This window comes from Bacillus sp. FSL R5-0603 (genome assembly GCF_038050295.1).
In the GTDB taxonomy this organism is placed as follows: Bacteria; Bacillota; Bacilli; order Bacillales; family Bacillaceae; genus Bacillus; species Bacillus subtilis.
Genome location: NZ_JBBOYP010000001.1, coordinates 1,710,224 through 2,171,596 on the forward strand (window position 1 = coordinate 1,710,224; position 461,373 = coordinate 2,171,596).

At 41.8% G+C, this 461,373-nt stretch carries 416 protein-coding genes, 1 tRNA gene, 2 other RNA genes, 17 pseudogenes and 2 riboswitches (2 of these 438 only partly in view); of the genes and pseudogenes, 170 read left to right on the forward strand and 266 right to left on the reverse strand.

Annotated features, from left to right (window positions below; all coding sequences use genetic code 11):
- From pksL to NYE56_RS08760, 4 genes are all read left to right on the forward strand, one after another.
- Nucleotides 1-11,753 carry the 3' portion of a polyketide synthase PksL gene (gene pksL, locus NYE56_RS08745; RefSeq protein ID WP_341283724.1) on the forward strand. Its footprint begins 1,876 nt before the window's first position, so only the last 11,753 of its 13,629 coding nucleotides appear in the window; its start codon lies beyond the left edge, outside the window; the stop codon is at nucleotides 11,751-11,753.
- Between the two features lie 15 nt (nucleotides 11,754-11,768).
- Entirely contained in the window at nucleotides 11,769-24,569 is a 12,801-nt protein-coding gene (pksM, locus tag NYE56_RS08750) for a polyketide synthase PksM (protein WP_341283725.1), read from the forward strand.
- 67 nt (nucleotides 24,570-24,636) lie between these two features.
- Nucleotides 24,637-41,103, forward strand: coding sequence for a non-ribosomal peptide synthetase (locus NYE56_RS08755; protein ID WP_341284389.1), 16,467 nt, complete (start codon nucleotides 24,637-24,639; stop codon nucleotides 41,101-41,103).
- 14 nt (nucleotides 41,104-41,117) lie between these two features.
- Nucleotides 41,118-48,749, forward strand: coding sequence for a beta-ketoacyl synthase N-terminal-like domain-containing protein (locus tag NYE56_RS08760; RefSeq protein ID WP_341283726.1), 7,632 nt, complete (start codon nucleotides 41,118-41,120; stop codon nucleotides 48,747-48,749).
- A gap of 44 nt (nucleotides 48,750-48,793) precedes the next feature.
- Here NYE56_RS08760 and NYE56_RS08765 read toward each other — a convergent pair whose 3' ends face one another.
- The 4 genes from NYE56_RS08765 to aprX all read right to left on the reverse strand — a co-directional run bounded on the left by NYE56_RS08765 (nucleotide 48,794) and on the right by aprX (nucleotide 52,941).
- Nucleotides 48,794-50,011 (reverse strand): cytochrome P450 family protein, encoded by a 1,218-nt coding sequence (locus NYE56_RS08765; RefSeq protein WP_268555183.1) that lies wholly within the window; start codon nucleotides 50,009-50,011, stop codon nucleotides 48,794-48,796.
- 230 nt (nucleotides 50,012-50,241) lie between these two features.
- A complete protein-coding gene (locus tag NYE56_RS08770; RefSeq protein ID WP_003231786.1) occupies nucleotides 50,242-50,598 on the reverse strand; it encodes a hypothetical protein in 357 nt (118 codons plus the stop codon).
- A gap of 78 nt (nucleotides 50,599-50,676) precedes the next feature.
- Complete coding sequence (locus NYE56_RS08775) at nucleotides 50,677-51,501, reverse strand: MBL fold metallo-hydrolase (protein WP_072175690.1); 825 nt, start codon at nucleotides 51,499-51,501, stop codon at nucleotides 50,677-50,679.
- A 111-nt stretch (nucleotides 51,502-51,612) separates the two neighbouring features.
- The gene (aprX, locus tag NYE56_RS08780) at nucleotides 51,613-52,941 is read right to left on the reverse strand and encodes a serine protease AprX (RefSeq protein ID WP_341283727.1); all 1,329 of its coding nucleotides are present in this window, start codon (nucleotides 52,939-52,941) and stop codon (nucleotides 51,613-51,615) included.
- A 224-nt stretch (nucleotides 52,942-53,165) separates the two neighbouring features.
- On the opposite strand from aprX, the gene NYE56_RS08785 reads away from it, so the two are divergent.
- The 3 genes from NYE56_RS08785 to NYE56_RS08795 all read left to right on the forward strand — a co-directional run bounded on the left by NYE56_RS08785 (nucleotide 53,166) and on the right by NYE56_RS08795 (nucleotide 54,908).
- Complete coding sequence (locus NYE56_RS08785) at nucleotides 53,166-53,399, forward strand: hypothetical protein (protein WP_014476869.1); 234 nt, start codon at nucleotides 53,166-53,168, stop codon at nucleotides 53,397-53,399.
- A 279-nt stretch (nucleotides 53,400-53,678) separates the two neighbouring features.
- Nucleotides 53,679-54,386, forward strand: coding sequence for a poly-gamma-glutamate hydrolase family protein (locus NYE56_RS08790; RefSeq protein ID WP_003245758.1), 708 nt, complete (start codon nucleotides 53,679-53,681; stop codon nucleotides 54,384-54,386).
- A gap of 69 nt (nucleotides 54,387-54,455) precedes the next feature.
- Nucleotides 54,456-54,908 (forward strand): OsmC family protein, encoded by a 453-nt coding sequence (locus NYE56_RS08795; protein ID WP_341283728.1) that lies wholly within the window; start codon nucleotides 54,456-54,458, stop codon nucleotides 54,906-54,908.
- Between the two features lie 13 nt (nucleotides 54,909-54,921).
- On the opposite strand, the gene ebrB is transcribed toward NYE56_RS08795, so the two are convergent.
- From ebrB to NYE56_RS08810, 3 genes are all read right to left on the reverse strand, one after another.
- Nucleotides 54,922-55,275 carry a multidrug efflux SMR transporter subunit EbrB gene (ebrB, locus tag NYE56_RS08800; protein ID WP_014476870.1) on the reverse strand — a complete coding sequence of 118 codons (354 nt, stop codon included), beginning with the start codon at nucleotides 55,273-55,275 and terminating at the stop codon, nucleotides 54,922-54,924.
- Between the two features lie 13 nt (nucleotides 55,276-55,288).
- Nucleotides 55,289-55,606: a multidrug efflux SMR transporter subunit EbrA gene (ebrA, locus tag NYE56_RS08805; RefSeq protein WP_015483253.1), complete on the reverse strand. Its 318-nt coding sequence runs from the start codon at nucleotides 55,604-55,606 to the stop codon at nucleotides 55,289-55,291.
- A 136-nt stretch (nucleotides 55,607-55,742) separates the two neighbouring features.
- On the reverse strand, nucleotides 55,743-56,024 hold the full coding sequence (locus NYE56_RS08810) for a hypothetical protein (RefSeq protein WP_014664059.1): 282 nt from the start codon (nucleotides 56,022-56,024) through the stop codon (nucleotides 55,743-55,745).
- Nucleotides 56,025-56,112: 88 nt separating this feature from the next.
- Between NYE56_RS08810 and NYE56_RS08815 the strand changes: the two genes are divergently transcribed.
- The 9 genes from NYE56_RS08815 (at nucleotide 56,113) to NYE56_RS08855 (ending at nucleotide 62,986) form a co-directional block, all read left to right on the forward strand.
- Complete coding sequence (locus NYE56_RS08815; RefSeq protein ID WP_003231769.1) at nucleotides 56,113-56,526, forward strand: YmaF family protein; 414 nt, start codon at nucleotides 56,113-56,115, stop codon at nucleotides 56,524-56,526.
- A 99-nt stretch (nucleotides 56,527-56,625) separates the two neighbouring features.
- Nucleotides 56,626-57,570, forward strand: a complete 945-nt coding sequence (gene miaA / locus NYE56_RS08820; protein WP_021479248.1) for a tRNA (adenosine(37)-N6)-dimethylallyltransferase MiaA — start codon at nucleotides 56,626-56,628, stop codon at nucleotides 57,568-57,570.
- A gap of 39 nt (nucleotides 57,571-57,609) precedes the next feature.
- Nucleotides 57,610-57,831: an RNA chaperone Hfq gene (gene hfq / locus NYE56_RS08825; protein WP_003221097.1), complete on the forward strand. Its 222-nt coding sequence runs from the start codon at nucleotides 57,610-57,612 to the stop codon at nucleotides 57,829-57,831.
- A 192-nt stretch (nucleotides 57,832-58,023) separates the two neighbouring features.
- A complete protein-coding gene (locus NYE56_RS08830; protein WP_015383723.1) occupies nucleotides 58,024-58,299 on the forward strand; it encodes a YmzC family protein in 276 nt (91 codons plus the stop codon).
- A gap of 81 nt (nucleotides 58,300-58,380) precedes the next feature.
- Nucleotides 58,381-58,611, forward strand: coding sequence for a hypothetical protein (locus NYE56_RS08835; protein WP_003238362.1), 231 nt, complete (start codon nucleotides 58,381-58,383; stop codon nucleotides 58,609-58,611).
- Between the two features lie 243 nt (nucleotides 58,612-58,854).
- Nucleotides 58,855-59,247, forward strand: a complete 393-nt coding sequence (gene nrdI, locus NYE56_RS08840; protein ID WP_003231758.1) for a class Ib ribonucleoside-diphosphate reductase assembly flavoprotein NrdI — start codon at nucleotides 58,855-58,857, stop codon at nucleotides 59,245-59,247.
- Complete coding sequence (gene nrdE, locus NYE56_RS08845) at nucleotides 59,207-61,309, forward strand: class 1b ribonucleoside-diphosphate reductase subunit alpha (protein WP_014476877.1); 2,103 nt, start codon at nucleotides 59,207-59,209, stop codon at nucleotides 61,307-61,309. The genes nrdI and nrdE overlap by 41 nt, the downstream gene beginning before the upstream one ends.
- Before the next feature lie 17 nt (nucleotides 61,310-61,326).
- On the forward strand, nucleotides 61,327-62,316 hold the full coding sequence (gene nrdF, locus NYE56_RS08850) for a class 1b ribonucleoside-diphosphate reductase subunit beta (RefSeq protein WP_003231754.1): 990 nt from the start codon (nucleotides 61,327-61,329) through the stop codon (nucleotides 62,314-62,316).
- A gap of 49 nt (nucleotides 62,317-62,365) precedes the next feature.
- The gene (locus tag NYE56_RS08855; RefSeq protein ID WP_072174041.1) at nucleotides 62,366-62,986 is read left to right on the forward strand and encodes a hypothetical protein; all 621 of its coding nucleotides are present in this window, start codon (nucleotides 62,366-62,368) and stop codon (nucleotides 62,984-62,986) included.
- Nucleotides 62,987-63,055: 69 nt separating this feature from the next.
- Here NYE56_RS08855 and cwlC read toward each other — a convergent pair whose 3' ends face one another.
- Nucleotides 63,056-63,817 (reverse strand): sporulation-specific N-acetylmuramoyl-L-alanine amidase, encoded by a 762-nt coding sequence (gene cwlC / locus NYE56_RS08860; RefSeq protein WP_341283729.1) that lies wholly within the window; start codon nucleotides 63,815-63,817, stop codon nucleotides 63,056-63,058.
- A 626-nt stretch (nucleotides 63,818-64,443) separates the two neighbouring features.
- Between cwlC and spoVK the strand changes: the two genes are divergently transcribed.
- From spoVK to xynB, 20 genes and pseudogenes are all read left to right on the forward strand, one after another.
- On the forward strand, nucleotides 64,444-65,412 hold the full coding sequence (gene spoVK / locus NYE56_RS08865) for a stage V sporulation protein K (RefSeq protein ID WP_003231746.1): 969 nt from the start codon (nucleotides 64,444-64,446) through the stop codon (nucleotides 65,410-65,412).
- Between the two features lie 132 nt (nucleotides 65,413-65,544).
- A complete protein-coding gene (hflX, locus tag NYE56_RS08870) occupies nucleotides 65,545-66,807 on the forward strand; it encodes a GTPase HflX (protein WP_268555180.1) in 1,263 nt (420 codons plus the stop codon).
- A gap of 17 nt (nucleotides 66,808-66,824) precedes the next feature.
- The gene (locus NYE56_RS08875) at nucleotides 66,825-68,090 is read left to right on the forward strand and encodes a methionine gamma-lyase family protein (protein WP_341283730.1); all 1,266 of its coding nucleotides are present in this window, start codon (nucleotides 66,825-66,827) and stop codon (nucleotides 68,088-68,090) included.
- A 109-nt stretch (nucleotides 68,091-68,199) separates the two neighbouring features.
- A complete protein-coding gene (gene glnR / locus NYE56_RS08880) occupies nucleotides 68,200-68,607 on the forward strand; it encodes a transcriptional repressor GlnR (RefSeq protein ID WP_014476884.1) in 408 nt (135 codons plus the stop codon).
- A 58-nt stretch (nucleotides 68,608-68,665) separates the two neighbouring features.
- The gene (gene glnA / locus NYE56_RS08885; RefSeq protein ID WP_003231737.1) at nucleotides 68,666-70,000 is read left to right on the forward strand and encodes a type I glutamate--ammonia ligase; all 1,335 of its coding nucleotides are present in this window, start codon (nucleotides 68,666-68,668) and stop codon (nucleotides 69,998-70,000) included.
- Between the two features lie 147 nt (nucleotides 70,001-70,147).
- Nucleotides 70,148-70,411 (forward strand): annotated as a pseudogene (locus NYE56_RS08890) (toxin); the annotation flags it as partial.
- A gap of 130 nt (nucleotides 70,412-70,541) precedes the next feature.
- Nucleotides 70,542-70,793: a SunI/YnzG family protein gene (locus NYE56_RS08895; RefSeq protein WP_014479887.1), complete on the forward strand. Its 252-nt coding sequence runs from the start codon at nucleotides 70,542-70,544 to the stop codon at nucleotides 70,791-70,793.
- A 183-nt stretch (nucleotides 70,794-70,976) separates the two neighbouring features.
- Complete coding sequence (locus NYE56_RS08900) at nucleotides 70,977-71,411, forward strand: SMI1/KNR4 family protein (RefSeq protein ID WP_341284390.1); 435 nt, start codon at nucleotides 70,977-70,979, stop codon at nucleotides 71,409-71,411.
- A 69-nt stretch (nucleotides 71,412-71,480) separates the two neighbouring features.
- Nucleotides 71,481-71,693 (forward strand): DUF7225 domain-containing protein, encoded by a 213-nt coding sequence (locus NYE56_RS08905; protein WP_445684725.1) that lies wholly within the window; start codon nucleotides 71,481-71,483, stop codon nucleotides 71,691-71,693.
- A 40-nt stretch (nucleotides 71,694-71,733) separates the two neighbouring features.
- Nucleotides 71,734-72,270, forward strand: coding sequence for a GNAT family N-acetyltransferase (locus NYE56_RS08910; protein ID WP_134157196.1), 537 nt, complete (start codon nucleotides 71,734-71,736; stop codon nucleotides 72,268-72,270).
- Nucleotides 72,271-72,348: 78 nt separating this feature from the next.
- A pseudogene (locus NYE56_RS08915) lies at nucleotides 72,349-73,245 on the forward strand (CPBP family intramembrane glutamic endopeptidase).
- Nucleotides 73,246-73,333: 88 nt separating this feature from the next.
- Entirely contained in the window at nucleotides 73,334-73,714 is a 381-nt protein-coding gene (locus NYE56_RS08920) for a UPF0715 family protein (protein WP_015713980.1), read from the forward strand.
- Between the two features lie 540 nt (nucleotides 73,715-74,254).
- Nucleotides 74,255-74,485 (forward strand): helix-turn-helix domain-containing protein, encoded by a 231-nt coding sequence (locus NYE56_RS08925; protein ID WP_003231687.1) that lies wholly within the window; start codon nucleotides 74,255-74,257, stop codon nucleotides 74,483-74,485.
- Nucleotides 74,482-75,120, forward strand: a complete 639-nt coding sequence (locus NYE56_RS08930) for a DUF3885 domain-containing protein (protein WP_341283731.1) — start codon at nucleotides 74,482-74,484, stop codon at nucleotides 75,118-75,120. The genes NYE56_RS08925 and NYE56_RS08930 overlap by 4 nt, the downstream gene beginning before the upstream one ends.
- 166 nt (nucleotides 75,121-75,286) lie before the next feature.
- Nucleotides 75,287-75,583 (forward strand): hypothetical protein, encoded by a 297-nt coding sequence (locus NYE56_RS08935; RefSeq protein ID WP_341283732.1) that lies wholly within the window; start codon nucleotides 75,287-75,289, stop codon nucleotides 75,581-75,583.
- A 42-nt stretch (nucleotides 75,584-75,625) separates the two neighbouring features.
- Nucleotides 75,626-75,901: a hypothetical protein gene (locus NYE56_RS08940; RefSeq protein WP_341283733.1), complete on the forward strand. Its 276-nt coding sequence runs from the start codon at nucleotides 75,626-75,628 to the stop codon at nucleotides 75,899-75,901.
- Nucleotides 75,902-76,013: 112 nt separating this feature from the next.
- Nucleotides 76,014-76,178, forward strand: coding sequence for a hypothetical protein (locus tag NYE56_RS08945; protein WP_042975851.1), 165 nt, complete (start codon nucleotides 76,014-76,016; stop codon nucleotides 76,176-76,178).
- A gap of 135 nt (nucleotides 76,179-76,313) precedes the next feature.
- Nucleotides 76,314-76,783, forward strand: a pseudogene (locus tag NYE56_RS08950) (hypothetical protein).
- Between the two features lie 863 nt (nucleotides 76,784-77,646).
- Complete coding sequence (locus tag NYE56_RS08955; protein WP_341283734.1) at nucleotides 77,647-79,038, forward strand: MFS transporter; 1,392 nt, start codon at nucleotides 77,647-77,649, stop codon at nucleotides 79,036-79,038.
- A 30-nt stretch (nucleotides 79,039-79,068) separates the two neighbouring features.
- Nucleotides 79,069-80,670, forward strand: a complete 1,602-nt coding sequence (gene xynB / locus NYE56_RS08960) for a xylan 1,4-beta-xylosidase (RefSeq protein ID WP_341283735.1) — start codon at nucleotides 79,069-79,071, stop codon at nucleotides 80,668-80,670.
- Between the two features lie 136 nt (nucleotides 80,671-80,806).
- Here the strand turns inward: xynB and xylR are convergent, their stop codons facing one another.
- Nucleotides 80,807-81,961, reverse strand: coding sequence for a transcriptional repressor XylR (xylR, locus tag NYE56_RS08965; protein WP_341283736.1), 1,155 nt, complete (start codon nucleotides 81,959-81,961; stop codon nucleotides 80,807-80,809).
- Between the two features lie 243 nt (nucleotides 81,962-82,204).
- Between xylR and xylA the strand changes: the two genes are divergently transcribed.
- The 3 genes and pseudogenes from xylA to NYE56_RS08980 all read left to right on the forward strand — a co-directional run.
- Nucleotides 82,205-83,542 (forward strand): xylose isomerase, encoded by a 1,338-nt coding sequence (gene xylA, locus NYE56_RS08970; protein WP_341283737.1) that lies wholly within the window; start codon nucleotides 82,205-82,207, stop codon nucleotides 83,540-83,542.
- Nucleotides 83,543-83,692: 150 nt separating this feature from the next.
- A complete protein-coding gene (gene xylB, locus NYE56_RS08975; protein WP_341283738.1) occupies nucleotides 83,693-85,192 on the forward strand; it encodes a xylulokinase in 1,500 nt (499 codons plus the stop codon).
- A gap of 104 nt (nucleotides 85,193-85,296) precedes the next feature.
- Nucleotides 85,297-85,462, forward strand: a pseudogene (locus NYE56_RS08980) (glycoside hydrolase family 11 protein); the annotation flags it as partial.
- A 213-nt stretch (nucleotides 85,463-85,675) separates the two neighbouring features.
- Here NYE56_RS08980 and yncB read toward each other — a convergent pair.
- The gene (gene yncB, locus NYE56_RS08985) at nucleotides 85,676-86,311 is read right to left on the reverse strand and encodes an endonuclease YncB (RefSeq protein ID WP_341283739.1); all 636 of its coding nucleotides are present in this window, start codon (nucleotides 86,309-86,311) and stop codon (nucleotides 85,676-85,678) included.
- Nucleotides 86,312-86,724: 413 nt separating this feature from the next.
- Between yncB and NYE56_RS08990 the strand changes: the two genes are divergently transcribed.
- A complete protein-coding gene (locus tag NYE56_RS08990; protein WP_129134282.1) occupies nucleotides 86,725-88,140 on the forward strand; it encodes a sugar porter family MFS transporter in 1,416 nt (471 codons plus the stop codon).
- A 101-nt stretch (nucleotides 88,141-88,241) separates the two neighbouring features.
- Here NYE56_RS08990 and alr read toward each other — a convergent pair whose 3' ends face one another.
- Nucleotides 88,242-89,426 (reverse strand): alanine racemase, encoded by a 1,185-nt coding sequence (gene alr / locus NYE56_RS08995; RefSeq protein WP_341283740.1) that lies wholly within the window; start codon nucleotides 89,424-89,426, stop codon nucleotides 88,242-88,244.
- Between the two features lie 463 nt (nucleotides 89,427-89,889).
- Between alr and NYE56_RS09000 the strand changes: the two genes are divergently transcribed.
- Both NYE56_RS09000 and dutA read left to right on the forward strand, forming a co-directional pair.
- Nucleotides 89,890-90,351: a DUF2691 family protein gene (locus NYE56_RS09000; RefSeq protein ID WP_021479222.1), complete on the forward strand. Its 462-nt coding sequence runs from the start codon at nucleotides 89,890-89,892 to the stop codon at nucleotides 90,349-90,351.
- Between the two features lie 29 nt (nucleotides 90,352-90,380).
- On the forward strand, nucleotides 90,381-90,815 hold the full coding sequence (gene dutA, locus NYE56_RS09005) for a dUTP diphosphatase DutA (protein WP_003245820.1): 435 nt from the start codon (nucleotides 90,381-90,383) through the stop codon (nucleotides 90,813-90,815).
- A 631-nt stretch (nucleotides 90,816-91,446) separates the two neighbouring features.
- On the opposite strand, the gene cotU is transcribed toward dutA, so the two are convergent.
- Nucleotides 91,447-91,707, reverse strand: coding sequence for a spore coat protein CotU (gene cotU, locus NYE56_RS09010; protein WP_341283741.1), 261 nt, complete (start codon nucleotides 91,705-91,707; stop codon nucleotides 91,447-91,449).
- A 402-nt stretch (nucleotides 91,708-92,109) separates the two neighbouring features.
- Between cotU and NYE56_RS09015 the strand changes: the two genes are divergently transcribed.
- On the forward strand, nucleotides 92,110-92,274 hold the full coding sequence (locus NYE56_RS09015; protein ID WP_341283742.1) for a hypothetical protein: 165 nt from the start codon (nucleotides 92,110-92,112) through the stop codon (nucleotides 92,272-92,274).
- Between the two features lie 277 nt (nucleotides 92,275-92,551).
- Entirely contained in the window at nucleotides 92,552-93,391 is an 840-nt protein-coding gene (locus tag NYE56_RS09020; RefSeq protein WP_341283743.1) for a thymidylate synthase, read from the forward strand.
- A gap of 122 nt (nucleotides 93,392-93,513) precedes the next feature.
- Here NYE56_RS09020 and NYE56_RS09025 read toward each other — a convergent pair whose 3' ends face one another.
- The 5 genes from NYE56_RS09025 to tatAC form a co-directional block, all read right to left on the reverse strand.
- Nucleotides 93,514-93,801, reverse strand: a complete 288-nt coding sequence (locus tag NYE56_RS09025; protein WP_341283744.1) for a hypothetical protein — start codon at nucleotides 93,799-93,801, stop codon at nucleotides 93,514-93,516.
- A 42-nt stretch (nucleotides 93,802-93,843) separates the two neighbouring features.
- The gene (locus NYE56_RS09030; protein WP_268555163.1) at nucleotides 93,844-94,566 is read right to left on the reverse strand and encodes a YrpD family protein; all 723 of its coding nucleotides are present in this window, start codon (nucleotides 94,564-94,566) and stop codon (nucleotides 93,844-93,846) included.
- A 160-nt stretch (nucleotides 94,567-94,726) separates the two neighbouring features.
- Nucleotides 94,727-95,026 (reverse strand): YoqO family protein, encoded by a 300-nt coding sequence (locus tag NYE56_RS09035; protein ID WP_341283745.1) that lies wholly within the window; start codon nucleotides 95,024-95,026, stop codon nucleotides 94,727-94,729.
- Between the two features lie 293 nt (nucleotides 95,027-95,319).
- Nucleotides 95,320-95,544, reverse strand: a complete 225-nt coding sequence (locus NYE56_RS09040) for a spore coat protein C (RefSeq protein ID WP_341283746.1) — start codon at nucleotides 95,542-95,544, stop codon at nucleotides 95,320-95,322.
- A 175-nt stretch (nucleotides 95,545-95,719) separates the two neighbouring features.
- A complete protein-coding gene (tatAC, locus tag NYE56_RS09045; RefSeq protein ID WP_003231634.1) occupies nucleotides 95,720-95,908 on the reverse strand; it encodes a twin-arginine translocase TatAC in 189 nt (62 codons plus the stop codon).
- A gap of 78 nt (nucleotides 95,909-95,986) precedes the next feature.
- Between tatAC and NYE56_RS09050 the strand changes: the two are divergent.
- A pseudogene (locus tag NYE56_RS09050) lies at nucleotides 95,987-96,146 on the forward strand (hypothetical protein).
- 16 nt (nucleotides 96,147-96,162) lie between these two features.
- A complete protein-coding gene (locus NYE56_RS09055) occupies nucleotides 96,163-96,561 on the forward strand; it encodes a hypothetical protein (RefSeq protein WP_009967329.1) in 399 nt (132 codons plus the stop codon).
- Between the two features lie 64 nt (nucleotides 96,562-96,625).
- Here NYE56_RS09055 and NYE56_RS09060 read toward each other — a convergent pair whose 3' ends face one another.
- The gene (locus NYE56_RS09060; protein WP_341283747.1) at nucleotides 96,626-97,060 is read right to left on the reverse strand and encodes an SRPBCC family protein; all 435 of its coding nucleotides are present in this window, start codon (nucleotides 97,058-97,060) and stop codon (nucleotides 96,626-96,628) included.
- 149 nt (nucleotides 97,061-97,209) lie between these two features.
- Between NYE56_RS09060 and NYE56_RS09065 the strand changes: the two genes are divergently transcribed.
- The 10 genes and pseudogenes from NYE56_RS09065 to pghL all read left to right on the forward strand — a co-directional run bounded on the left by NYE56_RS09065 (nucleotide 97,210) and on the right by pghL (nucleotide 104,124).
- The gene (locus NYE56_RS09065; protein ID WP_284675463.1) at nucleotides 97,210-97,332 is read left to right on the forward strand and encodes a hypothetical protein; all 123 of its coding nucleotides are present in this window, start codon (nucleotides 97,210-97,212) and stop codon (nucleotides 97,330-97,332) included.
- Between the two features lie 37 nt (nucleotides 97,333-97,369).
- Complete coding sequence (locus tag NYE56_RS09070) at nucleotides 97,370-97,558, forward strand: hypothetical protein (RefSeq protein WP_268749319.1); 189 nt, start codon at nucleotides 97,370-97,372, stop codon at nucleotides 97,556-97,558.
- A gap of 293 nt (nucleotides 97,559-97,851) precedes the next feature.
- Nucleotides 97,852-98,196, forward strand: a pseudogene (locus NYE56_RS09075) (spore germination protein); the annotation flags it as partial.
- A pseudogene (locus tag NYE56_RS09080) lies at nucleotides 98,189-98,326 on the forward strand (spore germination protein); the annotation flags it as partial. The pseudogenes NYE56_RS09075 and NYE56_RS09080, both read left to right, overlap by 8 nt.
- Nucleotides 98,316-99,530, forward strand: a complete 1,215-nt coding sequence (locus tag NYE56_RS09085) for a Ger(x)C family spore germination protein (RefSeq protein WP_341283749.1) — start codon at nucleotides 98,316-98,318, stop codon at nucleotides 99,528-99,530. The pseudogene NYE56_RS09080 and the gene NYE56_RS09085, both read left to right, overlap by 11 nt.
- Before the next feature lie 143 nt (nucleotides 99,531-99,673).
- Entirely contained in the window at nucleotides 99,674-100,480 is an 807-nt protein-coding gene (locus tag NYE56_RS09090; protein ID WP_341283750.1) for a hypothetical protein, read from the forward strand.
- A gap of 4 nt (nucleotides 100,481-100,484) precedes the next feature.
- Nucleotides 100,485-101,102, forward strand: a complete 618-nt coding sequence (locus tag NYE56_RS09095) for a DUF4166 domain-containing protein (RefSeq protein WP_341283751.1) — start codon at nucleotides 100,485-100,487, stop codon at nucleotides 101,100-101,102.
- Nucleotides 101,099-102,739 (forward strand): YndJ family protein, encoded by a 1,641-nt coding sequence (locus tag NYE56_RS09100; protein WP_341283752.1) that lies wholly within the window; start codon nucleotides 101,099-101,101, stop codon nucleotides 102,737-102,739. The genes NYE56_RS09095 and NYE56_RS09100 overlap by 4 nt, the downstream gene beginning before the upstream one ends.
- 87 nt (nucleotides 102,740-102,826) lie before the next feature.
- Nucleotides 102,827-103,141, forward strand: coding sequence for a hypothetical protein (locus NYE56_RS09105; protein ID WP_166668700.1), 315 nt, complete (start codon nucleotides 102,827-102,829; stop codon nucleotides 103,139-103,141).
- 224 nt (nucleotides 103,142-103,365) lie between these two features.
- Nucleotides 103,366-104,124 carry a gamma-polyglutamate hydrolase PghL gene (pghL, locus tag NYE56_RS09110; protein ID WP_341283753.1) on the forward strand — a complete coding sequence of 253 codons (759 nt, stop codon included), beginning with the start codon at nucleotides 103,366-103,368 and terminating at the stop codon, nucleotides 104,122-104,124.
- 26 nt (nucleotides 104,125-104,150) lie between these two features.
- On the opposite strand, the gene NYE56_RS09115 is transcribed toward pghL, so the two are convergent.
- Nucleotides 104,151-104,600 (reverse strand): YndM family protein, encoded by a 450-nt coding sequence (locus NYE56_RS09115; protein ID WP_015483284.1) that lies wholly within the window; start codon nucleotides 104,598-104,600, stop codon nucleotides 104,151-104,153.
- 207 nt (nucleotides 104,601-104,807) lie between these two features.
- Here NYE56_RS09115 and fosM point away from each other — a divergent pair, with 207 nt between their 5' ends.
- Nucleotides 104,808-105,242, forward strand: a complete 435-nt coding sequence (gene fosM, locus NYE56_RS09120; protein ID WP_160243739.1) for a FosM family fosfomycin resistance protein — start codon at nucleotides 104,808-104,810, stop codon at nucleotides 105,240-105,242.
- A complete protein-coding gene (locus NYE56_RS09125) occupies nucleotides 105,151-105,408 on the forward strand; it encodes a hypothetical protein (protein ID WP_418910888.1) in 258 nt (85 codons plus the stop codon). Before fosM ends, NYE56_RS09125 begins: the two co-directional genes overlap by 92 nt.
- Before the next feature lie 371 nt (nucleotides 105,409-105,779).
- Here NYE56_RS09125 and lexA read toward each other — a convergent pair whose 3' ends face one another.
- Nucleotides 105,780-106,397 (reverse strand): transcriptional repressor LexA, encoded by a 618-nt coding sequence (gene lexA, locus NYE56_RS09130; RefSeq protein WP_003238209.1) that lies wholly within the window; start codon nucleotides 106,395-106,397, stop codon nucleotides 105,780-105,782.
- Between the two features lie 149 nt (nucleotides 106,398-106,546).
- On the opposite strand from lexA, the gene yneA reads away from it, so the two are divergent.
- The 6 genes from yneA (at nucleotide 106,547) to NYE56_RS09160 (ending at nucleotide 110,908) form a co-directional block, all read left to right on the forward strand.
- Nucleotides 106,547-106,864, forward strand: coding sequence for a cell division suppressor protein YneA (gene yneA / locus NYE56_RS09135; RefSeq protein WP_003231598.1), 318 nt, complete (start codon nucleotides 106,547-106,549; stop codon nucleotides 106,862-106,864).
- Between the two features lie 18 nt (nucleotides 106,865-106,882).
- Nucleotides 106,883-107,536 (forward strand): YneB family resolvase-like protein, encoded by a 654-nt coding sequence (locus NYE56_RS09140; protein WP_015383764.1) that lies wholly within the window; start codon nucleotides 106,883-106,885, stop codon nucleotides 107,534-107,536.
- Nucleotides 107,537-107,599: 63 nt separating this feature from the next.
- Nucleotides 107,600-107,833 (forward strand): DUF896 domain-containing protein, encoded by a 234-nt coding sequence (locus tag NYE56_RS09145; protein ID WP_341283754.1) that lies wholly within the window; start codon nucleotides 107,600-107,602, stop codon nucleotides 107,831-107,833.
- Between the two features lie 168 nt (nucleotides 107,834-108,001).
- A complete protein-coding gene (gene tkt / locus NYE56_RS09150) occupies nucleotides 108,002-110,005 on the forward strand; it encodes a transketolase (protein ID WP_014476936.1) in 2,004 nt (667 codons plus the stop codon).
- A gap of 152 nt (nucleotides 110,006-110,157) precedes the next feature.
- On the forward strand, nucleotides 110,158-110,604 hold the full coding sequence (sirA, locus tag NYE56_RS09155; protein ID WP_003231591.1) for a sporulation inhibitor of replication protein SirA: 447 nt from the start codon (nucleotides 110,158-110,160) through the stop codon (nucleotides 110,602-110,604).
- Between the two features lie 85 nt (nucleotides 110,605-110,689).
- A complete protein-coding gene (locus NYE56_RS09160; protein ID WP_003221221.1) occupies nucleotides 110,690-110,908 on the forward strand; it encodes a YneF family protein in 219 nt (72 codons plus the stop codon).
- A 73-nt stretch (nucleotides 110,909-110,981) separates the two neighbouring features.
- Here NYE56_RS09160 and ynzD read toward each other — a convergent pair whose 3' ends face one another.
- Nucleotides 110,982-111,155: an aspartyl-phosphate phosphatase YnzD gene (ynzD, locus tag NYE56_RS09165; RefSeq protein ID WP_010886518.1), complete on the reverse strand. Its 174-nt coding sequence runs from the start codon at nucleotides 111,153-111,155 to the stop codon at nucleotides 110,982-110,984.
- 219 nt (nucleotides 111,156-111,374) lie between these two features.
- On the opposite strand from ynzD, the gene ccdA reads away from it, so the two are divergent.
- The 3 genes from ccdA (at nucleotide 111,375) to NYE56_RS09180 (ending at nucleotide 113,103) form a co-directional block, all read left to right on the forward strand.
- Nucleotides 111,375-112,082, forward strand: coding sequence for a cytochrome c-type biogenesis protein CcdA (gene ccdA, locus NYE56_RS09170; protein WP_063335412.1), 708 nt, complete (start codon nucleotides 111,375-111,377; stop codon nucleotides 112,080-112,082).
- 88 nt (nucleotides 112,083-112,170) lie between these two features.
- Entirely contained in the window at nucleotides 112,171-112,533 is a 363-nt protein-coding gene (locus NYE56_RS09175; protein ID WP_003245707.1) for a response regulator, read from the forward strand.
- 78 nt (nucleotides 112,534-112,611) lie between these two features.
- Entirely contained in the window at nucleotides 112,612-113,103 is a 492-nt protein-coding gene (locus tag NYE56_RS09180) for a CcdC family protein (protein ID WP_123374454.1), read from the forward strand.
- Between the two features lie 30 nt (nucleotides 113,104-113,133).
- Here the strand turns inward: NYE56_RS09180 and yneK are convergent, their stop codons facing one another.
- The 4 genes from yneK to sspO all read right to left on the reverse strand — a co-directional run bounded on the left by yneK (nucleotide 113,134) and on the right by sspO (nucleotide 114,594).
- Complete coding sequence (gene yneK / locus NYE56_RS09185) at nucleotides 113,134-113,562, reverse strand: DynA interaction protein YneK (protein WP_003231580.1); 429 nt, start codon at nucleotides 113,560-113,562, stop codon at nucleotides 113,134-113,136.
- Between the two features lie 234 nt (nucleotides 113,563-113,796).
- Nucleotides 113,797-114,189 carry an outer spore coat protein CotM gene (gene cotM, locus NYE56_RS09190; protein WP_072174018.1) on the reverse strand — a complete coding sequence of 131 codons (393 nt, stop codon included), beginning with the start codon at nucleotides 114,187-114,189 and terminating at the stop codon, nucleotides 113,797-113,799.
- 80 nt (nucleotides 114,190-114,269) lie between these two features.
- Nucleotides 114,270-114,416 (reverse strand): small acid-soluble spore protein P, encoded by a 147-nt coding sequence (locus NYE56_RS09195; RefSeq protein ID WP_003221237.1) that lies wholly within the window; start codon nucleotides 114,414-114,416, stop codon nucleotides 114,270-114,272.
- 31 nt (nucleotides 114,417-114,447) lie between these two features.
- Nucleotides 114,448-114,594, reverse strand: a complete 147-nt coding sequence (gene sspO / locus NYE56_RS09200) for an acid-soluble spore protein SspO (protein ID WP_003244839.1) — start codon at nucleotides 114,592-114,594, stop codon at nucleotides 114,448-114,450.
- A 209-nt stretch (nucleotides 114,595-114,803) separates the two neighbouring features.
- On the opposite strand from sspO, the gene acnA reads away from it, so the two are divergent.
- The 7 genes from acnA to NYE56_RS09235 all read left to right on the forward strand — a co-directional run bounded on the left by acnA (nucleotide 114,804) and on the right by NYE56_RS09235 (nucleotide 119,637).
- Nucleotides 114,804-117,533, forward strand: coding sequence for an aconitate hydratase AcnA (acnA, locus tag NYE56_RS09205; RefSeq protein ID WP_003231573.1), 2,730 nt, complete (start codon nucleotides 114,804-114,806; stop codon nucleotides 117,531-117,533).
- Between the two features lie 71 nt (nucleotides 117,534-117,604).
- Nucleotides 117,605-118,117: a redoxin domain-containing protein gene (locus NYE56_RS09210; RefSeq protein ID WP_003231571.1), complete on the forward strand. Its 513-nt coding sequence runs from the start codon at nucleotides 117,605-117,607 to the stop codon at nucleotides 118,115-118,117.
- 79 nt (nucleotides 118,118-118,196) lie between these two features.
- A complete protein-coding gene (locus tag NYE56_RS09215; RefSeq protein ID WP_003244964.1) occupies nucleotides 118,197-118,322 on the forward strand; it encodes an FbpB family small basic protein in 126 nt (41 codons plus the stop codon).
- 64 nt (nucleotides 118,323-118,386) lie between these two features.
- Nucleotides 118,387-118,533: an acid-soluble spore protein SspN gene (gene sspN, locus NYE56_RS09220; protein ID WP_003231569.1), complete on the forward strand. Its 147-nt coding sequence runs from the start codon at nucleotides 118,387-118,389 to the stop codon at nucleotides 118,531-118,533.
- Between the two features lie 36 nt (nucleotides 118,534-118,569).
- The gene (gene tlp / locus NYE56_RS09225) at nucleotides 118,570-118,821 is read left to right on the forward strand and encodes a small acid-soluble spore protein Tlp (RefSeq protein ID WP_341283755.1); all 252 of its coding nucleotides are present in this window, start codon (nucleotides 118,570-118,572) and stop codon (nucleotides 118,819-118,821) included.
- A gap of 84 nt (nucleotides 118,822-118,905) precedes the next feature.
- Entirely contained in the window at nucleotides 118,906-119,322 is a 417-nt protein-coding gene (locus tag NYE56_RS09230) for a YbgC/FadM family acyl-CoA thioesterase (protein ID WP_341283756.1), read from the forward strand.
- 15 nt (nucleotides 119,323-119,337) lie between these two features.
- The gene (locus NYE56_RS09235) at nucleotides 119,338-119,637 is read left to right on the forward strand and encodes a hypothetical protein (RefSeq protein WP_021479774.1); all 300 of its coding nucleotides are present in this window, start codon (nucleotides 119,338-119,340) and stop codon (nucleotides 119,635-119,637) included.
- 30 nt (nucleotides 119,638-119,667) lie between these two features.
- Here NYE56_RS09235 and NYE56_RS09240 read toward each other — a convergent pair whose 3' ends face one another.
- Both NYE56_RS09240 and plsY read right to left on the reverse strand, forming a co-directional pair.
- Nucleotides 119,668-119,955 carry a HesB/YadR/YfhF family protein gene (locus tag NYE56_RS09240; RefSeq protein ID WP_341283757.1) on the reverse strand — a complete coding sequence of 96 codons (288 nt, stop codon included), beginning with the start codon at nucleotides 119,953-119,955 and terminating at the stop codon, nucleotides 119,668-119,670.
- 87 nt (nucleotides 119,956-120,042) lie between these two features.
- On the reverse strand, nucleotides 120,043-120,624 hold the full coding sequence (gene plsY, locus NYE56_RS09245) for a glycerol-3-phosphate 1-O-acyltransferase PlsY (protein WP_003231560.1): 582 nt from the start codon (nucleotides 120,622-120,624) through the stop codon (nucleotides 120,043-120,045).
- Nucleotides 120,625-120,793: 169 nt separating this feature from the next.
- Here plsY and NYE56_RS09250 point away from each other — a divergent pair, with 169 nt between their 5' ends.
- From NYE56_RS09250 to parC, 3 genes are all read left to right on the forward strand, one after another.
- A complete protein-coding gene (locus NYE56_RS09250) occupies nucleotides 120,794-121,201 on the forward strand; it encodes a CoA-binding protein (RefSeq protein ID WP_341283758.1) in 408 nt (135 codons plus the stop codon).
- Between the two features lie 399 nt (nucleotides 121,202-121,600).
- On the forward strand, nucleotides 121,601-123,568 hold the full coding sequence (parE, locus tag NYE56_RS09255; RefSeq protein ID WP_268555145.1) for a DNA topoisomerase IV subunit B: 1,968 nt from the start codon (nucleotides 121,601-121,603) through the stop codon (nucleotides 123,566-123,568).
- Nucleotides 123,569-123,571: 3 nt separating this feature from the next.
- Nucleotides 123,572-125,992, forward strand: coding sequence for a DNA topoisomerase IV subunit A (gene parC, locus NYE56_RS09260; RefSeq protein ID WP_341283759.1), 2,421 nt, complete (start codon nucleotides 123,572-123,574; stop codon nucleotides 125,990-125,992).
- 46 nt (nucleotides 125,993-126,038) lie between these two features.
- Here parC and NYE56_RS09265 read toward each other — a convergent pair whose 3' ends face one another.
- Nucleotides 126,039-126,164, reverse strand: coding sequence for a hypothetical protein (locus NYE56_RS09265; protein ID WP_003231548.1), 126 nt, complete (start codon nucleotides 126,162-126,164; stop codon nucleotides 126,039-126,041).
- Nucleotides 126,165-126,189: 25 nt separating this feature from the next.
- Nucleotides 126,190-126,543, reverse strand: coding sequence for a hypothetical protein (locus NYE56_RS09270; protein WP_003245190.1), 354 nt, complete (start codon nucleotides 126,541-126,543; stop codon nucleotides 126,190-126,192).
- Nucleotides 126,544-127,042: 499 nt separating this feature from the next.
- Between NYE56_RS09270 and NYE56_RS09275 the strand changes: the two genes are divergently transcribed.
- From NYE56_RS09275 to NYE56_RS09285, 3 genes are all read left to right on the forward strand, one after another.
- Nucleotides 127,043-128,437, forward strand: coding sequence for an alanine/glycine:cation symporter family protein (locus NYE56_RS09275; RefSeq protein ID WP_335451611.1), 1,395 nt, complete (start codon nucleotides 127,043-127,045; stop codon nucleotides 128,435-128,437).
- Nucleotides 128,438-128,739: 302 nt separating this feature from the next.
- Nucleotides 128,740-130,239, forward strand: coding sequence for an endo-1,4-beta-glucanase EglS (eglS, locus tag NYE56_RS09280; protein WP_341283760.1), 1,500 nt, complete (start codon nucleotides 128,740-128,742; stop codon nucleotides 130,237-130,239).
- A 66-nt stretch (nucleotides 130,240-130,305) separates the two neighbouring features.
- Nucleotides 130,306-130,569, forward strand: a complete 264-nt coding sequence (locus NYE56_RS09285; protein ID WP_003231535.1) for a YnfE family protein — start codon at nucleotides 130,306-130,308, stop codon at nucleotides 130,567-130,569.
- Nucleotides 130,570-130,839: 270 nt separating this feature from the next.
- Here the strand turns inward: NYE56_RS09285 and xynC are convergent.
- Nucleotides 130,840-132,109 (reverse strand): annotated as a pseudogene (gene xynC / locus NYE56_RS09290) (glucuronoarabinoxylan endo-1,4-beta-xylanase XynC).
- Nucleotides 132,110-132,238: 129 nt separating this feature from the next.
- A complete protein-coding gene (gene xynD, locus NYE56_RS09295) occupies nucleotides 132,239-133,780 on the reverse strand; it encodes an alpha-L-arabinofuranosidase (protein WP_341283761.1) in 1,542 nt (513 codons plus the stop codon).
- Nucleotides 133,781-134,366: 586 nt separating this feature from the next.
- Between xynD and NYE56_RS09300 the strand changes: the two genes are divergently transcribed.
- The 3 genes from NYE56_RS09300 (at nucleotide 134,367) to NYE56_RS09310 (ending at nucleotide 136,382) form a co-directional block, all read left to right on the forward strand.
- Nucleotides 134,367-134,813, forward strand: a complete 447-nt coding sequence (locus tag NYE56_RS09300) for a GtrA family protein (protein WP_003231531.1) — start codon at nucleotides 134,367-134,369, stop codon at nucleotides 134,811-134,813.
- Between the two features lie 6 nt (nucleotides 134,814-134,819).
- Nucleotides 134,820-135,713, forward strand: coding sequence for a UTP--glucose-1-phosphate uridylyltransferase GalU (gene galU / locus NYE56_RS09305; protein WP_014479952.1), 894 nt, complete (start codon nucleotides 134,820-134,822; stop codon nucleotides 135,711-135,713).
- A gap of 72 nt (nucleotides 135,714-135,785) precedes the next feature.
- Nucleotides 135,786-136,382, forward strand: a complete 597-nt coding sequence (locus NYE56_RS09310; protein WP_003231529.1) for a DedA family protein — start codon at nucleotides 135,786-135,788, stop codon at nucleotides 136,380-136,382.
- A gap of 48 nt (nucleotides 136,383-136,430) precedes the next feature.
- On the opposite strand, the gene nrnB is transcribed toward NYE56_RS09310, so the two are convergent.
- The 20 genes and pseudogenes from nrnB to NYE56_RS09410 all read right to left on the reverse strand — a co-directional run bounded on the left by nrnB (nucleotide 136,431) and on the right by NYE56_RS09410 (nucleotide 190,304).
- Complete coding sequence (nrnB, locus tag NYE56_RS09315; RefSeq protein WP_341283762.1) at nucleotides 136,431-137,630, reverse strand: oligoribonuclease NrnB; 1,200 nt, start codon at nucleotides 137,628-137,630, stop codon at nucleotides 136,431-136,433.
- Nucleotides 137,631-137,797: 167 nt separating this feature from the next.
- A complete protein-coding gene (locus NYE56_RS09320) occupies nucleotides 137,798-139,333 on the reverse strand; it encodes an acyl-CoA carboxylase subunit beta (RefSeq protein ID WP_341283763.1) in 1,536 nt (511 codons plus the stop codon).
- Nucleotides 139,334-139,343: 10 nt separating this feature from the next.
- The gene (locus tag NYE56_RS09325) at nucleotides 139,344-140,126 is read right to left on the reverse strand and encodes an enoyl-CoA hydratase (RefSeq protein WP_123374442.1); all 783 of its coding nucleotides are present in this window, start codon (nucleotides 140,124-140,126) and stop codon (nucleotides 139,344-139,346) included.
- 20 nt (nucleotides 140,127-140,146) lie between these two features.
- Nucleotides 140,147-141,046 (reverse strand): hydroxymethylglutaryl-CoA lyase, encoded by a 900-nt coding sequence (gene ldeG / locus NYE56_RS09330; protein ID WP_038827842.1) that lies wholly within the window; start codon nucleotides 141,044-141,046, stop codon nucleotides 140,147-140,149.
- Between the two features lie 14 nt (nucleotides 141,047-141,060).
- Nucleotides 141,061-141,282, reverse strand: a complete 222-nt coding sequence (locus NYE56_RS09335) for an acetyl-CoA carboxylase biotin carboxyl carrier protein subunit (protein ID WP_014476962.1) — start codon at nucleotides 141,280-141,282, stop codon at nucleotides 141,061-141,063.
- A 14-nt stretch (nucleotides 141,283-141,296) separates the two neighbouring features.
- A complete protein-coding gene (locus tag NYE56_RS09340) occupies nucleotides 141,297-142,631 on the reverse strand; it encodes an acetyl-CoA carboxylase biotin carboxylase subunit (protein ID WP_341283764.1) in 1,335 nt (444 codons plus the stop codon).
- Between the two features lie 9 nt (nucleotides 142,632-142,640).
- Nucleotides 142,641-144,290 carry an AMP-binding protein gene (locus NYE56_RS09345; RefSeq protein ID WP_341283765.1) on the reverse strand — a complete coding sequence of 550 codons (1,650 nt, stop codon included), beginning with the start codon at nucleotides 144,288-144,290 and terminating at the stop codon, nucleotides 142,641-142,643.
- A gap of 43 nt (nucleotides 144,291-144,333) precedes the next feature.
- Nucleotides 144,334-145,476 (reverse strand): acyl-CoA dehydrogenase, encoded by a 1,143-nt coding sequence (locus tag NYE56_RS09350; protein ID WP_021479787.1) that lies wholly within the window; start codon nucleotides 145,474-145,476, stop codon nucleotides 144,334-144,336.
- A 90-nt stretch (nucleotides 145,477-145,566) separates the two neighbouring features.
- A pseudogene (locus NYE56_RS09355) lies at nucleotides 145,567-145,768 on the reverse strand (hypothetical protein).
- Nucleotides 145,758-145,910: a hypothetical protein gene (locus NYE56_RS09360; RefSeq protein ID WP_124073266.1), complete on the reverse strand. Its 153-nt coding sequence runs from the start codon at nucleotides 145,908-145,910 to the stop codon at nucleotides 145,758-145,760. The pseudogene NYE56_RS09355 and the gene NYE56_RS09360 overlap by 11 nt, the downstream one beginning before the upstream one ends.
- A gap of 83 nt (nucleotides 145,911-145,993) precedes the next feature.
- Complete coding sequence (locus NYE56_RS09365) at nucleotides 145,994-147,526, reverse strand: glycoside hydrolase family 10 protein (protein ID WP_341283766.1); 1,533 nt, start codon at nucleotides 147,524-147,526, stop codon at nucleotides 145,994-145,996.
- A 135-nt stretch (nucleotides 147,527-147,661) separates the two neighbouring features.
- A complete protein-coding gene (locus tag NYE56_RS09370) occupies nucleotides 147,662-148,054 on the reverse strand; it encodes a DUF1360 domain-containing protein (RefSeq protein ID WP_014479963.1) in 393 nt (130 codons plus the stop codon).
- A gap of 107 nt (nucleotides 148,055-148,161) precedes the next feature.
- Nucleotides 148,162-152,001: a plipastatin non-ribosomal peptide synthetase PpsE gene (ppsE, locus tag NYE56_RS09375; protein WP_341284391.1), complete on the reverse strand. Its 3,840-nt coding sequence runs from the start codon at nucleotides 151,999-152,001 to the stop codon at nucleotides 148,162-148,164.
- Between the two features lie 7 nt (nucleotides 152,002-152,008).
- Entirely contained in the window at nucleotides 152,009-162,808 is a 10,800-nt protein-coding gene (ppsD, locus tag NYE56_RS09380; protein WP_341283767.1) for a plipastatin non-ribosomal peptide synthetase PpsD, read from the reverse strand.
- A gap of 25 nt (nucleotides 162,809-162,833) precedes the next feature.
- Nucleotides 162,834-170,501: a plipastatin non-ribosomal peptide synthetase PpsC gene (gene ppsC / locus NYE56_RS09385; RefSeq protein WP_341283768.1), complete on the reverse strand. Its 7,668-nt coding sequence runs from the start codon at nucleotides 170,499-170,501 to the stop codon at nucleotides 162,834-162,836.
- Nucleotides 170,502-170,518: 17 nt separating this feature from the next.
- Entirely contained in the window at nucleotides 170,519-178,201 is a 7,683-nt protein-coding gene (gene ppsB, locus NYE56_RS09390) for a plipastatin non-ribosomal peptide synthetase PpsB (RefSeq protein ID WP_341283769.1), read from the reverse strand.
- A gap of 24 nt (nucleotides 178,202-178,225) precedes the next feature.
- Nucleotides 178,226-185,911, reverse strand: a complete 7,686-nt coding sequence (gene ppsA, locus NYE56_RS09395) for a plipastatin non-ribosomal peptide synthetase PpsA (RefSeq protein ID WP_341283770.1) — start codon at nucleotides 185,909-185,911, stop codon at nucleotides 178,226-178,228.
- A gap of 381 nt (nucleotides 185,912-186,292) precedes the next feature.
- Nucleotides 186,293-187,768, reverse strand: a complete 1,476-nt coding sequence (dacB, locus tag NYE56_RS09400) for a D-alanyl-D-alanine carboxypeptidase/D-alanyl-D-alanine endopeptidase (protein WP_341283771.1) — start codon at nucleotides 187,766-187,768, stop codon at nucleotides 186,293-186,295.
- Between the two features lie 33 nt (nucleotides 187,769-187,801).
- The gene (galM, locus tag NYE56_RS09405; protein WP_341283772.1) at nucleotides 187,802-188,779 is read right to left on the reverse strand and encodes an aldose 1-epimerase; all 978 of its coding nucleotides are present in this window, start codon (nucleotides 188,777-188,779) and stop codon (nucleotides 187,802-187,804) included.
- Between the two features lie 133 nt (nucleotides 188,780-188,912).
- The gene (locus tag NYE56_RS09410) at nucleotides 188,913-190,304 is read right to left on the reverse strand and encodes an MATE family efflux transporter (RefSeq protein ID WP_004399508.1); all 1,392 of its coding nucleotides are present in this window, start codon (nucleotides 190,302-190,304) and stop codon (nucleotides 188,913-188,915) included.
- 285 nt (nucleotides 190,305-190,589) lie between these two features.
- On the opposite strand from NYE56_RS09410, the gene iseA reads away from it, so the two are divergent.
- Nucleotides 190,590-191,135 (forward strand): DL-endopeptidase inhibitor IseA, encoded by a 546-nt coding sequence (gene iseA / locus NYE56_RS09415; protein WP_004399558.1) that lies wholly within the window; start codon nucleotides 190,590-190,592, stop codon nucleotides 191,133-191,135.
- Between the two features lie 93 nt (nucleotides 191,136-191,228).
- On the opposite strand, the gene NYE56_RS09420 is transcribed toward iseA, so the two are convergent.
- The 3 genes from NYE56_RS09420 to NYE56_RS09430 all read right to left on the reverse strand — a co-directional run bounded on the left by NYE56_RS09420 (nucleotide 191,229) and on the right by NYE56_RS09430 (nucleotide 192,446).
- Nucleotides 191,229-191,301: transfer RNA gene (locus NYE56_RS09420), tRNA-Arg, on the reverse strand.
- 52 nt (nucleotides 191,302-191,353) lie between these two features.
- On the reverse strand, nucleotides 191,354-191,899 hold the full coding sequence (locus tag NYE56_RS09425) for a site-specific integrase (protein WP_341283773.1): 546 nt from the start codon (nucleotides 191,897-191,899) through the stop codon (nucleotides 191,354-191,356).
- Nucleotides 191,900-192,215: 316 nt separating this feature from the next.
- Entirely contained in the window at nucleotides 192,216-192,446 is a 231-nt protein-coding gene (locus tag NYE56_RS09430) for an excisionase family DNA-binding protein (protein ID WP_003231472.1), read from the reverse strand.
- Nucleotides 192,447-192,630: 184 nt separating this feature from the next.
- On the opposite strand from NYE56_RS09430, the gene ggt reads away from it, so the two are divergent.
- Nucleotides 192,631-194,394, forward strand: coding sequence for a gamma-glutamyltransferase (gene ggt, locus NYE56_RS09435; RefSeq protein WP_327829516.1), 1,764 nt, complete (start codon nucleotides 192,631-192,633; stop codon nucleotides 194,392-194,394).
- A 102-nt stretch (nucleotides 194,395-194,496) separates the two neighbouring features.
- Here ggt and yofA read toward each other — a convergent pair whose 3' ends face one another.
- Complete coding sequence (gene yofA / locus NYE56_RS09440; RefSeq protein WP_335451734.1) at nucleotides 194,497-195,354, reverse strand: LysR family transcriptional regulator YofA; 858 nt, start codon at nucleotides 195,352-195,354, stop codon at nucleotides 194,497-194,499.
- A gap of 128 nt (nucleotides 195,355-195,482) precedes the next feature.
- Here yofA and NYE56_RS09445 point away from each other — a divergent pair, with 128 nt between their 5' ends.
- Nucleotides 195,483-196,472: a zinc-binding dehydrogenase gene (locus tag NYE56_RS09445; RefSeq protein WP_341283774.1), complete on the forward strand. Its 990-nt coding sequence runs from the start codon at nucleotides 195,483-195,485 to the stop codon at nucleotides 196,470-196,472.
- A gap of 56 nt (nucleotides 196,473-196,528) precedes the next feature.
- On the opposite strand, the gene gltD is transcribed toward NYE56_RS09445, so the two are convergent.
- Both gltD and gltB read right to left on the reverse strand, forming a co-directional pair.
- Nucleotides 196,529-198,010, reverse strand: coding sequence for a glutamate synthase small subunit (gltD, locus tag NYE56_RS09450; protein ID WP_014476983.1), 1,482 nt, complete (start codon nucleotides 198,008-198,010; stop codon nucleotides 196,529-196,531).
- A 16-nt stretch (nucleotides 198,011-198,026) separates the two neighbouring features.
- The gene (gene gltB, locus NYE56_RS09455; protein ID WP_341283775.1) at nucleotides 198,027-202,589 is read right to left on the reverse strand and encodes a glutamate synthase large subunit; all 4,563 of its coding nucleotides are present in this window, start codon (nucleotides 202,587-202,589) and stop codon (nucleotides 198,027-198,029) included.
- A gap of 146 nt (nucleotides 202,590-202,735) precedes the next feature.
- On the opposite strand from gltB, the gene gltC reads away from it, so the two are divergent.
- Nucleotides 202,736-203,638 carry a glutamate biosynthesis transcriptional regulator GltC gene (gltC, locus tag NYE56_RS09460; RefSeq protein ID WP_004399246.1) on the forward strand — a complete coding sequence of 301 codons (903 nt, stop codon included), beginning with the start codon at nucleotides 202,736-202,738 and terminating at the stop codon, nucleotides 203,636-203,638.
- Nucleotides 203,639-203,687: 49 nt separating this feature from the next.
- Here the strand turns inward: gltC and proB are convergent, their stop codons facing one another.
- From proB to NYE56_RS09480, 4 genes are all read right to left on the reverse strand, one after another.
- The gene (proB, locus tag NYE56_RS09465; protein WP_341283776.1) at nucleotides 203,688-204,803 is read right to left on the reverse strand and encodes a glutamate 5-kinase; all 1,116 of its coding nucleotides are present in this window, start codon (nucleotides 204,801-204,803) and stop codon (nucleotides 203,688-203,690) included.
- Complete coding sequence (gene proC / locus NYE56_RS09470; RefSeq protein ID WP_010886524.1) at nucleotides 204,800-205,693, reverse strand: pyrroline-5-carboxylate reductase; 894 nt, start codon at nucleotides 205,691-205,693, stop codon at nucleotides 204,800-204,802. The genes proB and proC overlap by 4 nt, the downstream gene beginning before the upstream one ends.
- A gap of 147 nt (nucleotides 205,694-205,840) precedes the next feature.
- Entirely contained in the window at nucleotides 205,841-206,209 is a 369-nt protein-coding gene (gene rtp / locus NYE56_RS09475) for a replication termination protein (RefSeq protein ID WP_003220337.1), read from the reverse strand.
- Between the two features lie 299 nt (nucleotides 206,210-206,508).
- On the reverse strand, nucleotides 206,509-207,225 hold the full coding sequence (locus NYE56_RS09480) for a 3-ketoacyl-ACP reductase (RefSeq protein ID WP_004399223.1): 717 nt from the start codon (nucleotides 207,223-207,225) through the stop codon (nucleotides 206,509-206,511).
- 150 nt (nucleotides 207,226-207,375) lie between these two features.
- Between NYE56_RS09480 and NYE56_RS09485 the strand changes: the two genes are divergently transcribed.
- The 3 genes and pseudogenes from NYE56_RS09485 (at nucleotide 207,376) to NYE56_RS09495 (ending at nucleotide 209,099) form a co-directional block, all read left to right on the forward strand.
- Nucleotides 207,376-207,684: a DUF948 domain-containing protein gene (locus NYE56_RS09485; RefSeq protein WP_029318089.1), complete on the forward strand. Its 309-nt coding sequence runs from the start codon at nucleotides 207,376-207,378 to the stop codon at nucleotides 207,682-207,684.
- Nucleotides 207,685-207,750: 66 nt separating this feature from the next.
- Complete coding sequence (locus NYE56_RS09490) at nucleotides 207,751-208,521, forward strand: hypothetical protein (RefSeq protein ID WP_268555301.1); 771 nt, start codon at nucleotides 207,751-207,753, stop codon at nucleotides 208,519-208,521.
- 43 nt (nucleotides 208,522-208,564) lie between these two features.
- Nucleotides 208,565-209,099 (forward strand): annotated as a pseudogene (locus tag NYE56_RS09495) (GNAT family N-acetyltransferase).
- A 141-nt stretch (nucleotides 209,100-209,240) separates the two neighbouring features.
- Here NYE56_RS09495 and NYE56_RS09500 read toward each other — a convergent pair.
- The 7 genes from NYE56_RS09500 to NYE56_RS09530 form a co-directional block, all read right to left on the reverse strand.
- A complete protein-coding gene (locus NYE56_RS09500) occupies nucleotides 209,241-210,233 on the reverse strand; it encodes an ABC transporter permease (protein ID WP_341283777.1) in 993 nt (330 codons plus the stop codon).
- The gene (locus NYE56_RS09505; protein ID WP_268555302.1) at nucleotides 210,227-210,973 is read right to left on the reverse strand and encodes an ABC transporter permease; all 747 of its coding nucleotides are present in this window, start codon (nucleotides 210,971-210,973) and stop codon (nucleotides 210,227-210,229) included. The genes NYE56_RS09500 and NYE56_RS09505 overlap by 7 nt, the downstream gene beginning before the upstream one ends.
- A 9-nt stretch (nucleotides 210,974-210,982) precedes the next feature.
- Nucleotides 210,983-211,921, reverse strand: coding sequence for an ABC transporter ATP-binding protein (locus tag NYE56_RS09510; RefSeq protein ID WP_014479987.1), 939 nt, complete (start codon nucleotides 211,919-211,921; stop codon nucleotides 210,983-210,985).
- 15 nt (nucleotides 211,922-211,936) lie between these two features.
- Nucleotides 211,937-212,488: a MarR family winged helix-turn-helix transcriptional regulator gene (locus NYE56_RS09515; protein ID WP_015251964.1), complete on the reverse strand. Its 552-nt coding sequence runs from the start codon at nucleotides 212,486-212,488 to the stop codon at nucleotides 211,937-211,939.
- A 396-nt stretch (nucleotides 212,489-212,884) separates the two neighbouring features.
- Complete coding sequence (locus tag NYE56_RS09520) at nucleotides 212,885-214,129, reverse strand: MFS transporter (RefSeq protein ID WP_268555304.1); 1,245 nt, start codon at nucleotides 214,127-214,129, stop codon at nucleotides 212,885-212,887.
- 94 nt (nucleotides 214,130-214,223) lie between these two features.
- Complete coding sequence (locus NYE56_RS09525; protein WP_341283778.1) at nucleotides 214,224-215,687, reverse strand: FGGY-family carbohydrate kinase; 1,464 nt, start codon at nucleotides 215,685-215,687, stop codon at nucleotides 214,224-214,226.
- Between the two features lie 17 nt (nucleotides 215,688-215,704).
- Complete coding sequence (locus NYE56_RS09530) at nucleotides 215,705-216,727, reverse strand: 2-hydroxyacid dehydrogenase (protein ID WP_341283779.1); 1,023 nt, start codon at nucleotides 216,725-216,727, stop codon at nucleotides 215,705-215,707.
- Nucleotides 216,728-216,823: 96 nt separating this feature from the next.
- A riboswitch (SAM riboswitch) is annotated at nucleotides 216,824-216,915 on the reverse strand.
- Nucleotides 216,916-217,062: 147 nt separating this feature from the next.
- On the opposite strand from NYE56_RS09530, the gene NYE56_RS09535 reads away from it, so the two are divergent.
- Together NYE56_RS09535 and NYE56_RS09540 are read left to right on the forward strand one after the other, a co-directional pair.
- Entirely contained in the window at nucleotides 217,063-219,105 is a 2,043-nt protein-coding gene (locus tag NYE56_RS09535; RefSeq protein WP_268555307.1) for a molybdopterin oxidoreductase family protein, read from the forward strand.
- Between the two features lie 67 nt (nucleotides 219,106-219,172).
- On the forward strand, nucleotides 219,173-219,493 hold the full coding sequence (locus tag NYE56_RS09540) for a hypothetical protein (protein ID WP_341283780.1): 321 nt from the start codon (nucleotides 219,173-219,175) through the stop codon (nucleotides 219,491-219,493).
- A 77-nt stretch (nucleotides 219,494-219,570) separates the two neighbouring features.
- Here the strand turns inward: NYE56_RS09540 and NYE56_RS09545 are convergent, their stop codons facing one another.
- From NYE56_RS09545 to NYE56_RS09565, 5 genes are all read right to left on the reverse strand, one after another.
- Nucleotides 219,571-221,025: a sugar porter family MFS transporter gene (locus NYE56_RS09545; RefSeq protein WP_419145276.1), complete on the reverse strand. Its 1,455-nt coding sequence runs from the start codon at nucleotides 221,023-221,025 to the stop codon at nucleotides 219,571-219,573.
- Between the two features lie 39 nt (nucleotides 221,026-221,064).
- Nucleotides 221,065-222,231, reverse strand: a complete 1,167-nt coding sequence (locus NYE56_RS09550; RefSeq protein ID WP_341283781.1) for a Gfo/Idh/MocA family protein — start codon at nucleotides 222,229-222,231, stop codon at nucleotides 221,065-221,067.
- Nucleotides 222,232-222,248: 17 nt separating this feature from the next.
- Nucleotides 222,249-223,178: a sugar phosphate isomerase/epimerase family protein gene (locus tag NYE56_RS09555; RefSeq protein WP_341283782.1), complete on the reverse strand. Its 930-nt coding sequence runs from the start codon at nucleotides 223,176-223,178 to the stop codon at nucleotides 222,249-222,251.
- 481 nt (nucleotides 223,179-223,659) lie between these two features.
- Nucleotides 223,660-224,655 (reverse strand): LacI family DNA-binding transcriptional regulator, encoded by a 996-nt coding sequence (locus NYE56_RS09560; protein ID WP_038829997.1) that lies wholly within the window; start codon nucleotides 224,653-224,655, stop codon nucleotides 223,660-223,662.
- 317 nt (nucleotides 224,656-224,972) lie between these two features.
- Nucleotides 224,973-225,098, reverse strand: coding sequence for a hypothetical protein (locus NYE56_RS09565; RefSeq protein WP_257475318.1), 126 nt, complete (start codon nucleotides 225,096-225,098; stop codon nucleotides 224,973-224,975).
- Nucleotides 225,099-225,345: 247 nt separating this feature from the next.
- Here NYE56_RS09565 and NYE56_RS09570 point away from each other — a divergent pair, with 247 nt between their 5' ends.
- Nucleotides 225,346-225,468, forward strand: coding sequence for a hypothetical protein (locus tag NYE56_RS09570; RefSeq protein WP_014477000.1), 123 nt, complete (start codon nucleotides 225,346-225,348; stop codon nucleotides 225,466-225,468).
- Between the two features lie 43 nt (nucleotides 225,469-225,511).
- Nucleotides 225,512-225,805, forward strand: a complete 294-nt coding sequence (locus tag NYE56_RS09575) for a YozQ family protein (protein WP_014477001.1) — start codon at nucleotides 225,512-225,514, stop codon at nucleotides 225,803-225,805.
- Between the two features lie 114 nt (nucleotides 225,806-225,919).
- On the opposite strand, the gene NYE56_RS09580 is transcribed toward NYE56_RS09575, so the two are convergent.
- Nucleotides 225,920-227,605, reverse strand: coding sequence for a methyl-accepting chemotaxis protein (locus NYE56_RS09580; protein WP_268555312.1), 1,686 nt, complete (start codon nucleotides 227,603-227,605; stop codon nucleotides 225,920-225,922).
- A 323-nt stretch (nucleotides 227,606-227,928) separates the two neighbouring features.
- On the opposite strand from NYE56_RS09580, the gene hpaB reads away from it, so the two are divergent.
- Complete coding sequence (gene hpaB, locus NYE56_RS09585; protein ID WP_124048222.1) at nucleotides 227,929-229,380, forward strand: 4-hydroxyphenylacetate 3-monooxygenase, oxygenase component; 1,452 nt, start codon at nucleotides 227,929-227,931, stop codon at nucleotides 229,378-229,380.
- 36 nt (nucleotides 229,381-229,416) lie between these two features.
- Here hpaB and exlX read toward each other — a convergent pair whose 3' ends face one another.
- Nucleotides 229,417-230,115 carry an expansin ExlX gene (gene exlX, locus NYE56_RS09590; protein ID WP_341283783.1) on the reverse strand — a complete coding sequence of 233 codons (699 nt, stop codon included), beginning with the start codon at nucleotides 230,113-230,115 and terminating at the stop codon, nucleotides 229,417-229,419.
- A gap of 269 nt (nucleotides 230,116-230,384) precedes the next feature.
- On the reverse strand, nucleotides 230,385-231,062 hold the full coding sequence (locus NYE56_RS09595) for a YoaK family protein (protein WP_341283784.1): 678 nt from the start codon (nucleotides 231,060-231,062) through the stop codon (nucleotides 230,385-230,387).
- Nucleotides 231,063-231,234: 172 nt separating this feature from the next.
- On the opposite strand from NYE56_RS09595, the gene NYE56_RS09600 reads away from it, so the two are divergent.
- On the forward strand, nucleotides 231,235-232,272 hold the full coding sequence (locus tag NYE56_RS09600; RefSeq protein ID WP_286316286.1) for a polysaccharide lyase family 1 protein: 1,038 nt from the start codon (nucleotides 231,235-231,237) through the stop codon (nucleotides 232,270-232,272).
- Between the two features lie 256 nt (nucleotides 232,273-232,528).
- Nucleotides 232,529-233,212: an SOS response-associated peptidase gene (locus tag NYE56_RS09605; RefSeq protein ID WP_341283785.1), complete on the forward strand. Its 684-nt coding sequence runs from the start codon at nucleotides 232,529-232,531 to the stop codon at nucleotides 233,210-233,212.
- A 336-nt stretch (nucleotides 233,213-233,548) separates the two neighbouring features.
- Here NYE56_RS09605 and NYE56_RS09610 read toward each other — a convergent pair whose 3' ends face one another.
- The 8 genes and pseudogenes from NYE56_RS09610 to NYE56_RS09645 all read right to left on the reverse strand — a co-directional run bounded on the left by NYE56_RS09610 (nucleotide 233,549) and on the right by NYE56_RS09645 (nucleotide 238,085).
- Nucleotides 233,549-233,854, reverse strand: coding sequence for a membrane protein (locus NYE56_RS09610; RefSeq protein ID WP_004399414.1), 306 nt, complete (start codon nucleotides 233,852-233,854; stop codon nucleotides 233,549-233,551).
- A 223-nt stretch (nucleotides 233,855-234,077) separates the two neighbouring features.
- The gene (gene oxdD / locus NYE56_RS09615) at nucleotides 234,078-235,256 is read right to left on the reverse strand and encodes an oxalate decarboxylase (protein WP_268555316.1); all 1,179 of its coding nucleotides are present in this window, start codon (nucleotides 235,254-235,256) and stop codon (nucleotides 234,078-234,080) included.
- Nucleotides 235,257-235,378: 122 nt separating this feature from the next.
- Nucleotides 235,379-235,867, reverse strand: coding sequence for a DUF4944 domain-containing protein (locus NYE56_RS09620; protein ID WP_341283786.1), 489 nt, complete (start codon nucleotides 235,865-235,867; stop codon nucleotides 235,379-235,381).
- A 24-nt stretch (nucleotides 235,868-235,891) separates the two neighbouring features.
- The gene (locus tag NYE56_RS09625) at nucleotides 235,892-236,047 is read right to left on the reverse strand and encodes a hypothetical protein (protein WP_341283787.1); all 156 of its coding nucleotides are present in this window, start codon (nucleotides 236,045-236,047) and stop codon (nucleotides 235,892-235,894) included.
- A gap of 39 nt (nucleotides 236,048-236,086) precedes the next feature.
- Nucleotides 236,087-236,236, reverse strand: a pseudogene (locus NYE56_RS09630) (YoaP domain-containing protein); the annotation flags it as partial.
- Nucleotides 236,237-236,292: 56 nt separating this feature from the next.
- Nucleotides 236,293-236,470, reverse strand: a pseudogene (locus tag NYE56_RS09635) (hypothetical protein); the annotation flags it as partial.
- A 104-nt stretch (nucleotides 236,471-236,574) separates the two neighbouring features.
- Nucleotides 236,575-237,072 (reverse strand): hypothetical protein, encoded by a 498-nt coding sequence (locus NYE56_RS09640; protein ID WP_341283788.1) that lies wholly within the window; start codon nucleotides 237,070-237,072, stop codon nucleotides 236,575-236,577.
- 101 nt (nucleotides 237,073-237,173) lie between these two features.
- The gene (locus NYE56_RS09645; protein ID WP_015714063.1) at nucleotides 237,174-238,085 is read right to left on the reverse strand and encodes a VanW family protein; all 912 of its coding nucleotides are present in this window, start codon (nucleotides 238,083-238,085) and stop codon (nucleotides 237,174-237,176) included.
- A gap of 346 nt (nucleotides 238,086-238,431) precedes the next feature.
- Between NYE56_RS09645 and NYE56_RS09650 the strand changes: the two genes are divergently transcribed.
- The 3 genes and pseudogenes from NYE56_RS09650 (at nucleotide 238,432) to NYE56_RS09660 (ending at nucleotide 240,077) form a co-directional block, all read left to right on the forward strand.
- Complete coding sequence (locus tag NYE56_RS09650; RefSeq protein ID WP_015251949.1) at nucleotides 238,432-238,914, forward strand: DUF2975 domain-containing protein; 483 nt, start codon at nucleotides 238,432-238,434, stop codon at nucleotides 238,912-238,914.
- Between the two features lie 9 nt (nucleotides 238,915-238,923).
- Nucleotides 238,924-239,156, forward strand: a pseudogene (locus NYE56_RS09655) (helix-turn-helix domain-containing protein).
- Between the two features lie 126 nt (nucleotides 239,157-239,282).
- Nucleotides 239,283-240,077 (forward strand): DUF817 domain-containing protein, encoded by a 795-nt coding sequence (locus tag NYE56_RS09660; RefSeq protein WP_041849916.1) that lies wholly within the window; start codon nucleotides 239,283-239,285, stop codon nucleotides 240,075-240,077.
- A gap of 121 nt (nucleotides 240,078-240,198) precedes the next feature.
- On the opposite strand, the gene NYE56_RS09665 is transcribed toward NYE56_RS09660, so the two are convergent.
- Nucleotides 240,199-241,071: a LysR family transcriptional regulator gene (locus NYE56_RS09665; protein ID WP_341283789.1), complete on the reverse strand. Its 873-nt coding sequence runs from the start codon at nucleotides 241,069-241,071 to the stop codon at nucleotides 240,199-240,201.
- Between the two features lie 100 nt (nucleotides 241,072-241,171).
- Between NYE56_RS09665 and NYE56_RS09670 the strand changes: the two genes are divergently transcribed.
- Entirely contained in the window at nucleotides 241,172-242,050 is an 879-nt protein-coding gene (locus NYE56_RS09670) for a DMT family transporter (RefSeq protein WP_341283790.1), read from the forward strand.
- A 180-nt stretch (nucleotides 242,051-242,230) separates the two neighbouring features.
- Here the strand turns inward: NYE56_RS09670 and NYE56_RS09675 are convergent, their stop codons facing one another.
- Together NYE56_RS09675 and NYE56_RS09680 are read right to left on the reverse strand one after the other, a co-directional pair.
- Nucleotides 242,231-242,662, reverse strand: coding sequence for a hypothetical protein (locus tag NYE56_RS09675; protein ID WP_341283791.1), 432 nt, complete (start codon nucleotides 242,660-242,662; stop codon nucleotides 242,231-242,233).
- Nucleotides 242,663-242,925: 263 nt separating this feature from the next.
- Nucleotides 242,926-243,558, reverse strand: coding sequence for a type 1 glutamine amidotransferase family protein (locus NYE56_RS09680; protein WP_341283792.1), 633 nt, complete (start codon nucleotides 243,556-243,558; stop codon nucleotides 242,926-242,928).
- Between the two features lie 225 nt (nucleotides 243,559-243,783).
- On the opposite strand from NYE56_RS09680, the gene bla reads away from it, so the two are divergent.
- Nucleotides 243,784-244,704, forward strand: a complete 921-nt coding sequence (gene bla / locus NYE56_RS09685) for a class A beta-lactamase (RefSeq protein ID WP_268555324.1) — start codon at nucleotides 243,784-243,786, stop codon at nucleotides 244,702-244,704.
- A 491-nt stretch (nucleotides 244,705-245,195) separates the two neighbouring features.
- On the opposite strand, the gene NYE56_RS09690 is transcribed toward bla, so the two are convergent.
- A complete protein-coding gene (locus NYE56_RS09690) occupies nucleotides 245,196-245,549 on the reverse strand; it encodes a DUF3221 domain-containing protein (RefSeq protein WP_341283793.1) in 354 nt (117 codons plus the stop codon).
- 163 nt (nucleotides 245,550-245,712) lie between these two features.
- Between NYE56_RS09690 and NYE56_RS09695 the strand changes: the two genes are divergently transcribed.
- Nucleotides 245,713-245,946: a hypothetical protein gene (locus NYE56_RS09695; RefSeq protein WP_074794570.1), complete on the forward strand. Its 234-nt coding sequence runs from the start codon at nucleotides 245,713-245,715 to the stop codon at nucleotides 245,944-245,946.
- A 203-nt stretch (nucleotides 245,947-246,149) separates the two neighbouring features.
- Here the strand turns inward: NYE56_RS09695 and NYE56_RS09700 are convergent.
- A pseudogene (locus tag NYE56_RS09700) lies at nucleotides 246,150-246,335 on the reverse strand (hypothetical protein); the annotation flags it as partial.
- A 95-nt stretch (nucleotides 246,336-246,430) separates the two neighbouring features.
- Between NYE56_RS09700 and NYE56_RS09705 the strand changes: the two are divergent.
- The gene (locus tag NYE56_RS09705) at nucleotides 246,431-246,694 is read left to right on the forward strand and encodes a hypothetical protein (protein ID WP_134982804.1); all 264 of its coding nucleotides are present in this window, start codon (nucleotides 246,431-246,433) and stop codon (nucleotides 246,692-246,694) included.
- Nucleotides 246,695-246,993: 299 nt separating this feature from the next.
- On the opposite strand, the gene ppsA (NYE56_RS09710) is transcribed toward NYE56_RS09705, so the two are convergent.
- Nucleotides 246,994-249,594, reverse strand: a complete 2,601-nt coding sequence (gene ppsA, locus NYE56_RS09710; RefSeq protein ID WP_341283794.1) for a phosphoenolpyruvate synthase — start codon at nucleotides 249,592-249,594, stop codon at nucleotides 246,994-246,996.
- A gap of 666 nt (nucleotides 249,595-250,260) precedes the next feature.
- A complete protein-coding gene (gene xynA, locus NYE56_RS09715; protein WP_015251938.1) occupies nucleotides 250,261-250,902 on the reverse strand; it encodes an endo-1,4-beta-xylanase XynA in 642 nt (213 codons plus the stop codon).
- Between the two features lie 300 nt (nucleotides 250,903-251,202).
- Here xynA and NYE56_RS09720 point away from each other — a divergent pair.
- The 3 genes and pseudogenes from NYE56_RS09720 to NYE56_RS09730 all read left to right on the forward strand — a co-directional run.
- Nucleotides 251,203-251,784, forward strand: a pseudogene (locus NYE56_RS09720) (ATP-dependent DNA ligase); the annotation flags it as partial.
- A gap of 41 nt (nucleotides 251,785-251,825) precedes the next feature.
- Nucleotides 251,826-253,262, forward strand: coding sequence for a flavin monoamine oxidase family protein (locus NYE56_RS09725; protein WP_268555331.1), 1,437 nt, complete (start codon nucleotides 251,826-251,828; stop codon nucleotides 253,260-253,262).
- Between the two features lie 426 nt (nucleotides 253,263-253,688).
- The gene (locus NYE56_RS09730) at nucleotides 253,689-256,109 is read left to right on the forward strand and encodes a peptidase G2 autoproteolytic cleavage domain-containing protein (RefSeq protein WP_341283795.1); all 2,421 of its coding nucleotides are present in this window, start codon (nucleotides 253,689-253,691) and stop codon (nucleotides 256,107-256,109) included.
- Nucleotides 256,110-256,710: 601 nt separating this feature from the next.
- Here the strand turns inward: NYE56_RS09730 and NYE56_RS09735 are convergent.
- From NYE56_RS09735 to NYE56_RS09745, 3 genes are all read right to left on the reverse strand, one after another.
- Nucleotides 256,711-257,850 carry a site-specific integrase gene (locus NYE56_RS09735; protein ID WP_041906994.1) on the reverse strand — a complete coding sequence of 380 codons (1,140 nt, stop codon included), beginning with the start codon at nucleotides 257,848-257,850 and terminating at the stop codon, nucleotides 256,711-256,713.
- Nucleotides 257,851-257,960: 110 nt separating this feature from the next.
- Complete coding sequence (locus NYE56_RS09740; RefSeq protein WP_041906992.1) at nucleotides 257,961-258,506, reverse strand: super-infection exclusion protein B; 546 nt, start codon at nucleotides 258,504-258,506, stop codon at nucleotides 257,961-257,963.
- 833 nt (nucleotides 258,507-259,339) lie between these two features.
- Nucleotides 259,340-259,732: a hypothetical protein gene (locus tag NYE56_RS09745; RefSeq protein ID WP_041906991.1), complete on the reverse strand. Its 393-nt coding sequence runs from the start codon at nucleotides 259,730-259,732 to the stop codon at nucleotides 259,340-259,342.
- A gap of 475 nt (nucleotides 259,733-260,207) precedes the next feature.
- Between NYE56_RS09745 and NYE56_RS09750 the strand changes: the two genes are divergently transcribed.
- Nucleotides 260,208-260,405, forward strand: coding sequence for a helix-turn-helix domain-containing protein (locus tag NYE56_RS09750; protein ID WP_041907199.1), 198 nt, complete (start codon nucleotides 260,208-260,210; stop codon nucleotides 260,403-260,405).
- A 202-nt stretch (nucleotides 260,406-260,607) separates the two neighbouring features.
- Nucleotides 260,608-260,802, forward strand: a complete 195-nt coding sequence (locus NYE56_RS09755) for a hypothetical protein (protein ID WP_032725920.1) — start codon at nucleotides 260,608-260,610, stop codon at nucleotides 260,800-260,802.
- An 85-nt stretch (nucleotides 260,803-260,887) separates the two neighbouring features.
- On the opposite strand, the gene NYE56_RS09760 is transcribed toward NYE56_RS09755, so the two are convergent.
- The 7 genes and pseudogenes from NYE56_RS09760 to NYE56_RS09790 all read right to left on the reverse strand — a co-directional run bounded on the left by NYE56_RS09760 (nucleotide 260,888) and on the right by NYE56_RS09790 (nucleotide 264,790).
- Nucleotides 260,888-261,493, reverse strand: a complete 606-nt coding sequence (locus NYE56_RS09760) for a hypothetical protein (RefSeq protein ID WP_268383810.1) — start codon at nucleotides 261,491-261,493, stop codon at nucleotides 260,888-260,890.
- 57 nt (nucleotides 261,494-261,550) lie between these two features.
- On the reverse strand, nucleotides 261,551-262,036 hold the full coding sequence (locus NYE56_RS09765) for a hypothetical protein (protein WP_268383813.1): 486 nt from the start codon (nucleotides 262,034-262,036) through the stop codon (nucleotides 261,551-261,553).
- A 54-nt stretch (nucleotides 262,037-262,090) separates the two neighbouring features.
- Nucleotides 262,091-262,636: a hypothetical protein gene (locus NYE56_RS09770; RefSeq protein WP_268464883.1), complete on the reverse strand. Its 546-nt coding sequence runs from the start codon at nucleotides 262,634-262,636 to the stop codon at nucleotides 262,091-262,093.
- A 38-nt stretch (nucleotides 262,637-262,674) separates the two neighbouring features.
- Nucleotides 262,675-264,153 (reverse strand): ApeA N-terminal domain 1-containing protein, encoded by a 1,479-nt coding sequence (locus NYE56_RS09775; protein ID WP_341283796.1) that lies wholly within the window; start codon nucleotides 264,151-264,153, stop codon nucleotides 262,675-262,677.
- A gap of 22 nt (nucleotides 264,154-264,175) precedes the next feature.
- Nucleotides 264,176-264,307, reverse strand: coding sequence for a hypothetical protein (locus tag NYE56_RS09780; protein ID WP_341283797.1), 132 nt, complete (start codon nucleotides 264,305-264,307; stop codon nucleotides 264,176-264,178).
- An 11-nt stretch (nucleotides 264,308-264,318) separates the two neighbouring features.
- On the reverse strand, nucleotides 264,319-264,534 hold the full coding sequence (locus NYE56_RS09785; protein WP_341283798.1) for a hypothetical protein: 216 nt from the start codon (nucleotides 264,532-264,534) through the stop codon (nucleotides 264,319-264,321).
- 3 nt (nucleotides 264,535-264,537) lie between these two features.
- A pseudogene (locus NYE56_RS09790) lies at nucleotides 264,538-264,790 on the reverse strand (hypothetical protein).
- A 70-nt stretch (nucleotides 264,791-264,860) separates the two neighbouring features.
- On the opposite strand from NYE56_RS09790, the gene NYE56_RS09795 reads away from it, so the two are divergent.
- Both NYE56_RS09795 and NYE56_RS09800 read left to right on the forward strand, forming a co-directional pair.
- Entirely contained in the window at nucleotides 264,861-265,040 is a 180-nt protein-coding gene (locus NYE56_RS09795; protein WP_003231000.1) for a hypothetical protein, read from the forward strand.
- Nucleotides 265,041-265,151: 111 nt separating this feature from the next.
- Nucleotides 265,152-265,382: a membrane protein gene (locus NYE56_RS09800; RefSeq protein WP_043857649.1), complete on the forward strand. Its 231-nt coding sequence runs from the start codon at nucleotides 265,152-265,154 to the stop codon at nucleotides 265,380-265,382.
- Between the two features lie 9 nt (nucleotides 265,383-265,391).
- Here NYE56_RS09800 and NYE56_RS09805 read toward each other — a convergent pair whose 3' ends face one another.
- From NYE56_RS09805 to NYE56_RS09840, 8 genes are all read right to left on the reverse strand, one after another.
- The gene (locus tag NYE56_RS09805; RefSeq protein ID WP_341283799.1) at nucleotides 265,392-265,784 is read right to left on the reverse strand and encodes a UPF0715 family protein; all 393 of its coding nucleotides are present in this window, start codon (nucleotides 265,782-265,784) and stop codon (nucleotides 265,392-265,394) included.
- 44 nt (nucleotides 265,785-265,828) lie between these two features.
- Nucleotides 265,829-266,050, reverse strand: a complete 222-nt coding sequence (locus tag NYE56_RS09810; protein ID WP_116315615.1) for a hypothetical protein — start codon at nucleotides 266,048-266,050, stop codon at nucleotides 265,829-265,831.
- 54 nt (nucleotides 266,051-266,104) lie between these two features.
- On the reverse strand, nucleotides 266,105-267,100 hold the full coding sequence (locus tag NYE56_RS09815) for a PIN domain-containing protein (protein WP_341283800.1): 996 nt from the start codon (nucleotides 267,098-267,100) through the stop codon (nucleotides 266,105-266,107).
- A gap of 93 nt (nucleotides 267,101-267,193) precedes the next feature.
- Nucleotides 267,194-267,421 (reverse strand): helix-turn-helix domain-containing protein, encoded by a 228-nt coding sequence (locus tag NYE56_RS09820; RefSeq protein WP_268278789.1) that lies wholly within the window; start codon nucleotides 267,419-267,421, stop codon nucleotides 267,194-267,196.
- A gap of 180 nt (nucleotides 267,422-267,601) precedes the next feature.
- Complete coding sequence (locus tag NYE56_RS09825; RefSeq protein ID WP_268278788.1) at nucleotides 267,602-267,985, reverse strand: UPF0715 family protein; 384 nt, start codon at nucleotides 267,983-267,985, stop codon at nucleotides 267,602-267,604.
- Between the two features lie 104 nt (nucleotides 267,986-268,089).
- Complete coding sequence (locus NYE56_RS09830; RefSeq protein WP_133489115.1) at nucleotides 268,090-268,284, reverse strand: hypothetical protein; 195 nt, start codon at nucleotides 268,282-268,284, stop codon at nucleotides 268,090-268,092.
- A gap of 1,008 nt (nucleotides 268,285-269,292) precedes the next feature.
- Nucleotides 269,293-270,807 carry a hypothetical protein gene (locus NYE56_RS09835; protein ID WP_003241759.1) on the reverse strand — a complete coding sequence of 505 codons (1,515 nt, stop codon included), beginning with the start codon at nucleotides 270,805-270,807 and terminating at the stop codon, nucleotides 269,293-269,295.
- 82 nt (nucleotides 270,808-270,889) lie between these two features.
- A complete protein-coding gene (locus tag NYE56_RS09840) occupies nucleotides 270,890-271,768 on the reverse strand; it encodes a tyrosine-type recombinase/integrase (protein ID WP_003241757.1) in 879 nt (292 codons plus the stop codon).
- Between the two features lie 174 nt (nucleotides 271,769-271,942).
- Between NYE56_RS09840 and NYE56_RS09845 the strand changes: the two genes are divergently transcribed.
- The 4 genes from NYE56_RS09845 to NYE56_RS09860 all read left to right on the forward strand — a co-directional run bounded on the left by NYE56_RS09845 (nucleotide 271,943) and on the right by NYE56_RS09860 (nucleotide 275,289).
- Entirely contained in the window at nucleotides 271,943-272,671 is a 729-nt protein-coding gene (locus tag NYE56_RS09845) for a GIY-YIG nuclease family protein (protein ID WP_341283801.1), read from the forward strand.
- Nucleotides 272,672-273,753: 1,082 nt separating this feature from the next.
- Nucleotides 273,754-273,894, forward strand: coding sequence for a phage holin (locus NYE56_RS09850; protein WP_003241752.1), 141 nt, complete (start codon nucleotides 273,754-273,756; stop codon nucleotides 273,892-273,894).
- A 131-nt stretch (nucleotides 273,895-274,025) separates the two neighbouring features.
- Nucleotides 274,026-275,156 (forward strand): response regulator aspartate phosphatase, encoded by a 1,131-nt coding sequence (locus NYE56_RS09855; protein ID WP_133954565.1) that lies wholly within the window; start codon nucleotides 274,026-274,028, stop codon nucleotides 275,154-275,156.
- Nucleotides 275,146-275,289 (forward strand): hypothetical protein, encoded by a 144-nt coding sequence (locus NYE56_RS09860; protein WP_166668708.1) that lies wholly within the window; start codon nucleotides 275,146-275,148, stop codon nucleotides 275,287-275,289. The genes NYE56_RS09855 and NYE56_RS09860 overlap by 11 nt, the downstream gene beginning before the upstream one ends.
- Nucleotides 275,290-275,609: 320 nt before the next feature.
- On the opposite strand, the gene NYE56_RS09865 is transcribed toward NYE56_RS09860, so the two are convergent.
- From NYE56_RS09865 to NYE56_RS09875, 3 genes and pseudogenes are all read right to left on the reverse strand, one after another.
- Nucleotides 275,610-276,077, reverse strand: coding sequence for a hypothetical protein (locus NYE56_RS09865; protein WP_003241747.1), 468 nt, complete (start codon nucleotides 276,075-276,077; stop codon nucleotides 275,610-275,612).
- Between the two features lies 1 nt (nucleotide 276,078).
- Nucleotides 276,079-276,654 (reverse strand): hypothetical protein, encoded by a 576-nt coding sequence (locus tag NYE56_RS09870; RefSeq protein WP_003241745.1) that lies wholly within the window; start codon nucleotides 276,652-276,654, stop codon nucleotides 276,079-276,081.
- A gap of 220 nt (nucleotides 276,655-276,874) precedes the next feature.
- Nucleotides 276,875-277,716, reverse strand: a pseudogene (locus NYE56_RS09875) (DinB/UmuC family translesion DNA polymerase); the annotation flags it as partial.
- Between the two features lie 541 nt (nucleotides 277,717-278,257).
- On the opposite strand from NYE56_RS09875, the gene NYE56_RS09880 reads away from it, so the two are divergent.
- Nucleotides 278,258-280,321: a glycosyl hydrolase gene (locus NYE56_RS09880; RefSeq protein ID WP_268402627.1), complete on the forward strand. Its 2,064-nt coding sequence runs from the start codon at nucleotides 278,258-278,260 to the stop codon at nucleotides 280,319-280,321.
- 291 nt (nucleotides 280,322-280,612) lie between these two features.
- Here NYE56_RS09880 and NYE56_RS09885 read toward each other — a convergent pair whose 3' ends face one another.
- The 6 genes from NYE56_RS09885 to NYE56_RS09910 all read right to left on the reverse strand — a co-directional run bounded on the left by NYE56_RS09885 (nucleotide 280,613) and on the right by NYE56_RS09910 (nucleotide 287,402).
- Nucleotides 280,613-281,638: a substrate-binding domain-containing protein gene (locus NYE56_RS09885; RefSeq protein ID WP_268402625.1), complete on the reverse strand. Its 1,026-nt coding sequence runs from the start codon at nucleotides 281,636-281,638 to the stop codon at nucleotides 280,613-280,615.
- A gap of 261 nt (nucleotides 281,639-281,899) precedes the next feature.
- Nucleotides 281,900-283,264: a glycoside hydrolase family 1 protein gene (locus NYE56_RS09890; RefSeq protein ID WP_268402622.1), complete on the reverse strand. Its 1,365-nt coding sequence runs from the start codon at nucleotides 283,262-283,264 to the stop codon at nucleotides 281,900-281,902.
- Between the two features lie 307 nt (nucleotides 283,265-283,571).
- Complete coding sequence (locus NYE56_RS09895; protein WP_268402621.1) at nucleotides 283,572-284,189, reverse strand: hypothetical protein; 618 nt, start codon at nucleotides 284,187-284,189, stop codon at nucleotides 283,572-283,574.
- A 53-nt stretch (nucleotides 284,190-284,242) separates the two neighbouring features.
- Nucleotides 284,243-285,511, reverse strand: coding sequence for an ABC transporter substrate-binding protein (locus NYE56_RS09900; protein ID WP_268301163.1), 1,269 nt, complete (start codon nucleotides 285,509-285,511; stop codon nucleotides 284,243-284,245).
- 105 nt (nucleotides 285,512-285,616) lie between these two features.
- Nucleotides 285,617-286,498, reverse strand: a complete 882-nt coding sequence (locus NYE56_RS09905) for a carbohydrate ABC transporter permease (RefSeq protein WP_326849869.1) — start codon at nucleotides 286,496-286,498, stop codon at nucleotides 285,617-285,619.
- Nucleotides 286,499-286,517: 19 nt separating this feature from the next.
- The gene (locus NYE56_RS09910; protein WP_268301100.1) at nucleotides 286,518-287,402 is read right to left on the reverse strand and encodes a carbohydrate ABC transporter permease; all 885 of its coding nucleotides are present in this window, start codon (nucleotides 287,400-287,402) and stop codon (nucleotides 286,518-286,520) included.
- A gap of 522 nt (nucleotides 287,403-287,924) precedes the next feature.
- On the opposite strand from NYE56_RS09910, the gene NYE56_RS09915 reads away from it, so the two are divergent.
- The 3 genes from NYE56_RS09915 (at nucleotide 287,925) to NYE56_RS09925 (ending at nucleotide 291,801) form a co-directional block, all read left to right on the forward strand.
- The gene (locus tag NYE56_RS09915; RefSeq protein WP_268402619.1) at nucleotides 287,925-290,165 is read left to right on the forward strand and encodes an alpha-galactosidase; all 2,241 of its coding nucleotides are present in this window, start codon (nucleotides 287,925-287,927) and stop codon (nucleotides 290,163-290,165) included.
- 14 nt (nucleotides 290,166-290,179) lie between these two features.
- The gene (locus NYE56_RS09920; RefSeq protein ID WP_268402618.1) at nucleotides 290,180-291,148 is read left to right on the forward strand and encodes an ROK family protein; all 969 of its coding nucleotides are present in this window, start codon (nucleotides 290,180-290,182) and stop codon (nucleotides 291,146-291,148) included.
- Between the two features lie 569 nt (nucleotides 291,149-291,717).
- Nucleotides 291,718-291,801 carry a putative holin-like toxin gene (locus NYE56_RS09925; RefSeq protein WP_268424883.1) on the forward strand — a complete coding sequence of 28 codons (84 nt, stop codon included), beginning with the start codon at nucleotides 291,718-291,720 and terminating at the stop codon, nucleotides 291,799-291,801.
- 298 nt (nucleotides 291,802-292,099) lie between these two features.
- Here NYE56_RS09925 and NYE56_RS09930 read toward each other — a convergent pair whose 3' ends face one another.
- Together NYE56_RS09930 and NYE56_RS09935 are read right to left on the reverse strand one after the other, a co-directional pair.
- The gene (locus tag NYE56_RS09930) at nucleotides 292,100-292,558 is read right to left on the reverse strand and encodes a YrhA family protein (protein WP_332276148.1); all 459 of its coding nucleotides are present in this window, start codon (nucleotides 292,556-292,558) and stop codon (nucleotides 292,100-292,102) included.
- Nucleotides 292,559-292,570: 12 nt separating this feature from the next.
- Nucleotides 292,571-294,457 carry a T7SS effector LXG polymorphic toxin gene (locus NYE56_RS09935; protein ID WP_341283802.1) on the reverse strand — a complete coding sequence of 629 codons (1,887 nt, stop codon included), beginning with the start codon at nucleotides 294,455-294,457 and terminating at the stop codon, nucleotides 292,571-292,573.
- Nucleotides 294,458-294,717: 260 nt separating this feature from the next.
- On the opposite strand from NYE56_RS09935, the gene NYE56_RS09940 reads away from it, so the two are divergent.
- On the forward strand, nucleotides 294,718-295,110 hold the full coding sequence (locus NYE56_RS09940) for a hypothetical protein (protein ID WP_071579406.1): 393 nt from the start codon (nucleotides 294,718-294,720) through the stop codon (nucleotides 295,108-295,110).
- Nucleotides 295,111-295,178: 68 nt separating this feature from the next.
- On the opposite strand, the gene NYE56_RS09945 is transcribed toward NYE56_RS09940, so the two are convergent.
- Complete coding sequence (locus NYE56_RS09945) at nucleotides 295,179-295,733, reverse strand: SMI1/KNR4 family protein (RefSeq protein ID WP_341283803.1); 555 nt, start codon at nucleotides 295,731-295,733, stop codon at nucleotides 295,179-295,181.
- A 65-nt stretch (nucleotides 295,734-295,798) separates the two neighbouring features.
- Nucleotides 295,799-296,053: a SunI/YnzG family protein gene (locus NYE56_RS09950; protein ID WP_332276145.1), complete on the reverse strand. Its 255-nt coding sequence runs from the start codon at nucleotides 296,051-296,053 to the stop codon at nucleotides 295,799-295,801.
- Nucleotides 296,054-296,233: 180 nt separating this feature from the next.
- On the opposite strand from NYE56_RS09950, the gene yokF reads away from it, so the two are divergent.
- Complete coding sequence (gene yokF, locus NYE56_RS09955) at nucleotides 296,234-297,124, forward strand: endonuclease YokF (RefSeq protein WP_341283804.1); 891 nt, start codon at nucleotides 296,234-296,236, stop codon at nucleotides 297,122-297,124.
- Between the two features lie 124 nt (nucleotides 297,125-297,248).
- Here yokF and NYE56_RS09960 read toward each other — a convergent pair whose 3' ends face one another.
- From NYE56_RS09960 to NYE56_RS09995, 8 genes are all read right to left on the reverse strand, one after another.
- The gene (locus tag NYE56_RS09960; protein ID WP_003230849.1) at nucleotides 297,249-297,782 is read right to left on the reverse strand and encodes a GNAT family N-acetyltransferase; all 534 of its coding nucleotides are present in this window, start codon (nucleotides 297,780-297,782) and stop codon (nucleotides 297,249-297,251) included.
- A gap of 401 nt (nucleotides 297,783-298,183) precedes the next feature.
- Entirely contained in the window at nucleotides 298,184-298,393 is a 210-nt protein-coding gene (locus NYE56_RS09965; protein WP_040082925.1) for a bacteriocin-like WGxF protein, read from the reverse strand.
- A 13-nt stretch (nucleotides 298,394-298,406) separates the two neighbouring features.
- On the reverse strand, nucleotides 298,407-299,027 hold the full coding sequence (locus NYE56_RS09970; RefSeq protein ID WP_268555353.1) for an ATP-binding cassette domain-containing protein: 621 nt from the start codon (nucleotides 299,025-299,027) through the stop codon (nucleotides 298,407-298,409).
- Entirely contained in the window at nucleotides 299,024-301,195 is a 2,172-nt protein-coding gene (locus NYE56_RS09975; protein ID WP_341283805.1) for a DUF1430 domain-containing protein, read from the reverse strand. The genes NYE56_RS09970 and NYE56_RS09975 overlap by 4 nt, the downstream gene beginning before the upstream one ends.
- Nucleotides 301,196-301,287: 92 nt before the next feature.
- Entirely contained in the window at nucleotides 301,288-301,653 is a 366-nt protein-coding gene (locus NYE56_RS09980; RefSeq protein ID WP_051922666.1) for a lactococcin 972 family bacteriocin, read from the reverse strand.
- A gap of 1,022 nt (nucleotides 301,654-302,675) precedes the next feature.
- Nucleotides 302,676-303,731, reverse strand: a complete 1,056-nt coding sequence (locus tag NYE56_RS09985; protein ID WP_084995277.1) for a hypothetical protein — start codon at nucleotides 303,729-303,731, stop codon at nucleotides 302,676-302,678.
- 631 nt (nucleotides 303,732-304,362) lie between these two features.
- Nucleotides 304,363-304,497, reverse strand: coding sequence for a lysogeny pheromone AimP family peptide (locus NYE56_RS09990; RefSeq protein ID WP_268378179.1), 135 nt, complete (start codon nucleotides 304,495-304,497; stop codon nucleotides 304,363-304,365).
- 46 nt (nucleotides 304,498-304,543) lie between these two features.
- Nucleotides 304,544-305,506, reverse strand: coding sequence for an AimR family lysis-lysogeny pheromone receptor (locus NYE56_RS09995; RefSeq protein WP_341283806.1), 963 nt, complete (start codon nucleotides 305,504-305,506; stop codon nucleotides 304,544-304,546).
- Nucleotides 305,507-305,741: 235 nt separating this feature from the next.
- Between NYE56_RS09995 and NYE56_RS10000 the strand changes: the two genes are divergently transcribed.
- On the forward strand, nucleotides 305,742-306,293 hold the full coding sequence (locus tag NYE56_RS10000) for a helix-turn-helix domain-containing protein (protein WP_268395024.1): 552 nt from the start codon (nucleotides 305,742-305,744) through the stop codon (nucleotides 306,291-306,293).
- A 470-nt stretch (nucleotides 306,294-306,763) separates the two neighbouring features.
- Here NYE56_RS10000 and csaA read toward each other — a convergent pair whose 3' ends face one another.
- The 7 genes from csaA to NYE56_RS10035 form a co-directional block, all read right to left on the reverse strand.
- Nucleotides 306,764-307,096, reverse strand: a complete 333-nt coding sequence (gene csaA, locus NYE56_RS10005; RefSeq protein ID WP_047182724.1) for a chaperone CsaA — start codon at nucleotides 307,094-307,096, stop codon at nucleotides 306,764-306,766.
- Nucleotides 307,097-307,160: 64 nt separating this feature from the next.
- Nucleotides 307,161-307,886 (reverse strand): AraC family transcriptional regulator, encoded by a 726-nt coding sequence (locus NYE56_RS10010; protein ID WP_268555360.1) that lies wholly within the window; start codon nucleotides 307,884-307,886, stop codon nucleotides 307,161-307,163.
- A gap of 14 nt (nucleotides 307,887-307,900) precedes the next feature.
- A complete protein-coding gene (locus tag NYE56_RS10015; protein WP_341283807.1) occupies nucleotides 307,901-308,644 on the reverse strand; it encodes a GNAT family N-acetyltransferase in 744 nt (247 codons plus the stop codon).
- A gap of 77 nt (nucleotides 308,645-308,721) precedes the next feature.
- Nucleotides 308,722-309,297, reverse strand: a complete 576-nt coding sequence (locus NYE56_RS10020; protein ID WP_341283808.1) for a TetR/AcrR family transcriptional regulator — start codon at nucleotides 309,295-309,297, stop codon at nucleotides 308,722-308,724.
- 5 nt (nucleotides 309,298-309,302) lie between these two features.
- Complete coding sequence (locus tag NYE56_RS10025; protein ID WP_123373211.1) at nucleotides 309,303-310,004, reverse strand: MBL fold metallo-hydrolase; 702 nt, start codon at nucleotides 310,002-310,004, stop codon at nucleotides 309,303-309,305.
- A 76-nt stretch (nucleotides 310,005-310,080) separates the two neighbouring features.
- Nucleotides 310,081-310,563, reverse strand: a complete 483-nt coding sequence (locus NYE56_RS10030; protein ID WP_341283809.1) for a GyrI-like domain-containing protein — start codon at nucleotides 310,561-310,563, stop codon at nucleotides 310,081-310,083.
- A gap of 53 nt (nucleotides 310,564-310,616) precedes the next feature.
- On the reverse strand, nucleotides 310,617-311,555 hold the full coding sequence (locus NYE56_RS10035; protein ID WP_341283810.1) for a helix-turn-helix transcriptional regulator: 939 nt from the start codon (nucleotides 311,553-311,555) through the stop codon (nucleotides 310,617-310,619).
- Between the two features lie 205 nt (nucleotides 311,556-311,760).
- On the opposite strand from NYE56_RS10035, the gene csk22 reads away from it, so the two are divergent.
- Nucleotides 311,761-312,306, forward strand: a complete 546-nt coding sequence (csk22, locus tag NYE56_RS10040) for a mother cell-specific sporulation protein Csk22 (protein ID WP_268555367.1) — start codon at nucleotides 311,761-311,763, stop codon at nucleotides 312,304-312,306.
- A 26-nt stretch (nucleotides 312,307-312,332) separates the two neighbouring features.
- On the opposite strand, the gene czrA is transcribed toward csk22, so the two are convergent.
- Nucleotides 312,333-312,656 carry a Zn(II)-responsive metalloregulatory transcriptional repressor CzrA gene (czrA, locus tag NYE56_RS10045; protein ID WP_003231284.1) on the reverse strand — a complete coding sequence of 108 codons (324 nt, stop codon included), beginning with the start codon at nucleotides 312,654-312,656 and terminating at the stop codon, nucleotides 312,333-312,335.
- 192 nt (nucleotides 312,657-312,848) lie between these two features.
- Here czrA and NYE56_RS10050 point away from each other — a divergent pair, with 192 nt between their 5' ends.
- Nucleotides 312,849-313,526, forward strand: coding sequence for a lysozyme family protein (locus NYE56_RS10050; RefSeq protein ID WP_268555368.1), 678 nt, complete (start codon nucleotides 312,849-312,851; stop codon nucleotides 313,524-313,526).
- Between the two features lie 89 nt (nucleotides 313,527-313,615).
- Here the strand turns inward: NYE56_RS10050 and NYE56_RS10055 are convergent, their stop codons facing one another.
- Together NYE56_RS10055 and NYE56_RS10060 are read right to left on the reverse strand one after the other, a co-directional pair.
- Entirely contained in the window at nucleotides 313,616-314,152 is a 537-nt protein-coding gene (locus NYE56_RS10055; RefSeq protein ID WP_003231280.1) for a DUF420 domain-containing protein, read from the reverse strand.
- A 136-nt stretch (nucleotides 314,153-314,288) separates the two neighbouring features.
- The gene (locus tag NYE56_RS10060; protein WP_015251912.1) at nucleotides 314,289-315,071 is read right to left on the reverse strand and encodes a VLRF1 family aeRF1-type release factor; all 783 of its coding nucleotides are present in this window, start codon (nucleotides 315,069-315,071) and stop codon (nucleotides 314,289-314,291) included.
- A 170-nt stretch (nucleotides 315,072-315,241) separates the two neighbouring features.
- On the opposite strand from NYE56_RS10060, the gene NYE56_RS10065 reads away from it, so the two are divergent.
- The 5 genes from NYE56_RS10065 to desR all read left to right on the forward strand — a co-directional run bounded on the left by NYE56_RS10065 (nucleotide 315,242) and on the right by desR (nucleotide 319,850).
- Nucleotides 315,242-315,739, forward strand: coding sequence for an N-acetyltransferase (locus NYE56_RS10065; RefSeq protein WP_014477061.1), 498 nt, complete (start codon nucleotides 315,242-315,244; stop codon nucleotides 315,737-315,739).
- A gap of 63 nt (nucleotides 315,740-315,802) precedes the next feature.
- Nucleotides 315,803-316,780 (forward strand): S66 family peptidase, encoded by a 978-nt coding sequence (locus NYE56_RS10070; protein ID WP_268555369.1) that lies wholly within the window; start codon nucleotides 315,803-315,805, stop codon nucleotides 316,778-316,780.
- Between the two features lie 161 nt (nucleotides 316,781-316,941).
- Nucleotides 316,942-318,000 carry a fatty acid desaturase DesE gene (gene desE, locus NYE56_RS10075; protein ID WP_003231272.1) on the forward strand — a complete coding sequence of 353 codons (1,059 nt, stop codon included), beginning with the start codon at nucleotides 316,942-316,944 and terminating at the stop codon, nucleotides 317,998-318,000.
- Nucleotides 318,001-318,119: 119 nt separating this feature from the next.
- Nucleotides 318,120-319,232, forward strand: coding sequence for a two-component sensor histidine kinase DesK (gene desK, locus NYE56_RS10080; RefSeq protein WP_015251908.1), 1,113 nt, complete (start codon nucleotides 318,120-318,122; stop codon nucleotides 319,230-319,232).
- 18 nt (nucleotides 319,233-319,250) lie between these two features.
- Nucleotides 319,251-319,850, forward strand: a complete 600-nt coding sequence (desR, locus tag NYE56_RS10085) for a two-component system response regulator DesR (protein ID WP_268555370.1) — start codon at nucleotides 319,251-319,253, stop codon at nucleotides 319,848-319,850.
- A gap of 604 nt (nucleotides 319,851-320,454) precedes the next feature.
- Here the strand turns inward: desR and NYE56_RS10090 are convergent.
- From NYE56_RS10090 to NYE56_RS10115, 6 genes are all read right to left on the reverse strand, one after another.
- Nucleotides 320,455-321,318 carry a LysM peptidoglycan-binding and 3D domain-containing protein gene (locus NYE56_RS10090; protein ID WP_003231267.1) on the reverse strand — a complete coding sequence of 288 codons (864 nt, stop codon included), beginning with the start codon at nucleotides 321,316-321,318 and terminating at the stop codon, nucleotides 320,455-320,457.
- 247 nt (nucleotides 321,319-321,565) lie between these two features.
- Entirely contained in the window at nucleotides 321,566-323,341 is a 1,776-nt protein-coding gene (gene recQ, locus NYE56_RS10095; RefSeq protein WP_341283811.1) for a DNA helicase RecQ, read from the reverse strand.
- 141 nt (nucleotides 323,342-323,482) lie between these two features.
- Nucleotides 323,483-323,669: non-coding RNA, 6S RNA (ssrS, locus tag NYE56_RS10100), on the reverse strand.
- A 236-nt stretch (nucleotides 323,670-323,905) separates the two neighbouring features.
- Nucleotides 323,906-324,532 carry an FMN-dependent NADH-azoreductase AzoJ gene (azoJ, locus tag NYE56_RS10105; RefSeq protein WP_341283812.1) on the reverse strand — a complete coding sequence of 209 codons (627 nt, stop codon included), beginning with the start codon at nucleotides 324,530-324,532 and terminating at the stop codon, nucleotides 323,906-323,908.
- Nucleotides 324,533-324,682: 150 nt separating this feature from the next.
- Complete coding sequence (locus NYE56_RS10110) at nucleotides 324,683-325,174, reverse strand: TraR/DksA family transcriptional regulator (RefSeq protein ID WP_014477068.1); 492 nt, start codon at nucleotides 325,172-325,174, stop codon at nucleotides 324,683-324,685.
- Nucleotides 325,175-325,248: 74 nt separating this feature from the next.
- Nucleotides 325,249-325,581, reverse strand: a complete 333-nt coding sequence (locus NYE56_RS10115) for a hypothetical protein (protein ID WP_123373202.1) — start codon at nucleotides 325,579-325,581, stop codon at nucleotides 325,249-325,251.
- 77 nt (nucleotides 325,582-325,658) lie between these two features.
- On the opposite strand from NYE56_RS10115, the gene NYE56_RS10120 reads away from it, so the two are divergent.
- Complete coding sequence (locus tag NYE56_RS10120) at nucleotides 325,659-325,886, forward strand: hypothetical protein (protein ID WP_014480021.1); 228 nt, start codon at nucleotides 325,659-325,661, stop codon at nucleotides 325,884-325,886.
- On the opposite strand, the gene yocM is transcribed toward NYE56_RS10120, so the two are convergent.
- Nucleotides 325,873-326,349, reverse strand: a complete 477-nt coding sequence (gene yocM / locus NYE56_RS10125) for a salt stress-responsive protein YocM (RefSeq protein ID WP_003231255.1) — start codon at nucleotides 326,347-326,349, stop codon at nucleotides 325,873-325,875. The genes NYE56_RS10120 and yocM overlap by 14 nt on opposite strands.
- 66 nt (nucleotides 326,350-326,415) lie before the next feature.
- Here yocM and NYE56_RS10130 point away from each other — a divergent pair, with 66 nt between their 5' ends.
- Nucleotides 326,416-326,679 carry a hypothetical protein gene (locus NYE56_RS10130; protein WP_004399338.1) on the forward strand — a complete coding sequence of 88 codons (264 nt, stop codon included), beginning with the start codon at nucleotides 326,416-326,418 and terminating at the stop codon, nucleotides 326,677-326,679.
- Nucleotides 326,680-326,683: 4 nt separating this feature from the next.
- On the forward strand, nucleotides 326,684-326,917 hold the full coding sequence (locus NYE56_RS10135) for a hypothetical protein (protein WP_003231251.1): 234 nt from the start codon (nucleotides 326,684-326,686) through the stop codon (nucleotides 326,915-326,917).
- Nucleotides 326,918-327,003: 86 nt separating this feature from the next.
- Here the strand turns inward: NYE56_RS10135 and NYE56_RS10140 are convergent, their stop codons facing one another.
- Together NYE56_RS10140 and NYE56_RS10145 are read right to left on the reverse strand one after the other, a co-directional pair.
- Nucleotides 327,004-327,348 (reverse strand): PH domain-containing protein, encoded by a 345-nt coding sequence (locus NYE56_RS10140; RefSeq protein WP_003220141.1) that lies wholly within the window; start codon nucleotides 327,346-327,348, stop codon nucleotides 327,004-327,006.
- Nucleotides 327,349-327,704: 356 nt separating this feature from the next.
- Nucleotides 327,705-327,908, reverse strand: coding sequence for a DUF6501 family protein (locus NYE56_RS10145; protein ID WP_003231245.1), 204 nt, complete (start codon nucleotides 327,906-327,908; stop codon nucleotides 327,705-327,707).
- Between the two features lie 229 nt (nucleotides 327,909-328,137).
- Between NYE56_RS10145 and dhaS the strand changes: the two genes are divergently transcribed.
- The 3 genes from dhaS (at nucleotide 328,138) to NYE56_RS10160 (ending at nucleotide 332,459) form a co-directional block, all read left to right on the forward strand.
- Nucleotides 328,138-329,625, forward strand: a complete 1,488-nt coding sequence (gene dhaS / locus NYE56_RS10150; protein WP_015714095.1) for an aldehyde dehydrogenase DhaS — start codon at nucleotides 328,138-328,140, stop codon at nucleotides 329,623-329,625.
- Nucleotides 329,626-329,725: 100 nt separating this feature from the next.
- Nucleotides 329,726-331,624 carry a sporulenol synthase gene (sqhC, locus tag NYE56_RS10155; RefSeq protein ID WP_341283813.1) on the forward strand — a complete coding sequence of 633 codons (1,899 nt, stop codon included), beginning with the start codon at nucleotides 329,726-329,728 and terminating at the stop codon, nucleotides 331,622-331,624.
- Nucleotides 331,614-332,459 carry a superoxide dismutase gene (locus NYE56_RS10160; RefSeq protein WP_015251901.1) on the forward strand — a complete coding sequence of 282 codons (846 nt, stop codon included), beginning with the start codon at nucleotides 331,614-331,616 and terminating at the stop codon, nucleotides 332,457-332,459. Before sqhC ends, NYE56_RS10160 begins: the two co-directional genes overlap by 11 nt.
- A 32-nt stretch (nucleotides 332,460-332,491) precedes the next feature.
- Here the strand turns inward: NYE56_RS10160 and NYE56_RS10165 are convergent, their stop codons facing one another.
- Nucleotides 332,492-333,829 carry a sodium-dependent transporter gene (locus NYE56_RS10165; RefSeq protein ID WP_335451800.1) on the reverse strand — a complete coding sequence of 446 codons (1,338 nt, stop codon included), beginning with the start codon at nucleotides 333,827-333,829 and terminating at the stop codon, nucleotides 332,492-332,494.
- 198 nt (nucleotides 333,830-334,027) lie between these two features.
- On the opposite strand from NYE56_RS10165, the gene NYE56_RS10170 reads away from it, so the two are divergent.
- Nucleotides 334,028-334,993, forward strand: a complete 966-nt coding sequence (locus tag NYE56_RS10170) for a bile acid:sodium symporter family protein (RefSeq protein ID WP_335451802.1) — start codon at nucleotides 334,028-334,030, stop codon at nucleotides 334,991-334,993.
- A 49-nt stretch (nucleotides 334,994-335,042) separates the two neighbouring features.
- On the opposite strand, the gene odhB is transcribed toward NYE56_RS10170, so the two are convergent.
- From odhB to cdaS, 8 genes are all read right to left on the reverse strand, one after another.
- A complete protein-coding gene (gene odhB / locus NYE56_RS10175) occupies nucleotides 335,043-336,296 on the reverse strand; it encodes a 2-oxoglutarate dehydrogenase complex dihydrolipoyllysine-residue succinyltransferase (protein WP_335451804.1) in 1,254 nt (417 codons plus the stop codon).
- 15 nt (nucleotides 336,297-336,311) lie between these two features.
- Complete coding sequence (gene sucA / locus NYE56_RS10180) at nucleotides 336,312-339,146, reverse strand: 2-oxoglutarate dehydrogenase E1 component (RefSeq protein WP_015483337.1); 2,835 nt, start codon at nucleotides 339,144-339,146, stop codon at nucleotides 336,312-336,314.
- 228 nt (nucleotides 339,147-339,374) lie between these two features.
- On the reverse strand, nucleotides 339,375-341,291 hold the full coding sequence (locus NYE56_RS10185; protein ID WP_041338817.1) for a nitric oxide reductase activation protein NorD: 1,917 nt from the start codon (nucleotides 341,289-341,291) through the stop codon (nucleotides 339,375-339,377).
- 10 nt (nucleotides 341,292-341,301) lie between these two features.
- Nucleotides 341,302-342,216, reverse strand: coding sequence for an AAA family ATPase (locus NYE56_RS10190; protein WP_010886530.1), 915 nt, complete (start codon nucleotides 342,214-342,216; stop codon nucleotides 341,302-341,304).
- A 63-nt stretch (nucleotides 342,217-342,279) separates the two neighbouring features.
- Nucleotides 342,280-342,870, reverse strand: coding sequence for a superoxide dismutase family protein (locus NYE56_RS10195; RefSeq protein WP_004399243.1), 591 nt, complete (start codon nucleotides 342,868-342,870; stop codon nucleotides 342,280-342,282).
- A gap of 92 nt (nucleotides 342,871-342,962) precedes the next feature.
- On the reverse strand, nucleotides 342,963-344,207 hold the full coding sequence (gene cwlS / locus NYE56_RS10200) for a D-gamma-glutamyl-meso-diaminopimelic acid endopeptidase CwlS (RefSeq protein WP_341283814.1): 1,245 nt from the start codon (nucleotides 344,205-344,207) through the stop codon (nucleotides 342,963-342,965).
- 370 nt (nucleotides 344,208-344,577) lie between these two features.
- Nucleotides 344,578-345,795: a macrolide family glycosyltransferase gene (locus NYE56_RS10205; protein WP_014480031.1), complete on the reverse strand. Its 1,218-nt coding sequence runs from the start codon at nucleotides 345,793-345,795 to the stop codon at nucleotides 344,578-344,580.
- A gap of 235 nt (nucleotides 345,796-346,030) precedes the next feature.
- Nucleotides 346,031-346,654: a cyclic di-AMP synthase CdaS gene (cdaS, locus tag NYE56_RS10210; RefSeq protein ID WP_341284392.1), complete on the reverse strand. Its 624-nt coding sequence runs from the start codon at nucleotides 346,652-346,654 to the stop codon at nucleotides 346,031-346,033.
- A 265-nt stretch (nucleotides 346,655-346,919) separates the two neighbouring features.
- Here cdaS and NYE56_RS10215 point away from each other — a divergent pair, with 265 nt between their 5' ends.
- On the forward strand, nucleotides 346,920-348,278 hold the full coding sequence (locus tag NYE56_RS10215) for an MATE family efflux transporter (RefSeq protein WP_341283815.1): 1,359 nt from the start codon (nucleotides 346,920-346,922) through the stop codon (nucleotides 348,276-348,278).
- Nucleotides 348,279-348,293: 15 nt separating this feature from the next.
- The gene (gene rsbRC / locus NYE56_RS10220; protein ID WP_070547459.1) at nucleotides 348,294-349,142 is read left to right on the forward strand and encodes an RsbT co-antagonist RsbRC; all 849 of its coding nucleotides are present in this window, start codon (nucleotides 348,294-348,296) and stop codon (nucleotides 349,140-349,142) included.
- 25 nt (nucleotides 349,143-349,167) lie between these two features.
- On the opposite strand, the gene bshB2 is transcribed toward rsbRC, so the two are convergent.
- From bshB2 to rarD, 4 genes are all read right to left on the reverse strand, one after another.
- A complete protein-coding gene (bshB2, locus tag NYE56_RS10225; RefSeq protein WP_021481477.1) occupies nucleotides 349,168-349,833 on the reverse strand; it encodes a bacillithiol biosynthesis deacetylase BshB2 in 666 nt (221 codons plus the stop codon).
- Between the two features lie 18 nt (nucleotides 349,834-349,851).
- Nucleotides 349,852-350,202: a YojF family protein gene (locus tag NYE56_RS10230; protein WP_003231213.1), complete on the reverse strand. Its 351-nt coding sequence runs from the start codon at nucleotides 350,200-350,202 to the stop codon at nucleotides 349,852-349,854.
- Nucleotides 350,199-350,477 (reverse strand): hypothetical protein, encoded by a 279-nt coding sequence (locus NYE56_RS10235; protein WP_003231211.1) that lies wholly within the window; start codon nucleotides 350,475-350,477, stop codon nucleotides 350,199-350,201. Before NYE56_RS10235 ends, NYE56_RS10230 begins: the two co-directional genes overlap by 4 nt.
- A gap of 75 nt (nucleotides 350,478-350,552) precedes the next feature.
- Nucleotides 350,553-351,452 carry an EamA family transporter RarD gene (rarD, locus tag NYE56_RS10240; RefSeq protein WP_123373192.1) on the reverse strand — a complete coding sequence of 300 codons (900 nt, stop codon included), beginning with the start codon at nucleotides 351,450-351,452 and terminating at the stop codon, nucleotides 350,553-350,555.
- Between the two features lie 98 nt (nucleotides 351,453-351,550).
- Between rarD and gerT the strand changes: the two genes are divergently transcribed.
- The gene (gene gerT, locus NYE56_RS10245; protein WP_021481480.1) at nucleotides 351,551-352,012 is read left to right on the forward strand and encodes a spore germination protein GerT; all 462 of its coding nucleotides are present in this window, start codon (nucleotides 351,551-351,553) and stop codon (nucleotides 352,010-352,012) included.
- Nucleotides 352,013-352,046: 34 nt separating this feature from the next.
- Here the strand turns inward: gerT and NYE56_RS10250 are convergent, their stop codons facing one another.
- Together NYE56_RS10250 and NYE56_RS10255 are read right to left on the reverse strand one after the other, a co-directional pair.
- On the reverse strand, nucleotides 352,047-352,283 hold the full coding sequence (locus NYE56_RS10250) for a hypothetical protein (RefSeq protein WP_014480034.1): 237 nt from the start codon (nucleotides 352,281-352,283) through the stop codon (nucleotides 352,047-352,049).
- An 84-nt stretch (nucleotides 352,284-352,367) separates the two neighbouring features.
- Complete coding sequence (locus NYE56_RS10255) at nucleotides 352,368-353,702, reverse strand: gluconate:H+ symporter (RefSeq protein ID WP_341283816.1); 1,335 nt, start codon at nucleotides 353,700-353,702, stop codon at nucleotides 352,368-352,370.
- Nucleotides 353,703-354,055: 353 nt separating this feature from the next.
- Here NYE56_RS10255 and NYE56_RS10260 point away from each other — a divergent pair, with 353 nt between their 5' ends.
- Nucleotides 354,056-354,445, forward strand: coding sequence for a tautomerase family protein (locus NYE56_RS10260; RefSeq protein ID WP_014477090.1), 390 nt, complete (start codon nucleotides 354,056-354,058; stop codon nucleotides 354,443-354,445).
- Nucleotides 354,446-354,849: 404 nt separating this feature from the next.
- On the opposite strand, the gene yodB is transcribed toward NYE56_RS10260, so the two are convergent.
- Nucleotides 354,850-355,188, reverse strand: a complete 339-nt coding sequence (gene yodB / locus NYE56_RS10265; protein ID WP_004399427.1) for a transcriptional regulator YodB — start codon at nucleotides 355,186-355,188, stop codon at nucleotides 354,850-354,852.
- A 129-nt stretch (nucleotides 355,189-355,317) separates the two neighbouring features.
- Between yodB and NYE56_RS10270 the strand changes: the two genes are divergently transcribed.
- Nucleotides 355,318-355,926, forward strand: coding sequence for a nitroreductase family protein (locus NYE56_RS10270; protein WP_014477092.1), 609 nt, complete (start codon nucleotides 355,318-355,320; stop codon nucleotides 355,924-355,926).
- A 42-nt stretch (nucleotides 355,927-355,968) separates the two neighbouring features.
- Here the strand turns inward: NYE56_RS10270 and NYE56_RS10275 are convergent, their stop codons facing one another.
- A complete protein-coding gene (locus NYE56_RS10275) occupies nucleotides 355,969-356,571 on the reverse strand; it encodes an alpha/beta hydrolase (protein ID WP_268555387.1) in 603 nt (200 codons plus the stop codon).
- 15 nt (nucleotides 356,572-356,586) lie between these two features.
- Nucleotides 356,587-357,498, reverse strand: a complete 912-nt coding sequence (locus NYE56_RS10280; protein ID WP_003231191.1) for a ring-cleaving dioxygenase — start codon at nucleotides 357,496-357,498, stop codon at nucleotides 356,587-356,589.
- 183 nt (nucleotides 357,499-357,681) lie between these two features.
- Here NYE56_RS10280 and NYE56_RS10285 point away from each other — a divergent pair, with 183 nt between their 5' ends.
- Together NYE56_RS10285 and NYE56_RS10290 are read left to right on the forward strand one after the other, a co-directional pair.
- The gene (locus NYE56_RS10285) at nucleotides 357,682-357,882 is read left to right on the forward strand and encodes a DUF3311 domain-containing protein (protein ID WP_003231189.1); all 201 of its coding nucleotides are present in this window, start codon (nucleotides 357,682-357,684) and stop codon (nucleotides 357,880-357,882) included.
- On the forward strand, nucleotides 357,882-359,372 hold the full coding sequence (locus NYE56_RS10290) for a sodium:solute symporter family protein (protein ID WP_341283817.1): 1,491 nt from the start codon (nucleotides 357,882-357,884) through the stop codon (nucleotides 359,370-359,372). The genes NYE56_RS10285 and NYE56_RS10290 overlap by 1 nt, the downstream gene beginning before the upstream one ends.
- A gap of 33 nt (nucleotides 359,373-359,405) precedes the next feature.
- Here NYE56_RS10290 and ctpA read toward each other — a convergent pair whose 3' ends face one another.
- A complete protein-coding gene (gene ctpA / locus NYE56_RS10295; RefSeq protein WP_341283818.1) occupies nucleotides 359,406-360,806 on the reverse strand; it encodes a carboxy-terminal processing protease CtpA in 1,401 nt (466 codons plus the stop codon).
- A gap of 152 nt (nucleotides 360,807-360,958) precedes the next feature.
- On the opposite strand from ctpA, the gene NYE56_RS10300 reads away from it, so the two are divergent.
- On the forward strand, nucleotides 360,959-361,660 hold the full coding sequence (locus NYE56_RS10300; protein ID WP_268555390.1) for a class I SAM-dependent methyltransferase: 702 nt from the start codon (nucleotides 360,959-360,961) through the stop codon (nucleotides 361,658-361,660).
- Nucleotides 361,661-361,746: 86 nt separating this feature from the next.
- Nucleotides 361,747-361,998 (forward strand): hypothetical protein, encoded by a 252-nt coding sequence (locus NYE56_RS10305; RefSeq protein ID WP_268555391.1) that lies wholly within the window; start codon nucleotides 361,747-361,749, stop codon nucleotides 361,996-361,998.
- 70 nt (nucleotides 361,999-362,068) lie between these two features.
- On the opposite strand, the gene ldcB is transcribed toward NYE56_RS10305, so the two are convergent.
- On the reverse strand, nucleotides 362,069-362,890 hold the full coding sequence (ldcB, locus tag NYE56_RS10310; protein ID WP_014480046.1) for an LD-carboxypeptidase LdcB: 822 nt from the start codon (nucleotides 362,888-362,890) through the stop codon (nucleotides 362,069-362,071).
- 82 nt (nucleotides 362,891-362,972) lie between these two features.
- A complete protein-coding gene (gene deoD, locus NYE56_RS10315) occupies nucleotides 362,973-363,674 on the reverse strand; it encodes a purine-nucleoside phosphorylase (RefSeq protein WP_003241589.1) in 702 nt (233 codons plus the stop codon).
- 201 nt (nucleotides 363,675-363,875) lie between these two features.
- Here deoD and NYE56_RS10320 point away from each other — a divergent pair, with 201 nt between their 5' ends.
- On the forward strand, nucleotides 363,876-364,001 hold the full coding sequence (locus NYE56_RS10320; protein ID WP_003231174.1) for a hypothetical protein: 126 nt from the start codon (nucleotides 363,876-363,878) through the stop codon (nucleotides 363,999-364,001).
- Between the two features lie 39 nt (nucleotides 364,002-364,040).
- Here the strand turns inward: NYE56_RS10320 and yodL are convergent, their stop codons facing one another.
- From yodL to NYE56_RS10335, 3 genes are all read right to left on the reverse strand, one after another.
- Nucleotides 364,041-364,355 carry a shape determination protein YodL gene (yodL, locus tag NYE56_RS10325; RefSeq protein ID WP_004399431.1) on the reverse strand — a complete coding sequence of 105 codons (315 nt, stop codon included), beginning with the start codon at nucleotides 364,353-364,355 and terminating at the stop codon, nucleotides 364,041-364,043.
- A 60-nt stretch (nucleotides 364,356-364,415) separates the two neighbouring features.
- Nucleotides 364,416-365,027 carry a phosphatidylglycerophosphatase PgpB gene (gene pgpB / locus NYE56_RS10330; protein WP_341283819.1) on the reverse strand — a complete coding sequence of 204 codons (612 nt, stop codon included), beginning with the start codon at nucleotides 365,025-365,027 and terminating at the stop codon, nucleotides 364,416-364,418.
- A 76-nt stretch (nucleotides 365,028-365,103) separates the two neighbouring features.
- Nucleotides 365,104-365,280: a YozD family protein gene (locus NYE56_RS10335; protein WP_003231166.1), complete on the reverse strand. Its 177-nt coding sequence runs from the start codon at nucleotides 365,278-365,280 to the stop codon at nucleotides 365,104-365,106.
- A 118-nt stretch (nucleotides 365,281-365,398) separates the two neighbouring features.
- Here NYE56_RS10335 and NYE56_RS10340 point away from each other — a divergent pair, with 118 nt between their 5' ends.
- A complete protein-coding gene (locus NYE56_RS10340; protein ID WP_003231164.1) occupies nucleotides 365,399-365,542 on the forward strand; it encodes a hypothetical protein in 144 nt (47 codons plus the stop codon).
- Here NYE56_RS10340 and NYE56_RS10345 read toward each other — a convergent pair.
- From NYE56_RS10345 to cgeC, 14 genes are all read right to left on the reverse strand, one after another.
- Entirely contained in the window at nucleotides 365,539-366,219 is a 681-nt protein-coding gene (locus tag NYE56_RS10345) for a hypothetical protein (RefSeq protein WP_341283820.1), read from the reverse strand. The genes NYE56_RS10340 and NYE56_RS10345 overlap by 4 nt on opposite strands.
- Nucleotides 366,220-366,366: 147 nt before the next feature.
- Nucleotides 366,367-366,591, reverse strand: a complete 225-nt coding sequence (locus NYE56_RS10350; RefSeq protein ID WP_003231160.1) for a YozE family protein — start codon at nucleotides 366,589-366,591, stop codon at nucleotides 366,367-366,369.
- 86 nt (nucleotides 366,592-366,677) lie between these two features.
- Nucleotides 366,678-366,956, reverse strand: a complete 279-nt coding sequence (locus NYE56_RS10355; RefSeq protein ID WP_004399539.1) for a YokU family protein — start codon at nucleotides 366,954-366,956, stop codon at nucleotides 366,678-366,680.
- The gene (gene ablA / locus NYE56_RS10360; RefSeq protein ID WP_004399420.1) at nucleotides 366,953-368,368 is read right to left on the reverse strand and encodes a lysine 2,3-aminomutase; all 1,416 of its coding nucleotides are present in this window, start codon (nucleotides 368,366-368,368) and stop codon (nucleotides 366,953-366,955) included. The genes NYE56_RS10355 and ablA overlap by 4 nt, the downstream gene beginning before the upstream one ends.
- Nucleotides 368,369-368,396: 28 nt before the next feature.
- A complete protein-coding gene (gene ablB, locus NYE56_RS10365; protein WP_341283821.1) occupies nucleotides 368,397-369,224 on the reverse strand; it encodes a putative beta-lysine N-acetyltransferase in 828 nt (275 codons plus the stop codon).
- A complete protein-coding gene (locus NYE56_RS10370; protein ID WP_080015533.1) occupies nucleotides 369,202-370,512 on the reverse strand; it encodes a peptidase in 1,311 nt (436 codons plus the stop codon). Before NYE56_RS10370 ends, ablB begins: the two co-directional genes overlap by 23 nt.
- Before the next feature lie 8 nt (nucleotides 370,513-370,520).
- A complete protein-coding gene (locus tag NYE56_RS10375; protein ID WP_004399417.1) occupies nucleotides 370,521-371,174 on the reverse strand; it encodes a 3-oxoacid CoA-transferase subunit B in 654 nt (217 codons plus the stop codon).
- Entirely contained in the window at nucleotides 371,159-371,848 is a 690-nt protein-coding gene (locus NYE56_RS10380) for a CoA transferase subunit A (RefSeq protein WP_341283822.1), read from the reverse strand. Before NYE56_RS10380 ends, NYE56_RS10375 begins: the two co-directional genes overlap by 16 nt.
- A 6-nt stretch (nucleotides 371,849-371,854) precedes the next feature.
- Nucleotides 371,855-373,189: an aspartate aminotransferase family protein gene (locus NYE56_RS10385; RefSeq protein ID WP_341283823.1), complete on the reverse strand. Its 1,335-nt coding sequence runs from the start codon at nucleotides 373,187-373,189 to the stop codon at nucleotides 371,855-371,857.
- Complete coding sequence (locus NYE56_RS10390; RefSeq protein ID WP_015714119.1) at nucleotides 373,170-373,325, reverse strand: hypothetical protein; 156 nt, start codon at nucleotides 373,323-373,325, stop codon at nucleotides 373,170-373,172. Before NYE56_RS10390 ends, NYE56_RS10385 begins: the two co-directional genes overlap by 20 nt.
- On the reverse strand, nucleotides 373,319-373,468 hold the full coding sequence (locus NYE56_RS10395; RefSeq protein ID WP_015251877.1) for a YjcZ family sporulation protein: 150 nt from the start codon (nucleotides 373,466-373,468) through the stop codon (nucleotides 373,319-373,321). The genes NYE56_RS10390 and NYE56_RS10395 overlap by 7 nt, the downstream gene beginning before the upstream one ends.
- Nucleotides 373,469-373,511: 43 nt before the next feature.
- Entirely contained in the window at nucleotides 373,512-374,291 is a 780-nt protein-coding gene (gene cgeE, locus NYE56_RS10400; protein WP_341283824.1) for a spore maturation N-acetyltransferase CgeE, read from the reverse strand.
- A 28-nt stretch (nucleotides 374,292-374,319) separates the two neighbouring features.
- On the reverse strand, nucleotides 374,320-375,600 hold the full coding sequence (cgeD, locus tag NYE56_RS10405; RefSeq protein WP_003230828.1) for a spore maturation glycosyltransferase CgeD: 1,281 nt from the start codon (nucleotides 375,598-375,600) through the stop codon (nucleotides 374,320-374,322).
- Between the two features lie 64 nt (nucleotides 375,601-375,664).
- Entirely contained in the window at nucleotides 375,665-375,970 is a 306-nt protein-coding gene (gene cgeC / locus NYE56_RS10410) for a spore maturation protein CgeC (protein WP_014477111.1), read from the reverse strand.
- A gap of 204 nt (nucleotides 375,971-376,174) precedes the next feature.
- Between cgeC and cgeA the strand changes: the two genes are divergently transcribed.
- Nucleotides 376,175-376,576 (forward strand): spore crust protein CgeA, encoded by a 402-nt coding sequence (gene cgeA, locus NYE56_RS10415; RefSeq protein ID WP_341283825.1) that lies wholly within the window; start codon nucleotides 376,175-376,177, stop codon nucleotides 376,574-376,576.
- A gap of 6 nt (nucleotides 376,577-376,582) precedes the next feature.
- Nucleotides 376,583-377,536 (forward strand): spore maturation protein CgeB, encoded by a 954-nt coding sequence (cgeB, locus tag NYE56_RS10420; RefSeq protein WP_341283826.1) that lies wholly within the window; start codon nucleotides 376,583-376,585, stop codon nucleotides 377,534-377,536.
- A 70-nt stretch (nucleotides 377,537-377,606) separates the two neighbouring features.
- Here cgeB and NYE56_RS10425 read toward each other — a convergent pair whose 3' ends face one another.
- Nucleotides 377,607-378,755, reverse strand: a complete 1,149-nt coding sequence (locus NYE56_RS10425; RefSeq protein WP_341283827.1) for a phytase — start codon at nucleotides 378,753-378,755, stop codon at nucleotides 377,607-377,609.
- Nucleotides 378,756-379,125: 370 nt separating this feature from the next.
- Here NYE56_RS10425 and NYE56_RS10430 point away from each other — a divergent pair, with 370 nt between their 5' ends.
- Nucleotides 379,126-380,151: a nucleoside-diphosphate sugar epimerase/dehydratase gene (locus NYE56_RS10430; RefSeq protein WP_341283828.1), complete on the forward strand. Its 1,026-nt coding sequence runs from the start codon at nucleotides 379,126-379,128 to the stop codon at nucleotides 380,149-380,151.
- A gap of 43 nt (nucleotides 380,152-380,194) precedes the next feature.
- Here the strand turns inward: NYE56_RS10430 and msrB are convergent, their stop codons facing one another.
- Together msrB and msrA are read right to left on the reverse strand one after the other, a co-directional pair.
- A complete protein-coding gene (msrB, locus tag NYE56_RS10435) occupies nucleotides 380,195-380,629 on the reverse strand; it encodes a peptide-methionine (R)-S-oxide reductase MsrB (RefSeq protein ID WP_024572009.1) in 435 nt (144 codons plus the stop codon).
- Nucleotides 380,602-381,162: a peptide-methionine (S)-S-oxide reductase MsrA gene (msrA, locus tag NYE56_RS10440; RefSeq protein WP_341283829.1), complete on the reverse strand. Its 561-nt coding sequence runs from the start codon at nucleotides 381,160-381,162 to the stop codon at nucleotides 380,602-380,604. The genes msrB and msrA overlap by 28 nt, the downstream gene beginning before the upstream one ends.
- Before the next feature lie 131 nt (nucleotides 381,163-381,293).
- Between msrA and NYE56_RS10445 the strand changes: the two genes are divergently transcribed.
- Nucleotides 381,294-381,719 carry a MarR family transcriptional regulator gene (locus NYE56_RS10445; protein WP_004398634.1) on the forward strand — a complete coding sequence of 142 codons (426 nt, stop codon included), beginning with the start codon at nucleotides 381,294-381,296 and terminating at the stop codon, nucleotides 381,717-381,719.
- A gap of 49 nt (nucleotides 381,720-381,768) precedes the next feature.
- Here the strand turns inward: NYE56_RS10445 and NYE56_RS10450 are convergent, their stop codons facing one another.
- From NYE56_RS10450 to ilvA, 7 genes are all read right to left on the reverse strand, one after another.
- Nucleotides 381,769-383,106 (reverse strand): MATE family efflux transporter, encoded by a 1,338-nt coding sequence (locus tag NYE56_RS10450; protein WP_268555400.1) that lies wholly within the window; start codon nucleotides 383,104-383,106, stop codon nucleotides 381,769-381,771.
- 71 nt (nucleotides 383,107-383,177) lie between these two features.
- Nucleotides 383,178-383,372, reverse strand: coding sequence for a protein YpmT (gene ypmT / locus NYE56_RS10455; protein ID WP_003230808.1), 195 nt, complete (start codon nucleotides 383,370-383,372; stop codon nucleotides 383,178-383,180).
- A 12-nt stretch (nucleotides 383,373-383,384) separates the two neighbouring features.
- Complete coding sequence (locus tag NYE56_RS10460) at nucleotides 383,385-383,948, reverse strand: YpmS family protein (protein WP_268555401.1); 564 nt, start codon at nucleotides 383,946-383,948, stop codon at nucleotides 383,385-383,387.
- Nucleotides 383,949-383,957: 9 nt separating this feature from the next.
- Nucleotides 383,958-384,725, reverse strand: coding sequence for an SGNH/GDSL hydrolase family protein (locus NYE56_RS10465; RefSeq protein ID WP_268555402.1), 768 nt, complete (start codon nucleotides 384,723-384,725; stop codon nucleotides 383,958-383,960).
- Nucleotides 384,726-384,802: 77 nt separating this feature from the next.
- A complete protein-coding gene (gene scuA / locus NYE56_RS10470) occupies nucleotides 384,803-385,384 on the reverse strand; it encodes a cytochrome c oxidase assembly accessory protein ScuA (protein ID WP_014477121.1) in 582 nt (193 codons plus the stop codon).
- A 147-nt stretch (nucleotides 385,385-385,531) separates the two neighbouring features.
- The gene (locus NYE56_RS10475; protein WP_004399020.1) at nucleotides 385,532-385,783 is read right to left on the reverse strand and encodes a YpmP family protein; all 252 of its coding nucleotides are present in this window, start codon (nucleotides 385,781-385,783) and stop codon (nucleotides 385,532-385,534) included.
- Between the two features lie 85 nt (nucleotides 385,784-385,868).
- On the reverse strand, nucleotides 385,869-387,137 hold the full coding sequence (gene ilvA, locus NYE56_RS10480) for a threonine ammonia-lyase IlvA (RefSeq protein ID WP_014480067.1): 1,269 nt from the start codon (nucleotides 387,135-387,137) through the stop codon (nucleotides 385,869-385,871).
- Nucleotides 387,138-387,385: 248 nt separating this feature from the next.
- On the opposite strand from ilvA, the gene NYE56_RS10485 reads away from it, so the two are divergent.
- Both NYE56_RS10485 and trhA read left to right on the forward strand, forming a co-directional pair.
- Nucleotides 387,386-388,381 (forward strand): sigma-54-dependent transcriptional regulator, encoded by a 996-nt coding sequence (locus tag NYE56_RS10485; protein ID WP_341283830.1) that lies wholly within the window; start codon nucleotides 387,386-387,388, stop codon nucleotides 388,379-388,381.
- Nucleotides 388,382-388,401: 20 nt separating this feature from the next.
- Nucleotides 388,402-389,043: a PAQR family membrane homeostasis protein TrhA gene (gene trhA / locus NYE56_RS10490; protein ID WP_004398522.1), complete on the forward strand. Its 642-nt coding sequence runs from the start codon at nucleotides 388,402-388,404 to the stop codon at nucleotides 389,041-389,043.
- Between the two features lie 38 nt (nucleotides 389,044-389,081).
- Here trhA and NYE56_RS10495 read toward each other — a convergent pair whose 3' ends face one another.
- From NYE56_RS10495 to NYE56_RS10540, 10 genes are all read right to left on the reverse strand, one after another.
- A complete protein-coding gene (locus NYE56_RS10495; protein ID WP_024572094.1) occupies nucleotides 389,082-389,702 on the reverse strand; it encodes a lysophospholipid acyltransferase family protein in 621 nt (206 codons plus the stop codon).
- Complete coding sequence (dfrA, locus tag NYE56_RS10500; protein ID WP_224912916.1) at nucleotides 389,703-390,209, reverse strand: dihydrofolate reductase DfrA; 507 nt, start codon at nucleotides 390,207-390,209, stop codon at nucleotides 389,703-389,705.
- A gap of 142 nt (nucleotides 390,210-390,351) precedes the next feature.
- Entirely contained in the window at nucleotides 390,352-390,885 is a 534-nt protein-coding gene (locus tag NYE56_RS10505; protein ID WP_003230797.1) for a phosphatidylglycerophosphatase A family protein, read from the reverse strand.
- Between the two features lie 17 nt (nucleotides 390,886-390,902).
- Complete coding sequence (locus NYE56_RS10510; protein WP_341283831.1) at nucleotides 390,903-391,514, reverse strand: YpjP family protein; 612 nt, start codon at nucleotides 391,512-391,514, stop codon at nucleotides 390,903-390,905.
- Between the two features lie 259 nt (nucleotides 391,515-391,773).
- Nucleotides 391,774-392,547: a class I SAM-dependent methyltransferase gene (locus NYE56_RS10515; protein ID WP_041849946.1), complete on the reverse strand. Its 774-nt coding sequence runs from the start codon at nucleotides 392,545-392,547 to the stop codon at nucleotides 391,774-391,776.
- A 41-nt stretch (nucleotides 392,548-392,588) separates the two neighbouring features.
- A complete protein-coding gene (gene brxA, locus NYE56_RS10520) occupies nucleotides 392,589-393,023 on the reverse strand; it encodes a bacilliredoxin BrxA (RefSeq protein WP_003230794.1) in 435 nt (144 codons plus the stop codon).
- A 106-nt stretch (nucleotides 393,024-393,129) separates the two neighbouring features.
- Nucleotides 393,130-394,806: a dihydroxy-acid dehydratase gene (gene ilvD, locus NYE56_RS10525; RefSeq protein ID WP_009967560.1), complete on the reverse strand. Its 1,677-nt coding sequence runs from the start codon at nucleotides 394,804-394,806 to the stop codon at nucleotides 393,130-393,132.
- Between the two features lie 288 nt (nucleotides 394,807-395,094).
- Nucleotides 395,095-396,228: a conserved virulence factor C family protein gene (locus tag NYE56_RS10530; protein ID WP_341283832.1), complete on the reverse strand. Its 1,134-nt coding sequence runs from the start codon at nucleotides 396,226-396,228 to the stop codon at nucleotides 395,095-395,097.
- Between the two features lie 59 nt (nucleotides 396,229-396,287).
- Nucleotides 396,288-396,905: an Mn(2+)-dependent (deoxy)ribonucleoside pyrophosphohydrolase gene (hdhQ, locus tag NYE56_RS10535; RefSeq protein WP_257432974.1), complete on the reverse strand. Its 618-nt coding sequence runs from the start codon at nucleotides 396,903-396,905 to the stop codon at nucleotides 396,288-396,290.
- A 15-nt stretch (nucleotides 396,906-396,920) separates the two neighbouring features.
- Nucleotides 396,921-397,403, reverse strand: a complete 483-nt coding sequence (locus NYE56_RS10540) for a glutathione peroxidase (RefSeq protein ID WP_015251858.1) — start codon at nucleotides 397,401-397,403, stop codon at nucleotides 396,921-396,923.
- A gap of 342 nt (nucleotides 397,404-397,745) precedes the next feature.
- Here NYE56_RS10540 and metA point away from each other — a divergent pair, with 342 nt between their 5' ends.
- The 4 genes from metA to cspD all read left to right on the forward strand — a co-directional run bounded on the left by metA (nucleotide 397,746) and on the right by cspD (nucleotide 400,473).
- Nucleotides 397,746-398,651: a homoserine O-acetyltransferase MetA gene (metA, locus tag NYE56_RS10545; protein WP_004398721.1), complete on the forward strand. Its 906-nt coding sequence runs from the start codon at nucleotides 397,746-397,748 to the stop codon at nucleotides 398,649-398,651.
- A gap of 230 nt (nucleotides 398,652-398,881) precedes the next feature.
- Nucleotides 398,882-400,030, forward strand: coding sequence for a diglucosyl diacylglycerol synthase (locus NYE56_RS10550; RefSeq protein ID WP_003246153.1), 1,149 nt, complete (start codon nucleotides 398,882-398,884; stop codon nucleotides 400,028-400,030).
- Nucleotides 400,031-400,110: 80 nt separating this feature from the next.
- Nucleotides 400,111-400,257: a hypothetical protein gene (locus tag NYE56_RS10555; protein WP_120028300.1), complete on the forward strand. Its 147-nt coding sequence runs from the start codon at nucleotides 400,111-400,113 to the stop codon at nucleotides 400,255-400,257.
- Nucleotides 400,258-400,272: 15 nt separating this feature from the next.
- Nucleotides 400,273-400,473, forward strand: coding sequence for a cold-shock protein CspD (gene cspD / locus NYE56_RS10560; RefSeq protein ID WP_003153604.1), 201 nt, complete (start codon nucleotides 400,273-400,275; stop codon nucleotides 400,471-400,473).
- A 51-nt stretch (nucleotides 400,474-400,524) separates the two neighbouring features.
- Here cspD and degR read toward each other — a convergent pair whose 3' ends face one another.
- The gene (gene degR, locus NYE56_RS10565) at nucleotides 400,525-400,707 is read right to left on the reverse strand and encodes a transcriptional regulator DegR (protein ID WP_003230774.1); all 183 of its coding nucleotides are present in this window, start codon (nucleotides 400,705-400,707) and stop codon (nucleotides 400,525-400,527) included.
- A gap of 155 nt (nucleotides 400,708-400,862) precedes the next feature.
- Between degR and NYE56_RS10570 the strand changes: the two genes are divergently transcribed.
- Nucleotides 400,863-401,132, forward strand: a complete 270-nt coding sequence (locus tag NYE56_RS10570; RefSeq protein ID WP_341283833.1) for a DUF2564 family protein — start codon at nucleotides 400,863-400,865, stop codon at nucleotides 401,130-401,132.
- A 27-nt stretch (nucleotides 401,133-401,159) separates the two neighbouring features.
- Here NYE56_RS10570 and NYE56_RS10575 read toward each other — a convergent pair whose 3' ends face one another.
- Together NYE56_RS10575 and NYE56_RS10580 are read right to left on the reverse strand one after the other, a co-directional pair.
- Nucleotides 401,160-401,342, reverse strand: coding sequence for a zinc-finger domain-containing protein (locus tag NYE56_RS10575; protein ID WP_004399003.1), 183 nt, complete (start codon nucleotides 401,340-401,342; stop codon nucleotides 401,160-401,162).
- Nucleotides 401,335-402,015 carry a ribonuclease H family protein gene (locus NYE56_RS10580; protein WP_128747140.1) on the reverse strand — a complete coding sequence of 227 codons (681 nt, stop codon included), beginning with the start codon at nucleotides 402,013-402,015 and terminating at the stop codon, nucleotides 401,335-401,337. Before NYE56_RS10580 ends, NYE56_RS10575 begins: the two co-directional genes overlap by 8 nt.
- Before the next feature lie 82 nt (nucleotides 402,016-402,097).
- On the opposite strand from NYE56_RS10580, the gene NYE56_RS10585 reads away from it, so the two are divergent.
- Genes NYE56_RS10585 through sspL form a run of 3 tightly spaced genes read left to right on the forward strand, consistent with a single transcriptional unit; the run spans nucleotide 402,098 to nucleotide 403,355 of the window.
- A complete protein-coding gene (locus tag NYE56_RS10585; protein ID WP_047182776.1) occupies nucleotides 402,098-402,787 on the forward strand; it encodes a queuosine precursor transporter in 690 nt (229 codons plus the stop codon).
- Nucleotides 402,787-403,185: a reverse transcriptase-like protein gene (locus NYE56_RS10590; protein ID WP_015383923.1), complete on the forward strand. Its 399-nt coding sequence runs from the start codon at nucleotides 402,787-402,789 to the stop codon at nucleotides 403,183-403,185. Before NYE56_RS10585 ends, NYE56_RS10590 begins: the two co-directional genes overlap by 1 nt.
- 41 nt (nucleotides 403,186-403,226) lie before the next feature.
- Nucleotides 403,227-403,355 carry a small, acid-soluble spore protein L gene (gene sspL, locus NYE56_RS10595; RefSeq protein ID WP_003218255.1) on the forward strand — a complete coding sequence of 43 codons (129 nt, stop codon included), beginning with the start codon at nucleotides 403,227-403,229 and terminating at the stop codon, nucleotides 403,353-403,355.
- A 7-nt stretch (nucleotides 403,356-403,362) separates the two neighbouring features.
- Here the strand turns inward: sspL and exnP are convergent, their stop codons facing one another.
- From exnP to kdgR, 14 genes are all read right to left on the reverse strand, one after another.
- Entirely contained in the window at nucleotides 403,363-404,253 is an 891-nt protein-coding gene (gene exnP / locus NYE56_RS10600; protein WP_341283834.1) for a 5'-3' exonuclease ExnP, read from the reverse strand.
- A gap of 100 nt (nucleotides 404,254-404,353) precedes the next feature.
- Complete coding sequence (locus tag NYE56_RS10605; RefSeq protein WP_003230761.1) at nucleotides 404,354-404,500, reverse strand: hypothetical protein; 147 nt, start codon at nucleotides 404,498-404,500, stop codon at nucleotides 404,354-404,356.
- A 74-nt stretch (nucleotides 404,501-404,574) separates the two neighbouring features.
- A complete protein-coding gene (locus tag NYE56_RS10610) occupies nucleotides 404,575-404,832 on the reverse strand; it encodes a YpbS family protein (RefSeq protein ID WP_014477141.1) in 258 nt (85 codons plus the stop codon).
- Nucleotides 404,833-404,896: 64 nt separating this feature from the next.
- Nucleotides 404,897-408,478, reverse strand: coding sequence for a dynamin GTPase (gene dynA / locus NYE56_RS10615; protein ID WP_341283835.1), 3,582 nt, complete (start codon nucleotides 408,476-408,478; stop codon nucleotides 404,897-404,899).
- A gap of 175 nt (nucleotides 408,479-408,653) precedes the next feature.
- Entirely contained in the window at nucleotides 408,654-408,743 is a 90-nt protein-coding gene (gene fbpC / locus NYE56_RS10620; protein ID WP_100069434.1) for a Fur-regulated basic protein FbpC, read from the reverse strand.
- 70 nt (nucleotides 408,744-408,813) lie between these two features.
- Nucleotides 408,814-409,320, reverse strand: a complete 507-nt coding sequence (gene bpsB / locus NYE56_RS10625; RefSeq protein ID WP_004398552.1) for an alkylpyrone methyltransferase — start codon at nucleotides 409,318-409,320, stop codon at nucleotides 408,814-408,816.
- Between the two features lie 3 nt (nucleotides 409,321-409,323).
- The gene (bpsA, locus tag NYE56_RS10630) at nucleotides 409,324-410,421 is read right to left on the reverse strand and encodes a type III polyketide synthase BpsA (protein WP_250607806.1); all 1,098 of its coding nucleotides are present in this window, start codon (nucleotides 410,419-410,421) and stop codon (nucleotides 409,324-409,326) included.
- A 72-nt stretch (nucleotides 410,422-410,493) separates the two neighbouring features.
- Nucleotides 410,494-411,810: a xanthine permease PbuX gene (gene pbuX, locus NYE56_RS10635; protein ID WP_341283836.1), complete on the reverse strand. Its 1,317-nt coding sequence runs from the start codon at nucleotides 411,808-411,810 to the stop codon at nucleotides 410,494-410,496.
- Nucleotides 411,807-412,391 carry a xanthine phosphoribosyltransferase gene (gene xpt, locus NYE56_RS10640; RefSeq protein WP_341283837.1) on the reverse strand — a complete coding sequence of 195 codons (585 nt, stop codon included), beginning with the start codon at nucleotides 412,389-412,391 and terminating at the stop codon, nucleotides 411,807-411,809. The genes pbuX and xpt overlap by 4 nt, the downstream gene beginning before the upstream one ends.
- Nucleotides 412,392-412,481: 90 nt before the next feature.
- Nucleotides 412,482-412,581: riboswitch (purine riboswitch) on the reverse strand.
- Between the two features lie 141 nt (nucleotides 412,582-412,722).
- Nucleotides 412,723-414,228, reverse strand: coding sequence for a carboxypeptidase (gene ypwA, locus NYE56_RS10645; RefSeq protein ID WP_047182781.1), 1,506 nt, complete (start codon nucleotides 414,226-414,228; stop codon nucleotides 412,723-412,725).
- A 112-nt stretch (nucleotides 414,229-414,340) separates the two neighbouring features.
- Nucleotides 414,341-415,333 carry a 2-keto-3-deoxygluconate transporter gene (kdgT, locus tag NYE56_RS10650; RefSeq protein WP_014477146.1) on the reverse strand — a complete coding sequence of 331 codons (993 nt, stop codon included), beginning with the start codon at nucleotides 415,331-415,333 and terminating at the stop codon, nucleotides 414,341-414,343.
- A 44-nt stretch (nucleotides 415,334-415,377) separates the two neighbouring features.
- On the reverse strand, nucleotides 415,378-415,968 hold the full coding sequence (eda, locus tag NYE56_RS10655) for a bifunctional 4-hydroxy-2-oxoglutarate aldolase/2-dehydro-3-deoxy-phosphogluconate aldolase (protein ID WP_335450621.1): 591 nt from the start codon (nucleotides 415,966-415,968) through the stop codon (nucleotides 415,378-415,380).
- Between the two features lies 1 nt (nucleotide 415,969).
- Nucleotides 415,970-416,944 (reverse strand): 2-dehydro-3-deoxygluconokinase, encoded by a 975-nt coding sequence (kdgK, locus tag NYE56_RS10660; RefSeq protein ID WP_015251846.1) that lies wholly within the window; start codon nucleotides 416,942-416,944, stop codon nucleotides 415,970-415,972.
- Nucleotides 416,945-416,981: 37 nt separating this feature from the next.
- Entirely contained in the window at nucleotides 416,982-418,001 is a 1,020-nt protein-coding gene (gene kdgR / locus NYE56_RS10665; RefSeq protein ID WP_089172577.1) for a pectin utilization transcriptional regulator KdgR, read from the reverse strand.
- A gap of 221 nt (nucleotides 418,002-418,222) precedes the next feature.
- Between kdgR and kduI the strand changes: the two genes are divergently transcribed.
- Nucleotides 418,223-419,050 (forward strand): 5-dehydro-4-deoxy-D-glucuronate isomerase, encoded by an 828-nt coding sequence (gene kduI, locus NYE56_RS10670; protein ID WP_268555420.1) that lies wholly within the window; start codon nucleotides 418,223-418,225, stop codon nucleotides 419,048-419,050.
- A 1-nt stretch (nucleotide 419,051) separates the two neighbouring features.
- Entirely contained in the window at nucleotides 419,052-419,816 is a 765-nt protein-coding gene (gene kduD, locus NYE56_RS10675; protein ID WP_326209477.1) for a 2-dehydro-3-deoxy-D-gluconate 5-dehydrogenase KduD, read from the forward strand.
- A 41-nt stretch (nucleotides 419,817-419,857) separates the two neighbouring features.
- On the opposite strand, the gene NYE56_RS10680 is transcribed toward kduD, so the two are convergent.
- A complete protein-coding gene (locus NYE56_RS10680; RefSeq protein ID WP_341283838.1) occupies nucleotides 419,858-421,783 on the reverse strand; it encodes an ATP-dependent DNA helicase in 1,926 nt (641 codons plus the stop codon).
- A 102-nt stretch (nucleotides 421,784-421,885) separates the two neighbouring features.
- Nucleotides 421,886-422,077, reverse strand: coding sequence for a hypothetical protein (locus tag NYE56_RS10685; RefSeq protein ID WP_003246090.1), 192 nt, complete (start codon nucleotides 422,075-422,077; stop codon nucleotides 421,886-421,888).
- A 163-nt stretch (nucleotides 422,078-422,240) separates the two neighbouring features.
- Here NYE56_RS10685 and NYE56_RS10690 point away from each other — a divergent pair, with 163 nt between their 5' ends.
- On the forward strand, nucleotides 422,241-422,393 hold the full coding sequence (locus NYE56_RS10690; protein ID WP_010327933.1) for a YpzG family protein: 153 nt from the start codon (nucleotides 422,241-422,243) through the stop codon (nucleotides 422,391-422,393).
- Nucleotides 422,394-422,445: 52 nt separating this feature from the next.
- Here the strand turns inward: NYE56_RS10690 and NYE56_RS10695 are convergent, their stop codons facing one another.
- The 9 genes from NYE56_RS10695 to NYE56_RS10735 all read right to left on the reverse strand — a co-directional run bounded on the left by NYE56_RS10695 (nucleotide 422,446) and on the right by NYE56_RS10735 (nucleotide 429,813).
- Nucleotides 422,446-423,603, reverse strand: a complete 1,158-nt coding sequence (locus NYE56_RS10695) for a THUMP domain-containing class I SAM-dependent RNA methyltransferase (protein ID WP_341283839.1) — start codon at nucleotides 423,601-423,603, stop codon at nucleotides 422,446-422,448.
- Nucleotides 423,604-423,703: 100 nt separating this feature from the next.
- An RNA gene (gene rnpB / locus NYE56_RS10700) (RNase P RNA component class B) lies at nucleotides 423,704-424,085 on the reverse strand.
- A 65-nt stretch (nucleotides 424,086-424,150) separates the two neighbouring features.
- The gene (gene gpsB / locus NYE56_RS10705; RefSeq protein WP_003225629.1) at nucleotides 424,151-424,447 is read right to left on the reverse strand and encodes a cell division regulator GpsB; all 297 of its coding nucleotides are present in this window, start codon (nucleotides 424,445-424,447) and stop codon (nucleotides 424,151-424,153) included.
- A 75-nt stretch (nucleotides 424,448-424,522) separates the two neighbouring features.
- On the reverse strand, nucleotides 424,523-425,068 hold the full coding sequence (locus NYE56_RS10710; RefSeq protein WP_169072847.1) for a DUF1273 domain-containing protein: 546 nt from the start codon (nucleotides 425,066-425,068) through the stop codon (nucleotides 424,523-424,525).
- An 88-nt stretch (nucleotides 425,069-425,156) separates the two neighbouring features.
- Nucleotides 425,157-425,384, reverse strand: coding sequence for a spore coat protein CotD (gene cotD / locus NYE56_RS10715; protein WP_341283840.1), 228 nt, complete (start codon nucleotides 425,382-425,384; stop codon nucleotides 425,157-425,159).
- A gap of 83 nt (nucleotides 425,385-425,467) precedes the next feature.
- A complete protein-coding gene (locus tag NYE56_RS10720) occupies nucleotides 425,468-425,596 on the reverse strand; it encodes a hypothetical protein (RefSeq protein WP_003230707.1) in 129 nt (42 codons plus the stop codon).
- 100 nt (nucleotides 425,597-425,696) lie between these two features.
- Nucleotides 425,697-426,938, reverse strand: coding sequence for a metal-dependent exonucleaseMrfB (gene mrfB, locus NYE56_RS10725; RefSeq protein WP_341283841.1), 1,242 nt, complete (start codon nucleotides 426,936-426,938; stop codon nucleotides 425,697-425,699).
- 16 nt (nucleotides 426,939-426,954) lie between these two features.
- Nucleotides 426,955-429,204 (reverse strand): ATP-dependent helicase MrfA, encoded by a 2,250-nt coding sequence (mrfA, locus tag NYE56_RS10730; RefSeq protein WP_003230697.1) that lies wholly within the window; start codon nucleotides 429,202-429,204, stop codon nucleotides 426,955-426,957.
- A 102-nt stretch (nucleotides 429,205-429,306) separates the two neighbouring features.
- Nucleotides 429,307-429,813 (reverse strand): PTS sugar transporter subunit IIA, encoded by a 507-nt coding sequence (locus NYE56_RS10735; RefSeq protein ID WP_015483368.1) that lies wholly within the window; start codon nucleotides 429,811-429,813, stop codon nucleotides 429,307-429,309.
- Between the two features lie 137 nt (nucleotides 429,814-429,950).
- Between NYE56_RS10735 and NYE56_RS10740 the strand changes: the two genes are divergently transcribed.
- Complete coding sequence (locus NYE56_RS10740; protein WP_341283842.1) at nucleotides 429,951-430,370, forward strand: Hsp20/alpha crystallin family protein; 420 nt, start codon at nucleotides 429,951-429,953, stop codon at nucleotides 430,368-430,370.
- Nucleotides 430,371-430,390: 20 nt separating this feature from the next.
- Here the strand turns inward: NYE56_RS10740 and NYE56_RS10745 are convergent, their stop codons facing one another.
- Nucleotides 430,391-430,768 (reverse strand): YppG family protein, encoded by a 378-nt coding sequence (locus NYE56_RS10745; protein WP_014477159.1) that lies wholly within the window; start codon nucleotides 430,766-430,768, stop codon nucleotides 430,391-430,393.
- A gap of 187 nt (nucleotides 430,769-430,955) precedes the next feature.
- Here NYE56_RS10745 and NYE56_RS10750 point away from each other — a divergent pair, with 187 nt between their 5' ends.
- Nucleotides 430,956-431,144, forward strand: a complete 189-nt coding sequence (locus tag NYE56_RS10750; protein ID WP_003230690.1) for a YppF family protein — start codon at nucleotides 430,956-430,958, stop codon at nucleotides 431,142-431,144.
- A gap of 38 nt (nucleotides 431,145-431,182) precedes the next feature.
- Here NYE56_RS10750 and NYE56_RS10755 read toward each other — a convergent pair whose 3' ends face one another.
- Both NYE56_RS10755 and NYE56_RS10760 read right to left on the reverse strand, forming a co-directional pair.
- On the reverse strand, nucleotides 431,183-431,554 hold the full coding sequence (locus NYE56_RS10755; RefSeq protein ID WP_341283843.1) for a YppE family protein: 372 nt from the start codon (nucleotides 431,552-431,554) through the stop codon (nucleotides 431,183-431,185).
- Nucleotides 431,555-431,599: 45 nt separating this feature from the next.
- A complete protein-coding gene (locus NYE56_RS10760; RefSeq protein ID WP_004398488.1) occupies nucleotides 431,600-431,845 on the reverse strand; it encodes a YppD family protein in 246 nt (81 codons plus the stop codon).
- 198 nt (nucleotides 431,846-432,043) lie between these two features.
- On the opposite strand from NYE56_RS10760, the gene sspM reads away from it, so the two are divergent.
- Complete coding sequence (sspM, locus tag NYE56_RS10765; protein WP_003225606.1) at nucleotides 432,044-432,148, forward strand: acid-soluble spore protein SspM; 105 nt, start codon at nucleotides 432,044-432,046, stop codon at nucleotides 432,146-432,148.
- A gap of 24 nt (nucleotides 432,149-432,172) precedes the next feature.
- Here sspM and NYE56_RS10770 read toward each other — a convergent pair whose 3' ends face one another.
- Nucleotides 432,173-433,135 carry a DUF2515 domain-containing protein gene (locus tag NYE56_RS10770; RefSeq protein WP_341283844.1) on the reverse strand — a complete coding sequence of 321 codons (963 nt, stop codon included), beginning with the start codon at nucleotides 433,133-433,135 and terminating at the stop codon, nucleotides 432,173-432,175.
- A gap of 40 nt (nucleotides 433,136-433,175) precedes the next feature.
- Between NYE56_RS10770 and recU the strand changes: the two genes are divergently transcribed.
- On the forward strand, nucleotides 433,176-433,796 hold the full coding sequence (recU, locus tag NYE56_RS10775; protein ID WP_004399067.1) for a Holliday junction resolvase RecU: 621 nt from the start codon (nucleotides 433,176-433,178) through the stop codon (nucleotides 433,794-433,796).
- Between the two features lie 21 nt (nucleotides 433,797-433,817).
- Nucleotides 433,818-436,565 (forward strand): transglycosylase domain-containing protein, encoded by a 2,748-nt coding sequence (locus NYE56_RS10780; protein WP_124072999.1) that lies wholly within the window; start codon nucleotides 433,818-433,820, stop codon nucleotides 436,563-436,565.
- Nucleotides 436,566-436,640: 75 nt separating this feature from the next.
- Here the strand turns inward: NYE56_RS10780 and NYE56_RS10785 are convergent, their stop codons facing one another.
- The 18 genes from NYE56_RS10785 to NYE56_RS10870 form a co-directional block, all read right to left on the reverse strand.
- A complete protein-coding gene (locus NYE56_RS10785) occupies nucleotides 436,641-437,135 on the reverse strand; it encodes a YpoC family protein (protein ID WP_009967579.1) in 495 nt (164 codons plus the stop codon).
- Nucleotides 437,132-437,791, reverse strand: a complete 660-nt coding sequence (gene nth / locus NYE56_RS10790) for an endonuclease III (protein WP_009967580.1) — start codon at nucleotides 437,789-437,791, stop codon at nucleotides 437,132-437,134. The genes NYE56_RS10785 and nth overlap by 4 nt, the downstream gene beginning before the upstream one ends.
- Nucleotides 437,792-437,809: 18 nt before the next feature.
- Complete coding sequence (gene dnaD, locus NYE56_RS10795; protein ID WP_004398499.1) at nucleotides 437,810-438,508, reverse strand: DNA replication protein DnaD; 699 nt, start codon at nucleotides 438,506-438,508, stop codon at nucleotides 437,810-437,812.
- Between the two features lie 92 nt (nucleotides 438,509-438,600).
- Nucleotides 438,601-439,893 (reverse strand): asparagine--tRNA ligase, encoded by a 1,293-nt coding sequence (gene asnS / locus NYE56_RS10800; RefSeq protein ID WP_004398777.1) that lies wholly within the window; start codon nucleotides 439,891-439,893, stop codon nucleotides 438,601-438,603.
- 143 nt (nucleotides 439,894-440,036) lie between these two features.
- Nucleotides 440,037-441,218 (reverse strand): aspartate transaminase AspB, encoded by a 1,182-nt coding sequence (gene aspB, locus NYE56_RS10805; protein WP_015383950.1) that lies wholly within the window; start codon nucleotides 441,216-441,218, stop codon nucleotides 440,037-440,039.
- Nucleotides 441,219-441,240: 22 nt separating this feature from the next.
- A complete protein-coding gene (gene tseB / locus NYE56_RS10810; protein ID WP_014477164.1) occupies nucleotides 441,241-441,726 on the reverse strand; it encodes a cell wall elongation/penicillin-binding protein regulator TseB in 486 nt (161 codons plus the stop codon).
- Nucleotides 441,727-441,734: 8 nt separating this feature from the next.
- Entirely contained in the window at nucleotides 441,735-441,905 is a 171-nt protein-coding gene (locus NYE56_RS10815) for a YpmA family protein (protein WP_015251828.1), read from the reverse strand.
- A gap of 142 nt (nucleotides 441,906-442,047) precedes the next feature.
- Complete coding sequence (gene dinG, locus NYE56_RS10820) at nucleotides 442,048-444,843, reverse strand: ATP-dependent DNA helicase DinG (RefSeq protein WP_322839679.1); 2,796 nt, start codon at nucleotides 444,841-444,843, stop codon at nucleotides 442,048-442,050.
- 125 nt (nucleotides 444,844-444,968) lie between these two features.
- Nucleotides 444,969-445,352 carry an aspartate 1-decarboxylase gene (gene panD / locus NYE56_RS10825; protein WP_003225586.1) on the reverse strand — a complete coding sequence of 128 codons (384 nt, stop codon included), beginning with the start codon at nucleotides 445,350-445,352 and terminating at the stop codon, nucleotides 444,969-444,971.
- Nucleotide 445,353: 1 nt separating this feature from the next.
- Nucleotides 445,354-446,214, reverse strand: coding sequence for a pantoate--beta-alanine ligase (panC, locus tag NYE56_RS10830; RefSeq protein ID WP_015383954.1), 861 nt, complete (start codon nucleotides 446,212-446,214; stop codon nucleotides 445,354-445,356).
- Nucleotide 446,215: 1 nt separating this feature from the next.
- Nucleotides 446,216-447,049, reverse strand: a complete 834-nt coding sequence (panB, locus tag NYE56_RS10835; protein ID WP_268555428.1) for a 3-methyl-2-oxobutanoate hydroxymethyltransferase — start codon at nucleotides 447,047-447,049, stop codon at nucleotides 446,216-446,218.
- 245 nt (nucleotides 447,050-447,294) lie between these two features.
- Nucleotides 447,295-448,272, reverse strand: coding sequence for a bifunctional biotin--[acetyl-CoA-carboxylase] synthetase/biotin operon repressor (locus tag NYE56_RS10840; protein ID WP_003230650.1), 978 nt, complete (start codon nucleotides 448,270-448,272; stop codon nucleotides 447,295-447,297).
- Nucleotides 448,257-449,450 (reverse strand): CCA tRNA nucleotidyltransferase, encoded by a 1,194-nt coding sequence (locus tag NYE56_RS10845; RefSeq protein ID WP_268547984.1) that lies wholly within the window; start codon nucleotides 449,448-449,450, stop codon nucleotides 448,257-448,259. The genes NYE56_RS10840 and NYE56_RS10845 overlap by 16 nt, the downstream gene beginning before the upstream one ends.
- A 4-nt stretch (nucleotides 449,451-449,454) precedes the next feature.
- Nucleotides 449,455-450,588, reverse strand: a complete 1,134-nt coding sequence (gene bshA / locus NYE56_RS10850) for an N-acetyl-alpha-D-glucosaminyl L-malate synthase BshA (RefSeq protein WP_341283845.1) — start codon at nucleotides 450,586-450,588, stop codon at nucleotides 449,455-449,457.
- Nucleotides 450,585-451,295 carry a bacillithiol biosynthesis deacetylase BshB1 gene (bshB1, locus tag NYE56_RS10855; RefSeq protein ID WP_014480112.1) on the reverse strand — a complete coding sequence of 237 codons (711 nt, stop codon included), beginning with the start codon at nucleotides 451,293-451,295 and terminating at the stop codon, nucleotides 450,585-450,587. The genes bshA and bshB1 overlap by 4 nt, the downstream gene beginning before the upstream one ends.
- The gene (gene mgsA, locus NYE56_RS10860; RefSeq protein ID WP_014477171.1) at nucleotides 451,288-451,701 is read right to left on the reverse strand and encodes a methylglyoxal synthase; all 414 of its coding nucleotides are present in this window, start codon (nucleotides 451,699-451,701) and stop codon (nucleotides 451,288-451,290) included. The genes bshB1 and mgsA overlap by 8 nt, the downstream gene beginning before the upstream one ends.
- A 15-nt stretch (nucleotides 451,702-451,716) precedes the next feature.
- Nucleotides 451,717-452,520 (reverse strand): 4-hydroxy-tetrahydrodipicolinate reductase, encoded by an 804-nt coding sequence (gene dapB / locus NYE56_RS10865; protein ID WP_003230638.1) that lies wholly within the window; start codon nucleotides 452,518-452,520, stop codon nucleotides 451,717-451,719.
- 11 nt (nucleotides 452,521-452,531) lie between these two features.
- On the reverse strand, nucleotides 452,532-452,867 hold the full coding sequence (locus tag NYE56_RS10870) for a nucleotide pyrophosphohydrolase (protein ID WP_004398044.1): 336 nt from the start codon (nucleotides 452,865-452,867) through the stop codon (nucleotides 452,532-452,534).
- A gap of 139 nt (nucleotides 452,868-453,006) precedes the next feature.
- Here NYE56_RS10870 and NYE56_RS10875 point away from each other — a divergent pair, with 139 nt between their 5' ends.
- Nucleotides 453,007-453,879, forward strand: a complete 873-nt coding sequence (locus NYE56_RS10875) for a YitT family protein (protein WP_003230635.1) — start codon at nucleotides 453,007-453,009, stop codon at nucleotides 453,877-453,879.
- A gap of 41 nt (nucleotides 453,880-453,920) precedes the next feature.
- Here NYE56_RS10875 and ypjB read toward each other — a convergent pair whose 3' ends face one another.
- From ypjB to aroA, 9 genes are all read right to left on the reverse strand, one after another.
- On the reverse strand, nucleotides 453,921-454,715 hold the full coding sequence (gene ypjB / locus NYE56_RS10880; RefSeq protein ID WP_341283846.1) for a sporulation protein YpjB: 795 nt from the start codon (nucleotides 454,713-454,715) through the stop codon (nucleotides 453,921-453,923).
- Nucleotides 454,716-454,783: 68 nt separating this feature from the next.
- A complete protein-coding gene (locus tag NYE56_RS10885; protein WP_341283847.1) occupies nucleotides 454,784-455,377 on the reverse strand; it encodes a DUF1405 domain-containing protein in 594 nt (197 codons plus the stop codon).
- 110 nt (nucleotides 455,378-455,487) lie between these two features.
- Nucleotides 455,488-456,255, reverse strand: coding sequence for a menaquinol-cytochrome c reductase cytochrome b/c subunit (locus NYE56_RS10890; RefSeq protein ID WP_004398051.1), 768 nt, complete (start codon nucleotides 456,253-456,255; stop codon nucleotides 455,488-455,490).
- Between the two features lie 34 nt (nucleotides 456,256-456,289).
- Complete coding sequence (qcrB, locus tag NYE56_RS10895) at nucleotides 456,290-456,964, reverse strand: menaquinol-cytochrome c reductase cytochrome b subunit (protein WP_003225560.1); 675 nt, start codon at nucleotides 456,962-456,964, stop codon at nucleotides 456,290-456,292.
- A 1-nt stretch (nucleotide 456,965) separates the two neighbouring features.
- Nucleotides 456,966-457,469, reverse strand: coding sequence for a ubiquinol-cytochrome c reductase iron-sulfur subunit (locus NYE56_RS10900; RefSeq protein ID WP_003230627.1), 504 nt, complete (start codon nucleotides 457,467-457,469; stop codon nucleotides 456,966-456,968).
- Between the two features lie 142 nt (nucleotides 457,470-457,611).
- Complete coding sequence (locus tag NYE56_RS10905) at nucleotides 457,612-458,058, reverse strand: YpiF family protein (RefSeq protein WP_124058507.1); 447 nt, start codon at nucleotides 458,056-458,058, stop codon at nucleotides 457,612-457,614.
- Nucleotides 458,059-458,112: 54 nt separating this feature from the next.
- Nucleotides 458,113-458,652 (reverse strand): ReoY family proteolytic degradation factor, encoded by a 540-nt coding sequence (locus NYE56_RS10910; protein WP_014477176.1) that lies wholly within the window; start codon nucleotides 458,650-458,652, stop codon nucleotides 458,113-458,115.
- Nucleotides 458,653-458,723: 71 nt separating this feature from the next.
- Nucleotides 458,724-459,995 (reverse strand): tetratricopeptide repeat protein, encoded by a 1,272-nt coding sequence (locus tag NYE56_RS10915; protein ID WP_341283848.1) that lies wholly within the window; start codon nucleotides 459,993-459,995, stop codon nucleotides 458,724-458,726.
- A gap of 334 nt (nucleotides 459,996-460,329) precedes the next feature.
- Nucleotides 460,330-461,373, reverse strand: partial view of a 3-phosphoshikimate 1-carboxyvinyltransferase gene (aroA, locus tag NYE56_RS10920; protein ID WP_341283849.1) — the 3' portion only. Its footprint extends 243 nt past the window's final position; 1,044 of the gene's 1,287 nt are visible here — the last part of the coding sequence; the start codon falls outside the window, past its right edge; the stop codon is at nucleotides 460,330-460,332.

The following is a 461,373-nucleotide window of genomic DNA, read 5'->3' on the forward strand; positions in this document are numbered from 1 at the left end:
GTGAGTGCGATGTTGCGTTAGCAGGCGGAGTGAACCTGTCTTTGCACCCGAATAAATATATGACATACGGGGTCTGGGATATGTTTTCCACTGACGGACACTGCCGTACGTTTGGAAAGGATGGAGACGGTTATGTGCCTGCCGAGGGTATAGGCGCGGTTTTATTAAAGCCTTTGCGCCAGGCAGAGGAAGACGGAGATCGCATTTATGCAGTTATTAAAGGAAGTGCTGTGAATCATGTGGGCACTGTAAGCGGCATTTCAGTGCCGAGCCCTGTTTCTCAAGCTGATCTGATTGAGACATGCTTGGAGAAAACGGGAATCGATCCGCGGACGATCAGTTATGTGGAAGCCCATGGAACCGGCACGTCCTTAGGAGATCCGATCGAAATACAGGGATTAGTGAAAGCGTTCCGCCAATATACGCAGGATCGGCAGTTCTGTTCAATCGGTTCTGTAAAGTCAAACATTGGGCACGCCGAATCCGCCGCGGGGATCAGCGGTTTAAGCAAGGTTGCCCTTCAGCTTCACCATCAAAAACTTGTGCCTTCTTTGCATTCGGAAGAACTGAATCCGTACGTTGATTTTGAAAAGTCTCCATTTTATGTACAGCATAAAACAGAAACGTGGAAGCTGCCTGTTATCAAGGAGAATGGGGAAGAGGTCCCTTATCCGCGGCGGGCGGGTATCAGTTCCTTCGGAGCAACTGGTTCAAACGCACATATTATCCTTGAGGAATATATTCCTCAAACAGCGGAGCAGGACGTTTCTTTGTCCTCAGATTCTGACATATCCGCAGTTATTCCGCTTTCTGCCCGTAATCAAGAACGTCTCCGTGTATATGCAAAACGTCTCTTGGATTTTCTTCATGATGGGATTCAGATTAGAGATTTGGCGTATACATTGCAGGTAGGCCGTGAACCGATGGAAGAACGGGTTTCTTTCTTAGCATCCGGAATTCAAGAATTGAGCGACCAATTGAAGGCTTTTATAGAAGGACAAAAAAACATTCAGCATTGCTGGAAGGGCCGCGTGTCAAGAGGAAGCGAACCATCGCGACCAGCCGAATCTGTACATAAATTGCTGGAGCAAAGAAAACTCGATCAAATTGCAGAGCAGTGGGCGAACGGATCTGGTGTTGACTGGAAGCTGCTTTACGAGGGAAACAAACCAAAGCGGATCAGCCTGCCGACTTACCCATTTGAGAGGGTGCGTTATTGGGTGCCGAAAGCGGAGAAAAAGACTGATCGTTCAAAACAGGAGCGGCACATCCTGCATCCTCTTCTGCATCAAAATGTGTCCGACATATCGGGGGTCCGCTTCCGTTCAGCGTTTACAGGACGTGAATTTTTCTTGAAGGATCATGTCATAAAGGGCGAACACGTTTTACCTGGCGCAGCTTTATTGGAGATGATTCGGGCAGCTGTGGAAAGGGCAGCTGCGGATCAGTTCCCGACAGGATTCCGGCTCCGGAATATCGTCTGGGTCCGGCCGTTCGCCGTCACGGAACAGCAGAAAGATATAGATGTACGTCTATATCCTGAGGAGAATGGTGAGATTACATTTGAAATCTGCCGGGACCCTGAAAGCGCAGAGGAGTCGCCGATTGTATATGGGCAAGGGAGTGCAGTGCTTTGTGAGGCTGGTGAAAATCCGGTTATCAACATTGAAGAACTGAAGGCAAGCTATAATGGCCGGACGGTGTCACCTTTTGATTGCTACGAGGCTTATACAGAAATGGGTATTCATTATGGTGAAAGCCACAGAGCGATCGACAGCCTATATGCCGGCGAAAACGGAGTTCTAGTGAAATTGACGATGCCTCCTGTAATCTCTGATACAGAAGACCATTATATTCTGCATCCGAGCATGATAGATTCGGCATTTCAAGCATCTATCGGTTTGAGGCTGGGAGGAGCTACGAGTTTAGAAGACAGAAAGGCAATGCTGCCTTTTGCCATACAGGATGTCCAAATCTTCAAAGGCTGCGAGGCATCTATGTGGGCGCGGATCACATATAGCGAGGGCAGTACAGCTGGGGATCGTATGCAGAAGCTTGATATCGATTTATGCAATGAAGAGGGGCAGGTTTGCGTGCGATTGACGGGCTATTCTGCAAGAGTGTTAGAAACAGGTCAAGAAGATCCTTCTGAAGCGACTGACACGCTATTGTTCGAACATATTTGGGAAGAACGTGCTGCAGTGAGGAAAGAGCTCATAGAGTACGACACACATAAAGTCGTTGTCTGTGATGTTGGAGAACAAATGGAAAGCCTCCAAAATCATCTTGACTGTACAGTTCTGCAGCATGATACAGAGACAATTGATGAACGGTTTGAAGGTTATGCCATACAGTTATTTGAAGAAATCAAACAGCTAATGCACTCAAAAACAGGAGGACATACATTCATTCAAGTGGCGGTGCCTGCGTTGGACGAGCCTCAGCTATTAAGCGGCTTAACTGGATTGCTCAAAACGGCTGAACTGGAAAATCCAAAACTGACAGGACAGTTGATCGAAATAGAAACCGGGACGTCAGCTGGTGACCTATTCGAAATATTGGAGGAAAACAGACGCTATCCGCGTGACACGCATATCCGCCACTGGCAAGGGAAGCGATTTGTAAGCAAGTGGAAAGAAGTGTCTGGTGAGCACCTAAGTGCTGACATGCCATGGAAAGATAAAGGCGTGTATCTGATCACAGGCGGTGCAGGCGGTCTTGGATTCATCTTTGCAACTGAAATTGCAAACCAAACGAATGATGCGGTTGTGATCTTGACAGGACGCTCTCCGCTTGATGAAAGGAAGAAGAAGAAGCTTAAAGCCTTACAGAAACTTGGCATCCAAGCGATTTACAGACAAGCTGATCTGGCTGACAAACAAACGGTTGATGCCTTATTAAAAGAAACCCAAAACGTTTATGGAGACTTAGATGGCATCATTCACAGCGCCGGTTTAATAAAAGATAATTTCATTATGAAGAAAAAGAAAGAAGAGGTTCAAACCGTTCTTGCTCCAAAGGTAGCAGGACTGATTCACCTTGACGAAGCAACGAAAGATATTCCGCTCGATTTCTTTATCCTTTTTTCCTCAGGTGCCGGAGCAGTAGGAAGCGCGGGACAGGCTGATTACGCAATGGCCAATGCATTTATGAATGCATTCAGCGAATATCGCAATGGCCAAGCTGAGCTGCACAAGCGTTACGGAAAAACTCTTTCAGTGTGCTGGCCGCTGTGGAAAGACGGGGGCATGCAAATTGATGCGGAAACTGCAAGGATGCTGAAAAGAGAAACAGGCATGGTGGCCATGGAAACAGATCGTGGGATTCAGGCGCTATATCATGGCTGGACGTCAGGAAAGCCGCAAGTGTTAGTTGCTTCCGGTGTTACTGATCGGATTCGTGCATTTTTACATGAAACGGGACATGGCAAAGGCCAATCTCACGATATCAAAAAAAGCAGTCTCAATCAGGAGGCAGAAAAAGCAGACATGATAGGGGAAATTGATGAAGAGATACTAAGAGAAAAAGCGGAGAACTATTTTAAACAGGTGCTTTCTTCGGTGATTAAGCTGCCAGCCGGCCAGATTGATGCTGAAGCTCCTCTCGAGGATTACGGGATCGATTCTATCATGATCATGCATGTAACGGGTCAATTAGAAAAAGGATTCGGTTCTTTGTCCAAGACGCTGTTCTTTGAATATCAGGATATTCGCTCATTAACACGGTATTTTATTGATTCCCACAGAGAAAAACTGCTGGACATCTTGGGATTTGAAACAGGAAAACCTTCTGTTGGGAGAAAATCAGAAGCTGAAAAACAAGAAATCCCAGTTACCCCAAGAAAGTCTGGGTTTCTTCCTTTGCAAGATAAAGAGCAGAAGCAGTTAAGAGAGAAGGAAACGGAAGAAATTGCGATCATCGGTATCTCAGGTCGCTATCCGCAGGCAGACAACATTAATGAATTGTGGGAGAATCTGAGAGACGGTCGAGACTGTATTACTGAAATTCCTGCAGACCGCTGGGATCACAGTCTTTATTATGACGAAGATAAAGACAAGCCTGGAAAAACCTACAGCAAGTGGGGAGGCTTCTTGAAGGATGTAGACAAGTTTGATCCGCAGTTTTTCCATATATCGCCGCGTGAGGCAACATTAATGGACCCGCAAGAGCGTTTATTTTTGCAGTGCGTGTATGAAACGATGGAAGACGCAGGCTATACAAGAGAGCACCTCGGCCGTAAGCGTGATGCTGAGCTTGGCGGAAGCGTCGGTGTTTACGTCGGTGTCATGTATGAAGAATATCAGCTGTACGGGGCACAAGAGCAGGTGTGGGGAAGGTCTCTGGCTTTAACGGGAAATCCATCATCCATCGCGAACCGGGTATCTTATTATTTTGATTTTCACGGACCGAGTATTGCATTAGACACCATGTGTTCTTCTTCTTTAACGGCTATCCACTTGGCCTGCCAAAGCCTGCAGCGCGGAGAGTGTGAGGCGGCATTCGCAGGCGGCGTGAATGTGTCAATCCATCCAAATAAATATTTGATGCTTGGGCAGAACAAATTTATGTCCAGCAAAGGCCGGTGTGAAAGCTTCGGACAGGGCGGAGACGGCTATGTGCCGGGGGAAGGCGTTGGAGCAGTGCTTCTGAAGCCATTGTCTAAAGCAGTTGAAGATGGTGATCACATTTATGGAATCATTAAGGGGACAGCCATCAACCACGGGGGAAAAACAAACGGGTACTCAGTTCCCAATCCGAATGCCCAAGCAGATGTCATCAAAAAGGCGTTTATGGAAGCGAAGGTTGACCCGCGGGCAGTCAGTTACATCGAAGCCCACGGCACGGGAACCTCTCTCGGTGATCCTATTGAAATCACAGGGCTGTCCAAAGTGTTTACGCAAGAAACCGATGACAAACAATTTTGTGCAATAGGGTCAGCCAAATCAAATATCGGGCACTGTGAGAGTGCGGCAGGTATCGCAGGAGTAACGAAGGTATTGCTCCAAATGAAATACAGGCAGCTTGCGCCTTCCCTGCATTCAAACGTGCTGAACCCGAATATTGATTTCCTTAACTCGCCGTTTAAAGTACAGCAAGAGCTAGAAGAGTGGAAGAGGCCGATCATCAGTGTCAATGGCAAAGACATCGAATTACCGAGAATCGCAGGAGTCTCTTCATTTGGTGCCGGGGGTGTGAACGCCCATATTTTAATAGAAGAGTATGCTTCGGAACCTGTGGAGGAACGTTTACCAGCGAGGAAACAGCCGGCTGTCATTGTGCTCTCAGCAAAAAATGAGGAAAGACTTCAGAAACGCGCGGAGCGATTGCTGCATGCCATTCGTGAACAAACATATGTTGAAGCAGATTTACACCGAATTGCCTATACGCTTCAAGTCGGACGGGAAGCGATGAACGAACGGCTGGCGTTCGTTGCGGAATCGATGCGGGAGCTTGAAGAAAAGCTGAATGAATGTATCTCCGGAACAGAAAATCGTGAATATGTCTATCGCGGACAAGTAAAGCGCAACAAAGAAGCCATTGCTGCTTTTGCTGCTGATGAGGATATGTCAAAAACAATTGAGGCATGGCTGCAAAAAGGCAAATATGCGAAGGTTTTAGACCTATGGGTAAGAGGTTTGCGCATCGACTGGAGCACGCTATATCAGGATCAAAAACCGCGGCGCATCAGTTTACCTGTCTATCCTTTCGCAAGAGATCGCTATTGGATAGACGTACATGCAAAGGCTGAGGAAAAAAGAACGGAGGAGCCATTCGCTCCAGTACAGCCCGTCCTTCCAAAGCCGTCTGTAGCCAGAGAAGCCAGCGGCAAGCCTGCCAATATTACGTTACAGCCTTTAATGACCAATCAGGATCGTTTGGAGCGGACAGCATCTCTGGTTCCATCAGATACAGAAACAGAGACGATCACGGCGGAAGCCTTGTGCGATGAACTGACAGCGAGCTTAGCGGAAGTGCTGTACATGGACCAAAACGAGATTGATCCAGACGAAGCATTCATAGATATCGGTATGGACTCGATTACCGGGCTCGAATGGATAAAAGCAATAAATAAACAGTATGGCACATCACTAAATGTCACAAAGGTATACGATTATCCGACAACACGTGATTTCGCTGTTTACTTAGCACACGAGTTAAGCACACAAGCTGGGGAGAAAAAACAAACGGAGACGTACACGCCGATAAGACAAAAAACAGCGGTACCTGCTGCTAAACCGGCTAATATATCTCTGCAGCAGTTAGAACATCATCAGCCAGTGCAAGAGGAAGCTGAAGAAACGATTCAATATGCAGCGGCAGAAATATCTGCATCAAGACAATATACTGTAGCAATTGAAACGCTGCATGAAAACTTGAGGGAAAGCATAGCAGACGTGTTATACATGGAGCCATACGAGGTGGATATTGACGAAGCGTTCATAGATATCGGAATGGACTCGATTACCGGACTCGAATGGATAAAAGCGGTGAACAAGCAATACGGAACGTCTTTTACGGTAACCAGAGTATATGATTATCCAACGATACGTGATTTTGCCGAAATGCTAAAGTCCGAGCTTGGAACTCATCTTGATAGAAAGATAGAGCATACTGACTCTTTCGAAGCAGCCCAGCAAAAGCCAGCAGCATCATCTAATCCAAAGCCGGCAGAACGGCCCCTTCAGCCTGTTCAACATCCAATAAAGAAAGAACATGTGAAGAAAACGGTTCCTGTTCATCAAGACCGCCCGGAGGATGCGATAGCGATTGTCGGGATGTCGGGAAGATACCCGGGCGCTCGTAATGTAAGAGAGTACTGGGATAACCTGGTTCATGCGAGAAATGCCATTCGGGACATTCCAACATCACGGTGGGATGTTGACAAATACTATGATCCTGTCCTCAACAAAAAAGGGAAAGTCTACTGCAAATCAATGGGGATGCTTGATGATATTGAACATTTTGATCCGTTGTTTTTTAATATTCCGCCGTCAGAAGCTGAATTGATGGACCCGCAGCATCGAATCTTTTTGCAGGAAGGCTATAAAGCGTTTGAGGACGCTGGGTACAACGCCCGAACTTTAAATGAGAAAAAATGCGGTGTATATCTCGGCATTATGAGCAATGAATACGGGGTCATGCTGAACCGGCAGGCAAGAGCAAATGCCACGGGGAACAGCTTTGCGATCGCTGCGGCGCGTATTCCGTATTTTCTTAATTTAAAAGGGCCTGCGATTCCTATTGACACCGCTTGTTCATCTTCATTGGTCGGCACACATTTAGCGCGGCAGGCACTTATAAACAAAGAAATTGATATGGCGCTGGTCGGCGGGGTCAGCTTATACCTGACGCCGGAATCTTACATCAGTATGTGTGAGGCCGGCATGCTTTCACCTGATGGACAATGTAAAGCATTTGACAATAGCGCGAATGGTTTTGTGCCCGGCGAGGGTGCGGGTGCGCTGGTTCTGAAAAGGCTGAAAGATGCGGAAGCGGACCGTGACCATATTTATGGCATTATCATTGGCTCGGGTATTAATCAGGACGGGAAAACAAACGGAATCACGGCACCGAGTGCGAAAAGCCAAATGGATCTGGAAAGAGACATATATGAAACATACGGCATACATCCTGAGAGTATCAGTTATGTCGAGATGCACGGCACAGGAACAAAACAAGGCGATCCAATTGAATTAGAAGCTCTGTCCACCGTATTTCAAGAAAAAACAGACAAAAAGCAGTTTTGCGCAATCGGTTCCGTCAAAAGCAATATTGGCCATACATCCGCGGCGGCAGGAGTAGCCGGGGTTCAAAAAGTGTTATTGTGCATGAATCATAAAACACTTGTGCCGACATTGAACTTCACGACACCGAATGAGCATTTTGAATTTGAGCATTCTCCTTTATACGTAAATACGGAGCTTAAGCCTTGGGAAACGGCTGATGGAAAACCGCGGAGAGCATGTGTGAGCTCCTTCGGATATAGCGGAACGAATGCTCATATTGTGATAGAGGAATATCAGCCTGACAAGAGGAACGATCCATTAACAAAGCAGCACCGCTCAGCATTATTTGTACTTTCAGCGAAAAAAGAGAAGCAATTGAAGGCCTATGCGGAAGCAATGAAAGATTTCGTAACTTCCAATGAAGATATCGATCTGGAGGATATGGCATACACACTTCAGGCGGGCCGGGAAGCAATGGATTATCGCATGGCGTTTTTGGCGGATTCGAGAGAAATGCTGATCAAAACTTTAGATGATTATTTGGCTGAAATGCCGAACAGCAGCATATTTGCTGCTCACGTGAAAACGAAGAAGAGCGAAATCAAGCTGTTTGAAACGGATCATGATGCCAAAGCATTGCTGCAAACATGGATAGAGAAAAAAAGGCTGGAGAAAGTAGCGGAACTATGGGTGAAAGGGCTGCAGATAGATTGGAACAAGCTTTATCGGGAATACACGCCTCGCCGAATCAGCCTGCCTGCTTATCCGTTCGCGGAAGAGTATTACTGGCTGCCAACTCAAGAAGGTGAACACGAAACCATTGCTACAGCTCTGCCTCAATCCGAACTGATGCCAAAGCGCTGCTTTCTGCGTAAACAGTGGCAGCCTTGTCCGATTGAACCGGCAGAAATGACGAATCAAACCGTCGCCATTTTGGCAAATGAGGAGACGATGGCATTAGCGGAAGAGCTTTCGACGTATTTCTCGACATACCGTATATTTGACAGCCAAGAGCTGGATCGGGTATCTGCTGCTGACTATGAACACGTTGCTGGAGCAATCGATCTGATCGGGTGCGGAACGAGCCATGAGCATTCTATGGGCTGGATAAACTGGCTCCAAAAGCTGATCGAGCAAGGACGTACAAGCAAGCATCATTTGACGATCTTGGGTGTAACAAAGGGGCTGGAGGCCTACGCAAATGAGGGTGTTCTTTTGTCTGGTGCTTCACGGGCAGGTTTATACCGCATGCTTCAAAGCGAGTACAGCCATCTTACTTCAAGACATGCAGATATGGAATGCGAAACCTCTTTTGAGGAGCTGGCCAGACTGATTGCAGTTGAATATTATGCCAAGAGCACAGAATCAGAAGTCTGTTATCGAAACGGACAGCGATATCGAGCATATTTGGCAGAGCAGCCAGCAGAAGCCGCTCTTAGTCATAAGCAAGTATCGTTTTCAACAGACAAAGTCCTGCTTATTACAGGCGGGACAAGAGGTCTCGGCTTGCTGTGTGCGCGGCATTTTGTAAAAACATACGGCGTTAAGCGGCTGGTCCTTATCGGCCGTGAAGAGCTTCCGCCGCGTGACCAGTGGAATTCGGTAAAAATGGCCTCGCTTGCCGAGAAAATAAAAGCCGTTCAAGAGCTAGAAGACATGGGTGCGCAAGTTCAGGTGCTGTCTCTGGATCTGACAGACAGGGTTGCTGTCGAACAGAGCCTGAAGACAATACACGAAACAATGGGGGCGATTGGCGGAGTCATCCATTGTGCCGGGATGGTGAACAAACAAAACCCGGCTTTTATCAGAAAATCACTAGAAGAGATCGAACAGGTGCTTGAACCGAAAGTTGAAGGTCTGCAAACGTTGTTTGACCTGCTTCAGGATGAACCATTGGCGTTTTTCACCTTGTTTTCATCAGTATCAGCGGCCATCCCTGCACTAGCAGCAGGACAAGCTGATTACGCGATGGCAAATGCTTTTATGGATTATTTTGCGGAGGCTCATCAAGATAAATGTCCCATTGTAAGCATTCAGTGGCCTAACTGGAAGGAGACCGGTTTAGGCGAGGTGCGAAGCAAAGCTTTAGAACAAACTGGATTGATCAGTTTGACAAACGACGAGGGATTACAGCTGCTTGACCAGATTCTATCAGACAGACAGTATGCTGTCGTGCTGCCGGCAGTACCAGATACAAACGTTTGGAAGCCGGATAAGCTAATGCAGCCGTCATTGCCTGTCGAAGCTCTCTCGCATCCTGAGACGAAAGAGCAAACCGGCACTCGCAACCTGTTCCCTGAAACAGTCGACTGGCTCGTAACTCTTTTTTCAGATGAACTGAAAATAGCTGCAGAAGACTTTGAAACGGATGAACCTTTCCAAGAATACGGAATCGACTCGATTATATTGGCCCAGCTGGTACAGCAGATGAACCAACAATTAAATGGAGATATTGATCCGTCAATTTTGTTTGAATACCCGACAATAGAATCCTTTGCACACTGGCTCATTTCGAAATATGACATATCAGCTGTTTTACAGCCATCTGTTCCTGAGAAACAGACACCTCTCAAGCCGCAATCAGCAATGAAACAGAAGCTGGTGCCAGAACAGCGGCCGCAACAGATAAGCCATGAAAAAACGGCACTTCTTGCTGAGGACATCGCTATCATCGGTCTTAGTTGCAGGTTCCCAGGAGCAGAAACCCTAGAGGAATACTGGGAACTAATACGTGATGGACGGTCTGCGATTGCGCCTGTTCCGCCTGAACGATTCGAGAACTCCAGCCCAAATTACGCGGGCCTCATTGATGAAATGAACCGATTTGATCATGATTTCTTCATGATGTCCGAAAACGATGTCAGAGCGATGGACCCTCAAGCTTTGGCTGTATTGGAGGAAAGCTTGAAGCTGTGGTATCACGCCGGTTATACAGAGAAAGAAGTGAAAGGCATGAGGGCTGGTGTTTATATAGGAGGCCGCAGCCAGCACAAGCCTGATCCGGTCAGTCTTTCAAAAGCAAGAAATCCGATAGTCGCTGGCGGACAAAACTATTTAGCAGCTAACATCTCACAATTTTTTGACTTGAAGGGACCGAGTATTGTCCTGGATACCGCTTGTTCCTCTGCGCTGGTGGGGCTGAATATGGCGATTCAGGCTCTGCGAAGCGGAGATATTGAGGCAGCGGTTGTAGGCGGCGTCAGTTTGCTTGATGCTGATGCGCATCGAATGTTTTATGAGCGCGGACTTTTATGTGACAAACCGTCATTCCATATTTTTGATAAGCGGGCAGACGGTGTCATTTTAGGAGAAGGCGTGGGCATGGTTCTCGTCAAAACCGTCAGCCAAGCGCTTGAAGACGGAGATTCCATATATGCAGTCATTAAAGCTGCTGCGATTAATAATGATGGAAGAACGGCTGGCCCATCATCTCCGAATCTCGAGGCACAAAAGGACGTCATGCTGTCAGCGCTTGAAAAAAGCGGCAAAAAGACTGAAGAGATCAGCTATCTCGAAGCGAACGGATCGGGGTCGGCAGTAACAGATTTACTTGAATTAAAGGCAATCCAGTCCATTTACCGTTCTGAATCAAAGGCTCCGTTAGGGCTGGGATCGGTGAAACCTAACATCGGCCATCCATTATGTGCAGAGGGGATTGCGAGCCTGATTAAAGTAGCTTTAATGCTGAAGCATAGACAATTGGTTCCATTCCTGTCAGGTAATGAAAATATGCCGTATTTTGATATAGAAAAAACAGATTTGTATTTCAGCAGATCGCAAGCCGAGTGGAAGGAGACAACGCCGGCAGCGGCAATTAATTGTTTTGCAGATGGCGGAACGAACGCCCATCTCATTATAGAAGGTTGGAAAGACTCGGCTGAGCGTCCAATTAGAAGAAAACCTCTGCCTTTACCGGAATTAAATAGGCAGCCCGTTTTAATCAAACCATCGGCTCAAAACGTGCAGAAAAAAGTGTATTCAGACACAGGGGCTTCTAAAGATATGTTTTGGAAAACTTTCAAATAAGAGAGGAGTGGGAAAATGATAACTGAACAACTGCACATTTCATTAAATAATCCAATCATGTCCAACCACAAGGTATATGGACAAGCGTTATTACCCGGCCTTGCTTATATAGATTTAATCTACCAAGTATTCCAGGAACATGGTTATGCATACCAAGAGCTTGAATTAAAAAACCTGACCATTTTTTACCCTTTGATCGCAGATGAGTCATATGACATTGCCCTGACCATTCACGTGTCTGAAAGAAAGGAAGGGACATGGTCCATCATCATCGACGGACAAAAACAGCATGGAGAATCACTATCTGACAAGAGACAATATGTGACTGCTGACATGCATCGTAAAGAGCAAACCGCTTTTGCCGAATCAATAGACCTTAATCAGTGGAAAAGTACAGCTGACAGAATTCTGAATTTAGATGAAATCTATGAACAATGCCGTTCTCAGGAGTTAGTCCATACCGGCATGATGAAGGCAAAAGGGCGGATTTATGAAACCAAAGAGGGTGCTTTAATTGATTTAGCAGTTGGACAGGAAGCCCTGCGCCATTCTGAAGCTTTTCTGTTTCATCCGACGCTTATTGACGGCAGCGGCATAGGTTCAAGCTGCCTGATCTCAGATCAAACGATGTACCTGCCATTGTATTATGAATCGTTTTCTGCTTCAGAACGATTGCAAAAAGGATGTACAGCACGGATCCTCTCCTCATCTGTGCGCCAAAAGAAAGAGCTCACTTATATGACGATTGAATATTTTAATTCATCAGGACAAAAAGTGGCCGAGCTGAAACAATTTGCAGGCAAGTCTGTACGGAATATGTCAGCCTTTCATTCTCCAAAAGAAATTCAAGAAAAAAGAGCTGCTGTCTCTCAGAACATCAGTCGGGACTATCCCGCATTTGAAATGTATTTGCGTCAGTTGCTTGCTAAGCAGCTTGAAAGGCCGGCAGAACAAATGGATATCCACGCTGGGTACTATGAGCTAGGCTTGGATTCCCCGTCATTGCTTACCGTGGTTCAGGAAATTGGAGATAAGGTTGGAGCGGATCTTGCTCCGACACTGCTGTTTGAATTTACAACAATTGCAGAACTAGCTGCTCATCTTGCTGATCACTATTCAATTGGAGAGGCGGACAGCATTGTCCGCCAATCTCCTTCACCAATGAAGGATTCTCCTGATGGTGTTACCTCTTCACCAGAGATCGGGGAGGACATAGCCATTATCGGAATGGCGGGACGTTATCCTAAGGCGAAAAATATACAGGAATTTTGGGAACAGCTTAAAGCGGGTACCGACTGCATCACAGAGATTCCAAACTCACGCTGGGAATGGAAAGAAAACAATGGACTGGATTCACCTTCGGGCAAGCCATTGTCAAAATGGGGCGGGTTTATCGAGGATGCTGATTGTTTTGATCCTCAATTTTTCAGAATCTCTCCGCGTGAAGCGGAAATGATGGACCCTCAGGAACGGTTATTTTTAGAGACGTGCTGGGAAGCTATTGAAGATGCGGGTTATACACCAGAGACAATTGCTTCACCACAGGGAGAAAATAAAAGACAGCATGTCGGTGTGTTTGCCGGCGTTATGCATAAGGACTATTCCCTTATAGGGGCTGAAGCTCTATCAGAACACAATCCATTTCCTTTATCGCTGAATTATGCGCAAATCGCCAACAGGGTCTCTTACTATTGTAATTTCCACGGCCCAAGCATGGCGGTGGACACGGTCTGCTCTTCCTCATTAACTGCGGTTCATCTGGCAATAGAGAGCATCCGGAATGGAGAATGCGAGGCCGCACTTGCCGGAGGCGTCAATTTGTCACTGCATCCGGCTAAATATATCAGCTATGGCAGTGTAGGGATGCACTCAAGTGACGGCTATTGCCATACTTTCGGCAAAGGCGGGGATGGCTACGTATCTGGAGAAGGTGTCGGCACAGTAGTGCTAAAACCGCTGCGAAAAGCTGAACAGGACGGTGACCGAATCTATGCTGTCATCAAAGGCAGTGCGATAAATCATGTAGGGAAAGTAAGCGGAATTACAGTACCGAGCCCGGTAGCTCAAGCTGATGTTATCGAAGCGTGTCTAGAAAAAACAGGAATTGATCCGCGCACCATCAGTTATGTTGAAGCCCATGGCACTGGCACCTCATTGGGAGATCCGATTGAAATACAGGGGTTAGTAAAAGCTTTCAGCCGCAATACGCAGGACAAGCAATTCTGTTCAATCGGTTCTGTTAAATCGAATATTGGCCATGCTGAAGCTGCAGCCGGCATTAGCGGCTTAACGAAGACTGTCCTGCAGTTGCATCATAAAACCTTGGTGCCCTCATTACATTCAGAAGAGCTGAATCCTTATTTGAAGCTCGATCAAACCCCATTTTTTGTCCAGCATGAAACAAAGGAATGGGAGCAGCCATCTTTTACAGAAAACGGGGTGGACGTCACATATCCCCGCCGTGCCGGTTTAAGTTCGTTTGGCGCTTCAGGATCAAATGCGCATCTTATTTTGGAAGAATATATTCCGGCAGAGAGCCATTCAGAGACGATTTTAACGAAAAATGAAGAAATAGTGATACCTTTGTCTGCGAGAAACAAAGATCGTCTGCAGGCTTACGCTCTTAAACTTCTTGATTTTCTTAGCGAGGACGTCAATCTTTTAGCGTTAGCTTATACCATGCAGGCAGGGCGGGTTGAAATGGAGGAGCGTGCGGCCTTCATCGTAAAAGACATAAAAGATTTAACGGCTAAACTTCGGGCGTTTGCCAATGGAGAAGAAGAGATCAAGGGCTGCTGGACCGGACAAGCCAAGGAGAATCAGGAGGCGGCTGGGCCGACATCGGTAAATGCGCTGAATAACCATTTGACAACAGACAGCGAAATGATGGAAATGGCGAAAGCATGGGTTCAAGGAAAGCGGGTCACCTGGGACGACCTATACGGCGATCGCAAGCCGCTTAAGATCAGTGTTCCGACCTATCCGTTTGCAAGGGAGCGCTACTGGATCCCGGTTCCTGAAATGAAAACCAGCACTGTGAATCATATCTTACATCCGCTGGTGCACCGCAATACATCAGACTTTACTGAGCAGCGCTTTAGCTCTGTATTTACAGGCACGGAATTTTTCCTTTCAGATCATGTTGTACAGGGACAGAAGATTTTGCCGGGCGTTGCCTATTTAGAAATGGCAAGGGAAGCAGCGGAAAAAGCTGCAGGCGATCTGGACGGCGAACAAAGAGTGGTGTCGCTTAAAGACATTGTGTGGGTGCGTCCTATCACGATAGAAAGTGAACCAAAAGAAATACATATTGGCCTTTTTCCTGAGGATAACGGGGACATTTCCTTTGACATTTATAGCAGCTCTGAACATAAAGAAGAAGCCTTGACGATACACTGCCAAGGCCGCGCTGTCATTTCAGATGAAGCGGACACTTCCATTTTAAACCTTTCATCAATACAGACAGAATGCAGTTTGGACACAGTGACGTCAGAACAATGCTATGCAGCGTTTCGAAAGATTGGGCTTGACTATGGAGAGGGCTATCAAGGGATTGAAAAAGTCTATGTCGGCAAAGATCAATTGCTTGCAAAAATCTCGTTACCCGCTTTTCTAAAAAACGACAAGCAACATTTTGCGCTCCACCCGAGTTTGATGGATTCCGCGTTCCATGCCACAGTCGGTTTTATCGTTAGCTCAGTCAATGCCGCTGGACAAGCTCAGACGCTGTCTCTTCCATTTGCGTTGCAGGAGGTTGATATTTTCAGCCCATGTCCAGAGAAGATATGGTCTTATATTCGATACAGTTCAGACAGTAAAGCGGAGGACAAAGTCAGAAAGTATGATATTGATTTATGTGATGAGAACGGACATGTTTGTGTGCGAATGAAGGGTGCCTCGATGCGGGCACTTGATGGAGAGCAGCATTCAATGCCGAAACTATTAACTGATTCTCAGCTGACCGGGCATACGATGATGATCCCTGTCTGGGAACCAGTCTCTTCAGATACGGAGGATAATGCTTCGTTTGCTGGTACACGAGTTGTTTTATGCGGTGCTGCTGAAGCTGATCGGGCATTAATAAAGCATCATTATCCGCAAGTATCCTTTATCGATATCCGGCCTGCAGATGACATTGAGGGAATAGCGGACAAACTGCAAGCGTACGGAAGGATTGACCATGTATTGTGTGTTGCCCCGTCACACCGGGGAAGTATAGGTAGTGATGGACAAGAAGAAGCTGTTCTTCACTTATTTAAGCTTGTGAAAGCATGCCTGCAATTAGGCTATGGCGAGAAACAACTTGAATGGTCTCTTGTGACAGTCCAAGCGCAGCCGGTTACGCAACATGAGGCAGTACAACCCGCTCATGCAAGCATTCATGGACTTGCCGGCACAATGGCAAAGGAATATCCACATTGGAAAATCCGTCTTCTCGATCTTGAAAAAGGCTGTACATGGCCGGTAAATCACATGTTTGCGCTCCCAGCTGACCGCCTTGGCCATGCTTGGGCCTATCGTAATCAGCAATGGCATCAGCAGCAATTGATCCCATATCGGCACTCACTGTCAGGCGACACGCTATATCGGAAAGGCGGAGTCTATGTGGTCATCGGAGGAGCCGGGTATATCGGAGAGGCATGGAGTGAGTACATGATCCGCCGCTACCAGGCGCAAATCGTTTGGATTGGGCGAAGTCAACTTAATGCTGCCATCCAGTCAAAAATAGACCGACTTTCGGCGCTTGGCCCTGAGCCTTTCTACATTGCAGCCGATGCAGCCGATAAGCATTCATTGCAGCAGGCTTATGATCAAGTGAAAAAACGCCATCCTCATATTCACGGGATTGTTCACTCTGCGATGGTTTTATTTGAGCAAAGCCTGGAAAAAATGAAGCCAGAAGAATTCACCGCTGGACTGGCGGCGAAGATCGATGTCAGTATTCGGATGGCCCAAGTGTTCCGCCAGGAGAATGTAGATTTTGTTTTATTCTTCTCTTCGCTTGTAGCCCATATCAAAAATGTGAAGCAAAGCCATTATGCCTCTGGCTGTTCATTTGCAGATGCTTTTGCTCACCAGCTTTCTCAGAGCTGGGCATGTCCTGTAAAAGTCATGAACTGGGGATATTGGGGGAATAGTGAAGCGGCTGAGGATGAACATTATGTACAGCTCATGAATCAAATCGGCTTAGGTTTAATTGAGCCTGCGGAGGCTATGAAGGCGCTGGAAGCCCTGCTTTCTGGGCCAGTCAGCCAAACAGCTTTCATTCATACGACAAAGCCTGTAGCAGTCGAAGGCGTGAATCAGAATGAATTCATCACTCTTTATCCAGAGCAACCTTCAGCAGATGCAGAGAGCCTGATGGAGCGTCTGCCGACTACGGGACGATTTCAAAGAGTGACACATGAAGAGCTTGATGATCTTCTTTACAGGCTGTTGTTAGGACAGCTGCAAACGGCCGGGCTGTTTGATGGTTATACATTATCGGTTGAACGTCTTCAACAATATAAGACTCGTGAATTTTATGGAAAATGGATTCGGCAAACCAGCGAATTTCTCTTGCAGCATGGCTATCTTAAGAAAGTTGGAGATTCATTGGTGAAGAAGGACCAAGCAGAGGATATCGAGCTGCTTTGGCAAGAATGGAATGCGAAAAAAGAAAAGTGGCTTAAAGACAGCGAGACAAAGGCGATGGTTGTATTAGCAGAGGCCATGCTGCAAGCATTACCGGATATTTTGACAGGGAAAGTCCCTGCAACAGATATCATGTTCCCGCATTCCTCGATGGAACTGGTGGAGGGCATTTATAAGCATAACCAAGTGGCAGATTATTTTAATAAAGTGCTTGCCGATACATTATTAGCTTATCTGGATGAACGTCTGAAGCACGACCCTGAGGCATCGATTCGCATTATGGAAATAGGCGCAGGCACAGGCGGCACGAGTGCCGGAATCTTTGAAAAACTGAAACCATATCAAAAGCACATCAATGAATATTGCTATACAGATCTGTCTAAAGCATTTTTGCTGCATGCAGAAAAGGAATATGGGGCGGAAAATCCGTACCTGACATATCAGCTTTTTGATGTGGAAAAACCGATTGACCAGCAGGAATTTGAAGCGGGAGGCTATGATGTCGTCATTGCCGCTAATGTCCTTCACGCAACAAAAAATATCCGTCAAACACTGCGGCATACAAAAGCAGTAATGAAAAACAACGGAATGCTGCTGCTGAATGAAATGGCGGGAAACAGCCTGTTCCCTCACATCACCTTTGGTCTTTTGGAAGGCTGGTGGCTGTATGAAGATCCTGCAGTGCGGATTCCCGGCTGTCCAGGCTTACATCCTGACAGCTGGAAAGCGGCACTTGAAAGCGAAGGCTTTGAATCTGTCTTTTTCCCGGCCGAGGCGGCACATGATCTGAGTCACCAAATCGTCGCAGCCTCAAGCAACGGGCTGGTTCGCCGCATGATGAAAAATGTGACCTTGCCGGAGAAGGATGTTTCACAAGCGTCTAATCAGAAGCCAGCCTACATTCATACCATAGATTCAGAGGAAGCTGGACAATCAAAACATGCTCTCCTAAGAGAAAAAAGCACAGAATATATGAAAAAACTAATCGGGGAAACGTTGAAAATTCCTGCAGGAAAGATTGAGTCATCTGAACCGCTTGAGAAGTACGGTATTGATTCTATCGTTGTTGTCCAGCTGACGAATACATTGCGCAAAGAATTTGACCATGTAAGCAGCACTTTATTTTTCGAGTACCAGACCATTGACGCATTAGTGGAGCATTTCATCAAAACAAAAACAGAAGCGCTGATGAAATTAACAGGTCTTGACCGTCAAGTTCAACAACAGACACCGGCCGAAAGCAGAACCCAATCTTCACAGAAACCTGATCAGGCCGCTAAAAGAACACGGCGCTATCGCAAGCTTGGCTTCAGCGGGGAGAAAGAAACACCGACAAACACTCTTGCAAGCCGTGACGTTGCCATTATCGGCATTTCTGGACGCTATCCTCAGGCGGAAACAGCAGAAGACTTTTGGAACAACCTAAAAGAAGGAAGAAATTGTATTGAGGAAATTCCGAAAGATCGCTGGGATTGGAAAGCTTATTACGATAAAGAAAAAGGAAAAGAAGGGTCAATTTATACGAAATGGGGCGGATTTATCAAGGATATGGACAAGTTTGACCCATTATTCTTTCAGATTTCTCCGCTTGAGGCAGAAAGAATGGACCCTCAGGAGCGATTATTTCTGCAAACCGTTTATGCAAGTATTGAAGACGCGGGATACACGCCTGACTCGCTCTGTTCAAGCAGAAAAATCGGCGTCTTTGCCGGAGTCATGAACAAAAATTATCCGACCGGCTATGGCTATTGGTCTATCGCCAACAGAATATCCTATTTACTGAATTTCCAAGGCCCGAGTCTTGCAGTCGATACAGCCTGCTCATCCTCCCTGACAGCGATTCATTTAGCGCTGGAAAGCATCTATAGCGGATCGAGTGATTGTGCCATTGCCGGCGGTGTCAATTTAGTTGTCGACCCGGTTCACTATCAGAATTTATCTGTCATGAATATGCTCTCTGCTAGTGATACATGTAAATCATTCGGCGATGATGCAGATGGATTTGTCGACGGTGAAGGCGTAGGCGCCATTGTGTTAAAGCCGCTGCAGCAAGCAATAGCGGACGGTGACCATATTTACGGTGTGATAAAGGCAAGTGCCATTAATAGCGGAGGAAAAACAAATGGATACACGGTTCCAAATCCTCATGCACAGGCACAGGTAATTAAAGAAGCAATGGAGCGCGCCGACATTCCTGCCCGAACCATCAGTTATTTAGAGGCGCATGGAACAGGCACTGCATTAGGAGATCCGATTGAGATAGCGGGGTTAACAAAAGCATTCGAGAAAGATACGCAGGAGAAACAGTTTTGTGCGATCGGCTCCAGCAAATCAAATATCGGTCATTGTGAAAGTGCAGCCGGAATTGCAGGGCTGACAAAAATACTTTTTCAGTTTAAATATGGCCAAATTGCACCATCATTGCATGCTCAGCGGTTGAATCCGAACATCGAGTTCAGCCATACTCCATTTGTCGTTCAGCAGCAACTTGGTGAATGGAAACGCCCGGTGATTGGCGGGCAAGAGGTGCCTAGGCGCGCTGGCTTGAGCAGTTTTGGCGCCGGAGGGTCCAATGCCCATATCATCCTGGAAGAATATATTCCAAGAACGGGGGCGCAAACGCCGAAAGACCATCCTCCAGCGCTGATTGTGCTGTCGGCCAAAAACATGGAACGCTTGCAAGAAAAAGCGAAACAGCTGCTTACAGCCATCAAACAAAAAAGGTACCGCGAAACAGACCTGATCAGGATTGCCTATACCTTGCAAACAGGCCGTGAAGCAATGGAGGAACGGCTGGCATTTATAGCGGAATCACTAGAGGATCTTGAGAGAAAGTTGAACGATTTTATCGAAAACATAGCAGACAGCCTGTATCTGGATCGTATCGATGATAACAAAAAAGCGTTAGCAGTCTTATCAGCGGATGAGGATACGGAAAAAATCATAGAAGCATGGATGAGCAAAGGGAAATACACGAAACTGCTGGATCTTTGGGTGAAAGGCTTGTCTTTCGACTGGGGCATGCTGTACGGCACCCAAACGCCTGTCCGGATCAGTCTTCCGGCATATCCATTTGCAAAAGAACGTTACTGGGCACCAGGCGCGGCAAAGGCTCCGGCGTCTATAGAACAGGATCATGATCAGCAAACAGAAGAACCTTTCAAGGTTATGACTTTTCAAGAAGTGTGGAAAGAAGAGCCGGCGACTTTCACATCGAAACGTATCAAAACGCTCATCTGTTTTCTGACTGAAAGAGAAAAGCAAAACGCATTTGCTTCAGCCCTGAAAAACGTTGATCAAGACACTAAGGTCATTTTTATATCACAGGGCGAAGTGTACAGCAAACAGTCTGAATATAGCTACCAGATTGTGCGGCAAGAACCCGTTACTTTTGAAAAGGCCTTCCAGAGCATTAAAGAAGAACTTGGAGAGCCAGATGCAATCCTCTATATGTGGCCTATGGAAGACAAGCGCTGTATAAAGGACCATTCCTGTATTGTTTACCTATTACAAGGTATGTCCGCAGCAAAGCTTCATCCTTCACGGCTGCTGCTGGCAGGATGTTTTGAAGACGGTCTTGACCGAAGCTATCTGGAATCATGGATTGGCTTCGAGCGTTCACTCGGGCTTGTCCTCCCGCACACAAAAGTGACTGGAATCTTTCAGCCGGCGGAACAAGGATCGATGGATGATTGGACACGTAAAATATGGGCAGAATTACAGGCTTCATCCGCACAAACGGTTTTGTATCAGAATCTGAAACGATATGTAAATCACATTGAACAGACAACGATACAGCCGGACAACAGCAAATTGAAGTTTGGCGGTACTTACCTGATTACAGGCGGTGTAGGAGGGCTTGGTTATTTATTTGCCAAGCATTTGGCCAAAAACTATGCCGCAAACCTGATTTTGACAGGGCGGTCGCCTTTTAATGATGAAAAGCAAAAGCAAATAAAAGAATTAAAGAATCTAGGCGGCGAAGCGATGTATGCAGAAGCAGATGTGTCTGATCCTATCGCAATGGGAGACTGCGTAAAAAGAGGGAAAGACCGATTCGGTGCCATCAACGGTGTCATTCATGCAGCCGGGATCGAGAGCGACTCTGCTATTTTTGACAAAAAGATCGAAAGCTTCCAGCGCATCATTGAACCGAAAATCAACGGCACGATAGCGCTTGATGAATGGCTTAAAAATGAAGACCTTGATTTTATGTGTTATTTTTCTTCTTCTTCTGCGGTTTTAGGGGATTTTGGATGTTGTGATTATGCGATTGGCAATAGGTTTCAGATGGCTTACGCACAATACAGAAATGAGCTGCATAACGGTAAAACGTTTGTCATCAACTGGCCTGTATGGAAGGATGGCGGAATGAAGATCGGTGATGAGGAAACAACGGATATGTACCTGAAATCAAGCGGCCAACGCTTCCTAGAAGCCGAGGAAGGCATCCGTATGTTTGAGCACATCCTAGCTCAGCAGGATGCTCAGCATCTCGTGATAGCCGGTCAGCCCAGCCGTGTCAGCAGATTTTTAGGAATGACTGAACCAGCTATTCCAGAACCGGCCACTCAAGCCCCTCTAGCACAAGAAAACAAGGATGAGGTAAAAACGTTAAGCATTGAAAAGCGTTTAGAACACGACTTGAAAGAGCATATTCACACATTGCTTAAGATTTCAAAGGACAAGCTGAATTTGAACAAAAATTGGGCCGACTTCGGATTTGATTCAATCTATTTGGCTAAATTTTCGAATGTGTTATCAAAGCATTTCAACATCGAAGTGACACCGGCTTTATTTTTCGGCTATTCGACTTTACAAGAATTGATCGGCTTTTTCTTAACCGATCATAAAGAGCTGATTGAAGCATTTTACCGGGATGATGCATCAGAGGCGCAAAAGCCCCCTGAAGCTTATGCAGCAATTCCTGTAGCTCCAGAACCGGAAACCAGTAAACAAAGCATTCGGCAGGTTCACGATGAGCCTATTGCCATTATCGGCATGAGCGGCAGGTTCCCTCAAGCTGATTCGGTCCATGAGCTGTGGGATAATCTGAAAAACGGTAAATCGTGTATCTCTGACATTCCGGGCGAACGCCGGGACTGGGGGAGAGCTAACAGAGATCCAGAAAAAGCAGTGCCAAGGTGGGGTGCATTTTTGAAGGACATAGACCGGTTTGATCCGCTGTTTTTTCAAATATCGCCTAAAGAAGCCGAAAGCATGGATCCGCGCCAGCGCATTTTTCTAGAGGAAGCTTGGCACACGTTTGAAGACGCCGGCTATATGGGAGATCGGATAAAAGGAAAATCCTGCGGTGTTTATGTAGGTGTGGAAGAAGGGGAATATGCGCATCTAACCGGAGATACGGATTACATTAACGGAACACAAAACGCCACATTGTCTGCGAGAATCGCATACGCATTGGATTTAAAAGGGCCTAATATGGCTTTGACAGCAGCATGTTCATCTGGACTGGTGGCGATTCACCAGGCATGTTCAGCTCTGCGTCAGGGGGATTGTGAAATGGCTTTAGCGGGCGGCGTCAGCTTGAATATTTCTCACATGTCTTTTGAGGCGCTGACAAGGGCCGAAATGCTGTCTCCGAACGGACAATGCAAAGTGTTTGACCAGGATGCCAATGGTCTTGTGCCAGGTGAAGCGGTGGCTGCTGTTCTCTTGAAACCATTATCAAAGGCAATTGAAGATAAAGATCATATTTATGGCTGCATCAAGGCCAGCGGCGTGAATTACGATGGCAAAACCAACGGCATTACTGCGCCAAATCCTTTTAGCCAGGCAGAATTGATCGAAAACATTTATGAAAAAAATGAAATCAATCCGCTCGATATTCAATATGTGATGGCGCACAGTACCGGCTCGAATCTTGGTGATCCGCTTGAGGTCCAAGCGTTAACGAGCGTGTTCAGCAAATATACGAAGCAGAAGCAATTCTGTATGATCAGCTCAATTAAACCTTTAATCGGACACACATTTGCAGCGTCAGGAACGGTTGCTTTAATCAGTATGCTGATGGCTATGAAAAACCAGATCATTCCGGCCACTCATCACTGTGAATCGGAAAACCCGTATATTCCGTTTAAAGAAAGCCCATTTGTGCTTTGCAAAGAAAACGTTTCGTGGATCAGGAAAAATCAGAAGCCGAGGATGGGAACGATCAGCACGACTGGAATCAGTGGCACCAATGCACATGCAGTCATTGAAGAATACATTCCGGAAGATCAGCCGCTCACACAGCGGCATCAAGGGTCACCGCAGATCATTGTGCTTTCAGCCCAAAACGACGATCGGCTTCAGGATGCTGCCTGCCGCATGATTGCGTATCTGGAGCAGAATCATAACCTTTCTTTACCTGATGTGGCATATACGCTTCAGGTTGGGAGAAAAGCCATGGAAGCAAGGCTCGCGATCGTTGCAAACAATCAGGAGCAATTGGTGCGAAAATTGAAGGAATATGTGGAAGCAATGAAGAATGGTGGGGTATCAGGCCAACAGAGATCCCTTTATACAGGATATACAGAAGGGATTTTAGAAGAACAAGATGAAGCAGTTCTGCAAGCTCTCGCAAAAGAAAGAAATTTGGAAAACATCGCGGATTGCTGGGTGAAAGGATATCAGATTCCTTGGGAACTCCTTCATGATGGCGATGATGTTCGGATGGTTTCTTTACCTGGTTATCCATTTGCAAGGGAGCGGTATTGGGTTTCGTCAGGCACTCAGCAATCAGAGGCCGTTAAACAGCATTCACAAGATATGAAAACAGAGATTGGCGAGCCGAATGGCAAAACCCATATTCAAAAGATCATTGTTCAATTTTTAGCACGAGAATTGGGCATATCTGAGGATCGAATCAATTTCAAAAGAAACTTCCTGGATTATGGGATGGATTCAATTCTTGGCCGAAAATTGATGCGGCATATCGAAAAAACCACGCAGCTGAAGATGGCCGGCCGGGAAATCCTTGAATGTCAGACAGTCCAAGCTCTATCTGACCATTTGGCCTTAAAAGCGGAAAAACAAAATCATAGCGCAGCAGCACATCACATAAAGGGCACGTATACAGACGAGCAAATCATCGGATTGATGCAAGAGGTGGCGCTAGGGAAATTGGATTTTAAGAGTGTGCAAAACATCATAGAAGGGAGTAAATCGTATGAATCATAAAGAAATTCTCGATGCCTTCAGATCAGGAGAATTAACCATTTCTGAGGTGGAAGAACATCTTAAAGGCATGAAGCGGCAGTTGAAAAGCCCGCTTTCAGAAGGGCAAAAAGGGCTGTGGATGCTTCAAAAAATGTCTCCTGGGATGAGTGCATATAACATTCCTTTATGCTTTCGCTTCAGCAAACCAATACATGCAGAGACGTTCAAGAAAGCCCTTCTGTTTGTACAGAGACAATATCCGGTCTTAGCCAGTGTGATTCAAGAAGAGAATGGCGTTCCATTTCAATCGGTTCAGTTATCAAAGGATCTTTGTTTTGTGGAAGAGGATATATCAGCAATGAAATCAGCAGATATCTTTCCTTTTCTAAAAGAAAAAGCAAAAGAACCTTTCCAGTTGGATGCTGGTCCGTTATGGCGCACACACCTTTTTCATCGGTTAGAAGAATGCATTGTTCTTATAACAATTCACCATATCATATTTGATGGTGTGTCGATGCTGACATTGATATCGGCGCTATTCGAAGCGTATCAACAATTGCTGAATGGGATTGAGCCCTTGCAGCAGCCATTAACAGCTGATTATTACGATTTTGTCGATTGGGAAAAACGGATGCTGACTGGCAGAGAAGGGGAAGAGCATCTCGCTTACTGGAAAGAACAGTTGTCTGGGAGTCTGCCAGTTCTTGATTTGCCTGCTGACCGTCCGCGGTCTTCAGCACGAAAATTCAAGGGGCAAGCTTATAAAAGCTTGCTCCCCCATCACCTGAGAAATCAAATTAAATCGTTTGCCCGCACCAATCATGTGAATGAATCGGTTGTGTTTCTCTCCATTTACAAAGTGCTGCTGCATCATTATACAAAACAAAAGGATATCATTGTTGGCGTTCCGACAATGGGTCGGCAAGAAGACAGATTTGAAACCCTGATCGGTTATTTTATCAATATGATGGCTGTTCGGAGCAAGAATATGGGAGCTCAGCCATTAACAGCATTTATTCGGGAGCTGCAGCTGACAATGGCTGACGGTCTGGATCATGCGGCTTTTCCGTTCCCTGCATTGGTAAGAGAGCTGAATGTAGACCGCTCGGCCGCGGATTCTCCGGTTTTTCAAACAGCCTTTCTGTACCAAAACTTTTTTCAGGCAACAGGCTTGCAAAAAGTGCTCGAACCGTATCAAACGCTTGGCATCGAATATATTGAAGACATTCGGCAAGAGGGTGAATTTGAGCTGGCGCTCGAAATATATGAGCAAGAAAATGAAACAGTGCTTCATCTTCTGTACAACCCTGATTTGTACGAACTGTCCTCCATTGAAAGCATGATGGATAACTATATGAAGCTCGCGCAGCACATGATGGAGGACCCGTCTTTGCCGCTTGAAGCCTACTCTTTGCAATTAAATCAAGAACAAACTAGTTTGCTGGAACAATGGAATGCGACAGGGACAAACATCGCAAATGAAAAGTGTATACATGAGGTGTTTGAGGAAAAAGCGAAACAAACCCCCGATGCGGTTGCTGTGATGTTTGAAGACAGATCACTTACATATAAAGAAGTAGATGAAAAAAGCACATCTGTGGCAGTCTACCTTCAACATCAGGGTGTTGGACCTGAACAGCCCGTTGGCATTTGTGCAGAGCGTTCGTTTGATATGATCATCGGAATTTTAGGAATACTGAAAGCTGGCGGAGCGTATGTGCCGTTAGATCCAAGTTTTCCGCAAGAACGATTAGAGTACATGCTCAAAGACAGTCAGGCATCCATTGTCCTCACCCAACCTAACGTTCATGATAGGATCAGCGGATTAACTGGCAGCCATGTAAAAGCGATCAATATCGAGTTAGCTTGCCGAAACGGTTATACAGACCAGCAAAGCAGCGGTTTAAAGCGGGAAGTAAAACCGGAACACCTCGCTTATATTATTTATACATCGGGAAGCACTGGAGAGCCTAAAGGGGTTATGGTAGAGCATCGGAGCATTATGAATACGCTGAATTTTCTTGAATCTCACTATCCTGTAACGGCTGAGGATGCATATTTATTGAAGACGAACTATGTGTTTGATGTATCGATCTCAGAATTATTCGGATGGTTTATTGGAGGCGGCCGTCTTGTGATTCTTCCGCCTAATGGGGAGAAATCACCGCAGCTTTGCATGGATTATATTGAAACATATAAAGTGACTCACATTAATTTTGTGCCGGCCATGCTGCATGTTTTTTTAGAAATGGCGAAAGACAACAAGCGATTCACAGAGGATGGTCCGCTGAAGTATATGATGGTTGCAGGTGAAGCCTTCCCTAAAGAATTAGTGAAAAAGGCGGTATCGCTCTTTAAAAACTGCCGTGTTGAAAATATATACGGACCGACGGAAGCCTCCATTTACGCTGCGTATTTCGGATGCGGAAAAGGAGATATCGCAAGTCACCATACACCGATTGGAAAGCCTGTCTCCAACACGAAAATTTACATTGTGGACCAGCATTTAAAGCCTGTCCCGATCGGAAAGCCTGGTGAGCTTTGCATCGCTGGAGCCGGCTTAGCAAGAGGCTACTTTAAAAAGCCGGGGCTTACGGCTGAAAAATTTATTGATAATCCCTTTGAACCAGGGACGAAGCTATATAAATCGGGTGATTCAGCAAGGTGGCTTCCTGACGGCAACATAGAATACTTGGGACGGATTGACAGCCAAGTCAAAATACGCGGTTTTCGCGTCGAGCTGGGCGCAATAGAAACAAAGCTGGGTGAATTTCCGGGCATTTTAGATCAGGCGGTAGTGGTGAAGCAGCTGGAGGGCCATCAACAGCTCGCTGCTTATTATACAGAGGAAAGCGGACATGCCTCTGCCAATCCAAAAGATTTGCGCCTTCATCTAAAATCGAGTCTGCCGGAATATATGATACCTTCACACTTTATCCGCTTAGATGAGCTTCCATTATCGCCCAGCGGAAAAGTGAACCGTAAAGAATTAGAAAAACGCGAGATCGTGTTCAACAGAAGGAAACCAAATCACATGCAATTAACGGAAATAGAGGATCAGGTGCTGCGCATTTGGGAGGAAACGCTCAAGGTCAGCGGATTTGGGCCGGAAGACGGATTTTTCGATGCGGGCGGCGATTCGCTTCTGGCTGTAGCTGTGGCTGAACGAATCAAAAAAGAATTCGATTGTGAGTTTCATGTTACTGAGCTGTTTGAGTATTCCACGATCCGTGCAATCAGTGAATACATTTTGGAGATGAAAAACTCAGATCTAGCCGGGACACAAAATGAAGATGATCATGATGACAAAAAAGATGGAAAATACCCGAAACAGAAGATTCCTCCTTATTTTGACGACAGTGTTGCGATTGTGGGGATATCTTGCCAGTTCCCGGGTACGAAAAATCATCATGACTTCTGGAACCACATCAAAGAAGGCAAAGAAAGCATACGATTCTTTTCTGAAGAAGAGCTTCGCGCAAATGGAGTTCCCGAAGAATTGATACAGCATCCTGACTATGTGCCGGTGCAATCTGTGATCGAAGGGAAAGACTTATTCGATCCCGGTTTCTTTCAAATCTCGCCAAAAGATGCTGAGTATATGGACCCTCAGCTCCGCCTCTTATTGCTGCACTCGTGGAAAGCGATTGAAGATGCAGGATATGTAGCTAAGGAGATTCCGGCAACAAGTGTATATATGTCTGCAAGCAGCAATTCATATAGAACGTTATTGCCGAAGGAGACAACAGAAGGACATGAATCACCGGATGGCTATGTCTCATGGGTTTTAGCCCAAAGCGGAACCATTCCCACAATGATCTCACATAAGCTCGGATTAAAAGGGCCAAGCTATTTTGTTCATTCTAACTGTTCTTCATCACTAGTCGGTTTATATCAAGCATACAAAAGCCTGACATCGGGCGAATCACAATATGCGCTTGTCGGAGGCGCAACATTGCACGCACAATCAGCGATCGGCTACGTGCACCAAAACGGGTTGAATTTTTCAAGCGACGGGCATGTGAAGGCGTTCGATGCTTCGGCGGACGGAATGGCCGGAGGTGAAGGCGTAGCAGTCATCCTGCTGAAAAAAGCTGTGGATGCCGTAAAAGACGGAGACCATATTTATGCCATTATGCGCGGAATAGGCATCAATAATGATGGGGCAGAGAAGGCAGGATTCTATGCGCCAAGTGTAAAAGGCCAAACAGAAGTGATACAGCATGTATTGGATACAACCAAGATCCATCCTGAAACGGTCAGTTATATTGAAGCACACGGGACGGGAACGAAATTAGGCGATCCTATTGAAATGTCTGCTCTAAATAAAGTGTACAAGCAATACACCGACAAAACACAATTTTGCGGAATCGGTTCAGTGAAAACGAATATCGGCCATTTGGATACAGCTGCGGGGTTAGCCGGATGCATTAAAGTTGCGATGAGTTTATACCATAATGAACTTGCACCGACCATCAATTGTACGGAGCCGAATCCGGATATAAAGTTTGAAAGCTCTCCTTTTTATGTTGTCCGTGAACGAAAATCGTTAGAGAAACACGCAGGTGTCCATCGGGCGGCTCTGAGCTCATTCGGCCTTGGCGGAACTAACGCCCATGCAATATTTGAGCAATATGAAAACATTTCTGATGCAGGTACCGAAAACGAAGGCAATCAGCCTTACATCATTCCTATATCAGCAAAAAATAGTGAACGGCTCCAAGTATACGCGAAGGAAATGCTTGCCTATATCAGTCAAGACGAGCAAAGGCATTTCTCTTTAAGAGATATTGCATATACCTTCCAAGTCGGCCGTGAAGCAATGGATAACAGGATCGTTTTTATAGTGAACGATCTGGAAGAGTGGAAACATCAGCTGGAAGCTTTTGTGACTGGAAAGCCGCTCGCAGAAGGCTGTATTCAAGGAGAAAAAACGAGAATGACATCCGCTGAACAGCTGCTTGGAAATGCTGAAGCAGATGATATGGCTTCATCACGGATATCAAAAGAAGAATTGAGAAAAATTGCCGAGATGTGGGCAAATGGCTTTCACGTTGAATGGCGCAGGCTCTATCCAAATACAAAGCCACGCCGCATCAGCTTGCCGACATACCCTTTTGCCGAAGAACGATACTGGCCTGAAAGCAGCACCGGCGCTATCACAACAATTCAACCATCTCGTTTGCATCCTTTGGTGCACCATAATACATCGGTTCTGTCAGAGCAGCGTTTCAGCTCCATTTTCACAGGACAAGAGTATTTTATTGCCGAGCATATCATTAAAGGCATGCCGATTTTGCCGGCGGCGGTCACGCTTGAAATGGCAAGAGCCGCTATAGAACAAGGAATTGGCGGATTGGAGGATCATGAAACTGGAATCAGGCTGAAAAATGTCGTGTGGGTTCGCCCGGTTGTAGCAGGAAGTGAGCCGGTTCAGGTAAATATCGGACTTTACGATGAAGATGGCGGACACATTGCTTATCGGATGTATGGTGATCCGGAATCCGCTGATGCAGAACCAGTTGTATATAACCAAGGTAAAGCGGAATTGATTCAGTTAAAGCAAGAAAAAGCACTGGATCTTTCTAAGATCAAGAAACAATGTGATCAAAGTAAAATGGATGCTGCCTCGTTTTATGAAGGGATGATCGGCGCCGATTACGGTCCAGGTTACAAGAGTGTAGAGGCCGTATATAAAGGCGACGGCCAGCTGCTTGCCAAATTATCACTGCCGGAATCTGTTGCACATACGTTGGGCGATTATGTTCTTCATCCAAGTGTAATGGACGGGGCGTTACAAGCGGCTGAATATTTGCAAAATGTTGTCAGAGCGGAACTTTCAGACACTGAAGACTTTAAGGCAGCACTGCCATTTGCCCTGGAGGAACTTGAGGTCTTTCGTCAGTGCGTTTCTGACATGTGGGTTTATGTTCAATTCAACTCGAAAAACAAACCAGGGGATTTGATACAGAAAGTCGATATTCACCTATGCGATGAGCATGGCATGATCTGCGTGCGGCTGAAAGGATTTTCGACGAGAGTGATGGAGGCAGATATACAAACCGAACCATCAAAAATCAACACTGAAACTTTATTTCTTCAGCCCGTTTGGCAAGAACAAAAGGCTGCTGACAGCTTAGCTGCAAAAAAATATGCAGAGCATCTCGTATTCCTATGTGAATATGATCATGAGACGAGAAAACAAATTGAAGCAGCCATCGAGGATGTCCATGTATACAGCCTAGAAGCAAGGCCTTCTTCAGTAGATGGGCGTTTCCATTCTTATACAGAACAAGTGTTTAAAAAGGTACAAGAGATCATTCGTACGAAACCGAAGGACGGCATTCTCGTTCAGATCGTAACCTCTGCAGAGGGAGAACAGCAATTGTTTTCAGGGTTGACAGGACTGCTGAAAACAGCTTGTCAGGAAAATGCCAAACTAACCGGCCAAATGATTGAAGTCAGCGGTGAAGAAAGTGGAGAAAGCATCGCTGGCAAACTGTTAGAAAATCAAATGAGCGGCGATTCATATGTCAAATATCAAAACGGGACACGGTATATTGCTGATTGGCGTGAAATCAAACAGGCAAAAGGAGACGGCAGCAAACCGTGGAAAGACAATGGCGTTTATCTCATTACAGGAGGTGCCGGCGGACTAGGTCATATTTTTGCAAAGGAAATTGCGGAACAAACGAAAAATGCGACAGTCATTCTGGCGGGCCGCTCACCTCTTAGCGAAAGCAAAAGCAAAAAGCTGAAAGAGCTTCATAGCAAGGGGGCTGACATCACCTACCGGCAAACAGATGTTACCAATAAAATTGAAGTCTATCAGCTCATTGACGACATTCAAAAAAGATATGGCCGTCTGAACGGTATTCTTCATAGTGCCGGAATCATCAAGGACAGCTACCTGGTTAATAAACAGGCAAAAGATCTGCACGATGTACTGGCGCCTAAAGTAAAAGGGCTTGTTTGTCTAGACGAAGCGAGCAAGGATTTGCCTTTAGACTTCTTTGTTCTCTTTTCATCTCTTTCAGGAAGTTTAGGGAGCATTGGCCAGTCTGACTATGCGGCAGCCAATGTATTTATGGATATGTATGCAGGCTATCGAAATAGGCTTGCCGGCCTCAGCCAGCGGCATGGGAAGACGCTTTCTGTAAACTGGCCTTTATGGAGAGATGGAGGCATGCAGGTCGATCAAGAAACTGAGAAAAGGCTTGTGCAACTGGCCGGTATTGTTCCTATGAGGGCGGAAAAAGGAATTCAGGCATTATATCAAGCACTTCATTCAGAGGCAAACCAAGTAATGGTGATCGAAGGCGATGTGCAGAAAATAAAACAAAACATGCTGGCCCAAAACGCCTCCGCACCTATGGAAAAGAAGGAAGCAGAACACATGACTGAACAAATAAATAGCATTGATACAGACAGTTTGCTGGATAAAGTAAAGGCGATGTTAAAGCGAGAGATCGCCAAGCTGTTAAAGGTCAAGCTTGAAACGATTGACGATCATGCCGAGATGACGGTGTATGGTTTTGATTCTATCTCCATGACTGAATTCACCAACCATATCAATCGCGCCTATCAGTTAGAGCTGACGCCAACCGTATTTTTTGACCATCCGACGATTCATGCGTTTGGCAAGCATTTGTCAGAAGAATATCAATCGGTATTTGTGAAGACATTTGCTGTGCGCGCTGCATCGGCTCAGAATCAGCCTGCTGCGAAACAGGAACAAGCCGTGCGTGCCAAAGCTAAAAGACGCAGAAAGCAGCAAGTCATGCTGCCAAACGCCATACAGAGTGATGCTGGACCTGAGCCAATTGCCATTGTGGGCATAAGCGGGATTTTCCCTATGGCGAAAGACGTTGAGGCGTACTGGAACATCTTAAAAGAGGGCAAAGACTGCATGACGGAAATCCCGAAAGATCGCTGGGATTGGCGTGAATATGAAGGTGATCCGGCGAAGGAAGTCAATAAAACGAACGTGAAATGGGGCGGTTTTATTGACGGTATTGCAAATTTTGATCCATTATTCTTTGGCATTTCCCCGCGTGAAGCTGAACAAATGGAACCTCAGCAGCGCTTACTGCTGACTTACGCCTGGAAAGCGATCGAAGATGCAGGATATTCGGCGAAAAGGTTGTCAGACACAAAGACCGGCGTCTTCATCGGAACGGGAAATACAGGATACAGCTCTCTTCTATCTAAAGCGAACTCGGCAATAGAAGGATCGGCAGCAGCCAATACGAGCCCATCGGTCGGTCCGAACCGGGTCAGTTATTTCCTTAATCTGCACGGGCCGAGCGAACCGATTGATACAGCGTGCTCAAGTTCACTAGTGGCGATCCACCATGCCATCTCTTCAATTGAGGAAGGCACTTGTGACATGGCATTAGCCGGCGGTGTAAATACGATTATCCTTCCTGAGGTGTATATCAGCTTTGATAAGGCGGGTGCACTGAGCAAAGAAGGAAAATGCAAGACGTTTTCAAATCAAGCCGATGGTTTTGCGCATGGGGAAGGTGCCGGCATACTGTTCCTGAAAAAATTAAAAGCGGCTGAAGAAGCGGGAGACCACATTTACGGAGTCATAAAAGGCAGTGCAATCAATCACGGCGGCCGTGCAGCCTCTTTAACGACTCCCAATCCGAAGGCGCAGGCAGATGTTATTCAGTCGGCATATCAAAAAGCGGGAATCGATCCGAAAACCGTGACCTACATTGAAGCCCACGGAACCGGGACGGAGCTTGGAGACCCGGTTGAAATTAACGGTTTGAAATCAGCTTTTAAAGCATTGGGTGTAAATGAAGGAGACACATCAGCCAATCCTTACTGCGGATTAGGGTCTGTAAAGACAAACATCGGCCACTTATCGCTGGCAGCCGGTGCAGCAGGAGTTATTAAAATATTATTGCAGCTTAAGCATAAAACCTTAGTGAAAAGTCTGCATTGCGAAAACGTGAATCCATACATTCAGCTGAAAAACAGTCCGTTCTATATCGTACGGGAAACGGAAGAATGGAAAGCGCTGAAAAATGAACGGGGAGAAGAGCTTCCTCGCCGGGCAGGTGTCAGTTCATTTGGAATCGGCGGGGTAAACGCCCACGTGATTATCGAGGAATATATTCCGGAAGCATCCGATGAGAATATACCATCCATCACGCCGGAACATCCGGGTATCTTCGTTCTATCGGCTAAAAATGAAGCGCGGCTAAAAGAACATGCACAGCAGCTGGCAGATGCGCTTGATAAGCAAACATATAGTGACGTAAATCTCGCCCGAATCGCTTATACACTGCAAGCCGGACGGGATGCGATGGAAGAACGTCTCGGGATTATTTCCGGTTCCATTGAGGATGTACAGCAAAAGTTAAAAGACTTTGCAGCAGGCAAAAGCGGTGTGGAGGATGTATTTAAAGGCAGGATTGATAAAGGCACACTCCAAATGCTGACAGAGGACGAAGAGATTCAAGAAGCCGTCGAGAAATGGATGGAACGGGGAAAGTATGCAAAATTGCTTGAATTATGGGTAAAGGGGCTTGATGTAGACTGGACGAAATTGTATGGCGAGAATCTGCCAAAGCGCATCAGCTTGCCGACGTATCCTTTCGCAAAAGACCGTTATTGGATCTCTGATCATATTGAAAAAAGCGGCAGCATTGATGCAAATCAAGCAGCCTCCCGCCTTGGCGGAAACGTGCTGCATCCATTAATGCATCAAAACACATCGAATCTCTCGGAACAAAGGTTTAGCTCTATTTATACGGGAGAAGAGTTTTTCCTTGCTGATCATGTTGTGAAAGGCCAACGGATTTTGCCGGGAGTGGCTCATCTTGAATTGGCGAGGGCAGCTGTTGAGCAGGCCGCAGAGGTACAAGGTGTACCGCGCATCATGAAGCTAAAGAATGCGGTGTGGGTGCGGCCTATTGTTGTAGAGGATCAGCCGCAGCAAGTACACATTAGGCTTTTACCGGGAGAGAATGGTGAGATCTCTTATGAAATCTATGGTCATTCAGACGTTACTGGCGAACAGTCAATCGTCTACAGTCAAGGCAGCGCGGTATTGAATCCTGCTGAAAATCTGCCGGCGGTTGATTTGCAATCTCTGCGGGAGCAGTGTCAGGAAAGCCATTTCAGCGTAAACGAAGTATACGACACCTATCGAATGATTGGATTTGAATATGGTCCTGCTTATCGCGGAGTGAAAAAAATCTATACAGCTGAACAATTTGTTTTGGCAAAATTGTCATTGCATCCGTCAGCTGCAGATACGCTCAGCCAATACAAAATGCACCCTGGGCTGATGGATTCTGCTTTGCAGGCGTCAAGCATTTTGACAGGCGCCGGGGATAACCAGCTGACACTGCCTTTTGCGGTCCAGGAGCTTGAAGTCTTCGGAGCATGTTCGTCAGAAATGTGGGTCTACGCAAGATACAGCCAAGGCAGCAAGGCAACTGATAAGGTGCAAAAGCGCGATATTGATATTTTAGATGAGAGCGGCAATGTTTGCGTACGGATGAAAGGATTATCTTTCAGAGCAGCAGAAGGCGGCTCTGGATCGGCGGAATCTGATCAAACGCTGGAAACCCTGATGTTTGAAGAAAAATGGGTGCCTAAGGATTTTAAAAAAGAAAGTCCTGAGCCTCATTACGAACGGCACATTGTCATGCTTTGTGACATGAATAGCCTCTCAAAAGATCGCATTGAATCAAGATTGACAGGAGCGGAATGCATCGTTTTGGAGTCATTCCGCGAAGGACTTGCAGAGAGGTTCCAAGATTATGCCGAACAAGCGCTTGAGACGGTCCAGGGTCTTCTCAAAAGCAGACCTCAGGGCAATGTTCTGATCCAGCTGCTTACCTCTGCACAAAGAAAGCAGTACTCATTCTCAGGGCTATCGGCGCTCCTTAAAACCGCCGGCCTGGAGAATAAAAAACTAATCGGCCAGACGATTGAAATCGATTCACATGAAAATGTTGAAAGTGTAATAGAAAAACTGAAAGAGAATAAAAGGCACACAGAAGATCAGCACATCAAATATGAAAAAGGCAAACGGTACATCAATGATCTGGATAAAATGCAAATAGATGATCGGGAAATAAGCATGCCGTGGAGAGATAAAGGTGTATACCTCATCACGGGCGGCGCAGGAGGACTTGGGTTTATTTTTGCAAAAGAGATTGCTCGTCAAGCCGAACAGCCTGTGCTCATTTTGACAGGCAGATCCGCGTTGAATGCGGATCAGCAGGCGGAGCTTAACGAACTTCAGCAATTAGGGGCTCGCGCAGAATACAGGCAGATTGACGTGACACAAACGGAAGCAGCCTCCGAGCTTATCACAAGCATTACGTCTGATTACGGAGACTTGAATGGTGTCATTCACAGCGCTGGGCTGATTAAAGATAACTATCTTATGAGCAAAACCAATGAAGAGCTGACACAAGTTCTCGCTCCTAAGGTGAAAGGGCTTGTGAATGTGGATGAGGCAACCGAGCATCTTGCGTTAGATTTCTTTATCCTCTTTTCTTCAATATCAAGTGTTGCCGGCAGCACGGGACAGGCCGATTATGCAATGGCTAATGCATTTATGGACAGTTATGCTGCTTATCGAAATGCGCTTGTAACCGCCATGTACAGGCACGGACAAACGTTGTCAATCAATTGGCCGCTCTGGAAAGAAGGCGGCATGCGCGCGAATAAAGAAATTGAAAACATGACGTTGAAAAACACAGGTGTGACTCCAATGCGGACCGAGACCGGAATTCAAGCGCTGTATAAAGGTTTGGCATTTGGCAAAGATCAAGTCATCGTCATGGAAGGAATCAAAGACATGATGAGGGAAAAGCTGACTCAAAAGCCGTCTTCTGATGATGTACCAATGAAAACAGTTCAAGTACCGGTGACATCTGAAGCGAGAATGGATCAAGGGAATATGTTTGACCACATTCAAGAAGTTTTAAAGCAAACAATCTCTCAATTGCTCAAAATCAAACCTGAAGAGATTGACCCGGACATGGAGTTTAATCAATATGGATTTGATTCGATTACGTTAACTGAATTCGCAAATACACTGAATGAGAAGTACAAGCTGGATCTTACGCCTACGATCTTCTTTGAGCACGCAACTGTTTATGCATTTGCAGGGTATCTGTCAGAAGAATATCCAAATGCTTTTACAGCTCAAACGCCTGCCAAAGCTGGGGTGCTGATGCAGCCTGTCGAACAGAATATAAAAAATATGACGTTTTCGACTGAAAACCGCTTTGTAAAACCTTCGGTAACACCAATGCAAAAGGAAGCTGATCACAAACCTGAGCCTATTGCGATTGTGGGGATGAGCGGCGTTTTCCCAAAGGCAAAAGACGTTGAGGAATATTGGAAGAACCTGTCTTCGGGCACAGATTGTATTACAGAGGTTCCAAAAGACCGCTGGGATTGGCAGGAGTATTACGGAGACCCTCTGAAAGAAGCGAATAAAACAAACGTCAAATGGGGCGGTTTTATTGATGAAGTAGCTGAGTTTGATCCATTGTTCTTCGGCATATCTCCGCTGGAGGCTGAGCAGATGGAGCCTCAGCAGCGCCTGTTAATGACCTATGCGTGGAAGGCGGTAGAAGAAGCGGGACACTCAGCGAGAAGCCTGGCAGGAACCAAAACGGGCATCTTCATCGGGACAGGAAACACAGGGTACAGTTCACTTCTGTCAAATGTAGACATCGAAGGCTCAGCGGCTGCGAATATGAGTCCTTCTGCAGGACCGAATAGAGTCAGTTATTTCCTGAACATTCATGGACCGAGTGAACCGATCGACACTGCGTGCTCAAGCTCTTTGGTCGCCATTCATCATGCGGTTTGCGCCATTGAAAATGGAAACTGTGAAATGGCGATTGCGGGAGGGGTCAACACGGTCGTAACTCCGCAAGGCCATATCGCCTATGATAAGGCCGGGGCGCTGAGCAAAGAAGGAAGATGCAAAACATTTTCTGACAAAGCCGATGGATTCGCAGTCAGTGAAGGTGCCGGCATTCTCTTTCTGAAAAAGCTGACAGCGGCTGAACGAGACGGTGATCATATTTACGGTGTCATTAAAGGAAGTGCGGTAAACCACGGTGGCCGCGCAAATTCTCTAACGACTCCTAATCCGAAAGCTCAGGCGGATGTCGTAAAAACAGCATATGAAAAAGCGGGAATTGATCCAAGAACCGTAACTTATATTGAAGCGCATGGGACTGGAACCGAGCTGGGCGATCCAGTAGAAATCAACGGCTTAAAAGCGGCATTTAAAGAGCTGTATGAAAAAACGGGGGACCCGGCTGTTCATGGCAGCCATTGCGGACTTGGATCAGCGAAAACAAACATCGGTCACTTATCGCTGGCGGCCGGTGTGGCGGGTGTCATTAAAGTGTTATTGCAGCTCAAGCATAAAACGCTTGTCAAAAGTCTGTACAGTGAAACTGTTAATCCGTATATCAGACTGGATGACAGCCCGTTTTATATTGTGCAGGAATCGAGAGAGTGGCAGGCGCTTCGGGATGAAGCCGGCCGAGAGCTGCCGCGCCGCGCAGGCATCAGTTCGTTCGGGATAGGCGGCGTCAATGCCCACGTGGTTATTGAGGAATATATTCCGAAAGAAACAACCCATCCTGCAACAGCACCAGCTGTGACAGCACAGAACCCGGGCATCTTTATTTTGTCGGCAAAGGATGAAGATCGTCTGAAAGACCAAGCCCGGCAATTAGCAGACTTTATCAGCAAGCGATCTATCACTGCTCGTGACCTCACTGATATTGCTTATACACTCCAAGAGGGGCGTGATGCAATGGAGGAGAGATTAGGGATCATCGCTGTCTCGACTGGGGACTTGCTGGAAAAACTGAACCTCTTTATAGAAGGGGGCACCAATGCGAAGTACATGTACAGAGGCAGAGCAGAAAAAAGTATCGCACAAACATTGAGATCAGATGACGAAGTACAGAAAACGCTCAACAATAGCTGGGAGCCTCACATATATGAAAGACTGCTTGATTTATGGGTAAAAGGCATGGAAATAGGCTGGAGTAAACTGTATGACGGCAAACAGCCGAAACGCATCAGCCTCCCTACCTATCCATTTGCGAAAGAACGCTACTGGATAACGGATACAAAAGAGGAGGCAGCCGCCCATCAAACAGCTTTAAAAACAGTCGAATCAGCAGCTTTGCATCCATTGATACAGGTCAACACATCTGATTTGTCAGAGCAGCGTTTCAGCTCGACCTTTACAGGTGCTGAGTTCTTTTTCGCCGATCATAAGGTGAAGGGAAAACCGGTTATGCCGGGCGTGGCATATCTTGAGATGGTTCATGCTGCCGTTACAAGAGCAGTGAGAAGAACCGAAGATCAACAATCTGTTATTCACATCAAAAATGTTGTGTGGGTGCAGCCGATTGTGGCGGACCGCCAGCCTGTTCAAGTGGATATCAGTCTAAATCCCCAGCAGGACGGCGAGATTGCTTTTAACGTCTATACAGAGGCTGCACACAATGATCGAAAGATACATTGTCAAGGCAGTGCTTCAATCCGCGGGGCAGGAGACATTCCAGTCCAGGATATCAGCGTGCTTCAAGACCAATGCAGTTTAAGCACACTCTCACACGACCAATGTTATGAATTGTTTAAGGCGATCGGCATTGACTACGGACCTGGTTTTCAAGGGATAGATCGGCTTTACATCGGCCGCAATCAAGCCTTGGCAGAGCTTTCTCTGCCTGCTGGTGTAACTCACACACTGAATGAATTCGTTCTTCATCCAAGTATGGCCGACTCTGCTTTACAAGCGTCGATCGGGCTAAAGCTGAATTCCGGTGACGAGCAGCTTTCTCTGCCTTTTGCGCTGCAAGAGCTAGAAATATTCAGCCCGTGTACAAACAAAATGTGGGTGTCTGTGACATCTCGTCCTAATGAGGACAAAATACAGAGACTGGATATTGATTTGTGTGATGAACAAGGCCGAGTGTGTGTAAGAATCAAGGGGATTACCTCAAGGCTGCTGGAAGAAGGCATACAACCGCCAGACGGGCCGACATCACTAGGAAACTCCCAAGCAACTCTTAACGGAGCGCTTCTTATGGCGCCGATATGGGATCGAGTGCAGCTGGAGAAGAGGAGCATTTCGCCTGCTGATGAGCGTGTTGTCATCCTCGGAGGGGATGACAACAGCAGAAAAGCTGTTCAAAGGGAGTTCCCGTTTGCCAAGGAGCTGTACATTGAGCCGAACGCATCAATTCATAGAATTGCAGGCCAGCTTGAAGCACTCGGATCGTTTGACCACATCGTGTGGATGTCTCCTTCTCGTGTGACAGAGTGCGAAGTCGGCGATGAAATGATTGAAGCCCAAGATCAAGGCGTCATTCAAATGTATAGGCTCATTAAGGCAATGCTTTCTTTAGGCTATGGACAGAAGGAGATAAGCTGGACGGTCGTGACGGTGAACACACAATATGTTGATCAGCATGATATTGTCGACCCGGTAGATGCCGGGGTACACGGCCTGATCGGTTCAATGTCAAAAGAATATCCAAATTGGCAGACAAAGCTGATCGATGTTAAAAAATACGAAGACCTGCCGTTATCTCAACTCCTTTCCTTGCCTGCCGATCAAGAAGGGAATACGTGGGCCTATCGAGACAAGGTCTGGCATAAGCTTCGTTTGATTCCAGTACACAACAATCAACCGGTGCACACGAAGTATAAGCACGGAGGTGTTTATGTTGTCATAGGCGGAGCTGGCGGTATTGGTGAGGCGTGGAGTGAATATATGATCAGAACATATCAGGCGCAGATCGTTTGGATTGGCAGAAGGAAAAAGGATGCAGCCATTCAAAGCAAGCTGGACAGACTTGCACGTCTAGGGCCAGCCCCGTATTACATTCAAGCAGATGCGGCTAACCGAGAGGAATTAGAACGCGCGTATGAAACAATGAAACAAACGCATCGTGAAATCAACGGCATCATCCATTCTGCGATTGTCTTACAAGACCGAAGCCTGATGAATATGAGTGAGGAATGTTTCAGAAACGTTCTTGCTGCAAAGGTTGATGTAAGCGTGCGAATGGCCCAAGTTTTCCGGCATGAACCACTGGATTTTGTTTTGTTTTTCTCTTCCGTACAATCGTTTGCAAGAGCTTCCGGACAAAGCAATTACGCTGCGGGCTGCAGTTTTAAGGATGCTTTTGCACAGCGGCTGTCTCAAGTATGGCCTTGTACAGTAGCCGTGATGAATTGGAGTTATTGGGGAAGCATTGGTGTTGTTTCATCACCGGATTACCAGAAGAGAATGGCTCAGGCAGGCATAGGCTCAATTGAAGCCCCTGAAGCAATGGAAGCTTTGGAATTGCTGCTCGGGGGACCGCTGAAGCAGCTAGTAATGATGAAAATGGCAAACGAAACGAATGATGAAGCGGAACAGGCAGAAGAAACGATTGAAGTGTACCCGGAAACTCACGGCTCCGCCATTCAAAAGCTGCGAAGCTATCACCCGGGTGACAGCACAAAGATTCAACAACTGTTATAGGAGGGGAAGCGCCAATGCTGAACACAGAAGACATTCTCTGTAAAATGCTTTTCGCACAATTACAGTCCATAGGGTTTTTCACAGAAAGTAAATCCCAGCCGGTATTGGAGAATTTCTATGGCAGATGGTTCGAAGAAAGCCAATCAATTTTAGAACGGCAGCAATTTCTCAAGCGAACGGAGAACGGATATGTTCCAACACGCTCAATAGGCACCATGAGCGAGCTGTGGAAAGAATGGAATGAACAAAAATCTGACCTGCTTCAAGACAATAATATGAAAGCCATGGTGACATTGGTGGAGACAGCACTTAAAGCCTTGCCGGAGATTCTGACCGGCAAGGCGTCAGCCACCGATATCCTGTTTCCGAATTCATCTATGGATTTAGTAGAAGGGGTCTATAAAAACAATCAAGTCGCAGACTATTTTAATGATGTTCTTGCAGATACGTTAACAGCCTATCTGCAAGAACGTCTGAAGCAAGAGCCTGAGGCGAAGATTCGAATATTAGAAATCGGAGCCGGAACCGGCGGGACAAGCGCGGCTGTTTTTCAAAAATTGAAAGCCTGGCAGACGCATATAAAAGAATATTGCTATACAGATCTGTCTAAAGCATTTTTAATCCATGCAGAAAATAAGTACGGCCCTGACAATCCATATTTGACATATAAACGATTTAATGTCGAGGAGCCGGCGTCTGAACAGCATATTGATGCGGGAGGCTACGACGCGGTCATCGCGGCAAATGTGCTTCATGCCACAAAAAATATCCGGCAGACATTGCGAAATGCAAAAGCAGTTTTGAAAAAGAACGGGCTGCTCCTTTTAAATGAAATAAGTGATCATAATATATATTCGCATTTGACGTTCGGCCTTTTAGAGGGCTGGTGGCTGTATGAGGACCCTGATCTCCGCATATCGGGCTGTCCGGGCCTGTATCCAGACACTTGGAAAATGGTGCTTGAGAGTGAGGGATTTCGCTATGTTTCCTTTATGGCTGAACAATCGCATCAGCTCGGCCAGCAGATCATTGCCGCTGAAAGTAACGGAGTCGTCCGTCAAAAGAAGAGAACGGAGGCAGAAGAAGATCCAAGCCATATACAAATGAATGCTGAAATCGATCATTCACAGGGAAGCGATTCTCTCATCGAACAAACGGCACAATTTGTGAAGCATACGCTGGCAAAATCAATCAAACTATCACCAGAACGTATTCACGAAGATACGACATTTGAGAAGTATGGAATTGATTCGATTTTGCAGGTGAATTTCATTCGTGAATTAGAAAAAGTGACGGGAGAGCTTCCAAAAACCATTTTATTTGAACATAACAACACAAAAGAACTCGTCGAATATTTAGTAAAGGGGCATGAAAATAAGCTCCGGACAGCATTGTTAAAGGAAAAAACGAAGCCTGCAAAAAATGAAGCTCCACTTCAAACAGAGCGTACAGATCCTAATAAGCCATTTACTTTTCATACACGCCGCTTTGTTACAGAGCAGGAAGTCACTGAAACTCAGCTAGCAAATACCGAACCACCAAAAAAAGAAAAGACAAGCAATTTGCAAAGAACACATTTTAATGATTCTAGTACAGAAGATATCGCAATAATCGGGGTAAGCGGGCGCTATCCGATGTCTAACAGTTTAGAAGAGCTTTGGGGGCATTTAATCGCCGGAGACAATTGTATTACAGAGGCACCGGAATCCAGATGGCGCACATCTTTATTGAAAACATTATCAAAAGATCCAAAAAAGCCGGCAAATAAGAAACGCTATGGCGGATTTTTACAAGATATAGAGGCATTTGACCATCAGCTTTTTGAGGTGGAGCAAAACCGGGTGATGGAAATGACACCGGAACTCCGTTTATGTTTAGAAACCGTCTGGGAAACGTTTGAGGACGGCGGCTATACGCGAACCCGGCTGGATAAATTGCGGGATGATGACGGAGTAGGTGTTTTTATAGGGAATATGTATAACCAGTATTTTTGGAATATCCCATCTTTAGAGCAGGCAGTCCTCAGCTCAAATGGGGGAGACTGGCACATTGCAAATCGCGTTTCCCACTTTTTTAACCTGACCGGACCGAGTATCGCTGTCAGCTCAGCATGCTCTAGTTCATTAAACGCCATACATCTTGCGTGTGAAAGCCTGAAATTGAAAAACTGCTCAATGGCGATTGCTGGGGGTGTCAATTTAACACTCGATCTCTCTAAATATGATTCTTTGGAGCGTGCCAATCTGCTGGGAAGCGGCAATCAAAGCAAAAGTTTTGGCACAGGAAACGGGCTTATTCCCGGGGAAGGCATTGGAGCTGTCCTGTTAAAACCGCTTTCGAAGGCAATGGAAGATCAGGATCATATTTACGCTGTGATCAAAAGCAGTTTTGCCAACCATAGCGGCGGAAGACAGATGTATACAGCTCCGGACCCGAAGCAGCAAGCAAAGTTAATTGTCAAGTCGATTCAGCAGTCGGGCATTGATCCAGAGACTATCGGCTATATTGAATCGGCGGCAAATGGTTCGGCGCTGGGCGATCCTATTGAAGTAATTGCCTTAACAAACGCGTTTCAACAATATACAAACAAGAAACAGTTTTGTGCGATAGGCTCTGTCAAATCCAATCTGGGGCATTTAGAGGCGGCTTCCGGTATTTCTCAGCTGACAAAAGTGCTGCTGCAGATGAAGAAAGGGACGCTGGTGCCGACAATTAACGCGATGCCTGTCAACCCAAATATTAAGCTGGAGCACACGGCTTTCTATCTTCAGGAACAAACAGAGCCATGGCATCGCTTGAATGATCCCGAAACTGGAAAACAATTGCCTCGCAGAAGCATGATCAATTCCTTCGGAGCGGGGGGAGCCTATGCCAATCTTATTATAGAAGAATATATGGAGACGGCCCCTGAGAAAGAACATATCGCTCTCCGCCAGCAGGAATTCACTGCCGTTTTTTCAGCCAAAACAAAATGGAGCCTGCTTAGCTATCTAGAAAATATGCAATTGTTTTTAGAGAAGGAAGCTTCTCTGGATATTGAACCCGTTGTACAGGCTTTACACAGAATAAACCACAATTTAGAGCATAGGGCTGCATTTACAGTGACATCGACTCAAGAGCTGATCGAAAAACTAAAGGTGTTCCGAACATCAAGAGAAAGCTCGCTCCAGCAAGGCATCTATACATCATTCGATTTACAGCCATGTGCGGAATCAGCATCTAGGGATAGAGAAATAAACGCAGCAGAGCAATGGGCACAAGGAGCATCGATTGCTTTTAAAGAAGCTGATATAGGGAACCGATCAGGCTGGGTTCATCTGCCTCACTATGCATTTGACCATAATACACCATTTCATTTCGATGTATCGTCTATCAATGAGAAATCGTCAGATGTTGAAGACAATATCAATCAGCCGGTCATTCAAGATCAATTCACTTATGATGAGCCTTACGTTCAAGGACACGTCTTCAACAATGAACGGGTGCTTGTCGGTGCCACATATGGCAGTCTGGCCATTGAAGCATTTTTTAACCTGTTCCCTGAGGAAAACAGCGGCCGTATCAGCAAATTAAGTTATATCAGTCCAATTGTCATCAAACAAGGCGAGACCATTGAACTTCAGGCAAAGCCGCTGCAAAAAGATCAAGTCATAGAACTGCAAATCATGTATCGCGAGCCGTCCTCTGGTTTGTGGAAGCCTGCCGCAATCGGACAATGCGGAATCGGTTCTTTTGAGCCCAAAAAAGTCAATATTGAGAACGTTAAGCATTCATTAACTAAGCTTCATCACATCGAGCAGATGTATAAAACCGGAAACGGTCCTGAATGGGGAGAGTTATTTAAGACAATTACTCATCTCTACAGAGATCACAAGTCTATACTGGCAAAAATTCGCCTGCCCCAAAGCGGGCCGGCAAACGGGCACCATTACATTGTAAGCCCATTGATGACAAACAGCGCGTACTTGGCTATCCTCAGTTTCTTAGAGCAGTTTGACATGACAGGCGGCTTCCTGCCGTTTGGAATCAATGATATCCAGTTTACAAAGCAAACGATAAAAGGGGATTGCTGGCTTTTGATTACATTGGTTAAGAATACAGGTGACATGCTGCTGTTTGATGTAGATGTGATCAATGAGTCGTCAGAAACAGTGCTGCACTACTCGGGCTACTCGCTTAAACAGCTTCGTATTTCGAATCAAAGAGGAAATCAAAATAAGGCCATCAAAGCCAGCAATCTGAAAGATCGTATCAGAAGCTATGTAACAGATAAACTGGCAGTAAACATGGCCGATCCGTCAAAATTGTCTCTTGCAAAAGCGCATATCATGGATTTTGGAATCGATTCTTCTCAATTGGTTGCACTGACAAGGGAGATGGAAGCAGAGACAAAGATCGAATTAAATCCGACTCTGTTTTTTGAATATCCGACTATTCAAGAGCTAATCGACTTTTTTGCGGACAAACATGAAGCATCTTTTGCTCAGCTGTTTGGTGAAGCTCATCAGCAGGAAGAACGCCCAGCTCAAATCGAAAACCAAATGAAACAGATTCCGGCATACGAGACGAACACGGATAAAACAATCGAACACGCGGCAGACGGCATAGCCATTATCGGCATGTCGGGACAGTTTCCGAAAGCAAACAGCGTAACGGAATTTTGGGATAACCTTATCCAAGGAAAGATCTGTGTCTCTGAAGTGCCGAAAGAACGCTGGGACTGGCGCAAATATGCCGCAGCCGATAAGGAAGGGCAATCAAGCCTTCAATGGGGCGGTTTTATAGAAGGAATAGGTGAGTTTGATCCCCTGTTTTTTGGCATATCGCCTAAAGAAGCGGCGAATATGGACCCACAGGAGTTTCTGCTCTTGATACATGCATGGAAGGCGATGGAAGATGCAGGCTTAACAGGGCAGGTTGTATCCAGCCGCCCGACAGGAGTATTTGTCTCAGCCGGCAATACGGATACAGCTGTGGTTCCTTCCCTAATTCCAAACCGTATATCCTATGCACTTGATGTAAAAGGGCCAAGTGAATATTATGAAGCTGCCTGTTCCTCAGCTCTAGTGGCTTTGCACAGAGCTATACAATCCATTCGAAACGGCGAATGTGAGCAAGCCATTGTCGGGGCTGTGAATTTGCTGCTTTCACCAAAAGGCTTTATTGGCTTCGACTCAATGGGCTATTTGAGTGAGAAAGGACAGGCCAAATCCTTTCAAGCAGATGCAAATGGCTTTGTCAGAAGTGAAGGAGCAGGAGTTCTCATCATTAAACCATTGCAAAAAGCCATTGAAGATTCTGATCATATTTATTCGGTTATTAAAGGTTCAGGTGTATCGCATGGCGGCAGGGGAATGTCACTTCACGCGCCAAATCCGGCCGGCATGAAGGATGCAATCCTGAAGGCTTATCAAGGAGCGCAAATTGATCCTAAAACGGTGACCTATATAGAAGCGCATGGAATCGCCTCTCCATTGGCAGACGCGATAGAAATAGAGGCGTTAAAGTCAGGCTGCAGTCAGCTCGAATTGGAACTTCCACAGGAAGTACGGGAGGAAGCGCCATGTTATATCAGCAGCTTAAAGCCGAGCATCGGACACGGTGAACTCGTCTCAGGCATGGCTGCTCTTATGAAGGTCAGCATGGCGATGAAGCATCAAACAATACCAGGCATAACCGGATTTTCGTCTTTGAATGACCAGGTGTCAATAAAGGGCACCCGTTTCCGAGTGACTGCCGAGAATCAGCAATGGGGGGATTTAAGTGACGATGCAGGCAAAAAAATTCCGCGCAGAGCGAGTATCAACAGCTATAGCTTTGGAGGCGTAAATGCGCACGTCATTTTAGAAGAATATATTCCTTTACCAAAACCACCGGTTAGTATGAGTGAGAATGGTGCCCACATTGTGGTTCTTTCTGCAAAGAATCAAGACAGGCTAAAAGCAATTGTTCAACAGCAGCTTGACTATGTGAATAAACAACAAGCACTGTCATTACAAGATTATGCTTATACACTCCAAACCGGCCGAGAGGAAATGGAAGACCGCCTGGCGCTCGTCGTCCGCAGTAAAGAAGAACTGGTAATCGGCTTGCAAGCCTGCTTAGCAGAAAAAGGCGATAAGCCGAAGAGTTCTGTACCTGTCTTTAGCGGAAATGCAGAAAATGGCTCGTCAGATCTCGGAGCCTTGCTGGATGGTCCTTTAAGAGAAATGGTGATCGAGACTTTGTTGTCTGAAAACAACCTTGAAAAGATCGCGTTTTGCTGGACAAAAGGGGTGCAAATCCCATGGGAGAAGCTTTATCAAGGAAAAGGTGCCCGCAGAATATCGTTGCCAACCTATCCATTTGAAAAGAGAAGCTGCTGGAACGGCTTTCAAGCAGTAGAGAATACGCCTTCTGTTTCACAGGATGAGCGTATCAACAACAGCAGCGATCATCACATATTAGCAAATGTACTAGGGATGGCTCCGGATGAACTGCAGCCTCATAAGCCATTGCAGCAGTATGGATTTGATTCAATTTCTTGCATACAGTTATTACAGCAATTGCAATCAAAGGTGGACCCTCTCATTGCCTTGACGGAGCTTCAAGCATGCCATACTGTTCAGGACATGTTGGACTTGATCGCAAAGAAACAGGAGGATACATCCTTACAAAATGATCAAGCTCGCACGTTTCCGGAATTGATACCGTTAAATGACGGCAAGCGGGGGCGCCCTGTCTTTTGGTTCCATGGCGGAGTAGGAGGAGTTGAAATCTATCAGCAATTTGCACAAAAGAGCCAGCGCCCTTTTTACGGCATTCAAGCCAGAGGATTCATGACTGATTATGCTCCTTTGCACGGAATTGAACAAATGGCTTCCTATTATATAGAGATCATTCGATCCATACAGCCTGAAGGTCCTTATGATGTAGGCGGATATTCCTTAGGCGGGATGATTGCATATGAAGTCACTCGCCAACTGCAAAGCCAAGGCCTTGCTGTCAAAAGCATGGTGATGATTGACTCCCCATATCGTTCTGAGACAAAAGAGAATGAGGCATCTATGAAAACGCCAATGCTGCAAACAATTAATACGATGCTGGCATCGATTGCGAAACGGGAAAAGCTTACGGATGTTCTCATCAGCCGTGAAGAGGTGGACATAAGCTTAGAGGATGAGGAATTCCTGTCTGAGTTGATTGACTTGGCAAAAGAACGAGGGCTAAACAAACCAAATAAGCAAATACGTGCGCAGGCTCAGCAAATGATGAAAACACAGCGCGCCTATGATTTGGAGTCGTACACTGTTAAGCCTCTCCCTGATCCTGAGACGGTAAAATGTTATTATTTCCTCAACAAAAGCAGGTCTTTCTTTGGTGATTTAGACACTTATTTCACTTTATCAAATGAAAAAGAACCGTTTGATCAAACTGCCTATTGGGTGGAATGGAAGCGGCAAATTCCCCATTTCCACCTGTTGGATGTCGATTCAAGCAACCACTTCATGATATTAACCGAACCGAAAGCGTCAACAGCCATGTTAGAATTTTGTGAAAAGCTTTATTCGAACAGGGGAGTAGTGAATGCGAATTTCCTTAAGGCTTTCCGGAAGAAACATGAAGCGAGGAAAGAAAAAGAAACAGATGAATTGGTGAAGCGCTGAGAAAACACAAACGCCCCCTCTTTTAAAAGGGGGCGTTTTGAATGTTATTTTGAAAGTGAAACAGGGAGACTTTCTAATCCTCTTAAAAAGACATTTTTTCTCCATTGAATATCATCAGGTGCAACCGCAAGTTCAATATCAGGAAATCTCTTCAGAAGTGCATTAAATGCAATGTGGCCTTCCAGCCTGGCAAGAGGCGCTCCTAAGCAGAAATGAATGCCAAAACCGAAAGAAATATGTCTGTTAGGCGACCGATTTATATTTAATATTTCGGGGTTCTCAAAAAAATTCGGGTCGCGATTGGCAGATCCGATCCCTATAAAAATCATGTCTCCTCTTTTGATCGAATGCCCCTTATATGTAAAGTCTTCGATGGCCCACCGATTTGCCATCATAACGACAGGTGAGGTGTATCGCAGCAATTCTTCAACCGCTGTAGCGATCATTTCAGGATGCTGCTTGAGCTTCTCACATTCCTTCTTGTGCTGCAGCAATGCGAGGGTGCCTGAGCCGAGTAAGTTAACAGTTGTTTCAAGGCCGGCTACAACGAGCAAGAACAGCATCGAATAGAGCTCTTTTTCGCTTAACTTGCTGCCGTTTTCCTCAGCATGCACAAGTTTGCTGATTAAATCGTCTTTTGGCTTTATTCTTCTGTCATGGATCAGCTTGGCGATATAATCTTTAAATTCACGAAGGGCCTGATTTGTCAGCTCTCTATTACCTTCAGAGGTATCAACCATCGCATTGGTCCAGATTTGAAACTGTGACCGATCTTCTTTTGGGATTCCCATCAATTCAGATATAACAATAAAAGGCAAAGGGGAAGCGAAGGATTTCATGATATCCGCTTTATTTTCTTTTTTCATTTCATCTAAAAGCTGGTCAGCAATTTGTTCAATGCTGCCGCGCAGATTTTCAATGGTTCGGGGAGTAAATGCTTGATGAACAAGTGATCGCAGGCGGGTATGGTCAGGTGTGTCTTTTGCCAGCATATGATCGGATACAAAATCGATATCTTCACTAACGTTGAGCATTTTGATTTGTTCTTGGTTCATCACATTTTTTACGTCTCTTGTAATTCGATTGTCTTTTAAAAAGGCCATACAATCATCGTATCGGGTAATTAACCAGGCCGGATATGTGGCTCCGAACCGTTTTAATTCAAATCGGTGAATGGGCTCTTCCTCTCTAAATCGTCCTAAAACTGAAAAAGGATTGTGATGAAACTCTTTACCATGCGGATGAAACATCAATTTTTCCATTTGCATTCTCCTCGCCTAATAGGGTAAATAGATGAATCAAATTGCTGAATTAGTTTACAAAAAACAGAATTGTTTGAAATGTAATCCTGTCTCTAAAACTATATATCTATTTTAGGAGTCATTCAATAGGGTGAAGAACGAAAAAAGTGAAAAAACGGCTCGATATAAAGCAGCGCCTTTGAACGAAAGCTCAAAGGCGCTACGCTGTATTATTTTGATGAAAGTGACTCTCAGCTGTGCTGGATATCAATTGTATATACTGCACGATCTGTTACGACCTTCAATCCTTCGTTTTCTTGGTGAATATGAATGTCACCTAATAAAGGAATCTCATAGGCATTTTGCGGAAGCGGTACGTTTCCGTCCTCAGTGAATGTTGTTCCTTCGCCTTCTAAAACAAGCTCTTCTTTCGCAACATAATCATCAGGATGATTCGTACTGCGTATAGCCACTTTTTGAAGGTGGAGAACAATCTGATCCAAGTCTGATATCTCTTCATCATGGGTCAATTCACCTTTTCTAATATCAAGCGTCTGGCCGACTTTTGATTCCAGCCATTGAGAAAGCTGTGTATTCGTGTGTGCCATCAATATTCCTCCTTTTGATCTACACGATACTATTCCCAATTGCTGCATCTTTTACACGGAAAAGAGCCGCCTCACTCTTTATGTATGAAACAATTCGCTGTTGAGAGCCTTGATATAGCGTACGGCAGAACGCTGGACCGCTTCGCCGGCATTTTCTTTGACAACTTTAGAAAAAGCATTGTAAAGCCGGTTGAATTGAAGCGGTTTTACTTTGGCTGCTATTTCTTCAACTTTGGAGGCGGGAAGGGGAATGAGATTTGGATAGCTGTACATAAAGCTGACCCAGTTTCGGTCCGCCGCAACCGTAATGATATCTCCGGTCAATAGACAGCCTTTCCCTTCATTGCCCTTGCTCCAATGCAAAACAGCACCGCCTTTAAAATGTCCGCCCAGTCGGTAAAGGTCCAGTCCCGGCTTCACGTTGAGCGTTTCCCCTGACCAGAAGTGAATGTGATTGCTTGGCCTTGTCACCCATTCTTTATCATCCTCATGGATATAGATCGGGGCCTGAAATGCTTCAGCCCACTCAACCTGAGTAGAGTAATAATGCGGATGAGACAAGGCGATGGCTTGAATACCACCTAATTCGTTGATTTGGTCAATTGTCTTTTGGTCAAGATATGTCATGCAATCCCACAGCACATTGAAGCCCTTATGCTGGATAAGATGGGCTGTTTGTCCGATCGCAAACTCTGGTTCAGTTTTGATGCTGTAAAGATGCTCTTCTTCCTTTTGGAGGATGTTCTGAAGGTTTCCTTTCTCACGCATGTCTTCAAGGGTTGTCCAAGTTTGTCCATCGGGATGAATATACTGTCTTTCATCCTCGCAAATCAGACACGAGTTGGGCGGATCTACTGTCTGTGCATGTTGCACACCGCATGTATTGCAGATATAATATGGCACTTTCTTCACTTCCTTCATCTATTTTCCATTATTTTACCTTATTATTATGAATATTCAAACGAAAAAACCGGCAGTTCTGCTGAGAGAGAATTGCCGGCTTTTTGGTGCTTTTTATTGGCCGGGGACGGAATTTTCTGCGTTGACAGCGCCCGCTCCGTAGATATTCGGATCTTCATCTTTCCATTTGTCCGTGCCGTTTTTCAAAAGCTCTTTTACTTCATCAGGGGTAAGATCCGGGTTTTGCTGAAGAATTAAAGCTGCGATTCCTGCGCAAATCGGTGTTGCCATCGAGGTTCCTGACATTGTAAAGTACTGAGACCCTACACGGCTTGACTTTTGGAGCTTATCAATATAAGAATTCGGAGAGCGAAGGGAAATAATATTAACACCCGGCGCTAAAATATCGGGCTTTTCTTTCCCATATACTGTCGGGCCGCGGCTTGAGAAGGAAGCGACAGTATCATCATCGCTGCTTGCAGTATTGTTATCGTCAAGCGCACCTACTGTAATCACCTTTTCGCTCACGCCCGGGCTTGCAATGGTCTGCGAATCAGGGCCTGAGTTTCCGGCAGCGACACAGACGACAATCCCTGCGCTCCACGCTTCTTCAACCGCTCTGACTAACGGATCTTCCTGTTCATGATCATATCTAAGGGCATCGCCCCCGAGCGACATGCTAATAATATCAATCGGTTCATCGGGGTTGTCCTCATTGTATTGAATACACCACTCAACACCCTCTATAATATCTGCTAACGTTCCTAAACCCTGCTTGTTTAATACCTTTACGCCGATGAGATTGGCTTCCGGTGCAGGTCCGCGGTATTGACCGGAAGAGGATGCGCCGCTGCTTGCGACATCACCTGCACAGTGTGTGCCATGACCATTATCATCGTACGGCTCTGTTTTTTGATTGACCATGTCCGCGAATCCGATAATTCTGCCTTCTAGATCAGGATGCGGGTAGATTCCTGTATCGACAACAGCGACAGTAACACCTTTTCCTGTCAGGGTTTGCCCGTTTCTGACGACTTCCTTCGCATGGCTTGCTTCGGTTGCCGTGTCTAAAAGCGCTTTGACTTCGCGGTTTAAATACACTTTACGGATATTGCTGCATTCAGAGAGAAGGGAATGTAATGCTGAAGGAGTAACCTCCGCGCTGCAGCAGTTGATTTTGTTGAAGCGGCTTTTTAGCTTGCTGCGTTTTTCTTTTTGCAGCACCTCTCCAGCCATTTGAAAGCCGGTCTCGTGACAGCCTTCCTCAAATTCGATAATGACTGACATTTTTTTTCTGTTTTGCAATTTGGTTTCGAAAAATTTATGCAAGAAGCAAGGAGTCCATTTGAAGGGCTTGTAAAGCTGCAATACGGTTTCCCGTAACGGCCAATCTAGCTTGTGAGCATTTGCTCTCACCATTTGTACCATAGAGTACCCAAACATGTATTTTCCTCCTATTATAAGGTTCTCTGTATACTCTATGAACAGATGATAGGTTTTGTAAGTTTGTTTGTCCTCTATAAGAGACAGACAAGAGTTTGTTTTTCTGAATCTTTCGCATTAGATACGATAGATTCAGAAGTTGAGGAAATCATTGGGGATTGAAAAAGAACGTTTGTTCGTATTATAATATGGTCATATCAAACTGGGAAGGGGAGAGCAACCGTATGAATTTCTACTTGCACCGATCTTTGGAAAGCCAAATGCCAATCAGCATTATATATATGAAGAAAGACGGAACGATTAGTAAAAGAACGATTATTGTGAGACAGAAAAGCAAAACGAAAATCAAAGCATTTTGTTTTTCGAAACAACAGATCAGAACATTTTTATTGGACTCTATCCTCTCCTGTGACTTTGTGAGAACAAATAAGCAAAATCTCTATTCTGCAGGCCGGTAACAGCTGTCCGTCTCAGCAACCGGGCAGCCTGTTACTAAAACCCTCCTTAAACCTATATACATTTATTTGCCAAGTGAGGTTGTTCCTACCTTTTTTGTCTTTCCTCTCAACCTTTTTTCACTCTTATTTGAAATGAACCGCTAATAACCGTGACAATCAATTGATTTTTTGAAACCGGGAACTTTTTCACTGATGATATTGTGTATACAATGGTAAGATAAAACCTATTGGCTAAACCTCATATAATGAACCGCGCCATTCTTATGAAAGGAGTTAAACATGAGAAGATTTTTACTAAATGTCATATTAGTCTTAGCCATTGTCTTGTTCTTGAGATATGTTCATTACTCATTGGAACCTGAACCATCAAATCAGCCAGATACATATTCAAATTTCAGCAGCTTGGCAGAGAATGAGAGCCCAGCCGATTACGATATTTCATATAATGAGAAAAAAGGAAGCAAAGTCTTAATTATGTCTCCGCATGGCGGAAGAATTGAAGGCGGAGTAAGTGAGCTTGTGCGTTATTTCAATAATGAATACTCTACATACCTGTTTGAAGGGTTGAAGTCCCACGATAACCAAACGCTGCACATTACAAGCACCAATTTTGATGAGCCATTGGCAAAAAAGAAAATCAAGGAGCATCAATATGTGGTGGCTTTTCACGGATATAAAGGGGAGAACAAGAATACCCTTGTAGGGGGAACAGACCGAAAGCGGGCGAAAATGATTGTGAGAGCCCTTGAGCGGAGAGGGTTTTCCGCTGAGTTAGCGTCGTCTAAAAGCGGTCTTGCTGGATTGAATGCCGAAAACATTAATAACCAAGGGGAAACGGGGCTAAGTATCCAGCTGGAAATCAGCCGTGAGCAGAGAGAAGCATTTTTTGATGATTTTTATTATAAAAATAGAAAATACACAAAGAATAGTGAATTTTATGCTTATGTCAGTGCGATCAAAGGTGTCCTGGAAAAAGAGTATTCGTAACAAGCAGATCAGCAGACAAAATAAGAGAAAATCAGTAGACTGAAATAGGATAAAAAAGGAGGCAAAACAATGGCAGATCATCATTTTTATTTAAAAGCGAATTGGCCGGGTAACCGCAATGATGTCGGTACGATTGAAAGCGGAAACCTGATCACATCGATTTCCATTCCTAAAGAAATGGATGGCCCGGGAGAAGGGACCAACCCAGATGAAATGCTTCTCGGGGCGGCAGCGACCTGTTACATTATTACACTTGCAGCGATGATGGAGAGAAGCGGGCTGGAAAAAGAAGACTTACAGATGGAGTCAGAAGGCATTGTCGACGTCACAAAAGGAGTCTTTACATACAAAAAGATCGTTCACCGTCCCTCTGTCGTGCTTAAACATGATGCTTCACAAGATGACGTCGCATTGGCTCACAAGCTTTGTAAAAAAGCGGAGGCGTCATGCATGATTTCGCGTGCAATTCAAGGAAATGTCGAGCTGCAGCTTGAAGCCTCTGTGAAACTGGGTGGAGAATAAAGAAAACAGACGGTCACTCACAGACCGTCTGTTTTTTATCTTCAGCGTGGGCTTTCGATTGATTTAGCACGACCACGCCTGCAATGACAAGCGTGAGACCGAATACACCTTTTAAACTGATGGTTTCGCCAAAAAGCAAAAACCCGACAATTGCTGTAAGCGCGGTACCAACGCCCGACCATGTTGCATACGCGCTTGATAAGTCAATTGTTTTTAAAGAAAAGCTTAGAAACGTAAAAGCAGAAAGAAATCCGACTATGACTCCGGCAATGGGCCAGGCTTGTGTAAATCCTTCTGAAAGCTTCAGCATCGTGCTCCCAAACACTTCAGATACAATGGCGAGAGCCAAATAAAGCAAACCTCTCATCTTCATCACTCCTTTACTGCCAATTAAGTAACACGACCCCTGATAGTAATAAAAGAATCCCGATAAGCCCTTTGGCATTCAGATCTTCCTTGAACCATTTTACTCCGATCACTGTCGTCAGCACCGTGCCCGCCCCGCTCCAAGTCGCATAGGAGAGGCTCAGGGGAATATGGTTTAAAGTCAGGGACAGCATATAAAAGGCGAGGGAATAGCCAATAACGACCAAAGCACTTGGCTTCCACTTTTTGAAGCCATCAGATACTTTCAGCATGGCTGCTCCTATCGATTCCGAACATATGGCAATCGTGAGGAATATATATCCTATCAACATCATGAATTCTCCTCACTATATTTTTAGATTAGAAAAAAACTTCAGCTAGAAAAATATTAGTGTATGCCTATGTATGAGTCAAGAGATTCATTTTCACACACTTAAAAAGACCCCTTTTTTAAGGGGTCTTTTGCGTTTAATAATAATAAGGGAACGGGGCATACGGATAATAGGGGTATCCGCCATACAAATAGGGATTAAATAAAGCGCTTCCTATAAGCCCGCCTGCAAGGCCGCCGATAAACGGTCCTCCAAAAAATCCGAATGGCCGGCCAAAACCAAATCCATAACCAAATCCGGGTCTTCCAAACCCGTAACCGAACCCGAACGGTCTTCCAAACCCAAATGGTCTCCCGAATCCGAACGGTCTTCCAAATATTCTTGTATCTTCAGGGCTGAAATTTTCTAACTCGTTCATGTTTTCTTTCCTCCTGTAATAAAGTGTAGATGATGCAGTGTATTCAGCCTGCCCGGATTTGATTGGGCGAATCGAGGAAAAGGAGGATGTGAACACATTGGGCCTGTATCAGTCTGACTGGTCAAAAGCACCGCCCCACGCACATGCTTATCATGTCAAAACAACGAGAGAACAGGGCCATTATCATCTCATTGAAGGGTTTACTCAGCCGGCAAACGGATCAAATACCGATCAGCATACACATTACTATACAGGGATCACTTCATTTGAAAACGGCCATTTTCATCGGTATTACGGAATCTCAGGGCCGGCGATTCCCTTAGCAGATGGCACACATTATCATGAAATCGAAGAAACGACGTATCTGGCCTATAACGAGCCGATTGAGATCCAGTACGGAGGGGTTGTGTACGATCCAGGAGATGACAGAAGAAAAACGCATCGTCATACCCTGAAAGGAAAGACAAGGGAAATTGTCGGCAATGAGCCGCTCGGCTGGTAGAAGGATGTTTACCGATGCAAAAAAAGGGCAAAATGGATAGGTGGTTATCCATGTTGAATGCTATAATGGGGGGAGATTTATAAAAGAGAGTGATACATATTGAATAATACGAAGCAGCCCGTTGTCATTTTAGTCGGACCGACGGCAGTGGGGAAAACCAATTTAAGTATTCAGCTAGCCAAATCCTTAAACGCGGAAATTATCAGCGGAGATTCAATGCAGATTTATAAAGGGATGGATATTGGAACAGCTAAAATTACCGAACAGGAGATGGAGGGAGTGCCCCACCATCTGATTGACATTTTAGATCCCCAAGACTCTTTCTCTACTGCCGATTATCAAAGCTTAGTAAGAAATAAAATCAGCGAGATTGCAAATAGAGGAAAGCTTCCGATGATTGTCGGCGGTACAGGGCTTTATATACAATCTGTGCTTTACGATTATACATTTACGGAAGAGGCAAATGATCCCGTGTTTCGAGAGAGCATGCAAATGGCTGCTGAGCGGGAAGGCGCTGACTTTCTTCATGCCAAACTTGCTGCAGCAGATCCCGAGGCAGCAGCTGCGATTCATCCGAATAATACAAGAAGAGTCATTCGCGCACTGGAAATTTTACATACGTCCGGAAAAACGATGTCCCAGCATTTGAAGGAACAAAAACGAGAACTTCTGTACAATGCAGTGTTAATTGGCCTGACAATGGATAGAGACACGCTTTACGAAAGAATTAATCAGCGGGTCGATATGATGATGCAGTCAGGCCTTCTTCCGGAAGTGAAACGCTTATACGACAAGAACGTGAGAGACTGTCAATCAATACAGGCGATAGGCTATAAAGAGCTGTATGCATATTTTGACGGTTTTGTGACACTTTCCGATGCTGTCGAACAGCTAAAGCAGAACTCGAGGCGGTATGCGAAACGCCAGCTGACGTGGTTTCGCAACAAAATGCAGGTCACATGGTTCGATATGACACCGCCTGTTGATATGGAGCTGAAAAAAAAGGAAATTTTCACACATATAGCAGGAAAACTCGAACTTTAATCGAAACTGTATGATATAGAGAATCAAGGAGGACGAAACATGAAACCGATTAATATTCAGGATCAGTTTTTGAATCAAATCCGGAAAGAAAATACGTATGTCACTGTTTTTTTGCTGAACGGCTTTCAGTTGCGGGGCCAGGTGAAAGGCTTTGATAACTTTACCGTATTGTTGGAATCGGAAGGTAAGCAGCAGCTTATATATAAACATGCGATCTCAACGTTTGCGCCGCAAAAAAACGTCCAGCTTGAACTCGAATAGATCAAAAAATGCCATGTCAAGACATGAAGAAAGGCTGCCGGGGTTCCCGGCGGCCATTTTTAACATGAATCCACTTTTGCTCCAAGCTTTGTGTAAGCTGACCATGCTAAGGCACGGTCTTTTTTTATGAGAACAACATACGGAAGTGAAAATGGTATATTATGTATAAAATGAATTTGGGAGTGATCGACCTTGTTTGAAAGTGAAGCAGAACTGAGACGAATCAGGATTGCACTTGTATGGATAGCTGTTTTTTTACTGTTCGGGGCGTGCGGGAATCAAGAAACCATTATTGAAACAGACAGCGGCAATTCAGACTATGAAACGCCTCAACCCACCTCGTTTCCGCTTGAACATAATCATTTTGGCGTTATGGAGGACGGCTATATTAAAATTTATGAGTATAATGAGTCCAGCAATGAGGTAAAGCTGAAGAAAGAATACGACACGGATGATGAGCTTGAATAAAATTCACAAGCATCCGAATTTACAAAGCGGATGCTACCCGCTAAACTAAATACAGACACAGATCAAACAGAGGGTGAAAACATGAAGCATAAAGTGATCGTGAATCATTGGGAAGAAATTTGCGAAGATGATTCTTGCTATGAATACGGAACAAGCATCATTGTGAACGGAAAAGAATTAATCAGGGAAGCGTCAATTATCAGCGCTTTAAAGGCGGTTTTAGAAGAGATCGGCGCTGATGTTGAAATAGAAGAAACAGTAGAGAGCGAAAAATGCTGTGATAGCTTAAGAAAAAAAAATCTAGACTACTAAGCAGTTTTTTTTCATGTTATGATATACATCGGCTAAAAAACGACACCCCGAGTAGGACGAGAGATGATTCTCGTTCTGCTCTCTTTTTTGGGCCCTAATCAGTCTGCCCATTTGCCTGATTTGATCAAAATATGAATTTTTCATAAAAACGAATCTATATATTGTGTTTTTGCTAGAGGGTAGTATACTATATATAGTGTTAGTGATGAGAGATTCATATTTTTTGATAGGTCGTGATAAAACGTGGTACAAATCATATTTGATTCGAAAACAGGGAATGTTCAGCGGTTTGTGAATAAAACAGGCTTTCAGCAGATACGCAAGGTGGACGAAATGGACCACGTGGACACTCCGTTTGTTTTGGTCACCTACACGACAAACTTCGGCCAGGTACCGGCATCAACACAATCATTTCTCGAAAAATACGCCCATCTTTTATTAGGAGTCGCTGCGAGCGGCAACAAAGTATGGGGCGATAACTTTGCAAAAAGCGCCGATACCATTTCAAGACAATATCAGGTGCCGATCTTGCACAAATTTGAACTCAGCGGCACATCTAAAGACGTTGAATTGTTTACTCAGGAGGTAGAAAGAGTTGTCACAAAATCAAGTGCCAAAATGGATCCAGTTAAATAACGAAATCATGATCCAAAAAGATGGAAAATTCCAGTTTGATAAGGATAAAGAGGCTGTACATAGCTATTTTGTAGACTATATCAATCAAAACACAGTGTACTTTCACGATTTAAAAGAGAAGCTGGATTATTTGATTGAAAATCAATACTACGAAGAGGAATTCTTAAGCCTTTATTCTTTTGAAGACATTAAAGAAGTGTTTAAGACAGCTTACGCAAAGAAGTTTCGTTTTCCTTCCTTCATGAGTGCGTTTAAATTTTATAATGACTATGCTTTGAAAACGAATGACAAGAAAAGAATCCTCGAGCGTTATGAGGACCGGATCTCAATTGTTGCGCTGTTCTTCGCAAACGGCGACACTGAGAAAGCAAAGGAATATGTGCACCTGATGATCAATCAGGAATATCAGCCGAGCACACCGACATTTTTGAATGCCGGCAGAAAACGCCGCGGAGAACTTGTGAGCTGCTTCTTGCTGGAAGTCAATGATTCCTTAAACGACATTTCAAGAGCGATCGATATCTCCATGCAGCTTTCTAAGCTTGGCGGCGGGGTTTCTCTTAACCTGTCCAAGCTTCGCGCGAAAGGTGAAGCCATCAAAGATGTTGAGAATGCGACAAAAGGCGTTGTAGGCGTCATGAAGCTTCTTGATAACGCGTTCCGTTACGCTGACCAAATGGGACAAAGACAAGGATCCGGCGCGGCGTATTTAAACATTTTCCACCGCGATATCAATGATTTTCTTGATACGAAAAAGATTTCTGCGGATGAAGATGTGCGTGTCAAAACGCTTTCGATCGGTGTTGTCATTCCGGATAAGTTCGTTGAGCTTGCACGTGAGGACAAAGCGGCTTATGTATTCTATCCGCACACGATTTATAAAGAGTACGGCCAGCATATGGATGAGATGGACATGAACGAAATGTACGACAAGTTTGTCGACAACCCTCGGGTGAAAAAGGAAAAAATCAACCCGCGGAAATTGCTTGAAAAACTGGCGATGCTTCGTTCTGAATCAGGCTATCCATACATCATGTTCCAAGATAACGTGAATAAAGTGCATGCGAATAACCATATTTCTAAGGTCAAATTTTCTAACCTTTGCTCTGAAGTGCTGCAGGCATCTCAAGTTTCTTCATACACAGACTATGATGAAGAAGATGAAATCGGTCTGGATATTTCCTGCAACCTGGGCTCGCTTAACATTCTCAATGTCATGGAGCATAAATCAATCGAAAAGACAGTCAAGCTTGCGACCGACTCTTTAACACACGTGTCTGAAACGACTGATATCCGCAATGCGCCTGCTGTAAGACGGGCAAACAAAGCGATGAAATCAATCGGTCTCGGCGCTATGAACCTTCACGGCTACCTTGCGCAAAACGGCATTGCGTATGAAAGCCCGGAAGCGCGTGACTTTGCAAACACGTTCTTTATGATGGTGAACTTCTACTCCATCCAGCGTTCTGCGGAAATCGCAAAAGAGAAGGGCGAAACGTTTGATCAATATGAAGGCTCAACCTATGCGACAGGTGAATACTTTGACAAATACGTTTCTACTGATTTCTCACCGAAATATGAAAAAATCGCTAATCTGTTTGAAGGTATGCATATCCCGACGACAGAGGACTGGAAAAAGCTAAAAGCATTTGTGGCTGAACACGGTATGTATCACAGCTACAGATTATGCATTGCGCCAACAGGCTCTATCTCATACGTCCAATCAAGTACGGCGTCTGTTATGCCGATTATGGAACGCATTGAAGAACGAACATACGGCAACTCAAAAACGTACTACCCAATGCCTGGGCTTGCATCTAATAACTGGTTCTTCTATAAAGAAGCCTACGATATGGACATGTTCAAGGTTGTGGATATGATCGCCACTATCCAGCAGCACATTGATCAGGGAATCAGCTTTACATTGTTCTTAAAAGACACAATGACGACCCGTGATTTAAACCGAATCGATCTGTATGCACATCATAGAGGAATTAAAACCATTTACTATGCAAGAACGAAAGATACTGGGCAAGACAGCTGCCTTTCTTGTGTTGTTTGATTAAAGGAGAGTTTATAGTGACAAAAATTTATGACGCAGCAAACTGGTCAAAGCATGAAGACGATTTTACCCAAATGTTCTATAACCAAAACGTGAAACAGTTCTGGCTTCCGGAAGAGATTGCTTTAAACGGCGATCTCCTCACATGGAAGTACCTCGGGAAAAACGAGCAGGACACTTATATGAAGGTACTGGCCGGACTTACGCTTCTTGATACAGAGCAGGGGAATACGGGGATGCCGATCGTGGCTGAACACGTAGATGGGCATCAGCGGAAAGCGGTGCTGAACTTTATGGCGATGATGGAGAACGCTGTCCATGCGAAGTCGTACTCTAATATTTTCATGACCCTTGCACCGACTGAAACGATCAATGAAGTATTTGAATGGGTTAAACAAAATAAATATTTGCAGAAAAAAGCGCAAATGATTGTCGGGCTTTACAAAGCCATTCAAAAAGATGATGAAATTTCATTGTTCAAAGCGATGGTTGCTTCCGTCTATCTGGAAAGCTTCCTTTTCTACAGCGGTTTCTATTATCCGTTATATTTCTACGGACAAGGAAAACTGATGCAAAGCGGTGAGATCATTAACCTGATCCTTCGTGACGAAGCGATTCACGGCGTGTATGTCGGTCTCCTTGCTCAGGAAATTTATAATAAACAGACAGAAGAGAAAAAAGCAGAGCTTCGTGAATTTGCGATCGACCTTCTGAATCAGTTATATGAAAATGAGCTTGAATATACAGAGGACTTGTACGATCAAGTCGGACTCTCACACGATGTAAAGAAATTCATCCGCTATAATGCGAATAAAGCGCTGATGAACCTTGGATTTGATCCATACTTCGAAGAGGAAGACATTAATCCGATCGTTTTAAACGGATTAAACACAAAAACAAAATCGCATGACTTCTTCTCTATGAAGGGGAATGGTTATAAAAAAGCGACAGTTGAGCCGCTCAAAGATGATGACTTTTATTTTGAAGATGAAAAAGAGCAGATATAATATCTGCTCTTTTCGGCTTGAAGGTTCAAATGAGGAGGACGCAGTACCCATGGGAAAAATGGACGAAATGATTTTAGTTGCCCCGCGCGATGATGTGTTTAAGAAAGAAAGCTTAACCTTCCAGGGCGTGTACAGTGAAGATCGCAGAGTAGCCGAAATCATGGCTCAGATTGAAGCGGCCTATCGTGAAATGAGAAGAGGGGACGCAGAAGAAGATCCGCGTTTCAAGCAGCCGATACCTTATGTCGTCATTAAGCGTGAAGATGAAGTTTTTCTTTACGAGCGGCTGGCTGGCGGCGGTGAATCACGACTGCACAACAAGCTTTCTCTCGGCTTTGGCGGTCATATGAACGCCATCGAAGGGGCAGCCTCATTTGCTGAAGTCTTAAAGCTGAACACAGACCGTGAGCTTGAGGAAGAACTGCAAATAAATGAAGAAGATAAACAGGCGATTGTCACACTGGGATTGATCAATGATGATGAAAACAGTGTTGGCAAAGTGCATATCGGTATTCTTTCTGCGCTTCAATTAAAGCCTGGCGCACAAGTGGAAGTGAAGGAGAAAGAACAAATTGCGGGTAAATGGATGAAAGTTTCTGAATTAAAACAGGATGACATCTACAACCGTCTGGAAACATGGTCACAGTTTGTTGTTGATATTCTTGAATAAAAAAACCCGGTTTCTCGCGATGAGGAGCCGGGTTTTTTTATGAGACGCTCGTCCCCGTCTCGGATATGATTATAGGATCACAATAGCGTCAAAGCCGGCATTTTTCGCTCTGGCAGCGAGGGTGTCTGCATTGTCTTTGGATGAAAATGCGCCAATCTGCACTTTGTATAATCCGTCCTTTAAAAGGACAATCGAGTCAAAACCTTTGGCTTCGGCTTTACTTGCGAGCGAGTCGGCATTCGCTTTGACTTTAAATGCGCCGATTTGAACCTTATATAACCCTGAGCTGGACGTTTTTTTTAGGTTGAAGACTTGCTCCAGCCCGTTTGCATGTCCTCTCGCTAAGCTTTGAATAAAACTGCTCGTTTTCAGCTTATTTGCATCGGCAACGGTATCAATGAAACCGTTCTCGGTCAAGAGGGCAGGCATTGCCGACTCCCTTAGGACGTGGAAGTTCGCTGTTTTTTTGCCGCGATCGGCAAAGTCGACAGCTTGTATCACTTCAGAGTGAATTGTCGATTGATAAGTCGTCGTCGGGGCTCCTACACCTGGATAAATATAGCTTTCAAAACCTGTGCCTCCCCCGGAATTAACGTGAATGGACAAAAAGAAATCTGCTCCCCAGTTATTTGCGGCATTTGTCCGGTCGTTTAAGCTGACATATTGGTCGCTTGTCCGGCTCAGCAGCAAAGAAACGCCTTCATATTCATTAGTTAATATCGTACGTAAGGCTAAAGCGATTTGCAGGGTTAACGTTTTTTCCTGAAGGCCATTACCTGTTGCGCCTGGATCAGACCCGCCATGGCCAGGATCAATAAAAATTTTAACCATTTTTCATCACCTCATTACAGGATATGAAAAAACACGGCTTCTGCTTGTACGATTATCATTCAACTGAAAAATGAGGAAATAACCCTTTCACATCCGGAAATTATTTCTCGGGAAAGCGCACAATTCAACATGAAGCGACAACAGATACGGTCCGACATGAAATATGTGCATACGCCATATGTTTGTATGTACTATGGGTTCGGTTAACCTGCACTGATTCCTGCTGGTTCATATTAAATCAAGCATTTGAAACGTAAATTGATGAGAAAAGCTCCTTTCATTAAAGACACCACTTTATAAATCGAAAAAAAGGAAAACACTTCAGGTATCTTAGGGTGGGTAATACGCTTCGTACAAAAAATAGCCCGTTGTATGAAAAAAGGATTGGCGAATGGAGAAAATAATGAAAAAGAAGTTCACCATAATACTCTGACAAGATGATTAAAAACAAAATCTCATGGTTTGTCCACCCCATGTCCGTGAATACAATAAGAAATAAAGTATTTCTCGGGAAAGCGCAGGATTCCTTATTGTTCCCGAAAAAAGCAATTGTTTCGACACATGATAGGCGTTTGTCACAATCGGCATCCGCTTGAATATCATATAGAGAGAACAGAGAGGTGAAGATGTTGGAGCGCGCTGTGACTTATAAAAACAACGGACAGATCAACATTATTCTGAACGGGCAAAAGCAGGTGCTGACGAATGCTGAGGCAGAGGCGGAATATCAGGCTGCATTGCAAAAAAACGAAGCAAAGCACGGCATTTTGAAGGAAATCGAAAAAGAGATGAGCGCATTAGTTGGGATGGAGGAAATGAAACGCAACATCAAGGAAATATACGCCTGGATTTTTGTGAACCAAAAACGCGCGGAGCAAGGCTTGAAGGTTGGAAAGCAAGCGCTGCACATGATGTTTAAAGGGAATCCGGGAACGGGAAAAACGACGGTTGCACGGCTCATCGGCAAGCTGTTCTTTGAAATGAATGTCCTGTCAAAAGGCCACTTAATAGAAGCGGAGCGGGCTGACCTGGTCGGGGAGTATATCGGACACACCGCCCAGAAGACGAGAGATTTAATCAAAAAGTCATTAGGTGGCATTTTGTTTATAGACGAAGCCTACTCGCTGGCAAGAGGCGGCGAAAAGGACTTTGGGAAAGAAGCGATCGACACACTTGTAAAGCATATGGAAGACAAACAGCATGAGTTTATTTTGATACTCGCCGGATATTCACGGGAAATGGATCATTTTCTCTCGTTAAATCCCGGACTCCAATCAAGATTTCCCATCTCCATTGATTTTCCGGATTACTCTGTGACCCAGCTCATGGAGATTGCGAAACGAATGATCGATGAAAGGGAATACCAGCTCAGTCAAGAAGCTGAATGGAAATTGAAAGATTACTTAATGACAGTGAAAAGCACGACAAGTCCCATTAAATTCAGCAATGGACGTTTTGTCAGAAATGTGATCGAAAAATCGATCAGAGCACAAGCCATGAGGCTTTTAATGGGAGACCAATACTTAAAAAGCGACTTGATGACCATCAAAAGCCAAGATCTTTCCATTAAAGAAGAAGCATCTGGATCTGCATAGACCTCTCAGTTTTTGAGAGGTCTGTTTTTTGCTCGTATTTCCGCTTTTCAAAGCAATCGATTTGTGGTATACACATGCAGGGTTTGGTATGATAATACTACTGCCCAATATGCAAAAGAAAGGAACATCCATTTGAACGAACAAGAAACGATTCAGGAGAAAGCCATTTTAGTCGGATGTCAGCTGCCGCATATCACGGATGAGCATTTTGAAAATTCTATGGAAGAGCTAGCATCTCTGACAAAAACAGCAGACGGAAAAGTACTGACCAGCGTCACACAAAAACGGAACAGGGCTGACGCCGCTACATATATAGGAAAAGGGAAGGTAGAAGAGCTGAAGGCACTGGTGGAAGAGCTTGAAGCTGATCTCCTCATCTTTAATGATGAACTGTCGCCAAGTCAGCTGAAGTCATTGGCAACAGCAATTGAAGTGAAGATGATTGACCGCACGCAATTGATATTAGATATTTTTGCAAAGCGGGCGAGAACGAGAGAAGGCAAACTTCAAATTGAGCTGGCTCAGCTGCAATATGCACTGCCGCGTCTGACGGGACAAGGGATCAATCTCTCCCGGCAAGGCGGAGGAATTGGGGCAAGAGGTCCCGGAGAAACGAAATTGGAAACCGACCGCCGCCATATCAGAAATCGCATTCATGAAATCAACACACAGCTTTCCACGGTCATTCGCCATAGAAGCCGATACCGTGAAAGAAGAAAGAAAAACGGTGTGCTTCAAATTGCGCTTGTCGGCTATACAAACGCAGGGAAATCAACATGGTTCAACCGCCTGACGAGTGCTGACAGCTATGAAGAAGACCTCCTGTTTGCCACGCTCGATCCGATGACCAGAAAAATGGTCCTGCCAAGCGGCTACAGTGTTCTTCTATCAGATACAGTAGGATTTATTCAGGATCTTCCGACGACATTGATTGCTGCATTCCGCTCAACGCTTGAGGAAGTAAAAGAAGCGGATTTGATTCTGCATTTAATTGATTCTTCAAATGAGGATTATGCGGGACATGAAAAAACAGTGCTTCGGCTGCTTGAGGAGCTTGAAGCAGATGATATCCCGATGCTGACGGCTTACAATAAACGTGATCAAAAACTGCCTGATTTTATACCGTCCGCCGGAAGGGATCACATTATGGTCAGTGCGAAATTTGAGGACGACGCTGAAATCTTTAAAGAAGCGATTCAGCGCTATTTGCGCCAAGAACTGTTAACGTCTTTTGAAGCACATGTGCCGGCAAGTGAAGGGAAGCTCCTTTCCAGAATCAAATCGGAAACGATGGTAGACTGCTTCTATTTTAATGAAGAAAATGAACAGTATGACATATCCGGCTATGTCCAAGAAGAGCAAAGTATCATCGGTGAATTAAAGAAGTATATGTAGGAAGGAAATATAAAGACATGTTTGACACATTAACACACGGAGAATTATTGAAGAAAACGGCAATGGAAGTGGAAGCGGACATTGCCGGCATTCATAAACAAATAGAAGAAATCAGCGAGCGAAATGAGTGGAGAGTGCTTCAGAGCTATAGAAAACACAAAGTAAGCGACACTCATTTCACGCCGTCTACTGGATACGGCTATGATGATATCGGAAGAGACACGCTTGAAAGCATATATGCGGATGTGTTTGGCGGAGAAGCGGGGCTTGTAAGGCCGCAAATCATTTCAGGCACACATGCCATCTCGATTGCTTTGTTCGGTGTCCTCAGACCGGGGGACGAGCTCCTTTATATCACGGGCAAGCCGTATGATACGCTAGAGGAAATTGTGGGCGTCAGGGGTGGAGAAAACGCTGGATCGTTAAAGGATTTTCAAATCGGCTATAATGCGGTTGATCTGACGAAAGACGGAAAGATAAACTATGATGCAGTCGCAGCTGCGATCAATCCGAAGACCAAAGTAATCGGCATTCAGCGCTCAAAAGGATATGCGAATCGCCCTTCTTTCTTAATTAGTGAAATAAAAGAAATGATCCGTTTTGTAAAAGAAATCAATGAAAACCTGATCGTCTTTGTAGACAACTGTTACGGAGAATTTGTGGAAGAGCTTGAGCCTTGCCATGTCGGAGCCGATCTGATGGCGGGATCTCTCATTAAAAATCCCGGCGGCGGCCTTGCGAAAACAGGCGGCTACCTCGTCGGAAAAGCGAAATGGATTGAAGCTTGCTCATACCGTATGACGTCACCTGGCATCGGCAGAGAAGCGGGGGCATCTCTTTACTCGCTCCAAGAAATGTACCAAGGCTTCTTTTTGGCGCCTCACGTTGTGTCTCAAAGTTTAAAGGGAGCGGTGTTTACAGCGAGATTCCTTGAAAAACTCGGCTTCACTTCAAACCCGAAATGGGATGCAAAAAGAACGGATTTAATACAATCCGTTGAGTTTTCTGACAGAGAAAAGATGATTGCCTTTTGCCAGGCTATTCAATATGCATCGCCAATCAATGCTCATGTGACGCCTTATCCAGCCTACATGCCGGGATACGAGGATGATGTCATTATGGCAGCAGGCACGTTTATTCAAGGCGCAAGCATCGAATTATCAGCTGATGGCCCTATCCGCCCGCCGTATGTAGCGTATGTTCAGGGAGGATTAACCTATTCGCATGTGAAGAATGCCATATGCAGTGCAGTGGATTCATTGATGGAAAAGCAATTAATTTAAATTTTTTAAAAATTTCTCTGTATTTGATGTTAAGAATCCTTACATCGTATTGACACAAAATATAACATCACCTATAATGAAACTAAGTTAAGAAAAGGAGGAAATTGAGATGAGTGATAATATTCGCCGCTCAATGCCTTTATTTCCAATAGGAATTGTCATGCAGTTAACTGAGTTATCAGCAAGACAAATTCGATATTATGAGGAAAATGGACTGATATTTCCAGCCAGAAGTGAAGGGAATAGACGATTATTTTCATTTCATGATGTAGATAAACTGTTAGAAATCAAGCACCTGATAGAACAAGGTGTAAACATGGCAGGAATTAAACAGATTCTGGCGAAAGCCGAAGCCGAGCCAGAGCAAAAACAAAGCGAGAAGACGAAAAAACCAATGAAACATGATCTGTCCGATGACGAACTGAGACAGCTCCTGAAAAACGAGCTCATGCAAGCCGGCCGTTTTCAAAGAGGGAATACATTCCGTCAAGGCGACATGTCCCGCTTCTTTCATTAATCCGTTAGCAACTGTTTTGCTATATACATTTACCTTTTAAGAGGAGGAATTTTACCAAATGGCAAAGTACACTAGAGAAGATATCGAAAAATTAGTAAAAGAAGAAAACGTGAAGTATATCCGCCTTCAATTTACTGACATTCTTGGAACAATCAAGAATGTTGAGATTCCTGTAAGCCAGCTTGGAAAAGCGCTTGATAATAAAGTCATGTTTGACGGTTCTTCTATTGAGGGATTCGTTCGTATTGAAGAGTCAGACATGTACCTGTATCCAGATCTAAATACATTTGTTATCTTCCCATGGACAGCTGAAAAAGGTAAAGTAGCACGTTTCATCTGTGATATTTACAATCCGGATGGCACACCTTTCGAAGGTGACCCGCGAAACAACTTAAAACGGATTCTGAAAGAAATGGAAGACCTCGGCTTCAGTGATTTTAACCTTGGACCTGAGCCTGAATTCTTCTTATTCAAATTGGACGAAAAAGGCGAGCCGACGCTTGAACTAAACGACAAAGGCGGATATTTCGACTTAGCTCCAACTGATTTAGGAGAAAACTGCCGCCGCGATATCGTACTTGAGCTTGAAGAGATGGGCTTTGAAATCGAAGCGTCTCACCACGAAGTAGCACCTGGTCAGCACGAAATCGACTTTAAATATGCTGGAGCAGTCCGCTCTTGTGATGACATCCAAACATTTAAACTAGTTGTCAAAACAATTGCCCGTAAACACGGCCTGCATGCGACATTTATGCCAAAACCATTGTTCGGTGTGAACGGTTCAGGTATGCACTGCAATCTATCACTCTTCAAAAATGGTGTTAACGCATTCTTTGACGAAAACGCAGACCTTCAGTTAAGTGAAACAGCGAAACACTTTATTGCAGGTATCGTGAAGCACGCAACAAGCTTTACAGCAGTAACAAACCCGACAGTAAACTCTTACAAACGTCTTGTTCCTGGCTATGAAGCACCTTGTTATGTAGCATGGAGCGCGCAAAACAGAAGCCCGCTTATCCGTATCCCGGCTTCTCGCGGCATCAGCACACGTGTTGAAGTACGCAGCGTAGACCCAGCTGCAAACCCATACCTTGCACTTAGCGTATTGCTTGCTGCAGGATTAGACGGAATCAAAAACAAACTGGAAGCACCGGCTCCAATCGACCGCAACATCTATGTGATGAGCAAAGAAGAGCGCATGGAAAACGGAATCGTTGACCTTCCAGCAACACTTGCGGAAGCGCTAGAAGAATTCAAATCAAACGAAGTCATGGTCAAAGCGCTGGGCGAGCACCTATTCGAACACTTCATCGAAGCAAAAGAAATCGAATGGGATATGTTCCGCACGCAAGTACATCCTTGGGAACGCGAACAGTATATGTCTCAGTATTAATCTCTCAATCCCTTGGCACTATTGGTGTCAGGGCCTTTATTTGGTTTTATTGTATCTGAAATATTAGAGTGTTCTGATATACAATCAGTTAAACAACAAATTGATCATTTTCTGAATATGTTAAACAATATAGATGCACAACTTTCATTAGAAGTAAAAGTTTTGGGGATGCTTCACAGTATCAATATAGACTTGGTTAATGTAATAGTCCAAGCAGAAAAGTCTAAGGAGTTTATAGGACAAATCGAAGGCATCTGGTATTCTATAGCAAATCAATTTTATTCACTCGCCCAAGGGTTTGAGAATGAGGATATCAATAAGCTTTCTACGGATCTTGATCATGCTGTCGCCACTTGGGAAGCTGTTGCTAATAAAGCAAAAGAGTTTGTAACAAATTCATACCAAGGGTAAAAGAAAAATAAGGGCCTGAAAGGGCTCTTTTGCTTATAGTCATAATTCCCGTAAGTATTACTTTTTGGATTTATTAAATTTTAAAGCGTGTTTGTTTCACTGAATTCATAGTCAAAAGGGGAATGTTTTTATGCTTGGAATCAACGTTGAAAAATCAAATGAAAACTTAATTATCAATTGGCAGCTATCCAAAATTGAAATTCCAATCAAAGAAATCAATGATGTATTTCTTGATCCAAACTATGGGGGAGAGGAGAAAAGCGCAGTAAGGATTGGGTTTCCTTATGGCTCAACAGATAGGGTAGTAATTAAAACAGCATATAACACTTACATTTTGTTCACCACTAATCCTGCTTTAATTATGAGTAAAATTGTTTCTTAATAAACAGTTTATGTCCCTTTTAAATTTATCTTAATGTTCTGTGTGGTAAAATTTAGTGAGATGATTTAAGGAGGAGGAGCATTTATGGAAGAAGGAAAGTTAGTTCACATGACATTAGATGGTATTAAGAAAGCAGTTACTAAATATGGTACATTTCCTGTGTTCCATCATGGGGGGTATGTCTTGGAAGATGCTACTTTTCATTTCAAAAATCCAGCAACTCCTCAAGAAATTAGCGGCTTAGAAAAGAAATTAGGTGTTACTTTTCCTAATGACTTTAAAGAGTTTTTGTTACAACACAATGGGATGGAAATGTTTGATGGCATTGAAATACTTAGCTTAGAGGGAATCATTGAATATAATGAGGTTCAAGATTTCCCAGAGGGATACTTATTAATAGGATATCATTTTGATGGAAGGTATGTCATAGACACAAACAAATCAAAAAAAAGATTAGGTTATATGTTATATCTAGACTCAATAGACGATATTGAAGATGCGATTAACTTAAATTCTAATTTCGAGATATGGTTTGATATGCTAGTGTCTTCTAATGGAACGAAATATTGGGAAGTAAATCCGAATCTCCAAGAGTATTATAAACTGGTTTCAGAATAACACTTCGGCAAAAGAAAAAATTATGATTAATTTCAACAACCAAAGAATCTGCAATTTGAGGGAAGTATAATGACAATTTACGAGCAAATTAAAGATGCTTTGAAAAATAAGATCAATGAGTTGGTTTCACCTCAAGAAGTAAAGAAAACCCTTCAAGAAAAATACGGAACTAATCCGGATAGCATTATTTTACCAGATTATTGTTATAACCGGTTTCTAGCAAGAGGCAATATTGTTAATAAGGATAGTCATTTAAAGAGGTTATTGTTGTCTTCATATTGAAATAAAGATTAAGTATATTTGAGGGGAGTTAGTTACTTTAATGCACATAACAACAAAAAGGTTATTGATACGTGAATTTGAATTCAAAGATTGGCAGGCTGTATATGAGTATACATCTGATAGTAATGTAATGAAGTATATACCTGAAGGGGTTTTTACTGAAGAAGATGCAAAGGCATTTGTAAATAAAAACAAAGGTGATAACGCTGAAAAATTCCCTGTCATACTAAGAGATGAAGACTGTCTTATAGGCCATATTGTTTTTTATAAGTATTTTGGTGAACATACATATGAAATTGGGTGGGTGTTTAATCCCAATTATCAAAATAAAGGGTATGCTTCTGAGGCAGCCCAAGCTATCTTGGAATATGGATTTAAAGAAATGAACTTACATAGGATTATAGCTACGTGTCAACCTGAGAATATTCCCTCATACCGAGTTATGGAGAAGATTGGAATGAGAAGAGAAGGCTTTTTTAAAAAATGTATTCCGAAAGGCAATGAATGGTGGGATGAATATTATTACGCTATTTTAGAGGAAGAGTGGAATTGTAAGAGGGGTAATGCAGGAAATTGAAACCATAACAGCTATAGAACGTATAGTGATAGTAGGGCTTATAGTGCTTAATATGAATGATGTGAGAGGGGTATCCAAATGCAAATTCATCTCACCAAAAGCGGAAAACAAGACAATCATCATAAATGGTTAGGAACTGTCTTGCTCAGTTGGGGAACATTCGTATTTGCTTTGTTTTTTGCTACTTTAGTCGGTTCAATGGCTAGCCAAGCAGGAGCTTCCAAGCTTTTGAAGCAAGGCATCCAAGCAGGTTTAGTCACATTAATAACTGTCCCGTTGCTCTACATTCTTCTTAAACGGATGTCTAGTAGACCCTTTTATTCTATAGGACTGTCTGGGTGGCGGCAAGCCATTCCGAAAGCCATAAAGCAATATATGTGATTGTATTATCCGGGTCTGGTTTCGCTATCGCCCATTTATTAGGCTGGATCAAAATTACACAATTTCACTTCTCTGTCCATTTAGTGACAGCATTGCTATTAAATATGATTATCGCTTTCTTTTATGAAGCTTTTCCAGAGGAATTAACTTTTCGGGGGACGGTGTTATGCTCTAAATAAGCGTTGGAACTGTTTTATGGCCTTACTCCTACAGCCGATCCTGTTTGTGCTTGCACCAATAACTGTAAGTGGCTTGCAATATATAGTTGGAATTGAATCATCTGCTATCACATTAGATTACATTGTTTTATTGTTGGGTTTTGGATTCATCCTTCAACTCCTGCGTATTGTAACAGGAAGCTTATGGACGTCTATCGCTTTTCATCTGGCCTTTCTCGAAAATTCTCGGTTCTTCGTCCTGCAGGGAGAGAAGCGCTTTATTACCTATGAAGAAATTGTTCCGGGAACAAGTGCGCTGTTTGTGATCTTTTTTATGTTGCTTATTGTCGGTACTCTACTATTAATACCTGTTGCAATAACTCGCCGAAATACTATTCAATGGCGGAAGAATGAGAAATGCGACCAAGATGTTTAATTTCTAAGTAGAACAGTAGTTTTAAAGTGATTTTAAAGAGGATCTAGACAATGTTGAAGAAGCATTCATTTAGAAAGAGGTTATAAACATGCAAGTTTTAAGGATCATATTTGTTCATGTCTTGTCCGCGTTATCAGCTGCTGTTGTTTATGTTTTTGGCATTGGTTATGACGGCTACATACCATACTTCCTAATAAGTGTTCTTCTCTTTATCTTTTATTTAATCTTTGCTGCACCTGTTCAATATTTCTTAAATCGCAATCCAAAAAGGTTTAACACGAAATATTTACTCATATACATATTCTTTTCCTTCTTAGTATGGTTATTCTTCGCTTTCATTACTGATCCAAAAAACACCTTAAACTTTCTGATGGGATATGAAATTTACTTGTTTAGCGTCTCATTTGCTGTAATATTTTGGATCTGGGACTCGGTTTTCCTGCAAAACATTGGGAGGGTAGCAGCGTAGCTTAAATCATCACAATCCTTTTCCTTATGCACGGTCAAAAATCCCTTTCATTTACTGAATTAAGCCATAAATGGGTAAAGGGAGAGAGGGATGAAAAGGGTTAATCGTTTAACTTTGGTTTGCTTAGGCTTAGTCTCAAGTTTTAATCTTCCGAATGCTGAAGCAAAGCTAACGGTGGATTAAACAAATGTAGACTTTGTTTTGATCGACCGGAATTTTGACCTCACTTGGTTATAAATTCACTTACACAATAATAAAGACTGTACTCTAAATATGAAACTTAGCAGAATAGCTCTAACTGATGGATATTTTCAAGGAGCGAGAAAGAATTCCAGGAAGTTATTTGGACTACAGTGCAGCAGACCGAGTAGAAGGTGATCAGTTGGAAATAACAAAAAGTCCAGGCTGCGGCGATGTGTGGATAAAAGGTACTTATGGATTTGAACATGAAGAGCGGGATTATTAAATTCAGCGAGGTCAAGGATCCATATAAACTTAATGATCATTTTAAGTGATCAAAAATAACTAAAAGGTGAGAATATGATTAAATCAAAGTTAAAAACGATTATAGACCAAAGAAAGATCAGTATCCGGAAACTTTCCAGAGATATTGATCATGAGTATCCAACTGTCAGAAAGCTATATAATAACGAAATGGAGCGGTATCCGAGAGAGCTGTTTGATAAAGTCTGGCCCTATCAAAACATCGAACTGCATGAGTTGTTGATATTCCAAAAAGATCATATTCCTAAAGTGAGAATGTCTAAATGAAGATAATGGAGTATATGGAGGAAAGGTTTCAAAACCTCGAATTCATTCCTAGCATCTATAATCAATGGGGCATAGGAATCCATTTTTGTCTTGGGGAAAATATCTATCAACTCAAAGAGAAAGAAGAATTGAATCTTAAGAGGTTCCAAGTTGTATATGAGCAAATAACAATCATTTTTAATGAATTATTTGAACAAAACGATGACATATTCCTTGTGACGAATATGTATAAGCACAAGAAAGAGAAATGTATAAGAAAATTAAAGGTCTATCAACCGTTTCTAAAGTGTAAAAATCATTTGAATCAAATTCTGGTGAAGACATATCCCTACCCTTTCGAAATAGATAAAACTGAAGAATACAAGATGCAACAATTTTCCTTGTTATGCAAACCTCGAGACTTACGTGTAACTGAATTACTTAAAGCAGCCAGTAATGAAGATTTTCCATTGAAACCGAAATTCGGAGGCTATTCTATTGATTACCCTGATGTTTTCTTTGTGAACATTACAAAAGACATTATTTTCTTTATCTATGATGACCGTGGATGTGAAGTCATAGCTCTTGATTTCAAACGAATACGTCCACTTTATGAAAAATATCACGACTGGGTAGAAGAGTATAAATGCATGTAATACTCTTTTATAAAACGATTTATATCAGGAAAGGCAGAATTAGATTATGGAGGCCTTACATACAAGATGTAAACGGTTATTGAAACTAAGAAATTTAGAATTTTTTCAGTTGGTATTATGTGATGATGAGAGATCTGCATTTTTATAAGTACTTGATGAAAGGTTAGTGGATTTTGATTCTCAAGGTGGAAACCATATTAGTGTTTATTTAGTTACTCACTTTGAGTTATCTGATCAATCGTATAAAGATGTATTAAGCTTTAATGATGATCTTTTGGGTATGAAGCATAGCTGTTCGTATGCAATGGATATTCTAAGCGTTAAAGAGGAACTTGATTTCGATTTCCCATTTAATATGCTTGCAATAAAAAGCTACGTACAAGAATTAATAAAAATGTTAGGGATTGATATAACTCTGCCTGAAATGAAAGAAAGAGATTTTGACAAACTTTCTCAAGACTAAATAAAACTACGATTTTAATGAGAACGGAGACTTGCTTTCAATATGAATGTTAAAAAAGCTGCAGCTATTTTTTCAATCACGATTCCAATTATCTCAGCTATCTTAATTATTAATTTTTTTACGGGAGTTATGTCAATTCCATGGCAAGGAATGCCGGTGTTTTTTCCATTATTACTTTCTCCTATAGGAATCATTTTAGCGTTCGTTTCAATGAAGACAAATAAACGGTGTGCTGTATATGGGATTGTCTTAAATGCAATTATGTTTCCCTTTCCTTTTTTCTGGTTTATCGGAGGGACTTTGTTATTTGGAGTTTAAAATCCATTAGGCATTACGCTTATACATTGGTATTTTCGAGCTTGTCAAAAGAAGGAATAAAAAATTTTCAGAATTGCTTGGCTTTACTTTATGTTGAAAGGGGTCGAGTAAGGTGAATAGGAAAAAGGATGAAATACAAAGAAAATATAGGGAACAAATGAGGGAGAAGAAAGAACGAGAAAAAGAAGATGGCAGTTCACATACTTTTGAAATTGTTGTTGTGCTAGCCATTATCATTTTGATGTTTTTCTTTAATTCAGTTTTCAAGGCTTTTTAGATATTGTACAGATGACTTTCAGGATGTTTGAAAAAATAACCCTTTGAGATATATACCACATGAAAGTATGGACTTATGAAAATTCAAGAGCCAGTTGAATCTTAAAAATTAATCACCAAATAATGGGTATGGAAAATGAAATTGTATAATGAATTTATCAATATAGCTAAAACGTTTAATAAAGAGTTAGACATAATTCCATTATTATATGGATCTTTAGGTCTTGAAAAGGTAACTGGGTTAGACTTTTCTCCAGAAGATATTGATCTCCTTATTCCTTTATTTTTTTAGAGGAAAAGTGGGAAAAACTAAAAAAAGTGATGGAACTGCATGGATACAAAATGGTTGATTTACATGAGCATGAATTTAAGAAAACTAATACAAAAATAGGCATTGCTTACATTGAGGATTTAAAACCATTTGCAGATGTAGACTATAATAACCTAGAGGTTTTTGAAGATGGCGGAGCGAAATATCATTTGCTAACGATTGATGATTACCTCAAGATTTATAAAAAGTCTTTATTAGATGGTTATAGAAGAAGGAAGAAGAATCATAAAGACCAAAGTAAAATTAACATATTGAATAAATTAATACGGAATTAATTTCTGTATTCTCTTTTGGTTTCCAGTCTCAATTAAAATTTTTAAGATTAAAATAAGTTTGAAAGGATAAATCATAGTGTTTAACACAGCCATTAATCCTCAGACAGTCAAATAGCCATTTCTACTCCGGTTAAAAGCTTCTCAATTTTTGCTTCTTATTTATCTTTCCTGTATTGATATATGTATGTAGGGTTAGACTTATAACATAAACTATTCTGCCATTCCTGTTCTTTCAATTCATGACCGGGCTTGCCATCAGCATAAATCTAGGCTAACAGTCTCCATACATCCTGTGATCACCTTTATCAAACTCTTAAATGCAACTTACCACTAACCAATTCCTTATTTCGCATAGATCATCTTTGTCATGTGTTTACACAAGAATCTGTTTTGGACTAATCGTCGTTAACTGATACATGACATTCGCAAATATTTGAGACACTGAATATAACGAAACAGTCAAAAATCAATATTTAATTCATTCTGTTTAAACTTTCTGAAAAAGATGTTGAAAAAGTTGAAAGGATTTTATAATATTAAGTCAAGTTAGTTTGTTCGGTCAACAAACTAATAAGATGAACTTTCATTATCCACAAGATAAGGTCTTACTGAATATGGATGGAAGGGGGATAAGAGGATCGATTTAATGGAGCTAAACAATATAAGAAACGAAAGAATGAGGCTTTTATCCTTCCAGGTATATAAGGTATGACGAAAAAAGATGAATTTTTTGCTTGCTGATCACCATATTTTTTTGCACTGTTTTGAAAGCGCTTTTATAAAAGTTTACTGACCGTACATTCGAGAAATTGTTATACCGTTTCACACTGTTCCATATTAAAGGATCGAAAAGGGGAGAAATCATGCTCAGTGAAAATGTAAAGAAGATTAGCATGGTTGAAAAAGTTGGATATGCGTCTGGAGATTTTGCTTGTAATTTAATTTATGCAACAGTGTCTACGTATCTTTTGTTCTTCTATACAGATGTTTTTGGTTTATCGGCAGCAGCAGCCGGTACTATGTTTTTAGTGATTAGAATAATCGACGCTCTCGCTGATCCTTTTATCGGAACAATAGTTGACAGAACGAACAGCAGATTTGGACGCTTTAGACCGTATCTTTTATTCGGAGCTTTTCCATTTGTCATACTGGCAATACTCTGTTTTACAACACCAGACTTTTCGGATATGGGGAAATTAATATATGCCTATATAACCTATGTTGGCTTGTCGCTTACATACACAACGATAAACGTTCCATATGGCGCGTTAACTTCTGCAATGACTAGAAATAATCAAGAAGTTGTTAGTATAACTTCTGTTCGCATGTTATTTGCGAATCTTGGGGGACTTGTCGTTGCATTTTTTGTTCCCTTACTGGCTGCTTATTTAAGCGATACTTCCGGCAACGAGTCTCTTGGCTGGCAATTAACCATGGGTATTTTGGGAATGATAGGCGGGTGCCTTTTAATCTTTTGTTTTAAAAGCACAAAAGAGCGGGTCACTCTTCAAAAATCCGAAGAAAAAATTAAATTTACGGATATATTTGAGCAGTTTCGTGTTAATCGTCCACTTGTTGTATTAAGTATTTTCTTTATTATTATTTTTGGAGTGAATTCCATCAGTAATTCGGTTGGCATTTATTACGTAACGTATAACTTAGAAAGAGAGGATCTGGTGAAGTGGTACGGTTTGATAGGAAGTTTGCCCGCTTTGGTCATTTTACCGTTTATTCCAAGGCTTCATCAATTTTTGGGGAAGAAGAAATTACTAAACTATGCATTATTACTGAATATGATCGGCCTCTTAGCTTTACTGTTTGTTCCGCCAAGTAATGTTTTCCTCATACTCTTCTTTCGATTAATTGCTGCTGCTGGAAGTCTCACTGCCGGGGGATATATGTGGGCGCTTATTCCTGAAACAATAGAATATGGAGAGTACAGGACTGGAAAAAGAATGGGTGGGCTCATTTACGCTATAATCGGATTTTTCTTTAAGTTTGGTATGGCCTTAGGAGGAGTTGTTCCGGGTCTGGTTCTTGATAAGTTTGGATATGTGGCAAATCAGGCACAAACCCCGGCGGCATTAACAGGGATTTTAATTACAACAACCATTATACCCGTGTTCTTGCTGGTTCTAGCTTTAATTGATATTAATTTCTATAACTTAGATGAGAAAAAATATAAAAACATGGTTCGGGAATTAGAAAATAGAGACAAAGTTTATTTGGATCATATTGATGATTTCAAGGCTTAAAAAAGAAAATAAACTGAGGAGGAGTCCCAAATGAAGATTACCAATCCCGTACTTAAAGGATTCAATCCTGATCCAAGTATTTGTAGGGCAGGAGAGGATTATTATATCGCTGTATCTACATTTGAGTGGTTTCCGGGAGTCCAGATACACCACTCAAAAGATTTAGTAAATTGGCACTTAGTTGCACATCCATTACAGAGAGTTTCACAATTAGACATGAAAGGAAATCCAAATTCAGGTGGGGTTTGGGCACCATGTTTAAGCTATAGTGATGGGAAGTTTTGGCTGATCTATACGGATGTTAAGGTAGTAGATGGCGCATGGAAAGATTGTCACAATTATTTAGTTACTTGTGAAACGATTAATGGTGATTGGAGTGAGCCGATTACATTAAATAGCTCGGGGTTTGATGCTTCTTTGTTCCATGATACGGATGGAAAAAAGTATTTATTAAATATGTTATGGGATCACCGTATTGATCGGCACTCATTTGGAGGAATTGTTATACAGGAATATTCTGATAAAGAGCAAAAATTAATCGGTAAACCAAAAGTTATATTTGAAGGAACTGATAGAAAACTGACAGAAGCTCCGCACCTTTATCATATCGGGAACTATTATTATTTATTAACTGCAGAAGGAGGAACACGGTACGAACATGCTGCTACAATTGCCCGTTCTGCAAATATTGAGGGGCCATATGAAGTTCATCCCGATAATCCAATTTTAACGTCATGGCATGACCCAGGAAATCCATTGCAAAAATGTGGTCATGCATCCATTGTTCAAACACATACAGATGAGTGGTATTTAGCTCATTTAACGGGACGTCCTATTCATCCTGACGATGATTCAATTTTTCAGCAGAGAGGATACTGTCCTTTGGGCAGAGAAACAGCTATTCAAAAACTTTACTGGAAAGATGAATGGCCCTATGTAGTAGGTGGAAAAGAAGGAAGCTTGGAGGTAGATGCACCTTCTATACCCGAAACAATATTTGAAGCAACGTACCCGGAAGTTGATGAATTTGAGGATTCAACATTAAATATAAATTTTCAAACTTTAAGGATTCCATTCACGAATGAATTAGGTTCATTGACTCAAGCGCCAAATCATTTACGATTATTCGGTCATGAATCATTGACCTCGACATTTACTCAGGCATTTGTAGCCAGACGCTGGCAAAGTCTCCATTTTGAAGCCGAAACTGCTGTTGAGTTTTATCCGGAAAATTTTCAACAAGCCGCTGGATTGGTGAACTATTACAATACAGAGAACTGGACGGCTCTTCAAGTCACGCATGATGAAGAACTTGGCCGCATTCTTGAATTAACAATATGTGACAACTTTTCTTTTACACAGCCATTACACAATAAAATTGTTATTCCTCGTGAAGTAAAGTATGTATATTTAAGAGTAAATATTGAAAAGGACAAATATTATTATTTCTATTCTTTTAACAAAGAAGATTGGCACAAAATTGACATTGCACTGGAATCGAAAAAATTATCAGATGATTACATCCGTGGGGGAGGATTCTTCACAGGGGCCTTTGTAGGGATGCAATGCCAAGATACCAGTGGTAATCATATTCCGGCCGACTTTAGATATTTTCGTTATAAAGAAAAATAATTTGCACATGAAAAAGGAGATTTCTATTTTAGAACTCCTTTTTCATATGAGAAGGTGCCTATATCAATATTGCTTCAGAAATACTCCTAGAATAAAAAAGCTCATCTTTAAAGATGAGCTGTACATTCCATTAAAATTACATTGTAACCATGTCCAGAAAATGATCAATCACAATGGAGGACATTCCTAATGCCGGCGCATTCTGTCCTAAGGAAGATGGCAATAATTCATAGCTATTGCCTAATTGGGAATAAACCCTTGACGATACTTCACTTCTCATTGAATTTAAAACCATAGGATGCGATTCAATTATGCTATTTCTTAAAATTACGGCTTGTGGGTTGAAAGTATTTAGAATATTGGTAAGGCCTATTCCTAAATAGAATCCAAAATTTTGTAATGCATTTAAGGTTCCGATATCATTCAGATGGGCGAGGTTTATGATATCTTGATAGGACAGTTTTTTCTCTTTGGTCTGAAGAGATTTTAATAAAGCCTTCTCTGAAGCATACAATTCCCAGCATCCTCGGTTTCCGCAACTGCATTTAGGACCATTAAAGTCTATTGTCATATGTCCCATTTCTCCAGAGAAGCCGCTTACTCCTCTATATAAATGATTGTTGATAATAACACCGATCCCTATTCCTGTGCTGATACTTACGTAAATAATGTTATCGTGATTTTTTGCAGCTCCAAATACTTTTTCTCCATATGCGCCAGCATTTGCCTCATTTTCAATAAAAACAGGCACATTGTACTTCTCTTGTATAGAAGATTTTAAGTCAATATCTCTCCAGTTGGAGTTCGGAGTGAAAACAATTTTTTGATCTTTATCAATGAGTCCAGGCACGCAAATACCTATACCAATAAGCCCGTACGGAGATTGGGGCATTTGCGTAATAAAGTGATGAATCATATCAATCAAAATGTCTTTCGTTATTTCTGGAGAATTGGATTTCAAATGGCGGTATTGATCAAGAACGATCGTTCCTTCAAGGTCTGTTAAAATGCCATTGATATAATCCACACCAACATCTATTCCTACGGAGTATCCTGCCTTTTTATTAAAAACAAGCATGACAGGTCTTCTTCCGCCACTTGATTGTCCTTGACCTATTTCAAATACCAGATTTTCTTTCATTAACGTGTTTACCTGTGATGAAACAGTTGATTTATTTAATCCAGTCATTTCAGATAATTTTGCTCTTGAAATAGGTGAATTTTTAAGGATTTCTTTTAATAATAACTTTTGATTTACTTTTTTGACAAAGGTTTGATCAGCGATATCCACTTCATCCACTCCATTTGTTTAATCTTTAAATTAAGTATGAACATAGTACATAGCGAATCTTCCCTTTATTATATCTAATCTGTGTTCATAAAAAACTAAAAAAAATATTGAAAATACTGATGAGGTTATATAAGATGAAAATAAGTTAGTTTGTTTAAACAACAAACTAATAGGTAATGTACTTACTATATGAAATAAAATGCATCTGTATTTGAATGAATTTATTTTTAAGGGGGAAATCACATGGCTCAATCTCATTCCAGTTCAATCAACTATTTTGGAAGCGTAAACAAAGTGGTTTACGAAGGGAAAGATTCGACTAATCCTTTAGCATTTAAATATTATAATCCTCAAGAAGTAATCGGCGGAAAAACGATGAAAGAGCATTTGCGATTTTCTATTGCCTATTGGCATACATTTACCGCTGATGGAACAGACGTTTTTGGAGCAGCTACGATGCAAAGACCATGGGATCACTATAAAGGCAAGGATCTAGCGAAGGTGAGAGTAGAAGCAGCATTTGAGATGTTTGAAAAACTAGATGCACCATTCTTTGCTTTTCATGACCGGGATATTGCACCAGAAGGCAGTACGCTAAAAGAGACAAACCAAAATTTAGATATGATCGTGGGCATGATTAAAGATTACATGAAAAATAGCGGCGTTAAGCTATTATGGAATACCGCAAACATGTTTACGAATCCCCGTTTCGTCCATGGTGCCGCGACTTCTTGTAATGCAGATGTGTTTGCGTATGCTGCAGCACAAGTGAAAAAAGGGTTAGAAACAGCAAAAGAGCTTGGTGCCGAGAACTATGTATTTTGGGGCGGCCGTGAAGGATATGAAACATTATTAAATACCGATTTAAAATTTGAGCTTGATAATTTGGCTAGATTTATGCATATGGCAGTGGATTATGCGAAGGAAATCGGGTACACAGGGCAGTTTTTGATTGAGCCAAAACCAAAAGAGCCGACCACCCATCAATACGATACAGATGCAGCAACAACCATTGCCTTTTTGAAGCAATATGGCTTAGACAATCATTTTAAATTAAATCTTGAAGCCAATCATGCCACATTAGCCGGGCATACATTCGAACATGAATTACGCATGGCAAGAGTACATGGTCTGCTTGGCTCTGTTGACGCAAACCAGGGTCATCCTCTTTTAGGCTGGGACACGGATGAATTTCCGACGGATTTATATTCTACGACATTAGCAATGTACGAAATCCTGCAAAATGGCGGCCTTGGAAGCGGCGGATTAAACTTTGATGCGAAGGTCAGAAGATCTTCTTTCGAGCCTGATGATCTAATATATGCCCATATTGCAGGGATGGATGCATTTGCAAGAGGATTGAAAGTTGCCCACAAATTAATCGAAGATCGTGTGTTTGAAGATGTGATTCAACATCGTTACCGCAGCTTTACTGAAGGGATTGGTCTTGAAATTATAGAAGGAAGAGCTAATTTCCACACACTTGAGCAATATGCGCTAAATCATAAATTAATTAAAAACGAATCTGGAAGACAGGAGAAATTAAAAGCGATATTGAACCAATACATTTTAGAAGTATAACAGGATAAGCTCCAGATCCTGCTATCAATACCAAGTCACTGAATTACCCGTCATGATTCCTTTCCTATTGCTTGTTGTTATGACGGGTAACTTCTATAATTAGGATTTATTTAGAGTGAATGGTTTTTTAAAAGGGCAAGGAGTGAAAAAATGAAGTATGTCATTGGAATAGATCTTGGAACGAGTGCTGTTAAAACCATTTTAGTTAATCAAAACGGCAAGGTTTGTGCAGAAACGTCCAAAAGGTATCCGCTCATCCAAGAGAAGGTGGGATATAGTGAGCAAAATCCTGAGGTCTGGGTACAGCAAACAATTGAAGCATTGGCTGAATTGGTTTCTATATCCAATGTTCAAGCCAAGGATATTGACGGGATAAGCTATTCGGGACAAATGCATGGATTAGTACTGCTTGACAAAGATCGTCAGGTGTTACGTAATGCAATTCTTTGGAATGATACCAGAACAACGTCTCAATGTATAAGGATGACCGAGAAATTTGGCGATCATCTTCTTGATATCACAAAAAACCGTGTTTTAGAAGGGTTTACATTAACTAAAATGTTATGGGTAAAGGAACATGAACCTGAACTTTTTAAAAAAACTGCTGTGTTTTTGCTTCCGAAAGACTACGTGCGATTCCGTATGACCGGTGCCATTCACACCGAATACTCCGATGCAGCAGGAACTTTACTTTTACATATTACTCGCAAGGAGTGGAGCAATGATATTTGCAATCAAATTGGTATTTCTGCAGATATTTGTCCTCCGCTTGTTGAATCTCATGATTGTGTAGGATCGCTGCTTCCGCACGTTGCCGCGAAGACCGGGCTATTAGAAAAAACAAAAGTGTACGCTGGGGGAGCAGATAATGCTTGCGGCGCTATTGGAGCAGGTATCCTTTCTTCCGGAAAAACTTTATGCAGTGTTGGGACGTCAGGGGTCATACTTTCCTACGAAGAAGAAAAAGAAAGAGACTTTAAAGGGAAAGTCCACTTTTTTAATCATGGAAAAAAGGATTCTTTTTATACGATGGGCGTCACGCTCGCTGCAGGTTACAGCTTGGATTGGTTTAAAAGAACGTTTGCACCAAACGAATCGTTTGAGCAATTATTGCATGGGGTGGAAGCTATTCCGATAGGAGCCAATGGACTGCTATACACTCCTTATTTGGTTGGTGAAAGAACGCCGCATGCTGATTCTTCTATTCGGGGAAGCTTGATCGGAATGGATGGAGCCCACAATAGAAAGCACTTTTTGAGGGCAATAATGGAAGGTATCACATTCTCTTTACATGAATCAATTGAGCTATTCCGCGAAGCGGGAAAATCAGTTCATACTGTTGTTTCTATTGGTGGAGGAGCTAAAAATGATACGTGGCTGCAAATGCAAGCTGATATTTTCAATGCGAGGGTGATTAAGTTAGAAAATGAACAAGGGCCAGCTATGGGAGCTGCAATGCTGGCTGCCTTTGGAAGCGGTTGGTTTGAATCCCTTGAAGAATGTGCAGAGCAGTTCATTCGTGAGACTGCTGCATTTTATCCAAAGGCGCAAAATGTTCAAAAATATAAAACACTATTTGATTTGTATAAGAACATTTATACTCACACAAAGGATCTCAATACAGCTTTGAAGAGCTTTCGAAAAAACTAATGATGTTATTGTCCGGAGATCAACCGAAAAACAATTAATGATCAATCATCATCAAAGGCCTTTGATGACATGGCTGCCTTCTTTTGAAAAGATGGTGAGAATAAGGTATCGCAACCTTTAAACAGTATTGGAGTGTCCAGCAGACAAAACGAACGAGCGGAACCGTATTCTGTCAGCGAACACTTCAAGAAGTGGGGAAGCTTAAGAATGCCAATGGGTAAGATGTATGAAACCGCGCTAACGACGGTAGAGGGATCTCTTGATTTATGATGAAATAGGAAGGATGTTTACACACAAATAACCCCTCACATTGACGTGAAGGGGTGTTTTTTATTGTTACTATACAGCGGGAATTTTACAGGCTAGTTGCATGATTTTAGCTTGATAAGCAGAATGGAAACTAGACACGCCATCATCTCTTTCTAATTCTTTGGAAACTGCATTCTGCTAGGTTTGCTGCTTTTTTTAACAAACAGTGTTTTTCTATTTCACACAGCCATTAAATCCTCTGTTCGTCACATAACCGCTCTTACTCCAAATTGACAGTTTACCTGATTTTGCTTCCTGCTCATCTAGTCTGAATTGGTCTATGTATTTTGTGTTAGGCTCATATACATATGCTACTCTGGCCAATCCCTCTTTCAATAATGTCTCTTGAACAGATTTGCCGTCAACATAAACGTATGCTAACAGTCTTCCATACTTATCTCTGCGATCGCCTTTATCAAATTCCAGCTGTAGCTTACCGCTGTTGACCAATTCTTTATTTCGTTTCGACGCATCCTCACCGTATGGTTGAACACAAGAATTTGGTTTCTTCGTCTCAGGTGTATCAACGAGCAAGTAGCGAACTGTGTCTTTCTTTCCGTTGTAAATAACCTTAATCGTATCTCCATCTATTGCTCTATCTAATGTAACATTGACCAATTTCTTCTGCTTTTTGGAATGAGGCGTGCCGGCCTTTTGTTCTGTCTGATTATATTCATTAGATTGAGTATCTTGAGAGACTTGCTCCGTCCCGTTAGAATCTGAATGGTTTTTGGCTGCGTGATTTGATCCGCAAGCTGCCAAAGTAATACTTAAAACGATTGCGATCATACTGATCAAAATCTTCTTCATATTGATTCCCTCTTTATCATTTTCTGTTTTTGCGATTAAACATCATCATTATAACGATATGGACATTTTTTGTGAATGGAAAACTTCAAGGGAACTTATAACACTCCAAATTGCCAATAGTTAACTTCACAACGAGATGATCAAAACATCACCATCACATAGCGGAAATAAATAATCCTGAAAATAATATTGACTGAAAATGCTTTTAGAATTATGATAATATGAGAAATGACAATAATGTGACAAAAACATTACTACAACATAACAACTGATAGCTTAGGTTTATTTTATTGGCTAAAAATGTAAACGGTTACAAATCCAGAGGCGGAAATCTAAGATAGAGATGACTTTAGTTTTGACTCAATATCCACACTGAAAGAGCTTATTAAGTATTCTTAATAAAGGCAGGGGAAATGGATATGAATGAACATCGAAATCGAAGGTTGAAATTAATAATGATTTCAGCAACTTTTGGAGGGCTTCTCTTTGGATATGACACCGGAGTTATAAATGGAGCTTTACCTTTTATGGCAAGGCCAGATCAGCTTGATTTAACACCGGTTACAGAAGGGCTTGTTACGAGTATTCTTTTATTAGGAGCCGCGTTTGGAGCGTTGTTATGCGGAAGATTGGCTGATCGTTATGGCCGCCGTAAAATGATCCTTAATCTTTCCTTTTTATTTTTCCTGGCATCACTGGGAACAGCGTTAGCACCTAATGTTTTCATCATGGCGGCCTTTCGTTTTTTACTGGGGCTGGCTGTTGGAGGAGCCTCGGCGATGGTGCCGGCCTTTTTAGCAGAAATGGCACCGCATGAAAAGAGAGGGCGTATGGTAACCCAAAATGAACTAATGATTGTTGGCGGGCAATTTTTAGCATATGTTTTTAATGCGATCCTCGGTGTAACAATGGCAAATACGGGACATGTTTGGAGATACATGCTTGTCATTTGTGCTGTACCGGCTATCATGTTATTTGCCAGTATGCTTAAGGTACCAGAAAGCCCCCGATGGCTAATCTCCAAAGGCAAAAACAGTGAGGCGCTGCGAGTTCTTAAACAAATTCGAGAAGATAAACGTGCAGAAGCTGAATGTAGAGAAATTCAAGAAGCGGTAGAAAAAGATACAGCACTAGAAAAGGCATCACTCAAGGACTTTTCTACACCATGGCTGCGCCGTCTTTTATGGATTGGAATCGGTGTTGCCATCGTGAATCAAATTACAGGTGTGAACTCGATTATGTATTATGGCACACAAATCCTTAAAGAATCGGGTTTTGGTACAAAAGCGGCTTTAATCGCTAATATTGGAAATGGGCTGATATCAGTTATTGCAGTTATATTTGGGATTTGGCTGGTCGGAAAAGTGAGACGGCGTCCAATATTATTGATTGGTTTGGCGGGGACGACTACAGCGCTCCTATTGATTGCGATTTTCTCAATTGTGCTTGATGGATCTATGGCACTTCCTTATGTAGTGCTTTCTTTGACCGTTTTATTTCTTGCCTTTATGCAAGGGTGTGTAGGACCTGTGACTTGGCTTGTCATAGCGGAAATATTCCCTCAAAGGTTAAGAGGACTTGGTTCTGGGATAAGTGTTTTTTTCCTTTGGATATTAAACTTTGTGATCGGTTTTGCTTTCCCAATCTTGCTTAGCTCTGTAGGTTTGTCTTTTACATTCTTTATATTTGTGGCTTTAGGTGTATTGGCAATCGGTTTTGTATACAAATTCATGCCGGAAACAAAGGGGCGTACACTTGAAGAATTAGAAGAGCATTTTCGTTCTCGACACGATCATAATACTCCTGAACAATCAGTTATTGAGGTATAAATATGTTGAAAATCTCTCTTCTTATAGAAGGGATTTTTTTAGTTTCAGAAAAAACAAAATCCCTCTGGTAGAGGGATTTTGTTTCAGCATTTTAAGATGTTCTACACGTATAATACTGGAGTTGATACTTTAAAAATCTCGCCATCTCTTATATAAAAACGAGGGATGCGGCGGCTTAATGTAGACACGACTTCATAGTTAATCGTATTGAGCATTTCAGCCACTTCATCAACGGAAATCTCGGCTCCTTTTTGCTTACCGTAAATCACGACTTCATCTCCTTGTTTACCTTCACCGTTTTCTCCTAAACTGACCATGATCATATCCATTGTTACTCTTCCCGCCACTGGCACTCGTTTTCCGCGATGAAGAACAAACCCGCGATTGGAAAGGGCACGAGAATAGCCGTCAGCATAGCCAATCGGGAGTGTAGCAATGACTTCATTAGGTTCTGCGACGTATGTAGCACCATAGCTAACGGTTCGGGGTTCTGTACGCATGGTTTTCACATAAGCGATGCGCGCCTTTAAACTTAACGCAGGTTCAAGCTTAACGAGATTTAGTTGTTTAATATAGGCTGAAGGATATAAACCATATAAGCCGATACCTAAACGGATCATATCAGCGCTAAATTCCGGAAATGCGATAGCTGCAGCCGTGTTGCACATATGCACGGTGGGCAGCTCAATCCCCTGTTTTTTTAAAAAGCTGAGAAAACTGATGAATTTTTCGTGCTGCAGCTTTGTGAGTGTTGTGTCCGGTTCATCAGCTGTCGAAAAATGTGTGAAAATCCCTGTCCATCTGAGGAATTTACTTACCTTTAAGGCTTTCACTACTTCTAAAAGTTCTTCCTTTGTGCGTACACCTAATCGTCCCATGCCGGTATCCACGTTAATATGAATGGCCAGCCGGTTAGCACTCGCTTCTTTTTCCAATATCTCGTTTGCTTCTTTCATCCAATCAACCTGAAATGCTGATAATGTTATATTCCAAGCTGCTGACTTCTTTACACAACTAAGGGATGTAAAACCAAGCACAAGGATAGGTGCTGTAATCCCAGCTTTTCGTAAAACGATTCCTTCCTCCACACTGGCAACAGCGAGCTCACTCGCCCCGTGTTCCAGTGCATGGCGTGCCACTTCTATAGACCCGTGACCATAACCGTTCGCTTTTACAACAGCCATAATTTTGCTCTTATGTGGAATATGACGGCGGATCGCTCGCAAATTCTTTTTAACGGCATCAAGATTGACTTCGATCCAAACTTCTCGGCAAAGCTTTATCATCAACGCTTCCTTCCTTCTTATGGATTGTAAATACCACCTATTGCCGCAAGAATAAATGTTAATTGTTGGATGATTCGATCTTATTTTATTCAACTTTATTTGAAATCATTCAACAGCAAATCCATGTGATACGAGAAGGTGCCTATCAATGTTCGAATAATAGCAAGTACGGGATACATGAGGCTTGTAAGTGGGGTGTTAATGGGTACGGCGACCGAGGATTACAAAAATGATTATTTGTTTTGGGACATTTTTTCTAAGGGTAGATGATAACGAGAAATCTAATCAGGAAATACTTACCGTTGTTATGAACATTGGAAGAACCTTTTAAATGAGAAGGGCTGAGGAAATTCTGTAAAAGATAATCGGTTGAAAAGGCAGTCGATTCCTTGTTCCATAAACCTAACATTAGAGTATATAATTAAACTCGTATTCACAAAAATCGTTTAAGTAAGGGGTATACATGAATAGGGGAGTTAGTTTTCAAATACCGAATGAATATGGAAATTTTCTATGGAGAATACTGCAGCCGGTAGAAATAGCTAATTATAGGTGGCAAACGAGCGGGGAATCTTATTTTGTTGTAGAAGGAGAGCTCGATGATGAGGAGCTTTTTCATGACTACGCAATTGTTGAAGGGGCAGTTTTTGAGCAACAATTAAAAACGAATCAGTACTATACCATTTTCGTAGAACTGAAAGCATTTCCATATGGAAAAATGGTTAATCAAGTCAATACATATGAAGAGTTTGCTGACAGTGATTGCGAACTTGTCCTTTTGATAGCAGATAATAGCTACGTTTCGATTTACTGTAAAAACAAAAAATTCATTGAAAAACTTTACTTCAATGCTTTACAGAATGATTTTGAAGATGTTCAATTTATAACTGATGAAAATGACACAAGAACAAGCCTTACTGTATGATAGTCAATAAAAATTAAAGGAGCTAGTACATGACAATGCAAATTAAAATCAAGTATCTAGATGAAACACAAACAAGAATCAGCAAAATTGAGCAGGGAGACTGGATTGATCTTCGGGCAGCTGAAGATGTAACAATCAAAAAAGATGAATTTAAGCTTGTCCCATTAGGTGTTGCAATGGAGCTGCCTGAAGGTTACGAAGCACATGTCGTCCCTCGTTCAAGTACATATAAGAACTTTGGCGTAATTCAAACAAATTCAATGGGTGTTATCGATGAGTCATATAAGGGAGACAACGATTTCTGGTTCTTTCCTGCTTATGCATTGCGTGATACTGAAATTAAGAAGGGTGATCGTATCTGCCAGTTTAGAATCATGAAGAAAATGCCGGCGGTTGAATTGGTTGAAGTCGAGCATTTGGGAAACGAGGATAGAGGAGGACTCGGTTCAACAGGTACTAAGTAAACAAAATAAATCCTTGGCTGTCTTCATGCTGTGTGATTGATCAATGGAGGTTTCAGCCAAGCTACATATAAATATTATGTATAAAATGAATATTTTAATAAGAAGGATTTAATTAAAAACACATTTTAAAAAGGGAAGTTTTGAAAAAGTGAAATAGTAATAACTAAAGTCGATAAAGAACCTAAAGATGTCAAAGAAACAATTTTTCTGGTGCTTTGCTTTTTTGAAGGTTTACTTAGCTCGTGGATAACTGCCCCCCATAAAAGCATGGATGCTAAAATTATAATACTTATATACATATAGATGCTCCTTTTATTATATTTACATTTTTATCGATTTTACCACTTTTAGGATTGAGTTGTCGATGAAACAAGCATCTCTATAAAGAAATACTTTTATCTAAATTTTTATAAGTAGGGGAAGGCAACTACAAACTAGTAATGCCACTAATAATAAGCCAAGTTAAATGACATGTGTTCATTAATAATTGAATTTACAGCAGCCATGAGACAAGTTCAAAAATAAGATGAAATGATACATAAGACTTCACAAAAAATTCTGAGTATCGTCGATAAATATCATAAAAAAGCCCCCGGTATGTCGCCGGGGAATAAATAGACGTTTAAGAGATTTAGTAATGTTTTTTATATGATTCGACAAAATCATAATAATGATCATCGTCATCATGATACTTTTTTTCGTAATGATAATCGTGATCATCGTAATACTTTTTATCATGGTCATAATACTTTTTATCATAATCATAATGTTTTTTATCATGATCATAATACTTGTCGCAATCATAATGCTTCTTATCATTGTCGTAATACTTTTTGTAATATGTTTTTTTCCAAGTGTAATACTCTTCTTTATATTTTTTATAATAACCCAATTAAATTCCTCCTTTATGTTATTCGAATTTAATTTATGAAGTTTAAATGATATGGTATGGTCAAATGAAATAAGAATAGTAAAAGAGGCTGTTTAAACACTTTCTGAAAAACAAAACGGATAGCTGTTTATTAAAACAAGAGCGAGAGAAAGCACTCAATCACTGTAAAATAATAGTAAAGTGTATAGAGAGGATTAATATACGTAAAAAGGGACTTTCTCATTGAAGAATATTTGAACGTTATGGTTAAGATTGAAGAGCTCTATAATGTGATTTTTCACACTGCTTTTGAAGGATTTAGAGTTAGACATCAAAAACAACAGCAAAACCGGTTAGAAACAGATCATATAAGGAATGACCCGCTGCCAAATATCATAAAAAAGTTTGTTAATGATCAAATGAATGAAATTAGAGAGAATTTATTTTAAAGAAAGCCCAATTGCACATGGACAAATGACAATTGATATTGAGGTAAAATACAATGCATTAAATCAGAAAAAGCTATTGGAGGATTTAATGTGTTTAGACAATTTCCAATCTGGTATACACAAACACCTAACTATTTAAATTTTTATGTGCCGCAATATCAAACCATTTCTTATAATCCTCAACAATGTTATCAACGGTGTATGTACCAAACTGGCGGTAACTATGAGCTATGTGACAGACTATGTTATGGAGAAATACAGGTGTAAAAGAGAGGGGGGATTAACTCCTCTTTAAACACACAGTGAGTGGAATAAAGATCCTCACTTTATCTGCGCGTGCTTAGTATTTGCGATAATATTGCATTCGTAATAAATTATGCTTAGCAACTGAAAATGAAAGAAGGATATGAATAGTTATGACGCAATTCGATAAACAATACAATTCAATCATTAAGGATATTATAAATAATGGAATCTCAGACGAAGAGTTTGATGTAAGAACCAAGTGGGACTCAGATGGAACACCGGCACATACTCTAAGTGTAATGAGTAAGCAAATGAGATTCGACAACTCAGAGGTTCCGATTTTAACGACAAAAAAGGTTGCCTGGAAAACAGCCATTAAAGAGTTGCTCTGGATTTGGCAGCTGAAATCTAATGATGTTAATGATTTAAACAAGATGGGCGTACATATTTGGGATCAGTGGAAACAAGAAGACGGCACCATCGGACATGCATATGGATTTCAGCTGGGGAAGAAAAACAGAAGTCTAAATGGAGAAAAAGTGGATCAGGTTGACTATCTTCTTCATCAATTGCAGAACAACCCGTCTTCACGCAGACACATTACAATGCTGTGGAATCCTGATGATTTAGACGCAATGGCCTTAACGCCATGTGTATACGAAACTCAATGGTATGTTAAGCAAGGTAAGCTCCACCTCGAGGTAAGAGCACGGAGCAATGATATGGCATTGGGAAATCCATTCAATGTATTCCAGTACAATGTGTTGCAGCGCATGATTGCTCAAGTGACTGGTTATGAGCTTGGTGAATATATCTTTAACATTGGAGATTGCCATGTGTACACACGTCATATAGACAATTTGAAAATTCAAATGGAAAGAGAACAGTTTGAAGCACCTGAACTATGGATCAATCCTGAAGTGAAAGATTTTTATGATTTTACAATTGATGATTTCAAGTTAATCAACTATAAACATGGGGACAAGCTTTTATTTGAGGTAGCGGTTTAATGCTGCCTTTTTATTGTGCAGTGAATGGATAGCAGGTATCCTAATTTCATTAAGCAATCTGGAAGATGAATAAAAATTGAAGGACAAACACGTATAATACATAAAAAAGATTAACTCTACAGTTAATCTTTTTTATTCAGAAGAAAATATCCTAACTTTGAAACTAAATACAAAGTAAAAGCAATCATTACAGTTCTAGATATTACAATTCCATGAATAGCTAAATCATATCCAGCAGGTACCAACGCATTTGTATTACACATAAAATATATAGATATTAGAAGTGCTACAATAACTAAAATCATTCCAAAAAGACTTGATTTTTCATATTTCATACCAATTTCCACCCTTATTAAAGTTAGGTTTAAACAAAAGAGCTGAAGAAACGAACCATGACCAGTATGCTCCAAAGAAAACCGCCAGACAATGCTGGCGGCTTTTTGCTGCTTCGTTTATTTATTAACAGAGATCGTAACGTTATTTCCTGCAACAGAAACCTTTGCGAAATCCTGTGTATCTAGCACAGGAGTGACGGCTTTATTGTCGATTGTGATGTTGTTAAAAGATGTCGAAAAGGTTGCTTTGATCGCATCACGCTGGCTTTCATACGAAACAGCCGCGGTAGCAAGGGTTTTCCATTTTGAAATCGTGCCGATGTTGGTTCCTTGAATTTCTGTGATAATCCGTCCGGTATAGCCGTCATTGTTCGTTCCCCAAAGGGTCATGCGCGTATTGCCGCTTAAATTTTTATAGATTGTCATTTGGACTGTGCTACCAGGGCGGAAGCCTTTATTGTATGTGAATTTGTCTTTTCCTTCGATGTACGTTTCTTCATTTTTGGACCCAACCTTCATGAGGGGCTTCCAGACGTTGTATTGTTTGCTGTACTGAAGCCCGATATCGGCTTCAGTTCCGCTTGATGCCCTAAAGCCTGAATAAATATAGGGAGTAGAGACCGAGTCGTTATTTTTGACAGTTTCAGGAAGGGTGATTTTAGCTGTAAAAACGGCACCCGTACTGTTCAGGTAGGCACGGCCGCCGATTCCGTTAGGCAGCTGGGATGCAGCTTTTGCGACTTGAGCGTCTGCCGCTGGTAAGCCTGGTATACCTGATGAAAGGGTTCCGAAAAGAACTGCTGTTCCTACTGCACCTGCAATCAATACTTTTTTCATCAAAATTCCCCCTTTTGATAGTGGTTTCGCCATTTATTATACCTTATTTTGGAACTGGATTGATGTATATAAATCGACAAAATATTTCATTTTGAGTGAAGTAAGGGACGAAACGCTTCGCCAATCTGAAAGCTATATACCTTTATCAGAGGAAAGAATGAGATCACAATCGTTTTAACCAATTTGAAATTTTCTTCAAAATAAAAGTACAAATGCTTAAAGAAACGATCATTAAAAGAATGCCCGCTATCGTTTCCCAGCCTGTAAAAAAGAGGTGACGTTTCATCAATGTCTGTCCTTGTAAAATGATAAAAGCACAGATACCGACTAAGAAAAGAAAACAAATACTTAGGATTACTAACGCTTTACGCGAGTATGTTTTCATTTCATCTTTAAAATACAGCAATACGAAAACAAAGCAGATAACATTGGCTATTGTTCTTATCACCTCAAAGCTTTTCATGACAACTGATATAAATAGACAAAGTAAAATAAGATGTTTCTATACAAAAAACCTCTCCTTTTATGTATGATCTCTCAAAGAGTTTATAAAAGTTTCTTTGTAACTGCAATAAACTGAATGCGCTCAATTATGAACTAACTAAACTATGTACTAAATATTCATTATTCTTTTTTAGACTCAGTCACCAAGGTTTTCATAGAAAGGGAAGCTTCAAAAATATACATATAGTGCATAAACAAAAAAGACCCGGCAATAGCCGGGGGAAAGTAAAAACGAGGAGATGTTAATGGCGTTTAGTAGTGTTTTTTATGCTTTTTATACTCTACAATATAATCATAGTCTTTTTTTTCGTGATCATAATATTTTTTATCATAGTCATCATATTTTTTGTCGTAATCACAGTCATCATATTTTTTATCATGGTGGTCATCGTATTTTTTATCATATTCGTAATACTTTTTATAATACGTTTTTTTGACCGTATAATACTCTTCTTTGTATTTTTTGTAATAACCCATATATACTCCTCCTTTATTTTTACTACGCTTTATTATACGGCGAGTAGATTTTGCGGCTTGGACAGTTAAAATCATAGAAGGAAAAAAGGGCTGTCCAAATGATAAAAAAAAGACAGATGACACAAAAACAAATCAAAATAAAGAGCCGATTTTTCATCGGCCCAAACGATTTATCCTACATTTGTTTGTCTTCTTTGTTTTCTGAGTCATTTTTTCTGATATCCTGAGTCAGTCCGCTTGTTGCTTGTTTAAATTCTGATAAGGCTTTTCCTGCTGCACGGCCAAGCGCCGGCAGTTTATCAGGCCCAAATACTAAAAAACCCACAAACAAAATAACGAGTATTTTTGTGAAGCTTAATTCCATATTCTTTTCCCCCTGATTGAAGTACAACCTTTTAAACAAATTATAAGAGATAGCAGTACAAATGGGAATGCATTTATTTTGAACATTTTAAAACCAGCACAAAGACGGATTCATAAAACGGCTGCTGCTGAATATAATGTCCAATGCCACCTGCCTAAGAAGCAGGGAGGCAGGCTGGATCAATTATGTAGCTCTGCCGGAAATGATACAAACGTATCTGCGGCTATTATTGAAATAGAGGAGTGGTGTAGCTGATGAGATTCACTAAGGTAGTTGGATTTTTGTCTGTTTTAGGGTTGGCTGCGGTTTTTCCATTAACGGCACAAGCAGAAAAAGCCGGAACTGCGGGGGCTGGAGAGTGGGATAAGTTGGGGACTTACACATATACTTACTCAAGTCCGACGGTATACTCAACCGGAGGAGATTTTAGAGTGTGCCTTTCAGGAAGCACACCTTTTTCTGTTTCACTGCACTTATATGAGGATGATCCCGGTGACAATCCTGATGATTATGTAGGGGCAAACTATTTTTCACCCGGAGAATGCCACACCTTTGGCAGTATTGGGAAATTTGTTGATGGGAGCAATAACAAAGCCGAGTTTTTTGTTACCGATTACTCTGGTAAATCTAAAACTGTTACGTTTTATGATTGATGGACTCAAATTGTGAAGTATGACCCTTGGGAAAAAACAAAAAAGAGAGATACCTCTCTCTTTTTTATGCTTCGACAGCCTTACGAAGCCGTACATTTACAATGCCAGTCCAGCCGCCATCCATCTTCCCGCGAACGACGGAGCTTTTCTCGTTTGCTTTGCCGATCACTTCATTCGGCTCTTTCCAGCCGCTGTGAATAAGGGTAAACCCTGTCTTTTCCCCCAAGTCTTCTAATTGAAAGGTAACGACCCATCCTTCTGTATCCCATTCAAAAGAAAGTTCAGTTGGAGCTTGAACAGCCAAAACTTTACAAGGAGACGGCCCAAACGGTGATTGTAAGTGAAATTCTTGTCCTTCTTTGAGCTGAAAGTCATTGGGCATAAACCACTTGGCAATGCCTTCTGAAGTAGAGACTGTCTCCCAGACTTTCTGAATGGGAGCCTCCAGGGTAATGCTTTTTGTAATATCTGATAATGCATTTTTGTTGTATTGAGACATTTCGTTTACCTCTTGACATATGATGTTTTTTTCAATTCAATCATATAATAACTAATAAGATCATGTCCATAGTGTGCATTATTTATGCTAGAGCTGCTGTTGAACAGCGTGTCAGTCGCCAGTCTGATCTGTGAATGGGAGAATTCTGCATGCACGAGAAAGAGAGAGATGTGTATGTTGTCATTTCGTTCATGCTTGTTTGCTCAGCCGCAACTGTTATGTTTGAACTGGAATTCCTGTTCAGCCAATTTATTTTGCGATTTTTGTTTTAATAGTAAATGAGCCATTTTCTAAAACAGGAGGTTTTTTATGCTTGGAAAAATCAAAGCAGCCATTGATAACAGTCCAGGGAAGCCGGCCAGAATTATAGTTAGTGAAAAAGCGTTTCAGCAATTAGAGGAAGAAATGCGCTTTGTTTATGTTTCCAAACCGAAAACGATAATGGGGATTCCTGTGGAAGTTTCAGATCAGGCAGAAAGCTTCAAGTTGGAATTTTAGTTTTCCCAGACTGCTAAAAGGCTCATTTTGTTTTAATTATGCAAAATGGTCAGGTTGATTTCTTTAAAAGCATGATGAAATGTTCATCATGCTTTTTTTATTGAGAAAAAAGACGAATATAAAAAATAGGTATACGGGAAAAATAATCCTATTAGAGAGAGGGGAACTGACAGATGGATAACATGATATCAACACTTACTGACTGGAATGTATGGTTTCAAGCGTCAGTAGTATTTCTCGTTCCATATGTAATCTATAAAGTGTTTACTTGGATTCATGTATAAGAAGGTGCAATGATGAGGTCGCGGAACAATCAGTACAAAACACAGAAGCAGCATAAATCAGATTATTCGACAGCTGAAAAGCAGGATCAGGATGTGTTAACCGGTAACATCGGATACGATTTAGAACATGTAAAAAGAAAAATAGGACATAACGGGGACGTTCACTTCCGTGAGCTTGAAATCACTCATTTACATGTGAAAGCTGCATTGATCTTTGTTGAAGGACTGTCTGATCAGGAATTGATTAATAAAGGTCTATCAGTGTTAGTTATGAATCAACCTAATCAGGTAAGCGGTGAAATTTCTCAATCCGGCAATGGTATTTTAACTTCGAAACAGATAAAAAATCAATTGCATGCCGAAAAATGAAAATGACGTCTTTATATTGGGCGATACGGTCAGTCATATCGCTTTGTATATATTTGGCGCTTTGCCGATTTTGCTGTTAGTCATTTCGAAATGGAGGAAAAGAGGTGAAAAGTAAACTAAAACGTCAATTGCCTGCTATGGTCATAGTATGTCTGCTGATGATTTGCGTAACAGGATGCTGGAGCAGTCGGGAAATAGAAGATCTGGGTCTCACATTCGCTATCGCAATTGATAAAGGAAAAGAAACGAACACTGAAAAAGAGTTAAAAGAAGAGGGCGGGAGCTATCCGAAAAAAGACAACATTACGCTGACCTATCAATTTGTTAATGAAAAAGCGGCAGGCGCGGGTACAAGCGGGGGAGGCGGTAGCGGACAAGGAGCGCAAAAAGCGTATATTAATATAAGTGAAACAGGGGATTCATTACAGCAGATCGGAAGTGAGGTTGCATTAAGACGGGACCGAGAAGTGTTTAGCCCGCATTTAAAAGTTGTTGTCATGAGTGAAGATGTGCTGCACACATTTCCTATCGACGAAATGCTGGATCAATTTTTTCGTGATAATGAAATCAGGCTGAGCTGTCTTGTTTTATCTGCTAAAAGGGAAGCAAGAGAAGCTCTCCAGCTGAAAGAGAACGGAGAAATTCCGGCATTTCGACTGATTGGACTAGGTGAAAATGAACATAAAGTTTCCAGAATTCTCTCCCCTATGACACTCGCGAAACTAATTGGAAAACTGCTTTCTGGCAGCAGCTTTTTACTGCAAAATGTGGTTGCGGCGAATGGAGCGGTCAAGTATTCCGGAGCAGCTGTAATCAACGGAAAATCGAAAAAAATGATAGGCACTTTAAATGAATATGAAACTGAGGGGATTACATGGATTAGAGGAGAAGGAAAAGGCGGAGTTGTCAAAAGCCATGATAAAAAGAGCCAACAGACGTTAGCGTACGATATCAATAAAATCAAAAGCAAAATTCAGCCAATCGTAAAAGGGAAAGATATTTCATTCCATGTCGATATTGAATCAGAAGGCGATTTGGTTGAAAACTGGAACACAAAAGAGGCGTTGGACACCCAGTTTATAGATCGTCTCGAAACGACTATTGAAAACGAGGTAAAGAAAATAGTTGGTCAGGTATTAAAAAAAATTCAGCATGATTATAAAGCAGATGTTGCGGGTTTTGATGAATCTTTAAGACTTACATATCCTCACTTATGGAAAAGGGTGAAAAATAACTGGGATGACACCTTCAGTAAAGCCGACATCACATACAGTGTGAACGTCACAATTACTCATTACGGCACGGTTAAAACTCAGTAATGAATCCCAAGGAAGAGAAGGAACCTCTCTTTTTTTTTATGCATTTTTTAGGATAACGATACTTTTTTTGGAGAGATATACACTTTTCAAATCGACCAATATGCTAATATAGGAATTGCTTGAAATAGAAGGGAGGAGGGGCTTTGGGGCAGAAACCGATTTATGTAGAAATCGAAATGAAATCTGATCTGGATATACTCTGGGAATATACACAAAACCCATCACTGCATAAGGAATGGGATCTCCGGTTTTCAAATATTACGTATTTGAATAGACAACCATGCGAAAAACAGAAGTTTCTTTACGAAACAAAAATAGGCTTTGGATTAAAGGTGTCAGGTACTGGAGAAACTGTCGGTGTTTTCAACAAATGTTCATCTGAAAGGTCTTCTTCACTGGCTTTTGGCTCTGATCATCCATTATCTCTGATTCGGCATGGAAGCGGCTACTGGAAGTATATACAGAGAGAAAATGGGAAAATGACGTTTTTAACACAGTACCAATACAAAACAGCCTACGGACTGCCGGGAAGATGGATCGATCGTTTATTATTTCGACCGCTGCTTGGCTGGGCGACTGCCTGGAGCTTTGATGCATTAAGGCTTTGGGTTGAGCAAAATAAACATCCGAAGCGCTTCATTCGATCCGCTATCATCTATGTGTTCATGTGTCTGTTTTTCAGCCTGTTTTGGTTCTATCAAGGCTTTGCAGGTGTTGAAACAAGCATATTGGCAGGAACAGCGGAGATAGGCTTAGCTATTTTGTGGCTGCTTCCTTTAAAAAGAAAATGGATCATTCATGGTGTCCAGGCTTGTATCTTTGCGGGGTTTGCTTGTCTAGGTTCCGAAATATTCATGTGGGTTCTGTTGAGTGTGCTTTCCGCAGCAAGCGGCGCTCTTAGCCTGCAGCTCCCCAGTGCCAGGCGCACAAAACGAAAGAGAAAGAAGTGACATTGTGAGTTCGATTTATGAAAAATCAATTATTAACTATCATTTGCTGCATCCCAAGCTGCAGAAACGGTACCAATTAGACGGGTCTCAAACATTCAGCGGGACGGGAACGATGTCAGAAATAAGCGGAGGCTCTTTTCTGGTTAGAATGCTGTTAAAGCTGGGTGTTTTTTTCAGATGCTTCTTTTCAGAAAGAGGCAAAGACATCCCATTTACAATACAAAATAGAACTTGTCTTTTGAAATCGCAACATACAGGGATAAAATGGAATCGTACATTTTTCTTTAAAGGCAAAAAACGTTTCTTTGACGCGATAATGATATATGACGAGAAAGAAAATAGAATACTTGATTTCTTCGGCAAACCTCATCTGCTGCTGTCTGTTTTGACGTTCGAGGCATCTCATGACGGCTCTCTTACGATCACATCGGGAAAGCAATGGCTATTAATATGCGGAAAAAAAATCCCGCTGCCGAAATGGCTGACCGGTACATCCGTAGTTTGCGAAACGTTTGATGAAAGAAAGAATTGTTTCACCATTGAAGTGCATGTGCAAAATACAATTCTCGGCACTCTTTTCTTTTATAAAGGAACGTTTCAGGAGGAAGAGAGAGAATCATGAAACGAAATGGCATAGTCAGTGCGCTTTGTTTTATAGGATTTCTTGCAGCGGAAGCACCGGATATTTCAGTGGCAGAGGCACTCGTTTTGTTATCCATTCTATTTTTCGTGCCTGGAATTTTTCCTTTTGTTTTTCGTCAATCTCCGGTTCGTGCTGCTCAGTTTATGGAATATGGGCTAATCCAGTGCTATCCGGCAGCCGCATTCTTTGCGGTGTTGGCTCTAGTGACGGAGGTTGGGGTTTTCGCACTTATCTGGTGGATGTACACAGTTTTTATTGCATTGTATGCGATCCTCCGTCTTCGGGAACCAAAGATACATAGAATCGAAGAGACATCAGTTTTGTTCGGTCTTATTTATTTGGCGGGAGGAGGATTTTGGTTTTTTGCTTATGCTGCCCATTTGCAGATCATGCAATTTGGCCCTCTCATCATTTTGCTGACTGCTGTCCACTTTCACTATTCTGCTTTTCTGATCCCGATCTTTAACGGTTTACTCGGCAGAACCATTAGAAAGCATCGGATGTTGTACAGTTGGATAACATGGGTGATTTTGCTTTCGCCCCTTCTTATCGCACTGGGCATCACATATTCAAAAACACTTGATGTCATTGCGGTTAGCATTTATATGGCGGCGATTTATCTTCATGCATTTTTGGTGTTCACGGCAGCTTTTCGCACCAAGACGGGGACATTTCTTATTCGGCTTTCTTCCGCTGTTTTAATGATAACGATTGCTTTCTCGATGATTTATTCATTTGGTGTATTTCGGCAAGAAGTTACATTGACCATCAATCAGATGATTTGGATTCACGGTTTTGTCAACGCGTTTGGTGTTATCTTGCCCGCTCTCATAGGGTGGAGAATAGAGGATCCGAATCCTTTTGATGCAGACAGTGTAAAGACATTCAGCCGTATCTACGGAAAAAGAAAGATTGGAGAAGAATTTTTAGCTAACATTCAATCTGAAAATAACGCTCGGTACAGCGGACTTGTGGATGATATGGGCAGCCTGCGTTCAAAAGATTTTTCACCAGAAAAACTGGCGCCGCTCATTCTTTCGTTTTATGAACAAACCATCGAATACAATATTAAAGCAAAAGTAACATGGAGCACGTGGTTTCGGCCGCTTGCAATTATTTACGAATGGTTCAGCAGAAGAATCGGCCAAATACATCTTTCGACGAACCCTGACTGGTATAGGATGTACAGCAAGATAAGAGGTGTTCATTCTAAAAAAGACGGAAGGGAAAGAGTACGTGCCTGGATTAGAACAAATGAAAAAAATGAAACCATTTTTACCGCTCTTTATTCAGTGTATCGTTCAAATGGAGAGGGGTATATGAATATTTCTTTACCGCTTCCATTCAGCAGCATGACAGGTATTTTAAAACCATATCATCATCAGGAGAAGCTGGTTTTAACAAGCAGGCGGAGAAAAAGCAGAGCGGGGGATGAGGGAATTTATCTGCAAACAAGAGCGGGAACTTGTCCGCTTCCTTTATCTGAAACCTTTCTGATAGAAGCTGCACATGACAACAAATTAACCGCTGTTCATCATATGTGGCTGTTCGGAATAAAATTTCTAACTGTTCATTACAGCATTACACATATTAACAGGTCTATTGAAAGAACCTAACACAAAGAAGAAGCTTCGTCTGCCAGTTGTAATGAGATGAACTGTTTTAAAATTCTGCGCCGCATCAAGACAGGAAAGGAAGGGTTTATGGTGTTTTATATCAGTTTATTTCTGATTCTTTGGCTGGCTGCGGGGTTTGCAGTGGGAATGAAACAAGTGTATGTCGATCAGCTGTTTGATAAAACTGTGATCGAAAGGCTGGAAAAAGAAGCGAATGATCATGGACACGCTGACCGGATGATCAAACAGCGCGCCCTTTATATTGCAGCAGTGACATTAAGCGGGTTTATTTCTGTTTATTATGAAATGAAAACAATCCCGCAAAGGCGAAACATAAGAAAAATTGAAAAAAACATCATGAAATTAAATCAAGCAAAAAAACGAAGAATGAAGAGAAAATAAAAAATGCACAGGCCAAAGGGCAGGTGCATTTTTGTTTTGTATGGAAATGGGGGAGGTGGTGCCAGCTTACTTTTCATAAATTCAAAAATGAGAAGAACAGCGCCCGGGCTAATGGTATATAATATTGTGAATTTAACAAAAATTTAACAAGGAGGACGAGAGAATTCGTGCTAAAGCCTCAAAGAGACCTACATCCTGTTGATTTGGACTTAGAGGCGGAGTAGATGAAACCGGCCAAAGTATCCCTGCTCCGCCGTTTGCTCCATTCCTTGAAGCATGTTGATTGTAACATAGCCAAACGTTTTCCATCAACTATTAAAATTGTAAAATTATTGTTTATTTTTATGGTGTTTACTCCGATTTCTTCAATTTATGCTGAAGATGTATATCAGAATTTTGAGGAATTAAAAAACAATGAAGATCCTTCTGATTACGACATTGTTACGAAAGAAACCGGAAGCCCTGTTCTTGTTTTAGCTATTCACGGAGGAGGTATTGAAGGCGGGACAAGTGAAGTAGCGAGAGAGCTCAGCAAAGAGTACTCGATGTATTTATTTGAAGGCTTAAAATCGACAGGAAACTCAGTCCTGCACATTACGAGCACGCACTTTGATGAACCTCGGGCCCTTAAAATGACGGGAAATCATGAATATGTCATTTCATTACACGGGTACGCAGAAGAAGATCAGCAGATCGAAGTCGGCGGTACAGATCGCGTAAGATCGGCAGATTTAGTTGAGAAATTGCAGCATGCCGGTTTTCCTGCTGTATTGCTCAATACGGACCATCCACATGCGGGCGTTAGTCCGAATAACATTGCAAATAAATCAAAAACAGGTTTAAGTATCCAGATAGAAATGAGCACTGGCTTTCGAAAGTCTTTGTTCGGCATCTTTTCTTTAAAAAGCAGAGCTGTTACTCAAAATGAGAGGTTTTATAAGTTTACAGAAGTGATGTTCCGTTTTCTCAAAAATAGCTACTGAAAAATAGGAGGCGATAAGACAGCCTCCTATTCTTTATGCTTCTCATTCGTTTCGGGAAACAGCTCGTCCGCGGCTTCCGTTTGATACTGCAACGTGTTATCTCTCGCTGACAGTTCATTTCGGAAATTTTCATCAAGTACATTTTTCAGTAAATACCGATGAAAAAAGTATTCAAAAACAGTAAGACAGGCAGCAGAAAGGAGAGCTGCTCCAAATGGTGAGAAATCGTTTCTTGTTTGGGTTAAAACAAATACCCAAAGAATAACGAATGAAAGGCCAAAGTCAGCCAATGAAGCTGTAATATTGTTTGTTCTGGGTAAGACGAGCATGTCACCAGAAAGATAGGAAACAAAACCTAAGAAAAGTGCAATAAACATCACACTTAAAAAGGATGCGTGATATACTCTGTCCAAAATCACATATAAAAGGGCGAGAGTGAAAGCAATCTTTGAAGCAAGCGCAATGATATGTTTCATTTGACCACCTAAATTGTTATTTTTTGAAGAAAATTCTTGGGCGTAAACAAATGATAAATAATGCAATTCAAAACCATTCATAATGGTCATGTTACTATTTTAAACAGTCCGTTTTTGTTTACACTGGTATTTTTTTCAGCTGTATGAAACTTTCTTATGAAAAAAGTCGTATATGTGGATGATCAGCTTTCAAGAGGGGAATGATTTGTGGAGATAAAAGGAATCAATCACTTGCTATTTTCAGTTTCGCATTTGGATACATCGATTGATTTTTATCAAAAAGTGTTTGATGCAAAGCTTTTGGTAAAGGGAAGAACAACTGCATATTTTGACATGAGGGGCATCTGGCTAGCGCTTAATGAAGAACCAGACATCCCGAGAAATGATATTAAGCTTTCTTATACCCATATTGCTTTTACAATTGAAGATCATGAATTTGAGGAGGTGTCAGCTAAATTAAAAAGACTTCATGTCAATATTCTGTCTGGCAGAGAACGAGATGAACGTGATCGAAAATCAATTTATTTTACCGACCCTGACGGCCACAAATTTGAATTTCATACCGGAACCCTTCAAGACAGGCTTCGATATTACAAACAAGAAAAAACGCATATGCACTTTTATGATGAAACGGCCTTTTGATATCACAACCATATTTCATATAAGGTTAAATTTAAAGAAGGGTGTTGGGGGAGACTTTATGTTTGGGGAAGGTTTCTACCCGACTTGTTCAACGATGCCATATCTTTTGAACTGCACAAGTGATTGGGTGAAGGTGAAATTGAAATACACATTACATTTTATATGAAGAAAGCGAGCTGTTTTAACAGAAATATGAACTAATTAAACTGTGTACTAAATTTTCAGTATATTTCAATTGCCTCGCCCCTTAATAAATATGAAACCGCATCCTTCCACGACCTAAAAAATGAAACGTTTTTAAGAAGATAGCGTCTAATATTCTAAACGTTCATATTTTGATAAAAGTTTCCTGAAGGAAAGAAAATTTCTTGACTTCAACAATCTTTTGGTGGATAATTATGGTGTAAACATGATGTTCTTTTTCCTCCTATTCAGGCTCGCACCCAAAAGTCAGGGCGAGCCTGCTTTTTTTGAACAACAAACCCCCTCTCCGTAAAGGAAAAGGGGGTTATTTCATTCATCTGATAGATCAATAGATTAATGGACGGTTCTGAACACGCCAATCACTTTCCCTAGAATGCTGACATTCTGCAAAATGATAGGTTCCATCGTTGGGTTCTCAGGCTGCAAGCGAATGTGTGTATCCTCTTTATAGAATCGTTTTACAGTTGCTTCATCATCTTCTGTCATCGCAACTACAATTTCCCCATTGTTCGCTGTGTTTTGCTGTTTAACGATGACATAGTCCTTATCGAGAATACCAGCATCTATCATACTGTCTCCCATAATCTCCAGCATAAATACATGCTCGTCTGGAGGAACCATGCGGTCAGGGAGCGGAAAATATTCTTCAATATTTTCTACTGCTGTAATAGGAGATCCCGCCGTGACTTTCCCGATGACCGGTACATTAACGACCTGGCTTTGCGGAATGTCTACTTCTTCATCAAGAATTTCTATTGCTCTTGGTTTTGTCGGATCCCGTCTGATCAGCCCTTTTGTTTCCAAGCGGGCCAAATGGCCGTGGACAGTAGAGCTGGACGCAAGCCCGACAGCCTCTCCGATCTCTCTCACGGAAGGCGGATATCCTTTTGATTTAACCTCTGCTTTAATAAAACGGAGGATATCAAGTTGCCTTTTAGATAGCTTCGTCATTTTTCGCACCTCAAAACGTCGATTTTAAGAAGATTATAGCATGATTTTCCTTACAGTACAAACATAGGTTCGAAAAAACAATTGACAGAAACGTTTGTTCGTATATACTGAAATTATAAAAATGCGAACAAACATTCCTGTTGGAGGTTATGATCATGAGTAAAGAATCTATTATTTTTGTCGGTCTGTTCACAGTGATTTTGAGCGCGGTTATCCTTATGCTGTCATATACAAGCAGCGGCCAAGAGCTTAATCAGTATGTTAAAATAGAAGTCCAGCAAGGCGACACACTCTGGTCAATTGCTGATCAGGTAGCAGATACAAAAAAGATAAACAAAAATGATTTTATTGAATGGGTAGCTGATAAAAATCAACTTCAAACCTCTGATATCCAGCCGGGTGATGAGTTAGTGATCCCATTGAAAAAGAAGCATCAGGATGCATATGAATTAGCAACTGTAAGATAGAGAGGAAAGAGAGATAAAATGAAAGCACTCATTTATGCCCGCGTAAGCACAAATAAAGAACAGCAGGAAACGTCATTAAAGCGGCAGGAGGAGGAGCTTACGGCCATTGCAGCGGAGAACGGCATGGAAGTGGTCAAAGTGATTTCAGAAAAAGCCAGCGGATATGAAATGGATCGGGATGGTGTATTTGAGCTGCTTGATGAGATTAAGAACGCTGGAATTGATGTCATTTTGGTTCAGGATGAGACAAGGCTCGGACGGGGAAACGCAAAAATCGCACTGCTTCATTGTATTTATAGAGAAGGTGTGAAAGTCTATACAACGGCTCATAGAGGTGAACTGGAGTTATCGGAGGCTGACTCAATGGTCTTGGAAATCGTCAGCATTGTGGAAGAGTATCAGCGAAAGATTCACAACATGAAAATCAGACGGGGAATGAAGCGTGCAGTAAAAAACGGTTTTAAACCGCAAAAAAACTTAAAAAACCAACATGAGAACAGTGGAAAAGAAAAAATAGAGGTGCCAATCTCTGAGATCGTCCGCCTAAGAGCGAATAAACTGACGTTTGCTGAAATCGCGGCTACCCTAAGAGGGTTTGGCTATGATGTCTCTAAAGCAACCGTTCACCGGCGTTTTCAGGAATACATAGAGAATGAAGAGACAGCAGAGTGAATCAGTTGTAAAACTTTTTTTGATCTAGTACTATATAGACAAAATGCAATAAAGGAGTTTAACATGATTTCAAACGCGAAAATTGCCAGAATTAATGAGCTTGCTGCCAAATCTAAAGCTGGCGTTATTACAGAAGAAGAAAAAGCCGAACAGCAAAAGCTCCGTCAAGAGTACTTGAAAGGTTTTCGTTCTTCTATGAAGAACACGTTAAAAAGTGTGAAAATCATTGACCCAGAAGGCAATGATGTAACACCGGAAAAGCTAAAAAGAGAACAAAGAAATAACAAACTTCACTAATATAAGAGGAATACGGCAATATCGTATTCCTCTTTTGCATATACTATAATCAAAACTCTTATGTGACAAAATTCAACAAGTTTCTCTCAAATTTAAGCTGAAACAGTTGAGAAAAAGTCGTCAGACATTTATGATGTAAGGGTACAACACATAAGGAAGGGGATTTTTATGGATACAATTGAAAAGAAATCAGTTGCTACCATTCGCACACTGTCAATAGACGCTATTGAAAAAGCAAATTCTGGTCACCCAGGGATGCCGATGGGAGCCGCTCCAATGGCATACACGCTGTGGACAAAATTTATGAACGTAAGTCCGGCAAACCCTGGCTGGTTTAACCGTGACCGTTTTGTTTTATCTGCTGGACACGGGTCAGCACTATTATACAGCATGCTTCATTTAAGCGGGTTTGATCTTAGTATTGAAGATCTTAAGGGATTCCGCCAGTGGGGCAGCAAAACACCTGGACACCCGGAATTCGGACATACTGCCGGTGTTGATGCTACAACAGGTCCGCTTGGTCAAGGAATTGCCATGGCAGTCGGTATGGCAATTGCTGAACGCCATTTAGCGGAAACATACAACCGCGATTCATTTAACGTAGTCGATCATTATACATACAGTATTTGCGGTGATGGTGATTTAATGGAAGGTATTTCTTCTGAAGCCGCTTCACTCGCAGGCCATCTTCAGCTTGGCCGTCTGATCGTACTATACGATTCTAATGACATCTCTCTTGATGGAGACCTCGACCGTTCATTCTCTGAAAACGTGAAACAGCGCTTTGAAGCAATGAATTGGGAAGTTCTTTATGTTGAGGATGGAAACAATATTGAAGAATTAACAGCGGCTATCGAAAAAGCACGCCAAAATGAAAAGAAACCTACATTAATTGAAGTGAAAACGACAATCGGATTCGGTTCACCTAACCGTGCCGGTACATCCGGTGTTCACGGTGCGCCGCTTGGTAAAGAGGAAAGCAAATTAACAAAAGAAGCTTACGCGTGGACGTATGAAGAAGACTTCTACGTTCCGTCAGAAGTTTATGAGCATTTCGCTGCAGCTGTTAAAGAATCAGGTGAGAAAAAAGAACAAGAATGGAATGCTCAATTCGCTAAATATAAAGAAGTTTATCCTGAACTTGCTGAACAGCTTGAACTGGCAATCAAAGGAGAGCTTCCGAAGGACTGGGATCAAGAGGTTCCTGTGTATGAAAAAGGAAGCAGCCTGGCATCCCGTGCATCTTCCGGTGAAGTTCTCAACGGACTTGCGAAAAAAATTCCTTTCTTTGTCGGAGGTTCTGCTGACCTAGCGGGATCGAACAAAACGACAATTAAAAATGCCGGTGATTTTACAGCGGTTGATTACTCAGGCAAGAACTTCTGGTTTGGTGTACGTGAATTTGCGATGGGTGCAGCCTTAAACGGTATGGCGCTTCATGGCGGTCTTCGTGTATTCGGCGGAACTTTCTTTGTCTTCTCTGATTACCTGCGTCCTGCGATTCGCCTTGCAGCGTTAATGGGCCTTCCTGTAACATATGTCTTCACACATGACAGTATTGCGGTAGGTGAAGACGGTCCGACGCACGAGCCTGTTGAACAGCTTGCTTCACTCCGTGCGATGCCTAACCTTTCTTTGATCCGTCCAGCAGACGGCAATGAGACAGCAGCAGCATGGAAGCTTGCAGTGCAAAGCACTGACCACCCAACAGCGCTAGTGCTTACACGTCAAAACCTTCCTACCATCGATCAAACAGCTGAAGAAGCATTGGCAGGAGTAGAAAAAGGTGCATATGTCGTTTCTAAATCTAAAAATGAAACACCTGACGCTCTTCTCATCGCTTCCGGATCAGAGGTAGGTCTTGCAATTGAAGCGCAGGCTGAATTGGCAAAAGAAAATATCGATGTTTCTGTTGTCAGCATGCCTTCAATGGACCGTTTTGAGAAACAATCTGATGAATACAAAAACGAAGTCCTTCCTGCAGATGTGAAAAAACGTCTTGCAATTGAAATGGGCTCATCATTTGGATGGGGCAAATACACGGGGCTTGAAGGTGACGTTCTCGGCATAGACCGATTCGGTGCATCTGCTCCTGGTGAAACCATCATTAACGAATACGGCTTCTCAGTTCCGAACGTAGTGAATCGAGTTAAGGCATTAATCAATAAGTAAGCTTTTGAAAGAGGATGAGTCAAATCATCCTCTTTTTCTTGTTTATCCGACAAAAATAGTATTGGCTGTTTAACAGTAATAGACAATTCTTTCTTTTCTTCTTTTGTATAATAGAGAGCAAATGAAATGCTGCTGGAAAAGGGGATGAAAAGATGGAACGTCACTACTATACGTACCTGATCAAAGAGGAATTTGCCAATCACTATTTCGGCCGGGAATCGGTTATGTTTGAGCTGTTTCAAGACTATCATTGGACAAGCCTTGAAAAGCAGCAGTATGAAATGACAGAGAAACAGATTCAATATATTACACAACCAATCCCGATTTTACATATGCATCAGCGGTTAAAAATGAATTTAAACAAGACGGATTACAGGCAGCTGGATTATATTTATAGAATAGCTTTGCCGAAAGCAAAAGGCCACGCGACGTTTATGATGAAGGAGCACATGATAGAAATTGTGGCTTCGGGAGATTACGAGGCAGAAACGATATTCTTTGAAGTGTTAAGAAAAGTAAGCCCTTGCTTTTTAGCAATGGATTTCAATTCGAAGCGTTACGGATGGCTAAATCCGGTGAAAGAAAGAAATTTTGTCTAAAACCGAAGAAAAAGAGATGTAAATGTTGTATAATAGCTTTTGGTTTAGTACACTTTAAACTAGACAACATGAAGGAGGAAATAAAATGACTTTATGGGTTGGCATCCTAGTGGGCGTTGTTGCATTGCTCATAGGTGTTGCACTCGGGTTTTTTATTGCTCGTAAATATATGATGAGCTACCTGAAAAAGAATCCGCCTATTAATGAACAAATGTTACGCATGATGATGATGCAAATGGGAATGAAACCTTCTCAAAAGAAAATCAATCAAATGATGAAAGCCATGAATAATCAAACGAAATAATACGTAAAGATTATGATATAGAGAAACATGGTTATAAAATAAAAAACCCTTATACGGGTTTTTTATTTTGCAATCATTCATCACCCGCTACTGCTCGAAGGCGCTGCTTTTGATATTGTATGAGAAGATGGTCAAGCTCCTGACTGAGCTCTATCGTAATATGAGATGTCATTCCGTTCGCCATGACAATTTGCAGCAGCTCTGCTCTTTTTTTTTCAATTTCTTTTAATAGATGCTCTCTAATCACAGGGATGTATCCTTTCATACATTAGATCTTCAAAGTGAATGTTTATATTATATCCATATTTATACTAATTTTCAAATGAGAAGGAGTATAATGTCTCAATGTCAAATTAAATTATATAAGTTTTTTCTGAAAATAGAAATCCTTCAAGTGAAAGTGTTAAAAAAATGAAATGATTTTGTCATAACTTGAAGGAATGTCAAATCATGAAGGGATGATGACATGGGAGACGTGAATTATTTTTTGACATTCGGAGCGGGGTTTTTATCCTTTATTTCGCCTTGCTGCCTGCCGCTTTACCCAGCTTTTTTGTCATATATTACAGGGGTCAGCATGGACGATGTAAAAACAGAAAAGCTGCTGCTGCAGAAAAGAAGCCTGTTTCATACTTTGTGTTTTTTGCTTGGCTTTTCAGTCATTTTTATTGCTTTAGGCTATGGAACATCTTTTATTGGCAGCCTGTTTAGGGATTATCACGATGCGATTCGGCAAATTGGCGCGTTGCTTATTATTTTGTTCGGTTTCATTACACTCGGTGTGTTCCGGCCTGAGGCAATGATGAAAGAGCGGAGAATCCATTTTAAACATAAACCAAGCGGGTTTTTAGGGTCGGTCTTAATCGGAATGGCATTTGCAGCTGGATGGACACCATGCACCGGTCCGATATTAGGTGCTGTTATCACACTTGCAGGCACCAATCCGGGCTCAGCAGTGCCATACATGATGTTATATGTACTCGGTTTTGCGGTACCGTTTCTTTTATTGTCTTTTTTTATCACAAAGCTGAAGTGGATAAGGAAGAACCAGCTTTTAATTATGAAAGCTGGCGGCGTTTTGATGATTGTGATTGGTGTGCTGTTATTCTTTAATTGGATGAGCCTGATCATTATTTTGCTGTCAGATCTTTTTGGAGGCTTTACTGGTTTTTGATGGTAAATTACTTTCGTACTACTACTAATCCTTTTGTTTTTGGTACAATAAGACTATTATCTGTGGAATTCGATTGTTGGAGGGGAATATGACAAGAGTTTTAGTTGTAGACGACGCCAAGTTCATGAGAGTGAAAATCAGAGAGATCTTGGAAGAGGCAAATTACATAATCGCAGGCGAAGCGGCGGACGGTGAACAAGCAGCGGACCTGTATAAAAAACTGCGCCCGGACCTTGTGACAATGGATATTACAATGCCGGTGAAAAACGGCATAAAAGCGCTTCGTGATATCTTAACCTTTGATCCTAAAGCGAAGGTCATCATGTGCACCGCCATGCGCCAGCAAAGAATTGTAACGGAAGCAATTGAGCTGGGGGCAAAGGATTTTATTGTTAAGCCGTTTGAGGAAACAAAAGTGCTGGAAGCTGTAAGCCGCGTTATGGGACATTAAAGTCATTTCTTTTCAAAATGGTTTTTTTTATTGTTTTGGAGTATAGTATATAGTATCAACACTCCGAGAAACAAAGGAATGATAAGTATGATGATTATAGTTTCATCGATTATTGCTGTGTTCATGGCTGTAGCTGTGATGGTGGTCAGAATAAAGTCCTCTGACAAGCCTGTTTCACCAAAAAAAATCATTCTTCCGCCGATTTTTATGAGTACGGGAGCGTTAATGTTTTTATTTCCGGTATTTTGGGTAACTGGTGCAGAGTTTTTGGAAGCATTCACTTTAGGTGTGATTTTCTCTATTTTTCTAATCAAAACTTCTAAGTTCGAAATTAAAAATAATGAAATTTACATGAAACGCTCTAAAGCATTTGTTTTTATATTAGTCGGTCTTTTGGTGATCAGAATCGTGATGAAATCCATCTTGAGCACATCAATCGATTATGGTGCACTGAGCGGAATGTTTTGGATTCTGGCTTTCGGTATGATTGTGCCTTGGAGAATCGCCATGTATTTATCATATCGAAAACTTCATAACGAGCTGCAGTCAGCTAATATTCAAATGAATTAAAAAACCTTTCCTCTTGTCAGGAAAGGTTTTTTATTTGAGAAGGGTCTGATAAGGTTCCAAATCGATTTTTTTGTCCCGCAGATGCCTTTTTAAGAAGGTATGGTCTCTTTTAGGAGTTGCGAGAATATAGCCTTTGATCATAAGTTGCTGATCAATCTTTGCTACCTTTTCTTTTAATGCAAGCTCACCGATTTTGCCTGCGATTTTGGCTTTTGCTGCATCTCTGAACAGTTCTGGCACCGGCGCAGTCAATTCATCTAGAAACTGTTTGTTTTCATCGTTCCATAAATGTCTGCTGTTTTCAATATAGTAATCCTGCCAATCAAGCTCTGATCTGCCGTCCTCTTTTGGTAAACGCTTTAAAAACTTTCGAAACATGAAAAAACCGCCGATTGATAATAAGACTACCATCATGATCACCCAAAACAGAATAAACCATAAAAACCATCCTTCCAGCATCAATCATTCCCCCTTATTCTAACCATATTGTATACGAAGAGAGATTAGAAGAACACAGTAAAAAAAGAATAGAAAAAAGTGATAGACGTCTAGTCAAAAGAGATAGTAGATCATATTCTATTGTATAGTGAATCTGCTATTTGGCCATGGGAGAGTCACTAGAGGGTATTTGACGATAAATGGACGGAAAAAAAAGTCACTTTCATAATAGGGGATGAAAGTGACTTTTTATGTTTAGCTGAGAGGAAATTGAAGAGAAAAAGAAGAGCCATCTTCTGTTTCTTTATTGACGGCGACTGTGAGTATTTGATTTTCGCATTCGGCTTGAATGGTTTTGTCATTAAAATAAAAAGGAAGCATCATTTGTTTTTCAAAAGTCTGTCCTGACGATTTGACAGTTAAGATGAACTCGCATCCAGAAAGGGTAACTGTTACTTGTGTAGGCTGTAAAAAAGTCAGATCCGCTTCTATAATATACTGCTGACTAGTTTCATATAAATCAATAGGCAATGTTTCGTCGTACCAGGCGAAGGGGTCTTCAAAAAATTGCCGAAGCCATTCATCCATACTATCGAAATCATTTGCATCGTTGCGTTTTGAATGGTCCATGGAAGCATTCCTCCACATATCAACCTTGCTTAACATCATATGCGGTGGATTATAAATGGGTGAACGCATAAAAAAACAGACACTAAGGTCTGCTTTTCTTACATATCATGGCTTGAGTTGTGCTTTTGTCTTGTATGGTTTCGGTTTTTTACTTTTTTGCTTCCGCTTAGAGGCTCAGGTTGGCCGGGATTGTGTCCTTTAGGGGCGTTTTTATGCATATCTTTACTTGTATTCTTATTGGTCATAAAATGAGAACCTCCTTAAAAGAGTTCGGTGTTATTGATTGGTTTTTCTTTTTTTGTTATTTTGGCGTTCTGCTTCAGTCAGTACAAGCTGGTCGTTTTCAATATAGCCGGCGCCTTTGCCTTGGCTTTTTGCGTCATTCATTCCGTTAATGACGTGATTCGCTTTTCTTTTGACCATCATTATCACCTCAATCATAATATGGCTCCTTTTATTGTGTTATATGAGAGAGCGTAAACAGTAAAAATTACCGGTACATTTTTCTCATAAGTCGAACTTATTGTATTTAATAAAAACATTGATATTTACTTATGTATGATTTTGTTTTAATATGAAATTGTGAGAAAATTGTGATGAGAATGATCTGATCTGAAGGGGGATTTTGGAGAATGGCAAACGAGCAAAAAACTGCAGCAAAAGACGTTTTCCAAGCGAGAAAAACGTTTACTACAAATGGGAAAACATATCATTACTACTCTTTAAAAGCGTTAGAAGATTCAGGTATAGGAAAGGTTTCGAAGCTTCCTTATTCCATCAAAGTTCTTTTAGAATCAGTATTGCGTCAAGTTGACGGCTTCGTTATCAAAAAAGAACACGTGGAAAATTTGGCAAAATGGGGAACTGCCGAATTAAAGGATATCGACGTTCCATTCAAACCGTCTCGTGTTATTTTACAAGACTTCACAGGGGTTCCGGCAGTAGTAGATCTGGCTTCACTGCGTAAAGCAATGGCAGCTGTCGGCGGAGACCCTGATAAAATCAACCCTGAAATTCCTGTTGATCTCGTTATCGACCACTCTGTACAGGTAGATAAAGCGGGTACAGAAGATGCATTAGCAGTAAATATGGACTTGGAATTCGAAAGAAATGCAGAGCGCTACAAATTTTTAAGCTGGGCAAAGAAAGCGTTTAACAATTATCAGGCAGTGCCGCCTGCAACAGGTATTGTGCACCAGGTCAACCTTGAGTTCTTGGCAAGTGTTGTCCATGCCATTGAAGAAGACGGCGAGCTTGTAACGTATCCTGATACGCTTGTCGGAACAGACTCACACACAACAATGATTAACGGTATCGGTGTTCTCGGCTGGGGTGTCGGTGGAATTGAAGCTGAAGCGGGAATGCTTGGACAGCCTTCTTACTTCCCAGTTCCAGAGGTAATCGGCGCGAAACTTGTCGGCAAGCTTCCAAACGGAACAACAGCTACTGACTTGGCGTTAAAAGTAACACAAGTGCTGCGTGAAAAAGGCGTTGTCGGTAAATTTGTTGAATTCTTCGGACCGGGAATTGCTGAACTGCCGCTTGCAGATCGCGCAACAATTGCGAATATGGCTCCGGAATACGGTGCTACATGCGGATTCTTCCCAGTAGATGAAGAAGCGCTTAACTACCTGCGCCTGACTGGCCGTGATCCTGAACATATTGATGTTGTTGAAGCATACTGCAGAAGCAATGGCTTGTTCTACACTCCAGATGCGGAAGACCCTCAATTTACTGATGTGGTTGAAATTGACCTGTCTCAAATTGAAGCAAACTTATCGGGTCCAAAGCGTCCTCAGGATTTGATCCCGCTATCTGCTATGCAGGAAACGTTTAAAAAGCAATTAGTCAGCCCAGCAGGTAACCAAGGATTCGGTTTAAATGCTGAGGAAGAAAATAAAGAAATTAAGTTTAAACTCCTTAACGGCGAAGAAACAGTTATGAAAACGGGTGCGATCGCCATTGCTGCAATTACAAGCTGTACAAATACATCAAACCCATACGTTCTAATCGGCGCCGGACTGGTAGCGAAAAAAGCGGTTGAGTTAGGGCTTAAGGTGCCTAATTACGTGAAAACGTCACTTGCACCGGGTTCTAAAGTTGTTACAGGATATCTTGTGAATTCAGGCCTTCTTCCATACATGAAAGAGCTTGGCTTTAACCTCGTTGGGTACGGCTGTACAACATGTATCGGGAACTCAGGTCCGCTTTCACCGGAAATCGAAGAAGCGGTTGCGAAAAATGATCTTCTAATTACGTCTGTCCTTTCCGGAAACCGTAACTTTGAAGGACGTATTCACCCGCTTGTTAAAGGCAACTATCTTGCTTCACCGCCGCTTGTTGTGGCTTATGCGCTGGCTGGAACGGTAAACATTAACCTGAAAACCGATCCAATCGGTGTGGGCAAGGATGGTCAGAACGTATACTTTAATGATATTTGGCCGTCAATGGACGAAATTAATGCACTTGTTAAGCAAACTGTTACGCCAGAGCTATTCCGCAAAGAGTATGAAACAGTATTTGATGACAACAAGCGCTGGAACGAAATTGAAACAACAGATGAAGCTTTATATAAATGGGATAGCGAGTCAACTTACATTCAAAACCCGCCATTCTTCGAAGAAATGTCTGTTGAGCCAGGCAAGGTTGAACCATTAAAAGGTTTGCGTGTTGTCGGTAAATTCGGCGATTCAGTCACAACTGACCATATTTCTCCTGCGGGGGCAATCGGAAAAGATACGCCTGCCGGAAAGTACTTGCAAGAAAAAGGTGTTTCTCCTCGTGACTTTAACTCCTACGGTTCCCGCCGCGGAAACCATGAAGTCATGATGAGAGGAACATTTGCAAACATTCGGATCAAAAACCAAATTGCACCGGGTACAGAGGGCGGATTTACGACGTACTGGCCGACTGGTGAAGTAACATCCATCTATGATGCGTGCATGAAATACAAAGAAGATAAAACTGGTCTTGTCGTATTAGCAGGAAAAGACTATGGTATGGGATCTTCACGTGACTGGGCTGCAAAAGGAACAAACCTTCTCGGCATCAGAACGGTTATTGCAGAGAGCTTCGAAAGAATTCACAGAAGCAATCTTGTATTCATGGGTGTGCTGCCGCTTCAGTTTAAACAAGGTGAAAATGCGGATACACTCGGCTTAACGGGTAAAGAAGTCATCGAGGTAGATGTTGATGAAACAGTTCGTCCTCGTGACCTTGTGACTGTAAGAGCAATCAATGAAGACGGCAATGTAACAACTTTTGAAGCAGTCGTCCGCTTTGATAGTGAAGTTGAAATTGATTACTACCGCCATGGCGGCATCCTTCAAATGGTGCTTCGTGAAAAAATGAAGCAGTCCTGATGAATTAATAGGAAGAGAAGGCATTTCGCTTTCTCTTCTTTTTATGACACAATGTGCTGCGGAGGTGGCATATGCTGAAAAAATGGCTCGCAGGGATTCTGCTTATCATGCTTGCCGGTTATACGGGATGGAATTTATATCAAACATACAGCAAAAAAGAAGTCGGAATTCAAGAGGGGAAACAAGCACCTGATTTTTCTTTGAAAACGCTATCAGGAGAGAAAAGCTCTTTACAGGATGCAAAAGGCAAAAAAGTGCTGCTCAATTTTTGGGCAACTTGGTGTAAGCCGTGCCGTCAGGAAATGCCTGCGATGGAAAAGCTGCAAAAAGAGTACGCCGACAAACTTGCGGTTGTTGCGGTAAATTTCACTTCAGCTGAGAAAAGTGAGAAACAGGTCCGAGCGTTTGCTGATACGTATGATTTAACGTTCCCCATTCTGATTGATAAAAAAGGGATCAATGCTGACTATAACGTGATGTCATATCCAACGACATATATCTTAGATGAAAAAGGTGTTATCCAAGACATACACGTTGGCACCATGACAAAAAAAGAAATGGAACAAAAACTGGATCTTGATTAGATTCAGTTTTTTTATGCTCAGATATGCTTACAAGTTTTCAGAATTGGAAAAAATAAAAGAATATGCGGAGGTGAGAAGCGTGAAGAAGATGAGAAAACGTTCTTTTCATGAGCTCGTCATGGAAAACAAAAAAGAGCTGATGACCAATACAGAGTATTTAAATCAGCTTGAGGAAAAGCTTGAACAGCGATTTAAGCAAAAATAACCTTTAATTTGTATTCATGTTTACCCCTCCTTTTGAGAAACCTATCTGTTGAGGAGGGATAAACATGGGAAACAACAAGAAAAACGGTCAGCCTCAATATGCTCCAAGCCACTTGGGTACAAAGCCTGTAAAATATAAAGCCAATAAAGGGGAAAAAATGCATGATACTTCAGGACAGCGGCCGATTATCATGCAGACAAAAGGCGAGTAGCGAAAATTCGAGTTTATTTCTAGGAGGTACATCCGAATGACAAAGAACCAAAATCAATATCAGCAGCCTAATCCTGATGATCGTTCTGACAATGTGGAAAAATTGCAGGATATGGTTCAAAATACAATTGAAAATATAGAAGAAGCAGAAGCATCAATGGAGTTTGCTTCAGGAGAAGATAAACAGCGTATCAAAGAAAAAAATGCAAGGCGCGAACAGAGCATTGAAGCGTTTCGTAATGAAATACAGGACGAATCTGCAGCGAGAAAAAACGGATACCGTTCTTAAAAAACCAGGGAAACCTGGTTTTTTTCTTTCTGATTTGATTATGGTAAAATGGGGCTAAATTGACGTTAAGGGAGCAGAGTAATCTTGCATGTATCAAAAAAAGAAATAGAAGTGCGTTATGCAGAAACAGATCAAATGGGAATTGTCTATCACGCAAATTATCTTGTGTGGATGGAGGTCGGCAGAACGGCCTTGATTAAGGACTTAGGCTTTTTATATAGTGATATGGAAAAAAGAGGCGTTCTGTCTCCAGTCGTTGATATCAATATTTCCTATAAAAAGCCGCTTCATTACGGAGAAACCGCGGTTGTACATACATGGATAGAGGAATATAACGGCTTTAAAACCGTCTATGGTTATCACATTTATAATCCGGCCGATGAGCTTTCCATCAAAGCCACCTCATCTCATATTTGTGTGGATAAAGAAAGCTTTAAGCCAATTCAATTCCGCAAAGCTTTTCCTGATTGGCACACAGCATATGAAAAGGCCAAAAAATAGGGAAGTGAACGGGATATGGCGTTTGGTGTGAAACGGGAGGAACTTAACCGATGGAAACAAGCAGTGAAAAGAGGAGAAATCGCATTTTTAACACATTACTGGCTGGATGACCGATTTCCAGAAGCAAGGACTGTGACAAAAGCCGGCTGTGCAGACATTGATAAGCTGGTTCAGTGGGGAGCGGCGTACGGGTTAAAAAAAGAATGGATCCATAAGAAAAGTGAATTTCCTCACTTTGATCTGCTGGGTGAAACACAAAAATATGTTTTGGAACAAGAAAACCTAACCGATCATCTTATACGATTTCATTTGTAAAAAAAGAACGCACATGATGTGCGTTCTTTTTTATTGGTATTCAAAAACCGGTTCATCAGCGTCTTCTGAATAGCTGACGAGAAGGTCGTGGTTATCAAAGTACCATAAATCACTTTCTTCAATAAAGAAGGTAATGCCATCAGCTTCTGCAGTGACTCCAGCCTCTTGTGGGGCATCTTTCGCTACACCGAGAGAAAAACCCTTTTGAACGTTGCTGCAGCCTCCATAGCGGACGAAAAAGCGAACCTGGTCTCCGCTTTCCAAATCGAGTTCTTCTTTATACCAGTTCAATGCGGCTTCGTTAATTGTCATATTCATAACAGAACACCCCTTTGTTCTTCATTTGAATTTTCTCTATTATAAACGTATTAGGCTATTCTGTGTCAAAAGAGAAGTTTTTTAAGCTTATAACCATTTTACTTTAGGTTCTGTTTTATTGATAATTCGTTTAATGTTCGCCCGGTGTCTGTATATCACAAAAATAGTGAGCAGGGTAACGACAATCAATAAATACGTATCATGGACAAAGAAACTATATATAACAGTATATATCCCTGTTAACATCGATGAGAGAGAAACAAATTTAGTCAAGTATAAAAAGATGAAGAATACCGCAACCATCGTGATAAATAACAGGGGTGCGTAAAATAGCAAAACGCCTCCTGATGTCGCCACGGCTTTACCGCCTTTAAATTTGGCGAAGATGGGAAACACGTGGCCTAAAACCGCAAAGACTCCTGCAAGAAGCGGGTGAATATCAACATGCATGAGAAAAGGCAATGCAGTTGCCAGTGTCCCTTTCAAAATATCTCCGGCTATGACGACCGAACCAGCTTTTACTCCCAATGTACGGAATGCATTGGTAGCGCCTAAGTTGCCGCTTCCGTGCTCCCGAATATCAATTCCCTTGGCAAGCTTGCCCACAATTAAGCCAGATGGAATGCTGCCTATCAAGTAGGCCAAAATAATCAATAAAGCAATTAACATCTACATTTCTCCTTTTTCAAATTCCCTTCTTTTTATTTTAACATGAGATGTCATGATCTGATGATAAGTTTTTTTGTAAAGTTTGCTTACAAATCAAATCAAACATGCATCATATTTTGATTTCTCCTGTTTTGATCGTGTAAAATAAGTGAAAAAGGAGTGACACACGATGCAAAACCCTTCTAAAGCGGAAATTAAAGAGATTCTTCAAAGAAGCAAACGTATAGCGGTAGTAGGGCTTTCAGACCGTCCGGATAGAACGTCACATATGGTTTCAAAAGCAATGCAGGACGCGGGTTATGAAATTATCCCTGTGAACCCGACAATTGATGAGGCGCTAGGTGTCAAAGCCGTTTCATCTTTAAAAGAGATTGAAGGTCCGATTGACATCGTAAATGTATTCCGGCGCTCAGAACAGCTTCCTGGAGTGGCGAAAGAGTTTTTAGAGACAGATACGCCAGTCTTTTGGGCACAGCAAGGGCTAGTTAATGAGGAAGCATACCAGATGCTAAAAGAAAAAGGCAGAACGGTTATCATGGATCTGTGCATAAAAGTGGCACACGCTGTAACAAAATAGGTGCAGAACTGCAAAAATCCTTGTAAATTCAAGGATTTTTGCTTTTTAATTTTAAGATATTGTTTGCGTATTACGGTGAAACAGATACAATAAAGCTTGAACAGCTTTTTTTGAATACCTTGTCCAGCTGGGTTTCGGCCGTTCGATTTGCGAAGGTCTGCTGCTTTATATATAATAAACAAACATACGTTCTTATGGTGTAAAAACAGCACTAGCCGATGTTTTGAGAAGAACTGATTCGTTAGCTCTATGTTGCGATTGCAAACATATTGGTTATAATGAGGAGTCCAAGGCAGTACTGGCTCGAGGCGAGGTTTATAAAAAATATCTTATATACAAATGATGTGTAACACTGAAAAAGAGAAAGACAATGTTAGTTTTTGAAAGGGGTTTGTACGTTTGGCTAGAAAACAGCAATTTGATTACAACGAAGATGCCATACAGGTGCTCGAAGGCCTTGAGGCTGTCAGGAAAAGGCCGGGTATGTATATTGGCTCTACTGACGCGCGGGGTTTGCACCACTTGGTTTATGAAATTGTAGATAACTCTGTCGACGAGGTGCTTGCCGGCCATGGAGATCACATAATCGTCAAAATACATAAAGACAATAGTATTTCTGTACAGGATAGAGGCCGCGGCATGCCGACCGGAATGCATAAGCTCGGCAAACCAACCCCTGAAGTGATTTTAACGGTGCTTCATGCCGGAGGAAAATTCGGCCAAGGCGGCTATAAGACAAGCGGCGGGCTCCACGGAGTTGGTGCATCAGTCGTGAATGCTTTATCTGAATGGCTGACGGTTACCATTGAGCGGGACGGTTTTGTCTATCAGCAGCGATTTGAAAATGGAGGAAAACCGGTTACATCTCTCGAAAAGATCGGCAAAACAAAAAAGACGGGAACTCTTACACACTTTAAGCCAGATCCAACGATGTTCAGCACAACCACTTATAATTTTGAAACGCTCTCTGAGCGCTTAAGAGAGTCTGCGTTTTTGTTAAAAGGACTGAAAATTGAGCTGATTGATGAACGCAATGACCAGCATGAGGTCTTTTATTATGAAAACGGCATAGAAGCGTTTGTTGCTTACTTAAATGAAGAAAAAGACGTCTTGTCTGAAGTGGTCTCGTTTGAGGGTGAGCATCATTCTATAGAAGTGGACTTTGCGTTCCAGTTTAACGATGGTTATTCTGAAAATATTTTGTCGTTTGTTAACAATGTCAGAACAAAAGACGGCGGGACGCATGAGTCAGGTGCAAAAACTGCGATGACGCGTGCTTTTAATGAATATGCGCGAAAAGTGGCTTTGCTGAAAGAAAAGGATAAGAACCTTGAAGGCACCGATATAAGGGAAGGGCTTTCAGCCATTATTTCTGTCCGCATTCCTGAGGAGCTTCTTCAATTTGAGGGACAAACAAAAGGAAAGCTCGGTACCAGTGAAGCAAGATCAGCAGTTGATGCGATTGTTTCAGAGCGGCTTGCTTACTTTTTAGAGGAAAATCGGGACACCGCAACGCTTCTTGTCAAAAAAGCAATCAAGGCGAGCCAGGCGCGCGAAGCGGCACGCAAAGCCCGTGAAGAAGCAAGAAGCGGCAAAAAACGAAAAAAATCAGAAGCGACTTTAAGCGGAAAGCTGACGCCTGCGGGTTCAAGAAACCCGGCAAAAAATGAATTGTATCTCGTTGAGGGAGATTCAGCAGGCGGGTCAGCCAAGCAGGGAAGAGACCGCAGATTCCAAGCGGTACTGCCTTTACGCGGTAAAGTCATTAATACAGAAAAAGCTAAACTTGCTGATATCTTTAAAAATGAAGAGATCAATACGATCATTCATGCGATCGGCGGGGGAGTCGGAGCAGATTTCTCAATCGATGACATCAACTACGACAAAATCATCATTATGACCGATGCCGATACTGACGGCGCCCATATTCAAGTGCTGCTTCTTACCTTTTTCTATCGCTATATGAAACCGCTGATTGAGCATGGCAAAGTGTTCATTGCGCTGCCACCTTTATATAAGGTCAGTAAAGGAAGCGGGAAGAAGGAAATCATTGAATATGCATGGTCTGATGAAGAGATGGGTGATGTCCTGAAAAAAGTCGGCAAAGGCTATACTATTCAACGATATAAGGGTCTTGGAGAGATGAACGCAGACCAGCTGTGGGAAACGACGATGAATCCGGAGTCCCGCACACTTGTTAGGGTCAAAATTGACGATGCGGCACGTGTAGAGAGACGTGTGACGACGTTAATGGGAGACAAAGTAGAGCCGCGCAGAAAGTGGATTGAGAAAAACGTCGCTTTCGGCTTAGATGAAGAAAGCAATATTTTAGAAAATGAAAACTTATCGGTCGCTGAGGAGGTTTAATGATTGTCACAGCCAGAATTATTTCATGATTTACCATTAGAAGAGGTGATCGGCGACCGTTTTGGACGCTACAGTAAATATATTATTCAAGACAGGGCGCTGCCCGATGCGAGAGACGGATTAAAGCCGGTACAGCGCAGAATTCTGTATGCAATGCATACAGATGGAAACACGTTTGATAAAAACTTCAGAAAAGCGGCCAAAACGGTCGGTAACGTCATCGGTAACTATCATCCGCACGGTGACAGCTCGGTTTATGAAGCAATGGTGCGGATGAGCCAGGATTGGAAAGTTCGTAATGTGTTAATCGAAATGCATGGAAACAATGGAAGTATCGACGGAGATCCCCCGGCAGCCATGCGTTATACAGAGGCACGATTATCTCCGATAGCGTCTGAGCTTCTTCGGGATATTGACAAAAACACGGTTGAATTTGTGCCGAACTTCGATGACACAAGCAAGGAACCTGTCGTACTCCCGGCGATGTTTCCTAACCTATTGGTCAACGGATCTACCGGGATTTCAGCAGGATACGCGACCGATATTCCCCCTCATCATCTGGGAGAAGTCATTGATGCTGTCATTAAGCGTATTCAAATGCCTTCTTGCTCTGTTGATGAACTCATGGAAGTCATTAAAGGGCCTGATTTTCCGACAGGCGGTATTATTCAGGGCGTTGACGGGATAAGAAAAGCTTACGAAACCGGAAAAGGAAAAATCATTATCCGCGGAAAGGCTGAAATTGAAACAATTAGAGGCGGACGAGAACAAATTGTCATTACTGAAATTCCATTTGAAGTAAATAAAGCAAACCTTGTAAAAAAAATGGACGAGTTCCGTATTGATAAAAAGGTTGAAGGCATCTCAGAGGTTCGTGATGAAACGGATCGAACAGGGCTGAGAGTGGTCATTGAACTGAAAAAAGAAGCTGATGCCAAAGGCATTTTGAATTTCTTATACAAAAACACTGATTTGCAGATCACATATAACTTCAATATGGTGGCTATCCATAACCGCCGTCCGATGCTGATGAGCCTGCCGTCTATTTTGGATGCATATATCGGACACCAAAAGGAAGTTGTCACAAACCGGTCCGTTTACGAGCTTCAAAAAGCAAAAGACAGACATCATATCGTAGAAGGGCTCATGAAAGCTTTGTCTATTTTGGATGAAGTGATTGCAACAATCCGTTCTTCTAGCGATAAACGTGACGCTAAAAACAATTTGATCGCGAAATATGAATTTACGGAGCCTCAGGCTGAAGCCATCGTGTCATTGCAGCTATATCGTTTAACCAATACAGATATTACAGCGCTTAAGGAAGAGGCAGAAGAGCTCGGTAAAAAAATTGAAGAGCTCGAATCTATTCTGAGCAATGATAAAAAACTGCTAAAAGTGATTACAAACAGCTTAAAAGCATTGAAAAAGAAATATGTAGATACGAGACGCTCCGTGATTGAAGAAAAAATTGAAGAAATTAAAATCAATCTCGAAGTCATGGTGGCATCTGAGGATGTATATGTAACCGTTACGAAGGATGGTTACCTAAAACGGACGAGCCAGCGCTCATTTGCCGCTTCCAACGGTCAGGACTTCGGAATGAAAGATACGGACAGGATGCTGCATCAGTTTGAAATGAATACGACAGACGTGCTGCTGCTCTTTACGAACAAAGGAAGCTACATCTATTGTCCTGTTCACCAGCTGCCTGATATCAGATGGAAGGACATGGGCCAGCATTTTTCAAATCTGATCACTATTGACCGTGATGAAACGATTGTAAAGGCCATACCGATAAAAGAATTTGATCCGTCGGCATATCTTCTATTCTTTACGAAAAACGGGATGGTGAAAAAGACAGAGCTCACCCATTATAAAGCACAGCGTTATTCTAAGGCGCTTGTGGCCTTAAATCTGAAGGGTGAAGATGAACTGATTGATGTACATGTAACAAATGGGGAAAGCCAGATCTTTATGGCCACTCACTTAGGGTACGGCCTATGGTTTGGAGAAGACGAAGTGAATATAGTTGGCGCGCGTGCGGCAGGTGTCAAAGGGATTAACTTAAAAGAAGATGACTTTGTTGTCTCCGGTGAGATCCTTCAGCAATCTGATTCAATTGTCTTGTTCACACAGCGGGGAGCGGTAAAACGCATGAGTCTTTCTGAGTTCGAGAAGACATCCCGTGCAAAACGCGGTGTCGTAATGCTAAGGGAACTGAAAAAGAATCCTCACCGAGTTGTAGCACTGTTCGCTTGCGGTCTTGAACAGCGACTAATGGCAGAAACAGAAAAAGGCGACAGAAAAGAACTGCAGGCAAAAGAGTTGCGGACAAACGACAGATACAGCAATGGCTCTTTCTTTTTTGATGAAGAGGAATCAGGCAAGGTTACAGCTGTTTGGCGCCTTCATACAGAACAATAATAAAAAACCCGCTCATACTATATGAGCGGGTTTCGTTTGTTTTTTATCAGCTTTCATGATTGGTGAATAGATCTGTTACCGCATGAATGACTTCAATTCCCTGCCATACAAATAAATTCAGCGCTGTGAAAGAAAATAAGCCTAAAATCACCATTCTTAAGATAAACAACATGTTAAACAGCCTCCTCATATTTTCGTTACATAATCGGGTGATGTTGAACATGAAGTTTGCCGAAATAAGACGATTGATAAAATTTGGCCAGTATAAAGCTTTTTTTTCGCTGACGTCGGCGGGAGTATCCCGTACTTTTGCTTTCAGCGGTCAGAAGCAGAACAGCCATTGCCCATAAAGCGGTCAGCGTAAATGCCCCTGTGATGGATTTCTTCTCATCATCAGCATTTTGGCCGGCTTTCATTTCATGCATTTCCTGCTGGTCGGCTACGGCTTTATAATGATGGCCGATATCAAAGGCGTGGGGAATTGAGAACAAATGAAAACTGGCAATCGCCAAGAATAAGATGGATGCTTTCAATATCGTTACTTTTTTCAAATGATCTCCCCCTCCTTTAATATTACTGAATATTTTTATAATAATACCCCAATCCATCCTAAAAGTAAACTTGATTTATTAAATTTAAAAATAAATTTAACTTTGTTAAGTATATATCTTTTTGCTTATTTTTGAAAGAGAAAACTTCTTTTATTAGCGTATGTATACCCGGTTTATGGTGTGAATAAAAACATATTTTAAATGATATGTTTGTTGTTTAGGGTTTATTACTTTATTTATGTGCTAAATCAAAGAGAAAGGCAAGAAATGATTACATTGTTAATAGGGCACTCTTTTTTAAAAGCCAGCTTGCAAGGAATGTTTTTATTCGTAGAAAAATAATAGAGAAGGGGTCGACAGAGTAACATCTGGCTATGACAATATTCTTCTCGAAAAAACTTCCTAATTCGTCATATTGTGATATAATAAAACTCGTTATGTTAAAAAATCTAACATCAAAATCGAATTCGTATTGAATTGATGAAAACGGGAGGTAAATATGGAGTCTTTTTTCAATAGTTTGATTAATATTCCAAGTGATTTCATCTGGAAATACCTATTTTATATTTTAATAGGGCTTGGATTATTTTTTACCATACGTTTTGGTTTTATCCAATTCCGTTATTTTATTGAAATGTTCAGAATAGTAGGGGAGAAGCCGGAAGGAAATAAAGGTGTTTCATCTATGCAGGCATTCTTTATTTCGGCCGCATCCCGAGTCGGCACAGGGAATTTGACTGGTGTAGCCTTAGCAATTGCGACAGGCGGACCAGGCGCTGTATTTTGGATGTGGGTAGTGGCTGCAGTAGGTATGGCTTCAAGCTTTGTTGAGAGTACGTTAGCGCAGCTTTATAAGGTGAGAGACGGGGAGGATTTCCGCGGAGGGCCGGCCTACTATATTCAAAAGGGTCTTGGTGCCAGATGGCTTGGCATCGTTTTTGCAATCTTAATTACCGTCTCATTCGGCTTGATTTTTAACGCTGTTCAAACAAATACAATTGCTGGAGCATTGGATGGCGCATTCCATGTGAATAAAATAGTTGTAGCCATAGTTCTGGCGGTTTTAACTGCGTTTATCATTTTCGGCGGTTTAAAACGTGTTGTCGCTGTTTCACAGTTAATTGTGCCGGTTATGGCAGGCATTTATATCCTTATCGCTTTATTTGTTGTCATCACGAATATTACGGCTTTCCCTGGCGTTATCGCTACAATCGTTAAAAATGCTTTAGGTTTTGAACAAGTCGTCGGCGGCGGAATAGGCGGCATCATCGTTATCGGTGCGCAGCGCGGACTGTTTTCAAACGAAGCAGGAATGGGGAGCGCACCAAACGCGGCTGCGACGGCTCATGTATCCCATCCGGCAAAGCAAGGCTTTATTCAAACATTAGGCGTATTTTTCGATACATTTATCATATGTACGTCCACAGCATTTATTATTTTACTGTACAGTGTAACACCAAAAGGCGACGGCATTCAAGTAACTCAGGCTGCTCTTAACCATCACATTGGAGGCTGGGCGCCGACTTTCATCGCAGTCGCAATGTTCTTGTTTGCATTCAGTTCAGTTGTCGGCAACTATTATTATGGCGAGACAAACATTGAATTTATTAAAACAAGCAAAACATGGCTGAACATTTACCGTATCGCTGTAATTGCTATGGTTGTGTATGGATCTTTATCAGGCTTCCAAATCGTTTGGGATATGGCGGACCTCTTTATGGGTATCATGGCGCTGATCAACTTAATTGTGATTACGCTGCTGTCAAACGTTGCTTACAAAGTGTATAAAGATTACGCGAAACAGCGTAAGCAAGGACTTGATCCTGTGTTTAAAGCGAAAAACATCCCGGGGCTGAAAAACGCTGAAACATGGGAAGATGAACAAGAAGCATAATATAAATGTAAAACAAAGCTGCATTCAATAGTTGAATGCAGCTTTTTCATTATTGGAAATAAATTTAATTTTTCGACTCGAAGGAAAAATGACGTGTAAAGTCCCAATTCAGTCCAGTTTTCTTTGTTGTATATGTGTCATGTGTGTCTTATTCAATGGAGATAGAGCAAATTGACAGGCTTTTAAACCTCCCAAAAACAAGAAATTAGGTTGATAGACAATCATGAGAAAGATTTTTACAATGAGTTCGTGCTCATAAGAAGTGAAGAGCCAAAATGATGCGAAGGAGGAAAAGATCAGATATGAAACGGTCAATCTCTATTTTTATTACGTGTTTATTGATTACGTTATTGACAATGAGCGGCATAATGGCTTCGCCGGCATCAGCAGCAGGGACAAAAACGCCAGTAGCCAAGAATGGCCAGCTTAGCATAAAAGGTACACAGCTCGTTAACCGAGACGGTAAAGCGGTACAGCTGAAGGGGATCAGTTCACACGGATTGCAATGGTATGGAGAATATGTCAATAAAGACAGCTTAAAATGGCTGAGGGACGATTGGGGTATAACCGTTTTCCGTGCAGCGATGTATACGGCAGATGGCGGTTATATTGACAACCCGTCCGTGAAAAATAAAGTAAAAGAAGCGGTTGAAGCGGCAAAAGAGCTTGGGATATATGTCATCATTGACTGGCATATCTTAAATGACGGTAATCCAAACCAAAATAAAGAGAAGGCAAAAGAATTCTTCAGGGAAATGTCAAGCCTTTACGGAAACACGCCAAACGTCATTTATGAAATTGCAAACGAACCAAACGGTGATGTGAACTGGAAGCGTGATATTAAACCGTATGCGGAAGAAGTGATTTCCGTTATCCGCAAAAATGATCCAGACAACATCATCATTGTCGGAACCGGTACATGGAGCCAGGATGTAAATGATGCTGCTGATGACCAGCTAAAAGATGCAAACGTTATGTACGCACTTCATTTTTACGCCGGTACTCACGGCCAGTTTTTACGGGATAAAGCAAACTATGCACTCAGCAAAGGAGCACCTATTTTTGTGACAGAATGGGGAACAAGCGACGCGTCTGGCAATGGCGGTGTATTCCTTGATCAATCGAGGGAATGGCTGAAATATCTCGACAGCAAGACCATCAGCTGGGTGAACTGGAATCTTTCTGATAAGCAGGAATCATCCTCAGCTTTAAAGCCGGGGGCATCTAAAACAGGCGGCTGGCGGTTGTCAGATTTATCTGCTTCGGGAACATTCGTTAGAGAAAACATTCTCGGCACCAAAGATTCGACGAAGGACATTCCTGAAACGCCAGCAAAAGATAAACCCACACAGGAAAACGGTCTTTCTGTACAATACAGAGCAGGGGATGGGAGTATGAACAGCAACCAAATCCGTCCGCAGCTTCAAATAAAAAATAACGGCAATACCACGGTTGATTTAAAAGATGTCACTGCCCGTTACTGGTATAAAACGAAAAACAAAGGCCAAAACGTTGACTGTGACTACGCGCAGATTGGATGCGGCAATGTGACACACAAGTTTGTGACGTTGCATAAACCAAAGCAAGGTGCAGATACCTATCTGGAACTTGGATTTAAAAACGGAACGTTGGCACCGGGAGCAAGCACAGGGAATATTCAGCTTCGTCTTCACAATGATGACTGGAGCAATTATGCACAAAGCGGCGATTATTCCTTTTTCAAATCAAATACGTTTAAAACAACGAAAAAAATCACATTATATGATCAAGGAAAACTGATTTGGGGAACAGAACCAAATTAGTTAAGCTTTTTTTGGCGGACATCAGTAACGATGTCCGTTTTTATCATCTAATAGGAGGTTTGCGTTGTGGATGAAATACTGAAACAGTATATGGTGCTGTACAAAAAAATGAGTAATATGATAAATGGTCCGGACTATCCAGGTAAGGAAAAAGACATCCAGCATCAAAAAGATCAGATCGAAGTTTACGAAAAACAGCTGCAGCAAGGATTTTCTACAGATTATGACTATGATGTGTTTGCTGATTCTGTTATCAAATGCGCATATGGCGATATGACGCTGGAGGATTTAGAAGCAGTTTATTATGGATTGACAACACCATTTTTTTGATTTGTCATTCAGCAGTAAAATTTCAAAATTTCAATTTCTGTCTCACTAACTTAAGTATACTTTGATATTGAGACGGAAATTTATTTATTTCACTTACTTCCTAGAATATATATTATGTAAACTATAAAAGATGAAGATTAAAGCTTTGCTGTTTTTATGTACATCCTTTCTTCTTCCTTCCTGTAATTCAGCAACAAATTAAAAAAGCGATTTCCCAATCGGAAAATCGCCAATTCAGACACTCTATTATTTATGTGTGTCTTTGTGCTCTTAACGATTTACAACAAATGTTGTCACGCTTTGAGCTGGAAGATGGGCCCAAAAATGATTGCCTGATACAGTGAGATTCGTTCCAGGTTGTAGATTGCTACTGCTGCTCGTGATCCATCTAGATACGTTTGAAGCAGATCCATTCTGCAAAACAAAGTTTTGGTTGACTCCTGTGTTGCTTTTATTGATGGCAACAATAACGACCTTGTTGTCACCTTTATAGGCTGACACGTAAACGCTCGCATTAGGGTTTTTCGTTGCATCAATCCTTACATAGCCGGGACGCACAAACTTTGAGAAATGAGCCATATTGTAGCCGCGTTTGCTGATCGTACCATCTTCTTTCATAGGTCCATATGATCTTCGGATGTACCACCATACATAAGCTTGAAAGTCCCCCTCTACCATCGCATTGTGAATATGCTGTGAAACATCCAATGCCTCAGGCCATCGATCCGCCGAGTTGTTATCACTGTTCGGATAGTATACTTCCGTCATCCAAAGGTCCTTCCCCGCTCCTTTTTGTTTGAAAAGAGGATAAGGGAATTGGCTGACCTGGGTGCCGTACAGGTGGGTTCCGAGAATATCCATATTGGCAAGAGCCTGCGGATCGTTCAAAATCGGGTCCGACAAATTCTTCAAGTATTGAAATGACTCAGGCGCAATGACGCGGGCATTGATCGAGCCGGCGTTTTCTCTCATAAAGCGAAGTATTTCTTGCGGCGTCCACCACGTCCACTCGTGAGCGTAATCAGGCTCGTTTTGTACCGAAATCGCGTAAAGATTCACACCATTATTCTTCATGAAGGTAACAAAATCGTTAAGATGCTGCGCGTATGCTGCGTACTTGTTGTATTTCAGCCGTTTAGCCGATGTGTCACCATTACGATTAAAGGTCTCAACCATATCACTTGGAGGATTCCAAGGAGAAGCAAAAACGATTGCTCCATGTTTGACCGCACTCTTTGCAGTCTCCACCTCTTTATACCAATTATTTCGATTTTCATCTACATGAATTCTTAAGATTGAAAATCCTAACTGGTTCTGTCCATTGCCAAAAGCAGTTTCTCTTTGAGCTGCTGTAAGATCCCCAGCCCAAGCCGGATGATTCATCCCTCCAAAACCGCGAATCACTTGTTTCTCTGCAGATACATTAACTGTTACATCACTTGCTGCCAAAACTTCAGTAGCGCCTGGCCCTAACATGACTGACAACATAGTGAAACATACTAATAGTACACAAATTGTTTTTTTTTATGCGTGGAATCATTTATTTCTCTCCTTCGTCATGTGTCTTTTACGGTATTAAAAAATCTGCATGGCATATCCATAATGGCGGGCTGTCCCGGTGCTGGCTCGTACTTCACCCGCCTCGTTTTTAAGCGGCCCATTACGAGTACTATCTTTGCGTAAACTGCCAGTAATCAAAATTAAATAAGTTTCCTGTACCTGTTCCGGTAAATACAAAGAATACTTTGTGCACACCGGTTGCCCCGCTTACTGCAGTTTCTATTTCTCTCCACGTTTGCGCTCCACCTGTGGAAGGTACATTCAGAGTTCCAACAAGCTTACCATCAGCACTATCGAGGCGCACTTCTATTTTCCCGCCTAAAGTGGATGCTACATTTGCTTTAAATGTCCTGGCACCGCCCGCTCCGAAGTCTGCATTTCCTACAGCAATCCAGTCTCCATTTTGAATGCTTGTTACATGCTGATTATTTACTGGCCCGCCGGGTGCTGTGGACTTCTCTGTCAAAATGCGTCCATTCCAAGCAAACGTTTCAGCTTCTACCCGGTTATAAGGATTCAAATTGGAAAGCTGTGTTACACCTGCATAATTTGCTGCTACCTCTTGGATGGATCCATCTGGGTTATGCACCAGCTTATTAATATGGGGAGAACGGTATCCTTTGCCGGCCCCGAACAGAGCGGAACTGACAGTTTGCGCGTGGTACACCACATACCACTCGTTTTTAAAATTGAAAACAGCATGATGGTTGTTTCCGCCGCCTCCGAAAAATGCACCCGGATTTTTCAGGAAGTGCCCTCTATATGTAAAGGGGCCCATGGGACTTGAACTGGTCATGTAGCCGATCTCACCTGGGGGTTTATCGGCCGGGTGCGTGCCGCCGAAATTGATGCAATAGGAATAGTAGTATGTTCCGTTATACTTGTGCAGTCCCGAATCTTCAAACATGAAAGGCGCATCAATTGTAGATGCACTTCCCTCAACACTCGTCATATCAGGCCCTAATTTTATGACTCTAGCCGTTTTAGGATTGGCCCATTGTCCCTGCGTTGGATTTGAACCGCCAGGAACGCCTCCCCCGGCATACAGGTAACCGGTGCCGTCATCATCTACAAATACTGCCGGATCAAAAAGCCATACAACACCAGACATTCCTGGCGTACTTGGCGTTACGAGCGGTTTTCCGATTGGGTCGGTCCATGGACCAATCGGGCTGTCTGCGGTGAGAACCCCGATACCTCCGCCGCTGTTTGCGAAATAAAGGAAGAATTTATCCTTGCCATTGATTTTTTTAACTGCGATTGACGGTGCCCATGACGACCCTGCCCATTTTGCTATCCCACGGCCTCCATTAGCTCCATTGGCACCTGCTACCGGAATGGCTCCGTGGTCTGTCCAGTTCACCATATCCGCTGAAGATATGACGAATACTCTATTCAAATTGGCAAATGAATTATCTTTAATTGTTCCGTTGCTATTATATTCATAGTCATCACTTGACATATAGATGTAGACTCTTCCGTTATAGGTCAGCGCAACCGGATCCGCTCCCAAATGATGGTCGATAAGCGGGTTTGAATTTCCTATATGTTTTGCAATTGTACTACTGGTGGCAGCATACGCAGACTTTCCAGCTAAGCAGCTCAAAAGTAAAACAAGAATCCATAAACATACGCTACACTTTTTTCTCATCACTTCACATCCTCCTTTTTCCTTAAAATGGGGGATTTTCTTTTGGAATTTGATGACAACAGGTCATGAAGATCGCACGCATAAGGTAGCCGGAAGCTGTTTAGCAATGTTCCCAGTTCTTGTTCTGAAAGCTCATCTTCATGTGTCTCCATTCTCTCCTTTCTTCGAGGAGATCGCACCACTCCTTCAAAATTGTTCAAAAAAATTTCCCCATTCCTAGCGACCATTGTCCAGAAAATGATTGTTCATGGCCTCCCACTAATCACATTGAACGGAGATTACATCATTATCCAAGATATTCCTTTATATAACATCCTACATCATTAAAAAAATTGTGTATAGAAACTTTTGGAGGAGTTAGTGTTCGATTCTACAAAGGAACTGGATACATTTATTCATTGATAAGATGGGGCTCACTCCGTTTATATTTGTATGTTTTCAGACACAAAAAACAGCCGTTCAATGCGGCTGTTTTTTTAAAGAGTATAAGAACTATTGAGCGGTATACCCGCTTTTTCATGTTTTGTTCATATTTTATTAATTGTTTATTCAACACTGTCCGCTATAGTAATCCATATCAACAAATATGACTGCCACTCGCATCTTTTATGAAGGGAGGTTCGTTACGCTGAAAGAAAAAATAAAGACCTTAGGCCGTTTTTGCACCGTAGGCGTCGGCAATACGCTGATAGATTTTGGTGTCTTCTTTCTTCTTACCGCTTGTCATGTCTCTTATCTGCCGGCGCAGATCTGCTCCTATACTGCAGGTATCGTCAACAGCTATGTGTGGAACCGGAATTGGACGTTTTGTGTGAAACGTAAGGCTGACGGGAAAGAGATCGTGCGTTTTCTCATGATTAATATTGCCGCGTCAGGGATCACCTTTTTGCTGCTTTATTTGTTTCAAAATTGCGGCTGCTCGCTTTTGGTGAGTAAGCTCGCCGCCACTATCGGCGGAATGATGATGAATTTTATCGGAAACCGAATCTGGGTATTTGGAGATTCGCTGAAAAACATACAGGATCAGGAGTGAAGATGAATGAGAAAAAAAGTGAGAAAAGCGGTTATACCCGCAGCGGGTTTAGGAACGAGATTTCTGCCGGCGACAAAGGCGCAGCCTAAAGAAATGCTCCCAATCGTCGACAAACCAGCAATCCAATATATTGTAGAAGAGGCCGCAGAGTCAGGAATTGAAGATATACTGATTATTACAGGGAGAAACAAACGCTCGATTGAAGATCATTTTGATCGGTCGGCGGAATTGGAATTCAATCTCCGGGAAAAAGGCAAGACGGAGACACTTAAGGAAATGCAGCAGATTGCCGATTTGGCCAACATTCATTACATCCGCCAGAAAGAACCGCTCGGATTAGGCCATGCGGTGCTGTGTGCGGAGCATTTTATCGGAGATGAGCCTTTTGCCGTTCTCTTAGGTGATGATATTATGGTGTCTGAAACACCGGCTCTTCGGCAATTAATGGATGTATATGACGTTTATGGCACAGAGGTTGTCGGTGTACAGTCAGTTCTCCCTGAGGATGTCAGCAAATATGGTATTATAAATACATCAGGGTCTCAAGGGCATGTATACGAAGTGAACGATTTAGTGGAAAAGCCTTCTCCTGAAGAAGCACCTTCGGAAATCGCAGTAATGGGACGTTATGTGCTGAATTCTTCGATCTTCTCCGTTTTGAAGACAATTGGCAGAGGCGCGGGCAACGAAATTCAGCTGACAGATGCGCTTCGTGAGGTTTGCCGTAAGGAGCCGATCCACGCCCGGCTGCTGGAAGGAAATCGATATGACATTGGCGATAAGCTAGGCTGTTTTAAAGCGAGCACCGAAATCGGCTTAATGCGTTCCGAAATGAGATCTCAGCTTTTGGCCTATTTAGAAGATGTGATCAAACGGGAAACGAAAGAAATGCTGCGGTAAAAAAATTGTAACCATCTTGCTCGTCAATCAGTCATATAATAGTGAAAAAGATTAGGACAGGTTGTGAAGAATGTGGGCAGTTTGATAAGCGAAATTTTAACATGGCTGACGAACATGGGATATGCGGGTATTGCGATTGGGTTAATGATCGAAATCATTCCGAGTGAGATTGTATTAGCTTATGGCGGCTATATGGTATCGGAAGGCACGATTGGATTTATTGGCGCAATTATTGCGGGTGTTATCGGGGGCACCATTGCCCAGATCTTTATTTACTGGATCGGCCGCTATGGCGGCAGGCCATTTCTGGACAAATACGGGAAGTATTTATTGATTAAAAAGCATCATATCGACATGTCGGAAAACTGGTTTCAGAAATACGGCGCCGGAGTTGTCTTCTCGGCTCGTTTTATACCGGTTGTCAGACATGCCATATCCATTCCGGCAGGTATTGCCAGAATGCCTTTTCTCAAATTTGTGGTACTGACTGTGCTTGCTATCATTCCATGGTCTATTCTGTTTGTTTATTTAGGCATACAGCTAGGAAGCCAGTGGGATGATGTTGAGAATATAGCAGGCACTTATACAACACCGATTATGATATTGGCTGTTGTCGTGATAGCCCTTTATTTTGTGATTAAGAAACGTACAGCCATATTTAAACGATAGCTAGCGGATATGCATAGGGGTGACTGACGCTCCCCTATGCATATTTTTTTACTTCCGATGTTGATTTGCCAGCTTCAGATTCTCCGCTAAAAATGCGACAAACACTTCATCCCGCACGAGCGATGCGGCATAATTTCTCTTAATAAACCATTCTGCCTCTTCAAACGCTGCGAATGTTTCGTCTTGGGTTTCTCCGTTAATTTGAATATTCCATTCGTTGTCTAAAGGGAAAAGAAAAAATCTCATTTGTGCGCGATTTTCATATAATGATCCATTCGCAGATCCCTTTAGATTATAGATGTTACGGAAGGCATCCGGCCGTACAGGATCAATACGGAAAGCTTCAGCTACAAACAACTCGTATACTTCATCGGTTATTGAACAGCCGGACGCTTTTGCATGCCCTCCGCCGCCATATCGGCCGGCGATTTCTGACACATCGATGTAATCATGAATGGTGCGGAGACTGACTCGTTTTGACCCCATGCTCAAAATCGCAATGTAATCGAGGTGCGGGTTATCTTTCCCTAGCCTGTTTCCCAGTTCTGAATGGTACGATTCAGCGTGAACGATGCCTACACAGTGTTCGTGAACAAAGGTTTGTACCATTTCCCTTTTCTTTCTGCGGAGGTAGCGCTCGATTTTTTCGTCTTCTAAATCAAGCAGTTTTTCTTCAAAATCATCGAAGAAAAATTCGTCATGCGCGGAAAGGCGCTGGATCATTTTTGCTTCAAATTCATCGATTGACAGCAAAAAGAAAAGATCATTAAGCCGCTTTGCCTGTTTTTGATCGTGCCGCTCCCACTCCCATGTATCGTATTGGCGGACGAGCTCTGTGAATTGATCTAAGGCATTTGTCGGTTTCATGAAACCATTTTCAACGAGATAGCCATATAAAAGCGATGTCGCGGATGTAAGCCTTCCATCATCGTATTCCACCTGGACAAATCCCCATTCATGCTCATTCAAATGAAGGGCTGTTTTATGATGGTCAATGAGCTTCACTTTGCCCCCTGCATGAACATACTCATTCAATCTCTCTTCGTTTTCTTCATTGACGGCGAGATCGGTGATGAATAACGCGTCCTGTCTGTTGCTCTCCTTCGCTTTTTCTAAAAAGTACTGCACCTGTGCGTTTAAGCCGTTGACAGAGTTATACCGGACCTCTACGTCTTTTCCGAATGCCAATTTTGCTACGATTCCGCACCCTACTCCGTCCAAGTCGTTATGTGAATATAAATGATACATAATGTAGGCCCCTTTTTATGATAAACTGAAAATTGCCGCTAGAGGTGCGGCAGCCTTTATTTACTATTCTAAAAAACCAAGCGTTTTATGCAAAGGTAATTAGTTGACATAATGTTGTTATTGTAAATATATAAAGGAGCGCTTTTTACGCTCCTAAGTTCTTGCTTTTACACCGGATAAACCGGATGCTTTCGATTGGTAAATGTCATTTCCTTTGTCATGTATGCCTTGAGCCGTTTGGCCAGCTCATCACGCAGTGAATTGGCTGGGATAACAGCATCAATGATCATTTCTGAAGCCAGACGGTAGATATTGATGTCCTCTTTGTATTCCTCCCGTTTGCTGCTGATAAATGCGGCTCTCTCTTCTTCTGGCAGCTCGGCGATTTTTTTAGCGTAGACAGCGTTTACAGCTGCCTCAGGGCCCATGACGGCGATTTGGGCGGTTGGGAGCGCTAGACAGCAATCCGGTTCAAATGCCGGCCCTGCCATTGCATACAACCCCGCCCCGTAAGCTTTTCGGACAATGACAGAGAGTTTTGGAACAGTTGCCTCCGACATCGCAGAAATCATTTTTGCTCCGTGTCTGATAATCCCAGCCTGTTCTACTTTTGTGCCAATCATAAAACCGGGGATATCCGCTAAGAACAGCAATGGGATATGAAAAGCGTCACATAAGGTAATAAACTTAGCCGCTTTGTCTGCTGAATCGTGGAATAAGACGCCTCCTTTTACCTTCGGCTGGTTTGCAACAATGCCGACAGGCTGTCCGTTTATTCGTGCGAGGCCCGTCAATAATTCCGGTGCAAATAAGGCTTTGATCTCAAAAAATGAGTCTTCATCTATGACCCGCTCAATCAGCTCATGCATATCAAAAGGTGCGTTTTGATTTTGCGGAATGACGTCGACAAGCGGAGTGTCGAAGTGTTTTGGCGGGCGTTTCTCATGAATGGGCGCTTTTTCTTTAAAATTTGCCGGAAAGTAAGACAAATAAGCCCGCGCCAGCTGTATGGCTTCTTCTTCAGTTTCTGCAAGAATATCTCCGCAGCCGGAGATTGAGCAATGCATACGGGCGCCACCCATTTCTTCAAGAGATACTTTTTCGCCAATAACCATTTCCGCCATCCTTGGCGAGCCTAAATACATGGAGGCGTTACCGTCTACCATAACGACGATATCACAGAAGGCCGGAATATAAGCGCCACCTGCTGCAGATGGTCCGAAAAGCAGACAGATTTGCGGAATGCGTCCTGATAATTTGACTTGATTGTAAAAAATTCTTCCTGCACCGCGTCTCCCTGGAAAGACATTGATTTGGTCGGTAATTCGGGCGCCTGCCGAATCGACTAAATAAATGAGCGGACAGTTTAATTTTTCGGCGGTTTCTTGAATTCTGATGATTTTTTCAACTGTTTTTGCTCCCCATGACCCCGCTTTCACTGTTGAATCATTCGCCATGACGCAAACGGTTTGGCCGCCGATTTTGCCGATAGCGGTTACAACTCCGTCAGCGGGAAGCCCGTCTGACATACATTCCGCAAAAAAAGCGTCTTCTAGCTCAATGTCATCGTCAAAGAGAAGGGAAAGCCGCTCTCTGACAAAGAGCTTGCCTTTTTCCCGATTGCTTTGATGATACTTTTCCGCTCCGCCTTTTCGAATCCGTTCAACCCGTTCTGTTCGTTCCTTTTCATAATCCATGAGCATTGCCTCCCTTTTATATTCCCTTGTATACGGCCCGTCTTTTTTCTTGAAAGGCCTGAAGCCCTTCTCTCCTGTCTTTTGTCGGGATGGTTTGTTCATACGCTTTTTGTTCAATCGCAAGGCCTGTAGCGAGATCTGTCTCCAATCCTTTATTGATTGCAAATTTAGCCTGACGGACAGCGATCGGCCCGTTGGCAGAAATGGCTGCGGCCAGTTCCTCTGCTTTTGGCATAAGGTCACAAGGAGCCGTGACATGCTCTACAAGGCCTATTTCTTTTGCTTCGTGTGCGGTCACGCGTCTGCCTGTATAAATGAATTCTTTTGCTTTTCCTCTGCCAATCAGCCGGGGCAGCCTTTGGGTCCCTCCAGCGCCCGGGATAATAGCTAACCCTGTTTCCGGAAGTCCCAGCACAGCTGCTTCAGTTGCGATTCGAAGGTCGCATGCCAATGCCAATTCTAGTCCGCCGCCTAATGCGCTTCCATTTATCGCAGCTATGACCGGCTGCGGCAAGGCATCAAGTAAAGCCGCCGTTCTTTGAATGAGAGATACACTTTCCAGAACCTGATCTTCTTTCAGTTTTATCCGTTCCTTCAGGTCTGCTCCTGCACAAAACGCTTTTTCACCGGTGCCTGTGAGGATGACGCAGCGGATGTTTGAATTGAATTCAATTTCCTGAAGAATCATTTGCAGGTTTCTAAGCATTTCCGCTGAAAGAGCATTTGCTGCCTGAGGCCTGTTTAAGGTGATCAACGCAATATGTTCATTTTTAACAGTAAAAAGAATAGATTCTCCCATTGTATGCGTCCTCCCTTTTATCAAGATGATTTAAACACCTGTAAATTTCTGCTCGGCAGCGGTTTGCCCATTTTTTCTTCTATCCATTTGGCCGCAGATAGCAGTTTTTCTAGCTTTACATTTGTTTTGATATCCATCTGTTCAAGCATGTACACGATATCCTCAGTTGCGGCGTTTCCTGATGAACCTGGCGCATATGGGCATCCACCAAGCCCGCCTGCCGAGCCGTCGAACACCGTGATGCCCATTTGGAGTGCTGTGACCATGTTGGCAAGAGCGGTTCCTCTCGTATCATGAAAATGCAGGGCAATTTGATTAGCCGGGAATCGTGCCAAAAGAGCTTCAAGTACAGTTTCCACTTGGGCGGGATTAGCCGCTCCAATCGTATCTCCAAGCGACAATTCAGAAATCCCAAATTCAAATAGAGCTTCTGAAAGGCGAATGACTTGTTCAATGGGGACATCTTTTTCGTACGGACAGCCGAAAACAGTCGAGAGGTAGGCTCTTGTTGTGAGGTTTGCTTTTTGTGCGTCGTTGTTTACTTGTTTGAGTATATGAAGGGATTCAGAAGTGGATTTATTGATGTTTTTTCTGTTGTGCGTCTCGCTGGCGGACATAAAAACGCAAGCCTCGTTAATGCCTCCTTCAAGCGCATTCTCCAGTCCTCTTTGATTCGGGACAAGTGCCGCGTACGTTACCCCTTTTAAACGGTCGATGCCTTTTGCTACGTCGATAGCATCTCGAAGCGCCGGAATCCATTTCGGGTGAACGAAGGATGTGATTTCAATATACGAAAGCCCTGTCCGGGAAAGCTGGTTGATCCAGGTTATTTTATCCTCTGTTGCGATCCATACGGGCTCGTTTTGTAAGCCGTCACGCGGGCCGACTTCTTTGATTGTCACTTTTTTAGGATATGACATGGTCTTCCTCCAAATTATTGAGTGGAATCGCTCAGTTCGAGCAGTACGTCTCCTTCATTTACAAAGTCGCCTTCATTTTTTTTGACTTCTTTTACGATTCCGCTTCTATCTGCAACGATCGGGATTTCCATTTTCATCGATTCCAAAATGGCTACCTCCTGGCCCTTTTCGATTTGGTCGCCGGCTTTGACGTGGACTTTCCACAGGTTTCCTGCCATTTGTATGCTAACCGTCATGACAACTGCCTCCTTTATAGGTGTTGTTTCAAAAAGTCAGTCGTGACATCCCCTTCTTTAAATGCCTTTGTTGCCGCAGCCTGTATGAGAAGCGGAAGATTTGTTTTGATTCCCTCTACACGATAGTCGCGGAGCGCTGTCTCCAGTTTTTCAATTGCTTCTGTTCTGGTTTGGCCTTTGACAATCATCTTAGCGATCATCGGGTCATAAAAAGGGGTAACGGTGATGTCTTTTGCTACCGCACATTCGTGTCTGACTCCTTTTTGGTCAGGAAGTGAAAACGCAGTGATCGTACCCGGTGACGGGAAGAAGGTCTTGGGATCTTCCGCGTATATTCGAACCTCTATCGCATGCCCGTTCCGTTGGATGTCTTTTTGGGAGAATGTGAGTGTATGGCCCGCAGCAATCCGCAGCTGCTGCTCAACTAAGTCCAGGCCTGTTATTTCTTCAGTCACGGGGTGTTCAACTTGCAGTCTCGTATTCATTTCGAGGAAATAAAAATTTTGCTTCTGGTCAACTATAAATTCGATGGTGCCTGCGTTCGTATAGCCAATTGCCTTCGCTGCTTTTACCGCTGTTTGCCCGATCTTCATTCTTAGTTCATCGTCTACAAATGGAGACGGTGCTTCTTCAATGACTTTTTGGTGGCGCCTCTGAACAGAGCAATCACGTTCAAACAGATGTACTGTATGGCCGTGTTGATCGGCCAAAAGCTGAACCTCGATGTGACGCGCATGTTCAATAACTTTTTCTATATACATCGACCCGTCACCGAAAAAATCTGATGCGCGCTTTTTGTTCCCCTCGTACGCTTTTTTTAATGCTTCTTCATTTTCAACACGCTGCATTCCGATGCCCCCTCCGCCCGCTGAAGCTTTCAGCATGACAGGATAGCCGATTTGACCTGCGGTGCGGCAGGCTGCCTCTATATCTCCGAGGGATTCAGAAACGCCCGGCACCACAGGAACACCTGCAGCCTCCATTGCTTTTCGCGCTTCAATTTTGCTGCCCATCTTTGCGATGATATCAGGGGAAGGTCCGATAAACACGATGTTTTCTTGCTTGCAGCGTTCAGCGAATCGGCTGTTTTCTGATAACAATCCATATCCAGGGTGGATCGCGTCGGCATTTGCTTTTTTCGCCGTCTTTATGATTCTCTCTATATTTAAATAACTTTCACTGACTCTCGATTCCCCGATCAAATAAGCCTCTGTAGCGGCTTTTGTATGGAGCGTGTCCTTGTCTGCTTCTGAATAAACCGCGACCGTTTTAATGCCGAGACGGCTGCATGTTCGGATAATTCTCATTGCAATTTCTCCGCGGTTGGCGATCAGTACTTTTGTAAACATGATTTCACCTCATTGACTTGATGATAGGTTGAACATTTCAATCGTTTTTTCTCGCAGTTTATATTTTTGAATTTTGCCTGAGGCCGTCATCGGATAGTCATCCGTAAAAATAACATAACGCGGAATTTTGTGGCGGGCGATTTTCCCTTTGCAATAGTCTTTAAGCCCATCAGGTGAAACGCTTTTACCGTCTTTCAGTTTAATCCAGGCTGCAGCTTCCTCCCCGAATTTGGCGTCAGGCACACCAACGACCTGTACATCTAAAACAGCGGGATGCCGGTATAAAAATTCTTCAATTTCCCGCGGATAAATGTTCTCGCCGCCTCTGATGAGCATATCTTTTAATCTTCCGGTGATGCGGCAGTACCCGTCTTCATCCATGACAGCAAGATCTCCGGTAAACAGCCATCCGTCATGATTGATTGCTTTTCTGGTCGCTTCTTTGTCTTTATAATAGCCTTTCATGACGTGATAGCCACGGGTGCACAGCTCTCCCTGCATGCCTCTTTGAATTTCTTGACATGTCCCGGGTTCTACAATTTTCACTTCAGTATGTGGCAGGGCACGGCCGGTTGTTTCGACTCTTCTTATGAAGGAATCATTTGCTCTCGTTTGCGTAATGACTGGCGAGGCTTCGGTTTGTCCATAGGCGATCGTAATGTCTTTCATGCCCATCCTTTCAATCACAGCTTTCATCACTTCACTTGGGCAGGGAGAGCCGGCCATGATTCCTGTTCGGAGCGTCGATAGATCATATGCATCAAAATCCGGATGATGCAGCTCGGCGATAAACATGGTAGGCACACCATGGAGCGCTGTGCATTTCTCTTTTTCTACCGTTTTAAGGACGGTAACGGGATCAAATTCTTGCACGGGTATCATGGCTGCCCCGACGGATACACATGCCAAAACCCCAAGCACGCATCCAAAGCAGTGAAAAAACGGAACCGGGATGCACATGCGGTCTTGAGAGGTTAAAACCATACATTCAGCGATATTGGCAGCGTTATTGATGACATTAAAATGGGTCAGCATCACGCCTTTCGGAAACCCTGTCGTTCCTGATGTGTATTGCATATTAATCACATCGTCTTTATCCAGGCTGTTCATTCTTTCTTCCAGCTCAGCATCTGTCACTGTTTTCGCCAATATCGTTGTATCGTCCCAATGATACATGCCAGGCAACCGTTTATTGCCAATATAGATCAGCGTTTTTAAAAAGGGATAACGTTCAGATTTCAGTTGGCCGGGCTTTGCTTCTTGCAGTTCTGGAATTAAACTGTTCACGATGTCTGGATAAGAAGTGCCCCTGTATGAATCCATGATAATAAGCGCGGCGGCATCCGATTGCTTTAACAAGTAGTCCAGTTCGTGTGCTTGATAATTGGTATTGACGGTTACGAGCACGGCTCCGATCTTCGCAGTTGCGAACTGGACGGCAAGCCATTCAGGGATATTAGAAGCCCATATGGCGACGTGGTCTCCTTTTCCAATCCCCATCCGCATAAGACCTTTAGCGGTTTGACGGCACAGACTGTCAAATTGAGCATACGTATAGCGGATATTTCGGTCTGGATACACAACAGCGTCTCGATCAGGATACGCATCAGCTGTTTGTTCCAGCAGCCTGCCGATTGTGGAATGGATGAGTTCAGCCATTCATTGTTCCTCCTTTCTTAATGATAGGAAAGCGTTTACATTTTTATTTTAAAAGCTGTCTGGCGATCACGAGACGCTGAATTTCAGATGTGCCTTCACCGATTTCCATTAATTTTGCGTCCCGCAGCATCCGTTCCACCCCATACTCTTTCATATAGCCTGAACCTCCATGGATTTGAATGGCTTGATTGCAAGCTCTTGTCGCCATTTCAGATGCGAATAGCTTGGCGTACGCCGCTTCTTTGGTGAACGGGTGGTTATGGTCTTTCAGCCAGGCGGCTTTTAACACCATTTGCCGTGCCAGATCAATTTCCATCGCCATGTCAGCAAGCTTAAATTGAATCGCTTGAAAGGAAGAAATCGGCTGTCCAAACTGCTTTCGTTCTTTCGCATATGCCAATGATGCGTCAAGGGCCGCTTGGGCAATGCCGACTGCAAGAGCAGCGATGGAGATTCGCCCTCCGTCCAGCGTATATAGAAACTGTTTAAACCCTTTTGTTGGATCGCCAAGTAAGTTGGCCGCAGGCACTCTTACATCCTCAAGCAAAATTTCCGCTGTATTCGAACCGCGGACGCCCATTTTATCGTACGGGCTCGTAATCGTAAGTCCTGGTGTGTCAGTTGGCACGATTAATGCGGAGATGATGTTTTTTCCGTCTTTGTTTTTGCCTGTTACGGCGGTTACAATAACTGTGCGTGCGTAGCTTGCATTAGTGATCCAGCACTTTTCGCCGTTGATTACATACTCGTCACCATTTGAAATCGCTTTTGTTTGAGTGCCTCCTGCATCTGAGCCGGCATTTGGCTCCGTCAGGCCGAATGATCCGAGTGCTGTGCCTGAAGCCAGCGGCGTCAAATGCGTCTGTTTTTGCTCTTCTGTTCCGAAGTAGTAAAGAGGGCTTGCGCCTAGCGAGACCGCTGCAGCATAGCTTAATCCAGTACTGCCGCAGGCTTTGCCGACTTCTTCAACCGCTAAGGCATATGAAATCGTATCACCGCCAGATCCGCCGTATTCTTCTGGAAATGGAATACCCATCAGACCGAGTTCACCCATTTTTTTAAATGTTTGCATCGGGAACTCGCCTGTTTGATCTACATGTTCAGCGTGAGGAGCAATTTCTTTTTTCGCAAAATCTTTTACCATTTCACGCACCATTTGTTGTTCTTTTGTCAGCTCAAAATTCACATCGTTTCCTCCTTCACATCTTTGTAACATCCTATTAGGCGAGTTCTATAATCATTCCCTGACAAGAAAAGTCTGAAAATTAAAACTGAATCATTTTTTTGATAATTTCAGCGGAATGAGCAAATACATGCAGTAGGCGCATACCATCCATATCTCAAACGCAATAACTTGGCCCTTTGATAAAGCCGGGAAGATGATAGAGAAAGAACACAAGGCATAAAACAAGAGCGGTGCCCGCTTCCAAGAGAAGAAAGTTCGTCAAAAAGGCTTCTTCAGCCGGATCAGTCAACACAGCATCTCCGGACAGCACAAAAAATAATGTGGCACCTAACCAGACTAGAAATGAAAACGTAAAACACGTCCTGTACGTGTTTCTCTTCGATTTTATTTAGTACTAGTTTCTCAGATTCCAATAATGGAAAATGTCCAAACACCGCCTACAGCGGTTTACCATCGTTTCCTGTCTCCAAAATCACTTTTAAAAAAAGACGACTTAGAAAGCCGTCCTTCTCATTTCTTATTTTGTTGTTCGTTTGGAAGCCTTGCTTTCGTTATGAAGCCGGTCTGCTGAAGTGACATAATACGTATATTTCTTGTTAGGATCTGCCGTGTTATCTAAGAAGGTTTGCTGCTCATGTGTTTTTCTTTGCGTTGCCAGCAATGTTCTCTGCTTTTTCCCTTCGGCTCTGTATATCGCATAATAGGCTGTTTCTTTCGTTTTTTGATTTGATGGGTGATCTTTAATCTGCAGAAGATTGCCGTTTTTGTCTTCGGTGACTTTCGTAAGCTTCGGTTTTTTTGGGGCGGTATTGTCAAGCCAAGGCATTTGCGGAACCAGTGCCGGCTTGCTGTAAAGATCGGTGCTGAGCCTGTCTTTGATGCCAAGCGGATTTTTGTTGAGGTCCTTGAGGCTGAAATGCATGCTTCCTTTCACCAGTTCAAGCTGGCGGTTCAAAGTGATTTGCCGCACATATTCCTCAGGATCGGACCAAAGCGGATCAAAATTGTTATTGATTTTATATGCTGCCTGGCCAATATATAAGTGAACAGGCCTATTTTTGACTTCATTGCTCCACCAATCAGCCAGCACGTCGTAAGCCGCTGCGTTAAAGCCGATACTCCAATAAATTTGCGGAGCAATATAATCGATGTCGCCTTCTTGGATCCAATGTCTTGTGTCTGCATATAGATCGTCATAATTTCTGACGCCTGCTTTTGTATTCGATCCGGTCGGGTCATCTGCGGCGTTTCTCCATACTCCAAAGGGACTGATGCCGAATTTGACATACGGTTTTGCAGCTTTAATTGTTTGGTTGATTTGTTTGACAAGCTGGTTCACATTGTCCCGCCGCCAGTCATCGATATAAGAAAAAGCGCCTTTTCCGTATTGTTCATACTGTGCTTGATCAGGAAATTCCTGTCCTGCTATTTTATAAGGGTAAAAATAATCATCCATATGAACAGCATCGATATCATAATGTTTTACGACTTCTTCAATGCCTTTGACGATAAAATCTCTCGCTTCTGGAATGCCTGGATGATAATACAGCTGGTTTCCGTAGGCGGCAACCCAATCTGGATGTTTTCTTGCCGGGTGACTCTCAGACAATTTATTAAGATCTGTATGATTCATTGTAATACGGTAAGGGCTAAACCACGCGTGAAATTCCAAATTTCGTTTATGGGTTTCTTCAATCATAAATGCAAGAGGATCATAGCCCGGGTCCTTCCCTTGGACACCGGTTAAGTATTCCGACCAAGGCCCGTAAGCTGACGGATAAAAGGCATCAGCCGTCGGTTTAATCTGAACAATAACGGCATTCATTCCCATTTTCTGCACATCGTCCAGCAGTTTGATATACTCCTGTTTTTGCTCTTTCACAGATAACCCTTTTTTGGACGGCCAATCAATATTTAATACGGAAGCAATCCATACGGCTCTCAGCTCCCTGTCAGACTGCGCATTGGCCATAAACGGAACGGAAATGACAAACGTTCCGATGATCAAGCTGACAAGGAAACGGACAATCGACTTTTGGCAAACCTTCATTCTGTTTCTTCTCCCCCATTACATCACTTTCACTATTCGCTATTACGGTATTCCCGGGCTATAAAAGGGTGATTAACAGAATGTCTATCTCACTAAATAAACGAAAAAAGTCCTAAAGCATGTTGTGAACCGCTTTTAGGACTTTTTATCATTAATCATGGTTTGCAGACTTTTTAACACGTCAATAAGTTTTACGCCGACACCGACAGCCGTTTCAAGGATCGCTTGTGCTCCGGCAATGGCTAAAATAAAGATCAGCGGTATTGCAATACGAGGCAAAAAAAGATAGCCAAGTCCAATCAAGATGGCACACCAAACACCGGCACACCAGTAGCAATTGAGCATGTATCCAAAGTTAGAAGCCGGCACGCTTTTTTCATCTACATGCCCGTTTTGATCAACAATCCTTTTCTTTTTCATAAAAGGTTTTCGGATAAATTCTGTGATTTTGTCGAATACAATCAAATGTGTCAGCCTGTAACTGGCTAGAATCAGCATGATAAACGTAAGAAAAGATAAATGATCCATGACAAGCCTCCAAGAAAAAGGATGATGTTATCATTCCCTAGTGTCATCGATCCATTCTTTGATACAAAAAGAAGCGGACAGAGAATGCCTCTGTCCGCGAATCCGCTCTATTGTTTGTGCGGGATTGCTTTATTTGAAGTGATCTTTTCTAAAATGTCAAGGATGATGTCAGCATTCTTTTCAGCATATGTTCCTTCCAGCATGTCTTTATGAGCGCCAAAACCCGAGTACTCACTATAGTTTCCACAGGCGCCTTCCCATTTCGTTAAGCCTGTATTCTCGCTGGTTTCGGGGTGGATTCCAGCTTCGATGAAATGGATGCTTGCTTTGATGTGCCCTTCATTCAGCAATTGTGCCCAATATGCCTGATAGTTTCTTTTCTTCTTCATCACCTTTTCTCTGACTGCTTCAGGCAGATATGCTGCAGATTCGTCATTCCCGGTATCGATAGGCAAAGGCTGTTCTTTTAGATAAGCGTCCACGATAATGAAGTCGCTGACTTCTAATCCTTTGCGCTCCATAGCCTGTGCCACTTCAAAAGCCAGGTTTCCGCCTGCAGAGTAGCCTAATAAAACGTATGGGCCCTCAGGCTGTATGTCCCTCATGCAATTAACATATTGTTCAATGCGGGTGTCTTGTTCAATAAAGTGAAATCCGTATACGGCTGCCTTCTCATTCAGTAATAAAGCAAGGTCTTTAAAATAAATGCCAAATCCTGATATCGGCGGGAAGCAGAAAAGATTTTGCGCGCCGTACTGGTTCAGTTTGATCACATGCTGTTCATCTGCCGCTGTCAGCTGTTTAGAATAAAGTTTTTCGGCAAGCTGAGCAATTGTCGGATGTTCGAACAAGAAATCAATCGGTATGTCAATGTTCTGCTGATGTTTTAGTGTATGTATGACTTGCAGTGCTTTTAGTGAATGTCCGCCAATAGCAAAGAAGTCATCATCAATACTGATTGTGTTAACACCGAGGACTTGCTTCCAAATGTTCGCTAATTCTTCTTCAACCAAGTTTCTTGGCAATATGATGTTCTGTCGTTTGGCAGGCTTATTTTCTGGAATAGGCAGCGCGCTGCGGTCTATTTTTCCGTTTCCGGTAAGCGGCATCCGCTCCACACGCACCCAGTGCTGCGGGATCATATAGTCTGGAAGCACACGCGCCAAATCGGCGCGAAAATCCGTATCTGTTTTTTTGTGATCACCGACGTAATGAGTGTACAGCTGCGCCTCTCCATCTTTTTCTCTCAATGTCACTGCTGCTTCTTGAACGCCTTCCATTTCTAACAGACGCGCTTCTATTTCTGCAGGCTCAATTCGTTTTCCGCGGATTTTCATTTGCCTGTCAATTCTGCTGATGTATTCTAAGTTTCCATCAGGCAGCCAGCGCGCCAAATCACCGGTACGGTATATTCTTTCTCCAGGCAAGAAAGGATGAGGAGAAAAAACAGCATTTGTCAGGTCATCTTTGTTCAAATAGCCTTTAGCGACCCCATCACCGCCAACACAAAGCTCGCCGGGAACGCCTATTGGCAAAAGACGTCCTTTTGTATCTAAGATGTAAGCGGTGCTATTGCTGATTGGTTTTCCAATCGGAATCGGCCCAGCATAGTCTCTCTTCATTTCAAAAAAGGTTGAAAATGTCGTGTTTTCCGTAGGCCCGTAAATATTATGAAGCGCGAGATCTGGACAGGCGTGTCTGACAGCATTCATCAGGGCAGGAGAGAGTGCTTCTCCTCCGACATATAACGTATGGAGCCCGCGAAACATGTCAGCTCGTACCTGTGCCAGCTGATTAAAAAGAGCTGTCGTTAAAAATAGCACTGTGATGTCATTTTCAAGCAAATACGCTCCAAACCGATCAGGTGTCAGTATTGTCGATTTATCAATGATATGAAGGCTTGCGCCATTTAAAAGTGCCCCGAACATTTCAAAGGTGACGGCGTCAAAGCTGATAGATCCAGTCATAATAAACCGGTCATCACCGGACGCAGACGTGTAATTGCTGTTTCTGACAAGGGACACGACATTGCGATTCGTGATCATGACCCCTTTCGGCCGGCCTGTTGATCCTGAGGTATACATGATATATGCAAGATCGTCTGGACTGGAGATGGTGTTGATAGGAAAATGGTTCTCTCCCATCAATGCCTGCGCATCTGCAATCATACATGTTCCTGAGAACGTAGCATTTTTCTCCAGCCCCTTTTGAACAATCAGCATTTTTGCTTGCGTTTCCTCAAGCATAAAGCTGACTCGTTCGGGCGGAAGCTCCGCATCAAGCGGGAGGTATGCTCCCCCTGCTTTTAATACGGCAAGCACACTGATCATGAATTCAGGAGAATGTGCAGCCAATATTCCGGCTGTCTCGTTTTTCCGAAATCCCTTTTGAATTAACTCTCTGGCGAGCGCATTAGAGCGTTTATCAAGCTCTTCATACGAAATAGACATATTGCCATACACAAGTGCGGTATGGTCTGGCGTCTTTTCTGCTTGTTCGCGAAATAAATCGATAATTGTATGATTCTTTGGATACTCCGTTTTTGTATTGTTGAACTGTGTGACAATCTGCTCTTTTTCTGTTGCATCAAGAAAAGAAAAATCAGCAATTGGCGTATGAGGGTGCTGTGCAGCTGTGCTAAGCGCTTGCGTAAATTGCCTCTTGATACAGCTGATCCAGGCAGCGTCGTAAATGAACGCATTATAGCTGAATTTGATGATCAGTTCTTCGCCGGGAGCAACGACAAGATTAAAGTTATATCCTGATTGCTCGGATACTTGAACTTGAGAGATTTGCAGCGGTGAATCGGTTTGATCAGCGGAATCGGCGATTTTCTGCTGTAACGGATAGTTTTCAAAGACGATAATGTGATCAATCAGTTCCTGTTTTAATGCGGTGTTTGCCTGAATATCAAATAAAGGCTGGCAGGTAAACGGCTCAGCTTCCAACATTTCTTTCTGGCATCGTATGAGCAGTTCTTGAAACGTTTCGTCTTGATGTGTTTTAATTCGAATTGGTATGGTATTGATAAACAACCCTATCATTTGCTCCACGCCCGGGATTTCTGACGGTCTTCCTGATACAACTGCGCCAAACACAACGTCGTCTGTGCGGTTATATTGCTGCAGCATCACACCCCAGACCGCCTGAATTAGGGTAGCGAGCGTGACGCCGTGTTGTTTGGCTGTCTCTATCAGCTTGTCTGTCAGTGGTTTATTTAATGAAAATATGAAATCTTCACGGTGATAACCTTCTTTTGTTTCTTTATCTGACACACGAGGCAGAGGTGATGGAGTGCTGTAGTTTTTTAAATAGGTATCCCAGTACGCCGCTGCTTTTTCTTTGTCTCGGTTTTTCAGCCAAGAAATATAGGTGCTGTACGGACGGACAGGGTCTAATGAAAGCGGTTTTCCTGCATGAATCGATTGATAAATTTGCATAAATTCCTGCATAACAATACCTAGGCACCATCCGTCCATTAAAATATGATGGTGACTCCAGATACAGACATGCTCATCTTTAGCTGTCTTGAATAGAGAAATCCGCATCAGCATGTCTTTTTGCAGATCAAAGCCTTTTTGCTTGTCCTTCTCCTTAAAGCGTTCAATATACTCATTCTGGTCGTTTGTTGGCAGATGAGAAATGTCTTCGCTGTACAAATGGAATTCACGTTCTGTCATCACGACTTGCCGAGGTCCCGACAAATGCGGGACGTGCGGCAAAAAAACGGTTCTGAAAATATCATGGCGGTCGATAATGGCTTGTATGCTGTGCTGGAACCAGTCATAACTGAGGCTTCCTTTAATGGTGAAGAGCGACTGCTCAACATACGCCCCCTCCTCTTTACGGAGGAAGGAATGAAACAGCATCCCCTCCTGCATGTGACTCAGAGGATAAATGTTCTTGATTTTTTTAATGTTATCCATAGTGTCTGCACCTTTCTTCACGGTTTCATTAGTGAAAACTGAGCATATCAGCAATCTCTTGCAGCGCGTCCTCGGTCAGTTCTTGATCATCATAATCGCTGATCGTCTTTTCTGTTTCGCTTTTGTTCTGGCAGTGTTCGATCAGCTGTAATAAAAATTGACGGCATGTTTCACTAAGCTGTTCGATGGTTTTGCGCTGAAAGCGGGCATTGTCATAAGTCATATTGACAGTCAATTTTCCTTCTGCAGCGATTGCGCTGATATCCAGCGACTGTTCACGGTTCCATGTTGTGCTGATATCACCCCCGGCACCAAGCGGAGAGAATGAGAAGGCGTCCTCCTCAGGTACTTCAGCTGTGCTGCCGCTTTCAAATTGACCAAGATAATTAAAGCTGATTTCTGGCGCACCTGTGAAATCGATGTCTTTTTTGCCAGGCGGCGTCAAATATTTGATGACACCGTAGCCGAATCCTTTGTCAGGTACACGTCTCAGTGTATCTTTTGTTGTTTTTAGCACATGAACCATGTATTCTTCCGAATCTGGCAAGTCTGCGTTCAATTTAACCAATAACGGATAAATGGCGGTAAACCATCCAACCGTCCGGCTCACATCTATTCCTTCTAATACATCCTCTCGCCCGTGGCCCTCTAATGATAGTTTGAAGGCGGATTGATTGGTCCAATGGCGCAGCGCAAGAATGACAGAAGCGAGCAGCATGTCCTGCGTATCAGTGTTATATGCGCTGTTGGCGTCTTTTAAGAGTGCTGCTGTCTCTTTCTCGTTGAGGGTAAACGAGATCGTGGACCGTTGTCCCTCGTGTGCTCTAGTTCCATCAATGTGATCAAAAGGCAATGCCTCTGTTTGATACTCTTCGGCTTCGCGCCAATACTTGAGCTGTTTCATTAGCTGCTGACTTTCAGCGTAGTCAGAGAGCTTTTTCGTGTACGCTTTAAATGAGCTTGTTTTAGGAGGCAGCTGAATCTCTTCCCCGCCTGCAGCTTGGCGATACCCTAAAGCCAAATCTTCAAGCAGAACCCGCCATGAGATGCCGTCAACGACGAGGTGATGAGCCGATAAAAATAAGAAATCACCGTCAATTGTGTGGAAAAGACCGGCTTGCAGCAGCGGACCATTCTTCAAATCCATTTTCTGCTGAATATCAAGTACATGGCGCTTGATAAGAGGTTCATACGGTCTATTTCCATCAGGGCATAAATCAATCATCTGAAGGCCGTACAACGCGTCGTCCGAATGACTGAGCGGCCGATTATATTGATCCCACTTTCCTTGTTCATTCTGTGTAAACACCATTCGCAGCGCATCATGATGACACGTTATTGCTTTTAACGTTTTTCGCAGTGCGTCTTCTTGTACAGAGGTGCTTCGATGCAGCATTACGGACTGATTAAAATGGTGTTTTTCTTTTATATCTTGAGAAAGAAACCATTTTTGAACAGGCGACCATTGTACGTCTCCCTCAACCGCAGCTTGGCTGGAACTTGTATCTGAATCATGGATATAAGCTGCCAATTCTTGAATGGTCGGATGGCTAAACAAATCTTTCACTGCCATTTGCTTGCCTATCCGGTGAAGCCGCGCAGATACCTGTAACGCTTTGATTGAATCTCCGCCAAGTTCAAAGAACGAATCAGCTGTTCCGATCTTTTCTGCCCCCAGTACTTCTTTCCATATATCTGCCAGTATTTGTTCCATTTTGCTGGCTGGCGGGAGGAATGGACGTTCACCTTCGTGGTTGTATACAGGTTTTGGAAGTGCTCCGCGATCCAGCTTGCCGTTTGGTGACAATGGAAGTGAGTCCAGTTTTTCAATAAACGCAGGGTGCATAAACACCGGCAGCTTGTTTTGTAATTCTGAGCGTACAGCATTTGTGCTCAACTCTGGTTTTGTCACCACATAAGCACTTAATTCGGTTTGTCCTGACGCTGTTACATGAGCAACTACTGCGGCGTCTTTTACACCCTTTATACACCGGATGACCGATTCAATTTCTTTCGTTTCTACACGGTATCCTCTGATTTTGACTTGATCATCGATTCTTCCGAGATATTCGAGTGTACCGTCGGCCATCCATCTGGCGGCGTCTCCTGTTCGGTACATTCGTGTTTCGGGTTTAAATGGATTCTGCGTGAATGCTCTCTCTGTCAGTTCTGGAAGATTGACGTACCCTCTTGCAAGCCCTGTTCCTGCTATACAAAGCTCTCCCGCAACACCGATTGGCTGAAGCTGATGATTGCTATTTAAAATCAGCACTTGAGTCCCGTCAATCGGCTGGCCGATGCTTACGTATGCCTGCTTTTCCATATGTCTCATGACGGTAGTCGCCACGCTGTTTTCTGTCGGTCCATATTCGTTGGCGAGTTCGGTATGCGGACATATAGCTAAGCTGCGGTCGATCAATTCGCGGTCAGCCGCTTCTCCCGCCAGTGTGACGACTCTAAGTGTCTTTACATCTTCCGGCTGCACTACGTCCAAAAGCGCTCGATATAAAACAGGCACAATAATCATATGTGTAATCCGTTGACGAGACAGCTGATGCTTAATGGCCAGAATATCCTTCGCTTCCTCTTCATGAAGCAAAACGGCTTTTGCACCTGACAAAAGCGGTGTGAACATACTAGTTAAAAAGCCGTCAAATGAGAAAGAAAAGAGCTGCAGGATGGTATCTGTCTCGTTGAATGCATAAGCGTTTCGCCGCCACTGAAGAGTGTTGGCAATACCTTTATGCTCGACCATTACCCCTTTTGGACGGCCCGTCGTTCCAGAGGTATAGATGATATAAGCCAAATGATGGGCAGACGACATTTGCGGCAGCGGCGATTTATCGTCTGCCTCTACGTTTTCTATCGTCAAGATCTCTCCTTCAAAGTCAGCAAGTACTCCCCGATCCGCTTCATTTATTGTCATCAGCAGTTTCGTTCCGCTGTCGCTGAGGATATAGCGTTTCCGTTCTGTCGGGTATTCAGGATCAATGGGAACGTAACAGCCTCCGGCTTTCCACACACCAAGTATGGATGCTATCATACTGAACGAACGATTCATCATGATGCCTACTGGTGTGTCCGGCTTAACACCTCGGCTGCGCAATGCACGTGCGATTCCATTGGACCACTCGTCCAACTCTTGATACGTCAGTGTTTTGTCTCCGCTGACAAGTGCAGAAGCTTTTGGTGTTCGTGCGGCTTGCTGCTCAAACAATTGACTGATTGTTTGAACTCCGTATTGATTCGCCTGCCCGGTGTTAAACTCATTAAGCAGCTGGTGCCGCTCTTCTTGGGTCAGGATTTCGATATGGTTGAGTGTCACCTCCGGGTTTTTACCGATGATGCTAAGTACATTTGTTAAATGCGATGCCCAGCGTTCAATGGTGGTTTTCTCGAACAATGCGGTTGAATATTCAAAAAGGAAATGAATGTTTCCGTCGCCCTCAGATGCCTGTAGTGTCAAATCGAATTTAGAAACGAGATGAGAAACTTGTGCCGGCTTCATTTGCAAATCATGAAGATGCAATGGCTCGTAATCATTATTTTGAACAACTAACATCGCATCAAACACTGGATTCCGGCTCATATCCCGTGTCAATTCAAGCTTATCGACAAGCTCTTCGAACGGGTAATCCTGGTGCTCAAAGGCTTCCAATGCTGTCTCACGCACTTCCTGCAAATACTGTACAAACGGCTTCCCGCCCTCCGGGCGTGTCCGAAGCGCCAGCGTGTTCACAAACATGCCGAGTATCGGCTCAAGATCCTTGTGCGGCCGGCCGGCAATTGGCGTGCCGACGATGATATCTTCCTGTCCGCTTAAGCGTGACAAGAACGCGGTGTAAGCCGCAAGGAGCACCATGTACAGTGTGCTTCCGTTTTCTCGTGCCAGCTTGTGAAGGCCTGATGCAACCTCTGGATCCAGGGTAAATGAGACCTTGTCACCCGCGAAGCTTCGCACCGGCGGGCGGGCATGATCAGCAGGAAGATCCAGCACAGGCAGCTCGCCCTCGAGCTGCTTCAGCCAGTACGCCTCTTGCGTTTTGTACGCATCTCCTGTTTTAAATCCTTCTTGCCATACGGCATAATCTTTATATTGAATGCGCAGTGCCGGAAGATTCCGATTATTGTACAGCTCGCCGAATTCCCGAATCAGAATGTTGACGGAAACACCGTCTGAAATGATGTGATGCATATCAACCAGCAACAGGTGCCGCTCATCTGATACCTTTACGATTTGGGCACGGAACAGCGGCGCTTGGCTGAGATCAAACGGTTTGATAAATGCAGCTGCGGCCTCCTGTTCGGTTCGTGCGCCGAGAACTGTAGTCTGTAACGTAAACGGCACCTCGTCATGGATGCGCTGCACCGGATCGCCTCCTGCGTCCTGTTCGAAGGAGGTCCGAAGCGACTCGTGGCGCTTGATCAGCTCTTTGAAAGCTCTGTCCATCCTTTCAGGATCCAGCTTCCCTTCGAGCTCTAATACAGCCGGCATATTGTAGCCTGTCCCACCGTCCTCCAGATGCTGAAGGACATAAATCCGCTTTTGGGCAGAGGAAACCGGATAGGTTTCCTGTTTTTCAGCGGGCTTAATCGCTTCATATGGACTGTCCGTTCCTTCACGGATAACGGTAGCCAGTCCTTCTACCGTCGGATGGGCAAACACATCTTTTAGCGGCACCTGTACATCGAATTCTTTGGCGATCCGTGAGACAAGCGCCGTTGCTTTTAAGGAATGTCCCCCGCGGTCAAAAAAGTTGTCGTGAATCCCGACAGGGCCATTTTTCAGCACGTCCTCCCACAGCTGAGAAAGCTTCATCTCAGTCACGTTTCTCGGCGCCGTGTAGGTCTCCGCATCTGCCGCTCCGCCAGGAGCTGGCAGGGCGTTTCGGTCGAGCTTTCCGCTTGGCGTAACCGGCCACTGTTCCATCTCTATCATATAGGCTGGGACCATGTAGCCCGGCAACAGTCTCTCAAGCTGTGCCCGCACTTCGTTTCTTTGGAGCCTTTCTACATAAGCGCATAATTCCGGCTCGCCGCTGTCTGTCCGTACGGTAACGGCCGCTTCTCTTACACCTTCTATGCTTCTTAGTGCCGCTTCAATTTCTCCCGGCTCAATCCGGTAGCCGCGGATTTTCACCTGATCATCCGTGCGCCCGAGGAATTCAACATTCCCGTCAGGGAGCCAGCGCGCCACATCCCCTGTTTTGTACATGCGTTCACCCGGGTAAAACGGGTCTTCAAGAAAACGCTCCTCCGTTAATGCCGGCCGATTCAAATAACCTCTGGCAACACCCGCTCCGGCAATGTATAGTTCACCGATACATCCAACAGGCAGCATCCGCTGATTCTGATTCAGGATATATAATCTAACATGATGAACAGGTTTTCCAATTGGGATCCATTCAAGTTTTTCATGCGACGGACAATCAAAGAATGCAGCTTCTACGGTTGCTTCCGTTGGCCCATAGGAATTGGTTATTGAAACATTTGGAAGCAACTCGTGAAATCGGGAGACAAGATGGGTCCCCAGCTGTTCTCCCCCAGAAAACACTCGCTTGAGTCTGTTTGTCTTAATCGGTACAGAGCGATATTTTATATGTTCTAAAAATGCATGGAGCATTGAAGGCACAAAATGCATAGCTGTGATCTTTTGTTCTTCTATGGCCTTCACGATCACTTCAGGTTCTTTTTCGCCTCCCTGAGGAAGCAGATAAACAGAAGCTCCGGCATAAGGCCACCAAAACAGCTCCCATATTGAAGCATCGAATGAATACGATGTTTTGTGCATAATCATGTCTGAATGCTTTAGCTGATAGCGGGACTGTAGGGAATTCAAAAAATTCACTGCTGATCGATGTTCAATTTCAACCCCCTTAGGCATCCCGGTAGAGCCGGATGTATAGATGACATAGGCTAAAGATTGCGGGAGAACATCCACATTCGGATTGGACAAACGATGTGTCAGCCCGCTATTTGTCTGATTGAGATAGACAATCTCTCCTGTAAATGCCGGAACATGAAGGCCGGCAGACTGAAGCAGGAGAATGTTTGTACCGCTGTCCTCCAGCAGAAAGCTGATTCGTTCTTCCGGATAATCCGGGTCAATGGGCAGATAAGCGCAGCCAGCTTTAAGAATGCCATAAATGCCAAGCAGCATTTCAGGTGACCGCTTTCCTATAATGGCAACAGTCGTTTCGGGTTTTACCCCCCGTCCGATCAGCTCCCAGGCGATACGGTTAGCCTCTTCGTTCAATTCTTTATAGGTCATCGCTCCATCTTCAAAGATAACGGCCGCCTGATCAGGCGTTTTTGCTGCCTGCTGTTCGAGTGCATAGTGGAGCGTTTGATTCATTGAATAGCCCGTCTCCTCAAACAGATGGCATGATTCAATGAAATCTCGCTCTTCTTCTTTTGTTAAGATTGGAATATCGTCCAAATCTGTTTCAGGACTGGCAGCTGTATGTTCCACAAGCGTGGTGAAAAGGCTGGCCCACCTTTGGATGGTTTCTTTCTCAAACAAAGCTGTACTGTATTCAAACTGACAGAAAAGCTCGGAATCATGCTCTGTAACGTATAGGGAAATATCAAATTTTGATATTGGGTGCTCCAAGTCGTTCCACTGAAGCTGTACATCATTCATTTTTAGCTTTTGCTGTTCCATATTCTGAAGGACTAGCGTTGTGTCAAACAAAGGGTTCCGGCTCATTTCCCGCTGCACACCGAGTTTGTCCACAAGCTCTTCAAACGGGTAATCCTGATGCTCATACGCTTCTAGTGCCGTCTGTCTGACTTCTTTCAGAAATTCCTCAAATGTCTTATTACCCGCCGGGCGTGTGCGGAGAGCCAATGTATTGACGAACATCCCAAGAACAGCTTCAAGGTCGGCATGGGGCCGTCCGGCGATAGGTGAACCAATCACGATATCATCCTGACCGCTTAACCGAGACAAAAAAGCTGAATACAAAGCGAGAAGCGTCATATAAAGCGTGCTTCTGTTTTTATGGGCGAGCCGCTTTATGCGGGCCGTGATCTCTTTGTCCAATTGAAAGGTTACTTTTCCGCCTATGAATTGCCGTTCTGCCGGACGTCGTTTATCTGTTGGAAGCTCCAGTATAGGAAGGTCCCCGCTAAACTGCTGCTGCCAGTAAGTCTCCTGCTTTTGGTACGAGTCTCCCTTTTTAAATTGCTGCTGCCAGACGGCGTAATCTTTATATTGGATCCGCAATGGCTTAAGCTGCCGGTTTGCATAAAGATCGGTAAATTCTCGGATTAGGAGCTGAACGGATACACCATCTGAAATGATATGGTGCATATCTACCAGCAATACATGCTTCTCGTTTGACACTTCTATAAGGCCTGCTCTAAATAATGGCGCCTGGCTGAGATCAAAGGGACGGACAAATCCCTCGATAGTGGTCTCTTTACTTAACGTAAACGGCACTTCGGTGTGGATACGCTGAACCGGCTCGTCATCAGCTCCGGATACAAAGGAAGTTCGAAGCGGCTCATGCCGATTGATCAGTTCTTTACATACAGCAGACAGTTTGGCGACATCCAGTGCACCTTCCAGTTCTAAGACCGCGGGCATGTTATAGGCGACACCCTCATCAAGCTGTTGAAGCACATAGATTCGTTTTTGGGCCGAAGATACAGGATATGTATCCCTTTCTTCTGCTGGTTCAATTGCTGCATACGGATTTTGTTCTGCCTCTCGAATGATTGAAGCTAATCCTTCAACAGTCGGATGAGCAAAGATGTCCTTAAGCGAAACTTGCACATGGAATTCCTTTGCGATCCGTGACATAAGCACTGTTGCTTTTAACGAGTGGCCGCCATGGTCAAAAAAGTTGTCTTGGATGCCTATATGGCCATTATTCAGTACATCTTCAAATAGTTGTGAAAGCTTTGCCTCTAACAGATTTCGAGGGGCAGTATATGGGTTTCCGCTGATTGAAGCATCTGGCCCCGGAAGTGCTGCGCAATCTACTTTTCCATTTGGGGTAAGAGGTATGCTGTCAACCCATATCCATTTCGCCGGAATCATGTATTCTGGGAGCTCACTAGCCATATAACTGCGTAAATCTATTGCGTTCAGCTTTTGTACACTGCAATAGTAAGCGCATAATTCATGTTCACCGTTTTGATCTTGCCAGATGAGAATGGCAGCCTCACTAATGTCCGGGTGATTCATTAACGTGACTTCGATTTCTTGCGGCTCAATTCGATAACCTCTGATTTTCACTTGATTGTCTGCCCGTCCGATATATTCGATGTTGCCGTCTTCAAGCCGTCTGGCCAAATCACCTGTCCGGTACATGATCACACCAGGCTTGAATGGATCGGATGAAAATTTGTCGCTTGTCAGTTTATCGTGATTAACATATCCTCTGGCAACACTTGCGCCGGAAATATAGAGTTCGCCTGGTACGCCGCATGGCTGAAGCTGTTTTTGATGATTCAAAATATATAGATCAGTACAGCCTATCGGTTTACCGATTGGCGGAAGCTCAGGAATAGGGTCTCCAGGATGAATGGTATACGTAGATACCACATGAGTTTCTGAAGGTCCGTAATGATTGTGCAGGTGTATGCCGCGTTCACGCAACACATCTTGGAAAAGGTCTGAAATCATTAATTGTTCCCCGGCTGCGATCAGGTGTTTGACGCCATCAGGAAACGAGTTCGCAAGTTCTCGCTCGCTGAAAATCATTTTGATAAAAGCAGTTGGGAGAAACACAATATTCGTCTGATGCTTGTTTATAAATGCAAACAGCTGAGGCACATCTCTTTTTATGGCTTCTGGCACGATGTGGAGTGTGCCGCCTTTCAGAAGCGCAGAAAATATTTCTTGATAGCAGACGTCGAAGGAAGGTGTCGCAAATTGCAGAACATCTGCTTCAAAGTCAATGCTGGAGTGAGTATATTCGAACTTCAGCAAGTTAGCCATGTTTCGATGCTCAAATTGAACACCCTTTGGTTTACCTGTTGTGCCTGATGTATAAATCATATACAGCAGATCGTCAGCATTGTTGACTGACTTTATGTTACTGCCGTCTACTTTGCTTTCGATATCTTCTGGATGAGTGATAATGTAATTGTCTTCTAACGATGAGGAAAGATGCGCTTGTGAAACAACATGCGAACAGCCGCAATCATGCAGAATATAACGGATTCTGTCAGCCGGGTAATGCGGATCAACCGGAACAATGGCGCCGCCTGCTTTCAAGATTCCAAGAACGCCGGTGATAAACGCTGCAGAGCGTTCCATCATAATCGCAACGGGTTCCTGTCTCACAACGCCTTTCATTCGTAAATGCCGTGCCAATCTGTTAGCCGCTTTATTCAGTTCTTTGTATGTTAATGAGCAGGCTTGATCAATTACAGCATGAGCATCTGGTGTCTTTTCCGCTTGCTTTTCAAACATGGCATGGATGGTTTCGTAAACTGGTGTTCGATCTGTGATTTCTCCAATCAGCTGCCGCTTTTCAGTATCTGTCGTGATATCGATTTCTTCAGGTGGAAGTTTCGGATTATTTAAGATTTGTGATACAGCATTCAGAAGATGCTCTTTGACAGAGAGCACAAAAGACCGATCGTGCTGCTCCGCATCATAGTTCATTTTGATATGAATTTCTTCCCCTGGCGCCACCATAAGATAAAAGCTGTAGTTGGTTTCATCTGCGACAGTGAAATTATGAATCTGAAAAAGATCAGAAGCATGTTCCTGTTTGTTCAGCATTTGAATCTCTTGCTGCACCGGATAGTTTTCAAATACGAGAATATGATCAATCAGCCCTTGCTTAACAGCTGAGCGGGATTGAATCTCATATAAAGGGTGGTAGCTGTACGCTTCAGCGGCAAGACGGTCTTTTTGCATATCTTTTATAAGTTGAAGAAATGGCGTTTTTGCCCCTTGCACTCGAACCGGCATCGTATTAATGAAAAGACCTACCATATGTTCAATGCCTTCGATTTCCGCAGGCCTTCCTGAAATGACAGAACCGAATACGGCGTCATCGTTATTATTATATTTTTGAAGCAGAATGCCCCAAATGGTATGAAAAATCGTACTGAGTGTCACTTCTTCTCTTGCAGCAAGCTCTGAAAGTCTGCTGCTTTCTTCCTTAGAGAATGAAAATGTAACGTGTTCCTGCCTGCTTTTTCCCTTTGTTTTTTTCTGCTTCGGGAGCACGGTTTGCTGTTCGTGGCCGGAAAGATAATGGTCCCAATAAGAAACCGCCTGCTCTTTGTCTTGCTCCATCAGCCATTTGATATACTTTCCGTATGGCTGGACCGGCTCCAATGTTATAGGGGATGCATTTACATAAGATGCGTAAATATGCAGAAACTCCTTTAGCACAATGCTGAGGCACCAACCGTCCATCATGATATGATGAAAAGTCCAAATGCAAGAGTACTGGCTCTCTCCTGTTTGAATAAGAGCGATGCGCATGAGCACATCCTTTTGCAAATGAAACCCCCGGTCCCGGTCCTTTTCTTTCCATTGCTCGATAAACTGTGATTGCTCCGCCTCGTTTAAATGAGTAATGTCTTCTTCCAGTACGATGACATTTCGTTCTCTCAGAACAACCTGCTGGGGGGAGGAAACATTTTGGCTGATAAAAATCGTTCTGAAAATATCATGTCTTTCTACAAGAGCGTTGATGCTGTTTTGAAAAAACTGCGGGTTGACTTTTCCTTCTATTGTAAAAGAAGCTTGCTCAACATACGCCTGTGAATCTTTTTGCAGGAGGGAATGGAAAAGCATCCCTTCCTGCATGTAAGACAGCGGATAAATATCCTGAATTGAATTCGCTTTTGTCATGTTCATGTCTCCCTGTCACGATTTTCTACAATTCTTCCACCAAGCTGGATATGCTGTCCAAGTCCTCTGCCGTTAATGATTGACTGCTGAAATCGCTCAGTGTCTTTTCTGCTTTCTGTTGACCGGCACAGTGTTTCATAATGTCCAGCAAAAAGTGTTCAATCCTGTTAATAAGCTGCTCCATTGTGTTTCTGTGAAAGCGGGCTGGCGGATAACTAAGATTGAAATGGAGCTTTTTGTCTGCTGCCATTGCGCTCATCTCGATGATTTGCTCACGCTTCCATGTATGAGTGATATCCTTTCCGCTACCAAGGCTTGATGGGCGGAAGGTGTCCTGTCTTTCGATGTCGTTGAACTGGCCCAAATAGTTAAAGCTGATTTCAGGTGTTTTTGAAAACGTAATGCTTTTATTTTCAGGGTGTGTAAGGTATTTCAGCATACCGTAACCTACCCCTTTGTTTGGTATCCGGCCCAGTGTATCTTTAACGGTTTTTACTGAGGTTCCGAGCTCATCCCTATGATTTTCAAAGCTTATGAGGGCCGGGTACATGGATGTAAACCAGCCGACCGTCCTGCTGATATCTAACTCTGGCAGAATGTGTTCTCTCCCGTGTCCTTCCATAGCGATACGGAGCTTGCTTCCTCCTGTCCATTCACAAATCGCCAAGGATGCTGCGGTTAACAGAATATCTTGTGTATCTGTGCCATAGGCGTAATTGACGTTTTGCAGCAAGACGGCGGTGTCTGCTTCAGTTAGTGAAAAGCTTAATGAGTCCCTTTTGCTGAAGTCGATGTTCAGATGATGCGGTATTTCATATGGCAGTTCTGCGGCTTGCTGTTCTTCTACACTTCGCCAATACGCCTCTTCGCGAATCAGCTTACTGCTTTGGGCATATTCCTGTATGCGTCTTGCGTATTCCTGGTAGGAATACGTTTTAGGCGGAAGCTGGATCGTCTGGCCTGCAGCAGCTTGTTGATATCCGGCTGACAAATCCTCCAGCAAAATCCGCCATGAGACACCATCAACGACAAGGTGATGGATCGCAAGGAACAAGTAATCTCCGGTCAGTGTTTTAAACAAAGCGGCGTGCAACAATGGTCCTTCCTGTAAATTGATGCTTTGCTGAAGATCTGCAACTTCTTGTTTGATTTTCGTCTCCCAGCCGCTTTCTGACTGTGAAAGATCAGAGATTCTTAAGTTGTATAGCTGTGACTCATGAATGCCTTGGTTGATTTGAATCCAGCGCCTATCATCGTTGCGATAAACCATCCGAAGCGCATCATGATGCTCCGCCAGTTTTTTCAAGGCTGGTCTAAGGGCGTTTTCAGACAAACGTCCAGAATGGAATAGCATGACAGACTGATTGAAATGGTGTCTTTCTTCAATATCTTGTGAAAAAAACCATTGCTGAACAGGAGTCCAAGGAACGTCTCCCTGAACGGGTCCTTGCTCTATGATTCTCTCTGACTTACGGATAAATGGTGATAAGTCCTTTATCTTTGGATGACGGAATAAATCACTTACCTGCAAGCTTAGCCCATAGCGCCCAAGGCGTGCAGAAACTTGAAGCGCTTTGATTGAATCTCCGCCCAATTCAAAAAACGAATCCTCTATTCCGATCCTCTGGATGCCGAGAACCTCCTGCCAGATCAACACAAGTTGGTCTTCAAGGTCATTTCGAGGTGGAGCGTACGTTTGTTTAGATGTGAAATTTGGTTCAGGAAGTGCTTTTCGGTTCAATTTGCCGTTTGATGTGAGCGGGAGAGTCTCCATTTCAATAATGTACGCCGGGATCATATAGTTTGGCAGCGAACGCGCGAGAAGTGAACGCACTTGTTCAGCATTCGTGCCTGCTTTTACGCTGATATAGCCAAACAGCTCTTTGCTCCCGGTCTGGGCTGTACGTGCTAACACTGCGGCTTCTTTGACCCCGTCTATTTGACGAAGTGCTGATTCGATTTCACCCAGCTCCACCCGATAGCCTCTGACTTTTACTTGATCATCAATACGGCCAACGTACTCAATTGTGCCATCAGGAAGCCAGCGCGCCAGATCACCTGTGCGATACAGTCGATCGCCAGGTGCAAATGGATGTGGGACAAATTTCTCTTTCGTTAAATCAGGACGGCCCAAATATCCTCTGGCGACGCCATCTCCGCCGACACAAAGTTCACCGACAGCTCCGACCGGCTGCAGCACTCCCCATTGATTTAAGATATAAGCGGTGGAATTACCAACCGGCCGCCCGATCGGAATGGAAAGTTCATATGTTTTTTGAATGTGAAGGCATGTCGAAAAAGTTGTATTTTCGGTAGGGCCATATCCATTCCATATAGATACTTCAGGGCAGACATTTCTGATTCGATTGACGTGGCTCGGCGACAAAGCTTCTCCGCCAATAATCAAATGTTTCAGCTGTGAAAATGTTTGTTCATTTTGTTCTGTCAAATGATTGAATAGAGAAGATGTCAGCCAAATCGTTGTGATTCCTTGATGTTCTATGTACCTCTTAAGCTGATGGAAATCGAGAAATGTTTGTTGATCGGACAGATGCAAAGCGGCACCATTTAGCAGCGGTCCGAAAATTTCAAATGACCCAACGTCGAAACCGATTGATGATGTCATCAGAATGCGGTCTTCAGGTGTAAATGTAATATAATTGCTGTTTTTAACAAGACGAATTACACTTCGCTGCTCAATCATGACACCCTTTGGTTTACCGGTTGATCCAGAGGTATAAATGATATATGCGAGTGAATGTGGCCCTGCTGAAGAATCAACGTTCTTCGTTTTTTCTTGCTTTTGAATATCTTCGATTATGATTTGTTCACATTCAATGTCTAATAGCTGTTTTTCTGTTTTTTCAGATTGAAGGAGTAATGCCGCCCCGCTGTCTGACAGCATATAAGCTATTCGTTCAACAGGCAGATCAGAAGCAATAGGCAGATAGGCTCCCCCGGCTTTTAGAATGCCCAGCATTCCTGCAATGAGTTCTGGTGTTCTGCCTGTCAACAAGGCTACAACACTATCAGGCCCTACGCCCTTTATCTGTAGAACTGAGGCAATTTGATTTGCCCAGCTGTTCAGGTCCTCGTAAGTGAATACTTGGGTGTCGCTGACAATTGCTACAGCATTAGGTGTTTGTTCTGCCTGCATTTCAAAGAGTCTGCTGATGGTTTCATTTCTTGGATAATCTATTTTTGTACGATTGAGCTCGTGGATAAGGTAATGGGTCTCATCCTCATTCAGGATATTTATTGTTCCGAGAGCGGCTTTGTTGTCTTTGATGATGGAGAGTAACATATTGATGAAGTATTGAAGCCACTTTTCTATCGTTTTTTTCTTATATAAGTCAGTACTAAACTCCATTTGGAACGTCAGCAAACCGTGGGGCTGTTCCTGGGCATATAGGGTTAAATCAAATTTGGACGTTTGATGCCCATTGTTTGCTGCAGGTTTGAGACAAAGTTCATCCAGTTCCAACGATTCCTGATCCATGTTTTGAAGAACAAACATTACGTCAAACAGCGGATTTCTGCTCATATCCCGTGTCAATTCAAGCTTATCAACAAGCTCTTCGAACGGGTAATCTTGGTGCTCAAAGGCTTCCAAAGCTGTCTCACGCACTTCCTGCAAATACTGTACGAATGGCTTCCCGCCCTCCGGGCGCGTCCGAAGCGCCAGCGTGTTCACAAACATGCCGAGTATCGGCTCAAGATCCTTGTGCGGCCGGCCGGCAATTGGCGAGCCGACGATGATATCTTCCTGTCCGCTTAAGCGTGACAAGAACGCGGTGTAAGCCGCAAGGAGCACCATGTACAGTGTGCTTCCGTTTTCTCGTGCCAGCTTATGAAGGCCTGATGTAACCTCTTGATCCAGCGTAAATGAGACCTTGTCACCCGCGAAGCTTCGCACCGGCGGGCGGGTATGATCAGCCGGAAGATCCAGCACAGGCAGCTCGCCTTCGAGCTGCTTCAGCCAGTACGCCTCCTGCGTTTTGTACGTGTCTCCTGTTTTGAATCCTTCTTGCCATACGGCATAATCTTTATATTGAATGCGCAGCGCCGGAAGCTTCCGATTATTGTACAGCTCGCCGAATTCCCGAATCAGAATGTTGACGGAAACACCGTCTGAAATGATGTGATGCATATCAACCAGCAACAGGTGCCGCTTATCTGATACCTTTACGATTTGGGCACGGAACAGCGGCGCTTGGTTGAGATCAAACGGTTTGATAAATGCGGCTGCGGCCTCCTCTTCGGTTCGTGCGCCGAGAACTGTAGTCTGTAACGTAAACGGCACCTCGTCATGGATGCGCTGCACCGGATCGCCTCCTGCGTCCTGTTCGAAGACGGTTCGAAGCGACTCGTGGCGCTTGATCAGCTCTTTGAAAGCTCTGTCCATCCTTTCAGGGTTGAGCTTCCCTTTGAGCTCTAACACAGCCGGCATATTGTAGCCTGTCCCTCCGTCCTCCAGCTGCTGAAGGACATAAATCCGCTTTTGGGCAGAGGAAACCGGATAGGTTTCCTGCTTTTCAGCCGGTTTTATCGCTTTATATGGACTGTCCGTTCCTTCACGGATAACGGTAGCCAGTCCTTCTACCGTCGGATGGGCAAACACATCTTTTAGCGGCACCTGTACATCGAATTCTTTGGCGATCCGTGAGACAAGCGCCGTTGCTTTTAAGGAATGCCCCCCGCGGTCAAAAAAGTTGTCGTGAATCCCGACAGGGCCATTTTTCAGCACGTCCTCCCACAGCTGAGAAAGCTTCATCTCAGTCACGTTTCTCGGCGCTGTGTAGGTCTCCGCATCTGCCGCTCCGCCAGGAGCTGGCAGGGCGTTTCGGTCGAGCTTTCCGCTTGGCGTAACCGGCCACTGTTCCATCTCTATCATATAGGCTGGGACCATGTAGCCCGGCAACAGTCTCTCAAGCTGCGCTCGGACTTCGTTTCTTTGGAGCCCTTCTATATAAGCGCATAATTCCGGCTCGCCGCTGTCTGTCCGTACGGTAACGGCCGCCTCCCTTACTCCTTCTATACTTCTTAGTGCCGCTTCAATTTCTCCCGGCTCAATCCGGTAGCCGCGGATTTTCACCTGATCATCCGTGCGCCCGAGGAATTCAACATTCCCGTCAGGGAGCCAGCGCGCCACATCCCCGGTTTTGTACATGCGTTCCCCCGGGTAAAACGGGTCTTCAAGAAAACGCTCCTCCGTTAATGCCGGCCGATTCAAATAACCTCTGGCAACACCCGCTCCGGCAATGTACAGTTCGCCGGCGACACCGGAAGGCTGTACGGCTAAATGCGGATCTAAAACATACAAACGCGCACCAGGTACGGGCTTCCCAATCGGAATCCGCAAACGATCCCTGTCCCGTTCTGGATCTAACACGTAAAATGCCGCGTCTACCGTTGCTTCTGTCGGCCCGTAACCATGGATTAATGATGCCTGCGGCAATACAGAAGCAAAACGGGCTGCCGTACGGGGCGCAAGCGGTTCACCTCCGGCGAATACACGCTTCAGGCTTGTCCTGTCACTCAGCCTTTCGATTTCCGCTTGATCGAGAAAGCTGTTCAGCATAGCCGGAATAAAATGAGCCGTTGTCACATTTTCCTGATGAATGGCTTTTACGATCAATGCGGAGTCTTTTTCCCAGCCGGGCGGAAGCAGATACGCCGAAGCGCCTGAAAGAGCCCACCAAAACAGCTGCCACACAGACGCATCAAAGGAAAAAGAGGTTTTCACCATGACAATGTCATCTTCCGAAAGCGGAAACTGGTGCTGCATGCCGGTCAGAAAGGAAACAGCCTGGCGGTGCTCAACGGCCACTCCTTTCGGCTGCCCGGTAGAGCCCGATGTATAGATGACATAGGCGAGAGATCCGTCGTTAACAGAAGCAGACACATAACGTTTTACTTCTTCACGCTCAAGAGATGTCATATCCACTTCAAGCGTTTCGCCAGAAAAGTTCGGTACGGAACATTTCGGCTGCGTCAGCAAGAGTGATGCCCCGCTGTCTTTCAGCATGTAGCTCAGCCGCTCCTTTGGATACGCAGGATCAAGCGGCAAATACGCCCCGCCGGCCTTCAGTACAGCAAGGACAGCGATCAGCATGTCAGGTGAGCGTTCAGACAGGACACCGACGATACTTTCGTTTGTGACGCCGCGTGCCGCAAGGTGCGCAGCCAGCCGGCTGGCGTACATGTCAAGCTCAGCGTATGTCAGCAAACCGCCGGAAAAGCGAATCGCTGGCCGCTCCGGTTTGACTGCCGCCTGTCGCTCAAACAGCCCATGCAGGGTTGGGGCTTCAGGTGAAACAGATACTGTCCTGTTATTTTGAGAAACGATTTTCCGTGTTTTGTCCTCATCTAGCAATGTCATCTTTGACACAGGAAGAGATGGATCAGAGATGACGTCAGAGATCATGTGCTGTAAATAATCTTTTATTTCGGACATCATATTTGGTTGATAAGTGCCTGTATGAAAATGAATCCGAACGTACAAAGTACGCCCTGGGATCACTTTGACACTGCATCTATAATTAGTTACCTCTTCCATCTCAAAATCTTTCACGGAGAAATCAAATGATCCAGCTTGATTCAGCTCTTCAATCTCTTGTTGAGTAGGTGTATTTTCAAAGACGATAATATGATCAATCAGCTCTTGTTTAAGAGCGCTCTGCGCCTGAATATCATATAAGGGAAAGTAACTATAAGCTTCTGCCTCAGTCATGTCCTTTTGCATTCTGCTGACTAGGTCAGAAAAAGACAGAAAATCACTTTGGATTCGAATAGGAATGGTATTGATAAAAAGTCCGACCATGTTTTCCACATCTTTTAGCTCAGAAGGTCTGCCTGATATAACTGATCCAAATACAGCATCGTCGCGGCGATTGAACTTTTGGAGCATGATTCCCCATAAAGCTTGGAAAACAGTGTTAAGTGTCGCACCACAAGCTGCAGCGATTTTCTGTAATTCGGAGGTTTCTTTTTCAGGAATGGTAAACGTGATCTGCTGTAATGTCCCACCCGACATTTGATCTGTTCTTTTAGGCAGAGGCGAAGCTTTTTCGAAATGCTGAAGCCTCTTTTTCCAATACTCAGCTGCTTCTTCCCGGTCTTGCTGCATCAGCCATTCAATATACGTCCCGTACGGCTGTACGGGAGGCAAATCAGGAAACTGCCCTTTTCCAAGCGCTTGATAAATATGGAGAAAGTCTTTAATGACGATGCCTAAACACCAGCCATCCATTAAAATATGATGGTGGCTCCAGATACAGACATAATGATCAGGCGCCCATTTTAAAATAGATATTCTCATCAGTACATCCGTTTGGAGATCGAAGCCCCTGGATTTATCCTGCTCTTTGAATGCCTCGGTACAATGTTCTTTATCCCTTTCATTGAGATGGGAAATATCTTCAACATGAACAGGGCAATGACGTTGCTTGAGCACGACTTGACGAGGTTTGGCTACATTTTTATAGATGAATGCTGTTCGAAAGATATCGTACCTGTCAAAAACAGCATCCATACTTTTCTGGAAACGCTCCAAGTCAAGCTGTCCATGGATCGTAAAAGAAGCCTGTTCAAAATAAGCTCTCGACTGTTCATCATACAATGAGTGAAAAAGCATCCCTTCCTGCATAAATGACAAAGGGTATATATCCTGTATTTCGGGTTGCTGCGGCATCAGTGAATCTCCTCTCCCTATAGTTTGTTGACGGCTCCCATAATCTCACTCAATTCATCAAGCGTTAAGTCTTCATCAGTGAAATCAGATGCGCTCCACTCTCGGCTTTCTTTGCTCGTACAATGCTCAATGATGTTTTCCAGAGTCTGTTTAAAATGCCCGGCAAATGTTTGGATTGTTTTTTCTTCGAATTGCAGCCTGTTATAGATGAGGTGCATGTTCAGGCACCCAGAAGAAACGGCGCCGCTGATATCCAGTGCATAAGGACGCTCCCAGTTCGGGCTGATCTCATTTCCTGGCTTGATGTCAGACACCTCAAAGGCATTTGATTGAATATCCTGATCAAACTGGCCTAAATAATTAAAGCTGATTTCTGGGCTGTTTTTCTGAGAGCCCCATCTTTTGCTGATATATTTCAGCACGCCGTAGCCCGCGCCTTTATGCGGTATACGGTGCAGCATATCTTTTGTCTGTTTAATAAGGTGGCCCAGCCGCTCTTCTTTGTCCTTATGATCGGAATCTTTCATATCAAGCCACACAGGATAAATGGAGGTGAACCAGCCAACAGTTCTGCTAATATCGATGTCCTCAAGATATGATTCCCTTCCGTGGCCCTCCATGCTGATTTTAAATTGGTTATTTCCCGTCCATTTCTGCAAAGCAAGACCTAAAGCTGTCAGAAGGATATCATTCATCTCCGTGCTGTAAGCTTTATGTGCAGCCGTTAATAGTAATTCTGTGTGATGGCGAGATAGCTCAAAATCAATCACTTCTGTATCTTTGAATGTGTTAGATGCTGCGTCATTGTCTTTTGGAATAGGCTGGATGTGACGGCTTTCGCACTCATCCCAGTACGCTGCTTCGCGCTGCACCTGGCGGCTTTTAGAGTAGTCAGCTATTCTTTGTGAATACGTTAAATATGAATCTGTTTTTTGCGGCAGTTTAATAGATTCTCCTGAGACTGCCTGTTTGTAAGCAGCTGAAAAATCCTCGAACAAAATTCGCCAGGAAACCGCATCAACAACTAAGTGATGAATCGTCAGAAATAAATGGTCACCATTCTCGGTTCTAAACAATCCAGCGTGAAGTAAGGGGCCGGTTTCCAAACGAATATGTTCTTGCATCCGGCTGGCTGCTTCCTCAATCGTGTACCGTGCTTCTGTTAGTCTATCCTTTACATCAAACAGTTCAAGTGCATATAGCTCCTCATCTGAAAGATCTATCCCTCTGTTTATCTGCACTTGCCTGCCATCTTCATGCCGGCATACGATTCTCAGTGCATCATGATGAGTCACAAGGCTTTTTAGTACTTTTCTAAGCGCAGCCTCATCAAATCGTTCAGCCCGGTAGATCATAACGGATTGGTTAAAATGATGGCTTTCCAGAGATTGCGAGAAAAACCACTGCTGGATAGGTGTCCAAGTAATCTCGCCTTCGACCGGGCCTTGGTCAATGGCGCGTACGTCTTTTCGAACCCGGGCGGACAGTTCACCAAGAGTCTGATGTTCAAACATCTCACGTACTGTCGTTTCAAATCCGCGCTGCTTCAGTCTGGCACAAACCTGCAGCGCTTTAATAGAGTCTCCGCCAAGCTCAAAGAAATTGGCGTTTACACCCAGCTCATCTACATTAAGAAGCTCCTCCCAAATTTCAGCCATCACCGTTTCAATCTCATTTCTAGGACTGATATCATCAGCTGTATAAGCGTGTTTTTCAGGTTCTGGCAAGGCTTTCTGATCGAGCTTTCCATTAACAGTCACCGGGATGCTGTCAATTTGTATCATACGGGCAGGCAGCATAAAGTCAGGCAAGGCGTTTTTTAGGGAAGCCCGGATGTCTGATATATTCGCAGCCTGTTGATCTTTTATCACCATATATGCATATATAGCTGTTTGCCCTTGCTCGTCTGCTCTGGTAATGACAGCCGCCTCTTTAATCATTGGATACTGAAGAAGTGCCGCTTGGATTTCGCCTAACTCAATACGGTGCCCTCTGACTTTCACCTGCTCATCAATGCGGCCTAAGTATTCCAGCTCGCCATTTGACAGGCGCTTAGCAAGATCTCCTGTTCGGTATAATCTGTCTCCCGGAAGATAAGGATTGGATACAAAACGGTCAGCGGTCAGCTCATCTCTGTTGAGATATCCCCGTGCCACACCTTCGCCGCCTATATACAGCTCCCCTGGAACTCCGATCGGCTGCAGATTCATATGAGCATCCATCACATAAGCCTGCAGAGTTGAAAGCGGCCGTCCGATATTGCTTTTATTTTTTTCAATGTCTGCTGCGGACAATTTTTTGAATGTTACATGGACCGTTGTTTCTGTAATACCGTACATATTAATCAAATCAGTATGAGGATATTTTTCATTCCAGCTTTGAAGCAATCCGGGCTGTAAGGCTTCGCCGCCAAAAATCACGTAGCGGATGTTTAAATGATCTGTATCATTTTGGTCTTCAAGCATCAAGCCGTAAAAAGCAGTCGGGGTCTGATTGAGTACAGTGACGCGTTCTTTTTTTAACAATAATCGGAATGCATGGGGGTCACGGGCTGTTTCTTTAGAGACCACGACTAATGTACCTCCGTTCAATAACGCACCGAACATCTCCCATACAGAGAAATCAAAGCAATAAGAATGAAATAACGTCCAGATGTCTTCATGGTTAAATTCAAAAGGCAGGTTTTGATGCTTCAAGAGACTGATCACATTGCGGTGCTCGACAATGACTCCCTTTGGCTGACCAGTCGTTCCAGATGTGTATATCACGTATGCGGGCTGATCTGTTACTATTTCTTGAATGTTTACATCAGCCGGAAATGAGTCGTTTTCACATTCATCGATATACAAAATATGCCCGGTGTAGTCTGCAGGTTTGTTTTGACCGCGCTCTGTCAGCAGCCGTTTTGCTCCGCTGTCATTGAGCATAAAGCTAATACGCTCCTTGGGATATTCAGGATCAATCGGCAAATAGGCCCCTCCAGCTTTTAAAATCGATAAAATGCCAATGATCATATCAGGTGACCGATCGAGCATCAGACCGACGATATCGCCAGTTCTGACCCCTTGTTTGATCAGCATAGCAGCTGCCCGCTCGGCTTTTTCATTCAGGTCTCGATACGTAAGCTGAGAATGGCCGCACACCACTGCGATATGCTCCGGATACTGAGCGGCTTGCTTTTCAAATAAGCTTACTATGTTTTCATTTCTCGGATAAGCCGCATACTGCCCCATTTTTTCAAGGAGCAACCTACGCTCTGCAGCAGGAAGCAATTGCATGTCCGAAATTCTCATCTCGGTATCCGCCGTTACCCCTTTCACCAATTCAATAAAATAGGATGCCCACTGCGTAATGGTTTCTTCTTCAAAAAGAGCAGTGCTGTATTCAAAACGGCAGCGTATTCCACTCGGATGCTCCTCAGCGTGTAATGTTAAATCGAATTTAGATATATCATGTTTAGGAGTGACAGACGAAATCGACAGACCAGGCACTTCGAACCGGAAATCTTCACTGCTTTGAAGCACAAGCATCGCATCGAACAGCGGGTTGCGATTTACCTCTCGATTTGTATCGAGCTTATCTGCCAGCTCCTCAAAAGGATAATCCTGATGCTCGTAAGCGGTCAGAGCCAGGTGGCGAATGTCCTGCAAATAGGAGCTGAACGTTTTGTGGCCCTCGGGCTTGCTGCGCATCGCCAATGTATTGACGAACATCCCGATGACGCGCTCCAGATCGGCGTGCGGTCTTCCGGCAGCGGGCGAACCAACAACAATATCCTCTTGCCCGCTTAGCTTAGATAACAAAATAGAATAGACAGCCAGAAGAATCATATACAATGTTGTTCCCGTTTCAGCCATTAAACGGTGCAGCTCATCAGTCATGTCTTTATCAATGTTGACTTCAATTGTTCCACCGCTGAAATCAGGGAGACGCGGCCTTGTTTTATCAAGCGGTAATTCTAGTGTAGGAAGACTCCCGCCAAGCTGACCGAGCCAGTAGGCCTCCTGTTTTTTGTATAGCTCTTTCGGGTGCTTCTCTTGCTGCCAAACAGCAAAATCCTTATAATGCAGGTTTAAAGCTGGCAGCTCTTTTCCGCAATATAAGTCAGTAAATTCTTGGACAAGAGTGCTCATCGAGACACCGTCGGCAATAATATGGTGCATATCGAGCAGCAAAAAGCCGCGATTATTGCCCATTGTAATGACACATGCTCTAAAAAGCGGACCGGATGATAGATCAAACGGTTTGATAAAGGTCTCGATTGCAGACTCAAGCATTTGTTCTGATTCCATTTCAAGCTCTTTTAGATCAAAAGCCATCTCTGGATAAATGATCTGCACAGGCTCGTCTCTGTTAAGCACAAAAACAGTCCGTAATGCTTCATGCCGATTCACAAGTTCTGTGAGAACGCTTCTCAACCGCTGGCGATTCAGATTTCCGCGTAATTCAAGTACAGCTGGCATGTTGTAGCCTGTGCTGTCATCTGCCAGCTGATGAAGAGCATATAATCGTTTTTGCGAGAAAGACAGCGGATAGACATCTCTTTGATCCGCAGGTTCAATCTGTGTAAAAGCGTGTTCTTTTAAGCTCATCAATTTGACCGCCATGCTTTCAACCGTCGGATAAGAAAACACCTCAATGAGCGGCAGCTCGACATTAAGCTTTTTATGTATTCTTGATACCAGTGCGGCCGCTTTTAAGGACTGTCCGCCTAACTGAAAGAAATCATCACGAATGCCGATGTGCTGTTTATTCAGCACATCTTCCCAAATATGTGCGAGATCAGCTTCGATTAAGGTTCGGGGCGCCATATATGTGACACTCGTATTGTTTTCTGGTTCAGGAAGCGCAAACCTGTCAAGCTTGCCGCTGGATGTTAATGGCATCCGGCTGATGTTGATAATACTTGCTGGGATCATATAGGACGGCAATGTCCCGGCAAGATGCTGATACAAGTCTGGGAGGCTGTTTCCCTTTTCTGGAACGATATAAGCAACAAGCTCCTTTTCCTCAGCAGAAACATCACGGGCCAGTACCGCGGCTTCCTTTACCCCCGGTGCTTGTCGAAGAACTGTTTCAATCTCTCTCAGTTCAATACGGTACCCCCTAATTTTTACTTGATCATCAAAACGTCCAATATATTCAATCGTTCCATCAGGCAAAAAGCGGCCTGCATCACCTGTTCGGTATAAACGCTCCCCTTCAAGGAATGGATGATCGGAGAATGCTTTCTGTGTCAGCTCTTGCTGTTTGTAGTATCCTCTCGCAAGACCCGCGCCGGAAATGCACAGTTCACCCGCCGCGCCGATCGGCTGCATTTGATTTCCGTGCAAAACAAATACTTTTGTGTTTCTGATCGGGTGTCCGATCGTGATCCTCTCTTTTTCATTCAAATGCCGCAATATTGTTGTTGCCACACTGTTTTCTGTGGGCCCGTATTCATTTGCCAGTTCAGCAGAAGGACAAATCATTTGACTCAACTCAAGCAGATCAGGCGTGACCGCTTCACCCGCAAATGTCACAATACGAAGACTTTTTGCATCGTCAGCAGTCATCACTTCCAATAACACCCGGTACAGGGAAGGAACAATGATCATGTGGCTGACCTTATAACGGGCTATTTTTCGCTTAAGGGCTAGCACATCCTTCGCTTCGTCATCAGTTGTCAGCAGTACGCACGCACCAGATAAAAGCGGGGTAAATAAGCTCGTTACACAGCCGTCAAACACGTACGAAAACAAATGGAGGGATATATCCTGTTCGGTCATGCCATACTCTTCCCGTCTCCATTGCAATGTATTGGCAATGCCATGATGATCAACGAGAACACCTTTAGGCCGCCCTGTCGTTCCCGACGTATAGATCAAGTAGGCGAGATCACCCGGCGGCATATTTGGAGCTTCTGTTTGGTAACTTTCTGTATGTTCTATCGTTATCGTATTTCCTTCATAGGACGGAGGGATCAAGGAAATAAGGTCTTCTTCTATCAGCAATTGAGCCGCTTGGCTGTCCTTCAGCAGGAAAGAAAGACGTTCTGCTGGAAAATGTGGATCAAGCGGCATATAAGCGCCGCCTGCTTTCCAAATCCCAAGCAGAGCTGCAGGCATTTCCATTGACCGGCCCATCATTACAGCAACGATATCTCCAGATCCAACGCCTTTTTCTATCAGGGCGTGCGCAATCTGATTGGCTCTTCCATATAATTGGCGATAGGTCCAGCATTCGTATCCCATTTTCAATGCAGCAGCTTCAGGTGTTTTGTGAGCTTGTTCCTCAAACAATTGGGGTAATGTTTTGTTCACATAAGGACGCTCAGTTTCGTTAAACAATTGGATAACCTGTTGCTCCTCCGGCGGCACGATATTGATGTCACTGACGGCAACATCGGGATTTGTCAAAATGCAATCCAGTGCTTGCTTTAGATTCCCCTGAATCCTCAGCATCTCCTCCCGCTTGTAAACGTCTGCGTTGTAGCTGAATTTGATATAAAATGATTCTCCCGGAACGATAACGATATTAAAGTCGTAATTGGTTTGTTCCGACATTGAAATGTCACTCAGCTTCAGCGCGCCTTCGTCATTTTCACTCTTCACGCTTAATGCCTGATGAAGCTGTACAGGGTAATTTTCAAAAACAAAAATATGATCGATCAACCCTTGCTTCAATGGACTATGGTTTTGAATCTCATAAAGCGGATAATACCCATGCTGTTCAGATGATAAAATATCCTCCTGCACGGCTTTGACCAGCGAAGAAAACATTATGCCTTCCGCAGATCGGATTCGCACTGGAACAGTATTGATAAACAAGCCGACCATTGATTCAATCCCGTCAATCGCTGACGGGCGTCCCGAAATGACGGAGCCAAAAACGGCATCATCTGCAGCATTATATCGATGGAGCAGCACGCCCCAAATACTCATAAACAACGTGTTTAATGTCACTCCCCAGTTTTGGGCAGCCTCTGTCAGTTTCTCAACCATTTCAGGCGCTAATGAAAAGCTGACCTGGTCGGCTTTATAATCCCCGTCTGCTGTGCGGCGCTTTATTCGGGGAATAGAAGCAGTATTGCCGTACTCCTTCAAATATTCGCTCCAGTAGGCAGCAGTCTCTTCTTGATCTTGTTCTCCGAGCCATTCAATATAACGGCTGTACGGCACCGTGCTGCCAAGCTGTACAGGTGAGTTATTTTTGAGCGAATCATACATGCTGAAAAACTCTTTAAGAATAATGCCGAGACACCACCCATCCATGATGATATGGTGATGTGTCCAGACACATGTATATTGGCTGTCTCCTCTATCAAAAAGGGCAAGACGCATTAAAGGATCTTTTTGCAAATCAAATCCTTTTTCCCGATCCTTAGTCATAAAAGCATCAATCAGCGTCTGCTGTTCTTGATCAGCCAGGCGAGAAATATCTTCTCTATATACTGTCAATTCACGGTTTGATAGAACTACCTGCTGCGGACCTGTAAGATCTGGTACTTCTTTAATGAAAATCGTTCTGAAAATATCATATCTAGAAACAAGAAGGTTTAAGCTCTTTTGAAACGAGTCGACGCATAGATTCCCTGTGATCGTAAACGAGGTCTGTTCGATATATGCTTTCGAGCTGAAATCCATTAGTGAATGAAACAGCATTCCTTCCTGCATGTGCGATAACGGATAAATATCTTGAATTTGTGCCGATTGTGCCATCAATTCCACACACCTTTTCAAAAGTTAAAGATCTTTCACAAGATCTTCGATGCTAGATAATGCAGACAACGTTAATTCCTTATTGCTGAAATCGCTCAGTGTTTTTTCGCGTGCTTTTTTCTGCGAACAATGCTCAATCGTCTCGATAAGATGCCTGTGAAAACGATCCATAAAGCACTCAATTGAGTGTTTGCTGAACACCTGGGTGTATACCGCTTTTACTTGAAGCCGTCCGTCCGTAATGAGAGCGTTGATGTCCAGCTCATACTCTCGTTCTCTCTCACCCGCTATTTCGTAACGGGGCTGGTAATATGATAATTGAAACGTTCCAGCTTCCTTCTCTTCGCTAAATTGACCGAGATAATTAAAGCTGACCTCAGGCTCTTTATGCCGCAGTTCTCCTATGTGTGTTAACAATCCGTATCCAGTTCCTTTGTTCGGTACTCTTCTCAGCATATCTTTTGTCGTCTTAATTCGGTATGCGAGCTGATCCTCGAAAGGCTCGGGAATACCCATGTCTAGCAGAATAGGATAAATGGAAGTAAACCATCCAACTGTCCTTGAAATATAAATGTTTGGCACATGCCCTTCTCTACCGTGTCCCTCAGTGCATATCACGATTTGGTCATGCCCAGTCCATTCAGAAAGCGCCATTCCTAAAGCCGTAAGCAAAAGTTCGTTGGCATCAGTGCCATAGGCTTGCTGGGTTTCAAACAGCAATTTTTCAGTCCAGTCCCCAGATAGTACAAACGCTGCTGCGTCGCTGTTCATTTGGAGTCTGTCCGGCACATTTTCTATGTCCTTAGGAAGAAAAGCAGTGTGAGCGTCTAAAATCGTTTGCCAATACGTTTTCTCTGAAAGCAATTGTTTACTTTCAGCTATTTGGGTAAGACCATCGGCGTAGGATAAATAAGAATCCGTTTTTGGCGGTAATTGGATTTCTTTCTTTTCTAAAGCCTGTTGATATGCTGCAGCTAAATCTTCAAGCAGAATTCTCCAAGAAACGCCATCTATCACAAGATGATGAAGTGCAATCAGCAAATGATCCCCTTCTGCCGTTTTAAACAAACCTGCTTGCAGCAAAGGCCCTTTTTCTACATTCATTTTGCTTTGAATGACGGTTTCCTCAGCGGCAAGTTTTTCATCAAGATGAGCCCTTTCTAGCGATGCTTTTGTCCAATCTGAAATATAAAGGCCAAACAGTTCATGATCCTTGTGATTGATTCCGCGATTAAACTGAATGACATGTCCGTTTTGGTCACGTTGGAAAATCATGCGAATGGCATCATGATGCTCGGTTATTTTACGCAGCGCTAGATGAAGCGCGTTAGCATTGAATCCTTTTTCACTGAAAAGCATGACGGACTGGTTGTAATGATAGTGAAAAGCATGTACCTGTCCGAAAAATCTTCGCTGAATCGGGGTGAGTTCAGCTTCACCTTCCGCAGGTCCCTGGTCCGCTTGAGATGCCAATGGTGTGATATGTCCGCATAGTTCCTGAATCGTTGAATAACGGAATAAGTCGCGTATTGTCATGCTCCAGCCTTCAGCTGCCAGACGTGCTGCCACTTGTAATGCTTTAATTGAGTCTCCGCCAAGCTCAAAAAAGGAATCGTGAATACCGACTCGTGACATGCTCAGTACATCTTCCCATATATACGCCATCGTTTTTTGTATGTCGTTAACTGGTGCGGTATATGGACGCGACAACACATTATTTGGAGCCGGCAAGGCATTTCTGTCCAGCTTTCCGTTTAGGGTCAGCGGCATGTTTTCTAAAGGAATCAGATGTGCAGGAATCATATATGCTGGCAGCTCCTTTGTTAAAGCAGCACGGAGAGCATTCGTATTGACATCTGAAGGCACAATATATGCTGCCAAACCAGCCTGTCCATTCTTATCATGCTGAACGGCAACAGCAGCTTCTCTAACAAGCCCCGTTTGAAGCAGAACACTTTCAATTTCTTCTGTTTCAATTCTGTATCCATTTATCTTCACTTGATAATCCATTCGGCCAAGAAGCCGGATCGTTCCGTTTGGAAGCCAGCATGCTCGATCACCGGTTCTGTACAGCCTTTCTCCAGAGACAAATGGATTTTCTGTAAATTTCATTTGCGTTAAGTCAGGTTTATGATGATAGCCTTTCGCAACACCTGCCCCGCCGATGCACAGCTCGCCGGCAACACCGATTGGCTGAATTTGATCAGTCTGGCTGAGTACGTACATGTGTACATTCGGCAGCGGGCTGCCGATTGGTACGTTATCTCCCGTACACTCTCCACCCATACTGGTTTCATAGAAACTCGAATCAATGGTTGCCTCTGTGACACCATAGCTATTAATGATGCGCATGCTTTGGCCAAAGCGATCTGTCAATGTTTTGAAATCTTGAGCTTTCACCATGTCGGAACCAAGAATCAGTATGTCTAAGTCAGAAAGCTTGAACTGGTTACGGTATACATACTCCATCACCGGGATAATGAGAGCCGGTGTCGACTCCATCACCGTGATTCTCTGAGAGTTCATGATTTTATATATTTCAGCAGGTTCCAGCCGTGTTTCATCTGGGCAAACGATTAGCGTCCCGCCGTTGGTCAATGTTCTCGCCAAATCTCCTGAGAAGACATCGAATGAAAAGCTCGCGATTTGAAGCAGTCTGACAGGCTTCCGATCCAGTTCATAAATTTGACGCCAAGCCAGAGCAGCATGAGTAAAGTTCTGATAGGTGACAATAACACCTTTAGGCGCACCCGTCGTTCCTGACGTATAAATGATATATACCGGCTCTTCAGGAGCAGGAGATAAGTTAAGGTTGCAGTTACTTTCTTCATAAGTGCTTTCATCGTCAAGGCAGATATGAGACATCTCAGATTCAGGCAAGTTTGAAATCAAATGCTTCAATTCCTGCTGTGAAAGTAGAATATCTGCTCCGCTATCACGAAGAATATATTCAATACGGGCTTTTGGATAATGTGAATCGATTGGGATATACACTCCGCCAGCTTTCATCACTGCCAGCACTCCAACAATTGCATCAATGGACCGCTTGGCTAAAACAGCCACAGTTGGCTTCGGTCCTTTTCTGTTTTGCAATGTTCGTGCCAGACAATTGGCTCTTTCATTTAGAAGGCGATAGCTAATCTCTGTTTCGTTATCAATAACAGCTATATGTTCTGGAATTTCTTCAGCTTTCGCTTCAAATATGCGATGAAAAGGAACATCTTTTTGAGCAAATTCAACCTGAGTTTTGTTAAATCCAAAGACTATTTTTTGTTTTTCTTTATCACTAAGTATGTTTATTTGTGCAAGGCTTGTTTCAGGAGTTGAAAGTGCCTCATGCAGAAATTCGATAAAATGATCAGCCCACCGTTCAATCGTAGCTTTTAGGAATACTTCTGTACTAAATTCCATTTCGCAGCAAATAGATCCACTTATTTCCGTAGCTATTAATGTGATATCAAATAAAGAAATGTGATGTGCGAAATTGGCAGGCCGGACTTTTATTTCTCTCAGATCTATGTCCTGTTTTTCCACATTTTGAAGGATAAACATCGCATCAAACACTGGGTTCCGGCTCATATCTCGTGTCAATTCAAGCTTATCGACAAGCTCTTCGAACGGGTAATCTTGGTGCTCAAAGGCTTCCAATGCTGTCTCACGCACTTCCTGCAAATACTGTACAAACGGCTTCCCGCCCTCCGGGCGCGTCCGAAGCGCCAGCGTGTTCACAAACATGCCGAGTATCGGCTCAAGATCCTTGTGCGGCCGGCCGGCAATTGGCGAGCCGACGATGATATCTTCCTGTCCGCTTAAGCGTGACAAGAACGCGGTGTAAGCCGCAAGGAGCACCATGTACAGTGTGCTTCCGTTTTCTCGTGCCAGCTTGTGAAGGCCTGATGTAACCTCTGGTTCCAGCGTAAATGAGACCTTGTCACCCGCGAAGCTTCGCACCGGCGGGCGGGCATGATCAGCCGGAAGATCCAGCACAGGCAGCTCGCCCTCGAGCTGCTTCAGCCAGTACGCCTCTTGCGTTTTGTACGCGTCCCCTGTTTTAAATCCTTCTTGCCATACGGCGTAGTCTTTATATTGAATACGCAGTGCCGGAAGATTCCGATTATTGTACAGCTCGCCGAATTCCCGAATCAGAATGTTGACGGAAACACCGTCTGAAATGATGTGATGCATATCAACCAGCAACAGGTGCCGCTTATCTGATACCTTTACGATTTGGGCACGGAACAGCGGCGCTTGGCTGAGATCAAACGGTTTGATAAATGCGGCTGCGGCCTCCTCTTCGGTTCGTGCGCCGAGAACTGTAGTCTGTAACGTAAACGGCACCTCGTCATGGATGCGCTGCACCGGATCGCCTCCTGCGTCCTGTTCGAAGGAGGTTCGAAGCGACTCGTGGCGCTTGATCAGCTCTTTGAAAGCTCTGTCCATCCTTTCAGGGTTGAGCTTCCCTTCGAGCTCTAACACAGCCGGCATATTGTAGCCTGTCCCTCCGTCCTCCAGCTGCTGAAGGACATAAATCCGCTTTTGGGCAGAGGAAACCGGATAGGTTTCCTGTTTTTCAGCGGGCTTAATTGCTTCATATGGACTGTCCGTTCCTTCACGGATAACGGTAGCCAGTCCTTCTACCGTCGGATGGGCAAACACATCTTTTAGCGGCACCTGTACACCGAATTCTTTGGCGATCCGTGAGACAAGCGCCGTTGCTTTTAAGGAATGTCCCCCGCGGTCAAAAAAGTTGTCGTGAATCCCGACAGGGCCATTTTTCAGCACGTCCTCCCATAGCTGAGAAAGCTTCATCTCAGTCACGTTTCTCGGCGCCGTGTAGGTCTCCGCATCTGCCGCTCCGCCAGGAGCTGGCAGGGCGTTTCGGTCGAGCTTTCCGCTTGGCGTAACAGGCCACTGTTCCATCTCTATCATATAGGCTGGGACCATGTAGCCCGGCAACAGTCTCTCAAGCTGTGCCCGCACTTCGTTTCTTTGGAGCCCTTCTACATAAGCGCATAATTCCGGCTCGCCGCTGTCTGTCCGTACGGTAACGGCCGCCTCCCTTACGCCTTCTATGCTTCTTAGTGCCGCTTCAATCTCTCCCGGCTCAATCCGGTAGCCGCGGATTTTCACCTGATCATCCGTACGCCCGAGGAATTCAATATTCCCGTCAGGGAGCCAGCGCGCCACATCCCCTGTTTTGTACATGCGTTCACCCGGGTAAAACGGGTCCTCAAGAAAACGCTCCTCCGTTAATGCCGGCCGATTCAAATAACCTCTGGCAACACCCGCTCCGGCAATGTATAGTTCGCCGGCGACACCAGAAGGCTGTACGGCTAAATGCGGATCTAAAACATACAAACGCGCACCGGGTACGGGCTTTCCAATCGGGATCCGCAAGCGGTCCCTGTCCCGCTCTGGGTCCAACACATAAAATGCCGCGTCTACCGTGGCTTCTGTCGGCCCGTAACCATGGATTAATGATACCTGCGGCAATACAGAAGCAAAACGGGCTGCTGTACGGGGCGCAAGCGGTTCACCTCCGGCGAATACACGCTTCAGGCTTGTCCTGTCACTCAGCCTTTCGATTTCCGCTTGATCGAGAAAGCTGTTCAGCATAGCCGGAATAAAATGAGCCGTTGTCACGTTTTCCTGATGAATGGCTTTTACGATCAATGCGGAGTCTTTTTCCCAGCCGGGCGGAAGCAGATACGCCGAAGCACCGGAAAGAGCCCACCAAAACAGCTGCCACACAGACGCATCAAAGGAAAAAGAGGTTTTCACCATGACAATGTCATCTTCTGAAAGCGGAAACTGGTACTGCATGCCGGTCAGAAAAGAAACAGCCTGGCGGTGCTCAACAGCTACCCCTTTTGGCTGCCCGGTGGACCCCGACGTATAAATGACATAGGCGAGAGATCCGTCGCTAACAGAAGCAGACACATAACGTTTTACTTCTTCATGCTCAAGAGATGTCATGTCCACTTCAAGCGTTTCGCCAGAAAAGTTCGGTGCGGAGCATCCCGGCTGTGTCAGCAAGAGCGATGCCCCGCTGTCTAACAGCATGTAGCTCAGCCGCTCCTTTGGATACGCAGGATCAAGCGGCAAATACGCCCCTCCGGCCTTCAATACAGCAAGGACAGCGATCAGCATGTCAGGTGAGCGTTCAGACAGGACACCGACGATACTTTCGTTTGTGACGCCGCGTGCCGCAAGGTGCGCAGCCAGCCGGCTGGCGTACATATCAAGCTCAGCGTATGTCAGCGAACCGCCTGAAAAGCGAATGGCCAGCCGCTCTGGTGTGAAAGCTGCCTGTCGCTCAAACAGCCCATGCAGGGTGAAAGCTTTAGGCGAAACAGCTTCCGTCTTGTTAAACTCATACAACAATTTTTGCTTTTCTCTTGTATTCGTCATATCTAATTCTCTTATAAAGCTGTGCGGATGTTGAAGGGCGTTTTCCAGTATGGTAAGCAGATGAGATTGTATTCGTTTAATATCCTCAAGAGAAAACAAGGTATTTTGATAGTCGAAATTTAATTGAATGGTTCCATTGTCTATCCGTTCTTGTATTTGAACTGAAAGCTCGTTCGCGGTGTATCCGCTGAAATAAAGCGCTGTTTCATAGTCAAAATCATCTGCATTATGCCACTGAAGTGGCTGATACTGCATAGATATACCGATAAGGTTGTGTAAATCCTTCTGTTCATTTCTTAATTCATTTACAAGCAAATTATAAGGAAACCGTTGATGACGCATAACAGAAAGCTGTTCCCTGCCTATTGTGCGGACAAAGGAAAGAAAATCTGTGTCAGGATCAACCGTTATTCTGATTGGAAGGGAACTAACGAACATGCCGAGCATTTCTTTTTCAGCCTTTGACCCTCTGTTGCCATAGTAGGTGCCAATGGCAAGATCTTTTTTAGAAGTGATTCGGCTGATGCATATGTAAAATGAAGCCATAAATAAGGAAATGATATTGATCTTGTGTTCTTCGCAGAAGATTCGAATCGTTTGCTCTAGATCAGGTGAAAGAATGATGGTGTCTCTGGATGCAGATGTGCTCTGTTTTTGTAAGGACGTCTGGTCGGCTAACGAGTGGTATTCCAACGGGTGCTCAAAGGTTTGTGTCCAAAATAAACGGTCCTTTGCAAACCGCGGAGATTGTAGATATTGACTCTCTTTTTCGATGTAGCTCAAGTAAGAAGGTTCCGGCTGATCAGGTAAAGGATCTTTCTTTTTCATTTTTTGATAAAGATCTATAATTTGATTTCCCATCACGTTTAAAGAGATTCCATCCATTATGATATGATGGAATTTCGCAAATAGCCAAACTTCATGAGAGTCAATTCTAAGGAGGTAAAATTGATAAAGAGGCGAGTTGAACAGTTTAAATGGAATGCTCGCTTGATCCTGAATCCATTGCTCTATTTCTATCATTTCAACATTTGAAAAATCAATTATTCTAAGTGGATAATATTTATATTCAGTAAGGTGCAATCGCGGCTCAAGCTCTTCTCCTTCTAACAGCTGAAATCTAATGGCGTCGTTGCGGGAGATGGAATGATTCAGCGCTCCCTCCAGAGTATCAAGCTTAATATTGCCTTTGAATTTCACAGAGGCTGTGAGATTGCAAATGCTGGTATCTGGCTCCAGCAGTTCGGTAAACCACACCCTCCTTTGGGCATGGGTTAAAGAATAAGTATGTTCGCTCAACGGATTCCCTCCAGTTCTCATAATAAGAGGATAAGAAAAAGTAGACAAAAGCAGAAAAATGTCAATAAAAGAAATTATATGACTATATAATCCATATATGCACTATATTAACGGATATTTTTTAAAGTACAATAAAAAACATTAAATTTTTATAACATTTTTTTGAATATAGTATTATTTCTTTATTTTTCGTTTCTTTTTTTATCAAATTTCCGGATATAAAGTGATAAAAGTATTGTTTTACATAAGGTCTTATACACTACTTTTTAATCGAACTAATTTTCTTTTGTGCATCATTCTTCTAATTATTGGAAGGTTCGACAAAGCGTTATTACAGACATAAAAAAACCTGTTTTCTCTTGGAAAACAGGTCTGCCGCTATTATTGATTTGCCAAAATGACAGCGATTTGATCCTCAATATCTTTTCCATCCTCTTCATCAATCAATCCATTTAGAAGAATAGAGAAAACAAGTTTTTTTCCGCTCTTTGTTTCTGCGTACCCCGATAGAGAGCTTACCGTACTGAGCGATCCGGTTTTTGCTCTTACTTTTCCTTGTGCAGGAGTGTCTTTCATACGGTTTCTCAGCGTTCCGCCCACCATTCTGTCAGGATTGCCCGCAACAGGTAAAGAATTTAGATAAGCCGAGAACCAACTCTGATCCTGAATGTCATATAACAGCTGTGAAAGTTGATCTGAGGATACAGCATCAATATGTGAGATTCCTGAGCCGTCCCTTAAGACGAGTGATTTAGTATCAACACCAAATTCCGGAAGCGTACTGTTTAACACTTCGAGCCCCTTTTCCCAGCTCCCTTCTCCTTTTTTCACTTTCCCCATCTCTTTTACGAGCACTTCGGCATGTCCGTTATTACTTAATTTCATGAACGGCACAAAAAGTTTCGATAAAGGCATTGAGCGATGAGAGAGCAGCACATCTGAAGAACTAGGTGCTTCACCCGTCTTGATGTTCCCTTTCACAGTAATTCCTTGTTTTTTTAGTGACTGCTTAAATAAATCTAAGGCATATCCGGCAGGCTCCCAGACAGAAATCCATTCCTTTGTCTTGTTTGCGTCAACCGGTACGCTCCCTTCAATTGTAATCGTGTTTGTTCCATGCTCTCTTTCGATTGTGAGGTCTTTCTCTGAACCGGCAGCAGTCGTTTCAGCACCGTTCTTTATCGTTATATAATCGGTTTTCGGAGAGACAGACACGGCAGGCTCTTCCCCTTCTTTTTGATTTGGGGTGACCTCAACAATCACAGTGCCTGCATCATAGTCTTCGTTTGGAGACGCTGTTAGAGCGGAGATTGGCGCGCCATAATATGTGTATTCATCGCTCCAAGGCATATCAGGTGATAATCGCATGTCATCATGCCACGTATCATCACCGATCAGATTGCCTTTAATTACTTTTACGCCGGAATGTTTCAATTTCTCAGCCATTTTGTCAAAATCAGATGGTAAAAGTGTCGGATCGCCTTTCCCTTTCAAATAAAGGTTACCATTCAGCTTTTTCCCTTTCAGTGTTCCATCCGTCCGGACTTCGGTTGTAAAAGAATAGTTCTCGCCAAGGACAGAAAGTGCCGCGGCCGCTGTCAAAAGCTTTAGAGAAGAGGCAGGCCTCATTCGGGTGTCTCCTGAATGTTCATATAGAACAGCACCTGTTTCCGCAGAGCGAACGGTGATGCCGGCCATTGCGCCTTCGAGGGCAGGATGATCAGCTAAAATCTTATCGATCTGCTCGGAAAGTGCATCTTGTTTTTCAGCGGCAAGCGCAGCCTGATGCATATAAGGCACCGAAGCAACGACGAAAAGCAGTAAAACAGCAACATAAAGCTTTATGCTTTTTTTCATTAATTTCCCCGCCTCTCTGCGCTTCATCATTGGCTATTGATGATTCAGTTCAATGGTGATACTGCTTTTAGCTGTCGTTTCTTCTCCCGGCTCCAGCACTTGTAAACCAGTGAGTGACGAAGGTAAATCAAGATTCACGGCGTTTGTCACCCATGTGTAGGGCTCAGGGCATAAATACCCTTGTTTTCCGTCCGCATTGTATACAACCCAATGGTTAAACTGTGCATCTGCCTTATAAATAATGCTGATATGTGCATGCTGATGATAAATGACTGCCTGATTTTCTCCGCCTCTCTTCTGATAAGAAGATAAAAAGACATCATCCAGCTGCTTGTGGCGCAAATCCATTCCTTCATGCAAAGCTTCTTTATACGGGACATCCATCAGTTTCCCAGTCGGCAGCAGGCGTTCATCCAACTCCCATTGCTGATCTGCTGTCAGGGAGAATAACGAGCTTTCTGCCGGAAACACAAATGTAGTATGATAGCCAATTCCCCAAGGAAACGCTTCCTTTCCTTTGTTCATGACCGTCGCATGTTTAAATAGGGTATTCCCCTTGATCGTGTATGTCATCCGAACGACGGCATGATGAGGAAATTGCTTCTGCACATGGGGAAGCTCAGAAAGATCAATTTCTGTTTCAACAATCACTTCTTCATCAGTTTGCTTCGTGGTCACGACATTCCACTTTTCATGGTAAAGAAACCCGTGAAGATGGTTGTGTTTATCCTTCTCGTTGATATCAAAATGATACGTTCTGCCCCGGAAACTGAATGTACCATCACTTATGCGGTTAGGCGGAAACAGGATTGGAATGCCATACAATGTTGGTGTGTCGTGAAATCTTTCTGCTGTTTCCGGTTCACGCAAAAGCTGGACTTTTGTTTTTTTGTCCACGAGAGAAATGACGTTGCTCCCCCACTCAGGGACAACAATCATTTCTAGATGTTCGTTGCCCGCTTTGATGGCCGGCGTTCCCAAATACGTGATTTTCTCAATAAAGTTTGCCATGTTTACTCAACCTCTCCTTGATTCATTGCTAGTATAAGAATTCAATGTACTGTACCATATTTCCTCCATTTTATATTTTCCCTTATCAAATAAAAAAACACCGTTCAAACTTATGAACGGTGTGATTCGGAGGCTATTGGATGAGACGTGTGATTTGTTTCTTTTTCCAGACGAATTGATAATACCCATAAATCAACAGCAAGCTGACGGCAAACGCAGCTGGATAACCAACCCAGACGCCGAGTATTTCAAGCTTTGTATAGTGAGAAAGGACGAAAGCAACAGGCACCTCTACTCCCCAGATTGCAAAAATACTGATGACGGTCGGCCATAAAACCGTTCCGCTTGCCCGCATCGTTGCAGAAATAATTTGGGCATTTCCAAACAGCAAATAGCTCCACAATGTAATCATCAAAAGACGGTGCGCAATGTAAAGCGTCTCTTGCTCGGTTAAAAATAACGATAAAATCTGATGTGAAAAAACATAGATCAAAATGATCAGTACGCCGCCAATGATATAATTCAGCCAAATCCCCACGCGAATGACCTGCTTTAAGCGGTCAAACTCGTTCGCTCCGATCGATTGCGCAGCGAAAATAGAAACCGCAATACCAAGGCTGACGGCCGGCATCTGTACATAGCTGGCCACCTGGTTGACCACTCCGTATGCAGCTGTTGCATTAGAGCCGTAATGATTGACGAATGAAATAACCGCTATCTCTGATAATGAGACAAGAATCATATTGATGCTTGCTGGGACCCCAAGACGCAGCAGGAGAACCAGCAGTTCCTTATCCATTTTCAAATAACGACGCACTGTTTTATCAAATTGCAGCGGGTGTTTTCGCTTTCGTAAATACACCATTAACACGAGAAAAGTCGCAATCGTGGAAATGACAGTTGCATATGCCGAGCCGTATATGCCCAGTTTCGGAAAACCAAACATGCCAAGGATTAAAACAGGCAAAAGCGCGATGTTGATGACCGTGCTCACAATCAGCGTATAAAACGGTGTCTTGGAATCTCCTGTTCCGCGCAAAAAGGTAGTATATGCAAAATATAAAAACATAAACGGCATAGCATAAAATAAAATACGTGCATAGTTAGCGCTGACATGAATGACATTTTCAGGCGTGCCCATTAAACGAAGGATATCCAGGGTGAAAATACTGCCGATGACGGCTAACACAACGCCTAATAAAAATGTAAACGTGAGCGTCGTCCCGACAACAGCCTTTAGCCGTTCCTCATTTTTCGCTCCGTAAGCTTGTCCGATCAGAATCGAACTTCCTGAACCGATCCCAATCGTAAATGAGATTAAAAGAAAAAATAACGGGAAAAAGGATGATACAGCTGCCACTGCATCAACTCCGAGCCATCTGCCTACAGCCATCATCCCGACTAGCTGGCCGACTGATTGCAGCACATTGCTCAGCAGAAGCGGCACCAAAAAGAGTGACATCGACCGCCAAACTGATGGTTTGCTTTTCTTTTGAGTTACAAGAGGTTCTTGTGATGTTTCCATATTAAAGGACTCCTTTATTTGAAATCGTTTTTAAACATGCCCTCATTTTTTGACAAAAACAGGATATGTAACATGTTATTATTCATCACTGCACATATGAAACCCTTCCCGATTCTTCTAATTTTACACATCTTTTTAGCTTATGAAGAATAAACTAGCAAGTAATGGCGTAATTTTTGTGAGTAAAAGAATAAAAAATAATTTATGCAAAAGTATTGTAATCTACCCGTAATTATTGTAACATTTGTAACATAAGAGAAAGAGATTTTGAAGGAGAGAGCGATAATGAAAAAATGTCTTCTATTTCTAACAACCATTGCACTTATTCTGTCATTAAGCACAAATGCATTTGCGAAAAATACATCAGGCGATTTATCACAAAAACAAGCATTACAGTTGGCATTATCCGCTAGAGAACATTTTTGGAACACCATGAGCGGCCACAATCCGAAGGTGAAAAAAGCAGTTTGCCCATCAGGCACATTCGAGTATCAAAATCTTCAATATGTATACATGTGCAGTGATCTAGGCACTAAAGCAAAAGCAGTGAATTACTTAACTCCTATTTTTACAAAAACAGCAATCGAAAAAGGCTTTAAAGATTATCATTTCACTGTTTCAAAAGGAAAACTTGCTGTTCCAATCGGTGACGGAGACAATCTTTTGAATTGGAAAAAATCAACTGCTAAACTGATCTCTAAAAAAGGCAGCACAATCACATACGAATTTACCGTCCCTACATTAGACGGATCCCCTTCTGCAAAACGGAAAGTGACATTTGTGAAAGAAAACAAAAAATGGAAAGTCAATCAATTTGACGCAGTTATATAAGAAAAACGCCCGGTATAAGCGGGCGTTTTTTATTTGGTCTGCATAAAGAAAGACAACGGGTGAAAAGTGCCTGTTGTCTTTTTGTGAATATAACGCTCTAGGAGAGATTCGAACTCCCGACCTGCAGTTTAGGAAACTGCTGCACTATCCGCTGTGCTACTAGAGCTTTTGGTATTTATATAGTAGCTCTGATGATCAATATTTTCAAGCGATTTGTATTAAAGCCCTCCAAAAACCTTATACGCGGCTCTTGTTGTATCTTCATCAATACCAATATACCGCATTGTAATTGATGGTGATGAATGATTCAGTATGCTCTGCAGCTCGGCGATGTCTTTCGTTCGCTGATAAAAATGATAGCCAAACGTTTTCCGGAGTGTATGCGTCCCTATCTCCTCAAGTCCGCACGCCGCAGCGGCCTCTCTTAAAATTCTGTAGGCCTGAATGCGGGAAATCGGCTTCCTGGTCCGCACTGATTTAAAAAGATATTCGTTTTCCTTCATATCTTTTGTATACTCGTATATTTCCTGTTTCAGCGATTCTAAAATAAGAATCTTTCTTTTCTTTTTCGTTTTGCTTTCAGTCGCCCATAAATGATCTTTATTTTGAACGTCCTTCACTTGCAGCGGCAGAATATCAGAAATGCGGAGCGCGCTGTTGATGCCGAAAATAAACAGAAAATAATCCCGCTTGTTTTTGTTAAGCAAATACTGTTTGACTTCTTGGATTTTCTCTAGACTGCGAATCGGCTGTACAATATGCATCAAAAAACTCCTTAAAAACCGTTATGTAACGTTTTGAGGTCTATGTTACTATTATAGCTGAAAAACGTTGAATGTCAAAGTGCGGCGGCGTTTATGTAACATAATATACATAGTGTTACATAAGCTTTTTAAAAAGCTTCTTAAAACCTTCACCCTATAAAATAAGCTTTAAAGCCTCTTATAAAGCTTTTAACCTCTTGGATACTTATCACCCTACTAATCATCAAAAATCCTCTTAAAACAAAATCTGACGCTCCTAATTTTCTGGAGCTTCCGCAAAAAACATACAAAAAAAGACACAATTTCAAATTGTGTCCTAATCCTCATCCTTTACATCAATATCTTCCGGGATTGGTTCATTTAATATTTCCTGCACAAGTGCTTTGTAATTCTCCAGCTGTTCGAGATGCGTTTTGAACTGCTCCTTATAAATCAAAAATTGCTCCCCGTCATGAACGGCTCTGATTTTCCCTTCGAGCACCAAGCTTTTAATATAATCCTCTGAAAGATTTGTATATTCTGCTGTTTCTTCAATCGTTAAATACATATAGCAGTCCCTTCTTAATCCGTATGCTGATTCTAATATAGCACATGGCTCATATCAATATAATCAATTTTGCACAGAAAAACGGCTTTATGTACTATATAATATACCATTTGTCACTTGTGAAAACGCTGTAATTTTTTTACGCTAAGATTGTAACAATACAGCTTCATATAGGAGGGAGAACATGAAAAGAACGTGGAACGTCTGTTTAACAGCTCTGCTTAGTGTTCTGTTAGTCGCTGGAAGTGTCCCTTTTCACGCGGAAGCTAAAAAACCGCCCAAAAGCTACGATGAGTACAAACAAGTAGATGTTGGAAAAGACGGCATGGTTGCGACCGCACATCCTCTTGCTTCTGAAATCGGTGCTGATGTGCTGAAAAAAGGAGGAAATGCTATTGACGCAGCGGTTGCCATTCAATTTGCACTCAATGTAACAGAGCCGATGATGTCAGGCATTGGCGGCGGCGGTTTTATGATGGTGTATGACGGAAAAACGAAGGATACAACGATAATCGACAGCCGTGAGCGTGCTCCAGCAGGCGCAACTCCTGATATGTTTCTGGACGAAAACGGCAAAGCAATTCCTTTCTCTGAACGTGTAACAAAAGGTACTGCCGTTGGTGTTCCAGGCACGCTGAAAGGGCTGGAAGAAGCCTTGGATAAATGGGGAACCCGTTCGATGAAGCAATTAATAACCCCTTCTATTAAACTCGCTGAAAAAGGCTTTCCGATTGATTCGGTGTTGGCAGATGCCATTTCTGATTATCAGGAAAAACTTTCACGGACTGCCGCAAAAGATGTATTTTTGCCAAATGGCGAACCGCTTAAAGAAGGAGATACCCTTATTCAAAAGGATTTGGCTAAAACATTTAAGCTTATTCGCTCCAAAGGCACTGACGCTTTTTATAAAGGAAAATTCGCCAAGACGCTTTCTGACACTGTCCAGGATTTCGGCGGATCAATGACGGAAAAAGATTTAGAAAATTACGACATTACAATTGATGAACCGATTTGGGGAGACTATCAAGGCTATCAAATCGCTACTACTCCTCCTCCAAGCTCCGGCGGTATTTTCTTATTGCAAATGCTGAAAATCCTTGATGATTTTAACCTTTCACAATACGATGTCCGCTCATGGGAAAAATATCAGCTGCTTGCTGAAACGATGCATTTGTCATATGCCGACCGTGCGTCTTACGCAGGTGATCCCGAATTTGTAAATGTTCCTCTCAAAGGCCTGCTTCATCCCGATTATATTAAAGAACGCCAGCAATTAATCAACCTAGATCAAGTGAATAAAAAACCGAAAGCCGGTGACCCTTGGAAATACCAAGAAGGATCAGCAAACTATAAACAAGTTGAACAGCCGAAAGACAAAGTAGAAGGCCAAACAACCCACTTTACAGTTGCTGATCGATGGGGAAATGTTGTTTCTTACACAACAACAATCGAACAGCTATTCGGAACGGGTATTATGGTCCCTGATTACGGTGTTATTTTAAACAATGAATTAACGGATTTTGATGCGATACCAGGCGGAGCTAACGAAGTACAGCCAAACAAACGGCCTTTAAGCAGCATGACCCCGACGATTTTATTTAAGGATGACAAGCCTGTCCTCACTGTTGGATCTCCTGGCGGGGCCACAATTATTTCATCCGTTTTGCAAACCATTCTCTACCACATTGAATATGGTATGGAATTAAAAGCAGCTGTTGAAGAGCCGAGAATTTACACAAACAGTATGAGCTCTTACCGTTACGAAGATGGAGTTCCTAAAGATGTCCTCAGCAAGCTAAACGGCATGGGCCACAAATTTGGCACAAGTCCGGTGGAAATCGGAAACGTACAAAGCATATCGATCGACCATGAAAACGGCACCTTTAAAGGCGTAGCTGATTCAAGCAGAAATGGCGCAGCGATCGGCATTAATTTAAAACGCAAATAAAAAGAAAAAACTGTACTCGCTTCAAACGAGTACAGTTTTTTTATACACATCTTTAAAATAAAAACTGACAAACGTCTTTATTCTGCTAATGCACGTCTATCTTCATCTTTTCATTTCGTTTATCTCATCAAGAAATGTCTGAAACGCACTCGTAATAAAAAAGTCTTTCCTGTATATAAAGACGATCTCTAAGTCTTGATATGCTGGTGGCAATTGATGAATCCATACATTTGTACGATGCTCGGAGCAGTCAACAGAGGACTTTGGGAGCAGCGCCGTACCCATCCCGGCGGAAACACCTTTTATAATAGCCTCCAATGTGCCAAACTCTATGATTTTTTGATTGTGTATGCCTGCTTCCTCTAGTAATCTTTTGACCCTGTCACGATGAGAACAGCCAGCCCCAAAAAAGAGCATCGGCTGCTGAAGCATGTCTTCTGCCGTCCCTTCTCGTGATGAAATCAAAACTAATTCATCATGGGAGACATGGAGTTGTCTAACTGCAGCGTGCTCAACCGGCCCAAATACAAAAGCGCCATCAACTTTATGATCAAGAACCTGTTGAATCAAATGATGCGTATCAGCTGTGTTCACTGATAAATCCACTTCAGGAAAACGCCTGAGGAAGGATGCTGCATGCTCAGGCAGATGCGTTACCGCCGTCGTTTCCAGTGATCCGATCCGCAAAGGCCCTTTTGGTTGCCTGCTCATTCGGGTCGATTTTTCAGCTTGGTCTAACAGCGATAATACTTGATCTGCATATTGTAAAAGATTTTCTCCTGCAGCAGTCAGCTTCATCCCCCGATTCGTTCGATGAAAAAGCCTGATATTCAAATCTTCCTCAAGCTTATGCACTCTGGCTGTCACATTCGACTGAACATAATTCAGCATTTGGGCTGCTTTCGTTATGCTTCCTTCGCGGGCAACAGCCTGAAAAATCTTTAAATCTCCGCTTTCCACGCGCTCTCACCTGCTTGCTATGATGAAAAGTGATATTGGCTATCATATTTGTTCATTTTACTCGAAGAAAACCGCTATGTAAAATATGTAAAGATATGAAAATACAATTCAATGAGGAGGCAGACAGCATGAAAGCTGTAATTCACAACGGAAAAGCCGGTCTTCTGGGGTTATCAGTTCAGGACGTTCCATCAACAAAGCCTGGATACGGAGAGGTAAAGGTTAAATTAAAATCTGCAGGCCTGAATCATCGTGACTTGTTTCTTATGAAAAACAAATCTGAACAAGATCCTCACATGATACTGGGTTCTGACGGCGCGGGTATCATCGAAGAGATTGGTGAAGGCGTGAAAAATGTTGCTGTTCAGACAGAAGTAGTCATTTTCCCGACATTGAACTGGGATTTGACAGAAAATGTTCCACCTGTACCTGAGATTCTGGGAGGTCCTTCGGACGGAACACTTGCTGAATATGTGATCATTCCTTCACAAAATGCAATCAAAAAACCTGCTTATTTATCTTGGGAAGAAGCGGGCGTTTTACCTTTATCCGCTTTAACTGCATATCGGGCTCTGTTTACAAAGGGGCAATTAAAAAAAGGCGAGCATCTATTGATACCCGGCATCGGCAGCGGTGTGGCAACCTACGCTTTATTGATGGCTAAGGCGATTGGGGCAACAGTAAGCGTGACCTCCCGCAGTGAGGAGAAAAGAAAAAAGGCGCTGAAATTAGGTGCTGATTACGCATTTGACAGCTACAGCAATTGGGATGAGCAGTTGCAGGGAAAAAAGGCGGATGTTGTTCTTGACAGCATAGGACCTGCCCTCTTTTCGGAATACTTCCGCCATGTAAAATCAAATGGCCGCATTGTCAGCTTTGGGGCAAGCTCAGGGGATAATCTCAGTTTTCCGGTGCGTTCTCTATTCTTTCCTCAGGTCAATGTTTTGGGAACCTCGATGGGAAGCGGTGAGGAATTTCAAGCTATGCTCGCTTTCATTGACAAACATAAGCTTCGGCCTGTAATTGACCGGATATATCCTTTAGAAAAAGCATGTGAAGCATATAAAAGAATGCAGGAAGGCAGACAGTTTGGAAACATCGGGATCGTAATGGAATAAAAAAAGAAACCGGCTGGCAGCCAGACCGGTTTCTCTTATATGATAATCCCCTTTATTTACGGAAGAACTGAACTCCCCATCAAATATCGATCCACTTCACGCGCCACTTCACGGCCTTCATTAATTGCCCATACGATTAAGCTTTGGCCTCTTCTTGCATCCCCTGCGGCGAATACACCATCGATATTTGTTTGATAATCCCCATATGCTGCACTGATTTTGTTATTTACAGAATCAACACCAAACTGTTTCAACAGCGGCTGTTCTGTGCCTTCAAAGCCGATAGCGATAAAGACAAGCTGAGCAGGCCATACTTTTTCCGTTCCAGGCAGCTCGCGGAACTCGTATTTTCCATGCTCATTTTTCACTTTTTCCATTTGGATGGTATGAAGCTCTTTCAGCTTTCCGTTTTTATCCGCAACCATTTTTGTCGTTTGAATGGAGTATTCTCTCGGATCTCTTCCGAATTTTGCTTCTGCTTCCTCGTATGCATATTCAAGCGTAAAGACGTGTGGCTGTTCAGGCCACATATTGTCATTCGTGCGGGCTGGCGGAAGTTTCGGGTGTTTGCCGAATTGGTGCACGCTTTTGGCTTTTTGACGCAGAGCAGTAGCCACACAGTCAGCTCCTGTATCTCCGCCTCCGATTACGATGACATCTTTCCCTTTGGCATCAATGAATTGCTTGTCTTTAAAATTAGAATCTAAATAGCTTTTTGTTGCAAGTGTCAGGTAGTCCATCGCGTAATGGACTCCTTTTGAGTCGCGTCCTTCAATTAAGAGGTCCCGCTGTTTTTGAGCGCCTGTGCATAGGATCACAGCATCAAATTGCTCCTTTAGCTCATCAGCTGTAATGTCAACACCGATTTCTGTGTTCGTGACAAAATCAATTCCTTCTTGCGTCAGCAATTTAATTCGGCGTTCTACAATGCCCTTCTCAAGCTTCATGTTTGGAATGCCGTATGTTAAAAGGCCGCCCGCTCTGTCTGCTCGTTCAAAAACAGTGACGGAATGTCCCGCTTGATTCAGCTGGTCAGCACTCGCCAGTCCGGCTGGGCCTGACCCGACGATGGCCACTTTTTTGCCTGTTCGTTTTTTAGGAATTCTAGGTTGAATCCAGCCGTTCTCAAATCCTTTGTCGATAATGGTTCGCTCGATATTTTTAATTGAAACGGCCGGGTCTGAAATCGCTAAAGTGCATGATCCTTCACAAGGAGCGGGACATACCCGCCCTGTGAATTCTGGAAAGTTGTTTGTTTTCAACAGACGTTCCAATGCTTCCTTCCATCTGCCCCGGTAGACAAGATCATTCCATTCAGGAATTAAGTTGTAAATCGGACAGCCGGATGTAAATCCGTTAATGTCCGCACCGATCTGGCAAAACGGTGTACCGCAATCCATACACCGCGCCCCTTGCCGTTTCGATGCTTCTTCTGAAAAAGGAGCAGAATATTCTTTCCAATCCTTTAAGCGAGTGAGAGGGTCCCGCTCCGCAGGTTTTTCTCGTTTGATCTCCATAAATCCAGTTGGTTTCCCCATGTTCCTCTCCCCTTCCTTACTGTACTACCGCTTGTTTTTGTCCCGATGCTGCTGTATTCTGCTTTGGCTTCGTGTTGGCCTCAAAAGCGAACATGATGGCTTCTTCATCTGATAAACCTGCAGCTTTTTGCTCTTCGATGCTTGCGAGCATTTGTTTATAGTTTTTCGGAATGACTTTGACGAATTTTTTCACACTGTCTTCCCATTGATCTAGCAGATCTTCTGCTTTTTGGCTGTTTGTATACGCAGTATGTCTTTCAAGCATTGCTTTGATTTGCTGGATTTCTTTCTCATCCTCTAATGATTCAAATAAAATCATCTCAAGGTTGCATTTGCGTTTAAACGCTTTGACATCTTCGGTCAGTACATAAGCGATTCCGCCGGACATACCTGCCGCAAAGTTTTTGCCTACATCACCGAGAACGACAACGCTGCCGCCAGTCATGTATTCACAGCCGTGGTCGCCGATGCCTTCTACAACTACGTTCACACCGCTGTTTCGAACGGCAAAGCGTTCACCAGCACGCCCGTTAATATATGCTTCTCCGCTTGTCGCACCGTAAAAAGCCACGTTGCCGATAATGACATTGTCATCCGAAGCAGAGTTGAATCCTTCTGGTGACTTGACGATGATTTTTCCGCCAGAAAGCCCTTTTCCGACGTAATCATTTGAGTCTCCGTCTAAATAAAGCGTCATCCCTTTAGGAACGAAAGCTCCAAAGCTTTGGCCGGCTGATCCGGTAAAGTGCAGCTTGATTGTATCTTCAGGAAGCCCTTCTTCTCCGTAACGCTTTGAGATTTCACTGCCGGTTATCGTTCCGGCTACACGGTTTGTATTGTTGATTTCGATAGAAACTTCCGCTTCTTTTCCAGACTCGATGGCTTCTTGTACGGCCGGGAGAATCGCTGTAATATCAAGTGATTGATCAATTTTATGATTTTGCGGCGATTGGAACGTCCGCACCCCTTCAGGCTGATAAAGAAGGGTAGACAAATCAAGCTGGCTTGCTTTCCAGTGCTCCTTTGCCCGTTCACTTACATGAAGTACATCAGTGCGGCCGATCATTTCATCAAATGTCCTGAAGCCTAACGCAGCCATGTACTCACGAACCTCTTCGGCAATGAACAGCATATAGTTCACAATATGGTCAGGATCTCCCATGAACTTTTTGCGAAGCTCTGGATTTTGTGTCGCTACACCGACAGGGCATGTATCCAAATGGCAGGCACGCATCATGACACAGCCGAGTACAACTAACGGAGCCGTTGCGAAACCAAATTCTTCGGCGCCGAGCAAGGCAGCCATCACAACGTCGCGGCCCGTCATGAGCTTTCCGTCTGTTTCTAATACAACACGGTCACGAAGTCCGTTCAGCATTAATGTTTGATGTGCTTCTGCAAGGCCAAGCTCCCACGGAAGCCCTGTATGTTTAATACTGGTTTTCGGAGAAGCGCCTGTACCTCCGTCATAGCCGCTGATCACAATGACATCTGCAGTCGCTTTGGCAACACCTGCAGCAATTGTTCCTACACCTGCTTTTGACACCAGCTTTACGCTGATTCTTGCGTCACGGTTGGCATTTTTCAAATCGTGGATCAGCTGGGCTAAATCCTCAATCGAATAAATGTCATGGTGTGGCGGAGGTGAGATTAATCCGACACCTGGCGTTGAACCGCGGACATCGGCAACCCATGGATATACCTTGTTGCCAGGAAGCTGCCCGCCTTCACCCGGCTTAGCACCTTGAGCCATTTTAATCTGCAGCTCATCAGCATTGACGAGGTAATGGCTTTTGACACCAAACCGTCCGGATGCAATTTGTTTGATCGCACTTCTTCTATCATCGCCGTTCTCATCTGGAACAAAGCGTTTGGGATCTTCTCCGCCTTCACCGCTGTTGCTTTTTCCTCCAAGGCGGTTCATTGCGATTGCTAAAGCTTCATGCGCTTCCTTACTCAAGGACCCGAATGACATCGCACCCGTTTTAAAACGTTTGACAATCGATTCAGCGGATTCAACCTCCTCCAACTTCAAAGGCTTGCGGTTTCCGTCAAATGCGAACAAGTTCCGCAAAAATCCGATGCGTTCTTCATCAGCTGCTTTTGTATACTGTTTAAACAGATTGTAATCATTTCTGCGGCACGCCCATTGCAAAGTATGAATCGTTTTCGGATTAAACGCGTGATGCTCTCCGCCATTTCTCCATTGGAAGTCACTTCCCGGTTCAAGCGTTTTGCTGTAATCATCCTGATACGCTTCCCGGTGGCGGCGCTGTGCCTCTTCTGCAATTGTTTGTAAATCGATGCCGCCTAGCTGTGATGCAGTACCTGTGAAATAGCGGTCGATCACATCGCGGCTGATTCCTACCGCTTCAAAGATTTGGGCGCCTCTGTAGCTTTGCACAGTTGAAATTCCCATCTTGGACATCACTTTTACGACGCCCTCAGTAATGCTTTTTCCATATTTGCTGACCGCTTCTTCATAGCTGATATCCAAACGGCCTTCATCAATTTCCTGCTTGTAGGTCGCATAAGCGAGATAAGGGTTAATCGCATCTGCGCCATAACCGATTAACGCTGCAAAGTGATGCACTTCACGTGCTTCTCCCGATTCCACAATAATGCTGACTTTCGTACGCAGCCCTTTGCGGATTAAATGCTGGTGCAGCGCGCTTACTGCCAGAAGCGGCGGAATTGGTGTCAGTCGTTCGTTCATCTTTTTGTCTGATAAAATTAACAGGCTCACACCTTGGTTGATGGCTTTCTCTGCCTGTGTGAACATGTCCTTTAATCCGCGTTCAAGATCCTCTGAAAACAGCACATCAATTTTTTGGCTTTTTAAATCAGGATGAACAATCGTTTTCAATGCGTAAAACTGTTCATTGGATAAAACAGGTGTATACAGTTTAATCCGGCGAACATTTCGTTCACTTGGATGAAGAAGATCGCCTTCCGCACCGAGCCAAGTCATCGTTGAAGTGACAAGCTGCTCACGAATCGCGTCGATTGGCGGGTTCGTTACTTGTGCAAACAGTTGCTTAAAGTAGTTAAACAGTGATTGCGCTCGGTCAGAAAGTACAGCAAGCGGAGCGTCATTCCCCATTGAACCAAGGGGATCTTTGCCTTCTTTAATAACAGGAATTAGATATTTTTGGATATCCTCATATGTGTATCCGAATGCCTTCTGGCGAGTAAGAAGATCACTAAATTGTTCTTCTTCTCTTGACTCCGGATCAGGATTCACTTGTACAAGCTCTTCTTCAAGCCATTTTTGGTACGGATACTCAGTTGCGATTTGTGTTTTGACTTCTTCATCGGAGATAATACGGCCTTCTTCCAGGTCGATTAAAAGCATTTTCCCAGGCTCAAGGCGGTTTTTATATAAAACGTCCTCCTGTTCAACTTCAATAACGCCTACTTCAGATGAGAAAATAATATAATCATCTTTTGTGACATAATAACGGGCCGGACGGAGACCATTCCGGTCAAGGATCGCCCCGATTTGTTTACCGTCAGTAAATGAAATGGCTGTCGGTCCGTCCCAAGGCTCCATCAGGGAGCTATGGTACTCGTAGAACGCCCTTTTTTCCTTGGACATATGCGTATTTTCCGTCCAAGGCTCTGGAATGAGCATCATTGCCGTATGTGCCGGTTTGCGTCCAGCCATCACAAAAAACTCAAATGCGTTATCCAAAATGGAAGAGTCACTGCCGTCAGCATTGAGAATCGGCAAAATCTTGTTTAAGTCCTCACCGAAGCTTTCAGAAACAAATTGCTGCTCACGTGCTCTCATCCAGTTGATATTTCCGCGAAGGGTGTTAATTTCACCGTTGTGAACCAAATAGCGGTTAGGATGCGCTCTTTCCCATGTAGGGAATGTGTTGGTACTGAAGCGTGAATGAACGAGCGCAAAAGCAGAAACGAATGCTTCGTCTTGCAGATCAGAATAAAATGCATCAACCTGTTCAGGTGTTAAAAGGCCTTTGTAAACAATGGTCTGGCTTGAAAGACTGGCAAAATAAAAATCAAGACCTTCCGTTACTCCCCAATTTTCAGCCTGTTTACGAATGACATACAATTTTCGTTCAAAAGATAAATTGTCCTTTAGATCAGAACTTGCGCCGATAAATACCTGACGGACAAACGGACAGCTTTTTTGCGCTACTGTTCCGATTTTTCCGACATTTACAGGTACAGTTCTCCATCCAAGAACGACTTGGCCTTCTTGTTCAATCAGTGCATTGATTTGCTTTTCAATTTTTTTTCTTTCATCTTCTTTCTGTGAGAAAAAGACCATTCCTACCCCGTAACGTTCTTTTTCTGGCAGATTGATGTCTTTGCACTCTTTTCTAAAGAAAGCATCAGGGATTTGAACCAGTAAGCCGGCTCCGTCTCCTGTATCCGGATCACTGCCTTGCCCTCCTCTATGGTCTAGCTGGCAAAGCATCTTAAGTCCTTGTTTGACAATGTCGTGAGTCTGCTTGCCCTTTAAGTGTGCATATAGGCCGATTCCGCATGCATCATGTTCAAATTCAGGACGGTAGAGACCTTGAGCTTTTGGCATTTGATTGTACGTCATAATTCCTCTCCCCCGATCAATTTCCGATAATACCGGTCATAAAATCTAACAACTCTATAATCATTGTAGGTTTTCAAAACGATATAAACAATATATAATTTAGATCAAAAGAATCTCAAAATGAGATAGATGGATGTGAGACAAACATGGAGCTGCGCCAACTGCGTTATTTTATGGAGGTGGCTGAAAGAGAACACGTTTCAGAAGCCGCTGATCATTTGCATGTGGCCCAATCAGCAATCAGCAGACAAATTGCCAATCTTGAAGAAGAATTAAATGTGACCTTATTTGAGCGTGAAGGGAGAAATATCAAACTCACGCCAATCGGAAAAGAATTTTTGATTCATGTGAAAACGGCGATGAAAGCCATTGATTATGCGAAAGAGCAAATTGATGAGTATCTTGACCCGCATCGCGGAACGGTAAAGATCGGCTTTCCTACAAGCCTCGCCAGCCAGCTTTTGCCGACTGTCATTTCAGCGTTTAAAGAAGAATATCCGCACGTCGAATTTTTGCTGCGCCAAGGCTCCTATAAGTTTCTGATTGAAGCTGTCAGAAACCGTGATATTGATCTGGCCTTATTAGGACCGGTGCCGACGAATTTCTCTGACATAACGGGAAAAATATTATTTACTGAAAAAATTTACGCGCTTGTTCCATTAAATCATCCGCTTGCTAAACAAAAAACAGTTCATTTAATCGATTTGCGCAACGACCAATTTGTATTGTTCCCGGAAGGATTTGTACTTAGAGAGATGGCAATTGATACTTGCAAACAAGCAGGCTTTGCTCCTCTCGTTTCCACGGAGGGTGAGGATTTGGATGCTATCAAAGGGTTAGTGTCAGCAGGAATGGGCGTTACTCTTCTGCCTGAAAGTACTTTTGCTGAAACAACACCTCGTTTTACTGTGAAAATTCCAATTGAGTTCCCTCAAGTAAAACGGACTGTCGGAATCATTAAACCGAAAAATAGAGAGCTTGCGCCTTCCGCGAATGATTTTTATGAGTTTGTCATTCAATTTTTCTCTAAGCTGGAGCAGTATCAATAAAAAATGAACCCGAGCTTCTATATAGAAGCTTCGGGTTTTTTTCTGCAAATTAATTTACAGGTAAAGAAAAATCCACATGGCAAACAAATGCTTCTTGATCAATTAGAGCTCTGTTTGTCAGTTCCTTTTTCTTTTCCGGTTCTTGAAGCTGTACAGAAGAGTAATTGACGATTCCAAGGCCGATTTCCGTCCCTTTTGAATCCATCAGCCGAACAACTGAACCGCTTTTGAATTTCCCTTTAATCTTCTGTACACCGTCTAGGTATAAACTCGATTGGCCGTTTGTTATTTTTCGTGAACAATCATCTGATAAAATCATTTCACCTTCCGGACCGGAATTAAAAGCGATCCATTGCTCCTTTTGATTCAACGGAAGCGTTCCTACTGCTTCAAAATAGGTGCCTTCCGCCTGTTCATGAACGGCGTGGTATAAAATATCGCCGGCATCTGCCTGACCTAGGAAACCTTTAATGCCAGACGCCATTACGATTTTAAACGCATCAAGCTTAGAGCGCATGCCGCCGGTGCCAACGATGCTTCCCGTGTCACCTGCGCATGCTTCGATGTCAGGTGTTATTTCACTCACCCGCTGTATCCTTTTCGCTTCTGGATTTGTGCGCGGATTGCCGTGATATAATCCGTCTATATCTGATAAAATTACAAGCATATCTGCATCAATCAATCCTGCGACTTTTGCAGCGAGCGTATCATTGTCGCCAAACTTGAGCCGATTGACGGTAACTGTATCATTTTCGTTTATGATCGGGATGATGCCGCGCTCGAGCAGTACATTCATTGTATTCCTGACATTGTTATATCGATATTCATCAGAAAAATCGCTTCTTGTAATTAAAATTTGGGATGCGACATAGCCGTGTGCCAAAAACAGCTTTGAATAAGCCTCCATCAGCAATCCCTGGCCAATTGAAGCTGATGCTTGTTTTTCTGGAAGCTTCTCGGGCCTTTGGATAAATCCGAGCTTCCGATATCCCGCCGCCACTGCGCCTGAGGAAACCAAAATCACTTCATAACCGGCGTCTTTGAGTTTGACGACCTGGTCTACCAACGCTTCTAATTTTCGAATGCTGATTTCTCCATGAAGGCTTGTTAATGAACTGCTTCCAATCTTCACAACGACTCTTTTCATGCTTGTATCAGGCGTCACTTTATCACTCCTGATAGCGGCGCTGCAGTTTTTTCGATATCTTCGCTGATTTCCTTTGAACGCTTAGCCGCATGCTTTATTGCTTGAGAAATCGCTTCTCCGCCGCCGCTCTTTTTCAAGGCTTGCAGCCCCGCTGCTGTCGTTCCGTTCGGTGACGTGATATTATCTCTTAAGATCTCAGGATGTTCTCCTGTTTCCATGAGCATTTTTGCGGCACCTAAAAGTGTCTGGGCACCGATGCTTCGAGATAACTGTTTATCGAGGCCCGCTTCCTCGCCTGTCTTTTCAATGAATTCCATTAAATAATAAAAATACGCGGGGCCGCTGCCTGCAATTCCGGTGAATATATCCATTTGATTTTCTTGGATTGTATAGACTTCGCCCATGCATCCGAGCAATGCTTCGGCCAGCTTCTTCAGGTCTTCCGACACATATTTGCCAAGGGCAATAGCTGTTGCAGAAGCGCCAATCATACTGGAAGTGTTGGGCATCACTCTGACAACCGGCTGTTCATTAAGCAATGATTGTTCAATAAAAGAGGTAGTTATGCCGGCAAGGACCGACAATATTAATTGATGGGGTTGAATACGTGATTTTAGTGATGACAGAGCGTTTTCGGCGTCTTTTGGCTTCATTGCCAAAATGAGCACATCCATGTCTTCAATACATAGTTGGTTCGGCAAGGCGCCTTTAATGCCATATTGAAGTTCAAGTTCAGTTAATCGCTCTGTATTGCTGCGGTTTGTAACGCAGATGTTTTGTTTCGGGATTTTGTTGGCTCGAACGATACCTGATATCATTCCTTCCGCCATAGATCCTGCTCCTATAAAGGCTACTTTCTTTTGATCAAAGATCGGTAACATCTCCTTTGTTCGCTTTTTTGTTCGCATTTTCACACGTTTAAAATGTTACCACGTGAGGAAATGATGTCAAGTTTGAAGGCCATTAATGATTTGTATTGTTTCTTTTCGACAAATATGTATAATGAAAAGCAGAAAACACCCGGTTCACACTGCTGCGCCGGGTGTTTGTTTCTATTAAAAATTATCTGAGAGAGCTTTTTCAATCAGTTTTTTACAGCGATCCAGCTCTACCTTCAGCTGTTTTTTATATAGCTTGGCAGCTTCGTAATCTTTAAATTGATAGAGGACGACTTCCTGGAGCTTAGCCCCTTCTTTTTTTACTTTAATTTGTTTTAGTATCCCGTCATCAAGAAGCTCATGCAAAGACCGGTATACTTCTGTATGATTTGGTTTAAAACCAATCTCTTTAAATTCAGACCGAAGTACTTCAAGCAGCTTTAACCCATAGAGTCTCTCTTGCTCTGTCATCGTTATCATATAAAGCTTCAAAAATGCGCGCTGTTTCACTAAAAAGCCTGTTGAACTCCTTTTTTCTTCTTTCATCATATGCACTCCTTCTTCTGTCACTGACAACACTATGTACTAAATATTCAATTTTCTTTTATTGTTTTCCTTCTTTATATTAAAGACTGATAGTCCAGTCATTTCATGTTTACTGATTATAGGTGTAGCGGAAAAAATAAATTTTAACTGAACATTTGGTACATAGTTTTCTTAGTTCTATTATAGCCTGCATTTACTGCTATCTTCAATTTAAACGATTGCCAGGGTTTACATATCTCATTTTACCGGTACGGATTTCATTCAAATAAAAAAACCTGTCGAAAGACAGGTTTTCATTTTTAAGGATTTGTTGACCATAATCCCGCTGTTTTGATGAAAATGCGTGGATCTAATTTCAATTGTGCCACCATGTACTCAGCAAGATCCTCAGGCTGCATAACTTTTTCAGGATTACCGTCTGTTAAGTTCAATTCGATAGACATATCACTAGCGACAGTGCTCGGCGTTAACGCGCTGACTCTGATATTATGTTTTCTCACTTCTTGCATAAGAGACTCTGTTAACCCGAGAACGGCAAATTTAGAAGCGCTGTAAGCACTTGTTACAGCAGCTCCTCTTTGGCCCGCTGTAGATGAAATATTAATGATGTCTCCGGCTTTGCGTTCGATCATTTCCGGAAGCACCGCGCGCGTGACATGGTACACACCCATTAGGTTGACTTGAATAATATTTTCCCACTCATCGGCTGACAGATCTAAGAAACCGCCAAATTTGCTGATGCCGGCGTTATTAATGAGGATATCGATATCACCGAGCTGTTCCTTCACTTGAGCTACAGCTTGGTTAACCTGATCGGCATCTTTTACATCTGCAGCAGCAAATGCTGCTTTTACACCAAGCGCTTTGACTTCTTCAGCCACTTTTTCTACATTAGCGGAAGTCCGGCCAATTAACCCGATATTCACGCCTTCTTTGGCAAGCGCCAGAGCAGTAGCGCGGCCAATTCCTCTGCCTCCGCCTGTGATTAGTGCAGTTTTATGTTGTAAACTTTGCAATTGAAGCACCCTTTCTTTGTTTACATATGTACGATATCACATTATAAGTACAATACATCCAATACGCAAATCAAACGAACTGTGTAAATATCATTTCTTCTGATTAAAAAAGCGGATACAGGGTAATGACATAAGAAAAGGAGTGAACATATGATTATAGTTTATATCAGTCTTGCAGTATTAGCAGTTTCTATTATCTTCTTAGGAGTTACCGTGATTCAAAACAAGAAAAAAATGGACCCTGCACTAAAGGAGCTTTCCTCTGTTACGCAGGCTATGCAAAAACAAATCGAAGGATTAAAAACAGAAACAGAGCTGCTGACGCAAAAACAAAAGAAGATTCAGCAGGATGTCCAAATAAAAAAATACACGTTTCAGCAGACCGCAGCTGAAGTGAAAAAAGTTCCTAAAGCTGTTAAAGAGGTGTGGCAGGCTGGCCATTTAAATAGCAGGTCATGATGAATGATATCCCGTTGTTTCGATCAGAATGGACAATGGGATATCATTTTTTGAGGAGGCTTTCGCATGATTGTAAACCACAGTTGCTTAAAGGAGTTCGCAGAAAAACTACATTCTCTTCCCTCTTCACTTACAAAGTCGGATTTACTTATTTCTCCATTTCATCTCCATCAAGAAAATGAACTTGACATCTACTATTCACCTCATAATGAATATATCAATCGGACTGCTACGATTGTGATTGCCGGGATCACGCCGGGTTTTTCCCAGATGAAAACAGCGTACGAAACAGCAGTCGAAAGTCTGCGGCAAGGCCGCACTCTTGAGCAAATGGCGGTAGATACAAAAATAGCAGCGGGTTTCTCCGGGTCGATGAGACATAACCTTATCACCATGCTGGATTTATGCGGGCTGCCGCAAGCTTTCGGCATTCAAAGCGCCGCAAAGCTTTTTGGAGAATTACGGCATATGCTCCATACAACTTCCGTTATTAAATATCCTGTCTTTATCCAGCAAAAAAACTATACCGGATACAAACCGGCTATCACTCATTCTCCTATCCTAAGCACCTATGCTTTTGGGCACTTCCCTGCGGAGCTTAATCATGTGACGGGACCAGCTCTTCTCATTCCGTTAGGAAAAGCGGCCGAAACAGTGTGTGAAACATTGATCAGACAGCACAGCCTCCAGAATTTGATTTGCCTTAACGGCTTTCCCCATCCATCAGGCGCGAACGGCCATCGTTTGAAACAATTCAGCAAAAACAAAGAGCAACTAGAAACACAAATTCGTTCCTTTGCTTCATTGGTTGATTTCGCTATAGAAAAGAGGAAATAAAAGGGATATGATAAACAAAAACACAAACGTGGGGAGTGGTTGAATGTTTCCTATAATTAGAAACGGATCGGCTTATACTTAGGCAAATCACAGATCAGGACGCGGAAGCCATTTTTGCTTGTTTCTCAAACGATGAGGTGACACGCTATTATGGGCTTGAAAACATGGAATCTAAAGAACAGGCCATTTCAATGATTCAAACGTTTGCTGCCCTCTATCAAGAAAAACGCGGTATACGGTGGGGAATTGAAAGACTGGACACTAAAGAACTGATCGGAACAATAGGCTTTCACGCTCTGGCCCAAAAGCATAGGCGCGCGGAAATCGGTTATGAAATCATCCCGGAGCATTGGCGAAACGGATTTGCATCAGAAGTCATTTCAAAGGTCGTATCTTACGGATTTTCTGCCCTTGGACTGTCGCGTATTGGCGCAGTTGTATTTACCGCTAATGAAGCATCAAATCGTCTGCTTCTAAAAATGGGGTTTCAAAAAGAAGGTGTTTTAAGACAGTACATGTATCAAAATGGTACTCCATATGATACAAATGTGTATTCTATTGTAAAACCAAGAGAATGACGGCATTCTCTTGGTCTGTGCGCACATCCCTTTTCCTTTAAAATGTCCGATTCATGACCTGCATCAGCTATGACGTTTTGATTCTTAATCAATCCCTACAAGATTTTCATCTCTTAAAACAATGCTAATAACTTTTTTCCCCTACTCATAAATCCCTTTATTGGTTCTTCTTCTTGTGATAAAATCCCCAAGAAAACAAAACGCAGCCGACCACATCAAAATATAAATAACCTGAGTTTTGTATTCCCACATTGAATCCCCCATTTCTACCCCGTGAATGAAAGTCATATACGCTTTTTGCGGCAGTATCGCACAAAGGGCATTTAATATTGGATGATGTGGAGCAAAAGAAATAAAACAGCCTGACAATACACACGTGATCACACTGATACCACTCGTCATCAAACTGATGTTTCGATCCATCACAGAAGCCATAAAGATAGCGAATGCTGTTGCAAGCACTGTAAGAACACCCAGTAACCCAGCAAGAATATTTAAACGGAAACCAATTTCAGCATGAAAGAGTACATTTGTAATTAGGATGGCCAAGTAAGTGGGTATGTATAAACATAAAAAAGTAAAGATAAACTGAACCAACAAATATTTCCCCACATGCACGGGAGACACTAAAATCCTTTTGAAGGTTTTGAGCATCCGGTCTTCTGGATATAACGCAGCTAATGCCACACCTTGCATCAATACAAGCATCATGATAAAGCCTAATATATTCGTTCCCGTTCCCCGTTCAGTCCTTAATTCATCCTCTCCCCGGTAGCTGCCTGGCATTTCTCCAGTCTCAAAAAATTGCTGAATCATTTTTTGTTCCGCTTTACTTTTCAACGTGGTTACTTTGTAATCAAGTTGATTTTTTTCTACAATGGCTGCATATTTCCCTAACATCAGATCAGAAAACTTCGGCTTCTGATCTACCGTTACCACTCTAAATGCAGAATCACTCGGCAAATGATGAACTTCGTCCAGTTCTGTAACAAAAGCGATTGTTTCTTTGAAAACCGGCTTCCCGGAAAACATAATCGCAACGCCAATCATCAGAGGGATAATGATTAATGCAATGATAATAATGGCTTTTTTGGTCAGGATTCGCTCCCACCTGTTTTGGAATAAACTCAGCATATATATCCCTCCGGCTTAAATACAACATGAGAAACGGCAATACAAATGATTGAAGCCAATATTAGTCCTGACATAACAGGCTGCAGCATACTGAAATCATGATCATAAATGAGACGAAATGAACATTCTGTTACCCATTTAATCGGAGAAAGAATCGATATCTGATTGACGGTATCTCCAAATCTATGAATTCCGAAAAATACGCCACCAAAGAAAACAAAAAAAGCTATCGGAATTTGCATAATCCCGTTCGCCTGTTCTTCATTCTTGAACAAACTGCAGAACATTGTGCCTAAACAGCAACCGAAAAATAAAAATACATACAATAAAAGCATGAAATACGTAAGATATTGTCCTCCAAAGTTCAAATGAAAAATCGTTTGGGCTATCAACACATTCATGCTGTACATAATGACACTGAATATAAAGGTTGATAGTAATTTAGAAAGATAAATACTAGTTGTCGAAACCGGCGCATACACAATACGAAGGTTCGCCTTCTTCACCTTTTCCTCCATAAACGTATTAGAGGTCGTCATAGCAATCAGAGCTGCAGTGAAAATCATCATATTCACTCCGTAATAATCATAAGAACTGACACCGCCTGCCCCAAAGCTGCTTTTCGTAACAAAGCCCATGACAAGAATGAGAACGCAAGGAAAAGCCGTATTGGCTATTACAAGAACCGGATTCCTTAAAATATTCATAAAATCAAATATTATTAATTTTAACAAACTCATTTTGCTCTCCTAATCTCTTAAATTTCTTCCCGTCAGCTCTAAAAATACCGTTTCTAACGATGCCTCTTTTTTGTTCATGTTTAGGATGCTGCAGCCTTGGGCACTCAATTCTAATATGATTTCACTCAGGTGATCTTGGTTCTTTTGAACGGTAACATTCAGTTGATGGTCAGAGAAATCAACTCCTGTCACTCCTATGATTTCTCTAATCGAGTTTTTATTTAATCGCTGAACATGCGCCAGTTGAAAAGCGTATGTTATTTCTTTATTGACTTCTCTGTACAGCTCTTCTTTTGTTCCATTGGCAATAATTCTTCCTTCATTCATGATCATAATACGATCTGAAATTGCCTCGACTTCTTCCATATAGTGTGTAGAGTAAATGATGCTTGCGCCTTTTGTTTTCAGCTCTTTTATCGATTCCAAAATGTGATGCCGGGATTGCGGATCGATTCCTACCGTGGGCTCATCCATGATAATCAGTTTCGGCTGATGGGCAATGGCGCACGCAATGTTTAATCTTCTTTTCATCCCGCCTGAAAACGTCTTTGGTTTGTCATCTTTCCGGTCGTATAGCTGTACGAGCTCCAAAGCCTCTTTGACTCGGGCTTTCAGTTCTTCTCCTTTAAGAGAATAAAGACTGGCAAAAAAACGAACATTTTTCTCAGCGGAAATCTCCTCATAAATCGCGATATCTTGAGGCACAATCCCGATGCCTTTCTTCATTTCCTTTGACCCTTTTTTCACACTATGGCCCAATATCGAAACATTTCCGGAACTGGCCGACAATACTCCTGATAAAATATGAATGGTTGTGCTTTTCCCTGCACCATTTGGACCTAGTAAGCCAAGCACTTCCCCCTCTCTCACTTCGAACGAAATCCCATCTACTGCCGTTTTGTTTTCATACTGCATTTTCAAGTTTTCTACTGTTGCTACGTTGTTCATAGTTGGTTCTCCTTTTTACTTTCTCCGTTTTGCGAATTCCTGCAATAAATTTGTTTTCAAATTGTCTCGATTTTGTTCAATGTCAAAATCAGCAGCGTCTTCTTCAAAACCATCCTGTTCTTCTCCGTCAAAACTGTACAGTTTCTTCAATAAAACCCATAATGTTTCCAGCTCTTCCGTCGAAAAGCCTTTAAATAGATCGGCCATAAAATACACCGCTTTTTCACCGCATTCCTCCATGACACGCTTTCCTGAATCAGTAATCTTCACATTAACTGCACGCTTGTCGCGTTTACTTGGTACAGTGATGACATAACCTCTTTTTTCAATACCGCTGACAAGTCTGTTGATGTTTTGTTTTGAAGTGCCTAATTTTTTTGCAATGTTGTTGAATGTCGTTTCCTCTTCCGGTAAATGCAGTATGGCAACCATCGTCATAAATTGCCTCGACGTTAAGCTTTCATAATAATCGTCTCCGCGTGATTGGATTTTGTTTAAAGTGGAAAAAAATGTAGCGTAAGACTGTTGCATTAAAAATAAATCTTTCAGTTCCTTAGAATAATCCACGATGTTCCCTCCTTGAATAGACAACTTATTGTCTATTCATCATAACATTTCTCACTGTATTGTCAATATGTTGTCTATTTTTCTTTAGAATCCCTCGATAATTCATAGAATAGTAATATACTGATCGATTCAGAAAGAGGTAATGTTGATGGCTCGTCATCGAGAATTCAATGAAGAATAAAGCGTTATGAATCTGTTTTGAGAGAACATTCGGGCGAGTTAAGACGTGAAATTAACGTGGAACAAACGGTTTTAGACTTATATTCTGTTTCTTATCGGCTGACTGTGATGGTGAAATCCCGTCCAGATCAATCATTTTTGCGTCATTCCGTATCGGAAATCCTTACATTGCTGAACAAATGATAAAAAGCGCCCCGGAAAATGGGCGCTTTCTAATTAAGATGCATATTGAGGAGATGTTTCCTCCTTAACTGCTTTTTCCTCCGGTATATGAATGCATTTCGTCAAGACCGCACTTGCAAGGTAAAGGACCGCAAAGATCCAGACGACGCCTTGCGCGCCGACGAGACCGATGAACAGCCAAGCGAGTGCAGGGCCGACAAACGCAGATAAACCTGCAGCCAAATTCAATACAGACATGGCTGCCCCTTTATCATTTCCAGCCACCGTCGGCACAATTGCACCGATCGGCACATAGCCTGCCAGCAAACCGCCCCAAATAAAGCCGATCACGCTGACAACCGCTAAACTTCCGCCGGAGAAAACAGGTGCGTAGTATAATAAGACGGTGAAAATGCCGCAGCCGACTCCGCCGAACCAAATAACAGTATTTTTCCAGCCGAATTTATCGCCGACAATACCAAAGATAAGGTTAAACACAATATTCCCCAGGAAAATCGTTCCCCAAATTTGCAGCCACACATTGGTTGAAATTCCATGCTGGGCCATGTGCATCGGCAAAAAGACTGGAAAACCATATGTACCAATGCTGTTGATGATTCTGATGATTCCGCCTGTAAGCACGCGCGGATTTGTAAATAGAATCGTAACCCCTTTTAAAAGCTCCTCGGCTGTTTCTGATCTTTTTCTTTTCTTCTTTTCAAAACGGTCTTTATTGATAAACAATGCAAAGAATGCACCGAGACATACCCAGAAAATAGAGCTCCAAAGCGTATTCAAATAACCGAACGCTTTGATCGCGTAGCTTGAGTACCAAGCGCCGAACACAAACATGCCGAGGCAATATGCTATCCAAAACCAGCCGACAGCAGTGCTCAGTTTGCTTTGCGGTGTTCTGTAAATGACCCATGTCAAGAAAGAATAAGCAAAAAGCGGGTAACCTAACCCTTTTACGAAGTAAGTCACATACATCACTGGCAGGTTCAGCTGTTCAAATCCAAATACGATAAAAGCAGCTGTACCGATCACATAAAACAACAGCCCCATAAACATCGTTCGTTTTGCGCCAAATGCTTCGAGACATACACCCGAAAACCAGGAAGCTATGGCAAGCGCAATTCCGTATATACTAAAAATGGAAGCGGACTGTTGAACGGTGAGCCCGTTTTCGATCAAAAAAGGACTGAGCCAGCCTTGTTCAAGGCCATCTCCCATCATAAACAAAACAACCCCTAAAAATCCCCAGGCAAGACGCTTCGGTATTCCTATTTTATCCAACATATCTGTCTCCTCCTTAGATGCTTATATCCATTACCGTATTACCTTATTAAAGTTGAAAATTAAATGATTCCTCAAAAACAGCAGAAATGCCGCCTTAAATCAACACTTTGCTTTCTGAACCAGAAAAAAAGCGCTGTGTTTGCTTCCATTTCTCATATAAATCCAATTCTGTCTGACAGTCCTTCGGTTCGATCACCCGGACATTTGCTGATATCTCCTCCGTTAATTGAAAGGTTTCATTGCAAATGACTGCAGCTCCAACAACAGATGCCTGATGATATCCCTCTTGGACATAGACCTTTTTTTGAAGAAAATCCGCGATATATTGAGTGAGCGCTTTGCTTTGGAATCCCCCTCCGCACACCCAAACATAGTCACGTTCAAACGGAGTAACCTCTGTTAAAATGTCAAAGTTCCATTTGATTGAAAATGCGATCTCTTCTAGCGCTGCACGTACAAAATGTGCCCTCTTTAAATGTGCTGACAGCGGGGCATCAAAAAGAAAACCGCCTCTCGTTAACGCATTCTTTTCAGCCGATAAATAAGAGCCGAGAGCCGCTACACATGCATGGTCTTCTTTTGCAAGTGCAGAAATCTCCTCCTCCATTACTTCGTACGTTTCATTCGGATAAAAAATCTGTTTTAATTTTTGATAATTCAAGCCGGTAATTCCCGGATTCGTTTCCACAAGCCAATGCCCTTGATCCGTATGACAGTTCAGCCAGGCTTTATGTTTTGTGTCGCCATGATCCGCAGTAATTTTGGTTATTGGCGTTGTTGTCCCTGATACAATGACAATGTCCTCAAGTCCAGCTCCGGTGCTTTTGACAGCTAGCTGTGTATCCCCGCCCCCTGCTATAACCTTAGCATTTATTGAAAGGCCTAATTCGGATGCATATTCATTTGCTATCGTTCCAATTGCTGTTCCCGCTCTTACAAGAGGCGGAAGGATAAATGGAGAAAAGCCGAATATGTCGCACATCTCTTCTGACCAAGTGTTTTGCTTCACATCAAACAGCAGGGTTTCTGTTGCCTGTGATGGTTCATATGTTAATATTCCGCTCAGTTGGTACGTCACCCAATCACTGATGCTAGTAAAGCTTGCAGTCTTTTCCCATAAAGAGGGCTGGCGCTGTTTTAATCCATAAAGCTTGAGCGCGGAAAAAAGTGCGGTTGGCAGGCGGCCTGTGCGGCTGTATATCTCTTCCCGATCGGGAATGCTCGCCTCCCACTCTCGACCGCGGTTATCGATGTTCGGCAGCCCGAGAAAAGAATCGCCGTTTTGATCGATCAGAACAATCCCCTGTCTTTGACTCGTCGATGTCAAACCAATGATGTCAATATCACACGAACGGGATAGCACACGTTTTGCCAAATTCATCACCTGCTTCCACAGCACCTGAGGAGAAAAATAACGGCTGTCCGGGTAAAGCGTCTCTGTGGAATACACGATGTCCTCCCGTTCAACTGTTAAAACACTGCCGGTTACACTCACGACCGCTACCCTAGCATTGCCTGTGCCAATATCAAAAACGAGATAGCCTTTTTGTTTTTTCATTCTGTTAGCCTCCTTTCTTATACCCCTGTTTTCAGTTCGTCCTTGTTATACACTGTCGGAATATTAAGAGTTTTTTCACGCTTCCACTTTTTGAGGGCTTTATTCAGTATCGTCACGTGATGATCCTCCACTTCAAATGTTGCTCCAGCGAGATGCGGTGTTGCCAGAACATTAGGCAATGAAATCAATTCATAATCTGATTCCTCTGGAGGTTCATGATAAAAAACGTCTAATATCGCACCTCTGATTTTATGTTCTTTTAATACAAATAAAAGATCTTCACGGTTTACAACAACTGCTCTTGAAGTATTGACGAAAATCGCACTCTGTTTCATCAGATCAAAATACTTCCGATCAATAAGTCCAAGTGTTTCCTCAGTACGAGGCAGATGGACAGAAACGATATCACTGTCTGAAAACACCGTTTTAAGAGATACTTTTTCATACAGCGGATGATCGTCTTGAATGAATGGATCGTAATACTTTATTTTACAGTCAAACGCAGTCAGCAGTTTTGCAATCCTTTGACCAACCGCCCCGAACCCAATCATGCCAACCGTTTTTCCTGTTAATTCATTTCCTTTAAATTTGACATAAGCCTGCAGGTAATCACTGTTCCACTTTCCATCCTTCAGCCATTGATTCGAGGCGCTGGTATGGCGCAGAAAGGAAATCACATTTCCAATAAACATTTCAGCAACGGCTTGTGCATTCCGCCCTGGTGTATAAAAAACAGGTATGCCTCTTTTTGAGGCAGCTGCCACATCCACATTGGAGGGCATTCCCCTGCAAACACCGACAAATGAAAGTTCGGGAACAGAAGCAAATACGCTGTCTGTTACCTGATCAAGCTCAGTAATCAAGCCTGTCGCATTTGTTGCTTTTAGCAGCTGAATGAGTTCATCCTCCCGATATGCCCGGCCTTGTTCCTTCCAAGATTGATAAGCAACTGAGTCAAACAAGTTTTCTAGCTCTTTTCGTCCTTCTTCGTTGTACGGTGCTGTAACCAAAACCGTCATGGTGCAAAACATCCTTTTCATCGTATTTTTTCATAAAAAAAATCTCTTTCCGCAGATGGAAAGAGATTCATATATAGGCGCGCTCTGTTACAGGCAGACGCCGGTATAAACCTTGCTTTCCTATCTTTCAAGCTGACGCTTGCTGGAATTGGCACAATAATGTTGCCGAGGTTTCATAGGGCCAGTCCCTCCACCTCTCTGGATAGAAAATGTTGAGTATGTAATTTTCAGAATGAAGAATACGTTTATCATAAAGAAGTCTCAGATTGATGTCAATCTCTTTTTTCAGAATTGACGTTATCATCCGAAATGTTATAATTCTTACAAAATATCTAACTAGAGAGAGGAACTGGGCCATGAAATCTTTTGCCACACAACAAAACGGCATTTTCAAATCCGTTTGCTCGCTGGACTGCCCGGATCAGTGCGGATTGTTAATACATAAAAAAGACGGGAAAATCGTAAAAATGCAAGGAGACCCTGATCATCCTGTCACAGCCGGAAACATATGCAACAAAGTCCGGAATATGACGGAGCGCATATATGATGAAAAGCGGCTGACTACACCGCTCAAACGAACAGGTGCGAAAGGCCAAGCGATATTTGAACCGATTTCTTGGGAAGAGGCAATCGATACGATCACCTCCCGCTGGAAACAGCTGATTGATGCAGAGGGAGCTGAAAGCATACTTCCTTACAGCTTTTACGGAAATATGGGGAAATTGACAGCTGAAGGAATGGACCGCCGCTTTTTTTACCGCATGGGGTCAAGCCAGCTTGAACGGACGATTTGCAGCAAAGCGGGATCTGAAGGCTATAAATATACAATGGGCATAAGCGCGGGAATCGATCCTGAGGAAACCGTTCATACAAAACTATTTATTTTTTGGGGAATCAACGCGGTCAGCACAAACATGCACCAAATTACAATCGCCCAAAAAGCACGAAAACAAGGTGCCAAAATTGTCGTGATCGATGTGCATAAAAATCAAACAGGACGTCTCGCAGATTGGTTTATTCCCATAAAGCCGGGAACCGACAGTGCACTTGCTCTTGGCATCATGCACATTTTATTTAAAGAAAACCTTCATGATGAAGCATTTCTGTCCGAGTACACGGTTGGCTATGAAGAGCTCCGTGAACACGTGAAACAATATGATCCTGAAAAGGTATCGACGATCACCGGTGTCAGTACCGAAGATATTTACCGACTGGCAAAAATGTACGGGGAAACCTCCCCTTCTTTTATCAGAATCGGAAACGGACCCCAGCATCACGATAACGGCGGGATGATTGTAAGGACGATTGCCTGTCTTCCGGCGATCACCGGCCAATGGCTGCACACAGGGGGCGGCGCAATTAAGCATAACAGCGGAATTTTAGAATATAACACAAATGCCTTGCAGCGGCCCGACTTATTGAAAGGGCGCACCCCGAGGTCGTTTAATATGAATCAGCTTGGCAGGGTGCTTTTGGAAACAGACCCGCCGATTCGCTCTCTATTTATTTACGGAACGAACCCTGCCGTCGTCGCGCCCGAAGCAAACAAAGTCAGACAGGGCTTGCTGCGGGAAGACTTGTTTACTGTGGTTCATGATTTGTTTTTAACGGAAACGGCTGCATATGCGGACATTGTACTGCCTGCAACATCCGCTTTTGAAAATACTGATTTTTACACCTCCTACTGGCACCATTACATTCAGCTTCAGCAGCCGGTGATTGAGAGATATGGGGAAAGCAAGCCTAATACTGAGGTTTTCCGATTACTGGCTGAAGCCATGGGATTCACAGACCAGGAGCTTAAAGATTCAGATGAAGAATTAATCCGCCAGGCGCTTGACCATCCAGATAATCCACATTTGGCAGAGATTGATTACGATGCACTTGCTAAGCATTCATTTATGAAAGCGAAACGCGAAAAGCGACTGTTTCCGGGCGAACTTCCAACGCCAAGCGGAAAAATAGAATTATATTCAGAACAAATGAAACAAGACGGCTTCCCTGCTTTACCGACATATACACCTCTTGTAACCGATAATGAACATCCGTTTATGTATGTTCCGGGGCCAAACCATAATTTCTTAAATTCAACATTTTCCAATAATGAAAAACACATCAAGCTTGAAAAGACGCCAAAGCTCTTTATCAACACAAAAGATGCTGAAGAACACGGAATCGTTGATGGGGCACCTGTACGAATTTGGAACAGCCGGGGAGAATGCCAGCTGACCGCTGCAGTTGGAGAACAAGTGCTGCCAGGTGTCGTTGTCAGCCAAGGATTATGGGCGGATGAACAAGGAAAAAAACAGCTTGTAAACGCGCTAACCCCAGACCGATTGTCCGATATGGGCGGCGGTGCCACCTTTTTTTCAGGCCGTGTACAGATTGAAAAGGTTTGAAAAAATAATGAAACCCCTAGTATGCCAAGCCCGTATAACATAACATCGACATAATGGAGGCATACACATGGACGTTTTTTTAGGAATTGGTATTGCTTTGGCAGGATATTTTATCGGTGAAGGCTTAAAGCAGATGAACCATACAAAAGGTAGTGAACAAAATGATATCTTGCTTATAAAAGAACGGGATATTTACTTTTACATCGGACTTTTTTTAGGAATAACAACGACTGAAGCAAAACAGTTAGCCGGAGACATGACAGACCTTCCTTACATTAAAATCAACGGGAAAAAGTATGTGCAAAAACAAAGTTTAATAGAATGGATATTTGCATTAGTCAAAAAGCAACAGGATGAAGTTAGTATTAAGAAAAACGGGATTTGCTAGTTGTTTAATGGAAAACATTTGAAAGTAAAGGCTTGCTTCAAAAGCAACGCCTTTTTAATCACAATAAAAGAGAGCATTTACATATTTATTTCTCCTTTGCCCGATGATGCTTTTCGAACACCTTGATTGCTTCTAAAGTCGTTTTCAAGCTCTTCTAGAGTACGACCTTTTGTTTCCGGCAGATACTTTTTCACGTAAAGAATCGCAGAAACCCCCAGAACAACGAAGACGAAGAACGTTGACGACATCCCCAATTGATCTAGTAACACAGGAAACGTTAATCCGATAAGAAAATTCATCATCCAAAGGAAAAACACTGAAATCCCCATTCCGAGCCCTCGCAATCTGAGCGGGAATATTTCTGAAATCATGAGCCACGTAACCACGGATACCGCTGACTGCTGAAAAGCCAGGAACGTAATTGTCAGGCCAATCACGATAAACGGCAGCACGGGAGTTCCTTGAAGTGTGATGGAACAAATCGCTATAAGCAAAATAGAAGCTGTTGTGCCTGCAAGTCCTGTAAGGAGAAGAGGCCGCCTCCCTACTTTACCTACAATCCAGATGCCGAATGTACAGGCTATCACTGAAATAACGCCATTTCCAATGTTTGCGACAAGTGCTGCGTCTCTGGCAAAACCAGCTTTCTGCAAAATTTGCGTGCCATAGAACATAATGGAGTTAACACCGGTTATTTGCTGCACTACAGCGATTCCTATTCCAAGACCTACAAGTCGGCGAATCCATGGGACTGACAAGTCTTTCAGTGTCGCCTGCTTTATTTCAGTCTCTCGATTGATTGAATCTTTGATTTCAGTCAGCTCAGCTTTGGCACAAATTTCTTCCCTTACATGCTTAAGAACTCTGAACGCCTCCTCCACCTTCCCTTTCGATGCCAGCCAGCGCGGGCTCTCTGGTACAATAAGCATCCCGAACCACAGAAAAATGGCCGGCAGTGTTGCCAAGATAAGCATAAATCGCCAAACGTGCGCATATTCACCCATTGATGTACCAATGACTGCATTACATGTAAATGCAAGAAGCTGACCTAAAATAATCATCAGATCGTTCTGAGTAATTGTTTTACCCCGCTGTTCCGCTGGCGACATTTCAGCTAAAAAGGCCGGTACCGTGACAGATGCTGCCCCTACTGCAAGACCAAGTAAACTTCGGCAGATTATCATAACAGATGTGTTTGGTGCGAACGAACAACCAATCGTAGCAATAAAAAACAAGAAAGCTAGATTTAAGATGGTTTTCCGCCTGCCAATACGATCTGCTAACCGTCCTCCAGCCAGGGAGCCAAATGCGGCTCCGAAAAGGAGGGAACTTGTGATGAGACCTTCGGTGAAGGGAGTTAGATCAAGCTGATCTCTTTGTGCCATAAAAGGCAACGCTCCATTGATTACTCCAGTGTCATAACCAAAGAGAAGGCCTCCGAATGTAGAAATGATGGTAATCTTGCGGAAAAATTTTTTATGTTTACACGAGGTATTTCCGCCTACAGTATCCATTTTTTCACGCTGGTCCATTTTTCTCCTCCTTTTAAAAGGACTTACAATCGCTACATGTTATTGATAGTCCACCCATACTGCGCCTTTATCCGCGGATCGAACGCAGTTTTCCACCCAGCGTACACCTTCCACACCCGCTTCAATTCCTGGATACCACATGTGCTCCAATTCTTTCCCTCGATCAGCAGCTTCCATAGCAACAGCGAATCGGGAATAAAGATTCGACCACGCTTCAAATAGACCTTCTGGATGGCCGCCTCCAATACGGTCATCTTGTAATGCTTCCGGGTATAAATATCCCATTCCGCGCTCTAAAATCTGTACAGGTTTTCCCTGTATTTCAAAACGCAGCTGGTTAGGCTGTTCATCCCACCATTCAATACTTGCTTTAGAACCGACCACACGAATTTTCTGGCCATGCATTGATCCGGCATTTACACATGAAGACCACACCGTGCCGACCGCCCCATTATCGTATTCCATAATCGTATATGCATTATCTTCAAGAGGCGCTCTGCTTTTTACAAAGCTCTGGCGAGTACATAACAGTTTGTTTATTTTCAGTTCCGGAATCATGATTTCTGATAAAAATAACGGATGAGTTCCTAAGTCTCCTAACACGTAGCTCGGACCGGCAAATTTCGGGTCTACACGCCATTTCGTGCTTGGATTATTCATTTCTACAGGATCTGAGTGAAAACCATGTGCAAATTGCATATTAATAATTCTGATGTCACCCAACTCTCCATTTGCGATCATCTGGCGCGCCTGTTCAATCATTTGATGCCCAGAATAACCATATGTAATGCCGACAACTCTGTTCTTTTTCTTTGCCAAATTCTCAAGCTCTTTTGCTTCTTCAAACGTGAAACAAAGAGGCTTTTCACATACAACATGCAAACCGACATTCAGGGCCACCTTACAAATTTCATAATGAGTGCCGTTTGGAGTTGCGATAGAAACAGCTTCAATACCGTCTTCTCGTTTCGCTTCTTCTTCAAACATTTTCTGGAAATCCAAGTAGCAGCGTTCCGGAGTAACATGAAGTTTCATCCCAAAATCTTTTCCCCGTTCCGGATTGATGTCAAATGCCCCTGCAACCAACTGAAAGTGATGATCACGCAAGGCAGCCGAGCGATGAATGTATCCAATTTGACTTCCCCGGCCGCCTCCTACCATTGCCCAGCGTATCGGTCTATCTACCTTTTTTTCACCATTAATCATTTTTGATTCCTCCCTCACTAGTAACCAACATTTTTTAAATAGGCAAGGCTTTGACTGACATCTCTTAAACTAGTATCAGAGTTTCTCGGATCACGTTCTTGCTCAATCGTAATATAGCCGTGATAGTGAATGTCTTTTAGCAACTTGTAAATCGCTTCATAATCAATAATTCCTTGGCCTATCGGACACATGACTCCCTTTGCACAAGCATCAAAAAAGCGGATATGCTCACCCATTACTTGTTGATAAACATGTTCATCAATGTCTTTAAAATGGATATAGTCTACACGGTCCGCATAGTCCCGCAGCCATTGTTCCGGATCCATCTTTGAATAATATAAATGTCCTGTATCAAGACAAAGCCCCGCAATATCGTATGGTATATCTTTTAGTAATTGCTGAATCTCATCCTCGAATTCAATATATCCCCCTGCATGAGGATGGATGACGGCTCGTACGCCATATTGCTTCCACGCCCGTTCCGCAATTGTCCGAATATGAGACATCATACGGTTCCATTCCTTTTTAGATAACCGTTTCGCTTGATCAGGACGCCCCGCCTTATAATCTCTTTCGTCATGCCCCCAGTCAATCAGGACCAAATAAGGAGGTGAAAAGCGAAAGCGCTCCTCTTTATCCTGAAAAGAGAAAGGTAGTTTTGTAATCAGAGAACAAATCTCATCAACTTGCTCCAGCAAATTTCCTAAGTGCGACTCTGATACTAAATCATCAAAAATCGTACCGGCAATAATGGATAAATCGTTTTTCAAAAGCTCTGCTTGGACACGTTCGATATCCATCGGAATATAGCCGTATGGACCTAACTCAATCCCTTTATAACCAGCTTGTGATGCTTCTTGCAGCACTCTTTCCCATGGAGGAAGATAAGGATTTTTCGGATCGTCAACGCCCCAGCAGCACGGCGCGCCAGCAATGTGAATACTCATCCAAAGCACCTCTAATCAAATGAATTATGAATCGCAACCAAAAAATAAAGCGCTTTCTTTTAACTGGATTTAAAAGTACGTTCATTTCGGTTCTCCGAGTTGATCTTCTCTTCTTAATCGTGCACTTTAACTATAACCGGAAACAAATCATATAAAGCGCTTTACACTCCGTTTTTAAAAGCAAATAGATTTCTTTTTTACTAATTATATCCCTGCATATAGAAAGCGCTTTATATTTTGTGAGTTGATTGTATAATATTCAATATATTTTGTAAACGTTTTTTTGAAATTCCTTTCAGAAAATAATCAACAATATACCAATATATATACACCTTCCACTTTAAAAAAGGATATTCCGACCTATCAATGTTGTTTTTTGAGTTTTTCTTGCTTCCCTTTTGTCATTCTATGGTGAAACACAAAAAAGCAGCGGGGACTTTCCAGCTGCTAAACAAATATTATTGATTTGGAACACACGTCTTTAATGAAAACGGCTTGTTGATTTTCGGACAATTAATTTCGGCAATACTAAAATTTTTTGTTTTTCAGAGGCTTTTCCTTCTATTTCATCAATTAGTAAATCCACTGCCTGTGAACACATGCTTTGCACAGGCACTTCAACTGTTGTCAAAGGGGGATCACTACTTTTTGATATCAGTGTATTATCAAAGCCTGTGATAGAAAGTTCTTCAGGAACCAACACATGTTCCTCCCTTGCTGCAAGGAGCGCACCAATTGCTAAGATATCATTACAACAAATCATAGCTGTGGGCGGATTTGAAGATTGTAATAATGAAGAGGCTAAAGACTGTGCAGACTCGGCCGTTGAATCTGTTACAACAATCAGATCTTCGTGAATATCAAGATCAGACTCTTGTAATGCCTGTGAATATCCGCGAATTCGTTCTCTGCTGCTTGCATTGTCTTCTGCAATCACCGCAATCCTTGAGTGGCCAAGCGAAATTAAATATGCTGTTAATTCATACCCTCCCAAGAAATTATCAACTGTAACCGTTGTAAGAGATGAGTATGGCTGTGATTCCGAAAGAAGGATAACAGGAATGTTATCGCTGATTAACTCATGAATAACCTGTTTATTCCTAAACCCCCCAGCTAAAATAAACCCGTCAACACGCTTCTGCCTTAATAAGGAGACGTATCTCTCTTCCTTCTCTGACTTGAAATCCGTACTGCAAATGACGACATTGAATCCATATTCGTGTGCCCGATCCTCTACTCTCCGTGCCATTTCTGCAATCAGAGGATTAGCTATGTCCGGTAAAAGAAATCCTATTGTCGAAGTCCGTTTCCCTGTTAATGCTGAAGCGAGCACACTTGGTTTATAATTCAGCTCTTGCATGGCATCTAGCACTTTTTGTTTCGATTTCATCCCGACCGGCTGATGATTGATCACTTTTGAAACTGTTGAAATGGACACGCCGGCTTTTTCTGCAACATCGTAGATTGTAGTTTTCATTTTGCTAAAAACCTCTTTCTCCATACAAGTAACCAGCTAAAAAATGCACGATTTGGAAAGCGCTCTATATAGGCTATTGTAAAGATAACTGTGAAGATTTCAATAATCTTTTTTAACTTTATGAAGCATTGCAATATCTTGTCCAGCCCCTATCTGACCCATTAACGGATAAAGACACATTAAGCAAATAATATCGCTGCTAATCCTCTCAATCAAAACACCATTTTCTATTTTAAGTAAACTTGCAAAGATACTTGACGATTGACGTAAGACCAAACGGTGTTTTCAATTTTGAGGTTCTGGCTGAATGTTTCGATTCATACCTGTTTTGAGTGTAATAAAGCAGACAGCTGCGCTGAGTTAAGCTCAACTTCTTCAATCTGTTCGTTTTTTTGAAACACAAATACAACCTTTATCGAATCTCCATTTTTCACCAGACTCATCTCCCATATCTCCCCTTTATGATAAGAAAGAATGTTACTCACCTTAACAAATTTGTTCCCAGTTCTATACAGCCTCTTCATATACGCAATGTACTAACAAAAGGTTTCAAAAATCAAATGCACGCCTGGCATAACTGGCTCTTTTCCTAATGGGGAAGAGTCAACGAAAAAAAGCGAATGAATACCTGCCTAACAGACAGAATAAGAAGAGTTGATATTCAACACTTTTCGTAAAGGAGTGAAACCAATGAGTAAAAAGGGAATTCAAAATTCAAGTATTGAACAAATGAGAAATGACCATGAGACTGAAACAGCTTTTAAAGCAGATGATCCTAAAAAACATGGTTCTGATCCTAAAAGAACGAAATAAGTTCTTACCCCCACTAAAATATCAATAATCTGGAGGAAGTAAAGTGACTCAAAAAAACGGTGCAGACAGACCTGATGATTATAAAAGATTTTCTTCATTAGACAAGGAATATGATTTTCAGCAATCTATAAGCAGCAATACTGAGACAGAAAGTGTAAACACTGAAACACAAACTCATAACAAAGAAAACAAAAATGACACAACAGATGTTGCCGGGAAATACTTTGAGCCCTCAGATTATAAAGGAAGCACGCAATTAGAAAAAGGATTAGCTGAAACTCATGAACAGGTCAGCGATGACTATTTTGAAGGGACGATCGATCAAAATTTGGACTAACCATACAAACGGAGCTAACTTAAAAGAAGTCAGTTAGCTCTGTTTTTAGAAACAACCACAGTAAAAGAGCCAACCCCCACCGAATAGGATGGGGGTTGCACGTAAGTAGCCTGTTTAATATTTAAAACGGTTAATGACGGTTTGAAGTTCTTCTGCCAACTGAGATAGAGATTCTGCGGCATAGGAGATTTCCCCCATTGAATGAAGCTGTTCCTGTGATGAATTTGCAACCGCTTCTGTATTTGCAGACGTTTCTTTTGTTCCAGCGGCCAATGTATGAACTGTGTGCTGAATCACTTCAACGCCTGATGTAAGCTGTTGAGTTGCCGCTGCGACTTCTTGTATTTGAGAAGTGACCTGTTCCACAAGGTTCAGTATTTCATTGAAATTTCCTGTTGCCTCTTGAGAAAGAACAATGCCTGAGCTCACATTTTCTTGAACAACCTTAATATTATTTACCGTTTCTATCGATTCATTTTGGATGGTCGCTACCACCGATTGGATGTGGTTTGCAGATTTATTTGTTTCATCCGCCAACTTCCGAACTTCTTCTGCCACCACAGCAAATCCTTTTCCTTGCTCTCCGGCTCTGGCCGCCTCGATCGCTGCATTTAGTGCCAACAAATTTGTCTGCTCTGAAATCGTCGTGATAAGCGAAGAGATATCGCTGATTTCTGCTGTGCTCGCTACCAATGTTTGCAATCCATTGCCGGCTGAATCTACAGATTTATCAATGAATTTCATCTGATCTAACATCTTGTTGACGGACTTAGAGCCTATTTCAGCCTTGTCTCTCATCGAAGAAGAAAGATCCGCTATGTTCCCTGTATTTGAAGCGACTGATGATATACTGTCTAATAATTCAGTGATGGATTCCGCACTCTTTTCTGTCATTGAGCTTTGCTTCACATTGCTTTCGGCAGCCATCTGCATGGCTCGGGAAATATGTTCAGATGTTGATTTCGATTCTTCTGCGCTTGCCGATAATTCTTCGGAGGAAGCGGCAACTTGTTCAGATGAGCTGCTGATCTGCTTCACAATTTGAGTTAATGAATGAGTAAAAGAATTAAACGATTGGGCAAGCTGGCCAAATTCATCTTTATTTTTCACAGTGACTTTTTTGGTTAAATCAGCGTCGCCGTGTGCAATTTCCTCCAGCTGCTTATTTATGCTTCTTAGGGGCACCATTATGGACTTTAACAGCATTATGCTTAAAACAACGCCTAATATAACTGATATCCCGGTGACAATGATGATGAGCCATTGGCTCATTTTCCCATTGCCTCGTATTTCATCTTTTAAATCCTCCACCTCTTGATCCAGGCGATCAGACAGCTTATTGACAGCCGGGTCTACGCCTTCTTTTCTTAGTGTTCTTTCTTCTCCAAAATGGATGGTTTCTGCTTTTTTCGGATCTGAAGAGTAGGCTGTTACTACTTGCTGATTCAAAGCTCTATACTGAGTAAAACTTGTCTTAATGTCTTCGATATTTGATTGATATCTCTCTTCATCAATCAAGTCATTAACCCGATCAAGGCTCTTTAAGACATCGTCTGCTTTTTCCTTCATACCCTCGTCGTATTCTTTGTCTCCTGTAATCAAGAAGCCTCTTTCATCATTTGATAACCCGGTCAATTCATATTGGATGTGTTTTATCTCTTTTTGGAATTCCATTTTGTCTTTAAGTTCTTCATTCTTTTTCACAGTAGAAGAAATCATAAATACTGAGGAGCCTCCAATTCCAATAATTGAAACAACTAATATTGATATAATCCCCAGCAATTTTGTTTTCACTTTCATGTGTCGTTTTCCCTTTCCGCACAATGTAATGGCTGAAATAAAATATGTTCAAGCGCGTTTGAATCCAATTCGTTTACGCTCATGTCCATAATATCGACACGTGTTATCAAGTTTTATAGTGCTATTTTATATGAATAAACAAATTCTTTACGTCTCTGAATTTACAGAAAAACCTTAAGTAAAATTTGCAGTCTTTTGCGGTATGTAAGTCACTCTTATTCGTTTTTCTAAAAAAGGCTTTTCCCACCTCAAATTGGCTGAACCGGCTGTTTTCTCGAAAATATAATACAATACGCAGCATAATATGAAGGAGCGAAACTTAAATGGGGATCATCAATGGTAAAGAATTCATTGACCGATTGAATAAACTAGAAAACGAAATATGGTATGATGGCGAAAAAATAAAGGGTAACATTTCTGAGCATCCTGCATTTAAAGGAATAATCAAAACAAAAAGCTCACTTTATGAATTGCAAACAAAGGATGAGTTAATACATGAAATGACTTATTGCCTTCCTGGAGATCATAATCGAATCGGCCTTTCCTATCTCCAGCCTAAAACCAAAAATGATTTAAAAAAAAGAAGGACCATGATTGAACATTGGGCTAGACATACTCATGGAATGATGGGGAGAAGTCCGGACTACATGAATACGGTTATGATGAGCTTTGCTTCGTCAGCGGAGCTTCTAAAAGATAAAGAGAATTGCTTTCCTGAACATATACTAGATATGTATGAACAAGCTGCTAAACATGACCTCTCTTTTACCCATACTTTCATTACTCCGCAAGTGAACCGGTCACAGTCCTATTTTGGGCAAAGTGAAAAACCGATATCTGCTAAAGTCATTGATAGAACCGAAAAAGGTTTAATGATTCATGGCGCACGACTGCTTGCAACACAAGGCGGATTGACCGATGAAATCTTGGTTTTTTCAGCGCCTAAATTTTTCTTTGAAACAGATGAAGCTTATGCTTTTTCAATCCCTTCTAATACAAAAGGCGTAAAATTCATCACAAGAGAATCATTTGTATTAAGCGACTCTTCCTTTAATCATCCCTTAAGCTCAAGGTATGAAGAAATGGATTCAATTGTGGTTTTTGATCATGTGTTAGTGCCGTGGAATCGTGTGTTTTTTTACGATAATGTGGAAGCAGCTAAAGATTTTATGACAAAAAGCTCTTTTCATGCCTTTACCTTTCACCAGGTTGTCATTAGGCAAATGATAAAAATTGAATTTCTATTAGGTGTTGCACAGCTTCTTGTCGACACCATTAATGTTTCCGAATACCAGCACATCCAAGAAAAACTCTCAGAAATCATTGTGGGATTGGAAACAATCAAAGCCCTCATTGACAAATCGGAAAATGATGCTCAGTTAGATGAATTCGGCTATATGCGCCCCTGTTTAATTCCTCTTCAAGTCATCAGTACGATCATTCCTAAGCTATATCCTCGATTTACTGAAATCATACAATTAATTGGAGCTAGCGGAATGGTGACACTGCCTACCGAAAATGCATTTGACTCAGAGATACGGGAAGATCTTGACCAATATCTTCAAGCAACCAATACAAATGCTGAAGAGCGTGTGAAAATTTTCCGTTTGGCATGGGATTTAACAATGAGTTCATTCGGAACTAGACAAACTCACTATGAAAGATACTTTTTCGGAGATCCTATTCGGATTTCAAGCAGGCTGTATACCAGTTATCCAAAGCAGGAGCAGTTGAACATGATTAAAACATTTTTACATGCAGATGCAGAACAATGAAAAAACAGCGGGAAAAGATCCGCTGTTTCGTATTTTTTATTCAGGAAACTGAACATGGCCCGGTACTGTATAGGCTTTGGACGTTCCGCTTTCAGGCAGCTTTGGAATGGTGTCTTTCACAACTTTTCCGCGGATGTCAGTCATTCTGACTTTGAGAGAGCCTGTACCTAAATTCGTACTCACAAAATGGTTATAGTCCATTTTCTCCATGTTGATCCACTTACCATCCTTTTCATATTCCATTTTCATAACAGGATACTTGTGATTTCTGACTTGGATTGCTGCCCACCACCTGCTGCTGCCTTCTTTGATCCGGTACGAGAAATTGCCGGTGATTGGGGCTTTGACAACACGCCATTTAATATTGATTTTTCCGTCTTTCATATTGCCGATTTTACGGAAGGCATTAGGTGACAGATCAAGAGCTCCCCGAGCGCCTTCGGGATAAAGATCAGTAACATATACGGTTGTTTTCCCTTTTGGCCCTTCAACTTCCAAATAAGAGCCGGCAAGTGCTGCTTTTACTCCTCCGTAATTGAGATCCGCCGGATTTATTGCAGTAATCTCCATATCGGAAGGAATGGGATCCAGCAGGAAAGCTCCTCCTGAATAACCTGACCCTGTATACGTTGCATAACCTTCATGCAGGTCGTCATATGCTGCCGAAGCTTGCGGGGAAAAACAGAAGATCGTCAACAAAACCATACCAACAAATGCACTCATGATCTTTTTCATATTTGGTCCTCCTCAAACCAGACTTCAAATGAGAATCATTATCATTATAAGACTCAATCCATCTGGTTTGAAAGAGGAAATAGATTCATAGATGATTTTAAGGCAAATTCACTATCATTCATATATCAAATGTAGGTACTTATGAAAAAGCCAATACAAATGAACGAATGTGCACTTCAGCCGAATGTCTTATTTTTCCCTCTCAAAATTCGCACTTCAATAACGAAATGAAACAGGCTGTTGGCCTGATAACAGCTATACAGGAAAAGCTATTTTTCCCCGCTCAGTTTCAACTTAGCTGTCATCATGATGCCAAAGATCAGCACAATCGGAACCCAAATAATGAAGTGATAAAAATCAGGCTCAGCCAGAGCAACAATAATAGCCCCTACACAATACAAAATAATAGCCAGTGCTCTTAACACAGTATCTCTTAAGAAAGTCTTCTTTTGCTTCTTAAAAAACAAACGGCCGGATATATCCTCTAAAAGAGAAGCCAAAGTGCCGGTCAACACAGTTGAAGAAATACCTGCAATCCCCAGTTTTTTTGCTGCTGTAGTTTGAATCCCCATAGAAATGCTCATGAGTATAATTAGAATGTGCACAGGAACAAATGCCCGGTAAAAAGAAAGACAAGCAAAGACAAACAAAATGAATGCTTCAAGTGCGAGGGCTTTTGTCACAGCAGAAGGCCAAAGGGTATTTTCCGCCTTTCCGACCATCAATGTAGCAATGATCACGCCGCATATAAATCCGATTAGCGCAGTCAAGGAATTAAAAACAGTGACCTGAATGGATTTGCCGATAGCTAACCCCAATAATACAATGTTTCCAGTCATATTAGCTGTGAACACATGTCCCAGGCTTAAATACCCGATTACATCCACGATTCCAGCTGTTAAACATAAAAGTGATAGCAAGGTGTTTCGATAAGCTGCTGTAGTCAACGGTGTATCAATCCTTTCTTCTATTTCAATTGTTAGTATGTCTTCTTTTGGCGCAATCTCTATTTTTTAAGTAACCCAACATTAATTAGGAAGATAGAACCTATCATTCCTTTCCATTAACTGTAATAATAATCCCCGCAAGGAAATTAAAATTGAAAGGAAGCATATTGTGATGAAACGACTTTTTTTATGGTTCACCGTCTTTAGCTTGTTTTTGGTTCTCTTGCCTGGAAAAGCATTAGGTGCAGTCGATTTTCCGAATACCTCAACAAATGGCCTTTTAGGTTTTGCCGGAAATGCCAAAAATGAAAAAGGCATCTCTAAAACGGGCACAACGGGTGGAAAAAACGGGCAGATTGTTTACATTCAAAGCGTAAATGATTTAAAAACCCATCTAGGAGGATCCACTCCGAAAATTTTAGTGCTTCAAAATGATCTTTCCGCATCTGCGAAAACAACAGTTACCATTGGCTCAAATAAAACACTCGTGGGCTCTTACGCGAAAAAAACGCTGAAAAATATTTATTTAACAACTTCATCAGCTTCTGGAAATGTCATTTTTCAAAATTTAACGTTTGAACACAGTCCGCAGATTAACGGAAATAATGATATCCAGCTTTATTTAGATTCCGGTATGAACTATTGGATTGATCACGTCACATTCTCGGGTCATAGCTATAATGCAAGCGGAAGCGATTTGGACAAACTCGTGTATATCGGAAAATCCGCAGATTATATCACGATCAGCAACTCAAAATTTGCGAATCATAAATACGGTTTGATTTTAGGATACCCGGATGATTCTCAGCATCAATATGACGGCTACCCTCACATGACAATCGCCAATAATTATTTTGAGAACTTGTATGTTAGAGGCCCAGGTCTGATGAGATACGGTTACTTTCATGTTAAAAACAATTACAGCAATAATTTTAACCAGGCGATTACAATTGCTACAAAAGCAAAAATATATTCCGAATATAATTACTTTGGGAAAGGCAGTGAAAAAGGCGGCATCCTTGACGACAAGGGCACTGGTTATTTCAAAGACATAGGCAGCTATCCATCACTCAACAAGCAAACCTCTCCGCTGACTTCTTGGAATCCCGGGTCAAACTATAGCTATCGTGTCCAAACGCCGGAATATACAAAAGAATTTGTCACGAAATATGCCGGATCACAAAGTACAACTCTGGTATTTGGCTACTGATATAAAAGAGGCCCTGCGTTAAAAACGCTGTGCCTCTTTTTATACTATAGGCTATTTTTAAGCGATCCTTGTAATTCTATCAAGATCCAGCGTCGGTCAAACCAAAAAGCATATGTTCTTTTCCACAATAACTTCTTAACTGGCTTTCTTATTATACCAGTTTATCGCAAGTGAAAAGAAATCATTGTTCAGGACCTGTATTAAATGAACGTTCGTCCCACAAACTATTCAAAAACCCCTAAAAAGGATGATGGATATGTGCGGCAGGTTTACTTTGTACTCTGCATTTGATGATATTATTGACCAGTTTGACATCGATCATTTTTTTCCTAAAGGTGAATACCAGCCAAGCTATAATGTCGCACCATCACAAAACATCCTTGCAATCATCAATGATGGATCAAATAATCGCTTAGGCAAGCTTAGATGGGGACTTATTCCACCTTGGGCAAAAGATGAAAAGATCGGTTATAAAATGATCAATGCTCGAGCCGAAACAATTACCGAGAAACCGGCCTTTCGAAGACCGCTTGTCAGCAAACGCTGCATCATACCAGCAGACAGTTTTTATGAATGGAAACGGCTTGATTCCAAAACCAAAATCCCAATGCGGATCAAATTGAAATCATCTGCTCTTTTTGCGTTTACTGGCTTATATGAAAAGTGGAGCACACATCAAGGAGATCCTCTTTATACCTGCACCATCATAACAACTGAGCCTAATGAGTTCATGAAAGATATACACGACCGAATGCCGGTTATATTGGCCCATGATCATGAAAAGGAGTGGCTTAACTCCAAAAATACAAGCCCTGATTATCTGCAAAGTTTGCTGCTGCCTTATGATGCTGATGACATGGAAGCATACCAGGTTTCATCATTAGTAAATTCACCCAAAAATAATTCAGCTGAGCTTCTTGATGCAGAAAATCATATGTAGTGATTGAAATTCTCTAGCAAGAACTTGTCAAATCGCTTTGTTCCTTAGGTGCCAATCCCTCTAGTAATTATGAATATTTAGTACATAGATCAATTAGTTATTTTTAGCATCAGTTTGAAATAATTTTATTATGTAAACTTAAATAAGCAATGTTATCCCTTTCATATAAAATAGTTTACATTTTTATAAAATCGCTTCACTTTTCTATTTTGTCAGCAAAAAAACTGAACCACATTAAACTTATGAAACCTGCCGCACCTGTGATTGTAAATATGATATAAGCCCATAGAGGTAAATCCATACACTTTCCCTCCTAAGAATTAAATGAAATTTTTTTCATCTTACATGAAGGTCTTCTTTCTTTTGTTTATCCAGTGTAATACTTAATAATATGTTGATGAATGCAGCTGGAAAATATATAAATCCCACTCCAAGAATGCCTAGTATTGTACTTAAACTTACTATGTAATTCTTTGTCATCGTTTGACTGTCAATCAATATTAGAAGTGAAATCAATCCAGCTAAAACACCTATAAACCAAGCATCGCCAACAGCATAAGAATCATCCAGCATCCCTAACCATCGCCCCAATATAGAGCTCCCAATGGCAGTCAAACTGGATAAAAATATGAGTGCTTTCATTTCTTGTCCTCCTTTAAAGCCAATCAAACTGGTAGAAATCGGCCATTGAATCTTATCGAATGGTTATCATTTCCACATTAACATTTTAAAGCTCATTACAATACGATTCAAGCAGAAAAACCCTACATAACGTATATATAGGGATTTAATAAAACACAGGCCAAAATTCAGCTCTATTTACTTTAAAAAGATATGAGGGGCAGCTGTGTGATCTGTTACGTCTTTACGTACTGGGATATTTCACAACAGGCACTTTCTTCTTACGCAGAGAATCAAGCATGACTGATCCAACATTCAAGTTGCTTTGCACTAATTCTTTAGGCGTCAATGCCATCCACTGATTGAGTGACACATCTGCATAGCGGTCACTTTTGAACATTTCTAAAAACCATAATGTTTCTGTACCAGTGTTTTGTATATAGTGTCCAGCATTAGAAGGCACGTATCCAACGTCGCCTGCTCTATAATCAAATGTGCGGGCAGTCCCATTTCCGATAAATACCGTCATTCGTCCCTGTCCTGTTAGATAATATTGCCACTCATCGCTATTGGGATGCCAATGAATCTCTCTCATCGCGCCAGGCTCAATCTGAACAAGTGCAGCGGCTATCGTTTTTGAAATTGGGAAGTTAGAAGAATCCACAATTCGTACACTCCCCCCTGGCATTTGAATTGGGGGTTGATTTAACAACTCGTGTTTAAAGGTCATGGGGACTTTTCCATATGGTGACTGAATGTCTTCACTGGCGACTGATCCCGGCACATTCCCTTGGTAAATATAGACTTGCTCAGACGGAAGAGAGTTGAAAGCATTCTCCGGGACACCGAAATTTGCAGACAGAACGTCTTTTGGTGTGTGTGCAAGCCAATCTGAAATGGTTAACGTTGAAAACTCAGAAAAGTTTCCATCATCGAATACGAGCAGAAACTCGCAGTGTTCCAATCCCTGTATCGAATGCGGAATTCCTGCCGGGAAGTACCAAAGGTCGCCGGGACCAACATCAGCAATGAAATTTCGTCCGTCTTGGTCAACAGCGGTGATACGTGCCCGTCCCAAAAGCATATAAGCCCACTCCGCTTGCTTATGCCAATGAAGCTCGCGGACGCCTCCCGCAGTTAAGCTCATGTTTACACCTGCAATCGCAGTCGAAATCGGAAGCTGTCTTACGGTGATTTCTCTTGACCAGCCGCCATGATCTAATTTCATAGGAGCGTCTGAGAATGAAAATCTCAAGTTAGGAATCATACCCTCATCTGTAACAGGCGGAACAAGTATATTCGGATTTTGAATATCCCGCATTATATTTCGCGGGCCTGCATCAATAGCTCCAGCTCCATCACTTCGAATAGGCTGCGGCACGTTTCTGTCTTCATGGTTGATTGGTTGTTGTTCCAACAGCATGCACCTCGTTTTAGAAATGAACAAGATTTTATTTCAGCCTATGCAGAATCTTAGATTGCTGTGCCTAGGAATCCGCAAATAAAAAAGTGACCACCAATGTGATCACAAATACATCAAATAAGCTATTTTTTATACCATGGCTTCTTATGTAATTTGATTTCTTCTGTCTGTTTTTTCTGGCCTGTCTTCCACTCCACTTTCACTAATACATCATGTCCTATCACTTCATCTTCAGGCATATAATCAAAGGTGGCGATATGGTCCTCCATGCGTCCCCCACCCGGCATTTCATCACCTGTGTACTCTGATAAGTCGTACTCATCTACGTTATCATCTTGATACTCTTCGCCATCTACATACAGAGTAATTCTTTCAACAACAGTCCACTTTTCGTCCTTCTTACTCCCCTGCCAATACAGATTTAGAAAATAATTGGGTCCAATTGAAGTTTTGTCTGATTTTTCAAGGTTAGACATCCACAGTCCGCTTTTCCCGCTGCCTTCATATTTCACTTTGTTTCCTGACACCATTACAAATAATGTGATGATGCAGATGATCAAGAATCCAGCAATGATCAATAGCCATTTCTTAATATTGTTCTTTTTTCTCATGCTTTTCCCCACTTCCCTAACTCTTTAGTAGGAAAATATGATCAAAATGTTACCGAAAAGAAAATAAAAAAGGGCTAATGATCTAACAGATGACTGTCTAAACTTTTGACTTAAATTAAAGCGCTCTCTAAAGACAAATTTAAAACGTATAACAGCTCTTAAATGCATTTTTTGTTTCATTGAGTCAAGAACCTTAAAATGGCTTTTTATTATTAAAAATCAAGCTAGTGTATTAAGTAATTTTTCAAATTTATTTATACTCATGATCTCGTGAGTCACAAATCTCCCATCAAAAAAAACGCTAAAAGTTGTCCAAATGGCTGGTGACTTTTGTGCCTCTTCTTTCGATGATAACTGAATTGACTGAAATTAAACTCTGAAAATTTCGAAATTAGAGTTTTTTAATAATGAACGGGCTGCACTTATTTAGGTGTTACTGTCATTATCGGTAAAATGTTAAGCTGAAATGCGCAGTCAGTCACAAAGTCTCTATTCGTATTTCATAAAGACTTTGTGATCATCGAGAAACATTTCACTCCCATCGGATAAGTGTATCCAAAAAGCCTCCTCTGGTTCTTCTCTATAGTCATAAATCACAGTCACTTTGACATTTGACTCAGCTATGATTGGTTTTCCAACAATTATTTTCGTTTTTTCCTCAGGCAAAGTAAGAGATCGAATCATCAAAGCCATTCCATCTTTACTGTCTAATTAACGCCATCTTCAGTGAATTTAAAGGTCTGTTTTAAATTGCGTCCTTCTTGCCCCTTCTGTGTCCAAATAATGACAACCTCTAATTCAGAGGCTTTATCCGCCAGCATAAAATGATTGAACTTCAGCGGTGAGCCATCATTTAAACTTTTAGCTAACATTTTAGAATCTTCTTTTGGTTTGACATAATTTTCATCGGGGCATCCAAAAAGTGAAAACCTTGTGATTGAATCAGGATCATTTCTATACAATTGCACATCCACTGTAGCTGCTTTTCCCCCTATATTTTTGACTTCCAAGGAATATACTTGATATTCTCCTTTTTGAGGTCTCGCAAATTCATTTACATTTTTTGCTTCACTTACTTTTACTGACCACTGGTCTGTTTTTTGTGTAATAGGCAACACCGTAAAAGTCAGGGCATGCGCTTTTGATTGGCAAAACGTAAATCCAACTGCTGTAAAAACAATTACAGAAAATAATACCCTTTTCACTTCATTTATCCCTCCTTCCTTTTCACTGGCCGTTCCTTAAAGAATTGATTTTGAGCAATCTACAAGCTCTCTTAACCAAAACCTTACCTGAGGTTTTGTCTTTACTGCTCTGCATTTATTTCTTTCGGTATCCGAGATGGAGCTTTGGGGATTTTTCTCAATTTGCTGTTTATCACATCAGAAGAGTATAGCGTAATAATCATACTTCCCCCATACCTTTTTGCCCGAATTAAGATTGGTTGGTTATATTGGTTTTGAAAGCGAAAGTCAGGACCTCCCCAGCTTACCGTCGCATCCCGTCCGGGCGGTACATATGGTACACTTCTAGTATGAGAATAGCGCTGAACGATCTGCAGTCCTGCACGATCGACTGCATTAAATAGAGTTGAGGACACCTGACAAATTCCTCCTCCTACACCTTCAGACAACTCCCCTTTTACAATAATGGGTGCACTTTTATATCCTTTGTTCCGAGTTCTCATTCCCACAACTTGGTTAAACGAAAACGTCTCATTAGGGAAAACAACGTGATTGTCGATTGCTTTTGCAGAAAGAGAAATATTGTGTGAACGGCTTTTATTGCTTGAGTTAAAATACGTCACGTACTGACCAAGCTGCTGCGTACTGATGTGAGCTAGCAGCTCGCTGTCAACTTTCGGATAAATGTTCATTTCCGGCACTTCTATCTTGGAGGGACCTTGCCCATAAAAATACGCATAAAACTTTTCCATAAACGCCTGTTGATACAGTTTGTAGCCAACCCTGCCCGGGACGATGCTTCCATGATCGTTAAGGACAGCATTTATCGGCTCACGGTACACTTTCTGATCAAGCTGTTTGATGAATTTACTGTATTTTTCATAGTCAACCATTGGAGTGCCGGGAAGAGGCATTGTAAAGTCTTCACGGTTAACAGTGGCAATCGTCCGTCCTTGCTGTGTGACCGTTAAACTGTCCTGCGGCTCACTCGGCTGAGCCAATAAAAAAAGACCAGTGATCAAAATTTGTATCATAAGTCGGTTTACCTCCCGATCATTAGTATGAACAGCCGCTTATCCTTTGATGTATTTCTTCCCATCGTTTGTTTGAATCTTTAGACGTTGATAAAAACCTTCATAAAAGAGCTTAGCTTTATGTTCACACCGATCCCTGAGCTCACTGAGGCACACGGTTCATTCAGTCGGCAAGTTTGAAGTAGTTCAGCATCTCCCAGTGATGAGGGATGCTTTTTTGTCTTGTCAAAAATGAAAAGGGTCTCCTATAACAACAACAAATCAATTCATTTCAATATTTTTTTATTGAGAAACGATAAATTTTTTGTTACATTCAATTAGACAACAAATAAATGAGGTGCTTGTTATGAATCGAATGTCGACAATTTTTTTAAAGATAGCTTTGGTTCTTATTGGAATTCCAATTCTTGCTTTATGCATTTTTTTAGTGCCTAAGATAGCCAACTATTCAGCAGAATTATTTCCAAATATCGCTTATATAAAATATCTCGTTTTCATCTATTTGTATGTAACGGCGATACCTTTTTACTTTGCTCTTTATCAAGCGTTCAAACTTTTAAGCTATATTGACAAAAACAAAGCTTTCTCGGGTTTGTCTGTAAGAGCTTTGAAGAATATAAAATATTGCGCAGTCACTATCAGTATCTTTTACGCAGCAGGCATGCCTGTCTTTTATCTGATGGCCGAGATAGACGACGCCCCGGGTATCATTGTGATCGGATTGGTTATTATTTTTGCTTCAATGGTGATTGCGGTCTTTGCTGCTGTTCTTCAAAAACTGTTAAAAGAAGCGATAGATATAAAATCAGAAAATGACTTAACGGTCTGAGGTGATGACATGGCGATTATTATCAACATTGATGTGATGCTTGCTAAGAGGAAAATGAGCGTAACAGAGCTTTCAGAGAGAGTTGGCATCACCATGGCTAATCTTTCGATATTGAAAAACGGAAAAGCAAAGGCTATTCGATTATCAACTTTAGAAGCGATTTGCAAGGCTTTAGAATGTCAGCCCGGGGATATATTGGAATACCGAAGTGATGAAGACACACAGGATTCGTAAAAAAATAGGTAAGATCAACAGAAAAATAAAGTGATTGGCGGTGAGCTTATGGACATAAACTTATATCCATCTAGCTGCTATACTAAGCGTCCCTTCCATACACGAAGAACACAACTATGGAGGAGGCATACATCATGAGAGCAATAAAACAAATCGTTCTTTTTGGCTGGGAACAAGCCCTTTCATGTTTGTTTCCTGCCGTTATTTTTGCCTCTTTGGCTATTACGCAAATCATCCCACTGCCCTTCTTGCCGCGATATGACTGGCTGCTCATTATCTGCGTTCTCATGCAATTGTGGATGGTGCGTTCCGGTCTTGAAACACGGGATGAATTAAAAGTGATCACATTATTCCACCTTATTGGGCTTGCTCTGGAACTTTTTAAAGTCCATATGGGCTCCTGGTCTTATCCAGAAGAAGGATACTCCAAAATATTTGGAGTACCTTTGTATAGCGGCTTTATGTACGCAAGTGTAGCCAGTTATTTGTGCCAGGCATGGAGAAGGCTTAAGGTTGAACTGGTTAAGTGGCCGTCTTTTTTTGCAGTTGTTCCGCTTGCCGCAGCGATTTATTTGAATTTTTTCACCCACCATTTTTCTATAGACATTCGATGGTGGTTATCAGGGCTTGTCATCATTGTCTTTTGGCAAACATGGGTTACATACGAGGTGAATGGAGCTCGTTACCGTATGCCGCTCGCACTTTCTTTTGTACTCATCGGATTTTTTATATGGATAGCGGAAAATATCGCTACGTTTTTTGGAGCTTGGAAATATCCAAACCAAATCGATACATGGAGTCTCGTACACCTTGGAAAGGTAAGTTCATGGCTCTTGCTAGTGATTGTTAGCTTTCTTATAGTAGCATCATTAAAACAAGTTAAGGAGCAGAGTCCCACAAAGGCAGAGATGGATGAATCTTTTTCTTAGCATACGCATACAAGGTCCCAATAGAGTGAAAAGCAACGTTCAAATGGTTGCTTTTTTCTTTATGTAACTCTGCCGGTGAGTATTCATCTTCTTCAAATTTCATCGCAACACGATAACTGATTCAGATTACAACTGCTTTCAACACTTTGACAAACTCATGCGCCGCCGGCGTTATCTCTTCAAATGAATGTGCGATGACGCCAATATCGCGTGTGACCCTAGGAAAGATGTCCTTTTTAATCAATTGATGCGGGACGGATGAAAGTGTAAAGTTTGAAATAATGCCGATACCCAAGTTATTTTTGACCATATTAATCAAGGTTTCGGCATTTTGCACAGTTAAGTTTTCCTTTAATTCGATGTTGTATTGCGAAAATGCGTTTGACATCGCGATTTCATGACCGCCTTTACAAAAAATGAGGTCATCTTGATATGTTTCAAGGTCGACATGCTTTTCAAGTTTTAATTCGTCACGCTGTGGCGGGATGACGGCCACCATATAGTCGTTGCACAATAGCTGATTTTCAAACGGTTCAAATGGAGATGCTGCGATCCCGATATCAACCGTCCGATCTTCAACCCATCCTTTTATTTGGCCAGAGGTTCCTTCGATCAATTCTATGCGGATCAGCGGGTAGTTTGATCTGAATGCCGCAATCGCCTGTGGCATGATATTTGTTGAAACTGCAGGAAATGAACCAATTTTCACCTTCCCGTTTAACAGCTTGTTTTCCCGGTTGGCTACTTGATATATTTTGCTTTCAATTCCCTTCATTTGCCTCGCCAGCAGCAATATTTCTTTTCCGATGTCAGTCAGCATTAAACCATGATGTTTATCCCTGATCAATAATTTGAGCTGCAGTGAGCTCTCCAGGTTTTTTATCGCTTTACTTACCGCCGGCTGAGAGATGAACAATTCTTTTGCCGCTTCTGTAATATTTAATTTCTCCCCGACTTTTACAAATATGTGAACATGGTTCATATTCATAACCATTTGGTTATACCCCCAATAATAAAAATGTATTTCAGTTATACATAAATGTAACATATGATAGAAACCAGCACGATATTTAAACAAGAAAGGCGGCTTCATTATGGTAAAAGTTATGCTGGGAATCATATCTGTCACACTTATTTGGGGTTATACTTGGGTTGCGATGAAAGTAGGAATTCATGACATCCCCCCGCTTTTATTTTCGGGTTTGCGCCTGTTCATCGGAGCAGTTCCTTTATTTCTCATTCTCTTCATCCAAAGAAAAAAGCTTTCAATTAAAAAAGAACATCTCAAAAGCTATATCATCATGAGCCTGTTGATGGGGCTGGGCTACATGGGGATCTTGACGTATGGAATGCAGTTTGTCGATTCAGGGAAAACCTCTGTTTTGGTATATACAATGCCTATATTTGTTACGGTGATCAGCCATTTTACATTAAACGAGAAAATGAATGTGTATAAAACGATGGGACTGGTCTGCGGCCTCTTCGGACTGTTATTTATATTTGGAAAGGAAATGCTCAATATCGATCAAAGCGCTTTATTTGGGGAGCTGTGCGTACTTGCGGCAGCGCTTAGCTGGGGAATCGCGAATGTGTTCAGCAAGCTACAATTCAAGCATATCGATATTATTCACATGAATGCCTGGCACCTTATGATGGGAGCCGTCATGTTATTGGTGTTTTCCTTTATATTTGAGCCGGTCCCTTCAGCCGAGTGGACATATCAGGCGGTGTGGTCATTGCTGTTTAATGGCTTGCTTTCCACCGGCTTTACCTTTGTCGTATGGTTTTGGGTGCTCAATCAAATCCAAGCGTCAAAAGCATCCATGGCATTAATGTTTGTTCCCGTATTGGCCCTATTCTTTGGATGGCTGCAATTACACGAACAGATCACTATCAACATTATCCTCGGCGCACTGCTGATATGCTGCGGGATTTTTATGAATACATTTACATTTTCACGACGGAAAGTGTGAATGTATAAAGATATACATTTCCCCTGTCATTTGGGCTTCATGTGACAGGTGACGACTATTACGAGAAAGTCTTCTAGAATCCTGACGACAGCCTATAAAACAATGGAAAAAGCTAATGTCTGCATGTGAGACATTAGCTTGGCTGGCGTTTAGGCTGGTGAGAATCCAGATTCTTTTTTATTACCATTCTGGCTGATCAAACTGAAAACCGTATAGACCTTTTACTTTAACATCTCCGCAACCTGGATCTTTTGTCAAAATCAAGTAATGAGTCTTATAAGGCATCGTCTCAACTCGATCAGTTGCACTCAAATCAAAATGATCCCCTGAGAAGTTTTTTTCACTAACGGTTATTTCATATCCTGACAAAGTCATTCGCATGATTCTTGCGTTAATTGTACATCCTTCAGTATCGAAAATGGTGAATCTGTACCCAAAGTGAGATGTCCAATGGTTTGAATTTAGGTCATCAGACTTCATAAACCATTTTTCATTTTCTGTCATTGTAAAACTCACTTTCTCCTCATCTTTCACGATAACGGCCGAAGCTTCCCCTACATGGATAGTCAAAGCCAAAAGAAATGTAAAAGCTAACATCAATATCTTTTTCAAAAGAGTTCCTCCCGATATCTTTTACTTCAATATATTGGAAGGGTCTTTTCTGATCAAGACAGTCTTCTCCAAATGAATCTTTAGCACCATGAAATGAGCCTTAATAAGAACAGTTTTAACCCAAATCAAACTCTATTCGAAATAAGGCTTACCAATCTATATTCTTTTTAAAAGTTTCTGCATTTCTTTATTTAGCTCCTAGACACATATAAAAAATGCTCCTATAAGTTCAGGAGCACTACAAAAAACTGCTAAAGTGTTTTCTATCGATTTATTGTATTCATTAGCTCAAAGAAATATTCAGGCTTTTGAGTCTTATTTAGCTTATACCATGAACGCAATGTATCTGGTGCAAATACATCTAAATTTTTCAATACTTCTACCGCAAATTCCAGAGGAGCAATTCCTGATGCAGTAACCAAATTTTTATCAGATACTGCTGGTTCCTTTTCATATAGTGTTTCTCCTTTGTAATTAGGGCAGACCATTTTCATATACTCTAGGTCATTGCTTGTGTGCTTTCTCGAATCTAAGTATCCTTCATTCGCGAGGCCCAAGGTTGCCCCACAAATTGCAGCAATAGTCGTGCCGAGCTTTAAAGCGTCGCCAACTTTTTTCAAGATCGGCTGATGAATATCTTCTCCCCAAGTGTTTCCTCCGGGTAAAATGATAAGATCTTGACTCCCAAGAGTACATTCGTCAAGAGAAATATCTGGTTTTATGCTTAATCCTCCCAACGTAGTTATCATTTCTTTATTAACCCCTACTGTAACTACTTTTAAAGATGCTGCATCTTGTTTAAAGTATCTCCCTGAGTTTAGTTCCGCAATTAAATATCCATATTCCCAGTCTGACATTGTGTGAAATACGTAGAGATAAACTTTTCTCGTTTGCATCCAATAACACTCCAATCACAATTGATAAAGCTTTCTAATAGATGACTTTGCTGACAGCCATTGTCAGCTTTTTTGTTGATTCTATTCTTATGCCCTTGTTCTCCCAACTTATAAAAATATAAGATACATTGATTCTATGTTTACTAGCGCAAAGGGGTTTGTTACACTAACTGTCATGGGAAACATTTCAAAGGTAATACAAAATCATTTGAATGAGGAGGCCTGATGAAGTTGAAAAATAAAGCGTCAATAAAATTCGGAATATGTGTTGGGCTTTTATGTTTAAGCATTACTGGTTTCACACCTTTTTTCAACTCAACACATGCCGAAGCAAAATCCATAGAAGACACAAACATGGCAAGCTGTATAACGAATAAAAAATTTGTTCAACTTGAGAAAAAATTTGATGCCAGGCTTGGTGTTTATGCAATTGATACAGGTTCAAACAAGACAATCGCCTATCGGCCGAATGAGCGATTTGCTTACGCATCAACCTATAAAGTTCTAGCCGCAGCTGCTGTCCTGAAGAAAAACTCAATTGAAAAACTTAATGAAGTCATCCACTACAGCAAGGACGATCTTGTTACATATTCTCCAATCACAGAGAAACACCTAGATACAGGCATGAGCCTAAAAGAAATCTCGGAAGCGGCTATCCGTTACAGCGATAATACCGCTGGGAACATCTTGTTGCAACAGCTTGGCGGCCCTAAAGGTTTTGAAAAGTCACTGAAACAGATTGGGGATCATGTAACGAAAGCTAAACGATTCGAGACGGATCTAAACTCTGCGATTCCTGGTGATATTCGTGACACTAGCACCGCAAAAACACTGGCAACCGATCTTAAAGCCTTCACTTTAGATAACACTCTCACGACTGACAAACGCACGATCTTAACCGATTGGATGCGAGGCAATGCTACTGGTGACGAACTGATTCGGGCAGGCGCTCCAATAGGATGGGAAGTCGGCGATAAATCCGGAGCCGGAAGTTACGGAACACGAAACGACATTGCTATCGTTTGGCCGCCAAACAGAGCTCCTATTGTTTTGGCAATTCTGTCAAACCGCTTTACAAAAGATGCTAATTATGATAATGCTCTTATCGCTGAGGCTGCAAAAGTCGTCCTTAACGATCTTAAATAATATGTTTAGCCTTTTGCCACAAAGGAAAAGACATTACTTTTTTAACTCCTACCGTTCATTTTTTGATGAACGGTTCTTTCATAAGACCTCTAGAATCATATATTTAAACGCCACAAAATTAAACGTTATTATAATTAACGGCAAGTTTTCATTTTATGGAACATGTAAAGTTTGACCTGACAAGAATTAAGACTAAGCACCCTAAAATCCGTTTTCTTTTCTTCCAAGAATATACTCCTTAGTGCAAGCCATTATAAAGAAGTGAACATGCAATGCAGACAACTCCCTTAAGTCTCTTATTCTGTGACCAATTTGTAATACTCATGAATATCCGGACTCACTTCCAATATTTCGTCTCGTTCGAAGGCACTAACATATCAAACCACTTGAATTAACATAACTGAACTTGATATTGGTCACTGGCAGTTTCAATGCAATAGAACAACATTTGTTGACTCAGAGGTTATCTATATGAGAATTCAACAATTTTTTTATAATATTTCATATTTTTGTATCGTTGCACTTGGTGGATTTGACTCTTTTAGTGTATGGAACCACACTTTTATTTTTTCACCTCTTTTGAGATCATCTGTGTTATCAATCTCACTTAATCCTACAATTACTATGTTATTTTTAAACTTGTTCATAAGTTGTCCTTCAGAAAGATCGTAATCTTCTTTTACTGGAGCTTTTGTATCGGTAATGAGAATTGCCCTTTCATTGTCTTTAAGCACGACATAGCCTACTAGGCTCAGCATCTTTGTTTCGTCTCCGTTTTGTTCATTTTTATTGCAGCCTGCAAGGAAAATAATGAGCACTATCAAGCTTACTCCGATTTTCGGCAACCTTTCTCCCTCCCGTCATGTTTAACAATCTCACTCCATAACTACATATCAATAAACTGTAGTGTAAACCTATCCAGAAACTTCTTCATTTTCTCATATTGAATCTTTTACAAGCTGGTAATACACAGACTAAATCGGGTAAAAATTCGTAGAGGTGATTTCATTGAATGATGATCATAAAGTAACTCATTACTCTTCATTTATTTTTTCAACAATCATGGTATTGGTGGTCGCCCTCTTTCCACAATACACTTCTTGGTTTGTAACAGTTTTCTTCTTGGGTTTTGCACTTATCTATACATTCCAAAAACATAAAACAAGTTCTTCAAAAGCAATATCTTATATTTCGTATTTTTTATTCATTGTTTCATTGACTTACACTTTAGTTAATATGTAATAGTAATCCTCCCTTTGCGGGAGGATTTTTTGTTTAAGCTTATTTCTAAGTGCTTTTGGACCTCTATCTATAATGATAAAACTATCTGAACCAATTTTTTCTTCCGATCTTTGTCTTCGTAAATAGCAACATTGTGGCGTGTCATTAATGTAATACCGCCCATTTTAAACTCTTTTTGTTCTTTAAAATAAACAACAGGGACATTCACCAAACGGATCTACTTCTTTTTGTTCTTTCTCAAATGTTTGTATGTGGTTGCCTTCGAACCATACCCTTACTCTTATTCCGCTTTCAAACTCATTATTGCATGCTGCTTCTTTTTGGGTTCCAGCATAAATATACTTATCATTACTGTCGTCTACTATACATATATTTGCTCCCTTTAAAATCGAGATTTTTACTTTTTATGATCCATTATTCACTTTCAAAATAACTTCCAATTACAACATAATATATGTATAAATTGTAAACGGAGTTGATATAATTGAAGATTAGGAAAATCTTATCGAGTTCTGCTTTATCCTTTGGCATGCTCATATCCGCGGTTCCCGCATTGGCTGCTGGCACTTCGTCTGAGGTTGCAGTAAAAAGTGATGAATATGATTATGACACTATATACCGCATTAGTCCTCTGCCAATGGACTTCCAGCCAACAATAGAATACAACGGTTATACTTATACGCTTACACGTCATTATTTTGATTACTCAATCGGGTTTTACACGGCTATTTATACAAAAGTTGTTTAAATTTATAAAGGAGCATTTTAGCTCCTTTTTCTCTTGTTTTAAGCACAAATACAAGTTTAAATGCTGGTAATAAACAATTCACTTTAAAGAAGCGCCGCCCGCAAAATGCGGCTTTTGTACACTACGCCAATTTTATATTGAAAAGCCAGACCTCCTCCAAGAGGTTCCAGCTTTTCTTAATGTGCTATCGATCTTCGTTAGTTCAACGGGAACTTTATCATTCGGTACAAATGCAGCCTCCCAACTTCTAGTTAGGGCTGATGGCAGAATATCTGATGGTTCTCTACACACATCAGACATTATAAGATTTCAATGTAGCCTTCTGTACCATGAACGCGAATTCGTTGCCCATCTTTTATCAGCTTAGCAGCATTTTCAACGCCAACAACTGCAGGTAAGCCATATTCACGGGCTATAACAGCTCCATGGGTCATCAGCCCCCCAACTTCGGTGACTAGGCCTTTTATGGATACAAACAATGGTGTCCAGCTTGGATCGGTAAAGGAGGTAACTAATATATCTCCATCTTCTAAATCAGCATCTTCCATGTTTAAAATGACACGCGCTCGCCCCTCTATAACTCCGGAGGAAACAGGTAGACCTACAATCGCTCCGGCTGGGAGATTTTCTCGTTTATACTCACCTGTAACGATTTCACCATCAGACGTGATAACACGTGGTGGAGATAGTTTTTCATATAATTTGTACTCGTCTTTTCGTGTACTGATGATTTGATAATCCAGTTTATGTGTGCGTACGACTTCGTGAAGTTCTTCAAAAGTGAGATAGTATATATCTTCTTTTTCATGAATAACGTCCGCTTCTATGAGTTGTTCGGCTTCTTTCAGTAAAGCCTGCTTATAAACGAAGTATCGATTAATAATGCCATATTTTGGATATTCCCTAAACCCGCTGAAATTCCGGATGATATCTATCATTCGTTTTGTTTCTTTGGCTTTTTGTTCACCATCCGGTAATTGCTTCAATCGATCTAATAACTCTTGCTCTTTCTTCAAAGCCTCCTGTCGCCCTTGCTCAAATTTCCGATGGCCGGCATTAGGCTCAAAATTTTTGATATTATTAAGAATCATTGGAATAAGTGTAGTTGGTTTTTCGCTCCATCGAGTTCTTGTAATATCAATTTCTCCGGTACATCGCATTCCGTATTTGCTGAGATAATCATAGATCGCGTCTCGGGTTTTGCTTCCGCCATCAAACTTAGCCAGTTCATCCAAAAAGTTATCATCTTTTACATGTTGTAAGTAATCAATTACCTCTGGATAAGGACGAATCACATCTGCGACGTCCAATAGCGCAAGACCCATTTCTGAAGTAATATTATGGGGCACAGATTGAGAGAGCGTATCTGCTGCGTTTTTTTCACCTAACCACACGTTCATTTTTTCGTTAATCCATAATGAAGCATTCATAGCAGCTTGAATCAGAACCGAACTTTTTGGGTTAAATAAAATCTTCTTTAATTCCTGGATATCTTCCAGAATAAAACGAAATAAATCTGATCCTGATTTCGTTTGGATGTTTTGTTTTAACTCTTCTATCGATGTTTGACTGCTCTCAATCAAATCAGACACGATTGTCGGATCGTTTTCAACTTGAGCCGGCATATCTGCATTGCCTCTGCTGGGATTTGGTGCTGTTTTATCATTTGGTATCGACTTTATGAAATCTCGTCGCTTTATTATGGTCATAAGTGCGTCTTTTAAGAGCTGATCGTGCTGCCCCATGCCTTTTAAGAAAACTTCTCTGCTGTCAGGGGATGCCAGATGATGTGTGACATCAACAAATAGCCTTCCACCGGCTTTACGCATGGGTGCAGCAGTCGTCAACAGAAAAAAAGACAACCCCAGTGGTTTTATGGGATCCGTCATCATTTGTTGATGACCAACAGAAATATAGACGTGATTTTCTTGGTCACTCGCTTCAGGGATGGGGAATAAAGTAGTGATTGGACGACTCTGTACAATATAAAAAGTATCGCGGGTCAAACACCATTCGATATCTTGCGGCTGGCCGAAATGAGCTTCGATCTCTCTTCCAATGCGTGCCAGCTGTAAAATTTGTTCATCAGTCAGTGTTTGAGCCTTTTGCTGATCAGAATCGATCTGCTGTGTTTCTGTTCCGCCTTCTTTTCGTCCGTAGATAGCCAATTTTTTAGTTGCTATTCTCTTATCGATGATTTGCCCATCCTGTACTTTATAACAATCGGCAGATACCAAGCCAGAAACCAGTGCCTCACCAAGTCCAAAACCGGCATCGATGGATAACACCTTTCGGTTGGAGGTAATTGGATCAGCGGTAAATAAAATCCCCGAAGCTTGAGGGAAAACCATCCTTTGAACGATAACGGATAAATAAACTTGGCTGTGGTCAAATCCATTTTGCATACGGTAAATAACCGCGCGATCCGTAAATAGGGACGCCCAGCATTTACTGATATGCTGCAAGATTGCATCGACGCCAATAATATTTAAATAGGTGTCTTGTTGACCGGCAAAAGAAGCATGTGGTAAATCTTCAGCAGTCGCACTAGAACGCACGGCATAGGCATGTTCCTCGCCAAACTGGGAGAGATATTGAGCAACTGCTTTCACAACATCAGAAGGAATGCCTACTTCCATAATGATTTGCCGAATCTTTCTGCTGATTTTACCAATTTGATCTCGGTCCTCAACTTTTAGCATCGCCAACTGATCCAACAACACTTGTAACGTTTCGTTTTGTTCGATGGCTTTTTGATATCCTACTGTTGTGACACAAAATCCTTCTGGTACTTGTATGCCTTGAATTTTTGATAATTCCCCTAAATGTAACCCTTTTCCTCCAACAAGCGAAAGCTGTGTTTTTTCAATTTCATGTAAACCGAGAACCAAAGAACTCATTCTACATCTCCCCTTCAAAAAAAATATTGACAAGAGCTTCCTAGCAGGATATAATAAAATTATAAGATGGATATCTATAAATTTTAACTAGAAAGCGCACGTAGTGTGATTATATCACCGTGGCTATTTTTGTGCAATATAAAAAGAACCTGGGCAATTTCACCAGGTTCTTTCTTAATTTCCATAGCTAGTCGCATTAAAAAACTTGGTTCGAGCTGATACAATCCTCTAAGGAAATCCTAAAGTTGGGTTCTTTTCGAACTAACCTGTCTTGTTCCGTAGAGTCCCCATTCATAAATTGGACTTTTTGTTCTTAACAGTCCCACCTTTAACTAGTGTAAAGTTATGAGGATTTGGTTAACTACCAGATATTTTTATTTTGAATAAGGCTTATGTTTGATAAAGAAGGGTTATGTAAAGGTGTCTGTTGTGAGCAAGCGCTGACTACAAAAAATTGTAGCATTCTCATTTAAATACCATTCTATTAACCTATAGGAAAAGTTATAAAACCAGATGGAGAATACCCTACCTCCAGCAATTGCAAGGCCGTTCACCTAGTAGAAAACAACCTTTAACCATTACTAACAATTTTAATAATCATTGAATATGAAACTTCTCAAGGAACGATCAGCAGCCCGTCAGCTACCCCTGATTAAAGATGATCTGTTACCACACTGTTACGTTAGAACTTCCACTACTTTGATATCCTTCTGTCGCCATGACTTGGTAAGCCCAATTACTGCCCAGATTCATTCCATGGCTCTTCCATGCGTTAACATGATTGCTGAAAGTGATTGTAGCGTTGCTTCCAGTTGGTCTCTTCGTCTGACGAACACTCCAGTACTGCGTAAAAGTAGTGCGATCGCCATCAATGGAAGGTGCGTTATAACGTGTAGTTGTATATATGTCATATGTACCCCCATCACTTTTTACAGTACCTTTATACGTTCCAGTAGGCCTATAAGTACCCCATGAATCCACCACATAATATTCTATGAGGGGCGATCTCGTCCAGCCATACAAAGTCAAATACCCATTGCCATTCGGTGCCCAAACTCCGGCATTATAGTTTATCGTCCTAAATGGCGAACCTGTAGTCCAACCTTTACCAACAACAAAATTTCCTGTATTAGACCAATTAACACTGTAATTCCCGCCAGACCCATTGACAGCGTTTACTATACCGCCCCCATCAGTCCAATTTTGCCAGTAGTCTGTGCTAGCTGCAGAGGCGGTTGCCGAAAACAAGCTAATACTCATTAAAGCTGCCGATAATCCAACTAAGAAATTCTTTTTAAACTTAAACATATGTTACCTCCTATAATATTTTTTCCGACTTTGAGGTAGCACTCGTATACATTTAAAACATTCTTAATTACTAACGCCAAAGCTTTTGATCGTCCCCTTCAGTATAATACCACGAATTCATGAGCGAATATTAAAGGTATTTGTAATTTAATTACAAATACCCAGAAACACATTATAAGTGGTCTTCTTCCACCATATCCTGATCCTTTTTTCGTAGGATCACAATTCTTGTTTCTAATTCAGATGGAGTAATATCTGTAATGAATTCCCATTGAACCGTTTCGTATAAAGGAGATATACATTAGAGATTGTGAAATCATTGTAGCTGAGCCAGGTGGTGCTCTTGACTTTGAAGCTGTAAGACGGTCAGCCAATTGCAGCTAAGCCGCTCACTGATCGTAACATAGCTCTGAACTCACTTGAACTGAATCATCCAAATGTTTGTATTTCTGAAGGAATTCAAGGTAACGGACTCGCTTAACTCAACCTAGCCAAAGAAAAGAATTTAAAGGGAATCGTACTAAAGAAAGCTAACTCCCCTTATGAAATCAATAAACGTTCCCAAATTGGCTGAAAGTGAGCAATTATGACTACACCGAGGTTCTCATAACCAGCTACACCAAAAAGGATATAAAATTCCTTCTGTATTATCCTGATGGAACTGCAGCTGGCTTTATGGAATTCATTCCACATGCAGAACGAAGTAAATTCCACTCTATGAAACAAGTAAAGTTTGAATCTGATGAATATGTATTTATTGAGCCGATATTGTGTAAGGTTAAGCACAGATTTAAGACTAAGCACGGTTATTTCCTTTTAAAAAATAACCCTTTCAAATTCCAAAAGTTGTGGACAGATCGTGATAGGCGCTCTTTTCAATGAATATAATGCAATAAATTCTAAAAAGAGGTGCCTCCAAAAAAGTGAATTCTCTAATGAATGATGACATGGTAAAGATCATTAGAAATGGCCTTAGCGCATCGCAGCATCCAAAGCACATTCTTGTTATAGGAGCTGGATTGTCCGGGCTTGTATCAGCATCTTTACTGAAAAATGCCGGTCACAGAGTAACGATTCTCGAAGCGAGCGGCAGAGCGGGCGGCCGTGTCTGCACTTTAAGATCTCCCTTTAGTGATGATTTGTATTTCAACGCTGGCCCGATGCGCATACCGAATAACCATTCGTTAACCTTAGAGTATATAAAAAAATTCAAATTGCCAACAAATGTATTTATCAATAGAACCCCTATGGACATCATTTATGCAAATGGAATCAAAACACGTCTCCAAGTTTTTGAGCGAGCTCCTGGAATATTGAGATACCCAGTTGCACCAAATGAACAAGGGAAAACGTCTGAAGAGCTGATGCTTTCTTTACTGCAGCCTATTCTAAATTTTATCAATCAAAATCCAGCGAGAAATTGGCGGATTGTCGAAGAACAATACAAAAATCATTCGTTAAGCTCTTTTTTAAACACGTATTTTTCATATGGCGCGATCGATATGATCGGTGTACTTTTGGATATGGAAGCGTATATGGGGATGTCCCTTGTTGAAGTATTGCGGGAATCTATCTTTTTTTCTTCACCCGCTCACTTCTATGAGATAACTGGCGGCATGGATCTGCTGCCTCACGCGTTTCTTCCTCAATTAAAAGCAAACATTCTATACCATCAAAAAATGATGAAAATTTCTCAGGGTGAAAATAGTGTTACGATCCATTGTCAGCATCAACAAACGGCAGAATTCACATCATTCACAGCTGATCTCGCTATTGTAACCATTCCTTTTTCAACATTGCGATTTGTAAAAGTTGAACCATACCATTCATTCTCGTACTATAAACGAAGGGCAATCCGTGAGCTAAACTATATCAGTGCAACAAAAATCGGCATAGAGTTTAAAAGCCGATTTTGGGAAAAAGCCGGGCAGCGCGGCGGCAAATCTATTACTGATCTACCGATTCGTTTTTCGTATTATCCAAGCAGAAATATTGGAGCAAATGGACATGCCGTCATTCTGGCCAGTTATACTTGGGCTGATGAGGCACTGATATGGGACAGTCTTTCAGAAGGAGAGCGAATCCAGTATACTTTACTGAATTTATCTGAAATCTATGGTGATATTGTGTGGTCTGAATTTGTGTCTGGCACTTCTTTTAGCTGGAGCCAGTACCCGTATTCTGCGGGAGGTTTTACAGCTTTCGAACCAGGACAAGAATTAGAGCTGTATCCCTATATTCCTGTCCCTGAGGGCAGAGTTCATTTCGCCGGAGAACACGCCTCACTCACTCATGCGTGGATGCAAGGCGCGATTGAATCTGGAATACGTGTTGCTTATGAGGTCAATCGCTTACCTTAGATCATGCTCACATCTTGTTAAAACTGGTTGATATAAAAAGAAGTGAAGAATTTATACTCCTTTGTTTAAAAGATTAATTCAAATATGGGATGTCTCAACATTCGGTTCTTTATTATTTTTATACACGTTTTGAATGCGGACCTCCCTTTTCTTCCATAATCATTAATAAATACCCAACCATAGAAAACGTTTTAATTAACCATCGGGCGAACTTTCTTTCACTGTATAACGATTCTTAATGTCGCTTTTTATCCTTTACTTGTCCTCTCTTTTTTTCATTGACTTACATTTCTTGAAAACCAGTATAAATCCTAAAGGAATTTTGTAACAAATACAGAATTGGAAAGATAAGCGCCAAAAGAAATGCTAACTCCTTATCTCAAAGACAAAACTGCGCTTATATTAAAAGAAAGAGGTGTCTTTAGAATGGTTCATTTTAAAAACTGCCCTGATCCTTCTCTAAACGCCAATTCTCAGTCTCACCCCGAATTTTCATCCGAATTAGAACATATGAAGACAAGAATGCAAAACTTTATTAAGCACTCGGTTACAGACCAAAATATCGAAGTTACTGACGCAAGGGTGACGGCCGAAGGAGAGGTCACCTCTCTTTTAAAAGAACGTCTCGACAAGGAATACTATAGGCTTTTATCTAAAATCACCCGGGAAGTAAATGTGGCTGACTTCGGCGCTGTTCCAGATGGAAGAGACAATACTGAAGCTTTTCGAAAAGCAATCGGGAATGGCCGAGTCAAAGTACATGTTCCAGCGGGAGAATACCTCGTTCAAGGGATTAAACTTCCATCTTGGACAACAATTGTTGGACAAGGTAAAGGAATCACAGTGATTAAATTGCATAAAGACACTCCAGCGCATGAATGGGTGATTACAAATGATGATTATCAAAATGGAAATCGCAATATTTTTGTCCAAGGAATGTCATTAGACTGGAATCCAAGTAGACAATGCGGTGTGAGGAATCCAGGGGGACAGTTCTCCAGTTGTTTAACTTTTGCTAAGGTTGAATATGGGTGGATCAAAGATGTGGAAGCGATTAACGCAGGTCTTCATGGTATTGATATTACATCGCCAACGTATGACCATTTGCCTGATACCGATTGGACAAAAGACGGATCAAGATATATTTGGATCGATAACTGTGTGACATATGGTTCAGGAGACGACGGCATTACCACCCATTATAGCGAATACATCTTTATTTCAAACTGCCACTCAGGAAATCCGCGGGGAACAGAATTTGCTGAAGGTGTTTCAAACTCCAACGGTATAGAAATTGACGACGGCTCTAGGCATGTGTGGCTTTTGAATAACTTTACAAGCGGCAACATCCGCGGAGTTGAAGTAAAAGCCCATGAACTGTGGCCGGCCTCTCAAAACGTCCATATCATAGGCCATATTTCATATCGCGATGTTCGTGCATTTGATCTTCGTCATATTGGTCACCATCAAATTACAGATCCTGAAAGCACAACAGCATACGATGTCACACTCATTGATTGTTCAGCAGTTGAACCAGTTTTCAACTCGCTTTACGATGCTGTGACCCCAAGAGCGCTGGTTATTTCGGCATATAAAAACGTTAATGTAAGCGGATTCACAGCGATTGGTGATCCAGACTATGATTATAAAGAAAACCCTGTCGTAGCCTTGCAATATCGCAGCCAAAATATAACCATTAATGGTATTAAAATTCGCGGGTTTAAAAAAGCCGGTGTTGATATTAATTTATCAGGCGGATCAAATAAAACTGATTATATAAAAATTTCAAATTTTGATATTTATAAATCTGCTCCAAAAGGAATTTCAATCGGTGGAGGCCTCTACAATGTCAATATTCTAAATGGAACGATGATTACTGACAATGGGACAGTTGGAATTCAGTCCCCCAATAATCAGGCCACAATTCTCGGTGTACAATCAGAAGGTTATAGTGTGGCAGCCTCAATCAAAGGTCAAACATACCAACAAGTTCCAATCAATTTGAAAGGAGGCATACAGCTTGCAACGACCTCTGGCTTTGCCGTTAACCAAACAAGCGCAGTTATAGCAGGTACCGGCGACATTACGGCCCGTGGAGAAAGAAATGCGGTCATTAGCTCTTCTGGAGGCTCCAGTACTGAAGGCTCTCGCGCATTAATCGCTTCTTCAAATAACGCACATATTAGAGGAAACCATGCGTCAAGAACAATACTGTCTTCTGAAAATATTATACTTGAGGAACCATACACCGTGGCAGGAGGTCACCAATCAATAAAGTGGCTTCTTGACTCTGTTCGGGGAAACGGGACGTTTGCCGGTGCAATCAGTTCTTCTTTAGGTGGATATGGAGAGTATTTTGAGAGTTCAACTGGACAGTTAATCCATACTGGTACAATCGTGACTTTAAGAGGTGAAAAAATTGTGCCCGCGAATGTTGGAGATTATATGCTTGGCGTTATTTCAGAAACTTCAGCTTTCATTTCAGGAGCCTCCAGTTTCGTCTGGCAGGGGCGTTATTTGACAAATGAGTTCGGCGGATTTATTTATGAAACGGTGACTGATGAGGAAAGCGGTGAACTCATACGTGTTCCCAAACAAAATCCAGACTACGATACAGCGCTGGAGGTAAATTATCATTCACGGGCAGCAAGAGACGAATGGCACGTAGTAGGGTTGGTAGGCCAACATTATGTTCGTATTGACGAAACTGTCAATCAAGGAGATTATCTTACGGCACATAATGGAATAGGAACAAAAGCCGCTGAAGGAAGCTGGAAAGTAATGAAAATAACCTCTGCTTACACATCAGAAAAAGGGTATGGTATCGCTCTAACCGTCATCAAATAGTAGATACTGCGACCAGTTCAATATATGTTTATCCATAATTAGATCTCTTTTCTAGGTTCGTTATTCCTTGTATGTTATTATCAATTTTCAATATCTACCAAAATTTCCCTAATATACTATCGTAATTAACTTATATTATAATCAAAAAAATTTTGAAAGCTGTTCCTTCTCGTTATTCATGAAAGTTGCTATTGAAATGAGTAAATGGATACCATATTAGACTTCTATAGCAAATACACCATATATATCCTTTAAGTATTTACAAATTGAAAATGTTTCATGAGGCTTATTAAAAGTATTGTTCTTTTATCATCTGTAAGTCGATACAAACTGCATTAAGATCACACCTAAATCACACTGAGTTTTTTCTTACAAATAAAATGAAAACCCTTTCCATTATAAATTCATTTCACCGTTACTAAAAGTAATCCTTGCATTCCTTCGCCCTCCATGCTATATTCATATAGCGATGAGCTGAATTGTGTAAGCCGATGTACATGCCTTTACGGCACACACGAATGTGGCGTGTTCAAAGAGGTTTTACAAACCCTTACACAGAGTAGCTCATCGCTTTTTTATTTCCTTCAGGTCACAGGTGAGGTCACGATTTTAACAATAAATCCATCTTATCCGCTGCTTCTAATTGCATTGATGGAAGAGCGTGACTGTATGTTCCTAATGTTTGCTTAATATCTGAATGTCCTAACCTCTCTTGTACTATTTTTGGACTCACACCAATACTGATTAAATAAGTAGCATGTGTGTGTCTTAATGCATGAGGTTTAATCTTTGGTAACCCTAACTGTTTGCGTATTGAGTGAAATCCCCTTCTCCAATTACAAGGCGGCAACCAATTCCCCATTTTCGTACATACTACTAAATCTAGATCATTGTATTTTGCTCCTGCTTCTTTCTTGTCCCTTACAACCAATCTTTTATGCTTCCGTAAGCTTTCACATAGTGACTCAGGTATATTAACATTTCTGTATGAATTAACTGTTTTAACTTCTGGCTCTAACCCATAGTTACCTTTATCATCTATCCTGCATAGTGTTTGGCGTATTGTGATGTACCGTTTTTCCCAATTAATACTCTTCCATTCTAACCCCAGAACCTCACCCATTCTCAAACCAGTCTTAATGGATATTTCATAAGCAATGTAATGTCTTGATGGGCGTTTAAGTTTTGAAGTATCCAGGAAACGTTTAATCTCTTCAGGAGTCCAAGTCTCCACTATGCTCTTTTCTCTTGGTAAGTTTAATTCATCAAAGATGGCCATATCAATTTTTCTTCTTCGTGATGCCTTTTTAAATATGCTCCTGGTTACCTGTACTGCTCTTCTAACAGTGTCAGCTGATACTTTACGCTCAAAGTGGAGTGTGTTTATGTGTTGCTGCAATACATCCTCTGTGATCTCATCGAATTTGTATTTCGATAAATAAGGAAGCACATTGTATTGAAGTATCTCTCTATAGTTGTTAAATGTACTTGGTCTAAGCTTCACTTTTTTTGATTCTAACCAGGATTCAGCATACGTCCCAAATGATTCAGATAACTCAGGTAAGTAGTTCTTTTCTTCCTCAACCTCAAGAATCACCTGTCTAAGTACCTCTTGAGCTTCTTTATAAGTCTTGATCCCTTTTCTTTTACGCTGTATCCTCTTTTTTGTAATTGGATGCGTACCACCTGAATACACAAAATAATATGTTCCTGTTTTATCGTCTTTTTTAATTTTGGTCAATCTGTTCACCTTTTTAAGCGAACACAAGGGAAAACGTACTATAGACAATTATAATGACATGCTTATAATAAGTCACACAAAAAGGACGGGGAGTTAAAATCTCCCTGTCCTTAAATTAATTCTTCTAATTCAGAAAAGCATTCTTTAAATTCCTCTACAAGCTGTGGATTTTTAGATAATTCTTCTCTTACCCAAGGCTGTAACAAATGTGGGAAACGAGGATCATTCACATTAGATACAGGCAACTGGTTAGTTAATCGACCAATAAAACCTTTAGTCTTAAGCTCAGTCACCGCCCCGTCAAATATACTTAAATACAGTGTATTATCATACTGCGTGTACAAGTCATAAATAATGGCTTTTTGATAACGACTAAGACTCTTTAATCTCTCTTCAGCTTTTGCGTAGAAGTCCCTTTTATCCATCAAATTCGACAAATATTTAGCAACATTAATGATTAAATTAACAAGGAGAATTGATAAGAAAAGAATAAATGCTATCCCTACATAAAAACCATACTTGTCTACCTTGTCTAATAGGTGTAGCTTATCAAGAAGTGCATTAGGTAAAAATAAAAACAAACCACTCGCAAGCGATAGAGCTGCCATTACGGAAGTTGGTAATGTTAAGATTTCTTTTATAGCTTCAAGTTTCATATGATCCCCCAAAAAGAATTTTATTCTATTATTAACCAACTTCTGTATTATGACAATAGCTTTAACAGTCGTTATAATTCACCATGAACTATACCTTCCCAGGTTCACTATGAACCTCACAAATTTCTTTGTTATTTGACTTGACTTTTCTTTTGATCTTTTGCTTGATTGGTTGAGGCTGTGGACAACGGCTGAACAAGTTGTCTGCCTGAATTTGCTTGTAAAAAAATAAACAAACTCAGGCAGGCGACTGAATATCAACTTGAGGTATCCGTGTGTATCACCCTATTTGCCGTTGGTTATTCCCCAAACAAGCCTACTGTGTCAAGTGTCCCTAACAGGTTCAACCAATCCAATATTGGGTTCGTATACCTGTGGCTTGTCCTGCATCGTCAGCAACGATACACCCATCCTTCGTCAGCATTTAATGGCAGCTTTCGCCTTTCAGATGCATGTGTAAATAGGGAAACACAGACAGCATCATATCCTCATTTATTACAGTGGCTGAGTCACTACCCTGTCAAGTTTTACGTGTGTTAGCGAATTCCACGGCAGTCGTCTTTAAAAAAGGCATCACTAAAGACACCACCTTAATTCAGGAATATAAGACTGACTATATTTAATTGTAAGGAGTCGCATTACACGACCCCCTTGATTAAATTGTTAATTTTGAATACATTGGAATGGCACATACTATATGCCTAAGATTAGGAGAGTGTTCCCATACTCCCTAATCACCCAAACCAAGCTACAAGTGGATACATATAGCCGGTACAGCTACAAGTAACACTCCAAAAGTAACTTTGCAGAACCAATTGTTATGTACCTCAGTTTTATTCATCTTCATAAGCTTCCTCTACGTTAGACTCACCAATATCACATAAATTGTCGCTAACTCTAGGGATAACTATTTGTCCTCCTGTCATTTCAAACATCACGTGTATATGATTTATTGCCATTAGTAACATTGACTCCAAATTGTCTCTAGCATCTTCTTCATTTTCACCATCTATATTGAAGGAAACAGGAATAGTGATATCAGTATGTATGTTGAAGCGCTTTGTAGGCGCTCCATTGTTACTTGTTTCAATGAAATTAACCTCTTCTGACTTGTTGTTCAGGATAAAATTATGAAAGTGGTTAGCCATATCCTCAAAGTGTTCCTCGTTAGTGATTGTCCCTAAGCTTGCTACATTAGTTCCTACAGTGTGTCGGTTAATTTGCATTGTCATTTTCCCCTTTAGTATGTTTTGTTTTTATCTAAGATTTGAAACTTGTCCTACTTGATAAACAAACTTCGATCATTAATTAGGCGTCCCATAAGGTTGTGTGAAGTAACTTATCAACCACTGCATTAGTCAGACTAACAAGACTTCTATATTTGATATCTTCACCTTAGAAATCTGAACAGAGACTATCGTATATCTTCACCTGCTATTGCGAACTGTTTATAAAAGAGTATTGCAGGTAAATTACCTAAGTCATTTCTGCGGATAATTACGTGTTTCAATTTTACGCTAAATCGTAATTTTAGTTCGATTTACTGTACTTAATATACTATTTGACCACATTGCAAGTCAACGCTTTCCAACAAAATTTATTTGATATATCGTTCATGTTGTATTAAATGTGATACAATAGGTATACCTAGTCGAACTTGAGGTGTTAAGAGTGAGCAAATTGAAAATAAGCTATAAACCAATGGAAATAACATTGATAAAGCGTGATAAAACACGAAGTGATTTAAAGAAGGATTTAGGGATATCGCCTTCAACACTTGCTAAAATGTCAAAAGGTGAAGTAGTGGCGTTAACTGTTATCCTGAAGATCTGTGAATACCTTGAGTGTCCTATCCAGGAAGTTGTAGAGTTTGTAGAGGAGAATTCTACACACCGTTAAACAAAACCATTGAAATATTTGATTGCGACAAATTTTCTTAAACAAAAGCGCTACAATTATCACTTAGAGCCTATTGAGGCTCTTTTTTTCTTGGAATAATTTAGACTTAGATATTTAATTGAAGAACGATGATACTTATCAGGAGGATTAAGATTTGACTTAAAACTACAGCTAGAGTATTTAGGTTAAGAGGTGAATTAAATTGTCTAATGAAGGAAAGCATATTTATGAAGAATATGAAGAACTGAAGAAGAAAACAATTAAGGTTATTCATAGAAAGAACTACTCAATAAGAATTATTGACCAAAAATTTGAGGATGATAGCTTAGATCAGTTTTACAAAGAAGTTGCAAGATTGCTATTTGAAAGGGCTCTGAAAAAGAAAAAAAAGAATTGACAATCAGGGTAACTGTGGAATGTAACCGAGCCTCCAATTTCAAATAAATTTCTTTAAAATTCTTATTTTATTTAGACAAGAGTTCCTAGGATAAACCCTTGTCCTTAACTTGTAAGTTGTCATACTCGTAATATACGCCTTTGTTCTTTAAGCGTTCAATAACTAAATCTTTATATGGTATATCACCTAGGATAGCGAACTTTATATCAGTGCTATGTTTTTTCCCTAACGGCTTTTTAAGTTGCAATTCTCGTCTGATCTCTTCCTTCATCTCATTGAAACGTTTTTCTTTTAGGCTTTGCCTATATTGTTCGTAAGCCTCCATCGTGCAATTATTCACATTACAAAAATGTTTGGCTAGATTAGCTAACTGCTCTTTAGTTAGAACCAATTGAGATCGTTTGAAATGTTGAAAAGAATGACAGTCTACGCATATCAAGTTTAGATCTAGTAGCTTAACAACCCCATTTTCAAAATCATATTCTTCTACTTCATGTACATGAAGTCTTCGTAAATCATTAATGTGAGGGGTATAATTACAAATCACGCACCTGTGTTTCTTTCTTTCAAGAATTGCAGCCCTGATTTTTTTACGCCATAGAGTATCAGTTAGATTTTTTCTAACTGTCTTGCCATGAAACATACTTGGTTTAGAATCAATCTTCAATTTATAGTGAGCAAACTCGTCCATATAAAACCGCCTTTATTATTGTTCCTACTTACCATTAAGATTTAACAAACCTCATGTTCATACTTTAATTTTATTAGTTACAGTAAGAAGATTTGTTGAGTCCTTGAGCAATTTGGAACTCATTTTTTTAATTTTCTTATCGCTAATTATTCCCTTACTTTCCACGAATTCTTTGTATATCAATTCGTATGTTTTATTTGCTTCTCTTAGGTACTTATCCTCTTCAGTTTTAAGTTTGATTCCTTCTAAAGCCAGATGTGGTGGTAATTGTTCATCTATTAATAAACTAATGATATTAAAATATAAATAACTTTGACGATCTTTTTTATTTTCATCATTCAACAATAAGTCTAAATTTCTTTTTAAAGTTCGCAAGTACATATATTTCTCATATAATGTTCTCTTTTTCTCTTTTGTGGCATCTCTTTTTCTAAAATAAATTGTTACAATAAAACCTGTCACTATGCCTGTAGCAACCCCAGTAATAAGACCTGTTGATATATCAGATGTTGTTCCAATCCATGTCTGCAGTACAAAATTCATTTTTCTTGTCTCCCTACATTTTAAATAATTTCTTTTAGTTAATTATCCTTTATATCACCTTTCCTTTCTGAAATTCATTAATTCGGAGTGACTCAACTCTTTTATTAATGTTAAATGTTCAAGATTAAACCATACCGTACTTTCAAGAGACCAACTAGCAAAGGGTGAATATTTCCCTTTATACTGCAAATGAAGATTACATGCGTCTCCTGATACGCTAACTGCATCAAAAGATAAGGCGATTTTTTCAAAGTCAATTTTGTATGTACTACAAGAGACTTCTTTTCCGTCAAAACCAACGGGAGATTTAAAAACTGTTCCAATACAAAATTCGTCTAGAACTTGAAAGGCTTTTTCTAAATTATCGATTTTTAAAACTTTAGCTTGATCGTCTACTTTGAATAAGTACCCTTTGAAATTGAAATCTTCAAGTATAAACTGGCTAGAAAGCCATTCTGAACCAAACTCTTCGTTAAAACTAGAAGTCCAAAAACCACCTTCAGGCTTTTCCATATAATTTTCGACTGCAGTAAAACAGGATAGGTTAAATACAGATTCATCGTTTTTGAAATCTGGAGTAATAAACAATTGATTTTGCACACTACACTCTCCTCAAAAAAATTGTTATATAATCATTGTTAAAACACGGGGTCTTCCCATTTAGGTTTTAATGATTCTTCTAACATGTTTAATTGTTCTTTCGCAAAAAACAACCTGTTCATTAAACTTATATTTTTTTTAATTAGGCTGTAGATAAACATCTCATTACAACCGAGTTCCTTAAAAAACACAAATGATAAAAGAACTTTTACAATAGTTGTTGCACTCAATTGATCATATGGATCCTTTAATATATTTTTTTTATTATTAGGATCATAATGGGTTAAGTAATTTCTTGTATCTACAAGCTTATTAATAAATTTTTTAGCATTTTTTTTCGAGCCAAACAACAAAACTATAATGTCATCTTCAAAATCCCATATTATTTCTTTTAATCGCTTGCTAAGAGAGTATTCATTAGCATGAGTAAGTTTCCCTTTGAATTTTTCACTCGCCTCTTTTGGGAGATGTGAATCAATAAAATTATTCAAAAGTGTAATATAACTATTAAAATCTTTATCCTGAAAATGTTTTCCAATATAATCAGCTTTTCTGTGATATATTTCCAAAGTTTGAATTACGTTCAATAGCTTTGTTTCTACAAATGATTTCGTATAAAAATCTGAAAGGTATAATTCAAATACAATTTTTAAAGAGTCTTGTTTAAGATACCAATTTTTAACTAAATTTTCAAACTGCTCTTCAATATCTTTATATTTAACAATAAAGCTCTTACTTTTATTTGATTTATTCTCATTTGTAAGCTCTTTATTGAAAAACTTAATTTTTTTATCATTTTCTTTATTATAGAGAACGAAATCAATATATTTAGTAGGTTCGCCCATTAATACCATAAGTAGATTTTTAAAGGATGTAATTTTGCTTAAATACCAGTCTAAACATTGAGGTTTGTCCGGATCAAAAATAAAACTGCTAACAGTTCTTATTGTTGTCTCTAGATTAGGTTCACCGTTATGATTGGTATTTATAGTGTAGTTTTCACTTATTGCAGTATTAATACAATCAATATAATATGCTTTAGTGGGTACATTTATATATTTGAGTGTCATTACATCTTCGTTTAGTTCAGGTTTTATTCTTGTTGCTTTTTGCATAACATCTGGATTTAACCAAGAAGTTAATTTATCTGTATAGAAAGCCGCTGAATCAAAAATAATGTTATCTCGAGAAAGAAAATCTCCATCTTCAAAAACACCAGCAATAAACTCGTCTATATCATATGTCTCTGTCGGAAATCCAGAAAATGAATATGTATTGCCTGAAATAAGATTTGGGAACAATCGGAATTGTTCACCCTCATTTGAAAAACCACAGATAATCTCAGGCGCTTTTTTCCCGAATAGTTCTTCTTCCCCTAACACACCAGTTAATTCCAATCGTATTTTATTAGGTTCATATATTAATATACCTGGAATTTGCTCGGGATTGTCTGGAGTCCACCATAAACCTTTAATTTCAAATTTATTTCTTCTATTCTCTTTGAAAACTTTTGTCATCTGAAGATCCCCCTTTATAATGTTAAAACCGCTTCCATTCAACAAACCCAAACCGCTTCTGATACAAGTCTTCAAGTACAGCAACCCATTCAATCCATCCTTCAGCAACAATGCTTTTCTTTTCCCTACCGTCAATCCACTCTATCCAATACACATGAACACCCCTTACCGAGTCACAACTTGAATTTCCCTTACCTCACATTGCACATTACACTTCGTTTTAAGCTCACTTGCTACCTCGATGACTTCTAACATATTATGCATTTTAGATGCTTCATGGAGGTCGCTAGATGCCAAATAACCGTCCTCATCTAACTTAAATGATTTGAAGTATTCCTTGTTTTCAAACTGCAGTACATAAAAATAATCAATCAAAGGCATAAATCAACCTCTTTTAAATAATTTTGTAATCCTCATTACTAATGGAAGCAAACCAATTAACATGAAGAAAGCAATAACGTTAAGCTTATTTTTGAAAAACAGGCTGGCCAAATTCCTTTCCATGCCCGCTGCTGTTTCTTTATCCATGAGTTCTTTAAACTCTTCATCATAAGACCTGGTCAACAAAAATAAACTTAATGCCAGTCAACAATCCAACTCCTAGCCAGATAATTAAAAAATAAGCTAGACCAATCATTTGTTCCCTCCCTATATCGAACGGAATTTGATATTCTTGAGTAGGTTGAATAAATTATGTAGGTGATCTTGTGGAAGAGAAATACGAAACAAACGGGTATGATACTTCAATCGTTTATGATTACAAAGAGTATCCTGATGTAAAATATGGACGCTGCGACAATTGCGATTACACACTGTTCAAAAGCTCTGTGAAGAGTGGAATATTCTTACGTGAATGCCGGCGTTGCGGTATGAAAAAGAGCATTTAGATTAATGCTCTTTTTGTTTAAAACACTTCTTTTATCTTGATTTTTTATGCTCTCGGATTAAGACGCGTAATCGTGTTAAGGTTAATTCATGACCGCATAAGGAGTGATACCTTGCTAAAAGTTGCAAAAATTTCGGTTTCTTGCATTGCATTAGTCTTGTGCGTATACTCATTGTTCAATCAAAATGAATTATTGTTGATTGTTGTGCAATTATTTGTTGCCGCCCTTTTATCATTAGTCGGAGTTGAAGCGATATTAAGCAAACAAAAACTGTCCGGATATTTACTGTTTGGATCAGCAGCCTTCTTACTTGTTGTAAACGGTGTGAAATTCATAATTTAATTTAATGTGTTAATTTCGTAGGAATATGGAGTCCCAAAACCAATAAATAAGACCTGCAACAATACTCATAATGTAATAATTTAAGCTTCTGAATACAGTAAGAGCATTTGGCGGATAATCAACAGTCCAGAACAAAAACACAGCTAAAAAGGCTACTGCAATATAAATTAAAAAATTGTTCAAGCTGAATTTTCTGGGCCTTCTTCTAAGCCACACTTGCAAAGGGACAGCAAATACCAAGTAAGTGATTAAAGCATAAAATCCTATGATGCCAATAGTGACTAATGCGATTGCCATAAAACCAGAGTAAGCAAACATATACAGACCAAAGATTAGACCAAATGATAAACTAGAGATTATTAGAGTATAAACAATACTGTTTAACAATCTATTAGGTAGCAAAAGTCTATCCTCCTGTCTTCAAAAAACCTTATTAATACAAAACTTTACTTAAGCCAAATAGCCTTAGTCGCATCAACTACTCTAGATTTTTCATCAAGATATGCATATTTTCTCTCCCACTCGCTTTTTCTCCAAGCCTCTTGATTTGCAAACGATGATTTAATTGGTTTTGGGTACTCATTCTTTGACCAGCCGTCTTCAATATGGTTTAACTTAGGGTCATTATCATCATAATACTTATACCAAACAGTAATCATTTTTAACATTATTGCCCCCTGCTTCTATTTAAAATCGTAGTTTTATTGACTCACAAACTCATATCATACAATTGAGTAATAAAAAGTGTTGCCATTATTCAGTACGATTGACTCGATTGTGTATTGTTGTTCCTGATAATCATTAATGTCTAATTGCAACTCCACAGGTATTGTAATTGTATCTTCATATTTTTCTTCCATATATTCAACAAATAATGGAGAGCTCGTAGGATCAACAGTGCTTACTGTTATATGCATATCAATTACAACATTAAAAACAATTGTTAGCTTGTTTTCATTGAGTTCTAAAACTAGAGGATCATCATCTACACTATTGACATTTAAATAATTAATCTCTACATTTTCAACTAAATCATTTACATCAATATTTAACTCTGAAAAATCTATATAATCTAAAAATACATATTGCTGCTCATCATACAGCCTTTTGACAAGTTCATATCTCACCTTATCTTTATGTTCATTAATATAGTCAAGAGCATTTTCTAACGACTTTAAATAAATCATCTCCTCATTGCTTTCACAATAGGCTTTCAAGTCCTCATCACCGCTGACTACATACATTTTTTCATTATTTTTTTTCGCCCAATTAAATAGTGAGTAAAGTGCAAAAGCATCAGGAAATTCGTCTTTTTTCTTAGAGCTAAAAGGAGGTTGACCAGTAAAGTATTTTTGGAAAATTTCATTAGCATATTCACCACTTATCGGTATTTCTTTTACTTTATATTTAGTTAAAAATTCTTTAAAGTTATCTAGGATTTTTGCTTCTACATTATATATTGTTTGATCATCCCATAGTGGTTTATATAAGTCACAATTGCCTAAAATACCTGCCTTACTTTTAAATTTATTTATAAATTGTCTTGAATCTTCAACTTTTTCTTTGATTTTACTCTCAATTTCATTTTTAGTTACTGTCGTAATGAATAAGTTAACAATCCCAATTTCAATATGCTCCAAAAACTTCAATAGATGACCATTTTCAAAGTCAAACTTTTTTGATTGATAAACTTGTGTATCTAAAAATACATTAAACACTTTCTATCCCCATTTCTCTTTAAAAGAATGATTTTATGTAGACCTAGAAAAATTGTAATTCCTTCCTATGCTTGTAACTTTAGTATACCATTTTCATCCTCTGCGATCGATATGATTCGGATTTTTTTGGAATAGTAATAACTCATGTAGCTCTATGTTTAGGTATGTACAAACTTTATCTAACAGCTCTCTTGGATACCGCTCCATTTCATCTCTGTATAGCTTCCTGACAGTCGGATACTCATGATCAATATCTCTTGATAGCTGCCTGATACTGATCTTCCTTTTGTCTAATATGGGCTTTAAATTAGATTTAATCATTGTTATCACCTCAGTTTTGATTACTTAAAATGATCATTAAAATTACAATTAAGGTCAAGGCTATTTACTCCCCTTGACCCAGTGGAATATTAAAGGATAGTCATCTGGCTCTCATGGTCATATTATAGGTGATATATAAGGGTTCTTTCCTCCCTTAAGATTGGATTCTGAGTACTTAAGTTACTTAGCTGCTATTTTTGCCTTGTTTTGCAGAAAAACTGAGTCCCAGACCCAAAAGATTAAAGCAAATGAAATGCCAAATAAATAAATTTCGTATCCCATTAGAAAGTCTATGGTGGTCTTTGGATCAGTAGTTACAGCAAAGATTAACCACACTAGGAATGAAAAGAATATGTATATGAGTAAATATTTCAGGCTAAACCTTTTTGGATTGCGATTCAAGAAATATTGAACAGGTGCAGCAAAGATTAAATAGAAGATAAAGAGAATAACACTTATTAAGAAGTATGGAATGTAGCCATCATAATCAATGCACAAAACATAAACAACAGCAGCTGATAACGCAGACAAGAGATGAACAATAAAGATCCTTAAAACTTGCATGATTATAACCCCTTTCATGTTAAAAGCTTCTTAAACTTTGTCTAGACCCCTCCTTAAAATCACTTTAAAATCCATGTTTTATTGATTAATATGAAAATTCCACTTTATTTTCTTTTAACAATGACTTCAATTTCATCACCTTCAATAAGTTCAAAGCTGCCTGGCACATTATTTTCCGTTAATATATCAATTCCGGTTAATAACTCACCTGCATCTTGAATAACGCCATTTTCATCTTTTAGACACCACAATTCATTACTTAATAACACCACTGTACCCTTAAACCGAAATTGTTTCATAATTATTTCTCCTTATCAAAATAATTTAAAAAAGTATTTTGTCGATATATGTACATCTTACCTTATATATACAACCGAGCATACATCTGGGACTATCCCGTTTAACCTGCTGGTCACGTTCCATGTTCACCAGGTTAATCTGATGCCTAATTATTTAGTATAAAACTGCTGTTTTATACAGAACTTAATATCCTTTGTTCCTTTCCCTCTTCCGTCCATTGCTGATGCTAGTCACTTCATATTTTCTTTAATATAGCTATGTTTATGTAAATTTAATAGTTGACAATGGGAAAATTGTTAACGTAGCCTTACACAAGGTTATTTGGAGCGTTAAAGAAAAGAAACCCCTCTCGTTTTTAAAAGAAAACAATCTTGATGTTCACCATATAGACTGCTTTTCATACAATAATAATCTTGATAATCTAACCTGTCTTACAAGAAAACATATGTGAAATACTCACCAAACAGAGAATAAAGTCTAAAATAGAAAAAAATGCAAAAGAAATCATCTCACTTAGACAAAAATTTGAAGATGAGGGGTATAACTTGTTTGACCCGAAGACTTTTTCAATGTCGCACGGTATATTAGTGTCACGTTCAATTAACCGTATAGAACCGTATCGGAAATATTAAAAGAAAAGAAATACGCAAACTTGATTTAACCCTCGAAAACTCTCTAAATCATTTTTAGTCTGCTCAGTGAAATCCCCGCGAAAATTTACAATAATCTTCAAAATCGGAGGTTCATTAATGTCCTCTATTGATGATTTAAATGAATTTGATGCTGTATAAAATTGAACAAAAATATGGTTTCAAAGTTGTTTCTGAAAACCCGCTTGACTCATTAGCATATATGGATTGTGAAAATGAGACGCTTTATTCTTATGTGTAAGGGTATCTCATGAAGTGGGAAACTGAATAAAAGTCATATTTTAAAGAGATTAATAATCCTAAGTACATCTTTTAAACTTTTAAAAAAGAAGTCACCGTTCTAATTGAACGGTGATACTAGTGTTCTATTTCTAATTCTCCCTCAAAAGTGATTTCTGAGTATTTAGATGAAATTTCATATCGTAATACATTTGGCGCAGCATTAAAGTATAACACCGAAGGCAAATAAACATTAGTGTTATGTTTAAGATAATTTTGTTTATAGCTGATAATATCAAAACCATCTTCATTATAGTATTCGTAAACAAACAGTTCTTCTAGTGCCTCTATATACTCCTCCTTATGATCATCATAATCCGACCAATCGAATCGAGAAGCATATGAAGTTTTTTGATAACCGTCATACTCTTGTATAGATACTGTTTTTTCAGGTTTGAAAATAACATCCACATAATCAAAATCATCATATTGCCGAAGTATGTTAGCTCCTGGTATTGGTAACTCTTCTTTTTTACATAATAATCCTTCTTCAAAAAATAATTTCACATCTATATCTTCATCATATTGTGTTCCGGTATTAGAAAGACATAAATTTAGCACATATTTTTGATCCAGTTCATTGAAGTAAATCAGCCATTCATTATAAAGCTTAATCTGTGAATGTAATCTCCTTAGTAGAGCGTATTTTTCCTTCTCTTCGTCTTTACCTATTAATTCATACGATGTTCTTGAGGATGATCCTATAGCCATCGCACCAAGAGGATTTTGTTGTTTTTCAAGATGGCCAACATTATAGAAATCCATTTCGTCGATAGTTATATTCTGATGTATACAAAAGTTATTAATGGCTTCTTTTATAGAATCATTAATTGTTATTCTTTCTTTTCTGAAAAATGAAGATTGTATTGAGTTATGAACTTCTTTTTGACCAACAGGAAAATTGAGTTTCTCCATTTTTTGTATTTTGTCTATTTTACCGATAATCTCATTCTTCATATCTAACATATATTTAGAAGTTGTATAATTATTTTCTGTTGCATTTGGTTTTTCCGTTATTCCTCCATTATAAGCACCTTTAATGGACAAATCGCTCCGTGTTTTTGTAGCTTGTTCACCACCTTTTTCAAATCGTCTTAAAAAATGCAGAGTCAAATGGTTAAGGAATTTCTTTTTAAAATCTTCAGTATTTGTGAAAGTATCATAAATATTAGATTTCCCATATCTCTCTTTGAACTGTTTGATTTTTTGATACTGCTCAAAGTCAATCTCTGAAGGATTAATTGGCTTTTCACAAAAATAAAGAAATACTTGCTTATCACTTTTAATTAGTTCCACAATTTCCTCTTCAGTTCCTGAACCATAATGATCTGTAGGTGTTCCGAACCTTGTCCAGAAAACTGCTACAGCTGCATCACACTCTAACACAAACTGTTGATTTAATAATTCTTGTGGCCTTCCGCCTGATTGCGGATAAGAATCCTTACTCCAATGTTTAGTATTAATAATGGCATTATTTGCATGTCCAAACATCCTATTAAAATCATCTACTGTTTCATTAATGATTTTCAATTCCTCTTTTACATCTGAAGGACAAGATATTAGTAAGTCATATAGGGTCACACTCTTTGGCATCTGTTTCTCCCTTTCAATGAAAATAAGCTCTAAACCTATTTTATCCTATTAATCAAATAATGACTATTTATCTACATTAATTTCATTCAATAGTATAAACATCTGCTGCTGCATCCGCCATTTGCTTTTCTGTAGGTATTGTATAACGCTGTACAACCGCCACAGTGTTCCCCAAGAACCTAGCGATTGTAGATAAGTCCCAACCTCTCTTAGCCAATTCAGTAGCAAGCGTATGGCGTAACATGTGAGGTGTTATCTCGTATTCTTTCAAAAGCATTTGAACTGTCCTGGTTGTTAATTTCTTATTTGATCTACTTACAAAGGCGTATTCGGAATCATCATTTCTTGATTCAAGATAACGGTGAATATATCGAAACCTCTCCTTACTTATTGGAATGTCTCTAACTTTCTTCCCTTTTGATTTATTAATGTGAATTAGATAAGGATTCCCTTTCAAAGTCATATCTGCTTTCTTTAGATCAACAAGCTCTGAAACCCTCATACCAGTAAGACGCAACATATCAATGATGGCCAAGTCTCTATAATTGATTAGCTTTGGTTTGTTCTTCCTGTCACCTATCCGTTTTCTTATGGATTCAATGTAGTTAACATCAACTGATTTAGGAGCCAATTCTGAGATGTGCTGCGTCTTAGTGATACGAATATCCTTAAACGCTTCATACTGTTCAGTATAAATACAAAATGAACGTATACTAGCATATATTCTGTTTATACTTGCCGCTCTGTATCGCTTCCCTCTATTTGTTTTGATTGTTCCGTTTTCTAGTGAATCAATAAATAATTGAACAATTGTAGACGATAAGCGGTCAATTCTAATTTCGTCATCACTCAAGTATTTATTGAACAGCTGCAAATCACGTTTATAGCTTTGTTTTGTGTTTTCAGCTTTTCTAAGTTGAAATATGTAATCCTCTATTAAATTGCTATTGTATTCTTGCATCGGTTCACTCCTCATATAACTTATGCGAAATTGAGTCTCTTATAAATAATCCTTTTTATAATTAAATCTTAGCACTGTGTTTCGCATAAGTAAATAAATTATTTCGCATAATTACAGTTATGCGAAGTTATGTCTAGCCTTCCATTCTATTCTTTAAAGGAGCATCAAACCCTTATGACAAATAAAAAGATACGTGGTATTTACAAAATTGTTAACAAAATAAACATTAAAGTTTACATTGGAAGCTCGGTTAATATTGAATCAAGACACCAAGGACATAAAAGAGATTTAAGGAATGGGAAACATCATAATTACTTATTGCAGAAAGATTGGGATAAGTATGGTGAAAAATCATTTGAATTTGTCACAATATCAACTCATGATACAAAATGCAGACTCAGTATATTAGAGTACCAGACAATTGAAGAATATAAGAAACATCACACAGTTTATAACATAAGCAATCCACTAGAAGAAACAAGCAGAAGAAAGGACAAACGAAGAGTAAGCAAAGGAAAAAATACAAAAGGTGTTGTTTACAAATATACTCAATCTTATGTCCTTCGATGTCTTACGGAAGAACTGTTTGATAAGGCTAGAGTTCTACATAGAAATATCGGTGAGCGTGTTTACTTTTTAAAGTCAGACGTAGATAAATGGATGCTTAACTCTATTGAGAATACAGAGATAAGATCCGATGATCGACTGCCTGGCTTACTGAATCGATGGTATAATCAAGTGGGTTTTTCTGTTCTTGAATCATCAGCTTATAAAACAAGATTGACTAAACTTGGTGTTGATGTTCCTCTGTTTAAAGACATTCTTGTCCTAAAAGATCTTGTTAACACACTTATTAAAATGAGAAAGATCCATTATTTATTCCCACAAAACGAATTGGCCTAAGCTCTGTACAATTAGACACCTTACAACATTCTTTATTAGACTATAAGCATGTTAAAGATAAAGATAAGCTCTCCATTTGCTGACTTCTTTTCAAATGAAATGACTACCGCAAAAGAACAGATTAGTAAGCGGTTGTACTATAATAAACACCTAATGGATACTTATTTTAAAGGAAAGATTAAAGAGCATAATGTCATTACGGATTGCGACATTGATAAGGTGTTACATAAGATGTACTTAAGATTTGGATTCAGAGAGTATAAGCGAAACAATTATGAGCATGTCTTTGATCTTTTGGGTATCAGTGCCCCTGATTGTAAAGCCATAATTGCAAATGAGCAGGTATTAGAACAACTTCATATCTTCCCTTCTGCAGCTTATTTAAGTTCCTCACCGTCCATCTAAATGATTTATCTATGACGAGTCTCTTCTATTATATATGCCCATCTAAAATAACCCTTTCATATATTCAGCCTTTGCTCTAGGTTATTAGATATTATGATTGAATAAGATCGTTATTGATATTCGTTAAGTTGTATAAAAATAAGTCTTCGATTCATTTTTTGCTGTTACGATAACGATTAACGATTAATAATATTCAGCCTTATACACCCTCTTAATTATTCATTTTTTTAATTTCGCCCTTGATTTTCATTCGAATTTGTGAATCAGCCGAAAAAATCTCAAAATCCAATATTTGTTACTGAAAAGCAGGTATAAGACTTATTATGTGGGGGTATATTAACATCCAAATACTCAAAAGCAAGAACAAATGTACCCACAGCACTTCCATTTCCACACCCTATCCAAATTTTCATTTTCCTAATTCCACATCAAAATTACCCTTTTTCACATCGTAATCGCTATCGTAAAAGCCTATAGTATCAACGTTTTTCCTTCTTGAAATTTTCCCTTTTTTATCAATATCTCCTTAAAACAACCACTTTCCCCTACTCCCGCTTATGTTTTACGATCGTTTACCTCCTATTCACTAATTAAAGTATCAAAATCTTTATGTTTACTGTCTTTTTTAGTTCTTTATAAATTTTTACGATACGCATGTTACAGATATACTATATGACTTGACTGTATTTGGTGACGACTTAACAGAGAAATTTAATGCCCTTCTAACTTTTTTAACTGCAATGGGAATTGTGGTTGACCCAACAACTCAAGGTATTTCTGATAGTGAACAAGCAATGAATTATGATTCACCGAGATAACCCCCTGCCCTTCTCTTAATTGAGGAGGGTATTTTTTTCGCCTTTTAAGAAAACATTAATCTTCCTTATTCATTTAAATATGATAAAATATTACATATTAGTCTATTGGATACATAGAGGGAGGGATTTCAATGGAGCAATTAATTCCGTCATCCACAGTTGGAGTTAAAATCAATGAGTGGTATAAATACATACGGATGTTCGCCGTTCCAGATGCAGAGATATTAAAAGCAGAGGTTGAAGAAGAAATAAAACATATGAAGGAAGATCAAGACTTATTGCTGTATTATTCTCTAATGTGTTTTCGTCATCAGCTAATGCTGGATTACCTTGAACCTAAGTCATTGAATGAAGAACGCCCTAAAATTTCAGACTTATTAGAAAAGATCGAAAGCAGTCAAACAAAGCTTAAAGGTGTCCTGGAATATTACTGCAATTTCTTTAGAGGAATGTACGAATTTGATAAGAAGGATTATATAAAAGCAATAAGGTCATATAAAATTGCTGAGAAAAAGCTCGCTTTAGTAACAGACGAAATTGAACGAGCTGAGTTTTATTTCAAAATGGCTGAAGTGTATTATCACATGAAACAAACCCATGTATCAATGCACTATGCAGAAGCAGCCCTTAACATTTATAAAGGCCAAAAAACTTATACTGTTCGTAGAATTCAATGTGCATTTGTTGTAGCAGGGAACTTCGATGATTTGGAAAGTCATGAAAAAGCTATTCCACACCTTCAGAAAGCTTTGAAAGATTCGAAAGCTATAAACAAGCACAAACTAATAGGGGCATCATTATATAATTTGGGAAACTGTTATTATAAGATGAAAGAGTATGGCAAAGCTGCTGAATATATTGAACAAGCAGTCTCATTGTACGAAAACGATAAAAGTGATCTTCTCCCTCATACATTATTTACACTGACACAAATTTACTTCAAAATGAAGGATATTGAAAAAGCCTTTATTCTTTATAAAAAAGGAATCGAGAAAGCACAAGCCATAAACGATGATGTCTTAGTTGCTGAGTTTAATTACTTAAAGGCTTTATATATCGACTCTATAGATAAACGCACAGTTTTTCGAACTTTTTCTGTACTAAAAGATAATGTTATGTATCCAGATTTAGAGGAATTAGCACTCGACACGGCTAATTATTGTAAGGAGATAGGGCAATTTGAAAACTCAACCACCTTTTTTGACGTTATGGTGGATGCCCGAATCCAAATACAAAGAGGAGAGTGTTTATATGAAATTTAAACTTGCATTAGCCACCTTGTTAGTTGTCGTTGGATTATCAATTTTTAGTGGCTTTTCATCCTCGAATGACAAAGAGTTCCATGAAGCTAAAAGGAATATAACTTCTATTCAACCAACCAAGTTTTTTGTTTAATGTTAAACCCATTAGAAATATTATTGAACAATGAGGGCTACCAATTGCCAACTCTTGATTAATTGTTAACTCATTAAATTAAAAAGACCGCACTTATTGTATTTTATAGTGCGGTCTTTTGTCTTTAAAATAAAATTTAATGGTTAACTTTCACTAAAGGCTTATATCATATGAATCAGAGGGCATTTGAAAATTGAGTACATTATTCTTCAGTAGGCTTATATGAATGATATAACATCATTGACAGATGTTATATGGATTTTCAAAATCACTTTACACATGTAGCATAAATCTCTGTGATTCAACTATTTAAGCATTCCCTAATCATCTTCATTAAGAATATCATCATAAATACTAGGTATGTCATAAGCAATACGGTTAGCAGATTTATAGATCTCTTCAACTATGTTTGGTTTGGAAGAAGAGGAAAAAGACAATTGGAAGTGAAATTGATCCTTGTCTCTTAATTCTTTCTGATAATCTTCGTCAGTAATAAATGCAATGCTGTTTGAATGAGAATACTTGTAAACAATAAAAGAAACAAAAGTTCTCTTATCCCATGAATATTTCTCTTCTTCATAATAAAAACGAGTTTGATATGTTCCTGTTAAAACATAAAAATTTTTTTTTAATTCAACTGACAAAACATGCCCTCTGTTTTCTGCTTCAGTAGGAAAGTCAATACCTCTCCAAATTTCATCATCTTCTAAAGTAGTCCATTCATATTTATCGCGGTTTTTATAAATCTTCTCTAATACTTTTATGTCCTCTTTTTTGAAACTATTCATTTCAATCAACCCCTTCTTTCATACGTTCCAAATACATTAAAAGATCATATATTAATCTATCAATAACCTCTTTATTTTTATTTCCTTCTAAATGAATCAATTCTTCAGACGTAAGCTTATTTTTGTTTATAAGACTTACTAAGTTTCTAATCTCTGTTCGGTATGGTTTTAAGTACAGCTCTCCCTCAGTTTTATCTAGTAGTTTATATATATGAAGAACGTTCAAACAAGATTTTTTAAAAGTGTTTGTAACATTACCTTTAGAGATACATTCACCAATATCCTTTAAAGACTGCATGAGCTCCGTTTTTGCTTTTCCGTTTAAGTATACTATGTCAGTTTTATTTTTAACAAAGTCTACATGGGAGTACTTATTATATAATATAAAAACCAACAATAACGAAATTGAAGTAAATAAAAAACCACATATCACTAAAAAGTCTGAAAAAAATGCATTACGTAATATTTCATGAAATAACAACACGAACAATAAAGATAAAATAATTGGCAAAGGAAAACACAATAGAAATAAAATCGGAAGTCTATTACTCAAGGATTTGATTTTGCTACCAAGCATATTTAATACCTACCTTCTCAAAATCAAGACCTGTTTAGCACATTATAACAAATGCTAAGCAGGCTTTATCGTATCTAAAAACAAATTGACTTTTTGCAAAACGAAACACTTTCTCTTAATTATAATAAATATTTTCCAACATTTCATTAATCCAGAAAAATATATTCAAGAGTGAAGAGATTATCAAACTACTTTGTTTTGTAAAAAGTCAGCTCCTTTATTATGATTTATGTCCCCCAGTAAGCCCAGCTCTGTGAATTGCTGTCCCTGCGGGTGTATAAGAAACTGCTCTTAGAATCGCATTCGATCCGTATTTGCTTCTAATTCCATCCATCACAAACCCGAGTTTCCTTCTCTTTTCATTATTTACCTCAAATAAACTCAGCTGCTGATTCACGTCCTCCTCTATATTAGAAAGAGTGACTGAAATACTTCTCACTGTTTTACCCAAGTAATACTTATTAAAGAGCATCAAGCAGCATCTATAAATATCCATCGTGATATTTGTGGGAAGATCAATTGTTTTAGATCGGTGAAATCCACCGCCAACCTCATCTTTACTGTAACCAATTCCCAAGCTGATTGTTCGACCAACTTTATTATGTGTACGTGCCCTTCTTGCGACTTCTTCGCAAATCTCCAGAAGAACAGCCTTAATCTCTTCTCTCCTTGTGTAATCCCTTAGTAAAATCTGACTCTTACCAAAACTAATCTGCCCCTGTATTAACGGAGCTCCTATTTCAGATAAATCAATTCCATGTGCATGATAATACAACTGGTTTCCCATTATTCCGAACTTCTTTTCAAGCAGCTCTAAAGGAAATTTAGCTAACTGACCTACAGTTGATATTCCCATACGATTCAGATTTCTTTCCATCCTCCCTCCTATCCCCCACATTTTAGACAACGGGTGAACCTTCCAGAGTTTCTTTGGCACATCCTCATATGTGCAATGCCACTCTTTGTTTTCTTACTTTCCAGGTCAAGCGCAAGCTCACTCAGCAACATATTATCTCCAATGCCTACTGTGCACATCAAACCAAATTCTCTCCACATACTAGAAAGCTGTTAGATGCAATGAATGGCGTGAATCTGTTAACGAATTATATGCATTTAGGGAAGTTTGAAGAATCAGAGGAATACTTTCTTACTGCAATCAAGACTGCCAAGGAACTTAAAGATGAGTTTTATGTAACATTCACAAAAAACATGTTAATAAATGAGAAAGTGTTCCTACATACTTTTATTTTTTTAATAATCAAAATGATACTTTTCGTCAATTTGTCTTTTTTTTTAAAAAAGGCCTATCTAAAAGCTCGGGAAAGAAATGCTTATCTTTGCTACACTGATCATATTTTCATAAATGTGCTTTATCTCATTAAACAGCCAAGGACACTCTTGCTCGCGGCGTTCTGTGTGTAGAATTTTTACAACCGGCCTTCTGTTCAAATAAGAAATTTAGTTTATTTACAGAAAACACACTTTTTTAATTTATCGAAAACCTTAAAAAAAGAAAAATTTTTACTTTATTTATTAAGTGACTAAATATATAATATAAAATTGAAGCGCTTTCAAAATTAAAGGATTAAAAGGAGGAACTGGTTTGCTGAAAAAAGGATGGATTTCTTTTACGGGTGCTTTCGTTTTATCTTCTTCATTTCTTATGCCTTCCGCACAAGCCCAGGAGCAGATTATTAATCTTGTAGATGCTGAAGCATCGACGTCGACAAGACAGCTGTTTTCTTACTTGCAAAGTATTAGCGGCGAAAAAGTTTTGTTTGGCCAGCAGCACGCAACGGATGAGGGAATTACCGTTACCGGACCCGGTCTGCGGACAGGTTCTACCGAATCTGAAGTGAAAAACTCGGTCGGTGACTATCCCGCCCTCTTTGGCTGGGATACGCTCAGTCTGGATGGCTATGAAAAGCCGGGATCACGTGAACAATCTGCCGCCGAAAATCGAGCCAACCTGATCAAATCGATGAAAGCCGCACATGAACTTGGTGGCATCTTAACGCTTAGTACTCATCCGTATAACTTTGTAACCGGCGGCGACTTTTATGACACAAGCGGCCGTGTAGTCAAAAATATCCTGCCGGGCGGAAGCTATAATGCTAGATTCAATGAATGGCTTGATAACATTGCTGCTTTTTCCAATGATTTGAAAGACGACGAAGGCAAAGATATTCCTGTGATTTTCCGCCCGTTCCACGAGCAAACCGGCGGCTGGTTCTGGTGGGGAGCTCAAACCACTTCGGCTGCAGAATACAAAGAACTTTACCGATATACTGTAGAATACTTGCGTGATGTAAAAGGCGTCGATAACTTTTTATACGCTTTTTCACCAGGTGCATCTTTTGGCGGAGATGAAGAGAAATATTTAAAAACCTATCCTGGAGATGATTATGTTGATGTTTTAGGATTTGATCAGTATGATAATCCAAACAATCCGGGGTCTGAAGGGTTTTTAAATACTCTCGTAGTAGATCTTGGCATGCTCTCGAAATTAGCAGAATCGAAAGGGAAAATAGCTGCTTTAACTGAATATGGACTTGGATTAAAAACAAACGGAAACCTTGACACACAATGGTTCACGAGAGTGCTTGATGCCATCAAAGCGGATCCCTATGCAAGAAAAATTTCTTATATGCAGACTTGGGCTAACTTCGGGCTTAATGGCAACTTGTTTGTTCCATACAAAAATGCACCAAATGGGCTCGGAGATCACGAGTTACTTCCTGACTTTATCAATTTTTATAAAGACCCCTATTCTGCTTTCTCGAAAGATGTTGGGAATATATACGGAGGAGCAGTACCGGAAACAGTTGGAGAAAAGCCGTTTATGCATATTGTTTCGCCAATTGACCGTAGTCTCTCGCTCCAAAAAGTTACACCAATCAGCGTTAGTGTGATTCAGGGTAAACCCAAAGATATTTATTATACCGTGAATGACAAAGCGAAGAAGTACCCTCTTGTCAAAGGTGATGGTTATTATTATGAAGGGTCTGCTGCTTTAAAAGGTGACAAAGCAACTATTCATGTAACAGCCGAATTTGCTGATGGGACCTCTCAAAAACAAACGATTAAGGTGTATTTAAAAGAGCCAGAAAAACAGCCACCAACAGTAGTTGATACATTTGAGACATATTATGGCGATGATGAACAGCTGCAGGCTGCCTTTGCTACTCAAGGTGATCCCTTAAAACTATCGTTAACCAGTATCGTCAAAACGGAAGGTTCCTATGCATTAAAATATGACTATTCACTAGCTGGAGCAGGTTATACTGGCATGACCAAATCTCTAGATAGTGTTGACTGGGCTGAAGCAGATTCAATTGATTTCTGGCTGAAAGCAGACGGTGGAAATCAAAAAATGGTTGTTCAACTCAATGCCGGAGGAATCGCCTTCGAGGCGTATCCGTCACTTGCTTCTAAAACAGCCAGCGAGGTATCAATCCCATTTTCCGAATTTAAACCGGCCCCATGGGAATCTGCCGAACGGCAAAAAGAAACATTAACAGCTGAAAATTTGAAAAGTGTAAGGGCGTTTTCTATTTATGTAAATGCTACGGGATCAGAACCTGTTAACGGCACGATTTACCTTGATAATATTCGTGTATCATCTACTGGAAAAACAAACTTTACCGATATACCGGCCAGCCACTGAGCACATATATATAATGGCTACTATTCTGATTCAGGCCTATGAATGGAAAAACGGATCTGTTTCAAATAACATCTTTCCTTTATAATTCAGAATATATAGTGAAGCTGTTGGGGTTTTCTAACAGCTTCACTTAATAGGTGTCAAATGCTCTCCCGCTACAACGACTTCGTATAGCTTCTCTTTGATTAGAAAACATTAAAATTACTTTGTGTAAAGCTTATTATTTACTTACTAATTTTATTAAAACTATGATTGTAATAATTTGAATATAAAAAAGCATAGACAAGAGGTCTATACTTTTTGGGGAGAGGCAGTTGGAGAACTGACAGAATCGCGGTAAATGATACGACCCTTTACTTGGACCCGACCAAATTTTTTAGAAGGATCGTTTACTTTTTCATACATAAATTGAACAGCGGTACGTGCCATTTCTTCCACATTGACAGCTACGGTTGTTAATTCTGGAAACCCGATTGTTGCATAAGCATCATTGTCGAAACCAACTACTGATACATCTTCCGGTACCTGATATCCGTTTAAGACGAGCTTATTAATCAAGAGGCGTGCTACCTGGTCACAGTTACAAACAAAGGCAGTTGGCATTTGGTTCGGCAATTGAATATCTACAAATTTCCCCTCTTCATTCCGGTCATTTAAAATATAATTGTCGTTTCTTTCTAACCTGTGTTCAAGGAGCGATTTATAATAACCCAAAAAGCGGTCTTGAATACTGCTTGTCGCGTATAAATTACCGACGTACCCGATTTCCTTGTGTCCTTTGCTGATCAAGTAGTTTGTTAAATCGTAGGCGCCATAAAAGTTATCCGTAATAACCGCATCCATATCTGTTTTCTCATCATAAAAATCCATAAATACTACTGGAATATTTACAGACTGCATCATCTCAATGTATTCTTTACTGACCTGCCCCAATATAATCAGACCATCTACTTTTTGTTCCGAGTAAATACGTGGCGGCACTAAAGTTTTTTCATCAATTGAACTTAAAATGTGAAGGATGCCGTAATAACCTTTTTGCTCCAGCGATTTAGACAGAGACTGATAGATGTTTAAATAAAATGACTGCGTCATGCCCGTAAAGCGTTCTGGAATAGTAACACCAATATTATAAGAACGCCCGTCTTTCATGGCACGGGCTGATGTGTTGTAGCGATAACCCATTTCAGCAGCTACTTGTTTGATTTTTAATTTGAGGTCAGCACTGACTCCTTCTTTATCATTTAAAGCTTTCGATACTGTTACGCTGCTTACACCAAGCTTTTCTGCAATATCTCGCATGGTAATATTAGTTTTCAAATCCTCACTCCTCTCTGAATTATTGTTAATCGATAACTTAATTTTATGGCTAATAAAATCGTTTGTCAATGAGGCTTACTGTAATCAACCCGGAGAGCGTGCACAGATTGGTACGTAAATTTTAATACAACAGCAGCGAATAGTATGAGCGGAACAATTAAAGCCTATATTCACTGTTTTTAATATAAACAATGGATATAGGCGGAGTATGGCAAATCATTAATTATCAATGTTTTAAATCTGCATAAACCTATTATTTGTTTATAACTTAACCCCGTTTGAGGAAATTACTCCCTTAAACCAATCGAAACTTTTCTTCTTATATCTTTTCAAATCTCTTAAATTTGTTTCATCTCTGTTTACGAAAACAAAGCCATAACGCTTCTTCATCTCACCTTGAGAGCTCAAAATATCCGTTGATCCCCACGAAAGGTATCCGATAACATCTACACCTTCTTCCATGGCCAGTTTCATTTGTTCAATATGTTTCCTTAGATAATCAATACGATACTGATCTTCCACTGTTTGGTTTTCGTCCAGCTCTTCTCTTACACCAATCCCATTCTCTGTTATGAAAATAGGCAGCTGATAACGGGCATACATATCTTTTAAAGCCACTCTTAAGCCAATTGGATCAATTGCCCAACCCCACTCATTGGTATCCAGTTTTGGATTCGGACATACACCTGAAATAATGTGTCCATCCGTTTCCGGCAGGTGCTTAACCGTTTGACTTTGATAATAGCTGAGGCTTAAGTAATCAACTGTGTTATCCTTAAGTAATTCAGCATCTCCCTCTTCAAACACCGGCATTATGTTGTTCTGCTCAAGATGACTGGTAACATAAGATGGATACTCGCCGTGCACAAATACATCAAAATAAAAGTCTGTCAATAACTCTTTTGCTTTCATATTTGCTATAGCATCTTTTGGATCACAGGTCGCTGGATACGTTGTAAGGTAGGTTACCATTCCTGCCATTTGTCCATTTGGCACTAACTCATGCAGGGCTTTTACCGCCTTAGCATGTGCAATAAAAGCATTGTGGCACACCTGATATCTTAAAGCCTCAACTGATTCATTATCAGCCAATGTCACTCCCCAATATTGCGGGCTTGTTAAAACAAGATTTTGCTCATTAAAAGTAAGCCAATATTTAACTTTTTCTCCAAATCGTTTAAATACTGTCCTTGCATATTTATCAAATAACTCTACGACTTTTCTGGAAGCAAAACCGTTATATTTTTCTGCCAACGCCAAAGGTAAATCAAAATGATAAAGAGTGATAACAGGCTGGATTCCATTTGTCAGCATCTCATCAAATAATTCATCATAAAACTTTAAACCTTCTTCATTAGGTTCTCCTTCTCCATCTGGAAAAACCCTTGACCATGAAATGCTTGTGCGGTAGGCATTAAATCCCATTTCTTTAAAAAGCGCAATATCCTCTTTATAGCGATGATAAAAATCCACTGCTACCTTCCAATTTGAATGATTATTCTTTACCGGCCTTGCATCTACTATAGACGGGCCCTTTCCCCCCTCATTCCAAGCACCTTCAGTTTGAAAAGATGTTACCGCTCCTCCCCAGAAAAAACCCTCAGGAATAATATTCTTATTATTCATTTCTTTGCACTCCTTAATTGTGAAATAACATTGCAGGCTTACCTCAAGAACATTCTTGCAAGGCCTATTTGTTTAAGCGAAAAAAGAAATCTTATGTTGCATTACCTTATAATTATTGCTCCCCGCCATTCTGGTAGAGTTCTCTCCAGAATAGTTTTACTGCTTTTGCTGAGACTTCCGCACAAACACATCTATTACGCACCACTATAGAGCAGGAACATAAAAAGCGGAAGCAGGCTACTTCTCATTTGATAAACCTTAGGTGCATCCTGCAAACAAATAACGGTCTAAGTCAGATCTAGTATTCCTAGTTCAAAACTTCACTTTTGTAGATTTTTCTCAATATCATAGTCCCACACATAACATAGAGAGAAGGAGCAATGAATATAAGAAAAATTAAATTCATCTGACTTAATAAAACTATGACTAAAAATACAGCAAATAATAAAATAGATCGTACAAACCTTTTAAACATTAAATAAAAACCATAAAATAAAGCTTTCTTTACACTTAAATTCAACTTAACCAAGTTCCACGTTACATATGTGAATAGCACCACTCCCAATAAATACAAATAAACAAACACAAACTTTGTAAAAACTCCTATATCTGCCGGTACGGATTCAGGTAATGGAAATATGATAAACAGCCCTGTATAAATAAAAAAACAAAAAGTAAACAATGAAATTTTTTTATAACCTTTGTATTTTTGGCTTCTCTCTCGAAGTCCTTCCCTAATTGAAACCCCGTTCCCCAAAAGAACTTCATCCATCATTTCAACCAATGTACAGAAAGAAGCAACAAGACCAAATATAAAGAACTCTTTTATCAACGCTACCCAAAAGAAGACACTCGTTTTAGCCAGGCTAAAGACCAAATCCATTATCCAGAAAACCTTGCTGTCTAAATACGTACTTTTATTCATCCGTTTCACCTTCTTGAAATAAGGTACTTGAGTTAACAAGTACCTTTTCGTTATTATTTCAGGTTATATTCTTTGCGAATCTGATCCGCAATTTTTTTCAATTCTTTTTCCGCATCGAGATCCTTCAAATTAATATTGTCAATGACTGGATGGATTTTATTTGCAATCTCAGCATAATCAGGTGTATACGGTGCATTCATAACAGTTTTGCCTTCTTGAAGAAGCGTTCCTAATGAATCTGCATTCTCCGGCGCGTTTTTCATAGTAGTTATTTTATCTGCATGACGCTTTACCACTGGAATAGCGTTAATTGTATCAATCTGGATATCCTGCCCTTTACCGCTTGATAGGAACTTCAGCAACTCAAATGCTTCTTCAGGATGTTTTGTCCCTTTTCCAATACCGATTGGCAGATAAGAAGCTGCAGATACATTGCCGGCTTTTCCTGCTGGCATTGGTGCCACGTCCCACTCAAAGGAAACGTTTTTCTCCGTATCTGCCCAGTCCCATGGGCCCATTAATTTCATGCCCGCTTTTCCAGTTAGGAACAAATTAGACATGCCCTGTGCTTGAGCTGATGTTGGTTGAACTTTATATTTGTTGATAAGATCGGATCCAAACTGGATTGCTTCAATTGATTCCGGCGAGTCCACTGTCACTGTCTTGCCATCTTGACTTATGTATGATCCCCCGTTTTGAACCAAAATTTCCCCAGTATAGTAGTTTTCAATTCCAAACTGTACTGTTTTTCCACCTTCAACTTTTGTTAATTTCTTCGCTGCATTAAGGAAGTCATCCCAAGTCCAATCATCTGAAGGATATGGTACTCCTGCTTCATCAAACATATCTTTGTTATAGCCCATCTGGAATGTCGCTGCATCACGAATCAGCGCGTATTGCTTGCCATCAACCTGACCCATTTCAAGAATGTTAGGCAAGTATTCATCTTTATTGATCTCTTTATCAGATAGATCCATCAATACATTTTTAGATACTAACTGTCCAAAGGCAGATGGTTGGATCCAAACTAAGTCTGGCTGGTCACCGCCGGCAGACATTGTTAGGAACTTGTCGTTAAACTTATCGTATGGAGCATAAACCATTTCAACATTGACACCAGGATTTTCTTTCTCAAATGCTTTAAAGATTTCATTTTCCAGTTTTGTACCTTCTGGATTGTTATTCCAAACTAATATACGGAGCGTCACGCCATTCTTTGAGTCTCCACTTGACGTATCAGATCCAGAACATCCCGACAAAAAGGCTGATAAAGCCAGCACAAGGGTTAAAAGGAAAACACCTAATCCTTTCTTCTTAAACATCGAATTACTCCCCCCTATTTATTTAGTAAAATATAGATAATGAATAGATATGGTTCCAGAAAAGGATCATTATCTAGCGTGACCCTTACGAATCAAACCTAGCTATTACTTTCCACCAGTAGTCGCGATACCTTCTATGAAATACTTCTGCCCAACAAAAAACATGATTATCAAAGGCAGAATAATAAGCACACTTGCTGCCATCATTGGTCCCCATTCTATCAACAATGCACCCTTGAATTGGAGAATCCCTAAAGCTAGCGTGAATTTAGAATCGTCATTGAGATAAATTAACGGTCCCAAGAAATCGTTCCAAGTCCACATGAAGCTTAGCAAGGCAACAGTAATGACTGCCGGAGTGGATAACGGAAGGACAATCCGCCAGAAGATTCCCAGAGTGCTGCACCCATCCAAATAAGCTGATTCTTCGAGCTCTTTTGGGATGGTTTTAAAAAACTGTCGAAGCAAGAAAATAAAGTAAGCGTTACCAAAAAAGGCAGGAACAATTAGCGGCAAAAAAGTATTTGTCCAACCAAGTTTCGCAAAAATCATGTATACAGGAATCATGGTGACTTGCGGAGGGAGCATCATAGTTGCCAACAACAAGATAAACCAAACATCCCGTCCTTTTCCCTTAATTCGTGCAAAACCGTAAGCAACCAATGTCGAGGATAAAACCGTCCCAATTACCGTTGCTACAGTAACAATGATGGAGTTTAAATAATATTGACCAAAGTCCACGATAGTGAATACGTCTTTATAATTCGCAAAATCCCATACCTTCGGCAGCAAACTAGGTGGAAAAGAAATGGCTTCATTTTCAGGCTTTAGTGATGTCCCAACCAACCATAAAAATGGAAAGATGAAAACGATAGATAAACTGACAAGAAGTCCGTATGTCAGAATTCTTTCAAAAAGTTTACCCTTTTTTATGCTGCTCTCTTTTTTTATCCTCACTGCTTTGGTTTTTACTTTTGCGATTTCCACTCCACTTTCCCTCCTTCACTTATTCGTCATATTCATAGTAGACTTTTTTTCCAAATACCTTAAATTGAATCAGTGTGAAAACTAAAATGATGAGAAATAGAATCCAAGCAAGAGCGGATGCATACCCCATCTTAAAAAACTTGAATGCATCTTGATACAAGTAGAAAACATAAAATAGAGATTTATAATTTGGTCCACCGTTTCCACTGCTTACGACATACGCTTGTGTAAAAATTTGAAAAGCGCCGATGAGTCCCATGATTAAATTAAAAAAAATAACGTTTGATGTCATAGGTATTGTTATATTCCAAAACTTCGATAACTTCCCTGCTCCATCAAGCTCAGCAGCTTCATAGAGAGAGGCAGGCACATTTTGAAGGCCGGCCAGGTAGATAACCATTCCTCCACCTGCTCCCCATAGACTCATAATTATTAACGAAGGTTTAACCATTGCCTCACTCAGCAACCAATTCGAGGTTGGCAGATGAAAAAATGAAAGGATCGCATTCGCAATGCCAAAATCCGGCTGAAAAATCAAGATCCATAATAAAGAGCTGGCAACAGTGGGAACAAGAGACGGTAAATAGAATACAGTTCTAAAAAACCCCATAAACTTTACCTTTGCGTTTAAAAGGACCGCTAACAGATAACCAACTATCAATCCAAGCGGTACTGCAAAAACGGTATAAAAAAGTGTATTCCATAATGATTGCCAAAACAAAGGATCTTCTGTAAATATCTTTTGATAATTTTCAAATCCTACCCAATTTGCTGTTCCAAGACCCGAATAGTCAGTAAAGGACATATATAACGAATACACCATGGGCCCCGCTGTAAAAACAAAGAACCCAATCAACCAAGGTAAGATGAACATGTAGAACAAAAATGTTTTCGATTTATGCATTTTCCACCCCGCCTTATCTAATTTTTAATAAGGAACTCCACATGACTTTATCAAATAACCTGGGAATTCTCGAAAACCTTCAAACCCTTTAGATCAGTTTTGTTTTTCACTCCCTTCTAAAAATATTAAATCACTAACAGTTAACTTAATTATTAACTTAACTTAAACATTTGTTAATCGCTAACTTAATAAAATAATTATATATTCACCAGAATTAAATGTCTATACTTTTTTGAAATTTTCAAAAATAAAACAGAAAACGCTTACAAATGTCAATTTAATTCTAACTTGTTCCTGCTATCAAGAAATAACTAAGATTTGACACATGATTTGTGATAAGATCGTTTGTTAAGTAATGGATTAGTTTCAATTTAAGTTTATATCGTTTAAAAAATAAATAGTTTATTTTGATAATTTTTGTTATAATTTAAGTCGCTCGCAACTTTCTTTTTATTTTCTCTATTATTTTGTAAGTGCTTTCTAAAATAAGGGTTTATTATTAGTAAGGAGTGGTGAATAGTAATGCCGATTAAGGTCAATGAGGAAACGAAAGAATTTCATCTTTTCAACCGAAATATTAGTTATATTTTTAGGGTGTTAGAAAAAAGCAAGCAACTAGAGCACCTGTATTATGGGAAAAAAATAAAACACCGGGAGTCATTTAAGCATATTATTGAGCGCGAAATAAGACCTTCTTGCAATATGTTTGAAGGCGATCACACTTCATCATTAGAACACATAAAACAAGAATACCCAAGTTTCGGAACTACAGACTATCGATATCCCGCCCATATGATAACAAATGATGCAGGCAGCCATGTTACAAATTTTCAGTTTGAAAGCTATGAAATTATTCAAGGAAAGCCCCTACTCAATCAATTGCCTGCAACTTATGTAGAAAATGAGAGTGAAGCGGAAACCATCGAAATCACATTAGTGGATCATATTTTAAAGAGTAAATTAATTTTAAGTTATTCCATTTATGCGGATAAAAATGTTATTTGCCGCAATTCAAGATTTATCAATACCGGTGAGGAAGTATTTTATCTTAATAATGCTATGAGCATGAATGTTGATTTCCCAGACGACAACTATGAAATGGTTCATCTTGCAGGAGCTTGGGCCCGTGAAGCTCACATGGAAGTGCAAAAAATATCAAAAGGAATCCAATCTGTCTATAGCACGAGAGGTGCCAGCAGCCATGTCCACAATCCTTTTCTTGCTTTGAAGCGGCCGGATACCACTGAACACACCGGTGATGTATATGGATTCAGCCTGGTATACAGTGGTAACTTTTTAGCCCAGGTTGAAGTAGACACATATAGTGTAACCCGGGTAATGATGGGAATTAACCCCTTCTGTTTTAAGTGGAAATTAAATTCAAAAGAATCCTTTCAAACCCCTGAATGTGTTATGGTGTTTTCTGACCAAGGATTAAACGGAATGAGTCAAACATTTCATGAGCTTTACCGTACAAGGTTGGTTAGGGGAAATTGGCGTGATAAAGACCGCCCTATTTTAATTAACAACTGGGAAGCCACGTATTTCAATTTCAATGAAGAAAAAATCTTAACAATTGCCAAGGCAGCCAAGGACTTAGGAATTGAGTTATTCGTTTTGGATGATGGCTGGTTTGGAGAAAGACATGATGATACAAGTTCACTGGGGGACTGGTTCGCAAACAAAGAAAAATTGCCAACTGGCATTAAAGGCTTATCTGAAAAAATAGATGTGTTAGGGTTAAAATTAGGCTTGTGGTTTGAGCCAGAGATGGTATGCAAAGGTACAAAGCTATTAAATGAGCATCCGGATTGGATTATCGCCACTCCTGGCCGCTCGCCTTCACATGGGCGAAATCAGTTTATTTTGGATTTTACAAGAGAAGAAGTGGTCGATCATATCTTCTCGCTAATGGATGAGATTATCACGGGTGCAAAAATAAGCTACATCAAATGGGATATGAACCGGTATATTACAGAAGCTTATTCAATGAGCCTGGCTGCAGATCAACAAGGTGAGGTTTATCATCGGTATATTTTAGGAGTCTATAGTCTTTACGAGCGATTAATCCAAAAACATCCACAAATTTTGTTTGAATCTTGTGCAGGAGGAGGAGCTCGTTTTGATCCGGGGATGCTATATTATGCTCCTCAAGCTTGGGCTAGTGATGATACAGATGCGGTTGAACGATTAAAAATTCAATATGGGACTTCTATGGTCTATCCATTAAATTCTATAGGAAGCCACGTTTCAGCTGTTCCGAACCACCAGGTCGGCAGGACGACACCGATTGAATCTCGGGCAAATGTTGCTTATTTCGGCACATTTGGCTACGAACTTGATGTAACAAAACTAAATGATGAAGAAAAAAGAAAAGTGAAAGAACAGATTTCCTTCTTTAAAGAAAAACGCAATCTAATTCGTAACGGAAAGTTCTACCGGCTGCAAAACCCTTTTGAATCCAACGAAGTGTCTTGGATGATTGTATCAGAAGATCAAAGAGAAGCAATCGTGGGATATTATAAGATCCTCGCAAAACCTAACGATAAATACTATCGTATTAAATTAAAAGGCCTAAACCCTAAGAAACTTTATCAGATTAAAGACCGAGGCAGCAATCATTACGGTGATGAATTAATGAATATAGGAATTATTTTAGCTAAGGACTACACAGACCGCGCTTATGAATATTGGCAAAGGGAGTTGCCGGGTGACTTCTCTTCCGAAATATTTGTACTGAAGGAAGTAGAAACTGTGTTGTAAAAAGGAGGATACTTATGAATAATTACATGGTTTTTGATATAGGCGGTAGTGCCATTAAATATGCGGTTATTAATGAAAATGGTGATTTTCTAACCAGGGGGTCATTCCCTTCTTCACCGCTTGATTTTGAAAAGTTCATCTCTGAATTGTTACAAGTAACGAGAAAAAATCAAGATAAGTACCAGATTTCCGGGATTGCTCTCAGCAGTCCTGGGGGAGTTAATAGCGACACCGGCATTATAGGGGGAACCAGTGCCCTCCCTTGTATACACGGCCCTAATATAAAAGAAATAATTGAAAACAAAAGCGGTTTGCCGGTTGAAATCGAAAATGATGCAAACTGTGCGGCATTATGTGAGGTTTGGAAAGGTACAGCTGTAGGTAACAATGATGTTTTATTTGTAGTAATCGGTTCTGGAATCGGCGGTGCAGTTGTAATAGACCGAAAAATTCATAAAGGAGCTAATTTGCACAGCGGAGAATTCGGCAATATGATCATGGATACTGTTGACGATATAAACAATATTTCTTTCCGGACATGGAGTGAATTAGCTGCAATAGGTGCTCTCGTTCGTCGGGTTGCAGAAATTAAAGGAATTGATGTATCGAATTTAGATGGAAAACAAGTATTTGCAGCAGCTGAAGCAGGTGATCGGGAGTGCATGAATGCCATCGATGATTTTTATTTATCTTTAGCTAAGGGTATTTTCAACCTCCAGTATGTTTATGATCCGGAGAAAATTATTATTGGCGGCGCAGTCAGCAGCAATGATAATCTTATCAAACAAATAAATAAAAAAATTGATATCATAATGAATTCATTGCAGGGTGCAAAAGTACGTCCATTAATAGAAGCATGCAAATTTGGAAATGATGCTAATCTTCTCGGTGCTTTATTCCATTACTTTCAGTGTAGAGATATAGACTGGAAAAGAACAATGCCTGATACTGACCATGAAACTTACGACAGAAGTCCTGCATAAATGCAGAGCTTCTTTTACGAAATTAGTTACAAGCCAATGGCTGCCCCCAAGACAATTGGGATAAAAAATATTCTTTTAAATCTTTAAATCCCTTACAAATCATTCCTAATATTGCCCAGCCAGAAAAAAATTTGCTGAAGAATCAGGTCATGAGACATCATATTTTGAAGGTGTAGAACGAGGTTAATGTGTTATTAAGTATGGAACTCCTTGAAATAAAAGAAGCAGCAGATGAATATATTAAGCAACTCAAGGACCAGGTTATTTATTAAAATCATATAATTAATATTGAGGATTTATAAAAAAAAAGATTCCTTGTCCAATTTTAATGGCCAAAATCTCTGCTTTTATTGAAAGCTGATTTTTTGGCTTATTTTTATACTGTTGGATGAGCTTTTTAGGATTTGAAATAAAGAAGAACCTGCATTAAAGCACGTTCATTTCACATTGGTAATTCATTGTGGAATTATAACGACAAGAACATTTATGCATAGTATAATTTTTCCTGTACATTAGTTTGCTCACTCAAGGGAGTCTTGCTCATCCCCTAATGAAAGGGGGTGAGGCTTATGTCAACATTTCAAGCATTAATGCTAATGCTTGCATTTGGGTCATTTATAATTGCCCCGTTGACGTATATAAATAAAAAATAGACCTCCCTTGAGCTTAGAAACCTGAAGGGTTAGGCCTATCTAGAATGACATCGAGCAAGCCCTTTGGTGGGCAGCTTTTTGTACAGAGTCGGGGTGTTGGTAGCACCCTGGCCTTTTTTATTTTATGCATTTCATTAAACAAAATGCAAAAAATAATTATATAATTGTATCATCACCCTAATTATAACCATATAAAAATGGTATTTGCAATACTATTGCTTTATGGATAAAACCATTATTTTATTTAGATTGAGGATGATTAGTTTTGCAACATCTCATACAATTGCAATACTTTTGTTTAGTTGTCTAAACTAACTTTCAATGCATCAGCTAGCATGGCGTTAAAATCATCAAATTTGTTCATCAGCGTTCCAGAGGGTTTATCAAGCTCTAAGTATTCATTCTCAATTACATCTAAACAATACCAAGCTGTATCTGAGTCACCAAAAAACAGATATTTTTTCTGCTCATCATTTTCGTGCCACTGTTCATTTGTTTCAATAAAACCATAAACTTCTTCATCATTTTCTTCTCTCAGTAATTCTTGATCCAATCCATAGATTACCAAGCCATTAAAATCTAATCCGTTTACAGTTTGAAGGAATTTTTTATATTCTAAAGGAATCTCATTTACAGGGAACTTACCTAATACTGCTTCTTCAAAGATCCTTATTTCTTGGTCTGTAACAGGAGAATTTAATTCATCTCCATACTTTGCTTCAGTTTTTCGAATTTCCTCTAATAAATTTACCCACATAATACTGCCTCCTTATTTCTCACTTGGATATATCTCACCATTTGGAATAGGCCAATTAATCTTCTTTGTTTCCCCCGGTGTTAAACCTTTTGTTAACGAATTTTGCTCATTAGTTATTGCTTTATGATAAGGGTCATTTTTGATCAAAATCAAGTTATCCATGTCGTTTGTGCCACCGTCATCTAAAGGAAGCTTATGGTGAACTTGATATCCTTTTGGATTCAACCCATCCTTCATTCGGGCAATATCCTTATCTGTTAAGCCAGCCTTCTTAAGTTTCTTAACTTTATTGGGGTCATTTGATAGACCTTTTAAAAATTGTTTTTTTATAGAACTGTTGAACTTTCTTCTAAGTTTTGCTGTTTCTTCTGGACTTCTCTTTGTGTAGCTAATTTCCTTAACTTTAACACCTTTTAAAAGAACCTGTTCACCTTTTAATGTTCCTACAAAATCATCGCTACCAGCAGATTTATATAGCACACTGTTCTTCTCGTCTATCGCTTCTTTCAATATTGATGTGTTTTTCACATTATGAGTATTCTTTATATCCTGAAGGATACCTGCATACGCCAAATGATTATTATTTAATGAAATAGAATTAATGAAGGTTTTTCCTTTATCAATTCCAGTCTTTACGCTATTAGTAACTGCTTTTTCTCCAGCCCCTAAGACTTTATCGACCTTGGCTGCTCCAGTTGTAGCTAACTTACTTGACCCTTTAAGAATAGAGCCTCCACCTTTTAATCCAACAAGGCTTCCAACAGCATAAGTTATATAGTGTGCTCTCGAATAAGCATCACCATTAACCATTTTATCATTCCAGGAATCAGATAAGTCTTTCCAAATAATTTTAGCATAAGTAGGTGTTTCAATTATGGTACCAGTTATTTTTAATAGCTTCTGCTCATCAGAAAGCTGTGAAAATTCCCAAGTACCAACTGCTAAGTCTTTGGCACCAACTACCGTATCCTTAACGACATCATATGCAGCTACACTTACTCCTTTAATAATATCCCAAGTGATCTCTCCTGCTTCTTCTAGCTGCTTTGCTTGTTCAATTTGCATTGCTAGCTGTACTTGAGACGGCTCCAGATTCTTATAGCCTACTTTCTTAGCAATCTCTAAATACTCATCAGGGTCAGAAACACCGTCATTAAGTTTTTTCTTTAATTCCTTTATTTCACGTTCTTTCGCTTCTTCTTTCTTCACGTTTAAATAAGATTCAGAATGCTTCTCAATATCGCCTTTTTTCTTATGTATGTCACTTTCTCTGTACGCTTTAGCGTTATAGTGAATCGGAGTGGCGTTCTTCCCTTTGCCTGTAGATTCCTGCAGCTTTTTAAAATCTTGCTGAATGAATTGTTCGTTAGGCTCTGTTTCAGCATATTCTGTTTTCAAATTCTCATCAAGCTTGTTTAGCTTATCAATTGTTTTTTCACGTTTGTCATCTGCAGAAGAAAGTTTGTCTTTGAAGTCTTCTGTTGAGAATATTTCAAGTGGAAGGATGTCATTGATGTCATTCAGAATGTCTTTCATTGCTTTTTTCTGTTCAGACATAATGGATTTTGATTTTGTGTATGCATTTACAAGTTCATGTTCTAAAAAAGATTCTTCTATGTAAGCATCAGACATCTTGGCATCTTCAAGTTTTGCAGAAACGCTGCTTAAGAAAGCAATCTTCATATCAATAAGGTCAATCCATTGATCTGTAACACCGACATGATCATGATAAAACGCTTTAATGTTGTCTGCACCCTTACCGGAAAACTCGCTGTCATCCAGGTCAGCTACAGCTTTAAACGTTTTTTTGAGCTTCACCATTTGCGACCTTAGTTCCTTGTACTCTTTGGCTCTTTTATCCGCTTCAGAGAGCAGTGAATCAGCTTCAAATACCTTCATTTCTTTCCCCTTCTCTTTTTTAACTAAATCTTACCATAAACAAATTTAGAACTTCCAACATTAAAAATGATTCAATAAAAACAAGCAATAAGAACCGAGACTTTAAGACTAAATTAACAAAAGATTATATACACCTTTCATTTAAGTTATTTATAACAAAACCAAATTTCTCGATAATTAATAATTTTCTCCAATTGAATAGCACAAATATTGTATGATATATATGTATGTTCATAAAATAAACTCAAGGAGATAAGAATATGAAGCTTAATTTGCCGCAAGAAACGATTAATGAAATCCTAGATTTATTGAAAAAAAGAAATGCTGCTGAATATAAAACAGAAGCATTGTCTAAATACTATTTCACATACAGGGAAATTGAAAAAGGTGTTAATATTCTCGATCAGAAATTAAAGGTTCTCGAAATCGAAAGCCAATTTACAAAGGAATTAAAAATACAGGGAAAGAGCATGGGCTTTAAATTGGGTGCTATTATGCGTGATAAGGATACAGCTCCATCAATTGAACAAGGAAAACTTTTATACATTTACTTTTTCACAAACCATAAATACGATTTGAGCATTCCTGAAGATTTAATCAATGAAGAACACCACCATGAAGTAGAACTTAGAGGATTTGTAATTCCAGACTAATAAGTAAGGGGCTTTGTTAAGCCCCTATAGACTTTGTAAGAAATAAGATAACCATATTATACATCGTGCTATCGTGTTCTATAATAATTTTCTGCTGTATAGTATCGCCATTCCCAAAAAGTTGCCCCATTGGATTCTATATACCGATCTAGAAATATCTCAAAGTTTAAATTTAATGGTGTATACTCTCCTAATTGTAATATAAAAAGATAGTTGGGATCCCCCTTCTCCAATTTATCTTTGTCGATCATCAAATGACAACCTTCTAATAAATGACCAATTGGGATGCCATTGATACCTTCAAATAAATCCTCATATTTTAGTTCCTCTTCAATCTCTTCAAGGCTAAATAAATAAAGTCCCCCACCTATATTCTCCCCATCAGAAAGAATCTGAAAAATTTTCGCACCATTATGTAGTGTCATGAACTTCTGATAATCCTTTGGAAGGGTGAGCTGGTGTTTAGCCTCAAAGCTTTGGATGTCATTCAGGGTTGCTTTGTCCTCTGAAAATGTAACAAGGAACTCCATGATATTTCCTTCAGAACAAAATAATTTAATGGCCCCTTTTTCATCTAAGAGACTTTTCAAACCGTTGACTGTCTTATGAACAAAATTAGTCAAATAAATCACCCCATATATAATTACTTTTTATTATCACGAAACACATGGCAAATGATCTTTAATGTTTAAGAATTAACAATTTTACTCATAATTGAACCAGCATTAGTAGTGAACAAAATATAAGTGTTATTTGCTGTTTTAATCACTACCCTATCCGTAGAGCCATAAGGAAACCCAATCCTTACTGCATTTTTTTCCTCTCCCCCATAGTTTGGATCAAGGAATACATCGTTAATTTCTTTGATTGGAATTTCAATTTTGGATAGCTGCCAATTGATAATTAAGTTTTCATTTGATTTTTCAACGTTGATTCCAAGCATAAAAACATTCCCCTTTTGACTATGAATTCAGTAAAATTTTAACATGCGCCTGGAAGTTTTAAAGAGAAATGCGATGATATTAAGGAAAAATTAAATTCACAATAATTGGATACAGGATTATAATTATTGATGGTTTACCGATATAAATAGAGAACAAACATTCTAAAAGGGGAAATGAAGTTGAAGAAAGTATTATTAGGTTTTGCAGCATTCACTTTGAGCTTATCGTTGGCAGCCTGCAGCTCAAATGATTCTGAAAAAGTAAGCACAGAAAAAGAAACACCGCAAGCGTCTAGGGATGTAGAAAAGAAAACAGAACAAAAGGAATCTACTAAAGAAAAAACTACTGACAAATCTAAGGAAAAAGACAAAAAGAAATTGGTCGATGTTACTCTAGATAGAGCTGTTGATGGTGACACAATTAAAGTTAGCTATAACGGAAATATAGACACAGTGCGCTACTTGCTCATAGACACACCCGAGACGAAGAAACCAAATTCTTGTGTTCAACCGTACGGTGAAGATGCATCTAAGCGTAACAAGGAGTTGGTTAGCAGCGGTAAGCTGCAGCTGGAATTTGACAAAGGCGATCGCAGAGATAAGTATGGAAGACTGTTAGCTTACGTTTATGTTGACGGCAAATCTGTTCAGGAAACATTGCTAAAAGAGGGATTGGCTAGAGTAGCATATGTATATGAGCCAAACACCAAATACATAGACCAATTTAAGAAAGACGAGCAGGAAGCAAAATCAGAGAAGCTTTCAATCTGGAGCAAGAATGGATATGTGACCGACCGAGGATTTAATGGCTGTGTGAAAGAGAAAACCACTGCAGTTAAAAAAGCAACAACATCTAAACCGGCAGCTAAACAGCCTACTACTCCAAAGGCATCAAGTGAAACTTCGACTACAACTGAAAAAGAAGCTTCTTCAGAGACAACTGGAGAAACAGAAACATTTAAAAATTGCACAGAGTTAAGAAAGAAATATCCGAATGGAGTGCCTAGCTCCCACCCTGCTTACCAATCTAAAATGGACAGGGATCATGACAACTATGCATGTGAACGCTAATTGAAAGCCCTTTGCGGCTTTCTTTTTTATTTTTAGGGCTCTTTACACAAAAAGAGGCTATCCACAGATTAAAAAATTTTCGGGACAACCTCTTTTTAACAATATCTAATCAATCATCTAATTTTTACTCAAAAAAAGCTTTTGAATAATTAACGATACCTTGCACATCTTCAAGAGAATTATCTGCTAATTCTAGAGCCATAAACACTTCATCAGGCACCTCAAATGGGGCTTTTATATTCCATAAGCTAGCTGGCTTAAAACCAAACCTTGGATAATAATCTTTATGTCCTAAAACAATTACTGAACGATAACCAAGCTCTATTGCGTTTTTTAACGCAGTACGAATTAATTTACTCCCAATTCCTTTTTTCTGATAATCAGGCGCAACAGAAACTGGAGCAAGTGCTAAAGAATCGACAGTGTTATCGCCATCTATGATTTTTATTTTAGATAAAAGGACATGGCCTACGATATCTTTATCTTGATTTAATGCGACCAATGAAAGTTCAGGAATGAATGCATCTGATTTTCTAATCCTATTTACAAGTAAATGCTCTTTCTTGTCACTATATTCTTCATTTAAAAAAGCTCTTTTAACAATTTCTTCAGTCGTATTATATTCATGTGTGAGTTCTTGTCTAATTAAGAATTCCATTCATAGTCTCCTGTTCTTTTAATTAATTACCATAAGATTTTTCTTCATCCTATAATTGCACTCCCTTAATGACCGAAACCATTAAGAACATTTACTTACCCAGCTCCACACGTAAGTTTAATAAACAGATTAGTATGTACTTATTGTATGAAATTTGCGTATTTGGGATCAACTTCACTATTTTATTCCCTTAGATTACTTGAGTTCATTTTTAAAATTTTTATCTTCACGATGGTCTTTATGCAAAAACAGCCTATAAATTAAAAGAACCAGAGAGCTATGTGAGGGAGCTCTCTGGCGTTATAGTGGCTGTTAAACCCCTATGATACATATACAGGATACTTTATATTTAGGATGTATTCAAGATAAGATATATTTTATTGTTTAATGACCAGATTGAGTTACGCTTGATATCTTCTGCTACTAGAACCAACATTTCTAAAGAGTAAGGAAGCAATCAAAGCTAAAACAAAATAAACAACTACAAACCCGCCCCAGAAGACAAGCGCTTCATCAAATGGAAATCCAAATAGTCTAAAAATAACCCTGTGAACAATACCGGTAATAATAATCAGGATACTTGTAGAAATTGCAAAAGTAATATGTTTCATTAAAAACAACTCCTTACGAAAGATTTATTACTCTATCAGAGCAGTTAGCTATTTCTGGATCATGCGTTACACATATGATTGTTTTCCCCATTTCTTTCAACTGATGGAAAAGAGAAAGAATAATGTTCTTGTTGTACTCATCAAGGTTCCCGGTCGGTTCATCGGCCAGAATGATATCGCATGGTTTTAGAATAACCCTGGCTATTGCTACACGCTGTTGCTCACCACCGCTCAACTGGTATACCTTTTTCTTTAAAAAGCTTTTATCTAAGCCTACCATCTCCAGAGCTTCAGATAGCTTGTTTTTGTCAAAGTCTTTTACGTATGCTGTGGAGAGCAATAAATTTGTTAATACAGTTTCATTATCCATCAGCACATAATTTTGAAAGATATATCCTAAATTCTCTCTCCTTAACTTCATCACCTCTTTAGATTTAGGATTTTCATAGCCTAAAATCACAACTTTACCTTCATCTGGATAATCTAAGAGGCTGATTATATTTAGAAGAGTGGTTTTGCCAGAACCGCTCTTGCCAACAATAGAAACGAATTCATTTTCCTCTATGTTAATTGAAAAATTAGAAAGAACTGATTTTCCATCAAAGCTTTTGGATATGCTTTTAAGTTCGATCATAATCTGTCTCCTTTTAAAATCTTATTCATGTTTTTCCTGTTCAAATAAAGGCTTAGGAAATACAGAATAATCATCTCAATTCCAATGAACAATACAATCAAGCCTATTAATTCATAGATTTTATAATAAATACTAAAGCAGATTCCTATCAGACAGTTAGACACAGTCGACAATATGATTAAGCTCTTATTTCTAGCCCAGTATGAATATCCAAATATCTCTTTAAGGTACAGTCGATAAGCATTTGCGCTGTAGTATGACCATATATAAGAGATAAGGAAGGCTACTGACAATATGAGTGTTATCGCTAAACCAATTAGATTCTGGATGAACTGATTTTGAATTCGTGCTATTTGGTCGCTTAATTCTTGATAGACCGATATCGCAGAACCAATCAGCTCTTTTGTATCTGTTTTATCTAAATAAGGGATGATGTGGTCATATGCCATACCTTTTGAGGCATCAGAAAAGAATAAACTTGAGGTTACATATGCACCTATAACTGATGAATCAACATTATCAGTGAATACAATTGCAATTGGATCAACAATATTGTTTTTATTGTTGCCGAGCATACTATTGTAAGTGAAGTATTCTTGATTATTTTGAGTATATATTATTTTGATCTTCAACTGCTCTTTTTTCAGCGTATTCAATGGTTGCTGAATTTCTTTGTTATACATATTGTCTACTTCAACCTTATCGAAGAAAAATTGATCTTTGTAAGCTTTGAGGATTTTTTCTTTATACTTAGCGTATTTTTTTGGAACAAGTAAATTCAATGTGTTTTGATCGAAGGTTAATTTTTTTTCAGTAATCGTTTTTCCGTTAATTCCTTTAATGGTGTTTACTTTTAAATAATTAGGACTAATCGTTACGCTTCTTCCGGATGGTGAATAAATTTCATTTTCTTTGGTTGTATTCAATGTATAGAAATAAACTGGAGTTTTCCCATTCATTTTCAGTATTCCATAGTTTTGAGCATCCATTATAAACGCATCTTTATGTCTTTCTAATTCATGATAAAGCTTTCGTACCTTCTCGTTTTTTTGTCTATCAATTTTTAAGTCACTGTAGTTTAAACCTGTATCAGCAAAACTGGTCTTATAAATTGTTTGTGTCTTATTCCAATAAGATTGATTGTCTAGCCGTTGTTTTAAATCGAACAAATTAGAGAGGGATGAAGCAAAAATATTAAAAAGTAGGATTGTTATAATTAACTTAAAACCCAATGACAGCCATTGAAACTTTTTAAATGGTATGCCGCCTTTTATCGTGGCGCTTATATTGCTGTTGTTATATAAAATCAAAGTAACAATAATTGTGTATACCATCATTGAGAATGTCACAATCAATGCATTTCGCATGTACATTTTAACGTACACTGATAACCAGTCGTTTAGGTTGAATATAAAAGCCAGAATTACAGTGAGAAGGGCGCCGCAAATTATGATCATAACAAGTGGTTTTAAAAACATTTTTGGGAAAGTTAACAGTGATTTGGTTTTCGAATATCCCCATAGCTTCTGTAAGAGAAGTTGCTTGCGATTTTTAATTACGAAATAAAGGATGCCAATAAATAAGATTAGCATGGAAAGCAAAGCTAACAAGAGCAATGCGGTGCTGAACACAGCAGAGTCATTTAAACTGATGTTTTCTTCAATACTGACATCACCATAGTTTGAGAATAGCTTTTTAGCTTGTTCAATTACATCTTCGTCCTCGGATGAAATATAAAATCTATTTCCTAACCCTACGTTGTTTATTTGGTTTAAATTGAAGTATCTGATTTTCCATGTTGATAAAGGGAAATCAATAGTACCAATTAAATTTTTATCTGATTCATTTGCTGTTTTATTGAAATTAGATATAAACCTATCTCCTATTTTGATTGAAGGTTCATTCTTAAGGTTTGAAGCGTAGATATTTAAGGTCTTCTCGTCTAAAAAATTGTATTGAGTAATATTCACTTTCTCTTTCTTTGAAAATTCAGCTATTTCCTTAATGAAATCATCACTTTTAAATTGTGCTTTGTTGTAATTAATAATTAACGTTTGTTTATTAGAGAATAAAGTATAAAAAACTTGCTTATTCAGAGTATAGTGATAGCTGGATATGTTCATTGAGAGTAAAAATAGAATGAACAATATATAAATCGTTTTCTTCATTGGATAGCCTCCATAAAAAGAAATCCGGTGCCTTATATTCAAGTTTTGACGGCACCGGAAGTAGATTAAAAATCACTTTGTTATTGTCTGTTTTATTTCGTATCCCAATAAGCCCTATTTCCAAATAGAGTTGCATACACTGAAGCGTAGGTATACCCTTCATCTTTTTTCTTCCATTTAGATGAAAAGAACCTTTCTCCGCCAGCCTTCGCACTTGATTTGTGAGTCTTTTTAGTATGATTGTAATTAGATTTAACTTGATCATCTTCGAAACCGTGATACCAAGTACCGCCACCCGCTTTGGTTTTGGTCAATTTCATGATTTGTATTAAATCCCTTGTTTCATCCAAGTTCACTTCTCCGTGTGTAGCCTCATCTGAAGAACTAGCAAAAACGACAGAAGATGATACTAGTAAAGTAGCTCCCAACACCATTGAAGCAAAAACCTTCTTTTTCAATATAACCTCTCCTTTTTGTTTTCACAAGAAAATATACTGCGTTCTTTCTTGTTAAGTATGAGTATTACACTTAAAAAGTTATGTCACTTCGTGTTGAAAAGACCTTCAATACCAACATGACGAACCACGACAAAAAAACTGATTATGTTACCATATCCCCCCTCTCTATACACCCAATATAAGGAAATATTGGGTTAATTTGATCATACAATGACTTTTAATCTTTTTCAAGTTCAAATTTCCTATGAGATTAGTAAGTGAAGACATAAGGTGATGTAAGCGTGAAAAGTTGAGTACTTTTCGCTCAAATCAGGGATAGATATGCATCATCTAGTTATAGAGGAAAAGAAAAAAAGCCACTCTTGATTAACAGAGTGACTTTATGAATGTGTTCTACATAAAACTCTTTAAAATGTGAATTTTATTTGGAATTAGATACTATATACATACATATCCGATAAAGCCAAAACTAATTAATGAATGTGTCAACTCCATACAACCTTTTCTTCAAGGTGTGTACCAGTCATGCTAAATTGAGTCTTTTAGTTTGACCATTTTTTTAGCTTTGCAAGAACTTTTTATAAAGGTGAGGTTGAAGTAAATCTGATTTAATTTTTCTTCTTTATCGTTATAAAGTGCAGATGAATCCAAAGAGTAAACAAACACTGATTTAGTCAAATTTTCACTTTCCAATTAGTAATCCTCCAATTGTTTATTCCGAAGAATGATTAACTTGTTAATCATGATGAGAAGATGAACAAAGTTTACTTTGTACATCTAGGCTCTTCCTATAGGCTCTTCCTAAATTTCAATGATTAAAGCATACTTGGGGGATGCTTTAGGTTTAATAATCCTCCGCTACGCTACAAATTATTAAACTTTCAGCCAACCATCCCCCAAACCCCCTTCAGACTGGTGTATTCACACTTTTTCTTCTATGTATGACTTAAACTAAAAAAATTTGACGGTTTAATGTTCCTATTGTATTGGTTTATAATATAGGAAGTTTAAACCGTTATTTTTTATAGCCCACTTGGCAAAGAATGTTCAATATCATAGGTTAGGTCATCCTGGACTTCCATCTGTTCAATTTGATTGCTTATACTCTCAGCATCCTCATTAATTAGGAGGTCAATTAACTTCTTGAAATCATGAATGTAATTTTCACTGATTCTATAATTGTTCTCTCTAAAGATTGAATGTGATCTTTTGTGTCTCCTCTCAGCATTCTTCAATAACTTTGAACAAGCTGTTTGATTTAGCTTTTTCTTATAGTCGATACGCTCAATTTCTTTTAATAAGAAACCTATAAGCTCCTTACACTCATTCTCAATGTATTTATCATTTGCAGTAATGTCATAAGCTGCGAAGTAATATTTGAGATTGCTACATTCATTTATTAGCGTCTGTGATCTTCGTTTAAATTCAGACCAATGTCTCGACAGTCTTACATGACTGATTTCTTTATAACCTAGTTCATCAAGCACCTGTTTCTCACACGTCATAATCATTTTCTTCTCGGCTGACGATGCTTTACGTGGTCTGAATTTCCCTTTCTCACAAACCTTTATAATGATGTCATACATTATTAACCTCTTCTCAACCAACTTGTTTAACGCCTGTTCAATAGCCTTTTTAAAGCTATTGTTGCTGCTGTCGTAGAAATCTTTAACAATTTCGGTGTCTGTGTTTGCATATTTAGCAAGAGACTTTCTTTTTTCAAAGCAATACTTATAGTTGTGATTAACAAGACTTACTGATTTAATTAACATCCCTTTACTTATAGACATATTTCCATTCTTGCTTAGAGCAAGCATATCAAGTATAAGAAGCTGTATGAACTCACTATAGACTGTATTATTCCCCTTGCGTTTTGTTTTTTCTAAGGGCTGCTCAAACACTTTATCTATTATTATGGAATGTCCAACTTTACTATATGTACAATATCTCTCTAGTTCTCTAAACTGAGCTTTACGGCTATCTCCTGAACGTTTTATTTCTATTCCAAGTTCACCGCAAAGGATTTTATAATTTTTAAACGTTTTCCCTGATGTCAAAGCTTCTATTTTTATATGCACTCTCTCCTTTTATAAAGTTAGGACTCATCCAGTTAAGGATCAGTCAGATATGAGTCATATATGTAGTCATATATGTAAGTGTCTGATGGCTTACTGTTCTTGTTATCTGCAACAATTGGCGCTCTGTTTTCATTAACTTCAAGCTTACACCACAGTTGTTCACCAGTTTCACGATTGATGTCGTTGAAGCTTGAAACGTCCACATAGACTTCGAGACAATATGAGGAAGATAACTTGATTAAAGCGGTATCAAAGCATTCTGTAACAGTCATTTGATGAAAACTGTTAGAGGAGAATTTATCTAGTTATCAAGAATTATCCTTTTATATCATTTTTTCGATGACTTTTCTATATGTAACTTTCTTGCAAACACCATCACGCAATATGTAAGGCAACCCAACTACCACTGAATTATATGGTTGAGGGCTAATAATCTCTGCTATGTAACATCGTGCTAAGTATTGCATTATGTTTTTGGTTATAATAAAACGGTTTATCTTCTCTGATCCGCTTAAATCCATTGGCCTAAATCAATTCATACGCTTCTTCTTACAATCAAATAAATCTCCACTAATTTTATTTTTATTCTAAATAGTTTAATAGGAACGAAAGCCATTAAAGGCTGTATGGATTATGCTCCACGACCAAAACCAGCTACATGGAATGTTTTGTTACCTGATGCAGAATGAAGACCACTTTGTTGACCAGCTACAAAACCAATTGCAAGTGCAGCTACGATAGTCAGACCGATAGTTACTTTTTTCATATTATGTTCACCTCCTTTCAAGTGATATCGTTAGATGTCGAACGATTTAGAGGGCAAGCAAATCCAAAATCTGCGCATCCTCACCCATTTCCCTTAATTGATCTAAAGGTAAGCGAACACAGAATAAATCACCGGACAGCTTGAAATGTTTAATCGATTTATAAAAATATCTCTTGTCCTTATAAGCGAGTCCTTTTAGATAGAAATGGATGCCATAATCATTATCGATGCTTGGTATTTCTTCTAGGTAATCTAAAATTTCTTTAGCATAATCTAGATTGTTTCTCTTGATGTGATAATGTGCAATTTCTTGGATGTCTGTGGTTTCTTCCGAATCAGGATTTAGCCAAAAGTTCTCTTTTCGCCAGTGATTCTCCAAGAAGCAAAGACTTCTAGTTAATTGTAATTCTGCCAAATGGTTATTATCAGTATGATTCAAACCTTTTAAGAAATATTCTTTCGCTCGTTCATAATCATCAAGGATGTACGTGTTCCCCATTGTCAGACAGCTGTATGCAACCAATCTATCAATATTCTTTAAATTAATGCCGTAGGAGCAGTAAAAGCGTGCTTGAGTCATTTTATTTTGACTGAACGCTGAAGCACCTAGCAGAGCCATCAAACGGTTATAAAAGTAGCTTTTAATATCATCATTGTTCTCGATTAAATCAAGATCTACAATAGTCGACATTTCTGCAAGATTAGAGTATTCTGCCACTTCAAGGTAGTAATACAATGGAATTATGTATGTAAATACCCTCATTTCCTGTGTCTTGGGATCGAGCTTTCCAATTGCTTTAAGTGCCTGATGTGCGTTTAATTCGCCTTTGTCTTGTCTACGTTTGATCTGATACATCGCAGCCCATTCACGTTCAATTGGCAAGCTGCTATTGATTAATTGTTCAATCAATGTGTCAGTTTGTTCACACTGTTTATTGATATCTGACATTTCAAGTTGTACTTTTACATCTACATTCGTTTTTTCAACTTCTCTCTCTTTAACTGTCAATGAAATAGCCCCCTAATTAAATCACTCTAATAGAACTTATGATCCCATTAAAATTAATTGGCAGGAATATGGTATAGACTTTATCGACTTTTCTGGGATTGATTTAAGTATAATCTAATCAAAATTATTAATCAATATCTTTTATCTTATAATTTATAATTTATTCATTTTATTTTAATAACTTATTATTTATGTTATTATAAGAGCAAATAGTTAATACCGGAGGAACAATATGATGAGTGAACAAGTGATTCATAAAATCGCTAACTTAATAAAAACTCATAGAAAAATGGTTAAACGCTTCTCTACTACAGAACTTGCCAACATGGTTGGTGTAAGTCAGGCTACAATCTCTAATATAGAGAATGGAAAGTTTGGTAAAAGAGCAAATAGTATAGCTACAGTTAAAATAATATTTGAAGTATTAGACATTCCAGATACAGATCCAGAAATTAGATCATTTCTTAATATTAAAGATGACGAAATTTCCAAAGAGGTAATTAGAGGATTCGGATGGACAGTACCTATTACTAGAACAACTAAAGTTAGGATTGATGTTGCTGCTGAAGTAAATGCTAAACAACTTCAATATCATCACCTAACAGATGAAGAACAGTCAGAAATAAATGAGATATTCAATTTTGAAAGTGAAGTTTTAATAAGAAGTGTCATGGACTATATTCAAGAGAACTTTGATGAGATTCAAAAAAGAGCTGTTTCAAATGTTAAAAAGAAGGTTCAGAAACTTAGCCAAAAAATAAATGAAGATATTGATAATAATATTTAATGCCTATGTAGAGATCATAGGCATTTTTTGTGCATAAAAAAGACCTGAATTAGAAATCCAGGTCATACTACTCCCCTGTATTCACCTTATTATTTAGTACGTTTTTATTGATTTAACAGCATTTATTTACATTCACAATACGGTGTTCTAGGTCACACCCAGGTCACAGTATGGGTCACATTCAGTGTTGTTGATGACAAGGAGTAATGTAATATTTGTCATACAATTAAACGATAATACAGTAAACATTGTAAATTTTTGATTATTTTCGACACGATTAGACGGACAAATTCAATCACAAAAACAAAGTAATCCTTGCATTCCTTCGCCCTCCATGCTATATTCATATAGCGATGAGCTGAATTGTGTAAGCCGATGTACATGCCTTTACGGCACACACGAATGTGGCGTGTGGTGCATCGCCTCAATACGCAAAAGACGTTTGCCTTAGGCAAACGTCTTTTTTTGCGTTATCCGATTTTTGTGCCGTTTGGGACAGGCTGATCCGGCTGCAAAAGGACGACGTCGCCCTGGCCGGGTATGCCGCCGAGGACCAAGACTTCCGATTTAAATCCGGCGATCCGGCGGGGCGGAAAGTTCACGACTGCTATGACTTGCTTGTTGATGAGATCTTCCGGCTTGTAACGCTTCGTGATTTGTGCGCTCGATTGTTTTATGCCGATTTCAGTCCCAAAATCTATCACAAGCTTGATTGCCGGTACTCTTGCTTCAGGAAATTCTTCAGCTTTTACAATTGTTCCCGTTCTGATATCCAATTTCTCAAAGTCTTCAATAACTGCCATATCAATAACTCCTTTTTCTCCTATTGTAAAGGAGATATTCAAGATTCGTTTAACCAAAGAGCCATCATTTTTTATCTGAATATAAGGTGTTTCGATACAGGCGGGGCGGCATTCCTGTGCTTTTCGTGAACCATCTTGTAAAAGAAGAAAGGTTTTGAAAGCCCAGCGCCTCGCTCACGACGGTAAGGGTTTCATTTCTCTCCATCAGCATTCGTTTTGCTTCCTCAAGGCGAAGGTCAGCAATATAGTTCTGCGGGGACTTCCCTGTCTGTTTTTTGAACCAGCTTGAATAGTAAGCTGGGTGGTAATGCTCGATTTCTGCCAGCTTCTTAATCGCCAGCCGCTCAAATAAATGGCTGTGAATGTATGCAATTGAGGCATAGTTATGGGATTGAAGCTTTTCTTTTATGTATTGTACTAGCATATGAAGCGAGTTGGCTGTTCCGGCCTTTGCTTCCTCTGTCAGCAAGTACCTGATCGAAGACCAGAAAGGATCGAGTGCAGCTTCAATTCCCGATCCTGCACGATACTCATCAATTTTCATTGCATGAAGCGGAACATCCAGTACAAGACATTCATTTTTTCCGATAGAACGGAAGCGATGCTCACACTGCGGCGGAATATATAAAAAATGGTCCGGATTTAATTTCACCTGGCGCCCCTCAGTCTCAAGATCTATACTCCCTTCAAGCGGAAAAAGAAATTGGCTGTACGCGTGCTTATGTGAATGATAAAGGCGTGTGTATGTCCGTTTTTCGCAAATCATCTCTTGAAGCGAATCCATCAGCAACCCCCTTCCTTTGGTCAGCTTTTAATCCGGTAATGGTGTTCCGATATAGGCGAAAATCCGATTTTTTCATATAAAGAAACTGCCGCCAGATTGTCTTTCATCACTTGTAAAAACATGCGTTCCGCTCCGTTGTTTTTTGCCCATTCAGTCAACACCCTGATCACTTGGGTTCCTGCCCCTTTTCCTCTGTGCTCCTCAGCTACAACGATATTACTAAGTCCGCCATAATCATCAATGACAGAAACCGTGCCAAGCGCTGTCAGGCTTTCTTTGTCATACATCTTGAAAAAAGTTTTACACGGCGGCATGCGTTCGAAAATGTGTTTGTAACCTTTGTGACGCTCGGGTGAAAACCCTTCTAATTGAATAAATTCATCTATCCAAACAGATGATGGCTCTTGTTCCCACTTGTATGTAAATCGGCTGTTGTCATTTGTTCGGCTCATAATTGATCGGCACAACGCTGTCATCTGGAAGCACTCGTCTACCTTTTCATATCTGCTTTCTGCCAATGCGTCATCAAGCCCTTTCGGTGATGCGTTGCTAATATGAAAACAAACAGGTAAGCCTAAACTTTGATAAAAAAGTTCGGCCTCTAGCTGAAAATCCCCTTCAGGCATATCCGCAGAAGTCCATACGCTATTTGCCCTTTTGGTTACGCCAAAATTCGCTCTGAGAAGCCATTGCCCTATGCTTTTTTGAAAATAAGCCGGCCATGAAGCTGCCGCTAACCGTTCAATCTTGTGAATGTCATCCATTGCATAATGCCTCTCCCCTATGTATACTCCCTTGATATTATACAATATTCAGAAATATAAGACATCCATTTATTTGTTTACATAATATTTTTATTGTTTATTAATAATCCTGACAAAAATGTCCGAATTAAAAATGACAGGCTTTCTAAAATGTCCTCCTCACGTTCAAATGCTTCTTTTGCGATTAAAGCAGTAAAGCCATGCAGCAGGCTTCTAAGCCCCCTTGTCGCATGAATGGCAGTCTTTTCACTTGCATAGCCGTTTTCAATGAGCAGCTTCGTCACAAGACAGACAATTTGATCAGAGACCATTTCCGTCCGTTTGTCCTGAACCTTAAGAAGAGCCGCTTCATAATATCCGGGATTTTCAATTGCAAAATCAACATATGCATGAGCTAAAGAAAGCATAGCGGAATCTCCCTTTCGTTCAGTTACGGAGTCCGCCATTTGATCAAAAAGCTTTGTCAGTCCTCTAACAGCAAGTTCTGCTCTGATCGCTTGCAGCCCGTTGATATGGTTATACAATGACGGGGGGCGCACATTCATTTTTTTAGAAAGTGCCGCAAGTGAGACACCATTTACCCCTTCCTGATCGGCAATCTCAGCTGCAGCGTCTACAATCATTTTTTGGGTCAAACCTATTCTCGGTGACATGCTCATCATCCTTTCTTTGCTTTTTGGATCGACTGTCTCATCCGCTCTGAAGGTGATCGCAGGAATTTTCCATGTCCGACAGCGAGACAGGCAGGCGCCTTCTCGGCGAGCAATTGTGCGCTTTTAATGGCTTCCTCCTTATTCCATGTGGCGAAGGCGGGAAAAGGAAATGTCCATTTTACCTGTCCTGATACAGCGATTCCTCCGCGCAACTGAAACGCATCTCCTGCTATTAAAGTGCCGTTTCTTGTATCAAGAAATGACATGCTGCCCGGTGTATGGCCCGGTGTTGGAATGGCAAGCAGGGAACCAATTGTTTCACCGCCCGTCAGCAGTTGGTGAGGCTTTGTTTGTATGTGTTTCGGAATACCTCCTTTTATAGGCGTCTGCGGCTCATCTTGCCGCAAGGATGTGTCACCTTGGAGCAAGAATGAATCTCGTTCCGAGATCATAACCTTTGCATGCGGAAATGTTTGTGCCAATGTATCCAGTGATCCGACATGGTCCCCATGTGCATGAGTCAGTAAAATATGCCGAAGCGGTTTTCCAAGCTGATTCACAGCTTGAATAATCCCTTTATAGCTGCCTGGCAGTGCGGCATCAATAAGGGTGACTTCGTTTTCTTCCTCTACTAAATAGCAATTAACCGGAAACAATGCTGGAAAAAAAGTCAGCTGCCAAACCGTTTGGTACTGAGTCATTCTCATCTTTTTATTCCTCCTAACAAAAACTAATGATGTTAGTTTCATTATTAACTAACACCATTAGTTTTTCAAGAGTTTATTATTTTTTTATCGCTACATAAATGTTAACTTGTGCTCGCTGTGGCACTGCGGCACTTTGATCATACATCTCAAAATCACCTGTAAACGTGCGCAGATGCCGCTTATCCCAAGTCCAAATTTCCTTCCACGTTTCAAGCACAATCTCTTCAATAGGGCCGATTCTGGAAGTGAAAACGGCGTAAGCGGAAGCCGGCAAATCAATGTTTTCATATGGTCCCGGAAGAATGTCGTCGTATTCCTGAAACGTTCCGACTGAAAACGTATAAAACCCATTCGTCTCTTGTTCATAATTCGAATATAAGGCAATAATGCTCTGGTATTTTTCTCCCTGTGATAAAAGAGCGCTCATATCCTGCTTCCAGAATTGATTCCACAGTGCCGGAATCCTCCTTTCTTCCGTCATTTCCAGTGCGTTGCTTGTCCGTTGTGACAGTCCGGCAAATCGTTTCCGGTCTAAGTGTGTTATATGTGAAAAGCCCATACGATCTCCTCCTTTTTTTAAGATTATAGACAAAGAAACCTGACAGCAGTGTGTCAGGTTTCATATATTTTTTGCATGTGATGAATGGTTTCTTTTACTTTATCCCGTATATGAAGAGGCTGCAGAACCTCAATATCCTTTCCGAACTGGAGCAAAAAACCGATCAGCCATTGATCTTCTGGAAGTGAAATCACTGCCCGGCAGATTTCATCTTCCTCACAGTGAAGAACATCATATCCGAACCATTCACCTATACGCTGACGTGCTGACGGCTGAACAAGAATAATCAATTCAGTTAAACGGCCCTTCTGGTACCAATTCTTATCCCATGGCAAAGTATCCAGCTGAATGTCTTTTCTGATAAAGGTCTGATGTAAGATGGCCAGATCTTTCATCCGATTCAGTTTAAAAAAACGAAAATCATTTCTTACCAGACAGTAGGCATATAAATACCAGTGCCCCGCCTTGCAAACCAATGTATAAGGTTCAGTTTCCCGAAGTAGTGTTTCCCCGCTTGCGCTTGTATATGTAAAAGATATCGTTGACAATCGATCGATGGCAGCGCTTATTTTCTCGCGCAGCGTCTTTTGATCCTCAGTATGGCCCCAAGCCGTCATGTCAATAAACCATTTTTCTGTTTGGTGCTTAAATGCTTGAGCAGATTGCTCAGGTATAAGGTGTTTGATTTTTTGATAGGCTGTGCTGTGAGAAACGGGTTCATACATAGATGAAACGCTCTGCAAAGCGGCAGCAATTGCAAACAACTCCTCCTCCTTCAGCCACTCTCTTTCAAGCCGGTACGTTTCCATAATGCCAATTCCGCCTCCGGAACCCTGTGAGGTCACAATCGGAATACCAGCCCTATTGATCGTCTCAATATCACGGTAAATTGTTCTGACAGATACTTCAAACAGCTCAGCAAGCTCTGCAGCCTGCACTTGTTTTTTGCTGATCAATAACACAACCATCGCTAACAAACGTTCCAGTTTCATTCGGCGCACCTTTTCTTCTTGTATTTTCCAACAAAACAATCATAACATTTTGATAAAGCTTGGGCATATCTATTATGCGGCGGAATACACCTTGCATATGCTATGAAAACAGGGGTTTCCCCTTCTTTTTTGTGTTCAGTATTTATTTCAGCTACTATTTCTGACCGGATAAGCATACACTTCTCAACGGAGGGGATTTCACATCATGCATCTTACACTTCAGAGCGTTTATCCTGCCATGATCATCATCTTTTTTCTGTATAAAAAAATTAAAAGGTCCATCGGATACCAGCCGCTGAAGCCCCGCTGGCTGTTCACCCGTATCATTCTTTTCTCGCTGTTTGCTTTTGGCCTTTCAATCTTCAGCGCCATTCACCCTTTTTTATATGGATATCTCATTTTGGGCATTCTTGGCGGATGGCTCCTTGTCTTTTTCGCTAAGAAAAACATCTCCTTTGAAAAACGCAGAGGAAAGATCTATTTTCGGACTCATATTTGGGTAGAAATGATTCTCTTAACCTTATTCCTGTCAAGATTTCTATATCGAGTGACAGAGCTTTATCTTACCTCGCCTGATCTAAACAGCCTTGGATCTTACAGTCAGTCAATCGGAACGGACCCTCTGACAATAGGCGTCTTTTTTCTGATAGCCGTTTATTATATCGGTTTTTCTTCTTTTGTCATCAAGCTCAGCAGAAACGAACTCGAACAGCACGAACACAATAAAGAAAAAGACATCCTTGCCCGCTAACAGCGAGTTAAGCAAGGATGTCTTTTTCAATCATGCTGTGTATGATGGATCATTTGCTGAAGAACATCTAAAACATGTTCATCCTCGGGAGAGTAATAAATCGATGTTCCTTCTCTGCGCGATTTGACAAGTCGAAGATTTTTTAAAAATCTAAGTTGGTGGGACACGGTGGATTGCAGTAAATTCAGCTTTTCTGCAATTCCGTTTACTGCATGCTCACCCTGGGACAATAAATGGAGAATTCTGATTCGGGTAGGATCAGAAAGCGCTTTGAATGTTTGCGCGACTAGAAACAGCGTCTCCTCGTCAAGATCAGCAGCCGATTGTTCCGTTTCTCTAAATTCAGTCATATGTATCACCTTTCTTTATTCATAGTTTTATCTTATAACAAATGCGCTTGAGTGCAAAACAGCCTGCTTGTGTTCCATTTCAATCTCATAGTTTAAATTTATGTTTCAAATCAGGTTTTTACTTGGTCTGATTTGTCGTTCTATGTCATAATAAAAAGGTCATACTGCTCCAAACATTGAGGGTGAAACACAGTGAAGAAAAAGAGAAAAGGCTGTTTCGCTGCTGCGGGTTTTATGATGATTTTTGTCTTTGTCATCGCCTCTTTTTTATTGGTCCTGCTTTTTTTCAACCGGGATTTAATCAAAAAACTTCCGATCGATACGAAAACGATTGTTTTGGAACGTTTAACCGATTACAAACCCTTGGTGGAAGAAGAGCTTGAAAGCCAAGGACTCTCTAATTATACATCACTCATATTAGGCATGATGTATCAGGAGTCAAAAGGAAAAGGCAATGATCCCATGCAGTCCTCTGAATCTCTGGGGTTAAAACGCAATGAGATAACAGACCCTCAACTCAGTGTTAAACAAGGCATCAAGCAATTTACCCTCATGTACAAGACCGGTAAGGAAAAAGGCGTGGATTTGGATACCATTATTCAAAGCTACAACATGGGGGCAGGTTACATTGATTTTGTAGCTGAACATGGAGGAACGCATACTGAGGAATTGGCAAAACAATACTCCGAGCAGCAAGTCAAAAAAAATCCTGATCTGTATACTTGCGGGGGAAATGCGAAAAATTTCCGCTATCCGTATTGCTACGGTGATTATACGTATGCAGAAAAAGTAAAAGAAAAAACAAAAACTGTTGAAGAATCTTTGCAGGTTGTAACACTTGAAACCATGGAATCCAAGGCTCATGAATAAGAGTCTATCAATTTACTGACAAAAGCCCAAAAATGAATTTGGGCTTTTGTCATGTTTACATGTAAAAAAAGCCATACTGAGTATGGCTTTTAATAATACGGTGAAATCATCAAATATACAATAACGCCTGTAAGGCTTACATACAGCCATAGAGGCATTGTCCATCTCGCAATTTTTTTGTGGCGCTCTACCTGCATGCTGAAGCCTCTGATCAGCGTAAACAGCGCAAGCGGCACAATAATTGCAGAAAGGCAGATATGTGTAATTAAAATAAAGAAATAAATCGGGCGCATAATACCTTCTCCGCCATAGAGCGTGTTTTCCGCAATCGAGTGGTACGTCACATAGCAAATCAAAAATAGTAATGTTGTTGTGAATGCGGCCAAAATAAAGCGTTTGTGAGCTTTGATATTTTTCTGTTTAATCATAATCAGCGCGGCCAATAAGAAGATAAACGTAAAGCTGTTGAATATCGCATTCAGCATTGGCAAAATGTGAATATTCGCATGGCTGAACTGATCTAATTTAGGCATAAAAAACAGCACTGCGATTAAACCGTTAATCAGAACTGTCAGCGTAAGGACAATCCCCGTGTAATTTTTCGGTTTATTTTCTGTTTGGTTCATTTGATGACCTCTCCTAATTTGTACTGGCTATCCAAATCGTATGCAAATTCAAAGAAGATGTCAACGGTTTCGATTGCTTCGTCAGAAATTAGACACACTTCAAAGGCCGGAGGCTATTAGCCCCGGCCTTTTAGGTTTACGCCTCTTTTATCAAATGTTCAATGACCTTATGTTCATTTTCATTCAGCAGGTTCTTTTGAATTTTCGAATGAATGGGTTTATTCATATGCTGATCCAAGATATCGGCCGTTTCTTTATCCCCGGCAATAACCATTCGTTCCCATCTTTTCGCGGCAGCTTTTTGATCAAGGCTGGCAGCCAGCCGCTTATACAGTCTCGATTGGTTCTCTGTTACATGTTCCCTCATCCGGTTCTCTTCAAATGGTGGCGCTTTGTCTACAGCGGAATGGCTATTCTTCCAAGACTCATTGATCATATCATACTCATAACGCTCCACCGCCTCAATTTTTCCTAAAACGGTTTCAATAATTTTCACTTCATGCTGCTGAGTTAAAATAAACGCCGTACTTGGGTATGCCTGGCGCAAACCCTTCAGCTGATCCAGGACAGCTGTTTCTTCCCAGTAAAATCTTGTATCTACAGGGACTTGAAGCTTAATAGGTTCCCATATGCCGCTGTCGGAAACAAAAAACACGAGACTGCGGGGCATGTCTTTTCCCATTGCATTCAAGTATTGATTCATTTTAGCCCTGATTCCATCCAGACACTTTTCCTCCTCTGGATCACTAGCTGCCAAATACTCTTTTAATCGGCTGAATCCTGACTTTAGGGCAATCTTCCATTCTCCCCCCTGCTGCTCTGGATCTCTCATGTCTGTATTGAGATACAGAGAGAGAATTTTATCCGGCGGTTCCAATTGGACATACTGTAATTTGTTAATCAATGAATCAATCGCCATTCCGATTCCTCCTTTTTCACAGGTTAGTTTTCTTTTTCCTCTCTTAAAAACGATCAAACCTGACTTTCCGCTAATTTATAGTAATAATGGAATTGTTGTTTACAATACGCCTCTCTTCTAATACAATTGGTAACTGTGTTTCTAAGCTGTTTTTTGAAAGGAGTTTGATCTTGTTTACTATTAAAGAAAAAAATCGTCAAGAGCTTGAAGAAGAACTAAATGATTTAGAATTTCAAATTTATCGCATGCAGGAGAATATGAAGGATTTATCTAAAGATGCCAAAGTGCTTGGTATTGATCAATCGAAACATGATGAGTGGATGATTGTTTCCTCGATTGATGATGGCCAAACATGCAAAATTATGCTAACTGATTGTAAAACGGCATACCGAGGAAAAGGCTGTTTTTCACTTGTAGCGTCTTACAAGGACGATGCCATTCATATAGGGGATATAAAAGGCCCTCCGAATCACGGGTTTGGCTCCATTTGCATGAAATATTTAAAAGATATTGCAAGAGACCATAATATACCGAAAGTCACCGGAGACATCGCCAAACGGGATTGGAATCATGTAGACCGGCTGATTCACTTTTATGAAAAACATCAATTCAAAGTATGTATCGATCATGATACCCAATCCGGCAGCATTAAGTGGGTTGATTTGTAAAAAAGTCTGGAAGAAAGAGCCAAGATATGCTGTAATGGTATAAAACCATTGATGGAGGGTTCTATGTACGCCTCAAAACTGAAAAAGGGAGACGAAATCCGGATCGTGTCTCCCGCGACCAGCATGTCTATATTATCAAATGAAGCAAAAATCCAAGCAAAAACGGCGTTAGAACGCTTAGGTTATCGGGTAACCATCGCTGAACACGCAAATGAATGTAACGAATTTGATTCATCCTCTATCGAGTCAAGAGTCCATGATCTGCACGCTGCCTTTTTTGATCCAGGCGTCAAAGCGATTTTAACGACACTCGGAGGGTTTAATTCAAATCAGCTGCTGCGTTATCTTGATTACGAGAAAATCAAACGGCATCCAAAAATTCTGTGCGGCTATTCCGATATAACCGCTCTTTGCAACGCTATTTATCAAAAAACGGGTCTTGTTACGTATTCAGGTCCCCACTTCTCAACATTTGCAATGAAAAAAGGGCTTGATTATACGCAAGAGTATTTTCTTTCTTGCTGCGCTTCAGACGACCCGTTTGAAATTCACCCTTCAAGTGAGTGGAGCGATGACCGCTGGTTTTTGGATCAAGAAAACAGGCGTTTTTATCCTAATAACGGCCCTGTTGTAATCCAAGAAGGTTATGCGGAAGGCACTTTAATTGGCGGAAACTTATGCACGCTTAATTTGCTGCAGGGAACGGAGTATTTTCCTGAAACAGAACATACTATTTTATTGATTGAAGATGATTATATGTCAGACATCCACATGTTTGACCGCGATCTGCAATCACTCATCCACCTCCCCGCTTTTTCACATGTAAAGGCGATTTTGATCGGCAGATTTCAGAAAGCATCAAACGTATCAATAGATCTTGTAAAAGCCATGATCGAAACAAAAAAAGAATTATCCGGCATCCCGATCATCGCAAATATAAATGCCGGACATACCTCGCCAATTGCCACGTTCCCTATAGGAGGAACATGCAGGATTGAAGCTATTTCGGGCACATCACGAATATGGATTGATAAACATTAATCAGCTTGTAAATTTTTTTACAAGCTTTTTTAGCGCAATCGGTTATGCAAGCCGCACGCGACATGACAAATGTCATATAGGAGGCATGATGGGTGCTACTACAAAAGACTTCTCTCATTAGCGTATACTGGACCGAGACACACAATGAGAGGATACTTACTATGACTGAACAAACCATTGCACATAAACAAAAGCAGCTGACAAAGCAAGTCGCTGCATTTGCTCAGCCTGAAACAAAAAACAGCCTGATTCAGCTTTTAAACACGTTTATCCCATTCTTCGGCCTATGGTTTCTTGCTTATCTCAGCCTTGATGTCTCCTATCTTCTTACGTTAGCATTAACGGTGATTGCCGCAGGTTTTCTGACAAGAATTTTTATCATCTTCCATGACTGCTGCCATCAATCTTTTTTCAAACAAAAACGCTATAACCACATTCTCGGTTTTCTGACAGGTGTCCTGACTTTATTCCCGTATCTTCAATGGCAGCACAGCCATTCGATTCATCATGCAACTAGCAGCAATCTGGATAAACGCGGAACAGGAGACATCTGGATGTTAACAGTAAACGAATATAAAGCTGCATCCAGACGAACAAAGCTTGCATACAGACTTTATAGAAACCCGTTTATCATGTTTATTCTCGGACCGATTTATGTTTTTCTGATCACGAACCGTTTTAACAAAAAAGGTGCAAGACGCAAGGAACGTGTAAACACATACCTTACGAATCTGGCAATTGTCGCGTTGGCTGCCGCTTGCTGTCTGATCTTTGGCTGGCAATCGTTTTTACTGGTGCAAGGCCCGATATTTCTGATTTCAGGTTCAATCGGTGTTTGGCTGTTTTATGTGCAGCATACCTTTGAAGATTCTTATTTTGAAGCGGATGAAAACTGGAGCTACGTTCAGGCTGCTGTTGAAGGCAGTTCATTTTATAAACTCCCGAAACTGCTTCAATGGCTAACAGGCAATATCGGTTACCACCACGTTCATCATTTGAGTCCAAAGGTGCCTAACTATAAGCTTGAAGTTGCTCATGAACATCACGAACCTTTAAAAAACGTACCGACAATCACCTTAAAAACAAGCCTGCAATCACTTGCGTTCCGTCTATGGGATGAAGATAACAAACAGTTTGTGTCATTTCGGGCTATAAAACATATACCTGTAAACCTTCCGCCTGATTCACCAGAAAAACAGAAGCTGCGGAAGAACGCCTGATGTTAAAGGAGGTCTTCTAATATACTAGAAGGCTTCCTTTTTATTGTTGGAGGGTGCATTCTGGCTTTCACAATGATAAAGTTACAAGTAAGATGAAAAGCTGAAAATGAGGTAAGATCATGATTAAAAATCATTTTACATTTCAAAAACTAAACGGGATTACGCCCTATATATGGACGATATTTTTCATCCTCCCCTTCTACTTTATATGGAAATCATCATCTACATTTGTTATTATTGTCGGCATCATTTTGACGCTTTTATTTTTTTCGGTATATCGATTTGCTTTTGTCTCAAAAGGCTGGACCATTTATTTGTGGGGATTTTTATTAATTGGCATTTCAACCGCTTCCATTACCCTGTTCAGTTATATTTATTTTGCTTTTTTTATCGCGTATTTTATTGGAAACATTAAGGAACGCGTCCCTTTTCATATTTTATATTATGTCCATTTAATAAGCGCAGCCGTCGCAGCCAATTTCAGTCTCGTATTAAAAAAGGAATTCTTTCTGACACAAATTCCTTTTGTCGTCATTACCCTCATCAGCGCAATTTTATTGCCCTTTAGTATAAGAAGCCGCAAGGAGCGCGAACGGCTTGAAGAAAAGCTCGAGGATGCAAATGAACGGATTGCAGAACTGGTAAAATTAGAAGAGCGTCAGCGAATTGCCCGCGATCTCCATGATACGCTTGGGCAAAAGCTTTCTCTTATCGGGTTAAAAAGCGACTTAGCTAGAAAATTGATATACAAAGATCCCGAACAAGCAGCTCGTGAACTGAAAAGTGTTCAGCAAACAGCGCGAACTTCTTTAAATGAAGTAAGAAAAATCGTTTCCTCTATGAAGGGCATCCGGCTCAAGGATGAATTGATCAACATCAAACAAATTCTCGAAGCAGCTGACATTATGTTTATCTATGAAGAAGAGAAATGGCCCGAAAATATCTCATTGCTGAATGAAAACATTTTGAGCATGTGCTTAAAGGAAGCTGTCACAAATGTCGTCAAACACAGCCAGGCTAAAACTTGCCGAGTTGACATTCAGCAGCTCTGGAAGGAAGTTGTGATTACTGTGTCTGACGATGGAACCTTCAAAGGAGAAGAAAATTCCTTTTCAAAAGGACATGGCTTACTCGGGATGAGAGAACGGCTTGAGTTTGCAAATGGAAGCCTTCACATCGATACCGAAAACGGAACCAAGCTTACCATGGCAATTCCTAATAATTCAAAATAAACATAAAGGATGGCTTATATGATTAGTATATTTATTGCAGAAGATCAGCAAATGCTGCTGGGCGCTTTAGGATCACTTCTAAACCTCGAAGACGATATGGAAGTCGTAGGCAAAGGTACAACCGGCCAAGATGCTGTTGATTTTGTCAAAAAATGCCAGCCTGATGTATGTATTATGGACATTGAAATGCCCGGAAAAACAGGGCTTGAAGCTGCTGAGGAGCTAAAAGATACAGGCTGCAAAATTATCATCTTAACCACTTTCGCCAGACCCGGTTACTTTCAGAGAGCTATTAAAGCTGGCGTTAAAGGCTATTTGTTAAAAGACAGTCCGAGTGAAGAGCTGGCCAACGCCATCCGTAGCGTCATGAACGGAAAACGCATCTATGCACCTGAGCTTATGGAGGACTTATACAGCGAAGCTAACCCTCTTACAGATAGAGAAAAAGAAGTGCTTGAACTTGTGGCTGACGGTAAAAACACAAAAGAAATCGCTCAGGAACTCAGCATCAAAAGCGGGACGGTGCGGAATTATATCTCAATGATTCTAGAAAAGCTTGAAGTGAAAAATCGAATTGAAGCCATTACCCGGTCAAAGGAAAAAGGCTGGTTTAAATAAAAAAGGATCTTGGCATCTGCCAGGATCCTTTTTTTAACCTGAAATTCCCGTTTGAGAACCTCGCCGCAACCAGAATTAAACTGATCCATATCCTCGCTCCTGATGCCCGCTGAACGATTGTTTGGTTAACAGCCCCATAAAAGACAGGATTGAATGATATCCCTGTTAAAATGGTCGGCCATTGCACATCAGCAGAATTTCTGATATTGATTATATTGTATTTTCAGTATGACAAAGTTGTGCCACTTCGCTCCCGAAGCTGCCATGCCCAACTGCAAGAGCCTAATAACACAATAAAAAACCGTCTGAAATCAATCCGATTCCGTAAATGGCATCTGCTACATCCAACTGCTTATTATCTGCCAAAAAAGATACAACACCAGCTCGTTTCGCTGATCAAAGATAGTAACAACCAGCTATAAATGTCATGATGCCGAATGTCTCTGTAATGTGGAATCAATCATTTAACCCGAGAGCCCCTGAATCGCACATAAAGAGAAAAACGGGACCACTTTCTTTTATCAGCATATGATATAAACAGCTCTAAGCAGAACAAAAAAAGACACAAGCCAAAAGCTCATGTCTTTTATCACAATCTATATTATTAGTTTAAGACTTTAACACTTACAGTTTTGACGCCCCAATTAGAAGCATCACTTTTACTTGGTACAAATACGTCGATTTTATTTCCTTTAATAGCGCCGCCAGTGTCTGCTGCTGTTGCTTCCCCGTAGCCTTCAACATAGACTTTAGAACCTAGCGGAATTACATTAGGATCAACCGCAATAACTTTCGCGTTCGGGTTCTTATTTAAGTCAATGCCTGTAGCTGTAACGCCGGAAATGCCGCCGTCGTTAGCAGTGTAAGCAGTAGCAGTAACTGTTAGTTCTTTTGAAGCTTCTTGATTATTTGTATTTGATTGAACAGCCTTCTCCTCTGTGTTAACAGAAGTTTCTGCCTCAGCCTTTGTTTCTTGTTTAGGTTGCTGTTGTACAGCTTCTTGTTTAGGTTGCTCTTTTTGCACAGCCTCTTGTTTTGGCGCAGCTTGAGGTGCGTTTGTTTGCGCATTCTCAGTAGCTGTGTTTGCTGCTGTTGCCTGACCTTTTACTGAAAGAGTTGATCCAGCATAGATCATGTCAGAGCTTAAGTTATTCCAAACTTTCAGGTTGTTGACTGTCGTGCCGAATTTTTGAGCAATCTTAGAAAGCGTATCTCCCGCTTTAATTGTATATTGCCCAGTCGTGGTTGTTTCTTCTGAAGAAATGGTCAGTTTTTCTCCTGCAATGATTTTATCAGAAGTTAACTTGTTCCATTCTTTTAAGTCCTTTAGGTTCACTCCATTTTTCTGAGAGATTCCCCAGAGCGTATCACCCTTTTGCACCGTAATTTCTTTTGCAGAAGCGTGAGCTCCGAATGCAGTTGTTGAAAGTGCAGCAACTGCCACAAAGGACATAATCGTCTTCTTCATAAGTAAATCCTCCCTTGTTAGCTTTTTATTGGCGGCTAACAGGTGATATCGTAACACACGTAAATGTCAAATCAATAACAAAAAGATATGATTTAGATTACAGTTCCTTTACATGAAGGATTTCTCTCTGATGGAAAGACTTGCTGAACCCTTGATATAATAGGCTTCGCAGGTCTTTTTATTTTGAGACGAAACAGAGAAAATAAAATGTGTTTTTTATAGAAAAAAAGATTGTTTTTCTGTTTTTTTAGTCTGTCATCCTTGCATAAGCTTGTATTTCTTGTAAAAAAAGCCGGCCGTATTTTGCTCTTTTTTGTTCTCCGACTCCTTTTATAGACAAAAGTTCATCATCATTTACGGGCTGTTTTCCTGACATTTCTTTTAACGTTTGGTCAGAGAAAACAACAAATGGCGGAACACCCTGCTCAGCCGCAATTTCTTTCCGAACCATGCGCAATCGTTCAAATAGCTCGTCATTTTCAGTAATCGCTGCCGCTTTTAACGCTTCTTTTCTCGCTACTGATAATTCTCCTTTCAGCACATTCCTTCCTTTACTGCTGACAAAAAGAGTCGGAAACGTTCCGTCTGACATCCTGATGAAGTCGTCAGAAATAAGAAATTCGATAAAATCACTGATTTCGCCAACGGATTGGTGTTTTAATATCCCGTATGTTGAAAGGTCGGAAAAGCCATTTTCAAGAACTTTTTTATTTTTGGAGCCGGCAAGCACCTGGGCAACCATCGTCTTGCCAAACCGTTCTTTCATGCGAATGATACAGGATAAGACCATTTGCGCCTCCCGCGTCACGTCATGGGCCGCTCTTGTATCGGTACAGTTTCCGCACTGTCCGCACGCATCAGGCTCCTTTTCTCCGAAATATATAAGGATAAAACGCTGCAGACAATCTTCCGTATGACAGTAGTCGACCATTTGTCTCAGCTTTTTTAAATCCTGCTTTTGTTTCTCTTCATGTTCTGATTGCTCAATTAAGAAGCGCTGCACCATAATATCCTGCGGTGAAAACAGGAGAACACATTCACTGGCAAGACCGTCCCGTCCAGCTCGTCCTGCCTCTTGATAATAGCTTTCCATATCTTTCGGAATTTGTGCATGCAGAACAAATCTAATATTTGATTTATCAATACCCATTCCAAAAGCAGAGGTTGCCACCATCACTTGAAGCTCATCATTAAGAAACCTTTCCTGCTGCTCTTTTCTCTCATCATCAGCCAAACCTCCATGATACCGGCCTGCCCTGACCTGATTTCGTTTCAATCTCTCATATATCCGATCAGCTTCTTTTCTGGTCGCTGTATAGACAATTCCTGCTTCATGCCTGTTGTTTTGCACATATTCGTCTATAAACCGATCTTTATTTTCTCCTTTTACTACTTTAAAGGTTAAATTCTCTCGGGAAAATCCGGTATATACCGTGTTCTCTTTTTGAATATGCAGCTGTTTGCAAATATCATCATGAACCTCGGGTGTGGCTGTTGCTGTTAACGCCATGATGACAGGCTTGTCGTGTAATTCACGGAACAAGATTTCAATATTCCTGTAGCTTGGCCTGAAATCATGGCCCCATTGAGAAATACAGTGCGCCTCGTCTATTGCGACCAAAGGAACATCTATGCCCTGCAAAATCCGGATAAACTCTGTGGACGTTAGTCGCTCTGGTGTAATGTAAAAAAGCTTATAAGCCCCTTCTTTGAGTCCGTTCAGCCTCTCATATATTTCCTGATTGGATTGTGTGCTGTTAATGTAGGCGGCGTTAATCCCCGCTTCTTCTAACGCATCAACTTGATCCTTCATCAAGGAAATCAACGGTGATATGACGATCGTCGTCCCTTCAAACATTAATGCCGGAATTTGATAGCAAATCGATTTGCCGCCTCCCGTCGGCATAATGCAGGCCGTATTTTGCCTCGCTTCCGTCACCAAGCGGATCGCTTCATCTTGGCCGCTCCGAAACTTCTCATAACCAAAATAATGAGCCAGAAGGGATTGGGCTTTATGTAACATAACGTGTAAACCTCGCTTTTCCTTGAATTTCTCCCATCATATCATAAAAAAGCGGCCTTCATTTCTTTCACACAAAAATGGAATATTCACTATACCAAACCTTTTTAGATAAAATAAAAAGCCATTTCCGAAAAGGAAATGGCTTTCGCTACGTCTTGCCGTATGCAAGTAAGAAAGTTTTAAACCACCACTCCTCAAAGTGGGTGTTTGCAGAAACGTTCCTGTCGTCCTCTGCAATGGAGGCATGACATTCCGGCTTCGATATAAAACTCCCTATTACAGCTTAAAGGTTAAAACTTAATTAACAATACGCACAAAGTAGCTTCTTTAATATAGTACACCATCAGGCGGTTTTAATCAAGAGGTCAGAACAATTGTTTAGAAAAACTTTTTCCAGTGAATAAAACGGTTTTTTCTCCAAAATACCTGACAATTCGACAAACAAAAAATATATTACAATAAAAAAAACAGCCTTTTTCGCTAAAAGCGAATAATTATTTTCTTCTATATTAATGTGTATATACAAAAAGACTCCTATTTGTAACGATAGGAGTCTTGGCTTTATTAGAATTTTGCAGCAAGATTTTTTGCTTCTTGTAAACCTTTTTCAACGATTTCTTGCGCTTGGTCAGGTGCTGCGTTATGTCCTTCGATGACAACTGTGTGCAAGTCTTGAACACCCCAGAAACCAAGAACTGTTTTCATGAAGTTTAATGACATTTCAAGTGCAGCCATTGGTCCTTCTGAGTAGACACCGCCGCGAGCGTTAAGAAGCGCAACTTTTTTGCCGCCCATTAAACCGACTGGTCCTTCTTGTGTGTATTTGAATGTAACGCCTGCGCGAGACAGATAATCAACATAAGTATGAAGCACTGCTGGCACTGTGAAGTTCCAAAGCGGGAATGCGAAAACAACTTTGTCAGCTTTTACAAACTGGTTCAGATATTTGTCAGCAATTGCTGCTTGTTTTTTCTCATCTTCTGTCATTTCCATTCCTTGACCTGCTTTAAATGTTCCGTTAATCATATCTCTGCCAAGGTAAGGAAGGTTTTCCTTATGAAGATCTAATTCAACCACTTCATCATTAGGGTTGTTTTCTTTATAAGCAGCTAAGAAAGCTTCGTAAAGTTTAGTTGAAACACCTTCTTCAGCTGTACGGTCGCTTGATTTTACAAATAAAACTGTAGACATTTGTATTCCTCCCGGTAAACTTTTTATATTTACTTACAAATAGTATGTTACTTTCTTTTTTACGCAAAGTCAATCACTTTATTTTGAATATGAGATTTTTTTCAAAAAAAAAGCAAGTACATCTAATATCGGTGTACTTGCTTGCCATTTTTACTTCGAATCTTGTTCACGATCCAAGATTTCATACGTCTGCGAGCTTTTTTGATCAATTGTTTCTTTGTTGGATAAGTCTTTTACCTGTTCATGAAACTCTCTTTCATAAGAAGGAGCATCTGTCTCCAGATCATCCTCCACATCAGCTTGGGCCTCAACTGTCATTCTTGCATAAGGAACAGCTTCAAGTCTTTCGTAAGGAATCTCTTGGCCGGTTTTTTCACACACGCCGTAAGTTCCGTCTTTCATCTTTTGTAATGCACGGTTGACCTCCTCTAACAGCTCCCGGTCAATCTCTCTCACTGTTTGGTCTGTCATCCGGTCTGTGACGAGCGTCCCGTGGTCTGCCATATGGTTGTCAACCCCATTGGAAAGCTCCCCCACTTCTTCCGTCATTGATTCTGTTTCCTTTTTCTCGCCAGACAATTCTTTTTGCATATCGAGCAATTTATGATAGAGATGCTGTGTTTGTTCTTTTGTCAGTGCCATGTATATCCTCTCCTTTCTATCCTGTTTCCCGTTTTGCCTTCTGTCAAACATGGGAACATCGATGGAAAGATGAGCTACTGCCTTTTTGAACGGATCGTGACCGCTGGCGTCGATGGTGCTTCGGGTTTTCGTTGGCACTTTTTGTTCTTCTCTTCTGGCGGTATATAATAGGTTGCGCCTATATTTAATCTGCCGCTCAATTCATCAATGGTCAGCTCGCCGAATTCAAGATGATAGTCAATTTTTTCGACATTCAGCGTTTCAATATGTATATAGGTTTCTTCAGACTCCTGTTTGCTGCTTTGTTTTTGTTTCTCAATCACTGAGAGTCTTTCTTCACATTCACGCAGTTTGTCAAGTTCTGGTTTCAAGCAATGCCTGATCAGCGACCGGAACATTTTTTTCATGACATCACGACCCTTTGCATACTCCTCTTTCGTCTACATATATAATGAGGTATATCCCATAGAAAGGAGAGGTTTTCATGCTTCCGACTAACATCAATATTTCTCATCTCAAGACTAACTCGATAGGCACCGGCTCATCCCTTACCTTTGGTTCTGCGGAGTTAAGGAACAGGCGCTCTGCTATCAAAAGAAATAACGGTTTTGGGGAACAAAATGCAGATGTTATTGTCATGGTCATTCCAATTGAATCAATTGATGACCGTGATGGGGCAGATGCACTCAGTATGAAAATCAATCATCAATAACAATGGTTTTCGCTTGACCTTCGTCTTTTTGAATGGTGATGTATAGGATTCCGTCTTTAAAAATGGCATTCATTTTTCCATGAAGATGGTCGGAAAGCGGAATTTTCTTTTCAAAACTTCCGTATTTCCCTTCTTTTTGGCGAAAGTCCTGTTCATTAAAATAGGAAAAGCGCTGCCCCTTCACCACTAAATAATCTCCGTACGATAATATGTGAACGTCTTGTTTACGGTAGCCTGGAAGATAAATTAAAAACTGCACTTCCGCAACGGTATCTACAATATCCATGCTCGGAAATGAAGCATCTCCTTTCCCTCGCTGATCTTGCTGCGCAAACGGAAACGGAGATTGGCCATTTGTCATAAAAGGGGTTTTTTGGTCTTCATCAAATACCTGTTTCCAAAAGTCACCGCCGTACATCTGCTGTGCGAATTCCATCCACTGCTTCATCTTTTCGAAATCCATTTGAAGCCCCCTGTCTTAACATACTTTATAACCGCCAGCATACAACTATAGAAAGGAGGTTTGCCTGTGGTTCAACCAACTCCGTATATCAATATTAATATTTTCATGCTGAAAATTAATTCCTTTGAAAATGCTTCAGCTGTAAACGTAGGACAAAATTTATTGGCAGAATGGCAAAATTCAGATAAAAAAAATCAAGGCTACGGACAGAATTTTGGAGATGCGAGCGGATTTATGGGCACGAGAAGCCATGTGGATGACAGAGACCAAATTGATTCTCCGGCCTCTTTTGAAAGTGAAGCGGTTAACTCCTCAATCAAAAGGAAGTGATGAGATGTTCTTTTCTCCCTCCGTCGTGAATGTCGGCGGATTTAAAATCAATACGATGGACCGTGGTTCCTCTTTAACACTCGGTCCGTATCAGCAGGTCGATTACTTTTTATCAGCTAAAATAAATCAAGGGTTTGGAGAAGAAAATGGCGACTTTACTCCTCTTGTCGTACCGATTTCAAATGTATTAGATGCAGATCTCGTTGATTCGAACTCAGCGAAAAACAGTGTGGTGTAATAAGAACAGGGCGCACATGCCCTGTTCTTGTTTTTATATATAAAAAAAAGCCTAACCATTTTTTGAACGGCTGGCTCATCAAATATTCAGCTGCACAAATGCTTTGTCAGCACCGCCTGAACCTCGCTTAAATCGGTGTCTTTCGCAAATTCTAATTCGAACGTTTTGCTTCTTGTCATCAATAAAAGCCCAGTGTCCGGATCAAACATTCCCGCTTCTTGGATGGCAAAGCTTTCAATTGTTTTATATGGAAGAAATACACGAACCTTCTTTTTAGAAAACATTTTATTGTCAAAGAAAATGATCCGCTTATTTGTAAAGCAAATTTGGTCCACTCGGAGCTTATAAATCGATTCTATTCTTTCCCCTTCAACGAGCAAAGCCTCAAGCTTCTTTGCGTCCGTTGATCTGCTAACAGAAAAAATACCCAATGAAGAACCCCTCTTTCTGCATTTATCTATTTGTTTTATCATTCACTACATAAAAATAAGTCCTTTATCCCTATATAAGAATACGACATAGAAGACATTTAAACCATTACGAACAGATTACATTTTTCAAATTTTTGATTTGTTTTTTGGCTTTTAAGCTGTTGTCATCAAGTAATACGCACATATAGAGAAAAAAGTTTCAATATTCAGCAATGTTTTTATAAAAAAGTGGTTTTTAATGATTTTTTTAATTTTGTTTTATATTTCCTGTTTTAACCACAAAAAAACCGCAGCTGAGCTGCGGTTTTATGTATCGACTGTTTTTAACAAAATCTGTCTGATGCTTCAAGGAAGCATTACATCTCTTCGAAGTATTCTTTATAATAGCCGCCGACTTTATTCGTATTGTCGACCACAAAGAGAAACTCCTCTGTTTCATTTTTTACTTCATATTCTTTTCCCGGCGTTAAAACGCGGTTTACGATATATTTTTTTGCGTTTGTCTGCACACACTTTACTTTTTTAATTGTTTCTTTTTCAAGCCAATTTTTATGAATCATGATGAAATCTCCTTTTCTTATCTATAAGCTTATTGTAGCTTTTTTCTTTTGTAAATTGCAATATCGGTTATTCATTGATTTTGCCTTGATTTCTATTATAGAATGTTTGTATACGCTTACGTTTGAAGCAACTATCACAGCTTATTTCTGCTATTCAATCCAGGAATCAATGTGCTATCACCAAGAATCTCAGAACAGACCATAAAAAATGACTGGAGGTTTGTTACGGATGAGTTCTTTAACGATGCAAGTGACGAAAAGGCTGGAGACATTTTTACAGGGAACAAAGAAGCTTTATATTGACGGAAAGTTTGTTCCGAGTGCCTCAGGGGCAACCTTTGACACTCCAAACCCGGCGACCGGCGAAACCTTGATGACGCTGTATGAAGCCCAGGCTGCGGATGTGGACAAAGCGGTTAAAGCTGCCCGGAAAGCCTTTGACCAAGGTGAATGGAGAACAATGTCTCCAGCTTCGAGAAGCAGATTGATGTATAAGCTGGCAGACTTAATGGAAGAGCATAAAACTGAGCTTGCTCAGCTTGAAACACTTGATAATGGGAAACCGATCAATGAAACGACTAATGGAGATATTCCGCTGGCTATTGAGCATATGCGCTATTACGCCGGCTGGTGTACAAAAATAACAGGACAGACGATTCCGGTTTCCGGCGCTTATTTTAATTATACGCGTCATGAGCCTGTCGGTGTCGTCGGCCAGATCATTCCATGGAATTTCCCGCTCCTGATGGCGATGTGGAAAATGGGCGCGGCACTTGCAACAGGCTGTACAATCGTCCTCAAACCGGCGGAACAAACACCGCTTTCAGCTCTTTATTTGGCAGAATTAATTGACCAAGCCGGTTTCCCTGCCGGTGTAATCAACATCATCCCGGGATTCGGTGAAGATGCGGGAGAAGCGCTGACGAACCACGAAGCGGTTGATAAAATTGCCTTTACCGGTTCCACTGAAATCGGAAAGAAAATCATGTCCACCGCAGCGAAAAGCATTAAGCGTGTTACATTGGAGCTGGGCGGAAAATCACCTAATATTCTTCTGCCGGATGCGAATTTGAAAAAAGCCATCCCGGGCGCTTTAAACGGTGTGATGTTTAACCAGGGCCAAGTCTGCTGTGCGGGCTCACGTGTCTTCATTCATAAAGACCAATATGATGAAGTGGTTGATGAAATGGCGTCCTATGCTGAGTCACTCCGCCAAGGAGCGGGACTTCATAAAGATACTCAAATCGGGCCTCTCGTAAGCAAGGAACAGCATGAGCGCGTTCTTTCCTATATTCAAAAAGGAAAAGATGAAGGAGCAAAAGCAGTGACCGGCGGAAGCTGTCCTTTTGAAGCAGGATATTTTGTCGCACCGACTGTGTTTGCGAATGTTGAAGACGAAATGACCATCGCAAAAGAAGAAATTTTCGGACCCGTGCTGACTGCAATTCCGTACGAAACTGTCGATGAAGTTATTGAACGGGCAAACCATTCAGAATATGGGCTTGCGGCCGGACTATGGACAGAGAACGTCAAGCAGGCTCACTATATCGCGGACCGACTTCAAGCCGGAACCGTTTGGGTGAACTGCTATAATGTGTTTGACGCGGCGTCTCCATTTGGCGGATATAAACAGTCAGGACTCGGACGAGAAATGGGATCATATGCCTTGGATAATTACACAGAAGTCAAAAGTGTATGGATAAACCTTGAAGACTAACATGTATGTTTAAAAAACTGCTGTCTGCCAGCAGTTTTTTTCTTTCTGTAATGGCAGTAAAAGACGCTGAATATATATGCTTCTGAAGGAGTTGAGCGTGATGGGCACACTTCAGGAGAAAGTGAGGCGTTTTCAAAAGAAAACCATTACCGAGTTAAGAGACAGGCAAAATGCTGATGGTTCATGGACATTTTGCTTTGAAGGACCAATCTTGACAAATTCCTTTTTTATTTTGCTCCTTACCTCACTAGATGAAGGCGAAAATGAAAAAGAACTGATATCATCCCTTGCAGCCGGCATTCATGCAAAACAGCAGCCAGACGGCACATTTATCAACTATCCCGATGAAACGCGCGGAAATCTAACGGCTACCGTCCAAGGATATGTCGGGATGCTGGCTTCAGGATGTTTTCACAGCTCTGAGCCGCACATGAAGAAAGCTGAACAATTTATCATCTCACATGGCGGTTTGAGACATGTTCATTTTATGACAAAATGGATGCTTGCCGCGAACGGGCTTTATCCTTGGCCTGCTTTGTATTTACCATTATCACTCATGGCGCTCCCCCCAACATTGCCGATTCATTTCTATCAGTTCAGCTCATATGCCCGTATTCATTTTGCTCCAATGGCTGTAACACTCAATCAGCGATTTGTCCTTATTAACCGCAATATTTCATCTCTTCGCCATCTCGATCCGCACATGACAAAAAATCCTTTCACTTGGCTTCGGTCTGATGCTTTCGAAGAAAGAGATCTCACGTCTATTTTGTCACATTGGAAACGCATTTTTCATGCACCATTTGCTTTTCAGCAGCTGGGCCTACAGACAGCTAAAACGTATATGCTGGACCGGATTGAAAAAGACGGAACATTATACAGCTATGCGAGCGCAACCATATTTATGGTTTACAGCCTTCTGTCACTTGGTGTGTCACGCTATTCTCCTATTATCAGGAGGGCGATTACCGGCATTAAATCACTGGTGACTAAATGCAACGGGATTCCTTATCTGGAAAACTCTACATCAACTGTTTGGGATACAGCTCTAATCAGCTATGCCCTTCAAAAAAATGGTGTGACCGAAACAGATGGCTCTGTTACAAAAGCAGCCGACTTTTTGCTAGAACGCCAGCATACCAAAATAGCAGATTGGTCTGTCAAAAATCCAAATTCAGTTCCTGGCGGCTGGGGGTTTTCAAACATTAATACAAATAACCCTGACTGTGACGACACTGCAGCCGTTTTAAAGGCGATTCCCCGCAATCATTCTCCTGCAGCATGGGAGCGAGGGGTATCTTGGCTTTTATCGATGCAAAACAATGACGGCGGATTTTCTGCTTTCGAAAAAAATGTGAACCATCCACTGATCCGCCTTCTGCCGCTTGAATCCGCCGAGGACGCTGCAGTTGACCCTTCAACCGCCGACCTCACCGGACGTGTACTGCACTTTTTAGGCGAGAAAGTTGGCTTCACAGAAAAACATCAACATATTCAACGCGCAGTGAAGTGGCTTTTCGAACATCAGGAACAAAATGGGTCTTGGTACGGCAGATGGGGTGTTTGCTACATTTACGGCACTTGGGCTGCTCTTACTGGTATGCATGCATGCGGGGTTGACCGAAAGCATCGCGGTATACAAAAGGCTCTGCGTTGGCTCAAATCTATACAAAATGATGACGGAAGCTGGGGAGAATCCTGCAAAAGCGCCGAAATCAAAACATATGTACCGCTTCATAGAGGAACCATTGTACAAACGGCCTGGGCTTTAGACGCTTTGCTCACATATGAAAATGCCGAACACCCGTCAGTTGTGAAAGGCATGCAATACCTTACCGACAGCAGTTCGCATAGCGCCGATAGCCTCGCGTATCCAGCAGGGATCGGATTGCCGAAGCAATTTTATATTCGCTATCACAGTTATCCATATGTATTCTCTTTGCTGGCTGTCGGAAAGTATTTTGATTCTATTGAAAAGGAGACAGCAAATGAAACGTGAATCTTATCAAACGGAGATGTTCAATTGGTGTGAAGCCCTGAAAGATCAGATTCAAAAGCGAGGACAGCTTGACCAGTTTGAAGATCAAATCGACAAGATGATTGAGGCTCTGGAAGATGACCAAACAACAGAAGAAGATTGGTATAAACAGGCCGCTGCCCTTTATCGGGATATTACAGAATCAGATGATACAAGTGAAAGACGCGCATATGTCCCTATAGGGAAACATGTGCTGCCAAAGCTTCCTTACAAATACTCCGCCTTAGAACCTTATATTTCACGCGATATTATGGTCCTTCATCATACAAAACATCATCAAAGCTATGTCGATGGCCTGAACAAAGCAGAATCAGAGCTTAAAAAAGCGAGAGCAACAAAGAATTATGACTTAATCACTCATTGGGAAAGAGAGCTTGCGTTCCATGGAGCAGGCCATTATTTGCATAGTATTTTTTGGTTTTCTATGCATCCAAACGGAAAACGGCGTCCTACAGGGGCATTGTTCCAAATGATAGACCTTTCATTTGGAAGCTATTCCGCTTTTAAAGAACATTTTACCCAAGCCGCTAAAAAAGTGGAAGGCGTCGGCTGGGCCATTCTGGTCTGGGCACCTCGATCAGGACGGCTGGAGATTTTAACGGCAGAAAAACACCAGCTCTTTAGCCAATGGGATGTGATCCCCCTTTTACCGCTTGACGTATGGGAGCATGCCTACTATTTGCAATACAAAAATGACCGGGCCAGCTATGTCGATCACTGGTGGAATGTCGTGGATTGGCGCGAGGCAGAAAAACGTTTTGAGCAGGCAAAAGAAGTCGTTTGGAAGCTCTATTAAAAAAAGCCCCCTTTTCCCGGGAGCTTCGTGTTTTAAAAAATCCCTACCACATGCAAAAACACGATGATGATGGCAACAGGAGATAGATATCGAATGAGCAGCAGCCAAACCGTAAACCACTTTCGTTTGAGATTGGAACCGCTTTTCAGCTCATCAAACAAATCCTGTTTCGGTATTTTTAGCGGGACAAAAATCGAAATCAGTAACGCACCTAACGGCATTAAAATATTGCTCACAAGATAGTCGGCCGCATCAAAAATAGACAGATGAAATATAGTGACGTCACTTAAGACACCGTATGATAATGCAGACGGCACACCGACAATAAAAATAGCAATTCCGCCTAACCAAGCGAATCGTTTTCTCTTATTGACATCGCCTTTCGACAGTACTGCGACCAAAATTTCCAGCATTGAAAAAGCAGATGTCAATGCAGCAAATAAAAATAGAAGTAAAAATGCTAATAAAAAGATAATTCCGAACGGCATTTGATTAAACACAGTCGGCAGCACGTTAAATAACAGAACCGGGCCTTGGTCTGGTTTGAGGCCGAATGAAAAGACAGCTGGAAAAATCGCAATTCCGGCCATTACAGCAACAAGCATGTTCATAACAGTTACAGATACAGCGGACTGTACCAGATTTTCCTGTTTCTCTAAATAAGCGCTATACGTTACCATGACAGAAACACCGACACTTAATAAGAAAAAGGATTGTCCCATTGCATATAAAATGGTATTGGCATCAATTGCAGTTAAATCAGGCATCAGGAAAAATTTGATCCCTTCCATCGCGCCATCAAGTGTAACCGAACGCACCATTAAAATGATGAATAATAGAAAAAGCGCCGGCATTAATACTTGGCTTGCTTTTTCAATTCCGCTGCTTACCCCTTTTGCAACAACTAAAATTGTTACCACCATAAAGAGCAGCTGGCCTCCTACAGCCAAATAAGGATTTGAAATGGTACTTGCAAATATCGTATCAAAACCAGATGTTTGCGATAAACCGCCAGTGAAGCCTTTTATAATATAAATTAAAATCCATCCGCCTACGACACTGTAGAAAGATAGAAGAATAAAGCACGTCACCATGCCTAAATAACCGATCCAATGCCACTTCGTTCCTGGAGCAAGTGTTTTATAGGACTGAACGGCATCTTTCTGTGTTCTTCTGCCTATGATGAATTCACCTAACAATAAAGGCAGTCCGATTAAAACCGTAAATAAAATAAAAATAAGTAAAAATGCGCCTCCTCCGCTGGTTCCGGCAACATATGGGAATTTCCATATCGCACCAAGCCCGATAGCTGATCCTGCCGCGGCTAAAATAAAGCCGAGCTTCGAAGACCATTGATTTGCTTCCTTCACCGTATCACTCCTATTTGATCTAACCATTATAAAGGTTCATTGTAAGAATATCTTCCTATATAGTCAAGAACATTTTGATTAGTTTACATCATATATCTATAGACATCTGCCAAAAACTAATATTGAATTATTCAGAAAATTATTTATAATAAGAGAATGTTATGAAAAGTTCTTGATAAGTGTGTTAGGAGTGTTTTTATGGACATCATTAGAAAAATAAGTCATTTTGCAGGACAAACCTTTGGCATATGGGTCATTGTTTTTGCAGTGCTGGGATTTTCTTTCCCATCTTTATTTACGTGGATCAGTTCTTATATTACGATTTTTCTTGGCATTATCATGTTTGGGATGGGCCTTACACTGCAAGCCGATGATTTCAAAGAGCTGGTCAGAAAGCCTTGGCAAGTTATTATTGGAGTAATAGCTCAGTATACGATCATGCCGCTCGTTGCTTTCGGCCTCGCATTTGGGCTTCATCTTCCAGCTGAAATCGCAGTTGGTGTTATTCTTGTCGGCTGCTGTCCCGGGGGAACTGCATCTAATGTTATGACATTCTTAGCAAAAGGAAATACTGCCCTTTCTGTTGCGGTTACAACAATTTCTACCTTATTGGCACCTGTTGTAACACCGTTGTTGATTATGCTGTTTGCCAAAGAATGGCTTCCTGTCTCGCCGGGGTCTTTGTTTATCTCAATCTTACAGGCGGTTTTATTTCCAATCATTGCAGGTCTGATTGTCAAAATGTTTTTCAGAAAACAAGTGGCAAAAGCCGTACATGCCCTTCCGCTTGTTTCTGTCATTGGCATCGTTGCGATTGTCTCAGCTGTCGTCAGCGGCAATCGGGAAAATCTGCTTCAATCGGGGTTGCTCATTTTTTCAGTTGTTATCCTGCATAACGGTATCGGTTATTTGCTGGGGTTTCTTTGTGCAAAGCTTTTAAAAATGGATTACCCGTCTCAAAAAGCGATTGCAATCGAAGTCGGCATGCAAAACTCCGGGCTTGGGGCTGCACTTGCCACGGCTCATTTCTCACCGCTCTCTGCCGTACCAAGCGCAATATTCAGTGTGTGGCATAACCTTTCAGGTTCTATGCTTGCAACATATTGGTCAAAAAAAGTGAAAAAGAAACAAGCTGTATCCAAAAGCAGCAATCTATCACTTTAAATATGCATCAAAAAAGGTACATCACTTTATCGTGATGTACCCTTTTTTATTATCCTTCTAATAAAAGCTGTTCAGGATCTTCCAGTAAATTTTTGATTGTCACGAGGAAACCAACCGCTTCTTTACCGTCTACAATTCGGTGATCATAAGATAAAGCGATATACATCATCGGACGGTTTTCGAAACGCTCTTCATCAATGGCTACAGGGCGCAGCTGAATCTTATGCATGCCCAGTATACCGACTTGCGGGCTGTTTAAAATTGGAGTTGACATCAATGAACCGAAAGTCCCTCCGTTTGTAATCGTGAAGGAGCCTCCCTGAAGCTCGCTAAGGGTTAATTTATTGTTTCTTGCTTTTTTCGCAAGCTCGCCGATCTCTTTTTCGATTCCTGCAAATGTCAGGCGATCCGCATCCCGCACAACCGGAACGACAAGGCCTTCATCAGCAGCAACAGCGATTCCGATATCGTAGAATTTTTTAACGATCAACTCATCGCCTTGAATTTCTGCATTCAACAGCGGATATTTTTTCAATGCAGCCACGACTGCTTTCGTGAAGAAAGACATAAAGCCGAGCTTCACTTCATTTTGCTCAAAGAATTGATCTTTGCGGCGTTTTCTGAGATTCATGACAGCTGTCATGTCCACTTCATTAAATGTGGTCAGCATCGCTGATGTTTGCTGTACCTCTACAAGGCGTTTTGCAATCGTTTGTCTGCGGCGTGACATTTTTTGCACTTCAACAGGTTTGTCAAAGCTTTGCTGTGCTTTTTGAGCCTGAGGCTGCTGCTTTTGCTGAGGAGCCGGTTTTGATGCCGGTTTTTCGTACGCTTCGACATCCTGCTTGCGCACTCTTCCAAGCGGATCTCCAGTTGGAACTTGAGACAGGTCAATTCCTTTTTCTCTCGCCAGCTTACGGGCCGACGGAGAAGCGATCGTTCTTGATTTTGCTCCAGATTGTGCTTCCTCGCTCACCTCTTGTGCAGCTGGTTCAGCCTGTTTCTCTTCTTTTACGCTTTCCTTGCTTTCTGCTTTCTCTGTAGGAGCAGGGGCAGAACTTTCACCCGCGCCTTCTGAAATCGTACCGATAATTTCTCCGACCTGGACGGTATCACCCGAATCTTTCAATACCTCTTGAAGTACACCCGATTCTTCTGCTGTCAATTCAACATTCACTTTATCCGTTTCTAGTTCAAGCAGATATTCACCCTGTTCTACATAGTCACCAGGCTGCTTTAACCATTGGGCTATTGTTCCTTCTGAGATTGATTCTGCTAATTCAGGTACCTTAATTTCCGCCATTTTTTCATTTCCCCCTTAGTTTTTGCGAGTCAAGCTATCAGATACAATACGTTCCTGTTCTTTTTTATGAACTGTCGGATCTCCCTCTGCAGGGCTGGATCGTCTTCTTCGTCCAATATATTGAACGCTTACTCCCTCTGGTGCAATCTCTGTCAAATACGGGCTGATATAACCCCAAGCCCCCATGTTCTGCGGCTCTTCCTGCACCCAAACGATTTCTTTCAGGTTCGGAAGTTTTGCAAATAATTCTTTGACTCCTTTTGCCGGGAATGGATACAGCTGTTCGATTCTCGCAATGTGAAGCCACTCTTTACCGTCTTCTAACTTATTAAAATGATCGCTAATGTCTATAGACACTTTACCGCTGGATAATACAAGTCTGGTTACTTTTTCATAGTCATGAGAAAGTCCCGACTGTTCATAAACAGGCTGGAAGCGGCTTTCGCTGAGCTCCTGCACTTCCGACACCGTATTTGGGTTGCGAAGAAGGCTCTTCGGCGTCATAATGACGAGCGGTCTGATTTCTTCACGAAGCAGCATTTTAGCCTGTCTTCTTAAAATATGGAAATACTGTGCCGCGCTTGTCAGGTTGGCAACCGTCCAGTTGTTTTCCGCTGCAAGCTGCAAGAATCGCTCGATTCTTCCGCTTGAGTGCTCAGGCCCCTGTCCCTCGTAACCGTGCGGGAGCAACATGACTAATCCGGATTTTTGGCCCCATTTCGCGCGTCCGGCAGAAATAAATTGGTCAAAATACACTTGAGCAGCGTTGGCAAAATCTCCGTACTGTGCTTCCCACAAAACAAGCGTTTCCGGTGAATGCACGTTATAGCCGTATTCAAAACCGAGAACCGATCCTTCAGACAGCGGGCTGTTATGAACAGCAAATGATGTGCTGCAGTCAGATAAGTGATGAAGCGGCACAAATTCTTTGCCCGTCTCACTGTCATGAAGCACAAGGTTTCTTTGGGCGAACGTTCCGCGCTCGGAATCCTGTCCTGTTAAACGAATCGGTGTTCCGTCTTTCAAAATTGAAGCAAACGCGAGTGATTCTGCCAAAGACCATTCCACTTTTCTGTCATCATCGAACGCCTTGGCGCGTCTTTCTAAAATGCGCTTTAGCTTGCCGAAAACATTAAATGACTCCGGCCAGTTGATCAATTCGCCATTCAGCTTGCGGAGCACATCAAAATCAATCGAAGTGTCCACATCTGGGAAACCGTTTGATACAGGCTCTGGAAGTTCAATTTCACAAGCAGTGTGTTCCTTTTTAGACGGAACTTTCTGATATGCATCCTCAATGCGCTTCGTTACCGATTTTTCGATGTTTTGAACGACTTCCTCGGTAAGCACGCCTTCTTTTACCAGCTTTTCAGCGAAAATTTGTTTGACGGTCGGATGCTTTCTGACAGCATCATACAGCATTGGCTGAGTGGTTGACGGTTCATCCATTTCGTTGTGTCCATAGCGTCTATACCCGATCAAATCAATCAGAAAATCCTTGTTGAATGTTTTTCGGTATTCGACCGCAAACTTAACAGCTGAGAGACAAGCTTCAGGATCGTCCGCATTCACGTGAACAATCGGAATTTCATAACCCTTGGCCAGGTCACTGGCATATTTTGTCGATCTGGATTCAGCGCTTTCTGTTGTGAATCCGATCATGTTATTGGCGATAATATGAATCGCACCGCCTACTTGATACCCTTTTAAAGAGCTTAAATTCAATGTTTCAGCTACAATTCCTTCCCCAGGGAATGCAGCGTCTCCATGGATTAAAATGGCCAGCGATTTTGTTTCATCTTGTACCGGGTATCCGCTTTGTGTTCGCGTTTCCTGTGCTGCTCTTGTGCTGCCTTCAACAATCGGATTGATAAATTCCAAGTGGCTAGGGTTGTTCGCTAACGTAATGCGCGCTGATTTTGTTTCAGCGTCTTGAAGCTCCCGATTCGCCCCCAAATGGTATTTGACATCCCCTGTCCATCCGTAGCTGATTCCAATTGATCCCTCAGACGGGACAAGATCTTTATTCGGCGCATGCTGGAATTCAGAGAAGATGATTTCATACGGTTTGCCGAGCACATGTGCCAAGACATTCAGGCGTCCCCTGTGCGCCATCCCGATGTTGACACTTGTCGTGCCTGATTTGACAGATTGTGCAATAATGTCATCAAGCACTGGAACAAGAGCGTCCAGACCCTCAATGGAAAAGCGCTTCTGCCCGACGAATGTGCGGTGTAAAAACTGCTCAAAGCCCTCTACTTCTGTCAATCTTTCCAGCACAGCTGACAGCTTTTCAGCTGAGTTCTTCTGGAACAGCTCGCCAGATTCAATCTTTCTTGTCAGCCACTCGCGCTCTTTGAAGTCATGCACATGGTCAAATTCAAAAGAGATGGTTCTTTTATACGTATTTCGTAAATACTGAATGGCTTCTAAACCGTTCGTAATGTTTTTAGGAGCGTCTTTGCAGATGACAGACGCAGGTATTGCTTTTATTTCCTCTTCTGTTAGCCCGTAATCGGATAATGGAAAAAGTTCACTCTTTTTCTCATCCTTTCTGAGCGGATTGACGGAAGCGTTCAAATGGCCATAGGTTCGGATATCTTCTGCAAGTCTGACTGCGGATGCGATCTTTTGAATCAGATCGGCTGTAACACGTCCCTTTTCTTTTGTTCCCGAGGCCTCTTTTATATCGCTTGGCGGAGCACCGAGCTCGTCGAACATTTCCTTCAAATCCGGGTCAATGCTGTTCGGATCCTGGGTATACTGATCGTAAAGCTCCAGCGCATAGCCGAGGTTCGGACCGTAAAAATCTTCCCAATTCATTCGTTGTTTCATACTATTTTGAAACATTTGAATATTACCCCCAACTTAAATAATCAAGTGATTGATTCACTATCTTGAAATAACTTTCGAACGCTGTGTCCAAAATTATGTAATAAAAACGCTTCCAACGATATTTTACCACTGTTTGCAATTTGATTCTACCTTGATTGTTCACAAAATAGTAAAAAACCTTTATAAAAAACAAAAAATTTAATCATTCGAAAAAACAAACGCCAAAAAGCATAGGATTAAGGGCTATCCTATGCTTTTATGAAGCAGTTTTTTCAGCAGCGGATACAAAACATCCGGTAGCTGATCAACATCCGGGACAAATATACTGAATTTTCCGTACATATCCTGGATCGTCTTCATTTGCGATTCTTCTATTTCTGAGTTGGAGAGAAAAACATTTATCACTTCTATTCCTCTTTTTCGGGCTTCGATAACCGCCTCACTTGTATCGACGATCCCATTTTGTTCGTAGCCAAATGCGGCCGGCTCTCCATCTGAGAAAACAATTAAGAACTTTTGCGCCTCGCTGCGATGCAGCATTTTTTTCGTCATCTGCCTAATTGCGTACCCGTCACGGTTATCTTCTTCTGGCTCAAGCTGCATAATGGCCGGTCCAGACTCTTGTCTTAATGATGATTGGAAGGGAATAACCGTATTGAAATAGTTTGGCTGGCTTGTTTCGGTTGCATCATTTGTGTCCTCCCAGAACCCGACAATCTGATGCGGAACCGCTACCGATTTCAACGCTTCGTGAAACAGCACGATTCCTCGTTTTGTTTCGTCCATTTTGTCGAACATGCTGGCTGAACAATCGACCAGCAATGTAAAAACTGCGTCGATTTCTGAAGATGGTTCTTGCTTTTTGTAGAACAGGCGCGGATTTCGCTCAGTGAAGTAACGAAGAAGCTTATTATTCAGTCTCCCGGCATGAAGATCTGTTCTCGGCAATGTTTTTTTATGTTCAAGCGTTTTTTGAATCATTTGTTTTAAACGCTTTTGATACGATTCAATCGTTTTTGCCTGCTGTTTATAAGAAAGCTCTTCTTCACTGGTTGCCGGCTGCGGTTCTTTATAAATTGGAAATGCATATTTATTTTCTTTGCCGTCAGCCATACCCGCTCCGTTCGGCTGGTCTTTTTGAGACTCCAGCGCTTCCAGCTTGGAATAGTCTTTCCGTTTCGTTTGTCTGGCTGATCCTTGAACAGAGCCAAGGGCCTGATCTCCATCGTCGCCTTCCCTTGAAGCATCTTTTCCTAAATCTGATTTTGCGCCGTGTTCAATATCAAATTGAAGGAAGCTTTTAGACGGTGCTTCTGTTTCCCGGTGCCATGTCGGCATTTCTTCTTCATGGATATCCTCATCACCGTCTGATTTTTTTGGAAGCGTGATGTCATCACTCAGCTTCGGCGCTTTTTTCTCTTCTTCAAATAACGGCTGTTCTGCAGCTTTTGCGTAGTCAAGCTCAGGCAAAAAGAAGTAGGTGTTCAACATGTCTTTATCGAGCACCTCTTCAAGCCCATCCATGAGGTCCTCCACAATTTTCAGAACCTGCCGTGTCGAATCTGCTTCATACACACGCAAGAGCTGCTGCTCAATAAACGGGCGCATCAGATCGATATCTTCACGCATGGACGGAAGGGTCTCAAGCGGCGATTCCGCTGTGAGCTTGACATAGATCGCGCAAAAGAGCGCATCGGTAAAAATGCTTCGTTCCAAATTTAAGGTCAGCTGGGTTGAGAAATGTTTTCTGTACATGTCTTTTCGCTTCGCAAATACATGTTTCGTACCCGGGCGCTCACGTTTGATGCATTCTTCGATCCTAATGTCTTCAAGCAGCATAAAGAGCTGCTTGGCAAAACTTTTAAATGTAAGATGGCGATGGATATCATTCAAAAAGTTCGCAAACTCATGCAACGAGCTATATCTTGTTCCGACTGAACGCAGGTAGACGTCGCTTTTCAGACCCGCTTCCATGTCTTCAGCTGCCCTGTCTTTCCAAAAGTGGCTCATATAGATTTTCTTTTCGAATGGATTGTAATAGGACTGAACGCCATACTCCACTTCTACCGCTTCACTCTTGGTGAGTGTTTTGGCCAAATCAGTCAGCATCATAAATAAAAATGAATCAATCGTGCTGTCGTTAAACTTGATAAATTTCATCGCAGCCCCCTCATTCAAACAGAGTTTCTGCAATATTTCGGACAGCCGCTTTTTCCCGATCATCATCAAGCTTTTCGACAATTCCCCGCTCAATGGCACGACGCGGCGGAATATAAGCAGCTAAATCACATGTATCGATTAAAGCTCTGATGGATGCCGCTTCTTCAGACACCTGTCCGTTATTGGCCTGAACGATCAAGTCAGAGGAAAGCGTGATAAATCTGTCAATCAATTTCTCGTCTTTCAAGGCTGACTGAGACATGAGCACTTGTTTCAGCAGCTCGCCTTTAATATAAGGCACATCAATGATGACAAAACGGTTTTTCAACGCTTCATTCAGAGGAACAGTTCCGACATAGCCTTCATTGATGGCTGCAATGACTCCGAAACCGCTTTTAGCCCGTATGACCTCGCCTGTAAACGGATTTGTCATCATTTTTCTGTAATCTAATACACCGTTTAAAATAGGCAGTGTTTCCGGCTTCGCCATATTGATTTCATCTATATAAAGAAAATGGCCTTCCTTCATTGCCTTTGTAACAGGTCCTGAAACAAACTCGATTGTGGCCTGGCCAGATTGATTTTCAATCGTTTTATAACCGACCAATGCCTCAGCGTCCAAGTCGACTGAACAGTTGACGCTGTGCATCGGTTTATGAAAATAGCTGGACAATGTTTCTGCCAACTTTGTTTTTCCTGAACCTGTAGGCCCTTTCAGCAGGACATTTTTCCCCATGGCTAATGCAATAATGGCGTCAAATAAAATGGCTTCATCCTCCGCCTCATAGCCTGATGTTCCTATAAGCGATTGAAACTCTGGGGAAATAGGCTGCTCTTTATATGATAAAAGCTTTTGTTGTATATCTTCCGGCAATGTTAAGTGCTGTAGTTGAGTTGTCATAGACAGATTCCCTTTCCTATTCATATTCCATTAACGAGTATACTAAAAAAGCCCCTGTATGCTCAATACAAAAGGGCTTGGATGATATTACTGCTTCTCGTTATTTCCCAAAAGGGCTCCGCAGACAATACGCGCACCGGAATTGCCGCTTGGGTTTGTCAGATAATCGTCCGCTTGTTCATGAATAATAAATGCACTTCCGTCCTCGTCGAGAATATTTAGTTTACTTCCTTTTTTCAGTGAAGTGTCAGGCGCATTCATAATGACATCTACCTTTCCATCAGCACCGACTTCAAGGTTCGGCAGATCTCCGGCATGATGCCCCATCGGATTGTTGAAGCCGTGTTCTTTGTTCAATGGATTAAAGGGACCGCCCGCTGATTCAAAATCCGGCCTGACACAAGAACCTTTCTCATAAATATGAAAACCGAGAGAAGCACCTGGACGCAGGCTGTTTGCGGAAATATGAATATCGAGGCCTTCATCATCTGATTCTTTGATCTCTATAAAACCGACTGCTTTCCCTTCACGATTGACCAGCTGGACATGATGACCAAACGCTGACGTTTCAACCACTTTTTTTTCCGGCACCCGGTTAGGAGGGTCTGGAGGTTTTTTTTGTCCGCATCCGGCAACTCCCAGTGCCGTCAGCATCATCAACAGCAAGAGACGGTGCATACTGTCTCCCCCTTGTTTTTTCTAACAGTGTGGTCAATCATTGTCTGGTATAAACAAAAAAGCCTATAAAAGGCTTTTTGTCATACTCATTTTTAAAAATAACTTCTTGCGCCCAAGTACCGCTGTTTCCAATACGAATTGCTGAGATTGGAAATGTCGACGCCCGATGAGCTTGCATGAATAAAATCACCGCCGCCTAGATAAATCCCCATATGAGACGGGCCGGATTTATATGTGGTAAAGAAGACAAAGTCTCCTACTGACGGCTGGCTGACTTTCTGCATGACATTCCAATATCCTGCCGTACTCAATCTTGATATAGATGATACATTATTAATGAGGTAATAAATGAAGCCGCTGCAATCAAAACCGGCAGGCGTGTTTCCGCCCCATCGGTAAGGGACACCGACATATTTTTTCGCTTCCGTTATCATTCTGTCAATCTTCGAGCCTATTTGAATGTTTGACCCTGAGTTATCTTTTGGCTTTGTTGGCTTTGTCGGATTTGAAGGATTAGATTTTGATGCTCCCGAAATAGTCAGAACCTGCCCGATTTGCAGCACATCCGATGATAAATTGTTTTTATCACGGATGCTTTGGACAGTGACTCCGAGCCGATTTGCAATTTTCCACAGCGAATCGCCTGCTTTTACCTTGTACGTCGTTGTTTTTGAGGGATTGGAGTTTGGCGGCTTTTTGGAACCGCTGTTTCCGTTCTTAGGTGAACTGCTTCCTTTTATTTTGAGCACCTGTTTAGGATAAAGTGTATCTGATGTTAAGCCATTTAAGGTTTTTAATTCGGCTACAGTCATATTTAAGCTGTTTGCGATTTTCCACAGTGAGTCACCAAGCTTGACCGTATATGTACTATTTGAAGAACCTGAAGAATTGGAACCGCTGTTTTTCTTTGATCCATTTGATCCGCTTGAACTGCTTGTCCCTTTGATCTTAAGCTTTTGCCCCGGACGAATCAGGTCACTGCTCAGGCTGTTTAAGCTTTTAAGCTCAGAAACACTCATTTTATGATTTTTAGCAATCATCCATAGGGAATCACCATATGCAACTGTGTATGTTGATGTTTTGCTTGAATTAGATGGGGATGTCGTGCTTTTTTTGCTGCTTTCAGGAACCTTAAGGCTTTGTCCGACATAAAGCACCGTTGATTTCAATTTGTTTTCGGATTTCAGAGCTGATATTGTCGTATCATACTGGCGGGAAAGTTTCCAAAGAGAGTCACCGCTTTTTACTTTTATCGTTTTTGCTTCCACGGGTGCTGCGGCCATCGACGACCCAACAACTGCAGAAACAGCCAAGCCGGCTACAATCTTCTTTTTCATTCATTCAACCTCCTAAACTGTTTTTTTGCAAAAACAGCTAGTATTTTGTTTCCAAAAATGGCACACAACTGTTTTATCGTCAATTTTTCAGCAAGTTAAACCCTTTTCAAACATTTGGCGCAGCATTTTCAGCATCGTTCGACCTTTAAACCTTCAAATAAACATCTAACATTTTACATAAGCACGATATGTTTTTCGAAAGTCTAAGGAACTATTTAAGCGAGGGTAAAAATGATGGTTTTCTATTGATGAACGAAGCAGTTTCTCCTCCTTTCTTGTCTATTTTTCTAATCAATTCTCTATCGGCGTGTCAAATCCCTCTTATGAAATGGCAAAAAGCCTGTTCTTTCGATAAGAACAGGCTTTTACACTATGCATTTGCTGATTGAGTTTTTTGTTTTACAGCTTCAAGAATGCTATCGGCCGCTTTTTTAGAGCCGCCTGCCGCTTTCAGTGATTGTCCAATTTCTTTTGCCTTTTCAGCATACGAACGATTATTCATTACTTCTTGTATCGTCTCTTTCAGCAGGCTTTCAGATAATTCTTCTTTTTTTAACACTTTTCCTGCACCGACTTTTTCCACCTGATCTGCGACAACAAATTGGTCGCCTCCCATCGGAATGACAACGAGCGGGGTTTCAAAATACAAACCTTCACTTGTGCTGTTCATTCCGCCGTGGGTCACAAATAAGCTGGCTCTTTTCAAGATCTCAAGCTGAGGGACATACGGGCGTACAATGAAATTCTCCGGAATGTCGTTTAACTCACTTGTTTTAATATGCTTGCCGATGGAAAGCACAACTTTACCGTCAAAATCCTTACACACTTCAAGGCATTGATTAAAAAACTGCTTTTGATTATTAAAAATGGTTCCCATTGAAATAAACAGCACGTTTTCATTGTCAATCTGATCAAATGGGAAATCATTGTTTCCGGCTCTTTCTGTAATGGAAGGACCGACAAATACATATCGCTCGCCAAATTGCTCAGCCAGTGGCTGAAATCCCCTTGATGTAAAGACGATTGTCAAGTCACCATCAGCTAAAAAAACATCAAATGGCTTCTTGATCTCTGCTTGAAAATCAGCATTTAACGTTTCTGCAAGCTGCTGGTATGATTCATAATGAGGCGAATCTTCAAGTGATCCTTTCATGTACGCTCCCATCATTTCCTTCGCAAATTCCTCATTCATCGCAAAGGTTGTACACAATGAAAATCTTGGCAGCTTCAGCAGGTTGGCGATGACTTTACCCGCGAGAAGATGGTGATCATATATGACATAATCATACGATTCATGTTTGACTTCCTCATAAATATGAGTCGCAATATCTTTACAGCTTTTCAAAAAAGCGCAGATCATTTCAGTAAAGTCTCTTTCTTCATCACCGGTTGCGTTTTTCCCGAAGTAATCTCCCCTGAAATCATGATACTCACGAAACTCTATATCAAGAGCTGTGATTTTTTCTTTATATTCCTTCACTGCGTAGTACGTAATGTTTTCTCCCCGAGATTTCAGCTCCTTCATCACACCGATAGAGGGATTAATATGCCCTTCACCGGGGAAACCGATCATTAATACATTTGCCATGCGGCAGCACCCTTCCTTTGAAAATTTATATAATATTTTATACGGTACTATAAATACATAAACAGGTAAAGTATTTCACTTTATTAATATTCATCATATATAACTTTTCTACCAGTTTATATTCCCTGTCTTCAAGACAAAAAGCATTCAGCTTGAAGCGAATGCTTTAATAAAGATACGAATTCAGTCATTTTGTCTCATGATAGGATTCTTAATCAGGCCCTTTTTATTATTTTTACGTTCTTGGTGAAATTAACGGATATAATACACCGTCTTTGGCAAACGACATCTTCCCTGTTTCCTCTGAAACCACGAGCACCAGTGCATCCGTATAGCCCGACATACCGAGAGCCGCCCGGTGCCGGGTTCCCAAATGGATATCCACTTCCTTCGTCGTCAGCGGGAGCACATTGGCTGCTGACACGAGTTTGTTTTCCCTCACTAATAAAGCGCCGTCATGAAGAGGGTTTCCGGGAAAAAAGATGCTTTCAATTAATGAAGAGCTGATCTCGGCGTGTAGGGAGGTGCCTTTTTGAATAAAACGTTCAACCGGGTCTGCTCTTTCAATCACAATTAAAGCTCCATGCTTATGTTCCGATAAGGCTTTAATCGCCTTGGCCAGCTCAATAAATGCCGGCGTAAATTCCTCAATGTATGATTGCAAATAAAAGGAGGATGCAATCCCCTGCATGTCCTGAAAAACGTGCCCCAAATCATCTAATTCACAAAGGAGACACTGGTCTTTTTCGTGAAGCGTTTTCAAGATTAGAGATGCATCACCTAATATTTGCTCTAAGTACACCTGTATTTTCCCCTTGAACACATTTTCTGATATCTGCTCATAGCGCATAGCCTTCATCTCCTGTTCAAATTTCCAACTTTTCACGAATGCTTATCTTATTGATGCACATTCTATTGGTAAAGGAGGGATGTAAAGAATGGAAATCGAAAGAATCATTCAGTATATTTGCACCTTTTTAGGCGTGATTTCGCTTTCTTTTATTTATGCCCAAATGTTTAGAAAAACGAAACCGACAAAAAAAGAATAGGCCCGGCGTTCATTGCTTTTTATACATAAAATGTTATAATTTCTCTCGTTATGAAAAAGAAACGGAGATCAATGTATGAAAGAAACTCAAAATGCCCGGGAAAAAATCAAACAGCTCTTGCACATTTTAATACCGATATTCATTACCCAGGCGGGGCTTTCTCTTATGACTTTTCTAGATACGGTGATGTCAGGGAAAGTCAGCCCCGCTGATTTAGCGGGTGTCGCGATTGGCTCAAGCCTTTGGACCCCTGTTTACACAGGACTTGCAGGTATATTAATGGCGGTCACCCCGATTGTCGCTCAGCTATTAGGCGCAGAGAAAAAACAGAAGATCCCCTTTACTGTTTTACAGGCTGTATACGTGGCCGCGCTACTTAGCATCGCCGTTTTATTGATTGGATATGCTGCAGTTGACCTTATTCTTGGCCGATTGAACCTTGATATTCACGTGCATCAGATTGCTAAACACTTTTTAGGCTTTTTATCACTGGGAATTTTCCCTTTATTTGTTTACACCGTGTTGAGATCATTCATCGACTCATTAGGAAAAACGAGAGTCACCATGATGATTACACTCAGTTCTCTTCCGATCAATTTTGTATTGAATTATGTATTTATCTTCGGGAAGTTCGGAATGCCGGCACTTGGGGGTGTCGGCGCGGGGCTGGCATCCGCTTTATCTTATTGGTGTATCTGCATCATCAGTTTTTTCATTATTCATAAAAACGCACCGTTTTCTGAATACGGGATTTTCCTTACCATGTATAAGTTCTCTTGGAAAGCATGCAAAAATTTGCTCAAAATCGGGCTGCCTATTGGGTTCGCCGTGTTTTTTGAAACGAGCATTTTCGCAGCTGTCACGCTTCTAATGAGCCATTTTCATACAGTGACCATCGCGTCCCACCAGGCAGCCATGAATTTTGCGTCTCTTTTATATATGCTGCCGCTCAGCGTGTCCATGGCTCTAACAATTGTTGTCGGGTTTGAAGCGGGTGCAGCCCGTTTTAAGGATGCACGCTCATATAGCTTAATCGGCATCATGATGGCGATCGGCTTTTCTTTGTTCACTGCTGCCTGTATCCTTTTATTCAGAGAGCAAATTGCGGGCATGTACACTTCTGACCCCGATGTGCTCCGGCTGACACAGCACTTTTTAATTTATGCGCTATTTTTTCAGCTTTCCGATGCTGTTGCCGCACCGATCCAGGGAGCACTCAGAGGGTACAAAGATGTGAACTATACGCTTGCGGCCGCTTTTGTCTCTTACTGGGTCATTGGCCTTCCGGTCGGTTATATGGTCGGTACGTTTACAAGTCTCGGTGCATTCGGCTATTGGATTGGATTAATAGCAGGACTCGCCGCCGGAGCAGTTGGGCTGTTTTTCAGGCTGGCAAAACTGCAAAAACGTTATTCGCAAAAACAACACATTTAAAAGAGGTGATCAATCATGGCAAAAAACAAAAAATTATTCGAGTATCTTTCCCAGCATGCGGAAACCATCAGTTCAACGTGGTATGAAACAATCGAGGAGACTGACCCCAATTCCATTTATGCCTCAACAGACCCTGTTGTCATTCACAATTTAAAGAGCCAGAATCTTGCCTTTAACTATAAAATAAACCGTATTTTTATAGATGATGAGGACGTATACTTGCCTATACTGAAAGAATGGGCTTTTGAAGTCACACAGGATCAAGAGCATTTAAAAACTCCTATCCACTATATTATTCGGGAGTTTGTCAGAGTGAGAGATTTATATGTTTCCTATGTGAAAGAATTTGTCCATCTCAATCAGGATACTGTGAAAAACGAAGAAGCCGAAGACCTGTATCACGCCCTTATAAAAGCGTTTGATCTTGTGATTCATATTTTTATAGAAGAAATGTACAAAAACACAAGCCTTCAGCTTCAGGCCCAAAAAGATATGATTACTGAATTGAGCGCTCCGGTCATCGTGCTGTTTCACAGCGTCGGACTGCTGCCTTTAATCGGAGATATTGATACAGTCCGCGCCAAGCTGATTATGGAAAACACACTGCATCAATGTGCGAAAAAAAAGGTGACACAACTGTATATTGATTTGTCAGGAGTAGCTGTGATTGATACGATGGTTGCCCATCAGCTGTTCAGTCTGATTGAGGCGCTTCGTTTAATCGGTGTTTCTTCAACTTTGTCTGGAATCCGTCCGGAAATCGCGCAAACAGCGGTTCAGCTAGGTTTGTCTTTCGAAGGTATTTCCTTGAGATCCACTCTCGCTTCAGCAATTGCATCGGACTTAAAATTAAAAAAGGTATAAGGCTTAAGGCCTTATACCTTTTTGATTAATCATTCCATTGATACGTCCAATATATTTCTTCTTCAAACCATGTTGCCATAACAGGTTCATTATTTTTCAATTTCTCTTCAAGCTCTCTGAGCATGCCTTCTGTTTGTGTGCGGTGAGCTCTTAACGCATTCATTTTAATATCAGCTACTTCTTTGATATCAAGTACGACATCAGCTTCGCCGAGAACCTCTTCTCTGTTGCGGGTAATGGCCATGCAGAGCGTGCGCGGACGGTCTTCTTTCTTTTTGCGATATAATGCACGGATAACCGCTTCCCCGCATGCATCATGGTCAGGGTGCACACCGTGTCCGGGATAAAATGTGACAATTAAACTTGGTTTTACATCATCTATGATCTCTTCCATGATATCAGCTAAATACTCATCATCTTCAAATTCGAGCGTTTTGTCACGGAGTCCAAGCATACGAAGGTCATTGATATCCATTTCTTTGCAAGCGTTGATGAGCTCTTGTTTTCTTAGCAGCGGCAACGTTTCACGATTCGCGAAAAATGGATCGCCCATATTTCTGCCCATTTCACCTAAAGTGGCGCAGGCATACGTAACGGGAATGTCTTTTTTTCTGTTTAAGGCAATTAGACCTGCCACTCCATATGATTCATCATCAGGGTGAGGCAGGATTACTAGTACATGTTCTTTCATTATTATTCACCCTTTTCTTTAAACTGTGAACGGTTTTTCGCTGATTTGCAGAGAAATAGCCAGTTTACCGCCCGGCAGGTGTCCCGCCATTAATAAACGGTTTTCTTCATCTACCGTGTATTCAGTCAAGCCTTCAGCATAAATCCAGCCTTCTTCTGTTTTCAAGCCAACGCGGTAAGGCCCGTTGCCTTTGATTTTTGCCTGATGATAAGTGACTTTTGCATTGCGGATATACGCAACAACCGTCATGTTCTTTTCATTTAAGTGCGCTGAATAAGAACCTGTGGTGGTTTCTAAATGGATATATACAGGGCGGTCCGCATATCGTTCTAAAGATGCTTGCACATCTTCTTTTATGATCGCTTTCATGATTGCTCCCCTCTTTCTTCTTTTAAATACTCTGCACGTTCTGTATGTAATTTGACCAGCTGATATTTCACAGCCGGTTCGAGCTGTGAATTCACAATGCGCTGAATCGCGGCAAAATATTTTTCCAGCATCGGTTTTCGGAGTCTTGGATGTGTTCGTTTATCCAAGAGCTCAAGATCAATCGCCTCTGCTACCGCTTCTGCGTCATCATGTGCGAGAGATCGGTTATTCCAAAGTGAAGCATAGGCTTTCACTATCTCTTTATCATTGTCCATCGTCTTGCTCCTTTATGTCTTACATACATGAAATGATTATACATAATATATGCATCAGCTGAAAAGCCAAAGGCCTCAATGGCTTTTTGACGCCCGTTTCCACTTCACTTGTGAAAACGTAAACAAGATCAGCGCAGCCCATATACAGCTGAATGTAAAAGCCTTCGAGCTGGAAAATGGCTCATGGTAAACAAACAGCCCTATCAGAAGGGTAATGGTCGGCGCAATATATTGTAAGATACCGACTTGATACAGTGGCAGCCGTTTCGCTCCTTCCGCAAACAATAAGAGCGGCAAAGCCGTAAACACACCGGCCAAAAAGAGAAGCAGCCACGTCCCTCCGCTTTCTGCACCCGCTGGCTGAACATGTCCGCTGAAGAACAGTAAATACCCCAATGCAATCGGCATAATCATGAATGTTTCCAGCGTTAAGCCGATGGCACTCGGCAGGCTTGTTCTTTTTTTGCTTAACCCGTACAGCCCAAAGCTGAATGCGAGCAGAAGCGCAACATAAGGAATGGAGCCGTATTGGAACGCCGAGATGATGACACCGGCTGCCGCAATCGAAACGGCCACTAATTGCAGGCGATTCAGTTTTTCCTTTAAAAATAAAATCCCAAGGAGCACTGATACAAGCGGATTAATGTAATAGCCAAGACTAGCCTCAAGCAAAAAGCCATGGTTGACAGCCCATATGTATACAAACCAGTTGATCGAAATCAGGATAGAAGCAAGAAATAAAGAGAGGATCCCTCCGTTCTTTTTCAGAGAGCGCAGCTCCTGCCATCCTATTTTCCATTGCCGCAAGAAAAAAAGTACGATACACATAAAAACAAAAGACCATATAATACGATGAGCCAAAATATCAAGAGCCGGCAGCTGTTCGAGAAGCTTCCAATAGAGCGGAAACAGGCCCCACATGATAAAGGAAACGGCTGTGTAAATAACGCCTTTTTTTGTTTCTGAATATTGCATTTATATCCCTGCCTTTCTTTAGAGCATCTTATATTATATCACGTGAAAGATCTGGCGGGCATATACTATTTTGTCCGTGAAGAAAGGATGTGAAGACAATGTTTGAGTGGAACAAGTACTTTCCTTTCCACAATCAATTTTCTAAAGAAGCATTAAAAAAAGCTGATCCGAAAGAAGTTGAAACGTATGTCAATCGTGTGATGGAAAGTGTGTTCGGCAGTGATTATGCGGCTCAATTTCCTTTCCGCGATCCTCTCCCCCAAAAAGAACAGCCCGCCAAACCTGATGTCAAACCTGATATTGATATATTCGAAACAGCAGACCATGTGTTTGTAAAGGTGCCAATCAGCGAAGAATGGCTGGAACAAGTGAGAATCAAACACACATCTCACGAATTATGGTTGGAAAACTTCCCAAGAGCAGATCATCCGAAAAAAGTAAATCTTCCTTGTTTAGTCAAACGCAAAGGAACAAAAGCCGTCTATAAGGATGGCCTTCTGGAAGTCATGTTTCAAAAACAGCAAGACTACAATATGTCCGAGGTAGAAATCATCCGATAAAAAACGGCCTGCATCGATTGCAGGCCGTTTTTTATTAATAGAAGCCAGGATATCCCCCGTATGGCACGCCGGCACCAAAACCGTACGGTCCGCCTCCATATCCATAAGGGCCAGGAGGATAGGCATAGGGACGAGAATAGTTAAACAGCGCACTCCCGAGAAAACCGCCTAATAAACCGCCGACTAGAGGAGCGCCAAACAAAAAAGGACTACGCGCCGGATATCCGGCTGGACCTGGGATTCCGCGATAATACGAATGATGAGGGTACATGATTTTTTCCTCCTTTATGTCTGCCTATACGTAAAGTATTCAGCAAGGAAGAAAAACGATTGGGCTACGGACTGTCTATGATTGTTACATCACAAGCCCTGCCAATAACACACAGCCGAGTCCTGTAACCGAAAGAACTGTTGTAAGCAGCGTCCAGGTTTGAAATGTTTCTTTCATGCTCAAGCCGAAAAATTCCTTTACCATCCAAAATCCTGCATCATTTACATGACACGCAATGACACTGCCGGCTCCTGTTGCAAGCACCATTAACGCGGGGTTTACACTGCCAGCCTCCATAAGCGGAGCTGCCATTCCCGCTGTGGTAAGCGCAGCCACGGTAGCAGAGCCTAGACACAGACGCAGAACCGCGGCGATGGTCCATGCAACGAATAGCGGCGACATGTTTGTTTGGCGGAAAAAATCAGCGACATAATCGCCGACCCCGCCGTCAATCAGCACCTGTTTAAACGCTCCTCCCCCTCCTATGATAAGCAGCATTATCGCAATTTGCGAAATTGATTCTGAAATAGATCTGCTGATTTCCTGCATAGATATTTTACGGGCATATCCCATCGTATAGAGTGCAAGCAACAGCGAAATGAGCATTGCCGTTCCCGGAGTGCCGATAAATTCTATAATGTCTTTTCCTTTTGAATGTTCATTCAATAATAAAGAAAAAACTGTTGCCATTGCCATAAAGATAACCGGGAATAAAGACGTGACAGCACTGATCGCAAAGCCCGGTGTTTCATCCAGCTGAAATTCTTTCCTTGGTCCTAACCCCGATAGGTTTCCATGCTTTTGATACGCACCAGGAAACCGTTTCATCGCAAATTTATTAAATAAAGGCCCGGCAATCACAGTTGTCGGAACAGCGATGATGATTCCAAAAAGCAGCACCTGGCCAATATGGGCACCGTATGCAACTGAGATAGCAGTTGGAGCAGGATGCGGGGGCAAAAATCCGTGAGTAACATTTAAGGCGGCGGCCATCGGGATTCCCAGATACAGAAAAGGCATTTTTAATTCTTTAGCAATCGCGTAAACAATCGGTATCAACAGAACAAGACCGACTTCAAAAAATAGGGCAATCCCGATGATAAAAGAGGCAACCACAACCGCCGCCTGTATTCGTTTCCTCCCGAATTTGTCAATCAGCGTAATGGCGATCCGATAGCCGCCCCCAGCATCTGAGACAAGCCTCCCAAGCATCGCGCCAAGTCCAAACACTAAAGCTAAATGCCCCAGCTGCCCGCCAATTCCAGTCTCAATTGAAAGAACAATTTTATTGATATCCATTCCAAGTCCGATGGCTACTAAAAATGAAACGACAATCAGTGAGACAAAGGTATTTAATTTTACTTTAATAATGAGAAATAACAGAATCAGCACTCCGATAGCTACAATTAAAATCGGCATGGTACCCCTCCAAAAGTGTTTTATATGATTATCGCGACAATGTTTTGACGCTTTTCATGCCTAGATGATTAGAAAACGCTTTCATTAGTAACTAAAAACATATTGGTTATATGATTGTTACCTTTTGATCAACTATTATGTTCATACTAATCTCCTAATCAATGACTGTCAATCGTTTTTATGAGCTTGTCTCAATTACCTACCGCCTAACCCAATGATTTATTAGTTATATGTTGATTAACTTTTGGTTATATGTTATGTTTTTTAAAGTTGACTTATCTATCCATTGTCTGGAAGCAAATGAGACAATATGAGAACAGACGGATAACAACTTCACAAGAGGAGGAGTACACATGCCATTATTGCGTTTTGATGTAATTGAGGGCCGTGACGAAAAATCGCTGCAATTGTTATTAGATACTGCTCACCAAGCGATGGTTGAAGCGTTTGGTGTTCCGGAAAGAGACCGTTATCAAATTGTCCATCAGCATCCCGCAAACGAGCTTATAATCCAGGATACGGGATTAGGGTTTCAGAGAACCAAGGATCTGGTCATCATTAGCATGACAAGCAAAGCAAGAACCGAAAGCCAAAAGGAAAAATTGTATGCTCTGCTTGCTGAAAGGCTAGAAGAAAAATGCGGAATTTCCCCTGAAGACCTCATGGTATCTATTACTGAGAATGGTGACGCAGACTGGAGTTTCGGTCTCGGTGAGGCGCAATTTTTGAATGGAAAACTATAAGATTTCGTCTCTCCACAAAAAAAAGAAGAGAGCTCCAAAGAAGCTCTCTCTTTTTTCATAAATGCGGAAGTCATCAGTATAGAAGCATCCAGCAATACGAAAAACCTGGATTTCCTTTTATATCCTGTTTAAATGCCAATTGGAAGCTGACTGGGTTTTGGCCGAAAATATAAAATTTTGCTGATTTGCATAATAAGATACATCATAATCCCCATTTACAATAGGTTAGATGTTATAGCTTATTGATCATTTCCTATTTTATATATCCCCTTCATATGCACATGACACTTTTGCCAATCCGGAAATGTCAGTCTGACAAATATAAAAAGTCATGTAAACGGGTGTGAACCGTACTTACATGACTCACCATGGAAACAAGAGCGCTTTTTCAGACGCCGCTTTCCTTATTTCTCTTCTTCACACACTGTGTCACCAGGCTCGCAAAATTGATCGGCCCATGCCTGCATCTCTTGAAATACAGCTTGAAGTGCTGTTCCTTTTTCAGTCAGCGTGTAGATGACTTTGACCGGCGTCTCAGGGAGAACCTGCCGTTCGACAATCTCGTTTTGTTCAAGCTCCTTCAAGCGCTCTGCCAACATTTTTTGGCTGATCATCGGTATTGTTTCCGTTATCTCTTTAAACCGTTTCGGCCCATCCATTAGCACATGGATGATCAGACCGTTCCATCGTTTTCCCAGCAATGAGAATGCGGATTCCATTTTAGGGCACATCGTATTTCCCACAAGTCTTCATCCCTTCATCTATTGATTGACAAGTATTCAATGATCCATTACAATAATCTTTCAAGTTACATTTAGTAAGCTTCTAACTTTTCTATTATCATACCACGTTTATCCGAAGGAGGAAACACTATGACGAATACTCTGGATGTTTTAAAAGCACGTGCATCTGTAAAGGAATATGATACAAATGCCCCGATCTCTAAGGAGGAGCTGACTGAGCTATTAGACCTTGCCGCTAAAGCGCCTTCCGCTTGGAACCTTCAGCATTGGCATTTTACAGTATTCCACAGCGATGAATCAAAAGCGGAGCTTCTTCCTGTAGCGTATAATCAAAAACAAATCGTTGAATCTTCTGCTGTTGTTGCCATTTTAGGCGATTTAAAGGCAAATGAAAACGGTGAAGAAGTTTATGCTGAATTAGCAAGCCAAGGCTATATTACGGATGAAATCAAACAAACATTGCTCGGCCAAATCAACGGTGCTTACCAAAGCGAGCAATTCGCACGTGATTCCGCTTTCTTAAATGCTTCTTTAGCTGCTATGCAGCTTATGATTGCCGCAAAAGCAAAAGGTTATGACACTTGCGCAATTGGCGGATTTAACAAAGAGCAGTTCCAAAAGCAATTTGATATCAGTGAGCGCTATGTTCCGGTTATGCTTATTTCAATCGGCAAAGCAGTGAAGCCTGCCCATCAAAGCAACCGCCTGCCACTTTCAAAAGTATCAACTTGGCTGTAAGGATATGAAAAACCTTAGTCCGAAATCCGGACTAAGGTTTTTTTATACAATCGCCTCTTTGTACCATTCACGAGCCTGTTCAGCTTCATGCTGAGTCAGCTGATGGCCCCCGTCCTGCCAGTAAACGGAGGCTGATGCCCCGCTGTCACGTAAATAGCCGTAAAGCTCTTCTGATTCTTCCTTCGTGCAAAGAGGATCGTATTTCCCGGCACCGATAAAAACAGGGAGCCCCGCCATATCAGGCAGCTCGATACCCCGAATCGGAACCATTGGATGATGCAGAATAGCCCCTTTTAACACATCTTTATAATGAAAAAGCAGGCTTGCCGCAATGTTTGCGCCGTTTGAATAACCGACTGCAATCACTCGGCCGCGATTAAACTGGTGCGTTTCTGCAGCCTCGTCGATAAAATCTTTCAATTCTCTTGTCCGCACCACAAGATCCTTTTCATCAAAAACTCCTTCACTCAGACGTTTGAAAAATCGCGGCATTCCATTTTCAAGCACCGATCCTCTGACACCAAGCAAATGGGCATCAGGGTCTATAAACCGCCCCAATGAAAGCAGATCGTGTTCATTACCGCCCGTGCCATGCAACAGCAAAAGTACGTTGTCAGATGTTCCTTTTTCATAAATATGCTTCATTATAAATTCCCCCTTTTAAAGTTCAGGTAAAATGTCTGTAATTTGTTGTCTATGTTTCTCCAGCCATTCAGGCAGTTTTAAGGAAGTCCCTAGCTCAGCAAACGTTTCATCTGTCATAAAGCCTGGTTCATCTGTGGCAATTTCAAATAAGATACCGCCTTTCTCCCTGAAATAAACTGATGTAAAGTATTCCCTGTCGAGAATTTCTGACGAAGGCAGATGGTTTTCAGCAATAATCGGCAGCCATTTCGCCTGTTCCTTTTTCTTAGTCCGAAACGCTACATGGTGTACCGTACCATATCCTCCGACTCCTCTTTTTTCAGGATGTAAATGGACATCAATGACACCGCCGACGGCCGCTGAGGATGCCAGTCTGACAATCTGGTCTTCTTCGGCCACTTTGGTGTATCCAAAGCTTTCCGTTAACAATTGTATGGTCGCCTGCGGGTCGTAGGAATATAGCAGCACACCTTTCATTCCCGTAATTGCTTCATTTGTTGTGATCCCGTCAGGCGTCCACTCGCTTTTGCCGCTTTTCGCATCCTCCATGATCGCCAGCGGAAGGTCTTCTGTATCATCAAAAATAAGACCTTTTTCACCAAACAACGTTTTTTCCTCTAGGCTCAGCCCGCTTTTCTCAAGACGCTCCTTCCAAAAAGACAGGGAGCCTGAGGGAACTGAAAAGTACACCCGGCCCGCTTGGCCTTTTCCTACCGTTCCCTGTCCGCTTCCTTGGAACGGAAAAAAGGTCATTATTGTACCGGGATCTCCGTTTTGATTCCCAAAGTAAAAATGATACGTCCCGGGATCATCAAAGTTTACTGTTTTTTTAACAAGTCTGAGCCCAAGCACTTCTGTATAAAATCGCAAGTTTTCTTGCGGATCTCTGGCGAATGCTGTGACATGGTGCAATCCTTCTGTTTTCATTTTCTCACTCCTATTTATCTCGATTTCAAGATATTTATTATTTTAAACCTTTATTGAAAAGGATGCAAACCATGTGTTTTGTTTAAATAATTGAAAAAATCATTTTTTTCTAATAATTATCTTGTGATCTTTTCTAACAACTGCTATTATAGTGAGCATTATCATGTTTCAGGAGGAAAGTAAATGGTTAAAAAAGCACTTATTGTTATTCTCATTCTTTTGCCATTCGTTCAGCTCGCGCTTTTGCCGCTTGTGAATCGAATAGAACCGATTATGTTCGGCCTGCCGTTTTTCCACTTTTGGCTGCTGCTGTGGATTATTGTTACGCCGTTATGCTCGTTTGGCATTTATCAGATGCAAAAAAAAGATGGAGGACTTGAATAATGCAAGGGAATCTGACTGCACTTCTCATTACTTCTATTATTGTTTTAACCGTTGTCTGTATCGGCTTTCTCGCCGGAAGAGACAAATCCTCGCGCACTTCTGTGGAAGAATGGTCTGTCGGCGGCAGACGCTTCGGCGGTCTTCTCGTCTGGTTTTTAGTAGGCGCTGACCTTTATACGGCCTATACTTTCTTAGGGTTGACCAGTACTGCTTTTACAGGCGGAAGTGTTGCATTTTTCGCCATTCCTTATTCTGTGTTGGCCTACTTTATCGCCTACTTCTTCTTGCCGAAACTTTGGAAAGTTGCGAAAATTCATAAATTAACAACACTCGCGGATTATGCCCGGGAACGTTTTAACAGTAAGCTTTTGGCAAGCCTCGTTGCCATCGTTGGGGTACTCATGCTTATTCCGTACATATGCCTTCAGCTGAGCGGCATTCAAGACACGCTTCAGGTTGCCGGCACTGGCTATATTAACGTAAAATTCGTTGTGATCATTTCATTTATTCTTGTTGCTCTTTACACATTCTTCAGCGGGATTAAAGGGCCCACATATACAGCCATCATTAAGGACATTTTAGTATGGGTCATTATGCTGTTTATGGTGGTGTCCCTCCCTCTCATTCATTTTAACGGCTGGACGCCAATGATTGACACGTTAGTGAAGGAAGCGCCGCAAATGCTGACGATACCGGCAGAAGGGCCAAAAGGCATCCCTTGGTTTATCACAGCATCTATTGTTTCCGCTCTGGCACTTTTTATGTGGGCACACGCCGCTACAGGAGTTTTTACAGCGAAAAGCGCCGATGCAGTAAGAAAAAACAGCATGTTTTTGCCGTTTTACAATATTGTGTTAATTTTGGTCATTTTTCTTGGCTTTATCGCCTTTCTTGTCCTGCCGGAAGATACAAATCCAAGGCTGGCGCTGCTGCATTTGATTCAAACATCTTACGGCGGCGTGGCACAAGGTTTTGCATATGCCACTATCGCTCTCGCTTCATTAATACCTTGTTCCATTATGGCAATCGGCGCATCGAATTTATTCGCCAACAACCTATACCGGGATTTGATTCATCCGAATGTGTCGCAAAGCAAGCTGACCCTCGTCACACGTTCAATGGTGTTTGTTGTCATCGGTCTCGCGCTGCTGTTTGGAATGCTGTTCCCGACTGCCTTAGTGACACTCCAGCTATTAGGTGTATCCGGTATGGTGCAAATCTTTCCTGCGATTGCTGTCAGCCTGTTCTGGAAGCGTCAAACGAAAGAAGCGACAGTTATCGGATTATTAGTCGGCCTTGCGGTTACGTTTATTGTGTATACCACTCAATCAGCTCATGGCATTTATGAAGGATTCTGGGGATTGGCCGCCAACATGATCGCTGTGGTGATCCTGAATCCGCTGTTCGTTAAAAACGCGGGATCCAATCCTGTCATTGAAGGTTTATTTGGCAAAAAACAAGACGCTAATCCAAATCAAAAGGGTGCATAAAAAAACCATACGCGGCAGCCGCGTATGGTTTTTTTACATTTCTTTTTTCAGTGTTTCAATTGCCTTTTCCATTTGCGTATCATTATCAGACAGCTTCTTTTGAAGTTCTATTATTAATTTCGTTGTTGTATCGCCAGTCAGTATGCCTGTTTCATTCAGCTTCTCTTTTTTCTGGAACTGTTTGACGACAGATACAAAATCCTGGTCATACGTACTGTTAACCTTTACCTTGTAACCAAGTGCTTTGAGCATTTTCTGAGCCACTTTGACGTTTGTGCCTGTATCACCTGATTTGTACGTTTTATCTGCATCCAAATACGGCAGCTTCGCGTAATCAGGCAGCTCTGCTTTCACTTGAGGCTTGATGCCTTTTTTGTGAATCCATTCGCCGTCAGCAGTCAGCCATTTGGCAACTGTCAGTTTGACGGTAGAGCCATCATCATATTCTTTTGCCGTTTGTACTGTACCTTTGCCGAATGTCGTCTCGCCGATTAACGGTACGTTTGACGATTCATGAAGGGCAGCGGCCATAATTTCGGCTGCGCTTGCTGTACCGTCATTTACTAAAACGACGGTCGGCTTGGTCACTTTCCGTTCTTTTTCGGCCTTCATGACTTCTTTTGAACCGTTTTTGTATTCAACCTGCATGATGTTTTTCCCTTTATCAATGAACAGGTTGCTCATCGTAATCGCCTGTTCCATTAAGCCGCCCGGGTTGCCTCTCAAGTCTAAAATATAGCCTTTGGCGCCTTTTTTCTCTAAACTGTCAATCGCATCTGTCAGCTCTTTAGCTGTTGTTTCAGAGAAAGAAGTGATTTGAATTTCTCCGATGTTGTTGTCTTTCATCTCTGAATAGACAGTCTCTACAGGAATGGTATCGCGCTTAATGGAAAGATCGATATTCCCCACTCCCGCTCTGTTCAGTTCAAGCTTCACCTTTGTGCCCTTTTTGCCTCGGATTAAAGCGACGGCTTCATTTACATTCATGCCTTTTACGCTTTTTCCATTCACCTTAATGATTTGGTCTCTCGGTTTGATACCGGCTTTTTCAGCAGGTGAACCTTTAATTGGGGATACAATAAGGATTTCTCCGTCTTTCTCCTCTACTTGAGCTCCGATTCCTTCAAAAGATGCTGAAATCGTCTCGTCGAATGATTTCGCTTGCTCTTGATCCATATATGTAGAATACGGATCATCCAGTGATTGAATCATTCCTTTAATTGCTCCGTCTACTAATTTGTCATCATCTGTTTTTTGGTAATAATCACTTTTGATTTGCTCATACGCTTTATTTAATTTGTCGAACTTACTGTCTCCTGTGCTTGTTGATTTTTGGCCCAGGATACTGGAATTGCCCGTAATAAATAAAGTAAGCGCCGAAGCGACAACTGCAGTGATCAGCACAATAAAAAACAGTTTTAATTGCCGTTTCAATTAAACACCACCTTTTTCTTCTTACATTATTATCATAGACGAATTCTTATTCGTCAACTCGGAGCAGAAATGAAAGAGAAACGCCCTTCTTTTGCTTTTCATAAACCTATGTCTTTATACGACATATGATAAGGAAAAAGGAGGATTCGATATTGAGCCGATATTTAGAAATGCTGTCCTTATTCGGTGTCGCAGGGGCGCACCCAGGCGGGCTGGCTTTTTCAAAAGCGGTCTTGCAAAAGGCTGCGCCCTCCCCGGATCAGCCGATTCTTGATGCCGGATGCGGAACAGGGCAAACGGCGGCTTATTTAGGACATTTGCTGTATCCTGTATCAGTCATTGATAAAGATCCTATTATGCTTGAGAAAGCGAAAAAAAGATTTGCGAATGAAGGGCTTGCCATCCCTGCATATCAGGCGGAGCTGGAACATCTCCCGTTTTCTTCTGAGTCCTTTTCCTGTGTCCTGTCAGAATCGGTCCTCAGTTTTTCACGCCTGACATCCTCTCTTCAAGAAATTTCAAGAGTTTTAAAACCCGGCGGGATGCTGATTGGTATCGAAGCTGCTTTAAAAAAACCGATGCCCCCTGCAGAAAAGAAGCAAATGATGGATTTTTACGGATTTACTTGCTTACATGAAGAAAGCGAATGGCATAAACTCCTAAGGTCCTATGGCTTTCAAAAAACAGAAGCGATGACACTTCTTCCGGAAGACATGGAATTTGAACCAACCACAGAAATGGATTTATCGCAAACGATTGCCCCCATCTATTACGATACGCTTCAAACACATTATCAGCTCATGCAGTTATATAGTGAGTACATGGGTCATTGTATTTTTATCGCGTACAAGTAAAACGGCGTATCGCCCCCTGTTTTCGTCCAACCTTTTTTTCCTATCTATCATATGCTGATAGAAAGTCAGTATAGGAGGGAACAATATTGGAGAGATATTACCATCTTTGCCGAAACCATCAAGGTAAAGTCGTCAGAATTACAGAGAGAGGCGGAAGAGTTCACGTCGGCAGAATTACCCGTGTAACAAGAGACAGAGTTTATATTGCTCCGGTCGGCGGAGGGCCAAGAGGTTTCGGTTACGGATATTGGGGCGGTTATTGGGGATATGGAGCGGCTTACGGGATTTCCCTCGGTTTAATTACAGGGGTCGCTCTTGCTGGTTTATTCTTCTGGTAAGCATAGTACAAATGCTAGATTCACCAGACACAATGAAGCCCGCTTAACTATTGTAAGCGGGCTTTTCATTTTAAATTTTCTTCACTTTTTCAAAGTATTCTTCAAGCGTTAGATCATTATCTTGGATGACCTTTGCGGCTTTTTTGCCTACATAGCGCAGATGCCATGGCTCATATTCATATTTCGTGATATCTTCTTTATTTTTCGGATAGCGAATGATAAAGCCATATTTATAAGCATTGTCCTGCACCCATTTCCCGTCTGCCGTGCTTCCGAACGCTTCATTTAGCTCAAAGCCATTGCTCCGGCTCGAAATGTCCATCGCAAGGCCTGTTTGGTGCTCGCTTTCACCCGGGTAAGCGACCGCTTCCTTTGCCTTCTTTTCCCCTTTTAGGCTTACTTCATTGTCAAAAATGACTTTCTGTCTGTCATACGAACGGTACCCTGAGACAGCTGCCAGTTCATAGCCTTCCTTTTTGGCAGCATCGAACATTGTTTTTAATGCGTCGGCCGCTTCTTTTCTGATGTAACGTTTTTGAATCTTTTCTTCAAAAGAAAACTCTACATCAGGTATGACAAGATCGCTAGGTTCATAGTTTCCGGGCAGTGCATATTGTTTATTGACAAGCGCGAGTATATTTTCTGGATTTTGAATGGTTTCCAGACCATCGACTTTTTTAATATCATTGAAATACTGGCTTTCCAATGAAAACTCACTGTTTTGAGTGTTTGATTTTTTGCTGTCAGCTGTTTTTTGTTCTGTTTGCTTTGTTTCTGCTGTGGTTTTCGTATCCTTTTGAGCATCACCGTTCGACATGCTGCAGCCGGCTCCGACTATTGCCGTTACACTCAGAGCGGCAGCCAGTGAGAACCATTTACCGGACTTTTTCATATTACATTACCTTCCTTTTATCAATCGTTTCCGCATTCATAAAGAAGAGGCTGCCGGCACCCAGCACGCCTCTTGATATATTTTATTGTGATACGGAATGTAAAGCCACTTCTATCATATCATGAAATGTCGTTTGACGCTCTTCCGCTGTCGTTTCTTCTCCTGTTAATACGTGATCACTCACGGTGAGAATTGACAGAGCTTTTCTTCCGTGCTTCGCTGCTAATGTATACAATGCAGTTGTTTCCATTTCAACGCCAAGCACACCGTATTTTGCAAGTTTTTCAATTTGCGAGTCGTCGTTGTAGAACTGGTCAGCTGTAAATACGCTTCCTACAGTCACCGGCACACCTTTATCCTTTGCGGCATCATAGGCATTTTTTAAAAGCTCGAAATCTGCGCAAGGCGCAAAATCAATGCTTCCAAAAGCGACTCTGTTCATTTGTGAATCAGTTGAGGAGGTCATCGCCAAAATGACGTCTCGCACTTTGACATCTTTACGAATAGCGCCGCAAGAACCCACTCTTATTAGATTTTGCACATCGTAGCTTTGAATTAATTCATTCACATAAATTGAAATAGACGGAACGCCCATTCCCGTGCCTTGTACTGAGATTTTTTTACCTTTATATGTACCCGTAAATCCATACATGCCTCTGACTTCATTGTAGCATTCTACATTTTCAAGATACGTTTCTGCAATAAATTTTGCTCTGAGAGGATCTCCCGGCAAAAGCACTGTATCCGCAATTTGTCCTTTTTCAGCACCTATATGTACACTCATCTCATATCCTCCTGTAAATCTAAATTATCATCCAGCCCGTCCATTTTACAACGAATGTCATGATGAAACAAACTTCAGCATTGATTATAAAGGAATATGTCGAAAAAAGAAATGTTCGGGGATCTGTTAGGCACTTCCTCAGAAAAACGGATAATCGGGGTGTTAATTTGAAAACCTAACCGCAGGAAGGAGGGGTGGGACATGGGTAAAAAACATCGCAACCGGATCACCGGCCAAAAAAAGAACAATCATATACCTGAAAAAGATATCATTGCAGCTGAAGAAGCACACGGGAAAGAATATTCTGCTGCCAAACGCAAGCCTTAAAACTGCAGAAAACTGCGGGTTTCCGCAGTTTTCTTTTCATTATGTCGTTTGTACAATCAGACGATTGATTTTCCTCCAGCCGGCGGGAAGCAGTTGATAGTATGTTTTCCCTTTTCTGCCTTCATCAATCAGAATCACGTCCCCTGTGGCCATGAATCTTGCATCATAATCACTCGGAACAGTGTCGAATACATTAAACAAAGAGAATGCTCTTTTCAGCACGTCTTGATGATCGCTCCCGTTCAGTTCAGTTCGATAGACGGCTCTGTAGCCTTTTTTTTCGCCAAACCGGGGTGTCTGAAATATTGTCACGTCATAGGAACAAGACTTCTTTTTAAACACGGATAACATCATCAAGATCCCCTCCCTTTTATTTCTTTAACATATTGGCGTTTTTGCTGTGTTTTCCTCTCTCTATTTTTGTCGAAACCGCTTAATCTTTTCGTCAAAACCTTTTACTAGGAAAAACAGAAGCAAGCCGAGGCTAAAGCCTCCTAACACATCTGTCACAAAATGAACCCCCAGATACACTCTGCTTATGCCGACTAAAACAGTAATTACACCGGCTATAATATATACCATTTTTTTATGCTTGGACAAAAACGGGAGGTGTTTCACTAAAAAGTAAGCTATAACAGGATAGATACAAGCAGCATTCATGGAATGGCCGCTCGGAAAACTGAAGGATGATTCATGAACCAGCGGTGCATAATCAGGCCTCACTCTTTCGATCCATTCTTTTAAGACTTTGTTTAACAGCCGATCTGTGCCGAATACTAAGAGCATCAACAGGCCGTCCCATGTTTTTCTGTAGAAAAACAGGCCTGCTCCAATGATGACAATTAGAGGGAGCAGAAAAGAAGAAGCACCAAGATGCGTGATCCCCGTCATGACTTCATTAAGCCATGGCTGACGGATCAAAACAGCTGCCCTGCTTATTGCTTCATCTGCAGATTGAACAGTATTTGTATGAATGGCCGCAGCTAGAATGAGAAAGAAAAGAAACAAACTAACGGGCTTGTACAATTTAACCACCTCAATTTTCACAGAAGTCATAGAACATGAATAATAAAACCGGAGCTGACCACTCCGGTTTTAAGCCTCACTCATCTTCATCCAGCTCTTCATCTATCATACATTTTTCTATCAAATAATCAAAGGTAATATCAGCGATTTCAAACAGCTCATCCTCACTCGGTATGTAGCCCCGTCTTGCAAGCTCTCTGTAAAAAAATTCAGCGATTTCTTCCGTATCAATCACAAGATCTATTTCTTTCATCTCCGTACCGCCTCCTTTTTTATGTTTTATGAAAAAACAGGCTGAATTATACCCGGTGTTCTAAACAATTCTTTCAGTCATATATTGAATAAAAAACGAGCCATGGGAGGCTGACGCTATGATTGCTAAAATGATGGAAGCACTGGACGGAGAAAGATTTGATATCATAATGGAAAAAACGCTCAAAGGAATGACGCGTGTGATGATTTGGGGCTGTCTGCCATATTTTTTATATGTCTTGATCCGTATGTTCACAAACTAACTGAAATGCTCTTTTAAACTTTCCAAAACAAACATCATCATGTCTTTATATTCTTCATCCTGAAACATTTCGTACAGAATTTTGTAGTCATTATAAATATCCAGAAGCTCATCAACAATTGACACAGCAAGGATGTGAAGGGTATCTTGCTCTTCATCATCGCCTTCAAACTGAAGAAGAGCAGACGATGCGATATCTTCGCCGATCTCATGGCCAGTTTCTCCGACATAATGGACAAACAACAGCTGATGCACAAACTGGTCCATTTCATATTTTCTAAGCACCAGCGTGAGATCCTCTTCCTCCGTTTCAAGCCACTCTCCATCCTTTAAACGGGTCAGCTCATAAATGATATCTTCCCAGCCATCTTCTAAATATCTCCAAATTTCTGTTCTATGGCCGATAATGCGAAAGAGTTCTTTTCCATAGTCTTTTACATAAACAACGTCCCCAATAAGGAATTCATACTCAATATCAAGCTTCTCCATGTCGACAATGACACCCTCATAATCTTTATAAAGCTGAATAGATGATTCAAAGTATAAAACTTCGTTATGATTGACTTCATAAAGATAGTGTTTATCAATTTGGTGTACTTTTGTGATGGTGCCGACTGTTCCATACATAATGACGACTACGATATCCCCTACTTGGAATTTCGGTTTATTTTGCTTCATGGTGTCTCCCCCTCGCCGCAACATTTCTCATACGCTATCGTATGCCGGGTGAAGCCAATTCGCATGGGCATGAAAACCAAAGGAAATATCCAATTATGGTATGGGGGACATAAAAAAATCCGCAGTGATCTGCGGATGAAACAGCTATTATCTGCCGTGCACTTCAGACTCGTATTGATCCCAAGCTTCATCAAACGTCGCCATCGTGTGAAGGTAATCAGCATTCAGCTCCAAATATGAACTGATTTCATGATAATCGGTAGATGTTTTTGGAAAGCTGTGATCCTCATACGCCTGATTGGCAAATTCACTGATGCTGTCCTTCGGCTTAGGGTGTCTGTATTTCAATAAATAGTGATAAAAGGATTTCATGGGTTTCCCCTCCTGGTGTCTGTCTTTTGTTGTTCTATTATACAGTTCAAGTGTAAATTTACAACAAAAGAATACTGAAACATGACTCAGGAGAAGTCAAAATAGTTGCGTTTCAAAATTCTTTCTGTCTCCATGAGCTGCTGATATGTCAGGCTTTCAGGCAGTTTTTTTGTTTGAATTAAAAGCAGCTGATCCTCAATCTCCTTAACCGTGTTTTCTTCTTGATAGGTCATACCGCAGGAAGAACATACCATGGCAGGGGTGTCTGTCAGTTCTATAGCCCTCGTTCCATCAGGGAGCTCCCAATACACCGTGTTCCTGCCGGGCACCGCTTCAAGCTCGCCGCACCATTCGCATGTTTTCATGAAGAATCCCCTCCGCATTCAGTCTCTTTCTGTTTTTTCTGCTGCGCCAAAAATTTCTTTTCTTTGAGCTGATCTCTTTTCTCACGCCGGTCTTTTAATGTTTCATGCTCCGGATTTGCGATGTATGCCTCTCTCCTTTTGATTCTGTCTACATTTTCAGGTGTAAACGAAACTTCTTTGTCAGCAAAAATGGCACTCAGCCCGATCGGCTCCTTTTTGTCAGCGGTTTCAGGGAAAACGGACTCAAAATAGGCGTCTGCCTGGTTGGGGATATAATTCTCTGGTTCCGGATATGACGTAATCACACCTTCAAAATTTCTTAAGATCACTTTGTCAGGACTTTGTGACAGGACATAGTTTGGCTGCAGGGCGATTTTACCGCCGCCGCCTGGTGCGTCAACGACAAAGGTAGGAACCGCATAGCCTGAGGTATGACCTCTCAGCCCTTCAATGATCTCCAAACCTTTGGAAACAGGAGCTCTGAAATGCCCGATTCCCTCTGACAGATCACATTGGTAAATATAATAAGGACGGACTCTGATTTTTACCAAGTCATGCATGAGCTTTTTCATAATTGGAACCGAATCATTAATACCTGCTAATACGACAGCCTGATTTCCGACCGGTACTCCCGCGTTCACCAGCTTTTCACATGCCTCAACTGATTCTTCTGTCATTTCGATGCTTGTGTTAAAATGGGTGTTCAGCCAGACCGGATGATATTTTTTCAATATCTCGCACAAATGATCGGTAATGCGCTGTGGAAAGACGACGGGCGCTCTTGTTCCGATTCTGATGACTTCCAGATGCGGAATGCTGCGCAGCTCTTTTAAAATATATTCTAAAATTTGGTCGTTGATGAGCAGCCCATCACCGCCTGAAATTAAACAATCGCGGATTTCGGGTGTTTCCCGGATATAAGCAATTGCAGCATCAAGCTGTTTTTTTGGGACTCCCATTCCGATTTGTCCGGAAAAGCGCCTTCTTGTGCAGTAGCGGCAGTACATGGAACATTGATTCGTGACAAGAAACAGCACACGGTCGGGATAGCGGTGTGTCAGACCGGGTACCGGTGAATCTTCATCCTCATGAAGCGGGTCTTCCAGATCGTATTTTGTTTTGTGCATTTCTTCAGAAAGCGGCACAGACTGCATGCGTACCGGGCATCTTGGATTGTCGGGGTCCATTAAAGAAGCATAGTAAGGTGTAATATTTAAGGGGATCGTTTTGGTAGAAATTCTGACGCCTTCCTCTTCATCCTCGGTCAGATTGATGACTTTCTTTAAATCATCTAACGTTCTTACAGTGTGTGTCAGCTGCCAAAGCCAATCGTTCCATTTCTCTTCCGGAACGTCCTTCCATAACTCGATCTCCTTCCAATGCCGTTTCGGTTTATACCATTTGTTTTTCAAACGAACTCCTCCTCGCGCATATTTTGACTTACAGTTGCTTGCACCAAATATTCATGTTTTCAAGGCCTTCGGCTATAAAGCAATTATTGATCAGCCTTCCGCCATACTGATAACCTGAATGGTACAACACAGCATTCATCCCAAAAGACGAAGCACGGGCGAGAGAAAAGACATGAAAGATATCCTTCCCAGCCATTTCTTTTTCTAACGCCTTGATTAAAAAGCTTGTTAACGAATGGCCGCGATATTCCGGCAGCACAGCGCAATCGGTTATTTCTGCATGCCCAAGCTCTGGATTGATTTCTGCGCTTGCTGCGCTGATCAGGCGGTCATGATCAAGCATGATATAAAACACCGTATTTGCATTCATCGTCTTTTCAATATAAGCGGGGTCAAATACCGGGGTTGGGTACGTGCGGAATACTTTTTTATACAGCATCGATAGCTGGTACATGTCGTTTGTTTCTGCTTTTCTCATCGTAAAAACGGGTGTACTGTCGTTGCGAAGACGGGGCGCTGTGCGATATATGGCTTCGATGATCTCCTGTTCCTCTGTATAAGAATTTGTTTGTCTTCGGCTTTCTGACAGATAACGTACCATGACACAAGCCGAATGGCCGAGATAATAGCCCTTTAGATAGCCCTCCGGCGCAAATAATTGTTTGGCAAGGATCAGCTCATCATGCTGCTTCGCATAGACAATGATTTTTTCTGCATTCTCTTCTTTTGCCGCTGCCACGATATCCGGCAGGGCCTTCTCAATGGCTCCGTCATAACGGACCACTCTGATTCGTTTATTAAAACCGTCATGGTCCAAAACTGCTGTGACACCGCTACTCTTTATTGACTTGAGCATCCGCATCCTCCCCATCTGTATGAAGCCCGCACCAATCCATGACAAAAAGTGCAATAATTTTAGCAGATTCTATCATGGCTTCAACCTCAATGTATTCATTGGCCTGATGAGCCGTTTTTGTTTCCCCCGGCCCGAAAACGATTACTGGTGTATCTCCTGCATGGTACAAAAGCCCTCCATCCGTTCCCCACGGGGAAGCCTCAATAATCGGCTCTGTCTGTTTCATTTTTTGATAGGCTGATTGCAGCACAGAAATTAAAGGGTGATCATCAGGTAAATCATTCGGCAGCCATTGAGCGCCAAACCATTCTACTTTTACGGGATGGCGTTTAAACCATTCGTCATGGTATTCTAAATCCTTCAGCCAGTTTTCCAATTCAAGTTTTACAGCTTCTGGTTTCTCATGGGGAGCAATTCCGCATCTCCCTTCTATGACGACACGGTCTGCAACTGAAGATGGCCAGGCACCGCCCGAGATGGTGCCGATATTCACCGGTACCGGTATTGGGATATTGTCATACAGCGGATCTGAAATTCTCGCATTGCGGACTTTCTCCAGCTCTTGTATCGCTGTAATAACGTGCATGCTTTTTTCAATCGCGCTTACCCCTTCATAGCGTGTGCCCCCATGTGCGGATAATCCCTTCACAGTGATCCGAAACCACATCGAACCCTGCTGCTTAATAAATAGTTTCATATTCGTCGGTTCAGGAATCAGTGCCCCGTCAGCACGATAGCCTCTCATGATGGCGGACAGTGTACCGGCGCCGCCGCACTCTTCATCTACAACACTCTGAAACAATACATCTCCCTTCAGTTTGACATCGCAGGCGTGCAGGGCTTCTAAAGCAAAAAGAAGGGCTGTATTGCCTCCCTTCATATCCGTTGAGCCGCGGCCGTATATTTTACCGTTTTCTTCGACAGCTTGATACGGTTCATACTTCCAATCCTTTACGCTTCCTTCAGGCACAACATCGATATGGCCGTTCAAAATCAGGGACCTGCCTCCGCCGGCTCCCGTTTTTTTAGCCACGATATTCGGGCTCTCATGAAAATCGGATCGGTTAGATTTAAAGTAGGGATGCTGTTTTAATTGCTTTATGCTTGGCTCCCATACATCAATGTCCATATGAAATTGCCGCAGCTTTTCAAGCACAACAGCTTGGGCGTTAAACTCTGACCCCAATGTGCTTTTTTCCCCAATCAGCCTTTTGAGAAGACGAATGGCTTTGGCCGAATGCTGATCAAGCCACTCGATTACTTTTCTTTCAATGTCTTGCATCCTCATTCCCCCTCTTAAGAAAAAGGCATATCTATTTTGATTTCAGCTTCTGTCAGCCTCGTCACCTCATCGATTGTCGAACCATTCATCAGCTCTTTTAAAATGAAGTGATGGCTATCGACCTCAAGAACCGCTTTTTCGGTAATAATCAAATCTACACAGCCTGCAGCAGTTAATGGCAGCGTACATCTTTCTGTTAATTTAGGCCTTCCCTTTTGATCTGTATGACTCATGACGACAACCACTTTTTTCGCTTTTTGGGCAAGCTCCATCGCCCCGCCCATACCAGGCACCTTTTTTCCCGGAACAAGCCAATTTGCCAAATCTCCTGATTGGCTCACCTGCAGGGCGCCTAAAATCGTAATGTCAATTTTGCCTTTTCTGATCATCGCAAAAGACATGGTTGTATCAAAATAAGACGCCCCTTTTACAGCGCGGACAGGATAGCCCGCTGCGTTGCATAAATGGGCATCCTCTTCTCCCTTTTCGGGACTTTCTCCAATGCCAAGGACACCGTTTTCCGCTTGAAACATGACCTGCATGTCAGGCTTCAAAAAGTTCGGTACCAAGGATGGGATACCGATACCGAGATTCACAATCATGCCCTGCTTAATTTCAGTAGCAGCCCGTTTTGCAATCTGTTCTCTTTCTGCTACTCCCAAGCCCATTTCCACTTCACTCCCTCGCTTCGTACAACTCCCTCAACAAAAACCCCTGGTGTGACAATCATTTCTTCAGAAATCTCCCCCATCGGAACGATACGCTCAGCTTCGGCAAAGGTTCTCCTGGCGGCCATTGCCATAAGCGGATTCATATTGCGCGCGGTTTTGTCATACGTTAGATTGCCGAATTCATCTGCAATGTAAGCATTGATAAAAGCAAAATCAGCGGTCAGCGCCTCTTCAATCAAGTATCGTTTTCCCGCCACTGTTACGATGTCCTTTTTTTCGCAAACCATTGGATTATCAATGCCCACATCGGTTAAAATACCGCCAAGTCCCGCTCCGCCAGCGCGAATCCGTTCCGCAAGCGTTCCCTGAGGTGAAAATTGAACCTCTAACGTCCCCTCTGTCATCTGTTTTCCGGCTACAGGATTGGAACCGATATGCGAGGCGATCAGGGTTTTGACCCGTTGATTAACAATAAGCGGGCCGATCCCTATATCCGGGAAACCGGCGTCATTGCAAATCACAGTTAAATCCGTTACACCGCTGTCCAATATCGCTTCAATCAATGAAGGAGGCGACCCGACTCCCCCAAAACCGCCTAACATCAGAACCGATCCATCCCGAACATCTGCAATTGCTGTGTCAATGCTGATTGCTTTTTGAAATGGCGCCATTTAATGTCAATCCTTTTTTAAGTTTTTTTCGACCGCTGCAACTGTTTCTGAAAAAATAGAGATAAGCTCTTCCATTTCACCGTCTGAAATGGTAAAAGGAGGAGCAATAATGACAGCATCTCCTTCTCCGCTGTCTATTCCAGCTTTGGAAGGATAAACAATCAGCCCGCGTTTTTTCGCCTCGCTGACAATAAGCTGGGTTACCGCCTGCTCTGGCGGAAACATTTTCTTCGTTTTTTGGTCTGTCACAAATTCAATGCCTAATAGCAGTCCTTTTCCGCGCACATCACCTATAATGCCGCTTTGAGATGCCGCCTCATCAAGCTTTTTCTTCAGCACAGCGCCCTTTTTTTCTGATTGTTTGATCAAGCCGTGCTTTAACACATATCGCAAAACTTCAAGAGCTGCTTTGGCTGAATAGGGATGTGCACTATATGTGTGACCGCTCATAATCACACCTGACCCTTGTTTTATCGTTTCAATAATAGAATCAGATACGACGGCAGCGGCAATAGGTGCATACCCCGCACCGAGTCCCTTCCCCAGTACAGCAATATCAGGTACGGTGTCCCAATGCTCTGTCGCGAGCATCCTTCCTGTTCTCCCAAGCCCTGTCATCACTTCATCTGCAATAAAAAGCACATCGTGTGTGCGGCATACCTCACTTAATCTCTCATAATATCCCGGAGGCGGAGTAATTGCTGCTCCTGCAGCACCAATAATAGGCTCAGCCACAAAGCCGGCGATGAATTGGCTTCCGATTCTTTTGATCATAGTGTCCAGTTCATCAGCTGCAGTCTGAACAAAGTCTTCTTCCGTCTCATAATTCAGCCGATAAATATGTGGAGCTGAGATAGCTGGATACCGCTCAATGAGATGGGTGAACCGGTATCTCCTTTCATAAAAACCAGACAATGAAAGCGCTCCCAAAGTTATTCCGTGGTAACTGCTCCATCGAGACAAAAAGATGGATTTTTGTGTTTGCTTTTTTTCCTGCCAATACTGAATGGCGATTTTCATAGCTGTTTCTATCGCTTCTGATCCGCTGTTGACAAAAAAAGACCAATTCACATCTCCGGGCAGCTCCTGTGCCAAGAGAGCGGCTAATTGCTCGGCGGGCTCACTCGTAAACTGTGAGCGGTAAGCAAAAGACACCTGATCAAGCTGTTCTTTCAGCTTCTCAGTCACATCACGAATTCCGTGGCCGATATTACATGTCACCGCACCTGACGAGCCGTCGAGATATTTTTTTCCGGTCTGATCATAAACATATGAACCCTTCGCATAACTGACAACCGGATAGGCCGAGCTAAGCTCTGGCTTAATCAAATAACTGCTCATGCTCCCACCTCAAAACCCCTTTTACCATATTGTATGAGTGTCCAAATGGCGGCATGACGTTCCCCGCAAAAACTTTTTCACATAAAAAGAGCCTTCCTAATAGGGAAGGCTCTTTTGGAATTTCAGCATCTAGCAAATAAAAGCGGCTCCAACAATAATTAATAAAATGAACAAGACAACAATTAACACAAATGTATTTGTCCCGCAGCCAAATCCGTAACCGTACCCAGAGTATCCATACATGCTGTTTTCATCCTTTCTTATCACGATATACGGCATTTTATGCGGGCCAAGTCCCAAATGGTTTGTGCAAACGCCTATTTCATGTAAGGAAATAATGAAATACAGTATGCACCCGCTCATATTTTTTAAACGTCAGCTTTTCGTAAAACTGAGTTGCACCGTCAGTGCTTGTAGCCACTAAGTAGGCTGCTTCCATTCCTAGTGATTTGGCGATGGACAGCATTTCTTTCACTAAGATACTGCCGTAGCCCTTCCTTTGAAACTGATCTAAAATTGCCACTTCTTCGATTTTAGCCGTTTTCTCTTGATGATCGATAAACAGCTCGCCGCACCCAATGGGAACTTTCTGTGCCTGGTCGTTGTAACAAACAACAAGAACGATTATACCTGCTTCATAGAAAGGATATTTTCTTTTTAATTTTTGTTCAGCGATTGCTTCTCCAATATAAATGGAATCGTAAATTTTCATAATAGAAGATCCGTCGCAAAGACTTTTTGCCGTCCCCCATGCGGTTAAAGGATGTCCCATCTGCCCCTTCCAGTCACTAAGCTTCATGTCATATAGTAGCTCATCCTCGACGACAAAACCGCTTTTTACAAGCGACTGCTTCAAACCGAGCGGAAAAACATGCTGCGGCGACGCTTTTAAATGGAGATAATTCGCATCAAGCAGCTTTGGTACGGAGGGTAAAAAGTTAAGTAACCGCTCCAATGGAAACGTATCATGGAGCTGAACAAAGTTATGAGAAAAAATTTGCGGAAGCTGCGGATCTCTGTATACGCTGTAATGATCAAACGATGCCGATTCAGACGTTAACAATATATATTGATGTTCCGTTTTTGAATAATGTCCTGTCATGAACGTCTCCTTTTTATGACCTATACCTTTACTCTGTTGCAATATTCAATTTCTTTATAATCTCATCGTACACCGGATAAAACGGCTTTCCAATTGGAAATTGCTGAATATTTCGGAAAGAAGCGGAGATTGGCTTCTGATGTAAAAAAAACTTCCTTGTTACTTGTTCACTAATCGGGTGAAAGACGCCGTTTAGAAACAAAAACGGCTCGCGTTCGATGAAAAACAGACGTCGGCCAGGCGGATTTTTGATCAATTCAGATCGTTTCCACGTAATCGGCGGCCCTTCCGGAAGCGTCTCCATCTCTTCTTTTCCAATTGTCACTATGTCTTTTCTTTGAAATTGATAAAATTGAAACGCATACTGGTCCACAATTCGCCTTTTTTTTCCGGCTTCGATATAAAATATTGCAGGATGGTCAGCTTCCTTTACTAAAATATAATTCGGAATGTTTAAAATTTTGCCAATCCTATATTGGAATAAATATGGGTCTGGAACAGCGACAGTCCGATTTAGATACAAAAAACCCCACTTTTCTCCAACAGGATGCCTTACACCCTGATCAAAAAAATACACATTTTGATCTGAACCTTTTACAAAAGAGCCGTCAATCAAATCGGCGGGCAGAAACCGATATGCATTTTGAAATGAATCGGGGGTTTTATAGGTTGTGTCTAATACTTCATTTATCGGCAGAAATGGGGTAAAGTTGTTGAGTCTCGCCCAAAAAATTGCGTCGCCATGATTCCAATGCTTCATATCATCATCCCAATATCCTCCAAATTTATGGTGGATGAGATTAAGTAACGAACGGCGATGCATAACGGAGCAGTGATCAACTTGAAAAGCGGCCTGATCAAGCACTGCATTGGCATTTCTGTAGAAATGTGAGATTTCCTCTCCCCTTTCGTTTACATGTACAACTTTTTGTTTTGAATAGACCGCCTGCGCTTCAGGCTTATGTGAAAACTCTTGCACCATACGGCTCAGCCGCTCAGGATGATAAACAGTGTCGTCAGTAAGATAGGAAATGTAATCGCCGTCTGCAAATGGGAGCGCACTGTTAATTAATGTGGCATAACGAGCTGTTTTTAATCGATCTGCAGGATGCACGAAACTGTTATGATATTGAATGCGCCGGTCATGAAGATACTTGTGAATCACCGCAGTTGTTTCTGCATTCGAATGATCATCCATGATAAAAAGCTCCCAAAGATCATGCGTTTGCTGTATCACGCTTTCGATCGCTTTTTGCAAATAATCGGGTTTGTTGTAACTTGTTAAAATAATAGACACTTTCTCTCCCATCTATACCGCCTCCCGCCGTCAAACATAAAAACGGCTCCGCAGCAAGCAGAGCCTCTGTCATCATTTAAAAAGCACCCCAGCTTACAACACTTGAGAGTGAAACATGAGATCTCGTGTTATTTAACGGGTTTTGGAAAATAACCAAATCAGTCAGAACTTCTTTTACGATGACATTTTGAAGTGTATCTCCGTTGATCAAATTGACTTTTGAAACCGGTACGCCCAGCTCTTTTGCAAAAACAAGCTGGCGTCTGAGGTCAGATGGATTTCCTTCAGAAGACGATTGACGTATCAGCAGAATCAGCAAAAGCAAAATAAAATGCAGTTCATCTTGGTTTTCTTCTCGATCCACTTGTTTCTCTAAATCCAAATCATCCCTCTCCCTTATCCTTATCTCTGTTTCACAATATGTGCGACTTCGATTTATGGTATAGGCTATGTCCACTCCATTAAAAAATCAGCATTTTCCTTAAATAGATGAAAAATAGATCAGGTACGGCGTTCGACTCATACCAAATAACAGACGGAAGAATATGATTAACGTGAGTTCACTATCGAATAGGAGGTGTGTGTAATGAGCTCTGAAAATGCACAGTTAAAAAAGGATTTAATTAAAGCCGTTTTAAGCCCTTTATTTCCAACTGCAACAGAAGGAGGAGAAAACATGGATAGTAATCTTAAAGACTTGCTTGAAGCTGCCATCGATCAAAGAGTAGATGAAAGTGAGTCGGTTACGGCAGAATCTCTTTTAGACCCTTCCCTTCCGGCAAGATGGATTTTTGCCAGAGTTACGCCAGGCACGACAATCAGCATTGTAACCGATTCGGGAGACATGATCGGGCCGGTTGTCTTCGTTGCTTTCGATCAGGTTCACGGGATCGTATTTGTAACACAGGAAAGCTCCGTCACTCCAGCAGGCCAAGCTACAACATTAATTGATGTAGACAAAGTAGAAAGCGTTACGTTCTTTTCATAACATCCGATGAAAGTGTTGTATATCCAGTCGGGATACGGAGGAATATATTGTTATTTTGATCGCTGGGCTGAAGAATGTTTTCGGAACACTCATACAGAGTATATGTCTGCAGATACACTTGAAGCAGAAACTTTGGTGAAGATCGAAACGTTTCAGCCGGACTTCGCACTCTTGATGGTTGGAGACCGCGTTCCTCACGACTGGCTGACCTGGTTAAAGGGTAAGGGTATCCCCGTATATGTTTGGCTGACCGAAGACCCATTTTATATGGATATCAGCCTACAGGTAATCAAGCTCGCTGACGCCATATTAACGATTGAACAAAATGCCGTTCTCTATTATCAAGGGCTCGGCTACCAGCACGTCTATTATGTTCCGATACCAGTTAATCATCGGCTGTTTAAAAAAATGGGCACCGAACATTCCTATCATTCAAATCTGTTAATCATCGGCTACCCTTACCCTAATCGGGTTCAGCTAATGAAAGAAGCGGTCCATCTGCCATTCACGGTTCGGGTAATCGGCAAGGAATGGAGAAAATATCTGCCTAAAAAAGTGCTCAAACAGCCGCATATTGATGTCGTCAGCACATGGGTTCCACCCGAACAGGCCGTTCATTATTATAATGGGGCAGACATCGTAATTAATGCGCATCGTCCCTATCATTTTGCTTTTAACCAAAATACTATGCGCATCAAAAATGCCAGTTTTAATAACCGAACGTTTGATATCGCTGCATGCGAAGCATTTCAATTAACAGATTTACCCGCGGCGCATCCTTTTTCATCCTTTATTTCTTATCACGGCATGAACGACTTTAAGGAAAAAGCCGCTTTCTATATCAACCACCCTGAAGAACGGCAAAAAGCTGCAGCAGCCAATTATAAAGAGATCGTACCCGCATTTACGTTTGATGAGCTTCCTGCAAAACTAAAAGCGATTCATCTGGCGCTTTCTTGAAAAATCGTTCATTGCGATGAACGATTTTTTTATTCATAGAAAAAAGCAGCTGCACAAGCTGCTTTCTATTCTAGCCGTCAGAACGGTCTTTCAGCTTCCTCGGATTTACCTGTTTATGAAGATCAGGCATTTCGCCGAGATGCTGTGCAATTTGTTCCCACGATACAATTTTGAAATTTTGATTGACGGCTTGTCCGTTATCGATATTTTCGCCGTCCTGCGCCACAAAAATCCCGTATGGATATTTTGGGCCAAGTCCAAAACCGAGAACATCAATACCATCCGTGTCACTAGTACCGTCTATCTTCTCGCCATCTGTAATCTCAAAGTTGGCTACATAGCGATTTTTCCCCTGCCGTTCATACATTGCATAGCTGTTATTTCCTTGACTTGAAGCCATGAGATATCCTTTGCCATTTGGTGCATAATAGATTGTCAGTCCTTCAATATCAGCTGTCAAATGATCTCCTGTCGCACGGTCAACAACCTGCCCCTTTGATCCTCCGCTGGGCTCAGCGTTAAATTTCCAGATGGCCTCATCTTCCTCTGCTATGTATAGGTTCCCGTACTCATCATCCGCAACAAGGCCTTCAGTCTGAGAATTCAACTTAAATTCACGCACTTTTTTCCCTGTTACATAACCCTTTCCACCATCAACAATTTCATACTGCTCAAATTCCCCTTGTTTGCCTGTCACTAATGCGTAAAATGCTCCTGTTTTCTGGCTGTGATACAGGCCGAATCCATAAACCTCAGAAATATTGGTGGAAATAGGATGTTTCGGATCTGTAATGCTTTTCAATTTTCCTTTATCCCCGTCTATTGCATATACTTCAATTGTATTTTTTCCTTCGGACCGGTTGGATGCGGCAGCAATATCAATTTGTTCGCCGTTCAATGGAAAATCATAGCGCAGATCGACATTATTGAGCTTGCCAAACTCATAAGAATGAAGCTGTTTTCCGTCTAAATCATACACAACGAGCCCTGACTTCTTATTTGTCGTAATCAACTTGCTTTTTTCCGGGTGTTTTTCATGAACCCAAATGGCCGGGTCATCTGCTGCGTCATCGCCAGATGCGACCGGATCTGTCTCCGTGTGTGCAGTCACTTTGAAATGATGTTCCTCATTCACATAATGAGCCGACACCGAGGTTGCTGTCAGGCTAATCAATAAACCCGCGGCAGTGCTTAGCAGCATTGTTTTTGAAACCTTCATTTGGTACCCTCCTCTTTTATCACTATCACTATTATTGTAAAATATATACATGTGATTACCGTGAGGAAAATGAACCTTTTTTTATAGGGTTTCTGACTCATAAACAACTTTTCCCCAAAGAGGTACGTGAGATGGACTTTGCCAGATTTCCTTTTGCGGAGCGAAATAAAAATATGTTGAATATTTAGTACATTGTTTATTTAGTTTTGTTGTTCCCTAGTTACGTCCATTTTTCCATTTTCTATTAAAAAAGAACACTTTGTGACATGATCATTCCCCTAAATTTTGTTTTATTGGTTGCTTTCATTAATTCGATTACAAAGTTGAACATATGATGCATGGTAGAGAAACGAGAGTTGGAGGATAAGCCATGCCTAAACAGCAAACAGCAGAACTAAAACCATTTTTCCATAACAAAACAGTTTTAGTCACTGGCGGAACGGGTTCAATCGGGAGTCAAATTGTCAAACGCCTTTTGCTGCTTACACCTAAACAGGTGATTGTATTCAGCAAAGACGACAGTAAACAGTATGTCATGAGCCAAAAGTATGCGGAGGATAAGCGGCTATTATTTGTACTCGGAGATGTACGCGATCACAGAAGGGTGAATCAGGTGATGAAAGACGTCGATATCGTCTTTCACGCGGCTGCGCTGAAACAGGTTCCGACATGTGAGGACCATCCATTTGAAGCGATCCAGACCAATCTCATCGGCGGACAAAATGTGGTGGAAGCTGCCCTTTCACACCGAGTGCAGCATGTCATTAATATCAGTACAGATAAAGCTGTATCTCCTGTGAACACAATGGGTGCCACCAAGCTGTTATCTGAAAAGCTGTTTCATCAAGCAAACCGCCACGTCCAAAACAAAGGAACCTTGTTTTGTTCGGTCCGCTTTGGAAATGTTCTTGGTTCCAGAGGTTCGGTCATCCCCATATTATTTGAACAGATGATGGAGGGTGAACCTCTGACCATCACAGACAAAAACATGACCAGATTTTTCATGTCAATAGACGATGCAGCTACATTGACATTACAATCGGCTGCTATTACAAAAGGCGGAGAAACCTTTATTTTCAAAATGGAATCACTGAAACTTGAAGAACTGATTCATGGGTTTGAAGAATATGCATCGCAGCACGGGCTCCCGCGGCCGGCTGCAGTAGAAGTGGGCAAGCGTCCAGGTGAAAAGCTTCACGAAGAATTAACATCTCCACATGAAATTGAATCACTGTATGAATGGGGCAACCTTTATGCGATCCTTCCAGAGCCGGAAAAACATCCTGACTTTCGCAAAGTCAATCTGCCTGGGTATCAATCAGATCAAGCCCCGCTTATTACGAAAGAAAGAATTGCTCAGATTATTGAAGAATTGCATCAAGAGAAAAAGGCATAAAAACAAGCCTGTCTATCCATTAGGCAGGCCTGTTTTTAACACTTTATTTATTAAAGAGATGCAGATAGCTTTCGTATCCTTCTTCTTTTAGCTTATGCTTCGGAACAAACCGCAGCGCTGCTGAATTTATGCAGTAACGAAGTCCGTTTGGCCCCGGTCCGTCATTAAATACGTGGCCAAGATGAGAATCAGCAGTTCGGCTTCTTACTTCTGTGCGAATCATGCCGTGGCTCGTGTCCAGTTTTTCTTCCACTTCTTCTTCTTCAATCGGCTTTGTAAAGCTTGGCCAGCCGCAGTGGGAATCAAATTTATCCTTGGATGTAAACAATGGCTTGCCTGACACAATGTCTACATACAAGCCTTCTTCCTTATGATCCCAATATTCATTTTGAAATGGCGGCTCCGTGCCGTTATTTTGCGTTACTTCATATTGCATGCGATTTAATGACTTCAATTTTTCTTCTTTATTGTACGCCATTTATTAGCCCCCCAATGCTCGCTGATAAATCCCGCTCGTCCGGAACCTGTCCGGTAGCGCTGATAATGTGCTGGATTCTTTTTATAAAAATGCTGATGGTAGCCTTCCGCTTCATAGAAAGGTTCAGCTTTTAAAATGTCCGTTACAATCGGATCTTTAAAGATGCCGCTTTCCGCCAGACGTTGCTTGGAAGCTTCCGCAAGCTCCTTTTGTTTATCATTATGATAAAAAATGGCTGCGCGATAGGAACTGCCGCGATCAGCAAACTGCCCCCCGGCATCTGTCGGATCGATTTGCTGCCAAAATAATTCAAGCAGTTTTTCATAAGGGAATACATCAGGATTAAACGTGATTTGAACGGCTTCACGATGTCCCGTCGTTTCACTGCACACCTCTTCATACGTAGGGTTTTCAGTATGGCCGCCTGTATACCCGGACACCACTTTTTCAATTCCCGGCTGTTCGTCAAAAGGTTTAACCATACACCAAAAACAGCCTCCTGCAAATGTGGCGATTTCTTTTTTTTCAGACATACTGGTGCCTCCTTTGTTAATACGTGGTATTATTATATTATAGCATGTAAAAATAGAATGAAAATGATTCTGCTTTTCAATAAAATCTATAGGTTTTAAGCAATATGCTTATGTAATGGAGGTTCACAAATTTGAAAGTAAGAACACAGATGATGTACGATATGGAAACTTTACTCCGTAAAGTCTTTAAACAAATACGCAATGAAATCAATGAAATTTTAGATAAAGAGCTGTCGCGGAATGAATTCACCATTCTTCGGATCCTCAGTGAACAAGGGCCTAAAAAAGTCACTGAATTTGCGCCTATTTTAGAGGTATCGGCAAGCCACATTACGGCTGTGACCGATGCGCTGGTAGAAAAGGAATGGATTACGAGAATCAGATCGAAGGAAGACAGACGCATCATCCGCATTCATATCACTGAAGCGGGCGAAAAAGTCCTTCAGCACTTTAACGAGAAAAAAACGGAATATTTCTTTAAACGCTTTGACTGCTACACTGATGCTGAACTTGCCACGTTAATCGAGCTCTTCAGCAAACTTGATAAAAAACGGTGAAAAAAAGCACATACCGATATATAGGTATGTGCTTTTCGCAGTGCTTCACTTATTTTTCAGTAAACAGCTTCATTGCTTTCCAGCGCCCATATCTATAATACAAAAATGCCGCGCAGCTGCTAAATAAAAAACTCATTCCGATTCCAAGCCCGATTCCTTTTTGTCCAAGCCAAGATGAAAATAGAGCTGTGAAAGGATATCTCAACACCCAAAACGAGATCAAATTTAATACCAGAACCTGCAGCATCGCTCCCGCGGCCCTGACGATTCCGTTCAGCACAAAATTAATCCCAATAAAAGGGTAGAAAAACGCGATCCACTTCAAATACTGTTCACCAAATGCGACCGCATCGGGCTCACTGATAAATAACCTTATGAGATATTTACCAAATACCCAAATCATAACCGCAATCACCAGCATGCAGGAAATAACAGCTATCACACCCAGCCTTGCAATTGTTCCCACTCTTTTTTCGTTTCCGATTCCAATATTTTGCCCTGCCATACTATTGACGGCCGTACCGGCAGCCATTGCTGGAAGCGTGATGATACTATCAAGCCGCTGCACCGCGCCAAAGCCTGATACCACGTGATCCCCGTATGAGTTGACAACACTCATAATCGCCATCATACCGCCTGTAATCACCATCATCTGCAGACCTGCCGGAATTCCGAGTTTCAAAATCAGCGCGGACTCTTCCCACTTGGGCATCCTCGGAACTGAGAATGGCACAAGCTTGTGTTTGATGACATAAAACAACCCATACAGAAACGCAATGCCCTGTGACAAAATCGTTGAATAAGCCGCTCCCGCTATTCCCATGCGGAACACAGAAATAAAGAGCGGCGCAAGCACTGTATTCAGTACAACAGCAAACGCAATAAACCGGAGAGGTGTCTTGCTGTCGCCCAGCGCACGAAGCACAGTACTGATAAAGTTATAACCAAACAAAAATAAAATGCCGATAAATTGAATCTGTAAATACGTCTCAGCAAGCGGTATCATTGACTCCGGCGTTTTTAGAAGACGCAGCAAAAGCTCTGAGAGAAAAAAACCGGCAACACCGAATCCAATGCTTAGGCCTGTTAATAAAACAACAAAAGCGTTAATATACGACGCCATTCCTTTTACATCATCTTTTCCTTTTTGCTGAGATAAAATTGTTAACGTCGCATTGTTAAGGCCCAAAATAAAAGACAGCACGGTCAAAACAATCGTGCTTGATACCGCGGCTGCCCCAAGGGCCTTTGCCCCCAGTAAATTGCCGATCCACAAGCTGTCTATAAATTGAAAGGAAACCTGCAATGCGTTTCCAAGCATAATAGGCATTGAAAACAGTACAAGCTGTTTCAGCACGTTCCCCTGTGTAAAATCGTATGCTTTCATCTTTTCTCCTTGTGTTCTCAAATTTTCTTCGGACCGCACGAAAAAAGAGACGTTGTTTCATGTCTCTCTTTTCATGACTTATCGGTTTTTTTTCGGTCTCGCATACCGAATGTAAACACCATCACACTTAGGAACAAGGCACAATAGGAAACATTCAAATACATTTGATCCATGTCTTCAGCGGCCAGATGATGATAAGCAAGCCAGCCGAAGTACAGGGAAAATGTAAAGGATAATAAACTGAAATACTGGTAAATCCGTTTCATTTTCAGTCACCTCTATTGTTTAGGATGGTAATAGGAAAACTCAATTTCATCTTTTTCTAAATTTATCTTATCCGCTTTGACATACATTCCATTCGTTAAAGGCATTTCTGACAAACGCACTTCAATGCTTTTATCTCCGGGGTGAACATGGACAAATGACGGCAATTCATAAAAGCTGTCCATATAATTTAACACAAAGCTAATTGGTATACTCAATTTCCCTAACGAAAATTTCGTGACATTCAGCTCTACATCACCGTTTTTTTTCACAGTCGGTTCAAAAGCGATAAACGCATCAATAGACGTGGAAAATGCCTTGATTTTCCCTGCGACATGAACATCATCATCAATCTCTACTTTATAATCAAGCTTGTTTGATGCTTGGTCGTTTAAATATGAGTTAACAAACGCAGCTAATGATTCTTTTGTGCTTGTCACTTGAAATCCATACTCGCTCTCAGATGAATCCTTCACCTGAGCCTGTTCCCCCGGGAGCAAAACAAGTGCCACAAACCCGGCGGCGAGGATAAAATTGATTGCAAGCAATATAAAAAACAGTCGCTTCCACTTATTCATGCTGTCACCCTACTCTTTCGGTAATCCTTCTTTTTTAATGGCTTGATAGACGCGCTTTGCGATAAGAGAATAACCCGTACCATTAGGATGAAAATCATCTTCCTCAGAAATTCGGCTGCTGTCACTTTTTTGATTGAACAAATCTTCGATATGAATGATTTTTGCATGTTTATCTTTTTTCAGCTCTTTTTCAGCAATATGGTTCCAATCCGTGACGACACCATTTATTTCATTTAGTTCTGATAATGTAAACGTAAACGGATTGTACATGCTGACATAAATCAGCTCAGCGTGATCATTCAACCTGCGAATTTCAGAAATGATTTTTTCAAAGCGCTTTTCGTACGGTTTTTCCGCTTCCTGAAACGGTTCAACGGTTAATTGCAGAAAGTTTTGGCGAAGGATTTTCATCAAATCATTACCGCCAATTGTAAAAAAGACATAATCTGCGTCCTTTATGCCTTTTTGAACCTTTTTATCTTTTAGTTTTTCTAATAAATCATCCGAACGGTTCCCTTTTACGGCATAATTTTTCACGTCGACCGTTTTGACTTGTTTATCTGACCGGATAGAATCCGCCACCTTGCCGACATATCCCTTTCCGTCGGGATCTCCGACTCCTTCTGTCAGCGAATCTCCGACAGCCGCTATGACAATGTGTTCTTTTGTTTTCGTTTCATGGGCTTTTTGTTTTCCCTCAGATGATGTACGTATGCTCGTACACGCAGTAAGAAGCAAAATCAAACTGGCCATGATTGAAAAAATGCGCAGCTTCAATCTTGTTGCTCCTTCCCATTCTACTAGTGGAAAGTGTATCATGTTTTAGAAGATTTGCAAATGCCTAGTCTCTTAGCTTACTTGAGTGTACTGGCTGACTTCACATCGGAAATGATATCATCGTACGGTGTATTCTCCACTCCATTGTAATCTTTCAGCACCTTACCGTCCGGACCTACCAAATAAAAAGAAGATTGATGAATCACTTGGTCCTCTCCCTCCGGCTTCTTTACGATCGCTTTAAAGCTCTTAAGTGCGAACTCCTCAATCTCACTCTGGCTGTATCCCGTGAGAAAATCCCAGTTATCAAAAGATAATGGATAATTTGCGGCAAATTTCTTCAGCTGTTTCGGCTTATCGTTTTCTGGGTCAACACTAAATGATATGATGCGGACATCTATGTTTTCAGCTTTCAGTTTTTTTTGCAGATCGGTCATATGAGCGGTCATTGGCGGGCATATAGTTTCACAATTGGTAAAAATAAAATCCGCCAGCCATACTTCTCCTTTTAAACTCTCTAAAGAAACGTTCTTGCCGTCTTGGTTTTGAAATGTAAAAGGCTCCACCTCGTAATTGAGCGGATTTTTAATCTGCTGTCCTCCGCATGCACACAAAAACAGAAAAAACAGCCCAGCCGTTAACCCCTTGATAACCTTCATGACATCCATCCTTTCCAGCCAGCATAAAAACGCTTTCTAAAACCGTCCTTACTGTCCCATGTTTGTATTCGATACTGAGCAAAAAAAATCCTGCATGCCTCCCCATTAACGATTACAAAGGAGGGCATGCAGGTAAAAAACGGCATGTTACGCGTTGTGCTTTAACACCTCTTGATGAAATACAGCCTGATAATCTGCCCACTTCATCCGGCGCTTCATATAATGTCGGAAAGAATACACTTTTGCCCTGCTGTTTGATGAAAACACTTCTTTTAAGTAGAATTGCAAATGGTGATGTAACATAAAGAAATAGTGCTCATCTTCCTTTAATACAGGTATTTCTGTCACTTTCACCTGAATCCCGTCACCGCGTTTGAACTCTAGGCTTTTGAGTAACAAGCTATCAATCCTCTTTTTTGTTTTTCTTCTATTATATATGATGCCAGCCGGGCTGTCTGTCATTTTGCGCGGTTGTGTAAAAAAATTAGATTAGCAAATGGAACAAGTCCTCATCCTTGTTCACCTCTACATAATGAAACGGTTTTTTGTTCATCCGTTCAATCAGCGGCCCATAATCGGCTTTGTTCTGCAGCTCGATACCGACAAGAGCAGGTCCGTTGCTTTTATTATTTTTCTTCGTATATTCAAACCTTGTAATGTCATCATTCGGTCCGAGGACTTCGTCAAGAAATTCGCGGAGCGCTCCCGCTCTTTGCGGAAAGTTGACGATAAAATAATGCTGAAGACCTTCAAAAATCAAGGAACGCTCCTTCATTTCCTGCATTCTTCCGATATCGTTATTGCCCCCGCTTACCACACACACCACGTTTTTCCCTTTAATTTCATCCTTGTACAAATCAAGCGCTGCGACAGAAAGAGCTCCAGCCGGTTCAGCAACAACCGCACATTCGTTATATAATTCAAGAATGGATGTACATACTTTTCCTTCAGGCACAAGGAGAATGTCATCAACGACAGTTTCCAGCGTCCGGAAGGTTTCCTCGCCAATTTTTTTAACAGCCGCCCCATCTACAAACTTATCAATTTTATCAAGTGTGACGACATGCCCAGCTTTGTTTGATTCAAAGTAGGATGCCGCTCCCGCCGGCTCAACAGCAATTACCTTTGTATCAGGAGACACGTTTTTCAAATATGTACCTACCCCAGAGAGAAGGCCGCCGCCTCCGACACTTGCAAAAAGAAAATGCGGTTCTGTATCAATGTCGTTTAAAATCTCGACTGCGAGCGTTCCCTGTCCGGCCATCACATCCGGATCATCGAACGGATGGATAAACGTCCGAGATTCCGCCTCACAGCATTCAGCAGCGCTTTTATACGCGTCGTCAAACGTATCGCCTGTCAAAATAATATCGATAAATCCTTTTCCGAATAGTTCAACTTGAGATACTTTTTGTCTCGGTGTAGTAGACGGCATAAAAATTTTTCCGTGAATGCCAAGATGTTTACACGAAAATGCCACACCTTGAGCGTGGTTTCCGGCACTTGCACACACAACTCCGTTCTCTGTCTGCTCGCTGGAAAGCTGTTTCATTTTATGATAAGCCCCTCTGAGCTTAAAAGATCTGACAACTTGCAAGTCTTCACGTTTTAAATAGATATTGCATTCATATCTCTCAGAAAGTCTGTCATTCCTCTGCAAAGGTGTGTGAATGACAACGTCCTTTACGTTTTGGTGAGCCTTCAAAATGTCTTTCACTTGGATGAGAGAGTTTTCTTTCAACAACGGTTTCATGTACAGATTCCTTTCTTGTTTTAAATCCCTATTTAATATGCCATTATAACATGAATATTCAAAAAATAAGACAATTATTTTTATTTAATAATTAAAAAAATACAGATTATGTCCACCACATCTTGTGGTAACTTCTGTTCAACCATTATCCTGCAGAGCCAAGAAAAAAGATGATCGTAAAATAAAGGGTGTTTTCAACCTTAAGGCATGATATAATGAAACCAATTAGAACCAAAAGGAGCCAATTGATGAATAGTGCACCAAAACTCAATACATTTCAACATCTAATCGGAGAACATCAAACTTTCCTGGAAGCGAAGCGAATCGCCAAGCAGTTCTCGTTATCGGAGCTTCCTGTCTTAATAACAGGAAAAATCGGAACAGGCAAAAATCACTTCGCACATGCCATACACTTGGAATCTTCGAGAAGCAATGAACCGTTTATAAGTGTCAATTGCAGCACCCATTCGGAAGAAACCCTTATTCATGAGCTTTTTGGCCCTAGCGGAAACACAGGTGTTTTTCAAAAAGCGGTACGAGGAACCCTTTTTCTTGATGATGTATGGCGCATGCCTGCTTCTGTACAAGCTCAGCTGTTAAAAGCGCTTGATTCAGACACGGAGAAACCGCGAATGATCTGTGCTTCTGCAGATCGATCCGTGGAACATACATTCAGGCAAGACTTATTCTACAGACTGAACATTTTAACGCTCACACTGCCCGAATTATCGGAACGAAAAAGCGATATTCCGCTTTTGACACAGCATTTTCTCTCAAATTCCGGTCGGCAATTGTTAATCGATCCCTCCGTTTTTCCCGTGCTTGAGAAGCATGCATTTGAAGGCAATGTCAGGGAATTAAAAAACGCTGCAGATTATATGGCGGCAGTATCAAGCGGAGGAACGATTCAGCCATATGACCTGCCGCCATATATTAGAGGCGCGATAGACGGAAAAACATCGAAGAAAAAAGCGAAGCTGCTGACTTTAATGGAAAAAGCTGAGTTTTTGTTTATTTTGGAAACAATAAAAGTATTGAACGAAAAAGGAGAACCTGCCAGCAGACGGATCATTTCTGAACACAGCAAAAATACCCAAACCTCGTTAACTCCGCAGCAGGTCAGAAGCCGTCTCGACTATTTGGAGAAAAAAGATTATGTCACCAAAAGCCGCGGACGCGCAGGCACAAAAATTACCTTTGAGGGCTTGAGCTTTATAGAGACGTTAAAAAATCAAATGATCTAGCGATCGAAAGGAGAATGTACTTGTTTACAATCAAAGAAGAGATCGCCAATGCGATTACACACGGCATCGGTGTCCTCTTATCCATCCCAGCATTAGTGTTTCTAATCATATTTGCGGCTAATTACGGGTCTGCATGGGACATTGTCAGCTTTACAATATTCGGTGTCTCTATGCTGCTGTTATATTTGAGCTCCACCCTGCTTCACAGCATCACACATAAAAAAACGAAGGACATTTTGGAGATTATTGATCATAGCGCGATTTACGTACTCATCGCCGGAACCTACACGCCTTTTTTGCTTGGGCCGCTGAAAGGCACACTTGGCTTTACCCTGTTGGTTATCGTATGGTCACTTGCCCTAGGCGGAATCGTTTTTAAAATTTTCTTTGTGAAACGGTTTATCCTATTGTCAACCTTCGTGTATTTAGTCATGGGGTGGCTGATGATTATTGCAGTTAAACCTTTATATGCTTCACTGAGCGGAGCGGGATTCAGCCTCCTTTTTCTCGGCGGCATTTTATACTCTGTCGGAACCATCTTTTACATTTGGAAAAAGATCCCCTTCCATCACGCCATTTGGCACAGCTTTGTATTGGGCGGGAGCGCTGCCATGTTTTTCTGCGTGCTCTTCTATTGTGTAAAGGTGCCGTTCCTTTCGTAACAGTAACAGAAAAGCGCAGTCTTCACGACTGCGCTTTTTTATGCACGTAATTGTTTTTCATTGGCAGGTATATAAGCTTTTGAAAAGGACAATTCAATGTCTGCCGGTTTTAAGCGTTTAAAAAACGAGCCCTTTTGCATGTTATCTGTTCCTTTCGTTTCCACCATCACCAACGGAAGATGATAGCGGGCCGCAAGTTCTATAGGATCAATAGAACCATCTAGTGAAAGAATCAGGCTTTGTCCCTTTTCCAGCTGTTTTGTCACATCTTCATATACCTTTTCTGAATCACCGTCTGAAATCACATCCATCCGATCCAGCCATTGCCCGATAAAAGGCAAGCGGAACACTTTTGGGTTGGCGATAAAGCCGGCCGGTTCCTCAATATATCCAGCAATTAAGGCCAGTTCAGCCAAACGCAAACGGGGATGCACATACAAAACAGGACCGTGTGGTATTGGCTCTGGCTGATGGATCGTCACAACTGAACCGGAGATGCCGATACAGCCTTCCAAAAACGCCTTTGGCTGTTCGTACACAAGAGTCATCTGTTTTTTGTATGACAGACGGGGATCGAGCATTGTTTGATTAAATAATTGTTTCATATTTTTTAACAGCATATACACAATATAAACCACTAGAAGGCTGTAGCGAACCAATTAAAATCCTCCCGCTTTAGAAGAATTCTTTTTTTCATACATTAGAAATTCGTAATCATACGGGTTTTTTTCGTCTTTGATCCCCTGCTCAGAAGAAACCAGCTTCCAATTGGATTCATCAAATTCAGGGAAGTGACGGTCACCCTCAAACTCGTGATGAATTTTCGTCATATACAGTCTGTCCGCATAAGGGAAAAGGTCCGTATAGAGCTGAGCCCCTCCGATCACAAAGCATTCTTCAGGACCTGAACAAATGTCCAGTACATCCTTTAATGAACTGACAACCGTGCATCCCGGAAATTCTGAAGCCGGCGCTGAGGTAACGACAATATTTTTCCGATTTGGAAGCGGACGTCCGATCGATTCAAATGTTTTCCGGCCCATAATGATTGAATGGCCCGATGTTATTTTCTTAAAGTATGCAAGATCATTGGGCAAATGCCACGGCAAATCATTGTCTTTGCCGATAAGCCTGTTGGCATCCATCGCAAAAATGAATGAAATCATACGCTTACCGCCCCTCTTTGCTCTAAAACATGTCTACATAAATCCTTAAACTGTTTCATTTTTTTCATCCTTTAAAAGTAGTCTTCTAGTAGTGTAACACAATAAAAAATCATTTCTGAACCCAGAAATGATTTTTTTATAGTCAGCTGACGACAGGCTTTTCATCCTGTTCTTTTTCTTCATCTTGCAGATCCTGATGCGTATGTGCAATTCTGCTCGCCGCTGCTGCAGCAAGAGCTGCCACAATATCATCCAAAAAGGTGTGAATACCGTCTGGACTTTCATCAAGTTCCTTAATAATTCCAATCTTCTCTTTATCCAAATAACCGAAATTGGTCAAACCGATCGACCCGTACACATTAACGATTGAAAGCGGGATAATTTCATCTATGCCGTAAAGCGGTTCATCCGTTTCAACAAGGTGCTGCAGCGGTTCGGGGAGAAGCTTCTGTTCTGCAAGCTGATCGAGTGCAAGTCCTGTCAAAACAGCATGAATAATTTCACGTTTGTTCAGGACTTTTTCTACATTCTCCATGCAAACACTGAGCGGCAGATTTGGATTGTATTTTTCCTGAAGTTTTTGAACAATCCGCGCAATATCTTCTATCATAACGCCCCGTTTGTTCAGCATATCCTTTGTTATATCGACCATTTCATTCATTGTGTACTTTTTCATGTCTAATGGCATCTCCTTTAGGCACTCATCCAGTTGGGAGGCGTGTTGCGGTCCCAGTAAATGCTCCCAAGCTCATGATGTGATTGAAATCCATCTTCTGCTGTATGATAATGAAAATTAAACCAGTAGCCGTCATGCGGCGGATGGTCTCTTCGCACATGGAATCTGAGAAGATCTTCTCCAGTTGTCCGATTGTAAACGTTGAAAATTTTTTCCGTTTTGCCCGCTGAAGGCATGCTTGAGATCACAACATCTTGGTACGCCTCATCATCTTGCAATGTCGCTAAATATTCACTAATCACATTTTCGATTTTTGGCAGGATCTCTTTCCGATAGTCACCCTCAATGACCGGAGCGATTCTGCTGCCGAATTTTAAAAAGGACTGATCCTCAGCGCTGTCAAGGAGCTGTTCCTTGTACGATTGAAAAAGCAGTTCAGGATCTCGCCTGTCATCCGACTCATCATCGTACAGGTCATGCTCATCATAAAAAGCGGTGTAATCATTCTGCTCAAGACTGCTCGGCTGTCCGGAAGGCTTGTCCGCCATAAGGGCAGCCGGAGGAGATACGAGCCCGAACGTTACAATGGTAAATAAAACCACAAGGGTCTTTCTCATCCACAATTTCATGACTGCTTATTCCTCTCTATTTTATTGTCATGTTTCTCTTATTTTAGCACATCCAAAACATGCAAGTCATGTACTATATGAAACTGATATGCAAATTAGGAGATTCGTTGCTATGCACTTTGCGTAAAAACGCTTACAATATTCCATGAAAGGAGGCTTTCCGCATGATTGACGCTCTGTTTGCCACAGTTTCACTCTTAACATTGTTATACTTTGTCGTCATGGAGGTCACCGATTAACAGAAAGCCCGTGATATGAATCACGGGCTTGTTTGAATGACGCCATAATGGAACAGTGCTGTTTTTCTTTTCATGACGTTAAAACCAAACTGTTCAAACCGCGGGCTTTTCCAGTGGTCTTTTAGCACAACGCTTTTTCTGGCGACTCGTACCGCTTCATTGATACATCCTTCGTGCAAAACGGAATCTTCTGCCAAATCACGTAAAGGCGCGATGCCGTCAGAGGTTTCTACAGGTTCATGAAACATTGGATCGAAATAAACCACATCAACAGAGTTGTCAGGAAGCTGCTTGATGTGTTCAAAGCAATCACCATTCTTCACCTGGATTCTTCTCATCGCAGCTTGAAGCTCTTCTATACCCGTTTCCCATGAATGCAGTCCCGTCCTCACTAAAACAGACACAAGATGGTTTTTTTCAATCCCAACAACAGAACCCGTTTCGCCTACTGCCATACTTGCGATAATGGCATCTGACCCCAGCCCGAGTGTGCAATCTAAAAACGCATCCCCTTCAGATAAGCCGGCAGCCCGAAGCATAGGCTCTTTCTCCCCCTGCAAGAAGCGTTTGGCTCTGAACATCGCTGTATTCGGATGAAAAAAGAATTTGGCACCTTGTTTCGTATACAGCTCAAACCGCTCTTTGCCGACCACTAGCAAATCACGTTCAGCTGACTTCAACAGGTGTTCAACCGTTTGTTTATTCCGGCCGCAGTATGGCATATTTAGCTCTTTAGAAAGCTGCTTTGCAGTTTTTATGGTGTGTTCAGACGGTCTATAGCTTGTTGTTATCATCTTCTGTACTCCCAAAAAGAAAATGCCCGGAAAACGGGCATTTAGCAGTGCGCATCGAAGGCAGCAGTCAGATTTTTCATAATTTCTTCCATATCGTGTCCTTCAATTTCATGACGCGGAATAAAATGTACGACTTCTTTGCCTTTCAAAAGAGCCATTGATGGTGAAGAAGGCTCCTGGCCAGTAAAATACTCACGCATTTTCGCAGTAGCTTCTTTATCTTGGCCCGCAAATACAGTCACCGTATTGTCAGGTGTTTTGTCATTCTGGAGGACTGCCTGTGTAGCCGCAGGACGCGCAAGGCCTGCCGCGCAGCCGCATACAGAGTTAACGACTACAAGAGTTGTGCCCTCTGCCTTTTCCATAAAGTTTTCTACTTCTTCCGCTGTTGTTAACTCTTCAAAACCTGCTCCAGTCAGCTCGCGGCGCATCGGTACGACAAGCTGGCGCATGTATTCTTCATAAGCCATTGACATAAAAAAAGCCCCCTCTAGTATCCTTCATCTGAAGTAAAGGATACTATAGAGAGGGCCGGATTTCAAATGTTCACACCTTAAAATAAAAGAAAGTGTCCCCAGCTGTCTAGATTTTCATAATACCGCCGGTGTTGGCACTTGTCACAAGTTTAGAATAACGTGCCAGGTAGCCGGTTTTCACTTTCGGTTCAAAACCTTTCCAGTTCGCTTTTCGTTTTTCCCACTCTTCTTCTGGCACTTGTACATCCAAGATACGTTTTTCAATATCAACGATAATATGGTCTCCGTTTTCAACAAAGGCAAGCGGCCCGCCCTCAGCTGCCTCAGGTGATACGTGGCCGATTGAGAGGCCACGGGAGGCTCCGGAAAAACGTCCGTCCGTAATCAATGCCACTTTTGGTCCGAGTCCCATTCCAACGATTTGGGATGTTGGCGCCAGCATTTCCGGCATGCCAGGTCCGCCTTTTGGCCCTTCATATCTGATGATGACAACGTCGCCTTCTTTTACTTTTCGGTTGATAATGCCGTCAAGCGCCTCGTCCTGAGAATCGAATACGACAGCCGGCCCTTCGTGTCTTGTAATCCCATTCTGTACGCCGCCTGTTTTAATGATAGCGCCGTCCGGAGCTAGATTACCGAATAAAACAGCAAGGCCACCCTTTTCAGTGAATGGTTGATCCAGCGGATGAATGACGTCATAATCCTTTACTTCATGTCCGGCAATGGTTTCTCCAAGAGTTTTACCTGTAACAGTCAGCGCATCTAAATGAAGCGCTCCTTCTTTCTTGGAAAGCTCATTCAGAGCCGCTGACACGCCGCCCGCTTCATGAAGATCTTCAATAAACACATCCGATGCAGGCGCCAGCTTGGCCAAGTGCGGCACGCGCTCAGCGACTTCGTTAATGCGTTCTAAAGAGTATTCAACGCCGGCTTCGTTTGCAAGGGCAAGCGTATGAAGAACGGTATTTGTAGAACCTCCGAGCGCCATATCGAGTGCAAACGCGTTATCAATCGCTTTTACTGTAACGATATCACGCGGTTTGATATCTTTGCGAATCGTTTCCATTAATTGCGCAGCCGATTTTCTCACAAACTCTTTGCGTTCCGGAGATGTCGCCAGAATAGTTCCATTACCCGGCAAGGCAAGACCAAGTGCTTCTGACAGACAGTTCATTGAGTTCGCCGTAAACATGCCTGAGCAAGACCCGCACGTTGGGCATCCGAACTGCTCTAGTTCTTGAAGCTCGTTTTCGTTGATTTTCCCTGCTTGGTAAGCGCCTACCCCTTCGAATACCGAGGAAAGGGAGATTTTTCGCCCGTCACTTGTTCTTCCTGCCGCCATCGGTCCGCCGCTGACAAAAATCGTCGGAATGTTGATGCGCATTGCCGCCATAAGCATTCCCGGTGTGATTTTGTCGCAGTTCGGAATACAGACCATTCCGTCAAACCAGTGTGCGGATACAACCGTTTCCACAGAGTCTGCGATAATTTCACGGCTTGGCAGCGAATATCTCATACCGATATGCCCCATTGCGATGCCATCATCTACCCCAATGGTATTAAATTCAAACGGCACGCCTCCTGCTTCTCTAATTGCTTCTTTTACGATTTTCCCAAACTCCTGCAAGTGAACATGACCGGGAACGATATCAATGTATGAATTACACACCGCAATAAACGGCTTGCCGAAATCCTCTTCTTTTACCCCTGCTGCACGAAGCAAACTGCGGTGCGGAGCTCTATCGATTCCTTGTGTGATCATATTACTGCGTAATTCTGCCATGGTGATCCCCCTAAATTCTTTCAATTGTTTGATTGGATTTTATTTTGACAATTTTCAGTTTATTTACAGGCCGTTTTTGCAAATAAGATAAATACAGGCCGCCCTCACCTTGTTTTGTTCTTTCGTGTTTTTATATTTATATAGCTTTCTTTCGATTTGAACCCTCCAACTATTAATATTGTTACTTACTATAAATAGTTTTCGGATATTTTTCAACAATATTCGAAATAATTTTTATAAAAAGTGAATTCACATAAAAAAGGTGCATGATCTGCACCTTTTTTATCTCTATTCGCCTTTTTTTCTGCTTTCCGTCATTTGTTTCCAAACAGAACCTTTTGCTTCTTCTCCATGCTCAATACGTTCAAGCGCCATTTTGACTTGAAGGCTGACCTCAAATTCGGGGTCATCTTCGGCAGCGCGCAAAGCTTCAATTGCACTTTCATCCCCGACTTCGTACAGGAACATGGCCGCACGCCAGCGAACAAGCTTGCTGGTGTCGCTTAACGACTTGATCATAGCAGGAATGGCTTGAGGATCGCCGATATCAGACAGGCAGTCTCCGGCCGTTCTTCTGACTGATACAGCTTTGTCCTCAAGTGCTTTATACAATAGAGGAAGAACATCAGGTGTTTCAATCATTCCTAAGTACACAACAGCCTGTCTTCTGATGGACACCTTTGGATCATCCAATGCCTTCTGTAAAACCGGGATATCCTCTTCTTTCGGATCCATCTGTTCCAAGTGTGCATAACGCTTTTTCCAGTCCTCATCATCCAGCATGTCAAGCGTTACTTTATACGCTTTGCGCTGTACAGCTTGTTTTGCTTCGCCCTTTCCTTGAGCGGCTGCTTCAGTCAGTCGTTTCAGCCGTTCATCACTGTATGCCGCCTGAAGCTCTTCTGTCACGTCATGGCCGATTTCATCAAAGTCACCGAATCTGACACCTTGTTCTTTCCAAGCCCGCTCAAACACAACATTGGAAGCTTCAGATCTAAGTTTTAAGATCGCCTGCTGAAAGCGTTCAGGTAAGCCGAAGCGTTCTCCCCGCTCTCCATCGGTTAATTTAACTTGCATAGGAATGCCGCTGAACATCTGCACAAAAACTTTTACCTCTCCAAAAGATTCTTGATCAGAACGATTTTCTTCTGCGCTTTCAGCACTTTCCATCCCAAATGCAGTGCGGACTTGCGGTAAAATGTCTTTCCAGTCGTATCTTGCATTCCGTTCAACAGCAAGAAAATCTGCGACGTGATATACCCCTTTAACTCCATCTATTTTAAGAATTTCCGCTATAACAGGCGGTGCGCCTTCTGCTTGCTCAGGTTTATAGTTATTGCTTTTGCCCGCCGGAAGCTCTTCCGTTAAGATGACTTTCATTGTATTCGGACTTGGTGTAGGTTCAATTGATTTTATCTTCATGATCGTCCTCCTATAGCATATCTGTGACTTATTCTATCATAGTCGCTCCAAGCCTTCTATTACGACGTTTTGGCATCAATCCCAGGTATGTCTTTTTCTAATTGGCGGACAAACTGAAGCATAAAATTGTGTCTTTCTTCTGCCAGTTCCCGTGCAGTGTCTGTATTCATCATATCTTTCAGCCGCAGCAGCTTATGAAAAAAATGAGCGTAGGCGCTTTGATCATCTCCATAAAGGCTATGCCCGTTTGCGCCCGCAAACATGAAAGCTCTCGCAATGCCGACAGCACCAATCGCATCAAGTCTGTCAGCATCCTGTACGGCTTTTCCCTCAATTGAGAGCGGCTCCTTCGCCAGCTTTTCCCTGTCTCGAAAGGACATCCTTGTTATAATATGAATCACTCTGTCTGCATTCTCTTTTCCTACTCCGAAAAAAACGAGCTGATCATATACTTCGCTCACAGAAAGCCTGACCGTGTCAGGCAGCTTCACATCAATTAAATCATGAACCAAAGCCGCCGTTTCAACAATGAACAAATCCGCTTTTTCCTTTTCTCCAATATACGCTGCAAGATCTGCTACTCTTGATACATGATGCCAGTCATGTCCAGAGCTTTCGTCAGTAAGGATAGATTGAACCCATGCCCTGATTTGCTCTGCCTGCTTCAATTCCTTCACAAAAACACCCTCTTTTTATTGCTCTAATAGCTTCACGATATCGTTTTCCAGCTCTTTCGGATTTGTATTTGGTGAATAACGGCCAACGATTTCTCCATTTCTATCCACTATAAATTTCGTGAAATTCCACTTGATCGCCTTAGTTCCCAGCATCCCTTTCGCATGTTCTGTCAAATACACAAACAGCGGGTGGGCGTTTTTCCCGTTTACATCCACTTTTGAAAACATAGGGAATGTAACACCGTAATTTGTTTCACAAAATTCCTGTATGTCTGCCTCTTCACCAGGCTCTTGGTTCATAAATTGATTGCAGGGAAACCCTAAGATCTCCAGCCCCTCCTGCTGATATGTATCATATAATTCCTGCAGCTGCTTCAATTGGGGAGTAAAACCGCACTTACTTGCTGTATTCACGATCATCAGTACCTTTCCCGCGAAAGGCTGAAGTGTCATGTCTTTCCCTGTGATTGTACGTACCTTCATATGATAAATAGACATGTAAGTCCCTCCTATGTCCTTGGTGCTGATTATTTTACCTTTTTTAAATCGCAATTCAAAATGTAAACATCAATTAAGCACTCATAAGAAACTTAACGATATGAGCGTCCGTTCATTATCAATTCATATGGCTCATTTTTTAACTTATCATTCTATAAAACATTACAATTCCCTCTGACATCATTGAAAATCATTTTACTGTGAAACCAAAAGGCGTGTCAGTGCGTTTTATTTAAAGAGTTTTCTGTTGTTTCCCCCTCAACACGTATAGATAGATTGAAAATTGGCGTGAAAATTCCTATAATGAAGAAAATTAAACGGGGAAATAATGGAGGTGGCACGTTGCCTATTAATATACCAACACACCTGCCGGCAAAACAGGTGCTTGAAAGTGAACATATATTTGTAATGGATGAAAGCAGAGCATTTCATCAGGATATCCGGCCGCAAAAAATTATTATATTAAATTTGATGCCGAAAAAAATCCAAACAGAGACTCAGCTTCTCAGATTGCTTGGAAATTCGCCTTTACAGGTTCATTTCACATTTTTAATCCCAAGCACACACACGCCGAAAAATACTGCGAGAGAACACCTTGACGAATTTTACACGACTTTTTCCAATATCCGTCACAAGAGGTTTGACGGCATGATTATCACCGGTGCGCCGATCGAGCATTTGGCGTTTGAAGAGGTTTCATATTGGGAAGAGCTCAAGGAAATCATGGAGTGGAGCAAAACAAATGTCACTTCAACCTTGCATATTTGCTGGGGCGCTCAAGCAGGTTTGTATTACCATTACGGTGTGGAAAAAATTCAAATGCCAAAAAAAATCTTTGGTGTGTTCGAGCATACCGTTCTTTCAAAACACGAAAGATTGGTAAGAGGTTTTGACGAGCTATACTACGTGCCGCATTCCCGGCATACAGATATAAATATGGAACAGCTTCAAGCAGTGCCCGAGTTAAACATTCTTACCGCATCAAAGGAAGCCGGGGTTTGCTTAATTGTGTCTAAAGACGAAAAACAAGTCTTTTTGACAGGGCACCCTGAATATGATACAAATACGCTCCTTCAAGAGTATGAAAGAGATTTGGAACGAAACCTTTCTACTGTCGAGGCGCCTAAACATTATTTTGCAAAAGGCAGCAACGAGCCAGTGAATCGCTGGAAAGCGCATGCCACATTATTGTTTATGAATTGGCTGAATTATTACGTTTACCAAGAAACTCCTTATGAATGGGACTAATTTTTCTTTTTTTAGTGATACGCTGAGCAAAAAATATGATAAAATACATCTGATTCAGTCTGCGTATAACAAAAATTTAAAATACTGGAATCCAAATCATTTAAAATTAGCTTAACTTTTTCACTGCATTAATAATTCGATTATGTATTTGTGTTATGTTTATGTATAGACAATAACTCCTTACGATGCATGAAGCTTGCTTGTTGTTGATTACATTGAGGTGAATTTACTTGAATACCAATAAAAGAGTATTAATTTTGACTGCAAATTACGGAAATGGACATGTGCAGGTAGCCAAAACACTTTATGAACAATGTGTACGGCTCGGCTTTCAGCATGTAACAGTTTCTAATTTGTACCAAGAGTCAAATCCGATTGTTTCAGAGGTAACTCAATACCTTTATTTAAAAAGCTTCTCAATCGGGAAACAGTTTTATCGTTTGTTTTATTACGGAGTTGACAAAATCTATAATAAACGTAAATTCAATATTTACTTTAAAATGGGTAATAAAAGATTGGGCGAACTTGTCGATGAACATCAGCCCGATATTATTATTAATACATTTCCGATGATCGTCGTGCCGGAATACAGACGCCGAACTGGAAGAGTCATTCCTACCTTCAACGTTATGACTGATTTTTGTCTTCATAAAATTTGGGTTCACGAAAACGTGGATAAATATTATGTGGCGACAGATTACGTGAAGGAAAAACTGCTGGAGATCGGCACTCATCCAAGCAATGTAAAAATCACAGGAATTCCAATCAGGCCGCAATTTGAAGAATCCATGCCGGTTGGCCCGATATATAAAAAGTACAATCTTTCACCAAACAAAAAAGTGCTTCTGATCATGGCAGGTGCCCACGGTGTATTAAAGAACGTAAAAGAGCTGTGCGAAAACCTTGTCAAGGATGACCAAGTGCAAGTGGTTGTCGTGTGCGGGAAAAATACGGCTTTAAAAGAATCTTTGAGTGCGCTTGAGGCGGAAAATGGTGACAAATTAAAAGTTCTGGGCTATGTGGAGCGCATTGATGAGCTATTTCGGATCACAGATTGCATGATTACCAAGCCCGGCGGCATTACTTTGACAGAAGCCACAGCCATTGGAGTGCCTGTCATTCTGTACAAACCCGTGCCTGGCCAGGAAAAAGAAAATGCAAACTTCTTTGAAGACCGCGGAGCTGCCATCGTTGTGAACCGTCATGAAGAGATTCTCGAATCAGTCACTTCCCTTCTTGCAGATGAAGATACCTTGCATCGCATGAAGAAAAACATTAAGGACCTTCATTTAGCAAACTCCTCTGAAGTGATTTTAGAGGATATCCTGAAGGAATCAGAAATGATGACTGCCAAACAAAAAGCCAAAGTGCTATCGTAATGGCGTACTTGAGAGCATACGAAAATCGTGTGCTCTTTTTATTTATATTCAGCCATCAATAAAAGCGGTTACATTTTTTTATGGAACTTGCCCTTCTTTTGAAAAATAAGCCGTTTCGCAACTTGACGGGTGCTCCCAGATGGTGTATAGTTGAACCATCATTTAACAATGAATCAAAGTTAAATGATGACAAAATTTTTTTTAGCACATGGGTGCTACAGTACTAGGAGGAATTAAGCAATATGCAAAACGGTAAAGTAAAATGGTTCAACAACGAAAAAGGATTCGGCTTCATTGAAGTTGAAGGCGGAGACGATGTATTTGTTCACTTCACAGCTATCGAAGGAGAAGGATACAAATCATTAGAAGAAGGACAAGAAGTTTCTTTTGAAATTGTCGAAGGTAATCGTGGACCTCAAGCTTCTAATGTTGTAAAACTCTAAACTCAATACATGATGATGAGATGACAAATAGAGGAGAGGCATTCGCCTCTCCTATTTGATTTTCATCTGGATTTCAATCGCCAAAATGTTTTGTTTGCACCTCTGTTCAATCTCTTCAACATACTTTTCCATTGACGGTTTTCCTTTTTTCGCGATATCCGCCAGTTCTTCTAAATCACTGTATATTTCTATAAATGTTTTGTGAAGGATCAACTTCAAGTCTTTATCATCCATAGCTGCGTTCCCCTTCTCTATCAAGATACCTCAAATAGTAAAACAGTCCTATTTATTCTGGTTCAATAGTTATATCGGCTTATTTTTATTTTCTTTTCTATTTTGGTACATAAATTTCAAAAAAACTCTGCAAAATAATGGCGGAGGTGTTTTTGGTGACTTCAGAATTTCATAATGAGGATCAGACTGGCTTTACGGATAAGCGGCAGCTGGAACTAGAGGTGGAAACAGCGCAGAAAACAACAGGAGCTGCGACGAGAGGCCAAAGCAAAACATTAGTTGACTCTGCATACCAAGCCATTGAGGATGCTAGAGAACTGTCACAATCTGAAGAGCTGGCAGCTCTCGATGATCCTGAATTTGTAAAGCAGCAACAGCAGCTGCTAGATGACAGCGAGCATCAGCTCGATGAATTCAAAGAATAAAAACCGCAGCTTCTGCGGTTTTTATTTTTAATGATTGGTTAAGACATCTCCGTATTGTTTCAGCTTTTCACCAACCGTACATTTATTGATGCAAAATGAATGCGCATAAGTTTTGCCAAATTCTTTGCGAAACTGCTTCTTAATAAAACAGTCCTTGCAATATTCATCGTGCAGTTCTGTCAGTTCTTTAAAGATCATTTTCTTATCCAATATCGTCATCTCCGTTACGGTCTAATTTCGTGTGGCTTTCTACGAATTGATGGGATAGAATTTTTTTAGCGAGGCCGTCAGCTTCCTGATTGTCTTTTCGTTGTATCGTTTCGTAGGTTGGAGTAAGCTTTAGCGATTCAAGGAGTGCTTCTATTTTGTCCAGCCATTCATTATGAGATGGATCATAACAAGGCCAGCTGCCGTCAAGCTGATTCAGCACAACAAGCGAATCCCCTTTGATTGTAATTGAATTTCTGCTTGCCCCAAGCTCTCTTACTTCTCTTATTGCTTCATAAAGCGCTGCGTATTCAGCTTCATTATTGGTTTTCAGCCGGAAGCTTTTATTTTTTCTCAAGCGATGCCGGATTCCTCCCAATGAATAATAGATGACGATCCCGAGACCGGCCAGTTCGCTCTCCTTATCGAAACTGCCGTCAAAATAAACAGTAATGTCATCAGGCTCTTGAGCAAGCTCCTCTGTCAGCTTTTCCAATTCCTTCAGCGTCCAGCTGCCGCCTTTCTCGTCTTCGAACTCTAGCTCTTTCATGTATGGAAAACGGCCAAGTTCTCTGGCGAACATACGTGCCTGCTGTGCTGTCAGCCAGTCTTCGCTAAAAAATGAGACGGATCCCGTTCCTTTTGCTTCTATTTTCAAATGCGGTCTAAGCTTCATTACAATCACCTTACCATTCATTAGTTGCCGGGCTTATGCTATAATCAAACCAATCTTACCCCGGAAAGGAAGCTTTTTCATCTTGTTTAATAATTCGTTTTGGATCTTTTTTGCGATCATTCATTTTATCATTGTTCTTTTATTTTATAAAGGATTTGGCAAAATGGGACTGTTTGTTTGGATCGGTTTTGCGACAGTCTGCGCCAACCTCCAAGTCGTCAAAACAGTCGAACTGTTTGGCTTAACAGCGACACTCGGGAATGTGATGTATGGCACAATCTTTTTTGCGACAGATGTGCTGAATGAAAAATACGGACCAGCTGAAGCCAGAAAAGCGGTATGGCTCGGATTCTCAACGCTCCTGACGCTGACATTTGTCATGCAGGGCGTGCTGCTTTTCGAACCGGCTTCCAGCGACATATCACAACCAGCGCTGGAAACGATCTTCGGATTCCTTCCGCGAGTTGCGTTAGGAAGTCTGCTTGCCTTTATCTTCAGCCAAACGCTGGATGTTTATGTATATTCGGCAATTAGAAGGATATTTCCTTCTGATCGGCTTTTATGGCTCAGAAACGGCGGCAGTACAGCAGTCAGCCAGCTGTTTGATACATTCATATTCACTGCAGTCGCCTTTCTCGGCATTTATCCGGCAGGCGTGTGGCTTCATATTTTTATTTCTACATATTTGATTAAGTTTGCGGTATCTTTGATTTCATTGCCTTATGCATATGCAGCCAAAAAAATGATACCTAAAGATGAAAGGAGTTCATAATGCCTACAGAAATATACGTAGACGGCGCAAGCGCCGGTAATCCCGGGCCTTCCGGTATCGGCATTTTTATCAAACATGAGGGAATAGCAGAATCCTTCTCTATTCCAATCGGAGTGCATACAAATCAGGAAGCGGAATTTCTTGCATTAATTGAAGGGATGAAGCTATGTGCAACGCGCGGGTATCAATCGGTTTCCTTTCGAACCGATTCAGATATTGTGGAACGCGCCACTGAGCTTGAAATGGTTAAAAATAAAACGTTTCAACCGTTCGTAGAAGAAATCATCCGATTAAAAGCGGCATTCCCTCTTTTTTTCATCAAATGGATACCGGGCAAGCAAAACCAAAAAGCCGATCTTCTGGCAAAAGAAGCGATTCGGCTGAATGAAAAGAATTAAATCTTGATCATTGGTTCATCCTAATGGCGAGGTGAACTAACATGAAAAAGAAAGATAAAGGCCGGCTGACCGGCGGTGTTACTCCGCAAGGCGACCTGGAAGGCAATACACATAATGACCCTAAAACAGAGCTTGAGGAAAGAGCAAAAAAAAGCAATACAAAACGCTAGAGAAGATCTAAACGATCTCTCTAGCGTTCAGCTTTTCAAGCATACGCTCAATTCCTTTGATTTGGTGGCGGCGAAGCATGTCAGCCGCCTGCTCCATTTGCAAAGTAAATAAAGCGTCTTTCAGTGTGCAGGCCAGCGGCACTGAGCAATGAATTTCCGCAAGCTTCCTCGACATCTCCAAATCGCTTAAACCTTGCTGAATTTTTCCCTGCTGTCCTTTTGGAAGAAGAGAAATATTTTCCAATAAACGGTCAATCGTTTCGTATTCACGAATCAGTTTGTAGGCTGTTTTTTCTCCAATCCCTTTGACTCCGGGATAGTTATCACTGGAATCTCCCATAAGCGCTTTAATATCAATCAAGGCCTTCGGCATTACGCCTGTTTCTTCATAAAAAATCTCTTTTGTATAGACTTTATAATTTCCGATTCCTTTTTGAAGCAAAGCAACGCTTACTTTATCCGTTAACAGCTGAAGTAAATCTCTGTCCCCTGTTACGACCGTAATGTCCGCTTCATTCGCAAATAAATCGGCAAGAGTACCGATACAGTCATCCGCTTCATAGCCGGCAAAGCCAATATTCATGATTCCAAGCTCTGCGGCTGCTTCCTTTGCCAAATCAAACTGCGGAGTCAGCTCCACAGGCGGCGCGCTGCGGTTGGCCTTATAATCTTGGAACAAGTCATTTCGGTACGTTTTGCTCCCCATGTCCCAGCAGCAGACGACGTGTGTCGGCTGGAATGTTTCCACAGCTGTAATCAAATGCTTTAAAAAGCCGTTGACGCCGTTCGTCGGCACCCCGCTGTCATTTATCATAAAGTTGCGATGTACGGCCGTGGCAAAAAAGGCCCGGAATAAAAGAGCCATGCCGTCAACCAGCAATAGTTTATTATTATTCATCAAATAACTCCCTTTTCTTTCATTCCTTCTATTTTATCATAAAGCAGCCCAAAAATAAAAAACAGTATCTCTTTAATTAGAGATACTGTTTGGATATTTATCAATCGTTGTGTCTTTTGTTGCTGGCGATCAGCTTTTCAGCTTCGCGTCCTGCGTAAGAGTCAAAATGGGTTTGAAATCCGTTTTTCTTTTTGGCATTGTTATTCGCCTGTGCATTTCTGTTTCCGAGCTTTGTTCTGCCCAACATGAATCCCCCCTTACGTCGGATGCATATAGTATATGCTTCCGGCAGGAGGTTCACTCGCGACAGGATCATCCAGCTTACATGCGGCTTACGTATTCTCTGACCATTTCTTTTGATACAAGCCGTCTTGTCGGGACGATGCCTTTTTTAGCGAGCTGATTCATTTGCTCGGTAATTTCATTAATTGCATCTGTAGTATAAGGCTCATCGTTTTTGCATTTAGCAACAGCTTCTTCAATCGCCAATTCACGCATATTTTCAAGACGCATAAATGCTTTGATATGCTCGTGCTGTTTTGATGAATGTGCTGAAATTGCTTTATGTACCTCTGACATTAATCGTTCATCTCGCTTTTTTCTATTTAGTCTATCATGACTTGAAATACAAGCCAACTGAATTTTACATTTTTATTGTATTGTCTGAATTTTTCCAGGAGATGCACGCCTGATACGCCATTTCAATCTCTTTCGCATGTTCCCCTTCCGCATATCCTCTTAAATATGTCTCTTTTTGATCCGTTATTTGCGCGATTGCTTTTTCGCCCATATCTTCCTGTAAGCGTCTGAGGTGAGCTGTGTAATGAGAAATCAGGCTTTCTTCTTCATTTTTTATCCATGCCTCTGTGATTTTCGTAAGTTTCATCCGTACAGCTTCGATAAAGGCCGATTTTCCTTTCAGCTCAAAAAACTGCTTCGGCGATTTGACCTCTTTTAGTTCCTGCTCAAAAGCACGTTCTTCTATTTCTGGTTCAACTTCCTTCAACTGTATGCCGTTTGAATGCTGATCACCCGCATAAACGGAAAAATAGCCGTCCTCGTTTAATGTTTTTTGAAATTGATCCAGCCATTCTTCATTGATATGCCGTTCGATGAAACCGCTCATGCGAACATCAAGCGTTTTGATTTCCTGAATATATTCAAATTGATATTCATGTAAGGCTGTTGTCATCGCCTTACTGACGTTCTTTTTCCAATCCCCGTTTTGCAGCCCGGGATGAAATGCCGATTTTAATAAATCATTTGCAAAATATGATAATCGCTGTGCAATGTGATATAGCTGCTCTCTTGTATCTTTTTTTACTTTTTCAATGATGGTTTCTGAGTTCCGCCTTTTCTCGATATCGGCCGCTGTCCGCTCAAATGACAGCATAAGGCGCTGTTTCTGCGCTTCCTTCTCTTCTCGGGACTGATGCTGGGATTGGTGAAGCTGAAAAACAGTTTCGCATAGTTTGTCTGCCTCCGAACTGAGCTGCGCTGCTGACGCTTTTTTTACATCCACTTCGATAAACCGGTCTAAGTGTTTTCTTACTTTCGAGAACTGATTATAAAATGACTCCGGTTTTCCCACCAGTTCCTCCTTACTTGATACGGTAAAGAGCTGCGGCTCATAAACCCCTTCTTTTACAAGCTCTGCGCTGACATAATCGGTCACTGTTTCGAGCTCTGTTTTATCTTTTGCAAGGTCTGCAGCATTAATAATAAAAAACATTTTATCCATGCTGAGCGATTCTTTCACAAGTCCAAGCTTTCGCAAAAATGAACGGTCTCCTTTTGAAAAAGAGTGCTGATAATAAGTCATATAAAAAAATGCATCAGCATCTTTGATATATTGGAATGCCAGTTCTGTATGCCGTTTATTCATGCTGCTCGCGCCGGGTGTATCAACGATCGTAATCCCTTTTTCAGTGAGCGGGCATGTATAGTAGACCGTTACCTCTTTCACAGCACAGGCCGTTGTTTCCTCTGCTACATACGGCTTTAATTCAGATAGCGGAATCGTTAATTTCTTCTGTTCCTGTATATACTGCTGATACTTCTCATATGCAAGCAGGAAATTGCTGATCAATTTCACGTGTTCTTCCTGCAGCCTGTTTTTTTTGACTGCCTTTTCCCACTTCTCTGTGAAGGAACGGCCTGCCGGTTCCTTTGGTATTCCGGTGAGCTGCAAAATTTCAGCCGTTATGTCATCCTCTGTCTTAAACACTACATCCGCTGTTTTGTTTAAGTTGCCATTGATTGGCATTGTGATCTTGTTAATTGTCGCTGTAGTTGGCGTTGGTGAGGATGGCAGCACTCTTTCGCCGACAAGCGCATTGGCAAATGATGATTTCCCCGAGCTGAAGCCTCCAAAAAGAGCGAGTGTAAATTTCCGTTCCTCAAGCCTTTTCACCCTTTCACGAAACGCTGAAGTTTGCTTTAACAACATGCTGCATTCGCCTAAAAGGTCAGACAAAGTGTAAAAGCGTTTGATTTGGTCTTGAAGCGGCATTTCTTGTTCCATTTTGATTTCTGATTTCGGCATCGGCTGCGCCGTCAGCTGGCTTCGGCCTTGTTTCTGCTCTGGAGCCGCCACTCTTGTTTTCTTCGATTTAAACCATTCTATGTCTATATGCATTGGGCATGCGGACTCTCCTTCCCAAATGGCCCACAGGCGATCGGTTTTCTCTCGGGCATGATTCTCTAAACGCGCCTGTTCTTGAAGAAAGACAAGTTTTTCTGATTCTTGGACGAGCCGGTCGTTAATCGTTTGCACATCTTTGGAAACACGCTCTTTCACCATAGCGGAGAGCACCTTTATGATGTCTGCGGCTTCTCTTTTCGCCTCTTTCCGGATGAGCTCTGCCAAGTCTTTTGTATATTGCAATACATATTCAGAGGAAAAGGCTGCACCATGCTTGACCGCGCGTTCAATGATGCTTATATCAAGCGGTGTGCGATAGGCCTGAATCAGCTTTTCACTTTCAGCGGTATAGACATCAAATGCCTTGGCGAGTTTATGAAGCGTGTCTATCATATGCCAATCCGCTTCGGCCTCTGTTCGTTTTGCCACATCAGAGAAAAAAGCATTCCGCCTTTTATCTCTTTCCTGTGCAGTTTTCGCTTTAGAAAAGAAAAAGCCGGTTTTAAAGGAAGGCTCTTGTGATTCTAAAAATGCAGCCGCCAATTCACGCATTTCAAAAGGCGTCAGGTTGGCGTTTTTTAAAATACGATTGATTTCTTCCTGCATCCTCTTCTCTGCCTCAGTCGTTTGTTTTTCGGCCTCATCCAATTGATCACGCAGCGATTGGACCAGTCCAGTTTGGATATTAAGCTGTTCAGCGAAACTCGGAGCGCCTGTTTCGTCTTTCTTCAGCATTTCCGTATGTTCCTTTAGCAGATTACGGACTTTTTGTTCAGTTAAAGCCTGCATATTGCTTTTTGATTGCTGTTCTATTCTTCTTAACTCTTCTCTCAGGGCCCCCATCTGATTGAACGGGTGATCCGGTTCTGTTACTGATGTAAAATAGAGCGCTTCCCTTGAAATCCCTTCATTGCAAAGCATCTCCTCTACCTGCGCTTGATAGTCTCCAAATTTTGTCTCCGTCTCATCATGGCGGTCAATTTGATTGACGATAAAATACACATTCGGAATGCTTTCTTTTATTGATCTGAGAAACTTTACATTTTCCTCAGAGTGCACGTGATTATAGTGAACGACGTAAAACAGCGCATCCGCTTGGTGAAGAATAGAAGCAGCCGATAGAAAATGCGCATCATCTGTTGAATCTATCCCTGGAGTATCAATATACGCAACCCCGGAATCGATCTCAGTATACCTGTCAAAAATTTCGACGCTTTCAATCTGTTCCCCGTCTTTACAATATTGCTGCACCTTGTCTTTCTGGTAAGCCCCTTCCAGCTCAGCACACGCTCCGTCTGTTGTATGAAGCCGAACTCGCTTTTCCCCGTTTCTGATCACAACAAGGTTAGCGCTTGTCGGAATCGGGCTTGTCGGCAAAATATTCTCCATTAACAGGCAGTTCAGCAGTGACGATTTTCCCGCTGAATAATGCCCGGTAAACGCGATATAAACCTCTTCATCAGCCGCTTTTTTCATGACCGCAGCCAGTTTAGCAGCCCTTTGTTCATCTTGATTCTCAATAAATTGCTTATAAAGTTCCCCAGTTTTATGCAAAAGCTTTTTTCTGTTTTGATCTGTCATAAGTCTGAACTCCTTTGTGCCGTTTCAATTGTGAACCTTTTTCGAAAGATCTGAATTCATTCCCTTTTCATTTTACACAAGAATAAACCAAATTTCTTTAGGAGAATAGAAAAAAGCCGCCATTACGGCAGCTTCTATAAAAGAAAATCTGCAACTTTTACAAGTTCCAGATTCATCAAACAGATTTATTAGAGATTCCTTTTAATACAAAACCAATTAATACACTATATGTACAAACCGCTCCAAGCAAAAACAACATTGTCATTTGCTTCACCATCCTGATTGAGAATCTTTTTCAAATTCATTTTAACATGGTTGAGAATGATTTTCAATCGCTATTTTACGCTGTATTCCTGTAATGCTTTGTCTTCTGCGCGAATTCTGACGCTTAACAACACTGCATTGAAAATGGAAAACAGACACATGGTGACGTATGCTTGATAAAGCAGCGGAATCAACAAAATTTCGAGTATAACAACGGCATAGTTTGGATGTTTCATCCATTTATATGGACCTTTTTTTACAAGCTCTACACCTGGAACAACAAGGATTTTCGTATTCCAATATGCCCCTAAGGAACAAAGCGCCCAATACCGTACGATCTGTACGCTTAAAATAACTGCAGCGATACCGAGCCACCAGCTGGACGGCTGTTTATTCATCAGCAGCACCTCGGCAATTAAGGACAGGAAAAAAAGGATATGCATCGTAATGATATACGGATAGTGGCTCTCGCCAAATTCAATTGCTCCTTGCTTCTTTACCTTTTGTTCGTTTTGCCTGGCCACTGCCATTTCTGCTGCTCTTTGAACAATGAGAATGGCGATCAACAACCAAAACATGAGTCAGGCCCCCTTTTCCCAGCTGAATAACAGCAATTCTGATGAGAAACCCGGCCCTAATGCGCCAATCAGTCCTCGTTCAGCTTCCTTTTTATGTCCGTTCTGCAGATGGTCTTTGATCACATACAAGATTGTGGCTGAAGACATATTTCCGTGCTTTTGCAAAATGCTTTGCGCAGATGAAAGCTTTTCTGACGACAGCCCGAGACTTTTGATGTATGCATCGATCACTTTTTTTCCGCCTGGATGCGCCAAAAAAACACTGATATCATGGAATGACAGCTTATGTTTGTCCAAAAAAATCTGTACATTTGTTTTGAGCCATTTTTCCACCAAGGTTGGAATGTCTCGTGAGAAAATGACTTTGAATCCTTGATCGGTAAAGTCCCAGCCCATGACATCTTCTGATTGTTTCATCAAAACAGATTGGGCGTCCATTATCTTCGGCGCAAGCTTCAGCTTTGACATCCTGCGGTCCGCCTTCTCTCCGCATAATAAAGCTGCGGCAATGCCGTCACCAAAAAGCGAGGTGCCGATCAGATTGCTTTTCGTTTTATCTTCCGGCTGGAATGTCAGGCTGCACAGCTCGGCAGCAATGACAAGCACAAAAGCCTCAGGATACGCTTTGCAGTATTCGGTTGCACGCGCAAGTCCGCTGGCTCCTCCTGCACAGCCAAGCCCCCAAATCGGGATCCGCTTCGTATATGGAGAAAACGGAAGTTCATTCATAAGCCGCGCCTCGATACTCGGTGTGGAAAGGCCTGTACTGGAGACGAAAAAAACAGCTTCCACTTTCTCATAAGGAATGGCTTCTTGAAAAAATTCCGGATGAGAGAGGCACTCACGAACAGCCGCTCTGCTGTGTTTAAGTGTTTCTTCTATGTATATTTGATTTTTTTCTTCAAAGCTGTGCCCCTCTTTATACCATTCAATCGGCTTAACAAACTGTCTCGAATGGATTTGCCCGTTTTTAAAGGAGGATAACAGCCGGTCAATATCCTTAAAAGAATGCTGAAACATATAGCGGGCGAACTCGGCCGCTTTCTCTTGGTTTACATTATACGCAGGAAGACTTGTTCCAATGGATAAAATAAACGCCATGCGATCACCTCTTTGCATACATTGTGCCGCAACAATCTTTTTTATATGCAAAAAAACTCCGCCGCGGCGGAGTTAGACTGCTGTTTTTTGTTCAGCGAGGTCAGCTTCTTGTTCTGTTTTTTTAGCTTTAGAAAAAACGTTATATACAATATTTAAGACGACTGCAGTAAAGCTGCCCGCCACAATGCCATTCGTTGTAAGCAGCGTTAAGGCACTCGGAAGCTGTTTGAAAATATCCGGCACAACGGTCACACCGAGCCCCAATCCCACTGAGCAAGCAACAATCAGCAGATTTTCCTGTTTCGCAAAATCAATGCGGCTGAGCATTTTAATTCCGTAAGCAATCACCATTCCAAACATCGCCACCATTGCACCGCCCAAAACAGCGGATGGAATAATGGTCGTGAAAGCAGCGATCTTTGGAAACAGCCCAAATGCCATTAGGATCATACCTGTGACCACAATGACGGCATTTTTTTTGATCCCTGTGAGCTGAACAAGCCCGACATTTTGAGAGAATGCCGTGTAAGGAAAAGCGTTAAAAATACCTCCCAGAAGCACAGCCAGTCCTTCAGCTCGATAGCCTTTAGACAAATCTTTCTCTGTCAAACGGCGGTTTGTCAGGTCACCTAAAGCAAAGTAAACACCAGTTGACTCCACAAGGCTGACAATTGCAACGATGGACATCGTAATGATAGGCGCTGCATGAAAAGACGGCGCGCCGAAGTAAAATGGCTGAATCATTTGAACAACTGCCGCGTCCGAAACATTATCAAATTGAACTTTCCCCATGAAATAAGCGATGAAGGTGCCAATCAAAATACCGATCAAAATCGAGACGGACTTGATAAAGCCTTTTGTAAAACGGTACAGAAGCACAATGATACTCAACACGGTAAAAGCAAGAACAAGGTTGGAGAGATCTCCGAAATCTGCACTTCCTTCTCCGCCGGCCATGTTATTCATGGCAACCGGCATCAGTGTAATACCGATAATCGTAACAACAGAGCCTGTCACGACCGGCGGAAAAAACGATACGAGCTTTCCAAAGAAAAATGAAATAAGAATGACAAGAATGCCTGAAGCGATAATGCTGCCGTAAACTGTTGAAATCCCATATTCAGATCCAATCGCAATCATTGGCGATACAGCTGTAAAGGTACATCCAAGCACTACCGGAAGCCCGATCCCAAAAAATCGGTTGCTCCACACTTGCAGAAGTGTAGCCACACCGCACATAAAAATATCAATTGATACTAAGTAAGTCAGCTGCTCGACGGTCAGTCCCATTGCTTTTCCGACAATCAGAGGAACGACAATGGCGCCGGCATACATGGCGAGAACATGCTGAATCCCTAAAGACAGCGTTTTGCCGAATCCATTTCTCATGAATGAACCTCCTGTACGAAGGACACTTTCCCTTCTTCTAAAGACTGAATTCTTGCCAAAGATTCCACTCGGTAGCCCAGTTTCACAAGTTCATCTCTTCCCGGCTGAAATGACTTTTCAATAACAATGCCAATTCCCGCAATAGAAGCCCCTGCTTGCTTCACAATCGACACAAGCCCGTGCGCTGCCTGTCCATTTGCCAAAAAATCATCGATAATCATCACATGATCCTGATCCGACAGGTGGGTCCCAGACACTGCGATTTGGCTTTCTGTTTGCTTCGTAAAGGAATAAACAGACGCTGTCAGCAAGTTGTCGGTGAGTGTTAACGATTTATGCTTTCTCGCGAAGACAACTGGCACACCCAGCTTCAAGCCCGTCATTACAGCGGGAGCAATACCTGATGATTCGATTGTCACAATTTTGGTAATACCGTCTTTTGCAAATCTGGACGCAAATTCGTCACCAACTCTCTGCATAAGCAGCGGATCAATTTGGTGATTCAAAAAAGAATCCACTTTCAATACCTGATCAGATAATACGACGCCTTCTTCCTCTATTTTCCGTTTCAGTGCTTCCATCCTGTCTTACCTCCGTTATGAGAATAAAAAAAGCATTGCCCGCTCAAATAAAGAGCAAGCAATGCTGATATCACAAAAAACCGTACACGTGCGGTTCCATTGCTCACCCATAGTCGGACATTTACGGTGCCCGGTAGAAACTTGCGTGCCATATCCACGCGATTATATGAGTGTTCCTATTATATTGTAATAAATTATATCAAGATTCTAATCTCTTGCATAGGCTGAAAATAAAAATTCCCGAACTTTATTTTTGTTTTTTTAGATATCATTCGTATTTCAAGGGAATTCGATATAAAAGAGCCTGACGACTGCGCCGCCAGGCTTTTGATTAAGACAGATAGAGATTTGAATATTTGTTTGATAAATAATCAATTAAATAGCGAACATTCAGCTCTTCTCCTGTTGCATCTTTAATAATGTCTAACGGCTTTTTCCGTTTTCCGTGAATGTGCACCTTTTCCGTCAGCCATTGCTTTATCGGATGGAACTCTCCTCTTTCCAAGAGAGCGTCAAATTCAGGGAGATCCTCAAGCATTTTTTGTTTCAGCTGAGCCGCATACATGTAGCCGAGCGCATAGGATGGGAAGTAGCCGAAATCTCCCCCTGCCCAATGGACGTCCTGTAAAATCCCCTCTGCGTCGGTCTGCGGTGTAATCCCTAAATAATCCTGGTATTTTTGATTCCAAAGCGACGGCAGATCTTCCACAGACACTTCATTGCTGAAAATCGCTTTTTCAATTTCATAACGGATGATGATATGAAGAGGATACGTCAATTCATCCGCTTCGACCCTGATAAATGAAGGTTTTGATTCATTGATTGCCCGGACAAAATCATCCAGGGAGATGTCCTTGAACTGTTCAGGTGATGCTTCTTGAATCTTCTGATAGTACGGTGTCCAAAAATGCTTGTTGCGGCCGATAAAATTCTCGTAAAATAATGATTGCGATTCATGAATTCCCATTGATGCGCCGTCTGACAAATTCGTGCCACTGAGTGCTTCATCAATATTTTGCTCGTATATCGCGTGCCCGCACTCATGAATGGTGCCAAAGATCGCCGTCCGGAAATCTTTTTCATCATATCTCGTCGTGACCCGAACGTCTCCCCGGTTCAGCGTAGTTGCAAACGGATGAACGGTTTCATCAAGTCTTCCGCCATCAAAATCGTAGCCAAGCTCCTGTAAAAAATACAGACTGAGCTCTTTTTGCTTTTCTTTCGGGAACGCTTTTGTAATAAAGCTTGTATCTGGTTTATTTCCGGAAGCTGTCACCTGTTTAACAAGAGGGATAATCGCTTCCTTCAGCTCAGTAAACAGCTGATCAAGCACCTTTACCGTGACGCCGGGCTCAAACAAATCAAGCAATGCATCATAAGGATGCTCTTGATATCCCCAATACGTAATAAAACGTTTATTGAATTCAATCAGCTGTTCTAAATAAGGAGAAAACAAGCTGAAATCAGATTTTCCTTTCGCTTCCTCCCACGCTGTTTCTGCCTTTGAACACAGAATCACGTATTCTTTGTATTCAGCCTCAGGGATTTTCTTATTCTCTTCATACTCTTTTTTCGCCAGTTCCACTGCTTTTTTCGTATCTTCCGACAAGTCATCAAATCGTTCATACAGGACATCGATAAGCTCCTTCATTCGATCTGATGTTTGGATATTGAATATATCTGTTGAAAGCTGGCCGATACTTTCGGCACGATCCTCTGAGCCGTTTTTCGGCGCGCCTGTTCTGGAGTCCCAGTGCATTAACGCAACTGCTTCGCTGTAATGTGAGATTCTTTTTAAAAGATCAAAAAATTCTTTTTCATATGTATGTATCTCCATATCCATTCCCTCCCTATTCTAGCCGTTCCATTACAGGCTAATGGAAGGGGGTATGAAAGTCAAATTGTTTGTATAAAAGGCTGCCGGTATGTTTTTATGGCAGCCTTTTTATTCAGTTGATCGTCATTTGATTTTTTGGCGGAGGTGTTCTCCGCTTTTTCTGCTTGATTTTTTTATCTACCCACACTGTTGCCAGCGGGGTTAAGAGCGAGGTGACAATAACGCTTGTCGCGATAATTGCAGTTGCCGACTCAGCAACTGGCGCAAATGAGGCATTCGCTTCCGCTAATGCGTATGGCACGGCTACAGCCGCCCCCGCCGTAGAAGAAGCGGCCACTCCCGCCACACCATCTCCCCGCGCAATAAAACGATCAAGCAAAAACAAAGAACTGCCCGATAAAATGACGACAGAAACTCCGATAAAAATGCCGAGCAGCCCTGATTGGATCAGCATTCCAAAATTCAAGGTATTGCCGAGCGAAAAGGCGAAAAATGGAATGATCGCCGGCACAACCTTGCTGAATAAGTCTCTGAGATCGTGATCCAGATTTCCAAGTATACATCCAAGTAAAAACGGGATGACTGTCGCTGCCAGCGTTTCCCATGGGAATGCGGCAAGTCCCGTCACACCAAACGTCACCATGGTCATAAAAGGACCAGATTCTGTACTGATAAAGGCGAAAGCGCCCGCATCCTCTTTTCTTCCCATGTGATTCATGAGCGCCAAATACAGTCCGCCGTTCGTTTCATTCATTACCGCGACAATTGCTAAAACAGAAAGGCCTGCAAAAAAGCCGGATTGTATGCCTTCGTCAGGTATAAATTGCGCTGCGATCACGCCAAGCAGCGCTGCAAATCCGACCTTTCCCAATAATAACGTGATTCCTTTTCTTGCGATATAGCCTGAAGAACGAAAATCAATCGTTGCTCCTACGCAAAAGATAAAAACACCCAGTATCGGCAGCGTTCCGGTAATCAAAGCACCCGTAAACCCTCCAAAGAACTCCGCTGTTCCAGGGGCAAACGTGTTGAGCGCCGCTCCAAGAAATAGCGGAATAATCATCATTCCGCCAGGTACCCGTTCAATTGTCGCCTTGATTTTCATATTGTGGATTCTCCCATCCTCCGGTTATGAAAAAACAATTCCACTTATACTTGGAAAACAGCCTGCAAATCCTCTTTTGAACAGCTGCCCAGCTGGCTGCCGACTCCGACGGCGCCAGCTCCGGCTCTAAGCCAATCCGGCACTTCAGACGGATGTATCCCGCCTGTCGGAATAAAGGTCACCTGCGGGAAAGGCCCCGCTAAATTTTTCATAAACGGGATGCCAAACACACCGCTTGGGAACAACTTTAATGTTTTAAAACCGTATGTCAACGCTTCCATAATTTCGCTCGGAGTCAAGACGCCGGGGATATAATGTGTCTTTACAAAAGATAGATGTTCAGCAAGATCAGCTGAAAAACCCGGACTGACAATAAACTGCGCGCCAGCCTCAGCAGCTTCCCCAGCTTGCTGCGCGGTGATGACCGTGCCCGCGCCAATTAAAATATCTTCCCTATTACGGAAGGATTCGATAATATCTGATGCCCCGGGGGTCGTATACGTCACTTCAACTGCACGAATCCCTTTATCTAATAAACTCTCAATCTGCTGACAGGCCTCCTGCTTATCCTTTGAACGAATGACTGCAATCAGCTTTGCTTCTTTCAGACGGTTTTCAACGACTTTGGACTCCATATTAATAATCCCCTTTCTTTTGGTGAACCGTTCTTTGAGCAGATAAAAAAGAAGCTAATTTCTCCCTGGTCGGCAAACCGTCCATATCCCCCGGTGCCTGCACTTGCAAAGCGCCAATCGCATTTCCCCTTTGCACCGCATCCTTGTACGACAAACCGTCTAGGATACCACTGATTACACCGACTGCAAATCCGTCTCCGGCGCCGACCGTATCAACCACCCGGTCGACCCGGCAGCCTTCTAGAAATCCTTCACTTGTCCCCGTTTTAAAGTAAGCGCCTTCTTTTCCGAGTTTAATAGCGACAAAGCTGGCACCTTTTTTCAAATAATAGTCGGCAATGCCTTCAGGTGTTTTTTCTCCGGTCAATAGCTCTCCCTCAGCGATACCCGGGAAAAACCAGTCTGCAAGCCCAGCCAGATCATTGATTGTGTGTACCATTGTTGCTTGATCAGGCCAAAGCGAAGGTCTTACATTAGGGTCGAATGAAATGGTCTTCCCTGCGTTTCTCATGTCGTTCATGACATGATACGTGAAGTCTTTCATCTCGGCTGACAAGGCAGGCGGAATGCCTGTCACATGCAAATGGCCTGCGCATTGAAAATAATCTCTCGGATATTCAGCTGAAGTTAATGTGCTTGCAGCTGAGTTTTTCCTATAGTAGGTAACTTGCGGGTCGCCTTCTTTCACTTTTGACTTCAGCAGCAGCCCGGTGGGATTTTCGTCCTGCGAGCGGATCACGCGGGACACATCCACTCCCTCTTTTTTAAGCTCTTGTAAAATAAACGTTCCGAGCTGATCATTGCCGACCTTGCTCATCCATCCCATTCGGAATCCGAGTCTGGCAAGGCCGCAGGCGACATTGCTTTCTGCTCCGGCAAGCCCTTTAGAAAAAGTGGATACTTCATGAAGGCCTCCATACTCATTTGCGTAAAACATGGCCATTGATTCCCCGAATGTCACCGCATCAAGCTTCATCTCTTCCCAACCTCCTCTTAGTTGAGGGCACCTAGGATTAAAGTGATTTTCTCATGATGACTTTTGCCTCTAATTCAATGGTTTGAGGCGCTCCTTTGTCACCTTCAATCCTTTTTAATACACGTTCCATCGCCGTCCTGCCCATATCATGTGACGGCTGGGCGATCGTTGTAATGCCTGGACCGATCAGTTTATACCATTCCGTATCATCGAACCCTGCAATCCCTATATCTTGAGGGATGCGCAGGCCAAGCTCTTCCATACAGCTGATGATTTTCAGCATAATCAAGCCATTCAAAGCCAGAATCGCTTTTTTTTGCTCAGGCATTTCCTTGTGAAAAGAACGAAGCGCCGCCTTAAGCTGCTCCTTGTCCTTTACGTCAATTTCATGCAATCTGACAAGCCCGTTCACATTATGAACCGAAGCCATTTCCTGATACACAGCTGCTCTTTCTGCACGAGGGCTGATAGAGGAAATCGGTTCGGTAAACAGCGCGACATCAGTATACCCTTTGCTGTACACCTTCTGAAGAATCTCTTTTGTGATCCATCTGTTGTCAGTCGTTACGGTATCCAGTTTCAGATCCGGCAGTTTCCGGTCAATTAAGATTGTTGGAATTTGCTGTTCAGCAAAAGCGCGCAGTACATCCTTGTTTTCCCCTGTTGCGTTTAAAATCAAGCCCTCAACCGAATGGGCTTCTAGCTTTAAGAGCATTTCCCGCTCTTTTTCAGGACTGTTATCTGTGTTGCACACCATAATGCTGTATCCATATTGATCACAAACCTCTTCGACTCCCCTGAAAGCAGCGACCGAAAAAGGATTTGTAATGTCAGCCACAACAAATCCGATTAACTTGCTTTTTTTTATTTTCAAACCTTGTGCCATTTTACTCGGCCGATAATTCAATTCTGCGATTGCCTTTTTAATGTTTTTCACTTTTTCAGGAGAAATCGCGTCAATTTTTCCGTTAATATAGCGGGAAACTGTCGATTTCGAAACTCCTGCACATTCAGCTACATCTTTGATGGTTGTATGGCCTGTTGTTTTCTTTTTCATTCAAGTGCTCCTGTATCTCTTATATTTGAAACCGATTTCAAAACCGTTACAACAAAAGAATACCATAATTTTAAAATTTGGAAAGAGTTTTTTTAATAATGTGTCAATTCATTATTTTTTCGTTGACTCTTTTCACTATTTATCCTAAAATTTTCTTTGAAACCGTTACCAAAATATTTTCATTCAAGTGATGCTGAAATCCTAACCAAGGGGGAAATATAATGGAAAATCGTTATTCTGTACATCCTGAACAAGTAAAACGCTTTACAACAGAGGAGCTTCGCAGTCATTTCTTAATGGATCCTTTATTTACAGAAAACAAACTTACGATGTATTACTCACATGAAGACCGGGTTGTCATCGGCGGAGCGGCTCCAGGGCAAAGTGAACTGAAGCTTGATGCAGGTGATTTTCTAAAAACAGACTTCTTTTTGGAACGGCGTGAAATCGGGATTATTAATGTCGGCCAGCCTGGTGCCGTTAGAGTCGGCGATGATGAATATGTGCTTCAAACAAAGGATTTTCTCTATATTGGAATGGGCAATCAGGATGTATCGTTTTCAAGCCTGAACGGGGAAAAAGCGAAGTTTTACTTCGTCTCCGCTTGCGCCCACAAAAGCTATCCGACACAAAAAGCCGGTATTTCTGAACTGACACCGGACCGCCTTGGTGATGATGCAGCGTCTAATGTCAGAAGTCTGTACAAAGTCATTCATCAGGATGGCATTAAAAGCTGTCAGCTGATGATGGGAATAACGATGTTAGATCAAAACAACAACTGGAATACCATGCCAGCACACGTTCATGACCGTCGGATGGAGGCTTATCTTTATCTGGATCTTGAAAAGGACTCAAAGGTATTTCATTTCATGGGCCAGCCGGACGAAACACGCCATCTTGTTGTTGGAAATGAGCAGGCTGTCCTTTCTCCCGCCTGGTCTATTCATTCTGGCGCAGGAACATCAAACTATAGCTTTGTGTGGGCGATGGCTGGAGAAAATTACACATTTACGGACATGGATCTCGTTCCGATGGATGGGCTGAAATAAGATGGGTTATCTACATGACGCCTTTTCATTAGAAGGAAAAACAGCGCTGGTGACAGGCCCGGGAACAGGGATCGGTCAAGGTATTGCCAAAGCCCTAGCCGGGGCTGGCGCTGATATTATCGGCACATCACATACAAGCAGCCTGTCTGAAACACAGCAGCTTGTGGAACAGGAAGGCCGGATATTTACATCTTTTACATTGGACATGAGCAAGCCGGAAGCGATAAAGGGTTCTGCAGCTGACCTGTTTGAAAACAGGCAGATCGACATCCTTGTCAATAATGCCGGCATTATTCATCGGGAAAAAGCGGAAGATTTTTCAGAAGAGAACTGGCAGCACGTACTGAATGTCAATCTAAACAGCCTGTTTATTCTGACACAGCTTGCTGGCAGGCACATGCTGAAAAGAGGTCATGGAAAGATTATTAATATTGCCTCTCTCCTGTCTTTTCAAGGCGGCATCCTCGTTCCGGCTTACACCGCGAGCAAACACGCTGTTGCCGGTTTGACAAAATCATTTGCAAATGAGTGGGCAGCGTCAGGTATTCAGGTCAACGCAATCGCCCCAGGCTATATTTCTACTGCGAATACAAAGCCTATTCGGGATGACGAAAAGCGAAATGAGGACATTTTAAAGAGAATTCCTGCCGGCCGCTGGGGCCAAGCGGATGATATCGGGGGGACTGCAGTCTTTTTGGCATCACGTGCTTCAGATTATGTAAATGGACATATTTTAGCAGTTGATGGCGGCTGGCTATCCCGCTGACAAATAAAAAAAGCTGACGAACGATCGTCAGCTTTTTTCCATTACATCATGTGCGGTTCAACAGGCAAGACCTTTTTGACCTCATCAATGATGCGTTCATTTTCTCCGCCAGCGTAAATGTGAATCGAGCCGCTGTCTTGATTCGAGCGAATCAGGCGCCCGATGCCCTGCCGTACACGTAACAACATATATGGCAGATCAACTTCTTCGAACGGATCTTTTTTCGCTCCGTTGCGCTTCGCTGTAAATACAGGATCGTGTGGCGGGTATGGCAATGACCAAATGGTAACATTCTTCAATGCGTCACCGGGAATGTCGAGTCCTTCCCATAAGTGAACTGAACAAAGTACTGTTTCCTCTTCCTCTTGGAATTTCTCTACTAAGCTGCTGATTTCCTCATCACCTTCAAAGAAAATTGGATACGGCAGCTCCCATGCCGCCGACAGCTCTTTAAACTCGTGTAATTCTTCAAAAGAAGGGAAAAGCACCAGCGTTCTTCCTTTGTAACGTTTGATTGTTTCAATCGTTTCAGCTGTTTTTTGTTCAGCGGCCATATCTGTTTTTGCGTATAGATTAATACTCATTTGCTCGTCATAATCATAAGGGGAATCAACAGTTAATGACAAATAATCATGAATCCCAAGACTGTCGGCAATATAATCAAACGAACCGCCTTCTGACAGCGTAGCAGATGAGAAGATATAAGGAATTTTCTTAGAAAACACTTTTTCGCCAAGTACTTCTGCTACCGTTCTCGGCATCACAACAAAAGTTGATTCTGCTTCCTTTTTCTCCAGCCAGCTGATTGCATCCTTTTGATATAGAGATAATGAATACGCCATTTGTTCAACATATTCTTCCACTACTGACAACTCGTATTGATCAATCGTATACATTTCAGACTCAAATACAAGTGCCTCACCGATTTTATCAAGTAAACGGCAAAGCTCGTCCGCCGCCTTTTTGACACGCTGGTCATTTTTTATTTCTAAACGGTGTGAACCGGCTACTTCCTTTGATTCTTCAGAAAGAACATAGAAAAATTCGTCGTTTGCGAGAAGCGCATCTTCAATCAATTCTGCAAACTCTTCTCTGATGTCATTTTGCAGCAATCGTTCTAAAAACAATTCAAGAGTAGACTGCTTCACTCTATAGGTTAGCGCTTTTTGCGCAGCAAACTCTAACAAGTGCCCCTCATCAAATACAACTGCACTATGATCAGGCAAGAGCGGCAGCTGGCCCTCTCGTTTGCGTGATTCTTCCGTCCACACATGCTCCATATAAAAATCATGGGAACAAATGATTAAGTCCGTTGACTTGCGGTAGTAATCTCTGGAAAGCGTCAGACCGCATCTGTGTCTCATATCACAAGTCAGACAGTCCTGAAACGAGTCGTAGCTTACGTCAGACCACTCTTCATTCGATAGATTTGCGTACTGCTTACGGTCGCCATACGGATAAAAGCGCTGCATCGCCTGGGACTCGTGGACAAATGACGGTAACGACTCATAAAGATCCAGCCATTTATCATCATCAGAACGCTGCATTGTTTTTTCAAGCTTCTTCAAGCATAAATATTGCTCATGTGATTTTGATAGCCTTGTATCAATTTTCAGATCAAGATGCTCAGCCAGCTTAGAAATATCGCCCTCTTTTTTCACCAGCTGTTCAATTAATGTTTCATCTGCACAAGCGATGATGGCGGGTTTGCCGACATACCTTGCATAGCTGATTGCAAAAAGAAGATAAACCAGCGTTTTCCCCGTTCCCACTCCAGCTTCGGCGAACATGACTTTTCTCTCTTTAAACGCCCGCTCCAGCTGAAAAGCCATAAATACTTGCTCGTCCCGAAGATCAAACCCTTTTTCGGGAAGGATATCGTAAAACACGTCACCAATCCAATTGTTCAATTCTTCATAAAAATTCTTTGTTTTCGTTAAAGAAAAAGGCAAACGTGATGTTGTCACCTAGTTCCAACCCCCAACTATTCGACATTCAGACCACCAATAATATCATTTTCCGCTGATGAATACAATAAAAAAACTTGGCAATGCCAAGTTTTTTGCAGTTCACTTACGATTGATCACATGCGACGATAAAAAAGGATGGTCTGTTGAATAAATATGTTCTACCGCTTTTTCTAAATCAGTTTGCGCATGCGAAATCACAGACGGAGACGAATCAGTCCCGAGCTCCTTCAGCTCGTTTGCTGTTGCGTCAAGCGCCCTTTGAATAAGATTAAAATGTTCGCTGTTCAGCATGAGATCACCTCTGATGGAAATAATCATCATTGTATGCGAACTTTTCATTTTATATACATGCTTTACCGCATGTTATCACCGAAACATGCACAAACTACACTTGATATTCCGTCTCCGGATTATCCGTCTTATCAACAATATTCTATCAGGGAGTGATGTTGACATGAGTTATAGAAACCGATTAGATCAGCATTCTGAACTGTTTCATCACAATTGGACGCGGCCTAAACGTTCTAAGTCTCAAGTAAACGGTCACACTGAAATGTCCCAAACCAACATTATATTGAGAAGCAACGCGAAAGCTCACCGTTGGTAACGATAGAATAGGGCTGAAAGATGAAAGAAGACGCATGCAGAGCGTCTTCTTTTTATGCGTTTTCTGTTTTCTTGCGCTGCGGTCTTACTTTTGACCAGTATTGATAATAATCCGTTTTAATAAACCCGTTAAAGAGCTTTCGTTTCTTCGTTGCTTTTCTGCCATATGCTTCCTCAAAGTTTTCATTTGATGTCAGCATATACACAGACCAAGTATCAAGCGGCTCGAACGCCTTCCCCATTTCTTTGTACATCTGCTCAACGGCTTTTTTCTCGCCGAGACGCTCTCCATATGGCGGGTTGCCGACAATTACGCCAAACTCCAGATTGGTGGTAAAATCTTTGACCTGCATCTGCTTGAACTGGATTAAATCTCCCAACCCTGCTTCCTCTGCATTTTCTTTTGCGATTTCAACCATGCGGTGGTCTATGTCGCTTGCGAAAATTGTAAGCGGCTGGTCATAATTTGCCTTTTCTTCGACTTCAAGCCGCGCTTTGTTCCACAGATCTTTACCGATCCATTCCCAATCCTCTGATACAAAATCGCGGTTGAATCCCGGGGCGATGTTTTGGCCGATTAGCGCCGCTTCTATCGCGATTGTTCCGGAGCCGCAGAAAGGATCAACAAACGGGCGGTCCGGCGTCCAATTGGTTAATTGCACCAAAGCGGCAGCAAGTGTTTCTTTAATCGGCGCACCGCCCTGATCGACACGGTATCCTCGTTTGTGAAGGCCTGTCCCTGATGAGTCCAGTGTAATCAAAGCCTGATCTTTCAATAAAGAAATTTCGACTTTATACTCGGCACCTGTTTCTTCAATCCAATCATTGGCTTTGCCGGACTGCAGCTTGAGCTTTTCGACAATTGCTTTTTTGACGATCCGCTGACAGTCGGGAACGCTTGCAAGTGTTGATTTTACCGATTTTCCGATGACAGGGAATTTCCCGTTTTCAGGTATAAATGAGCGCCAGTTAATCGCTTTCGTTTTTTCAAACAGTTCATCAAATGTTTTCGCTTTAAAAGAAGCAACCTGAACCTTTATGCGGTCGGCTGTTCTAAGCCAAAGGTTCGCACGGCAGATGGCAAGTGCATCACCTTCAAAAATAACTTTCCCGTTATCAACCTTGCATTCGTATCCTAAATCTCGTACTTCCTTTGCGACAATAGCTTCAATGCCCATTGGCGCCGTTGCAATTAGTGTATACTTCTTCATCGTATCACCCTGTCTTTTAAAACTTTTCTCTTTTCAAGATAAAAGCTCTCCTTATACGGGAGAGCTTGTTTTCATCATTTTAAATGTAAGTGGTCTAACGTTCTGTAAGCCATGTTTTGTTCCGTCGTACTGCAAACGGCTCATCACCTCGTACTCAGGCGGCAATCATCTATCTACAGAAAGCATTCTGTCCTTCTCTCCGTTGAATTCCGTTAAGAAGGTTCCCCTACCAAAATTTGGGTTTCTCGCTCGAGGGGTTTACCGCGTTCCACTCTCACCATTTCTAGTGAGACTTCGTCACTGTGGCACTTTCAAGGATACTCAGCCATATCCGAAGGACGTAGGCTTTTTTCCTGCCGTCAGCCTCTAAAGGCTGCCCTAGCTTATGACTTCGCTAGGCACGAACACTACGGGCATCTCAGCACCGTGCGAGCATGGACTTTCCTCTACAGATTCAAGATCTGCAGCGATTACCCGAACGTTAAGAACATGAATTATTATATAACAACTGATTACAATTTACAAGCGCCATTTTTTTCAAGCGTGATCAATCATAAAGCTTGCTGCCAAAAACGTGTTTTTCTAAGTTAGACAGCCGTTTTAAAATATCAAAATTTGTTGTGTTAGATTGCACAGGCTGTTTTTTGCTGGCTTCTTCAAGCTGTTTTTTCAGCTGCAGATTTTCCTGCTGCAGTTCTTCAATTTCTTGATGAAAAGTTTCATAATCCTTAATAATCATATCTAAAAATTTGTCAACGTCTTCTTGCTTGTAGCCTCTAACGCCTGTTTTAAATTCTTTTTCCAAAATTTCTTTCGCAGAAAGCTTTACTTTATCAGCAAGCATCTTTTTCACCTCGTATCGTGAATCATCACATATATTTTTTCAGAAATCTGTACGGTTGTCAAATTTCTCTTATTGCTATGAGTAGCTGTCTTCCTCTACTGTCACTCTCAAGTCATCCATTGTAATAAAGTAGATGGGATAGCCATCCTGTTCGCGCCTTTTTTCCGCTGTCCCAAGCATATACTTAGGGGAGCCTTCCTTTTCCGGGTCATATAAAAGCAGAAGCCCGTCGGACTTATCAATGAAGAACTGATTTTTTTGTTTGAATTGAAGCGGGCTTTCATAAGGACGGTGAGTCAGGCTTGCTTCATAGTCTGCCTGAGCCAGAACTGCTTCATACTGTTCCTTATTCGGTTCTTTCCAGTTCTTTTCCTGCTCGTAAAATGGTGTGATGACAGCTACCTTTAAGTCAGGGTATTCTTCCTGCAAATCATATGCAGCTTCTGCCGCCCACAGCTCCGCTCCAAGCTGGCCCGAAATTAAAATCCATTCTAATCCTTCATCCAAAAAAGCAATCAGCCGGTTCTTAATGGCTTTTTTTATGTAATACAGCGCCTTGTCATCCTGCTTAAATATCCCGAGTTCAAACGGTTTATAGCCCGTTATTGCCAATACTTTCATCATTTCACCTGCTTTAAAAAATGGGGCTCCCGTGGGCCCCATTTGTTGTGCTGCATTGTTTACACCATCAAGCTGCACGTTTTCCATACTAGTAGTCGCAGCAAGGTTTTCCTGCTTGAAAATGCTGATGCGAAGCCGGGTCAACATTTGAGAAAGTGTGTGGAAAGTAGTGAACGTGCTGAAAATGCTGGTGGTTTACGTTTGTTGTATGCTGTGGGTGAATGTGCGGCACGATAGTCTTCGAAAACGTATGGTGTTCACAGCAATGAGTAGGATGGACAATTGGCGCCATCATATGCGGTCTGCAGTGATGCATGATAAAATCCCCTTTCCATAAACTTTATTACAATACTAAGCTATGAAAAATAAGGGGTACATGTTCTGATGCAAAGACCTATTTTAAAAGTGTGCAATTAAGCTGTCTTTAAAGTTTGAAAACACAAAAGCAATCAAAAATACCACAACAAAGAACAAGTAAAAAACACCCTTATACATACCAACTCTCCCTTTAAAAATAACTAACGTCATTTTACAGGATTCGCCGCTATTCTACAACAAAATCAATGTGAATTCAGCAAAAAAAATTCATGGCGAAACAAGTCGTCTTTTGCGCTTTCCCGGGGAATATTTAAGAGGAATATTTCCTCTTTAGCCGGGCAATTCTCACATGCAGTTTTTCAGTTTCTTTCTCTGATAAGCATGCCGCATCGCTAAGCAATTGCTCTGCTATTTGCAATGCTTTTCCGAATTCTTTTTTCTTATGCTCAAAATATTTCGCGAGTTCTATTACAGCAGCGTATCTGCACTTCTGGTTTTGCGAGCGGGACAGCTTTTCCCAAAGCGGCACTGCTTCTTCCAAGCGGTTTTGTTTTTTGTACAGGAGCGATAAATCCAGCCGTGCACTGTCCTGGTCCTCAAACGATTTTTCTATAAGCCTTTCCAACTGCTTGATCGCTTGGTCCGTTTCTTTATGAGCCATAAACCATTTCGCCATAGCATAGGCTTCACTGTATTCTTTTGGCGCATGTGATTCTGAAAGGATTTTTTTAGACATATGGATGTACAATGAAATGAGTGATAACACATCCATTTCATTATGATGCAGGACACCTTTTAAAAGATCCGGCTCTTGCGCCTTTATAAAATGAAAGTAAAGCATTGGCGCCAAGTAGCCCGGTGTGTCTTCTAGTCTGCGGATGCCGAGCTCCTCTTTTTCAACCGTACCAAGAGATACGCGGTCCATTTTGTGTTTCCACAGGCGTCTAGCTCCATGCAAAAGATCAAAGTGGCCAAACTCCGGAAGCTTCGGAAGTCTGTCACGGATCAAGGTGTGCCTTGTTTTCACCTGCGGCCAATCAAAGGCTTTGCCGTTGTAGGTCACAAGTGATGTAATGTCAACCTCGCTTAAAAAGCTTTGGTACAAGGCGACTTCGTTCCCCGGTTTGGGCAAAAGATGCTGTTTGACTGTCACTCGGTCTTCATATACTCTCGCATGCCCAAGCAAAAAAATGGTATTCCCAGCTCCACCCCCAAGACCGGTTGTTTCTGTATCAAAGAAAAAGAGGTTGTTTTTGTTATACCCTTTTGCTGACAACGTATGCGACAGGCCGCTTTGATTCCACAGTGTGATCACTTCCTCAAGCTCAGAAAAGCTGTATAACCCATGGCGGTGAGAAAGCGGATATTCTACTTCTCTGATGAGGCAATATTCATCTTCGAAGATGAAAGGCTTCATGCCAAAAGCCTCCCACTCTTCTAAAAACGGGATGTCATCAAAGTGGTTTTCTTGTTTGCCTGCTTCTATTTTTTGTTCTCCTTCGTCGAGCACCATGTGCTTTTTCATCCGCTGGAGTTTCCCTTTTAATGACATATCCGGCCCCCCCTCCTTACGACATTTGATCCAACAGCTGCAAAATTCTTTCCTTTGCTTTTATCCCTTCTATTTCCGTACCTATACAAGACGGACAGCCGTCATGACAAGGACAATGTGTAATCAGTTGTTTCGCCGCTTCATTAATGTCTGAAAAACGTTTAAAGACTTCCTCCGCCAAACCGATACCGCCCGGATAATGATCATATAAAAATATGGTTGGCAATCCGGTATGGGCTGCTTTGATTTGAGAAACAACATGAACATCATTTCGATCACACATGATATACACAGGGACAATATGCTGCAGCACATTCGAGATGCCAAGAAGCAGCTGTTCCAGTGTCTTTTCCCCGATGTCTTCATCCGCTGTTTTGATTTCGAGCCAAGCTGCACTTGTATGCAGTTCTTCTTCCGGCAAATGAATAGGTCCAGACCCAATATTTTCAAAAGTGGTCATTTTTATTTTTTTAAAAATGGTCGGCAGGGCATTGACAGTGACGTCTCCGTAGTGCAATGACGTACGGCTTTTTTCTTTCGTTTTATCGATTTCTAATACCTTCAGCTGAACTGCCAGGTTTGCATCCGTATAATATTCGACATCGACTTTTCTGACATACGCCTTCTTATGGTCCCAATCGAGCTTCTCAACTTGATACTGAACGCCTTCATGCAAATAAATTGCTTCATCATGTAAAAGCGTCATCGCACTAAAACGGTCCATTTCACCGATAATCCTTACATTTGCAATATCCGACTGATCAACTATAACGACATTTTCCTGGGAGGCGGAACGCAAACTGATGTTTGAAGCAGGGAACGACTCACTTGCCCAATGGTACCGTTCGCCGTTGCGGTGAAGAACAGCCTCTTCCTCAAGATACTCAAGAATATCACTGACTTCCATGGGTCCAAATTCTTCATCAGCTCTAAAAGGAAGCTCATAAGCCGCACACTTTAAGTGATCTACTAAAATAATCAAATTCTCCGGATTGATTCTTGCAGATTCCGGCGAACGATTAAAGAAATATTCAGGATGCCGCACAATATATTGGTCAATCGGTGTTGAATTGGCTACCATGATAATCAAAGATTCACCGTGTCTTCTGCCGGCTCGTCCCGCCTGCTGCCAAGCACTTGCAACACTTCCGGGATACCCCGTCATTACACACACTTGCAGCTGGCCGATATCAACACCAAGCTCTAAGGCATTCGTACTTACCACTCCTAAAATGTCGCCTTCTCTCAGGCCTTTTTCGATTTCTCTTCGCTCTTTCGGAAGATAGCCTCCCCGATAGCCTCTGATTGATTTTGTTCCAATCTCTTTTTTCACAAGCTCCTGAATATGGCTTAAAATAATTTCCACCCGAACTCTGCTTCTGGCAAAAACAATGGTCTGCACTTTGTTTTTAAGGAACTCTTTCGCCAGTTCATTCACTTCTGCGGTTGCGCTCCTTCTAATATTCAGCGGTTTGTTCACAATTGGCGGATTGTAAAACACAAAATGCTTGCGTCCGCTCGGTGCGCCGTTGTCATCGACCAGCCGCATCGGTTTGCCTGTCAGCTGCTCTCCCAATTCCTTTGGGTTGGCAATTGTTGCGGAAGTACAAATAAAAACCGGATCACTTCCATAAAACCGGCAGATACGCTTTAGCCGCCGGATCACATTTGCCACATGGCTGCCGAACACACCTCGATACGTATGAAGCTCATCGATGACGATATACTTAAGGTTTTCAAACAAACTGACCCATTTCGTATGATGCGGTAGAATGGCAGAATGCAGCATATCGGGGTTTGTAATGACAATATGACCTGCTTTTCTCACCTTTTGTCTGATTGCCGGAGACGTATCCCCGTCATATGTAAAGCTTTTAATATCAATGCCCATTTCATCAATAATTTCATTTAACTCGCTCTTTTGGTCTTGTGCCAGCGCTTTAGTCGGAAATAAATATAACGCCCGGTTTGTTTCATCTTGGGCGATGGACTGCAGGACTGGGAGGTTGTAGCATAACGTTTTTCCTGATGCTGTTGGCGTTACGGTAACGATGCTCTCTCCTTTTTGCACATATTGAAAAGCGGAATATTGGTGAGTATATAGTTCATCAATGCCCCTTTTCGAAAGGGCCGCTTTGATTCTCTCGTCTATACTTTCGGGCATAGGCCTTGTTTTTGCTTCCCGAGGCTCAATTTCATGCCAATTCACAACGTTTTCATTTCCTTTTAAATCAGAAATGAGTTCAGTCAGTGATTTCTTTTTCATTCTTTACACCTCTTTGTCAAGTACAGTTTACCGAATATTTGTTTGCATGGCTAGGTGCAAATGTTATACAGTTGAATAAAAAAAGCAAGGCATACGCCCTGCTTATTTCGCTTTTATTGTAAGGAGCTTTGATTCGCCTTTACGAGCAGCCTTTTCGCCTGCCGGTACAATTGATCCTACAGCCTCACCATTCATTATAACGATTGGGATGACTGTGCTGCTCGCTTTTTCTTTTATTAATTCCAAATCACATGTAATCAGCGGGTCACCGACCTTCACTTTATCCCCTTCTTTAATGTGGGCAGTAAATCCTTCTCCGTTCATATTGACTGTCTCCAGCCCGACATGAATTAACAGCTCAATTCCCGAGCGAGTCCGAATGCCAACGGCGTGTTTGGTGTGAAAAATCTGAATGACTTCACCTTCAGCGGGAGAAACGATTTCACCGCTAGAAGGTTCCACCGCTATTCCTTCTCCCATCATTTTCTGTGAAAAAACAGGGTCCGGTACATCTGACAGGTCCATTACTGTACCGTCTGCCGGAGAATAAATAACCTCTTCTGTCACCTTTTCCTGAGTTTTGCCCATTCCGAATAATTTTTTCAGCAATGTATTTTCTCCCTTCTCATTCACTTCAACCGTTATCCCTTCATTCACCACTATTTAACCACACTTTCAATTTTGCTTCAATTTATAACAACATCTGGCATAGACGCATAATCTGGTTAAAAAAGGCGGTGGCGAAATTGGAATTCCATGATGACAGAAAGAACGAACTGCAAAAGAAAGAAGAAATCATAACGGAGGCAATCGACAGTCTTTTTCAATCCTCAGCGTTCGGCAACCTTATAAACGGATTTCAGAACCTGATCAACTCGAGTTTAAAGGATGTGCAGACGACCATACATGTCAGAGAAAGAGATACTGGGCTGTATATCGATATTACCATTCCGGCGACGTTTCGAGATGGCGAGATCGTCGTTGATGTTAAATCGAGGTATCTCCATGTAACACTCCAAGAAAAACAGAAACACCAAAATGAGGCTACCTTTACAAGCATGACAAGAACGGTTCAGCTGCCTTATGAAGTTCGCCAAGAAGATATGGAAACGTCTTGGAACGAGCAGACAATGACACTTTTCTTTCCAAAAAATAAGCATGAATGAACGATTCATTCATGCTTCTATCATTTAAAAAAGCTGGTAAATCCCTTTATTAAAGATCCGACCTGATTCATTGCACTCATTACTTGACCTGTTGTATCCATCATTTTATTAAAATCAAATTGCCCATTGGCTTTTTTGAACTGCGACATAATGCTTTGAAATTGCGAAGGCTGCTGTTGATTAGGCCTTGGGATAGGATAAGGGTTAGAAAATACAGGCGGCTGCATAGGCATAGGCTGGATCGGAGCATAGGGCTGATAATAATCCTGCTGTCCATAATGCTGCTGAGGCAGTTGTTGCTCTAAATAACCGGGTGCAGCCTGCTGATAATATCCTTGCATTTGCTGAGGATAATAATAGCCCATTTGCCGAGGATAGCTTCGAGAGCTCCTGTTCATTGCGATTCCCCCCTAAACACAACATATTTCTCTTCTATATATGTATGAATGACTTCTATCGTTTGTGTCACAAGTGATGATTAGCATTTGTCAAATTGTGTCGAAAGTTTAAATTTTTTAAAAACAGAAAAAAGTCGAATCATTATGGTACCATATTTTCAATACAGATGAGAGGGGATGCACCATAATGAACGTATCATACTTAAGCAAACGTTTTGCAGAAATGAAGAAATATGAAACAGACTGTATGAATAAACTGATGGACTTTGCCAAGTTCCTCTATATTCAAGGACATCTCAGCATAACTGAGTTTCGTAACAGTATGAAGGTTCTCGAAGCAAATGGAGCAGAAAGCCCGGCATATGAGATGAATTAACGTCCGGCCCCCTATAAAAACGAAAAGAAGACAGCCTTTTACCGGCTGTCTTCTCTTGCAATTTCATCCTTTACTGCGTGCAATGTATAAAGGACTGACTCAGTGATGTCCTTGAACCGTTTTTTATGAATATGATGAACATATGATTGAAGGACCAATTCCAGGAAATTATCCTTTACGGTCTCAATTTGCTCTTTATGCACATATTTTGGCCGGCGTGCTTTTATCAATTCAAGAGCACCATCTGCCCAGCGGGCCGCCAGTTCATCATTCTCTTCAACTGCAGGCTTTATCGTCTCAAAAAAATCATAAGAATGATTACTGTTTTTTCCTTCCTGATACCGATCAGCGCCATTTTCAGCAACTTCAATCATTCGCTCGGTCATTTCCAGCAATGTTTGTGATAGCAATACCTTTCACCTCAATGCCTATCGTACCAAATTTCACTCACAAATTCAGCCGATGCGGTATACTTTCTCAAACGCATACCTGTGTTCAGGCGATTGATACAGCTCATTTATACAAATATGAAGATCTATGATTTCTTCTTCAAGCACACTCAGGCGATCGTTTTCCGTTTCCCGCATCTCAGCCTCTAATGCATTTACAGAATGATTCAGGCTTTGCTCAGCTCGCGTTAATTCATCTTCTATATCAGAAAGCATACGGAGAATATCTGTCTTGCATACATAACCGGACATTCGTGTACCTCCCTTTCCTCGTCTCTCCCGGTTAACATTCTTTGCTCTCAAGGCTCTTTCCTTCCTCATGACAAAACTAGAAGCAAATCGCCAAACAAACAGGTATTCCACGAAAAGCTGAAGTTTTCGACAAAAACACCCGCAAAAATTGTATGATCCTCCTCCTTAATGCAAACGATACTTGTGAGGAGGTGCCGTATGAAAACAAGACCGAAAAAAGCCGGCCAGCAAAAAAAGACTGAATCAAAGGCAATCGATTCTTTAGATAAAAAATTAGGCGGCCCGAACCGCCCTTCTACGTAAGAAGCAAGGAATTTCCTTGCTTCTTTATTTTTTCAGCCACTGCTCCACCGCAAAAAGCGCATGAAGCTGGCGCTTTTTATGTAAATACCAGTCTGTCAATTCAATCTGCTTCGGCAATTCCTCGCGCCTAAAGAACGTTTTCTTTATCTTTCCATGAAACCAATCTGTTTTCGTTCCGTCTAATGAGTGGATTAACTCAGGGTAGCATGTCCTTAGCATAGGAGATGTTCTTTTTGTAATCCCGATTATCTTTTCCATATCAAAACGGGAACCTGTGTGCGGCACTGTGTGCAAAAAGTGATAAAAAGAGGAGAACAATTCTGGCTTGAACAGCAATTGAGACAGCTGCTTTCCCAGCCTTATCCTTTCCTCTGTCTTTGAAAAACGTTTCACTGAAATGCCGTAAAGAAACCCATTTGAGGAAGGAAAAATAACGGTGTTAAAATGTAACCAATCACTTAAATAAAAAGGAATCGTGTCAAAAACATTCTTTTTAAACGAAGGATTTTGTATAATAGGTGTTTGGATAGTGTTTTGTTCATTTATAATGAGGGCATACATTAGCCGCTCCGTATTTCGCTCATGCCAAAAACGGGTCCATTCTTCCGTCATAAATTGTGAGACGCCAAACACATGCAGCAGATGAAACAGCGGTTTCCCGACTCTTTTTGACCATTGGTATAATAGAAGCTGCGGATAGGCATCCGAAAATATAAGCCAGTTCGCTCTTTCATAGGCTAAAAAGAACCATTTTTGCTGTCTCTCACGGAGTCCAAGCTGAAACAGACTGCCTTTTAAGTCAGTCATTGACCAGCCGGCATTACGAGAAACGAAAGAAGCCAAAAGCGACCATTTGATTTCCGGATGACGGTCGTAAAATGCTTTATAAGCATTTGTTCTTGAAATGTTATCCGCGTTTTTTATTTTTGTCTGCCGCTCAATTCGGCTCAGAAGCTTTCTGATGGTCTGTTGTTCTTGCACGTTCATTCACTTCCGTCATGATTAGTTTAATAAGGAGGATGAGAAAGTGATTCGGTATCCTAACGGAAAAACATTTCAGCCGAAACATTCGGTTTCATCCCAAAACAGTCAGAAAAGGGCCCCGTCTTACAGTAATCGCGGAATGACCCTCGAAGATGACTTAAACGAAACGAATAAGTATTATCTGACAAACCAAATTGCCGTTATACACAAAAAGCCGACACCTGTTCAAATTGTAAATGTCCATTATCCAAAAAGAAGTGCCGCAGTGATTAAAGAAGCTTACTTTAAACAATCATCGACAACAGACTACAATGGGATTTACAAAGGGCGGTATATTGATTTTGAGGCGAAAGAAACGAAAAACAAGACCTCTTTCCCCCTGCAGAATTTTCATGACCATCAAATCGAGCATATGAAGCAGGTAAAGGCTCAAGACGGTATTTGTTTTGTTATTATATCCGCTTTCGACCAGGTTTATTTTTTGGAAGCCGATAAGCTGTTTTATTTCTGGGACAGAAAAGAAAAAAACGGCAGAAAATCAATTCGAAAAGATGAGTTGGAAGAAACAGCTTATCCGATTTCTCTTGGATACGCACCCAGAATTGATTATATTAGTATTATTGAACAGCTTTATTTTTCGCCATCATCTGGTGCGAAAGGTTGATTAACGAAAGGTTGAGATGTTATGTCAGATCAATTTAACAGCCGTGAAGCTCGACGAAAAGCGAACAGCAAGTCGAGTCCTTCACCGAAAAAAGGCAAGAAACGAAAAAAGGGCGGATTGTTTAAAAAGACCCTTTTCACTTTACTCATTCTGTTTGTTTTAGGCGTAGTCGGCGGTGCTGTTACATTTGCCGTCATGGTTTCTGATGCGCCGTCCCTTGATGAAAGCAAATTGAAGACGCCTTATTCATCAACGATTTATGATAAAAATGGAAAAGAGATCGCCGAAGTCGGCGCCGAAAAACGGACCTACGTCTCGATAGATGAAATTCCCGATGTTGTAAAAGAAGCCTTTATCGCGACAGAAGACGCTCGTTTTTATGAGCACCACGGGATTGACCCTGTCCGTATCGGCGGTGCTTTAGTTGCCAACTTTAAAGACGGCTTCGGGGCTGAAGGCGGAAGTACGATCACCCAGCAGGTCGTCAAAAACTCCCTTCTTTCACATCAAAAGACGTTGAAACGGAAGGTGCAGGAAGTATGGCTTTCGATTCAGCTGGAGCGCAATTACTCTAAAGATGAAATTTTAGAAATGTATTTAAACCGGATTTATTTTTCTCCTAGAGCATACGGAATCGGAAAAGCGGCGGAAGAATTTTTCGGCGTTACAGATTTAAGCAAATTGACTGTCGAACAGGCTGCGACGCTTGCAGGAATGCCGCAAAGCCCGACAGCGTACAATCCCGTTAAAAACCCGGATAAAGCGGAAAAACGACGGAACATCGTACTCAGTCTGATGAAAAAACAAGGATTTATTTCTGATTCTCAATATAACAAAGCGAAAAAAGTGGCAGTGAAAGACGAAGGCGTCGTGTCACAGAAGGAATATGAAAAAGCAAGTACAAACAAATACAGCGCATTTGTTGAAGAGGTTATGAAGGAAATTGATGAAAAATCTGATGTCGATCCATCTGCTGACGGATTAAAGATCTATACGACATTAGATACAAAAGCACAAGATAAACTAGATGAATTAATGGACGGAGACACCGTCGGATTTACTGAAGGCATGCAGGGCGGCGTTACCCTTCTCGATACGAAAACCGGAGAAGTGCGGGCGATTGGCGCCGGAAGAGATTCTACGGTTGGTGGCTATAATTACGCGACCCAAGCTAAGCGACAGCCTGGATCTACCATTAAACCTATTCTCGACTACGGTCCAGTTATTGAAAATAAAAAATGGTCAACTTACGAGCAAATTGATGACTCAGCTTACACTTATTCAGATGGAACACCTATTCGAGACTTTGACCGCAGATATAAAGGACCAATGTCTATGCGTGAAGCACTAGCACAATCTCGTAATATTCCGGCTTTAAAAGCATTCCAAGCAGTCGGAAAAGATGCGGCGGTAGACTTTGCCAATGGACTTGGGCTGGGATTAGATAAAGACACTGTATATGAATCCTACTCTATTGGAGGATTCGGAAAAGGGAATGTTGGTGTCTCTTCACTGACAATGGCAGGAGCATACAGCGCCTTCGGAAATAACGGAACATATAATGAACCGCATTTTGTAAAGTCTATTGAATTTAACGATGGCACAAAGCTTGATTTAACACCAAAATCAAAGTCAGCAATGAGCGACTATACTGCGTTTATGATTACAGATATGCTGAAAACAGCTGTTAAAACAGGTACTGGACAGCTTGCACAAGTACCCGGTGTAGAAGTAGCAGGAAAAACAGGGACGACCAACTTTGAAGAAAGTGAAATCCAAAGGTACAATATCGCAAGCGACGGTGCCCGAGATTCTTGGTTTGTCGGCTACACACCGCAATATACAGCAGCCGTCTGGACGGGTATGGGAGAAAACGAAGCTGGAAAGAAATCTCTTTCAACTGAAGAACAAAAAGTTGCAAAGCGCATCTTCGCCCAGCTCATTGCCGATGTCGATGACGGAAGCGGATCATTTGAGAAGCCTGACAGCGTAGTGGAAGCCACCGTAGAAAAAGGTTCTAATCCCGCAAAACTGGCAGGGCCAAATACGCCAAGCGATAAGAAGCTCACAGAGTACTTTGTTAAAGGCACAGCTCCTTCTACTGTTTCTAAAACATATGAGAAAGAAGAAAAAGAGGAAACAGCTAAACTGTCTGGTTTAAACGTGAAATACGATAAAGACAATCAATCTTTAACGTTAAGCTGGAATTATGACGGAGATGCGACCTTTGCTGTAAAGCAATCTGTTGACGGCGGCAGCTACTCGGAAATTCAAAACAGCTCTGCAAAAGAGGCAGTTATTTCGGGTGTGCAGCCAGGATCTGTATACAAATTCGAAGTAACAGCCGTCAGTGATGATGGCAAAAGTACAGCTTCCACATCCTATGAGGTGCCAAAAGCTGAAGACGATGAAGATAAAAAAGACCAGCAACAAACGGATGATGAAAAACAAGATGATGAGAAGACTCAGGATGATACACAAACTGATGATTCTCAAAAAGATGACGGTCAGACGGATCAAGATCAGACAGATGATTCAACAAACGATCAAGACAAAAAACAAGACAATACGAACACCAATCCGTCCGACAACAATAACCAAGACCAATCAAACGATAACGATAACGACAACAGTAACAACCAAGATACGTCGGATGGTGATTCGAACTCTGGTAAGAATGATTCAACAGGTTCTGACACGAATAAAAATAAAACAGACACATCTAATAAAACACAAACAAACTCATCATCAATTGAAAAAACAAATTAACCAAAACAGCCGTCACCTTTGGGGTGATGGCTGTTTTGGTATACAATAAAAAACCTCCCGTTTTAACAGGAGGTTTTATCGATTCATCGCATGATATTTATAAAAATGCTTTTTCATTTCGGTAATCAGCTCATCAAGCTGAATAAAGCAATGGTATTGGGTCGGCTTAAGAAGAATAAATTCCACTCGTTCAGCCCAATTAATCGGCTTTGCGGGATATGATTTCTCCCTCAGTTCTTGCCAATCGAGCGATTTCACCGGCTCACCTGCTGTCCAATGTAACGAAGCCAACAAACACACAATGCCCTTTAACATTTCGTTTTGGTCACATCTCGATTTTCGTGTTTGAAAGACTGGGAGAAGTGATGCTTTGATGTCATCCCACACTTCAAATAAAAGCGGAACGTATTTCCCGCTGTCCTCCCATGGCAAATCGCCTTGTAATTCCGTGCAAAAATCAAAATACACCGGATTGGTCTGCAAGGTTTTCTTCATATCCGAGGAACTCTTCTGGCCAAGACTGCGCAAGTATTGCTCATAGGAAGCCAACACTTCTTTTGCTTGCGTCATCGTTTCACCAGTCCTTTTTTATCCCTCTTCTGCCCTTCTCTGCACAAAGAAAGCAGCGGACACTCCGCACAGCGCGGAGATTGGGCTTTACAGTGATATCTGCCGAAGAAAATAAGCCGGTGATGCGTAACGGACCAGTCTTCTTTGGGAACCTTGCGCATCAGCGTCTTTTCAACTTCCAGAACCGAGTCCTTCCACCGGCAAATGCCCAATCGTTTGCTGACTCTCTCCACATGGGTATCTACGGCAATGGCCGGCACGCCAAACGCAACGGATACCACTACGTTTGCAGTCTTTCTCCCGACCCCTGGCAGTTTGACAAGCTCATCGCGGTCTCTCGGCACTTCTCCGCCGTAATCTTCAATAATCATTTTACTCAGCTTTTGAATATTTTTCGCTTTATTACGATATAAACCGATTGATTTAATATCCTGCTGAAGCTCTTCCAGCGGAACAGCCAAATAGTCTTCCGGCCGTTTATATTTTTGGAATAATGTTTTGGTCACTCTGTTTACAAGTGCATCTGTACATTGCGCAGATAAAGCAACAGCCACCACTAATTCAAAAGGATTGGAATGAACCAGTTCACACTCCGCATGAGGAAACATGTCACCTATCTTGTCTAAACAGAATTCAATTTGTTTTAGATTTAACACGATTGTCACCTTTTCACTTTATTGTTCAAGCCAATTGTAAAAAGGAACCTGCCTTTTATACTCTTTTTGCGGTTCATTCTGCTTTGCTTGTACACGCCGGAATTTTTGGCTGTGTATTTTTGCCTGCTCCACAGTTTTAAGCCCGTTTTTCTTCCATTCAAACAAAATCCGGTCAATGTAGCGGAAACTGAGTTTTCCTGATAGTACAGCCTCTTTTAACGCGTGTTTGATCAGTTGTGCGTCATGCTGATCCTGGTCCTGCCAGATCGCCAGCGTTTCACACTCCAAAGGCGATAACGGCCTTGCGAACTCTTCCTCAAAAATGGTATAAAGGCTTTTTTGTTCCCCTTCTGCTTTTCTTTCCTGTGTTTGATTCTGTGCAAGCTGAATATATTCGTACAGTTTCCCCCATAAAGGCTGAAGAGAATATTTCTCAAATTTGATGCCGTTTTGATCCTCGCATTCTTCAATAAACAGAAAGCCTTTTTGAATAAACATCCGCAATCTGTTTGTGCATTCTTCAACAGAAATTGACATACCTTCCTGCAGCTGATTCGGTGTAGGAAAATATGATCCTTTTTCTAAATGCATTTTAATTTTTAACAGCAGAATAAGTTCTGTTTCATTAAGCCCAAGCTGTTTATAATGCGTGAGCAGAAGATTGGGGATGGTTGATGTTCCCTGCTCCTGCATATCAATAAATTGCTGTTTTTTCATCGTCACACCTCTTACTGTAAAGGATTGTGATTGCCCCTTTACTGTAAAAAGTCTCCCTTGCAGGAGACTCTTTTTTGTTTCATTTGAATGTATTACGGATACAGACGGTTTAACAGTCTTGGGAACGGAATCGTTTCACGAACGTGAGGCGCTCCGCTGATCCAAGCTACTGTCCGCTCTAATCCAAGGCCGAAGCCGGAATGAGGAACTGATCCATATTTTCTAAGTTCAGCATACCATTTATATGCGTCAGAATCCAGTCCATGTTCTTTAAGACGCGATTCCAAAAGTTCCATATCGTGAATCCGTTCAGACCCGCCGATGATTTCTCCATAGCCTTCCGGCGCAATCAAGTCAGCGCAAAGCACAACGTCCTCACGGTCAGAAGCCGGCTGCATATAGAACGGTTTTAAGGACGTCGGATAGCGAGTGATGAATACCGGTTTGTCATAATGTTCAGCAATCGCTGTTTCATGAGGCGCTCCGAAATCATCTCCCCACTCGATATCGTCAAAGCCTTTTTCTTTCAGAAATTCAATCGCTTCATCATACGTGATTCTTGGGAACGGAGCTTTGATTTGCTCAAGTTTTGACGTGTCTCTTCCCAATGTGTTTAATTCAATTTTGCAATTCTTAAGAACTGATTGCACGATGAAAGAAACGTAATTTTCCTGTACTTGAAGGTTTTCTTCAAATTCTACAAACGCCATTTCCGGTTCGATCATCCAGAATTCGATTAAGTGACGCTTTGTTTTAGACTTTTCCGCTCTGAATGTCGGTCCGAAAGAGAATACTTTTCCTAAAGCCATTGCCGCAGCTTCCATGTAGAGCTGGCCGCTTTGAGACAGATATGCATCTTCATCAAAATACTTTGTCGCAAAGAGTTCTGTTGTTCCTTCAGGTGCGCTTCCAGTCAAAATCGGCGGATCCACTTTTACGAAGCCTTCGTTATTAAAGAATTCGTAAGTCGCGCGAATGATTTCATTACGGATTTTCATGATCGCATGCTGGCGCTTTGAACGCAACCATAAATGTCTGTGATCCATCAAAAATTCCGTTCCGTGTTCTTTTGGTGTAATTGGATAATCGGTCGCTTCGTGAATGACTTCAATATCTGTCACAGCAAGTTCATATCCAAGCGGAGAACGCTCGTCCTCTTTGACAATCCCTTTTATATAGAGCGACGTTTCCTGCGTCACTGATTTAGCTGTTTGGAAAATGCTTTCTTCCACTTCCGCTTTTACTACGACACCCTGAATAAAACCGGTACCGTCCCGAAGCTGTAAAAACGCAATTTTCCCGCTTGAACGCTTATTAGCGACCCAAGCTCCGATCGTTACTTCCTCACCTACGTGCTTGTACACTTGGTTGATTGTTGTTTTCAACATATTTCCCTCCAAAACAAGAAAGACATTCGGAAGCTCATTGCCCCGCGAACTCTTTTATCATCACTTTATTATACCCGCTCTTAACTAACCGGGTCAATGCAGATAAAAAGCGGCTTTTCTGTCAGCCGCTTTTTGATCTGTTAGCTATGTTTTTCTACAAAACGCTTGATTCTTTCAATGGCTTTTTCAAGAAGATCTAACGATGTTGCATAAGAAAGACGGACATTCTCAGGAGAGCCAAATCCGGATCCTGGAACAATCGCAACTTTTTCCTCCTCGAGAAGCGCTTTAACAAATTCATCTACATCTTTGAAACCGCAAGATTGAGCTGCCTCTTTTGCATTCGGGAACAAGTAAAAAGCACCTTCCGGCTTCACGCAGCTGAACCCTGGGATTTCTATGAGCTTTGCATAGATCGTATTTAATCTATGTTCAAATGCTTCTCTCATTTCTTCCAATGGCTCAGAAGGCCCGTTATAAGCCGCAATCGCTCCGTACTGTGCGATTGATGTCGGGTTTGACGTGCTGTGGCTTGCAAGGTTCGTCATCGCTTTAATAATGTCTTCAGAGCCTGCCGCATAACCGATTCTCCAGCCTGTCATGCTGTGGGACTTCGATACGCCGTTTATAATGACCGTTTGCTCTTTCAGTCTGTCTGACAGCTGTGCAATGGAAACATGTTTCTTTCCACCGTATGTAAGTTTTTCATAAATTTCATCTGACACAATCAAGATATCATGTTCGAGGCACACTTCACCGAGTGCAGATAGTTCTTCTTCCGTATACATGACACCAGTCGGGTTGCTTGGAGAGTTAATAACGATTGCTTTTGTTTTTTCCGTAATTGCATTTTTCAGCTGTTTAGGCGAAATTTTGAAGTGATTTTCCTCAAGCCCTTCTACATAAACAGGCTTTCCGCCAGCGAGTTTCACCTGCTCCGGATAGCTTACCCAGTAAGGCGTTGGAATAATAACTTCATCTTCTTCATCCAAAATCACTTGGAAAAGGGTATACAGAGCATGTTTGGCACCAGTGCAGACAATAATTTGAGACGGTTTGTATTCAATATTCTGGTCGCGTTTAAATTTCTCTGCAATGCTGTTTTTCAGTTCAGCCAAACCACCGGAAGGCGTGTATTTCGTATGGCCCTCGTTCATCGAACGCACAGCGGCATCAATAATATGCTGCGGTGTATTGAAGTCAGGTTCTCCTGCTCCTAAGCCGATGACATCATGGCCTGCGGCTTTCAGTTCTTTCGCTTTCGCTGTGATTGCCAGTGTGGTTGATGGTGTTAATGCGGATACTCTTTTTGCCAGTTTCAACTTGAACTCCCCCTAATTCGTCTTAAGGCGTGATATTTTTGAGAATCTTTCCAGTTGTAAAGTCCACATAACTTAAACTGTATTGCCCTTCTTTGTCTAAGTACGTCACTTCCCAAAGCAGGACGTTTCCTTCTCTTGCCAGATGAACCTCTTTTTGCTTTGAAACCAGCCCTTCATCCTTTATGATTTTCGCCGCTTTGTCTTCAGAGATTCCCTCTTTCGCTTCTTTTGAGAGAATTTTTGCTTTTTTATCAGCCGGAACCCAGACATATAATGCAGTGCCTTTTTTATCCGTTCCCTTTACAACATAATATTTTTCTTTTCCGACAAATGTTTCGACTTGATCAACATTGGCGAGATCGGTTTCTTTTTTAGCTTCAGCAGCTGCTGCTTCGTGCCCCTCTTCCTTTTGTGCCATGGCTGATTTATAAATGCTTGCCGAGACAAGAAGTACTGCTAAAAAAATAATACCAAAAATGACGGTAAATATTAATGCTTTTTTTCTCATCTTCTCACCTACGTACGATAAATGGTAAAAACGGCTTGGTTTTTGTTTTCTTCATCCAGCGCAAGGCCGAACATCAGATTTTCTCTTTTCAGTGTACGATTCAATGTGTCCACAATTTTATACAGATCATCAGAATGCTCTACATTAATTGTTGAAAGAATTTCGATTTTACTTTCCATTTTTTCATCCTCCAGTTTGAACAAATATTGTTAGTCATACTCCATTTCAGGACACGCCATACTAGTATCACAGAGCGGGAAATCCGCTTTTAAATAAAACACCATCCTACTCCCACACCGCAAAAGCCGCTTTATGCGGCTTTTATTCTTTTTCCCCTGCAACATAAGCTTCAAGCTCGCTGTCAGTCATTTCGGATACTGAGGTTGTCGGCAAGGCATCAAGAAACAGCCGGCCGTAACCAGCGGTTTTAATCCGTCTGTCCAATATCATAATCGTTCCTTTGTCTCCCGCAGAACGCAGCAAGCGTCCGATTCCTTGCCTGAAGGTCAGCACAGCTTCCGGTAATGACACTGTTTGAAACGGATTCTTTCCTTTTTTGCGGGCAAGCTCACATTTTGCAGCATGAAGCGGGTGATCAGGGGACCGGAATGGGAGCCTCACGATCATTACTGTTGTCAGCTCATCACCAGGGAAATCAACGCCTTCCCAAAAATGATTTGTTCCGAGCAGGATCGCCTGATTGGATGTTTTAAAAGTCTTCATCAGTTTGCCGGGACTTCCGCCTGTAATCCCTTGTGCCAAGAGCTGAATGCCGGAAGCACTCATGTTATGCTTGAGCTCCTGGTGAACCTTTTTCAACATATCATGGGATGTAAACAGCACAAGGATTTTAGGCTGTTTTTCCTTTGCCATCAGTTCGATATAACGGGCTGTATCCTGTATAAATTCAGGTTGTCCTGTATCCTGAATTGATTTCATTTCCTTTGGAATCATCACCTGCATACGCTCATCGTAAGAAAAGGGTGATTCAATTCTCATTGTCCGCGGGAAAAAGTCACTCAGTCCCAGTCGTTCAATCATAAATTGAAAAGAACCTTCGACTGTAAGAGTTGCAGATGTCAGCACCACACTATTTTTGCGCGCGAAAAACTGATCAGCCAGAAGTTCACCAGGTTCAAGAGGCTGTGCGTAAATGGCCACTGCATTTTTCGCGCCCTTTGCATCTATTTCAATCCAAACCGCTTCATCGTCATCAGAGCCAAAGAAGAGCTTCTGCAACGTCTGACAGTAATGCTGCAAGCCTTTCATGCTTCTTTGGTATTCATCGGCTAAAAAGACGGTTTTGCTCTTCATACCCTTCAAATGTTTTTCCATCAGGGATGACTGCGCCTCAAAAAGCTGCTGCAAATGTGTCAGCATGGAACAAAGCCTCTCCGCACCATCTGTTAAGATCGACCAGCTTTTATCCTGGCTTTCTTTGTTCACCTTAAACACTAGACGGTTTAAGTCTTCTTTAGGTTTTCTTCGTTTGACAAAAGAATGTACAGAGCTGAAGAAAGCATCACTTTCTGCTTGAACGTGCTGAAGCCACTCTTCCAATTCGAAAAATGAATCAACCGGCAGGCTGTTTCGCTGGAATAGCTGTCTCATCTTTTTTAGAAGTCCCTGCTCCTTCAGAGTGCCGATTCTGCTCAATTTCGTATGCAATTCTATGTACGTGGCTCTTTTCCCTAAATGTTCGCTTGCCGCACGTTCAAAATGGTGTGCTTCATCAATAATAAATGTGCCGCTTTCGGGAAGCCTTTTTTTCTGGCTGCCTTCATCGGTCAGCAAAAGGGAGTGATTAGTGATCACCAAATCGGAGCGCATAGCAATCTGTTTGGCCCGCTCGTAAAAACCGATCACATGCTCACTGCGACTTCTTTTATAGGAGTCATCGTCATAAGCCAATCTGTCCCACAGCAATTTTCCGCCTGAAGGCAAATTCAGTTCCGCTACATCTCCTGTATCTGTCTCTGTCAGCCAAACGAGAAGCTGTGCCTTTGTCAGTACGGCATCATAATTATCATCTTCTTCATGAAGCACCTGCTCAAATTTATACAGGCATAAATAATGCGATTGCCCTTTTAAAATCGCCGCTGTTACCGGAAATGGAAACAGATCTTGGACAATCGGCAAATCCTTTGTGAGAATCTGCTGCTGTAAAAGCGTCGAATACGTGCTGATTATGACCGGCTTTTTTGATTTCTTGGCAAAAAGCGCAGCCGGAATAAGATAACCAATCGTTTTTCCGATGCCTGGAGGAGCTTCAATCAGCGCATGCTCACGATTGGCAAACGCATCAGCCACCTCTCTCATCATCATCATTTGGCCGTCTCTTTTTTCATACCCAGGCATTAACTCTGACAGCGCTTTTTCATTTCCCGCTTCCCAGCTTTCGATCTCAAATGAGAAGTTCTCGTCCTCATTTATACGAACATCGATAGCTTCAGGTTCTCTGACAGAAAACGAAGAAAAGCGCGTATAGCCCGGTATCTCGGTATGTCTGTTTTCATTAATGAACATATCCAACAAATGCGTCAGATCACTGATGAAATGCTGCGAAAGCCTTCTTAACTGCTTTAATGTAGGGTAAGGAAGCTGCCGCAGCTTTTCAAGGATTTCCAAAAAAATAAGCCCTGTCACTTCAGCATCGCTGTCAGCCCGGTGCGGCTGATCATGCCGCAGCTGAAGCTCCTCGCTTAATTCCGTCAGCTTATACCCTTCAAATCCCGGAAAAACAATGCGCGAGAGTTCGACAGTATCAAGCACTTCACAATCTGGGAGCTGAAAGCCCGCCTTATGCAGCTCATACTTGACAAATCCAAGGTCAAAATGGATATTGTGGGCGACAAAATAAGCGCCATCAAGCAATTGGAATACTTCTTCAGCAACTGCTTCAAATGGCTGTTCATTCTCTACCATTTGATTAGAGATTCCAGTAAGCTGCTCAATAAAAGCAGGGATTGATTTATTTGGATTAATGTATTTTGAAAACCGCTCAGTAATTTGTCCATTTTCGATTACAACCGCTGCGATTTGTATGATTTTATCGCCTTTCTTCGGCGAATTCCCTGTTGTCTCTACATCTATAACAACGAACCGTTGCTTATTCATTAAAATGGACACCTCAATTCTTGCATACGACAAAAGTGTAACACGTTTTGTACGGAAATGGAGCGGCAAAACCGTTTTACTCTCAAAATCTTAAAAGAAAACCCCCGATAAAGGGGGCTTTTCTTCTACAAAATTGTACGGGCTGGTTCGTTTCCCAGCATTTGTTCAATTTTGTTTTGATCATTCAGAACAGCCACTTTCGGCTCGTGGCTTGCCGCTTCTTGATCAGACATCATTTTGTAGGAAATAATAATGACCTTATCTCCTTCCTGCACAAGGCGTGCGGCTGCACCGTTTAAGCATATGACACCGCTTCCCCTTTTACCAGGAATAATATACGTTTCAAGACGTGCTCCATTATTATTATTCACAATTTGTACTTTTTCATTAGGAAGCATTCCCACAGCATCAATGAGATCTTCATCAATTGTAATGCTTCCCACATAGTTCAGGTTTGCTTCCGTAACAGTTGCCCTGTGAAGTTTGCCGCTCATCATTGTTCGATACATATTATATTCTCTCCATTTCTCGAATATCAATAATGATATTATCTATTAAACGCGCTTTTGAAAAAGCAACTGCAACAGCGAGAATCATCTTTCCAGCAATTTCATTCACAGGCTCGAGTTCCGGATAGGAATAAAGCTCTACATAGTCTATGGTTCCGCTAGTCGTTTCAATGATTTCTTTTGCAGCTTTTATCACCGCTTCAGGATCTCTTTCACCGGCTTGGATCAGTTCCGCACTTGTTTGAAGGGCCCGATACAGCTTAGGCGCTTCTTTTCTTTCCTCAGCTGTTAAGTATACATTGCGAGAGCTTTTGGCTAAGCCGTCTTCCTCTCTGACCGTATCGACAGGAACCAATTCAATATCCATGAAGAAGTCACTGATTAACCCATCAACAACAGCTACCTGCTGCGCATCTTTTAAACCGAAATAGGCACGAGTCGGCTTGACTAGATTGAAAAGCTTCGTCAGTACGATCGCGACCCCGTCAAAATGTCCTTCTCTTGAGCGCCCGCATAACACGTCTGTGCGTCTTTCTACATGAATCGTGACATTCTTTTCACCGGGATACATATCCTTAGCATCTGGCGTAAAAAGAATATCGACTCCGGCGTTTTCTGCAAGAGCTGCATCCCGCTCAATATCGCGCGGATATGCTTCAAAATCTTCATTAGGGCCGAATTGTGCAGGATTCACAAAAATACTCATAATAACGGCGTCGTTTTCTTGTCTTGCTTTGTCTGCTAAGGTTAAATGCCCCTCATGCAGAAACCCCATCGTCGGAACAAATCCGATTGACTTGCCCTCTGAATGGTATTGTTTTATGGCTTCTTTCAGCTGTGAAATATCAGTAATCTGTCTCATCTTATTTTCCCCCGTACAAGCCGTCAAGCACTGTCTGGTTCATTTGAAAGGAATGCTTTTGTTCAGGGAAAGCACGATGTCTTACATCCTGAACATATCCGCTGATTGCTGTTTCGATGGTTTCATCAATGCGCGTATATTGCTTTACAAATTTAGGTGTTCTCTCAACACCGTGGCCGATAATATCATGATAAACGAGAACTTGTCCGTCTGCTTTCACACCAGCCCCGATTCCAATGACCGGTATGCTTAGCGTCTCGGCAATTTTGGCTGTGAGTTCTGCCGGCACACATTCCAGCACAAGCATCATAGCTCCTGCTTCTTCGCATTTTATACTGTCTTCTATTAATTTTTTGGCGCTTTGTTCGTCTTTGCCCTGTACTTTATAGCCGCCCAGTACGCCGACTGACTGCGGTGTCAAACCTAAGTGACTGACTACTGGAATGCCTCCAAGCGTCAATGCGCGAATGGATTCAAACACGCCTTCTCCGCCCTCAAGCTTCAGTGCGTCAGCTCCGCTTTCCTGAACGATAGCCGCTGCATTTTTCAGCGTATCTTCCTTGGACAGGTGATAAGACATAAACGGCATATCTGTCACAATAAAGGTATTCGGCGCACCCCTTTTAACGGCTTTTGTATGATGAATCATGTCCGCAACTGTCACACCGACAGTTGAATCAAGGCCGAGGACGACCATTCCGAGTGAATCACCGACTAAAATCATGTCAACTCCCGCTTGTTCAGCAAGTTTAGCTGCCGGATAATCATAAGCGGTCAGCATGACAATCGGTACTTCAGACTCCTTCATTTTTAGAAAATCCAGTTTTGTTTTCATGTTTTCTCCTCCTCATGTTTAGAGGAGATGATCTGCCGTTTTCTTCTGCAAGCCAAAAAACCTTCCGTTACAACGAGAAGGATTCTTCACTTTCTAAAGTTCGGCGAGTTTCATCCCTCTGTCCCAGTCCTTTTTTGGATCAAGGCAGACTGCTGCAATGTCTATCTATTTTAACAATAGGTGCAGTTCGCAGGCGATACTGCCCAATGGAAGTATACCAAAATCAACGGGCTTGTACCAACACATTAGCCTAATTCGATATCGGCAGAATAGATTTTTTTAATGCCTTCGTTCGTTTCTAAAAGCAGAACGCCTTCATCATCTATACCTAACGCCTTCCCGTAAAAGGTTCCGTTTAACGTTCTGGCTCTCATATTAGTGCCAATACCGAGTGCATAGCTTTCCCATAAAAGCTTAATCGGCGTAAATCCGTGCGTCATATAATCCCGGTACCGTTTCTCAAAGCATAGTAAAATATGCTGGATGACGCCGGCCCGATCAATTTTTTCCCCAGCAGCTTGGCTGAGGCTTGTCGCGATGTCCTTCAATTCATCTGGAAAATCATTAGGCTGCTGGTTAACGTTAATGCCGATCCCAATAATCACTGAACGTACGCGGTCTTCTTCAGCCTGCATTTCCGTTAGGATGCCAACTGTTTTTTTTCCGTTAATCAAAATGTCATTTGGCCATTTAATATCCGTTTGGATGCCTGCTGCCTCTTCTATTCCCTGCACAACAGCTACTGCAGCAAGCAGAGTCAGCTGCGGTGTTTTTTGGAGCGGAATGTCAGGCCGCAAAATCAGGCTCATCCAAACGCCGTTTCCTTCTTGAGAATGCCATACCCTAGACATTCGGCCCCTTCCGGCTGTTTGTTTGTCAGCCACCACGAGGGTGCCTTCCGGTGCGTTATTATTCGCGAGCTCATGAGCCGTTTTTTGCGTGCTTGAAAGAACGTCATGGTAAATAAGATGCTGGCCCATCACTTCCGTTTTTAATCCAAAACGAATTTCGCTTTCACTGAGTTTTCCGGGCTTTTTGATGAGCCGATATCCTTTTCTTCTAACGGCTTCTACTTCATAACCCTCTTTCCGAAGCTCTTCAATATGCTTCCACACAGCAGTTCTTGAACAGCCGAGAGCATCACTGATTTTTTGGCCGGAAATAAATTCATTGCCGGCCTGAGAAAATAATTCAATAAGGTCTTTTCTTAATGTTGACCGCATGTCTTCAGCCACTCCTCTATGTGTTTCTTTTGATTGGAGAGCTTCCCTGTCACAACAGCCTGCTCGATCCGCTGTAATTCTTCCGACACCCATTTTCCGGCCGGCCGGTTTCGAAGCGCAAGCAAGTCCTTACCCGTGATATCAAGATCCTTAAGGCTTTTGATCGGCAGGTTTTGATAAGCGTACTGAATATCCTTCAGTTTCTTTTCATCCAGTTTTTCGTTTTGCCGAAGCTGCGATATTTTGGCCGCTGAGAGCAGTGCTTTTTCCCCAGCTCTGTACATTGTCATTACGTCAAGGCTCTGGCCAAACGTATCGGCAATGTGAATGGCTTCCTTGATCACTTTTCCCGGGAGCTTCCAGGCTTTCAGGAAAAGGGGCGCGTCTTTCAAGACTATGTCAAGGTTAATTAAAAGAGCAGCCCAAAGCTCCTCACGGGATGTTAAAGAGAAGAATGGAAACTCACTCGTTGAAATCAGGTTTTCTCGTTTATGATAAAAACCAGGAAGCTCTTCATACAATCTCGTTTGAATGAGTGTTTGAAGCGCCTGGCGAGAAGCTCTTCCCTGCAGCAATTTCTCGAACTCTATAGTTTTTCGTTCGACTGAAACATGAGAGAGGAGTGATTTTTCTTTCGCAATGGCTTCTTCTGTTTCCGGTGAAAGTCTAAAGCCAAGCTGGCTCATAAAGCGTACGGCTCTCAGCATACGAAGCGCATCCTCTTGAAATCTATCCTCAGGCTTTCCAACGGTTCGAATCACTTTCTGATCAATATCTTTCTTGCCGCCAAAATAATCAAGCACCTTCCCATCCGCTGTCATGGCCATCGCATTGATCGTTAAATCTCTGCGTTTTAGATCCTCTTCTAATGATGAGATAAATTGCACTTCTGACGGTCTTCTGAAATCAACATAATCAGATTCAGTCCGGAATGTCGTGACTTCATAGGTTTCATCCTCCCAGAGCACAATAATGGTCCCGTGCTCTTTGCCTACATCAACAGTCCGCTGAAACAGCCGTTCTACTTGATCAGGTGCCGCATCTGTCGCGATATCGACATCTCCGATCGTTCGTTTCATATAGCTGTCACGAACTGCGCCCCCGACAAAATAAGCCTGATGGCCTGCTTCGATTAAGATGCGGAGCACGGGAAGTGCTTTGATAAAAACTTTTTCCATGTGATCACTCCGGTTCTGCTAAATCGGCATAAATCTGTTCATACTGGCTGACAATTTTTTCGGAAGAAAATTCATTTTCAAGCATCTCTATTGCCGCCTTTGTAAAACGATTGCTTAGCTGTTCATCTTCTAAAATGCTCATCGCGCGGGCTGTTGCTGCCGCAACATCACCGACGTCCACCAAAAATCCGCTCACATTGTTTTTTATAACCTCAGGGATACCGCCAATATTTGTTCCGATACAAGGCACTCCGCAAGCCATCGCTTCAAGCAGGACAAGGCCAAAGCTTTCTTTTTCAGATAGCAACAGCTTCAAATCGCTAATAGAATAAAGCTCTTCAACACGGTCTTGATTTCCAAGCATTAAGACTTGGTCTTCCAAGCCATATTTTCTGATAAGCTCGCAGGCTGTCGATTTCTCCGGACCGTCTCCGACTAAAAGCAGCTTCGCTTTCGTTTTGCCAGCGATATTGCGGAACACACGGATGACATCCTGGACGCGTTTAACCTTTCTGAAGTTGGACACATGGATGACGACTTTTTCATCTGGTAAAATTCCATGTTTCTCTTTAATTGCCGCTGTGTTTTTCTTCAGATACACGCGCTCGTCTATAAAGTTATAAATCGTTTCAATTTTTTTCTCCGGTTTAATTAAATCGTATGTTTCAGCCGCAAGCGCTGAGGAGACGGCCGTCACCCTGTCTGATGACTCAATAGCAAAACGGATCAGATCTTTTAGAGACGGATCATAACCTAACACCGTGATATCCGTGCCATGCAAAGTTGTAACAATGCCGATATTGCGTTTCAGCATTTGTTTTGCAAGATAGGCGCAAACGGCATGCGGGAGAGCATAGTGAGCATGGATAATGTCTAAATTCTCCCGTTCCGCCACCTCTGCGATTTTGCTTGCCAATGTCAAATCATACGGAGGATACTTAAAAACAGCATATTGATTAACCTCAACTTCATGAAAATGAATATTGGGATGATATGTATTCAGTCTAAACGGAATGCTTGATGTGATGAAATGGATTTCATGGCCCTTTTCAGCAAGCTGCTTCCCCAGTTCTGTCGCAATGATACCTGAGCCTCCAACGCTCGGATAGCATGTGATTCCTATTTTTAGTTTTCTCATTGTTCGCCCCCAAGCACATCATGATCAAGCATCAGCATCCGTTTGGAAAAGAAACCTTCGGCATACTCCACGCCCGCTTCTTTACCGTAAAGCTTTTCTCTCGCTTCAACGATCTCAATATACCCATTCGTCAGAGGAGTAGAAACGGAATCCTTTGACGGGATAAACTGGCTTTTGTAGGCGTTGAGGCTTTGTTTCTTTGCCTCTATTGTATCCGAGATATCAATAACAAAATCCGGCTGATGAAAACCATTTATCATATAATAGTAAACCTTGCTGACTTTATGCGCCGGAAGGCTTTTTTCGTCTTTATATTTATGGATTCCGGCGGAAAAGATCGCTTCTTCCACGAGTGCAGCCGCATTGCCGTGATCCGGATGGCGATCCTTTTTATACGGCATAAAAACCGCTTTTGGGCGGCAGGTTCTGATGACAGTGACAATCGACCGAATTGCCTGATCACTCATTATTAGGCCGCGGTCTGGAAGCGTTAGCTGAATTCTTTTATCTGCGCCTAATATGCGGGCTGCTTCAGCTGCTTCTTCTTTACGCAAACTGACCGTACCGTTAGAAGAGAGTTCCGCTTCTGTCAAATCGCATATCATTACTTTTTTTCCCTGTTTGACAAACTTCGCTATTGTGCCGCCCATTCCGATCTCGACATCATCACTGTGGGCGCCAAAAGCAAGAACGTCAGCATTATACATTCGGCTCTTCTCCCCGAAGAAGGTCACGGAATTCGAAAACACCTTCATCAAGTGTGCGGACAAGAATTTCCGCAGTACCCATATTTGTGGCGAGCGGAATGGAATACACATCACATAACCGGATTAATGCCGAGACATCCGGTTCATGCGGCTGCGCGGTCAGCGGGTCGCGCAAAAAAATGACAAGATCGAGTGCATTGGCAGCGATCAGTGCACCGATTTGCTGGTCTCCCCCTAAAGGGCCGGATTGAAAACGTTCAATTTGAAGACCTGTCGCCTCTTGAATTTTCAACCCTGTGGTTCCGGTTGCGTATAGATCATGATTCTTTAAAATATCCCGATAGGCAGTCGTAAATTGAACCATATCCTGTTTTTTCTTGTCATGCGCGATCAAAGCAATTTTCATTGTTTATCCCCCCGTCTAATCAATGATATTTTCTAAACCGTACACAAGCTGATCAATCTTCATGACTTGTTCGACTGACAGTTTAACGCCTGACATGAAAGAAGCCCGGTTATAAGAATCATGGCGTATCTGAAGCGTTTGGCCATCCATGCCGAACATGACCTCCTGATGCGCGATCAGTCCCGGAAGACGGACGCTGTGCAAGCGAATGCCGTTTTGCTCCGCTCCTCTTGCTCCTGGGAGAATTTCTTTTTCATCCGGATGTCCTTGCTGCTTTTCTTTACGGACTTCTGAAATCATTTCCGCTGTTTTAAGCGCAGTTCCGCTTGGTGCGTCAAGCTTCTGGTCATGATGAAGCTCAATAATCTCAACATCCTCAAAATAGTTGGCAGCCATTTTTGAAAATTTCATCATCAGTATCGCACCGAGCGCAAAATTTGGCGCGATGATGGCTCCGATCCCTTTTTCTTCTGTTAAAGATGTGAGCTCTTTTAAATCAGCTTCTGAGAAACCGGTTGTTCCGACAACTGGACGGACTCCGTGCTCTAATGCAATTTTTGTATGTACTTTTCCGATTTCGGGCGTTGTTAAATCAATCAAGACATCCGGTTGTGTTTCTGTAAAACAGGCATGGATATCTGTATAAATGAAAGCATCTGACTCAACAGGCATCACATCAGATAATTTTTGCTGATCGTATGTATGGTCTATGGCCCCGACAAGGTCAAAATGAGGTGTTCGTTCTGCCAATTTAACAGCTTCCTGCCCCATTCTTCCACGCGGTCCCGCAATGACTACTTTAATTGTTTCGTTTGACATCTCGATCTCCTCTACTTTCCTTCTTCTTTTCTGGTCCAGCGATCTTTATCTCTTGTATTAAATTTATGCATGACTCGGTCGTGGGCTTCCTCTAAAGAGATATCAAGGGAGTTGGCTAAACAAACCAATACAAATAGCACATCGCCCATTTCCTCTTCCATGCTTTTATCATCTTCAGTCGCTTTTTTTGGTTTTTCTCCATAACGGTGATTCACTTCTCTGGCAAGCTCGCCCAGTTCTTCAGTCAGCCTCGCCATCATGGCCAGCGGGCTAAAATATCCTTCTTTAAATTGGCCGATGTAACGGTCTACTTCAGCCTGTATGTCTTTCATTGTTTTATCACTCACTGAACGAAACCTCCTATCATCCTCTTACATGTTAGCTAATTCAGATACGTTTGACAAATGTTTAAGCACGTTTGCTGTTTTCTTTTTCATCCACTATAATATAAACGCTATCTAATGGAAGGAAAAGGGGTTTTGTGTGATGCTTGGAGAAATTAGATTAAAAAACATATTTTTTATTTTAATCGGAGCGGCAATTTTTTCATTTGGCTTGGTTCATTTCAATATGCAGAACAATCTGGCTGAGGGCGGTTTTACAGGTATTACACTTTTGCTTTATGCCCTTTTCCACATCAGCCCCTCTATCTCGAACCTGGTGTTGAACATTCCGATTTTTTTTATTGGCTGGCGTTTGCTCGGCAGGACAATGTTTGTTTATACCCTTGTCGGCACTGTAGCCTTGTCTTTGTTCCTCAGCATCTTTCAGCGATATGAAATCCATATGCCCCTTCAGCACGACTTAGCGCTCGCCGCTTTATTTGCCGGCGTATTCATCGGAGCCGGACTGGGTATTATTTTCAAGTTCGGCGGTACGACAGGCGGTGTTGATATCATCGCACGTTTAGTGAATAAGTATTTTGGGATCCCGATGGGCAGAACGATGTTTGCTTTCGATGCCTGCGTCATCATTTTGTCTTTGCTTACTTATCTCTCCTATAAAGAAGCGATGTATACGCTGGTAGCTGTATTTGTAGCGGCACGATTAATCGATTTTATTCAGGAAGGCGGGTACGCTGCTAAAGGCGCTACGATCATCTCTTCGAAAAACGACCTGATTCAGAAAAAGATTCTTGAAGAAATGGAACGGGGCGTCACCATTTTGAAAGGACAAGGTTCCTACACAAAAGAGGATATAGATGTACTTTATTGTGTGGTGCCGAAAAACGAATTGGTGATGCTGAAAAGCGTGATTAACTCCATTGATCCCCATGCCTTTGTAGCGGTAAGCGATGTTCACGATGTGCTCGGAGAAGGATTTACGCTTGATGAAAATAAAAATCCGCTTCCGCGCTGACATGTAATAGAAAAAAGGCGGCTGACCGCCGCCCCTCATCCTTATTTAGGGTAGTCCCTTTTTTTCAGCTTGTTTTTTTCCGCCTTGTACTTTCTGTAACCGACATAGGTAAGAGCAGTAATGATGATACTGCCGGTTGTAATCATCACCCAGAGTAAAGACGGATCGGCATCATCCTCCTCCACCCTGTCAAACACATTTTTCAGGTCATGCTGAAGAAGGGAAAGCCGTTCAAGCTTCGTGCTCTCTGTCATTTGCTGAAATTCCTCTTGCTCAATAACATCTATATGTTTTCCGACTGTTTCTAGCTGATCCTCTGATACATCGATTGTAAGACTGGGGTAAATCAAGTCATATAAACTGATAAATTCATTCCATTTTTCATGAAAGCTTGTGCTTCCATTCTTTTGGACATCTCGCTTCAGCTCAGTAAAAGCTTCCATAATCGGTTTTTCCAGTGAGCCCCAAAGCGGGTCAGACCGATTGTCAACCGCATCCATCAGCATTCTGAACTGCGCGGCTGCTCTGAGTTTTTGTGTGTCTGATGTATCAGCTTGCTTTAAGCTCCGAACCATATCATTATAGCCCAACGTGATTTGACGAATTTGGGCTCCCGTTAGCATGGGGTCTTGCTGCTTTTTCTCAGCGGATTTTAATGTTTTTTCAAAATACTCCAAGACTTGAAGCGCCTCTTCATATTTCGCCTGTCGGGTCATTTGAAAGACTGTATCGGATAAATCATCCAATTCCTCGAGGCTTCCCCGCTCTGCAGCCTTGGCATTTCCATTATAAAAAATAAGTGCAATCAACAAACAGATCGTCAGCTTTCGTTTCATGCAGGTCCCTCCCACTCTCTCTCCTTACAGAATATGAAGAAAGGGACAAGGATAGACCAACATTGTCTTTACATCAGCTCAAGCTTCGTTTGCTTTTTCGAGACCACAAGAAAGTAAGCAAGCCCGATTGAAAAGATGCTTAGCCAAAATGTTCCGTATCCTATTTCAGTCATATAATCAGAAAGCATAGAGTATTGCGGCATCATATCAAACAAGTAGTCAATGACATCGTTATGCAGTGTCCAGACTGCAGCAATTGCAAGATGCCAAAATGAAAAACGAAAATACGGACTGTATAATACGCCTTGAACTGCCATTGCAAAATGCGAAGCAATTAGCATGTAGCCCTCCCACGGTAAGTCACCAGTTACTGCAAGCACAAGAAAATTCATAGCCACCGCCCATAGGCCATACTTTACGAGGGTAACTAGCGCAAGCGCCTCAAAGAGCGGAGCATTCCGTTTCAAGAGAAAGGCTAGCAGCACAAACAGAAAGAAACACGTTGCTGTCGGACTGTCCGGAACAAAAATCAGGAAACGGGCCGGTGTCTCCAAAAGCTGCGGCAAGTACCAATAGTAGCCGTAAACCGTTCCCAGAAAATTAATGACTAAGACAAGAATAAGCATCGGCCGCTGCCCTAATACATATTGAAACCATTTCACATCGTATCAACTCTCAGTCTGTAAAAATTATATGTCCATATAAAAAAGCTGACGCCGGGTCAGCTTTTGATATTAAAAGTATATCCTTCCATTTGACAATTCACAATACGTTATTTTGCGGTTGTTTCAGAAATAAATTTTGCAAGTTCTTCGAGCTGCTTATCATTTCCTTTGAACACACCCGCCGGCATTTTGCCTTTCCCTTCTACAGCGATTTTTTTGATTTCTTCCGGTTTCAGCCCGCTGTCAACCAATGAAGGCCCAGCCGCTCCTCCCTGAAGGTTATCCCCATGGCAAGAAATACAGCCTTGTTCCTTAAAGACCTTATATCCTTCTGCATTGGTGTCAATGTCGGCTTCTTTTGTGATTTTCCCCTGTTCTTCTGCCTTGGCCCAGTCATGAGTAGCAACTGACTGCCATGTCAAAAATACAGCAGCGGAAATGGCCAGAAGCATCATACCGACAGCGACTGGACGCTTCCACGGCCTTCTTTCTGTCCCTCTGTCTAGGAATGGAGCCAAAAGCAGGGCCCCAAAAGCGAGACCTGGCATAATCATGGCGCCGACCACTGTAAAGCTTCCGGCGGCGTATTCATACTTCAACAGCTGGTATAAGAAAAGAAAATACCAATCCGGCAGCGGAATATAACCAGTATCAGTCGGGTCCGCCATCCGCTCCAATGGCGGCTGATGCACAATCGTCAAAACGAGAAAACCGATGAGAAAGACAGCTCCAACCATCCATTCCTTTAACAAGAAATTTGGCCAGAAAGCCTCTGTTTTACCGGGATACTCCGAATAATCCTTCGGTATATTCGGCTTTTTTTCAGCCGGTATCCTTGAGTCGCCTACAAATTTCATCCCTTTGCCCCGGTGCATGTCATCCCCTCCCTTTTATTCGCAGATCAAGAGTTTAAAGCGGTCCTGAAATCCCCTGCTTCCGGATCATAATAAAATGTGCAGCCATCAGCCCGAACAATGCGGCAGGAAGAAAAAATACATGGATCGCAAAAAACCTAGTCAGCGTTTGGGCGCCTACAATATCCGGATGCCCTGCAAGGAGCGTTTTAACTTGCGTTCCGATCAAAGGCGTGGCTTCGGCGATCTGCAACCCGACTTTTGTTGCAAACAGAGCTTTCATATCCCAAGGAAGCAAGTAGCCTGTAAAGCCAAGACCGAGCATAACAAAAAAGATCAGCACACCGACAATCCAGTTCAGCTCGCGCGGTTTTTTATACGCGCCTTGGAAAAAGACCCTCAGCGTATGTAAAAACATCATCACAATGACCAGGCTCGCACCCCAGTGGTGCATCCCCCTGACAATCTGGCCGAATGCCACTTCATTTTGCAAATAATATACCGATTCCCAGGCATTTTTGATATCAGGCACATAATACATCGTTAAAAACATTCCAGATAATACTTGGATAACGGTTACAAAAAACGTCAGTCCCCCAAAGCAATATACAAACGCAGAGAAATGATGGGCGGGATTCACATGTTCCGGTACTTCGTGATCGGCAATATCCCTCCACATCGGTGTAATATCAAGCCGCTCGTCTACCCAGTCATAAATTTTGTTCAGCATGTCACCCTTCCCCCTTAGGCTTTGCTTTTCCAAGATACAGGAAGCCGTCTTTTACTTCTTGCTCATAATGATCAAGAGGCGCAAGCGGCGGCGTGCCAGGGACATTGGTGCCGTCCTTTTCATAGAGTCCGTAATGGCATGGACAAAAGAATTTATTCGGGTTTTTAGGATCACTATTCCAGTTCACCGTACACCCTAAATGTTTACAAATTGGCGAAAGTGCTACAATTTCATCCCCGTTTTTGAAGACCCAGGCTGATCTTGACTCTTCTGACTCATACCAGGCATCGACTTGATTAATTTTAAAATCAAAGCGCTGCGGCTCTTTTGTCAACTCATCAACGCTGACAACCTGAACCATATCCTGCTTCCCTGTCGATTTTAATACCGGGTCGAGTGCGAAGCGAACCATAGGCATGAGCATACTAGCCGCCATAAAACCTCCTACGCCTGTGAGCGTGTAATTCAAAAATTGACGTCTGGATATATCATGTTTTCCGCCCATCTCTTCTCCCCCCTCTAGGTCACCCCTGCAAACTGACTAAAATAGAAAATATTGCAATAACTCTAGACACCCTCATAATATATGAATCTCTCAGCAAGGTCAATATAGCCAAAATATTGTTCATAAGGAAATGTAAGTGTTTTTATGAAGTGCTCCATAACTGTAACAAAACGTTCAAAATTTCAGCAGTGCGTTCATCCAATATTTTTCTTTTTAAAGAGTCATTTAAATGCTCTAATGGAACAGACGGTGTAACAATGATTTTGCCTAACGCATCCTCAGCTCTCCAACTTTCGTCAGATGTGAGCAGGACAACATGCGGAAATTCCGTTATCAGCTCTTCCCGCAAATCCTTAAGCCCTTGAACGGTTATTTCATTTCTATCAACATATGTATAAGGCGGAAGTAAATATACCCGTCCCTTTAACTGCCTTTCAAGTTCTTCTGAGAGAAGCTGCGTAAACTCGCCTTTCTCCGCCGCCATTTTAAAATGGTTATTAACCCTTATGTTAATTAATGGTATGACAGCGGTATCAATGTAATCCTTAGCTTGTAAATAGTCCTTGGCATCAGTGATTCTCCACCTCATCGTTCTCCCCCTTTACGGCAACAAGCCTTGCAATTCACTGCAAGGCTGGTCATATTATGTGAGCTGATTTAATTGGCGCGATAATTGTTCAAATGCCTCTTTATCATGACGATCTAACGCCTCGTCAATGTCTTTTAATAATTTTTCTCTTTGGAATGTGGAAATAGCGTGCTCTAAAATCTGTTCCGCCAATCCCTGATCTTTTTTATTCTCAAAAAGATCTTTCGGAATATGCGGGTTGGACTCCAGCACCGCCGCATATTCAGGTGAGCTGTAAGCCGAACGGAAATTAAGCTGGATAAACAAATCCTGCTGTTTATTTAATCTAATATCATGAAAAGATTTTTCCGCGTCGGTAGTCATGACATTCTCTTTATAGAACCGGAACGGAACTTCTTCAACACAATGTGTTGACATTATAATGCCTCTCGGGCAAAATTCAGCCTGCTCCACAAAATGAACCTTCTCCATGAGAGAATCATGGCTCATTAAGTAGTTCAAGATCCAAACGCACTCTCGGCGCTTTAACTGATAATGGTTTAAAAACCAACGGATAAAATCTTTTTTCTCATTGACAGAAACAGGGGTCTGCATGTAATTCCCTCCTCTATCGTTCGTATAATCTATATACTTATATGTTCCACATGAATGGTTAATATTCCTGCTTATCTAGAAAATTCATCCTCGATTCGCAAAATCGTTTCTTCAAGCTCTTCATTGGCTCCGTCCATTTCAAGAACCTTTTTCAAAAGCGGCAGCGCTTCTTTTTGAAGGCCTTCTTCTAATAGGAAGCTTGCGTATTCATATAAGAAATCTCTATCCTCCCGGTAATGAAGATAGGCAGCCTCAAAGGATTGTTTTGCTTCCTCGTATTGCTCTAATTCAGTATATGCGCTTGCAAGATACCAATTATATTTCGGATCTTCTTCACCGTAGCTTCGAACCTCTTGAATAAGATCAATGATCTGATCATAATCCTCTTCTTTGTGATACACGGCAAGAAGTGTATGAAGCGCCTCGACAAAGCCCGGATCAAGCGCAAGCGCCTCCTGAAGCAGCTTTTTCCCCTCTTCTGACTTCCCGATTTTTAAGGCCATTTTGGCGGCATAAAGGAAAAGTTCTTTGTTATATTCATCATATCTGATCCCCTCTTTTGCCGTTTTAAATGCCTCTTCATACATTCCTTCAGCTTCATAGCTTTTCGAGAGCGGCATATAAAGTGAAGTATAAGATGGATCAAGCTCCTTTAGATCAGACAGCTGCTTAATAGCTGTTTTCACAAGTCCCGCCTGTAAAGCTGTAAAACCATAGCCGAAAATCGTGTTAGGATCAGGATTCTCATCGACAGCTTTCTCGTACCATGGAATAGCATCCTCAAATTCACCTGAGGCACTTAACGATTCTGCCAGTCTTTGATGGACATTAACGCCTCCGATCTCCCCCTGCTCCTCAGCCGTTGTTTTAAAATATTGAACCGCTTTTGCATAGGCTCCCTGAGCAAAGTAAAGTTCTCCCAGTGCAAAATCAATAACAGGTTCATTGTCCAGAATGGACTTTGCCTGTAAAAGCTTTTGTTCACTGACTTCGAATAACCCCTGCATCTGATAAAGATCCGCCATAAGCAGCAAACTTTCCGGATATGATGGATCTGTTTCCGGAATAGTCTCCAGCACAGCGAGGGCTTTTTCTTCTTCGTCAATATCTATTAAAAGTTCAGCGTAGAAATTCGTCAGTTCTGTTTCATTTGGATATAAATCATGTAGATCACTAATCAGTGAAATGGCTTTTTCTACATCGCCCCACTCGTAATAAAGCTGGGCTGCAATGGCTTTATCTTCATCATGCAGCTGTTTTTCAGCCTTCGAGAGTGTGTTGAGGCCTTTTTCTGTTTCACCTGCTTCAACTAATTTTATGGCTTCTTGAATCAATGTATTCAAATCGGACCGGTCCTTTCTTTTCCTATACAACATCAACCATACTAAAAAGCTTTATTTGTTCGGGTTAATCTTATCATAATTCAGACGAATGCCCCCGGCAAATAAGATGCTTCTGTACGGAAGGGAATTATTGAGTCTTATTAGTTTACCAAAAGATCTTGAGATAGAAAATGAAAAAAGGAAGATCGCCCTCTGTACAGTAAAGCAGCTCTTTGACCTGCCGGCTTGTAAGTAAAGCACATCCCCCCTTTTTGTTTTTCTATCCCCTCTATAAGACAAGCTATGTTTTTTCGCCTCGAATTATGATCTGCATAAAAAATCCTGAAGTAAAACTTCAGGATTTTTTCGAAAGCTTATTTAAATGCTCGAAGAAGGTTGGATAAGAAACGTGAATGGCATCCGTGTGCTCGATTTCAATCGGCTCCTCCGTTATACAGGAAGCAATACCAAGCATCATTCCGATTCGATGATCTCCGTGGCTGGACACTGCAGCGCCGCCTTTCAACGTTTGTTTGCCATAAACCTTCATTCCATCTGCTGTCGGTTCAATTTCAGCACCCAGCTTGCGAAGCTCAGAAACAACAGTATCAATACGGTTTGTTTCTTTCACTTTTAGCTCTGCCGCGTCTTTAATAACGGTAGTTCCTTCCGCCTGAGTCGCAAGAAGCGCGATGATAGGGATCTCATCAATTAAACGCGGAATGATATCTCCTCCGATTTCAACTGCCTTTAGAGATGACGTTTCTATAATCAAATCTCCATAAGGCTCTGCACCGCTATCAGCAGATGGTTTGATTTCAAGTTTTGCCCCCATGTTTTGAAGGACATCAATAATACCTGTCCGAGTCGGATTTAAACCTACGTTTTTCAATACAATTCTGCTGTTTGGAACCATCGCGCCAGCAGCAAGGAAAAACGCGGCTGAAGAAATGTCTCCAGGAACAAAAATATCTGCAGCTGTCAGTTTCTGGCCACCAGCAATGGAAACACTCGTTTGATCTTCAGAAAGCTTAACGCCAAAAGCAGAAAGCATCCGCTCAGTGTGGTCCCGAGATTTATGGGGCTCTGTGACAGTTGTTGTGCCCTCAGCCTGTAATCCGGCCAGCAAAACAGCAGATTTAATTTGCGCGCTTGCAACAGGTGATACATATTCAATGCCTTTTAATGAAGCGCCGCTCACCGACAGCGGTGTAAATTCTCCGCCGGCTCTGCCGTCAATTTTAGCCCCCATTTTTTTCAAAGGCTCAGTAACACGCTTCATTGGGCGCTTCGCAATGCTCTCATCTCCGGCTACTGCGCTGTAAAAAGGACGGCCTGCCAATATTCCGAGCATCAGGCGAATGGTTGTACCTGAATTTCCGACATCTAAAAGGCTTTC

What these genes read in the sequence shown, in the direction of transcription:
- NYE56_RS10430 (WP_341283828.1), top strand. Translation starts at nt 379,126, where the DNA reads ATGCCTAAACAGCAAACAGCAGAACTAAAACCATTTTTCCATAACAAA.
- NYE56_RS10060 (WP_015251912.1), bottom strand. Translation starts at nt 315,071, where the DNA reads ATGGCGATTGATTCATTGATTAACAAATTACAGTATGTCCAATTGGAA.
- NYE56_RS09530 (WP_341283779.1), bottom strand. Translation starts at nt 216,727, where the DNA reads ATGAAAAGGATGTTTTGCACCATGACGGTTTTGGTTACAGCACCGTAC.
- NYE56_RS09645 (WP_015714063.1), bottom strand. Translation starts at nt 238,085, where the DNA reads ATGATACAAATTTTGATCACTGGTCTTTTTTTATTGGCTCAGCCGAGT.
- NYE56_RS10785 (WP_009967579.1), bottom strand. Translation starts at nt 437,135, where the DNA reads ATGACGCAAGCAAAAGAAGTGTTGGCTTCCTATGAGCAATACTTGCGC.
- aprX (WP_341283727.1), bottom strand. Translation starts at nt 52,941, where the DNA reads ATGTTTGGGTACTCTATGGTACAAATGGTGAGAGCAAATGCTCACAAG.
- NYE56_RS10745 (WP_014477159.1), bottom strand. Translation starts at nt 430,768, where the DNA reads ATGAACAGGAGCTCTCGAAGCTATCCTCGGCAAATGGGCTATTATTAT.
- deoD (WP_003241589.1), bottom strand. Translation starts at nt 363,674, where the DNA reads ATGAGTGTACATATAGGTGCTGAAAAAGGACAAATTGCGGATACAGTG.
- NYE56_RS09670 (WP_341283790.1), top strand. Translation starts at nt 241,172, where the DNA reads ATGGTAAAAGTTATGCTGGGAATCATATCTGTCACACTTATTTGGGGT.
- NYE56_RS10110 (WP_014477068.1), bottom strand. Translation starts at nt 325,174, where the DNA reads ATGGCACTGACAAAAGAACAAACACAGCATCTCTATCATAAATTGCTC.
- NYE56_RS08855 (WP_072174041.1), top strand. Translation starts at nt 62,366, where the DNA reads ATGGGAAAAATGGACGAAATGATTTTAGTTGCCCCGCGCGATGATGTG.
- ccdA (WP_063335412.1), top strand. Translation starts at nt 111,375, where the DNA reads ATGGGAGACGTGAATTATTTTTTGACATTCGGAGCGGGGTTTTTATCC.
- NYE56_RS10205 (WP_014480031.1), bottom strand. Translation starts at nt 345,795, where the DNA reads ATGGCAAATGTATTAATGATCGGTTTCCCCGGTGAAGGGCATATTAAT.
- NYE56_RS10020 (WP_341283808.1), bottom strand. Translation starts at nt 309,297, where the DNA reads ATGTCACCGAGAATAGGTTTGACCCAAAAAATGATTGTAGACGCTGCA.
- NYE56_RS09865 (WP_003241747.1), bottom strand. Translation starts at nt 276,077, where the DNA reads ATGAATAGTTTCAAAAAAGAGGACATAAAAGTATTAGAGAAGATTTAT.
- NYE56_RS10530 (WP_341283832.1), bottom strand. Translation starts at nt 396,228, where the DNA reads ATGAAGATAAAATCAATTGAACCTACACCAAGTCCGAATACAATGAAA.
- NYE56_RS09195 (WP_003221237.1), bottom strand. Translation starts at nt 114,416, where the DNA reads ATGACCAATAAGAATACAAGTAAAGATATGCATAAAAACGCCCCTAAA.
- yncB (WP_341283739.1), bottom strand. Translation starts at nt 86,311, where the DNA reads ATGAAGAAGATTTTGATCAGTATGATCGCAATCGTTTTAAGTATTACT.
- NYE56_RS09340 (WP_341283764.1), bottom strand. Translation starts at nt 142,631, where the DNA reads ATGTTTACAAAAGTACTGATCGCCAACCGCGGAGAAATTGCAATGAGA.
- NYE56_RS10250 (WP_014480034.1), bottom strand. Translation starts at nt 352,283, where the DNA reads ATGTACCCTCATCATTCGTATTATCGCGGAATCCCAGGTCCAGCCGGA.
- exlX (WP_341283783.1), bottom strand. Translation starts at nt 230,115, where the DNA reads ATGAAAAAGATCATGAGTGCATTTGTTGGTATGGTTTTGTTGACGATC.
- NYE56_RS10285 (WP_003231189.1), top strand. Translation starts at nt 357,682, where the DNA reads ATGGTTAAAAAAGCACTTATTGTTATTCTCATTCTTTTGCCATTCGTT.
- NYE56_RS09235 (WP_021479774.1), top strand. Translation starts at nt 119,338, where the DNA reads ATGGCGTTTGGTGTGAAACGGGAGGAACTTAACCGATGGAAACAAGCA.
- recQ (WP_341283811.1), bottom strand. Translation starts at nt 323,341, where the DNA reads ATGTTACATAAAGCCCAATCCCTTCTGGCTCATTATTTTGGTTATGAG.
- glnA (WP_003231737.1), top strand. Translation starts at nt 68,666, where the DNA reads ATGGCAAAGTACACTAGAGAAGATATCGAAAAATTAGTAAAAGAAGAA.
- panB (WP_268555428.1), bottom strand. Translation starts at nt 447,049, where the DNA reads ATGAAAACAAAACTGGATTTTCTAAAAATGAAGGAGTCTGAAGTACCG.
- dinG (WP_322839679.1), bottom strand. Translation starts at nt 444,843, where the DNA reads ATGAATAAGCAACGGTTCGTTGTTATAGATGTAGAGACAACAGGGAAT.
- NYE56_RS10375 (WP_004399417.1), bottom strand. Translation starts at nt 371,174, where the DNA reads ATGGGCTTGGGAGTAGCAGAAAGAGAACAGATTGCAAAACGGGCTGCT.
- NYE56_RS09820 (WP_268278789.1), bottom strand. Translation starts at nt 267,421, where the DNA reads ATGATTAAATCTAATTTAAAGCCCATATTAGACAAAAGGAAGATCAGT.
- NYE56_RS08940 (WP_341283733.1), top strand. Translation starts at nt 75,626, where the DNA reads ATGAATGTTAAAAAAGCTGCAGCTATTTTTTCAATCACGATTCCAATT.
- NYE56_RS10355 (WP_004399539.1), bottom strand. Translation starts at nt 366,956, where the DNA reads ATGAAAACATGCGAATGGTGCGGCGAGCTTGAAGCGGTGCCCGGCAGG.
- NYE56_RS09510 (WP_014479987.1), bottom strand. Translation starts at nt 211,921, where the DNA reads ATGAACAACGTAGCAACAGTAGAAAACTTGAAAATGCAGTATGAAAAC.
- NYE56_RS09525 (WP_341283778.1), bottom strand. Translation starts at nt 215,687, where the DNA reads ATGAAAAAACAAAAAGGCTATCTCGTTTTTGATATTGGCACAGGCAAT.
- pksM (WP_341283725.1), top strand. Translation starts at nt 11,769, where the DNA reads ATGATAACTGAACAACTGCACATTTCATTAAATAATCCAATCATGTCC.
- ppsA (WP_341283794.1), bottom strand. Translation starts at nt 249,594, where the DNA reads ATGAGTTCTTTGGTTCTCGGTTTACATGAAATTGAAAAAACACAGCTT.
- kdgK (WP_015251846.1), bottom strand. Translation starts at nt 416,944, where the DNA reads ATGAAGCTTGATGCGGTGACATTCGGGGAATCAATGGCCATGTTTTAC.
- NYE56_RS10485 (WP_341283830.1), top strand. Translation starts at nt 387,386, where the DNA reads ATGAATAGTGCACCAAAACTCAATACATTTCAACATCTAATCGGAGAA.
- bshB2 (WP_021481477.1), bottom strand. Translation starts at nt 349,833, where the DNA reads ATGAAAGAACATGTACTAGTAATCCTGCCTCACCCTGATGATGAATCA.
- NYE56_RS10605 (WP_003230761.1), bottom strand. Translation starts at nt 404,500, where the DNA reads ATGTTGGGCAGAACAAAGCTCGGAAACAGAAATGCACAGGCGAATAAC.
- NYE56_RS09345 (WP_341283765.1), bottom strand. Translation starts at nt 144,290, where the DNA reads ATGGCTGAACTCATCCATTCCACAATCGGCAGGCTGCTGGAACAAACA.
- sspN (WP_003231569.1), top strand. Translation starts at nt 118,387, where the DNA reads ATGGGAAACAACAAGAAAAACGGTCAGCCTCAATATGCTCCAAGCCAC.
- NYE56_RS10690 (WP_010327933.1), top strand. Translation starts at nt 422,241, where the DNA reads ATGAGTTATAGAAACCGATTAGATCAGCATTCTGAACTGTTTCATCAC.
- nrnB (WP_341283762.1), bottom strand. Translation starts at nt 137,630, where the DNA reads ATGTATCATTTATATTCACATAACGACTTGGACGGAGTAGGGTGCGGA.
- NYE56_RS09240 (WP_341283757.1), bottom strand. Translation starts at nt 119,955, where the DNA reads ATGAATATGACAATTAACGAAGCCGCATTGAACTGGTATAAAGAAGAA.
- NYE56_RS10770 (WP_341283844.1), bottom strand. Translation starts at nt 433,135, where the DNA reads ATGAACGTGCAAGAACAACAGACCATCAGAAAGCTTCTGAGCCGAATT.
- cgeB (WP_341283826.1), top strand. Translation starts at nt 376,583, where the DNA reads ATGAAAGTGTTGTATATCCAGTCGGGATACGGAGGAATATATTGTTAT.
- NYE56_RS10555 (WP_120028300.1), top strand. Translation starts at nt 400,111, where the DNA reads ATGGAACTTGCCCTTCTTTTGAAAAATAAGCCGTTTCGCAACTTGACG.
- NYE56_RS08810 (WP_014664059.1), bottom strand. Translation starts at nt 56,024, where the DNA reads ATGAACGAGTTAGAAAATTTCAGCCCTGAAGATACAAGAATATTTGGA.
- NYE56_RS10230 (WP_003231213.1), bottom strand. Translation starts at nt 350,202, where the DNA reads ATGAAAGCGATCATAAAAGAAGATGTGCAAGCATCTTTAGAACGATAT.
- NYE56_RS09970 (WP_268555353.1), bottom strand. Translation starts at nt 299,027, where the DNA reads ATGATCGAACTTAAAAGCATATCCAAAAGCTTTGATGGAAAATCAGTT.
- NYE56_RS10345 (WP_341283820.1), bottom strand. Translation starts at nt 366,219, where the DNA reads ATGAAGCAAAATAAACCGAAATTCCAAGTAGGGGATATCGTAGTCGTC.
- NYE56_RS10255 (WP_341283816.1), bottom strand. Translation starts at nt 353,702, where the DNA reads ATGCCGATTTTAATTGTAGCTATCGGAGTGCTGATTCTGTTATTTCTC.
- mrfA (WP_003230697.1), bottom strand. Translation starts at nt 429,204, where the DNA reads ATGAAAAAGAAATCACTGACTGAACTCATTTCTGATTTAAAAGGAAAT.
- msrA (WP_341283829.1), bottom strand. Translation starts at nt 381,162, where the DNA reads ATGTCTGAAAAAAAAGAAATCGCCACATTTGCAGGAGGCTGTTTTTGG.
- NYE56_RS09065 (WP_284675463.1), top strand. Translation starts at nt 97,210, where the DNA reads ATGCACGAGAAAGAGAGAGATGTGTATGTTGTCATTTCGTTCATGCTT.
- NYE56_RS10320 (WP_003231174.1), top strand. Translation starts at nt 363,876, where the DNA reads ATGGGTAAAAAACATCGCAACCGGATCACCGGCCAAAAAAAGAACAAT.
- cgeA (WP_341283825.1), top strand. Translation starts at nt 376,175, where the DNA reads ATGAGCTCTGAAAATGCACAGTTAAAAAAGGATTTAATTAAAGCCGTT.
- NYE56_RS10460 (WP_268555401.1), bottom strand. Translation starts at nt 383,948, where the DNA reads ATGAATAAGTGGAAGCGACTGTTTTTTATATTGCTTGCAATCAATTTT.
- NYE56_RS10505 (WP_003230797.1), bottom strand. Translation starts at nt 390,885, where the DNA reads ATGAAAAAGTACACAATGAATGAAATGGTCGATATAACAAAGGATATG.
- NYE56_RS08875 (WP_341283730.1), top strand. Translation starts at nt 66,825, where the DNA reads ATGTTTGACACATTAACACACGGAGAATTATTGAAGAAAACGGCAATG.
- sspO (WP_003244839.1), bottom strand. Translation starts at nt 114,594, where the DNA reads ATGGTCAAAAGAAAAGCGAATCACGTCATTAACGGAATGAATGACGCA.
- NYE56_RS08955 (WP_341283734.1), top strand. Translation starts at nt 77,647, where the DNA reads ATGCTCAGTGAAAATGTAAAGAAGATTAGCATGGTTGAAAAAGTTGGA.
- ldcB (WP_014480046.1), bottom strand. Translation starts at nt 362,890, where the DNA reads ATGAAAAAGTCCGGTAAATGGTTCTCACTGGCTGCCGCTCTGAGTGTA.
- proC (WP_010886524.1), bottom strand. Translation starts at nt 205,693, where the DNA reads ATGCGAACAAAAAAGCGAACAAAGGAGATGTTACCGATCTTTGATCAA.
- cwlS (WP_341283814.1), bottom strand. Translation starts at nt 344,207, where the DNA reads ATGAAAAAGAAGATTGTAGCCGGCTTGGCTGTTTCTGCAGTTGTTGGG.
- NYE56_RS10170 (WP_335451802.1), top strand. Translation starts at nt 334,028, where the DNA reads ATGGACATCATTAGAAAAATAAGTCATTTTGCAGGACAAACCTTTGGC.
- NYE56_RS09445 (WP_341283774.1), top strand. Translation starts at nt 195,483, where the DNA reads ATGAAAGCTGTAATTCACAACGGAAAAGCCGGTCTTCTGGGGTTATCA.
- NYE56_RS08755 (WP_341284389.1), top strand. Translation starts at nt 24,637, where the DNA reads ATGAAGCGGCAGTTGAAAAGCCCGCTTTCAGAAGGGCAAAAAGGGCTG.
- NYE56_RS10090 (WP_003231267.1), bottom strand. Translation starts at nt 321,318, where the DNA reads ATGAAGAAGACGATTATGTCCTTTGTGGCAGTTGCTGCACTTTCAACA.
- NYE56_RS08895 (WP_014479887.1), top strand. Translation starts at nt 70,542, where the DNA reads ATGCTTGGAATCAACGTTGAAAAATCAAATGAAAACTTAATTATCAAT.
- NYE56_RS08785 (WP_014476869.1), top strand. Translation starts at nt 53,166, where the DNA reads ATGAATTTCTACTTGCACCGATCTTTGGAAAGCCAAATGCCAATCAGC.
- NYE56_RS09500 (WP_341283777.1), bottom strand. Translation starts at nt 210,233, where the DNA reads ATGCTGAGTTTATTCCAAAACAGGTGGGAGCGAATCCTGACCAAAAAA.
- NYE56_RS08760 (WP_341283726.1), top strand. Translation starts at nt 41,118, where the DNA reads ATGCTGAACACAGAAGACATTCTCTGTAAAATGCTTTTCGCACAATTA.
- NYE56_RS08905 (WP_445684725.1), top strand. Translation starts at nt 71,481, where the DNA reads ATGACAATTTACGAGCAAATTAAAGATGCTTTGAAAAATAAGATCAAT.
- iseA (WP_004399558.1), top strand. Translation starts at nt 190,590, where the DNA reads ATGAAAAAATGTCTTCTATTTCTAACAACCATTGCACTTATTCTGTCA.
- NYE56_RS09965 (WP_040082925.1), bottom strand. Translation starts at nt 298,393, where the DNA reads ATGAAACATATTACTTTTGCAATTTCTACAAGTATCCTGATTATTATT.
- NYE56_RS08770 (WP_003231786.1), bottom strand. Translation starts at nt 50,598, where the DNA reads ATGGCACACACGAATACACAGCTTTCTCAATGGCTGGAATCAAAAGTC.
- NYE56_RS09845 (WP_341283801.1), top strand. Translation starts at nt 271,943, where the DNA reads ATGACAAATAAAAAGATACGTGGTATTTACAAAATTGTTAACAAAATA.
- NYE56_RS10035 (WP_341283810.1), bottom strand. Translation starts at nt 311,555, where the DNA reads ATGAAACTGGAACGTTTGTTAGCGATGGTTGTGTTATTGATCAGCAAA.
- dfrA (WP_224912916.1), bottom strand. Translation starts at nt 390,209, where the DNA reads ATGATTTCATTCATTTTTGCGATGGATGCCAACAGGCTTATCGGCAAA.
- NYE56_RS09830 (WP_133489115.1), bottom strand. Translation starts at nt 268,284, where the DNA reads ATGAAACAATTTCGGTTTAAGGGTACAGTGGTGTTATTAAGTAATGAA.
- panC (WP_015383954.1), bottom strand. Translation starts at nt 446,214, where the DNA reads ATGAGACAGATTACTGATATTTCACAGCTGAAAGAAGCCATAAAACAA.
- cotD (WP_341283840.1), bottom strand. Translation starts at nt 425,384, where the DNA reads ATGCATCACTGCAGACCGCATATGATGGCGCCAATTGTCCATCCTACT.
- yodL (WP_004399431.1), bottom strand. Translation starts at nt 364,355, where the DNA reads ATGATGTTATCCGTGTTTAAAAAGAAGTCTTGTTCCTATGACGTGACA.
- dutA (WP_003245820.1), top strand. Translation starts at nt 90,381, where the DNA reads ATGACAATGCAAATTAAAATCAAGTATCTAGATGAAACACAAACAAGA.
- NYE56_RS10120 (WP_014480021.1), top strand. Translation starts at nt 325,659, where the DNA reads ATGCTTCCGACTAACATCAATATTTCTCATCTCAAGACTAACTCGATA.
- ypmT (WP_003230808.1), bottom strand. Translation starts at nt 383,372, where the DNA reads ATGAAACGGATTTACCAGTATTTCAGTTTATTATCCTTTACATTTTCC.
- xynB (WP_341283735.1), top strand. Translation starts at nt 79,069, where the DNA reads ATGAAGATTACCAATCCCGTACTTAAAGGATTCAATCCTGATCCAAGT.
- NYE56_RS09335 (WP_014476962.1), bottom strand. Translation starts at nt 141,282, where the DNA reads ATGACGGTTAGCATACAAATGGCAGGAAACCTGTGGAAAGTCCACGTC.
- NYE56_RS09950 (WP_332276145.1), bottom strand. Translation starts at nt 296,053, where the DNA reads ATGCTTGGAATCAACGTTGAAAAATCAAATGAAAACTTAATTATCAAT.
- yneK (WP_003231580.1), bottom strand. Translation starts at nt 113,562, where the DNA reads ATGCTGGAAGGATGGTTTTTATGGTTTATTCTGTTTTGGGTGATCATG.
- NYE56_RS09890 (WP_268402622.1), bottom strand. Translation starts at nt 283,264, where the DNA reads ATGAATAATAAGAATATTATTCCTGAGGGTTTTTTCTGGGGAGGAGCG.
- tlp (WP_341283755.1), top strand. Translation starts at nt 118,570, where the DNA reads ATGACAAAGAACCAAAATCAATATCAGCAGCCTAATCCTGATGATCGT.
- dacB (WP_341283771.1), bottom strand. Translation starts at nt 187,768, where the DNA reads ATGAAAAAAAGCATAAAGCTTTATGTTGCTGTTTTACTGCTTTTCGTC.
- NYE56_RS10890 (WP_004398051.1), bottom strand. Translation starts at nt 456,255, where the DNA reads ATGCACCGGGGCAAAGGGATGAAATTTGTAGGCGACTCAAGGATACCG.
- NYE56_RS09145 (WP_341283754.1), top strand. Translation starts at nt 107,600, where the DNA reads ATGATTTCAAACGCGAAAATTGCCAGAATTAATGAGCTTGCTGCCAAA.
- sspL (WP_003218255.1), top strand. Translation starts at nt 403,227, where the DNA reads ATGAAAAAGAAAGATAAAGGCCGGCTGACCGGCGGTGTTACTCCGCAA.
- NYE56_RS09910 (WP_268301100.1), bottom strand. Translation starts at nt 287,402, where the DNA reads ATGCATAAATCGAAAACATTTTTGTTCTACATGTTCATCTTACCTTGG.
- cdaS (WP_341284392.1), bottom strand. Translation starts at nt 346,654, where the DNA reads ATGAAGGCTATGCGCTATGAGCAGATATCAGAAAATGTGTTCAAGGGG.
- NYE56_RS10215 (WP_341283815.1), top strand. Translation starts at nt 346,920, where the DNA reads ATGAAAGAAACTCAAAATGCCCGGGAAAAAATCAAACAGCTCTTGCAC.
- gltC (WP_004399246.1), top strand. Translation starts at nt 202,736, where the DNA reads ATGGAGCTGCGCCAACTGCGTTATTTTATGGAGGTGGCTGAAAGAGAA.
- csaA (WP_047182724.1), bottom strand. Translation starts at nt 307,096, where the DNA reads ATGGCAGTTATTGAAGACTTTGAGAAATTGGATATCAGAACGGGAACA.
- exnP (WP_341283834.1), bottom strand. Translation starts at nt 404,253, where the DNA reads ATGAATAATAATAAACTATTGCTGGTTGACGGCATGGCTCTTTTATTC.
- NYE56_RS09600 (WP_286316286.1), top strand. Translation starts at nt 231,235, where the DNA reads ATGAAACGACTTTTTTTATGGTTCACCGTCTTTAGCTTGTTTTTGGTT.
- NYE56_RS09035 (WP_341283745.1), bottom strand. Translation starts at nt 95,026, where the DNA reads ATGAAAAGCTTTGAGGTGATAAGAACAATAGCCAATGTTATCTGCTTT.
- NYE56_RS10115 (WP_123373202.1), bottom strand. Translation starts at nt 325,581, where the DNA reads ATGAAAAAAATGTTCCGGTCGCTGATCAGGCATTGCTTGAAACCAGAA.
- NYE56_RS10780 (WP_124072999.1), top strand. Translation starts at nt 433,818, where the DNA reads ATGTCAGATCAATTTAACAGCCGTGAAGCTCGACGAAAAGCGAACAGC.
- bshB1 (WP_014480112.1), bottom strand. Translation starts at nt 451,295, where the DNA reads ATGTATAATGCTGACGTTCTTGCTTTTGGCGCCCACAGTGATGATGTC.
- NYE56_RS09520 (WP_268555304.1), bottom strand. Translation starts at nt 214,129, where the DNA reads ATGTTGGATAAAATAGGAATACCGAAGCGTCTTGCCTGGGGATTTTTA.
- NYE56_RS09410 (WP_004399508.1), bottom strand. Translation starts at nt 190,304, where the DNA reads ATGGAAACATCACAAGAACCTCTTGTAACTCAAAAGAAAAGCAAACCA.
- galM (WP_341283772.1), bottom strand. Translation starts at nt 188,779, where the DNA reads ATGGCAAACTTTATTGAGAAAATCACGTATTTGGGAACGCCGGCCATC.
- NYE56_RS09930 (WP_332276148.1), bottom strand. Translation starts at nt 292,558, where the DNA reads ATGTGGGTAAATTTATTAGAGGAAATTCGAAAAACTGAAGCAAAGTAT.
- NYE56_RS08795 (WP_341283728.1), top strand. Translation starts at nt 54,456, where the DNA reads ATGGCAGATCATCATTTTTATTTAAAAGCGAATTGGCCGGGTAACCGC.
- czrA (WP_003231284.1), bottom strand. Translation starts at nt 312,656, where the DNA reads ATGACTGAATTTAGAGAAACGGAACAATCGGCTGCTGATCTTGACGAG.
- sucA (WP_015483337.1), bottom strand. Translation starts at nt 339,146, where the DNA reads ATGTTTCAAAATAGTATGAAACAACGAATGAATTGGGAAGATTTTTAC.
- ppsB (WP_341283769.1), bottom strand. Translation starts at nt 178,201, where the DNA reads ATGGCACAATCGGCACAAATTCAAGATATTTATCCGTTATCGCACATG.
- NYE56_RS09920 (WP_268402618.1), top strand. Translation starts at nt 290,180, where the DNA reads ATGAATAATTACATGGTTTTTGATATAGGCGGTAGTGCCATTAAATAT.
- NYE56_RS10190 (WP_010886530.1), bottom strand. Translation starts at nt 342,216, where the DNA reads ATGAATAGGAAAGGGAATCTGTCTATGACAACTCAACTACAGCACTTA.
- ilvA (WP_014480067.1), bottom strand. Translation starts at nt 387,137, where the DNA reads ATGAAACCGTTGTTGAAAGAAAACTCTCTCATCCAAGTGAAAGACATT.
- odhB (WP_335451804.1), bottom strand. Translation starts at nt 336,296, where the DNA reads ATGGCGGAAATTAAGGTACCTGAATTAGCAGAATCAATCTCAGAAGGA.
- NYE56_RS10195 (WP_004399243.1), bottom strand. Translation starts at nt 342,870, where the DNA reads ATGCACCGTCTCTTGCTGTTGATGATGCTGACGGCACTGGGAGTTGCC.
- alr (WP_341283740.1), bottom strand. Translation starts at nt 89,426, where the DNA reads ATGATAAAGCTTTGCCGAGAAGTTTGGATCGAAGTCAATCTTGATGCC.
- NYE56_RS09765 (WP_268383813.1), bottom strand. Translation starts at nt 262,036, where the DNA reads ATGAATTTTGTACTGCAGACATGGATTGGAACAACATCTGATATATCA.
- desK (WP_015251908.1), top strand. Translation starts at nt 318,120, where the DNA reads ATGATTAAAAATCATTTTACATTTCAAAAACTAAACGGGATTACGCCC.
- dhaS (WP_015714095.1), top strand. Translation starts at nt 328,138, where the DNA reads ATGAGTTCTTTAACGATGCAAGTGACGAAAAGGCTGGAGACATTTTTA.
- azoJ (WP_341283812.1), bottom strand. Translation starts at nt 324,532, where the DNA reads ATGTCTACAGTTTTATTTGTAAAATCAAGCGACCGTACAGCTGAAGAA.
- NYE56_RS09565 (WP_257475318.1), bottom strand. Translation starts at nt 225,098, where the DNA reads ATGAGTCTGGTGAAAAATGGAGATTCGATAAAGGTTGTATTTGTGTTT.
- hfq (WP_003221097.1), top strand. Translation starts at nt 57,610, where the DNA reads ATGAAACCGATTAATATTCAGGATCAGTTTTTGAATCAAATCCGGAAA.
- NYE56_RS09060 (WP_341283747.1), bottom strand. Translation starts at nt 97,060, where the DNA reads ATGTCTCAATACAACAAAAATGCATTATCAGATATTACAAAAAGCATT.
- NYE56_RS09055 (WP_009967329.1), top strand. Translation starts at nt 96,163, where the DNA reads ATGAGATTCACTAAGGTAGTTGGATTTTTGTCTGTTTTAGGGTTGGCT.
- NYE56_RS10370 (WP_080015533.1), bottom strand. Translation starts at nt 370,512, where the DNA reads ATGAGGATGCAAGACATTGAAAGAAAAGTAATCGAGTGGCTTGATCAG.
- NYE56_RS10815 (WP_015251828.1), bottom strand. Translation starts at nt 441,905, where the DNA reads ATGGAAAGTAAAATCGAAATTCTTTCAACAATTAATGTAGAGCATTCT.
- NYE56_RS09810 (WP_116315615.1), bottom strand. Translation starts at nt 266,050, where the DNA reads ATGTTAAAAATGATTACTGTTTGGTATAAGTATTATGATGATAATGAC.
- hpaB (WP_124048222.1), top strand. Translation starts at nt 227,929, where the DNA reads ATGGGGATCATCAATGGTAAAGAATTCATTGACCGATTGAATAAACTA.
- NYE56_RS09265 (WP_003231548.1), bottom strand. Translation starts at nt 126,164, where the DNA reads ATGTTGTTTATCTTAAGAATGGTGATTTTAGGCTTATTTTCTTTCACA.
- NYE56_RS09570 (WP_014477000.1), top strand. Translation starts at nt 225,346, where the DNA reads ATGAGTAAAAAGGGAATTCAAAATTCAAGTATTGAACAAATGAGAAAT.
- ldeG (WP_038827842.1), bottom strand. Translation starts at nt 141,046, where the DNA reads ATGTCATATCCTAAAAAAGTGACAATCAAAGAAGTCGGCCCGCGTGAC.
- NYE56_RS09925 (WP_268424883.1), top strand. Translation starts at nt 291,718, where the DNA reads ATGTCAACATTTCAAGCATTAATGCTAATGCTTGCATTTGGGTCATTT.
- NYE56_RS10685 (WP_003246090.1), bottom strand. Translation starts at nt 422,077, where the DNA reads ATGCTGAACAGCGAACATTTTAATCTTATTCAAAGGGCGCTTGACGCA.
- NYE56_RS09535 (WP_268555307.1), top strand. Translation starts at nt 217,063, where the DNA reads ATGAAATCTTTTGCCACACAACAAAACGGCATTTTCAAATCCGTTTGC.
- dapB (WP_003230638.1), bottom strand. Translation starts at nt 452,520, where the DNA reads ATGTCAAACGAAACAATTAAAGTAGTCATTGCGGGACCGCGTGGAAGA.
- NYE56_RS10280 (WP_003231191.1), bottom strand. Translation starts at nt 357,498, where the DNA reads ATGAAAACAGAAGGATTGCACCATGTCACAGCATTCGCCAGAGATCCG.
- panD (WP_003225586.1), bottom strand. Translation starts at nt 445,352, where the DNA reads ATGTATCGAACAATGATGAGCGGCAAACTTCACAGGGCAACTGTTACG.
- csk22 (WP_268555367.1), top strand. Translation starts at nt 311,761, where the DNA reads ATGCATCTTACACTTCAGAGCGTTTATCCTGCCATGATCATCATCTTT.
- plsY (WP_003231560.1), bottom strand. Translation starts at nt 120,624, where the DNA reads ATGTTAATTGCTTTATTGATTATTTTGGCCTACTTGATAGGCAGCATT.
- NYE56_RS09160 (WP_003221221.1), top strand. Translation starts at nt 110,690, where the DNA reads ATGACTTTATGGGTTGGCATCCTAGTGGGCGTTGTTGCATTGCTCATA.
- NYE56_RS10070 (WP_268555369.1), top strand. Translation starts at nt 315,803, where the DNA reads ATGTACGCCTCAAAACTGAAAAAGGGAGACGAAATCCGGATCGTGTCT.
- NYE56_RS09650 (WP_015251949.1), top strand. Translation starts at nt 238,432, where the DNA reads ATGAATCGAATGTCGACAATTTTTTTAAAGATAGCTTTGGTTCTTATT.
- acnA (WP_003231573.1), top strand. Translation starts at nt 114,804, where the DNA reads ATGGCAAACGAGCAAAAAACTGCAGCAAAAGACGTTTTCCAAGCGAGA.
- xynD (WP_341283761.1), bottom strand. Translation starts at nt 133,780, where the DNA reads ATGAGAAAAAAGTGTAGCGTATGTTTATGGATTCTTGTTTTACTTTTG.
- gltB (WP_341283775.1), bottom strand. Translation starts at nt 202,589, where the DNA reads ATGACGTACAATCAAATGCCAAAAGCTCAAGGTCTCTACCGTCCTGAA.
- NYE56_RS09785 (WP_341283798.1), bottom strand. Translation starts at nt 264,534, where the DNA reads ATGCCTTTGATTGATTATTTTTATGTACTGCAGTTTGAAAACAAGGAA.
- ppsD (WP_341283767.1), bottom strand. Translation starts at nt 162,808, where the DNA reads ATGACAAAAGCGAATTCAATTCAGGATATTTATCCGCTGTCTTACATG.
- spoVK (WP_003231746.1), top strand. Translation starts at nt 64,444, where the DNA reads ATGTTGGAGCGCGCTGTGACTTATAAAAACAACGGACAGATCAACATT.
- NYE56_RS10760 (WP_004398488.1), bottom strand. Translation starts at nt 431,845, where the DNA reads ATGTCCGGTTATGTATGCAAGACAGATATTCTCCGTATGCTTTCTGAT.
- NYE56_RS09275 (WP_335451611.1), top strand. Translation starts at nt 127,043, where the DNA reads ATGGAGTCTTTTTTCAATAGTTTGATTAATATTCCAAGTGATTTCATC.
- NYE56_RS09740 (WP_041906992.1), bottom strand. Translation starts at nt 258,506, where the DNA reads ATGAAACTTGAAGCTATAAAAGAAATCTTAACATTACCAACTTCCGTA.
- NYE56_RS09900 (WP_268301163.1), bottom strand. Translation starts at nt 285,511, where the DNA reads ATGTTTAAGAAGAAAGGATTAGGTGTTTTCCTTTTAACCCTTGTGCTG.
- NYE56_RS10900 (WP_003230627.1), bottom strand. Translation starts at nt 457,469, where the DNA reads ATGGGCGGAAAACATGATATATCCAGACGTCAATTTTTGAATTACACG.
- xylA (WP_341283737.1), top strand. Translation starts at nt 82,205, where the DNA reads ATGGCTCAATCTCATTCCAGTTCAATCAACTATTTTGGAAGCGTAAAC.
- cgeD (WP_003230828.1), bottom strand. Translation starts at nt 375,600, where the DNA reads ATGGGAGAGAAAGTGTCTATTATTTTAACAAGTTACAACAAACCCGAT.
- NYE56_RS09015 (WP_341283742.1), top strand. Translation starts at nt 92,110, where the DNA reads ATGAAATTAGAGAGAATTTATTTTAAAGAAAGCCCAATTGCACATGGA.
- NYE56_RS10540 (WP_015251858.1), bottom strand. Translation starts at nt 397,403, where the DNA reads ATGTCTATTTATCATATGAAGGTACGTACAATCACAGGGAAAGACATG.
- NYE56_RS10695 (WP_341283839.1), bottom strand. Translation starts at nt 423,603, where the DNA reads ATGAAGAAGTATACACTAATTGCAACGGCGCCAATGGGCATTGAAGCT.
- NYE56_RS10610 (WP_014477141.1), bottom strand. Translation starts at nt 404,832, where the DNA reads ATGTCAGAGGTACATAAAGCAATTTCAGCACATTCATCAAAACAGCAC.
- oxdD (WP_268555316.1), bottom strand. Translation starts at nt 235,256, where the DNA reads ATGCTGTTGGAACAACAACCAATCAACCATGAAGACAGAAACGTGCCG.
- dynA (WP_341283835.1), bottom strand. Translation starts at nt 408,478, where the DNA reads ATGACAGATCAAAACAGAAAAAAGCTTTTGCATAAAACTGGGGAACTT.
- cwlC (WP_341283729.1), bottom strand. Translation starts at nt 63,817, where the DNA reads ATGGTTAAAATTTTTATTGATCCTGGCCATGGCGGGTCTGATCCAGGC.
- NYE56_RS09935 (WP_341283802.1), bottom strand. Translation starts at nt 294,457, where the DNA reads ATGAAGGTATTTGAAGCTGATTCACTGCTCTCTGAAGCGGATAAAAGA.
- NYE56_RS09835 (WP_003241759.1), bottom strand. Translation starts at nt 270,807, where the DNA reads ATGCCAAAGAGTGTGACCCTATATGACTTACTAATATCTTGTCCTTCA.
- NYE56_RS09105 (WP_166668700.1), top strand. Translation starts at nt 102,827, where the DNA reads ATGGTGTTTTATATCAGTTTATTTCTGATTCTTTGGCTGGCTGCGGGG.
- sqhC (WP_341283813.1), top strand. Translation starts at nt 329,726, where the DNA reads ATGGGCACACTTCAGGAGAAAGTGAGGCGTTTTCAAAAGAAAACCATT.
- ablB (WP_341283821.1), bottom strand. Translation starts at nt 369,224, where the DNA reads ATGCTCAAGTCAATAAAGAGTAGCGGTGTCACAGCAGTTTTGGACCAT.
- msrB (WP_024572009.1), bottom strand. Translation starts at nt 380,629, where the DNA reads ATGGCGTACAATAAAGAAGAAAAATTGAAGTCATTAAATCGCATGCAA.
- gltD (WP_014476983.1), bottom strand. Translation starts at nt 198,010, where the DNA reads ATGGGGAAACCAACTGGATTTATGGAGATCAAACGAGAAAAACCTGCG.
- tkt (WP_014476936.1), top strand. Translation starts at nt 108,002, where the DNA reads ATGGATACAATTGAAAAGAAATCAGTTGCTACCATTCGCACACTGTCA.
- NYE56_RS09100 (WP_341283752.1), top strand. Translation starts at nt 101,099, where the DNA reads ATGAAACGAAATGGCATAGTCAGTGCGCTTTGTTTTATAGGATTTCTT.
- NYE56_RS10385 (WP_341283823.1), bottom strand. Translation starts at nt 373,189, where the DNA reads ATGAGCAGTTATTTGATTAAGCCAGAGCTTAGCTCGGCCTATCCGGTT.
- NYE56_RS08765 (WP_268555183.1), bottom strand. Translation starts at nt 50,011, where the DNA reads ATGGAAAAATTGATGTTTCATCCGCATGGTAAAGAGTTTCATCACAAT.
- NYE56_RS09730 (WP_341283795.1), top strand. Translation starts at nt 253,689, where the DNA reads ATGGTTCATTTTAAAAACTGCCCTGATCCTTCTCTAAACGCCAATTCT.
- NYE56_RS10340 (WP_003231164.1), top strand. Translation starts at nt 365,399, where the DNA reads ATGATTGCTAAAATGATGGAAGCACTGGACGGAGAAAGATTTGATATC.
- NYE56_RS09365 (WP_341283766.1), bottom strand. Translation starts at nt 147,526, where the DNA reads ATGAAGGTTTGCCAAAAGTCGATTGTCCGTTTCCTTGTCAGCTTGATC.
- NYE56_RS09560 (WP_038829997.1), bottom strand. Translation starts at nt 224,655, where the DNA reads ATGAAAACTACAATCTACGATGTTGCAGAAAAAGCCGGCGTGTCCATT.
- NYE56_RS09210 (WP_003231571.1), top strand. Translation starts at nt 117,605, where the DNA reads ATGCTGAAAAAATGGCTCGCAGGGATTCTGCTTATCATGCTTGCCGGT.
- NYE56_RS09540 (WP_341283780.1), top strand. Translation starts at nt 219,173, where the DNA reads ATGGACGTTTTTTTAGGAATTGGTATTGCTTTGGCAGGATATTTTATC.
- NYE56_RS09605 (WP_341283785.1), top strand. Translation starts at nt 232,529, where the DNA reads ATGTGCGGCAGGTTTACTTTGTACTCTGCATTTGATGATATTATTGAC.
- NYE56_RS10905 (WP_124058507.1), bottom strand. Translation starts at nt 458,058, where the DNA reads ATGAGGTGGAGAATCACTGATGCCAAGGACTATTTACAAGCTAAGGAT.
- tatAC (WP_003231634.1), bottom strand. Translation starts at nt 95,908, where the DNA reads ATGGAATTAAGCTTCACAAAAATACTCGTTATTTTGTTTGTGGGTTTT.
- NYE56_RS10260 (WP_014477090.1), top strand. Translation starts at nt 354,056, where the DNA reads ATGCCATTATTGCGTTTTGATGTAATTGAGGGCCGTGACGAAAAATCG.
- NYE56_RS10350 (WP_003231160.1), bottom strand. Translation starts at nt 366,591, where the DNA reads ATGAAATCCTTTTATCACTATTTATTGAAATACAGACACCCTAAGCCG.
- NYE56_RS10275 (WP_268555387.1), bottom strand. Translation starts at nt 356,571, where the DNA reads ATGAAGCATATTTATGAAAAAGGAACATCTGACAACGTACTTTTGCTG.
- mrfB (WP_341283841.1), bottom strand. Translation starts at nt 426,938, where the DNA reads ATGTCATTAAAAGGGAAACTCCAGCGGATGAAAAAGCACATGGTGCTC.
- ilvD (WP_009967560.1), bottom strand. Translation starts at nt 394,806, where the DNA reads ATGGCAGAATTACGCAGTAATATGATCACACAAGGAATCGATAGAGCT.
- NYE56_RS10910 (WP_014477176.1), bottom strand. Translation starts at nt 458,652, where the DNA reads ATGCAGACCCCTGTTTCTGTCAATGAGAAAAAAGATTTTATCCGTTGG.
- NYE56_RS10450 (WP_268555400.1), bottom strand. Translation starts at nt 383,106, where the DNA reads ATGAAAGCATACGATTTTACACAGGGGAACGTGCTGAAACAGCTTGTA.
- NYE56_RS08910 (WP_134157196.1), top strand. Translation starts at nt 71,734, where the DNA reads ATGCACATAACAACAAAAAGGTTATTGATACGTGAATTTGAATTCAAA.
- NYE56_RS09840 (WP_003241757.1), bottom strand. Translation starts at nt 271,768, where the DNA reads ATGCAAGAATACAATAGCAATTTAATAGAGGATTACATATTTCAACTT.
- NYE56_RS10515 (WP_041849946.1), bottom strand. Translation starts at nt 392,547, where the DNA reads ATGATAACAACAAGCTATAGACCGTCTGAACACACCATAAAAACTGCA.
- pbuX (WP_341283836.1), bottom strand. Translation starts at nt 411,810, where the DNA reads ATGAGAAATGGATTCGGCAAAACGCTGTCTTTAGGGATTCAGCATGTT.
- NYE56_RS10235 (WP_003231211.1), bottom strand. Translation starts at nt 350,477, where the DNA reads ATGGACAATGATAAAGAGATAGTGAAAGCCTATGCTTCACTTTGGAAT.
- gerT (WP_021481480.1), top strand. Translation starts at nt 351,551, where the DNA reads ATGTTTGAGTGGAACAAGTACTTTCCTTTCCACAATCAATTTTCTAAA.
- NYE56_RS10590 (WP_015383923.1), top strand. Translation starts at nt 402,787, where the DNA reads ATGCCTACAGAAATATACGTAGACGGCGCAAGCGCCGGTAATCCCGGG.
- NYE56_RS09020 (WP_341283743.1), top strand. Translation starts at nt 92,552, where the DNA reads ATGACGCAATTCGATAAACAATACAATTCAATCATTAAGGATATTATA.
- NYE56_RS10845 (WP_268547984.1), bottom strand. Translation starts at nt 449,450, where the DNA reads ATGGAAAAAGTTTTTATCAAAGCACTTCCCGTGCTCCGCATCTTAATC.
- NYE56_RS09040 (WP_341283746.1), bottom strand. Translation starts at nt 95,544, where the DNA reads ATGGGTTATTACAAAAAATACAAAGAAGAGTATTATACGGTCAAAAAA.
- NYE56_RS08925 (WP_003231687.1), top strand. Translation starts at nt 74,255, where the DNA reads ATGATTAAATCAAAGTTAAAAACGATTATAGACCAAAGAAAGATCAGT.
- cgeE (WP_341283824.1), bottom strand. Translation starts at nt 374,291, where the DNA reads ATGACAGGACATTATTCAAAAACGGAACATCAATATATATTGTTAACG.
- pghL (WP_341283753.1), top strand. Translation starts at nt 103,366, where the DNA reads ATGAAACCGGCCAAAGTATCCCTGCTCCGCCGTTTGCTCCATTCCTTG.
- NYE56_RS10395 (WP_015251877.1), bottom strand. Translation starts at nt 373,468, where the DNA reads ATGCCGTATATCGTGATAAGAAAGGATGAAAACAGCATGTATGGATAC.
- galU (WP_014479952.1), top strand. Translation starts at nt 134,820, where the DNA reads ATGAGAAAAAAAGTGAGAAAAGCGGTTATACCCGCAGCGGGTTTAGGA.
- NYE56_RS10875 (WP_003230635.1), top strand. Translation starts at nt 453,007, where the DNA reads ATGCTTGGAGAAATTAGATTAAAAAACATATTTTTTATTTTAATCGGA.
- NYE56_RS08790 (WP_003245758.1), top strand. Translation starts at nt 53,679, where the DNA reads ATGAGAAGATTTTTACTAAATGTCATATTAGTCTTAGCCATTGTCTTG.
- rsbRC (WP_070547459.1), top strand. Translation starts at nt 348,294, where the DNA reads ATGGCAAAAAACAAAAAATTATTCGAGTATCTTTCCCAGCATGCGGAA.
- NYE56_RS10015 (WP_341283807.1), bottom strand. Translation starts at nt 308,644, where the DNA reads ATGGATGACATTCACAAGATTGAACGGTTAGCGGCAGCTTCATGGCCG.
- eglS (WP_341283760.1), top strand. Translation starts at nt 128,740, where the DNA reads ATGAAACGGTCAATCTCTATTTTTATTACGTGTTTATTGATTACGTTA.
- NYE56_RS08930 (WP_341283731.1), top strand. Translation starts at nt 74,482, where the DNA reads ATGAAGATAATGGAGTATATGGAGGAAAGGTTTCAAAACCTCGAATTC.
- NYE56_RS10145 (WP_003231245.1), bottom strand. Translation starts at nt 327,908, where the DNA reads ATGATTCATAAAAATTGGCTTGAAAAAGAAACAATTAAAAAAGTAAAG.
- qcrB (WP_003225560.1), bottom strand. Translation starts at nt 456,964, where the DNA reads ATGCTGAACAAAATTTATGACTGGGTAGACGAGCGGCTTGATATTACA.
- bla (WP_268555324.1), top strand. Translation starts at nt 243,784, where the DNA reads ATGAAGTTGAAAAATAAAGCGTCAATAAAATTCGGAATATGTGTTGGG.
- NYE56_RS10335 (WP_003231166.1), bottom strand. Translation starts at nt 365,280, where the DNA reads ATGAAAGAAATAGATCTTGTGATTGATACGGAAGAAATCGCTGAATTT.
- NYE56_RS09745 (WP_041906991.1), bottom strand. Translation starts at nt 259,732, where the DNA reads ATGCAAATTAACCGACACACTGTAGGAACTAATGTAGCAAGCTTAGGG.
- NYE56_RS09505 (WP_268555302.1), bottom strand. Translation starts at nt 210,973, where the DNA reads ATGAGTTTGTTAAAATTAATAATATTTGATTTTATGAATATTTTAAGG.
- NYE56_RS09545 (WP_419145276.1), bottom strand. Translation starts at nt 221,025, where the DNA reads ATGGACCAGCGTGAAAAAATGGATACTGTAGGCGGAAATACCTCGTGT.
- NYE56_RS09550 (WP_341283781.1), bottom strand. Translation starts at nt 222,231, where the DNA reads ATGATTAATGGTGAAAAAAAGGTAGATAGACCGATACGCTGGGCAATG.
- ebrA (WP_015483253.1), bottom strand. Translation starts at nt 55,606, where the DNA reads ATGTTGATAGGATATATATTCCTCACGATTGCCATATGTTCGGAATCG.
- NYE56_RS10000 (WP_268395024.1), top strand. Translation starts at nt 305,742, where the DNA reads ATGAGTGAACAAGTGATTCATAAAATCGCTAACTTAATAAAAACTCAT.
- bshA (WP_341283845.1), bottom strand. Translation starts at nt 450,588, where the DNA reads ATGAGAAAACTAAAAATAGGAATCACATGCTATCCGAGCGTTGGAGGC.
- NYE56_RS10030 (WP_341283809.1), bottom strand. Translation starts at nt 310,563, where the DNA reads ATGGGCTTTTCACATATAACACACTTAGACCGGAAACGATTTGCCGGA.
- ypjB (WP_341283846.1), bottom strand. Translation starts at nt 454,715, where the DNA reads ATGAAACGAAAGCTGACGATCTGTTTGTTGATTGCACTTATTTTTTAT.
- bpsA (WP_250607806.1), bottom strand. Translation starts at nt 410,421, where the DNA reads ATGGCGTTTATTTTATCCATTGGAACAAGTCTTCCTGCGTATAATGTA.
- fbpC (WP_100069434.1), bottom strand. Translation starts at nt 408,743, where the DNA reads ATGACAATGTTGTTTTTGCTTGGAGCGGTTTGTACATATAGTGTATTA.
- NYE56_RS10135 (WP_003231251.1), top strand. Translation starts at nt 326,684, where the DNA reads ATGTTCTTTTCTCCCTCCGTCGTGAATGTCGGCGGATTTAAAATCAAT.
- NYE56_RS08990 (WP_129134282.1), top strand. Translation starts at nt 86,725, where the DNA reads ATGGATATGAATGAACATCGAAATCGAAGGTTGAAATTAATAATGATT.
- mgsA (WP_014477171.1), bottom strand. Translation starts at nt 451,701, where the DNA reads ATGAAAATTGCTTTGATCGCGCATGACAAGAAAAAACAGGATATGGTT.
- NYE56_RS09180 (WP_123374454.1), top strand. Translation starts at nt 112,612, where the DNA reads ATGATAAGTATGATGATTATAGTTTCATCGATTATTGCTGTGTTCATG.
- NYE56_RS10720 (WP_003230707.1), bottom strand. Translation starts at nt 425,596, where the DNA reads ATGACGTTAGTTATTTTTAAAGGGAGAGTTGGTATGTATAAGGGTGTT.
- NYE56_RS09750 (WP_041907199.1), top strand. Translation starts at nt 260,208, where the DNA reads ATGGAAATAACATTGATAAAGCGTGATAAAACACGAAGTGATTTAAAG.
- NYE56_RS09870 (WP_003241745.1), bottom strand. Translation starts at nt 276,654, where the DNA reads ATGCTTGGTAGCAAAATCAAATCCTTGAGTAATAGACTTCCGATTTTA.
- NYE56_RS09620 (WP_341283786.1), bottom strand. Translation starts at nt 235,867, where the DNA reads ATGAGAAAAAAGAACAATATTAAGAAATGGCTATTGATCATTGCTGGA.
- NYE56_RS08835 (WP_003238362.1), top strand. Translation starts at nt 58,381, where the DNA reads ATGAAGCATAAAGTGATCGTGAATCATTGGGAAGAAATTTGCGAAGAT.
- NYE56_RS10425 (WP_341283827.1), bottom strand. Translation starts at nt 378,755, where the DNA reads ATGAAGGTTTCAAAAACAATGCTGCTAAGCACTGCCGCGGGTTTATTG.
- NYE56_RS09975 (WP_341283805.1), bottom strand. Translation starts at nt 301,195, where the DNA reads ATGAAGAAAACGATTTATATATTGTTCATTCTATTTTTACTCTCAATG.
- NYE56_RS09680 (WP_341283792.1), bottom strand. Translation starts at nt 243,558, where the DNA reads ATGCAAACGAGAAAAGTTTATCTCTACGTATTTCACACAATGTCAGAC.
- sirA (WP_003231591.1), top strand. Translation starts at nt 110,158, where the DNA reads ATGGAACGTCACTACTATACGTACCTGATCAAAGAGGAATTTGCCAAT.
- NYE56_RS09325 (WP_123374442.1), bottom strand. Translation starts at nt 140,126, where the DNA reads ATGGGAGAATCTATTCTTTTTACTGTTAAAAATGAACATATTGCGTTG.
- NYE56_RS10750 (WP_003230690.1), top strand. Translation starts at nt 430,956, where the DNA reads ATGAACGTATCATACTTAAGCAAACGTTTTGCAGAAATGAAGAAATAT.
- NYE56_RS09425 (WP_341283773.1), bottom strand. Translation starts at nt 191,899, where the DNA reads ATGCATATTGTACAGCCGATTCGCAGTCTAGAGAAAATCCAAGAAGTC.
- NYE56_RS08920 (WP_015713980.1), top strand. Translation starts at nt 73,334, where the DNA reads ATGCAAGTTTTAAGGATCATATTTGTTCATGTCTTGTCCGCGTTATCA.
- kdgT (WP_014477146.1), bottom strand. Translation starts at nt 415,333, where the DNA reads ATGAAAATCAAGGCGACAATTGAACGGGTACCTGGCGGAATGATGATT.
- xpt (WP_341283837.1), bottom strand. Translation starts at nt 412,391, where the DNA reads ATGGAAGCACTGAAACGGAAAATAGAGGAAGAAGGCGTCGTATTATCT.
- NYE56_RS09855 (WP_133954565.1), top strand. Translation starts at nt 274,026, where the DNA reads ATGGAGCAATTAATTCCGTCATCCACAGTTGGAGTTAAAATCAATGAG.
- NYE56_RS10380 (WP_341283822.1), bottom strand. Translation starts at nt 371,848, where the DNA reads ATGGCGCCATTTCAAAAAGCAATCAGCATTGACACAGCAATTGCAGAT.
- NYE56_RS10580 (WP_128747140.1), bottom strand. Translation starts at nt 402,015, where the DNA reads ATGAAGCTTAGACCGCATTTGAAAATAGAAGCAAAAGGAACGGGATCC.
- ppsC (WP_341283768.1), bottom strand. Translation starts at nt 170,501, where the DNA reads ATGCCGCAGCAACCCGAAATACAGGATATATACCCTTTGTCATTTATG.
- gpsB (WP_003225629.1), bottom strand. Translation starts at nt 424,447, where the DNA reads ATGCTTGCTGATAAAGTAAAGCTTTCTGCGAAAGAAATTTTGGAAAAA.
- NYE56_RS09490 (WP_268555301.1), top strand. Translation starts at nt 207,751, where the DNA reads ATGATTGTAAACCACAGTTGCTTAAAGGAGTTCGCAGAAAAACTACAT.
- rtp (WP_003220337.1), bottom strand. Translation starts at nt 206,209, where the DNA reads ATGAAAGAAGAAAAAAGGAGTTCAACAGGCTTTTTAGTGAAACAGCGC.
- NYE56_RS09665 (WP_341283789.1), bottom strand. Translation starts at nt 241,071, where the DNA reads ATGGTTATGAATATGAACCATGTTCACATATTTGTAAAAGTCGGGGAG.
- bpsB (WP_004398552.1), bottom strand. Translation starts at nt 409,320, where the DNA reads ATGTTTTGGTTGTTGATCGCCATTCTCATTGTTCAAAGAGCAGCAGAA.
- kduI (WP_268555420.1), top strand. Translation starts at nt 418,223, where the DNA reads ATGGAAAATCGTTATTCTGTACATCCTGAACAAGTAAAACGCTTTACA.
- NYE56_RS09760 (WP_268383810.1), bottom strand. Translation starts at nt 261,493, where the DNA reads ATGGACGAGTTTGCTCACTATAAATTGAAGATTGATTCTAAACCAAGT.
- kdgR (WP_089172577.1), bottom strand. Translation starts at nt 418,001, where the DNA reads ATGAAAAAGAAAACAACAGGCCATACAACCATCAAAGATGTAGCTGAA.
- NYE56_RS09250 (WP_341283758.1), top strand. Translation starts at nt 120,794, where the DNA reads ATGCAAAACCCTTCTAAAGCGGAAATTAAAGAGATTCTTCAAAGAAGC.
- NYE56_RS10270 (WP_014477092.1), top strand. Translation starts at nt 355,318, where the DNA reads ATGACGAATACTCTGGATGTTTTAAAAGCACGTGCATCTGTAAAGGAA.
- NYE56_RS09580 (WP_268555312.1), bottom strand. Translation starts at nt 227,605, where the DNA reads ATGAAAGTGAAAACAAAATTGCTGGGGATTATATCAATATTAGTTGTT.
- NYE56_RS09320 (WP_341283763.1), bottom strand. Translation starts at nt 139,333, where the DNA reads ATGCTCATGGATTATGAAAAGGAACGAACAGAACGGGTTGAACGGATT.
- cspD (WP_003153604.1), top strand. Translation starts at nt 400,273, where the DNA reads ATGCAAAACGGTAAAGTAAAATGGTTCAACAACGAAAAAGGATTCGGC.
- lexA (WP_003238209.1), bottom strand. Translation starts at nt 106,397, where the DNA reads ATGACGAAGCTATCTAAAAGGCAACTTGATATCCTCCGTTTTATTAAA.
- yocM (WP_003231255.1), bottom strand. Translation starts at nt 326,349, where the DNA reads ATGGATTTCGAAAAGATGAAGCAGTGGATGGAATTCGCACAGCAGATG.
- NYE56_RS09940 (WP_071579406.1), top strand. Translation starts at nt 294,718, where the DNA reads ATGAAGCTTAATTTGCCGCAAGAAACGATTAATGAAATCCTAGATTTA.
- NYE56_RS10710 (WP_169072847.1), bottom strand. Translation starts at nt 425,068, where the DNA reads ATGAAAGTATTGGCAATAACGGGCTATAAACCGTTTGAACTCGGGATA.
- ypwA (WP_047182781.1), bottom strand. Translation starts at nt 414,228, where the DNA reads ATGGAGATACATACATATGAAAAAGAATTTTTTGATCTTTTAAAAAGA.
- brxA (WP_003230794.1), bottom strand. Translation starts at nt 393,023, where the DNA reads ATGTCAATGGCTTATGAAGAATACATGCGCCAGCTTGTCGTACCGATG.
- NYE56_RS09300 (WP_003231531.1), top strand. Translation starts at nt 134,367, where the DNA reads ATGACTGCCACTCGCATCTTTTATGAAGGGAGGTTCGTTACGCTGAAA.
- tseB (WP_014477164.1), bottom strand. Translation starts at nt 441,726, where the DNA reads ATGAGAAAAAAAGCATTAATATTTACCGTCATTTTTGGTATTATTTTT.
- scuA (WP_014477121.1), bottom strand. Translation starts at nt 385,384, where the DNA reads ATGAAGGTTATCAAGGGGTTAACGGCTGGGCTGTTTTTTCTGTTTTTG.
- NYE56_RS09660 (WP_041849916.1), top strand. Translation starts at nt 239,283, where the DNA reads ATGAGAGCAATAAAACAAATCGTTCTTTTTGGCTGGGAACAAGCCCTT.
- ebrB (WP_014476870.1), bottom strand. Translation starts at nt 55,275, where the DNA reads ATGAGAGGTTTGCTTTATTTGGCTCTCGCCATTGTATCTGAAGTGTTT.
- NYE56_RS10055 (WP_003231280.1), bottom strand. Translation starts at nt 314,152, where the DNA reads ATGAACCAAACAGAAAATAAACCGAAAAATTACACGGGGATTGTCCTT.
- NYE56_RS09775 (WP_341283796.1), bottom strand. Translation starts at nt 264,153, where the DNA reads ATGACAAAAGTTTTCAAAGAGAATAGAAGAAATAAATTTGAAATTAAA.
- NYE56_RS10510 (WP_341283831.1), bottom strand. Translation starts at nt 391,514, where the DNA reads ATGAAATTGTGGATGAGAAAGACCCTTGTGGTTTTATTTACCATTGTA.
- NYE56_RS09485 (WP_029318089.1), top strand. Translation starts at nt 207,376, where the DNA reads ATGATTATAGTTTATATCAGTCTTGCAGTATTAGCAGTTTCTATTATC.
- kduD (WP_326209477.1), top strand. Translation starts at nt 419,052, where the DNA reads ATGGGTTATCTACATGACGCCTTTTCATTAGAAGGAAAAACAGCGCTG.
- NYE56_RS09140 (WP_015383764.1), top strand. Translation starts at nt 106,883, where the DNA reads ATGAAAGCACTCATTTATGCCCGCGTAAGCACAAATAAAGAACAGCAG.
- desE (WP_003231272.1), top strand. Translation starts at nt 316,942, where the DNA reads ATGACTGAACAAACCATTGCACATAAACAAAAGCAGCTGACAAAGCAA.
- xylB (WP_341283738.1), top strand. Translation starts at nt 83,693, where the DNA reads ATGAAGTATGTCATTGGAATAGATCTTGGAACGAGTGCTGTTAAAACC.
- xynA (WP_015251938.1), bottom strand. Translation starts at nt 250,902, where the DNA reads ATGTTTAAGTTTAAAAAGAATTTCTTAGTTGGATTATCGGCAGCTTTA.
- NYE56_RS10290 (WP_341283817.1), top strand. Translation starts at nt 357,882, where the DNA reads ATGCAAGGGAATCTGACTGCACTTCTCATTACTTCTATTATTGTTTTA.
- NYE56_RS09895 (WP_268402621.1), bottom strand. Translation starts at nt 284,189, where the DNA reads ATGAATAAAAGTACGTATTTAGACAGCAAGGTTTTCTGGATAATGGAT.
- NYE56_RS09860 (WP_166668708.1), top strand. Translation starts at nt 275,146, where the DNA reads ATGAAATTTAAACTTGCATTAGCCACCTTGTTAGTTGTCGTTGGATTA.
- dnaD (WP_004398499.1), bottom strand. Translation starts at nt 438,508, where the DNA reads ATGAAAAAACAGCAATTTATTGATATGCAGGAGCAGGGAACATCAACC.
- NYE56_RS09610 (WP_004399414.1), bottom strand. Translation starts at nt 233,854, where the DNA reads ATGAAAGCACTCATATTTTTATCCAGTTTGACTGCCATTGGGAGCTCT.
- NYE56_RS09000 (WP_021479222.1), top strand. Translation starts at nt 89,890, where the DNA reads ATGAATAGGGGAGTTAGTTTTCAAATACCGAATGAATATGGAAATTTT.
- desR (WP_268555370.1), top strand. Translation starts at nt 319,251, where the DNA reads ATGATTAGTATATTTATTGCAGAAGATCAGCAAATGCTGCTGGGCGCT.
- NYE56_RS09825 (WP_268278788.1), bottom strand. Translation starts at nt 267,985, where the DNA reads ATGCAAGTTTTAAGGATCTTTATTGTTCATCTCTTGTCTGCGTTATCA.
- NYE56_RS09070 (WP_268749319.1), top strand. Translation starts at nt 97,370, where the DNA reads ATGCTTGGAAAAATCAAAGCAGCCATTGATAACAGTCCAGGGAAGCCG.
- NYE56_RS09115 (WP_015483284.1), bottom strand. Translation starts at nt 104,600, where the DNA reads ATGAAACATATCATTGCGCTTGCTTCAAAGATTGCTTTCACTCTCGCC.
- NYE56_RS09990 (WP_268378179.1), bottom strand. Translation starts at nt 304,497, where the DNA reads ATGAAAAAAGTAACTATCGGTCTGACTATCGTAGCTGCACTTGCAATT.
- NYE56_RS10160 (WP_015251901.1), top strand. Translation starts at nt 331,614, where the DNA reads ATGAAACGTGAATCTTATCAAACGGAGATGTTCAATTGGTGTGAAGCC.
- rarD (WP_123373192.1), bottom strand. Translation starts at nt 351,452, where the DNA reads ATGCAATATTCAGAAACAAAAAAAGGCGTTATTTACACAGCCGTTTCC.
- ggt (WP_327829516.1), top strand. Translation starts at nt 192,631, where the DNA reads ATGAAAAGAACGTGGAACGTCTGTTTAACAGCTCTGCTTAGTGTTCTG.
- degR (WP_003230774.1), bottom strand. Translation starts at nt 400,707, where the DNA reads ATGGATGATAAAGACTTGAAGTTGATCCTTCACAAAACATTTATAGAA.
- NYE56_RS09625 (WP_341283787.1), bottom strand. Translation starts at nt 236,047, where the DNA reads ATGAAACAAAAAATGCATTTAAGAGCTGTTATACGTTTTAAATTTGTC.
- NYE56_RS10025 (WP_123373211.1), bottom strand. Translation starts at nt 310,004, where the DNA reads ATGAGAATGACTCAGTACCAAACGGTTTGGCAGCTGACTTTTTTTCCA.
- NYE56_RS09915 (WP_268402619.1), top strand. Translation starts at nt 287,925, where the DNA reads ATGCCGATTAAGGTCAATGAGGAAACGAAAGAATTTCATCTTTTCAAC.
- NYE56_RS10840 (WP_003230650.1), bottom strand. Translation starts at nt 448,272, where the DNA reads ATGCGGTCAACATTAAGAAAAGACCTTATTGAATTATTTTCTCAGGCC.
- NYE56_RS09175 (WP_003245707.1), top strand. Translation starts at nt 112,171, where the DNA reads ATGACAAGAGTTTTAGTTGTAGACGACGCCAAGTTCATGAGAGTGAAA.
- NYE56_RS09555 (WP_341283782.1), bottom strand. Translation starts at nt 223,178, where the DNA reads ATGAGTATTCACATTGCTGGCGCGCCGTGCTGCTGGGGCGTTGACGAT.
- NYE56_RS09370 (WP_014479963.1), bottom strand. Translation starts at nt 148,054, where the DNA reads ATGGATCATTTATCTTTTCTTACGTTTATCATGCTGATTCTAGCCAGT.
- NYE56_RS09960 (WP_003230849.1), bottom strand. Translation starts at nt 297,782, where the DNA reads ATGGAATTCTTAATTAGACAAGAACTCACACATGAATATAATACGACT.
- NYE56_RS10185 (WP_041338817.1), bottom strand. Translation starts at nt 341,291, where the DNA reads ATGAAATTTATCAAGTTTAACGACAGCACGATTGATTCATTTTTATTT.
- yneA (WP_003231598.1), top strand. Translation starts at nt 106,547, where the DNA reads ATGATCATGAGTAAAGAATCTATTATTTTTGTCGGTCTGTTCACAGTG.
- eda (WP_335450621.1), bottom strand. Translation starts at nt 415,968, where the DNA reads ATGGAGTCCAAAGTCGTTGAAAACCGTCTGAAAGAAGCAAAGCTGATT.
- glnR (WP_014476884.1), top strand. Translation starts at nt 68,200, where the DNA reads ATGAGTGATAATATTCGCCGCTCAATGCCTTTATTTCCAATAGGAATT.
- sspM (WP_003225606.1), top strand. Translation starts at nt 432,044, where the DNA reads ATGAAAACAAGACCGAAAAAAGCCGGCCAGCAAAAAAAGACTGAATCA.
- cotM (WP_072174018.1), bottom strand. Translation starts at nt 114,189, where the DNA reads ATGTGGAGGAATGCTTCCATGGACCATTCAAAACGCAACGATGCAAAT.
- NYE56_RS09430 (WP_003231472.1), bottom strand. Translation starts at nt 192,446, where the DNA reads ATGTATTTAACGATTGAAGAAACAGCAGAATATACAAATCTTTCAGAG.